Source organism: Luteibacter sp. HA06, assembly GCF_054061215.1.
In genome coordinates, this window is record NZ_JBSSDZ010000001.1 from 629,024 (window position 1) to 1,082,143 (window position 453,120).

399 protein-coding genes, 3 tRNA genes, 1 other RNA gene, 7 pseudogenes and 3 riboswitches (2 of these 413 only partly in view) are annotated in these 453,120 nt (G+C 64.5%); of the genes and pseudogenes, 255 read left to right on the plus strand and 155 right to left on the minus strand.

All coding sequences use genetic code 11. The features are described from left to right. The 16 genes from ACVWWJ_RS02680 to ACVWWJ_RS02755 all read left to right on the plus strand — a co-directional run. Positions 1 to 4,946: the 3' portion of an ESPR-type extended signal peptide-containing protein gene (locus ACVWWJ_RS02680; RefSeq protein WP_456966678.1), read on the plus strand. Its footprint begins 1,813 nt before the window's first position; only the last 4,946 of its 6,759 coding nucleotides appear in the window; its start codon lies beyond the left edge, outside the window; its stop codon occupies positions 4,944 to 4,946. 205 nt (positions 4,947 to 5,151) lie between these two features. After that, positions 5,152 to 6,867, plus strand: a complete 1,716-nt coding sequence (gene gspE, locus ACVWWJ_RS02685) for a type II secretion system ATPase GspE (protein ID WP_456966679.1) — start codon at positions 5,152 to 5,154, stop codon at positions 6,865 to 6,867. Positions 6,868 to 6,875: 8 nt separating this feature from the next. Further along, on the plus strand, positions 6,876 to 8,093 hold the full coding sequence (gene gspF, locus ACVWWJ_RS02690) for a type II secretion system inner membrane protein GspF (protein ID WP_456966680.1): 1,218 nt from the start codon (positions 6,876 to 6,878) through the stop codon (positions 8,091 to 8,093). Positions 8,094 to 8,120: 27 nt separating this feature from the next. Beyond that, a complete protein-coding gene (gene gspG / locus ACVWWJ_RS02695) occupies positions 8,121 to 8,546 on the plus strand; it encodes a type II secretion system major pseudopilin GspG (RefSeq protein ID WP_159891005.1) in 426 nt (141 codons plus the stop codon). Between the two features lie 16 nt (positions 8,547 to 8,562). After that, positions 8,563 to 9,003: a GspH/FimT family pseudopilin gene (locus tag ACVWWJ_RS02700; RefSeq protein ID WP_456966681.1), complete on the plus strand. Its 441-nt coding sequence runs from the start codon at positions 8,563 to 8,565 to the stop codon at positions 9,001 to 9,003. Further along, positions 9,000 to 9,419, plus strand: a complete 420-nt coding sequence (locus ACVWWJ_RS02705) for a prepilin-type N-terminal cleavage/methylation domain-containing protein (protein WP_456966682.1) — start codon at positions 9,000 to 9,002, stop codon at positions 9,417 to 9,419. Before ACVWWJ_RS02700 ends, ACVWWJ_RS02705 begins: the two co-directional genes overlap by 4 nt. Then, entirely contained in the window at positions 9,416 to 10,081 is a 666-nt protein-coding gene (locus tag ACVWWJ_RS02710) for a prepilin-type N-terminal cleavage/methylation domain-containing protein (RefSeq protein WP_456966683.1), read from the plus strand. The genes ACVWWJ_RS02705 and ACVWWJ_RS02710 overlap by 4 nt, the downstream gene beginning before the upstream one ends. Next, positions 10,078 to 10,932 (plus strand): type II secretion system protein GspK, encoded by an 855-nt coding sequence (locus ACVWWJ_RS02715; protein WP_159890997.1) that lies wholly within the window; start codon positions 10,078 to 10,080, stop codon positions 10,930 to 10,932. The genes ACVWWJ_RS02710 and ACVWWJ_RS02715 overlap by 4 nt, the downstream gene beginning before the upstream one ends. Next, positions 10,929 to 12,176 (plus strand): PilN domain-containing protein, encoded by a 1,248-nt coding sequence (locus ACVWWJ_RS02720; protein WP_456966684.1) that lies wholly within the window; start codon positions 10,929 to 10,931, stop codon positions 12,174 to 12,176. Before ACVWWJ_RS02715 ends, ACVWWJ_RS02720 begins: the two co-directional genes overlap by 4 nt. After that, positions 12,163 to 12,759 carry a type II secretion system protein GspM gene (gene gspM / locus ACVWWJ_RS02725; protein WP_159891069.1) on the plus strand — a complete coding sequence of 199 codons (597 nt, stop codon included), beginning with the start codon at positions 12,163 to 12,165 and terminating at the stop codon, positions 12,757 to 12,759. The genes ACVWWJ_RS02720 and gspM overlap by 14 nt, the downstream gene beginning before the upstream one ends. After that, positions 12,756 to 13,526 carry a hypothetical protein gene (locus tag ACVWWJ_RS02730; RefSeq protein WP_456966685.1) on the plus strand — a complete coding sequence of 257 codons (771 nt, stop codon included), beginning with the start codon at positions 12,756 to 12,758 and terminating at the stop codon, positions 13,524 to 13,526. Before gspM ends, ACVWWJ_RS02730 begins: the two co-directional genes overlap by 4 nt. Before the next feature lie 38 nt (positions 13,527 to 13,564). Further along, positions 13,565 to 15,775 (plus strand): type II secretion system secretin GspD, encoded by a 2,211-nt coding sequence (gene gspD, locus ACVWWJ_RS02735; protein WP_456966686.1) that lies wholly within the window; start codon positions 13,565 to 13,567, stop codon positions 15,773 to 15,775. A gap of 43 nt (positions 15,776 to 15,818) precedes the next feature. Further along, positions 15,819 to 18,326: an ATP-dependent helicase HrpB gene (hrpB, locus tag ACVWWJ_RS02740; protein WP_456966687.1), complete on the plus strand. Its 2,508-nt coding sequence runs from the start codon at positions 15,819 to 15,821 to the stop codon at positions 18,324 to 18,326. A 91-nt stretch (positions 18,327 to 18,417) separates the two neighbouring features. Then, a complete protein-coding gene (locus ACVWWJ_RS02745; protein ID WP_456966688.1) occupies positions 18,418 to 19,641 on the plus strand; it encodes a hypothetical protein in 1,224 nt (407 codons plus the stop codon). After that, the gene (locus tag ACVWWJ_RS02750) at positions 19,638 to 21,590 is read left to right on the plus strand and encodes a hypothetical protein (protein ID WP_456966689.1); all 1,953 of its coding nucleotides are present in this window, start codon (positions 19,638 to 19,640) and stop codon (positions 21,588 to 21,590) included. Before ACVWWJ_RS02745 ends, ACVWWJ_RS02750 begins: the two co-directional genes overlap by 4 nt. Positions 21,591 to 21,592: 2 nt before the next feature. Beyond that, entirely contained in the window at positions 21,593 to 22,447 is an 855-nt protein-coding gene (locus tag ACVWWJ_RS02755; protein ID WP_456966690.1) for a hypothetical protein, read from the plus strand. Between the two features lie 3 nt (positions 22,448 to 22,450). Here ACVWWJ_RS02755 and dbpA read toward each other — a convergent pair whose 3' ends face one another. From dbpA to ACVWWJ_RS02795, 8 genes are all read right to left on the minus strand, one after another. Next, the gene (gene dbpA, locus ACVWWJ_RS02760; protein ID WP_159890981.1) at positions 22,451 to 23,827 is read right to left on the minus strand and encodes an ATP-dependent RNA helicase DbpA; all 1,377 of its coding nucleotides are present in this window, start codon (positions 23,825 to 23,827) and stop codon (positions 22,451 to 22,453) included. Between the two features lie 44 nt (positions 23,828 to 23,871). Then, complete coding sequence (locus tag ACVWWJ_RS02765; RefSeq protein WP_456966691.1) at positions 23,872 to 24,927, minus strand: hypothetical protein; 1,056 nt, start codon at positions 24,925 to 24,927, stop codon at positions 23,872 to 23,874. Positions 24,928 to 24,932: 5 nt separating this feature from the next. Continuing rightward, positions 24,933 to 26,060, minus strand: coding sequence for a hypothetical protein (locus ACVWWJ_RS02770; RefSeq protein ID WP_456966692.1), 1,128 nt, complete (start codon positions 26,058 to 26,060; stop codon positions 24,933 to 24,935). After that, complete coding sequence (locus ACVWWJ_RS02775) at positions 26,050 to 27,015, minus strand: hypothetical protein (RefSeq protein ID WP_456966693.1); 966 nt, start codon at positions 27,013 to 27,015, stop codon at positions 26,050 to 26,052. The genes ACVWWJ_RS02770 and ACVWWJ_RS02775 overlap by 11 nt, the downstream gene beginning before the upstream one ends. Further along, the gene (locus tag ACVWWJ_RS02780; RefSeq protein ID WP_456966694.1) at positions 27,012 to 28,145 is read right to left on the minus strand and encodes a hypothetical protein; all 1,134 of its coding nucleotides are present in this window, start codon (positions 28,143 to 28,145) and stop codon (positions 27,012 to 27,014) included. The genes ACVWWJ_RS02775 and ACVWWJ_RS02780 overlap by 4 nt, the downstream gene beginning before the upstream one ends. A 148-nt stretch (positions 28,146 to 28,293) precedes the next feature. After that, positions 28,294 to 29,013: a pseudouridine synthase gene (locus ACVWWJ_RS02785; RefSeq protein WP_159890971.1), complete on the minus strand. Its 720-nt coding sequence runs from the start codon at positions 29,011 to 29,013 to the stop codon at positions 28,294 to 28,296. A 4-nt stretch (positions 29,014 to 29,017) separates the two neighbouring features. Beyond that, positions 29,018 to 29,791: an ABC transporter permease gene (locus ACVWWJ_RS02790; protein WP_159890969.1), complete on the minus strand. Its 774-nt coding sequence runs from the start codon at positions 29,789 to 29,791 to the stop codon at positions 29,018 to 29,020. Beyond that, the gene (locus ACVWWJ_RS02795; protein WP_159890967.1) at positions 29,788 to 30,720 is read right to left on the minus strand and encodes an ABC transporter ATP-binding protein; all 933 of its coding nucleotides are present in this window, start codon (positions 30,718 to 30,720) and stop codon (positions 29,788 to 29,790) included. The genes ACVWWJ_RS02790 and ACVWWJ_RS02795 overlap by 4 nt, the downstream gene beginning before the upstream one ends. Positions 30,721 to 30,802: 82 nt before the next feature. Here ACVWWJ_RS02795 and ACVWWJ_RS02800 point away from each other — a divergent pair, with 82 nt between their 5' ends. Next, the gene (locus ACVWWJ_RS02800; RefSeq protein WP_456966695.1) at positions 30,803 to 31,549 is read left to right on the plus strand and encodes an FAD-binding oxidoreductase; all 747 of its coding nucleotides are present in this window, start codon (positions 30,803 to 30,805) and stop codon (positions 31,547 to 31,549) included. 31 nt (positions 31,550 to 31,580) lie between these two features. Continuing rightward, the gene (locus ACVWWJ_RS02805) at positions 31,581 to 32,861 is read left to right on the plus strand and encodes a flavohemoglobin expression-modulating QEGLA motif protein (RefSeq protein ID WP_456966696.1); all 1,281 of its coding nucleotides are present in this window, start codon (positions 31,581 to 31,583) and stop codon (positions 32,859 to 32,861) included. A 25-nt stretch (positions 32,862 to 32,886) separates the two neighbouring features. Here the strand turns inward: ACVWWJ_RS02805 and ACVWWJ_RS02810 are convergent, their stop codons facing one another. After that, positions 32,887 to 34,689: a reprolysin-like metallopeptidase gene (locus ACVWWJ_RS02810; protein WP_456966697.1), complete on the minus strand. Its 1,803-nt coding sequence runs from the start codon at positions 34,687 to 34,689 to the stop codon at positions 32,887 to 32,889. 224 nt (positions 34,690 to 34,913) lie between these two features. Between ACVWWJ_RS02810 and ACVWWJ_RS02815 the strand changes: the two genes are divergently transcribed. The 8 genes from ACVWWJ_RS02815 to ACVWWJ_RS02850 all read left to right on the plus strand — a co-directional run bounded on the left by ACVWWJ_RS02815 (position 34,914) and on the right by ACVWWJ_RS02850 (position 47,960). Then, positions 34,914 to 37,214, plus strand: a complete 2,301-nt coding sequence (locus ACVWWJ_RS02815; protein WP_159894174.1) for an NADP-dependent malic enzyme — start codon at positions 34,914 to 34,916, stop codon at positions 37,212 to 37,214. 163 nt (positions 37,215 to 37,377) lie between these two features. Further along, positions 37,378 to 40,071 (plus strand): pyruvate dehydrogenase (acetyl-transferring), homodimeric type, encoded by a 2,694-nt coding sequence (gene aceE / locus ACVWWJ_RS02820; RefSeq protein WP_159894164.1) that lies wholly within the window; start codon positions 37,378 to 37,380, stop codon positions 40,069 to 40,071. A 200-nt stretch (positions 40,072 to 40,271) separates the two neighbouring features. Continuing rightward, complete coding sequence (locus ACVWWJ_RS02825) at positions 40,272 to 40,634, plus strand: DUF4377 domain-containing protein (RefSeq protein WP_456966698.1); 363 nt, start codon at positions 40,272 to 40,274, stop codon at positions 40,632 to 40,634. Positions 40,635 to 41,152: 518 nt separating this feature from the next. Next, positions 41,153 to 41,440: a hypothetical protein gene (locus tag ACVWWJ_RS02830; protein WP_456966699.1), complete on the plus strand. Its 288-nt coding sequence runs from the start codon at positions 41,153 to 41,155 to the stop codon at positions 41,438 to 41,440. Positions 41,441 to 41,542: 102 nt separating this feature from the next. Beyond that, the gene (locus ACVWWJ_RS02835; protein ID WP_456966700.1) at positions 41,543 to 43,366 is read left to right on the plus strand and encodes a type IV secretory system conjugative DNA transfer family protein; all 1,824 of its coding nucleotides are present in this window, start codon (positions 41,543 to 41,545) and stop codon (positions 43,364 to 43,366) included. Positions 43,367 to 43,386: 20 nt separating this feature from the next. Continuing rightward, on the plus strand, positions 43,387 to 44,211 hold the full coding sequence (locus ACVWWJ_RS02840) for a hypothetical protein (RefSeq protein WP_456966701.1): 825 nt from the start codon (positions 43,387 to 43,389) through the stop codon (positions 44,209 to 44,211). Between the two features lie 69 nt (positions 44,212 to 44,280). Continuing rightward, positions 44,281 to 46,584, plus strand: coding sequence for a phospholipase effector Tle1 domain-containing protein (locus tag ACVWWJ_RS02845; protein ID WP_456966702.1), 2,304 nt, complete (start codon positions 44,281 to 44,283; stop codon positions 46,582 to 46,584). Between the two features lie 53 nt (positions 46,585 to 46,637). Beyond that, positions 46,638 to 47,960, plus strand: coding sequence for a hypothetical protein (locus ACVWWJ_RS02850; RefSeq protein WP_456966703.1), 1,323 nt, complete (start codon positions 46,638 to 46,640; stop codon positions 47,958 to 47,960). On the opposite strand, the gene ACVWWJ_RS02855 is transcribed toward ACVWWJ_RS02850, so the two are convergent. Together ACVWWJ_RS02855 and ACVWWJ_RS02860 are read right to left on the minus strand one after the other, a co-directional pair. Further along, complete coding sequence (locus ACVWWJ_RS02855) at positions 47,911 to 48,240, minus strand: hypothetical protein (protein ID WP_159894148.1); 330 nt, start codon at positions 48,238 to 48,240, stop codon at positions 47,911 to 47,913. The genes ACVWWJ_RS02850 and ACVWWJ_RS02855 overlap by 50 nt on opposite strands. 112 nt (positions 48,241 to 48,352) lie before the next feature. Beyond that, positions 48,353 to 49,021 carry a glutathione S-transferase gene (locus ACVWWJ_RS02860; RefSeq protein WP_456966704.1) on the minus strand — a complete coding sequence of 223 codons (669 nt, stop codon included), beginning with the start codon at positions 49,019 to 49,021 and terminating at the stop codon, positions 48,353 to 48,355. A gap of 107 nt (positions 49,022 to 49,128) precedes the next feature. Here ACVWWJ_RS02860 and ACVWWJ_RS02865 point away from each other — a divergent pair, with 107 nt between their 5' ends. Further along, positions 49,129 to 49,437, plus strand: a complete 309-nt coding sequence (locus ACVWWJ_RS02865; protein WP_456966705.1) for a DUF3247 family protein — start codon at positions 49,129 to 49,131, stop codon at positions 49,435 to 49,437. Between the two features lie 122 nt (positions 49,438 to 49,559). Here the strand turns inward: ACVWWJ_RS02865 and ACVWWJ_RS02870 are convergent, their stop codons facing one another. Continuing rightward, positions 49,560 to 50,861 carry a thioredoxin family protein gene (locus tag ACVWWJ_RS02870; protein ID WP_456966706.1) on the minus strand — a complete coding sequence of 434 codons (1,302 nt, stop codon included), beginning with the start codon at positions 50,859 to 50,861 and terminating at the stop codon, positions 49,560 to 49,562. Positions 50,862 to 50,921: 60 nt separating this feature from the next. Next, a complete protein-coding gene (locus ACVWWJ_RS02875; RefSeq protein WP_456966707.1) occupies positions 50,922 to 52,181 on the minus strand; it encodes an MFS transporter in 1,260 nt (419 codons plus the stop codon). A 98-nt stretch (positions 52,182 to 52,279) separates the two neighbouring features. Between ACVWWJ_RS02875 and ACVWWJ_RS02880 the strand changes: the two genes are divergently transcribed. Next, positions 52,280 to 52,993 (plus strand): hypothetical protein, encoded by a 714-nt coding sequence (locus ACVWWJ_RS02880; protein ID WP_456966708.1) that lies wholly within the window; start codon positions 52,280 to 52,282, stop codon positions 52,991 to 52,993. Positions 52,994 to 53,068: 75 nt separating this feature from the next. Here the strand turns inward: ACVWWJ_RS02880 and ACVWWJ_RS02885 are convergent, their stop codons facing one another. Then, positions 53,069 to 53,890, minus strand: coding sequence for a ferritin-like domain-containing protein (locus ACVWWJ_RS02885; RefSeq protein ID WP_159894136.1), 822 nt, complete (start codon positions 53,888 to 53,890; stop codon positions 53,069 to 53,071). 96 nt (positions 53,891 to 53,986) lie between these two features. Further along, entirely contained in the window at positions 53,987 to 54,400 is a 414-nt protein-coding gene (locus ACVWWJ_RS02890) for a universal stress protein (protein ID WP_456966709.1), read from the minus strand. Positions 54,401 to 54,590: 190 nt separating this feature from the next. On the opposite strand from ACVWWJ_RS02890, the gene ACVWWJ_RS02895 reads away from it, so the two are divergent. From ACVWWJ_RS02895 to ACVWWJ_RS02915, 5 genes are all read left to right on the plus strand, one after another. Beyond that, the gene (locus tag ACVWWJ_RS02895) at positions 54,591 to 55,046 is read left to right on the plus strand and encodes a hypothetical protein (protein WP_159894132.1); all 456 of its coding nucleotides are present in this window, start codon (positions 54,591 to 54,593) and stop codon (positions 55,044 to 55,046) included. 144 nt (positions 55,047 to 55,190) lie between these two features. Next, positions 55,191 to 55,724: a peroxiredoxin gene (locus ACVWWJ_RS02900; protein WP_159894130.1), complete on the plus strand. Its 534-nt coding sequence runs from the start codon at positions 55,191 to 55,193 to the stop codon at positions 55,722 to 55,724. A 2-nt stretch (positions 55,725 to 55,726) separates the two neighbouring features. Beyond that, positions 55,727 to 56,269, plus strand: a complete 543-nt coding sequence (locus tag ACVWWJ_RS02905; protein WP_456966710.1) for a hypothetical protein — start codon at positions 55,727 to 55,729, stop codon at positions 56,267 to 56,269. Further along, positions 56,266 to 57,030: a DUF2884 family protein gene (locus tag ACVWWJ_RS02910; protein WP_456966711.1), complete on the plus strand. Its 765-nt coding sequence runs from the start codon at positions 56,266 to 56,268 to the stop codon at positions 57,028 to 57,030. Before ACVWWJ_RS02905 ends, ACVWWJ_RS02910 begins: the two co-directional genes overlap by 4 nt. Positions 57,031 to 57,096: 66 nt before the next feature. Continuing rightward, a complete protein-coding gene (locus ACVWWJ_RS02915; protein ID WP_159894125.1) occupies positions 57,097 to 57,531 on the plus strand; it encodes a PA2169 family four-helix-bundle protein in 435 nt (144 codons plus the stop codon). Between the two features lie 341 nt (positions 57,532 to 57,872). Here the strand turns inward: ACVWWJ_RS02915 and ACVWWJ_RS02920 are convergent, their stop codons facing one another. Continuing rightward, complete coding sequence (locus ACVWWJ_RS02920; RefSeq protein ID WP_456966712.1) at positions 57,873 to 59,963, minus strand: ATP-binding protein; 2,091 nt, start codon at positions 59,961 to 59,963, stop codon at positions 57,873 to 57,875. 275 nt (positions 59,964 to 60,238) lie between these two features. Here ACVWWJ_RS02920 and ACVWWJ_RS02925 point away from each other — a divergent pair, with 275 nt between their 5' ends. Together ACVWWJ_RS02925 and ACVWWJ_RS02930 are read left to right on the plus strand one after the other, a co-directional pair. After that, on the plus strand, positions 60,239 to 60,877 hold the full coding sequence (locus ACVWWJ_RS02925; RefSeq protein ID WP_200851804.1) for a response regulator: 639 nt from the start codon (positions 60,239 to 60,241) through the stop codon (positions 60,875 to 60,877). Positions 60,878 to 60,997: 120 nt separating this feature from the next. After that, positions 60,998 to 61,834 carry a DUF2884 family protein gene (locus ACVWWJ_RS02930; protein WP_456966713.1) on the plus strand — a complete coding sequence of 279 codons (837 nt, stop codon included), beginning with the start codon at positions 60,998 to 61,000 and terminating at the stop codon, positions 61,832 to 61,834. On the opposite strand, the gene ACVWWJ_RS02935 is transcribed toward ACVWWJ_RS02930, so the two are convergent. From ACVWWJ_RS02935 to ACVWWJ_RS02945, 3 genes are all read right to left on the minus strand, one after another. Then, positions 61,824 to 62,777, minus strand: coding sequence for a D-2-hydroxyacid dehydrogenase family protein (locus ACVWWJ_RS02935; RefSeq protein ID WP_456966714.1), 954 nt, complete (start codon positions 62,775 to 62,777; stop codon positions 61,824 to 61,826). The two genes, ACVWWJ_RS02930 and ACVWWJ_RS02935, sit on opposite strands and share 11 nt — an antisense overlap. Before the next feature lie 14 nt (positions 62,778 to 62,791). Next, positions 62,792 to 63,178: a VOC family protein gene (locus ACVWWJ_RS02940; RefSeq protein ID WP_456966715.1), complete on the minus strand. Its 387-nt coding sequence runs from the start codon at positions 63,176 to 63,178 to the stop codon at positions 62,792 to 62,794. A gap of 70 nt (positions 63,179 to 63,248) precedes the next feature. Next, a complete protein-coding gene (locus ACVWWJ_RS02945; RefSeq protein WP_456966716.1) occupies positions 63,249 to 63,920 on the minus strand; it encodes a hypothetical protein in 672 nt (223 codons plus the stop codon). Between the two features lie 137 nt (positions 63,921 to 64,057). On the opposite strand from ACVWWJ_RS02945, the gene ACVWWJ_RS02950 reads away from it, so the two are divergent. Continuing rightward, the gene (locus ACVWWJ_RS02950; protein WP_159894111.1) at positions 64,058 to 64,519 is read left to right on the plus strand and encodes a MarR family transcriptional regulator; all 462 of its coding nucleotides are present in this window, start codon (positions 64,058 to 64,060) and stop codon (positions 64,517 to 64,519) included. A gap of 15 nt (positions 64,520 to 64,534) precedes the next feature. Next, positions 64,535 to 65,086 (plus strand): isochorismatase family protein, encoded by a 552-nt coding sequence (locus ACVWWJ_RS02955; RefSeq protein WP_159894109.1) that lies wholly within the window; start codon positions 64,535 to 64,537, stop codon positions 65,084 to 65,086. Positions 65,087 to 65,089: 3 nt separating this feature from the next. Here ACVWWJ_RS02955 and ACVWWJ_RS02960 read toward each other — a convergent pair whose 3' ends face one another. Continuing rightward, a complete protein-coding gene (locus ACVWWJ_RS02960; protein WP_456966717.1) occupies positions 65,090 to 65,551 on the minus strand; it encodes a MarR family winged helix-turn-helix transcriptional regulator in 462 nt (153 codons plus the stop codon). Positions 65,552 to 65,602: 51 nt separating this feature from the next. Here ACVWWJ_RS02960 and ACVWWJ_RS02965 point away from each other — a divergent pair, with 51 nt between their 5' ends. After that, the gene (locus ACVWWJ_RS02965) at positions 65,603 to 66,751 is read left to right on the plus strand and encodes an FAD-dependent oxidoreductase (protein ID WP_456966718.1); all 1,149 of its coding nucleotides are present in this window, start codon (positions 65,603 to 65,605) and stop codon (positions 66,749 to 66,751) included. Positions 66,752 to 66,769: 18 nt separating this feature from the next. On the opposite strand, the gene ACVWWJ_RS02970 is transcribed toward ACVWWJ_RS02965, so the two are convergent. Then, positions 66,770 to 67,483 (minus strand): hypothetical protein, encoded by a 714-nt coding sequence (locus ACVWWJ_RS02970; protein WP_456966719.1) that lies wholly within the window; start codon positions 67,481 to 67,483, stop codon positions 66,770 to 66,772. A 160-nt stretch (positions 67,484 to 67,643) separates the two neighbouring features. Between ACVWWJ_RS02970 and ACVWWJ_RS02975 the strand changes: the two genes are divergently transcribed. From ACVWWJ_RS02975 to ACVWWJ_RS02995, 5 genes are all read left to right on the plus strand, one after another. Next, positions 67,644 to 68,240: an aminodeoxychorismate/anthranilate synthase component II gene (locus ACVWWJ_RS02975; protein WP_159894306.1), complete on the plus strand. Its 597-nt coding sequence runs from the start codon at positions 67,644 to 67,646 to the stop codon at positions 68,238 to 68,240. Positions 68,241 to 68,257: 17 nt separating this feature from the next. Next, positions 68,258 to 69,289, plus strand: a complete 1,032-nt coding sequence (gene trpD, locus ACVWWJ_RS02980) for an anthranilate phosphoribosyltransferase (protein WP_456966720.1) — start codon at positions 68,258 to 68,260, stop codon at positions 69,287 to 69,289. A gap of 46 nt (positions 69,290 to 69,335) precedes the next feature. Further along, a complete protein-coding gene (trpC, locus tag ACVWWJ_RS02985; RefSeq protein WP_456966721.1) occupies positions 69,336 to 70,184 on the plus strand; it encodes an indole-3-glycerol phosphate synthase TrpC in 849 nt (282 codons plus the stop codon). Positions 70,185 to 70,191: 7 nt separating this feature from the next. Next, positions 70,192 to 70,899, plus strand: a complete 708-nt coding sequence (locus ACVWWJ_RS02990) for a haloacid dehalogenase-like hydrolase (RefSeq protein WP_456966722.1) — start codon at positions 70,192 to 70,194, stop codon at positions 70,897 to 70,899. A 70-nt stretch (positions 70,900 to 70,969) separates the two neighbouring features. Beyond that, positions 70,970 to 71,917: a bifunctional helix-turn-helix transcriptional regulator/GNAT family N-acetyltransferase gene (locus ACVWWJ_RS02995; protein ID WP_456966723.1), complete on the plus strand. Its 948-nt coding sequence runs from the start codon at positions 70,970 to 70,972 to the stop codon at positions 71,915 to 71,917. Here ACVWWJ_RS02995 and crp read toward each other — a convergent pair. Then, positions 71,914 to 72,609 carry a cAMP-activated global transcriptional regulator CRP gene (gene crp / locus ACVWWJ_RS03000; RefSeq protein WP_046966863.1) on the minus strand — a complete coding sequence of 232 codons (696 nt, stop codon included), beginning with the start codon at positions 72,607 to 72,609 and terminating at the stop codon, positions 71,914 to 71,916. The genes ACVWWJ_RS02995 and crp overlap by 4 nt on opposite strands. Positions 72,610 to 72,914: 305 nt before the next feature. On the opposite strand from crp, the gene speD reads away from it, so the two are divergent. Then, entirely contained in the window at positions 72,915 to 73,700 is a 786-nt protein-coding gene (gene speD / locus ACVWWJ_RS03005) for an adenosylmethionine decarboxylase (RefSeq protein ID WP_036109987.1), read from the plus strand. 28 nt (positions 73,701 to 73,728) lie between these two features. Here the strand turns inward: speD and ACVWWJ_RS03010 are convergent, their stop codons facing one another. After that, entirely contained in the window at positions 73,729 to 74,631 is a 903-nt protein-coding gene (locus ACVWWJ_RS03010) for a LysR family transcriptional regulator (protein ID WP_456966724.1), read from the minus strand. 113 nt (positions 74,632 to 74,744) lie between these two features. Between ACVWWJ_RS03010 and ACVWWJ_RS03015 the strand changes: the two genes are divergently transcribed. Then, positions 74,745 to 75,623 (plus strand): aldo/keto reductase family oxidoreductase, encoded by an 879-nt coding sequence (locus ACVWWJ_RS03015; RefSeq protein ID WP_456966725.1) that lies wholly within the window; start codon positions 74,745 to 74,747, stop codon positions 75,621 to 75,623. Positions 75,624 to 75,674: 51 nt separating this feature from the next. Next, positions 75,675 to 76,361, plus strand: a complete 687-nt coding sequence (locus ACVWWJ_RS03020; protein WP_456966726.1) for an extensin-like domain-containing protein — start codon at positions 75,675 to 75,677, stop codon at positions 76,359 to 76,361. Here ACVWWJ_RS03020 and coq7 read toward each other — a convergent pair. Beyond that, positions 76,358 to 76,999, minus strand: a complete 642-nt coding sequence (coq7, locus tag ACVWWJ_RS03025; protein ID WP_456966727.1) for a 2-polyprenyl-3-methyl-6-methoxy-1,4-benzoquinone monooxygenase — start codon at positions 76,997 to 76,999, stop codon at positions 76,358 to 76,360. The genes ACVWWJ_RS03020 and coq7 overlap by 4 nt on opposite strands. 266 nt (positions 77,000 to 77,265) lie before the next feature. On the opposite strand from coq7, the gene rplM reads away from it, so the two are divergent. The 3 genes from rplM (at position 77,266) to ACVWWJ_RS03040 (ending at position 78,227) form a co-directional block, all read left to right on the plus strand. After that, the gene (rplM, locus tag ACVWWJ_RS03030) at positions 77,266 to 77,694 is read left to right on the plus strand and encodes a 50S ribosomal protein L13 (RefSeq protein WP_046966859.1); all 429 of its coding nucleotides are present in this window, start codon (positions 77,266 to 77,268) and stop codon (positions 77,692 to 77,694) included. A 9-nt stretch (positions 77,695 to 77,703) separates the two neighbouring features. Continuing rightward, positions 77,704 to 78,096: a 30S ribosomal protein S9 gene (gene rpsI, locus ACVWWJ_RS03035; protein WP_036138010.1), complete on the plus strand. Its 393-nt coding sequence runs from the start codon at positions 77,704 to 77,706 to the stop codon at positions 78,094 to 78,096. Positions 78,097 to 78,153: 57 nt separating this feature from the next. After that, positions 78,154 to 78,227, plus strand: a tRNA-Gln gene (locus ACVWWJ_RS03040). A gap of 732 nt (positions 78,228 to 78,959) precedes the next feature. On the opposite strand, the gene ACVWWJ_RS03045 is transcribed toward ACVWWJ_RS03040, so the two are convergent. Then, positions 78,960 to 79,628: a winged helix-turn-helix domain-containing protein gene (locus ACVWWJ_RS03045; protein WP_456966728.1), complete on the minus strand. Its 669-nt coding sequence runs from the start codon at positions 79,626 to 79,628 to the stop codon at positions 78,960 to 78,962. A gap of 188 nt (positions 79,629 to 79,816) precedes the next feature. On the opposite strand from ACVWWJ_RS03045, the gene ACVWWJ_RS03050 reads away from it, so the two are divergent. From ACVWWJ_RS03050 to ACVWWJ_RS03090, 9 genes are all read left to right on the plus strand, one after another. Then, on the plus strand, positions 79,817 to 80,506 hold the full coding sequence (locus tag ACVWWJ_RS03050; RefSeq protein ID WP_456966729.1) for a response regulator: 690 nt from the start codon (positions 79,817 to 79,819) through the stop codon (positions 80,504 to 80,506). Positions 80,507 to 80,621: 115 nt separating this feature from the next. After that, positions 80,622 to 81,164 carry a glycoside hydrolase family 108 protein gene (locus ACVWWJ_RS03055; RefSeq protein WP_456966730.1) on the plus strand — a complete coding sequence of 181 codons (543 nt, stop codon included), beginning with the start codon at positions 80,622 to 80,624 and terminating at the stop codon, positions 81,162 to 81,164. Positions 81,165 to 81,218: 54 nt separating this feature from the next. Further along, the gene (locus tag ACVWWJ_RS03060) at positions 81,219 to 81,710 is read left to right on the plus strand and encodes a DUF2589 domain-containing protein (RefSeq protein ID WP_456969648.1); all 492 of its coding nucleotides are present in this window, start codon (positions 81,219 to 81,221) and stop codon (positions 81,708 to 81,710) included. Between the two features lie 69 nt (positions 81,711 to 81,779). Then, positions 81,780 to 82,394, plus strand: a complete 615-nt coding sequence (locus ACVWWJ_RS03065; protein ID WP_456966731.1) for a DUF2589 domain-containing protein — start codon at positions 81,780 to 81,782, stop codon at positions 82,392 to 82,394. Positions 82,395 to 82,448: 54 nt separating this feature from the next. After that, on the plus strand, positions 82,449 to 82,709 hold the full coding sequence (locus tag ACVWWJ_RS03070) for a hypothetical protein (RefSeq protein ID WP_159896182.1): 261 nt from the start codon (positions 82,449 to 82,451) through the stop codon (positions 82,707 to 82,709). A gap of 8 nt (positions 82,710 to 82,717) precedes the next feature. Beyond that, positions 82,718 to 83,032 (plus strand): hypothetical protein, encoded by a 315-nt coding sequence (locus tag ACVWWJ_RS03075; RefSeq protein WP_456966732.1) that lies wholly within the window; start codon positions 82,718 to 82,720, stop codon positions 83,030 to 83,032. Positions 83,033 to 83,229: 197 nt separating this feature from the next. After that, the gene (locus tag ACVWWJ_RS03080) at positions 83,230 to 83,643 is read left to right on the plus strand and encodes a hypothetical protein (protein ID WP_456966733.1); all 414 of its coding nucleotides are present in this window, start codon (positions 83,230 to 83,232) and stop codon (positions 83,641 to 83,643) included. 4 nt (positions 83,644 to 83,647) lie between these two features. Beyond that, a complete protein-coding gene (locus ACVWWJ_RS03085) occupies positions 83,648 to 84,058 on the plus strand; it encodes a hypothetical protein (RefSeq protein ID WP_159896176.1) in 411 nt (136 codons plus the stop codon). A gap of 104 nt (positions 84,059 to 84,162) precedes the next feature. Beyond that, complete coding sequence (locus tag ACVWWJ_RS03090; RefSeq protein ID WP_159896174.1) at positions 84,163 to 84,609, plus strand: hypothetical protein; 447 nt, start codon at positions 84,163 to 84,165, stop codon at positions 84,607 to 84,609. Between the two features lie 63 nt (positions 84,610 to 84,672). Here ACVWWJ_RS03090 and ACVWWJ_RS03095 read toward each other — a convergent pair whose 3' ends face one another. From ACVWWJ_RS03095 to ACVWWJ_RS03115, 5 genes are all read right to left on the minus strand, one after another. Beyond that, positions 84,673 to 85,614 carry an MASE1 domain-containing protein gene (locus ACVWWJ_RS03095; RefSeq protein ID WP_456966734.1) on the minus strand — a complete coding sequence of 314 codons (942 nt, stop codon included), beginning with the start codon at positions 85,612 to 85,614 and terminating at the stop codon, positions 84,673 to 84,675. 136 nt (positions 85,615 to 85,750) lie between these two features. After that, the gene (locus tag ACVWWJ_RS03100; protein WP_456966735.1) at positions 85,751 to 86,773 is read right to left on the minus strand and encodes a TlpA family protein disulfide reductase; all 1,023 of its coding nucleotides are present in this window, start codon (positions 86,771 to 86,773) and stop codon (positions 85,751 to 85,753) included. 107 nt (positions 86,774 to 86,880) lie between these two features. Beyond that, positions 86,881 to 87,492, minus strand: coding sequence for a hypothetical protein (locus tag ACVWWJ_RS03105; protein ID WP_456966736.1), 612 nt, complete (start codon positions 87,490 to 87,492; stop codon positions 86,881 to 86,883). Between the two features lie 57 nt (positions 87,493 to 87,549). Then, on the minus strand, positions 87,550 to 88,191 hold the full coding sequence (locus ACVWWJ_RS03110) for a DUF1109 domain-containing protein (RefSeq protein WP_159892414.1): 642 nt from the start codon (positions 88,189 to 88,191) through the stop codon (positions 87,550 to 87,552). After that, the gene (locus ACVWWJ_RS03115; RefSeq protein WP_456966737.1) at positions 88,188 to 89,102 is read right to left on the minus strand and encodes a sigma-70 family RNA polymerase sigma factor; all 915 of its coding nucleotides are present in this window, start codon (positions 89,100 to 89,102) and stop codon (positions 88,188 to 88,190) included. Before ACVWWJ_RS03115 ends, ACVWWJ_RS03110 begins: the two co-directional genes overlap by 4 nt. On the opposite strand from ACVWWJ_RS03115, the gene ACVWWJ_RS03120 reads away from it, so the two are divergent. The 11 genes from ACVWWJ_RS03120 (at position 89,081) to pnuC (ending at position 98,357) form a co-directional block, all read left to right on the plus strand. After that, entirely contained in the window at positions 89,081 to 89,362 is a 282-nt protein-coding gene (locus ACVWWJ_RS03120; protein ID WP_159892416.1) for a BufA1 family periplasmic bufferin-type metallophore, read from the plus strand. The two genes, ACVWWJ_RS03115 and ACVWWJ_RS03120, sit on opposite strands and share 22 nt — an antisense overlap. A 9-nt stretch (positions 89,363 to 89,371) precedes the next feature. Beyond that, the gene (bufB, locus tag ACVWWJ_RS03125) at positions 89,372 to 90,205 is read left to right on the plus strand and encodes an MNIO family bufferin maturase (protein WP_456966738.1); all 834 of its coding nucleotides are present in this window, start codon (positions 89,372 to 89,374) and stop codon (positions 90,203 to 90,205) included. After that, positions 90,202 to 90,933: an HvfC/BufC family peptide modification chaperone gene (locus tag ACVWWJ_RS03130; RefSeq protein WP_456966739.1), complete on the plus strand. Its 732-nt coding sequence runs from the start codon at positions 90,202 to 90,204 to the stop codon at positions 90,931 to 90,933. Before bufB (ACVWWJ_RS03125) ends, ACVWWJ_RS03130 begins: the two co-directional genes overlap by 4 nt. Positions 90,934 to 90,943: 10 nt before the next feature. After that, the gene (locus ACVWWJ_RS03135; protein WP_159892422.1) at positions 90,944 to 91,408 is read left to right on the plus strand and encodes a DoxX family protein; all 465 of its coding nucleotides are present in this window, start codon (positions 90,944 to 90,946) and stop codon (positions 91,406 to 91,408) included. 93 nt (positions 91,409 to 91,501) lie between these two features. Beyond that, on the plus strand, positions 91,502 to 91,771 hold the full coding sequence (bufA2, locus tag ACVWWJ_RS03140) for a BufA2 family periplasmic bufferin-type metallophore (protein WP_159892425.1): 270 nt from the start codon (positions 91,502 to 91,504) through the stop codon (positions 91,769 to 91,771). A 49-nt stretch (positions 91,772 to 91,820) separates the two neighbouring features. Further along, the gene (gene bufB / locus ACVWWJ_RS03145; protein WP_456966740.1) at positions 91,821 to 92,663 is read left to right on the plus strand and encodes an MNIO family bufferin maturase; all 843 of its coding nucleotides are present in this window, start codon (positions 91,821 to 91,823) and stop codon (positions 92,661 to 92,663) included. Beyond that, positions 92,660 to 93,397, plus strand: a complete 738-nt coding sequence (locus tag ACVWWJ_RS03150; protein ID WP_159892429.1) for an HvfC/BufC N-terminal domain-containing protein — start codon at positions 92,660 to 92,662, stop codon at positions 93,395 to 93,397. The genes bufB (ACVWWJ_RS03145) and ACVWWJ_RS03150 overlap by 4 nt, the downstream gene beginning before the upstream one ends. Positions 93,398 to 93,606: 209 nt before the next feature. Continuing rightward, positions 93,607 to 94,281 carry a hypothetical protein gene (locus ACVWWJ_RS03155; RefSeq protein ID WP_456966741.1) on the plus strand — a complete coding sequence of 225 codons (675 nt, stop codon included), beginning with the start codon at positions 93,607 to 93,609 and terminating at the stop codon, positions 94,279 to 94,281. A 22-nt stretch (positions 94,282 to 94,303) separates the two neighbouring features. Continuing rightward, positions 94,304 to 95,455, plus strand: coding sequence for a phosphotransferase enzyme family protein (locus ACVWWJ_RS03160; RefSeq protein ID WP_456966742.1), 1,152 nt, complete (start codon positions 94,304 to 94,306; stop codon positions 95,453 to 95,455). Positions 95,456 to 95,458: 3 nt separating this feature from the next. Further along, positions 95,459 to 95,554: riboswitch (TPP riboswitch) on the plus strand. A 54-nt stretch (positions 95,555 to 95,608) separates the two neighbouring features. Further along, a complete protein-coding gene (locus ACVWWJ_RS03165; RefSeq protein WP_456966743.1) occupies positions 95,609 to 97,786 on the plus strand; it encodes a TonB-dependent siderophore receptor in 2,178 nt (725 codons plus the stop codon). Continuing rightward, the gene (gene pnuC / locus ACVWWJ_RS03170; protein WP_456966744.1) at positions 97,776 to 98,357 is read left to right on the plus strand and encodes a nicotinamide riboside transporter PnuC; all 582 of its coding nucleotides are present in this window, start codon (positions 97,776 to 97,778) and stop codon (positions 98,355 to 98,357) included. Before ACVWWJ_RS03165 ends, pnuC begins: the two co-directional genes overlap by 11 nt. A gap of 6 nt (positions 98,358 to 98,363) precedes the next feature. Here pnuC and ACVWWJ_RS03175 read toward each other — a convergent pair whose 3' ends face one another. Next, entirely contained in the window at positions 98,364 to 98,984 is a 621-nt protein-coding gene (locus ACVWWJ_RS03175; RefSeq protein WP_159892439.1) for a CDP-alcohol phosphatidyltransferase family protein, read from the minus strand. Between the two features lie 203 nt (positions 98,985 to 99,187). Here ACVWWJ_RS03175 and ACVWWJ_RS03180 point away from each other — a divergent pair, with 203 nt between their 5' ends. Then, positions 99,188 to 99,385, plus strand: coding sequence for a hypothetical protein (locus ACVWWJ_RS03180; protein WP_456966745.1), 198 nt, complete (start codon positions 99,188 to 99,190; stop codon positions 99,383 to 99,385). Here ACVWWJ_RS03180 and ACVWWJ_RS03185 read toward each other — a convergent pair. Continuing rightward, positions 99,382 to 100,296 (minus strand): LysR family transcriptional regulator, encoded by a 915-nt coding sequence (locus ACVWWJ_RS03185; RefSeq protein ID WP_456966746.1) that lies wholly within the window; start codon positions 100,294 to 100,296, stop codon positions 99,382 to 99,384. The two genes, ACVWWJ_RS03180 and ACVWWJ_RS03185, sit on opposite strands and share 4 nt — an antisense overlap. Positions 100,297 to 100,402: 106 nt before the next feature. On the opposite strand from ACVWWJ_RS03185, the gene ACVWWJ_RS03190 reads away from it, so the two are divergent. Beyond that, positions 100,403 to 101,461, plus strand: coding sequence for an aldo/keto reductase (locus ACVWWJ_RS03190; RefSeq protein WP_456966747.1), 1,059 nt, complete (start codon positions 100,403 to 100,405; stop codon positions 101,459 to 101,461). Positions 101,462 to 101,509: 48 nt separating this feature from the next. On the opposite strand, the gene ACVWWJ_RS03195 is transcribed toward ACVWWJ_RS03190, so the two are convergent. The 7 genes from ACVWWJ_RS03195 to ACVWWJ_RS03225 all read right to left on the minus strand — a co-directional run bounded on the left by ACVWWJ_RS03195 (position 101,510) and on the right by ACVWWJ_RS03225 (position 107,775). Then, a complete protein-coding gene (locus ACVWWJ_RS03195) occupies positions 101,510 to 102,265 on the minus strand; it encodes a hypothetical protein (protein WP_159892447.1) in 756 nt (251 codons plus the stop codon). Between the two features lie 352 nt (positions 102,266 to 102,617). Beyond that, the gene (locus ACVWWJ_RS03200) at positions 102,618 to 103,538 is read right to left on the minus strand and encodes a hypothetical protein (RefSeq protein ID WP_456966748.1); all 921 of its coding nucleotides are present in this window, start codon (positions 103,536 to 103,538) and stop codon (positions 102,618 to 102,620) included. Positions 103,539 to 103,603: 65 nt separating this feature from the next. Next, the gene (locus ACVWWJ_RS03205; protein WP_456966749.1) at positions 103,604 to 104,686 is read right to left on the minus strand and encodes a DNA topoisomerase IB; all 1,083 of its coding nucleotides are present in this window, start codon (positions 104,684 to 104,686) and stop codon (positions 103,604 to 103,606) included. Positions 104,687 to 104,734: 48 nt separating this feature from the next. Continuing rightward, positions 104,735 to 105,904 (minus strand): class I SAM-dependent rRNA methyltransferase, encoded by a 1,170-nt coding sequence (locus tag ACVWWJ_RS03210; protein ID WP_159892453.1) that lies wholly within the window; start codon positions 105,902 to 105,904, stop codon positions 104,735 to 104,737. A 19-nt stretch (positions 105,905 to 105,923) separates the two neighbouring features. After that, positions 105,924 to 106,367 carry a hypothetical protein gene (locus ACVWWJ_RS03215; protein ID WP_159892455.1) on the minus strand — a complete coding sequence of 148 codons (444 nt, stop codon included), beginning with the start codon at positions 106,365 to 106,367 and terminating at the stop codon, positions 105,924 to 105,926. A gap of 14 nt (positions 106,368 to 106,381) precedes the next feature. Then, complete coding sequence (locus ACVWWJ_RS03220; protein ID WP_456966750.1) at positions 106,382 to 107,326, minus strand: serine/threonine protein kinase; 945 nt, start codon at positions 107,324 to 107,326, stop codon at positions 106,382 to 106,384. Then, positions 107,323 to 107,775 carry a hotdog fold thioesterase gene (locus ACVWWJ_RS03225; RefSeq protein WP_456966751.1) on the minus strand — a complete coding sequence of 151 codons (453 nt, stop codon included), beginning with the start codon at positions 107,773 to 107,775 and terminating at the stop codon, positions 107,323 to 107,325. Before ACVWWJ_RS03225 ends, ACVWWJ_RS03220 begins: the two co-directional genes overlap by 4 nt. A 16-nt stretch (positions 107,776 to 107,791) precedes the next feature. Between ACVWWJ_RS03225 and ACVWWJ_RS03230 the strand changes: the two genes are divergently transcribed. After that, entirely contained in the window at positions 107,792 to 108,880 is a 1,089-nt protein-coding gene (locus ACVWWJ_RS03230) for a 2Fe-2S iron-sulfur cluster-binding protein (protein ID WP_456966752.1), read from the plus strand. 64 nt (positions 108,881 to 108,944) lie between these two features. Here the strand turns inward: ACVWWJ_RS03230 and ACVWWJ_RS03235 are convergent, their stop codons facing one another. Genes ACVWWJ_RS03235 through ACVWWJ_RS03245 form a run of 3 tightly spaced genes read right to left on the minus strand, consistent with a single transcriptional unit; the run spans position 108,945 to position 110,347 of the window. Next, a complete protein-coding gene (locus ACVWWJ_RS03235; protein ID WP_159892461.1) occupies positions 108,945 to 109,391 on the minus strand; it encodes a rhodanese-like domain-containing protein in 447 nt (148 codons plus the stop codon). A 48-nt stretch (positions 109,392 to 109,439) separates the two neighbouring features. Next, entirely contained in the window at positions 109,440 to 109,853 is a 414-nt protein-coding gene (locus ACVWWJ_RS03240) for a hypothetical protein (protein WP_159892463.1), read from the minus strand. A 29-nt stretch (positions 109,854 to 109,882) separates the two neighbouring features. Beyond that, complete coding sequence (locus ACVWWJ_RS03245; RefSeq protein ID WP_159892465.1) at positions 109,883 to 110,347, minus strand: YiiD C-terminal domain-containing protein; 465 nt, start codon at positions 110,345 to 110,347, stop codon at positions 109,883 to 109,885. Positions 110,348 to 110,469: 122 nt separating this feature from the next. On the opposite strand from ACVWWJ_RS03245, the gene ACVWWJ_RS03250 reads away from it, so the two are divergent. From ACVWWJ_RS03250 to ACVWWJ_RS03260, 3 genes are read left to right on the plus strand one after another with little or no spacing between them, the layout of a single operon-like run. After that, a complete protein-coding gene (locus ACVWWJ_RS03250) occupies positions 110,470 to 111,240 on the plus strand; it encodes a uroporphyrinogen-III synthase (RefSeq protein ID WP_159892467.1) in 771 nt (256 codons plus the stop codon). A 46-nt stretch (positions 111,241 to 111,286) separates the two neighbouring features. Next, positions 111,287 to 112,480, plus strand: coding sequence for a uroporphyrinogen-III C-methyltransferase (locus tag ACVWWJ_RS03255; protein ID WP_456966753.1), 1,194 nt, complete (start codon positions 111,287 to 111,289; stop codon positions 112,478 to 112,480). Further along, the gene (locus ACVWWJ_RS03260; RefSeq protein WP_456966754.1) at positions 112,477 to 113,730 is read left to right on the plus strand and encodes a heme biosynthesis HemY N-terminal domain-containing protein; all 1,254 of its coding nucleotides are present in this window, start codon (positions 112,477 to 112,479) and stop codon (positions 113,728 to 113,730) included. Before ACVWWJ_RS03255 ends, ACVWWJ_RS03260 begins: the two co-directional genes overlap by 4 nt. A 15-nt stretch (positions 113,731 to 113,745) precedes the next feature. On the opposite strand, the gene ACVWWJ_RS03265 is transcribed toward ACVWWJ_RS03260, so the two are convergent. From ACVWWJ_RS03265 to polA, 6 genes are all read right to left on the minus strand, one after another. Continuing rightward, positions 113,746 to 115,128 carry a hypothetical protein gene (locus tag ACVWWJ_RS03265; RefSeq protein ID WP_456966755.1) on the minus strand — a complete coding sequence of 461 codons (1,383 nt, stop codon included), beginning with the start codon at positions 115,126 to 115,128 and terminating at the stop codon, positions 113,746 to 113,748. 14 nt (positions 115,129 to 115,142) lie between these two features. After that, positions 115,143 to 115,940, minus strand: coding sequence for an Hsp70 family protein (locus tag ACVWWJ_RS03270; RefSeq protein WP_456966756.1), 798 nt, complete (start codon positions 115,938 to 115,940; stop codon positions 115,143 to 115,145). Further along, positions 115,870 to 116,859: an Hsp70 family protein gene (locus ACVWWJ_RS03275; RefSeq protein ID WP_456966757.1), complete on the minus strand. Its 990-nt coding sequence runs from the start codon at positions 116,857 to 116,859 to the stop codon at positions 115,870 to 115,872. Before ACVWWJ_RS03275 ends, ACVWWJ_RS03270 begins: the two co-directional genes overlap by 71 nt. 30 nt (positions 116,860 to 116,889) lie before the next feature. Continuing rightward, the gene (gene uvrD / locus ACVWWJ_RS03280; protein WP_456966758.1) at positions 116,890 to 119,106 is read right to left on the minus strand and encodes a DNA helicase II; all 2,217 of its coding nucleotides are present in this window, start codon (positions 119,104 to 119,106) and stop codon (positions 116,890 to 116,892) included. 47 nt (positions 119,107 to 119,153) lie between these two features. After that, positions 119,154 to 119,372 carry a hypothetical protein gene (locus tag ACVWWJ_RS03285; RefSeq protein WP_159892476.1) on the minus strand — a complete coding sequence of 73 codons (219 nt, stop codon included), beginning with the start codon at positions 119,370 to 119,372 and terminating at the stop codon, positions 119,154 to 119,156. Between the two features lie 361 nt (positions 119,373 to 119,733). Further along, entirely contained in the window at positions 119,734 to 122,484 is a 2,751-nt protein-coding gene (polA, locus tag ACVWWJ_RS03290; protein ID WP_456966759.1) for a DNA polymerase I, read from the minus strand. A 95-nt stretch (positions 122,485 to 122,579) separates the two neighbouring features. Here polA and ACVWWJ_RS03295 point away from each other — a divergent pair, with 95 nt between their 5' ends. Continuing rightward, positions 122,580 to 123,110 carry a DUF2782 domain-containing protein gene (locus ACVWWJ_RS03295; protein ID WP_456966760.1) on the plus strand — a complete coding sequence of 177 codons (531 nt, stop codon included), beginning with the start codon at positions 122,580 to 122,582 and terminating at the stop codon, positions 123,108 to 123,110. 10 nt (positions 123,111 to 123,120) lie between these two features. Here ACVWWJ_RS03295 and ACVWWJ_RS03300 read toward each other — a convergent pair whose 3' ends face one another. Then, positions 123,121 to 123,819, minus strand: a complete 699-nt coding sequence (locus ACVWWJ_RS03300; RefSeq protein ID WP_456966761.1) for a glutathione S-transferase — start codon at positions 123,817 to 123,819, stop codon at positions 123,121 to 123,123. A gap of 44 nt (positions 123,820 to 123,863) precedes the next feature. After that, positions 123,864 to 124,742, minus strand: coding sequence for a LysR family transcriptional regulator (locus ACVWWJ_RS03305; RefSeq protein WP_200851688.1), 879 nt, complete (start codon positions 124,740 to 124,742; stop codon positions 123,864 to 123,866). A 107-nt stretch (positions 124,743 to 124,849) separates the two neighbouring features. Between ACVWWJ_RS03305 and ACVWWJ_RS03310 the strand changes: the two genes are divergently transcribed. Continuing rightward, positions 124,850 to 125,845: a bile acid:sodium symporter family protein gene (locus ACVWWJ_RS03310; protein ID WP_456966762.1), complete on the plus strand. Its 996-nt coding sequence runs from the start codon at positions 124,850 to 124,852 to the stop codon at positions 125,843 to 125,845. Positions 125,846 to 125,975: 130 nt separating this feature from the next. Here the strand turns inward: ACVWWJ_RS03310 and purH are convergent, their stop codons facing one another. The 3 genes from purH to ACVWWJ_RS03325 form a co-directional block, all read right to left on the minus strand. Continuing rightward, positions 125,976 to 127,565, minus strand: coding sequence for a bifunctional phosphoribosylaminoimidazolecarboxamide formyltransferase/IMP cyclohydrolase (gene purH / locus ACVWWJ_RS03315; RefSeq protein WP_456966763.1), 1,590 nt, complete (start codon positions 127,563 to 127,565; stop codon positions 125,976 to 125,978). A gap of 41 nt (positions 127,566 to 127,606) precedes the next feature. After that, positions 127,607 to 127,840, minus strand: coding sequence for a helix-turn-helix domain-containing protein (locus tag ACVWWJ_RS03320; RefSeq protein ID WP_052767339.1), 234 nt, complete (start codon positions 127,838 to 127,840; stop codon positions 127,607 to 127,609). Positions 127,841 to 128,064: 224 nt separating this feature from the next. Then, positions 128,065 to 128,868 carry a zinc-ribbon and DUF3426 domain-containing protein gene (locus ACVWWJ_RS03325; RefSeq protein WP_456966764.1) on the minus strand — a complete coding sequence of 268 codons (804 nt, stop codon included), beginning with the start codon at positions 128,866 to 128,868 and terminating at the stop codon, positions 128,065 to 128,067. A 62-nt stretch (positions 128,869 to 128,930) separates the two neighbouring features. Between ACVWWJ_RS03325 and prmA the strand changes: the two genes are divergently transcribed. Continuing rightward, the gene (gene prmA / locus ACVWWJ_RS03330; RefSeq protein ID WP_456966765.1) at positions 128,931 to 129,830 is read left to right on the plus strand and encodes a 50S ribosomal protein L11 methyltransferase; all 900 of its coding nucleotides are present in this window, start codon (positions 128,931 to 128,933) and stop codon (positions 129,828 to 129,830) included. Between the two features lie 779 nt (positions 129,831 to 130,609). Here prmA and accC read toward each other — a convergent pair. The 7 genes from accC to cutA form a co-directional block, all read right to left on the minus strand. Then, positions 130,610 to 131,974: an acetyl-CoA carboxylase biotin carboxylase subunit gene (gene accC, locus ACVWWJ_RS03335; protein WP_159892492.1), complete on the minus strand. Its 1,365-nt coding sequence runs from the start codon at positions 131,972 to 131,974 to the stop codon at positions 130,610 to 130,612. An 11-nt stretch (positions 131,975 to 131,985) separates the two neighbouring features. Further along, positions 131,986 to 132,447 carry an acetyl-CoA carboxylase biotin carboxyl carrier protein gene (gene accB / locus ACVWWJ_RS03340; protein ID WP_159892494.1) on the minus strand — a complete coding sequence of 154 codons (462 nt, stop codon included), beginning with the start codon at positions 132,445 to 132,447 and terminating at the stop codon, positions 131,986 to 131,988. A 30-nt stretch (positions 132,448 to 132,477) separates the two neighbouring features. Then, positions 132,478 to 132,927 (minus strand): type II 3-dehydroquinate dehydratase, encoded by a 450-nt coding sequence (gene aroQ / locus ACVWWJ_RS03345; protein WP_456966766.1) that lies wholly within the window; start codon positions 132,925 to 132,927, stop codon positions 132,478 to 132,480. Positions 132,928 to 133,109: 182 nt separating this feature from the next. After that, positions 133,110 to 133,679 (minus strand): DUF1415 domain-containing protein, encoded by a 570-nt coding sequence (locus ACVWWJ_RS03350; protein ID WP_456966767.1) that lies wholly within the window; start codon positions 133,677 to 133,679, stop codon positions 133,110 to 133,112. Continuing rightward, positions 133,676 to 134,215, minus strand: a complete 540-nt coding sequence (locus ACVWWJ_RS03355) for a TlpA family protein disulfide reductase (protein ID WP_456966768.1) — start codon at positions 134,213 to 134,215, stop codon at positions 133,676 to 133,678. Before ACVWWJ_RS03355 ends, ACVWWJ_RS03350 begins: the two co-directional genes overlap by 4 nt. Then, positions 134,212 to 136,482, minus strand: coding sequence for a protein-disulfide reductase DsbD family protein (locus ACVWWJ_RS03360; RefSeq protein ID WP_456966769.1), 2,271 nt, complete (start codon positions 136,480 to 136,482; stop codon positions 134,212 to 134,214). The genes ACVWWJ_RS03355 and ACVWWJ_RS03360 overlap by 4 nt, the downstream gene beginning before the upstream one ends. A gap of 71 nt (positions 136,483 to 136,553) precedes the next feature. Next, entirely contained in the window at positions 136,554 to 136,877 is a 324-nt protein-coding gene (gene cutA / locus ACVWWJ_RS03365; RefSeq protein ID WP_456966770.1) for a divalent-cation tolerance protein CutA, read from the minus strand. Between the two features lie 194 nt (positions 136,878 to 137,071). Here cutA and ACVWWJ_RS03370 point away from each other — a divergent pair, with 194 nt between their 5' ends. Continuing rightward, positions 137,072 to 137,365: a co-chaperone GroES gene (locus ACVWWJ_RS03370; RefSeq protein WP_046968171.1), complete on the plus strand. Its 294-nt coding sequence runs from the start codon at positions 137,072 to 137,074 to the stop codon at positions 137,363 to 137,365. Positions 137,366 to 137,425: 60 nt separating this feature from the next. Continuing rightward, positions 137,426 to 139,072, plus strand: coding sequence for a chaperonin GroEL (groL, locus tag ACVWWJ_RS03375; protein WP_159892504.1), 1,647 nt, complete (start codon positions 137,426 to 137,428; stop codon positions 139,070 to 139,072). Between the two features lie 471 nt (positions 139,073 to 139,543). Here groL and ACVWWJ_RS03380 read toward each other — a convergent pair whose 3' ends face one another. After that, positions 139,544 to 141,436: an LTA synthase family protein gene (locus ACVWWJ_RS03380; RefSeq protein ID WP_456966771.1), complete on the minus strand. Its 1,893-nt coding sequence runs from the start codon at positions 141,434 to 141,436 to the stop codon at positions 139,544 to 139,546. 133 nt (positions 141,437 to 141,569) lie between these two features. Here ACVWWJ_RS03380 and glnE point away from each other — a divergent pair. The 4 genes and pseudogenes from glnE (at position 141,570) to ACVWWJ_RS03400 (ending at position 147,428) form a co-directional block, all read left to right on the plus strand. Then, positions 141,570 to 144,459: pseudogene (glnE, locus tag ACVWWJ_RS03385) on the plus strand (bifunctional [glutamate--ammonia ligase]-adenylyl-L-tyrosine phosphorylase/[glutamate--ammonia-ligase] adenylyltransferase). 50 nt (positions 144,460 to 144,509) lie between these two features. Beyond that, positions 144,510 to 145,442, plus strand: a complete 933-nt coding sequence (locus tag ACVWWJ_RS03390; protein ID WP_456966772.1) for a nucleoside hydrolase — start codon at positions 144,510 to 144,512, stop codon at positions 145,440 to 145,442. Positions 145,443 to 145,619: 177 nt separating this feature from the next. Beyond that, the gene (locus tag ACVWWJ_RS03395; RefSeq protein WP_046966218.1) at positions 145,620 to 145,865 is read left to right on the plus strand and encodes a type B 50S ribosomal protein L31; all 246 of its coding nucleotides are present in this window, start codon (positions 145,620 to 145,622) and stop codon (positions 145,863 to 145,865) included. A gap of 267 nt (positions 145,866 to 146,132) precedes the next feature. After that, positions 146,133 to 147,428 (plus strand): citrate synthase, encoded by a 1,296-nt coding sequence (locus tag ACVWWJ_RS03400; protein WP_159896198.1) that lies wholly within the window; start codon positions 146,133 to 146,135, stop codon positions 147,426 to 147,428. Between the two features lie 38 nt (positions 147,429 to 147,466). Here the strand turns inward: ACVWWJ_RS03400 and ACVWWJ_RS03405 are convergent, their stop codons facing one another. Continuing rightward, positions 147,467 to 148,138 carry a hypothetical protein gene (locus ACVWWJ_RS03405; protein ID WP_456966773.1) on the minus strand — a complete coding sequence of 224 codons (672 nt, stop codon included), beginning with the start codon at positions 148,136 to 148,138 and terminating at the stop codon, positions 147,467 to 147,469. A gap of 31 nt (positions 148,139 to 148,169) precedes the next feature. Beyond that, the gene (locus ACVWWJ_RS03410; RefSeq protein WP_456966774.1) at positions 148,170 to 150,746 is read right to left on the minus strand and encodes a penicillin-binding protein 1A; all 2,577 of its coding nucleotides are present in this window, start codon (positions 150,744 to 150,746) and stop codon (positions 148,170 to 148,172) included. A gap of 236 nt (positions 150,747 to 150,982) precedes the next feature. Between ACVWWJ_RS03410 and ACVWWJ_RS03415 the strand changes: the two genes are divergently transcribed. From ACVWWJ_RS03415 to ACVWWJ_RS03465, 11 genes are all read left to right on the plus strand, one after another. Beyond that, positions 150,983 to 152,041, plus strand: a complete 1,059-nt coding sequence (locus tag ACVWWJ_RS03415) for a pilus assembly protein PilM (protein WP_159889803.1) — start codon at positions 150,983 to 150,985, stop codon at positions 152,039 to 152,041. Next, positions 152,041 to 152,796: a PilN domain-containing protein gene (locus ACVWWJ_RS03420; RefSeq protein WP_456966775.1), complete on the plus strand. Its 756-nt coding sequence runs from the start codon at positions 152,041 to 152,043 to the stop codon at positions 152,794 to 152,796. Before ACVWWJ_RS03415 ends, ACVWWJ_RS03420 begins: the two co-directional genes overlap by 1 nt. Further along, entirely contained in the window at positions 152,793 to 153,440 is a 648-nt protein-coding gene (locus ACVWWJ_RS03425; RefSeq protein ID WP_159889807.1) for a type 4a pilus biogenesis protein PilO, read from the plus strand. The genes ACVWWJ_RS03420 and ACVWWJ_RS03425 overlap by 4 nt, the downstream gene beginning before the upstream one ends. Next, on the plus strand, positions 153,440 to 153,967 hold the full coding sequence (locus tag ACVWWJ_RS03430; protein ID WP_456966776.1) for a pilus assembly protein PilP: 528 nt from the start codon (positions 153,440 to 153,442) through the stop codon (positions 153,965 to 153,967). Before ACVWWJ_RS03425 ends, ACVWWJ_RS03430 begins: the two co-directional genes overlap by 1 nt. Positions 153,968 to 153,986: 19 nt before the next feature. After that, complete coding sequence (gene pilQ / locus ACVWWJ_RS03435; RefSeq protein ID WP_456966777.1) at positions 153,987 to 156,218, plus strand: type IV pilus secretin PilQ; 2,232 nt, start codon at positions 153,987 to 153,989, stop codon at positions 156,216 to 156,218. A 734-nt stretch (positions 156,219 to 156,952) separates the two neighbouring features. Next, on the plus strand, positions 156,953 to 157,945 hold the full coding sequence (locus ACVWWJ_RS03440) for an AAA family ATPase (protein ID WP_159889813.1): 993 nt from the start codon (positions 156,953 to 156,955) through the stop codon (positions 157,943 to 157,945). After that, positions 157,942 to 158,862 (plus strand): DUF58 domain-containing protein, encoded by a 921-nt coding sequence (locus ACVWWJ_RS03445; protein ID WP_456966778.1) that lies wholly within the window; start codon positions 157,942 to 157,944, stop codon positions 158,860 to 158,862. The genes ACVWWJ_RS03440 and ACVWWJ_RS03445 overlap by 4 nt, the downstream gene beginning before the upstream one ends. Then, entirely contained in the window at positions 158,862 to 159,344 is a 483-nt protein-coding gene (locus tag ACVWWJ_RS03450; protein WP_159889817.1) for a DUF4381 domain-containing protein, read from the plus strand. The genes ACVWWJ_RS03445 and ACVWWJ_RS03450 overlap by 1 nt, the downstream gene beginning before the upstream one ends. Then, positions 159,337 to 160,317: a VWA domain-containing protein gene (locus ACVWWJ_RS03455; protein WP_456969649.1), complete on the plus strand. Its 981-nt coding sequence runs from the start codon at positions 159,337 to 159,339 to the stop codon at positions 160,315 to 160,317. Before ACVWWJ_RS03450 ends, ACVWWJ_RS03455 begins: the two co-directional genes overlap by 8 nt. After that, a complete protein-coding gene (locus ACVWWJ_RS03460) occupies positions 160,314 to 162,221 on the plus strand; it encodes a tetratricopeptide repeat protein (protein WP_456966779.1) in 1,908 nt (635 codons plus the stop codon). Before ACVWWJ_RS03455 ends, ACVWWJ_RS03460 begins: the two co-directional genes overlap by 4 nt. Positions 162,222 to 162,223: 2 nt before the next feature. Continuing rightward, the gene (locus ACVWWJ_RS03465; protein WP_456966780.1) at positions 162,224 to 163,903 is read left to right on the plus strand and encodes a BatD family protein; all 1,680 of its coding nucleotides are present in this window, start codon (positions 162,224 to 162,226) and stop codon (positions 163,901 to 163,903) included. 6 nt (positions 163,904 to 163,909) lie between these two features. On the opposite strand, the gene ACVWWJ_RS03470 is transcribed toward ACVWWJ_RS03465, so the two are convergent. After that, a complete protein-coding gene (locus ACVWWJ_RS03470; protein ID WP_456966781.1) occupies positions 163,910 to 164,431 on the minus strand; it encodes an O-acetyl-ADP-ribose deacetylase in 522 nt (173 codons plus the stop codon). 75 nt (positions 164,432 to 164,506) lie between these two features. On the opposite strand from ACVWWJ_RS03470, the gene ACVWWJ_RS03475 reads away from it, so the two are divergent. The 3 genes from ACVWWJ_RS03475 to ACVWWJ_RS03485 all read left to right on the plus strand — a co-directional run bounded on the left by ACVWWJ_RS03475 (position 164,507) and on the right by ACVWWJ_RS03485 (position 169,361). Continuing rightward, positions 164,507 to 164,968 (plus strand): MarR family transcriptional regulator, encoded by a 462-nt coding sequence (locus ACVWWJ_RS03475; protein WP_159889960.1) that lies wholly within the window; start codon positions 164,507 to 164,509, stop codon positions 164,966 to 164,968. 116 nt (positions 164,969 to 165,084) lie between these two features. Beyond that, positions 165,085 to 166,215: an efflux RND transporter periplasmic adaptor subunit gene (locus tag ACVWWJ_RS03480; RefSeq protein ID WP_159889826.1), complete on the plus strand. Its 1,131-nt coding sequence runs from the start codon at positions 165,085 to 165,087 to the stop codon at positions 166,213 to 166,215. Positions 166,216 to 166,223: 8 nt separating this feature from the next. After that, the gene (locus tag ACVWWJ_RS03485) at positions 166,224 to 169,361 is read left to right on the plus strand and encodes an efflux RND transporter permease subunit (protein ID WP_456966782.1); all 3,138 of its coding nucleotides are present in this window, start codon (positions 166,224 to 166,226) and stop codon (positions 169,359 to 169,361) included. A 117-nt stretch (positions 169,362 to 169,478) separates the two neighbouring features. Here the strand turns inward: ACVWWJ_RS03485 and ACVWWJ_RS03490 are convergent. The 3 genes and pseudogenes from ACVWWJ_RS03490 to ACVWWJ_RS03500 all read right to left on the minus strand — a co-directional run bounded on the left by ACVWWJ_RS03490 (position 169,479) and on the right by ACVWWJ_RS03500 (position 173,117). Further along, positions 169,479 to 170,926, minus strand: a pseudogene (locus ACVWWJ_RS03490) (M20/M25/M40 family metallo-hydrolase). Between the two features lie 83 nt (positions 170,927 to 171,009). Next, positions 171,010 to 172,362 carry a HAMP domain-containing sensor histidine kinase gene (locus tag ACVWWJ_RS03495; protein WP_456969650.1) on the minus strand — a complete coding sequence of 451 codons (1,353 nt, stop codon included), beginning with the start codon at positions 172,360 to 172,362 and terminating at the stop codon, positions 171,010 to 171,012. 41 nt (positions 172,363 to 172,403) lie between these two features. After that, entirely contained in the window at positions 172,404 to 173,117 is a 714-nt protein-coding gene (locus tag ACVWWJ_RS03500) for a response regulator (protein ID WP_159889964.1), read from the minus strand. Between the two features lie 149 nt (positions 173,118 to 173,266). On the opposite strand from ACVWWJ_RS03500, the gene ACVWWJ_RS03505 reads away from it, so the two are divergent. From ACVWWJ_RS03505 to ACVWWJ_RS03515, 3 genes are all read left to right on the plus strand, one after another. Continuing rightward, positions 173,267 to 173,563 (plus strand): hypothetical protein, encoded by a 297-nt coding sequence (locus ACVWWJ_RS03505; RefSeq protein WP_456966783.1) that lies wholly within the window; start codon positions 173,267 to 173,269, stop codon positions 173,561 to 173,563. Positions 173,564 to 173,581: 18 nt separating this feature from the next. Further along, positions 173,582 to 174,550 carry a helix-turn-helix domain-containing protein gene (locus tag ACVWWJ_RS03510; protein WP_456966784.1) on the plus strand — a complete coding sequence of 323 codons (969 nt, stop codon included), beginning with the start codon at positions 173,582 to 173,584 and terminating at the stop codon, positions 174,548 to 174,550. 186 nt (positions 174,551 to 174,736) lie between these two features. Further along, positions 174,737 to 177,739 (plus strand): TonB-dependent receptor, encoded by a 3,003-nt coding sequence (locus ACVWWJ_RS03515; RefSeq protein WP_456969651.1) that lies wholly within the window; start codon positions 174,737 to 174,739, stop codon positions 177,737 to 177,739. Positions 177,740 to 178,691: 952 nt separating this feature from the next. Here ACVWWJ_RS03515 and mscL read toward each other — a convergent pair. Together mscL and ACVWWJ_RS03525 are read right to left on the minus strand one after the other, a co-directional pair. Continuing rightward, positions 178,692 to 179,099: a large-conductance mechanosensitive channel protein MscL gene (gene mscL / locus ACVWWJ_RS03520; protein ID WP_159889836.1), complete on the minus strand. Its 408-nt coding sequence runs from the start codon at positions 179,097 to 179,099 to the stop codon at positions 178,692 to 178,694. Between the two features lie 71 nt (positions 179,100 to 179,170). Beyond that, a complete protein-coding gene (locus tag ACVWWJ_RS03525) occupies positions 179,171 to 179,857 on the minus strand; it encodes a fumarylacetoacetate hydrolase family protein (protein WP_456966785.1) in 687 nt (228 codons plus the stop codon). Between the two features lie 120 nt (positions 179,858 to 179,977). On the opposite strand from ACVWWJ_RS03525, the gene ACVWWJ_RS03530 reads away from it, so the two are divergent. Genes ACVWWJ_RS03530 through ACVWWJ_RS03545 form a run of 4 tightly spaced genes read left to right on the plus strand, consistent with a single transcriptional unit; the run spans position 179,978 to position 184,455 of the window. Next, entirely contained in the window at positions 179,978 to 181,234 is a 1,257-nt protein-coding gene (locus tag ACVWWJ_RS03530; RefSeq protein WP_159889840.1) for an efflux RND transporter periplasmic adaptor subunit, read from the plus strand. Between the two features lie 19 nt (positions 181,235 to 181,253). After that, positions 181,254 to 181,940, plus strand: a complete 687-nt coding sequence (locus ACVWWJ_RS03535) for an ABC transporter ATP-binding protein (RefSeq protein WP_456966786.1) — start codon at positions 181,254 to 181,256, stop codon at positions 181,938 to 181,940. 15 nt (positions 181,941 to 181,955) lie between these two features. Next, positions 181,956 to 183,122 carry an ABC transporter permease gene (locus ACVWWJ_RS03540; protein ID WP_456966787.1) on the plus strand — a complete coding sequence of 389 codons (1,167 nt, stop codon included), beginning with the start codon at positions 181,956 to 181,958 and terminating at the stop codon, positions 183,120 to 183,122. Between the two features lie 10 nt (positions 183,123 to 183,132). Then, positions 183,133 to 184,455: an ABC transporter permease gene (locus ACVWWJ_RS03545; protein ID WP_456966788.1), complete on the plus strand. Its 1,323-nt coding sequence runs from the start codon at positions 183,133 to 183,135 to the stop codon at positions 184,453 to 184,455. On the opposite strand, the gene ACVWWJ_RS03550 is transcribed toward ACVWWJ_RS03545, so the two are convergent. The 4 genes from ACVWWJ_RS03550 to ACVWWJ_RS03565 all read right to left on the minus strand — a co-directional run bounded on the left by ACVWWJ_RS03550 (position 184,456) and on the right by ACVWWJ_RS03565 (position 187,064). After that, positions 184,456 to 184,725 (minus strand): hypothetical protein, encoded by a 270-nt coding sequence (locus ACVWWJ_RS03550; protein ID WP_456966789.1) that lies wholly within the window; start codon positions 184,723 to 184,725, stop codon positions 184,456 to 184,458. A 119-nt stretch (positions 184,726 to 184,844) separates the two neighbouring features. After that, positions 184,845 to 185,759 (minus strand): drug/metabolite exporter YedA, encoded by a 915-nt coding sequence (gene yedA, locus ACVWWJ_RS03555; protein ID WP_159889848.1) that lies wholly within the window; start codon positions 185,757 to 185,759, stop codon positions 184,845 to 184,847. A gap of 68 nt (positions 185,760 to 185,827) precedes the next feature. Next, positions 185,828 to 186,706, minus strand: a complete 879-nt coding sequence (locus ACVWWJ_RS03560; protein WP_456966790.1) for a methylated-DNA--[protein]-cysteine S-methyltransferase — start codon at positions 186,704 to 186,706, stop codon at positions 185,828 to 185,830. Positions 186,707 to 186,776: 70 nt separating this feature from the next. Then, positions 186,777 to 187,064: a hypothetical protein gene (locus ACVWWJ_RS03565; RefSeq protein WP_159889850.1), complete on the minus strand. Its 288-nt coding sequence runs from the start codon at positions 187,062 to 187,064 to the stop codon at positions 186,777 to 186,779. Between the two features lie 79 nt (positions 187,065 to 187,143). Here ACVWWJ_RS03565 and ACVWWJ_RS03570 point away from each other — a divergent pair, with 79 nt between their 5' ends. After that, on the plus strand, positions 187,144 to 187,485 hold the full coding sequence (locus ACVWWJ_RS03570) for a Rieske (2Fe-2S) protein (RefSeq protein ID WP_456966791.1): 342 nt from the start codon (positions 187,144 to 187,146) through the stop codon (positions 187,483 to 187,485). A gap of 27 nt (positions 187,486 to 187,512) precedes the next feature. On the opposite strand, the gene ACVWWJ_RS03575 is transcribed toward ACVWWJ_RS03570, so the two are convergent. The 6 genes from ACVWWJ_RS03575 to ACVWWJ_RS03600 all read right to left on the minus strand — a co-directional run bounded on the left by ACVWWJ_RS03575 (position 187,513) and on the right by ACVWWJ_RS03600 (position 193,814). Next, the gene (locus ACVWWJ_RS03575; protein ID WP_159889972.1) at positions 187,513 to 189,330 is read right to left on the minus strand and encodes an SLC13 family permease; all 1,818 of its coding nucleotides are present in this window, start codon (positions 189,328 to 189,330) and stop codon (positions 187,513 to 187,515) included. A gap of 162 nt (positions 189,331 to 189,492) precedes the next feature. Next, positions 189,493 to 191,226 (minus strand): ubiquinone-dependent pyruvate dehydrogenase, encoded by a 1,734-nt coding sequence (poxB, locus tag ACVWWJ_RS03580; protein ID WP_456966792.1) that lies wholly within the window; start codon positions 191,224 to 191,226, stop codon positions 189,493 to 189,495. 46 nt (positions 191,227 to 191,272) lie between these two features. Beyond that, complete coding sequence (gene trmB, locus ACVWWJ_RS03585) at positions 191,273 to 191,998, minus strand: tRNA (guanosine(46)-N7)-methyltransferase TrmB (RefSeq protein ID WP_456966793.1); 726 nt, start codon at positions 191,996 to 191,998, stop codon at positions 191,273 to 191,275. A 1-nt stretch (position 191,999) separates the two neighbouring features. Then, positions 192,000 to 192,800, minus strand: coding sequence for a thiazole synthase (locus ACVWWJ_RS03590; RefSeq protein WP_456966794.1), 801 nt, complete (start codon positions 192,798 to 192,800; stop codon positions 192,000 to 192,002). Positions 192,801 to 192,827: 27 nt separating this feature from the next. Beyond that, positions 192,828 to 193,028 carry a sulfur carrier protein ThiS gene (gene thiS / locus ACVWWJ_RS03595; RefSeq protein ID WP_159889860.1) on the minus strand — a complete coding sequence of 67 codons (201 nt, stop codon included), beginning with the start codon at positions 193,026 to 193,028 and terminating at the stop codon, positions 192,828 to 192,830. A gap of 45 nt (positions 193,029 to 193,073) precedes the next feature. Continuing rightward, positions 193,074 to 193,814 (minus strand): hypothetical protein, encoded by a 741-nt coding sequence (locus ACVWWJ_RS03600; RefSeq protein ID WP_456966795.1) that lies wholly within the window; start codon positions 193,812 to 193,814, stop codon positions 193,074 to 193,076. A gap of 134 nt (positions 193,815 to 193,948) precedes the next feature. On the opposite strand from ACVWWJ_RS03600, the gene ACVWWJ_RS03605 reads away from it, so the two are divergent. The 22 genes and pseudogenes from ACVWWJ_RS03605 to ACVWWJ_RS03710 all read left to right on the plus strand — a co-directional run bounded on the left by ACVWWJ_RS03605 (position 193,949) and on the right by ACVWWJ_RS03710 (position 217,120). Then, positions 193,949 to 194,022: transfer RNA gene (locus tag ACVWWJ_RS03605), tRNA-Gly, on the plus strand. Positions 194,023 to 194,134: 112 nt separating this feature from the next. Beyond that, the gene (locus ACVWWJ_RS03610; protein WP_456966796.1) at positions 194,135 to 194,302 is read left to right on the plus strand and encodes a YhfG family protein; all 168 of its coding nucleotides are present in this window, start codon (positions 194,135 to 194,137) and stop codon (positions 194,300 to 194,302) included. Next, entirely contained in the window at positions 194,299 to 194,910 is a 612-nt protein-coding gene (locus ACVWWJ_RS03615) for a Fic/DOC family protein (RefSeq protein ID WP_456966797.1), read from the plus strand. Before ACVWWJ_RS03610 ends, ACVWWJ_RS03615 begins: the two co-directional genes overlap by 4 nt. Before the next feature lie 241 nt (positions 194,911 to 195,151). Beyond that, positions 195,152 to 195,928 carry a hypothetical protein gene (locus tag ACVWWJ_RS03620; protein ID WP_456966798.1) on the plus strand — a complete coding sequence of 259 codons (777 nt, stop codon included), beginning with the start codon at positions 195,152 to 195,154 and terminating at the stop codon, positions 195,926 to 195,928. A gap of 88 nt (positions 195,929 to 196,016) precedes the next feature. Continuing rightward, the gene (locus ACVWWJ_RS03625; RefSeq protein ID WP_456966799.1) at positions 196,017 to 196,682 is read left to right on the plus strand and encodes a response regulator; all 666 of its coding nucleotides are present in this window, start codon (positions 196,017 to 196,019) and stop codon (positions 196,680 to 196,682) included. Continuing rightward, positions 196,679 to 198,079, plus strand: coding sequence for an ATP-binding protein (locus ACVWWJ_RS03630; RefSeq protein ID WP_159889868.1), 1,401 nt, complete (start codon positions 196,679 to 196,681; stop codon positions 198,077 to 198,079). The genes ACVWWJ_RS03625 and ACVWWJ_RS03630 overlap by 4 nt, the downstream gene beginning before the upstream one ends. Positions 198,080 to 198,201: 122 nt before the next feature. After that, positions 198,202 to 199,917: pseudogene (locus ACVWWJ_RS03635) on the plus strand (efflux RND transporter permease subunit); the annotation flags it as partial. Positions 199,918 to 200,017: 100 nt separating this feature from the next. Next, entirely contained in the window at positions 200,018 to 201,448 is a 1,431-nt protein-coding gene (locus ACVWWJ_RS03640) for an efflux RND transporter permease subunit (RefSeq protein WP_456966800.1), read from the plus strand. Next, complete coding sequence (locus ACVWWJ_RS03645) at positions 201,438 to 202,613, plus strand: efflux RND transporter periplasmic adaptor subunit (RefSeq protein WP_456966801.1); 1,176 nt, start codon at positions 201,438 to 201,440, stop codon at positions 202,611 to 202,613. The genes ACVWWJ_RS03640 and ACVWWJ_RS03645 overlap by 11 nt, the downstream gene beginning before the upstream one ends. Positions 202,614 to 202,627: 14 nt before the next feature. Then, a complete protein-coding gene (locus ACVWWJ_RS03650) occupies positions 202,628 to 204,040 on the plus strand; it encodes an efflux transporter outer membrane subunit (RefSeq protein ID WP_456966802.1) in 1,413 nt (470 codons plus the stop codon). A gap of 31 nt (positions 204,041 to 204,071) precedes the next feature. Then, the gene (locus ACVWWJ_RS03655) at positions 204,072 to 204,590 is read left to right on the plus strand and encodes a hypothetical protein (protein WP_456966803.1); all 519 of its coding nucleotides are present in this window, start codon (positions 204,072 to 204,074) and stop codon (positions 204,588 to 204,590) included. A gap of 52 nt (positions 204,591 to 204,642) precedes the next feature. Further along, entirely contained in the window at positions 204,643 to 205,758 is a 1,116-nt protein-coding gene (locus ACVWWJ_RS03660; RefSeq protein WP_456966804.1) for an acyltransferase family protein, read from the plus strand. Positions 205,759 to 205,816: 58 nt separating this feature from the next. Beyond that, complete coding sequence (locus ACVWWJ_RS03665; protein WP_456966805.1) at positions 205,817 to 206,272, plus strand: hemerythrin domain-containing protein; 456 nt, start codon at positions 205,817 to 205,819, stop codon at positions 206,270 to 206,272. 87 nt (positions 206,273 to 206,359) lie between these two features. Next, complete coding sequence (locus tag ACVWWJ_RS03670; protein ID WP_159889882.1) at positions 206,360 to 207,136, plus strand: HAD-IIA family hydrolase; 777 nt, start codon at positions 206,360 to 206,362, stop codon at positions 207,134 to 207,136. An 8-nt stretch (positions 207,137 to 207,144) separates the two neighbouring features. Next, complete coding sequence (locus ACVWWJ_RS03675; protein WP_456966806.1) at positions 207,145 to 208,446, plus strand: MFS transporter; 1,302 nt, start codon at positions 207,145 to 207,147, stop codon at positions 208,444 to 208,446. A gap of 163 nt (positions 208,447 to 208,609) precedes the next feature. Continuing rightward, a complete protein-coding gene (locus tag ACVWWJ_RS03680) occupies positions 208,610 to 209,059 on the plus strand; it encodes a putative ATP-dependent zinc protease (protein WP_159889886.1) in 450 nt (149 codons plus the stop codon). Continuing rightward, positions 209,056 to 209,991, plus strand: a complete 936-nt coding sequence (rimK, locus tag ACVWWJ_RS03685) for a 30S ribosomal protein S6--L-glutamate ligase (protein WP_159889888.1) — start codon at positions 209,056 to 209,058, stop codon at positions 209,989 to 209,991. The genes ACVWWJ_RS03680 and rimK overlap by 4 nt, the downstream gene beginning before the upstream one ends. A gap of 194 nt (positions 209,992 to 210,185) precedes the next feature. Then, complete coding sequence (locus ACVWWJ_RS03690; protein ID WP_159889890.1) at positions 210,186 to 210,872, plus strand: response regulator transcription factor; 687 nt, start codon at positions 210,186 to 210,188, stop codon at positions 210,870 to 210,872. After that, positions 210,856 to 212,139: a sensor histidine kinase gene (locus tag ACVWWJ_RS03695; RefSeq protein WP_159889892.1), complete on the plus strand. Its 1,284-nt coding sequence runs from the start codon at positions 210,856 to 210,858 to the stop codon at positions 212,137 to 212,139. The genes ACVWWJ_RS03690 and ACVWWJ_RS03695 overlap by 17 nt, the downstream gene beginning before the upstream one ends. A 185-nt stretch (positions 212,140 to 212,324) precedes the next feature. Then, positions 212,325 to 214,679 carry a TonB-dependent receptor gene (locus tag ACVWWJ_RS03700; RefSeq protein ID WP_456969652.1) on the plus strand — a complete coding sequence of 785 codons (2,355 nt, stop codon included), beginning with the start codon at positions 212,325 to 212,327 and terminating at the stop codon, positions 214,677 to 214,679. Beyond that, a complete protein-coding gene (locus tag ACVWWJ_RS03705) occupies positions 214,679 to 216,232 on the plus strand; it encodes an esterase-like activity of phytase family protein (protein WP_456966807.1) in 1,554 nt (517 codons plus the stop codon). Before ACVWWJ_RS03700 ends, ACVWWJ_RS03705 begins: the two co-directional genes overlap by 1 nt. 12 nt (positions 216,233 to 216,244) lie before the next feature. Then, positions 216,245 to 217,120: a hypothetical protein gene (locus tag ACVWWJ_RS03710; RefSeq protein ID WP_456966808.1), complete on the plus strand. Its 876-nt coding sequence runs from the start codon at positions 216,245 to 216,247 to the stop codon at positions 217,118 to 217,120. Positions 217,121 to 217,261: 141 nt separating this feature from the next. Here the strand turns inward: ACVWWJ_RS03710 and ACVWWJ_RS03715 are convergent, their stop codons facing one another. The 5 genes from ACVWWJ_RS03715 to ahcY all read right to left on the minus strand — a co-directional run bounded on the left by ACVWWJ_RS03715 (position 217,262) and on the right by ahcY (position 222,277). Next, complete coding sequence (locus tag ACVWWJ_RS03715) at positions 217,262 to 218,110, minus strand: DUF2846 domain-containing protein (RefSeq protein WP_456966809.1); 849 nt, start codon at positions 218,108 to 218,110, stop codon at positions 217,262 to 217,264. 88 nt (positions 218,111 to 218,198) lie between these two features. Then, a complete protein-coding gene (locus ACVWWJ_RS03720; RefSeq protein WP_456966810.1) occupies positions 218,199 to 219,113 on the minus strand; it encodes a branched-chain amino acid transaminase in 915 nt (304 codons plus the stop codon). A 73-nt stretch (positions 219,114 to 219,186) separates the two neighbouring features. Further along, complete coding sequence (locus tag ACVWWJ_RS03725; RefSeq protein ID WP_456966811.1) at positions 219,187 to 219,693, minus strand: DUF4124 domain-containing protein; 507 nt, start codon at positions 219,691 to 219,693, stop codon at positions 219,187 to 219,189. A 73-nt stretch (positions 219,694 to 219,766) separates the two neighbouring features. Next, entirely contained in the window at positions 219,767 to 220,597 is an 831-nt protein-coding gene (gene metF, locus ACVWWJ_RS03730) for a methylenetetrahydrofolate reductase [NAD(P)H] (protein ID WP_159889900.1), read from the minus strand. Positions 220,598 to 220,846: 249 nt separating this feature from the next. Beyond that, on the minus strand, positions 220,847 to 222,277 hold the full coding sequence (ahcY, locus tag ACVWWJ_RS03735) for an adenosylhomocysteinase (RefSeq protein WP_456966812.1): 1,431 nt from the start codon (positions 222,275 to 222,277) through the stop codon (positions 220,847 to 220,849). An 18-nt stretch (positions 222,278 to 222,295) separates the two neighbouring features. Further along, a riboswitch (S-adenosyl-L-homocysteine riboswitch) is annotated at positions 222,296 to 222,377 on the minus strand. Between the two features lie 94 nt (positions 222,378 to 222,471). On the opposite strand from ahcY, the gene ppc reads away from it, so the two are divergent. After that, on the plus strand, positions 222,472 to 225,177 hold the full coding sequence (gene ppc / locus ACVWWJ_RS03740; RefSeq protein WP_456966813.1) for a phosphoenolpyruvate carboxylase: 2,706 nt from the start codon (positions 222,472 to 222,474) through the stop codon (positions 225,175 to 225,177). 154 nt (positions 225,178 to 225,331) lie between these two features. Continuing rightward, positions 225,332 to 227,314 carry a methyl-accepting chemotaxis protein gene (locus tag ACVWWJ_RS03745; protein WP_456966814.1) on the plus strand — a complete coding sequence of 661 codons (1,983 nt, stop codon included), beginning with the start codon at positions 225,332 to 225,334 and terminating at the stop codon, positions 227,312 to 227,314. Positions 227,315 to 227,464: 150 nt separating this feature from the next. On the opposite strand, the gene ACVWWJ_RS03750 is transcribed toward ACVWWJ_RS03745, so the two are convergent. The 3 genes from ACVWWJ_RS03750 to ACVWWJ_RS03760 all read right to left on the minus strand — a co-directional run bounded on the left by ACVWWJ_RS03750 (position 227,465) and on the right by ACVWWJ_RS03760 (position 231,757). Then, entirely contained in the window at positions 227,465 to 229,342 is a 1,878-nt protein-coding gene (locus tag ACVWWJ_RS03750) for an ATP-binding cassette domain-containing protein (RefSeq protein WP_456966815.1), read from the minus strand. A gap of 126 nt (positions 229,343 to 229,468) precedes the next feature. Beyond that, the gene (locus ACVWWJ_RS03755; RefSeq protein ID WP_456966816.1) at positions 229,469 to 230,512 is read right to left on the minus strand and encodes an aldose epimerase family protein; all 1,044 of its coding nucleotides are present in this window, start codon (positions 230,510 to 230,512) and stop codon (positions 229,469 to 229,471) included. A gap of 27 nt (positions 230,513 to 230,539) precedes the next feature. After that, a complete protein-coding gene (locus ACVWWJ_RS03760) occupies positions 230,540 to 231,757 on the minus strand; it encodes a XylR family transcriptional regulator (protein ID WP_456966817.1) in 1,218 nt (405 codons plus the stop codon). Between the two features lie 115 nt (positions 231,758 to 231,872). Here ACVWWJ_RS03760 and xylA point away from each other — a divergent pair, with 115 nt between their 5' ends. From xylA to ACVWWJ_RS03790, 6 genes are all read left to right on the plus strand, one after another. Then, a complete protein-coding gene (gene xylA / locus ACVWWJ_RS03765; protein ID WP_456966818.1) occupies positions 231,873 to 233,189 on the plus strand; it encodes a xylose isomerase in 1,317 nt (438 codons plus the stop codon). A 13-nt stretch (positions 233,190 to 233,202) separates the two neighbouring features. Continuing rightward, the gene (gene xylB / locus ACVWWJ_RS03770) at positions 233,203 to 234,708 is read left to right on the plus strand and encodes a xylulokinase (RefSeq protein ID WP_456966819.1); all 1,506 of its coding nucleotides are present in this window, start codon (positions 233,203 to 233,205) and stop codon (positions 234,706 to 234,708) included. A 29-nt stretch (positions 234,709 to 234,737) separates the two neighbouring features. Beyond that, a complete protein-coding gene (xylF, locus tag ACVWWJ_RS03775) occupies positions 234,738 to 235,751 on the plus strand; it encodes a D-xylose ABC transporter substrate-binding protein (protein ID WP_456966820.1) in 1,014 nt (337 codons plus the stop codon). 71 nt (positions 235,752 to 235,822) lie between these two features. Beyond that, complete coding sequence (locus ACVWWJ_RS03780; protein WP_456966821.1) at positions 235,823 to 237,370, plus strand: xylose ABC transporter ATP-binding protein; 1,548 nt, start codon at positions 235,823 to 235,825, stop codon at positions 237,368 to 237,370. 41 nt (positions 237,371 to 237,411) lie between these two features. Next, entirely contained in the window at positions 237,412 to 238,557 is a 1,146-nt protein-coding gene (locus tag ACVWWJ_RS03785) for a sugar ABC transporter permease (protein ID WP_159889928.1), read from the plus strand. A gap of 118 nt (positions 238,558 to 238,675) precedes the next feature. Continuing rightward, a complete protein-coding gene (locus ACVWWJ_RS03790; RefSeq protein WP_456966822.1) occupies positions 238,676 to 239,053 on the plus strand; it encodes a TIGR03067 domain-containing protein in 378 nt (125 codons plus the stop codon). A gap of 81 nt (positions 239,054 to 239,134) precedes the next feature. Here the strand turns inward: ACVWWJ_RS03790 and ACVWWJ_RS03795 are convergent, their stop codons facing one another. The 4 genes from ACVWWJ_RS03795 to metE form a co-directional block, all read right to left on the minus strand. After that, a complete protein-coding gene (locus tag ACVWWJ_RS03795) occupies positions 239,135 to 239,662 on the minus strand; it encodes a DUF4142 domain-containing protein (protein ID WP_456966823.1) in 528 nt (175 codons plus the stop codon). Between the two features lie 121 nt (positions 239,663 to 239,783). Next, complete coding sequence (locus ACVWWJ_RS03800) at positions 239,784 to 240,719, minus strand: alpha/beta fold hydrolase (RefSeq protein ID WP_456966824.1); 936 nt, start codon at positions 240,717 to 240,719, stop codon at positions 239,784 to 239,786. Between the two features lie 157 nt (positions 240,720 to 240,876). Then, complete coding sequence (gene metK / locus ACVWWJ_RS03805) at positions 240,877 to 242,097, minus strand: methionine adenosyltransferase (protein ID WP_159889936.1); 1,221 nt, start codon at positions 242,095 to 242,097, stop codon at positions 240,877 to 240,879. A gap of 339 nt (positions 242,098 to 242,436) precedes the next feature. Then, entirely contained in the window at positions 242,437 to 244,728 is a 2,292-nt protein-coding gene (gene metE, locus ACVWWJ_RS03810; protein WP_159889938.1) for a 5-methyltetrahydropteroyltriglutamate--homocysteine S-methyltransferase, read from the minus strand. 213 nt (positions 244,729 to 244,941) lie between these two features. Next, positions 244,942 to 245,160, minus strand: a riboswitch (cobalamin riboswitch). Between the two features lie 90 nt (positions 245,161 to 245,250). Here metE and ACVWWJ_RS03815 point away from each other — a divergent pair. Further along, positions 245,251 to 246,540, plus strand: a complete 1,290-nt coding sequence (locus ACVWWJ_RS03815) for a glycosyltransferase (protein WP_456966825.1) — start codon at positions 245,251 to 245,253, stop codon at positions 246,538 to 246,540. Between the two features lie 33 nt (positions 246,541 to 246,573). Here the strand turns inward: ACVWWJ_RS03815 and ACVWWJ_RS03820 are convergent, their stop codons facing one another. From ACVWWJ_RS03820 to ACVWWJ_RS03830, 3 genes are all read right to left on the minus strand, one after another. Continuing rightward, the gene (locus ACVWWJ_RS03820) at positions 246,574 to 247,386 is read right to left on the minus strand and encodes an SDR family NAD(P)-dependent oxidoreductase (RefSeq protein WP_456966826.1); all 813 of its coding nucleotides are present in this window, start codon (positions 247,384 to 247,386) and stop codon (positions 246,574 to 246,576) included. A gap of 51 nt (positions 247,387 to 247,437) precedes the next feature. Then, positions 247,438 to 247,863 carry a MarR family winged helix-turn-helix transcriptional regulator gene (locus tag ACVWWJ_RS03825; RefSeq protein WP_159889984.1) on the minus strand — a complete coding sequence of 142 codons (426 nt, stop codon included), beginning with the start codon at positions 247,861 to 247,863 and terminating at the stop codon, positions 247,438 to 247,440. Between the two features lie 71 nt (positions 247,864 to 247,934). Then, on the minus strand, positions 247,935 to 248,915 hold the full coding sequence (locus ACVWWJ_RS03830; RefSeq protein ID WP_456966827.1) for an aldo/keto reductase: 981 nt from the start codon (positions 248,913 to 248,915) through the stop codon (positions 247,935 to 247,937). A gap of 649 nt (positions 248,916 to 249,564) precedes the next feature. Here ACVWWJ_RS03830 and fusA point away from each other — a divergent pair. The 4 genes from fusA to ACVWWJ_RS03850 all read left to right on the plus strand — a co-directional run bounded on the left by fusA (position 249,565) and on the right by ACVWWJ_RS03850 (position 253,817). After that, positions 249,565 to 251,640 (plus strand): elongation factor G, encoded by a 2,076-nt coding sequence (fusA, locus tag ACVWWJ_RS03835; RefSeq protein WP_456966828.1) that lies wholly within the window; start codon positions 249,565 to 249,567, stop codon positions 251,638 to 251,640. Between the two features lie 115 nt (positions 251,641 to 251,755). Next, positions 251,756 to 252,952, plus strand: coding sequence for a molybdopterin molybdotransferase MoeA (locus ACVWWJ_RS03840; RefSeq protein ID WP_456966829.1), 1,197 nt, complete (start codon positions 251,756 to 251,758; stop codon positions 252,950 to 252,952). Beyond that, entirely contained in the window at positions 252,949 to 253,482 is a 534-nt protein-coding gene (gene mobA, locus ACVWWJ_RS03845; RefSeq protein WP_456966830.1) for a molybdenum cofactor guanylyltransferase, read from the plus strand. Before ACVWWJ_RS03840 ends, mobA begins: the two co-directional genes overlap by 4 nt. Then, entirely contained in the window at positions 253,479 to 253,817 is a 339-nt protein-coding gene (locus ACVWWJ_RS03850; protein WP_159889952.1) for a hypothetical protein, read from the plus strand. The genes mobA and ACVWWJ_RS03850 overlap by 4 nt, the downstream gene beginning before the upstream one ends. 54 nt (positions 253,818 to 253,871) lie before the next feature. Here the strand turns inward: ACVWWJ_RS03850 and fdhD are convergent, their stop codons facing one another. Then, positions 253,872 to 254,780 carry a formate dehydrogenase accessory sulfurtransferase FdhD gene (gene fdhD / locus ACVWWJ_RS03855; RefSeq protein WP_456969653.1) on the minus strand — a complete coding sequence of 303 codons (909 nt, stop codon included), beginning with the start codon at positions 254,778 to 254,780 and terminating at the stop codon, positions 253,872 to 253,874. After that, positions 254,770 to 257,115 (minus strand): FdhF/YdeP family oxidoreductase, encoded by a 2,346-nt coding sequence (locus ACVWWJ_RS03860; RefSeq protein ID WP_456966831.1) that lies wholly within the window; start codon positions 257,113 to 257,115, stop codon positions 254,770 to 254,772. The genes fdhD and ACVWWJ_RS03860 overlap by 11 nt, the downstream gene beginning before the upstream one ends. Positions 257,116 to 257,268: 153 nt before the next feature. Here ACVWWJ_RS03860 and ACVWWJ_RS03865 point away from each other — a divergent pair, with 153 nt between their 5' ends. The 8 genes from ACVWWJ_RS03865 (at position 257,269) to ACVWWJ_RS03900 (ending at position 265,612) form a co-directional block, all read left to right on the plus strand. Continuing rightward, positions 257,269 to 258,276, plus strand: a complete 1,008-nt coding sequence (locus ACVWWJ_RS03865; protein WP_456966832.1) for a hypothetical protein — start codon at positions 257,269 to 257,271, stop codon at positions 258,274 to 258,276. A 183-nt stretch (positions 258,277 to 258,459) separates the two neighbouring features. Then, positions 258,460 to 259,809 carry a carbohydrate porin gene (locus ACVWWJ_RS03870; RefSeq protein ID WP_456966833.1) on the plus strand — a complete coding sequence of 450 codons (1,350 nt, stop codon included), beginning with the start codon at positions 258,460 to 258,462 and terminating at the stop codon, positions 259,807 to 259,809. Positions 259,810 to 259,858: 49 nt separating this feature from the next. Next, positions 259,859 to 260,782: a LysR substrate-binding domain-containing protein gene (locus tag ACVWWJ_RS03875; RefSeq protein WP_200852010.1), complete on the plus strand. Its 924-nt coding sequence runs from the start codon at positions 259,859 to 259,861 to the stop codon at positions 260,780 to 260,782. 134 nt (positions 260,783 to 260,916) lie between these two features. Next, entirely contained in the window at positions 260,917 to 261,999 is a 1,083-nt protein-coding gene (locus ACVWWJ_RS03880; protein ID WP_456966834.1) for a 4-oxalomesaconate tautomerase, read from the plus strand. Between the two features lie 24 nt (positions 262,000 to 262,023). Further along, positions 262,024 to 262,746, plus strand: coding sequence for a PIG-L deacetylase family protein (locus ACVWWJ_RS03885; protein WP_456966835.1), 723 nt, complete (start codon positions 262,024 to 262,026; stop codon positions 262,744 to 262,746). Continuing rightward, positions 262,743 to 263,435 (plus strand): 4-carboxy-4-hydroxy-2-oxoadipate aldolase/oxaloacetate decarboxylase, encoded by a 693-nt coding sequence (locus ACVWWJ_RS03890; RefSeq protein WP_456966836.1) that lies wholly within the window; start codon positions 262,743 to 262,745, stop codon positions 263,433 to 263,435. Before ACVWWJ_RS03885 ends, ACVWWJ_RS03890 begins: the two co-directional genes overlap by 4 nt. 3 nt (positions 263,436 to 263,438) lie before the next feature. Beyond that, positions 263,439 to 264,308 (plus strand): amidohydrolase family protein, encoded by an 870-nt coding sequence (locus ACVWWJ_RS03895; RefSeq protein WP_456966837.1) that lies wholly within the window; start codon positions 263,439 to 263,441, stop codon positions 264,306 to 264,308. Between the two features lie 8 nt (positions 264,309 to 264,316). Continuing rightward, positions 264,317 to 265,612, plus strand: coding sequence for a dicarboxylate/amino acid:cation symporter (locus ACVWWJ_RS03900; protein WP_159890798.1), 1,296 nt, complete (start codon positions 264,317 to 264,319; stop codon positions 265,610 to 265,612). Between the two features lie 59 nt (positions 265,613 to 265,671). Here the strand turns inward: ACVWWJ_RS03900 and ACVWWJ_RS03905 are convergent, their stop codons facing one another. Continuing rightward, on the minus strand, positions 265,672 to 266,571 hold the full coding sequence (locus ACVWWJ_RS03905; protein ID WP_456966838.1) for an AraC family transcriptional regulator: 900 nt from the start codon (positions 266,569 to 266,571) through the stop codon (positions 265,672 to 265,674). 80 nt (positions 266,572 to 266,651) lie between these two features. Here ACVWWJ_RS03905 and ACVWWJ_RS03910 point away from each other — a divergent pair, with 80 nt between their 5' ends. Further along, positions 266,652 to 267,404 (plus strand): alpha/beta fold hydrolase, encoded by a 753-nt coding sequence (locus tag ACVWWJ_RS03910; RefSeq protein WP_456966839.1) that lies wholly within the window; start codon positions 266,652 to 266,654, stop codon positions 267,402 to 267,404. Between the two features lie 78 nt (positions 267,405 to 267,482). Next, positions 267,483 to 267,971 carry a RidA family protein gene (locus ACVWWJ_RS03915; protein ID WP_456966840.1) on the plus strand — a complete coding sequence of 163 codons (489 nt, stop codon included), beginning with the start codon at positions 267,483 to 267,485 and terminating at the stop codon, positions 267,969 to 267,971. A gap of 144 nt (positions 267,972 to 268,115) precedes the next feature. Here ACVWWJ_RS03915 and dusB read toward each other — a convergent pair whose 3' ends face one another. The 8 genes from dusB to ACVWWJ_RS03955 all read right to left on the minus strand — a co-directional run bounded on the left by dusB (position 268,116) and on the right by ACVWWJ_RS03955 (position 274,808). Then, positions 268,116 to 269,102 (minus strand): tRNA dihydrouridine synthase DusB, encoded by a 987-nt coding sequence (gene dusB / locus ACVWWJ_RS03920; protein ID WP_456966841.1) that lies wholly within the window; start codon positions 269,100 to 269,102, stop codon positions 268,116 to 268,118. Between the two features lie 54 nt (positions 269,103 to 269,156). Continuing rightward, positions 269,157 to 270,479: a S8 family serine peptidase gene (locus tag ACVWWJ_RS03925; RefSeq protein WP_456966842.1), complete on the minus strand. Its 1,323-nt coding sequence runs from the start codon at positions 270,477 to 270,479 to the stop codon at positions 269,157 to 269,159. Beyond that, complete coding sequence (locus ACVWWJ_RS03930) at positions 270,476 to 271,114, minus strand: zf-HC2 domain-containing protein (RefSeq protein ID WP_456966843.1); 639 nt, start codon at positions 271,112 to 271,114, stop codon at positions 270,476 to 270,478. Before ACVWWJ_RS03930 ends, ACVWWJ_RS03925 begins: the two co-directional genes overlap by 4 nt. Next, on the minus strand, positions 271,111 to 271,695 hold the full coding sequence (locus tag ACVWWJ_RS03935; protein ID WP_456966844.1) for an RNA polymerase sigma factor: 585 nt from the start codon (positions 271,693 to 271,695) through the stop codon (positions 271,111 to 271,113). The genes ACVWWJ_RS03930 and ACVWWJ_RS03935 overlap by 4 nt, the downstream gene beginning before the upstream one ends. Before the next feature lie 83 nt (positions 271,696 to 271,778). Then, a complete protein-coding gene (locus ACVWWJ_RS03940) occupies positions 271,779 to 272,447 on the minus strand; it encodes a hypothetical protein (RefSeq protein ID WP_456966845.1) in 669 nt (222 codons plus the stop codon). 129 nt (positions 272,448 to 272,576) lie between these two features. After that, positions 272,577 to 273,005, minus strand: coding sequence for a c-type cytochrome (locus ACVWWJ_RS03945; RefSeq protein ID WP_159890786.1), 429 nt, complete (start codon positions 273,003 to 273,005; stop codon positions 272,577 to 272,579). After that, on the minus strand, positions 272,971 to 274,314 hold the full coding sequence (locus ACVWWJ_RS03950; RefSeq protein WP_456966846.1) for a cytochrome C: 1,344 nt from the start codon (positions 274,312 to 274,314) through the stop codon (positions 272,971 to 272,973). Before ACVWWJ_RS03950 ends, ACVWWJ_RS03945 begins: the two co-directional genes overlap by 35 nt. Positions 274,315 to 274,337: 23 nt before the next feature. Next, the gene (locus ACVWWJ_RS03955; protein WP_456969654.1) at positions 274,338 to 274,808 is read right to left on the minus strand and encodes a cytochrome b; all 471 of its coding nucleotides are present in this window, start codon (positions 274,806 to 274,808) and stop codon (positions 274,338 to 274,340) included. Between the two features lie 256 nt (positions 274,809 to 275,064). Between ACVWWJ_RS03955 and ACVWWJ_RS03960 the strand changes: the two genes are divergently transcribed. From ACVWWJ_RS03960 to ACVWWJ_RS04015, 12 genes are read left to right on the plus strand one after another with little or no spacing between them, the layout of a single operon-like run. After that, positions 275,065 to 275,490 (plus strand): sugar 3,4-ketoisomerase, encoded by a 426-nt coding sequence (locus ACVWWJ_RS03960; RefSeq protein WP_159890782.1) that lies wholly within the window; start codon positions 275,065 to 275,067, stop codon positions 275,488 to 275,490. Positions 275,491 to 275,503: 13 nt separating this feature from the next. Further along, on the plus strand, positions 275,504 to 276,616 hold the full coding sequence (locus ACVWWJ_RS03965) for a DegT/DnrJ/EryC1/StrS family aminotransferase (RefSeq protein ID WP_456966847.1): 1,113 nt from the start codon (positions 275,504 to 275,506) through the stop codon (positions 276,614 to 276,616). Beyond that, positions 276,613 to 277,869 carry an O-antigen translocase gene (locus ACVWWJ_RS03970; protein WP_456966848.1) on the plus strand — a complete coding sequence of 419 codons (1,257 nt, stop codon included), beginning with the start codon at positions 276,613 to 276,615 and terminating at the stop codon, positions 277,867 to 277,869. Before ACVWWJ_RS03965 ends, ACVWWJ_RS03970 begins: the two co-directional genes overlap by 4 nt. After that, on the plus strand, positions 277,866 to 278,813 hold the full coding sequence (locus ACVWWJ_RS03975) for a glycosyltransferase (protein ID WP_159890778.1): 948 nt from the start codon (positions 277,866 to 277,868) through the stop codon (positions 278,811 to 278,813). Before ACVWWJ_RS03970 ends, ACVWWJ_RS03975 begins: the two co-directional genes overlap by 4 nt. Then, on the plus strand, positions 278,810 to 279,970 hold the full coding sequence (locus ACVWWJ_RS03980) for a hypothetical protein (RefSeq protein WP_456966849.1): 1,161 nt from the start codon (positions 278,810 to 278,812) through the stop codon (positions 279,968 to 279,970). The genes ACVWWJ_RS03975 and ACVWWJ_RS03980 overlap by 4 nt, the downstream gene beginning before the upstream one ends. Further along, on the plus strand, positions 279,957 to 280,793 hold the full coding sequence (locus ACVWWJ_RS03985) for a Wzz/FepE/Etk N-terminal domain-containing protein (RefSeq protein WP_456966850.1): 837 nt from the start codon (positions 279,957 to 279,959) through the stop codon (positions 280,791 to 280,793). The genes ACVWWJ_RS03980 and ACVWWJ_RS03985 overlap by 14 nt, the downstream gene beginning before the upstream one ends. A 24-nt stretch (positions 280,794 to 280,817) precedes the next feature. Further along, positions 280,818 to 281,648 (plus strand): class I SAM-dependent methyltransferase, encoded by an 831-nt coding sequence (locus tag ACVWWJ_RS03990; protein WP_456966851.1) that lies wholly within the window; start codon positions 280,818 to 280,820, stop codon positions 281,646 to 281,648. Between the two features lie 4 nt (positions 281,649 to 281,652). Continuing rightward, on the plus strand, positions 281,653 to 282,885 hold the full coding sequence (locus tag ACVWWJ_RS03995) for an amidohydrolase family protein (protein ID WP_456966852.1): 1,233 nt from the start codon (positions 281,653 to 281,655) through the stop codon (positions 282,883 to 282,885). Beyond that, complete coding sequence (locus ACVWWJ_RS04000) at positions 282,882 to 283,583, plus strand: class I SAM-dependent methyltransferase (RefSeq protein ID WP_456969655.1); 702 nt, start codon at positions 282,882 to 282,884, stop codon at positions 283,581 to 283,583. Before ACVWWJ_RS03995 ends, ACVWWJ_RS04000 begins: the two co-directional genes overlap by 4 nt. Further along, on the plus strand, positions 283,580 to 285,124 hold the full coding sequence (locus ACVWWJ_RS04005; RefSeq protein WP_159890758.1) for a B12-binding domain-containing radical SAM protein: 1,545 nt from the start codon (positions 283,580 to 283,582) through the stop codon (positions 285,122 to 285,124). The genes ACVWWJ_RS04000 and ACVWWJ_RS04005 overlap by 4 nt, the downstream gene beginning before the upstream one ends. 13 nt (positions 285,125 to 285,137) lie before the next feature. Next, positions 285,138 to 286,262, plus strand: coding sequence for a glycosyltransferase family 4 protein (locus tag ACVWWJ_RS04010; protein ID WP_456966853.1), 1,125 nt, complete (start codon positions 285,138 to 285,140; stop codon positions 286,260 to 286,262). Further along, positions 286,259 to 287,374: a glycosyltransferase family 4 protein gene (locus ACVWWJ_RS04015; protein ID WP_456966854.1), complete on the plus strand. Its 1,116-nt coding sequence runs from the start codon at positions 286,259 to 286,261 to the stop codon at positions 287,372 to 287,374. Before ACVWWJ_RS04010 ends, ACVWWJ_RS04015 begins: the two co-directional genes overlap by 4 nt. Here the strand turns inward: ACVWWJ_RS04015 and ACVWWJ_RS04020 are convergent. After that, positions 287,371 to 288,594 carry a nucleotidyltransferase family protein gene (locus tag ACVWWJ_RS04020; protein ID WP_456966855.1) on the minus strand — a complete coding sequence of 408 codons (1,224 nt, stop codon included), beginning with the start codon at positions 288,592 to 288,594 and terminating at the stop codon, positions 287,371 to 287,373. The two genes, ACVWWJ_RS04015 and ACVWWJ_RS04020, sit on opposite strands and share 4 nt — an antisense overlap. A gap of 8 nt (positions 288,595 to 288,602) precedes the next feature. Then, complete coding sequence (locus tag ACVWWJ_RS04025; protein ID WP_456966856.1) at positions 288,603 to 290,093, minus strand: B12-binding domain-containing radical SAM protein; 1,491 nt, start codon at positions 290,091 to 290,093, stop codon at positions 288,603 to 288,605. Between the two features lie 124 nt (positions 290,094 to 290,217). On the opposite strand from ACVWWJ_RS04025, the gene ACVWWJ_RS04030 reads away from it, so the two are divergent. The 7 genes from ACVWWJ_RS04030 to ACVWWJ_RS04060 are packed head-to-tail and all read left to right on the plus strand — an operon-like array spanning position 290,218 to position 298,807. Beyond that, a complete protein-coding gene (locus ACVWWJ_RS04030) occupies positions 290,218 to 291,261 on the plus strand; it encodes a serine kinase (protein WP_456966857.1) in 1,044 nt (347 codons plus the stop codon). Next, on the plus strand, positions 291,258 to 292,946 hold the full coding sequence (locus ACVWWJ_RS04035) for an ATP-binding cassette domain-containing protein (RefSeq protein ID WP_456966858.1): 1,689 nt from the start codon (positions 291,258 to 291,260) through the stop codon (positions 292,944 to 292,946). Before ACVWWJ_RS04030 ends, ACVWWJ_RS04035 begins: the two co-directional genes overlap by 4 nt. Before the next feature lie 29 nt (positions 292,947 to 292,975). Then, positions 292,976 to 293,176 carry a hypothetical protein gene (locus ACVWWJ_RS04040; RefSeq protein WP_456966859.1) on the plus strand — a complete coding sequence of 67 codons (201 nt, stop codon included), beginning with the start codon at positions 292,976 to 292,978 and terminating at the stop codon, positions 293,174 to 293,176. Between the two features lie 44 nt (positions 293,177 to 293,220). After that, a complete protein-coding gene (locus tag ACVWWJ_RS04045; RefSeq protein ID WP_159890743.1) occupies positions 293,221 to 293,865 on the plus strand; it encodes a carboxypeptidase regulatory-like domain-containing protein in 645 nt (214 codons plus the stop codon). Between the two features lie 7 nt (positions 293,866 to 293,872). Next, on the plus strand, positions 293,873 to 296,215 hold the full coding sequence (locus ACVWWJ_RS04050; RefSeq protein WP_456966860.1) for a putative bifunctional diguanylate cyclase/phosphodiesterase: 2,343 nt from the start codon (positions 293,873 to 293,875) through the stop codon (positions 296,213 to 296,215). Continuing rightward, positions 296,212 to 297,399: a hypothetical protein gene (locus tag ACVWWJ_RS04055; protein ID WP_456966861.1), complete on the plus strand. Its 1,188-nt coding sequence runs from the start codon at positions 296,212 to 296,214 to the stop codon at positions 297,397 to 297,399. The genes ACVWWJ_RS04050 and ACVWWJ_RS04055 overlap by 4 nt, the downstream gene beginning before the upstream one ends. Position 297,400: 1 nt before the next feature. After that, on the plus strand, positions 297,401 to 298,807 hold the full coding sequence (locus ACVWWJ_RS04060) for a diguanylate cyclase (RefSeq protein WP_456966862.1): 1,407 nt from the start codon (positions 297,401 to 297,403) through the stop codon (positions 298,805 to 298,807). Between the two features lie 123 nt (positions 298,808 to 298,930). On the opposite strand, the gene ACVWWJ_RS04065 is transcribed toward ACVWWJ_RS04060, so the two are convergent. Beyond that, a complete protein-coding gene (locus ACVWWJ_RS04065; protein ID WP_046968237.1) occupies positions 298,931 to 299,185 on the minus strand; it encodes a CsbD family protein in 255 nt (84 codons plus the stop codon). A gap of 150 nt (positions 299,186 to 299,335) precedes the next feature. Here ACVWWJ_RS04065 and ACVWWJ_RS04070 point away from each other — a divergent pair, with 150 nt between their 5' ends. The 5 genes from ACVWWJ_RS04070 to ACVWWJ_RS04090 are packed head-to-tail and all read left to right on the plus strand — an operon-like array spanning position 299,336 to position 305,602. Next, the gene (locus ACVWWJ_RS04070; protein ID WP_456966863.1) at positions 299,336 to 301,936 is read left to right on the plus strand and encodes a TIM-barrel domain-containing protein; all 2,601 of its coding nucleotides are present in this window, start codon (positions 299,336 to 299,338) and stop codon (positions 301,934 to 301,936) included. 3 nt (positions 301,937 to 301,939) lie between these two features. Then, positions 301,940 to 302,842 (plus strand): glycine betaine ABC transporter substrate-binding protein, encoded by a 903-nt coding sequence (locus ACVWWJ_RS04075; protein WP_456966864.1) that lies wholly within the window; start codon positions 301,940 to 301,942, stop codon positions 302,840 to 302,842. Further along, a complete protein-coding gene (locus ACVWWJ_RS04080; protein WP_456966865.1) occupies positions 302,839 to 303,963 on the plus strand; it encodes an ABC transporter permease in 1,125 nt (374 codons plus the stop codon). The genes ACVWWJ_RS04075 and ACVWWJ_RS04080 overlap by 4 nt, the downstream gene beginning before the upstream one ends. Next, a complete protein-coding gene (locus ACVWWJ_RS04085) occupies positions 303,960 to 304,889 on the plus strand; it encodes an ABC transporter ATP-binding protein (RefSeq protein ID WP_456966866.1) in 930 nt (309 codons plus the stop codon). Before ACVWWJ_RS04080 ends, ACVWWJ_RS04085 begins: the two co-directional genes overlap by 4 nt. After that, positions 304,886 to 305,602, plus strand: a complete 717-nt coding sequence (locus ACVWWJ_RS04090; protein ID WP_456966867.1) for an ABC transporter permease — start codon at positions 304,886 to 304,888, stop codon at positions 305,600 to 305,602. The genes ACVWWJ_RS04085 and ACVWWJ_RS04090 overlap by 4 nt, the downstream gene beginning before the upstream one ends. Positions 305,603 to 305,710: 108 nt before the next feature. On the opposite strand, the gene ACVWWJ_RS04095 is transcribed toward ACVWWJ_RS04090, so the two are convergent. Then, a complete protein-coding gene (locus tag ACVWWJ_RS04095; protein ID WP_456966869.1) occupies positions 305,711 to 307,777 on the minus strand; it encodes a M13 family metallopeptidase in 2,067 nt (688 codons plus the stop codon). Between the two features lie 233 nt (positions 307,778 to 308,010). On the opposite strand from ACVWWJ_RS04095, the gene ACVWWJ_RS04100 reads away from it, so the two are divergent. The 3 genes from ACVWWJ_RS04100 to ACVWWJ_RS04110 all read left to right on the plus strand — a co-directional run bounded on the left by ACVWWJ_RS04100 (position 308,011) and on the right by ACVWWJ_RS04110 (position 312,356). Then, on the plus strand, positions 308,011 to 308,787 hold the full coding sequence (locus ACVWWJ_RS04100) for a TenA family transcriptional regulator (RefSeq protein ID WP_456966870.1): 777 nt from the start codon (positions 308,011 to 308,013) through the stop codon (positions 308,785 to 308,787). Between the two features lie 59 nt (positions 308,788 to 308,846). Next, the gene (locus ACVWWJ_RS04105; protein WP_456966871.1) at positions 308,847 to 311,591 is read left to right on the plus strand and encodes a putative bifunctional diguanylate cyclase/phosphodiesterase; all 2,745 of its coding nucleotides are present in this window, start codon (positions 308,847 to 308,849) and stop codon (positions 311,589 to 311,591) included. A 90-nt stretch (positions 311,592 to 311,681) separates the two neighbouring features. Next, on the plus strand, positions 311,682 to 312,356 hold the full coding sequence (locus ACVWWJ_RS04110; protein WP_456966872.1) for an HAD family hydrolase: 675 nt from the start codon (positions 311,682 to 311,684) through the stop codon (positions 312,354 to 312,356). Between the two features lie 39 nt (positions 312,357 to 312,395). On the opposite strand, the gene ACVWWJ_RS04115 is transcribed toward ACVWWJ_RS04110, so the two are convergent. The 3 genes from ACVWWJ_RS04115 to rsmI all read right to left on the minus strand — a co-directional run bounded on the left by ACVWWJ_RS04115 (position 312,396) and on the right by rsmI (position 315,547). After that, on the minus strand, positions 312,396 to 312,770 hold the full coding sequence (locus ACVWWJ_RS04115; RefSeq protein WP_159890721.1) for a YraN family protein: 375 nt from the start codon (positions 312,768 to 312,770) through the stop codon (positions 312,396 to 312,398). A 29-nt stretch (positions 312,771 to 312,799) separates the two neighbouring features. Continuing rightward, a complete protein-coding gene (locus ACVWWJ_RS04120; RefSeq protein ID WP_456966873.1) occupies positions 312,800 to 314,605 on the minus strand; it encodes a penicillin-binding protein activator in 1,806 nt (601 codons plus the stop codon). A gap of 114 nt (positions 314,606 to 314,719) precedes the next feature. After that, entirely contained in the window at positions 314,720 to 315,547 is an 828-nt protein-coding gene (rsmI, locus tag ACVWWJ_RS04125; protein WP_159890717.1) for a 16S rRNA (cytidine(1402)-2'-O)-methyltransferase, read from the minus strand. Positions 315,548 to 315,669: 122 nt separating this feature from the next. On the opposite strand from rsmI, the gene rnpB reads away from it, so the two are divergent. From rnpB to lpxC, 16 genes and pseudogenes are all read left to right on the plus strand, one after another. Then, an RNA gene (rnpB, locus tag ACVWWJ_RS04130) (RNase P RNA component class A) lies at positions 315,670 to 316,036 on the plus strand. Between the two features lie 320 nt (positions 316,037 to 316,356). Then, positions 316,357 to 316,803 (plus strand): division/cell wall cluster transcriptional repressor MraZ, encoded by a 447-nt coding sequence (gene mraZ, locus ACVWWJ_RS04135; protein ID WP_159890808.1) that lies wholly within the window; start codon positions 316,357 to 316,359, stop codon positions 316,801 to 316,803. A gap of 44 nt (positions 316,804 to 316,847) precedes the next feature. Continuing rightward, a complete protein-coding gene (gene rsmH, locus ACVWWJ_RS04140) occupies positions 316,848 to 317,774 on the plus strand; it encodes a 16S rRNA (cytosine(1402)-N(4))-methyltransferase RsmH (protein WP_159890714.1) in 927 nt (308 codons plus the stop codon). Next, positions 317,771 to 318,043 carry a cell division protein FtsL gene (ftsL, locus tag ACVWWJ_RS04145; RefSeq protein ID WP_159890712.1) on the plus strand — a complete coding sequence of 91 codons (273 nt, stop codon included), beginning with the start codon at positions 317,771 to 317,773 and terminating at the stop codon, positions 318,041 to 318,043. The genes rsmH and ftsL overlap by 4 nt, the downstream gene beginning before the upstream one ends. Then, positions 318,040 to 319,848: a peptidoglycan D,D-transpeptidase FtsI family protein gene (locus ACVWWJ_RS04150; RefSeq protein WP_200851571.1), complete on the plus strand. Its 1,809-nt coding sequence runs from the start codon at positions 318,040 to 318,042 to the stop codon at positions 319,846 to 319,848. Before ftsL ends, ACVWWJ_RS04150 begins: the two co-directional genes overlap by 4 nt. Next, positions 319,845 to 321,338, plus strand: coding sequence for a UDP-N-acetylmuramoyl-L-alanyl-D-glutamate--2,6-diaminopimelate ligase (locus ACVWWJ_RS04155; protein ID WP_456966874.1), 1,494 nt, complete (start codon positions 319,845 to 319,847; stop codon positions 321,336 to 321,338). Before ACVWWJ_RS04150 ends, ACVWWJ_RS04155 begins: the two co-directional genes overlap by 4 nt. After that, positions 321,335 to 322,700 (plus strand): annotated as a pseudogene (locus ACVWWJ_RS04160) (UDP-N-acetylmuramoyl-tripeptide--D-alanyl-D-alanine ligase). Before ACVWWJ_RS04155 ends, ACVWWJ_RS04160 begins: the two are co-directional and overlap by 4 nt. Continuing rightward, complete coding sequence (gene mraY, locus ACVWWJ_RS04165; protein WP_456966875.1) at positions 322,690 to 323,772, plus strand: phospho-N-acetylmuramoyl-pentapeptide-transferase; 1,083 nt, start codon at positions 322,690 to 322,692, stop codon at positions 323,770 to 323,772. Before ACVWWJ_RS04160 ends, mraY begins: the two are co-directional and overlap by 11 nt. A 5-nt stretch (positions 323,773 to 323,777) precedes the next feature. Next, complete coding sequence (gene ftsW / locus ACVWWJ_RS04170) at positions 323,778 to 325,001, plus strand: putative lipid II flippase FtsW (RefSeq protein ID WP_456966876.1); 1,224 nt, start codon at positions 323,778 to 323,780, stop codon at positions 324,999 to 325,001. Beyond that, positions 324,998 to 326,095, plus strand: a complete 1,098-nt coding sequence (murG, locus tag ACVWWJ_RS04175) for an undecaprenyldiphospho-muramoylpentapeptide beta-N-acetylglucosaminyltransferase (RefSeq protein ID WP_456966878.1) — start codon at positions 324,998 to 325,000, stop codon at positions 326,093 to 326,095. The genes ftsW and murG overlap by 4 nt, the downstream gene beginning before the upstream one ends. Beyond that, positions 326,092 to 327,531, plus strand: a complete 1,440-nt coding sequence (gene murC, locus ACVWWJ_RS04180; RefSeq protein ID WP_456966879.1) for a UDP-N-acetylmuramate--L-alanine ligase — start codon at positions 326,092 to 326,094, stop codon at positions 327,529 to 327,531. The genes murG and murC overlap by 4 nt, the downstream gene beginning before the upstream one ends. Beyond that, positions 327,531 to 328,505 carry a D-alanine--D-alanine ligase gene (locus ACVWWJ_RS04185; protein ID WP_456966880.1) on the plus strand — a complete coding sequence of 325 codons (975 nt, stop codon included), beginning with the start codon at positions 327,531 to 327,533 and terminating at the stop codon, positions 328,503 to 328,505. The genes murC and ACVWWJ_RS04185 overlap by 1 nt, the downstream gene beginning before the upstream one ends. Continuing rightward, positions 328,502 to 329,242: a cell division protein FtsQ/DivIB gene (locus tag ACVWWJ_RS04190; RefSeq protein WP_159890696.1), complete on the plus strand. Its 741-nt coding sequence runs from the start codon at positions 328,502 to 328,504 to the stop codon at positions 329,240 to 329,242. The genes ACVWWJ_RS04185 and ACVWWJ_RS04190 overlap by 4 nt, the downstream gene beginning before the upstream one ends. 8 nt (positions 329,243 to 329,250) lie before the next feature. Further along, a complete protein-coding gene (gene ftsA, locus ACVWWJ_RS04195; protein WP_159890694.1) occupies positions 329,251 to 330,486 on the plus strand; it encodes a cell division protein FtsA in 1,236 nt (411 codons plus the stop codon). A gap of 132 nt (positions 330,487 to 330,618) precedes the next feature. After that, on the plus strand, positions 330,619 to 331,803 hold the full coding sequence (ftsZ, locus tag ACVWWJ_RS04200; RefSeq protein ID WP_159890692.1) for a cell division protein FtsZ: 1,185 nt from the start codon (positions 330,619 to 330,621) through the stop codon (positions 331,801 to 331,803). Between the two features lie 319 nt (positions 331,804 to 332,122). Then, a complete protein-coding gene (gene lpxC, locus ACVWWJ_RS04205) occupies positions 332,123 to 333,034 on the plus strand; it encodes a UDP-3-O-acyl-N-acetylglucosamine deacetylase (RefSeq protein WP_107909920.1) in 912 nt (303 codons plus the stop codon). A 233-nt stretch (positions 333,035 to 333,267) separates the two neighbouring features. Here lpxC and ACVWWJ_RS04210 read toward each other — a convergent pair whose 3' ends face one another. Further along, the gene (locus tag ACVWWJ_RS04210; RefSeq protein ID WP_159890690.1) at positions 333,268 to 333,726 is read right to left on the minus strand and encodes a DUF721 domain-containing protein; all 459 of its coding nucleotides are present in this window, start codon (positions 333,724 to 333,726) and stop codon (positions 333,268 to 333,270) included. 109 nt (positions 333,727 to 333,835) lie between these two features. On the opposite strand from ACVWWJ_RS04210, the gene ACVWWJ_RS04215 reads away from it, so the two are divergent. Together ACVWWJ_RS04215 and secA are read left to right on the plus strand one after the other, a co-directional pair. Continuing rightward, positions 333,836 to 334,672, plus strand: a complete 837-nt coding sequence (locus ACVWWJ_RS04215; protein ID WP_456966881.1) for a M23 family metallopeptidase — start codon at positions 333,836 to 333,838, stop codon at positions 334,670 to 334,672. A gap of 131 nt (positions 334,673 to 334,803) precedes the next feature. After that, positions 334,804 to 337,521, plus strand: coding sequence for a preprotein translocase subunit SecA (secA, locus tag ACVWWJ_RS04220; RefSeq protein ID WP_456966882.1), 2,718 nt, complete (start codon positions 334,804 to 334,806; stop codon positions 337,519 to 337,521). A 189-nt stretch (positions 337,522 to 337,710) separates the two neighbouring features. Here secA and ACVWWJ_RS04225 read toward each other — a convergent pair whose 3' ends face one another. The 7 genes from ACVWWJ_RS04225 to ACVWWJ_RS04255 form a co-directional block, all read right to left on the minus strand. Continuing rightward, complete coding sequence (locus tag ACVWWJ_RS04225; protein WP_456966883.1) at positions 337,711 to 338,562, minus strand: symmetrical bis(5'-nucleosyl)-tetraphosphatase; 852 nt, start codon at positions 338,560 to 338,562, stop codon at positions 337,711 to 337,713. Between the two features lie 56 nt (positions 338,563 to 338,618). After that, positions 338,619 to 339,002, minus strand: coding sequence for a Co2+/Mg2+ efflux protein ApaG (apaG, locus tag ACVWWJ_RS04230; protein ID WP_159890683.1), 384 nt, complete (start codon positions 339,000 to 339,002; stop codon positions 338,619 to 338,621). 53 nt (positions 339,003 to 339,055) lie between these two features. Beyond that, on the minus strand, positions 339,056 to 339,835 hold the full coding sequence (rsmA, locus tag ACVWWJ_RS04235; RefSeq protein WP_159890681.1) for a 16S rRNA (adenine(1518)-N(6)/adenine(1519)-N(6))-dimethyltransferase RsmA: 780 nt from the start codon (positions 339,833 to 339,835) through the stop codon (positions 339,056 to 339,058). Beyond that, positions 339,832 to 340,827, minus strand: coding sequence for a 4-hydroxythreonine-4-phosphate dehydrogenase PdxA (pdxA, locus tag ACVWWJ_RS04240; RefSeq protein WP_456966884.1), 996 nt, complete (start codon positions 340,825 to 340,827; stop codon positions 339,832 to 339,834). The genes rsmA and pdxA overlap by 4 nt, the downstream gene beginning before the upstream one ends. Positions 340,828 to 340,833: 6 nt before the next feature. Continuing rightward, positions 340,834 to 342,225 carry a peptidylprolyl isomerase gene (locus tag ACVWWJ_RS04245; protein ID WP_456966885.1) on the minus strand — a complete coding sequence of 464 codons (1,392 nt, stop codon included), beginning with the start codon at positions 342,223 to 342,225 and terminating at the stop codon, positions 340,834 to 340,836. Positions 342,226 to 342,255: 30 nt separating this feature from the next. Further along, a complete protein-coding gene (locus tag ACVWWJ_RS04250) occupies positions 342,256 to 344,769 on the minus strand; it encodes an LPS-assembly protein LptD (protein ID WP_456966886.1) in 2,514 nt (837 codons plus the stop codon). Positions 344,770 to 344,913: 144 nt separating this feature from the next. After that, entirely contained in the window at positions 344,914 to 345,474 is a 561-nt protein-coding gene (locus ACVWWJ_RS04255) for a cob(I)yrinic acid a,c-diamide adenosyltransferase (RefSeq protein ID WP_456966888.1), read from the minus strand. A gap of 35 nt (positions 345,475 to 345,509) precedes the next feature. Between ACVWWJ_RS04255 and ubiH the strand changes: the two genes are divergently transcribed. The 3 genes from ubiH to ACVWWJ_RS04270 all read left to right on the plus strand — a co-directional run bounded on the left by ubiH (position 345,510) and on the right by ACVWWJ_RS04270 (position 348,797). Continuing rightward, positions 345,510 to 346,718, plus strand: a complete 1,209-nt coding sequence (gene ubiH / locus ACVWWJ_RS04260) for a 2-octaprenyl-6-methoxyphenyl hydroxylase (protein WP_456966889.1) — start codon at positions 345,510 to 345,512, stop codon at positions 346,716 to 346,718. Beyond that, complete coding sequence (locus tag ACVWWJ_RS04265; RefSeq protein ID WP_456966890.1) at positions 346,715 to 347,929, plus strand: UbiH/UbiF/VisC/COQ6 family ubiquinone biosynthesis hydroxylase; 1,215 nt, start codon at positions 346,715 to 346,717, stop codon at positions 347,927 to 347,929. The genes ubiH and ACVWWJ_RS04265 overlap by 4 nt, the downstream gene beginning before the upstream one ends. A gap of 73 nt (positions 347,930 to 348,002) precedes the next feature. Next, the gene (locus ACVWWJ_RS04270) at positions 348,003 to 348,797 is read left to right on the plus strand and encodes a dienelactone hydrolase family protein (RefSeq protein WP_456966891.1); all 795 of its coding nucleotides are present in this window, start codon (positions 348,003 to 348,005) and stop codon (positions 348,795 to 348,797) included. A 13-nt stretch (positions 348,798 to 348,810) separates the two neighbouring features. Here ACVWWJ_RS04270 and ACVWWJ_RS04275 read toward each other — a convergent pair whose 3' ends face one another. Continuing rightward, positions 348,811 to 349,809: a polyprenyl synthetase family protein gene (locus ACVWWJ_RS04275; protein ID WP_456966892.1), complete on the minus strand. Its 999-nt coding sequence runs from the start codon at positions 349,807 to 349,809 to the stop codon at positions 348,811 to 348,813. Between the two features lie 328 nt (positions 349,810 to 350,137). Here ACVWWJ_RS04275 and ACVWWJ_RS04280 point away from each other — a divergent pair, with 328 nt between their 5' ends. The 7 genes from ACVWWJ_RS04280 to ACVWWJ_RS04310 all read left to right on the plus strand — a co-directional run bounded on the left by ACVWWJ_RS04280 (position 350,138) and on the right by ACVWWJ_RS04310 (position 359,149). Continuing rightward, positions 350,138 to 350,689 (plus strand): fimbrial protein, encoded by a 552-nt coding sequence (locus tag ACVWWJ_RS04280; protein ID WP_456966893.1) that lies wholly within the window; start codon positions 350,138 to 350,140, stop codon positions 350,687 to 350,689. Further along, positions 350,689 to 351,447, plus strand: a complete 759-nt coding sequence (locus tag ACVWWJ_RS04285) for a fimbrial biogenesis chaperone (RefSeq protein ID WP_456966894.1) — start codon at positions 350,689 to 350,691, stop codon at positions 351,445 to 351,447. The genes ACVWWJ_RS04280 and ACVWWJ_RS04285 overlap by 1 nt, the downstream gene beginning before the upstream one ends. Continuing rightward, positions 351,444 to 353,840 (plus strand): fimbria/pilus outer membrane usher protein, encoded by a 2,397-nt coding sequence (locus tag ACVWWJ_RS04290; RefSeq protein WP_456966895.1) that lies wholly within the window; start codon positions 351,444 to 351,446, stop codon positions 353,838 to 353,840. The genes ACVWWJ_RS04285 and ACVWWJ_RS04290 overlap by 4 nt, the downstream gene beginning before the upstream one ends. Further along, positions 353,837 to 354,382: a fimbrial protein gene (locus ACVWWJ_RS04295; protein WP_456966896.1), complete on the plus strand. Its 546-nt coding sequence runs from the start codon at positions 353,837 to 353,839 to the stop codon at positions 354,380 to 354,382. The genes ACVWWJ_RS04290 and ACVWWJ_RS04295 overlap by 4 nt, the downstream gene beginning before the upstream one ends. 181 nt (positions 354,383 to 354,563) lie before the next feature. Then, positions 354,564 to 355,184: a single-stranded DNA-binding protein gene (gene ssb / locus ACVWWJ_RS04300; protein WP_456966897.1), complete on the plus strand. Its 621-nt coding sequence runs from the start codon at positions 354,564 to 354,566 to the stop codon at positions 355,182 to 355,184. Positions 355,185 to 356,056: 872 nt separating this feature from the next. Further along, positions 356,057 to 356,497 carry an SAVED domain-containing protein gene (locus tag ACVWWJ_RS04305; protein ID WP_456966898.1) on the plus strand — a complete coding sequence of 147 codons (441 nt, stop codon included), beginning with the start codon at positions 356,057 to 356,059 and terminating at the stop codon, positions 356,495 to 356,497. Between the two features lie 369 nt (positions 356,498 to 356,866). Further along, the gene (locus ACVWWJ_RS04310; protein WP_456966899.1) at positions 356,867 to 359,149 is read left to right on the plus strand and encodes an nSTAND3 domain-containing NTPase; all 2,283 of its coding nucleotides are present in this window, start codon (positions 356,867 to 356,869) and stop codon (positions 359,147 to 359,149) included. Positions 359,150 to 359,817: 668 nt separating this feature from the next. Here ACVWWJ_RS04310 and ACVWWJ_RS04315 read toward each other — a convergent pair. Both ACVWWJ_RS04315 and ACVWWJ_RS04320 read right to left on the minus strand, forming a co-directional pair. Beyond that, a pseudogene (locus ACVWWJ_RS04315) lies at positions 359,818 to 359,922 on the minus strand (integrase core domain-containing protein); the annotation flags it as partial. A gap of 258 nt (positions 359,923 to 360,180) precedes the next feature. After that, on the minus strand, positions 360,181 to 360,402 hold the full coding sequence (locus ACVWWJ_RS04320) for a hypothetical protein (RefSeq protein ID WP_456966900.1): 222 nt from the start codon (positions 360,400 to 360,402) through the stop codon (positions 360,181 to 360,183). Positions 360,403 to 360,550: 148 nt separating this feature from the next. Here ACVWWJ_RS04320 and ACVWWJ_RS04325 point away from each other — a divergent pair, with 148 nt between their 5' ends. From ACVWWJ_RS04325 to ACVWWJ_RS04340, 4 genes and pseudogenes are all read left to right on the plus strand, one after another. Continuing rightward, positions 360,551 to 361,378, plus strand: a complete 828-nt coding sequence (locus ACVWWJ_RS04325) for a YiiX/YebB-like N1pC/P60 family cysteine hydrolase (protein WP_456966901.1) — start codon at positions 360,551 to 360,553, stop codon at positions 361,376 to 361,378. 149 nt (positions 361,379 to 361,527) lie between these two features. Further along, positions 361,528 to 361,983 (plus strand): annotated as a pseudogene (locus tag ACVWWJ_RS04330) (S1 family peptidase); the annotation flags it as partial. A gap of 51 nt (positions 361,984 to 362,034) precedes the next feature. After that, positions 362,035 to 362,475 (plus strand): hypothetical protein, encoded by a 441-nt coding sequence (locus ACVWWJ_RS04335; protein WP_456969763.1) that lies wholly within the window; start codon positions 362,035 to 362,037, stop codon positions 362,473 to 362,475. A 1,429-nt stretch (positions 362,476 to 363,904) separates the two neighbouring features. Continuing rightward, positions 363,905 to 364,753, plus strand: coding sequence for a hypothetical protein (locus tag ACVWWJ_RS04340; RefSeq protein ID WP_456966902.1), 849 nt, complete (start codon positions 363,905 to 363,907; stop codon positions 364,751 to 364,753). A gap of 937 nt (positions 364,754 to 365,690) precedes the next feature. Here ACVWWJ_RS04340 and ACVWWJ_RS04345 read toward each other — a convergent pair. Then, positions 365,691 to 366,746 carry a redoxin family protein gene (locus ACVWWJ_RS04345; RefSeq protein ID WP_456966903.1) on the minus strand — a complete coding sequence of 352 codons (1,056 nt, stop codon included), beginning with the start codon at positions 366,744 to 366,746 and terminating at the stop codon, positions 365,691 to 365,693. Positions 366,747 to 366,916: 170 nt separating this feature from the next. Between ACVWWJ_RS04345 and ACVWWJ_RS04350 the strand changes: the two genes are divergently transcribed. Beyond that, positions 366,917 to 368,632, plus strand: a complete 1,716-nt coding sequence (locus ACVWWJ_RS04350) for a M1 family metallopeptidase (protein WP_456966904.1) — start codon at positions 366,917 to 366,919, stop codon at positions 368,630 to 368,632. 16 nt (positions 368,633 to 368,648) lie between these two features. Here ACVWWJ_RS04350 and ACVWWJ_RS04355 read toward each other — a convergent pair whose 3' ends face one another. Together ACVWWJ_RS04355 and ACVWWJ_RS04360 are read right to left on the minus strand one after the other, a co-directional pair. After that, positions 368,649 to 369,245, minus strand: coding sequence for a hypothetical protein (locus ACVWWJ_RS04355; protein WP_456966905.1), 597 nt, complete (start codon positions 369,243 to 369,245; stop codon positions 368,649 to 368,651). A 25-nt stretch (positions 369,246 to 369,270) separates the two neighbouring features. Beyond that, entirely contained in the window at positions 369,271 to 370,398 is a 1,128-nt protein-coding gene (locus ACVWWJ_RS04360; protein WP_456966906.1) for an aminotransferase class I/II-fold pyridoxal phosphate-dependent enzyme, read from the minus strand. Positions 370,399 to 370,526: 128 nt separating this feature from the next. On the opposite strand from ACVWWJ_RS04360, the gene ACVWWJ_RS04365 reads away from it, so the two are divergent. After that, positions 370,527 to 371,405: an EamA family transporter gene (locus ACVWWJ_RS04365; RefSeq protein ID WP_456966908.1), complete on the plus strand. Its 879-nt coding sequence runs from the start codon at positions 370,527 to 370,529 to the stop codon at positions 371,403 to 371,405. A 48-nt stretch (positions 371,406 to 371,453) separates the two neighbouring features. On the opposite strand, the gene ACVWWJ_RS04370 is transcribed toward ACVWWJ_RS04365, so the two are convergent. Next, complete coding sequence (locus ACVWWJ_RS04370; protein WP_456966909.1) at positions 371,454 to 374,033, minus strand: autotransporter family protein; 2,580 nt, start codon at positions 374,031 to 374,033, stop codon at positions 371,454 to 371,456. A gap of 655 nt (positions 374,034 to 374,688) precedes the next feature. On the opposite strand from ACVWWJ_RS04370, the gene ACVWWJ_RS04375 reads away from it, so the two are divergent. The 4 genes from ACVWWJ_RS04375 (at position 374,689) to ligD (ending at position 378,885) form a co-directional block, all read left to right on the plus strand. After that, complete coding sequence (locus tag ACVWWJ_RS04375) at positions 374,689 to 374,925, plus strand: hypothetical protein (protein ID WP_159894709.1); 237 nt, start codon at positions 374,689 to 374,691, stop codon at positions 374,923 to 374,925. A gap of 106 nt (positions 374,926 to 375,031) precedes the next feature. Next, the gene (locus tag ACVWWJ_RS04380) at positions 375,032 to 376,942 is read left to right on the plus strand and encodes a CocE/NonD family hydrolase (RefSeq protein ID WP_456966910.1); all 1,911 of its coding nucleotides are present in this window, start codon (positions 375,032 to 375,034) and stop codon (positions 376,940 to 376,942) included. A 67-nt stretch (positions 376,943 to 377,009) separates the two neighbouring features. Further along, positions 377,010 to 378,008 (plus strand): non-homologous end joining protein Ku, encoded by a 999-nt coding sequence (gene ku / locus ACVWWJ_RS04385; protein ID WP_456966911.1) that lies wholly within the window; start codon positions 377,010 to 377,012, stop codon positions 378,006 to 378,008. A gap of 4 nt (positions 378,009 to 378,012) precedes the next feature. Next, entirely contained in the window at positions 378,013 to 378,885 is an 873-nt protein-coding gene (gene ligD / locus ACVWWJ_RS04390; protein WP_159894703.1) for a non-homologous end-joining DNA ligase, read from the plus strand. A 51-nt stretch (positions 378,886 to 378,936) separates the two neighbouring features. Here the strand turns inward: ligD and ACVWWJ_RS04395 are convergent, their stop codons facing one another. From ACVWWJ_RS04395 to ACVWWJ_RS04410, 4 genes are all read right to left on the minus strand, one after another. Further along, the gene (locus ACVWWJ_RS04395; RefSeq protein ID WP_456966912.1) at positions 378,937 to 380,157 is read right to left on the minus strand and encodes an AGE family epimerase/isomerase; all 1,221 of its coding nucleotides are present in this window, start codon (positions 380,155 to 380,157) and stop codon (positions 378,937 to 378,939) included. Next, positions 380,154 to 381,134 carry a carbohydrate kinase family protein gene (locus ACVWWJ_RS04400; RefSeq protein ID WP_456966913.1) on the minus strand — a complete coding sequence of 327 codons (981 nt, stop codon included), beginning with the start codon at positions 381,132 to 381,134 and terminating at the stop codon, positions 380,154 to 380,156. Before ACVWWJ_RS04400 ends, ACVWWJ_RS04395 begins: the two co-directional genes overlap by 4 nt. 71 nt (positions 381,135 to 381,205) lie before the next feature. Then, positions 381,206 to 382,432, minus strand: a complete 1,227-nt coding sequence (gene fucP, locus ACVWWJ_RS04405; RefSeq protein ID WP_456969656.1) for an L-fucose:H+ symporter permease — start codon at positions 382,430 to 382,432, stop codon at positions 381,206 to 381,208. A 113-nt stretch (positions 382,433 to 382,545) separates the two neighbouring features. Beyond that, positions 382,546 to 383,595 (minus strand): LacI family DNA-binding transcriptional regulator, encoded by a 1,050-nt coding sequence (locus ACVWWJ_RS04410; RefSeq protein WP_456966914.1) that lies wholly within the window; start codon positions 383,593 to 383,595, stop codon positions 382,546 to 382,548. Positions 383,596 to 383,764: 169 nt separating this feature from the next. Between ACVWWJ_RS04410 and ACVWWJ_RS04415 the strand changes: the two genes are divergently transcribed. The 6 genes from ACVWWJ_RS04415 (at position 383,765) to ACVWWJ_RS04440 (ending at position 391,916) form a co-directional block, all read left to right on the plus strand. Further along, positions 383,765 to 386,116 carry a GH92 family glycosyl hydrolase gene (locus ACVWWJ_RS04415; RefSeq protein WP_159894693.1) on the plus strand — a complete coding sequence of 784 codons (2,352 nt, stop codon included), beginning with the start codon at positions 383,765 to 383,767 and terminating at the stop codon, positions 386,114 to 386,116. 227 nt (positions 386,117 to 386,343) lie between these two features. Then, on the plus strand, positions 386,344 to 388,140 hold the full coding sequence (locus ACVWWJ_RS04420) for a sensor histidine kinase (protein WP_456966915.1): 1,797 nt from the start codon (positions 386,344 to 386,346) through the stop codon (positions 388,138 to 388,140). Next, a complete protein-coding gene (locus ACVWWJ_RS04425) occupies positions 388,137 to 388,583 on the plus strand; it encodes a response regulator (protein WP_159894687.1) in 447 nt (148 codons plus the stop codon). The genes ACVWWJ_RS04420 and ACVWWJ_RS04425 overlap by 4 nt, the downstream gene beginning before the upstream one ends. Before the next feature lie 31 nt (positions 388,584 to 388,614). Next, entirely contained in the window at positions 388,615 to 390,162 is a 1,548-nt protein-coding gene (locus tag ACVWWJ_RS04430) for a response regulator (protein WP_159894685.1), read from the plus strand. A gap of 220 nt (positions 390,163 to 390,382) precedes the next feature. Further along, positions 390,383 to 391,399 (plus strand): M23 family metallopeptidase, encoded by a 1,017-nt coding sequence (locus ACVWWJ_RS04435; RefSeq protein ID WP_456966916.1) that lies wholly within the window; start codon positions 390,383 to 390,385, stop codon positions 391,397 to 391,399. Positions 391,400 to 391,514: 115 nt separating this feature from the next. Continuing rightward, entirely contained in the window at positions 391,515 to 391,916 is a 402-nt protein-coding gene (locus ACVWWJ_RS04440) for a hypothetical protein (protein WP_456966917.1), read from the plus strand. Positions 391,917 to 391,926: 10 nt separating this feature from the next. On the opposite strand, the gene ACVWWJ_RS04445 is transcribed toward ACVWWJ_RS04440, so the two are convergent. Both ACVWWJ_RS04445 and ACVWWJ_RS04450 read right to left on the minus strand, forming a co-directional pair. Further along, positions 391,927 to 393,327, minus strand: coding sequence for a sigma-54-dependent transcriptional regulator (locus ACVWWJ_RS04445; RefSeq protein WP_456966918.1), 1,401 nt, complete (start codon positions 393,325 to 393,327; stop codon positions 391,927 to 391,929). A 67-nt stretch (positions 393,328 to 393,394) separates the two neighbouring features. Next, positions 393,395 to 395,038, minus strand: a complete 1,644-nt coding sequence (locus tag ACVWWJ_RS04450) for a sensor histidine kinase (protein WP_456966919.1) — start codon at positions 395,036 to 395,038, stop codon at positions 393,395 to 393,397. 277 nt (positions 395,039 to 395,315) lie between these two features. On the opposite strand from ACVWWJ_RS04450, the gene sucC reads away from it, so the two are divergent. The 4 genes from sucC (at position 395,316) to ACVWWJ_RS04470 (ending at position 401,925) form a co-directional block, all read left to right on the plus strand. Further along, a complete protein-coding gene (gene sucC, locus ACVWWJ_RS04455; RefSeq protein ID WP_063572903.1) occupies positions 395,316 to 396,476 on the plus strand; it encodes an ADP-forming succinate--CoA ligase subunit beta in 1,161 nt (386 codons plus the stop codon). A 13-nt stretch (positions 396,477 to 396,489) separates the two neighbouring features. Continuing rightward, entirely contained in the window at positions 396,490 to 397,362 is an 873-nt protein-coding gene (sucD, locus tag ACVWWJ_RS04460) for a succinate--CoA ligase subunit alpha (protein ID WP_036137555.1), read from the plus strand. Between the two features lie 732 nt (positions 397,363 to 398,094). After that, positions 398,095 to 398,538 (plus strand): SRPBCC family protein, encoded by a 444-nt coding sequence (locus tag ACVWWJ_RS04465; RefSeq protein WP_456966920.1) that lies wholly within the window; start codon positions 398,095 to 398,097, stop codon positions 398,536 to 398,538. Positions 398,539 to 398,916: 378 nt separating this feature from the next. Beyond that, a complete protein-coding gene (locus ACVWWJ_RS04470) occupies positions 398,917 to 401,925 on the plus strand; it encodes a TonB-dependent receptor (RefSeq protein WP_456966921.1) in 3,009 nt (1,002 codons plus the stop codon). Positions 401,926 to 402,041: 116 nt separating this feature from the next. Here ACVWWJ_RS04470 and ACVWWJ_RS04475 read toward each other — a convergent pair whose 3' ends face one another. From ACVWWJ_RS04475 to ACVWWJ_RS04490, 4 genes are read right to left on the minus strand one after another with little or no spacing between them, the layout of a single operon-like run. After that, complete coding sequence (locus ACVWWJ_RS04475; protein WP_159894367.1) at positions 402,042 to 402,803, minus strand: L,D-transpeptidase family protein; 762 nt, start codon at positions 402,801 to 402,803, stop codon at positions 402,042 to 402,044. 47 nt (positions 402,804 to 402,850) lie between these two features. Continuing rightward, entirely contained in the window at positions 402,851 to 403,942 is a 1,092-nt protein-coding gene (locus tag ACVWWJ_RS04480; protein WP_456966922.1) for a dipeptide epimerase, read from the minus strand. Then, positions 403,939 to 405,330 carry an SH3 domain-containing protein gene (locus ACVWWJ_RS04485; protein WP_456966923.1) on the minus strand — a complete coding sequence of 464 codons (1,392 nt, stop codon included), beginning with the start codon at positions 405,328 to 405,330 and terminating at the stop codon, positions 403,939 to 403,941. The genes ACVWWJ_RS04480 and ACVWWJ_RS04485 overlap by 4 nt, the downstream gene beginning before the upstream one ends. Positions 405,331 to 405,343: 13 nt before the next feature. Next, a complete protein-coding gene (locus ACVWWJ_RS04490; RefSeq protein WP_456966924.1) occupies positions 405,344 to 406,492 on the minus strand; it encodes a DUF819 family protein in 1,149 nt (382 codons plus the stop codon). Between the two features lie 243 nt (positions 406,493 to 406,735). On the opposite strand from ACVWWJ_RS04490, the gene ACVWWJ_RS04495 reads away from it, so the two are divergent. Both ACVWWJ_RS04495 and ACVWWJ_RS04500 read left to right on the plus strand, forming a co-directional pair. Beyond that, on the plus strand, positions 406,736 to 407,335 hold the full coding sequence (locus ACVWWJ_RS04495) for a M15 family metallopeptidase (RefSeq protein ID WP_456966925.1): 600 nt from the start codon (positions 406,736 to 406,738) through the stop codon (positions 407,333 to 407,335). A 40-nt stretch (positions 407,336 to 407,375) separates the two neighbouring features. Then, positions 407,376 to 408,992, plus strand: a complete 1,617-nt coding sequence (locus tag ACVWWJ_RS04500) for an NAD+ synthase (protein WP_456966926.1) — start codon at positions 407,376 to 407,378, stop codon at positions 408,990 to 408,992. A gap of 157 nt (positions 408,993 to 409,149) precedes the next feature. Here the strand turns inward: ACVWWJ_RS04500 and ACVWWJ_RS04505 are convergent, their stop codons facing one another. Beyond that, entirely contained in the window at positions 409,150 to 409,977 is an 828-nt protein-coding gene (locus ACVWWJ_RS04505) for an outer membrane protein assembly factor BamD (RefSeq protein ID WP_159894377.1), read from the minus strand. A gap of 69 nt (positions 409,978 to 410,046) precedes the next feature. Here ACVWWJ_RS04505 and rluD point away from each other — a divergent pair, with 69 nt between their 5' ends. Beyond that, on the plus strand, positions 410,047 to 411,021 hold the full coding sequence (rluD, locus tag ACVWWJ_RS04510) for a 23S rRNA pseudouridine(1911/1915/1917) synthase RluD (protein WP_159894379.1): 975 nt from the start codon (positions 410,047 to 410,049) through the stop codon (positions 411,019 to 411,021). 2 nt (positions 411,022 to 411,023) lie between these two features. Further along, positions 411,024 to 411,770 carry a peptidoglycan editing factor PgeF gene (gene pgeF / locus ACVWWJ_RS04515; RefSeq protein WP_456966927.1) on the plus strand — a complete coding sequence of 249 codons (747 nt, stop codon included), beginning with the start codon at positions 411,024 to 411,026 and terminating at the stop codon, positions 411,768 to 411,770. Here the strand turns inward: pgeF and otsA are convergent. Both otsA and otsB read right to left on the minus strand, forming a co-directional pair. Continuing rightward, a complete protein-coding gene (gene otsA, locus ACVWWJ_RS04520) occupies positions 411,767 to 413,182 on the minus strand; it encodes an alpha,alpha-trehalose-phosphate synthase (UDP-forming) (RefSeq protein ID WP_159894383.1) in 1,416 nt (471 codons plus the stop codon). The genes pgeF and otsA overlap by 4 nt on opposite strands. Beyond that, positions 413,179 to 413,964, minus strand: a complete 786-nt coding sequence (otsB, locus tag ACVWWJ_RS04525; RefSeq protein ID WP_456966928.1) for a trehalose-phosphatase — start codon at positions 413,962 to 413,964, stop codon at positions 413,179 to 413,181. Before otsB ends, otsA begins: the two co-directional genes overlap by 4 nt. A gap of 180 nt (positions 413,965 to 414,144) precedes the next feature. Between otsB and clpB the strand changes: the two genes are divergently transcribed. Then, positions 414,145 to 416,727 carry an ATP-dependent chaperone ClpB gene (gene clpB / locus ACVWWJ_RS04530; protein WP_456966929.1) on the plus strand — a complete coding sequence of 861 codons (2,583 nt, stop codon included), beginning with the start codon at positions 414,145 to 414,147 and terminating at the stop codon, positions 416,725 to 416,727. 146 nt (positions 416,728 to 416,873) lie between these two features. On the opposite strand, the pseudogene ACVWWJ_RS04535 reads toward clpB, so the two are convergent. After that, a pseudogene (locus ACVWWJ_RS04535) lies at positions 416,874 to 419,301 on the minus strand (TonB-dependent receptor plug domain-containing protein). Positions 419,302 to 419,643: 342 nt separating this feature from the next. Here ACVWWJ_RS04535 and ACVWWJ_RS04540 point away from each other — a divergent pair. From ACVWWJ_RS04540 to ACVWWJ_RS04575, 8 genes are all read left to right on the plus strand, one after another. Next, complete coding sequence (locus ACVWWJ_RS04540) at positions 419,644 to 419,985, plus strand: FmdB family zinc ribbon protein (RefSeq protein ID WP_456966930.1); 342 nt, start codon at positions 419,644 to 419,646, stop codon at positions 419,983 to 419,985. A gap of 78 nt (positions 419,986 to 420,063) precedes the next feature. Further along, on the plus strand, positions 420,064 to 420,633 hold the full coding sequence (locus ACVWWJ_RS04545; protein WP_456966931.1) for a DUF3011 domain-containing protein: 570 nt from the start codon (positions 420,064 to 420,066) through the stop codon (positions 420,631 to 420,633). 71 nt (positions 420,634 to 420,704) lie between these two features. Then, complete coding sequence (aspS, locus tag ACVWWJ_RS04550; RefSeq protein ID WP_456966932.1) at positions 420,705 to 422,471, plus strand: aspartate--tRNA ligase; 1,767 nt, start codon at positions 420,705 to 420,707, stop codon at positions 422,469 to 422,471. Positions 422,472 to 422,487: 16 nt separating this feature from the next. Continuing rightward, positions 422,488 to 423,126 (plus strand): alpha/beta fold hydrolase, encoded by a 639-nt coding sequence (locus tag ACVWWJ_RS04555; RefSeq protein ID WP_159894395.1) that lies wholly within the window; start codon positions 422,488 to 422,490, stop codon positions 423,124 to 423,126. Positions 423,127 to 423,181: 55 nt separating this feature from the next. Then, positions 423,182 to 423,931 (plus strand): YebC/PmpR family DNA-binding transcriptional regulator, encoded by a 750-nt coding sequence (locus tag ACVWWJ_RS04560; RefSeq protein ID WP_159894397.1) that lies wholly within the window; start codon positions 423,182 to 423,184, stop codon positions 423,929 to 423,931. 21 nt (positions 423,932 to 423,952) lie between these two features. Further along, complete coding sequence (ruvC, locus tag ACVWWJ_RS04565) at positions 423,953 to 424,471, plus strand: crossover junction endodeoxyribonuclease RuvC (RefSeq protein WP_159894399.1); 519 nt, start codon at positions 423,953 to 423,955, stop codon at positions 424,469 to 424,471. Beyond that, a complete protein-coding gene (ruvA, locus tag ACVWWJ_RS04570; RefSeq protein ID WP_456966933.1) occupies positions 424,468 to 425,064 on the plus strand; it encodes a Holliday junction branch migration protein RuvA in 597 nt (198 codons plus the stop codon). The genes ruvC and ruvA overlap by 4 nt, the downstream gene beginning before the upstream one ends. Before the next feature lie 3 nt (positions 425,065 to 425,067). Further along, positions 425,068 to 426,969, plus strand: a complete 1,902-nt coding sequence (locus ACVWWJ_RS04575; protein ID WP_456966934.1) for a potassium transporter Kup — start codon at positions 425,068 to 425,070, stop codon at positions 426,967 to 426,969. Between the two features lie 56 nt (positions 426,970 to 427,025). Here ACVWWJ_RS04575 and ACVWWJ_RS04580 read toward each other — a convergent pair whose 3' ends face one another. After that, positions 427,026 to 427,823, minus strand: a complete 798-nt coding sequence (locus ACVWWJ_RS04580) for a hypothetical protein (RefSeq protein ID WP_456966936.1) — start codon at positions 427,821 to 427,823, stop codon at positions 427,026 to 427,028. A gap of 593 nt (positions 427,824 to 428,416) precedes the next feature. Between ACVWWJ_RS04580 and ruvB the strand changes: the two genes are divergently transcribed. The 10 genes from ruvB to queC all read left to right on the plus strand — a co-directional run bounded on the left by ruvB (position 428,417) and on the right by queC (position 436,406). Next, a complete protein-coding gene (gene ruvB / locus ACVWWJ_RS04585; protein WP_159894407.1) occupies positions 428,417 to 429,457 on the plus strand; it encodes a Holliday junction branch migration DNA helicase RuvB in 1,041 nt (346 codons plus the stop codon). Next, the gene (ybgC, locus tag ACVWWJ_RS04590; protein WP_456966937.1) at positions 429,454 to 429,858 is read left to right on the plus strand and encodes a tol-pal system-associated acyl-CoA thioesterase; all 405 of its coding nucleotides are present in this window, start codon (positions 429,454 to 429,456) and stop codon (positions 429,856 to 429,858) included. Before ruvB ends, ybgC begins: the two co-directional genes overlap by 4 nt. Before the next feature lie 32 nt (positions 429,859 to 429,890). Continuing rightward, positions 429,891 to 430,574 (plus strand): protein TolQ, encoded by a 684-nt coding sequence (gene tolQ, locus ACVWWJ_RS04595; RefSeq protein ID WP_063571209.1) that lies wholly within the window; start codon positions 429,891 to 429,893, stop codon positions 430,572 to 430,574. A 9-nt stretch (positions 430,575 to 430,583) separates the two neighbouring features. Then, complete coding sequence (gene tolR, locus ACVWWJ_RS04600) at positions 430,584 to 431,033, plus strand: protein TolR (RefSeq protein ID WP_159894411.1); 450 nt, start codon at positions 430,584 to 430,586, stop codon at positions 431,031 to 431,033. Beyond that, positions 431,020 to 431,958, plus strand: coding sequence for a TonB C-terminal domain-containing protein (locus ACVWWJ_RS04605; protein WP_456966938.1), 939 nt, complete (start codon positions 431,020 to 431,022; stop codon positions 431,956 to 431,958). Before tolR ends, ACVWWJ_RS04605 begins: the two co-directional genes overlap by 14 nt. A 132-nt stretch (positions 431,959 to 432,090) precedes the next feature. Further along, the gene (gene tolB, locus ACVWWJ_RS04610) at positions 432,091 to 433,398 is read left to right on the plus strand and encodes a Tol-Pal system beta propeller repeat protein TolB (RefSeq protein ID WP_456969657.1); all 1,308 of its coding nucleotides are present in this window, start codon (positions 432,091 to 432,093) and stop codon (positions 433,396 to 433,398) included. A gap of 247 nt (positions 433,399 to 433,645) precedes the next feature. Continuing rightward, positions 433,646 to 434,155, plus strand: coding sequence for a peptidoglycan-associated lipoprotein Pal (gene pal / locus ACVWWJ_RS04615; protein WP_159893649.1), 510 nt, complete (start codon positions 433,646 to 433,648; stop codon positions 434,153 to 434,155). 3 nt (positions 434,156 to 434,158) lie between these two features. Continuing rightward, positions 434,159 to 435,007, plus strand: coding sequence for a tol-pal system protein YbgF (ybgF, locus tag ACVWWJ_RS04620; protein ID WP_456966939.1), 849 nt, complete (start codon positions 434,159 to 434,161; stop codon positions 435,005 to 435,007). Positions 435,008 to 435,011: 4 nt separating this feature from the next. Then, a complete protein-coding gene (gene queE, locus ACVWWJ_RS04625; protein ID WP_159893647.1) occupies positions 435,012 to 435,704 on the plus strand; it encodes a 7-carboxy-7-deazaguanine synthase QueE in 693 nt (230 codons plus the stop codon). Positions 435,705 to 435,722: 18 nt separating this feature from the next. Next, positions 435,723 to 436,406 (plus strand): 7-cyano-7-deazaguanine synthase QueC, encoded by a 684-nt coding sequence (queC, locus tag ACVWWJ_RS04630; RefSeq protein ID WP_063571781.1) that lies wholly within the window; start codon positions 435,723 to 435,725, stop codon positions 436,404 to 436,406. 134 nt (positions 436,407 to 436,540) lie between these two features. Here queC and ACVWWJ_RS04635 read toward each other — a convergent pair whose 3' ends face one another. From ACVWWJ_RS04635 to ACVWWJ_RS04685, 11 genes are all read right to left on the minus strand, one after another. Continuing rightward, positions 436,541 to 436,849, minus strand: coding sequence for a hypothetical protein (locus ACVWWJ_RS04635; RefSeq protein ID WP_456966940.1), 309 nt, complete (start codon positions 436,847 to 436,849; stop codon positions 436,541 to 436,543). A 285-nt stretch (positions 436,850 to 437,134) separates the two neighbouring features. Next, a tRNA-Lys gene (locus ACVWWJ_RS04640) sits at positions 437,135 to 437,210 on the minus strand. A gap of 66 nt (positions 437,211 to 437,276) precedes the next feature. Continuing rightward, on the minus strand, positions 437,277 to 438,134 hold the full coding sequence (locus ACVWWJ_RS04645) for a DedA family protein/thiosulfate sulfurtransferase GlpE (protein WP_456966941.1): 858 nt from the start codon (positions 438,132 to 438,134) through the stop codon (positions 437,277 to 437,279). Between the two features lie 164 nt (positions 438,135 to 438,298). Next, positions 438,299 to 439,612, minus strand: a complete 1,314-nt coding sequence (locus tag ACVWWJ_RS04650; RefSeq protein ID WP_456966942.1) for a sensor histidine kinase — start codon at positions 439,610 to 439,612, stop codon at positions 438,299 to 438,301. Positions 439,613 to 439,805: 193 nt separating this feature from the next. Further along, on the minus strand, positions 439,806 to 440,807 hold the full coding sequence (gene phnD, locus ACVWWJ_RS04655) for a phosphate/phosphite/phosphonate ABC transporter substrate-binding protein (protein WP_456966943.1): 1,002 nt from the start codon (positions 440,805 to 440,807) through the stop codon (positions 439,806 to 439,808). 66 nt (positions 440,808 to 440,873) lie between these two features. After that, positions 440,874 to 441,650 (minus strand): response regulator transcription factor, encoded by a 777-nt coding sequence (locus ACVWWJ_RS04660; protein WP_159893635.1) that lies wholly within the window; start codon positions 441,648 to 441,650, stop codon positions 440,874 to 440,876. Positions 441,651 to 441,737: 87 nt separating this feature from the next. Then, the gene (locus tag ACVWWJ_RS04665) at positions 441,738 to 442,478 is read right to left on the minus strand and encodes a hybrid sensor histidine kinase/response regulator (protein WP_456966944.1); all 741 of its coding nucleotides are present in this window, start codon (positions 442,476 to 442,478) and stop codon (positions 441,738 to 441,740) included. Then, positions 442,469 to 443,647, minus strand: coding sequence for a histidine kinase dimerization/phospho-acceptor domain-containing protein (locus tag ACVWWJ_RS04670; protein ID WP_456966945.1), 1,179 nt, complete (start codon positions 443,645 to 443,647; stop codon positions 442,469 to 442,471). The genes ACVWWJ_RS04665 and ACVWWJ_RS04670 overlap by 10 nt, the downstream gene beginning before the upstream one ends. A gap of 69 nt (positions 443,648 to 443,716) precedes the next feature. Then, a complete protein-coding gene (locus ACVWWJ_RS04675) occupies positions 443,717 to 444,421 on the minus strand; it encodes a TVP38/TMEM64 family protein (RefSeq protein WP_456966946.1) in 705 nt (234 codons plus the stop codon). Between the two features lie 16 nt (positions 444,422 to 444,437). Continuing rightward, positions 444,438 to 444,995, minus strand: coding sequence for a nucleoside deaminase (locus tag ACVWWJ_RS04680; protein WP_159893629.1), 558 nt, complete (start codon positions 444,993 to 444,995; stop codon positions 444,438 to 444,440). Beyond that, complete coding sequence (locus tag ACVWWJ_RS04685) at positions 444,995 to 446,722, minus strand: glutamine--tRNA ligase/YqeY domain fusion protein (protein ID WP_159893627.1); 1,728 nt, start codon at positions 446,720 to 446,722, stop codon at positions 444,995 to 444,997. Before ACVWWJ_RS04685 ends, ACVWWJ_RS04680 begins: the two co-directional genes overlap by 1 nt. A gap of 96 nt (positions 446,723 to 446,818) precedes the next feature. Between ACVWWJ_RS04685 and ACVWWJ_RS04690 the strand changes: the two genes are divergently transcribed. Both ACVWWJ_RS04690 and ACVWWJ_RS04695 read left to right on the plus strand, forming a co-directional pair. Further along, positions 446,819 to 447,091, plus strand: a complete 273-nt coding sequence (locus ACVWWJ_RS04690) for a putative signal transducing protein (RefSeq protein ID WP_159893625.1) — start codon at positions 446,819 to 446,821, stop codon at positions 447,089 to 447,091. A gap of 30 nt (positions 447,092 to 447,121) precedes the next feature. Further along, positions 447,122 to 447,655 (plus strand): adenine phosphoribosyltransferase, encoded by a 534-nt coding sequence (locus ACVWWJ_RS04695; RefSeq protein WP_456966947.1) that lies wholly within the window; start codon positions 447,122 to 447,124, stop codon positions 447,653 to 447,655. A gap of 15 nt (positions 447,656 to 447,670) precedes the next feature. Here the strand turns inward: ACVWWJ_RS04695 and ACVWWJ_RS04700 are convergent, their stop codons facing one another. Further along, positions 447,671 to 448,267 carry a hypothetical protein gene (locus ACVWWJ_RS04700; protein ID WP_456966948.1) on the minus strand — a complete coding sequence of 199 codons (597 nt, stop codon included), beginning with the start codon at positions 448,265 to 448,267 and terminating at the stop codon, positions 447,671 to 447,673. Between the two features lie 14 nt (positions 448,268 to 448,281). Continuing rightward, the gene (gene oxyR / locus ACVWWJ_RS04705) at positions 448,282 to 449,241 is read right to left on the minus strand and encodes a DNA-binding transcriptional regulator OxyR (protein ID WP_159893619.1); all 960 of its coding nucleotides are present in this window, start codon (positions 449,239 to 449,241) and stop codon (positions 448,282 to 448,284) included. Positions 449,242 to 449,396: 155 nt separating this feature from the next. Here oxyR and ACVWWJ_RS04710 point away from each other — a divergent pair, with 155 nt between their 5' ends. From ACVWWJ_RS04710 to ACVWWJ_RS04725, 4 genes are all read left to right on the plus strand, one after another. Further along, entirely contained in the window at positions 449,397 to 449,945 is a 549-nt protein-coding gene (locus ACVWWJ_RS04710) for a peroxiredoxin (protein WP_159893617.1), read from the plus strand. 205 nt (positions 449,946 to 450,150) lie between these two features. Next, the gene (locus tag ACVWWJ_RS04715; RefSeq protein WP_063573276.1) at positions 450,151 to 450,693 is read left to right on the plus strand and encodes a carboxymuconolactone decarboxylase family protein; all 543 of its coding nucleotides are present in this window, start codon (positions 450,151 to 450,153) and stop codon (positions 450,691 to 450,693) included. A gap of 119 nt (positions 450,694 to 450,812) precedes the next feature. Continuing rightward, the gene (locus ACVWWJ_RS04720) at positions 450,813 to 451,172 is read left to right on the plus strand and encodes a DUF1428 domain-containing protein (RefSeq protein ID WP_159893615.1); all 360 of its coding nucleotides are present in this window, start codon (positions 450,813 to 450,815) and stop codon (positions 451,170 to 451,172) included. A 117-nt stretch (positions 451,173 to 451,289) separates the two neighbouring features. Then, positions 451,290 to 453,120, plus strand: partial view of a M1 family metallopeptidase gene (locus ACVWWJ_RS04725; RefSeq protein WP_456966950.1) — the 5' portion only. The gene runs 857 nt beyond the window's last position; the window shows 1,831 of its 2,688 coding nt (coding positions 1–1,831); the start codon lies at positions 451,290 to 451,292; its stop codon lies beyond the right edge, outside the window.

The window sequence follows — 453,120 nt, forward strand, 5'->3', positions numbered from 1 at the left end:
CCACCGGTCAGAACAGTGCAGCGTATGGTGCCGGCGCACAGGCTAATGGCCCGGGCAGCGTGGCTGTCGGCGGTGTCGCAGTCGACGAAGACGGCAATCCACTGATCACCAACGCTGGCGTGCCGGTCGATACCGGTGCGACCAGCGCGGGAGTAGGCGGTACGGCAGTCGGCGCGAGCGCGCAGGCGGGTGGCTTTGCTGCCTCGTCGTTCGGTGTCGGTGCGTACGCGAGCGGCGCACAGGCCACGGCAGTCGGTGCCGTTGCGAATGCCACCGGCGACCTCTCTACCGCCATCGGTACGCAGAGTGCGGCGACAGGTGTCAGCAGCGTATCCGTCGGTGAAAGTGCGCAGGCTACGGGCGACGAAAGCGTCGCCGTCGGTGGCAGCACGTTCTTCGGCTTCATCCCTGCGCAGGCGACCGGCACGGGAGCCTCCGCATTCGGTGCAGGTGCATGGGCGACCAACGATTACGCCACGGCGCTGGGTTGGAACAGCTGGGCCGACGGCGTGAGCAGCACGGCGATCGGCGAGTCGGCGATCGCTGGTGCTGCGAACTCGGTAGCACTCGGCGCCAGTTCGTACACCGATCGGGCTAACACCGTTTCGGTGGGCGACGTCGGCAGTGAGCGCCAGATCACCAACGTAGCGGCCGGCACGGAAGACACCGACGCGGTAAACAAAGGCCAGCTCGATAGCTCTGTCAACACGGCCACGCGCTACTTCAAGGCAAACGGGTTGAACGACGGCAGTGACGATGCGCTGGCTACTGGCCAATTCGCCACGGCATCCGGCTCGGGCGCCTTCGCCGGGGCGGATGGCGCGAGCGCGTACGGCAGCGGTGCGGTGGCGACGGCCGCGAATGCCACGGCGAACGGCTATGGCAGTGTGGCCAGCGGGCAGAACAGTGCGGCGTACGGTGCTGGTGCACAGGCCTCTTCGAACAGCGCCACGGCCATCGGCGGCCAGGCGCTCGACGCAGCCGGCAATCCTTTGATCACGTACAGCGCCACCGGCGAAGCGGTCGGACCGGCGAATGCTTCCGGTCTCGCCTCCACGGCGGTAGGTGCCAGCGCGCAAGCGGCAGGACAGTTCGGCACCGCCCTGGGCACGGCAGCGTTTGCGCAGGGCGAGCAGTCCACGGCTACGGGCTTTCTTTCGGAAGCCGCCGGATTGGGCGCCACCGCGAATGGCGCGCAGGCTTACGCGGCAGGTGACCTCTCACTCGCGTCCGGGTATGGCTCGGCGGCGTACAGCAATGGGTCGACCGCCGTCGGCGCTGGCGCGAGCGCCTCGGGCGAAGGCAGCGTAGCGATCGGCAACTATGCGGAAACCGGCTTTGGCCTCTTCGGTCTCGAAAGCGCAAATGCGGTGGCCGTCGGCACGAATAGCTGGGCGCTCGGCAACAACGCTACGGCACTCGGCGCGAACGCCTGGGCACTGGGCGAAAACTCGGTGGCACTCGGTGCGGATTCGCAGGCAGACCGTGACAACACTGTCTCGGTCGGTACGGCCGGGCATGAACGGCAGATCGCGAACGTGGCTGCCGGTACGGAAGATACCGATGCGGTGAACAAGGGCCAGCTCGATTTGTCGGTGAATGGCGCGACGCGCTACTTCAAGGCGAATGGCCTGAACGATGGCAGCGACGATGCACAGGCGACCGGTCAGTTCGCGACAGCGTCAGGGTCGGGTGCTTTCGCAGGCGCCGATGGTGCCACGGCGACAGGCGGTGGCGCAGTCGCCACGGGTGTGAACTCAACGGCCAATGGCTTCGGCAGCGTCGCAACCGGACAGAACAGCGCGGCCTACGGCGCAGGTGCTCAAGCGAATGGCCCGGGTAGCGTGGCTGTCGGCGGTGTCGCCGTCGACGAGGACGGCAATCCGCTGATCACCAACGCCGGCGTGCCGGTCGATACCGGCGCAACCAGCGCGGGTGTCGGTGGCACAGCGGTTGGTGCGAGTGCGCAGGCGGGTGGGTTTGCATCGTCGTCGTTTGGCGTCGGTGCGTATGCGAGCGGTGCCCAGGCCACGGCGGTGGGTGCCGTCGCGAATGCTACCGGCGACCTGTCGACAGCCGTCGGCACACAGAGTGCGGCAACCGGTACGGGCAGCGTCTCCGTCGGTGAGAGCGCGCAGGCTACTGGCGACGAAAGCGTTGCTGTCGGCGGAAGCACGTTCTTCGGCTTCATTCTGGCGCAAGCCACGGGCCTGGGTGCCTCCGCCTTCGGCGCGGGTGCATGGGCGACGAACGACTACGCCACGGCGCTGGGCTGGAACAGCTGGGCCGACGGTGCGAGCAGCACGGCTATCGGTGAATCGAGCTACGCCTCCGCGGCCAACTCGGTGGCGCTGGGTGCGAGTTCGCTGGCCGACAGGGCTAACACGGTGTCGGTCGGTGCGGCTGGCAGCGAGCGCCAGATCACCAACGTAGCGGCCGGCACGGAAGATACCGATGCGGTAAACAAGGGCCAGCTCGATGCCTCGGTCAGTGGCTCGACGCGCTACTTCAAGGCGAACGGACTGAACGACGGCTCCGATGACGCGCAGGCGAATGGCAACTTTGCCACGGCATCCGGCTCGGGTGCCTTCGCCAGCGGCGATGGCGCAACGGCAACCGGTAGTGGCGCTGTCGCGACCGGCGTTAACGCCACGGCGACGGGCAGCAGTAGCGTCGCGACAGGTCAGAACAGCGCGGCTTACGGCGCCGGCGCCCAGGCCGATGGCCCTGGAAGCGTCGCCGTTGGTGGCAATGCCGTCGATGCGCAGGGAAATCCGCTCATCTCCGACAGCAACAACAATCCTGTTGAGACGGGAGCAACCAGCGCGGGTGTCGGCGGTACGGCCGTGGGCGCCAGCGCGCAGGCCGGCGGTTTCGCGGCGACCTCGGTCGGCGTCGGTGCCTATGCCAGTGGCGCCCAGTCGACAGCCCTGGGTGCGGTAGCCAATGCTACCGGTGACTACTCGACCGCCGTGGGCACATCGACGACGGCCTCGGGGGCGGGATCGGTAGCCGTGGGTGGTCCAAGCAACCTCGCCGGAGTGGGCCTCATCTACACCGGCGCGACCGGCGACAGCGCCGCCGCCTTCGGCGCGGGTGCGCAAGCCACGGCGAACTACGCCACGGCGCTCGGCGGCGTCGCCGCTGCCGAGGGGGTAGGCAGCACGGCGCTGGGCTACTTCGCTTATGCGCAGGGTGAAAACGCGACCGCGCTGGGTATCAACAGCTGGGCGTCCGGTGCGAGCAGCGTGGCCGTGGGTGACTTCTCGACCGCCTTTGGCGCGGGAGGCGTTGCCGTGGGTCTGAACAGCACGGTGCAGCGCGACGCGACCAATAGCGTGGCGTTGGGCTCGAACTCGCTCGCCACCCGGGCCAATACGGTGTCGGTGGGCGATCGTGGAAGTGAGCGTCAGATCACCAATGTCGCTGCGGGCGTGCAGGGGACGGACGCTACCAACGTCCAGCAGTTGAACGACCTTTCCGACAGCGTCAGCAGCGCGAAGCATTACGTCTCGGCGACGGGCGCGGCCGATGGCTCGGATAACGCAAGCGCAACAGGCCAGCTGGCCATCGCGACGGGTGCGGGAAGCAGCGCCAGCGGCGACCTGTCCACGGCCAACGGTGCCTTCGCGACGGCGAGCAAGGCGTCGTCGACAGCGATCGGTGCCTCGGCGAATGCCGGTGCGGCGGGCGCCACGGCCATCGGCGATAGTTCGAGGGCCCTGGGCGCCAACTCGGTCGCCCTGGGCAGTGGCTCGCTGGCGACGCGTGCCAACACGGTCTCTGTCGGTAGCGCGACCAGCAATCGCCAGATCACCAACGTTGCTTCGGGTACGCAGACCAACGACGCGGTGAACGTGGGCCAGCTGAACTCGGCACTCTCGAGTGCTTTCGCGGGCACGTCGAACGCCGCCGGTAGCGCGGTGGCGATGGCCCTCGGTGGTGGGGCGACCATGGGAGCCAATGGCTTTGTCGGGCCGGTCTACCGGGTGCAGGGCGGGTCGTACGGCACGGTGGGTGATGCCGTCGGTGCGTTGGACGGCGCACTGACGTCGTTGAACAACCGGGTCGGCAACCTGGAGTCCAAACCAGCCGGCGGTACCGGTACCGGAACGACGCCGATTCGCCGCGATGCCGTCGTTGCCGCTCCTCAAGCCGCCGCCCAGGGCGTGATGGCGGCCGCTGTCACACCCGCTGTCACGTCTGCTGCAGCAGCGCCTGTCGCACCGGTTGCCGCAGCAGCACCGGTAACGGCACAGGCCATCGTGCCGGGCACGGGTAACGGCATTGCGATCGGCACCGGCAGTTACGCCAAAGACCCCACGGATATCGCCGTGGGCAATAACGCCAGCGTGGGTGCGGACAATGGCACGGCGGTCGGAAACGCAGCGACCGTCACCGCGGCCGCGACCAACAGCGTCGCCCTGGGCGCCGGCTCGGTCGCCGACCAGGCAAACACCGTATCGGTCGGTGCGGCAGGCGCCGAACGGCGCATCACCAACGTGGCCGCCGGGACGGCGCCCACGGACGGTGCCAACGTCAGTCAGGTGGACCAGGCGGTCGCCACCGCGAAGAGCTATTCGGACCAGGGCGATGCCGCCACCCTGAACAGCGCCAAGCAGTACACCGACCAGAAGTTCGGCGACGTTGTCAGCGGCGGAGCGTTCGACGAGTACAAACGCGAAGTAGACCACCGCTTCAGCAACCTCAACGACCGCCTGAACAAGGTGGGCGCCATGGGTGCGGCGATGTCGCAGATGGCTTTCAGCACCCAGAGTGTCAACGGCGACAACCGGCTTGGCGTGGGCGTTGGCGGGTACAAGGGGCAGGGCGCGATGTCGGTCGGTTTCTCGCGCAGTCTCAGTCCCAAGGCTGCCCTGACCTTCGGTGCCGCGATCAGCGGCGGTGAGACATCGGGAGGTGTCGGCGTAGGCATCGGCTGGTAATTGGCCCAGCGAAATCCTACGGATAGACTCATAGCGCGCGGAAGCCGGCGGTGACGCCGGCTTCCGCTTGTTGCTCCACGTCGCGGAACCCGGGATTCACGGTCGCCGTAGACGCACGGTATGTGCTACCAATAGCGGCCCGCGTGATCCGGATCGATCGCGTGGATCCACCGCTTTAACGGACCGTGAGGAAGGCATGTCTGCGATGACTGAGCATAGGGATATGCTGACCGGGGAACCGGGAGAAGCTCAGGTCTGTGCGCACCTGGTGGCGCACGGTCGCCTTAAGGACACTGACCTCGCGCGGGCACGGCGCCTGCATGACGAGACGCCGGACGGCACCCTCACGTCGCTAATGGCTCGCCTGGGGCTGGTGTCCGAGCGAGATCTTGCCGACGCCTGGGCCGAACTGCTCGGCCTCGACCTTCTCGCGGCCAAGGACGCACCTGACCTGCCTCCGGCCGATATCGAGCTGTCGGTTCGCTTCCTCAAGCAGTACCACGTCGTTCCGGTGCGCGAGGGCGAGGACGGACTGGCGCTGCTCGTCGCCGACCCGGCCGATCCCTACCCGTTGCAGGCGGTTCGCCTTGCAACCGGCCGTGACCTCCCTCTGCGTGTCGGCATACGTTCGGAAATAGACGGGCTCATCGAGCGGTACTACGGCCAGGGCCGTTCCGCCATGGGCAGCATCGTCGAAAGCCTCGACGGCAACGCCACCGAAGAAGACGACGTCGAGCACCTGCGCGATCTCGCGTCCGAAGCGCCGGTGATTCGCCTGGTGAATCTCATCCTCCAGCGCGCGGTGGAACAACGGGCATCCGACGTCCACATCGAGCCTTTTGAAAACCGCCTCAAGGTGCGCTACCGCATCGACGGCGTCCTGCACGAAGTGGAAGCGCCGCCATCCAGCTCCACCGCCGCTGTCATATCGCGTGTAAAGATCATGGCGCGGCTGAACATCGCGGAGCGGCGGTTGCCTCAGGATGGCCGCATCCAGTTGCGCGTGCAGGGCAAGGAGCTCGACCTTCGCGTGTCCACGGTGCCGACCAGCTTCGGCGAATCGGTGGTCATGCGTATCCTCGATCGCGAGTCGATCATCTTCGATTTCGCTTCGCTCGGCTTCACCGACAATTTCCGCGATCGTTTCGTCGAGGTGCTCGACCGCCCGCACGGCATTCTCCTGGTGACCGGCCCCACCGGCTCGGGCAAAACCACCACGCTGTACACCGCGCTGTCGCAGATCAACACGCCCGACGTGAAGATCATCACGGTGGAAGACCCGGTCGAATACCAGATCGAGGGTATCAACCAGATCCAGGTCAAGCCACAGATCGGACTGGACTTCACCGGCGCGCTCCGCTCCATCGTCCGTCAGGATCCCGACGTCATCATGATCGGCGAAATGCGCGATCTCGAGACATGTCGCATCGCGATCCAGTCAGCTCTCACGGGCCATCTGGTGTTGTCCACGCTGCACACCAACAGTGCATCCGGCGGCATCACGCGCCTGCTCGACATGGGCGTTGAGGATTACCTGTTGGGCTCGACGGTGAATGGCATCCTGGCCCAGCGCCTCGTTCGTCGCCTGGATCCGGAAACGGCGATTCCCTACGAAGCATTGCCCGAGGTGGTCGAGCAATTCGAACTGCACAAGTACACTGACGAGCGGCCCATTCGCCTTTGGAAACCCGGTACCAGTCCGGCGAATCCCACGGGTTACCGCGGCCGGCGCGCCATCATGGAATTCCTCGTCATGAGCGATCCGCTGCGCCGTCTCGTCATGCAGCGCTCCGACGCCGGTGAAATAGAACGCCTCGCGCGCGCCGAGGGCATGCGGACGATGTATGAGGACGGCCTCGCCAAGGCGGTCGCCGGTGTCACGACGATCGAAGAAGTCCTTCGCGTCACCCAGGAATCCTAGGCCCTCCCATGAGCCAGTTCCGTTACCGAGCTATCAGCGCCACGGGCGAAGCACTCACCGGCAGGATGGAAGCCGCGTCGGTGGAGGACGTTGTCGCGCGACTGCAGGACCAGGGTCATACGCCGCTCGAGGCAGCGCCCGCCGAAGGCGCGGCCAGTAGCGGTGGATTCGCCGCCCTGTTCCGCAAAGGCGTGTTCACTGGCGATCAGCTTGCCCAGTTCACGCACCAGCTGGCCACCTTGCTGAGCGCAGGGCAGCCCCTTGATCGTGCACTCGGCATCCTGCTCGACCTCCCTGAAGGCGAGCGTGCAAAGAACCTGGTCGAACGCGTTCGCGACCGTGTCCGCGGCGGCACGACGCTTTCGACGGCGCTGGACGAAGAGAACGGTGTCTTTCCGCGCTTGTACGTCAGCCTGGTGCGCGCCGGCGAAGCCGGTGGCTCGCTCGACGAAACGCTGCGCCGCCTGGCGGATTATCTGGAACGGGCGCAAGCGCTGCGCGGCAGCATCATCAACGCGCTCATCTACCCCGCGTTCCTCATGGTTGGCGTGCTCGGCTCGCTGGTGTTGCTGCTTGCTTACGTGGTGCCGCAGTTCGTGCCGATCTTTGCGGATATGCAGGTCCCGATCCCCCTCATCACCAAGGTCGTGCTCGCCCTCGGTACGGTGATCAGCGACTGGTGGTGGGCACTGGCACTCGCGCTCTTCGTCCTCGGCACGTTCGCTCGCCTGCGCCTTCGCGATCCGGATACGAAACTGGCGTTCCATGCGCGCCTGCTCACCATGCGGGTGTCCGGCCCTCTCTTGCTCAAGGTGGAGACGGCGCGTATCGCACGTACGCTTGGCACCTTGCTGAAGAACGGCGTACCGCTGCTTTCGTCCCTGGCTATCGCGCGCCAGGTCACTGGAAATCGTGCACTCGATCTCGCGCTTGAACAGGCCGCCGAGCGGGTCAAGGGCGGCGCCGGCCTTGGCAGTTCCCTGTCGCAGACAGAGCGGTTTCCCCGCCTCGCGTTGCAGATGATCCAGGTCGGCGAGGAAGCCGGCGCGCTGGACACGATGCTGCTCAAGGTCGCCGACACCTTCGACATCGAGGCCAAGCGCGCTATCGACCGCCTGTTGGCGGCACTGGTGCCCGCATTGACCATCGTCATGACCGTCATGGTCGCTTTCATCATGGCGGCTATCCTGCTGCCACTGCTCAGCCTCACCAGCAATATCAACTGACCGCACTCGTTCCAAAGGAGCTCTGCCATGCGCGCGACACGTACGCTTCGACCCCGCCTATCTCGCGGCTTCACGCTGCTCGAAATGCTTGCCGTCATCGTCCTGATCGGCATCATCGGCGCCATTGTCGTCACCCAGGTCGGCAAGAACGTCGACAAGGGCAAGTACGGCGCGGGCAAGGCACAGCTGGTCACGCTGGGCCAGAAGGTTGAAAACTACGCGCTCGACAATGGCTCGCCTCCGCACGACCTCGGTGACCTCGTGGCCAAGCCGGCCGATGCGCAGAACTGGCAGGGCCCTTACGCGAAGGAATCCGACCTGAAGGATCCGTGGGGCCACGCCTTCGGTTATCGCTACCCGGGCGAACACGGCAGCTTCGACCTCGTGTTCTATGGTCAGGACGGAAAAGCCGGCGGAGACGGCTATTCCGCCGACGCCGGTAACTGGCAGTAAGCGATCCCTGACGGCCATGCGTACACGCGGATTCACGCTGTTCGAGATGCTGGCCGTGATCCTGTTGATCGGGATCGCAGCGGCGGCGGTCTCGATCCCGGTGACCCAGGGACTCGCAAGCGCGCGAGTGAATGCGGCCAGCGGTGAGCTCGCAGCCGCGCTGCGCTGGACTCGCTCGCAATCGATCGTGAAGGGCGAAAGCCTGGCGCTTGAGGTGGATACCTCGGCATCGACGTATAGGCCGCCGGGCAAGTCGCTGGTCGCCCTGCCCAAGGACATGCGCGTCTCGATCACCAGTGCTCGCGAGGACCAGGCGAACGCGACGACCGGACGCATCCGCTTCTTTCCCGATGGCAGTTCCACCGGGGGACGAGTCACGCTGACGCGCGGGCAACGCGAATGGCACGTCAACGTTGCATGGCTCACCGGTGCGGTCAGCGTGGTGGATTCGAAGTGAGGTTGCCTGCCCGCCAGCGCGGTTTCAGCCTGCTCGAAATCATCGCCGCCATCGCCATCCTGGCGATCGCCTTCGCTGCGCTGATGCAGGTCGCGGGTAGTTCGATGAGCCTCACCGCGCGCGCGAACGAACGCACGCAGGCGGCCCTACGTGCGCGTACGTTGCTCGACGGCGCTTATGTCATGGAACCGCTGCGCGAAGGCGACAGTGACGGCCGCTTCGACGACACGTATCGCTGGCATATGAACGTCTCCCGGTACGTGACCCCCGATATGAAACCCACAGCGGACGGCGTGCCCGCGAGTCGGGTGTACCGGCTGGATCTTGATGTGACCTGGGGCGTGGCCGACAACGAACGTCACGCACGGTTCTCCACGCTGCGTATGGGCAGCGCGAATCCGGATGCTTCGCCATGAGGCGTGAGAACGGCTTCAGCCTGATGGAGGTTCTCGCCGCGCTGGCGTTGCTGACTATCGTGCTGCTTGGTGTTTATTCCGGCATCAGCACGGCGTCGCGCATTGTCCGCAGCGGCGATCAGGCTATCGAGCGAATGGACGATATCCGCTCGGCACAGAATTTCCTTCGCGGTGAACTGGCGCAGGCGCTGGCCATTCCCTTCGACGAGACGGACGACGGCGACCCCATCGTATTCTCCGGCACATCGCGCACGTTGCGTTACGTTGCGCCGATGCCGGGTTACCTGTCGAAACTCGGCCCGCAATTGCAGACGATCTCGCTGGTCGATGACGGACGCCAGAGCTATCGGCTCGAAGTGACGCTCGCCATGCTTCCCCCGGATGGGGGTGCGCCGCAGCCGATCGGTGAGCCTGAGGTGCTCCTTCGCGGCATCCGCAAAGGTTCGATTTCCTATCGCGGCATGGACGACCAGAATCGCCCCGGCGACTGGCAGGAAAGCTGGGACGACGGTCGACGTACGCCGTCGCTGGTGCGGATCGAACTGGATGTGGCCGGAAACGTCGTGTTTCCCACGCTGGTGGCCCCGATTCGCATCGATCCATCCGCGTCGCGTAACGGTCTTTCATTAACGCGCGGCACGCGCGGACCGGTGATCCGATGAACCGTGATCGCAGCCGCGGCGTGGCGCTACTCATCGTGCTGTGGGGCTGCACCCTGCTGGCGATCATGCTGGGAGGATTCGCTGCCATGGCACGCACCGAAGGCCTGCAGGCGCGTTACCAGTTCGCTCAGACGCGCGCCCACTACGCCGCCGAAGCCGGCATGGTGCGCGCCATCGAAGGCTTGCAGTCGACCGACCCCGACACCCGCTGGATCGCCGATGGGCGACCGTATGTCTTCGCGTTCGACGACGCCAAGGTCACCCTCACCGTCGTCGACGAAGACGGCAAGGTGGACCTCAATGCTGCTTCCGACCAGGTGCTGACTGGCCTGTTCAAGGCCGCCGGTGCCAGCGACGACAAGGCGAAGAGCCTCTCCGCCGCTATCCAGGACTGGCGCCGTCCGGGTGACGCTGCCTCGCCGAATGGTGCGAAGAAGCCCCAGTACGACGCCGCGGGCCTGGGCTATGGGCCGCGCAACGGTCCCTTCGCGACAGTTGAGGAGGCGCGGATGGTGCTCGGCATGGACCCGGCGCTCTGGACCGCGGTTGCTCCCGTGCTGACCATCTGGTCCGGCCGTGAGCGACCCAATACGGAGCACGCCCAGCCGCTCGCCCTTGCTGCTATTCCCGGGCTGGGAGAAGCGGGCGCGCAAGCTATCCTTGCCAGCCGCGGGCAGGCCAATGGCGCGTCGGTCGGTGGCGGTAACGGTGTCACGCACACGATACGTGCAGAAGCCATCCTTGACGATGGGACTCGCAGTTTCCTTACATCGACCATCCGACTGCGTGGGATAAGATCCGGTAACCAGCCCTACGCGATCCTGCGTTGGCGCGAAGGAGATGTTGAATGAGCGCTTTGCAGGACGCCTCCCAGCTACAGCTCGACCGCCTGCGCCGTGCCTGGCGCGGCAGTGCGCTGCCGGGCTTTCTGCGCTGGTGGGCTGGCGAGTTGTCGACGCTGCTCCCTGTACGCGTGCGCCAGGCCTTCGCCGGTGGCCAACGTTGGTACGTCCTCGAACGCGGTGACTCCGTGTGGCAGCTTCGCCGCGCAGGAGAAAGTCTTTCCATCGCGGACGCCCGCGACACCGACACAGTCGATCACCGCGCCGCGCTCCTGGCTCGCGCGCTGGATGAGTGCGACCCCGCGGATCGCCGTATCGCCTTGCTGATGCCTGCCGCCCAGGTGCTACGGCGTCGCCTGGTCCTTCCGGTGGCGGCGCGCGACAACCTGCGCCAGGTCGTAGGCTACGACATCGATCGACAGACGCCCTTCCGGGCGGAGGATATCCACTTCGGTGTACGTGAACTGGGTGATGGCGGTCCCGAAGGGCGCTTCGTGGCCGAGCTCGCAGCAACACCACGAGCCTCCCTGGATCCCCTTCTCGACGAACTCACTGCGCTACGGGTCGCACCCGACCGGGTCGACGTGGCGCAAGGCCACGGACTGGCCGGCGTCGACCTGCTCCCGCCGGCACGTGCGCCGCGGCGAGTGGACCGTCGCCGCCGATTGAACCTGGCCCTCATGGCGGTCATCGTGCTGTTCCTGTTCGGCGCCATGGCCACCTGGTTGCACAACCGCAACGTCGCGCTCGAAACGATGCGCGCCGACGTCGACGCCATGCAGTCCGACGCGCAGCGCGTGAAGGCCCTGCGTCAGCGGCTTATGGACAGCGCCGGCGCCTCGGGTTTTCTCGTTCGTCGCAAGAGCGAGTCGCCGTCCATCCTGCCCGTTCTGGACGAACTGACGCACCGCCTGCCGGACGACACCTGGCTCGAGCGTTTTACGCTCAACGCCAACGGTCAGATCGGCTTTCAAGGACAGAGTCCGCAGGCCGCTCGCCTCATCGACGCCCTGAAGGGGGCGCGTAGCATTGGCGAGCCCAGTTTCCAGGGCACCATCCAGACCGATCCCACGTCGGGCAAGGAACGCTTCTATATGCAGGCCAAGGCGATCATGCCGAAGCCCGGGGCCGTCGCACCCGTGGCAACTGCGGCAGCGGCAGCGCCAGCAACCGTACCGGCACCGGCATCGACGAAAGCCGCGGCGCCGACCCCGCCCGCCAAGGAGGACGCCCGTGCGCATGAAGCCCGCTGAATCCCGTATCGCTGCGATACTGCTTCTGGTGGTCGCCGTGGCTATCGGCTATTTCGTGCTGATTCACTGGTGGTTCGTGGCGCCGCAGATGGTCATCGCTGCCGATATGGACGATCTGCGCGATACCCAGCGCCGCTATGCCGCCGCAATTGCCGAGCGGCCTCAACTTGAGAAGCGTCTCGCGACGCTCGAGCAGGGCCAGACGCGCAGCGACGCCTTCCTCGCCGGAGACGATACAAACGCTGCCGCCGCCGGCCTCATGCAGCGCATCGTCGATGTCGCGGCGGCGCACAAGGAAGACGGTGCTTGCGATGTCGTGCAGAAAATGCCGGTACCTAGTCAGGAAAAAGCCGGCGATCCGTATCGCAAGGTCACGGTGAACATCAGCCTGCGCTGCCAGGTTCAGCCGATGACTGCCGTACTCCACGATATCGAGGAAGAAACGCCCTACCTCTTTATCGAAGACTTCAGTATCTATCGCAATCCGGTCGCAGCGCGATCGGGCGTGGCCGCGCCGATGGAAGTTCAGTTCACCGTATCCGGATACATCCACGCCGCGCGCGTGGCAAAGGCGGCAACATGAACGCCGCCGGTCAACGACGCCTGACGCCGGTGCTGGCGATCTTCGCAGTGGCCCTGGGCTGCATCACGGTGGCTTTTGCCACGGGCATCGGCCAGGGCGTGCGCTGGGACGATCCGGCCGCGCCGGAAGCACTGCCGCCGCTGCGTGCCGCCGCCATGCCGCCGACGTCACCGCTGAACCGCTATGCCGAGGTATGGCAACGCCCGTTGTTCATGGCTGACCGCAAGCCGGCAGCCGTGGCCGACGCGGACGATTCATCAAGCAACATCGGCGATCTCGAACTCACCGGAATCATCATGACTTCGGGCTTGCGCATGGCCCTGCTGCGTGATCGCGGCAAGGACATGACCGTGCGCGTCAAGGAGGGCTCCCCGCTTGCCGATGGTCACTGGACACTCGCGTCGCTAACGCCTCGCAGCGCCATCTTTGACAACGGCGGCGAACATCGCGAGCTGACCTTGAAGGTCGCCGCGCCCGAAGCGCTCACTAAGGATGCAGCAAGGCCGGGTGCCGGTCAGGTGCCGGGGCAGCCCGGCCAGCCTGCACGAGCCCCGACCCAGACAGGCAACGGCGTGCATGTGGAACAGGTCTCCGGCATGACAGGCCCCGCCCTGCCACATCCTGCAACTACCCAGGCGCGGGATGCGCCGCCGCGCCCGGACGACTCGACGTTGCAGCAGGCCAGGATCGAAGCCCTGAAACAAGCCGTGCAGAAGCGCCGCATGGAGCAACAACAACAACGGCAGCAAGCGCAGGATTCGCAGTAACGGGCGCATGAGGCGCCCACCAAGGAAGGAAGCACATCATGAAGCGACTCACACTCGGCATGGCCGTCGCAGCGGCCTTGCTCGCGACGGGCTGTGCCCCGAACACGAAGCGATCCGTCTACGGCGACATTCAGCGTGAAGCTCTCGCTGGCATCGACGACCCCGTACCTGCCGCGCTACCGTTGGCGCCGACCGTCGAGGGCCACGCTTCGACGGTCGAACGCGCCCAGGGGCACCGAGAAATCACGCACGGGAGTGGGCGGTTCATTCATCCCCGCGCCTTGAAAAAACCGCGCGAGACCGCGGTCGGGGAGGGTGCGGTCACACTTAATTTCGAAGACCAGCCGGTCGAGGCAGTGGTGAAGGCGATCCTCGGCGATCTTCTCGACGTGAACTATTCGCTGGCACCGGGCGTACGCGGCTCGGTGTCGTTTTCAACGTCCAAACCGATAAAGCGCGACGACGCGCTGCCCATTCTTGAAAACCTGCTTTCTTGGACGGGGAACGCGCTCATCCGCGAACACGGGCGTTATACCGTCGTGCCGACGTCGCGCGCTATTGCGGGCAAGCTCGCACCCAGTCTCGGTGCGAGCGCACCTCACGACGGGCTCAGTGCGCGCTTGTTTCCCCTGCGCTTCGTTGCCGCTCCGGAGATGGTCAAACTGCTTACGCCGTTCACCGCGACCGATGCCATCCTGCTTGCCGATCCTTCCCGCAATATCCTTGTCGTCGCCGGTACGCGCGATGAACTGGACAACGTGGCGCAGACGATCGATACCTTCGACGTCGACTGGGTAAGCGGCATGTCGGTGGGCGTGTTCGCACTGAACAATGCCAACGTTGCCGAACTCATGCCGGCGTTGGACTCGGTGTTCGGCAAGAACAGCGGTGCGCCTGTCGCAGGTCTCATCCGCTTCATTCCGATCGAGCGTACTAATGCGATCGTCGTCATCTCGACACAGGCGACGCACATCGAACAGGTCGGCGAATGGATCGACCGTATCGATCGCGGTGGGGGCAATGAGCCGCGTCTTTTCGTGTACGACGTTCGCAATCTTCTGGCATCGGATGTGGCCCGTTATGTAGGCAACATTTTCGGCGGTGCCGTCAGTGGCGATTCACCGGGGGCGCACGTCGCTCCCGGCCTGACCGGAATATCGCTCGACTCGCCCATGGCCGAAGGCGAACACGGGAGCGTCGGCGCAAACGGATTTGTCGACACCAATGCAGGCGATAGCGATCCCACGTTCTTTGCAGCGCCGGTATCGGCTGCAGCATCGTCCGGTGACAGCCGATCTGGTATCCGCATCACGGCCGTCGACGCGAACAACCAGTTGATGATCCACGCGCGTCCCTCGCAGTGGGCGGATATCCGCCAGGCCATCGAGCGGCTCGATGCCATTCCGCTCCAGGTGCAGATCGAAACGCGCATTCTGGAAGTGGTCCTCCGTGACAACTTTCGCTTTGGCGTGCAGTGGTACCTCGAAGGCCTGGCCGGTGGCAACGGCGCGGTCGCCCAACCGGGCAATAAACAGCAATGGGCTCTTGGAAGCGCACCCACCAGCGCCCTCAACCCCGACACGCTTTTCTATTCCTTCGTCAACAAGAACGTCCAGGTGGCTTTGCGCGCGCTGGAAACCAATGGCAACACGACCACGCTCTCGGCGCCGTCCCTCGTGGTCGTCAATAACCGCAAGGCGCGTATCCAGGTAGGCGACCAGATTCCCGTCACCCAGACCTTCGTCAATCCTGTCGAGGGCAGCGGTAAGGAAGTGGGCCAGGTGACGTACAAGGACACGGGCGTGATTCTGGAAGTGCGTCCACGTGTCAATCCGGGTGGGCTGGTTTACCTCGATGTTACGCAGGAGGTCAGCCGTGCCGACGACGCGACCCCCGGACAGAACGCGGCGATCGCCAAGCGCAAGCTGGAAACCCAGGTGGCTGTTCGTAGCGGGCAAACCGTGCTTCTGGGAGGGCTCATCAGGCAGCGCGACAGTCGCGGCAGGGCCGGCGTTCCTGTTCTTTCCCGCATTCCATTGCTCGGCGCCCTGTTCCGCAGCCGCAGCGAGGACCTCATGCGAACCGAACTGATCGTCCTGATCACGCCCAGGGTCATCACCAACGGTGAAGATGCGCGCCGACTCAGCGACGACTACCGCAAACGCTTCCGTTCCCTGCAGCCGCTCGAGGCGACGGCGCCCAAGGGTGGAGCGACGCCCGCACCCACCGGGAGTGACATCGCCGGGTAAAAGAAGGGCGCTGCCGCGCCGGCTTGCGTAACATAGCCGGCGCATGACTCCCGTCTTTCCGATTACCCCACTCCTGCCGGACATCGTCGCGTCCCTGGCGGAACGCCCGCGCCTCGTCCTTGAAGCGCCTCCGGGCGCAGGCAAGACGACCCAGGTCCCGCTCGCCCTGCTCGACGCGACATGGATGGGGGGCGGTCGCATCATCGTGCTCGAGCCGCGTCGTATCGCGGCGCGAGCCGCCGCCGCGTTCATGGCGGCGCAGCTTGGCGAACAGGTCGGTGAGACGGTCGGTTATCGCATTCGCTTCGAATCCCGCGTGGGCCCGCGTACCCGCATCGAGGTCGTCACCGAAGGCATCCTCGGCCGCATGATTCAGGACGATCCGGGTCTCGAGGGTGTCGATGCGATCGTGTTCGACGAGTTCCACGAGCGGCATCTTGCCGGTGACCTGGGTGCGGCGCTCGCCCTGGATGTCCAGGCTAGCCTGCGCCCGGAGCTGCGTTTGCTGGTCATGTCGGCAACGCTGGACGGCGAGCGCATCGCCCGCTGGCTCGATGCGCCGCGCCTGAGCAGTCCTGGCCGGAGCTTTCCGGTGGCGATTGTGCATCCGCCCGCCAGACCGCAGGAGACCGTCGAACAACATCTCACGCGTACGGTGCTGCAGGCGCTGCGCGAAAACCCAGGCGATGTGCTCGCTTTCCTGCCGGGGCGGCGTGAGATAGAGCGTGCACGCGGCATGCTCGAAAAACACGACGCGCTGGAAGTGGTGGCGTTGCACGGCGAGCTTTCCCTTGCCGAGCAGCAACTCGCGCTAGCCCCCGCCGATCCCGGCGTGCGCCGCGTCGTGCTCGCCACCAACGTCGCGGAATCCAGCGTGACCCTGCCGGGCATCCGTGCCGTGGTCGATGTCGGCCTCGCGCGCGAGCCGCGTTTCGATCCCCAGTCGGGCTTCACTCGGCTGGAAACGGTCGCGATTTCTCAGGCCTCGGCAGACCAGCGCGCGGGTCGCGCCGGACGCGTTGCCGAGGGAACCGCCTATCGCCTCTGGCCACAGAGTCGCCGCCTCGAACCTGCACGCACGGCGGAGATCGAGCAGGCCGAACTTTCCGGCCTGGCGCTCGAGCTGGCGGGTTGGGGCAGCGATGACCTGCCTTGGCTGGATGCGCCTCCGGCGGGTGCCATGAGTCAGGCGCGCGACCTTCTGCGACGCCTCGGTGCTCTCGATGCTTCATCTGCCATCACCCGCCTCGGACGCGACATGCTGGTACTTGGTGCCGCTCCACGTCTGGCGGCAGCAGCGCTGCGAGCACCGCCGGAGCGTCGGGCGCTGGTTGCCGATCTGCTGGCGTTGACTGAAGCGCGGTCGCCGCTGCGCGGAGAACAAGGGCGGACCGACGACTTCCGGCAACGCGTCGCCGCGCTACATCTCTGGCGTGACGCCGGGCCCCGCGGTGCGCGTGCCGGCTCGGCCGACGTCGGCGCGCTCGCGGCAATCGAGAAGGCTTCGTCTGGCTGGCGCCGACGGCTCAATCTGCGTTCCACAGCCAGCGGCGTGCCCGATTCGCATGCGGTCGGCGACCTGCTCGTGCATGCCTTTCCGGATCGGGTCGCTCGTCGCGACGAGGGCCAGCCGATGCGCTACCAGCTCGCGAACGGTCGCGGTGCGCGCTTGCACGAATCGAGCGCCTTGCTCGGTGAGCCCTGGCTGGTGATCCTGGACCTTCGCCTCGACGCCCGGGATAGCCTGGTATTCGCAGCAGCCCCGTTCGACCCCGACGTGCTCGAGCGCGATCACGCGGACCGCTTCGTAACGGAACGGGTGTTGCGTTGGGATGACGAGCGGCAGATCGCCGAAGCCTTCGAAGAGCGACGCTTCGATACCTTGATCATGTCACGCAAGGCCATACCGGTCACCGGCAACGATGCCATGCCGGCCCTGTTTGCAGCTATTCGCGCACGTGGCATCGCCAGCCTGCCGTGGAGCGACAATGCACGGCGCCTCCGTGCACGCATCGGCGCGCTGCACGCGTGGCGCCCGGAGCTGAACCTGCCGGACGTGGCCGACGTGACGCTGTTGATGTCCATGGAGACATGGCTGTCGCCCTATCTCTCCGGCAAACGTCGTCTTGAAGCCTTGCAGCCGGCGGAGTTGTCCGAAGCGTTGTCGGCCATGCTCGACTATGAGCAGCGACGCGCTCTCGATGCGCACGCGCCGGAAGAGTTGAAGGTACCCAGCGGCATGACACGTCGCCTGGAGTACGGTACGCGTGACGATGACGCGGGCGCACCGCCGGTGCTCGCCGTGAAGCTGCAGGAACTCTTCGGGCTCGCCGATACGCCACGCGTCGGCGATGGTCGTGTCGCCGTCATGCTGCACCTCCTGTCGCCTGCCGGAAGACCGATCCAGGTTACCCAGGACCTGGCCGGCTTCTGGAACCGGACGTATCCGGAAGTGAAGAAGGAGCTCAAGGGCCGCTATCCGCGACACCCGTGGCCCGACGATCCGTGGACGGCCGCGGCGACGCACCGCGCAAAGCCCCGTGGGACCTGACACGTTGTCGGGGTCGTCGCCGCTACCGGGATAGCTGAGATCGCGTTGAACTACTTCGCCCACAGCATCGATCGGACAAGGAGTCCCTGGCATGCCGTCGACGAATGTTCCCCGACAGCGCAACGCTTCGTACATACGATGCCTCACCTGGCTTACGTGCGCCTGGTGCACGGCAGCGACGGCCGAGGAATCCGCACCGTTTGCACGGTTTCCTCACCCGCCGGCGGGTGACTTCATCGGCGAGTTGATCAGCGAACGAACGTGGCGAACGACACCCTCGGCATCGCCGCTTCACGACGATGCCGACGTGGAACGCCTTTCGCTGGTCGATCCGGCAAACCTCTATACCGACCTCGCGCCTCTCACGGAAGCGACCATGGACGGAACATGGCGCTCCGCCTGGGCGTTGCTCGCCTACCAGGGTTTCCACATGCCGCTGCTACAGACCCAGACCAGCTTTCGCTGGGATCTCGGCCTGACGCGCGCGCGCCCCGGCATCGAGATGCCCGCGCTGCATAGCGCTCCCGAACTGGGCAAGCCCTGGGTGGCCGCGAACCTCGTGAAGGCCGGCATCGACCGCGACCTGTTCGTGCAGGCGCGTTTGGTCGCCGGTCCGGGCAACGGGCTGATTGCTGCGAATCTGGCAGTCTCCGCCCAACTGCTGCGCGAGAAAATCGAGGCGGCAACGACCGCGGGCGATACATACACCGGACTCTGGTCGGCGCCGCTGGACCGCATCGTGGCGGCGCGTGCAGCGTTTTCGGTAACCGACGTCGAGACCTCGTACCTGATGCGGCTATTGGAGAACGAGCTCTCGACGCGACGCACTCCCTCTATCTCCGTGTACGGTCGTCGGCACTTGCCTACGGCGATTCGTGTGGCTCGCGCAGCGGCCGCTTACCGCTCGGAAACCTACTCGCAGCCCTTCCCGTGCTCGGACAACGGCGCGTTCGTGCCAGGCGTGGCAGCGACGAGCCTGACGGACACGACGGGAACCTTCTGCTTCGCGGACATGATCGATCGTCGTGTGCTCCGTTGGTACGCCACGGCGTTGCGTGACGAGCTGGCGGCTATGCGCGAGGATCCCGAGGTAATGGCGTCGGGTGCCGGCGCCCTGGTCGACGCTGTCGCACGCCTGCGGCCGGCGTGGGTGGGCGCGTTCGTCGACACCGCCGACGACCCATCGCTCGGCACCGACGTCATCGCCGCCACTGCGACTCGCGAGCTGGTTTGGCAAGGGCGCGTCAGACCGGCCGCGCTGGCCGCGCTGGAAGAGCTTGCCGTCGACCGGATGTGCCGCGGGGGTGCGCAATGACATCCGCGACGCTTTGTCGTCTCGCCTGCGTCGGCCTCGTCATGTCGTACGGACTCATCGGCATGCCTGCCTCCGCAACGGTCATCGGCACGCGTGTGCTGGATACCGACCCCCAGGGTACCGCCGTCGACGCGCTGCTGGACGGCTTTCGATTTCATGCCGACGGGTTGTCCGCGCGCTACATCGATCGGGCGAACCAGGGCCTGGCTCCGGCGACCCAGCGAACCTGGCAAGCGTTCGAGAACCGCATGACCGGCTCCACCTTCGTTACGCTGCTTTATACGTACCAGGGTCTGGACGGGGTGTCGCTCCAGCGAACCTACTACGCCATGTCAGGCAGTCGCGGTTCGTTGGACAGTGGGCCGGAGTCCTTCCTGACGGCCGACCTCGCCGAGTGGCTCGATCCCTGGCCTGGCGTGGTCATGGCAACGGCGCAGGACGACGCAAAAACGCGCGTGCCCTGGCAGATGCCTACCATTCGACCGGAGGCGCCGTGGGACCTTCAGGACGCCGAGATGAAGGTGGCTCGCACCCTCGAAAAAGACCTGAGCGACCGAACGGTCGAGAAGGGCGGCGTCGCGGTGGTCTTCATCAGTGGCCCGTTGTGCCTCGCCTGCAGCCAGGCCCTGAATAACCTGGCCAATGCCTGGGAGGTGAGCCTGGTGGCGAACGAAAATCTCGCGAGCGGTTCGCAGACCAACCAGCTCTTCCGCGCCAGACAGGCGGCGTACCTGGCGACAGTTCGCAACTCACTCATCGGTCGCGAACGCTTTCGTCCGGCCCATGTACCGCCAGCGCGGGGCCTTGCCCCCGCCATGTGCGCGGTGGGCCGGCCGGTGGTAGCTTTCCCCCTCGCGATCAGGCCCGCGACGCACAGCGTGTTGGTGACTCTCATACGTGCCTATGCGCGTCACGACGGCGACGCTTCGTACGTTCTTTCCAGCAATGATGCGAGCTACGAGCGATGGGTGCTGGTTGATCCGTCGTCTCCGTATTCAGCGCGGGCCGAGCGAGACCTGTCACCTATCAATGACGCTGAGCGCCTCGCCATCCAGCTGCTCGCCATCGACGGCCACCCGCCCACCCAGCGAGAACTCAGCCAGCGAATACATCGGGAACTGGGTTTTACCAAAAGCCGGCCGTGGACCGATGTCGCCGACGTGCACGGCGCGCCGACCAACGCCTACCGGGGCGCTCCCAGTCGTACCAAAGCCGGCGTGAGTGACGACATCGCGACCGGGGTGCGCGTGATGGTCGGCAAGGAGTATCCGGCGATCGGAGCGTTGTACGCCGTGGCGGCGCAGCTGCTCCGGGAGAAACTGAGTGGTACCTCAGTGGCCGAGCAACGGCGGAGCGGGTTGCGAGGTGAGGTGCTGAACGGCCTGGATGCGACGACGAGCGGCTGGCAACCCTCGGAATTCGATCGCCAGTATCTGGCCATCCTGATCGACGGTGCCATGCGCGACTGGGACATTGGTGCGCCACACGACCCCTTGTTGCCCCGGTTGCCGGTGCCGTTGCGCATTGCGCGCATGGCCGCTGCTTATCGCGACCAGCAGCCTTTCGATGTCGACCCGTGCCTGAGTGTCAGGGATCACAACCCCGCGACTGCGGGCAAGGGCCGCGGCGACCCGCTTCCCCTTTGCTTCAACGACGCGACGGATCGTGCGGTCTATGCATGGTTCGTAACCGAGCTTCGCCACGAGATGGCGCATACGCGTCCTACCGAAGTAGGCGATCCGCATCGGGAGAGGATCGCGGGTCCGTTCCGCTACACCCAGTTCGGTGAGTACACGCCAGGCCGCGCATCGCTGGATGCGGCGGTGCGCATGGAGGTCGTCGAAATGAAGATCGTCAATCGATTGGTCGCCGAGGGTGAGCTGTCTTATGAAGCGTCGCTACCGGTGATCCGTCGGGCGGCGACGTTACTGCAACCGAAAAGGAACTAGGTATGCGCCCGACTTTCATCACGGTAGCCGCGCAGTTGGTTCTTGCCATCGTGCTTTGCTTCGCGAGCGCCGACACGTCGGGGTTGGGCAGGAAGAAGGCCCCGCCTCAACCGACGCCCACCCCGGCAGATCTCCCCGATCCATCACCGGGGACGGTCGTCGAGCTCGGCTACACGGACGACGTCGAGGGCACGATGACCGAGCGCCTCGGGTTCATCATCAACGTCTACGCACACGGCATGCAGGGTTACATTGCCGATGCCATCCGAGATCCCCACGTCGCAGTGAGCGAAGCATCGATGGAACGATTTCGGGCGCAACTGATGAGGGCGACCTTCGCGTTCTTCGAATACAGCTGGTACGTCGGTGACGTTCGCCACACCCGCATCTACGTGTCGCGATCGAGTCACGACTTCGAGCGCTTGATCCCGCCTGGTGTGACGGATCTGGTCGCCCCTGGAACCACCGAGGCGGACTACCTGCCGAATGTCAGCGTGTTTCGTTTCGCGCGAGCAACCCTTGCGGTTCCCGGATCGGCGGTGCTGCCGAGCCACGACCCGAGGGCCAACCGGGAAAACGACGCCGAGCTGAAGATCCTGCAGACCTTGAAGAACGATATACGCATGCATCCGGAGATGGCGGGCGGTGACCTGCTCGGTTTTGTCAGCCAGAAGCCCTGCGTGTCATGCAGTCCGGCCCTGCGCCGCTTCGCGAGCGAAACCAGTGCGACCGTCCGCGTCAACTACGTGGACGGCGAAAACGCCGACGGTCGCAGGACACCGCTCTTCCTGGCACTGCGGCAGATAAGGGAAATCGCATCGACGCTACTGGTCAGCTACTTCACGCACACGCCGTGAGGATCAGCCCAGCGGTCGAACGCGGAAGTTCCTGCCTTTGATCTTGCCTGCGCGCAGACGCTCGAGAGCCCGGTTTGCAAGATCCCTACGGATGGCCACGTACGCGCGCGTGGCGAAGACGTCGATCTTGCCGATGTCTTTGGCCTCCAGGCCAGCGTCACCCGTGAGTGCACCGAGGATATCGCCCGGGCGCAGCTTATCCTGACGGCCAGCATCGATCACCAGCGTCTTCATGGCGGCGAGGTTGAGCACCTTGCGACCGTCACCGACGGGCTTGGCGGGATAGCGAAGCATCGGGCCGCCGAGACGTTCCTCGATGGCGGTGATCTTCGGTTTCTCGCGCGAGCCCACCAGCGTGATGGCCAGGCCCCTGGCGCCGGCGCGACCCGTGCGACCCACGCGATGGGTGTGAGTGTCGGCATCGTGCGCGACGTCGTAACTGATCACCAGCGGCAGGTCGATGATGTCCAGACCGCGCGCCGCAACGTCGGTGGCGACGAGGATGTTGCAGCTGCGATTGGCAAAACGAACCAGTACCTCGTCACGGTCGCGTTGCTCGAGATCGCCATGCAGGGCGAGTGGCGAGAATCCGCGGCGGTCGAGCTCGGCGGCAAGCGTTTCGGTGTCCTTTCGCATATTGCAGAAGACGAGCGTCGCCTCCGGTTTCTCGTGCGTGAGGATGCGCGAAAGTACATCCGGTTTGTTAGCCGGTTCCACTTCGATCATGCGCTGCTCGATGGTGTTCTCATCGTGCTTTTCTTCGACCGTGACGGTGACCGGGTCACGCTGGACGCGGCCGCTGACGGCACGGATCGCATCGGGATAGGTTGCCGAGAACAGCAGCGTCTGGTGATGCTTCGAGATGCGCTTGACGATGTCGTCGATCGCTTCCTCGAAACCCATGTCGAGCATGCGATCGGCTTCGTCGAGGACCAGCACCTTGATGCCACCACCGTGCAGACTCTCGCGCTTGAGGTGTTCCTGTACCCGCCCCGGCGTGCCGACCACGATGTGCGGATCGTGTTCCAGCGAAGCGAGCTGCGGGCCGAGTGGCATGCCGCCACACAGCGTCAACAGCTTCACGTTGGGGAGGTTGACGGCCAGGCGGCGGATCGCCTTGCTCACCTGATCGGCGAGTTCGCGGGTAGGGCACAACACCAGGGCCTGCAGGCGAATCTGCGTGAGGTCGAGTTGTTGCAGCAGGCCCAGGCCGAATGCCGCCGTCTTGCCACTGCCCGTCTTGGCCTGGGCGATCACGTCGCGACCTTCGAGGATGGGGGGCAGGCTTTCCCGCTGGATCGGTGTCATCTCCGCATAGCCGAGGGACTCCACGGCGGCGAGGAGGGCGGGGGAAAGCGTGGTTTTGGCAAAGGCATTCATACGCCTATGATCGCATGCCCGGTCCTGGGGCGTGTTCCGGGCCTTCAGCAGCCTGGCGTGGCCCGCGAGGCCGGCGGCGGCGATTCTTCGGAAGAGCCCTCGGAAACGCGGGACAGACGGGGTGGATTCAGCCGGAACGACCGTTGGGCCCAAGGTGTTCCCTTGAAGCTCCGTCCCAGGGCACGCGGACTGAGCGACCGCCTGATCTGGCCTTCACGGGCGCCTCGTAGCAGGTCGGTCGCCAGGAGTGGCCGATCGCTGATAGCGTCGACCAGAAGATTACCCCGCAGCCGCGCGCTTCCCGAGGCGATGAGTTCGCTTTGTGCAGCGCGAGGCATCGACGGGAAGACCTGGGTCAGTCGCAGGTCGAGAGCATAGGTGTCGGCAAAGCGCTTCATGGCGTAATCGCAGGAAGTGCATACGATGTCGCTGACACTACCGACGATGCTTCCTCCGCGTGGAAGGCTACCGTTTTTCAGGTCCCGCTCGATCGCCCGCAGCGCCTTGAACTCCGGATCAAAGGCTCGGCCCCGTCCTCCGACGACAAAGGCATCAAGGACAGACTCACTTTCGGCGAGGACCGGCGAGCGCACGTTGACGTCATCGAAGCCGAGGTACAGGCGGCCGTCAGCGACGTCCACCGCAACCTCGTCGACGATCGGCGATGCGAGCGGGGCGAGCTCTTCCTCTGCTTCGGATTCAACGGGGCTGAGGGGCGTTTCGGGCGTGCCCGGACGCGTCGGTCCCTCGAAGATCGACTTCGCCAGCGAACTAAGCGGGCGTCCACCCATGGCATGGTAAATCCGGACATTGGGCACGCCGTTCACCGTGAATCGATATTCCAGCCGGGCGACTGGTGCATCGCGCATCGCCGTTTCGAGGGCTTCCCAGCGAATCGCCCGATAGTCGTCGAGGAATTGCTCGCGGATGAGCCCACGCATGGCATCGACATAGCGCTGGCTGGTCGCTTCAAGGAAGGCCGTGACATTGCCCTCGTCCCGCGTGATGCGCTCCAGCTTCACGACACCGGCTGCGCACGTCGGCGCGACGGCTAATATGAGTATGGAGGCCGACAAAGCGACGATGATCTTGGGGCGCATCGCGGTCACTCCGGAATGGGGCAATACAGAAGGTCGACCCTCTCGGCGGCCATGTCGGCCTCGATCGGAGTGAGCAATTCGGCCGTCACGAGATCGTCCGCCGCGACGGCCTCGATCACCTCCACGAAGGGTGCCAGGTCGAGCAGGGCGAGTACGGCCGCAGCGAATCCCGCCAGTCGTTCCATGCCGCTGTGCTCGTGCTCGGGGGGCCGGGCGATGGCCTGGCGTTCCGCTTCGTCGACGTACCAGCGGTGCACGGCGCGATCGGTCGCCGCGACGAAGCACAAGGCACGCTCGTCGTCACCGCCAGTCCCAGCGTGACCCTCGCGTGGCGTCGTGTCGGGCCGGCACGGAAAGCCACCGACATAGCCTTGCGCATCGCGATAGGCAGCGGCCAAGCGAGCGACGCGAAAGGCAGTCGGTAGGGCGCGCAGGCCGCTCGATGAACGATCGCCCACTTGCCAGTGGATCAGTCGGTGCTGGACGAGTGAGGAAAGGTATTGCATGTCATAGCTGGTGACCTGGTCGAGATGGACCGCTGCCATGACACGGAGAAACACCGTTTCGTCGATACCGAGCATTGCCCGGCGCTCCGGTTCGGTACTGCGCACCTGCTCGCGCAGGATCTGCATAGCCACGGCGAAGGTCGCCGCCCGCGCCGAGTGGCGGAAACCGGTGAGATCCACCATATGCCAGAAAATGTCTGTATCGACGTCTGCTTTGGTCACGCTCGCAGCGACGAAGCTATCCCGGAAGCCAGCACGCACTTTCACGTCAATGCCCGGTCTCGCGCGCGTCAGGCCGAGATCCCAGCCGAGTACGGTCACGGCCGAAGCCGTCGGGATATCTCCCGGCAACCGGGCGAGCATCTCGGGCCAGTCGACATCGTTGGTAAAGTCCGGTTCCGGTACGGTGGCGGAATAGGGCGACGCCGGATCGACGAGCAACTGCGCCAGGAGTTCGCTTTCCGCCGGCGCGAACGCTTCCGCACCGCCAAGACGCGCAACACGCTCCTGCTGGAGGTGCGAGATGACATCCACGCCCACTACGTTCGTTGCCTGGGCACCGTAGCTTCCGATGCCACCGAAGGCGAAGACCAGCCACCGGCAGGGCCTGGCGATGTCACTCGGCACAGACTGCTCTCTCGGCGGTGCGCGCCTCTTCCACATTGATGCCCTCGAGGACCTCGGGTTCCAGCCAGGCCGGATGCTCGGGTGATGTCACGGCCTTGCGCTTGAACTTTTCTTGTGCGTACCTCTTGCGTAACGCCTTCAGTTTCGACGACGCCTCGTTGCTCTCGCGCAGCAACGGATCGCGTGCCGGGGGCGCGCTGGTCTCCGGTTCGACCAGTTGGTAGATCGTTCCGTCGATATTGAAGTTATCGGCGAGTTCCTTCGAAGCGGCGCTACACGATGTACAAACGGCTTTGCTTACGTATCCAACAAGTCTCCCACCCGTTGCGACAGCTTTGTCCGTCACGTCCTTCTCGATCTGCCGGAAGATCTTCAATTCTGCATCCGCTTCGTGCCGTACCCCCTCGACGAGCACTGAGCGGATGTCCGATCCGTCTCCCGAAAGGTTCGGCACGCGCACATCGAGAGCCGTATCGGCCGGGTAATAGACACGCTCGGCGAAATCCTTGGCAATGTCGTCTTCCGTGATTTCGTACGGCCTGGAACCGCCCGATTCGGTGCCGCTCGACCCACCCGACGAACCGGTACCTGGCACGCTCAGATCGATACGACTGAGGACGACCTCCATCGCCGGGCCGCTGCGTGCATGGTAGACGCGCGTCAATGTACGGCCCTCCTTGGCGTACGTGTACTCCACTCGTGCGACGGTGGATGAATGCATGTTCTGCCGGACGCGCGCCCATGCACCGGAGTTCCCGCCTTCGCCGAGGCCCTTGGCGACGATCAGCCGGCGGTAGGCATCCGCAAAGAGCCTCGACTCGTCGTCGAGCATGGCAACGACAGGGTCGCCGGCGGTCGGCTCGATCTCGATGGTTCCCGCATGGGCGAGCGACGCGGACAGGCCGATGACCCATGCGCCAAGACGAAGATAATGGGCGGCGGTGCGGTTCATCATGGGCGGATCCGGCAGGTGAGTTGGTTGGCGCGTTCCCGCGCGAAGGCGGCGTCTTCTTCGGCGATCCGACCTTCAAAGGCGAGTTCTTCGACCACGGCCGCTTCGCCGAACTCGACGAAGGGAGCGAGATCGGTCAGGAGGAGGACGGTGTTGATCCAGAACGACACGCGTGCATCGACGTGGTCAGGCGTCTGGTGGGCCATGCGTACACGGGCGGCCTGGACGCGTATCTCACGGCGATACCACGAATGCACGGCGCGGTCGGTTGCTGCGACGAAGCAGAGAGGGCGGTGATATTCCGTCGCGTCGGCACCGGTCGGAGCACCCGGGAGAGGGCCATTCTTGTGACAGTATCCCGTGGGATTCGTATAAGCGCGTCCATCGGAATACGCCGCTGCGACGCGCGCGACGCGGTATGCGGCGGGCAGTTGCCGATGGCCCTCCGCGTCGACGGTGAAGCTCTGCTGCGACAGCGCAAAACGAAGAAGGCTGGCCAGGTAGTTCAGATCGCTTTCGTCGAGCCTCTCCGGGTACGTCTCGCGGAGGTACCGCGTCAGTACGCCGGGTTTGATGCCGCGAGCCTCATAGGTGTCGGGCGCGTTGTTCCTGATCTGGTCGCGAAGCAGCTGCAGCGCTACCGCGTGGCCCGCAGCGACGGTCGTCAGCGCTGCATTCATATCCCATGCCTTGTAGAAAATGTCGCGGTCGACCCCTGCCTTGATGGCGTTCGCCGCCACTTCGCGCCCGCGATACGCGTTTGTAGCCTTGTCGCTGACGGTGACCTCGATGCCAGGCCGCGCCTTGGTAAGGCCGCCCTGCCATTGCAGCATCTCCAGGGCTGCGGCGTTTGCATCACCCGCGTCGATCGACAGGCTATCGACGAAGTCGAACCACCAGACCTCGTTGGAGATCGGTGGATCGTCGCGAAGATTGCTGTAGGGGGAATCAGGATCCTCAAGGAAGCTGGAGACGAATCCACGCGTGTCGTAGTCGAGCGCGTTTGCCGCGCCGACCGTGGCCGTGCGATGGCGAATGAGTTCGCGGTAGACGTCGATCGTGGAGGCTTCCGCGGCGAACGCGGGAGCGGGGAGCATGGCGGCAAGGCACGCCAGCCGGAGCAGAGACTTCATGTCTGGGGAACATCCTTGTGGGAATCCGGGCGCCGATATGCATCGGCCTGCCTAGGATCCGGCAAGGAACGGTATCGCGCCGTAAGGAATCAGCCCGGCGTCGTCCGGGTCACGGGCTGATTCTGGTGTAGGTGACGTCCTACCGAAACTACCAGCGCGTCCGTTCCGGCAGCAATCCCTGCAGCTCGGCCTCGGTCAGGTTGCGCCACTGTCCGGGCTTCAGGTGCCCCAGCTTCACGTTGATGATCCGAACGCGGCGGAGTTGGGTGACGCGGTAACCGAAGGCGGCGGCCATGAGGCGGATTTGCCGGTTCAGGCCCTGCGTCAGCACGATGGAAAAGCCGAACTTCGCGATCTTGCGCACGCGGCAGGGATCGGTCATCTGGTTGTGGACGCGTACGCCCTTGGCCATGCCACGGATGAATTCGTCGGTCACTGCCTTGTTCACGGCCACGAGGTATTCCTTCTCGTGGCGGTTCTCCGAACGCAGGATCTCGTTGACGATGTCACCATTGCTGGTCAGCAGGATCAGGCCTTCGGAATCCTTGTCTAGCCTGCCGATGGGGAAGATCCGCTGCGGATGGTCGACGAAGTCGACGATGTTGCCGTCGACCGTCTGGTCCGTCGTGCAGGTGATGCCGACCGGCTTGTTCAGTGCGATGTACACGCCGCGGTTCTTCGCCGATTCGGGGGCCATCGTGCGCGCGACGACGATCTCGCCATCCACGCGCACCACGTCGCCCTCGAGCGCTTTCGCGCCCATGCCGACGACTTCCTCGTTGATCGTGACGCGCCCGGCAACGAGTAGCTCGTCCGCCTCGCGTCGCGAGCACAGGCCAGCCTCGCTGATGTACTTGTTTACGCGCATGGCGTTACGAGCGCAGGCCCACGCCGCGCGAGAGCAGGCGCAGCGCGAGGGCGCTCAGGCCGACCACGAAGACCAGCATCACGACGAACGCGGTGACGATGGGCACGTCGCTCACGCCGAGTACGCCAAAGCGGAAAGCGTTCACCATATAGAGGATCGGGTTGGCCAGCGAGATCGTGTGCCACGGCTCGCCGAGCAGATCGACCGAGTAGAACACCCCGCCAAGATACGTAAGCGGCGTGAGCACGAAGGTCGGGACCAGCGCGATATCGTCGAACTTCTTGGCGAACACCGCGTTGACGAAACCGGCCAGTGAAAACACGGTCGCGCCAAGTACCACGGACACGAAGGTGATGATCGGGTGGGCGACGTGCAGGTCGGTGAAGAACAGTGCGATGACCAGCACCAGCGCGCCGACGATCACGCCGCGGGTCACAGCCCCGGTGACGTAACCCAGCAGGATCACCCAGTTCGCCATGGGTGAGACCAGCATCTCCTCGACGAAGCGGCCAAACTTCGCGCCAAAGAACGACGAGGAAATGTTGCCGTAGCTGTTCGTGATGATGCTCATCATGACGAGGCCGGGCACGATGTACTGCATGTACGTGAAACCATGCATCAGCCCGATGCGGCTGCCGATGAGCTTGCCGAAGATGACGAAGTACAGCGTCATCGTGATCGCCGGCGGGATCAGCGTCTGCGTCCAGATGCGCAGGATGCGCGCGATCTCGCGGCGAACGATCGTGTTCAGCGCGACGAGGTTGGTAGCTGCGCTCATGCCGCGTTCTCCCGGCCGTGTTCGACCAGTCGGACGAAGAGTTCCTCGAGGCGATTGGACTTGTTGCGCATCGAGGTGACAGTGACACCGTGCGACGACAGTGCTGCGAACAGGGAATTGAGGTCGTGGGAACGGGACATTTCAGCTTCGATGGTGTGATCGTCCAGCGTGCGCAGTACGACGCCCGGGAGGACCGGAAGGATGCCCGGCGCACTGGGAACATCCAGCACGAAGGTTTCGACATCGAGCGTGGCCAGCAGGCTCTTCATCGAGGTGTTCTGCACGATGCGGCCCTGGTCGATGATCGCGATGTTGCGGCAGAGCTGCTCGGCTTCTTCCAGGTAATGCGTGGTGAGGATCACCGTGGTGCCGGCGGCATTGATACCGCTGACGAACTGCCACATGGAGCGGCGGATCTCGATATCGACGCCCGCAGTGGGCTCGTCGAGGATCAGCAGCTTCGGCTCGTTCATCATGGCGCGGGCGATCATCAGGCGGCGCTTCATGCCGCCCGAGAGGGTGCGTGCCTGGCCGTGGGCCTTGTCCCACAGGCGCAGCTCCTTCAGGTACTTCTCCGCGCGCAGGGAAGCCTCGGCGCGACCGATGCCGTAGAAGCCGGCCTGGTTCACGCAGATGTCGAACGGCTTCTCGAACTGGTTGAAGTTGAGTTCCTGGGGTACCAGGCCGATCAGGCGCATGGCCTCGCTACGGTGCTTGTGGATCGACACACCGAAGATCTCCGCATCGCCCGAGGTCGAGTTGACCAGGGAGGAGAGGATGCCGATGAGGGTCGACTTGCCAGCGCCATTGGGCCCGAGCAGGGCGTAGAAATCGCCCGGTTCGACGGTGAGGGAGATGCCCTTGAGGGCCTCCACGCCGTTGCCGTAGGTCTTGCGTAAGTTCGTGACGTTTAAAGCAGGAGTGGTCATGGGCTGCGCCGGGATGACAAGCCGCCTATTATACCGGGCTTTGTCTGTCCACCTTGTTCCCGCACGTCAACAGAGACTTTCCATGGCCGAACAATTCCAGCTCCGACTCGCCGACAGCTTCATGCTCGCCCCCTCGGTGCGGCACCTGTCGTTCGAGCGCGCCGACGGCCAGCCGCTGACCTTCGTGCCGGGGCAGTTCCTCCAGGTCCACTTCCAGTACGACGACGGCAAGCCGACCAAGCGCAGCTACTCGGTGGGCACCATCGGCGATGGCTCGGGCCCGGTCGACCGGGTCGAGATCGCCGTGAGCTACGTGGAGGGCGGGGCGGCGACGAAGCTGCTGGGCAGTCTGGAAGCGGGTGAGACGATCGACGCCAGCGGCCCGTACGGCCGTTTCTGCCTGATGGACGCGGACCAGAACCAGCGCTACATCCTCATTGCCACGGGTACGGGCGTGACGCCCTACCGCGCCATGTTGCCGCAGATCGCCAGCCTCATCGCCAGCCGCGGCTGCCGCTTCGTGCTCCTTTACGGCGCCCGCAACGAGGGCGAGCTGCTCTATGGAGAGGAGTTCGAGGCCTTTGCGCGTACCCACGAGGGGTTCGATTTCCACCCCTGCCTTAGTCGCGGCGCCCGTCCGAACCCGCGCCCCCACGACCGCCTGGGCTATGTCCAGGACATGCTGGCCGAGCTGGAGCCCAACGGAGAGCGGGATATCGCCTACCTGTGCGGCAACCCGAACATGGTCGATGCCGCCTTCGCCGCGCTGAAGGAGCAGGGGCTTTCGGTCCAGCATATCCGCCGCGAGAAATACATCTCTTCCCGCTAAAAACTGCCCTGCCGGCCTATACTTGCGCCCCATGCACGCCCACGTCCTCCCGCCCCATCTCACTCCGGAAATGCGGCGCTATGCGGCGCTGGACCAGCGCCTGCTGGCTGCCGTCCGCGCCATCCGTATCCTGCCTACCGTGTCCTGGCCGGCCTCGGTGGAAGAGCACCTGATCGCCGAATTCGGCGCGGGGCGGCTTTCCCTGCCGGATATCCGGTATCGGCCACCGGATCTGGGTGGTACCCGGGCGGAGCTGGAAGCGATCGAACAGGAGGTCTGCGAGGATCACCCGATTGCCGACTACCTGCGCCGTACAGCTGAGTCCTGGCGGATCGCGTCCGAAATGCTCGACGCCGCCGGCACCGACGGCGTTACCGTGGCCTCCGTGGCGCTTTACGGCAAGCCGGGCGATGCCATTCCCGGCAGCAACCGTAGCAACCTCGATGCCGCGCGCTACTTCGTCGACCTGGCCGATGAGTTGGGTGCCGACCTGGAAACTGAAGATGCCACGGGGACGATTCCGGCGGAGGAACTGCGCCGGGACATGACCGAACGGCTGGATGCGTTCTTCTCGCCGGGCACGATTTCGGTCGAAGTGGACCCCGAACTCACCGCCAAGGCGGCCGCCGGCGCGACGCGCATTCGCCTGCGCGGCGGTATCCGCTTTACCGAATACGACCGGCACCAGCTGCTGGCGCACGAAGCCTTCGTCCATTCACTGACCGCGCTCAACGGTCGCGAACAACCGGTGCTGGCATCGCTGGCGCGTACGTCGCCGCGTGTCACCGCCACGCAGGAAGGCCTTGCCGTGTTTGCCGAGCTGATGTCCGGCGCGATCGACATCTCCCGGTTGAAGCGCATCAGCCTGCGCATCCTGGCGATCGACATGGCGCTCAACGGTGCGGATTTCGTCGACGTCTTCCGTTATTTCCGCGACTGCGGCCAGAACGTGGCGGATAGCTTCCACTCCGCGCAGCGTGTTTTCCGCGGGGTGCCGTTGACCGGTGGCTCGGCGTTCGCTAAGGACAATGTCTACCTTACCGGCTTGCTGGCAGTGCACACGTTCTTCCGTTGGGCACTGCGCCAGCGCCGCCTCGACCTGTTGCGCAACCTCTTTGCCGGCAAGCTCGCCCTGCATGATGTGATGAGCCTTGAAGCCCACTTCGCCAGCGGAGACATCGTCGCGCCGCGCTATCTGCCGCCGTGGATGCAACACGTGCACGGTCTTGCGGGAAAGCTGGCGTTCTCGCTGTTCGTCAACCACATCCATATGGCGGGTGTGGAGGCCGAGGAGATTTCCCTCGGCCTGTAAGAATCACGCCGACGGCACGCCTGGTTTACGGGCCTCGTTCGATCGTGAAATCGCCCGGCGAAACCGCGAAGAATGGCCGCCAGTCACAGCGCAGGCGCAGGCGCGCACGCTCCGTGGATATTCCGACGGACGGCAGGGTCACATCGGCCTCGCCGTCGTTTCGCTCGTCGGTCGCCACGGGCGTCGGGAGCCATGTGAGTCCGCCGTCGATCGAGAGGTCGATCTCGAGGAAGTGGCAATCGATCGGCGCGTTCGTGGTGCCGGCGACATCCCATCGCACGTGAAGTAACTGCCCGCCCACGCCGCGCGTGTTGGCATCCGGCAGCAGCACCGCGAACGGACGCCCGGTATCGACGACGCGCACGCGGGTATCGGCGCTGGCGATCGTTGCTTGTTCACCGCCGTTGTCCCGCACGGTCAGGCGAAAGTTGAGCAGGCGTGATGTGGTCGGCAGCGTTTCTCCCGGCCCGACTGGTTCGCGACCCAGCACGGCGGCCATCCTCGGGTAGCTGCGGATACCCGAGAGGGTCGGCGCGAATGAGCGAAATAACGGACCGTTGCCCGTGTCCGACAACTCGCCTCGCTGCTCGTCACCGGCATCCATCTGCTCCCACGTGTAGGTCAGTCGTTGCCCCTTCATCGCAGGCTCCGCCGATGCTTCGAGAATGAACGGGGTGCGGGCCGGAATGATTTTTTCATCGGCCAGCGGTTCGGGATCGATCCACGGTGCGGACACCGCGTTGATCCTTTTGCTGGCGCAACGTCCTCCGCGTGAGCCGAGCCAGCCCTGCATCTGTTCGATGCTGGCGGCATGGAAATACAGGTCCGAGTTCGGCTGGAGCCACTGGGCATTGCCGCCACAGGCGGACGGCGCGAAGCCCATGACGGTGCTGCCGCCACCGGGCTCTACGGCACGATCGGCAAGTGTCGTGCGGCCACAGCCATTGGCCGTCGGCCAGGCGCCCAGCTGGCGACCGAGCACGTGGATCATGAAGCCGATAGCGTAGGGCTCGGACTGCGGATTGGCGTGGCCGCTCCATGCCGCGGCCTTATGCGTGGCGAAGAAGTCGGCACGTCGGTCGTCGCTGCACGAGGTTCCCGTTCGGCTCTCGCCACCGAACAGCGTGGTCACGGCATGGCCGATGTCGTAGTTCCGCTTGCCGATTGCGCGGTCGATCAGCTGCACCGAGGCAGGGCCGGGATCCATGCGACGAAACGGATCTCGCCGTGGATCGGCACGAATGATCTTCTCGTTGTCGTCGACGAGGGTGAAATGCACGCCGACATCGGTTTCGAAGACTTCGTTCGCGCGATTCACCGCATGGACGATCTCCCCCAGTGCACCTTCGACCGTGCCGCCGAACCGGGCAACGTAACGACTGTCTGCAGCGACCGCGAGACGGAAATCGTGGCGTATGCCACCACCGTTGTGTGCTGCGGCCAGGCCGATTGGCAGGTCATGGTTCCCTGATGGCGAGGCGACGCGTGGAACCGACGTGCCGGAATACGCTCGGGCCGCCGTGTCACCCGGGCGGAATATCCACTCCTTGTCGCCCTCGCGAATGCTGGCTCTTACGCCCGCGTCCGACATGTCCAGCCGCACCGTCCGGCCCTGATCATCGGCACCGCGGAAGCTGCGCATGCGGGGGAATTTCCGGGCGAGTCCTCGCGGGATCGTTCCCGAATCACGGACGTGGAAGAGCGACGACCGGGTCGCGTCGATAGGAAGGGTGATGTCGAAAGAGGTATCCGTGGTGGCGCTGCCGGCCTGCGCGGCCAGTGAGACGAGGCTGCAGCCCAGGGCGGTAACAGTGATGAAACGCGGCATGGCGAACCCGGTGAGTACGAAGGACCGCCGACCTTAGGCTCACCGACAGCGCCGGTCTGTCGGATTCCGCATGGCTGAAATGTCGCTTTTTCATATCACTGGATGTCGCAATGCAACACACCCCGTGTCGGGCGAAACCCTATGGCGGTGCTAACATCGACGCTTCACGGCACGCCTCAGGGCCGCTGTTCGTCCCCCTTTCATTGAAGCTCCCACAGGACCCCATGGCCATCTCCGAGGAACTGCGGCAAGCCGCGCTCGAGTACCACCGCCTTCCCCGTCCGGGCAAGATCAAGGTCACGCCGACGACGTCGCTGCTGACCCAGCGCGATCTTTCCCTCGCCTATTCGCCCGGCGTTGCCGCCGCGTGCGACGCGATCGTCGCCGACCCGCGCGAAGCGGCCGAACTCACCGCCCGTTCGAACCTGGTCGCGGTGATCACCAACGGCACGGCGGTATTGGGCCTGGGTAACATCGGTGCACTGGCCAGTAAGCCGGTCATGGAAGGCAAGGGCGTCCTGTTCCAGAAGTTCGCCGGTATCGACGTGTTCGATATCGAGATCAACGAGAACGACCCCGACAAACTGGTCGACATCATCGCCAGCCTCGAGCCGACCTTCGGTGGCATCAACCTCGAAGACATCAAGGCGCCGGAGTGCTTCATCGTCGAGCGCAAACTGCGCGAGCGCATGAAGATTCCGGTCTTCCATGACGACCAGCATGGCACGGCGATCATCGTCGGTGCGGCAGTCATCAATGCGCTGCTGGTCACCGGCAAGAAGATCGAAGACGTGAAGCTCGCCACCACGGGCATGGGCGCCGCAGGCATCTCCTGCGTCGACATGCTGGTGACGCTCGGCCTGAAGCGCGAGAACATCCTCGCCTTCGATCGCGACGGCGTGCTGCACACCGGTCGTACCGATCTGGATCCGGACAAACAGCGTTACGCACGCGACACCGACAAGCGCACGCTGGCGGAGATCGTCGTCGGTGCGGACATCTTCCTGGGTCTATCGGCCGGCGGCATCCTCAAGCCGGAAATGGTCGCGACCATGGCCGAGCGCCCGATCATCTTCGCGCTGGCCAACCCGAATCCCGAGATCCTTCCGGAAGACGCCAAGGCGGTCCGTCCGGACTGCATCATGGCCACGGGCCGTTCGGACTACCCGAACCAGGTCAACAACGCGCTGTGCTTCCCCTACCTGTTCCGCGGCGCGCTGGACGTGGGCGCCTCGGTCATCAACGAACAGATGAAGGTGGCCTGCGTCAAGGCCATCGCCGAGCTGGCACGACGCGAAGCGTCCGACGTGAGCGCCCGGGCCTACGGCGGCAAGCCGCCGAGCTTCGGACCCGAGTACCTCATTCCGCAGCCGTTCGACCCGCGCCTGCTTATCCAGCTGCCGCCGGCGATCGCGCAGGCAGCGATGGATTCCGGCGTCGCGGAACGTCCCATCACGGATTTCCCGGCGTACATCGACCAGCTCACCAGTTTTGTGTTCCGCACCGGCTTGCTGATGAAACCGGTATTCGACCGCGCCAAGGCGGACCCGAAGCGGGTGGTCTACGCCGAAGGCGAAGAAGAAACGACGCTGCGCGCCGTGCAGACCGTGGTCGACGAAGGCCTCGCCCGGCCGATCCTGGTCGGTCGTCCCGACGTGATCGAGCGCCGCATCGCGCGCGCCGGCCTGCGCCTGAAGCCGGGCGTGGATTTCGAGATGTGCAACATCCACTCGGACCCGCGTTTCGAGGATTACTGGCGTCTTTACCACTCGATCATGGAGCGCCGTGGCGTTACGCCAGCGTCCGCAAAGGCCGTGGTTCGCTCGCGCCCGACCGTGATCGCCGCGCTGATGGTGGAGCGCGGCGAAGCCGACGCGATGATCTGCGGCCTGGTCGGCACGTACCACAGCAAGCTCGATTACATCACCGACATCATCGGGCTGGATGAGGGCATTGCCGAAGCGTCCGCCATGGCAGCGGTCTCGACGGAGAAGGGCACCTTCTTCTTCCTCGATACCTACGTGCAGGACGATCCGACGGCCGAGCAGATCGCCGAAGCCACGCTGCAGGCGTCGCTCCGCCTCAAGTTGTTCGGCATCCAGCCCAAGATCGCTCTCCTTTCCAACTCGAACTTCGGCGGTCGCGAAACCCGTAGCTCGAAGAAAATGCGCGAGGCCCTGCGCCTGATCCGCGAGAAGGCGCCGCGCCTCGAGGTGGAGGGCGAAATGCAGGCCGACGTGGCCCTTACCCCGGAGCTTCGCGAGAAGATCTTCCCGAACTCGCGCCTGGAAGGTAAGGCCAACGTCTTCGTTTTCCCGAACCTGGACGCCGCGAACACGGCCTACAACATGATCCGCGTGCTCTGCGACGGCGTGGTCATCGGCCCGATCCTCATGGGCGTGGCCAAGCCGGCCCACATCCTGACGCCCCAGGCGACGGTGCGCCGGGTGGTCAATATGACCTCCGTGGCCTGCGTCGAGGCACAGATCCGGGCCGGGAAGCCCAGGACCGTTGTAAGCGATTGATCGGGCGGCGCTTTGCGCCGCATCGCCGATAAATCGGCTCCCACACAAACCCCCATACCGCCGCGTATGTGAAAACTTCGCGGTATCATGGAAAGGTTTTCCCGCCACCCCAGCGGGCTCTACAGACCTCATGAAGCGCGCGCCATGCGCGAGCGGAGCATCCATGGACCAGATCGACGATATCCTGAACCAGGACCTCGACCCCACCGAAACCCGTGAATGGGTCGAGTCGCTCAACGCCGTCATCAATCACGACGGCACCGAGCGCGCGCACTTCCTGCTGGAGCGCATGGTCGACTCCACGCGTCGTTCGGGCGGCTACCTGCCGTTCGACCCGACCACCGAATACGTCAACACCATCCCGCCGCACATGGAAGCGCGCAGCCCCGGCAATGCCGCCATCGAATGGCGCATCCGCTCGCTGATCCGCTGGAACGCGCTGGCGACCGTCGTGCGCGCCAACCGCAAGCCGGGCGACCTCGGTGGCCACATCTCCAGCTTCGCCTCGTCGGCCACGCTGTACGACGTCGGCTTCAACCATTTTTGGCGCGCGCCGAGCGAAGACCACCCGGGCGACCTGGTATTCCACCAGGGTCATTCGGCACCGGGCGTCTACGCGCGCTCGTTCCTTGAAGGCCGCATCAGCGAAGAACAGCTCGACCTCTTCCGCATGGAAGTGGAAGGCAAGGGCAAGGGTCTCTCCTCGTATCCGCATCCGTACCTGATGCCGGACTACTGGCAGGTACCGACCGTGTCCATGGGCCTCGGTCCGATCCAGGCGATCTACCAGGCGCAGTTCTGGAAGTACCTCGAGCACCGCGGCCTCATCCCGAAGTCCGATCGCAAGATCTGGTGCTTCATGGGCGACGGCGAGTCGGACGAACCGGAGTCGCTGGGTGCGATCTCCCTGGCCGGACGCGAAGGCCTCGACAACCTCATCTTCGTCATCAACTGCAACCTGCAGCGCCTCGACGGCCCGGTGCGCGGCAACGGCAAGATCATCCAGGAACTGGAAGGTGTGTTCCGTGGCGCCGGCTGGAACGCGATCAAGGTTGCCTGGGGCAGCTACTGGGATCCGCTCCTCGCTCGTGACACCACCGGTAAGCTGCGCCAGCTGATGATGGAAACCGTCGACGGCGAGTACCAGGCCTGCAAGGCCTTCGGTGGCGCGTACACGCGTGAGCATTTCTTCGGCAAGTACCCGGAAACCGCAGCGCTGGTCGCCAACATGTCCGACGACGACATCTGGCGCCTCAACCGTGGCGGTCACGATCCGCACAAGGTTTACGCGGCCTACCACGCGGCCGTGAACACCAAGGGCATGCCGACCGTGGTCCTCGCCAAGACGGTGAAGGGTTACGGCATGGGCGCCGCCGGTGAGTCGCAGAACCCGGCGCACAACCAGAAGAAGATGGACACGGACGCGATCCGCGCCTTCCGCGACCGCTTCAACATTCCCATTCCCGACGACAAGCTCGAAGAGGTGCCTTACTACCACCCGGGCAAGGACTCGGAGGAAGTGAAGTACATGCTCGAGCGTCGTGCCGCGCTCGGTGGCTCGCTGCCGCAGCGTCGCCGCAAGTCGGACAAGTCGTTCACCGCGCCTTCGATCGAAGCCTTCGAGCAGATCACCAAGGGTACGGGCGAGCGCGAAATCTCGACCACGATGGCCCTCGTTCGCGGCATGAACCTCATGCTGCGTGACAAGGAGCTCGGCCCACGCGTCGTGCCGATCGTTGCCGATGAGGCCCGTACCTTCGGCATGGAAGGCATGTTCCGCCAGATCGGCATCTACGCGCCGTTCGGCCAGAAGTACCGCCCGCAGGACGCCGACCAGCTGCTGTACTACCGCGAAGACCAGAAGGGCCAGGTCCTCCAGGAAGGCATCAGCGAAGCCGGCGGCATGAGCGCCTGGCTGGCTGCGGCGACGAGCTACAGCATCAGCAACGTGGCGATGCTGCCGTTCTTCATCTACTACTCGATGTTCGGTTTCCAGCGCATCGGCGATCTCTGCTGGGCGGCTGGCGACATGCGTGCGCGCGGCTTCCTCATCGGCGGCACCGCAGGCCGCACGACGCTCAACGGCGAAGGCCTGCAGCACGAAGACGGCCATTCGCATCTGCTCTCCGGCGCGATCCCGAACGTCATCTCCTACGACCCGACCTTCTCCTACGAGCTGGCGGTCATCCTGCAGGACGGCACGCGCCGGATGATGCAGGAGCAGGAAGATGTGTACTACTACATCACTGTGATGAACGAGAACTACGCCCACCCCGACCTGCCGAAGGGCAGCGAGGAAGGCATCGTCAAGGGCATGTACCTGTTCAAGGACGGCGGCAAGGCGAAGAAGAACGAGCCGCGCGTGCAGCTGCTCGGTTCGGGCACCATCCTTCGCGAAGTCATCGCGGCAGCGGAACTGCTCGAGAAAGACTTCGGCGTGTCGTCGGATATCTGGTCGGTGCCGAGCTTCTCGGAAGTCCGTCGCGAAGGCTTCGACGCCGAGCGCTGGAACCGCCTGCACCCGGAAGCCACCCAGCGCGTGCCGTACATCACCGGCCTGCTCGGTGAGCGTCAGGGTCCGGCCATCGCCGCGACCGACTACGTCCGCGAGTTCGCCGACCAGGTCCGTGCGTTCATGCCGGACGGCATGCGTTACACGGTACTGGGCACGGACGGCTTCGGTCGCAGCGACTCGCGTGCGAACCTGCGCAGCCACTTCGAGGTCGATCGCTACTGGATCGCCCACGCCGCGCTCGCCGCCCTTGCGAAGGACGGCAAGGTCAACGCGAAGGACGTGAGCCGCGCCATCAAGGAATACAAGCTGGACGTCGACAAGCCGAACCCGCTGTACGCCTGATAGCAAGAAAACGAAAGGGGCCGGAGCAATCCGGCCCCTTTTTTGTTGAGCGCTTTCTGTGGGAGCCAATTCATCGGCGATTTCATGTGGGAGCCGATTCATCGGCGATAGGGTGCTCGCCCAACCCGTCACATCGTGTCCATGGCTTTGCAACCACGAAGCTGGTATTCCTTCACGGCATACGACATCGGATTCCCGCCATGCGCCTCGTTCTGCTCACTGCCGCCGTTCTCTCACTCGCCGCCTGCGCGACCACGCCGTCCGATCACGGTTCGCGTTCCCGGTTGCTCTATATCGCCGGCAGCAAGGTGCCGTGCACGAACGGCGTCATGAAGACCGAATGCCTGCAGTACCGCGAGACGCCCAAGCAGGACTGGCAGATCAATTACGCGCCAGTGGAAGGCCTCGACTGGAAGCCGGGCAATGAGTACCTGGTGAAGATCACCGAGGTGCACGCGAAGAACGTACCGGCTGACGCATCACCGGTGACGTGGCATGTCGACAAGATCGTCGAGCAGCATCCGGCCGATCAGCATCCGCTCGACCAGCATCCCCTGCGGTAAATTGCGCCGTGCTTCTACAGACAGCGGCAAGTTGATTTGGTACGGTCACATCGTTGTCTGCGTCGCCTATGCGAAACGCCTCGCAGACAACCACCGCTGTAAGCGGTGAAGAAGCGCGGCCCGAAGGTGCTTGAACACCTCCGGACCGCTGATCAAACCAACTGTACTGGAGCTGATTTGACTACGTCACATCATACGGCACTCGTTCGCCCGCCGAATCCCCTCGACGACACCCTCAACGGTTACCGGGACGTCCGCCCACCCGGCAGACACGCCTGACGAACCGCGGCGTCGTTCGCTTTTCATGAGCATATTCTTGGCCGTCCTACCCGGCGCGTAGTCGCGTGGGCTTGCGCCAAGGGCTGACGCCGCAAACCACTTCGTCAAAGCACGCCCCCCGGCGCCCGGTCACGGGCTGCCGCTGAAACCGCGAGTCCGCGTTTTGCCCGCGGCACGTTGCGCTGTGCGCAGCGTGCCGCACCTTGGGTCGCGTCTCGCCACACCTATACGAGAACGCCATGTCTTCATCGACTACAAACTGCACGAATTGTCGGGCGGATGCTTACGTCAATTCTCACGATCTCCTGAACGAAGCCACCGAGTGGCTGCAATACGCTCGTGGTCTCACGCAGTTGCTCGCGGAACTCGTCCATGAATCGGACACGGTCGATTGCCAGCGCATGGCGATCGGCCTCGAAGCCATTGCTGCGCTGACGCGCATGGGACTGCAGTGCACGGCCAACGCGCACGCGCGGATGTCATGGGAGCGAGCAGCGACGCGTGAGAGTGGAGGGCACTGCGAATAGAAGAAATCGGAAAAATTCGTCTAAAACGCCGACGATGCTCCGTATCGTTTGTCATCTATTGCATGCTTATGTACCAACTTTGGCGTGACGGAACACAAGCGCATGAGCGGCAAGTTAAAGGCAATCACTCTGTTCGCGCTCGGGCTATCTGGGCTCGTGGCGGGAGAGTACCTGGCGGGGTGTCTGACACTTTGGGCGCTGGGCCTGAAGCAGGTCCCGCTGGGAGTGACGACTTACTGGGAGTATTTCGGGGCTTTAGATCTCCCGCAGGTTGCGCCGTACGTCATGAAGATAAAGCTCTGCGGCGCGTTTGGCTTCGGGGTGCCATTGGTGGTGTGGCTGTGCCTGCTCATCCCCGCGTTGCGCAGCAAGCCCGAATCCACCCATGGCGAGGCACGCTTCGCGACACTGCCTGACCTGAAGAAAGCCGGCCTGCTCAAGCAGACACCGGAGAGCATCCTCATGGGCAAGTACAAGGGTCGTTACCTCTGGCTGGGCGGTGCGCAGCACGTCATCACCATCAGCCCCACACGCTCAGGTAAGACCACGAGCGTGGCGATTCCGGTGCTGCTCTCGTACAAGCAGTCCATGGTCGTGCTCGATCTGAAAGGCGAGCTGCACAAGGCGACCAGCGGCTGGCGCAAGACGATGGGTCAGGACATCCGTGTCTGGGCGCCGTACGACGAGAACGGCAACACGCACCGGTTCAATCCGATGACGACGCTGGCGGCCATGAAGCCGGACAAGCGCATCGGCGAAATCCAGACCATCTCGGCCATCTTGTATCCCGACCAGCCGGGTGGGGATCCGTTCTGGACGTCGCAGAGTCGTGCTGCGTTTACCGCGTTTACGTCCTTCCTGTTCGAGCGATGGGACCAGAAAGTGGCGCAACACTTGGCCACTGCGCAGGACCTCCCGGACATTAATGCATCTTCGGATTACCCGAGCTTCGAACGCGTGCTTCGCTTCTCCAGCGGAGAAAGCATGGACGGAACGAAGGCGTTGCTCGACGCCCTGCTGAAAGACTCAGCATACGCCTACATGAGCCCGCAGACCCGCACGGTGTTCGGGAACCTCGCTGGCCTGGCCGAGCAGACGTTCTCATCGGTCATTGCATCCATGCAGGCCCCGCTACAGCAGTTCCTGAGTCCGATTCTGGCGGCCGCCACCAATGCGAGCGACATCGACGTCACCGCGCTCCGGAAGAGCCTGACTACCCTCTACGTCATCATTCCGACGAACAAGCTCGATGAAAGCGCGAAGCTGCTGAACATTTTCTTCAGCACCGTGATCGGAAACAACCTCGGCAAGCAGCTCGGCGAAGAGCCCGACATCAAGTACCAGATGCTGATGCTCATGGACGAGTTCACCGCCATGGGCCGGGTAGACGTCTGGGCCAAACGCATCTCCATCGCCGCCAGCTACGGCGTACGCGACCTCTGCATCGTGCAGAGCCGTGCACAGCTGCGTGCCGCATACGGCGACCACGATGCCGAGAACTTCATCACCAACCACGGTGCGCAGATTGTCTTCGCGCCTCGTGAGCAGAGTGACGCGAATCAGTACAGCGAGATGCTCGGCTACAAGACCGTTCGCAAGGAGCACCGGAATACCAGTCGGGGAAATGGTTCCCGCCAGGTCTCGACCAGCCATACCGAGGAGCGGCGCGCCCTGTTGTTGCCGCAGGAGATCAAGGAGCTTCCGGGCGACGAGGAGCTGATCTTTTACGAGGGCTGCAAGCCGATTCGTGCCAGGAAGAACTGGTTCTTCAAGGACAAGATGTTCAAGGAGCGCGCTGGGGTGGCGCCTGTGGTTGTACGAGCTAGAGAGGCGACGTCGTCGCATTCGTCGGATGCTACGACGTCGGGTAAAGCGAAGGGCATGAATCCGTTCGCTGCGACGCCGGAACGAGCTCGCGCCGCGTGATTGGATCGACGGGAAGAATCATGACGAGTGATGAGTTCGATGAGGGCGAAGTCGCACGACCATCGTCGCTAAAACCCGTGCATCGGCTGAGGACTGGTGACGGGCACTACGACCTACAGCTACTACGCGACCTCGAGATCGTCAACGCGCGAACCCGCGGTGAGCTCGGGCCCCTGCCTGTAGATGGCGTTCCGTTGCAGGTCAAGCGGAGGCCTGAATTACCAGCGATGCCGTCACGTGCCGAGACGACCGCCGACGAAATAAGGGAGGACGAAAAGATGGATGTGAAGTATCTGGCCATGGCTGCTGCGGTGATGATGACGAGTAGCTGCCACTCGGGAATCAAGTCTTGGCATATGAAATCGAAAGTCGAGAACGGCATCCTGAAAATCCCGTTTTACGACCATAGTTTCGGAGCGACGTGCTTCGACACACTGAGATGTCGCGTGGTCTACGACAACGCATACATCGTGAATAGCGGATCGCCAAGTGAACCATTCACAGAGCGGGATCGAAAGAACCTATCCGGTGGATGGGGCAACCTCGACTTTCCCTCGGTGGCGCGCGTGATGTGGACATCGAAGGACGGAACGGATCACGACGAGAAGGTCGACCTCGGCGAGATATTTAGTACTGGAATGGTTCGATACCCGCCCGATCTAGACGTTAACGACGTGAAGATCAGCGTACCTCCCAGTGCACCCGACATCGTCCTCGTAGTCGAGGATCGCTCAATACGTGTCTACATGAGGGCTTGGATTTCCCTGCTTCAGCCACGATTCCCCGGCAGAAAGTACTCGGACTTCAGACACGATCCCGTCGTTGCGTATTCGCAGACATTTTAACCGGAGTACACGGACGTGGTAGAGAAACATAAGCGGGACATCAAGGGTCGCCTCCAGGATGACGTCAGAATGGACCCGGTGACGCCGGACATCCGAAAGGCCTACGCGAAGGCCGCCCAGGAAGTTGGCGACCTATCCGTTCCTCGCATGTTCAATTCGTCGGATCCTCATTCTCGTTTCTTCGTCGCGAACTTCGATGGCACGGGAAACGACCTATGGAAGGATCCGGATCACGCGACGAATGTTGGCAAACTTCATGTCCAGCTTACGGAAGCCGGTAGGCAGGATCCTCGGATGCACTCGGGGTACATCAAAGGGGCAGGAACGCAGGATGGTCTAGTCGCCAGAACCATTGACGGCGTAACGGGAGGATCCTACGACGAGCGAATTGAGTGGATGTATTTCGAGTTCATAAACCGTGCAAAGGAATGGCTCGAAGCTGACCCAAATGCCGACATCCGGCTCTTGGCTACGGGCTTTAGTCGCGGCGCAGAACAGGCCGCTGGATTTCTTCGTTTGGTGCACGAGCGGGGTATTCAGGATCCTGGCGGACGAAAAGTAATTCATCACGCATGGGGTCCCGACACGTACGAGTGGGCCCTTCCCCCTCTTCGTGCGCCGGGCAAAACGCTCATGAGTGAAGCCCTTTATGATCCTGTCGGGACAGGCGCTCCCAATAACCACGACCGGCAGCCCACGAGCGCAATGACCTCGGGGGTCCAATTCACTGCGAAAGACGAACGTCGCAATCCGTTCCCGTCCACACAGATTATTCCGCCCGGGCGATCGGCGGACGGTCGATTCGTTGGTGTCACTGTGCCCGGCGCCCACTCGGATATCGGAGGTAGCTACCACCAAAGTGGTCTTTCGGTTCTGACGTTCAACATCGTTGCGGACTACATTAATGCGCTGACCGGCAAGGAAACGGTTCACAGGCTGCTGGTGCCGGCTGACCAGGAGATGTTCAAGATCCATCATTCCGATGAGCACTCGATCATCTACAGCACCTCGGAGTTCAGGCGAGAGGGTCACCGCGACATCATGGGCTCGCAGGCGTCGCCGCCGCACTGCGACGAGCGCAAGGTTATTCGCTGTGCGCCGCCGGATGAGTTCGATACCAGTCTTCAGGAACAACTCGGTCCCCGCTACCTTGTGGGCGTCCACGGCCCCGATGCCATCCGCGAACTCAGTAATCCGACGCACCCCGACCACGGCATGTACCGTTCGACAAGCATGCATGTGCTGGAATTGCACGCCCGCTCCGGCATCAATCTGGATCGTGTCCAGATCGATCAGCTGACCGCGGGCCTCGTGATCGAGGCAAAGCGCAGTGACATGACGGTCATCGAGGATGTTCAGTTCGGCAAGGACTTTCGTCCGGATCGACCAACGCTGCGTGCCTTCGAGGTATTCGGTGACGACATCGATGCGCCGAAATCCAGGACGGCGAGTATCGAGGCACTGAAGGCGCTCGATGTGCCGCTGAAAACGTCGAACCAGCAGCTGCACATGCTCAACACGGAGAAGGAGGCGATCGCCATCGGGGAGAAGGAGGTCGCGCGGTCGCGCGACGACTCGCCGGCGCTTGAATCTCCGACGTCCATGCCGGCACGGCAGGAGTCTGTCATCGCTCCCTCGCGGAGCGATACGTTCGAGCAGGCCGACGGTCATTCCATCCGCGAACTCCAGAAGAACCTCAACACCCTCGCTATCCGCGACATGGCGGGCGAGCCGCTGGAAACTCATGGTGTCTACGACGTCGCCACGCTAACGGCCGTGGCGCGGTTCCAGTCAAGCCATGACTTACCGGTGACAGGGCAGCCCGACGACACGACGTGCAACAGGGTTCAGGGCCAGGCTTTCATTGCAGAGCTGCAGCAGCCGGGGCAGGTCAGGACGCCTATCGAGGCTCGCGCATCTCGAGCGTCGACGGTGTCTCCCCCGATGGCGGCCTACGAGTCGCCTATGCAGAACGATAGGTCGAGGGCCGCTTCGCCTCCGATGCTGGCTCAGCAATCCCTTTGCGATCCCCGCAACCCGGACAGCACCGACCACGCGCTTTACAACGAATTGCAGCGTCGCCTGCCCGACTCGTCCGAAGAGCGTCTGATGCAGTTCACCGCCTCGTGCCACCGACATCGTATCAACGCCGGCAACCTGGGCGGAGTGCATATGGACTACGACAGCATGACGCTAAGCATCGACACGCACGGCCTGATGGCGACACCCGCTGTCGTCGATATGAGCTCCCCACCTCCGGAATCCGAGCAATCGATCAGGCAGATTCAGCAATTCGATCAGCAGATGGATCAGATCGCTCAGCAGAGCCAGGAGCGGAGTGCGCAGATGGGGCAGCAGGGGCCTGTGATGTGATGGCGAAGAAAAACTCGCCGATGAATCGGCTCCTGCAATCTCCGGATACACCCATGACCCGCAAGCGCATCGTCGCACCGCTCCTTTACTTCGTACTTGTGCTTTCATCGGCTGATATCCACTCGTCCACTGTAGAGCCATTCAGGCCCGCGACGCCGGAAGCCAAGGCGGCCTTCGCACAGCACGCGAGTAAGGACGGCCTAAGAGAATCGGCAGGCGGGGCCATCGAATCGAGCCCTGAGGTACCTTCTCAAGGTTCTCGCGATGCGTTGAATGAACGGTTCGCTTCCGACATGAAGTCGCTTTCTGAGGCCGAAATCGGGAGGTACGCCGCAGCATTCTTCTTGGCTTTCTACGTTACGAAAGCTCGTATTGTTCCCGGCGTCTGCGAATCGGAGGGCGTCGACTTGGAGGCGTATTCGAATGCATTTCAACTCGAGCACGCCGCGATGTTCAATCGCGCGGATCAACTCATGAGCGCTTCCCGCCTGTCCGCTACGCAGATGGTTTCTAAGGTGTACAAGAATCGCACGATAGCTGAGGCTAACGTCCGGCGGCGGCTGCTTGAGTTAGCGTCCAAGCTCCAGAAGCCGACCGTTGCTGATGGGTGCGTGTATTTGGCCTCCCACGTAATCGACGGCGCCTCCATGCCGTCATTCGAAGAAGAATTTCCCGATGCCGCAGGCGTCCTCATGTCCGTACCTATTGCCCCGGGAACCTCGGCTGCCGGAGGTTCGCCTGAAAAACGAACAATGAACGACGGAAGATATGGAGCGGGAAATGTCGTCGTGGTGTCAAGTAGTGACCCACGCTTTGAAGAGCCCGTCGATACGGTGACCGATCGGATTGCGGCTGACATCAAGTCACTCCCGACAGACGACGTCAAGAAGTATGCCGCATCCCATTTTTTGGCGTTCTACAACATCAGGACTCGTGTCGACCGCGACGTCTGCCGCGATGAAGGCGTCGACATCTCGGCCTATGTACTTGCTTTCAAAATTGCTTATGGAGTGGAATTCGCTCGGGCGGATATTCTTACGATGGGCACGCGCTTTTCAAATGCCCAGGTGATTACTGACCTGGACGCTGAAAGGGAAAGGGGATTGGCCGTTTCCCGTGAGGTATTCGTCACGCTCGCGAGAAGGCTCGGTAAGACGACCATTGCTGATGGGTGCAGGTACTTGGTCGTCCATGCGTCAGACGGCCTCGCCATCCAGTCATTCGCGGAGCAGTTCCCGGAGCTCTACGACATGTTCATGTCTGACGAAAGCCCAAAGAAAAGGCCGGGATCACTCCCGGCCTCAAATCCTTACCTGGGCAAGAAAATCAATCGTCGTCGCGCAACGCATGACGAATCAACAGAAACGTCCCGATAGCCGCAGCCGCGATACCGATCGTGACGCCAGGATTACGACGCACCTGCTTGCGCAGACGGCGGTACTGGTAGGTCGCCTCATCGGCGAGATCTTCCGCCAGGTAACGTACCTTCTGGCTGCTGCCGCTGTTGCGCTTGGCAAACTTGTTGGTCACACGGCGGGTGCGCTCGAGCAGGTCGTTGCCTGCGCCGGTCGCCTCGTCCGCATAGTGGCGAACGCGGCCGGAGACGCCGTTGACGGCGCTTTCGACCTGCTGCGCGAACTCACGATTTCTGCTCATTGGATGGCTCCCTCTCAAGCGTTACTGACGGGAACCGACTTTGCGGCCCCGGTCGTGAGGGTCGTGTAAACAGGCAAGTGGCGGATTGAACAGGGATTCAGGCTGGTCGATTTCATGCGAAGTCGTATTTACCGCCCTTGGTCAAAGCCGCCTGGTAGGCCGGACGTGCGTGGATGCGCTGCAGGAAGTCGTGCAGCTTCGGCCGCGACGCATCGAGACCGCCCCGGCTGGCAGCCGCTTCGAGCGGGAAGCTCATCTGGATGTCGGCAGCCGTGAACGCCTCGCCTGCGAACCACTCGGACTTGCCGATTTCGCTTTCGAGGTAATCCAGGTGCAGCTTGAGCTGCGGGTCGATGAAGGCCTTCTGCGCACCCTTGGCGAGCATGCGGGCGACGGGCTTGGCGAAGAAGGGCACCGGGGCCGTCTCCATGCGCACGAAGACCAGCTTGAGCAGCAGTGGCGGCATCGCCGAGCCTTCGGCGTAGTGCAGGAAATAGATGTAGCGCAGCCAGTCGGGGCTGCCGACGGTCGGGCGCAGGCGGCCCTGGGCGTAGCGCTCGATGAGGTACTCGACGATGGCGCCGGACTCGGCCAGCGTGACGTCGCCGTCCTGGAGGATGGGTGACTTGCCGAGGGGATGAACTGCGCGGAGCTCTTTCGGCGCCAACATGGTCTTGGGGTCGCGCTGGTAGCGGACGATGTCGTACGGAAGGCCGAGTTCCTCCAGCAGCCAGAGGACGCGCTGGGAGCGCGAGTTATTCAGGTGGTGGACGATGATCATGGCTGGCCCGCGCGTGGAAGAGGGCGCAGCGTAGCAGCGCCCCACGTGCACATTCCATCGACGGGCGCAGAGTAGCGTGAGTGGCCTGCCACCACGAGGACACTGCCATGGGCCGCGAAGCCGACACCATCCATACCGACAAGGGCACCATCGGGCGCCTGCAGGCATTGATTCATGAGCTGCGGGATAACGCCAAGGTGCTTATCCACCTGCAGGATGGCTCGACGATGCAGGGGGTGGTCGCCGTGGTGCCTACCGTTCAGACCTTCGTCGATGGCGACGGGACTGAGGGCATCAATGGCGTGGTGAAGCTGATCGACAATGATCGGCCCGACTGGTCGGCGACCGTTTCATTGGACACCATTGCGCGCGTCGAGCATCTGGATTCGGTGGTTTACGGGACGTCGCAGACGTAACCGGGCGTCGGTCTGCCTTTTGTGGGAGCCGCTTCAGCGGCGAATAGGCATGGGTGCGTAGCTATGCCTTTTCGCCGCTGAAGCGGCTCCCACATAGAGCGGGCAATGGCGCTCGCCTCGGGTCATGTTGGCGGGAGGGTTTCCTGGAGCTTTTTCGTTTGCTCCGGGAAGTTCTTGCTCTGCGCGCTTACGGTGGTGTCGACGAGTTTGCGTGCTTCGGCATCGCGGTTCAGTGCGTGTAGCGCCTTCACCCGATACGTGGCGACGCTGATCGTGTTTGCCCCATACGCTTTCTTCGCTGCGGTCTCGAGATAAGGCAGGCCTCCGGCCGGCTTACCGCTTTCGACGAGGCGACGTCCGTAGCGATAGTTATAGACGTAGTCGTCCGGGTAAGCGGCGATCAGCTGCTTCTCCAGCGTGTCGAGCTCATCGCCGGCCTTGGCCCGCACGAGGTAAACGCGCAGGTTGTCGGCGAGGTTGCGGTCGCTCTTGAGGTCGCCGTGAAGTTTCTCGCGGCTGAGATCGATACCCTTGCGAAGGATGGCTTGCTCGCCTGCGGTATCGCCGATCGCGGCATCGAGGTCCGCGCCCGTGAGTACGGCACTGCGCTGGTCGGCGCAGAGGGGCGTTGGGATGAACACCTGGCTCGCCACGTAATCGTCGTATGCCGCTTTCTGCGGCTTGAGCGTGGCCTGTCGTTCGGCCGGCGCCTGATCTGCGGTGGCGGCTATCAGGTCATCGAGCACATAGGGACGATCACAGCCGATGTTTCCGGCGAGCACCTTGGTGGCCGCTGCCACGATGGCCGTGTTGTTCTTGTCGGCCTTGCCTTCGAGCAGCAACAGTTTCTGCTTGGCCAGTGCCACGCGCTTGTCCTGATCGGACACGTTACGAACCATCGATGGCAAGGTGTCGAACCACGCCATGCCTTCCTTGCCCTGGTAGCGCTGCTGGTAGGTATCGAGCACCTCGGCGACCGAGGCGAGTGAGCCCTTCACCGCTTCGTCTTTCTGATGCGAGAGACGTGCGTCGCCGGAAAGGAGCGCACCCACTTGCGGATAGAACTTCTCTCGCGGTTGCTCGGCGAGGATACGTCCGAGTTCTTCCCCGTCCGGGCCGATGGCGACATATGTCGGCAGGAAGTGGACGTCGAGCTTGTTCATCCACGCTTTGTCGGCGGGTTTGTCCGCGTCGGCTTCGTAGAAGACGATCTTCTTCGATAGATCGTCCCACTCCTTGCCGTTCAGCACATGGCTGGCCATGTAGTAACACGAGTAACACCAGACCGCCTGGAAATCGACCAACACCGGCTTGTGCTCACGCTTGCCCTGGGCGAGGGCGGCGTCGAGACTGGCGGGGCCTTCGTGCGCGGCGTAGGCCGGCGCAACGGAGGCAAGAAGGGCGGCGGCGAGCAGGCGCTTCATCGTGGACATCCCCTTTGGCGGTATAGACGTCCACTCTATTAGCACGTTTTTCGCGCGATGTCAGATCGTGCCGCTGGCCCCTTCCACCGGCTCGGGGTCGGAAACCAGCCCCTGGCGACGTCTCAGGGAGGGGAACCACCAAGTCCACAGGCCGACTACGACCAGGGTGCCGATGCCGCCCAGCAGCGTGGCGTTCACGGCGCCGAAGGCCGCCGCGAGGATGCCGGACTCGAATTCGCCCAGCTGGTTCGAGGTATTGATGAAGATGGCATTCACCGCGCTCACGCGCCCGCGCATGTCGTCCGGGGTCTCCAGCTGCACCAGCGCCCCGCGGATGACCATGCTGACCATGTCGAACGCGCCGAGGGCGAACAGGGCAATCAGGGACACCCACAGCGTGGAGGAGAGGGCGAAGGCGATCGTCGCGACGCCAAAGCCCGCCACGGACGCGAACATGATGGGTCCGACCCTCCGTGTCAGGCTGTTGTGCGCGAGCCAGACGGACATCAGCAGGGCACCGACCGCAGGTGCGGCACGAAGCAGGCCCAGGCCCCATGGGCCGGTGTGCAGGATGTCGCGGGCGAAGATGGGTAAGAGCGCCGTGGCGCCGCCCAGGAGCACGGCGAACAGGTCCAGCGAGATGACGCCGAACACGGCGGGGCGATGGCGAATGAAGTGCACTCCGGCAAAGAGCGTCTTCAGCGTGGCCGGCTCGCGGTGCGGCGGTTGGTGGTCGTACTGCAGCCGGGACATCAGGACCAGGGCAACCAGATAAAGGACACCGGCGACCGAATAGACCGTGCCCGGCCCGGCCACGTAAAGCAGACCGCCCAGGGCCGGGCCCGCGATCATCGCTGCCTGGCCGGCCGACGCCGTCGAGGCCATCGCGCGGGGCAGGACGGAGGGCGGTACCAGCGCCGGGAGCATCGATTGCAGGGCAGGGAACTCGAAAGCCTTGCCGAGGCCGACCACGAAGACCAGGGCGAGGATGCCGACCTCGTTGATGTGTCCCGTGAGACTGAAGACGGCGAGCAAGGCGATCGCCACCCACTCGATGGACTGGCACACGGTGACGATGCGACGCCGGTCGAACTGATCGGCTACGTGACCGGCGGGCAGTGCCAGCAGCACGGACGGGATGAACTGGACCAGGCCGATGAGGCCGAGATCGAGGGCGCGGTGGGTGATCTCGTAGATCTGCCAGCCGACCGCGACGGACATCATCTGGAAACCGAAACTCGACGCGTTCTTGGCGAACCAGAAATGCAGGAAGGCGCGATGACGAAGGAGGGATACTGCTTCCGGGGACGACGAAGACATGGGTGATCCTTGGGGAGTCGGGCGATTCTACGCCCGCCTTGCCAGCACCCGCGCCAAAGGGCGAAGCTAGGGCTTCGTTCTTCCGGGATGTCTTCGCCATGCGCCGTTTCGCTCCGCTCGCCGTTCTCCTTGCCACCGCCACGATGGCCGCCTGTTCGCAGTCATCCGAGCCCCAGGCCGCGCAGCAGGCGCCCGTCGACAACCAGGCCGACGAAGCCGCGAAGAAGCTCGAGACCTACCAGCAGTTGCTGAAGCTGCATAACGACGGACCGGCTGTGCAGCTCGGTCATGAGATCGTCGACAAATACCCGGACACGCCGGCTGCGGCCGAGGTGAAGAAGACGCTCGACAATCTGGAGACGAACTACAAGGCCACCAGCGAGAAGGCGCGTCTGACGGCGCTGTGGCTTTACCAGACCTCGCCCATGCAGGGCGGCACGCAGAGCACGGCGACGATCCAGTCCACCCGCCCGACCGGCGAGGAGACGGTGCGATTGATCCTGCGTCGGCATACCGCCTGGGGCCAGACCGTTTTTCTCTATGCCACGGCGGGCAAGGGCTTCGTCTGCAAGGGCGACTGCACGTTGAAGGCCACGTTCGATGGCAAGCCGAAAACGCTGAAGGCTTTCCGTCCGCCCACCGGCGAGCCGGCGCTGATCTTTCGCAACGATCCTCAGTTCATCAAGGATATGGCGAAGACGAAGCGGATCACGATCGACGTCGTGACGGTCAGTCGGGGGGAGACGACGTTGACGTTTGAGACGGGTGGCTTCGACGACAGTAAGTGGGCGCCGCTCCCTAAGAAGAAGTGACGCCCGGCAAGCACCCTGTCGCCGATGAATCGGCTCCCACAACAGGGCCCACAATAGAGCTGATGCTGCGGTCGGTTAGTGAAGGAAGAGCTTTTGGGTGATGCGGGTGAGGGGCCACTCGAGCAGCGTGTTGAGGCGCGCAGGGAGGTCCAGCGGGCGTAGCAGCATCTTCACCGTCATCTCGGCGGGGAGGTGCTTCTTCAGCAGGCCTTCCGCGCGACCAGCAATGCGACGGAACTCCGCGTCGTCGTGTGCCTTGTCGGGATGGCGCACGTTGAACACGTGGCGCAGTGCGATGTCGCTGTCTTCGTTCTTGATCTCGCTCAGGCGCTTGAGCAAGGTGCGCAAGGTGCTGAAGCGACCGATCTTGTCGCGCTCGCGATAGATGCGGAAGTGTTGGTAGAAGTTCTTGTAATGACGCACTTCATCGCTCTTGATGTAGTTCGTCAGTTCACGCAGCACGGGCTCATCGGTCACCTCGTTAAGGGCGCGATACAAACTCGCGGTGCCCGTTTCGACGACGCAACGTGCTGCCAGCTCAAGGCCACGGTTGGGCTCCAGCTCGTCCGGCGTGCACACCGAGCCGTAGTGGGCGAAGAAGTTGCGGAAGCCGGTTTCCCAGTCGAACTCCGGCCAGACGTGGCGCACATAGGCAGCCAACGCACGGCCGTGCTGCATTTCCTCGTGCTCCCAATGATCACGAAGCCACGCCTGCAGCGTTTCGTCGCCGGCGAAGTGGTCGACGAGGAGATGTGTGTACAGGTCCGAGCCGCTCTCCACGAACGATGAGCTGCACAGCAGGAGGAAGAGGTCTTCGTTGTCCCTGACCTTCGCGGTTTCAATGCGCGAGAGATCCAGTTTTTCGAGCGTCCATGGCAAAGTGGCGGCGTAGCTCACTCGTTGTTCCCCGATCGCTTTGTCTTATCGCCCAGAGGGGCATCTGACCGAATTGTGACAAAGCCGGGCGGGCATGGCTACGCGGGATTCTTGCGTTCAGCGCACCACCGTGACGGGCACGTGGGCCTTGGCCAGGACATCGGTGGACGTCGAGCCCACCAGCCAGCGGGCCAGGGCGCCCCGTTCGGTGTGCCCGATCACGATGTGGTCCACGCCATGCTGGGCCACATAGGAGAGGAGGGCGTCCCCGGGGCTGCCGTGGATCAGGTCGATCTCCACCGGGACGCCTGCCTCGGGTTTCAGGGCTTTTACTTCCGCATGGAGGGCCTGGAGCCGCTCGCGACCGTTGTCGGTCATCATCAGGGCGGCCGTATCGGCCCCGTTGTCGACCTGCAGTACCGAGACCACCTGGACCCGGGCGCCCGCGCATGCGGCCAGCTCCAGGGCGAAAAGGTAGGCGCGGCGGGCGGTTTCAGAACCGTCATAGCCAACCAGTATGTGCTTGGGCATGGGGAATTTCTCCGGGTAGCGGCGTTGGATCGATAGTAAACAGGTGCGCCGCCCGCAGGGGCCGATTCACGGGCTTTCCACGAATCCTCGGCTTTCCTGAACGGGCCTCGGCAGCCTCCGTGTTTCTTCACATTCGTGAGTACAGAATCCGTCCCGTAGCTTCCTGCCACCTACCCACGGAGAAACGAACATGATCAAGCGCATTACCGGTCTGGCTGTCCTGGCACTCGCCGCTGCAGGTACCTTCTCCGCCCAGCCCGCCAAGGCTGACAGCAATGCCGAAGTGAAGTGCCACATGACGTTCAGCACCACGGGTTGGGCTGCGATCTACAAGAAGGCCGATGGCCGGGGCCACGTGCGCTGCGATAACGGCCAGAGCGCCGACGTGATCATCCACGTTCGCGGTGGCGGTCTGACCGCCGGCAAGTTCAGCATCGAGGGCGGCAAGGGTGAGTTCACCCACGTCCACGGTATCGGCGAGATCTACGGCGAATACGCCAGCGGCGGCGCCAATGCCGGTGTCGTGAAGAGCGCCGAGAGCGCCGCCATGACCAAGGGCGAAGTCTCGCTGGCCGTCACGGGTACGGGCCGCGGCTTCAACCTCGGCGTCGACCTGAGCAAGTTCGAGATCGAGAAGATCAAGTAATCAGCGGTTCTCCGCTCTGAAGGGGTGTCCTCCGGGGCACCCCTTTTTTTTGGCGAATTGCCCAGGGCGCGCAACCGAAAGGGACAAAACCCGCATTCACGCGGACGAGTACACTTCCCTGATTCCCACCCACGAGGTTTCCCCATGCGTCGCCTCTTTACGCTTCTCGCTCTTTGCCTGGTCACCGTCTCTGCCTGGGCTGCCACCCCGACCGGCCCCGCCGTCGGCGACAAGGCGCCCGACTTCAAGCTGCAGGACCAGAAGGGTGAGTGGCACTCCCTGGACACCGAAAAGGGCAAGTGGCTGGTGGTCTATTTCTATCCGAAGGACTTTACCGGCGGTTGCACGACCGAGGTCTGCACCTTCCGCGATGACATCGTCAAGCTGCACAAGGCCGGTGCCGTGGTCTATGGCGTCAGCCTCGACGATGTGAAGTCGCATGCCGAGTTCGCCGCGAAGTATCACGTACCGTTCCCGCTGCTTTCGGACGCCGACGGCGCCATGGCGACGAAGTACGACGTGCTCAGCGATGAAAAGGGCAGCAAGTACGCCCGCCGCGAGACCTTCCTGATCAGCCCGACGGGTACGATTGCCAAGGTCTACAAGGATGTCGATCCGGAGAAGAATTCCGGGCAGGTGCTTGCCGACCTTGCGCAGCTGAAGGCTTCGGGCACCTGAGCATGTTCAAAACCGTCAGGGGTGCGCGTGGCGCCCAACCGTTCGCGCTGTGGCGCATCGTGGTCTGGCTGGTGATGTTGCTGGCGGCCGTGGGCTTTGTGATCAATGCCTACGGTGCTGTCATCGCGGGCGGCGCCATCGGTAGTCTGAGCCCCGAGGCGATCGCTGCGGGTGGCCCGGATCCACGCATCCTCATGGCGTGGTCCCTGGGTTACACCGTCGGGGCGTTCGCCGTCATGGTGTTGGCCCTGGGCACCCTTCGCTGGCGCGAGTGGGGTCGTCGCGCCATGCGTGTCGTCGCTGGTGTCCTCGCCGTCTGGGCGCTGTACACCGCGTGGATGGCTTTCCACCAGTGGCAGGAGATCGGTGTCGTGCTGGGTCAGCCGGGCCTTCCGCCGGAGCTGCTCATCCAGGCCACCAAGGCACGCTCGATTTTGCTCGTGGGCATCGTACTCAAGGCTGTTTCGGTGCCCGTGCTTGCTTGGCTGGCCTGGGTGCTTGGCAGCGTCACGGTCAGGCAGCAGTTCGCCCAGCCGGTCCTATGAGTTCCCTGACCCTCGCCCGCCGGCTTGTCCTCGTCGCTGCCTGCTTTGTGGGCGGCGCCGCGGCGCAGGACATGAGCCAGGTCTCCTGCGGCGTCGCGAGTACCTACGACCTCACGGTGCAGGCCGGGGCCCTCCTTTTCGAACGCCCGGACGTGGCTCCCCGCAGCGTACGGATGCATGACGGCAGCCTGTCGACGGATGGTCGCGCGGTGTCGTTGCGTCCGGACGAGCAGGATCGCGTCGCACTCTTCGAGCGGAATGTCCGTGCTCTGGTGCCCAAGGCCAAGGCGATTGCCACTGATGGTGTCGACATCGCGGCGCGTGCGGTGCGGGACGAGGCCGCGAGGGCGTCCCCGGGCTCGCTGAGCAGCGGCGAACTCGACCGGGCTCTGGCCTCCCGTGTCGCCCAGATCAAGCAACGCATCGCTGCGAGCCAGAGCACACGCGACTGGCAGGCGGACGCCATGCGCGCCTATGCGCAGGAAATCGTCTCGGATATCGCGCCTCTGCTGACGCAGGATGTGGGTGGCGAAGCCATGCAGCTGGCCATGAACGGTGACCTGCAGGGCGCGGCGGCGCTCCGTGACCGCGTGGCCGATGTGTCGACAGGTGGACAGGCCCGTGTTCTGGCCAGGCTGGAAACCGCGCTCAGGCCCAGGGTCCAGGCGCTCTGCCCGGCCGTTCGCCAGCTGGTCGATCTCCAATCGGGGCTGCGTGATGCGTCAGGTCAGCCGCTCCTGCTCATCGAGCCCGGCGGATGACCGCCCGCTGACCAGATATGGGCGCGTTTATCACCGGCTAAGTCCGACAGGTCTAACGTTTCGCCCATGGAACGCAATTCGATCCGAGTCGTGAATGGGCTGATTCGCCGAGTCATCGCGGATCGGGATCTTTATGGTCAGGCGGCCCGGGGCGTACGAGAGCCGGGGCTCAAGGCGATTCTCCAGGAATCCGCCGACTCGCTGACCGATATCGCCGCTGAACTGCAGAGCGAAGTAACCGCAACCGGTGGCCGTCCGGCAACGGCCGGCGGGGCCATGAGCGGCGTCCGACGCAGCATGATGGAGGCCTCGGCCAAACTGTCCAGCGACCCGGATGTGACCTATATCCGCACCCTGGAACTCATGGAACGGCGTTTGCTCGATGCCTTTCTACGGCTGGAATCGACCTCGGGAGACCGGGCTATCGTGGGACGCCACATCGCGCGCCTGCGCCTGCTGCATCTGGATATGGTCCACATGGGCGGCGCGACCGGCCGCTGAAGCCCTCTATGCGGCGCGCCTGAGCTCGCTGAGCGTGCGGTGCAGATGACGGTCCGCGGAGACGCGAACCGTATGAGCCGCTATTCGTGTTTCGCGATCCGCAAAGAAGTTTGCGAAGGCGATGGCGTCGCCGGGGTCTTTCCGCACCGCCATCTGAACCCCTTGCGAAAGATGCCCCACGCCTGGCCAACGTCGGCAATGTGGTAATCGATGATGTACTGACTCATTAGCGACCCTCGGTTGCGACACGCCAGATGGCGTGCGTCGACAAGGATCCAAGGCGCGGCTGAATTAAGAAATCAGATTAGTCTGAAAAATCTGAGTTTCTTTTGAGAATAAGCTCAACGCTCATCAAGGTCCTGCGCCGCCAGCACCAGCCGGGCCACATGAGTCTGCAAGGCCACAACCACGGTCGGCAGACGCGCCAGTGCAAGATTCCCATCGGCCCCGAGCAGATCTCTTTCGAAGCGCTCGAGCATGGCGGCTGCGCGCGAGGGCCCGAAAACACGAATGCCGCCGCTGACCCGATGGCTCCATGCCTGGGCTTCGAGGGGCGTGTGCAGGCTTGCTGCGCCTTCGATGTCGGCGTGCATCGCTGAGGCAAAGCGCTCGACCATGGCGGGCAATGCCTGCAGGGTACCGAAGTCCTCGCGCAGGACATCGAGGTCCCACACCGCATCCCTGGCGGCGACGCCCGCAAGGACTTCGCGCAGTGCGTCGAGCCGGACGGGTTTAGCCACGAATCCGTCCATCCCATTGGCGAGGCAGCGCGCGCGCTCCTCGGGCAGGGCGTTGGCCGTCATCGCCACGATGTGCAGCGCGTCGTCGCTCTCGCGAATAGCGCGCGCCAGGGCGTAGCCGTCGCGTCGTGGCATCTGCAGGTCGGTCAGGAGTACGTCGAACTCCAGCGACATCAACGCCGCCAAGGCTTCCTCGCCGTCCTCGACGATCGTCTGTCGATGCCCCAGTCGCTGCAGTTGCGCAACGATCAACTCGCGGTTGGTGGCATTGTCCTCCGCCACGAGCACATCGAGCGGCCGGCTTTTCCCCACGTAGCGAACCCTCTCGTCCGGTGCGTCCGAAACGCCACCGGCGACGACTGGCAGGTCGAGGTCCACCGTCACGCGTGTGCCAACACCCTGTTCGCTGGTCATCTCGATCTGTCCGCCGAGCAGCGACACCAGCCGCCGACCGATGGCGAGACCCAGGCCGCTGCCGCCGAAGCGGCGTGTGATCGACGACTCGGCCTGAGTGAACGGCGTGAACAACCGCATCAATTCGTTCGCGGCGATACCGATACCCGTATCGGCCACCGTGATGCGCAGTCGCTGCCGGCCTTCTCCGGTGCGCATCACATCAATGGCCACCGTAACGATGCCTCGCTCGGTGAATTTGATCGCATTACTGACCAGGTTGAGCAGGATCTGTCGCAACCGCGCGCCGTCGGTCAGAACCTTTTGCGCGAGACGCCTGTCGATCCGGTGTTCGATCAAGAGGCCTTTCCGGTCGGCCTGCCATGCGAACAGTTCGACTGCGGACACGACCAACTCACGCAGGTCGATCGGTCCCTTCTCGATAGCCAGCTTTCCGGCCTCGATGCGGGAGAAGTCCAGCACGTCGTCCAGGATTTGCAGCAACGCCTCGGCTGACGTCTCCGCCGTGCCCAGCCATTGCCGTTGGGCAGCATCGAGCGGCGTCGAACGAAGCATTTCCAGCATGCCGATGAGGCCGTGCATCGGAGTGCGTATCTCGTGGCTCATGGTGGCCAGGAACTGGCTCTTCGCACGCGTTGCCGATTCCGCGGCTTCCTTGGCGGCCGCGAGGTGGACCGATTGAAGGCGTTGTTCGGAGATGTCGATCCAGTAGCCGGTGAACTCGACCGCACGGCTGACCCGCCGCGGTACCGCGTGCGATGCTATCCAGCGCTCCGGGACGATGTCGCGCATGCGCATCTCAGCGAGTATCGGCGTCATGGAGGCCGCGGCGCGAATCACTTCGGTCATTAGCCCTGCCTGGTCGCGTGCATCGATGCGCGCGAAGGCACGGCGCTCGTCATGCAGAAACGTGTCTGCCGGCACGCCGAACATGGGCTCCGGATTGCCACCGACGTAGATGAACGCGATGCGTCCGTCATCGTAGAAGCGGAATCGGTAGACGACGGCGGGCATGTTTCGCGTCACATCGGCCAGTTGCTCTTCCGTTCGCTCCCGTCGCTGCGTCTCCCGCCGCAGGCGAACGTAGGCGTAGCTCACGAGGAGAAGCAAGCCCAGCACGGCAGCGCCCGCGGGCCCCGCCTTACGCGCTACCTCTCGCCACGACGCCGGCGCGGTGGGATGGACGCCGTAGTGAAGGGCGCGAAGGCGAGCCAGCCAGGCTCCTTCGACGGGAGTGAGCGGTAGGCCTGACGCATCGTCGCTGAGGGTTCCGCGCACGGCGTCGTACTCATCCGCCTTTGCAGGGAGTCGTCCTGTTCGTACATGAACGATCGGGGCAGTGTCGTGCTGTCCCGTATCCTCATGCGTCGTGTCGGCGCTACGTGCCTCCGGATGGAATGCACAAAAAAAGCCTAAAAAAATGGTCAATATTCTCAATTGCGTCATGGTGTTCCTTCGACCACGAGCGGACGATTACTGTAATCTCCGCCATGGTAAGACGAGTAGCACATCTCATGGAGAGCGGCTGCACACATCCGCTTACGAGGGAATACATGGTTCTGCGAACGATCATTGCCGACGATCACCCCGTGGTGCTGATGGGGGCCCGTGCCGCCCTGGAGGCGACGGGTGATATCGAAGTGGTCGGCGAAGCAGCGAACGGCGATCAGCTCGTCGATCTCCTGGCTTCGCGTCCCTGCGATGTGGTGGTAACGGATTTTTCCATGCCCGGCGGACGTCATGGGGACGGACTTTCCCTGATCGACCTGGTGCGCCGCCGCTATCCGCGCCTGCCGATCGTCGTGTTGACCATGGTCAACAATCCGGCGGTGTTACAGGCGATGCGTGGCCGCGGTGCGCTCGGCCTGTGCGACAAGCGTGCGCCGTTGCGGGAAGTGGCGGTGGCTGTTCGTTACGCTGCAACCGGTCGTGCCTATATGAGCGACACTATCCGGCGTCAGTTCGACGCCGGCGGGGTGCAAAGCACGACCGATGCCGTCCGCCTGTCGGCACGGGAAATCGAGGTGGTCCGGCTCTATGTCGGCGGCATGTCGCTCTCACAGATCGCCGAGCGCCTGAGCCGGAGCGTCAAGACGGTCAGTCGCCAGAAACGCGATGCCATGCGCAAACTCGGCATCGATCACGACAGTCGACTATCCGAGTACGCGCGGGAGCGCGGCATCGCCTCCTGACCCCTGCCAAAAGTCAGGGCGTGACGAACTGCCCATGCTTCGCGCCGTGAAACGGACTAAACCTTAGGCCAGCCGGACGCATCTCACCCCGGCGAACATTCGTTCCTGGGGAGAAGGGCCATGCGCCATCCGATTATCGCCGGCACCGCCGCCGCCGTCCTCGCGCTTACCGCGATGGCGGCGCAGGCCACTGAGTTCAACTACAGCTCGGACACTTGCAAGCGCGACTACTCGACGCCGTACGACGTCGATGTCACGGCGGCAGGCCTTTCTTTCCATCGTACGGATGGGAAGCCGGCGGAGGTTTTCCTCCACGACGGCGCACTTCGCGTCGACGGCAAGGCGATTGCCGTTTCCCACGCCGATGCCGATGCCTTGCGCCGTTACGAGGCGGGTGTGCGCGCCCTGATGCCGCAGATCGCGACGATCGCGCGGGAGGGCGTGGAGCTTGGTTTCTCGGCGATGACCACGGTGACGCTTTCGTTTGCCGAGGGAGACCAGCGGGGCACGATGCTGGAGAAGCTCAAGCGAAAGCAGGCTGACGCGCTGCGTGAGATCGACGAGGGAGTCGGTGCCGGTCACTGGTCGGCAGACCGTATGACGGAGACGGTCTCAGGATCCGTATCCGACTCGGTCGGCGAGCTGGTGGGTTCCGTCACTTCGAGCGCCGTGACCGCGGCCCTCTCGGGCGACGCAAGTAAGGTCGCCGCGCTACAGGCGCGCGCCGACTCGCTGGACAAGGCCATGGACCGGGAAATGAACAAGCGCTCCAAGGCACTGGAGGCGAAAGCGAATGCCATCTGCCCCCAGCTCAACGAGCTGAGCAGCTTGCAGCAAGCCTGGGGCGTTCGCCTGGATAACGGCAAGCCCCTCGAACTCATGACGATGAAGCCGAAGGGCGAACATCATGACGACGACCACGACACCGATCGCGGCGGGAAAGTCGTCAGCTTCTGAGTTGCTTGTCCAGCCACGTCGCGATATTGGCGACGCTGTCACCATAGAACGTGCGATACATCTCTTCGGTGACGTAACCGATGTGCGGCGTGGCGAGGACGTTAGGCAGGCGGCGGAACGGATGATCCGCAGGTAGTGGTTCCGTTTCGAAAACGTCCACCGCCGCGCCGGCAAGCCGTCCGGCCGATAGCGCATCGATCAACGCGTCCTCGTCGACAATGGGGCCACGCGAGCTGTTGATGAGACGCGCGGTCGGTTTCATGCTGGCCAACTCGGTTGCACCGATGAGGCCGAGCGTACGGTCGCTCAGGCGCGTGTGGATGCTCAGGAAGTCCGACTGCGCCATCAGCGCTTCCTTCGTGACGCGACGCACGCCGACAGCACTGGCGGCTTCGTCGGTGAGGTTCTGGCTCCAGGCGATCACCTGCATGCCGAAGACCTGGGCGATACGCGCAACCTCGGAGCCGATTCGCCCCAGTCCGAGGATGCCGAGCGTCTTGCCGCGCAACTCCGTGCCCAGGCCGATCTGCCAGCTCCCGGCCCGAAGCGATGCTGCTTCGCCGGCAATGTTCCTTGCCAGACCCAGGATGGCAGACCAGGTGAACTCGATCGTCGGTGTCGAGGAGTAGCCCGTGTGTACCACCTCGACGCCGTGCTTTGACGCCGCGTCGAGGTCGATCGAGGCGTTGCCTCTGCCTGTGGACGCGATCAGCCTGAGCCTCGGCAGGGCGCCGATGAGTGCGGCCGTCATGGGGGTGCGCTCACGCATGACGCAGACGACATCGAAGGTGGAAAGTCGTTGCACGAGCGGGGCCTGCTCGGCCAGGTGATCGTGGAACACCACGATCTCTGCCCGGCCTTCCAGAGGGGACCAGTCTGCACTCGTCATGGCGACGTGCTGGTAATCGTCGAGCACCGCTATCCGGATCGTCTTGTCGGTCATTCTGGATTCCTGGGTCATGCCGGCTGGATGAGGTCCCAGCCGTTACCGTAGAGGTCATCGAAGACCACGACGGTGCCGTAGGCTTCGTGTCGGGGTTCTTCGCGAAAGTGAAGGCCATGCTCGCGCATGCGCGCGTAGTCGCCGGCGAAGTCGTCGGTCTGCAGGAAAAGGAATACGCGACCGCCGCCCTGCTTGCCCACGTGAGCACGTTGTTCATCGGTCACGGCACGTGCGAGCAGCAGGCGGGTACCGTCGGACCCGCGGGGCGCAACGGTCACCCAGCGCTTGCCGTCACCCATGTCGGTGTCGTCGATCAGTGTGAAGCCGAGGGCCTGCGTGAAGAAGGCAACAGCTTCGTCGTAGTCGTGGACGAGGAAGGTGATGGCACCGAGTGTTGGCATGGAAATCTCCGCAATCGATTTCCAAGCATCCGCGCTGTGTGTCGCCGTGGCAAGAGAGATGAAACAATCGTCACGGTGCCGCCGCGTGCATCCGCCGGATTCTTACCGTCGAGCCGCCGGCAAAGGTGATCACGAAGGTCGACCCTTCATGCGTCTGCTTTGTTACCGGCAGGGGCTCCACATTGGCAGCGGCGTCCACTTCGCTCTGGTGATATCGCACTTCCTCGCCGTTCGGCGTGATCGTCATGGGCGGTCCGAAGCGCACGAAGCTGGTGAAATGCGTGGAGCATGTGTCGCAGTCGGGACGACTGATCTCGGGAAGCTTCTTGGCCCAGATCCAGTACTTGTTCTCGTGCGGAATGATAATGCGACGCTCGTTGCCCCCACCGATCGGATGGCCTTCAACCGATGACCATACGCGGACGATGCGCGTCTGACTGCAGTCGGCCGAGGCGCATTCCTGCAGCACCACGTAGTCGTTCTCGTTGAGGTGCTGTGGTTCCACGCTGAGTACATCGCCCTCGACGAGGGCCGTGGCGGGAAAGACCACGTTCGGCATGCGTGGATCGACTTTGAAGTCGCCGGAGATCAGGTAGCCGCCCCGGCTCTCGGTGTACGCATCCGCGGTGACGGTAACGCCTGGCAGGTTGACGTTGCTGGCTGGTCCTGCCTGTTGGGCCATTACAGAGCCGGCAAGAAGGTTGCCAAGCGACAGGACGAAGAGCATTCGAAAAGCTGGCATGGTGTTCTCCCTGACGTGCCGCGTCGCTGCGCCGATGACACCACCGCATTGGTTAAAGGGCAAGTCCGCAGGAACTTTCGAAGCCAAACTTGCAAGTTTGCCTTGCAAGTTAGACCGGGCGCCCATAGCGTAATGCGATGGCCAAGCCACCCAACGTATCCCCCGGCGTCGATGCCGCCGCTGCCGATCTCCTCGCCGCCTGCGGCCAGCTGATACGTCGCCTGCGAGCCGAGTCCAACAACCAGGAGCTGAGCTGGTCGCAAATGGCCGTGCTCATCCGGCTGGAAGAGGGCGGTCCGATGTCCATCGCCGACATGGCACGCGCCGAACTGGTGAAGCCCCAGTCGATGGGCGTGACGTTGGCCGTCCTCGAAGAGGAGGGCCTTGTCGAGCGCAGGCCGCACCCGACCGACGGACGCCAGTTCCTCTTCGCATTGACCGCTGACGGCGTCGAGGCGCGTCGCCGCGTTCGGGCCGCGAAACGGACGTGGCTCGCCGGTGCTGTTGCCACCCTCACCGAAGACGAACAGCGCGACCTCTTGATTGCTGCGGCGGTGATTCGTCGCCTGGCCGATACGAGTTCGAACGCATCTATCTAACCCAAGGAATACACCATGCCGCTTAGCCAACTCGATGCCAACGCTGCCCTGATCGTCATCGATCTGCAGAAGGGCATCGTCGCGCTGCCGACCGCGCACGACACGGCCGACATCGTCGCGCGTTCCGCCTCGCTCGCTCGTGCCTTCCGTGCATCGGGCCGCCCCGTCGTGCTCGTGCATGTCACGGGCGCCGCGCCGGGTCGTACCGATGGAGGTGCGCGTCCCTTTCCGTCGGATCCGTCGTTCGCCGAGTTCGTGCCCGAAATCGAGCGGGCGCCGTCCGATCACATCGTTGAAAAGAAGCGTTGGGGCGCGTTCCACGGCACCGACCTGGACAGTTGGCTGCGCGGCAAGGGTGTCGAGCAGGTAGTCATCGTCGGTGTCGCCACGAGCATCGGTGTCGAGTCCACGGCGCGCTTTGCCAGTGAGCACGGTTACAACGTCGTGATCGTGCCCGATGCGATGACCGACATGGTCGCCAGTGCACACGACAACAGCGTGAATACGATCTTCCCGCGTCTCGCCGAAACGACAACGACGGCCGACCTGCTCAAGGCGATCGGCTGACGTTTAGCCTTCTCCCGCTTCCCTGTCGAGATTCGCGCTGAGTCGGTCGAGCAGGGCGACGAGGGTACCCTTTTCTGCGTCGCTGAAACCCGCGAGCGCGGCGTCCTCTCCTGCGAACAATATCTTTCTCGCCGCCGGCATGCGCTTTTCCGCGTCGGCGGTGAGGGAGATCAGCTTACTGCGTCCGTCTTGCGGGTCGGGCGTGCGTACGATGTTTCCATCGCGTTCCATGCGGCTCAGCAATTGAGCCATCGTTGGCTGCTCCACGCGGACTCCGCGGGCGAGTTCGCTTTGCGACAAGGCCTTGCGACCCTTCAGCATGACGATAACCGGCACCTGGCCGAGTGAGAATCCCAGGTCGCGCAACTTCGGCTCGTACAGGCGAGCGAAGCCCCGGCTTACCCGGCCGATGAGGGCGAGGGCGCCCGTGGGCACGCCCGCGACATCCATGGCTTGACGATTCATAGGTGGCTATGTTTAATGGATAGTCACCTATGTTAATCGATCGAGGCCCTCATGCGCACCCGTCCACGTATCGCGATCGTTGGCGCCGGCCCCGGTGGGCTGACGCTCGCCCGCATGCTTTACGTCCACGGCATTGAAGCGGTGGTCTACGAGCGTGAGCGGCATTCGCTCGAGCGGCCGCAGGGCGGCACGCTGGACCTGCATACCGAGTCCGGCCAGTTCGCCCTGGCTCAGGCTGGGCTCGGAGAGGGCTTTCAACGTATTGCTCGATATGAAGACCAGGGCACACGTGTACTCGATCGCGATGGGCGCCTGCTGTTCGAGGATTCGGACCCGGGCGACGGCGACCGGCCTGAGGTCGACCGAACGGCCTTACGCGAACTTCTCCTTGCTTCGCTGCCGGACAATGCGGTTCGTTGGGGGCGTGGCGTGCAAGCCGTGCGGCCTTGTGCCGACCTCACCTGGGATCTGTGTTTCGAGAACGGCGACGTCGCCAACGTCGACCTCGTCGTTGGCGCGGACGGCACCTGGTCGCGCGTACGGCCATTGCTATCGAACTACCAGCCCGAATACATCGGCCTGACCTTCATCGAGTTCGGCATCGACGATGTCGATCGGCTTCATCCTGCGATCGCTGCGTTGGTAGGACGAGGAAAGGTCGATGTCGTTGGTGATGGCAAGCTCATCGTCGCCCAGCGCAACGCGCATTCGCACGTACGTGGTTACGGTATTTTTCGTGTGCCTGTCGGTTGGGTGGAACAGCGCTTCGATACCTCATCACCGGATACGTTTCGCCAGGGCTTGCTCGGCGAGTTCGCCGGGTGGAGTGAAAAGGTTCTCGATGTGATTCGCGCAAGCAACGATCACATCGTCACCCGGCCGCTGTATGCGCTGCCGGTTGGGCACCGTTGGACACATCGCCGCGGGCTCACCCTGCTGGGAGATGCGGCCCACGTGATGTCGCCGTTCGGCGGCGAAGGCGTCAATGCCGCGATGCGCGATGCCGCCGAACTGGCAGCCCGCCTGGTCGCTGGCAGCGACTGGGATGCAGCGGTGGAAGCCTTCGAGATCGACATGTTCGAGCGCGTCGTCGAAGCAGCGCGTGGGTCGGCAGAAGGTGCGGCCATACAGGGTTCGCATGACGCGCTGGCGCTGACTCTGGAGCATATGCGCAGCGTGCTGGGCGAAGCCGGCGCCTGACGCACGGAGCGCATCACATCACAGGTGCTGGTCGTGCTCGTCGTCGGCCGCGAGGCCGGTGCCTGCGCCTGCGGCGGCACCGCCGGCCATGCCGGCACCCATCCCGCCACCGCCCATACCACCTCCGCCACCTTTTCCACCGCCACCCTCGCGGCCATCACCCTTACCGCCGTCCGCGCGGCCCTTACCGCCCGCGCCGCTGGATGGGCGCGTTGGCCCCTGCTTCGGAATGACGACGCTTGCCGGGATCGCATCCAGATCGAGCACGCTGCGGATGAAGTCGCGCAACGACACCACCAGTTCGGCGGTATGCGTCGGTCGCCCCTCGGCCAGCTCAGTCGCTGCTTTCGCTGCCAGTTCAACCTGCCGTTCCGTGCCAAGCAGGATGATGTCCGACAGGGCGGCTTCTACCGCATCACGCACGCGACGTGCGCGATCGCTGCCTGATGCCACTGCCGCATCGACGGCGGTCTGATCCGCCTCCATGCGTTTAAGATCGCGAAGATGCGTCGGATCGACCGAAAGGTTGCCGGTGAACGACCCGCCGAGTGTCTTATAAGCCGCAATCAACGTGCGGAGGCGTTCGTTGATCTGCCGGTTCTCGCGCTCGCGCCGCTGCTGGATCGTCTGCATGGCGAGCAGCCGGATGCCGACGCCGATGAGCGTAATGACCGCCAGCCCGAAGAGGGTGGAGAGCAGGCCTTGCCAGGAGCTGAAGTCGAGGTTGCGCATGGGATAAGCCTGTTGGGAGCAGTGCGACGGCGATGTGAGTCATAAATCCGCCCTGAGCAGCCTTATAGCAGGGCAAGCCATACGGGTATTCCCGTGCCGTGCCGCCCCGCCCAGCTTCATGGATAATGGGCCTCCCCCATTCCAAAGCATGGGTATCACCTTGCTTCTGATGATCGACAACTACGACAGCTTCACCTTCAACCTCGTCCAGTACCTGGGCGAGCTGGGTCAGGAGGTCAAGGTGGTGCGCAATGACGCCCTCACGGTCGCGGATATCCGCGCCATGGCGCCGTCCCGCATCATGATTTCGCCGGGACCGGGTACGCCGGACGATTCGGGTGTGTCGATCGACATCCTCCGCGAGCTGGCTGGCGAGCTGCCCATTTTCGGGGTCTGCCTGGGGCATCAGGCCATTGGCCAGGTGTTCGGCGGCAAGGTTATCCGGGCGCGGGAGATCATGCACGGCAAGACCTCGCCGGTGATCCATCGGGGGCAGGGGGTCTTCGCCGGCCTGCCGAATCCGTTCGAGGCCACCCGCTACCACTCGCTGGTGGTAGAAAAGGACTCCGTGCCGGACTGCCTTGAAGTCACGGCCTGGACAGAGCGCGAAGACGGCTCGATCGACGAGATCATGGGCCTTCGCCATCGCACGCTCGACATCGAAGGCGTGCAGTTCCATCCGGAGTCGATCCTGACCCAGCACGGTCACGACCTGCTGCGTAACTTCCTCGGCATGCCGTTGCCGCTCGCCGCGTAAGAAAGGATCCCCGTTCCATGCCGATGACTGCCTCCGAGGCGCTGCAGCGCACGATCGAGCACCGCGAGATCTTCCATGACGAGATGATCGAGCTGATGCACCAGATCATGCGGGGCGATGTCAGCCCGCTGATGACCGCGGCGATCCTCACCGGACTTCGGGTGAAGAAGGAGACCGTTGGCGAAATCACCGGCGCCGCGCGTGTCATGCGCGATCTCTCCGCCAAGGTCGACGTGGGCCCGCACCCTCACTTCATCGATATCGTCGGTACCGGTGGCGACGGCGCATCCTCGTTCAACATCTCCACCGCGTCGATGTTCGTCGCGGCGGCGGCGGGCGCCCGCGTGGCCAAGCATGGCGGGCGCAGCGTGTCGTCGAAGTCGGGGAGTGCCGATGTCCTCGAGGCGCTTGGTGCGCGGATCGACCTCCTGCCGGCCCAGGTGGCCGTGTGCATGGACGAAACCGATATCGGTTTCATGTTCGCGCCCAACCACCATCCGGCGATGAAGGTCGTCGCACCCGTTCGCAAGGAGATGGGCGTGCGGACGATCTTCAATATCCTCGGCCCGCTGACCAACCCCGCTGGCGCACCGAATATCCTCATGGGTGTATTCCATCCGGATCTGGTCGGCATCCAGGTCCGTGCGCTGCAGGCGCTGGGCGCGAAGCACGCCCTGGTGGTCTGGGGCCGTGATGGCATGGACGAGATTTCCCTCGGCGCGGCCACCCTGGTGGGTGAGCTACGCGACGGCGTCGTGCGTGAGTACGAAGTCGAGCCGGAGGACTTTGGCCTTTCCATGGCCTCGAGCCGGAATCTGCGCGTGGATGACGCAAACGAGTCGAAAGCGATGCTGCTGGACGCCATTTCCGGTGTTCCGGGCGTGCCGCATGACATCGTCTGCCTGAACGCCGGGGCCGCCTTGTATACGGCCGATGTGGCGCCTTCGATTCAGGCAGGCATCGATCTGGCGCGGGCGACCATCGCAAGTGGCGCCGCTCGTGCAAAAATGAACGCGTTCGTGGCCGCGACGCAGCGGCTCGGCGCCTGATATCGTCGGGGCTCCCCACCCCGTCCTTACCCAAGGAAGCGCTTCGATGCCCGACATTCTCCATCGCATCCTTCACCGCAAAGCGGAAGAAGTCGCCGAGCGTAAGCGTACGCGTTCGCTTGACGACCTTGCCGCCCGCGTGGCGGACCTGGAGCCGACACGTGGCTTCGTCGCTGCGATCGACGCCAGGCTGCATGACGGCCATGCCGCGGTCATCGCCGAGATCAAGAAGGCCAGCCCCAGCAAGGGACTGATCCGCGCCGACTTCAATCCCGCGGAGATCGCACGCAGCTATGAAAAGGGTGGCGCGGCGTGCCTGTCGGTACTGACCGATGCCGACTTCTTCCAGGGCCACGAAGATTTCCTGCGCGAAGCGCGCGAGGCCTGCTCGCTGCCGATCCTGCGCAAGGACTTCATCGTCGACGAATACCAGGTGTACGAGTCCCGCGTGGTCGGGGCCGATTGCATCCTGTTGATCGTTGCGGCCTTCGGCAGCAAGGAAGGCGACGACGTCATCTACGACGAGAACGCGCTGCTGGAGCTCTCCATGCTTGCCGCGGAGCTCGATCTGGACGTGCTTGTCGAAGTGCACAACGAAGCCGAGCTTGAGGTTGCCCTGGGTCTCCCGGCCCCGCTGATCGGCGTGAATAACCGTAACCTGCGCACGTTCGAGACATCGTTGGGAACATCGCTCACGTTGAAAGACCGCGTCGGGGCGGAGACCGCCATCGTTGCCGAATCCGGCATCCACACGCTGGAAGACGTACGCAAGCTGCGCAACGCGGGCATCCATACCTTCCTCGTCGGCGAAGCGTTCATGCGCGCCGCGGATCCGGGTGCCGAGCTGCACAAACTCTTCGGTACATCCCCCCACAGTCACCCGCACGAACACTAGAAGCCGAATGAATCAGGGGATTGAAACGGCGGTCGTCGATGACACCGCCGCTGACGCACGACGCGTCGTTCTGTTCGACTTCGATGGCGTCATCGTCCGTCACCAGACATTGGAACTGTTCTTCCGCGAGCGCCTTTCCGGCGTCGGCCGCTGGCGTGTGTTGCTGGTGCTGCCGTTATTGCCCTTCATTCCGTTCCTGATCGGCACGGTCTCCGGCAATCGCCTGCTTGGGCGGGTCTTCCTTCGCGTAGTGACCTTCGGGCGCCGTGAAGCGACCTATCGCCGCCAGGTGGCCGCTTATGCGCGCACCTACGCCCGGAAGCCCGGCGTGTTCCTGCGCGATGCGGTGGCCACGTTGCGTCGTCACGTGGATGCCGGCGACCGCGTCATCATCATCAGCGGCAACGACCTCACCATGGTCGAGGCGATTCTCGACGAGGTGAGCCTGACCGGCTACGAGCTGATCGCCTCGCAGACGCGCGGTGGCCTGTTCGGCGTGCACTTCACCCGGCACAACGTCGACGGGGTAAAGGTCACGACGCTCGACCGGGCCGGCGTGCCCAGGCCCTGGGCCATCGCCTATAGCGACTCGCTATCCGACCTGCCCATGCTGCGTGCCGCCGACGAGGCGAAGCTCATCAACCCCAGTCCGAAGGCCGGGAAGAAAGCCGGTCGCGTCCTCGGCAGCAAGCTCGAAGTGCTCTACTGGTACTAGCCGTCTGACCCTTGCGTATGGCCTCCCGCCGCCGCTAGCCTCGCTATCCGTCCCCGTCCCCGGATAAACGATGTACCTGTCTTCCCTGCGCGAGCTTGCTCTCGGCAGCCGCCTCAAGGCGCTGAGCGACCACTTCTACCAGGCCGTCGACGAGGTATACCGGGCCTGCGGAGCGGATATCGAATCGCGCTGGTTTCCGGTGCTGCGGTTTCTGCGGGACGTCGGACCCACGACCGTCACGGACATGGCGACAGCCATCGGCCAGACGCACTCGGCAGTCAGTCAGCTTGCCGACCGACTCGTCGATGCCGGCATGGTGGTGCGCCAGCGTGATCCCCAGGACGGCCGGCGTAGCGTGCTCGCCCTGACCGACGCGGGCGAGCGAGCGTTGGGCGCACTGGGTCCGGTCTGGCTGGCGATCCGCCGCGGCATGGCGGAGTCCATGGGGCCGCGCGGTCTGGCTCTGCTGGATGCCATCGACGGCTGCGAGCAGGCACTGGGTGAGCGGCCTCTGGTCGACGCGATCCTCGCCCAACGGGCCACGCTGGCGCAGGAGCAGGTCGAGGTGGTGCCGTTCGATCCCGCCCTGCGGGAGCACTTCCGCCGACTCAACCAGGCCTGGCTCGAGCGCTATTTCCGCGTCGAAGACGTGGATCGTGCCCTGTTCGCCGATCCCGAGGGCATGGTGCTGGCGCAGGGCGGGGCGATCTTCTTCGCCCTGTATGCGGGCGAGGTGGTCGGCACCTGCGCGCTCCTCCGCGAGGATGAGGGTGTCTATGAACTATCGAAGATGGGCGTGGACGAGAACTACCGGGGCCTTGGCGCCGGTCGCAAGCTGCTCGACGCGGCCATCGCCGAATACCGCCGTCTCGGCGGCTCGCACCTGTTCCTGGAGTCCAACAGCAAACTGGCCCGCGCGATGGGCATGTACGAGCGTGCCGGCTTCGTGCGCCAGCCATCCATCCGCCCGGGCTCGCATTACGAGCGGGCGGATGTCTACATGATTTACGAGGGTTAGCGGGTACCGCGAACCACGATGGTCTTGCCGGCGACGTCGATCATTCGCTCTTCCTCGAGCTGCTTGAGCACACGGCCGACCATTTCCCGGGAGCAGCCGACGATCCGGCTGACTTCCTGCCGCGAGATGCGGATCTGGGTACCGTCGGGGTGGGTCATGGCGTCCGGTTCCTGGCACAGGTCCAGGAGGGTGCGCGACACGCGATTGGTCACGTCCATGAAGGCCATGCGGCTGACCTGACGCGACGTGCGCAGCAGGCGCTGGGTCAGTTGGGAGCCGATCGCGAAGAGCAGCTTGGGGCATTCGGCCGACAGCGGACCCTCGAGCAGCTGGAACAGGCGCTCGTAGCTGATCTCGGCCATTTCCACGGGCGTGCGCGTACGCACGAGTGATTCGCGTTGTGCCTGCTCGACGAACAAGCCCATCTCCCCGATGAACTGTCCCCGGTTGATGTAGGCCAGGATCAGCTCCCGGCCTTCCTCGTCCTCGGTGCAGACGGCAAGCGAGCCTTCGACCACGTAATAAAGCGTGTTGGCGGGATCACCCGGTCGGATGATCGCGGTTTTCCCCGGGTAGCGACGGCGGTGGCAGGCATCCAGGAAACGGCCCATCGAGGCCGGGTCGGGCGCGAAGCCCAGCGGTGCCTGGGAACGTTCGAATGCCTGTTGCAACAGATATTTAAGTTGAGCCACAGCAGATTCCGTTGAGTCTTACTGGCATGGCGTCCCCTTCAACGGCCGACCGACGGAATTCCGTCAGGTGTCGTTGACTCGCCATGTCTCGGGCGGATTATTACGTGAAAGGTGCCCGGCGTGTTCAAATTTTCGCCATCTTGCCTCATAATTTCACCCCCTCGGCGTCCGACCCCTTGTCTTACGCCGTTCATAAGGGGGAGGCACACTTCGGGTTTGCCTGTTCTCTTTCTTCTTTGCGGGGACCCTAGCTGCTAACCCGCGTCTACTGCTGGCCGTTCATCCCCCGGCCTCGGAGAGTCGCTGTGGTCAAACCGCTTCCCCGCCTTCGCCTGCAAGGTTTCAACAACCTCACCAAGGCGCTGAGCTTCAACATCTATGACATCTGCTATGCCGTCTCGGAGCAGCAGCGCCAGAACTACATCGAGTACATCGATGAGCAGTACGACGCTGACCGCCTGACCCAGATCCTGACGGACGTGGCCGAGATCATCGGCGCGAACATCCTGAACATCGCGCGCCAGGATTACGATCCGCAGGGCGCGTCGGTCACCATCCTCATTTCCGAGGAGCCGGTGGTCGAGAAGCTCGGCCGTGACACGATCTCGGGCGCCGTCGTAGCGCACATGGACAAGAGCCACATCACCGTCCATACCTACCCGGAAACGCATCCGCACAACGGCATCGCCACTTTCCGCGCTGATATCGATGTCGCCACCTGCGGTGTCATCTCGCCGCTGAAGGCGCTGAACTACCTGATCGACAGCTTCGAATCGGACATCGTCATCGCCGATTACCGCGTTCGCGGTTTCACGCGCGACGTGAAGGGCAAGAAGCATTTCATCGATCACAAGATCAATTCCGTGCAGGACTACCTGGCCAAGCACATCCGCCAGAAGTACGAGATGTTCGACGTGAACGTCTACCAGGAAAACATCTTCCACACGAAGATGCACATCAAGGACTTCGACCTCGATACCTACCTCTTCGAGGCCCAGGCCGACGACCTTTCGTTCAAGGAGCGCCAGCGCATCGAGTCGCTGCTCCGCCGCGAGATCGAGGAACTCTTCCACGGCCGCAACCTGATGTGACGAAGAACCCCGCGAAAGCGGGGTTTTTTTATGCCTGCGGATTCGCCTTGATGAAGTCGATGAAGGCGCGCAGCGGCGCGGGAACGAGTCGGCGTCCCGGGAAATACAGGAAGGGGCCCGAGAAGCTCGGCCACCAGGACTCGAGCACCGGCTCCAGCGCGCCACTGCGGAAATACGGGCGCAGCCAGTCCTCGAACAGGTAGACGATGCCTGTCCCGCTGATGGCGGCATCGACGGCAAGGTCGGTGCCTCCGCCAATGCGCACGATCATCGGGCCCGACGGGTCGACCACGATCTCTTCGCCATCGCGCTCGAATTCCCAGGGCGGCACGTTGCCGCTCGGAAAGCGGCCGCGCAGGCACGCGTGATCGAGAAGGTCGCGCGGGTGCGCGGGACGACCATGGCGATCGAGGTAGGCCGGCGCTGCCGCCGCCGCAAAGCGCTGGATACGCGGGCCGATGGGCACCGCAATCATGTCCTGCTCCAGGCGTTCGTCGTAACGGATGCCGGCATCGCAACCGGCGGCAAGCACGTCGACGAAGCTCTCTTCGGTTGTCACGTCCAGCGTGATGTCCGGATAGGCGGCAAGGAAGGCCGGCACGATGGCCGGCAAGACAAGGCGGGCGGCACTGACCGGCACATTGAGCCGCAGGGTGCCCGCCGGCCTGTCGCGAAACCCGTTGACCACGTCGATCGCGGCATCGACCTCGTTCAGGGCAGGCCCGAGCCGCAGGAGCAGGCCCTCGCCCACCTCGGTGGGAAGGACGCTTCGCGTGGTCCGGTTGAGCAATCTCACCCCAAGCTGGGTTTCCAGCCGGCGGACTGCCTCGCTCAGCGCGGACGCGCTGCCGCCACTCAGGCGGGCTGCTTCACGGAAGCCGCGTGCGCGCGCCACGGCGACAAAGGCGCTGAGATCGGCAAGATCGACCATGGGAATCCTCGACGGCGCACTGTGCGGAATAGCGCACGACCTGTCCTGATTGTGCACAGTTATCGCGCCAACGCACAGCGCCTAGGATGCAGGTCTACCCAAGGAGATCCCCCATGTCCCAGATCAACCAGGCCGGTACGTTCACCCTCGGCGATCGCACGGTGAAGCGTCTTGGCTACGGCGCCATGCAGCTTGCCGGCAAGGGCGTCTTCGGGCCGCCGAGCGATCGCCAGGCCGCGCTGGCTGTCCTGCGCGAGGCGGTGGAAAGCGGCGTCGATCACATCGACACCAGCGACTTCTACGGTCCGCATATCACCAATCAGCTGATTCGCGAGGCGCTGCACCCTTACCGCGACGATCTCGTCATCGTGACCAAGGTCGGCGCGGTGCGCGGGCCGAAGGGTGAGTGGCACCCGGCGTTCTCCGCCGAGGAACTCACGAAGGCCGTGCACGACAACCTGCGTAACCTGGGCAAGGATGTGCTCGACGTGGTGAACCTGCGTGCCATGTTCGACGTCCACGGTCCGGCGGAAGGTTCCATCGAGGGGCCGCTCACGACGTTGGCCGGGCTGCAGCAGAAAGGGCTTATCCGTCATATCGGGCTGAGCAACGTCACGGCGACCCAGATCGCCGAAGGTCGGAAACTCACGGCTATCGTCGGCGTACAGAACCAGTACAACCTTGCTCACCGCGACGACGACGCACTCATCGATGAGCTTGCTGGCGCAGGCACGGCCTATGTGCCGTTCTTCCCGCTGGGTGGCTTCACGCCGCTGCAATCGTCGACGCTGTCGGATGTCGCGAAGCGGCTCGACGCCACGCCGATGCAGGTCGCGCTCGCATGGCTACTGCATCGCTCGCCCAACATCCTGCTGATCCCGGGCACGTCGTCCGTGGCGCATCTTCGTGAGAATCTTGCTGCGGCCGCCCTGGCGCTCCCAGGTGATGTTATCGCCGAGTTGAACGGTATCGGCAGCCAGAACGCCGGCTGATTCGCAAGGGTGAACGCCCGCCATTCACGGCGCGCGTTCTAACGTGCGGTCATGCGAGCGCTATGGCTGTTCCTGCTGTTGATTGCGATAGCCGGGCTCGTTTGGGTCCGGGGTTGGCGGCCGCCCGACCGCTACAATCCCTGGGCGCCGCTCGACCTGACCGCGTCACCTGATCTTTTCCTGCGCTACAAGCTTATTCGTCTGGGCGATGATCCCGCCGTATGTCGCGCCGCCATCGCCGGCGCGGGGGCAGTGTTCACGACGCTGCCCGACCACGAGGAAGCAAGCGGGTGCGGATGGACCGATGCGGTGCGCCTGTCGGCGCTCGGCGACGTGCGGTTTTCGTCGCCCGTCAGGCTGACCTGTCCGCTGGCCGCCTCGCTCGTTATGTTCGATCGACAGGTGCTGCAACCGTCGACAATGGCTCGCTTCGGTTCGCCCGTACGCGTCGTCGATCATGTAGGCAGCTATGCGTGCCGGAACATTTATCACCGCGAACAGGCGCCCCTGAGTCGCCATGCGCTTGCCGACGCGATCGACGTCACCGGCTGGCGGTTGGCCAACGGCCGACGGGTGAGCATCGAGGAGGAATGGGCATCGCCCGACACCGGGCTGTTCCTGCACGGCTTGCAGCACGACGGTTGTCGCTACTTCGGCGCCTTCTTCGGGCCCGACTATAACGCTGCGCACCGCACGCACTTCCATCTTCAGGGTGGTGGATATGGCGGTTGTCGCTAGATGCGGTAGGCGACGGCTTTCATGATGGTCGATGCCGCGTGCATGAGGCCGGGCAGTGGCCACGGAAGATCGACGCCGCCGCGCGCCTGGGCCGCCTCCGCATGGCGGATCTCGTCCGCCTGCATCTGGCGCAGGATGGCCCGGCTGCGGTCGTCCTGGACGGGAAGGCGCTCGAGGTGCTCGGCGAGGTGGGCTTCCACCTGGCGCTCGGTCTCGACCACGAAGCCGAGGCTGATCGGATCGCCGACCGCGGCGGCCGCGACGCCGATGGCATAGCTACCGGCATACCAGAGCGGGTTGAGCAGGCTCGGCCGGCTGTCGAGCTGTTTCAGGCGTTCGGCGCACCAGGCCAGGTGATCGGTTTCTTCCTGGGCGGCATGCATGAGGTGCTCGCGGGTTTCGGCGGAGCGGGCGAGGGCGGCCTGGCCGACGTAGAGGGCCTGCGCGCAGACCTCCCCGACGTGGTTGATGCGCATCAGGCCCGCGGCGTGGCGCCGTTCGGCATCGTCCAGCGGGGCGTCGGGCACCGCGTCGCCCGGCGAGCGACGCGATGCCTCGGGCGCGCCAGCCACGGCCTCCATGGCGCGTTCCAGCCCGCTCAGGAGGCGGTCGACGGGGCTCAGGGTGCGAACGGACATGAAAGACTCCTTACGTACGGATACCGCACAGGTTATAATGGTCGACTCCCGAATCCAGATGAAGACGCTGCGGCCGCTTGTCGCGGTAGCCGATCCGGAACCGGGACCGCTTGTGAACGGGCCCCGTGATCAATTATGATTGTCGGCCCGAAGCTCACCTGTACGGTGGGCTTGCGCGATGAGGGAAAAGTCCGCTATTCTCTCGCGCCTTTGCTTTCACCGATTCCGTGTTCCGCCTCACTGTGGCGGCAAACCAGGTATTAGAAATGAAAACGTTCACCGCCAAGCCGGAAAGCGTCAAGCGCGATTGGTTCGTGGTTGATGCCACGAACAAGACCCTGGGTCGTCTTTCGACCGAGGTCGCGCGTCGCCTCCGCGGCAAGCACAAGCCCGAGTTCACCCCGCACGTCGATACCGGCGACTATATCGTCGTGATCAACGCCGAGAAGGTGGCCGTGACCGGTGCCAAGCTGGACGACAAGATGTACCACCGCTTCACCGGCTACGTCGGCAACCTGAAGACCACCAGTCTCAAGGATCTGCTGGCTACCCACCCGGAGCGCGTGATCGAGATCGCCGTCAAGGGCATGCTGCCGAAGAACCCGCTGGGTCGTGCGATGTACCGCAAGCTCAAGGTGTACGGCGGTGCTGAGCACCCGCACACCGCGCAGATGCCCCAGGCGTTGGAAATCTAAGGAATTCACATGGCTACCCAGCAGAATTACGGTACCGGCCGCCGCAAGACCTCCGCCGCCCGCGTGTTCCTCCGCAAGGGCACCGGTGGAATCGTGGTCAACGGCAAGCCGCTCGACCAGTTCTTCGGTCGCGAGACCTCGCGCATGATCGTGCGCCAGCCGCTCGAACTGACCGAAAACGTCGACAAGTTTGATATCATGGTCACCGTCGCCGGTGGCGGCATCACGGGCCAGGCCGGCGCCATTCGCCTCGGTATCTCCCGCGCCCTCGTCGAATACGACGAAGCGCTGAAGTCGCCGCTGCGTAAGGCAGGTTTCATGACCCGCGATGCTCGCGAAGTCGAACGTAAGAAGGTCGGTCTGCACAAGGCCCGCCGCGCAACGCAGTTCTCGAAGCGCTAATCACCAGCGCTTCAAGGTTCGACGCACACGGTCAGAGCGCGTCGAGCTCCAGTTTATTGGGAGATCGTCTAACGGTAGGACGACAGCCTCTGACGCTGTCTATCTAGGTTCGAATCCTAGTCTCCCAGCCAAACAAGAAGAGCCCCGCGAAAGCGGGGCTTTTTTTTGGTTCTTCACGGATTACCGGGGCCGGGCGCTCGGCTTCAAGCCGGGCACTCTTGCGCACCTCGCACCTCGTTCGACTTCGGCCTCGCGGGCTCGCCTTCGCCATCGCCTTCTACACTTGGGCGTTTCGCGGGGAGACCTTGGTGTCCACCCTCGCTGCTCAGACAGGTCCTCCGCGTTCGATGCGGAAGGCCGCTACCGCGGCTCATGTACCTATTTGGCCTACGGCCGCTCCACTTGTGCGGAACTCGCCTCGAGGGTGGACACCAAGGTCTCTCACGACGATACGGTCAGCTGGAAGGAGAGCCAACAGCCGAAGCGGCTTTGCTTTGTCGGCTCGACCCGCACGAACCTCAGGGATGGGAAGAGTCTTCGGTGCCCACCCTCGAGGCGAGTTCCCGACAAGTGGAGCGGCCGTAGGCCAAATAAGAACATGGGCCGCGGTAGCGGCCTTTCCGGTACGAAACGCGAAGGGGTGTCTGAGCAGCGAGGGTGGGCACCGAAGGCTCTGCGCCTTACGCGGCCAAGCAGCGAAGGCTCTGCGCCGTGACCTCCGGACCCGCCGTGGCGTGAGCTGGTCGCAGGCGCCGCATCCAGCGTCCCCGAAATTCCGCGAAGAACCTTTTTTTTGCCTTGCGGAACTGCCCGGCGATTTGCCCGCACGGCCTGGCCTTTGCCCAGCATGTGGACCATCGTCTTCAGGGCCCCATCGGCCACCGGCGGGTACCGGCGCGTCGTCGCGCGGCCGAGCTCGCCGGATGAGACAGCTCGAAGCGCCCTGTGTCACCGCCGCGCCTTCGCTTCAATCGCTGCGCGTCGCCGGAATCCACGACGTCTGAAAGGTTTGCCTCCCCATTGACGGCGCACCACGCCGCCCAGACAGCGCCAAAACAGCACATGCTCGTGACAACCAGGGCGGCCGACCGCAATAGGCGTTCGCGCCACCGGCGATGCAGCCGCGCGATGAGCGCCGGGCGCCGGCCTCGACGTCGCGGCGAGTCCGGGAGAAGTGGACGGCCGGACGGTGGATCGAGGTTTGCACCTATGTCCGGAAACACCACCGGTACGGTCACACGGTAACCACGCTTACGAATCGTCGCAATGTAGCGCGGGGCTCGCGCGTCATCGCCCAGCGACCGGCGAAGTTGGGCTATCGCTTTGTGTACCGGGCTATCGCCATAGAACTGGCCCGCCCAGCACGTAGCGAGCAGCTCGTCGGCCGAGACGACGTCCGGTGCGTGCGAAGCCAGGGCGACCAGCACGTCCATCACCTTGGGTTCCAGCGATATGCGCTCGTCCCCGCGCTCGACGACGCGGCGTGCCGGACGGACGGTCCAGTCGCCTAACGTGAAAAAGGACTGCCTCATGGCGGTGATGCACGTCGCGGCCCGTCCGGACTATGCCGCGGTAACTCCTTGATCGGGGGAGGGAAGAGCGACCGTAAGGTTTCCGGAAGGACACCCGGTCGTCTTTCCGACGACGATTCGCGGCATCACCAACCTGGACGGCACACATGAATGGACTTCCTTTCCCGGGCCCTGGGGCCGGACACATTTTGTCACACGCCTTTGGCGCCAGTGACCGCGGCTCGGGCAGCCGCACGACGGTGGTTCTCGCCGATGAACAAGCGGTGCTGCGGGACGCGGTCGCGGCGGTACTACAGGCGCACGACGGCGTGGACGTCGTCGGTAGCACGGCAGACGGTCGTGAGTGTGTCCGCATGAGCGTCGATGAACGGCCCGATCTTCTGATCTTCGACACCGCGATGTCCGGCATGTCGGGTCTCGAGATGGCGCGCCGCGTGGCCAGGGAATCGCCGGCCACGCGGATGGTCTGCCTTTCGCGGCGGGAGCAGGCACATTGGGTTCGCGCGGCGTTCGATGCTGGCGCGCATGGTTACGTCGTGAAGCGAAACACCTTCGATATTCTTGCGCGCGCTATCGACGGGGTGATGCGCGCGGGCTGTTACGTCAGCCCCGATGTCGCGCACGTGTTGGTCGATAGCTTTCGCGGGCGTTCGACGAGTCAGGGCGGTGCCGGCGGCGAACTGAGCGCACGGGAACGCGAGGTAGCGCGGTTGTATGCCGAAGGACTCGGGACGCGCGAGATCGCGGAGCGCCTGCACCTGAGCATGAAGACGGTGGGGACGCATCGCGATCATGTGATGACGAAGCTCGGCATCCGTGGCATCGCTCAGTTGACGCGTTACGCGCTTCGCGAAGGGCTCATCGATGTCGACGACTGACCAGTCGCCGGGGCGCACTCCCTGGCGAATCAGTCCGCGACCGATATCGCCCACGGCGCCGGGAGCGGATAGTTCAACCAACGGCGCGGAGCTCGCCGAACCAGAGTGCAAACGGATGGCCGACTTCAACCAGTTCTTTCCGATTCTCCTCAAGCATGAGGGCGGATACGTCAATCACCACGCCGATCCGGGTGGGCCCACCAACAAGGGCATTACGCTTGGAACGCTGTCGCAGTGTTCGCGTGAGCTGCTCGGGCTCCCGCCAAGCCTCGACCTCCTGCGCAAACTCACCGACGAGCAGGTCGGGATCATTTACAAGGCGCTCTACTGGGACGCTATCCGGGGAGACGGGATCGCGTCGCAGACCCTGGCTAATCAGGTGTGCGATTTCCAGGTCAATGCGGGATCGACCTCGTCTCGGCTGTTGCAGTCGGTTCTCAACGAGCGCGGCACAAGGCCCCCACTAGTCGTCGACGGGATCGTCGGGCTGCGCACACTTCGAGCCATCGACGCTTGCGACGCCTCGCAGCTGCACTCGGCGTTCAAGACGCGGCGCATGAGCTACTACCGCGATCTGGCACGGCGGCGTCCGTCGATGGCACGTTTCCTCGTCGGCTGGCTACGGCGAGCCGACTCTTTTGTCGACATCCCGCGCTAAGCAAGGAGCCGATACGTGGCTGCAGATACACCACTCCCTGGCCTCATCGAAGCGATGGCTGGCGCCGTGATCGATGCGCAGGACCGCATCGAGCGGCGGCAGATGGCCTACCTCAGCGAGTACTTCGACGAGGACAACCGCCCCAAGAGCATTGTTATACGCATGCCCTCCATGCAGCAGGGCGCGCAGGTCGAGGACGAGGATCTGTACCGGGCCCCGCTGCTGCCGCTGGTTTCGACGAACCTGCTGCGGATCAAGGATGTCGAGATCAGTTTCGATGCCGACCTGGGTCACCTCGTCGAACCCACCCCGGTAGCCCAGGTGACGCCGCCATGCGAAACCGGTCCTGGATGGGAGCTTCGGCGCGAGGCGACACGACCTGTGCTGCAGCTCGACACGACGGCAGCCAGCGGTGGTCGCAAGACCGGCTCGGTGCATGTCGTGATGCGCGTGGAAGGTAGCGAACCCAGCGACGGGATGTCCCGTCTCATGACCCATTTAGCGCAGACCCAAGGGGTCTTCCAGACGTTCAGGCCGGAAAGCTGAGGCAATCCCGGTCGAACCACGCCGCGCATCCGGTGCGGCGTGTCATGCCAACAGTAAAGGAATTACGACATGGCAGAACTCGTGAGTATGTCCAGCCAGTTCCAGGGTCTTCCGATGGGCGATCTCATCGGCGCGCCTTTGAGTGCAGCGTGCGACGGCCAGATCAAACTGGCCCAGGCTACCGCTGACTTCATCAAGGTTGTTGGCTTCCTGCCCGACGCCGAAAGCGCAGACGGCGTCGGCGATACCCGCACGGCGTCGTTCAAGTTCAAGCGTCCGGTGGAGAATCCCGACGGCACCATTACCGACGAAGAGGTGGAACTCGACGTGCCGCTGCTGTCGATCGTCAAGGTGCCCAACCTCGCGATCAGCACGGTCGACATCACCTTCGATATGGAAGTGAAATCGACGGTCACCGAGAAGGAGTCGACGAACAGCTCGCACGCATACGACGCGAACATGTCGATGAAGTTCGGCTTGTTCAAGGCCAACGTCAAGGTGGCAGGCTCGGTGGCTTCGGCCAAGGAAAATACGCGACAGTCTGATAACTCGGCGAGATATCACGTTGCTATCCATGCCGAGGACAAGGGTATGCCGGAAGGCCTTGCCCGCGTCATGGACATCATGCAGACCGCCTGCGCCCCGCGCAAGATTACGCAGATTCCCGCAGCCGCGGCAGCGTAACGGACAGCCGCGGTATCCGGCTCGGGTGCCGCGGCTCTTTCAGGGAGTGACTTCATGTTCGATCTGACGGACGTCAGGTTTGTGAAACGGATTGTCGTGGGTAGCGACAACCCGAACCAGATGCATTCCGAACAACAGGTGGAGGAAGCCGGCGAGCTCCTCAATCGGTGCCTCAGCGAATCGCCCAAGGGCTGCATCGTCGGCATGGAGAAGAGTTTCAAGATTCTCCAGATCGGCGAACACCAGGTGGTGCTGCAGTGGCTCTGCTATCACGTCGGCTTTCCGCGAAAGCCAACGTGGCTCCCGGCGACATAGGCGCCTTCATGGCCCCGACCTCGCTGGACCAACTCCTCGCCGCCGTGAACCACGCGCTGCGTGACGCCGACCATTCGTTGAAGAGACGGCCCCTTGCCGGTGGCCCTCATCTCGCTGAGTTTTCGATGGCCTTCGACTTTCGCCTGCGTTATCGGCGCGTCGCACGTCGACGTGAACTGGTGATGCAACTCGGGCGGCCGCGATTCGCCTGGATGGATCGCCGCCGCGTGCATCGGCTGACGCTCGTATGCCTCGCGAAGGCGGACTGGCGACCCCGTGTGGAGATAGACGGCCATGTCGTCGATCTGCCCGGTGCCTCGTGACGATGGCGCGCCGTTCCGGATCGCTTAGCGAGCTACGCATGTCTTCCGAGTGGGAGGCGATCCTGTTTGGTCGCCTTGGCCTTCCACCACCAACACCCGGCCCGTGGCGAATGCTTGCCCGTCGTGCCGTGGGGCTCGCCACCCCTCGTCTTCTCACCCTCATTGCTCTTCTTGCCGTGCCCTGACCGGAGATACCGATGTTACCCAGCCGCCACCTTCCTTTCTTCCTGCCCGCTGTGATGCTCGCGTTCGTCACCATGTCGTCAACAGCGCGGGACGCACCTCCGGACGAGGGGGCCTGGCGGGGCGTCGTCGCTACATCCGTCCAGAATACGGTGCGCGTCGACCTGACTATCGGGGGTGGGAAAGCGTCGATGCATTTCGGTGAGCCTGCCAATTGCCGCATCGTGGCGAACCATCTCCAGGATGCCGACGGAGCAAGCTATTACCGTTTTACGCCACCGAGAAACGGTGGTGGTTTCTGCGCCCGGCTGTATCCCGGCGACCTGACCATTGATGGGCCAGCTCCCGATTCGATCGCCGTGGTCTTCCAGCGCAGCGAATCGCGTTGGGCAGGCATCCTCAAGCGGGTCGCCCCGACGACGGAGTAGTGCTGTGGACAAGGATGCCGTCGTTTTCGGTTGGATACTTCTTGCCGCCGTCAGTGGGGCGATCCTTCCCGTCGCATTGTCGTCGGAACGTTCACGAGGCCGCGTGGTGGTCAAGGTCATCTGTGGGACGACGCTCGCCGTCTTTCTCGCCCCTGCCGTTGGCAAGCACTACCTGATCGATGCCGACGTCGAGCTTCAGGCCGCAGTGGCCTTTGTCGTCGGCTGCTTCGGTCTCAACCTTGCGATGATCCTCCAACGCGTGATCACGTCGCACGGAGAGAAGCTGGTCCGACGTGTCATAGGAATTTTTCTGAGACGCCCAGGCAAGGGCCGCAGGCGGCAGCCGCCTGATGCAAGCAGGAGTGAGCAGATTCGGCATGGCAGTCGCGGCACCCCCGCCGATGAGGGAGAGTGAGGTCATCGACCATGGGCTGCCCGGCCCACGGACGGCCCTAGGTCGAGCTACCGGTCCAGCGCGATGGTCGCGCGGGCTCGCTAACCTTCCATGGGAATTCCGACATGCGTACTTCGACTCGCTTCCTGCTTTCCTCCCTCGTGTTGCTGCCGCTCGCCGTTACCGCCGTGCATGCACAGAGCGCGCTTTCGCTCGGCCAGGCAACGACGACCGCCGTCGGTGACGTCAGCGCCAGTGCGAACTATCACGTCTACGTCTTCACCCGCGGTGGTACCCGATATATCCAGGTGAACGACGCCAGTGGTGCCGTGCGCGGTGCATTCGCTGTCACCGCTTATAAGGCGGTGGGTCTGCCGATCGGTTCCGATGCGACCCGGCTGGCAACGCCTGACGAGCCCCTTCCCGCACCAGCCGTGACGACGGGCGAGACGGTTTACACGGATAACTCGATCCAGGTGTTCGTGGCACCGCAGCCTAACGGCACCATGCAGCTCATGCTGGCACCGGGTGACTGCAAGAACCCTGCGGAATGCAGCTCGCACGGCCCGTAAGTGACGGTGAATGAGAGGAAATTATCTCGGGGGCCGGGCGAGAGCCCGGCGCTCTTGCGGCAATCAACCGTGACGGTGGGAGCCTGCGTGCGCCACCAGCGGATGCTTCGCGGCAAGTCGCCTTGCGACCTTCACTCCGAAGAGCAGGGACGTGGAGATGACGAAGGCGAGCACCACCTGTGCCTGGATCATGGCCGGATCGCGGAGTTCGAACGAAGTGGCCGCCAGGGCGATGCTCGCCAACATGCCGCCGATTGCGGTGCCGTGCCAGCCGTGGCGTAGCGTGAGGACGACGACGGGTACGGCCATGGCCATGCGCACGCCTTGCAATGCGGGACCATCGAGTTGAGACGCCGCAACCATGAGCAATATGGCTGCGGGCATGGCGATGAACAGTGCGTCACGCGTGAGGCGGCTATGCCACACGGCATTGAACGTGACGACGCCGCCGGGCTGCGAAGCCATGCGCTCACGCAGCGCGAGAATCATCGGGGTGAGCGTCAGTGCGCCAAGGTAAGCACCGAGAAACCACGCGAGAAAGAGTGGAATAGTGACTGCCGGTGCCTCGGAGCCATCTCTCATGGAGACGTTGGCAAGTGCCGCACCGTTGGCGATGCCGTTGATGACGGCGCAGACCATGGTGGCAGCCATGATCAGGCCCATGTGGATCTGCCCATCTTCGCGGAACAGGCCGAAGCGACGGCGCATCCAGGCGACGGCGGGCATCATCAGGGCAATGGGGGGAAAGGAGACGATAACAGCCCAGAGAACGCCGAAGGCCGAGGCGTGCAGCGCAGCCATCTCGGCGATGGGCAGCGTTTCTCCGATCGCCAGCGCGATCCAGTAGCGTCGCGGGACAAGGAAGAGGCAGGCCAGACGGAGGCCTGCCGGGAGCATCCAGTGCGAGAACGACACGTTGCGGGTGAGCTCGTAGCAGGCAGCGTAAGCCCCGGCGACCGCGATGTAGCGTCCCCAGGCTAACGGATCCCTGCTGATTGCACCCATGTTCGCCCCTCTGGCCGATGTGGCTAGTTTGAAGGGTTAACGACCGTGCTGCCATCGAATAGAGGGATTTCGTCGACATTTGCCGATTCAGCCCCCCGATCGTATCGCGGGTCGGCAAGTTCTTGCGAAGTGGCTTTCAGGGTGCTTTCGGGGGAGCGATCTGGCGGGAAAAGTCGTCGTCGATGCGGTCGACTCGCCGCAGGATTCGTCCCTGCGCATCGGTCACGATGACGGTCGGCTCGTGCATCACACGAAAGCGCCTGAACAGCTCCCCGGTTTCGTCAAGGACGATCGGCATGGCGATATGGGTCTGCTTGCGGTAATCGACGAGGTCCTGCTGGCTGGTCCACAACCGGGACGCCACACCCACCCAGCGAACGTCGGGGCGGGTACGCGACAACGCATCGACCTGCTCTCGCGCCGTCCGGCACTGGGCCGCCATCTCCGGACGGCTGCCGTCGCGCTTTTGCGCCAGGTAGCTCTCGCACCACGGCGACAGGAAGAACAGCACGGTGGGGCGTCCGTTGGTGGTCGACGTCCCGGGGAGCTCGCTCGCCAGGGCGGGCGGGGGCAGGGCAGGGATGGAGTCGCCCACGGCAAGTGCGGGTAGATCGGTGAACGTTGTCGTCGCGGCAGTGCTCGCGGTCGGTGTGCGGCGCGCGGCAAGCAAGGCGGCGTCCAGCTGGGCGTTCGCGGCGTGGCCGACGTACTGGATACGCCCGTCGCGACCGATGACGATGTGCTGCGGCGTCACCTGGACGTTGAATGCAGTGCCCAGGCTGCCATCGTCGAAGACGATCGGCATGCGCAGGCCCACCTGTTTCTGCAATTCGCGTACGCGCGCCACGCTATCGTCGTAGCCGACGTCGATGGCGATCACTTCGAGGTCGTCACCGGCCTGCTCGTACACGCGCTCGAAATGCGGCATCTGCTCCCGGCAAGGCACGCACCAAGTCGCCCAGAATTTCAGGTAGATGGCTTTCTTGCCAACGAGTTTCGACAGGTCGATCGTCTTGCCGTCGATCGTATGCAGGACGACGTTCGGTGCGGCGGTGCCGACCAGGCTGCGCGCGGCTACCGCGGCACGCTGCTGGCCGTCCTGGGCCTGCGTGGACAGCACGATGACGGAAAGAAGCAGGAACACTGCGAATCTGGGCATGAGCGGTCGTCGCGAGGGAAGATTCCGCACACACTCGCACGCCGCCAGATGTCACGCCAGACTCAAGTCTGATGCGAACCGCTGTACCAAGACCGCCGTGATACCGGCTAGTCGGTGTCGCCTGGTCCACCGTTGCCGCTCGTCGTGCCCAGGTGCAGCTCCTTGTCGAGGGCTTCCTCGACATCGCAGTACGGCTTCGCTGCCTGCGTGACGCGTGTCTGCCGGAAGGAAAGCCACGGATCGCCGGGCGCTTCGTCTTCGTTGCGCACGAGGTCATACCAGGTGAAATGCACGGGGGCGGCATCGGCGAAGCTCTCGCCCATGTCGCGTTGGGCGATAACCAGCATCACGTGCTTGTCGTCGCCCGAGCGAAGCAGGCGGAAGTCGTGCAGGACACAGTCCGCGCCGCCGCCCACGGTGATCTCCAGGCGCTCTGCGGTGTCGCCCTTCAACACCTGTCCGAAGACAGGTATGACGTTCCAGAAAGCCTTCTGGCCGGCCGCCTTGTCACGGGCGTAGAAGCTGATCACGTCGAAGCCATGGGCGTTGTAGTTTTCGCGCCACGCGCGCACGGCCATGGCCGGCTCGCCGAGCAACGTGATGGTGTTCACCCCGTTTTCCACGGGAATGACCCTGGGTCCGGTGCCTTCGGCGGCGACCGCCGAGGTCACTGCCAGCGCGATCAGGGCCAGGGATCGGAAGAAGTTACGGCGACGCATGCGCGATGAGTCCACGGGAACAGGCACGCAGTGTAAAGAATCGGGGCGAGCCGTGGCCTACCAACGAAACACGCGGGGGCCAATCAGCGCGCCGACCACGGTGGGGATCGCCATGCCAAGCAAGTACCACGTCGACCAGAACGCGGGCGACATTTCCGGACAGTGCAGGCAATACGCCATGGTTGCCGAGGCGCCGGCGAGTACGCCGACCGCCGCACCGGCGACACGAGGGCGAACCGGTGCCATGCCGCGGACGGCCCAGAGCATGGCCGAGAACGTCGGGGTGGAAAGCAGCGCGATGAGGACGGGGCAGACGCGCCATGTGTGGCCCAGCAGCAGGGGCAGGCGCGCACCGGCTGGCGCATGGGCCAGCACGACCGCCATCCCGACCCACGCGACCGCGACAGGCGCAGCCAGGCCGGCCCAGCGTGCGCCGATGCGAACGCCCGGGCGCGACAGCCTGAGGGTGAGCCACAAGGCGGCGCAAGCGATGCTGGTGGCAAAGCCCAGACGTAGCCAGAACATCGGCAGATGGATGGCTTCGGCAATGTCCGGGCGCACTCCCAGTCCTACCGCCATCAACAAGGTGGCGAAGGTGCAACCCAGCAGAAGCGCGAGCGCGAAGCGACGTGCCGGAGCGCGACGGTCGACCGGTGCGGTTCCGTTGGCGAGCATGGCAATGAAATCGTCGGTTTTCATGCGCTACCCCGTATCCGCGCGGCAAGTGCCTTCAGGCCGCGATGCACGCCCACCTTCACTGCGGATTCCGAAATGCCGCAACGTCGTGCTGCTTCGGCGACGGACAACCCCTGCAGCTTCACGAAGACGATCGGCAGCCGATGCCTGTCCGGGAGCTGCTCGAGGAGGCGCCCGACGTCACGGCGTGCATCGGCCGGCTCGACATCGGACTGAACGAAGAGGCTGCCATCGTCTTCGAAGGGCTCGTGCAAGGCCTCGCGTCGGGAATGAGCGCGAAAGAAATCCATGAGCTTGTAGCGCGCGATGGCATGGACCCACGCGGTCAGGGGCTGGTCGTCACGATAGGTGTGTCGCGCATTGTGCACGGCGAGCAGGGTCTCCTGGAGGATGTCTTCGACGTCGGCTAGCGCACGCGGCAACCTGCGACGCAGGTAGGCGCGCAAATGGGAACCGAGACCGTCGAGAAAGCGCCGGTATTGAACGGCGTCGCCAGCCAATCCGCAAACAAAACAGCTCCGAAGTTCGATCTCCGTGGCCGTGAGTCCGTCAGTTACCCGATCCGTGGGAAATGTCGCTGTTATTGCTGAGCTATCCATGGACAGCGATATAGCCATGTCCGGCCTGCTATCGCAAGCAGTCCGGTTCGAGGCTGGCGACGATGACATAGGGGGCATGGAGGGTAGTTCGTCAGAGCGAAGCGTTTGGTTACACCTTGAAGAAGGAGTTGTGTGGGAGCCGGCTGTGCCGGCGATGGGGCTGAGAGGGAACTGGCTATCGCCGCTGAAGCGGCTCCCACACGAAGCGCGGGGAGGTGTAACCAATCGGCCCGTCGTGGCGAACTGGTTCGTGAAGCCGGACAGCCCGTCCGTCCCTCCCCCAAGGAGTTCGCATGAACCATCGCCACGTTGCATCCCTTGCCTTCACCCTCGCTGCCCTCGTCGCCGGCGTTGCCCACGCCGATGCCCAGAAGGACGCCGCGAAGCCGGCCGTCGAAAAGTGCTGGGGCGTCGCCAAGGCAGGGCAGAACGATTGCGCCGCCGGCCCGGGCACGACCTGCGCAGGTACCGCCAAGGCTGACTACCAGAAAAATGCCTGGAAGAATGTTCCCGCCGGCACCTGCACGGCGATCAAGACGCCCAAGGGCAACGGCTCGCTGACCAAGGTCGGCTGAACCACTCTCATGAGCATGTCGCCTGCCGCCGGCATCGGCTTCAAGCCCCAGCACTTCGACGACGTCATGTGTTGCACGTCGGAGGGACTGTGGCTTGAAGTGCATCCGGAGAACTACATGGTGGACGGCGGTCCGCGGCTTGCCATGCTCGACGCCCTTGCGGAACGGTTCCCCCTCTCCCTGCACGGCGTGTCGCTGTCGCTCGCCGCAGCTGCCCTACCGGATGAGGCGCAGCTGCGGCGGCTACGCCGTCTTGTCGACCGCGTTCAGCCGGTACTCGTGTCCGAGCACCTGGCGTGGTCGACGTGGGCGGGTCGATACGTGCCGGACCTCTTGCCGTTTCCCCGGACGCACGAGGCATTGGCACAGCTCGTGCGCAACGTCATTCATACCCAGGAGCAGCTCGGAAGGCGGATATCGCTGGAGAACCCGTCGCACTACCTGACGTTGGACGGCCACGACTGGAGCGAGACGGACTTTGTTGCCGAGCTGGCCCGGCGCAGCGGTTGCGGATTGCTGCTCGACATCAACAACGTCTACGTCAGTGCGCACAATCTTGCGACGGACCCGCTCGCTTACCTTGAAGCCTTTCCACTGCACGCTGTCACGGAAATCCACCTTGCCGGCCACACAACCGATGGCGAGGTCGCCACGCTGTTGGTCGATTCGCATGACACGGCCATCGCTGATGACGTGTGGTCGCTCTATCGACACGTCGTGTCGTGCGGCGGTGCGCGGCCGACGCTGATCGAGCGGGACGGTGACGTGCCGGCGTTCGCCACGCTGCTCGACGAGCGCGAGCGCGCGCACGCTTTGTTGCAACAAGACGCGGTGGCCGCATGAGCACCCTCGCCTGCTTCCAGGACGACTTCAGGGCGGCGCTCGACAACCCCGCATCCGACTTCCTGCCTGCGGAACAGCCTTCGTTCGACATCTATCGCAATACCGTGATGCGGTCGTGTCTCGATGCGCTGGAAGCGAATTTTCCAGCCGTTGTCGTGCTTGTCGGGCGCGAATGGTTTCGGGCAGTCGCCGCTATCCACGTCTCACAGTCACCGCCGCGCGATGGTCGGATGTTCGCCTATGGCGATGAGTTCGCGGACTTCCTCGCAAGCTTCCCACCGGCGGGCGAATTGCCCTATCTGGCCGATGTCGCACGTCTGGACCGGTTGTGGACGGAGAGTCTCGTTGCCGCCGACGCCAACGTTCTCGCAGCGGCCGATGTCGCGCTGCTTGGCCCTGAATCGCTCGGTGAACTGAGGCTTTCGTTGCATCCGGCAACGCGCCGGTTCGAGGCAACCGTTCCGGCCGTGTCGATCTGGCAGGCAAGCCGGGCCGGCGTCGCGGTCAGCGCCGAGCTTATGTGGCAAGCCGAATACGCCATCGTCAGCCGGCTCGGGAACGAGGTCGGTGTCACGGCGGTCGACGCGAAGACATGGTTCTTTCTCGACGCCATCGCGAACGGTGCTTCGCTGGCCGATGCCGCGCTTTCGACAGTCGACAGTCATCCCGGTGCACCCATTGATCGTCTCCTGGCCAGCCTTCTGCAGGCTGGCGCATTCGCTAACTGAAGGACATCCCATGGAATCGCTCGCTCCCGCTATCCGCCCAACGCTGCTGTCGCGCTGGAATGCACTCACGGTGCGCATCGAAGCACTCGTTGGGCATTCGTTCCTGGCGCTGGTTTCCCGACTCTCCATCGCCGCGATCTTCTTCCAGTCAGGCCGGACCAAGGTGGAGGGTTTCCTCACCATTACCGACGGCACGTACGAACTGTTCGCCACGGAATACAAGCTCCCCCTGGTTCCACCGGAGATCGCCGCGCACATGTCGGCGTATGTCGAAACCTTCGTGCCCATGTTGCTGGTGCTCGGCCTCGCGACACGGTTGTCTGCTTTCGTGCTGCTGGGCATGACGACGATCATCGAGATCTTCGTATACCCCGACGCGTGGCCCACGCACCTGTCGTGGGCGGCGATCCTGCTCTATCTGATCGCACGTGGCGGTGGTCGTGCGTCCGTGGACCACGTGATCGGCGTGCGCTGAATTTAGTTCGTCGTCTTGTGTAACCGATATCCATTCCTGCACGAATGAGTTCATGCCACTTCGGCAAAAAATCCCACCTCCCGGAGAACGACCATGCATACCGCCACCCATAGCATCGCCGCTGCCGCCGCCATCTTCGCTGTATCCGCCGCTGCCATCTCCGCACCGGCCCAGGCCGCCGAGCCGGCTGCCGGCAAGACCGTGCATTGCTACGGTATCAACAGCTGTAAAGGCACCTCGGACTGCAAGTCGGGCAACCACGCATGCAAGGGCCAGAATGACTGCAAGGGCCAGGGCTTCAAGGCCGTTTCGATGAAGGAATGCTCGGCCCAGGGTGGTAGCACCACCCCGCCGGCCCAGTAAGTCATCTCGCCCGGTCACCACGGTGACCGGGCTTCTTCCGGAGAACGCCATGCCTGTTCAGTCGCCGCCAGCATTCCACGGTTTCGGCCTGGGTCTGCGTATTCCGCACTACGCCGACTTCATCGCGACGCAGCAGCCGGTCGACTTCGTCGAAGTGATCTCCGAGAACTTCATGGTCGATGGTGGTCGCCCGCTCGATATCATCGACCGTGTGCGCGAGCGCTACCGCGTCGCGCTGCACGGTGTATCGATGAACCTCGGGTCGGCGAACGAGGTCGATGCCGACTATCTGCGCCGTCTGCGCAAGTTGGCATCGCGGGTCGATCCTCTGTGGATCTCCGATCATGTCAGCTGGACGGGCATCGACGGCTTCAGTTCCCACGATCTGCTTCCGCTGCCCTATACGGACGAAGCACTCGACGCGCTGGCGACCAACATAGCGATCGCACAGGATGTTCTCGGGAGGGCACTGGTACTCGAGAATCCTTCCACCTATCTCGCCTTCGCGCACACGACGATGACCGAAGCAGCGTTCCTGACGGCGCTCTGCGAGCGCACGGGTTGCTACCTCCTGCTCGACGTCAACAACATTTATGTCAGTGCGACCAATCACGGGCTCGATCCCGACGACTGGCTGCACGGACTGCCACTGGATCGCGTGCGGCAGGTTCACCTGGCCGGGCACAGCCAGGGCCGGGATATGCTGATCGACACCCACGATGCGCCGGTGCCCGATCCCGTCTGGCAGCTTTACGCGCGCTTCGCTTCGCGGCTCGGCCACGTCGCCACCATGATCGAGCGCGATGATCACATCCCGCCATTGGGCGAACTTCTCGTCGAGTTGCAGCACGCCCGTGAAATCGCTTCGTCCGCTACGCGCCGCGCCGCATGAAGTTGGGCGACCTACAGCGTCGCTTTATCGCCTCGGTGTCCGGCGCCTCGCCGGCAGACGGCTTCGACGAACGCGGCATGCGTGTCTACGCGAACAACTACCGTGGCCAGCTGGTCGCTGCTCTTGGCGATACGTACGCAAAGACCCGGCTCTGGTTGGGCGATGACGCCTTCGACGCCGAAGCCGCTCGCTATGTCGATGCCAATGCGCCGGGTTCCTGGACACTCGACACCTACGGTCGCGCCTTCGCGGACATGCTAGAGGCTCGCTATCCGGAGGATCCCGATGTCCACGAACTGGCATGGATGGACGGCGCCCTTCGCGACGCCTTCAGTGGTGCCGATGCCGTAGCGATCAACGTCGACGCACTGGTCGCCGAGGATTGGGAGCACGTAGAGTTCGTCTTCGTGCCTACCCTGCGATTTCGCCGCTCACGCAGTAACGCGCCGGCTATCTGGAAGGCGCTCTCCGAGGAGGTCATGCCTCCCGCCGCCGAGCGAACGGACGCCGGTGGCGGCGTTCGCGTCTGGCGCAAGGGACTTTTCCCGCAGTTCGCCAGCATGGACGCGAACGAGTGCGCTTGCCTGGACCTCGCGCTGGCTGGCGCGACGTTCGGCGAAATCTGCGCGCTGCTAGGCCGGCTTCGCGGGCCCGGGCTGATCGCCTCCGAGGCGGGCAGGCTGCTTCGCGGCTGGGTGGGCGACGGTCTTGTCAGGCATCTGCGCAAAAGCTGATTGACCCGGCCGGCCCACGCGCCGACAATCCGCACACTTTCAGCCCCATGAGACACCGATGGACGACGACCCCAGGCATCCGTTTCGACGCCGCTAGTGGGCCTCCGTTCGTGTTTCGCGGCCGGTAGCCATGCTGGCCACCGGCAGGTCACCCCGTTGACCTGCTTTCCGATATCCCAGTCGCCTTGACCGACGGGGAGGTAAGCACCATGCGCCACTTCTTCCTTTTCACTTTCATCCTGATTCTCTCCCTGTTCGCCTCGCCCTCGATGGCGTCGGGAGGCAGCTATCTGGTCGACGATGCGTCGACCGCCACGCCCGGCCGCTGCCAGCTGGAGAGTTGGTTTCAGGCTTTCCGTGGCGGCACGCACACGGCCTGGACCGTGCCGGCCTGCGGCGTCGGTCCGGTGGAGTTCGGCCTCGGGCTCGGCGCCCAGTCGCACCCCGGAAACAACATGCAGAACCCGTCGATCAAATGGCAGCTGCGAAACGGTGACGACGCCGGCATCGGCCTTGCGCTCGCCACGGATACCACGTTGCAGAACGGTCACCGGATGGGCTCCAACGTCTACGCGGCGAGCAACTTTGGTCTGGACGATGAGCGCCGCCTGATGGCGAACGTCAACCTCGGCATGACCCGCGTGGAGCAGGGGGCTTGGCACCGCCTGGCCGGCGTGGGCTTCGAGTTCGCCGTCACCAAGGAGGTGGCCTTGCTTGCCGAACGCCTGTGGGCGGCGCGTCTGTCCCAGGCCACACAGGCAGGCGTGCGCTTCTACTTTGGCAAGGAGGACGGCGACAGCGTCGACCTCGTCATGGGACGTGAGCGTGAGCGCGCCGCGCCGACTTCGCACTGGGCGACGATCGGTCTGAATCTCGCCTTCTGAACGCACGGGGTAGACTGCGCCGATGAATGACGAAGCGCACCTTACCCACGGCCTCGCAGGCGACGAACTGCCGCCGGACTGGCCGCCGCTGACACTGGCCGAGGTGGGCGTTGTACTGCGTGCATTCCCTGCCCACGGTGATGTCCAGGCATTGCGCTGGCGTAGCCCGCGGCCGCTATCGGCCGCGGGCATCGTGCGCACGTCCGCGGGTGAGGTCTTCGTAAAGCGGCATCACAGTAGCGTTCGCACGGTGGCCACGCTCACCGAGGAACATCGGTTCGCGACGCACCTGCGCCAACGCGGCGTGCCGATACCGCGCGTGCTCGAGAACGAGAATGGCGAGACGGCCGTCGTGATCGGTGAGTGGATCTATGAGGTGCACGAGACGGCGCGCGGGACGGATGTTTACCGCGACGCCTTCTCGTGGTCGCCGATCGGCGAAGCGGCTCATGCACGGGCTGCGGGTGCGATGCTCGCGCGGCTGCATCTGGCCGCGAAGAATTACGAGGCACCGCAGCGGTCCACGCACATCCTGGTTGCCCGCGCGGACATCCTGTCGTCGGAAGCCCCACTGGATGCCATCGCAGCGCTGCTTCCGTCGCGCGCCTTCCTGGACGTCTATTTGCGGGAGCGTGACTGGCGCGCGGAAATCGGCGAGGCGATCGAGCCCTGGCATGCGCATGCAGCGGCTGGGCTGTCCCGGCAACCGCGTCTGTGGACCCATGGCGACTGGCACGTGTCGAACCTTTGCTGGAGCGACGCGAGCGATAGCGCGCAGATCACCGATGTTCTCGACCTCGGCCTCTCCGCGGCGACGTTCGCGCTGTTCGATCTCGCCACCGCCATCGAACGGAATGCCATCGCATGGCTCGATATCGCCCGCGGCGATATCGGTCGCGATGACCTCGCCCTGGCGCTGATCGACGGATATCACGACGTATCCCCGCTGACCGGGAACGATCTGGTCCTGCTCGCCGACCTCCTGCCGATCGTTCATCTCGATTTCGCCCTGTCCGAGATCGAGTACTTCGAGGGCGTGACGCACCGCCGTGACCACGCCGACGTTGCGTACCACACCTTCCTGCGCGGCCACGCCGCCTGGTTTCACGGGCGGCACGGCCAGGCCCTGCTCGAGGCCATCCGTCACGCCGGGCGGCGATTCGTGGTTCAATAGGCGCTCTAGAAGCGGGGGTGCCTGGCGTTGCCAGGCTGAGAGAGTCCCTTGGAACCTGACCCGGTTAGTACCGGCGTAGGGAGCTTGCAGAGCCACGGACGTCCCCGGACGACGTGGCTCGCCGTCGCTTCGTCCGTGAACCTGAAGACGACGATGACTTTCTCCCGTACCCCGCTGGCCCTGGCCTTGTTCTCGATGCTTGGCGTGGCTCATGCCGCCGACGATGCCGTCCCGCAAAAGGCGCGCACCCTGGCCACCGTCGACGTCAACGCGACCACGTCCACCGGCTACCAGGCCGCTGACTCGCAGCTCGATACGTTCGGGAGCTTCGGCAACGCGCCGCTGCACGACACGCCGGCAGCGATCACCGTAATCACCCGCGCGCAGATCGACGACCGCCAGCCGCGGACGCTCAGCGAGCTGGTGCGCGGGGATTCCGCGATCAACGACAACTACGCACCGGCTGGCTACTACCAGGACGTCTCGATCCGCGGCTTTCCGCTGGACCTGGCGACGGGCTTCCGCTTCAACGGCATGATCGAATCGGCCGAGCAGCTTCCCGGTCTGGAAGGCAAGGAGCGGGTCGAGGTGCTGAAGGGTCTTGGCGGCCTGGAAGCCGGCGTCGTGGAGCCGGGTGGCCTCATCAACTATGTCAGCAAGCGCCCGGCGGACGTCCACACGGTGACACTCGGTACGGATTCGCACGGCTCCAACTACGAGGCTATCGATGTCGGTCGGTGGTTTACGCCGTCGTTCGGCCTGCGCGTGAATGCCGCCAACGAAAAGACGCACGCGGCCATCGAGCATACCGACGGACGACGCAGCTTCGTCTCCGTTGGCGCGGACTGGAAGATCACCGATGCGGCGACCTTGCAGTTGGACACCGACTACCAGACCAGTGGACAGCGCTCGGCCTCGGGCTACCAGCTGCTCGGGGGCACCCAGATCCCCCAACACCCGAGCCGCACGCAACTCCTCGGATACGAGCCGTGGCAGCGGCCCGTAGGCATCCATTCGAGCAATACCTCGCTGCGCTTCAACTATCGCTTCAGTGACAGCTGGAACGCGCAGGTATCGGCAGGCCATAGCCACACGGTGATCGACGATAACGTTGCATTCGCCTACGGCTGCTTCTATGCCGCCTCGTGCGCATCTGGCGCGACACCGGGTTATTTCTTTGCGCCCAACGGTGACTACGACGTTTACGATTTCCGCAGTCCGGACGACTCGCGACAGAACGACGAGCTGCGTGCGGTGGTTACCGGTACGTTCGCGACGGGTGCGGTCGATCATGAACTGAACGTCGGTGCCAGCGCGTTCCGCCGCACCGTCGACCAGCGCGCGTATGTTTACGACTACGTTGGCACCGCGAATATCGGTGACCGCGTACCGCCGTACTTCGATCCATCGCCTAACGAGCCGGGTCCCTCGGAGCGTCGCCTGACCAGCTGGCAGCGCACCCTGTTCGCAATCGATCGCGTGCACCTCGGCGACACCTGGCAGGTGCTCGCCGGCGCCCGCCTGGTCAAGCTCGATGAACGCGCGTATGACGATACGGGCGCGCTGGAGCGCGATACGCGGATGACCAAAACCCTGCCGCAGGCTGCCGTTTTGTGGCAGCCGACGGCGCCGTTGACCACGTACGTCAGCTACGGCGAGGGACTCTCGCTCGGACGCGAAGCGCCGTACTGGACCTCGAACGGTAGTACCACGCTGGCGCCGCTGCAGTCGCGCCAGGTGGAGGCCGGCGTGAAGTATGCGGTGAGCGATGCTCTCGATCTGCAGGCGGCGGTTTACCGCATTCGCCAGGCGTACCAGTTCGCCCGGCCGGACGACACGGCGGAGGGCTTCACTTTCGTCCAGCAGGGGCAGGAGGTGCATACCGGTATCGAGCTCAACCTAGCCGGGCGCGTCACCGACAACCTTCGTCTCACCGCCAGCGCCAACGTGATCCGTGCGCGTGCCGAGAACACGGGTACGCCGGCCTACGAAGACCATCAGGTCGTCAACGTGCCCCGCTGGCGCACGGCCGTGTATGCCGACTACACCCTGCCATTCGCCCCACAGCTTGCAGTTCTCGGTGGCTGGCGCTACGTCGGTACCAACGTCGCCACGCCGAACGGCGATACGCGAGTCCCGGCGTACCATGTCTTCGACGCCGGCCTGCGCCTGGTCTCGTCGATCGGTACGCATGCGATGACCTGGCGGCTCAACGTGGACAACGTGTTCAACCATTTCTACTGGCGCGACACGGGCACCTCGGGTGGCGACAGCTACCTGTTCCCCGGCATGCCGCGACTGGCCCGGCTGTCGATGACGTATGACTTTTGAGCTTTCATGGTTCGAAGTGTCCGCCGCGCTGGTCAGTGCGGCGGGCGTGTGGCTGACCGCGCGTCGTAGCCCTTGGTGCTGGCCGGTAGGGCTTGTCTCGGTGATCGCCTACGCGTGGATCTTCGTCGACGCGAAGCTGTACTCGGATACCGTGCTGCAGGTGATTTTTGCCTTCCTGATCCTCTACGGATGGCAGCGCTGGTCGCGAAATCTCGACGGGAGCGGGCATGTCCGCGTCGCCGCACTGGACGCCCGCAGCGCCATCCAGCAGATCGCGATCGGAGGTGCCGGTGCCCTCGCGCTTGGTTACGCCATGCACCGCTACACCGACGCATCCCTGCCATGGCTCGATGCCGCACTCACGGCATTCAGTCTTGTCGCCCAGTGGTGGCAGGCACGTCGCCATGCCGCCGCGTGGTGGCTGTGGATCGCTGTGGACGTCATCTATGTCGGCGAGTATGTCTACAAGTCGCTTCCGGTCACGGCAGTGCTATATGCAGGCTTCGTTGTGCTCGCTGCGTTCGGGTTGCGCGCCTGGCGCCGTGAGCCCGTCGCTCCTGTTACGGCCTGAGCTTGCTCACAATTTCGGAATGCGAATCCGGCTCACCATCAAGGCGCCGGAAACGGCGAACATCAGCGATAACGGGTGCAGGCCGAGCGAGGCAATGTGGGTGATGCCGAACCAGAGGTTTTCGTGCAGCGCACCCATCGACGCGGCGGCGCAGAGCACGGCGACGAGAAGGATCGACGTCGGGATGGGGGTGCCTTCAAAGTGAGTGACCTTGCCCTCGTCGTTCGAGTTGACCTCAGCCGTAACGTTGTAGCGCGCAAGGCGGGAAACGCCGCAGCAGACGAACATGATCAGGATCGCGCGGTCCAGTCCCCCCTGCATGCCGCAGCCATAACCGATGACGGCCGGCGCGACGCCGAACGAGACCACGTCGGCGAGGGAGTCGAGTTCACGGCCGAGCAACGACGCGCGCTGGCGCCACCGGGCGATCCGCCCGTCGAGCACGTCGAAGATGAGCGCGAGCAGTACCAGTCCGGAGGCCATGTACAAGTGCCAGACACCGCCTTCCTGAAGGTAGGTCATCGTCGAGAACAGCGCGCCCACGCCACTGGCGGCATTGCCGAGGGTGAACCAGTCGGCCAGCGCGAAGTCGCGAATCATGGAGAACGGTCGCGGTTTGGTGGTCATCGGCTCGTCCGGGCGGTAGGTGGGCGCCAGTTTACAAGGCCGGGGAGTCGGGAAGACGTGGACGGCCGATCGCGCTAGCCTCGTTAGACCCACCTCGTACGATGGCAGGCCCATGACCGCACGCGCCACCGAGCTCGCCGCGCAGCTCATCCGCAATTTCAACGACGCCCCCACTGAACGCCTCGTTCGCGAGCCACTCTACGATGTACCCGCATCAGTTCATCAACACCTCGGATGCGCCGCTCAAGTACCTGTCGATCAGCACGCGTGAGTCGCCGGAATTCGTCGAGTACCCGGACTCGGGAAAACACTCGGCCATCGTGAGGCACCGTGACGGTTCGCGTACCAGCTACGTCCAGCGGGCGGAGAATGGGCTGGACTACTGGGACGGCGAGCCCTAGAGCGCGCCTGCCGGTTGCACCAGCACATCGAGAAAGGCCTGGGCCAGGCGGCCCGGTGCATCGCCATGGCGTGCGCGGTAACCGACGACGATCTCCCAGCACGGCTCTTCGGCCTCGGCGATATCGGCGAACGATATCGGTTTGGCGTGACGGTCGTCGCGCCGGATCTTCGCAATCGATTCCGGCACCAGCGCAACGCCAAGGCCCTGTGCGGCGAGTTCGAGCAGCATACCCATGTCGTTGACCTCGAACTGCGTGCGCCTGCTCAGCCCCGCCTCGGCGAATGCACTGTCGATGAGCTGGCGCATGCCCCAGTCGGCGCGCAGGTCGACGTAACTCTCCTGGGCGAGATCGAGCAGGCTGACATCGTGAAGACCGGCGAGTCGGTGCTTCGGTGGGCAGACGGCCACGAGGCCCTCGCAGACCAACAGCTTCGTGACCACATCGGCGACCGGTGTCGTTGGCGGCTGGGTGAAGGCGATATCCAGATGACCGTCGCGTACCTCTTCGAGCAGGTTGGACGAGCCGTCGAACCGGAGCTCGATGTCGATCCCGCCAAAGGCCTCGCGGAACCGGCCGAGCGTCGTCGGCAGGTCGATGAAGGGCGCAAGGCTCTGGATCGCGCCGATGCGCAGCCGCCCACGTGCGAGGCCATGCACCTGCGTGACCGCCATGCGCGCCGTGCGCGCGGCATCGAGCACGCGGTGCGCTTCCTCGAGCAGGACGCCGCCGGCCACCGTGAGTGCCACGCTACGCGTCGTGCGGACGAAAAGCGGGCCACCGAGTTCGTCCTCCAGGCTGCGAATGGTCTGCGACAGGCCGGACTGGACCACGTTGAGCCGCTGGGCGGCCCGTGTGAAGTGACGTTCCTCCGCGACCGCGACGAAATATTCGAGCTGCTTCAGGTCCATGCGGATTGAGTCTCTCAGGTGCTTAATACGATCAGAATTTTCCATTTTACAGATGAATGGACGGGAGGCTAACGTGGGTCGGTTCACTCCTCCACAAGGAATCCCCATGGAATATCGACTGCTCGGCCGTTCTGGCCTCAAAGTCTCCACCCTCACGATGGGCACGATGACCTTCGGTGGCCAGGGCAAGTTCGCCTCGGTTGGCAGCTCAGGCGTCGAGGAAGCGCGTCGCCTGATCGACATGTGCATCGATGCCGGCGTGAATCTCATCGACACGGCGAACGTTTATTCGGACGGTCGGTCCGAGGAAATCATCGGTGAGGTCCTCGGCGGCAAGCGGCCGAAGGACGTCCTGATCGCGACCAAGGCGCGCTTTTCGATGGGCGAAGGCCCGAACAACGGCGGCCTGTCGCGTTACCACCTGATCCGCGAGTGCGAAGCCAGCCTGAAGCGCCTGCGTACCGACGTGATCGACCTTTACCAGGTCCACCAGTGGGATGGCCTGACGCCCGTCGAGGAAACCCTCGAGGCCCTCGATACGCTGGTCCGTGATGGCAAGGTGCGTTATCTCGGCTGTTCCAACTATTCCGCGTGGCACCTGATGAAGGCGCTGGGCATCAGCGAGCGCGAGCACCGCCAGCGCTTCGTCAGCCAGCAGATTCACTACACGCTGGAAGCGCGCGAGGCCGAATACGAGTTGCTGCCGATCTCCATCGACCAGGGCCTGGGTGTGCTCGTATGGAGCCCACTCGCCGGCGGGCTGCTTTCGGGCAAGCATCGCCGCGATGGCAAGGCGCCGGAAGGCTCCCGTCAGCTTGCCGGCTGGACCGAGCCGCCGATCCGCGACGAAGCGCGCTTGTGGCGCATCGTCGACGTACTGGTCGAGATCGCCCAGGCGCGCGGTGTGTCGGGTGCGCAGGTCGCGCTGGCGTGGTTGCTCGAGCGTCCCGCCGTCACGTCACTGGTCATCGGCGGTCGCACCGAGGCGCAGTTCAAGGATAACCTCGCCGCCGTCGAGCTGAAGCTCTCGGCTGACGAGCGCCAGCGCCTCGATGACGTCAGCGCTCCGCCGGTGCTTTATCCGTACTGGCATCAGTTGATGACCGCGTCGGATCGCCTCGGTCCGGCCGACATGCCGTTGCTGGCGCCGCACCTGAAGGGTTGAAGCTTGTGGGAGCGACCCAGGTCGCTCCCACTTCCCGCAGACTGCCGCTCAGCTCTCCGGAGGCAGCAGCGGCACGCAATCGGCGGCCGTGCATTCGATATGCAGCTTCTGCGGACGCCCCTGGCACTGGGTGAAGAACAGCGCGTGCTGCCCATCGACCTCGACCACGCGGATCATGCGATCACACTGCTGGATCGCGGCGACATTCTGGGCCGCGTTGAACATCGAGGTGCCGATGCGCGGATCGAGGCTGGCGGGGCCGCCCGGCTGGAACGCGGTCGCAATCTGCTGCTCGTGCGGCTGTGCGTTGGTATCGGACGAGACATCGGACGCGACTTTCGTGTCCACTGCTCCTGCAGGCGCGACAGGTGCACCAGGCAGGCCTGCCGCCGAGGCTACGCCACCCACGTCCGTGCCCATCAAACGCAACTGGCTGGCATAGCGATGCGCGGCACCGTTCGAGTAATCGATGACAACGCCGATGATGCCGCCGAAAACGATGTTGCCCCAGATCATGCCGCGCGTGGATGCCGGAAACGATTGCTGCGCGATGGTCGCGCCATCCTTGCGGCAATTCACGTCGAGCGGCTGGCCGGAGCGGTGCACCGTCGCGACGCCGGGCGTCGTTACATTCACCGAGCCTCGGTCGTTGGTCAGTCGGCACGTAGCGCCGGTGATGACCTGGCCGGACGCGGTTTGTGGCTGGACGTCGACTTTCTGGTGCGTGCCTCCGGTGATCGACGCGCAAGCCGTGACGCTGGCAATACAGGCGACGACGAGACCGTTCTTCCATAACGTTCGCATGATGCTTTCCTTTGGATGGCAGTCGCACGCCGCCATACCGACACCGATACAGAGTCCGGTCGGGCGCAGGCAACCTGGAAGCGAGCTGTGGCGGTCCGCGTGTCCCCCGACACGAACGGCTCCGGCGGGAACCAGCCCCCTGACGGCTCCGCGGGGAGAGTTTGAGATATTTCGTAGTGGTGCGCCAGAGGTGGCGCGCGCGTCACCGAATTTGCGTATTTTTGAGAATCCTTCCATAGGCGACGCGGCCACGCTCGCGCATCATGCACGGGTCGCTGCAGGTCAACGGCTTCCCCATGGAGGCCTGCGCGACAACGGCCGGGGCGTGGGACGCGTCCCGGCCGTTCTTTCCTCAGGGCTTTGCGGTTGAGCCCCAGTCTTCGGGTGTAAACGACAGATGCAGCACCGTTCGCGTGCCGTCTTCCAGCGGCGGGTGGTAATCGAGCGTGGTGCAACCGCCAGCCAGCTGGCGCTTTGTCGCCAGGGACATGGCCTTGGCCATCTGTGCGCCGTAGGCCGGGGTGCCGGCTCGGGTGAGCTTCAGCGCCATGCGGAAGCCGTCCGCGCTGACACCGTCGGGCAGATCGCCGGGCAAGGCTTCCCCGGGCTGTAGTGCGACGACATCCATGTTGCGACCGCAGGTTCCCGAACTCACGATCTCGACGCCACTGAGCAAGCCGCTGATGAAGGGATCGGCGTTCTCGGCCAGCGAGTCGACGGCATCAACTGTCGTGGTCAGCCGAATCTTTACGTAGTAGAGCTTGCGGTAAAAAAGATAGGTGCGCGAAGTGAGCATGTCTTGCTGTGCATCGAACACGATAGGCAGGAAACGTCCCTCGAGCTTTTTCCCGCCGACCAGCGATGCCGAATAAGCAGATTCGTCGCCCCACCACACGTTCCGATAGATCTCCTGGCGTTCGGCGTAAGCCACCGATTCGCGGAAATCTTCCGTCGCCTGGCGCAGCATTTTTGCGCTGTCACCTTGTCCCGCGGGGTAGATGAAAACGTCGGCGATGATCCACTCGGCGTGGTCGACGCGATAGCGCAGCGAGACACCGGCCGCGATATCGCCTTCGTCCGCGTAGTTCTTCACGCCGGTGAGAGTGGCATCGGGTAGCCGCTTGGGCGCGATGATCCAGGTGTCATCGACGACGCCCCGATGGCTTCCGGCATCGGGAAGCGCGAACGGCGGTGCTGCCGGAGCTTCCTGCGCATGCGCACCCACGCCTGCCATCAGGCCGAACAGAACGGGAATCACCTTCCACCGCGACATCGTCAACACAGCCCCTGGAAAATCGAACGCGAACCCCGTGCGAGCACTATAGCCATCCGTTCGCCTCAACGGGAGCGTCGGGATACATGGAGTCGACGACGCAGAAAAGCCAGGGTCAGCGTTTCCAATTTCCGGGGAAATCCGATACCGCTTACGGGGATTCGCCGGTGCAACTCGCCGTCGATCCACCCGGCGAACACCTCGGGGTGGATATAGGACGCCCGACACACGGCCGGTGTATTTCCGAGCACGCCGGCGACCTCCTTTACGGCGGCGGCCAGCGTCGCCTTCATTGCCCGCTCGCCACCCTCGTCCGGGACGACCGTGGCCGCCAGTACGGCTACCGCATTGATCGTTCCGCCCCAGGTGCGAAAGTCCTTCGCGGTGAACTCACCGCCGGTCACCTCGCGCAGGTAGTCGTTCACCATGCCGGAATCGACAGGCAGCCGCTGCCCGTCGTCGTCGAGATACTGAAACAACCGTTGACCGGGAAGCTCCTGGACCTTGCGCACGGCCCTTACGAGCCGGCGATCGTCGAGCGTCACATCACGCCACTGGCCACTCTTGCCACGGAAATGGAACTCGATCCGCCCGTGGCGGGCGGCGACATGGCGTGAACGCAGCGTTGTCAGTCCGAAGGAATTGTTCTCCTTCGCGTAGGCGTCGTTACCGACACGGATCATCGTTTCCTCGAGCAGGCTCACCACCAGCGCCAGTACCTTGTTTCGCGGCAGGCCGGGCAGGGCGAGATCCTTGCGCAGTCGCCGGCGCAGCCGGGGTAGCGCCTCGCCAAATTCCACGACGCGCTCGAACTTGTCGCGATCGCGCACGCTGCGCCATTTCGCGTGATAGCGGTATTGCTTGCGCAGCCGCGCATCGCGGCCCGTCGCCTGAAGATGGCCACGCTCGTTGGTACAGATCCAGACTTTCGTGTAGGCCGGCGGAATGGCAAGCGCACGGATGCGCGTCAGCACATCCTCATCGGTGACCCGGTGCCCATCGACATCGACATAGTGAAATGACTGGCCGCGCTTGCACCGCGTGATGCCAGCATCGGTATCGCACACGTAAACCAGGCCCGCCGCTTTTGCGTGGGCTCGTTCGGTATCTGGCACCACAAGGGCGACGTCGGGCGGCTTCCTGGACATGGCCGGCAGTGTGAGCCGGCCAGCGATCAAGGCATGGTGAACGTGGCGTCAGTCGACGCGGCAGTAAACGGCCTTGAGGTAGCGGTTTTCCGGGACGTTGCTGGCTACCGGGTGATCGGCGCCGGCACCATCCACGTGAAGCACCTGGATGCCGCGGCCGGCGTTGAGCGCGACCCGGCGGATCATTTCGAGGAAGTCATCCTCGCCGACCAGTCCCGTGCACGAGCAGGTCAGGAGGATGCCACCCGGGGCGATCACGTCCAGCGCCGTGCGGTTCATGGCGAAGTATTTCTTCAGCGCGTTGACCACCTGGTTGCGGTCGCGGGTGAGCTTCGGCGGGTCCAGGACTACGGCGTCCCAGGTGTCGCCACGGGCGATGGCCGCGCGCAGCCACTCGAACACGTCGCCCTGCTCGAACGTCGCCTCGACACCGTTCAGCCGGGCGTTTTCGCGGGCGACCTCGAGGATGGCCGCGTCAGCGTCGACGCCGGTGGCCTCGGTTGCGCCGGCCTTCATCGCATGTACGGCGAAGCCGCCGGCATTGCAGCAGAGGTCGAGCACGCGGCGACCGCGCGCGAGCTGGGCAAAACGGCGACGGTTGTCGCGCTGGTCGGCGAAGAACCCGGTCTTGTGGCCCAGGCCCGGCGCGGCGTGGAAGGCCAGGCCATGCTCGTGGACGTCGACCGCCGCTGGCGCTTCATTGGAGCGAACGTCGAAGGACTCCTGGCGCTGCACGTGGTCTTCGGCGAACCAGTAGAGCGACGCACCGGGGAAGTGGCGCTGCAGTTCGGCGTGGATCGCCTCACGAAACCGCCACATGCCAGCAGCGAAGTACTCCACCACGAGGTGATTGGCGTAGCGATCGACGACCAGGCCGGAAAGCCCGTCGCCTTCGCTATGCACGACGCGCCAGGCATCGCTGACTTCGTCCAGGCGTAGCAACTCACGGCGCAGTTCGACCGCGGCGGCGATACGCGAAGCGATCCAGCCATCGTCGATGGCCTGTTCGGGGTCGGTCGTCAGCAGGCGCAGTGCGACGCGTGCATGGCCGTTCCAGAATCCACGCCCGACGAAGCGGCCCTTGGCGTCGAGCACATCGACGACGCTCCCGGGAGGCAGGCGTTCTTCGGGCTTGACGATCTGGGCCGACCAGACCCACGGGTGGCCGGGGACGCGGTCGGTTTTCAGGCGGATGCTGGGCAGGACAGGGCTATTCATCAGGGAATGATACCGGGGCTCAGCGACCGAAGCGCAGGATCAGCCAGGAAACCAGGGCCAGCAGGTTGATGCCCAGATGCGCTGGCGAAGGTCCGCCCAGGGCGAGCAGCCAGCCGTGGGTCGCGATGGACCAGTCGAAACCCAGCCGGGGAGCGTGCTGCAGGGTAATGAAAAGATTGGCGAAGGCACCGCTCGAAAGTGCGTAGCTGAACACGGGAGTCGCCACCAGGGGCGCCTGAAGGAACTGCGCCCAGACTGACATCTGCGTACCGCGGCCGTCGTTGCTGGCCAGGAGGACGCCAGCGACAAGGATGAAGGCGAACAGCAAGACACCAAGCACGGCGACGATGGCATCCACGCCACTGAAGCGACCGCCGAGGAGGCGATCGAACTGGTGCACCAGACCGAACAGGCCGCCGGCGATTTCAAAGACGGCGATGACGCGGGTGAAAAACGAATGCATGGGTTCTCCGTGGTCTAAAGGTCGTCGGCGATCTCATGGAGATCGGCGATGTGCTGTTCCCACCAGCGCGCTTCGGCGGCGAACGGGAAGGCGGCAGGGAAGGCGGGATCGTGCCAGCGCTCGGCGATCCATCCGGCGTAATGCACCTGGCGCATCGCGCGCAGCACAGGGATGAGCGCAAGCTCGGTCGGATCGAAATCGCGGAACTGACCATAGCCTTCGAGCAAGGCCGTCATCATGGCCTCGTCGCCGGCGAGCATCCACAGGTCCTGCACCGCCGGCCCGGTCCGCGCGTCGTCGAGATCGACAAAGTGTGGACCGGCATCGGTCCACAAGACGTTGCCGGGGTGGCAGTCACCGTGCAGGCGAATGCGATGTACCGGACCCACGGCATCGATGCGGTTGGCGACGGCGATGTCCACGCGCCCCGCTGCATGGCGATACGCATCGAACAGGTGCGCAGGGAGCAGGGCGGAGCCAAGCGTGGCGCGCATCGGCGCCTCGATCATCGTCGCGCGGTCCAGCGAGCCGCGCGCCTGGAACCGGCTACGCGCGCCGACCGCATGCATGCGTGCCAGTAGGCGTCCGAGCCATTCCAACTGGTCGACCGACTCCAGCGACGGCGCACGACCTCCGCGCCGCGGGTAGAGCGCATAGCGGTAGCCGGCATGACGCAGCATCGTCTGCCCGTCGAAGGCCAGTGGCGCAACCATGGGCAGTTCGGCGGCGGCCAGCTCGAGGGCGAAGGCATGTTCTTCCTCGATCGCCGCATCCGTCCACCGGTCAGGCCGGTAGAACTTGGCCACGACGAAACCACCCTCTTCGAGACCGACCTGGAAGACCCGGTTCTCGTAACTGTTGAGCGTCAGCAGGCGGCCGTCGCTCCACGAGCCAGCGGCATCGACCGCCGCGAGCACCACGTCCGGTGACAGCGCCGCATACGGCGCGCCTTCACTCACGAGCGAAGGTTTCCCGGGGCGCCGCCCGGTGAAGGAATGACGGCCATGGTGAGGCGGGACAGGCAGACCAGCTTCCCGCCTTCATCCTCGATGCGGATTTCCCAGACCTGGGTGGTGCGGCCCAGATGGATGGCCTTCGCCGTGCCTGTGACCAGGCCGCCACGCACGCCACGGATGTGGTTCGCGTTGATATCCAGGCCCACGGCGATTTCCTTTTCCACGTCCAGCGTGAGCAGGGCGGCGGAGCTGCCCAGCGTCTCGGCCAGCACGACGGAAGCGCCGCCGTGAAGGAGGCCGAACGGCTGCTGGGTGCGGTGGTCGACGGGCATCGTGCCGCGGATCCAGTCGTCACCCGCTTCGGTGAAGCGGATGTCGAGCGTTTCCATCATCGTGCCGCGGCTCCAGCCGTTGATGCGGTCGAGGTCGATGGGTTGCTTCCAGATGGCCATGGGCAGGCGTCGTTCAATGGACAAGCCGTCATTGTCCTACAATGCGCGGGTGCCCACCGTAACCCTGACATCGTCCGGCAAGCGATTCGACGCCGCTGCGGACGAAACCGTGCTCGAAGCCGCCCAGCGCGCGGGAATCGCCCTCCCGTATTCGTGCCGTGGTGGCGCGTGCGGAAGCTGCAAGGCGACCCTCGTCCAGGGCGAATGCACGTATCCGCGCAACCCGCCAGCGGCGCTCTCGGGTCCCGCGCGCATGCGCCATGCGATCCTGCTCTGCCAGGCGGTGCCGCGCGGTGACATCGCCATCCAGGCGCGCGAGATCGCGTCCGTTGAAGACATTCCGCATCGTCGCGCCGAGACCGTCGTGATCGAGCGCCGCATGCTCGCGCCCGACGTGGTGGGCATCTGGCTGAAGCCGATCGGCGACGACCGGCTCAACTGGTTGCCGGGTCAGTACCTGGATGTGATTCTCGAGGATGGCAAGCACCGTCCGTTCTCGATCGCCAGTGGCCCGCGCGCCGACGGCGCGATCGAACTGCATGTGCGGCACGTGCCTGGCGGGGGCTTTACGTCATGGGTATACGAATCGCTGCAGGTGGGTGACCACCTGAATATCGAGGCCCCGCTGGGCACCTTCGTGCCGCGCGAGGATTCCGAGCGTCCGATGCTGTTCATGGCCGGCGGCACGGGCTTCGCACCGGTGAAGGCGATCGTCGAGCATTTCATCGCCCTGGGTACGCGCCGCCCCATGCATATCTACTGGGGCGCGCGGATCGCGGAGGATCTGTATCTGGCGGACCTGGCGCGGGGGTGGGCGGCAGACGTGCCGACGATCACCTTCACGCCGGTGCTGTCGGATCCGGAAGCTGCACGGGCCAGCGGGTTGCGCGAAGGCCTCATTCATGAGGCTTTGCTCGAGGACTTCCCTGACCTGGCGCCCTACGACCTCTATATGAGCGGGCCACCGGCCATGGTCGCGGCCGGTCGCCAGCTGTTCATCGACGCGAACCTGCCGGAAGACCGGCTGTACTTCGACTCGTTCGATGTCGCGCCCGATGTGCTGGATGCGATTTTGCGGGGTAGGGCTGGAATTCACGGGCTTTAGGCGCCGCCCCGCTTCACCGCTTTGGTGGCTTTTCGCCGCTGAAGCGGCTCCCACATTCCCTTGTTTATTTCTTGCCCTTGGCGAGGGGCAACTGGGCGGTTTGCCAGGCGTAGGTGCCGCCGTCGAGCACGAAGACCTTCTCGAAACCGGCCTTGATCAGGCGGTTGGCGGCCTTGCCGACGCCGCGGCCGTCCTTGTCGATCAACACGACCGGGAGGTCCTTGGCCTTGCTGAGGTCCTTCTGCGTCTCCGGGTCGAACTGGCTCATGGCCACGTTCTTCGCACCGGGAACATGCCCTTTCTCGAAGTCCGCACTCGCCGAAAGGTCGATGATCAGCGGGGTGTCGCGGTTGATCAGCTGGGTGAGGGCGGCCGGGGTGAGGGTCTTCCACTTACGGAAGAGGGTCATCACTTCGCCGCCCAGCAGGGCAAGCAGGATCGCTACGAACAGGGCGACCAGCGCCAGATGGTTGCTCGCGAATTCGGGCAACTTGTGCAGTACGTCGTTCATCGTGTTCTTGCGCGTCCCAGTGGGGATAAACGGCCGATTATATAGGCTTTACTTCGGCGAGAAGTCGGGCAGGCCGGTCATCAGCCACCACTTCTTCTTTTCCGTGTCGTAGCGCCAGCGCTGATGGTCGATGACGGTGCGCTCGGCCTGGGTGTTGATGTTGACCACGTTGATCTGGACGACCTGGACGACTTCGTTCTCGCCGTCGGGCCGTGGGCCGCTGCCGTCGTCGTAGCCGGTGACGCGCAGCTGGCCCAGACGACCCTGGTCGATCGAGCTCAGCGGATGCTCGGTGGCGTAGTCCTTGTCGATGAAGCCCTGTGCGCTTTCCCAGTCGCCCCAACGGATGGACGATCCGTAGCCCGCCGTTGTGCGGGTGAGCGCTTCGTTACGGATATCGGTCGCGCAACCCGAGAGCAGGGAGACGACAAGAATCAGGGCAAGCAGGGCAATACGGCGCATGGCAGGTTCCATCGTGGCGTCGGCCGGCATTATGCCCGTCGTTTGGCGACGAAACGCGCATCCATGCTGGCCAGGGGCTTTCCGTCGGCGCCGGGCACGACACAGGTGAAGTCCCCGCGTGCCCGTCCGCGAGCCTTGAGCATGGTGAAGAAGCCCTTCCAGTTGGCCCCTGGTGCCAGCGTCGCCTCGGCGCGGAGGTCCGCCCAGATGGGGTCCAGGTAGCGCACCGTGGAGTCGGCGACGAAGACATCGCAATCCTCGCCCCGCTGGCGTAGCACGGCCTCGACCAGCGCCCAGCAGGTCAGGGTCATCATGGCGACGATGCTGCCGCCGAAGGCGCAGGCCTTGTCGTTGATGTTGGGCAGCAACGGTGCCGTCATGACCAGACGCATGCCATCGAAGCTGTCGATGCTCACCGCCATGGCCCGCGCGAGGGGAATGCCATCGAGGATGAAACGCTCGAGATCGGCGAGGGAGATGTCGTTGGGAGTCATAAGCAGTCAAGTCTACGAGGCAAGGCAAACCGTTCGCACCCGTATGGCGCGACCACGACCTTCGGCATTGGTCCACCGGTGCGCTTCTTCCTATTCTGCGCACTCAGTAGCAGGATGCTTTCGTGAGCCGTAGCCACCCTCTTCGTAACGTCACCGTTGTCATCACCCGCCCCGCGGGTACGGCTGGGCCGCTTTCCCGGCGAGTTCGCAAGCTCGGTGGGATCCCGGTGAGCGTGCCGGGGCTTTCGCTCCGTGCCACGGAAGACGCTTCCGCCGTGGATGCCGCGCTGCGTGCAGCGCTCCAGGGCGATGTCCTCGTCTTCACCAGCCCGGCCGCCGTACGGTTCGCCGCCGATGTCCTGCCGCTGGCCACCCGTGCCACGGTGATCGCCGTGGGTCGCGGTACCGCCCGGGCACTGAGAACGGCCAACCTCACCGATGTGCGTTTTCCCGAGGCGTCCCAGGACAGCGAGGGCGTGCTCGGCCTGCCCGAGCTGGCGATGATAAGCGGCAAGCGTGTTGCCCTGATCGGCGCCCCGGGCGGCCGGGGGCTGTTGCGCGAACAACTGGTGGCGCGCGGTGCCCAACTGGATGAAGTCCACGTCTACCACCGCGTAGCGCCCCGAATCGACCGTCGTCACATCGATCCGTTACTCAAGCTGGGACGCCGTTCCGCGGTGCTGTTGTCCAGCGCGGAGGCCCTGGATCACCTGCATCGTGCGCTGATCGCCCCGGCCTGGCGCCGGTTGGTCCAGGCCGTTGCCGTGGTCAGCAGCGAACGGCTCCGTGACATCGCCCTGGATACGGGATTTGAGCGCGTCGTGGTCGCGCGCTCGGCGCTTCCGGGTGACCTTCTCGCGGCCGCGTCCGAGGTCTCGTTCACGCGCCGTTGAGGGATGTATTCCATGCGTTGGCGTATGGCCTGCTAGCATGCCTCGCATGACGACCGAGACCCCACCGACCGCACCCATCCCGGCGACGCCGGCCCCGGCCGCCGCGCCTGCCTCCGCCAGCGCCCGTCGGCCGACAGATCCGGCGCCGCGTCGAGGCGGTGGCGCACTTGCCCTTGCCATCCTGATCTCGCTGGCCGCCCTAGGCGCCGCGGGTTACACCGCGTGGACGGTGTGGAACATGCGCCAGGACCTCGGCGCTGCCAACGGCCTTCGCGGCCAGGTGGATACCCTGCAAGGCACGGTGGACGGCCTGCGCGACGACAACGCCAACCTGCGCCGTCGCGTCAGCGACGCCGATGGCGTGAACCGCTCGGCTCGTGAAGAGGTGCTCGGCGTTTCCGAGCGTACGAAAAATCTTGAAGACGCCGTCGCCAATCTGTCCGAGCGTAGCTTGAGTGGTCACGACGCGATGCTTCTCGACGAAGCGGAATCCCTGCTGCGCATGGCCAAGGAGCGCTTCGCGCTGTTCGGCGATGCCAGCGGCGCCCTGTCGGCGTACGACCTTGCGGATAAGACACTGGCCGGCGTGAACGACACCGCTTTTGCGCCCGTCCGCCAGAGCCTCACGGCCGAGCGCGAAGCGCTCTCCGGTGTCGCACCCTCGGCGCGGGCGAGTGATCTGGCTGTGTTGGCGGACCTGCGTGCGCAGATTCCGATGCTGCCGCTGAAAGACCTCGACGCGCCGGTGAGCACGACCGAAACCCGCGGATTCTGGCAGCGCGCCGGCGATGCCCTGGGCAGCATCGTCAAGGTCAGCCACGACGACGGCACGCCGATGGGCCTGGCCGACGATCGCATCGCCCGTGAACTCGCCGCGCTCGACGTCGCTCACGCGGAGGCTGCCGTGCTGGCTTACGACGACCTGGGTCGTGCCGCCGCCCTGAAGCGCGTGGACGCTACGCTCGAGGCACGTTTCAATCCGAACTCGCCCACGGTGCAGGCTGCACGCGCGCGCATCGCTGCGTTGCTCGCCAGCCAGGCCAAGGGTGCCGAGCCGAAACTGGGTGCGGCGTTGAGCGAACTGCGTAACCTGCGGCAGGTTCATGCGCTACAGGCGGGCTCCGTCGCTGCGCCGGCGCATGCCGGTTCGTCTGCGCATCCCGCTTCTGCAGCCTCGGCCGCACCTGCCGCCGCTGCGCCCGCGTCCGCTTCGACGTCGGCTTCGAAGGTTTCGCCATGAAGCTCTGGCGCTGGATCGTCGGCCTCATCCTCGTAGCGGCTATTGCGGCGTTTGCCTGGCACTGGGTCGCTGACGATCCGGGCTATGTGCTGATCCACCTGCGCGGCACCACGCTGCAGCTGACCGTGGTCAGTGCGGTGGTCATCCTTCTTCTCGCCTGGGCGGTGATTGCCGCTCTGGTGACCCTGATCCGCTGGCCCTTCGGCGCGCTGAACCGCCGGCATCGCAGGCTGAGTCGACGTCGGCTCGCCGACGGTCTTGTTGCCCTGATCGAAGGCCGTCACGGGGAAGCAGAGCGCGACCTCCATCGCGCGGCTCGCTATCCGTCCGTGCGTGGGCCGTCGTTGCTGGCGGCTGCCGAAGCGGCCGAGCGTCACGGAGAGTCCACGCGTGCGCTCGAAACGCTGGATCAGGCCGCTCAGGAAACGCCACGTGCGGCACGCGTGCTGCGTGCGCGTCTGCTTCGCCGCGCCGGTCGTGCAACCGAAGCGGCAGCTCTGCTGGCGCCGGAGGCAAGCAGTGCATCGCTGACACCCTCGGGCTGGGTGGAATACGCCGAGGCGTCGCTGAAATCCGGCGATGCGCGCAACGCCGTTCGCGCGATCGAGCCACTGCAGAAGTCAGGCGAACTCGGTGCCCGCGCGTTCTCCGACCTCGAGAGCCGGGTGGTTGCCGCGTACGTTGCCAGCGCGCCCGACGGTGCGTCGCTCTCCGCACTGTGGTCACAGCTGCCGAAGGGTCAGCGACGTCTGTCGGCCGCGGTCGATGCCTATGCGCGTCGCGCATCGGGGTTCGGCCAGAGTATGGCGGCGATGGACGAGATCGAAACCGCCCTGCGTCGCGAATGGTCACCGTCACTTATCGCCACCTATGGCGGCATGGGCGCGGAAGATCTCGAACAGCGACTGCGCCGTGCTGAAGGCTGGGTCGATACGCATCCGAATGATGCCGCGCTGCTCACCGCGGTCGGGCGTATGTGCGTGCGTGCGCGACTGTGGGGAAAGGCGAAGCCCTTCCTCGAGCGTGCGCTGGCCATCGAGCCGAATGCAAACGCATGGGAAGCGCTTGGTGACGTTTATGTCGGCGAAGCGCATCCGGAACTGGCCCAGCGTTGCTATCGCAATGCGCTGGCGCTGGCCCGTGGCGAGGCCACCGAAGCCTTGCCGGAGTCGCGTAACCATCGCATCGATACACGCGTCACCGCGGTGGAAGAGCGTGACCAGCATGGAGTGCCGCGGCTGTCCCCGTAAATCGCTTGCGGACGTCTACGTGGCGTCAGCAGGCATCTCGATATCCACGGGATTGCTCGGGTCCTGTTCCTCGGTTTGCGCCACTTCTTCGATGCTGGCGGTTCCGACGCTGGGCGCTACGCGTTGGATGTAGCGGACCCTGTATCGACGTCCGGGGAGGAGTCGGTAGTCCAGTGACAGGTCCACGTCGCGCAGGCGCGTCTCGCCTGCGCTCAGGGTGTCGTAGTAAGCACGAGCGTCGCCCGGTGGGGTGGGTGCTTCCTTGCCGATGAATGCCGCCTTCGCTCCGGCGTCGTCTACGATGTCGAAGATATTGCTCTGGAGATGGCCGCCGGAAGTGAACAAGGGTGACCTGGCTTCGAGGAGATAAACCGGCCCGGTGGTCATGTTTTTCACGGTTACCGAAATGATGGCGTGGCCGTCCGAACGCCCTTGCTGGTGCGGGTCGATCCGCACATAAAGCAGCGGATCCGGATGTGGATCGTCGGTGAGCGATGCGGTAAGGCGGCCAACGCCGATAATCAGCGCGAGGAAAAGAATTCCCCACACCGGGTATGTCGACCGAAGGCTTGGCATGCGCCAGCGACGCTTTCGGGCGGTCGCTTCGAGAGACTGCCGTTGCGGCGCGGGCAGCCCTTCATAGAGGGAAGACCACTCGCGTTGGCGAGCTGGCGCGATATAGAGGCTAAGGTAAGACGGACACCGGCGGAAATCCTCGCGCACTTCACGCCAGCGCTTGACGATATTCAGGGCTAGCGGGGAGGGCGCCGCTGCTGCCTGCTCAATCAGTGCGAGCCGACGCGTGCGAACGCGATGAGGCAGGCCGTTCCACGCCATGCGCTGCGCTTCCACGGCTTCGATCCAGAGTCCTTTCGGACCCAGAGCTGCGACATGCCCAATTTCCTGCCAATGGAAGTGCTCCAGTGCGGCGTCGAACACGGAGGCACGCCTCGTGATAAGCGCTCGGGCAAGGCGATCGACGAGCACCTCTTCAAATATGCCGGGCGCATCGATGTATTGAAGGCGGAGTTCCGCCGTGCAGGCTTCGAGTTCCCGTCGAATATCCGCGTCCGTGCCATGGGCAACTCGCGTGGCCAACCGTTCGACCAGACGCGTGGCCTGTTCCTGCGGGCTCACCGCGATCGGCGCGGGGCGGACGGATAGTTCATCTTCCCCGCGGGACGCCACGAGCTCACTGGCATGGTCGGCTTGCGCAGGTTCGCGCTCATCGGTGACCCACGCACGCGCGGCTTCGTAAGCTTCGCGCAGGCGCGCAAAGGCCGCTGGGTCGGCAGCCTGGTCGATCAACTTCACGCGCGTCGCGTAGGCGCGCCGAACAGCGCGCTCATCGGCATGCGGCGGAAGTTCCAGCATCTCGAGAAACCATGGCATCGACATCCGCTGGGGTTCCCTCAGTCGATCAGGTCGGGAGTGAACGGGTCGCTGGCTTCGACGGCCTGCAAGGCTTCGCGGAACAACGCGGCTTCGCGCGCGACGAGCCGCGGGTCCTGTGTCGCCAGGGTCTGCTCGAAGTGCAGGACCCTTTGCCCGAGCTGATCGCGCGCCTGGCCGAGCAGCTGCTCATAAAGCCGTTCGGCGCGGGCAAGCAGGGTGCGATTTTCCAGCGTGTCTCTCGGGTGCACCTTGAGTGCGATCAGTGTCTCGAGACGTTGCGCGACATCTTCAGATGACAGGCTGCCCTCGTGGCCCTCGATCACAAGGCGGCGCGTTTCCGAGGTTGCCACGACCGTCACTTCCACCTCGAGCAAGCCGTTGACATCGTAAGTGAAGCGCACATCCACGCCGTCCCCATGACCGGGGCCGGAAGCCAGGGGCGCGGTTACTGCGCCCAGCAGGATGTTGTCGCGGACCAGGCGCGATTCGCCCTGATAGACATCGATGCGAATCGATGACTGGCTTGGATCGAGCGGCACGTAACGCTGCACGCGACTGACCGGTACCACGGTGTTGCGCTGGATGATCGGCGAGTACAGGCCATCCGTTCGGGTTCCGCCTTCCACGCGGCGCGAGATCGCCGTGCCGAGGGTGTATGGACAGACATCCGTCATGACCATCTCGTCGAGCGCTTTATCTTTCATCTTCAGCCCGGCCTGGACTGCAGCGCCGAGGGCGACCACTTCATCCGGATTGTGGCCCATCGCGGGGAAGCGTCCGAACATGCGCGTAGCGAGCGCACGAATCATGGGCATGCGCGTCGCACCGCCGGCGAGGACCACGTCGTTTCAGGTCGGCGGCGCGGATGCGCGCATCGCGAAGGGCACGCTCGATCGGTCGCCACAGGCGCAGCAGGAGCGGCTGAGACAGCTTCTCGAAGCGGTCCGGATCGAGTTCCACCCGCGCGTCATTGCCGCGCCAGGAGATATCGAACGCGGTGCTTGCCTGGGTGCCGAGTTCACGCTTTGCTTTCTCGGCGCGCGCGATGAGCCGCTGCATGAAGGCCGCATCGGTGCGCGCCGCTTCGGGGATGCCCTTCTGGAAAGCGATGTCGGCAATCAGCATGACGAAGTCTTCGCCGCCCAGCATGTTGTCCCCAGCGCTGGCGCGCACTTCCATCACACCGTCGAACATCTCCAGAATGGAGACATCGAACGTGCCGCCCCCGAGATCGAACACGAGAAACTGTGTTTCACCCTGCGCATCGTGCAGTCCGTAGGCCAGCGCGGCAGCCGTGGGTTCGTTGAGCAGCCGTTCCACGCGCAGCCCGGCCAGTTCGCCGGCAACACGGGTCGCCTTGCGCTGGGCATCGGAAAAATAAGCCGGCACCGTGATGATCGCCTCGGTGATGGGCACGCCGAGCGCGGCCTCGGCGTCCGCCTTGAGCGAGCGCAGCACCAGGGCGGAAAGCTCCTCCGCCCGGTAGTCCCGGTCGCCCAGGCGCACGGTCCGCGCACTACCCATGTAACGCTTGAACAGCGAGGCGGTCTGCTCGGGGTGTGTCTGCAGTCGTTCGCGCGCGGCCTCGCCGACCAGCACGCTACCGTCCTGGTCGATACCCACGCAGGAGGGCGTGAGCATCGCGCCCAGGGCATTCGGAATCAGGCGCGGCGCGCCGTCGATCCACGCCGCGACGAGACTGTTGGTGGTGCCGAGGTCGATCCCGACGATCATGCTTGTCTGTCCCCTGGTGCGTTGGAGCCCTTACAACGCGGTCAGATTCGCGTAAGCGTAAACCAGCCACTTGCTCCCGGCATCCTCGAAGTTCACCTGGAGGCGCATATGTGCCCCGGCGCCCTCGGCGCTGACCACGGTGCCCTCGCCGAACTTGGGGTGGCTGACCCGCTGGCCGAGCGCGATGGGTGAGGCTTCGACCAGTGAAGCGTTACCGCCGCCGCCCGAAAAGCGATCCGCGTAGGCGGGTCGCGACACCTGCACCCGGGGGCGCAGCTCATCGATCAGTTCCGGCGGAATCTCGCCCAGGAAGCGGGACGGCCGGGCCAGCATCTCGGTGCCGTGCATGCGGCGCGACTCGGCGTGGGAGACGTAGAGCCGTTCGCGAGCGCGGGTGATGCCGACGTAAGCGAGGCGACGTTCTTCCTCGAGGCGATTCTCTTCTTCGGTGGAACGCTGGCTCGGAAACAAGCCTTCTTCCATGCCGACGAGGAAGACGATGGGAAACTCCAGGCCCTTGGCCGAATGCAGCGTCATCAGCTGCACGCAGTCGTCCCATGCCTCGCCCTGGCCTTCGCCTGCTTCCAGTGACGCGTGGGAAAGGAAGGCCGAGAGCTCGTTGAAACCGGCGTCGACGTCTTCCGGGGTCATCTCGAAGCGGCTGGCGACGTTGACCAGCTCGTCCAGGTTCTCGACGCGTGCTTCGCCGTTGCCGCGCTTGTCGTTCTCGTAGAAGTCGCGCAGGCCGGTATGGAGGATGGCATGCTCGATCTGTTCGGCGAGGCTGAGGGCCGTCGGGCTTTCGTCGCCGTCGAGCTTGTCATGACCGCCGAAAGTGCGCGCGAGGTTGTCCACGAGGCCGATGAAGCCCTTGAGCGCATTCTTCGCACGCCCCGCGAGGCCGCCGATGGACGCTTCGGTCAGCATCGCTTCCCACATCGAGGTGCTATCGTTCCGCGCGCGCCGACGGAGCTCGTCGAGCGTGCGGTCGCCGATGCCGCGAGGCGGCGTGTTCACCGCGCGCTCGAACGCGGCGTCGTCATGGCGGTTGGATGCCAGGCGCAGGTACGCCAGGGCATCCTTGATTTCAGCGCGCTCGAAGAAGCGCAGGCCACCGTAGACGCGGTAGGGCAGGTCGCGCTGGATCAACTGTTCTTCGAAGTTGCGCGACTGGGCGTTGGAGCGATAGAGGATGGCGCAGTCGCGCGCACTGCCGGTTTCGGCGATGTGCTCGCGAATACGCTCGATGACGAAGCGGGCCTCGTCCTGTTCGTTGTACGCGGCGTACAGGGCGATGCGCTCGCCTTCGCCGCCGTCGGTCCACAGCTGCTTGCCGAGGCGACCGCCGTTGCGCGAGATGACCGCATTGGCGGCGTTGAGGATCGTCGACGTGGAGCGATAGTTCTGCTCCAGGCGGATCGTCTTCGCGCCGGGGAAGTCGTTGAGGAATTGCTGCACGTTTTCGACTTTCGCGCCGCGCCAGCCGTAGATGGCCTGGTCGTCGTCACCGACCACGAAGGCCTGGCCCGTGCTGCCGGCAAGCACGCGGATCCACGCGTACTGCAGCGTGTTGGTGTCCTGGAACTCGTCGATCAGCAGGTAGCGCCAGCGATCCTGATAGTGCTTGAGAACCTGGGGGTCCTTCAGCCATAGCTCGTGCGCGCGCAGCAGGAGCTCGGCGAAGTCGACCAGCCCGGCGCGTTGGCACTGCTGTTCGTAAGCCTTGTAGATCTCGACGAAGGTGCGCGTGACCGGATGATCGCGGTGTTCGATGGCGTCCGGTCGTTTGCCTTCGTCCTTCCAGTTGTTGATCTGCCAGCTGGCCTGACGCGGCGGGAACCTGGCTTCATCCAGCCCAAGGCCCGCGATGATGCGCTTGATCAGGCGTTGCTGATCGTCCGAGTCGAGGATCTGGAAGCCCTCGACCAGGCCTGCCTCACGCCAGTGGCGCCGGAGCAGGCGATGGGCGATGCCGTGGAAGGTGCCGACGGTCAACCCCTGCGTGCCTCCGGGAATGATCCCGTCCAGGCGCGTGCGCATCTCGCCCGCGGCCTTGTTGGTGAAGGTCACGGCGAGAATGGCCCACGGGGGTACCCGCTCGACCTGGGTGAGCCAGCCAATACGATTGATCAGCACCCGGGTCTTGCCGGAGCCGGCGCCAGCCAGGATCAGATAGTGACCCGGCGGGGCGCTGACGGCCTCGCGTTGGGCATCGTTGAGGGAATCGAGGAGATGGGAAACATCCATCTCCCGATTGTACCGGCTAGGGGGGCCCTAAGACCCCTCGAAGGCGGTCAACGCTTCTGCGCAATGCCCGCAACGGCAACGAGGCCGCCGATAACGATGCCGGCAATGCCGACCCACTGCGGGATCGACTTGTCGTGCGTGGCTTCGAGCTTGGCCGAGCCGATAGAGGCGACCGTGTCGGTCTTCTGATAGCTGCCATTGCCCAGGGTGACCCACAGGCCAAGCCCGATAAGGATGACGCCGACGACGATGAGACCTGCGCGCATGGTGATTCCTCCCGTTCCAAGTGGCGCCGAGGATGCGGGGGCGGATGTGCAGATGGTGTAGGCAAAAAAAACCCCGAGAGCCAGGGGAGCTCTCGGGGCGGGGTGGAAGACCGGAACCAGGGGAAGAACCGGTCCACCTTGAGGGGGTCTCTAGGGAGGCGAGACCCACCGATGGGACGCCGTTGCGTGCGTCCGAATATATAGACGGACAAATGAGGGCAAAGTTGCATCGCGGAGGCAAAAAAAATCAGCCCGTGTTCATGGACTGATTTTTCAACGACTTGGCGCAGGCGGAAATCTATGACTAAACGAAAAACTTACGTATGGACGGCCAAACCGGCCGGAAAAGCTTAGCTTTGCCTTAGTGCGCCTCGTCCCAGTTCGCGCCCACCCCGATATCCACCTGAAGCGGCACGCTGAGTTGGGCTGCTCCGGTCATGTGGGTCTCGATCCCGGCGCGCACTTCGTCCACCGCGTCGGCACGAACTTCGAAGACCAGTTCATCGTGCACCTGCATGAGCATGCGGACATCGTCGCGCGGCGCGATCCACGCGGAGACGGCGATCATGGCGCGCTTGATGATGTCGGCCGCCGTTCCCTGCATGGGCGCGTTGATCGCCGCGCGTTCGGCGCCGGCGCGGAAGGCCTGGTTGCGAGATGTGAGATTCTCGAGATAAAGGCGACGACCGAACAGCGTCTGGACGTAGCCGTCGCGATGGGCCTGTTCGCGCGTGGCGTCCATGAACGCACGGACACCCGGGTAGCGAGAGAAGTAGCGGCCCATGTAGTCGGATGCTTCGCCACGGTCGACACCGAGCTGCTTGGCGAGACCGAAAGCACTCATGCCGTACATCAACCCGAAGTTGATCGCCTTCGCTGCACGGCGCTGGTTGGTCGTGACCTCGTCGGCGGTCACGCCGAAGACCTCCGCCGCCGTCGCGCGATGCACGTCGCCGCCTTCCCTGAAGGCACGCACGAGGCCTTCGTCGTTCGACAGATGGGCCATGATGCGTAGCTCGATCTGCGAATAGTCGGCGGCGACGATGCGCCAGCCCTCCGGCGCAATGAAGGCCTGGCGGATTCGCCGGCCTTCTTCGGTGCGCACCGGAATGTTCTGGAGGTTCGGGTCGGACGAGCTTATGCGCCCGGTGGCGACGGCGCCCTGGTGGTAGCTCGTGTGCACGCGACCCGTGCGCGGATTGACGATGCCGGCGAGCTTGTCCGTATACGTCGAGCGCAGCTTGGCGAGGCCTCGGTATTCGAGGATCAATCGCGGCAGCTCGTGCGTTTCAGCGATGGCTTCCATCGCTTCTTCGTTGGTCGAAGGCTGGCCGGTCGGCGTCTTGATCTTCGCGGCCAGGCCCAGCTCGTCGAACAGAACCGCCTGCAACTGCTTGGGCGAGTCCAGGTTGAACTCGTGGCCTGCCGACGCGTAGGCGAGTTGTTGCAACTCCACCATGCGCTTGCCGAGTTGCTGGCTCTGCAGGCGCAGCACGTTGGCGTCGATGAGCACGCCGGTGCGTTCCATTTTCGCCAGAACCGGAACCAGCGGGATCTCGATGTCTGCATACACATCGCGCAGCGAGGGCTCGGCTTCGAGCTTTGGCCACAAGGCGTGATGCAGGCGAAGCGTTACGTCGGCATCCTCCGCGGCGTAGCGGCAGGCCGTATCGATATCCACCTGCGAGAACGAGATCTGTTTGGCGCCCTTGCCGGCCACCTGCTCGTACTTGATGGTGGTGTAGCCGAGGTAGCGCGTCGCCAGGGAATCCATGTCGTGCCGCGTTGCCGTCGCGTTGTAGATGTACGACTCCAGCATGGTGTCGTGCAGGAGACCTTTCACCTCGATGCCGTAGTGCGACAGGATGTTGATGTCGTACTTGCCATGCTGACCGACCTTCGGGCGCGAGGCGTCCTCGAAGATGGGCTTCAGCGCGCCAAGCACGTGGTCGCGCGGCAACTGCACCGGGGCACCGGGATAGTCGTGGCCCAGGGGGATGTAGGCCGCCTTGCCCGGTTCCACCGCGAGCGACACGCCGACGATATCGGCCAGCATCGCGTCGATGCTCGTGGTCTCGGTGTCGAAAGCAATCAGGGGTGCGGTTTCGAGCTTCTCAAGCCAGGCAGCCAGGCGGTCTTCGGTGACGACCAGTTCGTAAACGCCCTCGGCCGAGAGCGCGGCATCCAGGATCGTGTCCACGGCGGCGGGTCTGGCACTGGCGCCGGGCGCGGCGCCAGTGGCCGATGCAGGGGCGGTGACCGTAGCGCCTGCACTATCGAGGTCCTTCAGCGCGGCCTTGAAGTCGTATCGCGCGTAGAGTTCGCGCAGCGCGTCGGTGTCACGTTCGCGCATGCCCAGCTGCGTCGGACGGAACTCGAGCGGTACGTCGGTACGGATGGTGACCAGCTCGCGCGACAACGGCAGGCGCGGGATCGCCGCGCGCAGGTTCTCGCCGATCTTGCCGCCGACTTTATCGGCGTTGGCGAAGAGGTTCTCGAGGTTGTGGTACTCGCCAAGCCATTTCGCGGCCGTCTTCGGTCCGCACTTTTCCACGCCTGGCACGTTGTCGATGCTATCGCCCATGAGCGTGAGGTAGTCGACGATCTGGTCGGGCCGCACGCCGAACTTGGCGAACACGCCGTCCACGTCCATCGTGGTGTTGGTCATCGTGTTGACCAGCAGCGTATGCGGGCCAACCATCTGCGCGAAATCCTTGTCGCCGGTCGAGATGATCGTGTGGATGCCTTCCTCGGCCGCCTGGCGGGCGAGGGTACCGATCACGTCATCGGCTTCCACGCCGGGCACGCATAGGATCGGAAAGCCAAGCGCGCCGACGATCTTCATCATCGGATCGACCTGCGCCCGCAGGTCGTCGGGCATCGACGGGCGGTTGGCCTTGTACTCGGGGTAGAGATCGTCGCGGAACGTGCGCCCGGGTGCATCGCAGACGAAGGCAACGTAGTCCGAGCCGGCCTTCATTGTCGTGCGCAACATGTTGACGATGCCGAAGAGCGCGCCGGTAGGCTCGCCGAAGGCGTTGGTCAGGGGCGGCAGCGCGTGGAACGCGCGATACAGGTACGACGACCCGTCGATAAGCGTGAGCGTAGGCATACCCCCGATTCTCTCATGGCCGAACGGGCACCGTCCGTTCACGTGGAAAGCGGCATGGGCCTTGCTATCCTCGTCACCCCGCACGGAGATTCCCCATGAACCGCTCGCACGCCCTCGTTGCCGCGCTCGCCCTGGCCCTGGCACTCCCGGTGGCCGCCCAGACCGCCACGGATCCGAAGCTGACGCCATTGCCACCGCCGCCGGCGCTCAACGACCCGGGCGTCAAGGCAGGGGAGCCGGACCGCTCCGGGCAGAAGCCGATCGAGCGACCGGTGCCGTACGATGAAGCTCAGGACGGCCGCACCACGCCGGCGACGTCGGATGCCCAGGGCTCCACGCGTTCGCCCGTGGCGCTGCCCTCGATGCGGGACAACGGCGGGACCGACGCACGTGGCCAGGAGCCGCCCCAGGTGACGATTCGCCAGCAGGGCGACGACCAGGTCCAGGAATATCGCTCGGGCGGCAAGCTGACCATGATCGTGGTGACCCCGAAAAACGGCGTTCCCCAGACCTACATGGCGGATCCCGAGGGCAAGCTGCACGACCCGAAGAACGGCCCGGTCGATCCGGTCTATTACAAGGTCTACGAGTGGGGCGCCGCACCCAAGCCCGTCGATTCGAACTGAGCGGCGGCTTTCAGCCGTCCAGCTCGGGGTAGTGGCGGAAGATGCCCGTGGTGTTGAACGGGATCCGCCGCTCCGAGGCCAGATACGCGGCGATATTCGGCCGCTCTGCCACGCGTTTCTGCAGGTCGCGAAGCAGGGGAACTTTCTGCTTCGACATGGCTTTGGGAAACGCGTACTCCAGGCCCTCCATGATCTGGAAAAGCGAAAGGTCCACGTAGGAATGCTCGCGTAGCGGAAACCTTCCACCACCGCGCTCCAGCGCCTTCTCGAAGTAACCGAGGAACTTGGGAATGCGGTTCTCGCGGAAATCCTTCGAGCGCTTCTTCGCCTCCGCCTTCTGGTCCTCGTAGTAGAGCTCCGAGGCCACGGGGTGGTGCGTGTCGTGCACCTCGGCGACGAGATCGGTGATGGTCAGCTCGAGTTGGTGGGCGTGCAGACGCTTCGATTCACTGTCGGGTACAAGGTCGTGGCGAGGTCCCAGGTACTGGAGGATGTTGGCTACCTGGGCGACGATCAATCGACCGGATTTCAGGAAGGGTGGCGCATACGGCACGGCACCTTCGTGTTCGCCATCAAGGAAGGCTGTCATCACCTCGTCGCCCTCGATCCGCGCGACATCCGTGTATGCGGCACCCGCGTCCTCCAGGCATAGCCGCACGAATTCACCGCGGCCCTGCAAACCGGTCCAGTAATACAGCTGGTAGCTCATCGTGTGCCTCCTGTCGGAAGGCCGCGATGATGCGTGGCCGTCGCTCAAGCCAGCGTGAGTGCGACGTCGCGAAACGCGTTCCAGACCGTCAGTGCCGGCGGGGAGAGGGAACGAGCTCGCCGCCGCAGCAGCGTCACCTCGCGATAAACGTCGGGCGATAGGTGCACCGCGACGAGGCCTGGCCGCAGGGCATCCAGTGACAGCGCCGGTGTTACGGTGACGCCGAGCCCCGCCTCCACCATGCGAAACGCCGTATGCGGATGGCCGACTTCCCACGCCACGCGAACCGGGATGCCACGCGAGGCCAGCGCCGCGTCGATCAGCCGGCGCGACCCCGAGGCGTAATCGAGCAGGATGAGTGACTCGTTCCCGAGGGCTTTCCAGGCGATATGTCGTTTCGCGGCAAAAGGATGATCGGCCCGGCAGACCACCCGGAACGGATCACGCAGGATGGTTTCAACGTCGAATTCGTCGGGCGTCGCCGGCTCGACCGTCAACCCGAAATCCACTTCGCCCCCGCGTACGGCATCCAGTACCTGGGCCTGGCTCTGGTCGCGCAGGATGATCTCGATCCGCGGATGTTCCTCCGCCGAGCGCGCGATGCACTGGGGCACGAGACCGGCAGATAACGTGGGTACCGCCGCCACGCGAACTCGGCCGCGCAAGGGATCGGCCTGGGTACGTACGTGCGTGAGTACGCCGTCGAGTTCGTCGAGCACGCGGGAGGCCGCCTGTTCCAGATAGCGTCCGGCCTCGGTGGGAACGACTTCTCGGGTACTGCGATCGAACAGGCGTACATCCAGTTCGGACTCGAGGTCGGCGATCAATCGGCTGACGGCGGGTTGGGAGAGATGCAGGGCCTCCGCGGCGCGACGGAAATGCCGGTGGCTGGCCACGGCAAGGAAGGCGCGGAGCTGGCGCATCGAGACATTCATGTGATTAATGTATCACTGCATGAGATAAAACGATTTGTCTTATCAGTGAAGAGAGGATGCAATAGCGTCATCCCGCCCTCTGCCGGTCACCCGCCATGCGTCGCTTCCTCCCCGATGGTTTCACCCTCTCGCTGATCGCCACGGTGTTGCTGGCCAGCTTCCTGCCGGGCCGCGGCGCCGTCGCCCAGGTATTCGGTGGCCTGACCGATGTCGCCATCGCCTTGCTCTTCTTCCTGCACGGGGCGAAATTGTCACGCGAGGCCGTCGTGGCGGGCATGACTCACTGGCGGCTGCATCTCACGGTGCTGGCCAGCACCTTCGTCCTGTTCCCCCTGCTTGGGCTCTTGCTGAAGCCGGTGCTGTCGCCGCTGGTAAGTCCGGACCTTTATCTCGGGATATTGTTCCTGTGCACGTTGCCGTCCACGGTGCAGTCGTCGATTGCGTTTACGTCCATCGCGCGGGGCAACGTGCCTGCGGCGATTGTCTCGGCATCCGCGTCGAGCATGCTCGGCATCTTCATTACGCCGTTACTGGTCGGGGTGATGATCGCCGGAACGGGGCAGGGTGGCCTGTCATGGCATTCGGTAGGGGCGATCGTGTTGCAGCTGTTCGTCCCCTTCGTCGCTGGCCAGATCGCCCAGCGCTGGATCGGCGGCTGGGTTCGCAAGCACGCCACCCTACTCACCTTTGTCGATCGTGGATCGATCCTGTTAGTGGTTTACACGGCTTTCAGCGCGGCCGTGTTGCAAGGGTTGTGGAAGCAGTTGCCGCTGCCTGTGCTCGGCGGGCTGATCGTCGTCAACGTGGTCCTGCTGGCGTGTGCCCTGCTGGCGACGCGTTGCGGGGCACGTGCGCTTGGCTTTTCACGCGACGACGAAATCACCATCGTGTTCTGCGGTTCGAAGAAGAGTCTGGCCTCAGGTGTGCCGATGGCGAAGGTGTTGTTCGCCGGGCATCCGCTGGGACTGATCGTGTTGCCGATCATGTTGTTTCATCAGATCCAGCTGATGACCTGTGCGGTGCTGGCGCGGCGGTATGCGATGAAGCTTGAGGTCGGGTCGAATCTTATCGCGAGCACCCATCGCCGCTGAAGCGGCTCCCACAAAAGCGGCTCTTACAATAGCGGCTCCCACGCCCGCCGACCGGTGGGCGGGTTCCCGCAACCCATCCTTCGAAGCGGCGTTTGTGGGAGCCGATTCATCGGCGATTCCGCAAAGGTTCTTAATGGCGGAAGTGGCGAACGCCCGTAAACACCATCGCCATATCATGCTCATCGGCGGCAGCGATGACTTCGTTATCCCGCATGGAACCACCGGGCTGGATCACCGCGCGAATGCCAGCGGCCGCGGCAGCGTCGATACCATCGCGGAACGGGAAGAATGCATCGGAGGCCATCGCGCTGCCCGGCACCACCAGGCCAGCTTCCTCGGCCTTCAGGCCGGCGATCTTTGCACTGACCACGCGGCTCATCTGGCCGGCGCCGATGCCGACGGTGCGATTGTCGCGGGCATAAACGATGGCGTTGGACTTGACCATCTTGGCCACGCGCCAGGCGAACAGGAGGTCGTCCAGTTCGGCGGGCGTCGGCTGACGCTTGCTGACGACCTTGAGTTCGTCGCGCTGCACCTGGCGATCGTCGGCCGTCTGCACCAGCAGGCCGGATCCGACGCGCTTGATGTCGTGGGTATTGCGGCCTTCCCCCAGCGGGATCTCGAGCACGCGCACGTTGGCTTTCCTGGTCGCTTCCTCGACGGCACCGGCATCGACGGCGGGGGCGATCAGCACTTCGACGAACTGACGCTTGAGGATCACCTTTGCCGTTTCGGCGTCCAGCGGGCGGTTGAAGGCGATGATGCCGCCAAAGGCCGACGTGGGATCGGTGGCGTAAGCCAGCTCATAAGCGGCGAGCGGATCGGCAGCGACAGCGACGCCACAGGGATTGGCGTGCTTGACGATGACGCAGGCGGGTGCGTCGAACTGGCGCACGCATTCCCACGCGGCATCGGCATCGGCGATGTTGTTGAACGAGAGTTCCTTGCCCTGCAGCTGGCGGAAGGTCGCCAGCGTGCCCGGGGCGGGATACAGGTCGCGGTAGAAGGCGCCGGCCTGATGGGGATTCTCGCCGTAACGAAGGTCCATCACCTTCACGAAGCGTCCGTTCGACTGCCCGGGGAACTCGGCATGCCCGGCGACCGCCGTATGGCTCTGGTCGAGCGTCACGCCCGAGAGGTAATCGCTGATCGCTGCGTCGTAGTTGGACACGCGATTGAATGCGGCCACGGAAAGCTTGAACCGCGTAGCGCGCGAAAGGCCGCCCTTGCCTTCGATCTCGCTCAACGCACTTTCGTACTGAGCGGGGTCGGTAAGCACGCCGACATCGTTCCAGTTCTTCGCTGCCGCGCGCAGCATCGCCGGGCCACCGATGTCGATGTTCTCGATCGCGTTCTCCAGCGAGCATGCCGGATCGGCCACGGTCCGTTCGAATGGATAGAGGTTCAGCACGAGGAGGTCGATCGGCAAGATGCCATGCTCGGCCATCACGGCGTCGTCAGTGCCCCGGCGGCCGAGAAGTCCACCATGCACGCGCGGGTGCAGCGTCTTCACGCGGCCGTCCATGATCTCGGGGAAGCCAGTGAGGTCGCCCACATCGCGTACCGGAATGCCGGCATCGCGCAACGCCTTCGCGGAGCCGCCCGTGGAGAGGATTTCGACGTTGGCCGCGACGAGGCGTCGGGCGAGTTCGGTCAGGCCCCGCTTGTCGGAAACGCTGACGAGCGCGCGGCGGACGGAAACGAGATCGGGCGTGGGCATGGGCACTTCCGGGGAGGAAAGCGCTCCATTATAGCGGCCCTTTAGGAAATGCCGTGGGCGGCCAGCTTCTTGCGCAGGGTGGCACGGTTGATGCCCAGGGCCACGGCGGCCCGGCTCTGGTTGCCTTCGTGGAAGGCGAGCACTTCACGCAACAGGGGACCTTCGACTTCGCGGATTACGAGTGCGTGAAGACCTTCGCCGCCTTCTGTATCGCCGATATCCGCCAGGTAACGGCGGACGGTACGGCTGACGCATTCGCTGAGGGCACTCTGCATGGAGGTCTCGTTGGCGGCCTCGCCAGCAGTCAGTCTCACAGCGTTCAAGGCATTCCCCTCTCGCAGGCCAGGGCACAGGTCCCCGGTCGGTTCTTTTCAGTATGGCCGCTTGGATTGCGACACGGCCACACCGTAGAAGGGGGGTCGAGCGTCGCGAAGGGAATCGAGTGTACTCGTCCCGGGAGACGATGTGCAGGCTTGTAAAAAGAAATTTTTTCGAACGGTCAGTCGAAGCTGAAGGCGAAGGCGACCGCCCGCTGGCCCGGGTCTTGCACCTCGAACACCATCGCTGTGGTCGCGCCGCCATCCAGGCCATGTGCGCGCACGCCGGCATCGCCGACGTAGTCGACCGGCTCGAAGCGCCGCATGGCGAGTCGCTGGCCGTTGGCGTCCGATAGCACGATGGTGACGACGGGATAGGGCTGCGCGAACGATGCATCGTTTCGTACGCTCGCCGTGATCAGCAGGCCGTCCCGCACAGCGGGATGCTGTTCGACGTCGCGAGCGAGCAGCCGCAGGTGTCCGGGATCCGCGACCAGGGGCAGGCGACAGCCGACGACGGAGCAGCCGGCCTGCAGGGCCGCGCCGATCGTGGGATCGGCGATGAGCGAGTCGCGCTTGGCCCAGGCGAGCTGGGCGCCCAGGCCAAGCAGCAGTGCCACGCAGACCGTCGTCCATACGAGGCTTTGCCAGGCGCGCCGACGCGTCTTGGCGAATTTCGGGGTGAAGGTCAGCTGGGAGAAATCTTCCGCGACAGCGTCGGCATCGACGGGTTCATCACCGGCATGGTCCGGTGCGTGCGGGACGGGCCGCGGCCTGAACACCGCGACCTCGGCCAGGGGTGGTTCCTGGTCGAGTGCGTGTTCCGGTAGTCGTGTGAACGGCTCCGGCGGCAGCTGGGCGGCCAGTGTGCCAAGCGCGTTGAATACCGCTCCGCAATGCCCGCAGCGCACACAGCCGCAGGCGGGCACCAGCAGCTCTGCTTCCAGTTTGTAGACCGTGAGGCACTCGGGACACTGCGTATACATCGTTCGATCATAACGTGCGCGACCGGTAGAATCGTCTACTCGCTTACCGAATGGCCGTCCCGATGCCCTGGCTCGAACTCTCCCTGACGATCCGCGCCGCCGAGCAGCCGCGGGTCGAAACCGCGCTGGAAGACCTCGGCGCGCTGTCCATCACCCTGCAGGATGCGGATGCCGAAACGCCCGATGAAGAGGCCATCTTCGAGCCCGGCGTCGGCGAGCTGCCACTGTGGAACCAGATCGTCCTGAATGCGTTGTTCGACGCCGACACCGACAAGCGCGGCCTCACCGAAGCGATCGCCGACGACCTTCCGTTCATCGAGCCGGCGCAGATCACCTGGCGCGTGGTCGACGACCAGGACTGGACACGTGCGTGGATGGACCAGTTCAAGCCGATGCCGTTCGGCCGGCGTCTGTGGGTCTATCCGTGGAACATCGAACCACCGGTCGAGGGCGACATCGTCGTCGTGCGACTCGACCCGGGCCTGGCCTTCGGTACGGGCACCCATCCCACCACGGCGATGTGCCTGGAATGGCTCGACGGCCAGCAGATGGCAGGCAAGTTGGTTCTCGACTACGGCTGCGGCTCGGGCATCCTCGCCATCGCTGCGTTGAAGCTGGGCGCGTCGCGCGCCGTTGGCATCGACAACGATCCACAGGCGCTCATTTCCTCGCATGACAACGCGGAGCGTAACGGCGTCCATGCGGATCTGGCCGTCTATCTGCCGGGCGAGGCGCCTGTCGAGCTTGCCGATGTGCTCGTCGCGAACATTCTCGCGGGGCCGCTGGGTGAGCTTGCACCAACGTTTGCCGCCGCCATCAAGCCCGGTGCGCCGTTCGCGCTGTCGGGCATCCTGCACGGCCAACACGAGGAGCTTCTCGTGCGCTACGCGGAATGGTTCGACGATCTCGAAGTCCGCACCCTGGAAGACTGGGTGCGCATCAGTGGCCGCCGCCGCGGCTGACACTGTGGGAGCCGCTTCAGCGGCGATGCTTTCCTTCGGCGGGGCCAGACGTCACGGCGCAGAGCCTCCGGTGCCTGGAGGGTAGTGCGCAGAGCCTTCGGTGCCCACCCTCGCTGCTCAGACACCCCTCCGCGTTTCGTACCGGAAGGCCGCTACCGCGGCTCATGTACTTATTTGGCCTACGGCCGCTCCACTTGTCGGGAACTCGCCTCGAGGGTGGGCACCGAAGACTCTCCTGAACCCTGAGGTTCGTGGGGTCGAGCTGACGAAGCGAAGCCGCTTCGGCTGTCGGCTCGTCGCCATCGCCATCGCCAAGAGGGTCCGCTCCAACGCAACGGTCGCGATTCTCCGCGTGAGTCAGCGCAGCGGCGAGGAAGCGCTCACCGAACGGAATGCATGCACCAGCACGACGGCCGTGACGGCCCGCTTCGGCGGCCACACCCACTCCAGCGGCTCTCCTCCCCGCTGACCGTATCGTCGTGAGAGACCTTGGTGTCCACCCTCGAGGCGAGTTCCGGACAAGTGGAGCGGCCGTAGGCCAATAAGAACATGGCTGCGGAGCGGCTTTCCTTTTCGAACGCGGAGGACTGTCTGAGCAGCGAGGGTGGGCACCAAGGTCTCCTTGCGAGACGCCCAAGTGTGCGGCCAACGGGCCATCGCCGCTGAAGCGGCTCCCACATGGCTGAAGGCGAGCGCGCAAGCCCCGGTAATCCGCGAAGAATCAAAAAAAAGGCCGGAGTCGCGCATCGCTGCGCAACTCCGGCCCTTGAGTGGAAACATCACGTCGTAGGCGGCGTTTCTTTCTGCTCGGCCATGCGCTTTTCCAGATAGTGGATGTTCTGTCCACCCTGCTGGAATCCGACGTCGGCCATGATGCGCTGCTGCAGCGGGATGTTGCACTTCACGCCTTCGATCACCGTCTCGGTCAGCGCCATGCGCATGCGCGCAATGGCAGTGGCGCGGTCGGGACCGTGCACGATGATCTTGCCGATCATCGAGTCGTAGTTCGGCGGAATGCGGTAGCCGTCATACAGGTGGGTGTCGACGCGCACACCCGGGCCACCCGGGGCCTCGAAACGCTTCACCGTGCCAGGGCTCGGCATGAAGGTGTCGGGGTCTTCCGCATTCACGCGACACTCGATCGCGTGGCCGGTGAACACGATGTCTTCCTGGCGAATCGACAGCTTCTCGCCGCCGGCGATGAGCAACTGCTCGCGTACCAGGTCGATGCCGGTTACCAGTTCGGTCACCGGATGCTCCACCTGAATTCGGGTGTTCATCTCGATGAAGTAGAACCGGCCGCCTTCGAACAGGAACTCGAAGGTGCCGGCGCCGCGATAGCCGATACGCAGGCAGGCGTCGACGCAGACCTTACCGATCTCGGCGCGCATTTCCGGCGTGATGCCCGGAGCCGGCGCTTCCTCGACCACCTTCTGGTGACGGCGCTGCATGGAGCAGTCGCGCTCGCCGAGGTGGATGGCGTTGCCCTGGCCATCGGCCAGCACCTGGATCTCCACGTGGCGCGGATTCTCCAGGAACTTCTCCATGTAAACCTGATCGTTGCTGAAAGCTGCCTTGGCTTCCTGCTTGGTCATGACGATCGAGTTGGCGAGGTGGGCCTCGGTGCGCACGACGCGCATGCCGCGACCACCGCCGCCACCGGACGCCTTGATGATGACGGGGTAACCGATCTCGCGGGCGATGCGGATGTTTTCGTCCGTGTCGTCGCCCAGCGGACCGCCCGAGCCGGGCACGCACGGTACGCCGGCAGCCTTCATCGCGCGGATCGCCTCGACCTTGTCACCCATCAGGCGGATCACGTCTGCGGTGGGGCCAATGAAGATGAAGCCCGACTGTTCGACCTGTTCGGCGAAGTTCGCGTTCTCGGACAGGAAACCGTAGCCCGGATGGATCGCCTGGGCGTCGGTGATTTCGGCGGCGGCGATGATGCGCGGGATGTTGAGGTAGCTGTCGGCCGAGGGACCCGGGCCGATGCATACCGATTCGTCGGCCAGGCCGACGTGCTTGAGGTTGCGGTCCACGGTGGAGTGCACCGCGACCGTCTTGATGCCGAGCGCGTGGCACGCGCGCAGCACCCGCAGCGCGATTTCGCCGCGGTTGGCGATGACTACCTTCTCGAGCATGACGTGGGGCCTCAGGCGATGACGAACATGGGTTCGTCGAATTCGACCGGCTGGCCGTTCTCGACCAGGACAGCGACGACGGTACCCGAGACGTCTGCCTCGATCTGGTTGAACATCTTCATTGCTTCGATGATGCCCAGCGTTTCACCGGCCTTGACCTGCTTGCCCACGGTGGCGAATGCCGGCGCGCCCGGGGTGGACGACGCGTAGAAGGTGCCTACCATCGGCGCCTTGGTCACGTGGCCGGCCGGGAGACCGGTCTCGACAGGCGCTGCGGCAGCTGCAACGGGTGCCGCCACGGGAGCGGCGGCGACCGGTGCGGCCTGCATCGGTGCGGCGTACATCTGCGGTGCCGCGGTGCCCTTGGGCACGCGGGACAGGCGTACGACCTCTTCGCCTTCCTTGATTTCCAGCTCGGCGAGGTTGGATTCCTCGAGCAGGTCGATGAGTTTCTTGATCTTGCGCAGGTCCATGGGACAAACCTTCTGGTTGAATTTGTGGGATTAAGCCGCGGGCACCGCAAGGCGGAGCAGGGCGGCTTCGAGCGCCAGGCGATAGCTGTCGCCGCCGAAACCGCAGATCACGCCTACGGCCAGATCGGACATGTACGAGTGATGGCGGAAGGCCTCCCGTGCATGCGGATTGGACAGGTGGATCTCGATGAACGGGATCGACACGCCCGCAAGGGCGTCGCGGATGGCGATGGAGGTATGGGTAAACGCGGCCGGGTTGATCAGGATCCAGGCGACGCCTTCGTCGCGTGCCTGATGGATCCGTGCGATCAGCTCGTGCTCGGCGTTGGACTGGAACCAGCTCAGCTCATGACCCACCGCCTGGGCGCGGGCCTGCAGCGAGACATTGATGTCGGCGAGGGTCTCGTGTCCGTAAACCGAGGGTTCGCGAACGCCGAGTAGATTGAGGTTGGGTCCGTGCAGGACGAGGATCCTGGCCACTGTTCACCTGTGCCTTGGGTCCGGGGTTCCGGAACGCCGCGCAGTGTGCGCCTGTCACCCCGAGTTGTCCAGTTCGATGAAGATCGCCGTAGTTCGCTGGAGATCGTGACTTTCCATGCTCGGGAGTATGGAGCGCCGCTGAAGCGGCTCCCACAACGAGACCGCTGCCACTTGGGGCGGTATCACCCCTCGGGGAACAGCTTCTTCCAGCCCTCGATCCCCAGTTCGTCCAGCGTCGCCATGTTCGCCTCGAAGATTTTCGAGGCGTCCGGGAAGGCCGCCACGGCCTTGTCGATGCTGTCCTCGCGGAGGAGATGCAGGGTCGGGTAGGGCGAGCGGTTCGTGTAATTGGTGATGTCGTCGGCGCCGGTGCCCTCGAACTGGAAGTCGGGGTGGAAACTGGCAACCTGGATCTCGCCTGCAAGACCGAGGTCTTCCACGGCCAGGTCGGCCACTTCGAGGAATTCGTTGAAGTCCTCGAAGTCCTCGAGCACACCCGGGTGGATGAGCAACGTCGTGTCGGTGGTTTCCGCGCTCACGTCACGCAGGTGTTCGAGTTCGCGTTTCAGATCGTCCAGCAGTTCGAGCGGCTGGGTAGCGGCGCTGACGATGTAGCGGATCTGGCCTTTCTTATGAACGGCTTTGGCGAACGGGCACAGGTTGAGGCCAATGACGGCCTTCTCGAGCCAGGCCCGGGTTTTTTCGGTCGCCTCGTCGGAAGTCGGCAGATCGGTCGTGGGGGTGTCGTTCATCGTGCGGGAGCCAGCCATTCGTCGAGTTCGGGCCCGGAGAAGGTGCCCACTTTTTGCCGCAGGATACGCCCGTCTTCGCCGATCAGGACGCTATAGGGCAACACGCGTCGTGTATTGCCGAAGGATAGTGAGCCGCCAGGAGCGTCCGCATCGGCCAGCATGACGGGATAGCTAACCGGCCGTGCGGCAAGGGAGCTCCGAACGCTGGCCGCCGTATCTTCGGCCAGTCCCAGCACCACGACGTTGCGGTCCTGGTACCGTTTGTAGGCAGCATCCAGCAGGGGCATCTCCTTCCTGCACGGCCCGCACCAGCTCGCCCAGAAGTTGATCAGCACGCGTTTGCCGCGCCAGTCGGAAAGCTGGCGTGGCTTGCCGTCGACCGTGACAAAGGTGGCGTTCGCCGGCACCTCGCCGACGTCAGCCACCGTGACGCCTTGCGGCGGAGGTGGGTGCTGACGTCGGTGCTCGAGCCACAGGCCGCCTGTCGCCCCGAGGATCGCCAGGACGACGATCCAGAAGGTGGGGCCGCGCGTCATGGCGCCGTGGCGGCCTCTAGTGCCTGCTGCACGGTGTCATAGGTGAGCACGGTGGACAGCTTGTGGCCTTGACCACCGCCCTTCGGATAGACGACGTAGAGCGGAACGCCCACCGAGTGGTACTGCTCGAGGAAGGCGGCGATGGTTGCGTTCACGTCGGTCCAGTCGCCGCGCATGTACACGGTACCGGTGCGTTTGAGCAGGGCCTTGAAGGCATCGGTGTCGAGCACGGCATGTTCGTTGGCCTTGCAGGTGATGCACCAGTCGGCGGTCATGTCGACCAGCACCGGCGTGCCGGCGGAACGTAGTTCGGCGAGCTTCTCGGGCGAATAAGGCACGATGCCGTCGGTCGCGACGGTGGTCGCCGTCTGCGCGGGCAGGCCGTGTACGGTCCACAGTGCCGCGACGGCGCCGACAGCCAGGACGGCGGTGAAGATCCAGGACAGGCCACCGCTGCGGTTGCGCGTGCGGCCGAACCACCATAGCGCCATGGCGAGCAGCACGCCGCCGGCCAGCACCAGAGCCGTGGCATCCGCACCGCGCTGCTTGGTCAGCACCCACAGCAGCCATACCGCTGTCAGATACATCGGGAAGGCGAGCGCCTGCTTGAGCGTTTCCATCCAGCGACCGGGGCGTGGCAACAGGCGGGCGATCGCCGGAACGAAGCCGATCAGCAGGAAGGGCAGCGCCAGGCCGAGGCCAAGCGCGAGGAAGATCAGGAAGGCAACAGCGACGGGAGCGGCGAAGGCGAAGGCAATCGCCGAGCCCATGAACGGCGCCGTGCACGGGCTGGCCACGACAACGGCCAGCACGCCGGTGAAGAAATCACCCGAGGGGCCGGATCGCGATGCAAGGCCACTGCCGACATTACCTAGTGAGCCACCAATCTCGAACACGCCCGACATGGACAGGCCGACGGCGAGCATCACGTAGACAAGAATGCCGATAGCCAGTGGCTGCTGGAACTGCGCACCCCACTGGATGCCGTGACCGGCGGCGCGGATGCCGACAATGATGACGCCAAGGGCGGCGAAGGCCACCAGCACGCCGGCGGTGTACCAGAGGGCGTGCTTGCGCGCCGCACCCGGGCTCTCACCACTTTCCAGCACGGTGATCGCCTTCAGCGACAACACGGGCAGCACGCAAGGCATCAGGTTCAGCACGAGGCCGCCTAGCAAGGCAAGGCCGATCGCAGCGACGAAGCCGAGTGGCGCTTCGCTCTCCGGTACGAGGCCCGGCGGTGGCGGCGTAGGTGCGACTTCCTTCGCGGCGCTGGCGCTAGCGGCTGCGGGCGCGGTTTCCGCAGGGGCGCCGACCGTAGCCGTGCCCGCACCGAAGTCCACGCTGATATGACGCTTCATCACCGGGTAGCAAATGCCGTTCTCGAGGCAGCCCTGGTAGGCGACGTCGAGCTCGGCGGTCTTCGCGTCGGCCGCGCCCTTGAGCGGGACGGGCAGCTCTACCTGGTCGAAGTAGACGATGGTGTCGCCGAAATGCTCGTCATGGTGCGCGACGCCGCTCGGCCAGTCGGGCTCGCCTGCGGTGACACCGGCGGGCGAGGCCACCGTGATTTCGGTCTTGTCGCGGTAGAGGTAGTAATCCTTCGGCATCGTCCAGCGCAGCAGCAGCGCGTTGCGCGACTTCACCAGGGCTTCGAAGCGGAAGGCCTGTTCGGCCGGCAGGGCGGCGGCTTCCGTGCCGGGCACGGCGGCGGGGGCACCCAGCAGCGACGCGCCGGTGGTGGCGTTGGCGGGGGTGGTCGCGGCTGGAGTGGCAGCCGGTGCCGGTCCCGTCGGAATGGTCGACGCGGCGCCGATGGTGAGCTTCAGGTGCTCGGTATTGGGCGGGTAGCAGATCTTGGGCTCGACTTCGTGGCAGCCCTGGTACTGGACGTCCAGAGCGAGAGTGGTCGTGCCGGCCGCCAGCAGCTTGTACGGCACGCTGGCTTCGATATCGCCGTGGTAGATCTCGACGTCACCGAGATACTCATCATGCTTTTTCAGGCCATCGGGCAGCGTCGGCTCGCCCAGCGACACCGCTGCGGCGTCGGCCGCCTTGATCTTGATCCGGCCACGGTAGAGGTAATAGTCCGGCGCAATGCGCCAGTGCAGCCTGACCATGCCGGGCTGGCTGGGATCCGTGGTGAGGTGGAAGGCCTCGGTCACCGGCAGCAGGTCGTCGTCGCTTTGCGCGAACGCGGGCAGGGCAATGAGCAGCAGGCCGAACGCGGCGAGCAGGTTCCGCGTAAGGCGGCGAAGCGACGACATGGCGATCTCCGTGGAGCGATGCGGCGACGAACCGCGTAAGGCGTCGATCATTATGACCGGGCGAACCCGGGTTAGCTTGCGTCGACACTGGCTTCGAGCCAGGCCAGGTAGGGCGCATGCCCCGCGACCACCGGCAGGGCGATGATTTCCGGCACCTCATAGGCGTGACGTGCCAGGACGAAGTGCTCCAGGGCCGGGAAGGCCTCGCGGGTGGTCTTGGCCACCAGCAGGTCTTCTTCGTCGGTGACCACTTCGCCTTTCCAGCGGTAGGTGGACCGCACGCCGGGCAGTCGGTTCACGCAGGCGGCAAGGCCCGCTTCCACGAGCGCCCGGGCGAGGGAGTCGGCAGGTTCGCCGGTCGGGCAGGCAATAAGTACGGCAATGGGTTCGGACATGCCCCGATTGTGGGCCTTCGTCGCCTTTTTTGAACCCGGGGCCTTGAACGGTTTCGTGGCGCCGCCATCTGTCGACCATCCATAGCTCTTCCGAATCAGGAAAGCTTAGGGCTAAAATTCTGGCACTCACCCTGACCAAGTGCTAACAGGGTGGACCTTTTTCCTTGTCCGTCAAACACATGTTTGGAGAAGTCATGAGCAAGCTGCGCCCGCTGCACGACCGCGTCATCGTCAAGCGTCTTGAAGAAGAGCGCGTTTCCGCCGGTGGCATCGTCATCCCGGATAGCGCCACCGAGAAGCCCACCCGCGGCAAGGTGCTCGCCGCCGGCACCGGCCTCCTCCTGGCCAGTGGCCAGCTCCGCCCGATGGGCGTGAAGGAAGGCGACGTGGTCCTGTTCGGCAAGTATGCCGGCCAGGAAATCAAGGTCGACGGCGAAGATCTGGTCTTCCTGAAGGAAGACGACATCGTGGCGGTCCTGGAAGGCTGAGCTCGCGCTCGCCCCGTCCTGCCCGATCTCACCTACTAACCATTTAAGGATTCAAAGACCATGGCATCTAAAGAAGTCCGCTTCGGCGAAGACGTCCGCGCCCGCATGCTGAAGGGTGTCAACACCCTCGCCAACGCGGTCAAGGTCACCCTGGGCCCGAAGGGCCGCAACGTCGTGATCGAGAAGAGCTTCGGCGTCCCGACCGTCACCAAGGACGGCGTCTCGGTCGCGAAGGAAATCGAACTCGCCGACAAGTACGAGAACATCGGCGCGCAGATCGTCAAGGAAGCCGCTTCGAAGACCTCCGACGTGGCCGGTGACGGCACCACGACCGCGACCGTCCTCGCCCAGGCATTCATCCAGGAAGGCCTCAAGGCTGTTGCCGCCGGCATCAACCCGATGGACCTCAAGCGCGGTATCGACCAGGCTGTCATCGCCGCCGTCGCCGAACTGAAGAAGCTGTCGAACCCGACCGCTGACGACAAGGCGATCGCCCAGGTCGGCACGATCTCGGCCAACTCCGATTCCAACATCGGTGACATCATCGCCACGGCGATGGGCAAGGTCGGCAAGGAAGGCGTGATCACGGTTGAAGAAGGTTCGGGCCTCGAGAACGAGCTCGACGTCGTCGAAGGCATGCAGTTCGACCGCGGCTACCTGTCGCCGTACTTCATCAACAACCAGCAGTCGCAGCAGGTTGAGCTGGACGACCCGTTCATCCTCATCCACGACAAGAAGATCTCGAACGTGCGCGAGCTCCTGCCGGTGCTCGAGGCTGTCGCCAAGGCTGGCAAGCCGCTGCTGATCGTTGCCGAGGAAGTCGAGGGCGAAGCCCTGGCCACCCTCGTCGTCAACACGATCCGTGGCATCGTCAAGGTCGCCGCCGTCAAGGCGCCGGGCTTCGGCGATCGTCGCAAGGCCATCCTGGAAGACATCGCTGTCCTCACCGGCGGCACGGTCATCTCCGAGGAAGTCGGCCTGGCGCTCGACAAGGCCACGATCACCGACCTTGGCCATGCCAAGCGCGTCGTGATCACCAAGGAAAACACCACCATCATCGATGGTGCCGGCGATGCCGAAGGCATCCAGTCGCGCATCAAGCAGATCAAGGCGCAGATCGAAGAGACCTCTTCGGACTACGACCGCGAGAAGCTGCAGGAGCGTGTTGCCAAGCTTGCCGGCGGCGTTGCCGTCATCAAGGTCGGCGCTGCGACCGAAGTCGAGATGAAGGAAAAGAAGGCCCGCGTCGAAGACGCCCTGCACGCTACGCGCGCAGCCGTCGAAGAAGGCGTGGTCCCGGGCGGCGGCGTCGCCCTGATCCGTGCACTGAAGGCGCTCGAAGGCCTGAAGGGCAAGAACACGGACCAGGACCTCGGCATCGCGATCACCCGTCGCACGCTGGAAGCTCCGCTCCGCGCCATCGTCACCAATGCTGGTGAAGAGGCGTCGGTCATCGTCAACCAGGTCAAGGCCGGCGAAGGTAACTACGGTTACAACGCAGCCACGGGCGAGTTCGGCGACATGATCGCCTTCGGCATCCTGGATCCGACCAAGGTCACCCGCTCGGCACTGCAGTTCGCCGCGTCGGTTGCCGGCTCGATCATCACGACCGAAGCGGCCGTGACGGAAGTGCCGAAAAAGGACGACGGCCACGGCCATGGTGGCGGCGGTGGTGGCATGGGCGGCATGGGCGGTATGGACTTCTAAGTCCAGCCCACCGGCTCGCTACACGAAGAACCCCGCGAAAGCGGGGTTTTTTTTGGTTCTTCGCGGAATTCCGGGGACGCTGGATGCGGCGCCTGCGACCAGCTCACGCCACGGCGGGTCCGGAGGTCACGGCGCAGAGCCTTCGCTGCTTGGCCGCGTAAGGCGCAGAGCCTTCGGTGCCCACCCTCGCTGCTCAGACACCCCTTCGCGTTTCGTACCGGAAAGGCCGCTACCGCGGCCCATGTTCTTATTTGGCCTACGGCCGCTCCACTTGTCGGGAACTCGCCTCGAGGGTGGGCACCGAAGACTCTTTCCATTCCCGAGGTTCGTGCGGGTCGAGCCGACGAAGCAAAGCCGAGCCCGCGAGGTCGAAGTCGAGCGAGGTGCAAGGTGTGCGGTGCACAAGAGTGCCCGGCTTGAAGCCGAGCGCCCGGCCCCGGTCATTCGCGACGACCCTTCTTTGAGGCCCGGTTACTGACCGGCGCCGGCCTCAGCCTCGTGCTCTGCTTCGCCTGCCTGGCGCGCCACGTCTATGCCTGCGTCGGGTAACGCGTAGCGTGCGAGCAGTGGATCGAGTTTGTTCTTCAGGCGGAGCGAGGCAATGTTGCCCATGGCCGTGTCGGTCTGCTTCGTGGTTGCGTCTTCCGGTGCCGTGTTGGCGTCCGGCGAGCGAGTGAGCGAAGCAAGCTGCCCACCGAGTACCTGGGTGAGGGCGAAGTAGGCGTCGTCATGAATGCCCGCGCGCTCCAGCACCAGGCCTGGAAGCATCCACGAAGCCATGTCGCCGTGCACCGGCGGCGGGCCATCGTTGTGCGCGTCCACAAGTACCCACGGAACCATCTGCGTGTCGAACGATTGGCCGTCGCGGAAGCCTGCATGATTGTAGGTATTCGTCAGGGCCGGAAGATGGTCACCGTAGAACAGCAGGATGGTGGGGCGTTCCCGCTTTGCCAGAAGGTCGGCAAGGCGGCCGAGTTCCGCGTCCGCGTGATGCATGTGATAGACATAGTTCTGCCATTCGAGCTTGTCCTTGCCCTCAACGCCTGCCGGGACCGGAATGGCATCGCGCTCCGCGACATTCGTGTTGTCGGAGCCTTCGTACGGGCCGTGCGCCTCGATGCTGATCGCGAACACCAGGCGCGACGGACCGGCATCCGGCAGTTGCGCCATGATCTCATCCGTCATGGCGCTGTCGGCCATGTAGGTGCCGTCGTTTTTAGCGTTCGCGGGGAATCCCGCTCGCGAGACGAAGCGATCGAAGCCGATGGCCTGAAATGCCGCGGGCCGATTCCAGAAGTTCGGGTTGTGCCCGTGCAAGGCGACGGTTTCATAGCCATGCGAACGCAGTGCGCGCACCATGCTCGGCACGACCTGGTTGTGCAGGTCCAGGTACGGATAACGCATGTTGCCGAAGTACCGTAGCGAGAGCCCCGTCAGCACTTCGAACTCGGTGCGGATGGTGCCGCCGCCGAAGGTCGGAACATGCAGGCCGCCGCCGCTGCCTTGCTGCGTCAGGCGGTGCAGGTTGGGTGCGAGGTCCTCGTCAAAGCCGTTGACCGAAGAAGGGTCGAAGAACGACTCGCTCTGGATGATGACGATGTCCGGCGGTTGGCGGGAGTGCCGCGCCGCTTGCGCCATATGTTCACGCAGGGCGGTGTCGTTGGCGCCGATAAGTTCAAGCGCCGCCTTCGGATCGTCCTTCGGCTTATTGCGCGAGGCCTGCAGGTGAAACTGCATCAGGTTGGAAACAACGCCGTTATAGCCGGCATTCTCCGACGGCGACCACGGCATCATGCCAAGGCGCTGGCCGGCATAGACTTTCGCCCAGCCGGGCGTGCCGGCGAAGAGCGTCACGAAAAGGGCTCCGAGGGCGAACGTGGCGACGATGCGCCGCCCATACGTACGGCGCGCAAAGATGGGGGGCTCGAAGCGTACAAGCAGCGCCACGACAGTGATCAGGGCAACGATGGCAAGGTAAGGCGCGACCGCGCGGGGAAGATAGCCCGAGAGTAGCGACAGGCCACCATTGCTCAGCTGCCCGACGAGGCCGAAATCAGCCGGCAGCAGTGGCGTGCCGAGGTTCTTCATCTTGATCGCGCTCACCGCGAAGACGACACCCTGGGCGAGGAAAGCGATACCGAATGACAGCCACGTGCGCCGGGTGAGCGTCAGCAGCAGGCTGGCCAGCATCAGGCCAGGCATGGCGTTAGCGATCATGTGTCCCGGACGGGCCAGCCACTGGTCCGTACCCACACCGGGGTTCCCGTCGATGAGTCCCGTGAACAGGACGAACATGACGGCCGTAATGAGCGGGAGCGCGATGTGCCCCGCACGATTACGCCAGGTTTTCGATTCGCTAGCCATAGGTGCCGACTTCCGCGCCAAATCCCGATGGGGTAGGGACTGTAACGGAACGGACATGAATCGGTTGTCAGCGGAAGTGACGGACTTTTCTACGATTCTTCGTAAGTTGGCGCTTCAGGCACAATGGGCCCACATGAACGCCTCCACGCCGGCTCCGCGCGAAAGCCCTGAACTACGCGCACTTATCGACCACCGTTACGCGGACGTGATGGCGGCATGTCGCGCTGCCCGCATTCCCGTTCACGACGATGCGGGTGTGGCCGAACGAATCCGTCGGACGCTGCTCGCATCCGACTTCGCTTTCGACGTCTTCCGGCGCCAGCCGGAATTGCTTGCGCCTGCAGGTCTCGAGCGCCTCCGCGCGACGGCTGACGCGGCGACGCGCGGCGGCATGCTGGACCTGCCTGCCGACGAAGATCGCTGCATGGCCATCCTGCGGAGGTTTCGTCATGCCGAAGCGGTTCGTCTCGTGTTTCGCGACGTGAATGGCCTGGACGATATCGACGAAACACTCGCATCGACGAGTGCGCTGTACGAGACCCTGCTCAGCGCTGCCCTGCGCTGGTCGGAGAACTCCCTCCACGCCCGTTTCGGGCGGCCTCGCGACAGCGTCGGCGTCGAGCAACGCATGGTGGTGGTCGGCTTCGGGAAGCTCGGCGGCAATGAGCTGAATTTCTCGTCGGACATCGACCTCATTCTTGCTTATGCGTCAGCGGGCAATACGGATGGCACCCGCTCGTTGGACAATGGCGAATATTTCATTCGCGAGGCGCGGCAACTGGTGCGACTCCTTGCGGAGCCGACGGTCGACGGTATCTGCGCGCGCGTCGATTTGCGTCTTCGCCCGTTTGGCAATGCGGGTCGCCTCGCGCTACCGTTTGCGGCCATGGAGCAGTACTACCAGCGCGAGGGGCGGGACTGGGAACGCTACGCGTGGATCAAGGCGCGGCCGGTAGCGGGTGATCGCACGGCGGGGCGTGAGTTGCAGGACATGCTGCGTCCCTTCGTTTACCGGCGTTACTTGGACTACACCGCGTTCGCGGGTCTGCGCGAGATGAAGTCGCTTATCGACGCGGAAGTGGCTCGCAAGGACCTTGCTGGAAATCTCAAGCTCGGCCCCGGTGGCATTCGCGAGATCGAATTCGTCGTTCAGCTTACCCAGATGATCCGCGGCGGGCGTGATCCGGCACTGCGTGTGCGTGGGCTCCTGCCAGCGCTGCGTGCATGCGAAGCTCGCGGATACATCCCGACGGCGCGCGCGAAGCTTCTCCGTGCGGCTTACCTGTTCCTGCGTCGCGTGGAAAATCGCGTGCAGATGCTGCGCGACGCGCAGACACACGACATCCCCGATGACGAGCTGTCGCGGGAGAGGCTGGCGCTGGGCCTGGACTATTCCTCATGGGATGCCCTGGCCGTTGAACTGGCAGCGCATCGCGCCGCCGTGTCGGCCGAGTTCGCTGCCGTGCTTGTTCCGGAAGCGGGGCAGACCGCGACGGCACCGGTGGCGGACATCGAATTGTGGAAGGCGGCACGCGATGGGGTCACTCAGCGCGGCGACGCTCGAGGCATCGGGTTTTCCGACAGGCGCCGACGCTGCGGAACAGTTGACGAAACTCCCGGAGGCGGCAGCCGTGCGCTCCATGTCCGCCCGATCCGGCGAGCGCCTGGAGCGACTGATGCCGCAGCTTATCGGTGCCGCGCGCGCCAGTACGTCGCCATCGTCAAGCTTGTTGCGCATGGTGCGCCTCGTGCAGGCGGTGGCGCGACGGTCCTCTTACCTCGCCCTGCTGGACGAGCAGCCGAATGCACGTCGCCGCGTCGCCGGCGTCTTCTCCGATAGCGCGTTTCTTGCCGAGCGCGTCATCGCCCAGCCCCTTTTGCTGGACGACGTACTCGATCCGCGTATCGACCAGCTTCCCTTGAAGCGCGCCGACATATCCGCCGAGATCGCGCGCTCGTTGGGTACGCTCGATGAGCGCGATGCGGAGCGCGAACTGGAGCGTCTCAACGAATTTCGTTCGAGCATCGCCTTCCGTCTTGGCCTCGCCTTCAACGACGGCCGCGCTGACGCACCGGCCACGGCACGACGACTCGCGGGCCTTGCGGAAGCCGTGGTCGCCGCCGTGCTTGCCCTTGCGACGCGCGAACTCGCCGCCCAGCATGGGCGGCTCCCCGGCGATGGCGGCGGCTTTGCAGTACTTGGTTACGGAAGCCTGGGCGGCGAAGAGCTCGGTTTTGCCTCCGACCTCGACCTGGTGTTTGTCTATGACGGCAAACTGGCGAACGCGATGAGTGACGGTGCCCGTCCGGTCGACGGAACGCGGTGGTATCAGCGCCTCGCCCAGCGAGTGATGCACTGGCTGAGCGCGCAGACCCATGCCGGCAAACTGTATGACGTGGATACGCGGTTGCGCCCTGACGGTTCGAAGGGCTTGCTCGTCGCCAGCGCGGACGCCTTCGAGGCTTACCAGCGTGACCGCGCGTGGACCTGGGAGCATCAGGCCCTGTTGCGTGCGCGGCCGGTCGCCGGCGATGTGCGACTGGGGGGCGTGCTCGCCGATATCCGTCGCGAGATTCTCGCCGCGCCACGAGATGCGGCGCGTGTCATCGGCGACGTCAGCGCCATGCGCCGTCGCTGGCGCGCCGAGCGTGATCGCTCGGACGCTGCACGCCTCGATCTCAAGCAAGGCGTGGGCGGACTCATCGACATCGAGTTCGTTCTGCAGGGCATGGTGCTGGCCCACGCGTCGGAATATCCGGCGCTGCTCGACACCACGGCGAGCAGCACCCTGATCGATGCACTGCGTTCGGCAGGCCTGTTCACCCAGCCGCAGGCCGATACCTTGCACGTGGCACACACCGACCTCTTGCAGATGGGTCTGGCCTGCACGCTCGATCTACGGTCGCGGATCGCTCAACGCACGCCGGCGCTGGACGCCGCATGCGCCGGTGTAAGCCAGGTGGCGCGCGAGCTGGGCTTCGCGCTGGAAGGAGCGGACGCCACCTCGCCGCAGGCTGTCTGAAGCGGCCGCACGGCGCTATGCTGTCCGGCCGTTCACGGACCTGACCTGCGATGACCCGACCCTCGTTGTTGATCGACACCGACCCCGGCGTGGACGATGCCCTCGCCATCCTGATGGCGCATGAGCACGCCGATGTCGTTGCACTCACCGTCGCCGCAGGTAATGTCGGGCTGGGTCACACCGTTCGTAACGCACGTACTCTGGTCGAGTTGATCGGTGCGGTGACGCCGGTATTCGGTGGTTGCCCGTCGCCCCTGGTGCGCGCGCCAGATGAAGACGCGGCCTTCGTGCATGGCGCCGATGGCTTCGGTGACGTCGGATTCACGGAGCCGAAGCATCCGGTCGAGGCCGAGCACGCGGCGCTGGCCCTCATCCGGCTGACGCGCGAACGGCCGGGCGAGCTGACGCTGGTCGCGCTCGGCCCCCTGACGAATCTCGCCCTGGCGGTACGACTCGATCCCACGATGCCGCAGCGTGTGAAGCGCCTCGTGGTCATGGGCGGCGCGGTAACCGGGCACGGGAACACCGGCAAGGTCCCCGCCGAGTTCAACATCGGCTTCGATCCGGAGGCCGCGCATGTGGTCTTCGAGGCCTTCGCCATGTTCGATCTGGTCGACTGGGAGGCTACCGTGCGTCATGCCTTTCCGGACCAGGCGTACGAAGCCTGGGTCGCCGGGGGTGATGGCCGGGCGGCGTTCTTTGAGAAGATCTTCGGCACCGCGCGCCGGTTCAATGCCGAGCACGAGCGGACCGGCTTCATCGCTGCCGACGCCCTGGCCATGGCCGTGGCGCTGGATCCGGGCATGGTGACCCGTGCTGAAACCCGGCATGTGGCCGTCGAGCTGGATGGCCGGCTGACCCGCGGGGCCACCGTGGTCGACTGGCACAACCGACTGGGCGGCCGGCCGAACGCGCGCATCGTGCTCGAGGTAAACCAGGCCCGCTTCGGCGACCTGGTCGCCGGCGCACTGGGCGCGGTGTAGCCCCCTGTGGGAGCCGATTCATCGGCGATGGGTGCTAGCGGGAACCTGGCCCCGCTGCCGCGGGATCGCCGATGAATCGGCTCCTGCAAGGGATCGCAGGGGGCCGGACTTGATGTCCCGGACCCCGCTGGTTACAATGCCGCTCTTTTCACCCCGCTAATTCTTAGAGTCACGACCATGAAAGAAAACATCCACCCGAAGTACCAGTCCGTCGTTTTCCAGGACCTGTCGTCCGATTTCGCGTTCCTTACGCGTTCGACGATGTCCAGCAAGGAAACGGTCAAGTGGGAAGACGGTAACGAATACCCGGTGATCAAGCTCGATATCTCGAGCCACTCGCACCCGTTCTACACCGGTAAGCAGAAGACGCTGGACGTCGGCGGTCGCGTCGACAAGTTCCGTCAGCGCTACGGCCAGAAGTAAAAAGCTTCCATCCGCGCGCCGCCTGCGGGGTGGCGTTTCGCGAGGATAGACAGACACGGGGCGAGCCCACGGCTTGCCCCGTGTCTTTTTGCGTGTGCGATTTGCGCGTCGGCCAACGGACGTTTGAATGGTCGCTGTGCGATAATGGGGAACTTCGGCCGCACGCGGCGGCCGGTACGACACCTCTCCCCCGGGGTCGTTTTCCCAACATCGCTACGTTTCGCCACCCCCTGGCGGAGCGGTAACAGAGAGAAAGAGGAGCTCGCCGTGTCCGACGCCAAAACCGTCAAATTGGTCGATGAATCCAACAAGCCCGTGAGCGAACTGCCGGTCATCGGCGGCACGCTCGGCGCCGAGTGCGTCGACATCGGCACGCTGTACAAGGACACCGGTTACTTCACGTACGATCCGGGTTACGGCAGCACTGCCAGCACCAAGAGCGCCATCACCTATATCGACGGTGACAAGGGCGTCCTGCTGTACCGCGGCTACCCGATCGAGCAGCTGGCCGAGAAGTCCACGTTCCTCGAGACCTCGTACCTGCTGCTCAACGGCGAACTGCCGAACAAGACCGAGTTCGCGAAGTTCGAGCACGAGATCACGCATCACTCGATGATGCACGAGAACCTCAAGTTCTTCCTGCGCGGCTTCAATCACGACGCGCACCCGATGGCCATGCTGGCAGGTTCGATCGCCTCGCTGTCGGCGTTCTACCACGACAAGCTCGACGTCGATAATCCGGAAGACCGCAAGCTCGCCGCCATCCGCCTCATCGCGAAGATGCCGACGATCTCCGCCGCCATCTACCGCCACTCGATCGGCTGGCCGACGCGCTATCCGCGCAACAACCTCGAGTACGTCACCCGCTTCCTGCACATGATGTTCGAAGTGCCGAGCGAGCCGCTGGAATTGAACCCGGTGGTCGCCAAGGCGCTCGACCTGCTGTTCATCCTGCACGCCGATCACGAGCAGAACGCGTCCACCTCCACGGTGCGCCTGGTCGGCTCGACCGGTGCAAACCCGTACGCGTCGATCGCCGCAGGCATCACCGCATTGTGGGGTCCGGCCCATGGTGGCGCGAACGAAGCCGTGCTCAAGCAGCTCGGCGAGATCGGTACCGCGGACAAGGTCGAGACCGCCGTCAAGCGTGCGAAGGACAAGAACGACTCCTTCCGCCTGATGGGTTTCGGCCACCGCGTGTACAAGAACTTCGACCCGCGCGCCAAGATCATTCGCGAGATGTGCCACAAGGTTCTCGAGGAGCTCGGTGTCAACGACCCGCTGCTCGACGTCGCCATGAAGCTGGAAGAAGCGGCCCTGAAGGACGACTACTTCGTCGAGCGCAAGCTCTACCCGAACGTCGACTTCTACTCGGGCATCATCTACAAGGCGCTGGGCATTCCGGCCGAGATGTTCACCGTGATGTTCGCCATCGCGCGTACGTCCGGCTGGATCTCCCACTGGATCGAACAGCACGAAACCCCGGGCGCCCGCATCGGTCGTCCCCGCCAGATCTACACCGGCGCCGACGTTCGCGACTACACCCCGAGCGACAAGCGCTAAGAAAGAAACACCCCGCGAAAGCGGGGTTTTTTTTGCTCTTACCGATCGAAGGCCGGAGCCGAGGCGTCGAACGCAGCGATGTCTTCCTCGGCCAGCAACGCCTGCACCATCGACGCGTTAGCCCGTCGCATCGGCCGTTCGTCAACGCGATCGAGCGGTGCCTGGCGTAACGCGTCAAGCGGTAGAACGGTGAGGTCGAACGGGATGCCGTCGGCGCCGAACAGTAGTACCGGGTGCTCGGTCTGCTCGTTGCCCGACCAGCGCAAGCGTCGTGTCTGTGTCTCCAGCGGAATGCCTTGTTCCTGCAGGAACAATACCGGCGCCTCGGGATCGTCACTGAATACATGCAGGCAGACGGCCGAATGCTCGTCGGCGGTGCCTTCGAGAACCGCACCCACCAGTCGTGCATCGAATCCACGAAGGAAGCGGAGCGCCTCGACGGCCGCTTCGCGTCGCGCGCGCAGCGCCTGGGGTTGGGAGTCAGCCTTGAAGATGCGCTGGTGCTCGCGCAACGCGTCCTCGATTTCGTGGTTGCGGGGCAGGGCCTGTGCGTCCGCGATGCCAAGGCGCTCGGCGGCCTTTATTTTCGCGTGATGGAAGTCGCGAATACCGTGCTCACTCATCAGGCGCGCCGCCTCCTGGGCAACAAGGGCGCGGTGACGCTGCGTCCGGTCCTGCGCGTGGATCTTGTGGTGCTCGCCTCGTGCCATGACTCACCCCCGTGTGGTGTGTATGTGTACGTCAGAAGATGTCGTAGGCGTGGTCTTGCTGTTCCTCCTGCTGCTTTTGCGTTGCCTGTTCGCGAAGGCGGTCGACGTCCTCGACCTTCATGATCTCGCTCATGCCGCCCGGCGAGAGCAGGCCCGAGCCCGGATCGATCTGCACGTTGGCGATGCCGGGTGGCATGGCCAGCGTGTGCGATGGCTTGTCCTTGAGGACGGCGCCCATGTAGTCCATCCAGATCGGCAAGGCGGCCTTGGCCCCGAACTCGCCGCGGCCCAACGAACTGAAGTCGTCGAAGCCAACCCATACGGCGGTAGACACATCGCCGTTGAAGCCGACAAACCAGGCATCGCGGTGGTCATTGGTCGAACCCGTCTTGCCGGCCAGATCGTCACGGCCGAGGGCGCGTGCGGCGGAGCCTGTGCCGCGCTTGATCACGTCCTGCATCAGCGACGTGACCAGGTAGTCGTTGCGAACGTCGATGACGTGGGGCGCGAGCTTGGGCACCGTGGCCTGCTCGGCATGGGCATCGGCGGGAAGCACGGCGTCGCCGGTGCCGTTGCCGCCGGTGCTGCTGGCGGCGGCGGGCTTGGCCGGAATGAGGGCGGTGGACGGCTGCGTCGGCGGACCGGCCGGCGTCGGGTTGAGCAGGCGTTCCTGGCAGTCGGCGCAGGCGCGTTCCGGGTTGGCGACATAAACCGGGTGGCCGTCCCGATCATCGATACGGGCGATGAAGTACGGCGTGACCAGATAGCCGCCGTTCGCGAACACGGCATAGCCGCGCGCCATGCCCATGGGTGAGACCGAGGCCGTACCCAGGGCGAGCGAAAGATTCTGCGGTAGCGCGTCCGGCGTAAAGCCGAAGCGTGTGACGTAGTCACGGGCGTAACGCACGCCCATGGCATCGAGCAGGCGCACGGAGACGAGATTCTTCGACTGCACCAGCGCCTCGCGCAGGCGCATCGGCCCCGCGAACTTGTTGTCGTCGTTCGCCGGCGTCCACATGCCGTCCGGACGCGACGGGTCAGGGAAGGCAACCGGAGCGTCGTTGACGATCGATGCCGGCGTGAAGCCTCGCTCGAACGCGGCCGAGTACAGGTACGGCTTGAAGCTCGAGCCCGGCTGCCGTGCGGCCATCACCGCACGGTTGAACTTCGAACGAAGGAAGCTGAAGCCACCCACCAGCGCACGTACGGCACCATCCTCGGGGTCGACTGAGACGAGAGCGGCCTGCACGGCGGGAATCTGGGTCAGGTGCCACGCGCCCTTGCCCGGATCGGGTTTCGCTTCGGTCGTGGCTTTCGCGGTGTCCGATGCCTTCGCGTCTTCGTTGATATCGTCTTTTTCGCTGCGAATAAGGCGGATCACGTCGCCGCGCTTGAGGACGGCGTCGACGCGGGTTGGCGCCGCGCCGGCCCGGCCCTCGTTCACGTAGGGGCGAGCCCAGGCGATCGACTCGAGACTCAAGGTGGCGGTTTCCTTCGCGGACAGGTACACCGTGGCCTCCTTCGCGCCGGTCTCGGTGACGATCGCTGGCATCATGCCTGCCACGCTCGTGTAGCCGGCGAGAACGCGGTCGTAGTCGTCGGGACCGGCCTGGGCAGGAAGTTCCTCATGGCCTTCGGGGCCGCGGTAGCCATGGCGGCGGTCGTAGGCCGACAAGCGCCCGCGAAGCGCGTCGTTGGCGGCTGCCTGGCTGTCGCTTGGCACCGTGGTGTGAACCACGTAGCCCTCCGTGAGGGCGTCGTTGCCGAGCTTCTCCAGCACCTGCTGACGCACCATCTCGGCAAGATAGGGTGCATCCACCTCGATCTGCTGCTCGTGCGGGAAGGCGTCGTTCGGCTCCTTGACCGCCTCGTCGTATTCCGCCTGCGTAATGAAGCGGTTGGAGAGCATCTGGCCGAGCACCCAGTCGCGCCGGGCGATCATCCGCTTCGGGTTGTTCAGCGGATTGACCACGGACGGGAGCTGGAAGGTCGAAGCCAGGGTGGCGCTTTCGGCGACCGTCAGCTGGTCGAGGGTCTTCCCGTAGTAATACGACGCCGCCGCGGCGAGGCCGTAGGAGCGGTGGCCGAGGAACATCTTGTTGATGTAGAGCTCGAGGATCTGGTCCTTGGTGAGCTCGTTCTCCATCCGCAGGGCGATGAATACTTCCGTCAGTTTCCGCGAATAAAGCTTTTCCGGGCTCAGGAAGAAGTTTCGTGCCACCTGCTGGGTGATCGTCGATCCGCCCGGGCCCTTGTCGCCGCCGGAGACGATCACGTGGATACCGGCGCGGGCGATGCCGTGCCAGTCGATGCCCGGATGGCTATAGAAATCGCCATCTTCGGCCGATAAGACAGCATTCTTGAGGCGTGCCGGTACGTCGGCGATGTGCACGGGAATGCGTCGGGTCTCACCGAAGGAGGCGATCAGCCTTCCGTCCGAGCTGAGTACCCGGAGCGGAACTTGCATGTGATAGTCGCGCAGGACCGCGACCGAGGGCAGTCGCGGTGCCAGCAGCCAGTAGGCGACGCCGATGGCGCCAGCGACGAAAAGGATGCCGGCCAGGGCGAGGTACAGCGCAATGCGCAGCAGACGCTTGAAGATTCGCATGGAGGGGAAGGGGTCGCCGCCTTGTGGGTCGTGGCGGAGTATAGAGCTAAGGCGGGGAGGCGAAGGGCTGGGGGACGCTCGACCAGTCCTGAAGGGTTTTCGCTAACCCAGTGACAGGATTTGTGAATTAGTGCCGGTAAGGGCCCAAATCGCCCGTTGCCAATCTGTTAAGTTTTAGATCTAATGCCTTCGCGCCGAAGACCAATTCCGACAAAGGCGCGGGGAAGGGGGACAACGTGGGGCTCTTTACACCCAAGGCGGCGCCTTTGATAGGCGTCGACATCAGTTCGACCGCAGTAAAGCTGCTGCAGCTCAGTCAGGCCGGTGGGCGCTATCGCGTCGAACACTATGCCGTCGAGCCGCTGCCGCCGAATGCCGTCGTCGAAAAGAACATCGTTGAGGTCGAAGCGGTGGGTGAGGCTATTCGGCGGGCACTGGCCCGATCCGGATCCAAGCTCAAACACGGCGCTGCTGCCGTGGCCGGCTCCGCCGTGATCACCCGCATCATTCCCATGTCGGCCGATCTTTCCGAGGATGACCTCGAAGGTCAGATCCAGGTCGAAGCGAATCAGTACATTCCCTACCCGATCGAGGAAGTTAGCCTCGATTTCGAGATCGTGGGGCCGGTTCGCGACAACCCCGAGATGAATAACATCCTTCTCGCCGCCTCGCGGACCGAGAACGTGGACATGCGCATTGCCGCCCTCGACCTGGGCGGCTTGACCGCCCGCGTCGTCGACGTCGAGGCGTTCGCCATGGAGAACGCCTTCGCCATGGTGGCCGACCAGCTGGCGGTCTCCCGGGATGCCCTGGTGGCCGTCGTCGATATCGGCGCCACCATGACTACCCTGGCGGTACTGAAGAACCAGCGGACGATCTACTCCCGCGAGCAGGTCTTCGGTGGCAAGCAGCTTACCGACGAGATCATGCGCCGCTACGGCCTTTCCTATGAGGAAGCCGGCCGGGCCAAGCGCAAGGGCGGCCTGCCCGAGTCCTATGAAATGGAGGCACTGGAGCCGTTCAAGGAGTCGCTGGTCCAGCAGGTGAGCCGCCTGCTCCAGTTCTTCTTCGCCGGTAGCGAGTACAGCCGCGTCGACCAGGTCGTCCTGGCCGGCGGGTGTGCATCCATCGAAGGCATCACCGAACTGCTGGAACAGCAGCTGAGCGTGCCCTGCATCGTCGCCAATCCGCTGGCCCGCATGGCACTTTCGAGCCGTGTTCAGGCCCAGACCCTGGCCCAGGACGCGCCCGCGCTGATGATTGCCGTCGGCCTCGCCATGAGGAGCTTCGACTGATGGCACATATCAACCTGCTTCCCTGGCGCGCCGAGCGGCGCAAGCTGCGCGAACGTGAGTTCTACATCCAGCTCGGCATGGCTTTCGGCGCCGCACTGGTGGTGCTCATTGCCTGGTCGTTCTGGATGGACGCGCGTATCGACAACCAGACGGAACGCAACACTTACCTGCAGGGCGAGATCAAGCAGCTCGACGATCGCATCGCAAAGATCAAGGACCTGGAAAAGGTCCGTGCGGGCTTGCTCCAGCGCAAGCAGATCATTGAGCAGCTCCAGGCAAACCGTTCGCAGATGGTCCACCTGTTCGACGAACTGGTGAAGACCATTCCGTCGAGCGCACGCCTGGCGGGCATGAAGCAGTCGGGTGACTCCATGTCACTTGACGGCGTCTCGCAGTCCAACTCCAGCGTGGCCGAGTACATGCGCAACATCGAAGCCTCGCCCTGGATGGGTCATGCCGACCTGCGCAAGACCGAAAATACGCATGACGCATCGCGTATGCCCTACGTGTTCGGCCTCGACGTCCGCCTGAATCATCCGGGCGATACGCCGGACGGTGCCCCGGCAGGCTCGTCCAGCACCGCAGCCCCGGCAACGGCTTCCGCCGGTGCGACGGTTCCGGCACCGCTGGCTGCCGCCGCGAACGCCGCGACCGGTAAGCCCGCCGCTTCGACGACCGCCGCCACGGCTCCGGCTACCGTTCCTGCCGCAGCGCCGCGTCCGGCTTCCGCCACCACGGCAGGAGCCAAGCCATGAAGTTCTTTGACGATCTGCGCAACCTCGATCGCCATAACGTCGGCGGCTGGCCGAAGGCGATCAAGCTGTTCTTCACGGGTCTGCTGTTCGTCATAGTCGTGGCGATCGGCTGGTACGCCGAGATCAGCGGCCAGCAGGACGACCTTGCTTCGGCGGAAACCAAGGAAGTCTCCCTAAAGACGGAGTTCTCGCAAAAGCAGGCCAAGTCCGCCAACCTTGAGGCGCTCGAGCAACAGCTGACCGACATGCAGGACATGCTGCGCACCTTGCTGCGCCAGCTGCCCAGCCGCACTGAAATGCCCGAACTGCTCATCGATATCTCGCAGACTGCATTGGCGGCAGGTATCGAGACCGAACTGTTCCAGCCTGGTCCGGAAACGCCGAAGGATTTCTACGCGGAGAAGCCGATCACGCTGCGCATGGTCGGTACTTACCATCAGTTCGGTACCTTCATCAGCGGCGTTGCGTCCCTGCCTCGCGTCGTGATTCTGACGCTGCATGACGTTTCGCTGTCGCCCAAGGCCGCGGACAAGAACGGCACCAGTTCCGGTCAGCTCGTTCTCCAGGGTACGGTCAAGACCTACCGCTACCTCGAAGACGACGAAGCCGCCGCCCAGGCGACGCCGGCACAGGGGGCCAAGTGATGAACACGACGTACATCAAGTTCAGGCCCGCCGCTTCCATGCTGTTCGCCGCTCTGGCACTAGCTGGCTGCACGAAGGGGACGTCCGACCTGCGCGAGTGGGTCGACGCCGAAAAGCACAAGAAGGGTGAGCCGATTCCGGTTCTTCCGGTCATTCGCACGTTTGAGACGTTCGCTTACCAGGACCAGGGTGCTCGCGACCCATTCAGCCCCAGCACGGCTGAAATGGACACGACCTCGACGTCGGGCCCGCGACCGGATGAAAACCGTCCCAAGGAGCCGCTCGAGATGTTCTCGCTCGACACCCTGAAGATGGTTGGCACGGTCGGTGCTGGTGCCAGTCTCGAAGCGCTTGTCAAAGATCCGGGTGGGGTGATCCATCGCATCCACCGCAATGAATACATGGGGCAGGCCTACGGTCGTGTTACGACCGTCGGGGAGGATCGGATCGATCTGGTCGAACTGGTGCCAAACGGCCAGGGCGGGTGGATGGAGCGTCCGGCAAGCATCGCGGTCGGCGAAAAATAAGAACTCGGGGATGACGCACATGACGACCAACTTCCATCATCTGCCGGGTAGCGCGCGCCATCGCGCGCGCCGCTGGGTGCTCGGCGCCACGCTCGCTTTTTCAGGCGTGTTCGCAGGCAGCGCATCGGCGGCAAACGCCCTGCAGAATGTCAGCTACGACGCACAGCCCGGGGGCCGCATCGAACTGACCCTCGCGTTCTCCGGCGCCGCACCGGATCCGAAGGTCTTCACGACCAACAATCCGCCACGCATCGCCATCGACCTGCCTGACACGACCAACGCGTTTGCCAGCCGCCACATCGACATCGGCAAGGGCTCCACCGCCGGCGTGTCCGTGGTTGCCGCGGGAGGGCGCACTCGCGTCACCGTCGAGTTGTTCCGTGAATCGGCCTACCGCACGCGTGCCGAGGGCAAGAACCTCATCGTCACCGTGAACAACGGCCCGACCGGTGCGACCACGACCACGGCCATCGTCTCCGACCCGACCAAGGCACTGCCTTCGAGCGCCGGAACGCCGGTCTCGAACATCGACTTCCGTCGGGGTCCGAATGGTGAGGGTCGCGTACTGGTAACGCTCGGCAGCTCGGCTTCGACGCCGGAAATGCATCGGGAAGGCGATCACGTGATCGTCAGCTTGGCCGGCTCCAGCCTGCCTGCCAAGCTGGCCCAGCGCCTGGACGTGCTCGACTTCGCCACGCCGGTCCAGTCGATCGACTCGAAGGCCTCCCCGGGAGGCGCACGCCTCGACATCCGTACCAAGGGTGAAATCGAGACGTCGGCCTACCAGAGCGGCAGCGAATATGTGATCGAAGTGGCGGCCAAGAAGGTCACTGTCCCGACCGGCAAGGCCGCGAAGGGTCAGGAACCGACGTATTCGGGTTCGCGACTGACCTTCAACTTCCAGGACATCCCGGTGCGTTCGGCGCTCCAGCTGATCGCCGACGAAGCCAAGCTGAACCTGGTCGCCTCCGACAGCGTGGGCGGCAGCGTCACCCTGCGCCTGGTCAATACGCCGTGGGATCAGGCACTGGACGTGATCCTGCGTGCCAAGGGCCTGGACAAGCGTCGTAGCGGCAACGTCATCTGGATCGCACCGCAGGCTGAACTTGCGAACTACGAGCAGAGCCTCGCCGATGCCCGCCAGAAGGCCGAAGACTCGGCTGAGCTGATCTCCGACTACGTCCCGATCAGCTACGGCAAGGCGGAAGACATCGCCAAGCTGCTGACCCAGGGCGCCATGCAGAGCTCGGGCGGTGGCGGCGGTGGTGCCTCCGGCGGCTCGCGCGGCTTCCTCTCGGCTCGTGGCAGCGTCTCGTTCGACGACCGAACCAACACGCTTCTGATCAACGACACGCCCGACAAGATCCGTGACCTGCGTGAGCTGATCGGTACGCTCGACCGTCCGGTGCAGCAGGTGTTGATCGAGTCGCGCATCGTCGTCGCTACGGACCAGTTCACCCGCCAGCTCGGTGTTCGCTGGGGTGCCCAAGCGTTCAACACGAACCCGAGTGGGCAGGTCCTTGGTACCACGCCGGATCTCTCCAGCGGTACGGGTACCCAGCTCGGTACGTCGGGTCTGGTGACCAACGTAGCCAACCTCAACAATGGTACGCAGGCTGACAAGACGCTCACCTATCCGGGCGGCTACAACGTCAACCTGCCAGTGTCGAACCCGGCAGGCAGCATCGGTCTGGCCATTCTCGGCGCCAACTACATGGTTGACCTCGAGCTCTCGGCCGCGCAGACCGAAGGTCGCAGCGAAGTGATCTCCAGCCCCCGCGTCATCACGGCCAACCAGCAGGAAGCCGTGATCAAGCAGGGTACCCAGATCGGCTACGTGACCTATCAGGCCTCGAGTTCGGGTGGTGGTGCGCAGAACGCCACGGTCCAGTTCAAGGACGCCGTGCTCGAACTCCGCGTGACCCCGACGATCACGGCCGACAGCCGCGTGTACCTGAAGATCAACGTCAAGAAGGACGCACTGGCCAGCCAGACCCCGTCCCCGGGCGGCGGTTTCGTGCCCTCGATCGACACCCGGGAGATCAACACCTCGGTGCTGGTCGACAACGGTCAGACGGTGGTGCTGGGCGGTATCTACGAGATCACCAAGTCCAATACGACGGACAAGGTGCCTGGTCTGGGTGACATCCCGGGTCTGGGCGTGCTCTTCCGCCGCACGAACCGCTCGAACAACAAGGCCGAGCTGCTGATCTTCGTGACCCCGCGAATCCTGTCCGATTCCTTGCGTTAAGCGCCACTTTAGTGAATAGAAAGGGCGGCCTTCGGGCCGCTTTTTTTTGGTTCTTCGCGGATTACCGGGGCTCGGGCGCTCGCCATCGGCCATGTGGGAGCCGCTTCAGCGGCGATGACCCGTTGGCCGCACACTTGGGCGTCTCGCGAGGAGACCTTGGCGCCCACCCTCGCTGCTCAGACAGTCCTCCGCGTTTCGTACCGGAAGGCCGCTACCGCGGCTGATGTACTTATTTGGCCTACGGCCGCTCCACTTGTCCGGAACTCGCCTCGAGGGTGGACACCAAGGTCTCTCACGACGATACGGTCAGCTGGAAGGAAGAGCCAACAGCCGAAGCCGCGTTGCTTCGCCGGCTCGACCCGCATGAACCTCAGGGATAGGAAGAGTCTTCGGTGCCCACCCTCGAGGCGAGTTCCCGCCAAGTGGAGCGGCCGTAGGCCAGATGGATACATGGGCCGCGCAGCGGCCTTTCCGGTACGAAACGCGAAGGGGTGTCTGAGCAGCGAGGGTGGGCACCGAAGGCTCTGCGCCCCGCCCTCGATGCACCGAAGGCTCTGCGCCGCCCGTCCCCAGCGTCCCCGGAATTCCGCGAAGAACCTTTTTTTTGACATCCCGGCACAGGGCGCGCCTGCGGCGGTTGATCCAGGGGATTCGCGCTGTCGATCACCCTCCGGCCCTAAACTTCTGCGGCCGGCTGTGGTCTCATCGTCCCTCCACCCGTATGAGATTTGCCGATGTCCGAGCTGCCGATTGCCACGACGCCCCTCCAGGAAGCGTTCGTCCGCCTGCGTGGGGAGCTGTCCCGCGGCATCATCGGTCAGCCGCACCTGGTCGAATGCCTGCTGATCGCGCTGCTGGCCGACGGCCACCTGCTCGTCGAAGGCGCGCCGGGCCTGGCCAAGACCACGGCGATCAAGGCGCTTGCGACCCGCGTGGAAGCGGATTTCCACCGAATCCAGTTCACACCCGACCTGCTTCCGGCCGACCTTACCGGTACGGACATCTTCCGGCCGCAAACCGGTACGTTCGAGTTCGAGAGGGGGCCGTTGTTCCATAACATCGTCCTGGCGGACGAGATCAATCGCGCGCCGGCCAAGGTCCAGTCCGCCCTGCTCGAGGCGATGGCCGAGCGGCAGATCACCATCGGCCGCCGCACCTGGCCGCTACCCGACCTGTTCATGGTCATGGCGACGCAGAATCCGATCGAGCAGGAAGGCACGTTCGCGCTGCCCGAAGCGCAACTGGATCGCTTCCTGATGCACGTCACCATCGGCTATCCGGATGCGGACGCCGAGCTGGCGATCCTGCGGCTGGCACGCGAACAGGCGCGCGATGCCATGCATCCGGTCACGCCACCGGCGCACGTGCTGCGCCCGGCCGACGTTTTCGCCGCGCGCGATGCCGTGCTTTCCGTGCATATGGCCGCACCGCTCGAGCTCTACATCACGCAGCTCGTCGTCGCGACGCGCAACGCCGCGAAGTACGGGCCGGAACTCGCCCGCTGGATCGCCTGGGGCGCGAGTCCGCGCGCCACCATCGCGCTGGACCGTTGCGCCCGGGCGCACGCCTGGCTCGCCGGTCGCGACTACGTCATACCGGAAGATATCCACGTGATCGCGCACGAAGTGCTTCGTCACCGCGTACTGCCCAGCTACGAGGCCGAGGCGGAAGGCGTGCGCATCGACTCGGTGATCGATCGCCTGCTGGACCTCGTGCCGCTGCCGTGAGCGCCGCCGCCCCCCTTCCGGATGGGCGCGTCCATGTGTCGCTGCCCGAGTTGATTGCCCTTCGTGCGCGGGTGGCGCGTGCGCCGGCGCCTTCTGTTGTCTCGCGTGTCCAGCGCAGCGGACAGCGTCCCGGACGTCTGCACGGCCGCGGCATGGACTACGCCGAATCGCGCGTTTACCAGGCCGGTGACGACGTACGGCGCATGGACTGGCGACTGACCGCACGCAGCGGCGTCGCACATACCAAGCTTTTCGAGGAAGAGCGTGAAGGCCGCCTGCTCATCCTCCTGGACAGCAACGCGAGCATGCGTTTCGGCACCCGCACGCGTTTCAAGTCGGTGCAGGCCGCGCGGGCCGCGGCGATGGCTGCCTGGTACGCCGTGCGCGGAGGCGACCGCGTTGGCGTGCTCGCTTTCGGCGGACAGCGCCAGCTTCTTCGCCCGTTGGGCGGTACGCGCGGGGCCCTCGCCGTAGCCGGCGCGATCGCCGCCTGGGATGCGCTGCCGCCAGGCGGCGATGAAACACTATCGTCGGCGCTGCAGCGTGCCGGGCGCCTCATGCACGGTGCCTCGCGCGTATTGGTCGTCAGTGACGGTTTCGCCGTGGATGCCGCCGCTCGCGGTCGCATGCTCGGTCTCGTGGGCAAGGCTGAGGTGTCCGTGCTCAATGTCGCGGATGTGCTCGAGCTGGAACAGCCTCCACCGGGTCGCTACCCGTTCGCGCATGGTGGCGTGCATTACGACGTCGCCCTCCAGGGTGAGCGGCAGCGCGCGGATTTCGCGCGCTCGCTCGGCGAAGGCGTTCGCCGCCTCTCGGCGCTGGCCACGGGCCTCAACCTGCGCCAGCGGACGCTCGACACCACGGCCGACCCGCTCGATGCGATCGTCGCGCTGCTTGGTGCAGGGAGGGCACGCTGATGCCGACGGCCGGCCCGGAACTGCGCGATATCCATGTTCCGCAGGTGTCGCCCTGGTGGCCGCTGGCACCGGGATGGTGGGCACTCCTCGCCCTGGCGATCGCGGCCGTGATCGCCGGTGTGATCGTGCTTCGCCGCCGGGCGGCGTGGCGCCGTCGCGTCGAAGCGGCTCTGGGCGACCTGCGCGACGCTACCGCGCGTTATGCCGAAGACGGCAACGTGGCCGCGTTCGCTGGTGTCGCCAGCCAGCTCCTGCGTCGCGTGGCGCGTATCCGTGATCCGCACAGCGTGGCTCTCAAAGGCGTGGCTTGGCGCGACGCACTGGCCAATCTCTCGCCGGGGCAGGACGTGCATCGCCTGGCGGCGATCGAGGATGCCATTTACCGCCCGGAGGCGATCCTCGAGGTGCAGCCCACGGCGCGCGATGTCGAGACCTGGGTTCGCGCCGTGTTGCGCAGGAGTGCGTCGCATGTCGCTGCCTGAGTTCGCATGGCCCTGGTTGTTCGCTGCCCTTCCGCTCCCGTGGCTGTTGCGCCATGTCCTGCGTCCGGTGAAGCCGGCGCAGGCCATGAACCTGCCGCAACCCGGGCTGTCCCTGATGGCGGCATCGGTGACGCGCGCACCGTTCGCGGCGACGCTGTTGCTCGGGCTTGCATGGGTGTGCCTGGTGACCGCGGCCGCGCGACCGCAGTGGCTAGGGCCTCCGGAGCCGCAGCAACGCAGTGGTCGCGCCACCATGCTCGCCGTCGATCTGTCCGGCAGCATGTCATTGGACGACATGGAACTGGCCGGTCGCAATGTCACTCGCTTCGCCGCGGTCGAAGCCATCGCCGGCGACTTCATCGACCGTCGTGCGGGTGACGAACTGGGGCTCATCCTGTTCGGGTCGCAGGCCTATCTGGTCACGCCGCTCACCTACGATCTCGATGCGGTGCGCGCACAATTACACGGTGCCGTCGTCGGCTTGCCCGGCCGCGAGACGGCGATCGGCGATGCGTTGGCCGTGGCAGTCAAACGCCTTGCGGACATGCCCGAGCAGGCGCGCGTCGTCGTGCTGCTGACTGACGGCGTCAACAATGCGGGATCCATTGCACCGCGCGAGGCCGCGCGTGCCGCCAAGGCCGCTGGCGTCCGCGTTTACACGATCGGTATCGGCGCCACAGCCATGCGCGTCCCGGATTTCTTCGGCAGTCGCGTGGTGAACCCCTCCGCCGATCTGGACGTGAGCATGCTCACTGACATCGCCAACCAGACGGGCGGTCGCTTCTTCCGCGCGACCGACAGCGACGAACTCGCCCAGGCCTATCGCGCGATCGATGCGCTCGAGCCTGTGCCGCAACAGGGTGCCGCACTCAGGCCCCGATACGAGTTGTTCCGCTGGCCGTTGCTGGTTTCGCTCGCCTTGTTCGGCATCGCCGCGCTGCCGCGCTACCTGGGGCGGAGGGCGTCGGCATGATGGCGTGGACCGGCAACCTGCATTTCATCGAGCCTCGCTGGCTCTGGCTACTCGTGCTCGTACCGCTGGTGGCGTGGTTAATCGGCAGGCGCTCGGCCGAAATGCGCGTGCTCACGCGCCTGGCCGATCCGCTTCTGCTTCCGCATCTCCTCGACGGCAAGCCCGGTGCATCACGTGCACCGGTGTACGCTTTCATCGCTGCCGCCCTTCTCGCCGTGCTCGCCCTCGCCGGGCCGACGTGGGACCGCCAGTCGCAACAGCTTTTTGCCGAGCGCGCGGCGCAGGTGGTGGTGGTTTCGATGTCGCCCCATATGCTCTCGCACGACGTCGTGCCGGATCGACTCAGTCGTGCGCGCTATAAGGTTCGCGAACTCTATGCGGCGAATCGCGATGGCATGAACGCGCTCATCGCCTATACCGGCGAAGCGTTCACCGTCGCTCCGTTGACCACGGATGCACACAGCGTGGACGACCTGCTTACCGCCCTTTCGCCCGACACCATGCCGGTGGCCGGCGACGATCCCGCCAGGGCCATCGACATGGCCGCCGATCTGATTCGTCACGCCGACGTGCAAGGTGGTTCCATCGTGCTGGTAACCGACCACGCGGACGCCGCCGCCGCCGCGGCAGCCGGCCGTGCACGTGCGTCGGGCAACACCGTCTCCGTGCTCGGCCTGGGTACGCCGCAGGGCGGCCCCGTTCCCGCAGACGATGGTGGCTTCCTGAAAGATGCGCAGGGTGCGATCGTCATGGCGCCTCGCAACGATGCGTCACTGGGCGCTGTCGCCTCGGCAGGCGGCGGCCGCTATGTCGTCACCTCGGACGACCAGTCCGACGTCAATTCGCTCGCGTCGTCGCTGCACGGCGACGGTGCGGGCAAGGCCGTCGCGGGTGCGGCATCGGGTCAGTGGCAGGATCGCGGACCCTGGCTGTTGCTTCCCCTCCTGCCGATCGTTGCGCTCGCCTTCCGAAGAGGCTGGTTGCTCGTGCTGGCGCTGATGTTCCTGCCGATGGCACCCGCGCGCGCCGATGGTCTCGCCGACGTGTTTCGCACGCGTGACCAGCAGGCTGCGAAGGCACTCGCCGACGGTGATGCGAAGCGCGCGCAGTCACTTGCCGCCAGTAGCGGCTTGCGCGGCGCGGCGGCCTATCGGGCCGGCGATTACGCCGCGTCGGAGGCAGCACTCGCCCATGGCGCGGACAGCGACTCACAGTACAACCTGGGCAATGCCCTCGCCAGGCAACAGCGCTATGACGATGCCATCGCCGCCTACGACCGCGCATTGAAAGTCGATCCGGCGAATGCCGACGCCGCAGCGAACCGGAAAGCCGTGGCGGATTTCCTGCAGAAACAAAAGCAGCAGGAAAAGGACAAGAAGGACGACAAGAAGGACGGCAAGAGCCAGCAGGACAAGAAGCAGGGTCAGTCCGGTGACCAGGGCAAAGACCAGCAGGGTCAAAAGGGTCAGCAAGGCGACGAGGGCAAGCAGGGCGAAAGCGGCAAGCAGCCCGGGGCGGACGGCAAGGATGGCCAGCAGGGCGAAAAAGGCTCGCAGGACAAGACCGGCGAGGGCGAGGGCGGCGACAAGGGCAAGGACCCGGGTAAGGCGCAAGCACCGCAGGGCGACGCCGAGGCGAAGTCAGCGGCGGATCGGCAGCAGGCGGCACAGGCGCAGGCTGCCCTGAAGCAGCAGATGGATGCAGCGCTTGCTGGCAAACAGGGTAAGCCGGCGGACGACAAGGGCCACGACCTCGGCGCCGCTTCAGCCGAGGACACGTCGTCGAAACTGCCTGCCGACGTGCGACGTGCACTCATGCGCGTACCCGATGATCCGGGTGGCCTGTTGCGGAGAAAATTCATGCTCGAATACCAGCGTCGCCACGGCGCCGAGCCGGAGGAGTGACGATGCGTTACCTGCTGCTGGTGGTCGCCCTGGCGATGCCTTCCCTGGCCATCGCGCAATCCGCGTCGCCGGTCGCCTCGCTCGACCGAAGCACCGTCGGCGCGGGCGAGACAGTCACGCTGAACATCGAGGTCGGAGACGAGTCCGCGGATGCGCCGGACCTGTCGCCGCTGATGACCGACTTCGTGGTCCTCGGCACGTCGACGAACCACTCGCTGAGCATCGTCAACGGACGGCGCGAGGCCCATACGATCCTCGGCGTGGCGCTGCGTCCGCGACGGGAGGGGCACCTTACGATTCCGGCACTCGCCGTGGGCGGTTCGCGTACGCAACCGGTGTCGCTCGACGTCGCTGCGTCATCGGATCCGAACGTGTCGGCCGCGGATCGCCCCGTCGTGCTCGAAGGCAAGGCCGAGCCCACGCAGGCATACGTAGGGCAGCAGATCGATTACACGCTGCGGCTGTACTTCGCGGTGAACCTCGCCGACGGGCAACTCGGTGACCCCACGGCCGAAGGCGCCGAAGTGCGGCGGATCGGCCAGGACGCGAATTACCAGAGCACGCGAGGCGGCCGGCGCTTCAACGTGATCGAGCGCCACTACGCCATCTTTCCGCAGCGCGCAGGCAGCCTTGAGATCCAGCCGCCGACGTTCCAGGGCACGGCGGTCGATCCCACCGACGCTGGCTCGTTCTTTGGCGCCGGCTCGCCGGTCAATGCCGTCGCCGATCGCCTTCGTGTCACGGTCCGGGAGCGCCCTTCGTCGGCGACCGACGGGGCATGGATCCCCGCGCGCGAGCTGAAGCTCTCTCTGGAAGGGATGCCGGCTGACGGTAAGGGCCGCGTAGGCCAGCCGATCACCCTGACAATGCATCTGGACGCCGTCGGCATGCCATTCGAGGCGCTGCCCGCGTTGTCGCTGCCGAAGATCGACGGTGCGGACGTCTATCCCGACAAGGCCGTCACGGGCGGCAGCACCAACGGGCCCTGGGTGACCGGCCGTCGCCAGCAGGGCTTTGCCGTGGTGCCGACGCGCAGCGGGACGCTGCACATTCCCGAAACGACGCTGCACTGGTGGAACGTGGTCACGGACAAGGCGGAAGTCGCCACTGTGCCCGCTCACGACATCGTGGTGTCACCGGGCGTTGGCGGGATCCCGCCATCCCAGCCCGTTGCAGGCGCGGTCGCGACGCCTTCCGCGAGCGCCACGGTGGCGACTGGCGCGGTTACGCCCGGGTCACCGGTATCGACGACGCCGTGGCGTTGGCTGTTCATGGCGGTGGTGGCTCTGTGGCTGGTCACCGTTGCGGCATGGCTGCTTTACGGACGCCGGCGTGGCGCAGTCGGCGCGGTTCCGGCGCCCGTTTCGTCGCCGCCCGTTCGTGAACGGCCCTCGCGGGAGGCCTTTTTCTCCGCGACATCCACGGATCCTGCGGCACTCGACCGTCTGCTGCTCGCCTGGGCACGAACGGTACGCCCCTCCGTGCGTAGCACCGGCATGTTGTCGGCGGCTCTGGGCGCCGAGGACCAGCGCGCGGCCATTGCGATGCTACAGCGCGCCAGGTTCGCTTCCGGGGCGGTGGACAGCGTGGCGTTGAAAGCGGCGTTCAAGCGTGGCTTCGAGTGGTCGGCCGCCCCGACCGGCGACGGCCCGACCGGCCTGCCGCCCCTGTATCCGCGATAGCCTCCGTTAAATCAGGCCGCCCTGGAGCAGGCGCGCGTACATGCTTGTCATCGACGGGCCGAAGGTACAGAAGACGACGCGCTCAGGATGCCAGGCAGACGAGCGCAGGGTGTCGACCGCCACCCGTGCGGCGGCATCGGCCGGGTACCCGTAAACGCCGGCACTGATCGCGGGAAAAGCGACGGAGGCGACGCCCTGTATCTCGGCCAGTTTGAGAACATTCCTATAGCAGGCGGCCAACCGGGCAGGCTCGCCCTGGTCGCCGCCATGCCACACCGGGCCCACGGTATGGATGACGAAGCGGGCGGGAAGAGAAAACCCGCCAGTCAGGCGCGCTTCGCCGGTCGGGCAGCGCACGCCCGGAGCCACCTCGGGCAGGGCCCGGCAGGCCGCCAGCAGCCCCGGTCCCGCTGCGCGGTGGATGGCTCCGTCCACCCCGCCGCCGCCCAGCAGGGACTCATTGGCCGCATTCACGATGGCATCGACCGCCAGGGTCGTGATGTCGGTCTCGATCAGCTCGAAGGCCATGTCGCAAGCTCCTGTGACGGTGGCGCCGCAATTGGCTAGGATGGCCGTACTTCCCTTCGCAGCATGCTCCAGGTTATGGCCGACCAGCTCAAAGTTGAAGACATCTCGTTTGGCTACCTGCTGAACGACGTCACCTTGCTTTTCCGCAAGCATTTCGACCGCCGGGCCGTGCGCTTCGGGCTCACCCGCGCGCAGTGGCGCGCCCTGAAGGCCCTGCATCGGCGTCCCGGCATGCGGCAGAACGAGTTGGCCGAACAGCTGGACATGGAGCCGATCGCCGTCGGACGCGTTATCGATCGTCTTCAGGCAGCCGGTTTCGTCGAGCGGCGTGCCGACCCGAGGGACCGCCGTGCCTGGCGCCTTCACGACACCGAGCAAGCACGAGGTGTCATCGATGGCATGGAAGATATCGCTCGCGGACTTCGCCGCGACGCCACGGCGGGCATCTCACCGGATGACCTCACCATGATGCTCACGGTGCTCGACCGCATGAAAGAGAACCTCCAGAGCCTCGACGGCCCGTCCGAAGAAAGTTGATCGGGCCGGTCAACGGAACGTCCCGACGTGCGTTCGAGTGAGGGATGTCCGAACCAAAACCAAGTCCGCGCTCCCCAGCGCGGCGACCGGACCCCCAGGATTCGGCCGGAGCCCACATGCAACGTTCCCCAGGGAAGAAATTTCTCGTCATAGCAGCACTGGTCGCCATCAGTGCTGGCGCCGCCATGGTCTGGCGTCACGACGCAGGCGGTAAAGACGGCCCGAAGCCTGGCGACAAGGTGGCGGGCGTGCCGGTGACCACAGCGGTCGCGACGCGCGGCGAGATCGACCTGTCGCTGAAAGTGATTGGTCGCGCTGAAGCCTATTCCACGGTGAACCTCCGTTCCCGCGTCAGTGGTCAGCTGGAATCGCTCGCGTTCACCCCCGGCACTCATGTTAAGAAAGGCGATCTGCTCGCCCGGGTCGACCCGCGGCCTCTGAAGGCTGCCTATGACCAGGCCCAGGGCAACGTGTCGCGTGACCAGGCGCAACTGGTGAAGGCCGAGGCGGATCTGGCCCGTTACGAGAACATGCTCGGCAAGGGCTTCGTCAGTCGCGCGGATTACGACCTGTACAAAGCCAACCTGGGTGTCGCCCGGGCCGCGCTGGAAAGCGACCGCGCTGCAGCGCGTGCTGCGCAGACGCAGCTCGATTTCACCACGATCAGCGCGCCTTTCGATGGCGTGACGGGCGCGCCGCTGGCTTATCCAGGCGCCACGCTGACGGCCGACACCACGGATATCGTGGTGATCAACGAGGTCGATCCCATTCGTGTCGCGTTTTCGATTCCGGAAGACAGCCTTTCCGCCGTGCGCACCAGCCTGCGCAATGGCACGCTGCCGGTGCAGGCAAGCATCCCGGGTGACAAAGGTACGGCATTGCAGGGCGAGCTCGAGTTCGTCGACAACGCGGTTGACGCGACCACGGGGACGATCATCCTCAAGGGTCGTTTCCACAATGCGGACGGTCGCCTAACCCCAGGCCAGTTCGCCGACGTGACTTTACCGACGACGCGCCTCACCGACGCGGTCAGCGTGCCGGTGATCGCGCTACAGAGCTCCACCTCCGGTTCCTTCGTCTTCGTCGTCAAGCCCGATAAAACGGTTGAACAGCGCCCCGTTACCACGGGCGCGACCACCGCCGATCGCGCGGTGATCGACAAGGGACTCAACGGCGGTGAGCAGGTCGTCATCGAAGGCCAGATGCTCCTGGTCGACGGCGCGCGCGTCCGCGTCGACAAGGGCTGAGGAGTTCCATGAACCTGCCGGAACTCTGCATCCGTCGCCCGGTGATGACGACGCTGCTGATGGCCGCGCTGGTCATCTTCGGTATTGCCGCTTACCCGCGGCTGCCGGTGAACGAATTGCCGAACGTCGATTTCCCGACGATCAACATCAGTGCCTCATTGCCTGGTGCATCGCCGGAGACGATGGCCTCTTCGGTGGCGACGCCGCTCGAGTCGCAGTTGTCGACGGTCGCCGGCATCGACTCGATGACCTCGTCCAGCTCACTGGGCTCGACGACGATCACCGTGACGTTCTCGCTCGATCGCAGCATCGATGGCGCGGCACAGGACGTCCAGGCGGCTATTTCGGCAGCGCAGCGCCAGCTGCCCCAGGACATGCCTACGCCGCCCACCTATCGCAAGGTCAATCCTGCGGATGCGCCCATCCTGTTCCTCACGATGCGATCGTCGACGTTGCCGCTTTCCACGGTAGACGATTACGCCGAAACGGAACTCGCCCAGCGCCTGTCGATGGTCGATGGCGTGGCACAAGTGAGTGTCTACGGCTCGCAGAAGTACGCCGTACGCATCGCGGTCGACCCGGACCGTCTCGCTGCGACCGGCATCGGCGTTGATAAAATGGTCGATGCGATCGCCGCCGCCAACGTCAACAAGGCTACCGGATCGCTTAACGGCAGGCGACAGTTGCTGTCCATCCGCTCGGACGGCCAGTTGATGCGCGCGGCCGACTACGGACAGATCGTCGTCGCGTATCGCAACGGCGCGCCGGTACGCCTGTCCGATATCGCCGTACCACGCGACAGTGTGCAGGATGACCAGAAAGCGAGCTGGTACAACGGCGCGCGCGCGATCACCCTGGCGATCCAGCGGCAGCCGGGGGCGAACACGGTGGAGACGGTCGACAAGATCCTCTCGTTGTTGCCAGCTTTCAGTGCGACGTTGCCGCCGTCGGTGAAGCTGGACGTGATGTACGACCGCTCCGATTCCATTCGCGATTCCGTGCACGACGTGCAGTTCACCCTGATCCTCGCCGGCATCCTCGTCGTTATCGTGATCTACCTGTTCCTCGGTAACGCGTCGGCCACGCTGATCCCCGCCGCGGCCCTGCCGATTTCGGTATTGGGTACGTTTGGAGCGATGTTCGCGCTGGGCTACAGCCTGGACAACCTTTCCCTGTTGGCACTGACGCTTGCCGTGGGTTTCGTGGTCGACGACGCGATCGTGATGCTCGAGAACATCATGCGTCACATCGAACTGGGCGAAACTCCCTTCGAAGCGGCCGTGAAGGGTGCCAACGAAATCGGCTTCACGATCTTCTCGATGACGCTGTCCCTGGTTGCGGTGTTCATCCCGGTGATGTTCATGGGCGGCATCGTCGGTCGCCTCTTTCACGAGTTCGCGGTGGTCATCAGCGTCTCGATCCTCATCTCGGGTTTCGTATCGATCACGTTGACGCCCATGTTGTGCAGCCGCTTCGTCAAGGCGCATGCGCACGACAAGCGCAGCTTCATCGTGGTCTGGTTCGATCGTGGATTCAACGCGATGACCAACGGCTATACCAGTACGCTCGCCTGGTGCATGCGTCACCCGCGCACGGTGGTCGGGGTCTTTGCGCTAAGCCTCGCCGCGACGGGGTTGCTCTTCGTGATTACGCCAAAGGACTTCATCCCGGCGGGTGACAGCGGCCAGCTTCGCGTCACGACGGAAGGCCCCACCGATATCTCTTTTGCCGCGATGTCCGCACGGCAGCAGTCGCTGGCCGATATCGCGCAGAAGGATCCGAACATCGAGGGCGTCATGTCGAGCGTGGGCGCCGGCGGCGCGCGCGCCACGATCAACTCGGGCTCGCTGTTGCTGCGGCTGAAAGATCCGGCCGCGCGCGGCCACACCACGCCGGACCAGATCATTCAGGAGCTGCGCCACAAGTTTGCCGAGGTGCCCGGCATCCGCACCTATATCCAGAATCCACCTTCCATCCAGGTGGGTGGGCGGCAGTCGAAGGCGCAGTACCAGTACACCGTGCAGTCGACCGACCTGCACGCGCTGTATGACTGGTCGGGGAAACTCGTGACCGCGTTCCAGAAACTGCCCGGGTTCCAGGATGTCACGACCGACCTGGACCTCAACAGTCCATCGATGGTGGTTACCGTCAACCGTAACAAGCTGGCGCCGCTGGGCCTGACGATGGACCAGGTGCAGACCGCGCTTGGCTCGGCCTTCGGTGAGAACCAGATATCGACCATTTACGGATCGGCCACGCAGTACTGGGTGATCCTCCAGGTCGAGCGCCGCATGCAGGACGACCCGGCGGTGCTTTCGAAGCTGTATGTCACCTCCGACAGCGGCAAACTCGTACCACTCAATACGGTTGCCAGCTTCGAGCGCAAGCCGCAGGTGCTGACGGTCAATCACCAGGGCCAGCTGCCGGCTGTCACCGTCTCGTTCAACCTGGCCCCCGGGGTGTCGCTCAGCGACGCCGTGACGAGCATCGATCGCGCAACGACGGAACTCAAGCTGCCACCGACGCTCAGCGGCAGTGTGCAGGGCACGGCCCAGGCCTTCCAGGATTCGGTCAAGGGCATGGGCCTGCTATTGCTGCTTGCCGTCTTCGTGATCTATCTCGTGCTTGGCATTCTCTACGAGAGTTTCATCCACCCGTTGACGATTCTTTCAGGCCTGCCAGCCGCTGCCGTAGGCGCGTTGTTGACGCTGGTTATCTTCAACGCGTCGCTGGATCTGTTCGCCTTCGTCGGCATCATCATGCTGGTTGGCATCGTGAAGAAGAACGCGATCATGATGATCGACTTCGCGCTCGAACGTCAGCGTGAGGGCGGCGTTTCGCCGTACGAAGCGATCGCGGAAGCGTGCAGGGTGCGTTTCAGGCCGATCATGATGACGACCGCCGCAGCGTTCGCCGGTACCCTGCCGATCGCTCTTGGTATTGGTGCCGGTGCTTCGACGCGCCAACCGCTGGGCCTCGCCGTGGTCGGTGGTCTGGTGGTATCGCAGGTCCTGACGCTGTACCTCACGCCGGTGATCTACCTCTACATGAACCGGCTGCAAGAGCGCCTGGCACCCAGAAAAGAAAATGTGGGAGCCGATTCATCGGCGAATATAAATAAAACCGCGGCGCAGCCGCGACCCTGAGGTTGCTGGCCTCGAGTTCCATGGAAGGAAGAGCATCGCCGCTGAAGCGGCTCCCACATAAAGCGGCTCCCACACAAAGCGGCTCCCACGCGTCTGCGGGAGCCGCTGTGCGGACGATCAGTCGTGCGCGCCATCCTTCGCGAACGCGCCGGCCTTCGAACCGAAATCACCGTTCGCCTGGGCTGCCATGTATGCGAACGCCGCGTACACCGCAACGTTCTGCGCGAGCGCCTTCGGGTCGATCTTGTCCAGCGTATCGTTGGCGTTGTGGTGGTAGTCGAAATAATCGGTACCGTCCTGGGTGAGCGAGAGTGCCGCCATGCCCTTGCCGTGCATCTGTGACAGATCCGAACCGCCGCCACCGGGCTTGCTGGTGTCATAGGCGACACCGATCGGCTCGACGACCTTCGCGATCTGCTGGATCGCACCCAGTGCCTCAGGCTTCACGCTTGCGCTCATGCGCCAGATACGGCCCGCGCCGAAATCGGATTCGGTGCCGAGCTGGAACTTCGCCACCTCCTTGGCATGGGCTTCGGCGTAGGCACGGCCGCCCCACAGGCCCATTTCTTCATTCGAGAACGCGATAACGCGGATCGTCCGGTCCGGACGCTGCGGCATGTCCTTGATGAGCTTCGCGGCAGCGGCGGCGATCGCCACGCCGGCGCCATCGTCGATCGCACCGGTGCCGAGGTCCCACGAATCGAGGTGACCGCCGATGGCGACGACTTCGTTCGGGTACTTGCGGCCGGTGACCTCGGCGATGACGTTCGCACCTTCATAGGTGCCGGCAAAACCGACATCGAGGTCGAGCTTGAGCGTGACCGGCTTGCCTTCCTTCAGGATGCGCTCCAGCTGGTCGGCATCCGGCAGCGATAGCGCCGCAGCGGGAATCGCCTGCTTCGGGTCGGTGAAGCCCGTGACGCCCGTGTGCGGTGTGCGGCTGTGTGCATCGGTACCTGCCGAGCGCAGCAGGTAAGCGGCGGCGCCCATTTGCGCTGCAAGAACGGCACCATGCGTGCGCGTGGCCGAGCCCATGCCGTAGTCGTGGCCATCCTTCTGCTGCTGCATGTGCGTGCTGACGTAGACGATCTTGCCCTTCACGGTCGCCGGGTCCCCCGCGCCGCCTTGAGGGCGTCGAGATCGTTGAAGGCGACGACTTCGCCGGTCAGGCCGCCTGCCGGCGTGCCGGCGGAGTAGCCCAGCGCGGTCAGGGCCAGTGGCTGCGGGAACGGTGCGACGATCTCGGCGTGTTCACTGTGGCGCTGCCAGAGCGGGTAGCTCACCTTCTCGGTGTAGACCTTGTCGAAGCCCATGGCCTTGAACTTCGCCACGGTCCAGGCGACGCCGCGTGCATCTGCGGCGCTGCCCGCGAGGCGCGGACCGACTTCCGTGGTGAGCGCGGAGACGAAGTCATAGCCGGTGTTGTCGTTCATGGCGCGGTCGCGGAGCTCGGTCGCGGCGGCTACCGCTTTCTCCGGAATCGTCGTGGCCTTTTCGGCGGCGTGGGCGGAAAAGGCGAGCGCAAGACACGCGGCTAGCGCGTGGAGATGAAGCGTATGGCGCATGGGGACCCCCGGGGACGGAAAGGTCGATTATGGCCCCACGACGGGGTGCTCCGGCCTAGGTAGGAAGTCATGCATGGTATCGCTCAGCTGCCGGGCGGGGCTGTGGCGGGCAGGCTCACGACGGCGCGGAGTCCGCCGTTCTTGCGATTGCGCAGCGTAACGGTGCCGCCGTGGTCCAGCACGATGGCACGGACGGTCGCCAGGCCAAGGCCGATGCCACCGGTATCACGGTTGCGCGAAGCCTCCAGCCGGAAGAACGGCTCGAATACCTGCTGCTGCATGGCTTCGGGAACGCCGGGGCCATCGTCGTCGATTTCCAGCACGCATCCATCACCCGTTGCGCGCAACCTCAGGCGCACACGTTCCCCGTACTTCAATCCGTTCTCGACCAGGTTGACCACGGCACGCCGAAGAGCGATCGGATCACCCTCGAGCGTGATGGGCGCACCCGGCTGTACGGTGACATCGTGGCCGATGTCCGCGAGGTCGTCGACGACACTTTCCACCAGCAGGCGTACATCCAGCCGCTGGCGATGCACACCCAGCGAACGGTCGCGAATGAAATCGAGCGCGGCCGAGATCATCGCCTTCATTTCGTGAATGTCGGCGTCGACTTTCTCCGCAAGCGGCGACGGAAGGCCATCGAGGCGGAAGGTAAGGCGCGTGAGCGGCGTGCGCAGGTCATGTGCGATCGCGGCGATCATCTGCGTGCGCTCCTGCAGAAGGCGGTTGATGCGTGCCTGCATGGCGTTGAACGAATCGACTGCCTGGCGCATCTCGGGCGGCCCTTCGCGCGCCACGGGCGGTGCGCTGGTGTCGCCACCCAGCCGCTGCGCGGCTTCGGAAAAGCGCTGGATGGGAGCGGCAAGTGCACGGGCAAAGAGAAAGGCGACCGGTAAGAGGACCAGGATGCCGAGGGCAAGAAGGAGGAAAACCTGCTGCTCCAGTACCGTCGGGAACGCCTCGACAGGCACCGTGGCGACACGCCAGCGCCCGTCTGCCTGGCGAAGGGCGACGATGGATCCGCCTCCGAGTGCCAGGCGCGTCGGTCCATGGGTGCCCGGTACATCGCGTTCGGTGGCGAAGACGCGTAATCGCTCGCCCGGCACGTTGAAGATGTCAGCCAGACGCATGGCGATGCGCGCGGATGCCGCCTCATCGAACGATGCCGACGCGGCGGGTGGTCCCGCCGTGGAGATCACATCGAGATCGGCCTCACCACGGTGATCGAAGTCGGCACCGGGCGGCGGACCGCCGACACCTGCGCCGGGAAAGGGATGATCTTCACCAAAGGGATGGTTGCCGAAGGGGGATCGCTCGGGTTGAAGGACGGCGGCAAGCTCGAACAGGCTGACGGCAGACGGGCGCTGGGGTGGCCGTATGACCAGCACCGCAAAGCCGATCGTTGCGGAAACCAGCAAGGCTCCGACCATCATGAGGAAGGTGCGCGCGAAGATGGACAGGCGGGACAGGTGGCTCAAAGTCGCGACACCTTCGGCACGAGCATGTATCCCTCATTGCGCACGGTGCGGATCATCTCCGCCTGCACGCGATCGTTGAGCTTGCGACGTAGCCGGCTGATCTGGGTGTCGATTGCCCGGTCGAAGATCTCGCTGCGACCGCCATGGACCAGGTCGAGCAACTGGTCGCGACTGAGGATGCGCTGGGGATGTTCGACGAAGCTGCGTAGCAGCGCGAACTCGCCATCGGAAAGATTGATGAAGATGCCGGTCGGGTCGCGCAGGTCGCGCCGGGTGATATCCAGCCGCCATCCGGCGAAGCCATAGGGCCGCGCATCCTCGACGGCAACCGGCTCATTGTTGCCGGTTCGGCGCAATACCGCGCGGACGCGCGCGAGCAGCTCCCGCGGATTGCAGGGCTTGGCGAGGTAGTCATCCGCGCCGACTTCCAGGCCGATGATGCGATCGGTGTCGCCGCCCAGCGCACTCAGGATGATGACCGGTGGTCCCTTGTCCGCAGCCAGGCGCCTCGCGGCGCTGAGGCCGTCTTCGCCCGGCATCATCACGTCGAGCACGACGAGGTCGGGGCGCTCGCGCTCGATCGCCAGGTTCATCTGCAGTGCGTTCTCGGCCGCCTGCACGCGATAACCGTGACCACCGAGGAACTCCGTGATCAGGCTGCGCAGTTCGGGGTCGTCGTCGACGACAAGGATGAGCGACTGAAGGTCCATGGCCATGCATAGCTTGATACCAGACCAGTCTACGGCGCGTTTGCCAGCCCGGCAAAGAAGCCGACACAAACCTGACACACGCGGACAACCGGCGGTGACGGGCGCCCACTAGCTTGGGCTCACCGTTCGATCCCATGGATGCCACCCGCATGAAGCCCTTTCCCACGCTGCCGTCCCTGCTGTTCGCCTTTGGCGCGGCACTCGCCGTCGTCGCCTCGGCGCAGGAGCCGCCGCATGTCCGTCCGCCGCAGGACCCCCAGGTGGACGCCGCGCTCGACGATTGCTGGATCGACATCGATGGAAAGGCGGATGACCCCGACGACGGTGTCGATGCTGACCTGATGGATCTGTGCATGGCCGACAAGGGATTCGATCCGTCGCCAGGGCCACCGCCCGAGGCACCACCGGGGCGGGGCGGTCCTCCGCCTCGCTTCGCCACCCCCTGATTCGGGAGACGTCCTCCGTTGTCCACCGAGTATCACGACGTGCATGCGCTTTCCGGGCCGCCGGGCGCGAACCTCGCCGCAAGACAGTTCTGGCAGGCATTTTCCAGGCGACAGGCCGCGAGTACCCTGCTCGATGGTTATGCGGGCGAGCGCCTGCGCCTGGCCACGTTCCGGCACAGTCCCCATGTGCTGACCAGCGAGAGCCTGGCCCGCATCCACCGGGGTGCCGCCCTGCTCAGCTACCACCTGGAGGGAGGCGCCACCGTGGAGCAGCACGGCCGGCGCTGCGACATCGCGCCCGGCGACTTCTGCCTGATCGACCTGTCGCGGCCGTTCAGGCTCGAGACCGGTCGGGCCACCGTGCAGACGCTCTACCTGCCGTTACCCGGGCTGCGCGACGCCATGCCGAGGTTCGACCAGTGTTCGGCGGTGGGTATCCATGGCCACCTGAGCGCCGTGGGCTATCTGCGCGTCGTCTTCAAGGAACTCTTTGCCCACGCGTCCGAGCTCACCGAAGCCGTGGCGGACCGTGTCGCCGATGCCGTTCCGCACATGCTTGCGGCGGCTTTCGAGTCGATGGCAGCCGTGGACGTCCCTCCGTCACAACTCCGCCAGCAATATAAACAGCAGGTGCGTCGTTTCGTCCGCGATCACCTGGCCGACCCGGCGCTATGCATCGAGATGATCGGTGCGGGCGTGGGCCTCTCGCCGAGCTACCTGTTCGAGCTGTTTGCCGACGAACCACTGACGCTGATGCGCTGGGTCCGCGCCCAGCGCCTCGAACGATGTCATCGTGAACTCGCGGACCCCGGTTTGCGTCATCGCAGCATCGCGCAAGTGGCGCAGTCCTGGGGCTTCGGCGACATGACGCATTTCAGCCGTTCCTTTCGCGAAACCTTCGGGACATCCCCGCGCGGGCACCGGCAGGAGAGCATCGCAGGAACGTTCGCCAGGCAAGTTCTTTCGGACGTCCATACGGCCGATTAATCGACACGTCATGCCGTACTTTCCGCCACATGCGAACGTCGTCTTAACACTAAATTGAAATTGTGGCGATTGCCACGACTCACGACGTTTCAAGAGCGTCGCCGGGCCGGGTGGGGAATGGCGCCTGCCGGGCGTCCGCCCGGCGACGACGCCAATCCATCTTTTGGGGAGTGCTTCACAGTGCTGATGAATAAAATTCAATGGGGGCGACTGAGCCGGATCAGCCTTGCGCTGAGCGTGGCGCTGGGTAGCGCAGGGGCCATCGCCCAGTCGACTACCGGTAGCATCTTCGGCCAGGCACCCGTCGCCGAAGGCGAGACAGTCCAGGCCAAGAGCACGTCGGGTATCACGCGCGAAGTCGCCGTGGGCACGGACGGGCGTTACAGTATCGGTTCGCTGCCGCTGGGCACGTACACCGTGGCCCTGATGCAGGGCGGCAAGGCCGTCGACGCGCGCAACAACGTCACCCTCCAGGTCGGCTCCGGTACCGAGGTTTCCTTTGCTACGGCCGCAGGTGCAGCCAGCGCCACCGCTCTGGGATCGGTCACGGTCTCGGCCAACGCCTTGCCTGCGATCGACGTCACCAGCGTCGACGCGCGCACGGTCATTACCTCCGAGCAGCTCGCCAAGTTGCCGCTGGCGCGCAGCGCCGAAGCCATCGCCTTGCTGGCGCCCGGCGTCGTTCCAGGGTACAGCGGGTTCAAGGGCGGTACCACCGGCGGCTCGCTGGTATCGTTCAGCGGGTCGTCCGTGACCGAGAACGCTTATTACCTCAACGGTTTCAACACCACGGATCCTCTCAGCGGCTTTGGTGGCATCAGCCTTCCTTACGGCGCCATCGACCAGCAGGAAATCCTCAGCGGCGGTTACGGCGCGGCATTCGGTCGGTCCGACGGTGGCGTGATCAGCCAGAGCGGAAAGCGCGGTACGAACGAGTGGCACTTCGGCGCCCAGGTGCAGTGGACGCCGGGTTCACTCGAGGGCGTCAGTCCCAGCTCGTACTATGTGAGCGGTGCCAATGCGGGCGACATCTATCGTCGCTACTCGGACAACAAGTCCTGGACGACCACGGAAAGCGCGTACGTCGGTGGCCCTCTGATCAAGGACAAGCTGTTCTTCTTCGCTGCGGTGGAAGAAGCCAAGAACGTCGGCAATAGTGTCGGTTCGGTCACCTCGTCGTACAACACGAACTACGAGTATCACGATCCGAAGTGGTATTCGAAGATCGACTGGAATATCACCGACAACAACATCCTCGAACTGACGGGTGCGTCGCAGAAGGATTCGTATAAGGGCAACCTCTACAACTACGACTACGCGACGAACACGACCGGATCGCTCAACAGCTACGACACGTCGACGAAGAAAAGCGCTGACGTCTACGTCGCCAAGTTCACCAGCTATATCACTGATGACCTGACGCTTACCGCCCTCTACGGCAAGCAGAAGATGACCTATTTCAGCGATACGCCGGGATACGATCCCACGTTGACGTACATTGATAATCCGGAGGACCAGAATCCCGCGATCACCGGCGGCAGCAACCTCGTCAACTCGCAGACGGTGCTTACAGCCGATGACCCGAGCCACCGCGCGACGACGAATAACCTGCGCCTGGACCTCTCCTGGAAGATCGGTGACCACACCATCACCGGTGGTATCGATAACCTCAATTCGCACGATATCGACGACGGGCAGACTGCGAGCGCGTGGGATTACGGCTTCGGCGACCCGGGTACGGCGATCAGTGACAGCCCCTTCGTTGCCGCGCCGAATACCGGTGCTGGTGGTGAGAACGGTTACTACGTATCGCAGTACCTCTACAGCACGGCCGCCTCCGTTCGCGTGAAGCAGCGCGCCCAGTACATCGAGGACAGCTGGCAGGTCGACGATCGCTGGCTGGTGAAGATCGGTCTGCGCAACGACCAGTTCACCAACTACAACCCGAACGGCCAGGCATTCCTTCGCGAGACCAGACCGCAGTGGGCTCCCCGCCTCGGCTTCAGCTGGGACGTGAACGGCGATTCGACGCTCAAGGTCTACGGGAACGCGGGTCGTTACTACCTCGCCATGCCCGCGTCCGTGGCCCTGCGTGCCGCTGCTGGCTCGCTCTACACCAATGAGTACTACACCTATACCGGTATCGACGGGCTCGGTAATCCGACCGGTCTCACCCAGCTGGCATCGTCCACGGGCGGTGCCGTCTCGGCGAACAACGAATACGGCCAGTCGCCGGACGCAAAGACCGTCGCTGCAAGCAATATCCAGTCGGAATACCAGGACGAATACCTGCTCGGTTTCACCCAGCAGATCAACCCGGATTACGTCTGGGGCATGAAGGCGCAGGTTCGTAAGCTGCGTAATATCCTCGACGACATCTGCGATACCGGCACCATCACCGACAAGGCTGCCTCGCTCGGATACGACGTCGACCCGAGCACGCTGAACGGTTGTTACCTGTCGAACCCGGGTCGCAGCAACACCTACCGTATTCCGGATCCGGCGGGCGGCTATTACAACGTGAGCGTATCCGCGGACGACTTCGGCATGCCGAAGGCCAAGCGCAGCTACTACGGCCTGGAGACCTTCTTCGAGCACCCGTTCGACGGTACGTGGCAGGCCAAGGTCGATTACGTTTTCTCGCGCAGCTATGGCGATACCGAAGGCCAGGTGCGGTCCGACATCGGCCAGACCGACGTCTCGGCGACGGTGGACTGGGACTTCGGCAAACTCATGGAGAACTCCAACGGTCTGCTCGCCAATGACCGCAAGCACCAGCTGAAGATCTACGGCTCCTGGCAGGTCGCGCCGGAGTGGATGCTCTCGGCCAACATCGCGATCCTTTCCGGTACGCCGAAGACCTGCCTGGGTTACTACGGTGCGGACGAAAGTAATCCGGTCGGCTACGGCAGCTACTACCACTACTGCGGCGGCGCTGCTTCACCGCCGGGCGCGGCCGGTCGCGAACCGTGGCAGCACATCGTTTCCCTCTCGGCCGAATACCGTCCGATGTGGGCCAACCAGAAACTCGGCTTCAACGTGATGATCTACAACGCGCTGGGCGAATCCGTCCCGACGGCGACGTATGTGCAGTACGGCAGCTCGACGGCGCTCGATACCAATTACAACAAGGTCACCTATTTCAGCCAGCCGCGTTACGTACGCTTCGGTATCAACTACGACTTCTGATAGCGAACGCGCTTAAAACCAAATACCAATAATAAGTGCCCGAGCCGGTGACGGCTCAACTCCCGGGCATAACGAGTCTCCCCAGATAGGCCGCCGATACCCCATCGGCGGCCTCTTTTTTTGGCTCTTCGCGAATTGCCGAGGCTCGGGCGCTCGCCTTCGGCCATGTGGGAGCCGCTTCAGCGGCGATGGCCCGTTGGCCGCACACTTGGGCGTCTCGCGAGGAGACCTTGGTGCCCACCCTCGCTGCTCAGACAGTCCTCCGCGTTCGAAAAGGAAGGCCGCTCCGCGGCTCGTGTTCTTATTGGCCTACGGCCGCTCCACTTGTCCGGAACTCGCCTCGAGGGTGGACACCAAGGTCTCTCACGACGATACGGTTGAGTGGAAGGAAAGCCGTTGGGGTGGGTGTGGCCGCCAAAGCGGCCCGTTACGGCAGTCGTGCTGGCGCGTAAATCCGGTTCGGCGCGCGCCTTCTCCGCCGCTGCGATGACGCACGCGAACGATCGCGACTAGCGGGCTGGAGCCCAGCGTTTGGCGATCGCGAAGAGCCGGTAGCCGAAGCGGCGTTGCTTCGTCGGCTCGACCCCCACGAACCTCAGGGTTCGGAAGAGTCTTCGGTGCCCACCCTCGAGGCGAGTTCCCGACAAGTGGAGCGGCCGTAGGCCAAATAAGTACATGAGCCGCGGTAGCGGCCTTCCGATACGAAACGCGAAGGGGTGTCTGAGCAGCGAGGGTGGGCACCGAAGGCTCTGCGCCGCGACGTCAAGGCACCGAAGGCTCTGCGCCGCGACGTCAAGGCACCGAAGGCTCTGCGCCGCGACGTCAAGGCACCGAAGGCTCTGCGCTGCGACGTCAAGGCACCGAAAGCTCTGCGCCGTGACGTCTGGCCCCGCCGAAGGAAAGCATCGCCGATGAATCGGCTCCTACGAGAGCGGGGGCGTCGCGATGTGGATCAGCGGCCTTGTTGGGAGCGGAGCAGGTCGCGGATTTCCGTCAGCAGCACGACATCGGCGGCCGGAGCGGCCGGGGCTTCCTCTTCGCGGCGGGTAAGGCGGTTGATGGCCTTGACGACGAGGAAGATCGCCGCGGCGACGATGAAGAACTGGATGAGCACGTTGATGAAGAGGCCGTACTGGATGGCCACTTCGGCTTTCTTCGCGACCGCGTCGGCGGGCTTGAGTACCCACTTGTAGTCGGAGAAGTCGATGCCGCCGATCAACCAGCCGATGGGCGGCATGATGATGTTTTCAACGAGCGAGGTGACGATCTTGCCGAATGCCGCACCGATCACGACACCGACCGCCAGGTCGACGACGTTACCGCGTAGAGCGAATTTCTTGAATTCCGCGACGAAACTCATCGGACTTTCTCCTTATTGGCTGAACGTGGAACGTAGGAAACTAGCGGGATGGATGTCGGCAGTTTGCGAAGTCAGCTCACGCGCCCTTCGAGCGTGGCCACGCCGTCGAGGGTCGCACGGAACGTATCGCCGCGCACGAGGGCCGAGACGCCAGCGGGTGTGCCCGTGTAGACGAGGTCGCCGGCCTTGAGCTCAAACAGCTTCGAAAGCGCGCTGAGGATCTCGGGAACGTCCAGCACCATGTCGCCCAGTGTGGCCTCCTGACGAAGCTCGCCGTTGATCTCCAGCGCTATGCGCGTGGATGCGTCCGGCGTGACGTCCGATGCCGGGACCAGGGCGGAGACAGGGGCCGAGTGATCGAAGCCCTTGGCGACGTCCCACGGGGCGCCCTTGGCCTTGGCCTGTGCCTGCAGATCACGGCGGGTCAGATCCAGGCCGACGCCATAACCCCACACCAGCTTGCCGGCCTCTTCGACGGAAAGGTCCGAGCCACCGGCGCCCAGGGCGACGACCATTTCCACTTCGTGATGAAGGTCGTTGGTGGCCGAGGGGTAGGGCACATCGGCGCCGTCGGTCACGATGGCATCGGCGGGCTTGGTGAAGAACATCGGGTTGGCCTTGTCGACCGAGGCGCCCATTTCCCGGGCGTGGTCGGCGTAGTTGCGGCCGATGCAGAAGATACGGCGGACCGGGAAACGCGCGGTCTGGCCGACGACAGGGATGCTCGGCTGGGCCGGCGCGGGGATGATCGTATTCATGGCATCAGGTTAGCAGGTGACACCTGTCACGGCAGATGACTGATGCGTGGAAGTGGTGCAGCGTCGGCCCGGATCGCATGATCTTGCCATGGGGTGGGGCCCCGGGGAATCGAGAGACGCATGAATTCGAATGCTGAGCTGCTACGGCAGTTGAAGATCGATAAATCGCACAAGGAAGCCCATGGCGGCGGAGGCGGCGGCAATGGCGTCCGCCTCGCGCTGATCGCAGGCGCCGTCGTGGTGGCTTTGCTGGCCGTGGGTGCGGGGGGCTGGGCCTTCGTCGCTCATCGCCCGGTGGAGGTGAAGACCGCCACCGCCGTTTCGCCGTCGGCGAACGCCGAAGCCGGCGCGGTTCTGCAGGCGACCGGTTACGTGACCGCGCGCCGGCAAGCCACGGTATCCGCACAGATCACCGGCACGCTGACCGAGGTGCTGATCGAGGAAGGCGACCGGGTGAAGAAAGGGCAGGTGCTCGCCCGGCTAGAGGACAACGCTCTTCGGGCCAGCCTGGATGCTGCCCGGGCCAGCGCGGCGGCGGCTCGCGCCACCGTGGTCCAGACCCAGGCCCAGCTGGATCAGAACCTGCGTGATGCCGACCGCGCCGAGGCGCTCGTCGGCCGTGGCCTTGTGTCCAAACAGGTATCGGAACAGGCCCGCACCCAGGCCAACACCTTCCGCGCCCAACTCAACACCGCACGGCGGCAGGCCGATTCCGCCGATGCGCAGGTGAAGGTGGGGCAGGTCAACCTCGACTACACGGTGGTTCGTGCGCCCTTCGATGGTGTGATCACGGACAAGGCGGCCCAGGTGGGCGAGATCGTGTCGCCGCTCTCGGCCGGCGGCGGATTCACGCGTACCGGCGTGGGCACCATCGTCGACATGGAGTCGCTGGAAATCGACGTCGACGTCAATGAGGCCTATATCGGCCGCGTGCAGGCAAACATGCCGGCCGAGGCCGTACTCGATGCCTATCCCGACTGGAAGATTCCCGCTCACGTGATCGCCATCGTGCCAGCGGCCGATCGCGGGAAGGCGACGGTGAAAGTGCGCGTCGCGCTGGAAAACAAGGATGGACGCATCGTCCCCGACATGGGCGTTCGCGTGTCCTTTCTCGAGCATCGCGCGGCCACTCAACAAGCGGCGCCCAAGGGCGTGTTCGTGCCGGCTGCCGCCGTCGTTCAGCGCGATGGACACGACGTCGTCTTCGTCGTTGCCGACAACACAGCGAAGCGCCGGTCGGTGACGTCTGCAAAACAGGGCAGCGGCGACATGCGCCTCGTGAGCGAAGGCGTGACCAGCGGCGAAACCGTTGTCGTCGCACCACCTGAATCCCTCGCCGACGGCACGGCCGTCAGCGTCGCCAAAACCACTCCCTGACGCGTCCGGAGACATAACGATGGCCACCCTGATCGATATCCAGGATCTCTCCAAGGTCTACGAGCGCGGCCGGCAGAAGGTCGAAGTGCTGCACGGCGTGAACCTGAAGATCGAGGAAGGCGACTTCCTTGCGCTCATGGGCCCGTCGGGCTCGGGCAAGACCACCTTGCTCAACCTGATCGGTGGCCTCGATACGCCAACCGGCGGCAGCATCACGGTGGCTGGCGAGCGCATCGATCAGCTCGGTTCCGGTGCGCTGGCCAAGTGGCGTGCGGCGCATGTCGGCTTCGTCTTCCAGTTCTACAACCTCATGCCGATGCTCACCGGCCAGCGCAACGTCGAGCTTCCGCTGTTGCTGACGAAGCTCTCGGCGGCTCAGCGAAAGCAGAACGCTTCCATCGCACTGCAACTGGTGGGCCTGTCCGATCGCGCCACGCACAAGCCTTCGGAGCTTTCCGGTGGACAGCAGCAGCGCGTTGCGATTGCGCGTGCCATCGTGTCCGATCCCACGCTACTGGTCTGCGACGAGCCGACCGGCGACCTCGATCGGCAGTCCGCCGAGGACATCCTCGGTCTACTGCGCGAACTCAATCGCGAGCACGGCAAGACCATCGTGATGGTGACGCACGATCCGAAGGCCGCCGAGTATGCCAATCACACGCTGCATCTCGACAAGGGCACCCTTGTCGAGCAAGCCGTGGCCTGAGCGAGGAATGCCGGCATGAAATACATGCATCTCATCTGGGCGGCGCTGTTCCGGCGCAAGTCCCGGACCTTCCTCACTCTGGTGTCGATCCTCGCCGCGTTCCTGCTGTTTGGCATGCTCGACGCCACGCGTGCGGCCTTCGACTCCGGCGACAGCGTGATCGGCGTGGACCGCCTGATCACCACGTCCCGCTACTCGATCATCCAGTCGTTGCCGGCAAGCCTGCAGACGCGCATGGAGGCGATTCCGGGTGTGAAATCGGTGGGCTACGCGAACTGGTTCGGGGGCATCTACCAGGATCCCAAGAACTTCGTGCTCAGCTTCGCCGTGAGCGACAACTACCTCGATATCTACCACGAGATGGAATTGCCGGCGGATCAACGCAAAGCGTACGAGACCACCCGCACCGGTGCCATCGTGGGTGCCGCACTGGCAAAGCGCTTCGGCTGGAAGGTGGGCGACAAGATTCCCCTGCAGTCGACGATCTTCCCGCAGCGCAACGGTGACAAGACGTGGCCCTTCGACATCGTCGGCATCTACACGCCGGCCAAGGGCGCGGCGAACGGCACGGACCAGCAGTTCTTTTTCCATCACAAGTATTTCGAAGATGCCAATGCGTTCCACAGCATAGGTACCACGGTGGGCTGGTACGTGGTGAAGCTGACGTCCGCCGACAAGGCCGACAGCGTGGCCAAGGCAATCGACGCGCTATCGGCCAATTCGGACCATGAAACCAAGACGCAGACGGAGCAGGCGTTCAACGCCTCGTTCGCCAAGCAGCTCGGCGATATCGGGCTCATCGTCTCGGCGATCATGGGTGCCGTGTTCTTCACCCTTATCCTGCTGACCGGAAACACCATGGCGCAGGCAGTGCGCGAGCGCACGAACGAGCTCGCGGTGCTGAAGACGATTGGTTTCTCCAGTCAGAGCGTGCTCGGCATGGTTCTCGCGGAGGGCATCATGTTGTTGCTGTTGGGTGGCGTCCTCGGACTCGCGTTGGCGGGCGTCGTCGTGCCTATCGTCGCCAAGGGCAGCGGTGGCATGCTCAACCTGCCACCGATCGGTGCGTCCACCTGGATCCTCGGGCTCGTGCTGATGGTAGTGATCGGTGCGCTCGTCGGCGCCCTCCCTGCTATCCGTGCGATGCGTCTCAACATCGTCGACGCGCTCGCCGGGCGCTGAGGAATACGACATGAAATCCATGAAGAAATTCGGTTTCGGCCTCTTCCTTCTCCTGATCGTCGCAGCGTTTCTGGCTTTGTGGATCGCGTTGCCCTGGCAAGGCGTCGCTGCCCTGGCCGTGGTCCTCGCGTTGTGGATGGCGCTGACGCGCCGCGGCCGGCAGACCTGGCAAGTCACCCGTGTGGGGCTGGCGACAGTCACCCAGCGGCTGGGCTCGTCCTCGGTCGTGGTGGTCGGCATTGCCGGTGTCGTCGGGGTGCTCGTTGCCATGCTGGCGATGAGCGATGGCTTCGCCGAAACGCTTCGGTCCACCGGCAACGATCGCACTGCCATCGTCCTGCGCGGCGGCTCGCAGGCCGAGCTCAATTCGATCCTCGATCGCGACAGCGCGAATGTGGTCATGCAGGCACCCGGCGTGAAAAAAGATGCACAGGGCAAGCCGATTGGTTCGGGCGAGCTGGTGGTCGTGGCCAATCTGCCGCGCAAGGGCGACCCGAACAGCGATTCCAACGTTCCCATTCGCGGCGTGAGCGAGGACGTCTGGGCGCTAAGGGACCAGGTGAAGATCGTCGAAGGTCGGAAGTTCCGCCCCGGCCTGGGCGAGATCATCGTTGGCAAAGGGGCAAAAGCGCAGTTCGACGGGATCGATGTGGGCAAGACCCTCCGCCTGGCCGGGCAGACGTGGACCGTGGTCGGTGTGTTCGAATCCCACGACGCACTCGAGTCTGAGCTGTGGGCCGATACGCAAAGCGTAGGCTCCGCCTACCGCCGCGGCAGCAGCGTGCAGTCGGTCACCGTCTTGCTGGACTCGCCGGCCGCCTTCGATACGTTCAAGGCCAGCCTCGTTGCCGACCCTCGCCTCAAGGTGGACGTAAGCACCACGCAGGATTACTTCAGCAAGCAATCCGAGGGGCTGACGAAGGTCTTGCGCGCCGTGGGCATCACGGTCGGTATCATCATGGCGATCGGTGCCATCTTCGGCGCGCTCAACACCATGTTCGCCGCCATCCAGGCACGGGCTCGCGAGATCGCCACGCTACGTGCCATCGGCTTCCGCGGCGTGCCGGTCGTGGTCTCGATCATGCTCGAAACCATGATGCTCGCCCTGCTCGGCGGACTCATCGGTGCGGGCGTGGTGTGGATCATCTTCAACGGTTACACCACCTCGACACTCGGCGCGAATTTCAGCCAGGTCGTCTTCCGGTTCCACGTCAGTGGTGCATTGCTGTGGACGGGCATCAAGTGGGCGCTCGCCATCGGCTTCATCGGTGGGCTGTTCCCGGCGCTGCGTGCCGCACGTGTACCGGTCACCACGGCGCTTCGCGAGCTCTGATCACAGCGCTTCGGGTGCCTCGGGGAGTTGCCCGTCGCCCTGCTCGATGCAAGCATGGGCGTGCATCAACCAGCGACCGCCGCGGTCGAGGCAGGCGTCGTACTCGAGGTAGTCGGCCACCGGCGAGGCGTCACTGCGCGCCGGATACTCGCGGAACGTCTGGCATGAGGCGACGGCAAGTATGCCGATGCCGAATACGGTGCCGCCGCGTGCCACGCAGAGGTAGACGCGCCGCGAACACCGCGGCGCCTTGGTTTCGAGGCGAGACATGGGATGTTCCTCAATCAGAGGAACCCGAGGCTAGGCGCCGATGTCACGGATCGACATCGAATTATTCTGAAAAAACGCATCGCGAAGCTGCAATGAGAACTGCGTCACACTCGCGGCAGTCAGGCCTTGCGCACGCGCATCATCGTGATGATGCCGACACCGACCAGGATGATCGCCATGCCAGCCAGGTCGAACGGGCCGACATGCTCGCCCGCGAGCGCGACGCCGAACAGTACGGCCACGGGTGGGTTCACATAGGCGTAGCTGGTGGCCAGCGCCGGGCGCACCGTCTTCAACACGTAGAGATAGGCGCTGAAGGCGATGATCGAACCGAAAACGATCAGGTAGGCAAGCGCGGCGGTGGCGCCAGCTTCCGGATGTGCCGGAAAGCGCTCGCCGTGGAGCAGGGCGATGATGATGAGTGCCACGCTGGCGCAGAGCATCTGCGCGGCGGTGTTCATCGGCCCTTTGGGCATGTCCTGGCGCTTGGACCACACGGAGCCGAACGCCCAGGCCATTGCGGCGCAGATCAGCGCGATGGCACCGAGCGGTGAGCCTGACAGGCCCGCGCCCAGGTTCAGCACGATGACACCGATGAAACCGAGCAGAAGGCCAGCGGTTTCGCCGCGCGTGGGCCACTCTCCGTAGATGCCACCGAACACGGCGGCGAACAACGGCATGCTCGCCACGGCGACCGCGGCGATGCCTGAGCTCACCGTTTGTTCGGCGAAGCAGACCAGGCCGTTGCCACCGGCCAGCAGCAAGGTGCCGACGATCGCCGCGTTCTTCCACTGGGCGCGTGTCGGCAGGGTCGCACCGCGCACGCGCAATACGGCGAACAACAGGACGCCAGCGATCGCGAAACGAATCGCCGCGAGCATGAAGGGCGGGTAGCTCACCAGCGCATAGCGGATGCCGAGGTAGGTCGAGCCCCAGATGACGTACAGCGCAAACAGGGAAAGCGGCACCATCCACCGCGGATCGGTCGCGGCGGTGGCGGGAGCTGGCGTCGTGGAACAGGCAGGGTCGGACATGGGTGATCCAGGCTGAATCCGGAACGATATCGTCGCCGTGCGGCTGGCGGTAGCGAAACGTTCGAAGGTCAGCCTTGAGCGGCGCTCATGGCATGTTCGGTGGCGAGCAGCTGTTGCTTGATTTCCAGGCCCCAGCGCCAGCCTCCCAGGCTGCCGTCTTCCCGGATGATCCGGTGGCACGGGACCAGCAGGGCAAGCTTGTTGCTGCCGCAGGCGCGGCCGATGGCGCGCGCCGCCTTGGGCACGCCGAGCCTGGCGGCGAGTTCGCCATAGCTGAGGGTTTCGCCACGCGGAATCCGGGTCAGCGCGTCCCAGACGCGCCACTGGAACGCCGTGGCGGCGACGTCGATCGGCGGCATGGCCGGCGTCTCGCCGCGATCCCAGCCGAGATCCCGGGTAACTCGCGCGATCACGGCATCCAGCCACTCGTCGCGGCCTTCGTCGACGCGCTCGCGCCCGGCCAACGGAAACTCTTCGGCGAGTCGTGTCTCCAGTGCGGCATCGTCCACGCCGAGCGTCACCGAGCAGATGCCGTTGGCGGTGGTGGCAACCAGCAGGCGCCCCAGCGGCGTACCTGTGGTGGTGTAACGGATCGAAGCCCCAGCGCCGCCTGCGCGGTAGCTGGCGGGGGTCATGCCCAACTGTCGATCGCTCTCTTCATAGACCCGGCTGCCCGAGCCGAACCCCGCCTCGTACACCGCGTCGGTGACGGCTGCGCCTTCGCGCAGGGCATCGCGAAGCTGGCCGAAACGGCGCGCCCGTGCGTACTCGGCCGGGCTGACGCCGTAGCGACGGCGGAAGGCGCGCTGCAGATGGGTGGGGCTGAGACCGGCGACGACGGCGAGGCTGGCGAGGTCGCTGGCGCCGTCTTCATGCTCGAGCGCGGCACGGACCCGTTCGAGGGCGTCGTCGGTGGCGGGATGCATGGGCTGGACCTGGGTTTTCATCGTGGCCTCCGGTTCGTTGGAGACCAGCGTAGGAGGGACCGGGGACGATCACCATCCGCTTCTTGCGGCGTTAGTGGTGAACCGGGTCGCGCTGATGAATCACGACGAATTCGCCTTCGAGGACTTTCGGGTCCTGCGGGGCATGCGCAGCGGATGGCTGCGAAGCCCTGGGCGCGCCGTTTCGGGCGAGCTTCCACTGGCGCACGGCCAGGAACACGAGGCCGCCAGCCAGAAGTACGCCGATCACGACCACGCCAAACACCAGCAAGACACCCAGCACGGCCAGGCCGGCCACGACGGACAGGGCGCGGACAAGCGGGTTGCGCGAGCGGCGGATGGGCGGAAAGACGAAGCTCATGGGTTAAAAATCCGTATGGCACAATGACATGCGTGGTTCCCCTTTACCTTGGGGCAACCCACCCTCATAGACAAGTGCCATGACGCCTAACGCCGACGCCCCCTCTCTTTGCCTCCTGGCTGACATCCCCGACGGCAACGCCATCGAAGTCGAAGCCCTCGTCGACAGCGAGATCGAGTCCCTCATGGTCTACCGCCAGGGCGATGAGGCGCGCGCCTATTTCAACGTCTGCCCGCATGCAGGTCGCCGCCTCGACTACGCCCCCGGGCGTTTTCTGGTGCGTAACGGGACGATCATCTGCGCGGCCCACGGAGCGACCTTCACGGCCGACAGCGGCGACTGCACGGCGGGGCCGTGCCGGGGCGATCGCCTGCGTGCCGTGCCGGTGACGGTTCTCGACGGGGCGGTGCGGCTGGTCTGAGAAATTTCGCGGGCGGGTGTGCGCCGCTTACCGGTACATGAAGTTGATCGTGACCAGGGTCAGGGTCAGCACGATGAGGGTCAGGGGCAGGCCGACCCGCAGGAAGTCCTTCGCGCGATAGCCACCCGGGCCGGCCACCATCATCAGCGCCGGATGGCCGGACGGCAGCAGGAAGGTATTCGACGACGAGACGGCCACGATCAGTGCGTAGGCAGAAGGATTGCCACCCGTACTCACGGCGACGCTGATGGCGATCGGCACCATCATGACCGTGGCTCCCACGTTCGACATGACCTGCGAGAACATCAGCGTCAGCACCGCGATAGAAAGCTGCAGCGTCCACTGCGGCGCATGGCCGAGCACGGCGAGGACTTCCTGGGCGATCCACGAGGCCGTGCCGGTGGAGTCCATCGACCAGCCAAGCGGAATCAGGCAGGCGGTGACGAAGATCGTCTTCCAGTTGATCGCCTTGTAAGCCTCGTCCATGTTCAGCACGCCGGTGAGCAGCATGCCGACCGCGCCGGTCATCATGGCCACGGAGAGGTCGAGGTGGGTGAACAGGGCCAGGCACTTGGCCAGCACGAAAAAGAACACGGCCTGCCAGATCTTGCCGGGACGCGCTTCTTCCTTGGGCACGTCGGTGACGACCACGAAGTCGCGGTCTTCCTCGGCCAGCATGAGGTCGCGCCACTTGCTGTGGAGCACCAGCGTGTCGCCGGCCCTCAGCGTGACCGCGCGCACATCCTCGCGGAACACTTCGTCACCACGGTTCACGGCCAGCACGGAAATACCGAAGCGCTTGCGCAGGCGGAGTTCGCCCACGGTCTGCTTGATGAAGCGCGAACTAGGCGGGACGACCGCCTCGGAAATACCGGCGCGCGTGGTGTTGAACTGCTCGCCGAGCTGGCGCATGCGCATGGAAACGCGGCACAACTGGTTGTTGGCGAACGCATTGATGGCATCGCGAGGGGCCAGGACGCCGAGCACGGTACCGACCCAGATCATCTGGTCCGAGGGCGGTGCCACGCGGCTTTCGTTGCCGTTCTTGATCGCGAGGATCAACGGGGCGCCGTGTAACTGCTCCACTTCGCCGATGCTCATGCCGACCAGGGGGCTCTCCGCGGTGACCGTGAGCTCGGCGGTCTCACCGACGATGCCGTAGGTGTCGGCAAAGTAGCTCTCGGTGCGACCGGGCGTCACCTTGAGCCGTTCGTCTTCGCGTTCGGGAAGCAGCTTGCGGGTGAAGAGATAGAAGAACAGCACGCCGGTCACGGCGAGAACCAGACCGACCGGGGTCACGCTGAACAGGCCGAACTTGGGAATGGTATGCGCGCCCGGGGGCAGGTTGCTGTTCGCACTGGCGATCAGGTCGTTGAGGACGATCAGCGGCGAGTTGGCGATCAGCGTGGTGTTGGTGGCGGTGAGGATGCAGAACGCCATCGGCAGGAGCAGGCGGGACATCGGCACGCCCGTCCGGGCGGACAGCCGGCTGGTCACGGGAATCATCAGTGCCGCCAGCGCCTGGCTGGGAATGACCGCGCTGAACAGGCTGGTCACGCTGTTGACCACCACGCCCAGTCGCGATTCGACGCCACGCGCCATGCGCATGACGAAGGCAGCGGTAAGGTTGAGCACGCCGGCGCGGTCGAGGCCGGCGCCCATGATCATGATCGCGATGATGGCAATGACGGCGTTACCGGCAAAGCCATTGAACACCTGGTCGCCGGGAATCAGCCCGGTAAGGCCGATCGTCACCACGACGAGCAGGGCCACCATGTCGGCCCGGATCCACTCCAGAACGAGCATGAGCATGGTGAAGCCCACCAGGCCCAGCACGAGCATCATTTCGGGAGTGAGGGTAAGAGCCACTAGCCGGCTATCCGGTTCCGGTCGATTGGGACGTGCGGTGGCATGGTCTTGCCAGGCGGCGATTGATGCCGCAGGAGTATACGCGTTGGGGGTGGCTCCCGGCTGAAGCGGGCCGCTGGGCGGCCCGCTTTTTTACGATCAACGGCTGAGGTTGCTCAAGGCAAGGTCGACGATCGAATCGCCGCGTCCGCTCATCACGGCTTTCAGCGCATAGAGGCTGAAGCCCTTTACCTGCTCGCCGCTGATCTTTGGCGGCATCGACAGCTCGAGGCGATTGCTGACCACGTCGAGCAGGGCGGGACCCTCATGCGAGAGCACTTCGGCGACTGCGGAAGGCAGATCGCTGGCGCGGGTGACGCGACGACCGTGGATGCCCATGGCGTTGGCCATCGCGGCGAAGTCGGGATTCTTCAGCTCGACCCCGGTCTCCAGCAGTCCTGCCGCCTTCATTTCAAGCTCAACGAAGCCCAGGGTGCCGTTATTGAGCACGATGACCTTCACCGGCAGCCCCTGCTGGGCCAGGGTGATGAAGTCACCCATCAGCATGGAAAAGCCGCCGTCGCCAGAGAGCGAGATGACCTGCCGGCCCGGGTACGCCGACTGCGCGCCAATAGCCTGCGGCATCGCATTGGCCATCGAGCCGTGCACGAAGGACCCAAGCAGGCGACGTTTGCCATTCATGCGCAGGTAGCGTGCGGCCCAGACGGTCGGCGTGCCTACGTCGACGGTGAAGACCGCATCGTCCTCGGCCAGTTCGCTGACCAGTCGCGTGAGCTGCTGGGGATGGATCAGGTCGTGGCCCGCCTCGATCGCGGCGAGTTCGTCGAGGTCCCTGCGTGCCCGCGTGTAATGCGCCAGGCAGCGGTCCAGATGGCCGCTCACGCGCTTGGGTTCGATGCGCGGCAGCAGGGCACGGATCGTCTCGCCGACGTCGCCGACAACACCCAGGTCGACGCGACAGCGACGGCCGATGTTGCCCGGGCGCAGGTCGACCTGGGCGATCTTCGCGTCCTCCGGGTAGAACTGCCGGTAAGGGAAGTCGGTGCCGAGCATGAGCAGGGTGTCGCAGTCTTCCATCGCGTAATAGCCGGAGCTGAAACCGATCAGGCCGGTCATGCCGACGTCGAACGGGTTGTCGTACTCGACGTATTCCTTGCCACCAAGGGCGTGCACGATCGGCGACTTCAGCGCGTCGGCGAGGGCGATCAGGTCGTCGTGGGCGCCGGCCGTGCCGCGGCCGCACAGCAGGGTGATGCGCTTGCCCGCGTTCAAGAGGGCGGCGAGCGCATCGAGCTCGCGTTCGGCCGGGATCACCTTGGGCTTGGGTGGCAGCAGGCCGGCGGCGGGCGTCACTGCCTTGACCAGCGCCTTGCGCATGGCCACGTCACCCGGGATCACCACCACCGCGACACCGCGCTGACCGACCGCCGCGCGAATGGCAGAGTCGAGCACGTGCGGCATCTGCGCGGGGTCGGAGACCATTTCGCAGTACACGCTGCACTCGCGGAATAACTCGGTGGGATGGGTTTCCTGGAAATAACCGCTGCCGATCTCGGCACTCGGGATATGTGCGGCAATCGCCAGCACGGGAGTGCGCGAGCGGTTGCAGTCGAACAGCCCATTAATCAGGTGGAGGTTGCCGGGGCCGCAGCTGCCGGCGCAGACGGCGAGTTCGCCGGTGAGCTGGGACTCACCGCCGGCGGCGAACGCGGCGGCTTCTTCGTTGCGCACGTGCACCCAGTCGATGCGGTTGCGTTCGCGCAGGGAATCGGTGATGGCGTTGAGGCTGTCGCCAACCAGGCCGTAGATCCGGCGCACGCCGGCTTCTTCGAGAGTTTCTGCGATCAGATCGGCGACGCTTGAAATGGACATCGGGGGACTCCGTGAGCACGAAGCCCCCCTTATGCCAGTTAAGCGGTCAAGGTGTCGTGGTCAAACCGCGCCATTCGTACAAATAATCCCAGACCCCGTGGCCCAGCCGCGTTCCGCGGCGCTCGAAGTGGGTTTCGATGCGCCAGTCGGGGCGTTCGGCGCTCACGCCGGGGCCGACGCGGTTATGCCAGCCCGTTGCGGCCTCCATGGTCTCGCGCATGTGCTCGGCATACGCTTCCCAGTCCGTGGCCAGATGCAGCAACCCGCCGGGCGCCATGCGCGAGGCGAGCAGGTCGATGAAGGCCGGCTGGACCAGTCGGCGCTTGTTGTGGCGCTTCTTGTGCCACGGGTCCGGAAACCAGATGCGTACTTCGGACAAGCTGCCAGCGGGAATCTCGTGCTCGAGCACCTCGACGGCATCGTGCTTGTACACCCGCACGTTGCTTGCCCCACGCGCCGCAAGCGCATTCATCAGGCGACCGACGCCGGGGCTGTGCACTTCCACGCCGATGTAGTCGCGCGCGAGGTCATGCTCGCTGGCCCAGGCCAGCGCTTCGCCATTACCAAAGCCGATCTCGAGCACGCGCGGGGCCTGGCGGCCTAAGATCGCCTCCAGATCGCGTTCGCTGGCATTGTAGTCAAGCCCGAAGCGCGACCAGTGGTCGTCGAACGCACGTTGCTGCGCCGAGGTCATGCGCCCTTCGCGCAGCACGAAGCTGCGGATGCGGCGGAGGTAGGGCGCGTCGCCCGTGGTGTCGTCGTCTTGCGTCATCTCAGCCAACCAGTCCGTCGACGGGGCTCGACGCCGAGGCGAAGCGTTTGCGCGGAATGCGTCCAGCGTGGAACGCGGCACGGCCCGCCTCGACGGCAAGCTTCATCGCATGCGCCATCAGCACGGGGTTCTTCGCGCCGGCGATGGCCGTGTTCATCAACACGCCGTCGCAACCGAGTTCCATGGCGATGGCAGCGTCGGACGCGGTGCCCACGCCGGCGTCGACAATCACGGGCACCTTCGCGTTCTCGATGATCTCGAGCAGGTTGTAGCGATTCTGGATGCCGAGGCCCGAGCCGATCGGCGCGGCCAGCGGCATGATCGCGGCGCAACCGATGGCTTCGAGGCGTCGTGCAAGGATCGGGTCGTCCGAGGTGTAGACCATGACGTCGAAGCCATCGGCGACGAGCATCTCGGCGGCGACCAGGGTCTGCACGACATCGGGATAAAGCGTGCGTTCGTCGCCGAGCACTTCGAGCTTGACCAGGTTGTGGCCGTCGAGGAGCTCGCGCGCCAGTCGGCAGGTGCGCACGGCATCGTCGGCGGTATAGCAACCGGCGGTATTGGGTAGCAGGGTGAAGAGATCCGGCGGCAGCGCGTCGAGCAGGTTCGGCTGGCTCGCATCCTGGCCGATATTCACGCGGCGGATGGCCAGGGTGACGATCTGCGCGCCGGCGGCGTCCGTGGCGCGACGGGTCTCGTCGAAATCCTTGTACTTGCCCGTGCCCGTGAGCAGGCGCGAGTGGAACGTGCGTCCGGCAACGGTGAGCAGATCGTCGCCAGCGGGGGAGTAGTGGTTCATGCGGGGTCTTCCGTCGGTGGGCGCGGCTCAGCCGCCGCCAATGGCATGGACGATCTCTACCCGGTCGCCATCGGCGAGCAGGTGGGTCGCGTGCGCGCTGCGCGGCACGATCTCGAGGTTTACTTCGACCGCCACGCGCTTGCCGGCATAGCCAGCGGCGTCGAGCAGGGACGACACGGACGTGCCGGGCGCGCAGTCACGCGCATCGCCATTGAGGGTGATATGCATCCGCCGATTGTAACGGGCGGCCGTGGCCGCCGCGAACTGAAGGCCTTAGCGACCGCGCCCGTAGCCGTTGCCGTCGCCATTGCCACTGCGGAGGGGAACGCCCGTTCCCGGCTGATTGCCGGTGCCCATGCCGGTTCCCGGCTGGGACCCGCGATTCGCATTCGCGCCGGTGTTGACGGGAATCGGCTGGGGGTATTGATTCTGGTTCCAGCCGCCGTAGCCGCTTCGGTTGGAGTCGCGATCCTGCCTTGGTGGCGGGGCGACCTTGACGGTGGGTTTGCCGTTGGGCGGATTGGGCTTCTGGCCGACGCTGACCGAGTTGCCGGGTGGCTGGTAGCCGTTGCCACCGTGGCCGCCGTGATCGTTGCCGTTGCCTGGGTAGCCGCCATTACCGGGATAGCCGCCGTTGCCCGGATAGCCGCCGTGGTCATGGTCGTGTCCATGGCCGTAGTTATTGCCGTTGTTCGGGTAGTTGTTGTATCCACCCGAGTAATAGCCCCCGCCACCATAATTGGCAGTCTGGTTGTCATAGCTCCCGTTGCCGTAGCCGTTGCCCTGGTCCTGGTAGCCACCGGCGGGCTGGCCGTTCACATACAGCTGGGCGGGCTGGGGTAGCGTGCCCGTGCTCACGGTCTCCCGGCGAACCGGTGTGGACGGTCCGGAGATATAGCTGACCCCCGGCTTGGGCATGTCCGCCGTGGACACCGTCCGCGACTGGGCCGATGCAACGCCGGCCGCGCCAAGCGCGAGGCCCGCGATGACGGAAAGCGACAGGATTCGATGCATGGCCCGGTCCTCGTAAGAATTCCCTGCCACGATTATGCGCTTGGCGCTGAGGCGTGGCAGGACCCCTTCCGAAGGCATTCAGCCGGGCGCCACCTTTCCCCTGAGTACGCCGACGTATTACCATCCCCTGCCACGCGGGTGTAGCTCAATGGTAGAGCTGTAGCTTCCCAAGCTACTGACGAGGGTTCGATTCCCTTCACCCGCTCCAGCATTGGCTATGCCGCGTGCTCCGGGCCAAGAGGTCATCTGCTATCTGGCCGCACAAATCCTTGATATAATGAGAAAAGATCCGGGATTAGATCTGCCGAAGGAGCATTCCGATGAAGTCGCCTAGTTTGAAAGACAAGGTTGCTTATTACGCAAAAGTTCGCGAGGCCAACTACGTGAACAGCTTGCGGATCGAGGGATTTGACGTTTCCTCCAGGGTGGGGAATAAGAACGCGTCCGCGCAACTGCCGTCGAAGAAGAGTTCACGGAATCGCGGGTGACGAATGACAAGTACGGTATGGCAGGCGATCCGTATTGCTATCCCGGAACGTCGATCCTGGTGAATCTTCTGGATCTCCGGGACGAGAGATCGCTCAACGATGCCGAGCGCGACTTGAGTTTCCGTTCGGCGGTGGTCCTCGAGTTCATTCCCCCGCCTTACGATCTTTCTTATCTGCAGTCCATCCATCGAACTCTGTTCGGTGACGTGTACGCATGGGCGGGCGAACTCCGAGCGGTTGATATAAGCAAGGGCCAAACACGCTTTTGCACAGTAGGTCGCATCGTGCCCGAGGCGGCAAAACTGTTTCGGGGCATCGAAGATCTCCGGTGGTTCGACGGAATGTCGCGTCTTCAGCTTGTGCGCCACGTCTCCGAGGCCTTCGGTGACTTCAACGTTATCCACCCGTTTCGGGAAGGTAACGGTCGGGCACAGCGTATCCTTTTCGATCAGTTGGTTATTAACGCTGGCTACGAGATCAGTTGGGAAGGCGTCGATCCCGAAGCATGGGTGGCCGCAAATGTCGCCGCATACCAAGTCGACTACGCGCCCCTTCGGAAGATTTTCGACAGGTGTATCGGCGACGCCATACCACTCAGTCCCCCATGACCCTCGGCTTCAATTTCTCTGCATGGGAAGTTCAACACCATCGAGTCGCTGCCTTGTCTAAGCGGCGGAATTCCGCTGTCAGCAATCTTCTGAAAACCAAGGCACGCGTAATTGGCGTTGCCCCGAGCGTGAAATATCAGCCAAGGACTCGTAAAGAATCGCGGGCGAATCGCGGCAACATGCGGTTTCCAGGACTCATTCTTCGCAGGTAGACTTTTGCGCAATCACGGAGAGATATGCGATGCAAACGTCACGTCGGAGCATTTCGTCAGGTCGCACGAAGGCAACCCTGCTTTCCCTGTTTTTCTCTCTCGCCGTGTCGCCGCTAGCGGCGCAGGAAGCTCCGGGTGCGGTAGCGCCGCCCAGCGACCAGCAACTGGCCGCCGCGAAATGCATTTCAGGCATGGAGAAGTTTCTCCCGGGTGAGTATTTCTATTGCCTCGCAGCGCAAAGCTACGGTGAGAACAAACACCGCTACGCGGACAAGTTCTTCAAGGATGCGGCTGGCTGGGCCAGCAAGCCCGCGCAGTACGTGCTCGGCGTCATGGCGCTGAACGGCGATCAGCAGCCGGTGAACAGGCCGCTGGCCCTGGCCTGGTTCGCGTTGGCGTCCGAACGACACACACCTCGCTTCCAGGCGCCCTATGACGAACTGAAGGCCCAGCTCAGTCCGGCGGATCTTGCCCGGGCGGACGACTATCTGGTGTCTATGAAGAAGACCTACTCGGATGCCGTCGCCGCGCCACGTGCCGAGCAACGCTATCGAGACGGCGTTCGTCGCCTCGTCGGCGCGGCTGCGTCGGGTACCTACTGCATGGAAGGTGTACGCGATGCCAGCCAGCTCGCGGGCGGCAGCAGCATGGATGCCGGCACGATCAGCTCATTGACCTCGTCGTGCGTTCCCTCGGAAGTCGTCGTGAAGTACGTCGACAGCAAGGCCTCCGACGTTTTTGAAGACTGGAGCGGGCACGTTACCGTCGGTGCCGTCACCCCCGCATTGCCCGCGGGTACCAGGTAGTTCCGGGGTCGATTCGAGCGCAAAAGGTTGGTAAAAGGTTCGCAGGCGACCATGGTGTGTTTAACCGCCGCCCACCGGACCCCTCCGCATGCATCTTCTCCTGCTCGAAGACGACGCCGAACTGGGCGAAGCGATCAAGCATGCGCTCGAGCAGCAGTCCTATGCGGTGACCTGGCTTACCGATGGGCGCCAGGGCGCCGCGGCACTGGCGGACGGCGCCGTCGACCTGGTCCTGCTGGACCTTGGCCTGCCGGGCAAGGACGGGCTCGAAGTGCTCCTGGAAGCCCGCCGGGCGGGGGTGAAGACGCCCATCCTGGTGATGACCGCGCGGGACGCCCCGGAGGCGCGTATCAAGGGTCTGGACCTGGGTGCCGACGATTACCTGGTCAAACCTTTTCACCTGGGCGAGCTGGCTGCGCGTATCCGTTCGCTGACGCGACGGGCGCAGGGCCTGGTCGACAACCGCGTCGAAGTAGGCGGTCTCGTGCTCGACCTGGCGACGACCGACGTCACTTTCCGCGGTGAGCGCATCACGCTCACGCGTCGCGAGTTCGCCGTGCTGCGCATCCTCATGGAACGCGCGGGCCGCATCGTCCGGCGCGAATCGCTCGAAGGTTCCGTGTATGGCTTCGATACCGTGGTGGATCGGAACGCCATCGAGGTGCACGTGCACTGGCTCCGTCGCAAGCTGAGCGCCGAAGTGATACACACGGTCCGTGGTATCGGTTACATGATGCCAAGAGAGCCGAAATGACCTCCGGCAGCCTGCGCACGCGAATCACGTGGTTGATCATCCTGGTTCAGGTGGCGGTACTCATCCCCTTGGGCGTGCTGAGCTACCACAGCGAGCTGCACGAGATGAACCACCTTCTCGATGGTCGCCTGGCTGAGGCGGGACGTACCCTGGGCACCCTGATTGCTTATGGACAGGGAGGGTACGCAGGTCAGGATCCCAGCCGTACGCTGCAGCTTGCGACGGAGGCCCAGCACGGTACCGTCGTGGTATCGGTCCACGCCAGGAACTACGAGCCGGAGGTCGGCTTCCAGGCGTATGACCCACGCGGGCACCTCGTGGCGGCGACCGCGAACCTGGCCGATCTTCCATCGCCGGCCGCAGGAGAGCGCGGCTTCAGCGACATCGATCATGGGGGTGCCCGCTGGCGCCTCTTCACACTGACCAACCGTTTCAACCTCACGATTCGCATTGGTGAGCGCGCGGACAATCGCACCGACATCACCCATGGCCTCATCCTCGAGCATGGACTGCCACTGGTGGTCGGCTTGCCGCTGCTCGCCTTTCTTGCCGGGCTTGCCGTGCGGCGCGGCCTTAAGCCGGTCGACACACTTACCCGCATCCTTGCGCGACGCGAGCCGGGCAGCCGCGAGCGCATTGCCGTCGACGATTCGCCCGACGAGATCAAACCACTCATCGTTACCCTCAACCAGCAGCTGGAACGGCTGGAGGATGCGGTCGAACGCGAGCAGCGTTTCGCGGGGGATGTCGCCCATGAACTGCGCACGCCGCTTGCGGCGACGATGATTCACATGGAAGGCGCGCTCGTCACCGACGATCCGAACGAAATCCAGTACACCGTGCGAAACGCGCGACGAAGCCTGGCGCGTCTGGCGCGTCGCATCGAACAGATCCTCGCCATCGCACGTCTCGAGGCCGGCGCGGCCTCGCAGCACCGTGTGCCACTCGATCTGGTGAAGATCGCCACCGAGGTCGTGGAGGAACTGGCACTGGGTATCGCCGAGAAGGACATCGCGCTCAGCCTCAATCACGACGAGCCCAGGGTGTTCGTGTCCGGCCATGAAGTGGCCTTGACGGCAATGTTCCGCAACCTGATCGAGAATGCGCTCCGCTACACACCGGTCAGCGGTCACGTCGATATCGACATTGCTCGCGAGGGCACCGGAGGCTCGATCAGCATCTGCGATGACGGTCCCGGCATCCCCATCGAGCGTCGCCAGGCAGCCTTTCAGCGTTTCTACCGCGGGGCCCAGAGCAATGAGGCCGGCTTTGGGCTCGGACTCAGCATCGTCCAGCGCGCGGTCGAACTGCACGATGGCGCCATCGCGCTGCTGGAGGCGCCGTCGGGGAAGGGCCTGCTCGTGCGCATATCGATCGCCGCTGATCCCCCGGGCTAGTCGATAGAGCCTCCCGGCGCACAAAAGACTTCCACAAGCATCGGCAAAGACAATGGGCCGATGAGATCAACGCGGAACCAACCTAGACCGTCGCCTCACGGTGTCACGCCGGGCTGTATCGCATGCTGGCGCTAGTTCGCATCGCGCTCTCGCGTCCCTACACCTTCATCGTGCTGGCACTGCTGATCCTGATCGCCGGGCCACTGGCCGCGATGCGTACGCCGACCGACATCTTTCCGAACATCGGCATCCCGGTGATCAGCGTGGTCTGGACCTACAACGGCTTGCCGCCCGACCAGATGTCGGGTCGCGTGATCTACTACTACGAACGCCAGCTCACCACTTCGGTCAACGACATCGAGCACATCGAGTCGCAATCGCTTCCCGGCGTGGGCATCGTGAAGATCTTCTTCCAGCCGGGTGTGGACATCCGCACGGCCACGGCGCAGGTGACGTCCATCTCGCAGACCGTGGTCAAGCAGATGCCGCCGGGGATCACGCCGCCGCTGATCCTCAATTACAACGCGTCCACGGTACCCGTGCTGCAGATGGCGCTGTCCAGCAACGTCCTGTCGGAATCCACGATCCGCGACATCGCACAGAACTTCATGCGGCCGACCCTGATCTCGGTGCCGGGGGTCGCGATTCCCACGCCATACGGTGGCAAGCAGAAGCAGGTGACGCTGGACCTCGATCCGCGGGTCCTGGCGGCGAAAGGCCTTTCCGCCCAGGACGTCGGCAATGCGCTAGTCGCGCAGAACCAGATCATTCCCGTCGGTACGGCGAAGATCGGCACGTTCGAGTATCACGTCCAGCTCAACAACAGCCCGGCCGCGATCGACGAACTGAACGACCTGCCGATAAGGACGGTCAACGGTGCAACGATCACGATAGGCGACGTGGCTCACGTGCGCGATGGCGCGCCCCCGCAAAACAACATTGTCCGCGTGGATGGCAAACGCGCGGTCCTCATGCCTGCGCTGAAGAACGGCAATGCTTCCACGCTCGATGTCGTCGCGGGCGTCAAGAAGCTGCTGCCACTGATCGCGGAAACCCAGCCGGCATCGCTGAAAATGAGCCTGCTCGGTGACCAGTCTGTTTTCGTGAAAGCAGCGGTCACCTCGGTGGCCCGCGAAGGCGTCATCGCCGCGGTACTTACCTCGGTGATGATCCTGCTGTTCCTGGGCAGCTGGCGCTCCACGGTGATCATCGCGCTGTCGATTCCGCTGTCGATTCTTTCGGCCATTGCCCTGTTGTCCCTCTCAGGACAGACCCTCAACGTGATGACCCTCGGCGGTCTCGCACTAGCGGTAGGCATCCTTGTCGACGACGCGACGGTGACCATCGAGAACATCAACTGGCATCTCGAGCAAGGCAAAGCCGTGAGGACGGCCATCATGGACGGTGCGAAGCAGATCGTGACCCCGGCCTTCGTTTCGCTGCTGTGCATCTGCATCGTCTTCGTGCCGATGTTTTCACTCGACGGTATCGCCGGCTTCCTCTTTCGGCCCATGGCCCTGGCGGTGATCTTCGCCATGGCATCGTCGTTCGTCCTGTCGCGCACCCTCGTCCCGACGCTGGCTTTGTTCCTGCTCAAGCCGCATCAGGTGGAGGGCGGGGAAGGTGGTCATCCGGAAGATGCCTATCTAAACCACCATGAGGGCGACCAGCACCAGCACCAGCAACCGAAGAGGCATGTGTTCGTACGTTTAATGCTCGTGTTCCAGGCGGGCTTCGAGTCGGGCTTCAGCCGCGTTCGCGACACCTACCTTGGCGTGCTCACGATCGCCATGGCCCATCGCAAGCGCTTTGTCACCGGGTTCCTGGTCTTCGTGCTCGTGTCGTTCGCCCTTGTCCCTGCCTTGGGCCGCGATTTCTTTCCCACCGTCGATGCCGACTCCCCTTTCCCTGCACGTGCGCGCCCCGATGGGGACGCGCGTGGAGGAAACCGCGTCCGAGTTCGACCATATCGAACAGGCGATTCGCGAGATCATTCCTCCCGGCCAGCTCGAGACGATCATCGACAACATCGGCCTGCCGATGAGCGGCGTGAACCTGGTCTACAACAACAGCGGCACCATCGGATCACAGGACGGTGACATCCAGATCGTGTTGAAGGAAGGGCACCAGCCGGCTGCCGATGTCATGAAGCGCTTGCGTGAAACGCTGCCGCGCCGCTTTGCCGGCACGCAGTTCGCCTTCCTGCCATCGGACATGACCAGCCAGATCCTGAACTTCGGTGCGCCCTCGCCCCTGGACGTATCGATCGCCGGCCGTGACCGGACGGCCAACGAAGCGTACGCGCAGAGGATCATGAAGGAGCTGCGCAAGATCGACGGCATCGTCGACGTGCGCCTCCAGCAGAGCTCCAGCTATCCGCAGCTCAACGTCAAAGTGGACCGCTTGCGTGCGGATAGCCTCGGCATCACCGAACGCGATGTGACCAACAGCATGGTGGCCTCGTTGGCCGGAAGCTCACAGGTCGCGCCCGCCTTCTGGCTGAATCCGAAGAATGGCGTGTCGTACGCCATTGTCGCGGCCACGCCCCAGTACCTGATGGACTCGATGGCTGACCTGAAGGCCCTGCCGGTGACGTCGGCAGGCGATGGCGCCACGCAGATCCTCGGAGGCGTGGCCAGCTTCAGTCGCGGACCCAGCGACGCGGTCGTCTCGCACTACAACATCATGCCGGCCTACGACATCTACGCATCCATCCAGGGGCGCGACCTCGGTGGCGTGGCCAGCGATGTACAAACGGTGCTGGCACGTTTCGCAAACCAGCGCCCGAAGGGATCGCTCGTGAGTCTGCATGGCCAGGTGGGAACGATGAACGAGGCTTTCACTGGCCTGCTATTCGGCCTGGTCGGCGCCGTCGTGTTGATCTACCTGCTGATCGTGGTCAATTTTCAGTCCTGGGCAGATCCGTTCGTGATCGTCAGTGCGCTTCCGGCGGCGCTCGCCGGCATCGTCTGGATGCTCTTCCTCACCCACACCAGTCTCTCGGTACCTGCACTTACCGGCGCGATCATGTGCATGGGCGTAGCGACGGCCAATGCCATTCTCGTGGTGAGTTTCTGTCGCGAACGCTTCGACGACCACGGCGACGCGCTCAAGGCGGCACTCGAGGCCGGCTTCACGCGCTTCCGTCCGGTCTGCATGACGGCCCTGGCCATGATCATCGGCATGCTCCCGATGGCGCTGAGCCAGGAGCAGAACTCGCCGCTCGGCCGGGCCGTGATCGGCGGCCTGATCTTCGCGACCTTCGCCACACTGCTCTTCGTGCCCGTCATCTTCGCCATCGTGCACGGCCGGTCCGTGGCCGCGCCTTCGCAACAACGCCTCATCGGAGAATCGCCTCATGTCGCATGACGCCACCGCCGCGACAGCGACGCGGCCGCCCCGTGTCCGCCTGGCGCTCGCCATCGGGGCCGTGCTTGCCGTCGTCGGCGTTACCGCCGGGCTGTCGTTACGCGCCGCCGAGTCGAAAGAGCTCCACGCGTGGACGAAGGCGCAACTGATCCCCAGCGTGCAGGTCATTTCGGCTTCCGCCCTGAGCGCTTCGCAGGCCCTTACCTTGCCGGGTCATCTGGATGCGTGGATCGCCGCGCCCATCCACGCCCGTGTGGGCGGCTACCTGAAGCGCTGGGACGTGGATATCGGCGAGGAAGTGAAAGCGGGCCAGTTGCTCGCCGTCATCGAAACGCCGGAACTCGACCAGCAGTTTGAGCAGGCGAAGGCTGAACTGGTGCGCGCGCAGGCGAACCTGCGGCTGGCCGACACCACGGCGGCACGGTGGAAACACCTGCTCGATTCCCGCTCGGTCTCCAGGCAGGAGGCGGATGAGAAGGCCAGTGAGGCGGAGACGGCGAGCGCGAACCAGCTCGCTGCCCGGGCCGATGTCGACCGCCTCGCCGCGCTCGAAGCATTCAAGCGCATCGTCGCGCCGTTCGACGGCACGGTAACCGCACGCAACACGGACATCGGCGATCTGATCACCGCCAACACGAACGGTGGTGAGCCTCTTTTCTCGGTCGCCGACACCAGCCGGATGCGGCTTTACGTCCAGGTCCCGCAGGGCTACGCGTCGTCTGTCATTCCCGGCATGAAAGTCACGCTGCTGGTTCTCGGCCATGGCGGCGAAACGGTGCAGGGCACACTGATCGGCACGTCGCGGGCGATCAACCGGTCCTCGGGCACCCTGCTGGCCCAGTTCGAAGTCGAGAATCCGCATCAGGACCTCCTGCCGGGCGATTTCGCCCAGGTCCAGCTGACCACCCACGCCGCGGCCGGTAGCGTCACCGTTCCGGCGACGACGCTGCTGTTTCGCGCCGCCGGTCCGCAAGTCGCGGTGCTTGGCAGCAATAACACGGTGGCACTTCGCGACGTACACATTGCGCTGGATCTCGGCGACAAGCTCGAGATCGATCAGGGCCTGCACCCGCACGACCGCATCGTCGATCATCCTGCCGATTCGCTGGGTGATGGCGACAGCGTCCAACTGGCTTCGCCTTCCACGACGGCGAGCGGCGCGTGACACGCAGGCACCTCGTGACTGTGCGCGCCTTCTGCACGGGTTTGTTGCTGGCACTGGGCGGATGCTCCCTGGCACCCGACTACGTCAAACCGACAGTCGGCACACTGCCGGCTTTCTACAAGGGCGCAATCGATCCGAAGGGCTGGACCCTGGCGCAACCTGATGACGCCACCGCCCGGGGCCCCTGGTGGAATGTCTACAGCGATCCGGTGCTGAACCGGCTGGAAGCTCAGCTCGACGCCGGCAACGCCGATATCGGCGTGGCGTTGGCCCGTCTGGACGCGTCGCGCGCGTATCTGCAAGTGATCGGTGCGCAGGAGAGGCCGCAGGCGAACGTGCAGTTGAGTCCCACGAACGATCGCCAATCCAACCTGCGGCCGCTGCGCGGTTCGGGGCAACCCAACGAATACGACACGCGAACGGTTTCCTTCGGTGCCAGCTACGAGATCGACCTGTGGGGGCGCGTTCGCAATGAGGTGGCCCAGGGCAAGGCGCGCAACCAGGCTGCTGCCGCGGACCTCGCCAATGCACGTCTCAGCCTGCAGGCCCGGCTGGCTGACCTCTACATTGCTCTTCGCGGCGACGATGTCGAGCGGAAGATTCTCGATGACTCCCTGACGGCTTTTGGCGAAGGCCGCAAGATGACCCAGGACCGCATGGACGGTGGCATTGCGTCGGGCCTGGATGTGGCACGCGCGAACGCGCTTTACGCGGATGCCCAGGCCCAGGCGACCGAACTGGGGGTCCAGCGGGCGCTGATCGAACACGCTATCGCCGCATTGATCGGGGAGCCTGCTTCCGGTTTCTCGCTACCCGGGCAGAAGACCACGCTGACGGTACCGACGATTCCGCTCGGCGTGCCCTCTACGTTGCTGGAACGCCGGCCCGACATTGCTGCGGCAGAGCGCCGGGCCTACGCGGCCAACGCGGGCATCGGCGTGGCACGTGCGGCCCTGTTTCCGACCCTGAGTCTCGGTGCCGCGCTCGGCTGGCAGGACGTCGGGCATGGCGACCTGCTGGCTGCGAGCAATCAGTTCTGGAGCCTGGGACCATCCGCTTCGCTAAGCCTCCTCGATGGCGGCCTGCGTCGCGGGCGCGAAGCCGAAGCCCGGGCGGAATTCGCGGCGGCGTCATCGCAATACCGCGCCGTCGTGCTCGACGCTTTCCGGCAGGTGGAAGACAACCTGTCGCTCCTGCAGGCCCTGGCCCGCGAGCGCGCGCAGGAGGAGGCCGCCGCCGACGCAGCCAAAGATTCCGAGACGCTTGCAAACCATCGCTACGACGAAGGCGTCGTCAGCTACCTGGAAGTGGTGACGGCGCAGGCAAGCGCCCTGAAAGCAGAGCGCGCGGCCGAACGCGTGCGGATCCGTCAATTGCAGGCCAGCGTCGATCTCATCCGCGCCACGGGCGGCGGTTGGGGCGGCTGACCTTTACTCGTAACCCGGGAGAATTATCACGATGTCATGCACTAACCGAGTCTTTCGGCACACCCTGGTCGTCATCGCCAGCACCGGCCTGTCGGTCGGATGCAGCGCGATCACCGAGACCAGGACCGTCGGAAGCGCCGACACGTACGTCAGGTGGTCGCAAACGATGGACCACATACCGTTCGTATTCCACCTGGCCGACGGTCGCCTGGAGGCTTTTGACGATCACGGCGGGCCCTGGGCCTCCCCTGGTGCACAGGTAGAGGCCAGCGACGTCGATCGTGTCGAGGTCTATGTCGGCCATTTTGCTGGCCCCTCCGATTCCTTGTGCGCGGGTAAGCCGCAGGCATCGCTTCTCGCGACGGACGCTGCCGGTGCAAACGTAGTGTCGGCCCTGTGCGACAAGTCGCGAACGGTGGTGTCGTTCAGCGACCACGCCAGGCCCAGGGTGCTCGCGGCCAGGGAGGGCTACGTCGCCCACGTCCGCCATCTGCTCTTGAATGGCATCTGGAAAAGCGTTGCGCAGGAGCCGGACCCGAGGCCGTACTAGGTTTCCATGCGGATGGCGCAACCATTCGCGCGGAGACGGGCACTACCTCCTCATGGAACCGGCCCGTACGAACTATCGCAACATCCAGGGACTGCGTGCGATCGCCGCCCTGATGGTGCTGGCCAGTCACCTGTTCTGGGACATCGTGCCCATGCGCACGCACTGGGCGAAGGTGTGGTTCGTGTCGGTCGGTCCGTCCGGTGTCGACATCTTCTTCGTGATCTCCGGGTTCATCATCTACCACGTGACCCGGCGGTCGGCGGCGCAGGTCGCTGTCGTCGGCCGGATGGGTGTCTTCCGCGAGTTCGCGTTGAAGCGCTTCATCCGCATTTATCCGTTGTACTGGATCGTGTTTGCCGCAGCCGCCGTGATGATGATCTGGTTGCCCCCGGCAAGTTCGTTCGTGAAAAAGCCGCAGATCGAGCTGCTTCTCCTGGTCAACAGCATTCCTAATTTCCGCGTGCAGGCGGCCTGGACGCTGACGTTTGAAGTTTACTTTTACGCGGTCGCGGCGCTCAGCATGCTTCTGTTTCCGAAGCGGATCCATACGGGGCTGATCGCATGGTTCGCGGTGGTCGGCACTGTCTCCGTTCTCGCCACGTTGCTGGGCCTGAACATCCCGCTCGATTACGTCTTCGCGCCCCTGGTCCTCGAGTTCATGCTTGGTATCGGCGTCGGGATGCTCATCGAGCGCGGGGAGCATCACTTTCGACTTCCCGCCCTCGTCGTTGGCGTGACGTGGTTGCTCATCGGCTCGGTGCCGATGCACGCGGACGGTGGCCGTGCCGCACTCTTCTACCTGCTTCGCCTGGGGTGCTGGGGCATGCCGGCCGCCCTCATCGTCTATGGTATGGCGGCGTTCGAGCTTGGCAGGGCGTGGGTCGTTCCTGCATGGCTCCAGTACCTCGGCAACGCGTCGTTCTCTATCTATCTCTGGCACGCGGTGGTTTTCATCGCTGTTGCCGCCATATTCGATCGCCTGGGTTGGGTTGGCACGGCTAACCGCTCCTTCCTTGCGCTCTCGATGGGCCTCATCGGGCTTGGCGTCGGCCTTGCCAGCTACCACGCCCTGGAGAAACCCCTGTTGCGTTTGCTCGGGAAACGCCTGACGGGTCGCCCGGTCGCTTCCCACTCGCTGGAGCCATCGATGGCGTCGCCCGGCCACTGACATAACCCTGACATGGCAACGGGGACGATGGCGCCTCCATGACAAAGCCGGGACCGCCATGTCCGAGACGATCTTCGAAGCCCTCCGCGAAAGCCACGCCATCCAGCGTTCCCTGATGCGCAAGCTCATGCGCTCCGAACCGGGGGAGCACCGCGTGGAACTGTTCACTGCGTTGCGCATCGAGCTGGCCGCGCACGAGGCGGCGGAGGAACGGTTCCTCTACGTGCCGATGCTGATGGACGACCGCGGCCTGCATTCGTCGCGCGATGCGCTGGCGGACCATCACAAGATGGACGACCTCGTGGAAGAACTGCAGACGGTCACCCATGCCGGTCGCAAATGGACGGCGAACCTGAGCAAGCTCTCCGACGAACTGCATGAGCACCTTCGTGAGGAAGAGAAAAGCTTCTTTCAACTGGGCGGGAAGATCCTTACCGACCGCCAGAAAACCGGGCTGGCGAAGAAGTATCGCAAGGAATACCTCGTGATGCACAAGCGCCTCGCCAGCGAGTGAGCGGGGCAGGGCAGGATTCGGTCAAGCAAGGGACCATGTCGGCGCGGTACTCTTGGTCCCTATCCGACCTGGCTTTAAGGAATTCCCGTGTCCGATCGCAAGAACGTCGCCTGCTGGCTGACCGACATGGACGGCGTGCTCGTCCATGAAAACAAAGCGCTTCCGGGAGCCCCCGAGCTCATCCGGAAGTGGAAGGACAGCGGCACGCCCTTCCTCGTGCTGACCAACAACTCGATCTTCACCCCGCGAGACCTGAGTGCGCGCCTGCGTACGTCAGGCCTGGACGTGCCGGAAGAACAGCTGTGGACGTCCGCACTGGCAACCGCGACCTTCCTCAAGGACCAGTCGCCCGGCGGCTCGGCTTTTGTCATGGGTGAAGCGGGCCTCACCACGGCGATCCACGAGGCGGGTTTCATCATGACCGACACCGCACCGGACTATGTCGTGCTGGGCGAAACGCGCACGTACTCCTTCGCGGCGATCACCAAGGCGATCCGCCTCATCGGCAACGGTGCACGCTTCATCTGCACTAACCCGGATGCAACCAGTCCCAGCGCCGAGGGCCCCTTGCCAGCGACGGGCGCTGTCGCTGCCTTGATCACCCGCTGCACGGGGCGCGAGCCGTACGTGATCGGCAAGCCCAATCCGATGATGTTCCGCTCGGCGATGAACAAGCTCGGTGCTCATTCGCACAACACCGGCATGATCGGTGACCGCATGGACACCGACGTGGTCGCCGGTATCGAAGCGGGTCTGCACACCGTGCTGGTGCTCAGCGGTATCGCCACCCGGGCCGACGTCGACGGCTATCCGTTCCGTCCGGCGGAGATACTGAATTCGGTCGCCGATCTGCTCGAGGACTGATACGAACCATGAGTGCGATCCTTGAAACGGCAGACCGCCGCACGCTCGACCGTGGCGATGTAAAGACCCTTCTGCTTTCCGCCCTGGGCGGCGCGCTGGAATTTTATGACTTCGTGATCTTCGTGTACTTCGCGAAGACGATCGGCCACCTGTTCTTTCCACCCGGCACCTCCGACTGGCTGGCCCAGCTGCAGGCCTTCGGGATCTTTGCCGTGGCCTACCTTGCGCGGCCGCTCGGCGGCATCGTGATGGCGCACTTCGGCGACCGGATCGGTCGCAAACGGATGTTCACACTCAGCGTCTTTCTGATGGCGGTGCCGACGTTGCTTATCGGCGTCCTCCCGACTTACGCGACCCTGGGCGTGCTGGCGCCTTTGCTTCTTACATTGCTTCGTGTCGTGCAGGGTCTCGCTATCGGCGGCGAAGTGCCGGGTGCATGGGTATTCGTCGCCGAGCATGTTCCGCAGCGTCGCGTGGGACTCGCCGTCGCCAGCCTTTCCGCTGGCCTCACCGCGGGCATCCTCATGGGCTCGTTGCTCGCGGCATGGCTGAACGCCAATCTGTCCGAAGCCGACATGCTCGACCACGGCTGGCGCATCGCCTTCATCCTTGGCGGCGTGTTCGGCTTCATCGCCGTCTATCTGCGTCGCTGGCTCAGCGAGACACCCGTGTTTGCACGCATGCGTGAGCGCAAGGAGCTCACCACGGAGCTGCCTGCGCTGGTCGTGGTTCGCGACCACCTGCCGGGTGTCCTGTTGTCGATGACGGTGACCTGGGTGCTTACCGCGGCGATCGTCGTGGTCATCCTGATGACGCCGACGTTGATGCAGACGGCCTTCCATGTCGCGCCGCCTCGTGCGTTTGCCGCGGGTAGTGTCGCGGCATTCGCGCTTTGCCTGGGCTGCATCGGCGGCGGCATGCTGGTGGATCGCATTGGGTACGCGTGGGCCATGCTCATCGCCTCGGTCGGCCTGGCGTGCAGTACTTATGCGCTGTACTTCGATCTCCAGTCCGGTGGCATGAACCTCTTTCCTCTCTATGCCCTGGCCGGCCTTTTTGCCGGTGTCGCCGGCATCGTTCCCGCCGTGCTCGTCGCGGCGTTCCCTCCGGCCATCCGTTTTTCCGGCATCTCGGTGTCCTACAACGTGGCCTATGCCATCGCCGGCGCCGCCACGCCCGTGCTCGTCGGCTACCTGGCCAGGACCGCCGGTGGCCTGGGTCCCGCGCACTACGTGGCGCTGGTCTCGGTGGCGGGCGTCGCTGCCTCGATCACCATGATGGTCAAGGGCCGGAATCAGCCCCCCCGGTGAGTGCTGGGTCGCCCGCGCCTGTTCACGTCGATTTCATGGGCGTGACAGGCGCCGGGGGCCCGACGATCTTGCCGGTTGAAACCCGGCACCACCTTCGGCATGCTTTTGCATCCGGACCGTTCCCCCGGTCCACCGCCGTCCCCCCTATCCCGCACCAGACCCCATGACTGATGTCATCACCCTAGGCTGGCGCGAACGGCTCGCACTTCCGTCGCTCGGCGTCGCCGTCCTCAAGGCCAAGCTCGATACGGGCGCGCGCTCGTCGTCGCTGCACGTCGAATGGCTGGAGGTCGATGTCCGCGAGGACGGCACCTGGCTGCGCTTCCAGGTGCGTACCAGCCGCAAGGGTGGGGTGTCCGAGCCCTGCGAGGCGAAGGCCATCGGCCAGCGTACCGTGACCGACTCCGGTGGCCACGCGACCACGCGCTGGTTCATCCAGACCGAGATCGAACTCGCCGGGCAGTCGTTCCTGGCCGAGGTGAACCTGACCGACCGGCGGCACATGCTGTTCCCACTTTTGCTCGGCCGGACGGCGCTGAACGGGCGCTTCCAGGTCGATCCCGCGCTTTCCTATTCACAGACCGCGCGCCGCGCTGTCCGGGAACCCACATGAAGATCGCCATCCTGTCGCGCAACGCGCGGCTGTACTCCACGCAGCGACTGGTGGAGGCGGCGCGCAAGCGCAAGCACACGGTCCGCGTGATCGATCCGCTACGTTGCTACATGAGCATTGCGCCGCAGATGTTCGCGATCCACTTCAAGGGCAAACCCCTTGGGCCGATCGACTGCGTGATCCCGCGCATTGGCGCCTCCAGCACGTTCTACGGAACCGCCGTGCTCCGTCAGCTCGAGCTGATGGGCGTGTTTACGCCCAATCCCTCGGACGCCGTGTTGCGCGCCCGCGACAAGCTCCGCAGCCTGCAGATGCTTGCTGTCAAAGGCGTCGACATGCCGGTCACGGCCTTTGGCGACAACCCGGATGACACCGCCGACCTGCTCGCCATGCTCGGCGACCCGCCGCACATCATCAAGCTGAACGAGGGTACGCAGGGTACCGGCGTGGTCCTGGCCGAGAAGCGCTCGGCCTCCCAGAGCGTCATCGAGGCCTTCCGCGGCCTCTACGCGAACTTCCTGGTCCAGGAGTTCATCCGGGAGGCTAACGGCAGCGACCTGCGCTGCTTCGTTGTCGGCGACCAGGTCGTTGCCGCCATGCAGCGCTCCGCGGCACCGGGCGAGTTTCGCGCCAATCTCCACCGCGGCGGTTCGGCCGCCTCGGTCGAGCTGTCCGACGACGAGCGCCGCGTGGCCATCCAGGCCGCGTCGGCCCTGGGGCTGGAGGTAGCGGGCGTCGACCTGCTGCGTTCGTCCCGGGGGCCGTTGCTTCTGGAGGTGAATGCGTCGCCGGGCCTGGAAGGCATCGAGGGGAGCACCGGCGTGGATGTGGCCGACGCCATCGTCGCCCACTGCGAACGCCGTCTCGCCGAGCGGCCGGCCGTCGCCAAGGCCCGCCGCCCAAGGGCCCCGAAGGGATTAACAGCGATTTAAACGAGCCTCGCCTATAAAGGTCCCACTGTGATTCCGCGACGCGGGGTGACGGTATCGGGGCAGTAGTTCTTTGGGCCCGGGCGGGTTTCCCGTCCGGGCCTCTCTTTTACTGCTGTCCGCTTCACGGATTCGGCGTTAAGCTTCCGGTCGCAATACTGATAAGACTCACCCGCGACCGCACAATGGAGTGCCGAATGCGCGTTCTGGTCATCGAAGACAACACCGACATTGCGACCAACATCGGGGACTACCTCGAGGATCGCGGCCATGTGGTCGATTTCGCCGGCGACGGCGTCACCGGGCTACATCTGGCTGTCGTACACGATTTCGACGTCATCGTGCTCGACCTGACCCTACCGGGCATGGACGGGCTGGATGTCGCCAAGAAGCTCCGCCACGAGGCGCACAAGCAGACACCGGTGCTGATGCTCACGGCGCGCGACTCGCTGGACAACAAGCTCGTTGGCTTCGAATCCGGCGCCGACGACTACATGACCAAGCCGTTCGCCTTGCAGGAACTGGCGGCGCGACTGGAAGTACTGGCGCGCCGTGGCAAGGGGCCGCAAAGTCGCGTACTCAAAGTGGATGGCCTCACCTACAACCTCGACACCCTCACCGTGACCCGCGAGGGCAAGTCGATCCAGCTCAACCCGATCGGCCTTAAGCTGCTGCAGGCGTTGATGGAGGCCAGCCCGTCCGTGGTGACGCGGCAGGACCTCGAGCAGCGGGTGTGGGGCGAGGAACTACCCGACTCGGATTCGTTGCGCGTACACATCCACGGGCTGCGTGCGGCCATCGACAAACCTTTCGAGAAGCCGCTGATCCACACGCGTCACGGTATCGGATATCGCATGGTCGATCCGGATGCGGTCCAGACGTAAGCTTCGTTTTCGCCTGATAGTCACCTTTACGCTGTTCGGGTTCAGCCTGAGCGCTCTTTTCGCGTACGCGGCGCTCAACATTCGCGAGCGGGTCGAAGAGCAGCTCATCAACTCGGCCATGCAGGACGAGGTCGACTCGATCAACGAGAAGGTGCGCGCCAATCCGGACCAGCGTCCGGAGATCGAGATCGTCAAGGGCGCGACTTTCAGCGAGAGGACGCTCTACAAAGCGCCGCTCAACTGGCAGCCGCTCGATACGGGCGTGCATGACCTTTACGAAACGGGCAGCGACGGAAAGCCGCATCACTACAAGGTCGCCGTGCGTCATGCGGGCGGCATCATCAACTTCCTCCAGTTTGACGTTTCACGCGACGAGCTCGGCAAACGTCAGCTGATCACCAGCGTGATCGCGGCCGTCTTTCTGTTCGGACTGTTTTCACTTGTCCTGGGTGTGTGGCTGTCCTCGCGCGTGCTGCGTCCGGTGACCGACCTCGCACGGCGTCTCCGCGACTTCCGCCGCGTCGGCAAGGCCGAGGCACTCGCCCCGCACTTCGCCGATGACGAAGTGGGTGAGCTGGCCGTCGCGCTGGACGAGTACGCCATGCGCCTGACGTCGGTCGTCGAGCGCGATCGCGAATTCAATTCCGACGTCAGCCACGAGTTGCGTACGCCGCTGGCCGTGATCGCCAGCACGACGGAACTGTTGCAAGGCTCTCCGGATCTCACGGACAAGCTCCGGGAGCGCCTGAAGCGCATCGAGCGGGCGTCTCGCCAGGCAACCGAGCTGATCGAGGCGCTGCTGCTGCTCTCGCGGGCGGAACGTCGCGGTCCGACGCGCGGCGAAACGACCGACGTGGCCAGGGTCGCTTCCGACGTGATCGAAAGCCAGCGGCCGCAGATGGGTGGCAAGCCGATCGAGATCGAACTGCTTTCCGACGGCACCGTAACGGTCAATGCGCCGGCTTCGGTGCTTTCGGTTGCGCTGACCAACCTCATTGGCAATGCGATCAAGTACACGATGGAAGGCAAGGTGACCGTGCGCGTGCTCGATGGCCGTGTCGACGTGATCGATACGGGTCCGGGTATCAAGCCCGAAGATGCCGAGAAGCTGTTCCAGCGCGGTATCCGCGGCGAAAGCGCCACCGGCGGCGGTGCTGGCCTCGGCCTGGCGATCGTGCGCCGACTGTGTGAGTTGTACGACTGGGACGTATCGCTGCGGCCCCGTTCCGACATGGCTGGCGCGATCTCGACCATCGATTTCCGCTGAGCGAAGACGGACGTGCAGGCGTCCTGTCACAGGGACTGTCACTAAGCTGCCACTTTCCTGCACGACTATCCGACGCTTCCACGGCGCGTGATGGACACCCTCAGGGGAGGTGTGTCGCGACGCGTCCGCGAGTGTAAGGATACTGTCCCTTGTTCAAGCAGACCGTTCTGGCCGTTGCCCTTGGCATGGCCCTGTCTTCCGTTGCCTACGCGACCGACGCCGACACCAATATCACTACCAGCGCCATCGCGCCGCCTGATGCAGGCACCAACGCCAGTGCCACTGCCAGTGCCAGTGCCGCCAGGCGAGACAAGGTGCAGGATCTCGATGCGGTCTCGGTGATTGGTACCGGTGAAACCCGCCAGGTGCAGCGCCTGCGGCCTTCGGATCAGAAGGCACTCCCGCCGGGAACGAGTCTTCAGAAAGTCCTCAACACGCTGCCTGGCGTGAATGCGCAATCGGTCGATGCGCTGGGCACCAACGAACAATCGATGACGCTGAGCCTGCGTGGCTTCAGCGGCACGCGCCTGGGCTACACGCTGGACGGCATGCCGCTGGGCGATAGCGCTTACAACAACTACAACGGTCTTTCGATCAATCGCGCGTTGATCTCGGAGAATTTCGCCGGTGCCGAACTCTCCGAAGGCATCGGTAACCTTGGCACGCCGTCCACCAGCAACCTGGGTGGCACGATCGCCTATACCTCGAACGATCCGTTGAAGACGATGGGTGGCCGCGTCTCGCAGACCTTTGGCAGCGACGCCAACCGTCGCACGTATGCGCGCTTCGATACCGGCGAGTACAACGGCTTCTCGATGTATCTGTCCGGCGCGAAGACCACCTCGGATCTCTGGAACGACCAGTCGGCGTACAACGGCTCGACGACGAAGCAGTTCAACGGCAAGGCTGTGTGGGACCTGGACTGGGCGCGCTTCACGGGTTTCGCCGACACCTCGCGTACGTCGCAGGCGGATTATTTTTACCTGTCGAAGAGTGAGCTGGCCCGCGGGCTTGGCTGGGATTGGGGCGGTTCTGCGCCGAACTGGCAGAAGGCGGTTGGCAAGGCTTACTGCAACGCAGGCACGCTGAATGCCAAGCTCTGCGACAAGAGCGGTGCGGACACCGACGCGGATGGCGCGTTTACTGCGGGGCAGATCCTGCGTAACGACGACCTCTACTACCTCGCCGGTGACTTCTTCCCCAGCGACTCGGTCACTATCCATGCCCAGGTCTATCACCACGAAGACGCGGGCGAGGGTCATAACTGGAACAGTGGCACGTACTCGTATCCGGGTACGCCGCAGCAGTTGCCGATCATCTTCCGCAATACGCTCTACACGATCAATCGCTCGGGCGCCGTGCTGTCGGCGGGTTGGGATATCGCCAACCAGCACATCGAGGGCGGCCTCTGGTACGAGCACAACGTGTCCACGGCATCGCGCTACAGCAGCTATGTGACCGGTCCCCGCGACCTCAGCGGGCCGATCGACGCGACGCCCGACCTGGGCGTGTTCGACCAGCGCACGGTGTGGAACACGCGCCAGGCCTTCCTGCAGGACACGATCCGCTTCCTGGATGACGCACTCACGATCGATGTGGGCGTGAAGAGTCCGCATGTCACCTCGCGTGCAGAGGCCTTGCCCGGTGTAGCGGTCAAGCCGATCCCGGCGAACTCGAACAACCAGTTCGCCACCGGTTCGCTCAGCGCCAGCAAGGCCTTGCTGCCGCAATTCGGCGCGCGCTACAAGCTTGCCGAAGGCCAGGAAGTTTTCACCAGTTTCTCGAAGAACATCGCCATGTTCCAGGGCGGCTTCAAGCTCGGCCCTCAGGCCGTCGCGCAATCCATCTGGGACACGCAGGGTGACCTGAAGCCGGAGAAGTCGCGCAGCCTCGAAGCGGGCTATCGCATCGAGACCGATCAGGTGGCCGCTTCGGTCGCGGCGTACAACGTGCGCTTCGACAATCGTCTGCTCCAGTACAACCCCTGCGACTCGCGTCAGCCGGTCGGCCCCAGCTGCGGTAATCGCTTCTACAACGTCGGGGGCGTGAACAGCCATGGCGTCGAGCTGACCTTCGTCTGGCAGCCGACGAGCAACCTGCGCTGGTACAACTCCGCGTCATTCAATCGCTCGACCTACGCAAGCGACTACGTCCAGGCCGGCGTGGTGCAGCACACCAGCGGCAAGATCCAGACCGATACGCCGACGAAACTGTTCGCTACGCAGATCGACTGGACCCAGGGTCCGTGGTTTGCATCCCTGCGCGGCAAGTACACGGGCAAGCGTTACTACACGTACACGAACGACCAGGGTTTCGGTGGCTTCACCACCTGGGATGTCTCGGGTGGGTATGACTTCGGTGCATTCTCGGTCGCGAAGGATATTCGTCTCTCTGTCAACGTGACCAACCTCACCGACAAGCGCTACGCGAGCAACTTCGATTCCAGCGCTTTCGTGCCGAGCGACCCGGCTGGCACCGCCTACGTATTCCATGCGTCGGCACCGCTGCAGGTGTTCGGCACGCTGGATGTGCGGTTCTGATGGCCCGCTGCATCGTCGGTCTGGGCGTGGCGCTGTTCTTCGGTAGTGCTTCGGCGCAGACCGTCGATGTTCGCGTCGCCGATATTGCACAGGCGCCGCTGCCGCGCTCGATCGACATCGGTGACAAGACGTATGTCGACCAGGGCCTGGTCGCTGCGGGCTCCTTGCCCGCGGGGACGATCGACTTCCTCGGCGACACGTTGGGCTCGTTTTCGTCGCTGATGATCGAGCCGGGTAGCTGGAAGCGTGACGGGGATACTTACACGGGCGTGCTGTGGACGTTGCCGGATCGAGGGCGGAATGATCCTGAGCACAATGTGTTCTTCGATTATCGCGGGCGGCTGCATCGGTTTCGCTTTTCGATGAAACTCCCGGGTGCTGGGATCGCCGCTAAAGCGGCTCCCACAAATGGCTTAGCGAACGGTGGTGTTTCGCTGGTTGTGGATGGTGGGCGGGTGTTGCGCGATTTTGTCGGAAAGCCGTTTACCGGGGCGGAGCCCGTGAACGGCCTGCGTACGGAACGCGGCATCGTGTTGCCCTCGCCGGCGGCAGGTATCGGCGCGGGGAAGGTGTCGCTGGACGCGGAGTCCCTGCAGTTCACCCGTGACGGTGGTTTCTACGTCGGCGATGAGTACGCGGCGAACGTCTACCGGTTCAACGCGAAGGGAAAGCTCGCCGGCATTATCGTGCCGCCGATATCCGTGCGTCCGCTGGATGCGAACGGCAAGCCAGACTTCACGTCGTTGAAGCCGCCCGTGACGGGTAGGCGCAATAACCAGGGCGTCGAAGGCATGGCATTGTCGCCCGACGGCACACGCCTCTTTGTCGTGTTGCAGAGTGCGTTGATTCAGGACACGGCGCCGCGCGAAGTTCCTGCGGATGCGTCAGGTCGCGCTCTGACGCGCGTGCTCGTCTATGACGTCAGCCGTGACGCGACGCCGACGTCGCCCGTGGAGCACTACGTGGTGCGCCTTCCCAGCTACTCGGACCACGGAGACGGAAGCGCGCCCAACAAGACGGCCGCACAGAGCGAGATCCGCGTCCTCGACAACCACACGTTCCTGATGCTCGCGCGTGACGGCAACGGCTATGGAGCCGAGGGTGGCAAACCCATCGTCTACAAGAGCGTGCTTCTGGTCGACACTCTTGGCGCGAGCAACTTGAGTGGCACGCCATACGAGAGCTCGACGGCGTCGGTGCTCGGCGAGGGTGGCTTGTTGCGCAGCGATATCCAGTCCGCGACGTGGAAGCCCCTGGTCAATCTCGTGGATCCCTCTGACCTTGCGCGATTCGGCCTTGGCATCGAGGCGGATGTGAAGGGCAGGGCGCAGCTTTCCGAGAAGTGGGAGGCGATGGACCTTGTACCGGTCCTCGATCCCGCGCATCCCGATGACTGGTTCCTCCTCGTCGGCAACGACAACGACTTCATCGCAAGGCACTGCGTCATGGACGGGCAGAACTGCGATTCAACGATCGACAACGACAACCGCATTCTCGTGTACCGGCTGACCTTGCCGGGCATGCGTTCCACCGCCGCCTCCAACCACCGATAAAGGGTTATGCGCATGATGAAACGTACGGTTCGTTCGCTGCTCTCGGCGACCCTCCTACTGGGCTCTGTCGCCGGCCACGCAAATACGCCAGTCTACGTCGACAGCAAGGAATACAAGGTTCTGGTCGATCCCACGCGTTTCGCCAGCAATCCGTCGAGCGCAGCGGCAACCCTTCTGACGAATCTCTCGGCGCGGCTCTCGACGCTCGGCTTTGATAAAGCCATCACCGGCAACTTCGCCGCGGGCGATCGTGACACGCTGGCTTACTACGACACGCCAGGCACGTGCCCGCTCAACAAGCGCGGCTACTCCGTGCGTACGCGCGCTGGCGACGACTCGGACATCCAGTTCAAGTTCCGCCATGCCGATGAAGAACTGTCCTACTGGACGGACGTGTCGGGCGCGGGCAAGAACAAGGAAACCAAGCTCGAGACCGACGTGACGCCGGGCAATCTCGTGCTGGCGCATTCGACCAAGCAGGATGCAACCACCTCGCCCACCACGGTGGCCGCGCTGATCAAGCTCTTCCCGGGTGCGACCGCGCTTTCGGACGTATCGAGTTCGTCGCTGGCCAAGGTGGCCGGTGTGACCGTCACGCAGCAGGAATACGACGGCCCGGTTTCCGACATCGGCGAATCGGTGGCGGAGTTCACGCTGACCTTGTGGTACATCGACGGCGCCGCGGCCCCGGCGCTGGCCGAGTTGTCGTTCCGTGTCGAAGCGGATTCGAGCAAGTACTTCACCACGCCGGTACTGACGCGTTCGCAGACACTGAACACGGCGATCGGTTCGATCGGCAACAACTGGAATATTGCCAACGATGGCGGCAAGACGAGCTGGCTGTACGCCTATCGGTCGTCGTCGTATCCGAACGGGTTCTGTAACTAGGGAATCGCCGCTGAAGCGGCTCCCACAGGAGCGTTGCCGCTTCGTGTGGGAGCCGCTTCTCATGGGAGCCGCTTCTTATGGAGCTGCTCCTTATGGAGCTGCTCTTTGTGGGAGCCGCTTCAGCGGCGATGCTTTTCCCGATCAGCCCTGCGGCGCACCCTCATGGCAGTCCGCACCATTGCAGACGATCTCGAGCGGTTCTCCCGCACCGGGGCAGGTGCTGTAGAGGTGGGCGTTGTCACCGTCGACACTACGCACGCGGACCATGCGATCGCACTGATGGATGGCAGCGAGGTTCTGCGCCGCGTTGAACATCGGCGCGGTCACACGTGAGTCGAGGGAGGCGGGGCCACCTTCGGCAAGGGCGCTGCCGTCCGCTGCCGGTGTGGCAGCCGAAGGTTCGACGACACGGGCAGTCTGAACGTTATCGGGGACGGATTCCGCAGGCGTCGTCGCGGCAGGAACGTTGTCCGTTGCGACGGGTGTAACGCGTGTGACCGGAGCCGTGGCTTTCGACGCGTGGCCATCGGGCATGCGGAAGGCCGGTGCCGAGGTTTCCAGAAGGTCGCATTCCCGGACGCCGTCCTGGCCTTTGCTCGTGTCGACCTTGTGCAGCATGCTCCGCGCCGCCCACATGCCGACCTTCACTTCCTGCCAGACGTAGTAGGTCTGGCCCGGCTGGGTGTCGAGTGAGAGCGAGGAATTTTTTTCACCCATGGAAGTGATCGTGTGCGGGCCCGGTGGAAGAGCGAGCTGCAGAAAACTCTTCGGTCCGGTTTCACCAACCACGACCCCATCGACGGTAACTGGCAGCTTGATGGCTGCGCCGAGAATTTCGTCACGATAGATATAGACGACGGCTTTGTCGGTGATCGGCGAGAAGGTTTTCGCCTGTGTGCTGGCGTCCCGGCCAGCCTTGTTCACGCTTGCGCAGCCGCTGACGAGGCACGCGATGACGATCGCCGCAACGGCGATATGACGGATCTTCATTTTTTCCCCCTGTTGATTAGCCAGTCCAGTTGGCTCATTCCCTGGCGGGGGCATCGTAGCGCGTCCTTGCGCTACCGAGGAAGGGGGTTCAGAGCGCTTCGAGCCAGCCCCAGCGGTCGGTGGTCTTCCCGCTGAACAAACCGAAATAGAGCTCCTGCAGACGACGGGTGATCTGCCCACCCTTGCCGTTTCCGATCTGCTTGCCGTCGACCGCGCGGATCGGTGTGACTTCCGCCGCCGTGCCGCACATCAGGATTTCGTCGGCGAGGTACAGGTACTCGCGCGGCAGGTCGCGCTCGACCACCTCGATGCCGTCTTCGCGAGCGAGCGTCATCAGCGTGTGGCGCGTGATGCCGGTGAGGATCGAGGCACTGGCCGGTGGCGTGTGCAGCACGCCGTCGAACACCAGGAACAGGTTTTCACCCGCACCTTCGCTGAGCAGGCCGGTTGAGGCCAGCGCGATACCTTCGCCGAAGCCCAGGCGACGCGCTTCACGCGCGATCAGCTGACCCGAGAGGTAATTGCCGCCAGCCTTGGCGCCGGCGGGGATGGTGTTCGGCGCGAAACGCTGCCAGCTCGACACGCAGGCGTCGATGCCGTTCTCCAGCGCCTCGGGACCGAGGTACGGACCCATCGGCCAGGTCGCGACGGCGACATCGGTCGGGCATTCGGCCGAGAGACCGAAACCACCAAGCCCACGGAACGCCACGGGACGCAGGTAGGCGGCTTTGAGGTCGTTCTTCTTGACCACGTCACGGCAGGCCGCGGCGAGCTCGTCGATCGTGTAGGGAATCTCGATGTCGTAGATCTTGGCCGACATGTAGAGGCGCTTGAGATGGTCGGTCAGGCGGAAGATCGCCGCGCCGTCCGGGGTCTCATAGCTGCGGATACCCTCGAACACCGAGGATCCATAGTGCAGCGCGTGTGCCATCACGTGGACGGTGGCATCGCGCCAGGGCTTGATCTGCCCGTTCTGCCAGATCCAATCGGGGTAGTTCTGCATGGGTACGCTCTCCAGGGGACCGCCCATGATAACGCGCGGGGCAGCCCCTGCCATGGCGCGACGCGTCAGAGGGTCAGGCCGGCGGGCGCAGCCAGAGGCAGCCGGATTCCCGCACCACGTTGAAATGCGCGCGCCGGGTGGCGGCCTCCTTGCCGGGGCCTGACGTCACGGCGTCGAGCCCCCCGGCCTCGTTGCCTTCCACCGCCAGCAGAGGCTGGCGGACGAGGGACTCCATGTTCCGGATGTTCTCGACCGCGCCACCGCTGCCGTAGCCATTCCAGAGGATCAGCCCGCCAATGCGATTGGCATCGTGGTTGGCGAAGGCCTGGGCAATGCCCTCGCGCAGTCCGGCGACGTCTTTCGCGCAGAGAAGGCCGGTCGTGGGACCCGCCGGCGCGTCGGTCGCGCTTGTGCTGGCGGCGGCAGGCGCGGGCGGCATGATCGACGTCGCGCCGATGCTGGTGCACTGCTGGTCGGAAAAAATGGGGCGGCCGTCCGTACCGACACAACGATGGATCGTCGTCTGCGCGACGGCAGGCAGGGCGATCAGGAGCAGCAGCAGGGCGAGGGCACGTTTCACGGTGGAGGCATGCGTGGCGGCGGTGCGCCATCATCCGCGTCCGCGCTTCAGCGGAGAGTGACGGCGCGCACGTTTAGCGCGCGGCGAGCCGCTCGAGGACGCTGATCGTCGCCTTCGCCCGGTTGATCGTATAGAAGTGCAGGCCGGGCGCGCCGCCGTCGAGCAGGCGCTGGCAGAGCTCGGCTACCACGTCGGCGCCGAGGTCGCGCACGGCAGCCGCGTCGTCGCCGTGGGCCTGCATGCGCTTGACGATCCAACGGGGAATCTCAGCGCCGCACTGCTCCGAGAAGCGGCGCAGCTGGCTGAAGTTCGCGATCGGCATGATGCCCGGCACGATGGGGATGTTGACGCCGAGCCGGGTTACGTCGTCGACAAAGCGGAAATAAGCGTCCGGATTGAAGAAGTACTGGGTGATCGCGCCGTCGGCTCCGGCGTCCACCTTGGCCTTGAAGTGGCGCAGGTCGAGCAGGGCGTTTTCGGCCTGCGGATGGGTTTCCGGATAGGCGGCGACTTCGATGTGGAAGTGGTCGCCGCTGTGTTCGCGGATGAAGCTGACCAGCTCTGCGGCGTAACGAAAGTCGCCGGGGGAAGCCATGCCTGAGGGCAGGTCGCCGCGCAGGGCGACGATGCGACGGCAGTCGGTGGCTTTGTAGAGATCCAGAAGTGCGGCGATTTCGGCCCGGGTGCCACCCATGCAGGACAGGTGCGGCGCCACAGAGAGACCGTGCTGCGCACGCAGCTGTTTCACCGTTTCGTCCGTGTAGCTCAGCGTTGAACCGCCCGCGCCGAAGGTGACCGAGACGTAGTCAGGGGCGTGTTTCTTCAGCCGGCCGACGGTGGTATCGAGCTGGGCACGTTGCTCGTCGGTCTTGGGCGGGAAGAACTCGAAGCTGATGGCGGGCATGGGCAGGTTTCCCGGAGCGATGGCCCGAGTATATATCTTTCCATCCAGATGGAAAGATGGCTAAAGGAGGCGTGGGAGCCGATTCATCGGCGAATGGCAAATAAACCGCTGCGCAGCAGCGCTCTTCCCGGGTTCCTGGCCCCAGGCCTTACGAAGCAACAGCATCGCCGATGAATCGGCTCCCACAAAGGCAACAAAAAAAGCGCCCCCGAAGGAGCGCCTTTCTCATGTCGCGATAACGCGCTTCGATCAGTAGCGGTAATGGTCCGGCTTGTACGGGCCTTCCACCGGCACGCCGATGTAGTCGGCCTGATCCTTGGTCAGCACGGTGAGCTTCACGCCGATCTGCGCCAGGTGCAGGCGAGCGACTTCTTCGTCCAGCTTCTTCGGCAGGCGGTAAACCGTCTTCTCGTAGGTGTCCTTGTTGGCCCACAGGTCGAGCTGCGCGAGGGTCTGGTTGGAGAAGCTGTTCGACATGACGAAGCTCGGGTGGCCATGGGCGCAACCGAGGTTCACCAGGCGGCCTTCGGCGAGCATGTAGATGGCGTTGCCCTTGGCGAAGGTGTAGCGATCGACCTGCGGCTTGATCGTCTCGCGGGTGACGTCCTTCGCGCCGTTGAGGCGGTCCATCTGGATTTCGTTGTCGAAGTGGCCGATGTTGCAGACCAGGGCGTTGTTCTTCATCGCCGTCATGTGCTCGAGCGTGATGATGTCCTTGTTGCCCGTGGTGGTGACATAGATGTCGCCGAGGCCGAGGGTCTCTTCGATCGTGGTGACCTGGAAACCTTCCATCGCAGCCTGGAGGGCGTTGATCGGGTCGATCTCGGTGACGATCACGCGGGCGCCGAAGCCCTTCAGCGAATGCGCGCAACCCTTGCCCACATCGCCGTAACCGCAGACGACAGCAACCTTGCCGGCAACCATGAGGTCGGTGGCGCGCTTGATGCCGTCGGCCAGCGACTCACGGCAACCGTAGAGGTTGTCGAACTTGCTCTTGGTCACCGAGTCGTTGACGTTGATGGCCGGGACCAGCAGCTTGCCGGCTTCGGCGAGCTGGTAGAGGCGATGGACGCCGGTGGTGGTCTCTTCGGACACACCACGCCATTCGGCCGCGACCTTCTTGAACCAGCCCGGACGGGCGGCAGCGGTGCGCTTGACCAGGTCCTTGATGACCTGCTCTTCGTGGTTGCCGCTGGGCGTGTTGACCCAGTCGCTGCCGTCTTCGAGTTCCACACCCTTATGGATGAACAGGGTGGCGTCGCCACCGTCGTCCACGATCAGCTGCGGGCCGAGCTCACCCGGGTGGGTCAGCATGTCGAGCGTGCAGTCCCAGTATTCCTCCAGCGACTCGCCCTTCCAGGCGAACACCGGCAGTTCACCCTCGGCGAGCGCCGCGGCGACGTCGTCCTGGGTGGAGAAGATGTTGCAGGATGCCCAGCGGACCGAGGCGCCCAGCTCACGCAGGGTTTCGGCCAGGACGGCGGTTTCCTTGGTCACGTGCAGCGAGCCGGAGAGGCGCACGCCCTGGAGCGGCTTTTCCTTGGAATAGCGGGCCCGGATCTGCATCAGGCCCGGCATTTCCTCTTCGGCCATGCGGATACGGCGGCGGCCGAGGGCGGCCTGCGTGATATCGCGGACCTTGAAATCCTGGAAGGCGGTGTCTTTGGTGACGGCGTTCATGGGGCGTAGCTCCGATTGGTTACGGGGGCGCCGTTGTACAGGAGGCCGCGCCGAGCCTGGCCTATGGGAAGACCCCATGGTCGCAGCGCCCCTCGGCGGGCAAAACGGTCTCCCATTGTATCGCGGAATCCGGATGCAGGGATGAACACATTTTTTTCGGTACTCTCGGGGTTCCGATAACTGCAGAGCGCCCGATGGAAGCCGCACGCGATCCCGAATTCCTGCCCCACGACGGCCCCCTGCGCGAGGACGTACGCCGCCTCGGCACCCTGGTCGGCCAGATGCTCGCCGAGCAGGGCGGCCAGGCCTTCTACGAACGCGTCGAGCACGTGAGAACTACCGCAATCCACCGTCGGCGCAGTGGCGCCGCCGTGGACGCACTTGCCGAGCCGCTTACCGGGCTCGAGGCGGCCGACGCCGAAGCCCTCGCACGCGCCTTCGCCACCTATTTCCAGGCCGTGAACACCGCCGAGCGCGTCCATCGCATCCGTCGTCGCCGCGATTACCAGAGGGAAGGCGGCGCGCCTCAGCCCGAGTCGCTGGCCGCCGTGCTCGGTCGCCTGAAGAAAGATGGCGTCAGTCGCGACGAGCTCACGGCACTGCTGGGCCGCCTCGACGTCGAACCCGTATTCACCGCGCATCCCACCGAAGCGGTGCGCCGCTCGTTGCTGGAGAAGGAGCAGGAGATCGTGCGCGCGCTGGTCGACGAGTTCGATCCGACGCGCACGCCGCAGGAACTGCGCGATGACGACGCACGCATCCTCATGGCCTTGTCCGCCGGATGGCAGACCGCGGAAGCCTCGCCGGTGCGACCCAGCGTGCAGGACGAGTTCGATCACGTGGGCTTCTATATCGCCCGGCCGATCTACCGCGTATTGCCGGCGCTCTACGAGGCGCTCGAGCAGGCTATCGCTGAGACCTACGGCGAAGGCGTGACGATTCCCCGCCTGCTGCGTTTCGCGACCTGGGTCGGCGGCGACATGGATGGCAACCCCAACGTCAACGCCGAGACCATTGCAGCCACCCTGGGCGCGCAGCGCTCCCTCGTGCTGGAGCGCTATCTCGACGACACGGCCGAGCTCGGTCGACTGCTCAGTCAGACCGATGACCGCGTGGCACTCGACGACCGGCTTGCACGTCGTCTGGAGCGCTATCGCGAGGAACTGCCCGAGGCGGCTGCGGCTATCCGCCCACGCCATGCGGACATGCCTTACCGGAGCTTCCTGAAGTTCGTTGCGGCACGCCTTGAGGCGACGCTGCACGAGCAACCTGCGGCCTATGTTTCCGCCGAGGAGTTCATCGACGATATCGCGCTGGTAGAGAAAAGCCTCGTTGCGCACGGTGGCAAGCACGCCGGCGCCTATGCTGTGGGCCGACTCCTGTGGCGCGCGCGCACGTTTGGCTTTCATCTGGCCCGGCTCGACGTGCGCCAGGATGCGCGGGTACACGACGAAGCGCTGTCCGCGCTGCTGGACGATGCGGAGTTCGCCAATCATGACACGCCGAGTCGTGTGAAGGCGCTGCGGCCTTACGCCGCTGGCGAGCGCAGCTTCGTCACGGGTGATGACAACGAGGCCGCGACGATGCTTCGCGATGTGTTCGCCACACTCGCCGATTCGCGCAAGCGCTACGGTCAGGAAGCCACCGGCCTGTACATCATCAGCATGGCCGAAAGCGCCGCCGACGTGCTCGCCGTGCTGGCACTGGCACGTCGCGGCGGACTCGTCGAAGACGGCCGCGTCCCTCTCGACGTCGCCCCGTTGTTCGAAACGATCGACGATCTGGCCGGGGGCGCCGAGACGTTGCAGGCCCTGCTCGACGACCCGGTCTATCGCGAGCATCTCAAGGCGCGTGGCGACCGCCAATGGGTCATGCTCGGCTATTCGGACAGTGGCAAGGATGGCGGCACGCTGGCCTCGAAGTGGAGCCTCCAGCGAGCCCAGGTCGACCTCCTCGAGGTGGCGGCGAAAGCCGGCATCCGCGTGGCGTTCTTTCATGGCCGCGGCGGCTCGGCCAGTCGCGGCGGCTCGCGTATTACACCTGCGCTCATGGCCTCGCCACGCGGTTCCGTCGGTGGCGTGCTACGCGTGACCGAGCAGGGTGAGGTGATCCACCGGAAGTACGGCATCCGCGCCCTCGCGGTACGTAACCTCGAACAGACGCTCGGTGCGGTGATGCGAGCTTCGTTGCGTCCCCGCGAAGTCGAAGTGCGCGAGTCCGGCTGGAAGGACACCATGGCGATGTTGTCCGCGGAGAGTCGCAAGGCCTACCGTGCGTTTGTCGACACCGAGGGCTTCGTCGACTATTTCCGCGGCGCCACGCCCATTGATGTCATCGAGCGGATGACGCTCGGTTCGCGTCCGGCACGTCGCCGCAGCATGAAAGGCGTCGAGGACCTCCGCGCGATTCCCTGGGTCTTCTCATGGACCCAGTGCCGCGCCGTCCTCACCGGTTGGTATGGCCTCGGCAGTGCACTCGACGCTGTGTCCAAGGAATGCGGTGACGAGCACCTCGTGCGCATGGCACGTGAGTGGCCGTTCGTGTCGACCATGCTGGATGACGTCGAGATGGTGTTGGCCAAGGCTGATATCGATATCGCCGAAGCGTTCTCCAGGCTGGCCGGTCCGCTGCATGAGCGCTTCTTCCCGATGATCCGTGCCGAATTCGAACGGACGGTGGCCTGGGTCCTGAAGCTGAAGGGTGCGAACGAACTGTTGGCGGGCGATCCGCGGCTGGCGACCTCCATCCGCCTGCGCAATCCGTATGTCGACCCCATGAGCCTGCTCCAGGTCGACCTGCTCAAGCGCTGGCGCGCGACGGACGGCAAGGACGACGCGCTGCTCAACGCGCTGGTCGCCTGCGTCAATGGTGTTTCCCAGGGCCTGCAGAATACCGGCTGATCGATTTGCCATACAAAACACCGGGACGTGACGTCCCGGCGTCTCAGTCGGTCAAGAGAATGCGACCGAGGCCTAAAGTCTGGCCGGACACTGCCGAAAACGCCGGTGTAAGGGCATCCGCAAGGGATGCCCGAAGACATCGCAAAGGCTCGGTATGAACAGCATCGGTAATCGCGCCTTCGGGCGCAGCATGAGCGTGGGCGCCCGCCTGACCCTGCTCGTGGTCGGAATCGTCGCGCTGGGCGTCGCGGTGCTCACCATCGTGGTGACCGCCATGGTCTCGCACGAACTTGAAACCAGGGCGCGCGACGACCTCGAGCGTGGAAACCGCGCCATCATCGCCACGGTCAATACGTTCAGCGGGGCGTTGCTGGCCGAATCGGACCGCTTCCTCGGCCTGTTCGAAAGCTACTACCCGGGCGCGTTCTCGGTGGACGACAAACACCGCGTGATGATGGGAGGCCACACCGTGCCGACGCTGCTCCACGACGGCAAGGCACTCAACGGCGATTTCACCCAGGTCGACGAGTTCTCGGCTCGCGCGCACGTGGTCGCCACGCTGTTCGTCCGTGACGGGCCCGATTTCATCCGAGTCAGCACGTCGCTGAAGAAAGAAGACGGCTCGCGCGCCGTCGGTACATCGATCGATCATGCGCATCCGGCCTTCCCTATGCTGCTATCGAACAAGTCGTACGGCGGTCCGGCCGTTCTCTTCGATCGTCCGTACATCACCCGTTACGAGCCGATCCACGACGCGTCCGGCAACGTCGTTGGCGCCTGGTTCGTGGGCGTGGAAATCACCAGCGAGATGGCGAACCTGTCGCAGGAAATCGCTTCGATCCGCATCGGCCAGAGTGGTTACTATTCGGTGATCGACGCCAGCGCCGGCAAGCGCTATGGCACCTTCATCGTCGACCCGATGACCAAAGACACCGCTGCCCGGGCCGACGGTGCCGCGCTAAAGGTGATGGATGTCGATGGACAGCCGGTCTTCGGACGCATGCTCTCCGGCAAGAAGGGCGAACTGCGCTACCGCGTGAGCATCGACGGTCACAATGTCGATCGCCTTGCGATCTATGCAACCGACCCCGCCTGGAGCTGGCTGGTCGCCGGCACGGTCGACATGGACGAGCTATATGGGCCGGTGCGGCACCTGCGTATGGTTGCGTTCGGCACGGCCGTCGGCATGGTCGCCGTCCTCTGCCTGCTGCTTGTCATAGCGATTCGTGCGCGCATCACGCGGCCGCTGTCGCATGCCGTCGAGGCGGCCCGGCGCCTTGCCGAAGGCGATCTCACAGCACGCCTGGAAACCACGCGCGGCGACGAGATCGGACAGTTGATGCGCTCCATCGACGGTATTGGCGATGGCCTCGGCGATATCGCACGCTCCGTGCGCAAGGCGGCAGCCAGCATGGCGGACAGCACCTCCGAGATCGCCGCAGGCAATGCGGATCTTTCCACGCGCACGGAAACCCAGGCGCACGAGTTGCAGATGACGGCGTCGAGCCTCGATGAGCTCACCCGCACCGTGCGTGACAACGCAGGCAATGCCGCCCGTGCGAACACCCTGGCCGAGCACGCGAGCATCGCCGTGCAGCAGGAGGCCGGCTCGATGCAGGAAGCGGTCGACGCGATGAACGGCATCCAGACCTCCGCCCAGCGCATCGCGGACGTCATCGGCATCATCAATGGCATCGCGTTCCAGACGAATATCCTCGCGCTCAACGCCGCGGTCGAAGCAGCACGCGCCGGCGAGCAGGGCAGGGGCTTCGCGGTGGTGGCCGAAGAGGTACGCAACCTTGCCCAGCGCAGCGCCACGGCGGCAAAGGAAATCGAATCGCTGATCACCGAGTCGGTGGAACAGGTCGATGCAGGCCACGGCCTGGTGACCGAAGCAGGCCGCAACATGGCGACGGTGCTTGGTCGCATTCGCGACGTGGCCGACCTTGTGGGCCATATCAGCCGTGCGACCAGCGAACAGTCCGAGCAGATCGGCCGGATCAATCACGCGGTGTCGCGGATGGACGACTCGACGCAGCAGAACTCGGCGCTGGTCGAAGAGGCCGCGGCGGCGGCGAAGAGCCTGGAGGATCAGGCAGGTGAGCTGGCGCGGGTGGTTGAGGTGTTTCGGTTGTAGAGGCAGAGAGCATCGCCGCTGAAGCGGCTCCCACATAAGGCATCGCCGCTGAAGCGGCTCCCACAGGGAGATGCTTCAGCTCTGTGTGGGAGCCGCTTCAGCGGCGATGCTTTTGCGCGATGGGTGCTCGCGATCAAGCACGGTGCGACATCACCCTTCCAGCTCTTCCCACCGCGCGAACGCCGTATCCAGTTCGGCCTGCACCTTCGCCAGCTCCTCGTTGCCGCGAGCGATCGCTGCAGCATCCTGCTGGAAGTATTTCGGATCGTTCATCGCCGCCGTGCGCTTGGCGATCTCGGCTTCGAGTTCCTCGAGCTTCGCCGGCAGCAGGTCCAGCTCGCGCTGTTCCTTGAACGACAACTTCTTCTTCGGTGCCGCGGCAACAGGCACCGGCGTCGGCGCCGCTGCGGGCGCCACGTTCGACTTCGAATTCGACGCGCGCGCCGCAGCGATGATCGGCTTCTGGCGAAGCCACTCGGTGTAACCACCGATGTACTCGCCCACCTGGCCATCGCCTTCGAGCACCAGGGTGCTGGTCACCACGTTGTCGATGAAGTCGCGGTCATGGGAAACCAGCAGCAACGTGCCGGTGTACTCGCCGAGCAGCTCTTCGAGTAGCTCCAGCGTTTCCACGTCGAGGTCGTTGGTCGGTTCATCCATCACCAGCAGGTTCGACGGCTGGGCGAACAGCTTGGCCAGCAGCAGGCGATTGCGTTCGCCACCGGAAAGGCGGGTGATCGGCGCACGTGCACGCTCCGGCGAGAACAGGAAGTCCTGCAGGTAGCCGATGATGTGCTTGCGCTGGCCGTTGAGCTCGATGTATTCGCGGCCTTCGGCCACGTTGTCCAGCGCGTTCATGGTGTCGTCCAGCGTGGAGCGGTGCTGGTCGAAGTAGGCAATCTGCAGGCCAGTGCCGAGCGTGACCTCGCCCTGTTGCGGCTTGAGCTCGCCGAGCAGGATCTTCAGCAGCGTGGATTTGCCGGCGCCGTTCGGACCCATGATGCCGACGCGATCGCCGCGCATGATCGTGGTCGAGATATCGCCGAGCAGCGTGCGGCCACCGTAGGCCTGCGTGACGTGCTTGGCGTCGACCACCTTGCGCCCGCCCGCCTGCGCAACGGCAAGCGTGATTTTGGCCGTGCCCGACTGCTCGCGACGCTCCGCGCGCTCGTTGCGCAGTGCCTTCAGGGCGCGTACGCGGCCTTCGTTGCGCGTGCGGCGCGCCTTGATGCCCTGGCGGATCCAGACTTCTTCCTGGGCCAGCTTGCGATCGAAGTGCGCGACGGCCTGGGCTTCCGCATGCAGGCGCTCTTCGCGGCGGCGCAGGTAGTTGTCGTAGTCGCCCGGCCAGCTGGTCACGTTGCCGCGGTCGATCTCGACGATGCGGGTGGCCAGCGCACGGAGGAAGCTGCGGTCATGCGTGATGAAGACGATGCTGCCGGTGAAGTTCTTCAGGAAGGTCTCGAGCCACGCGATCGCCTCGATATCGAGGTGGTTGGTCGGCTCGTCGAGCAGGAGCAGGTTGGGGTCGCGCACCAGGGCCTGGCCGAGCAGCACGCGACGCTTCATGCCACCGGAGAGGTCGGCGAAGTCTGTGTCGGCGGGAAGCTCCAGTCGCTCGATGACCTGTTCCACGCGGGACTCGAGGTCCCACGCGTTCAGCGCTTCGATCTTCGTCTGGACTTCGCCCAGCGCGTCCATGTCGCCCTCTTCGAGCGCGTGGTGGTAGCGGGCGAGCAGATGGCCCAGCTCGCCAAGGCCGTCGGCGACCACGTCGAAAACGCTGCCGGTGGTGTCCTGCGGCACTTCCTGGGTCAGGCGGGCGATCCGCGTACCGCCCTGCAGGCGAATCTCGCCATCGTCGGCATGGATTTCACCGGCGATCAGCTTGAGCAGGGTGGACTTTCCGGCGCCGTTGCGCCCGACGATGCAGACACGCTCGCCGGCATCGAGGGAAAGATTGACCTGTTCGAGCAGGAGCGGGCCGCCGACGCTGTAGTCGACGTTAAGCAGTTGGATAAGGGACATGCGCCCATTCTACCCGCCCGGAGGGGTCTTCAGGCCCCTGCAGGAGCCGATTTATCGGCGATCCGAGTCATGTGGGTGCAGCGGGCCCCCCATCGCCGGCATAGCCGGCTCCCACACAAAGCAATATCAGGCGGTATCGACGCGGTAGCGTGTGTGCTGGCGCCAGGTGACGCCGGGTCGCAGGATCGCACCCTCGGATTCCGGGCTGTTGATCTGGTCGGGGAAGGCCTGGGCCTCAAGCGCGAAGCCGGCGAAAGGCCCGTAGGGGTCGGGGCCCCGGCTGGGCTGACCGGTGAGCTTCTGGCCGCTGTAGAACTGCAGCCCCGGGCGATCCGTCTCAAGCGTCAGGCGACGACCGCTGGATGGCTCGGTGACGACCGCGACCGTTCGGAGCGCGGAGCCCGTCGGGCCGCGTGGGATGTAACAGTGGTCGAAGCCGCCAACGAGCCGCAGCTGAGGGTCGGGCCAGTGCAGCCGTGAACCGATAGGTGCGGCCTCACGGAAGTCGAACGCCGTACCGGCCACATGCTGACGGCCGACCGGAATCGCACCGGCATCGATAGCGAGGAACTCATCCGCGTCGATCCGGATCACATGGTCGCGGATATCCGGACGACGGTCGTTGAGGTTGAAATACGGGTGTGCCGTAAGGCTGAGCGGCGTCGGGGCGTCCGACGTGGCGGTGTAGTGCAGGTCCAGCGTGCCGTCGTCGTCGAAGCGGCAGCGAAGCTCGACGCGTACCTCACCGGGAAAGCCGCCGTCTCCCTCGGGCGAGACCAGGCGCATCACCAGCGAGTCACCCTCCGGCTCCACGTCCCAGCGCTGCAGGTGGAAGCCGTGCGGTCCGCCGTGCAGATGGTTACCACCATCGTTGCGGTCCACTTTGTAGTCGATGCCGTCCAGGCGGAAACGACCACCGCGAATCCGATTGGCCCAGCGACCGACCACGGCGCCCATGTACGCATTCGAGTCGAGGTACTGCTGCGCCGTCGCGTGGCCGAGCAGCACCTCTCCCATGCGGCCCTGGCGATCGGGCGATTGCCACGAAAGCAGGGTGCTACCGAGATCGGCGATATCGACCTGCGCATCGCGCGCGTTGCGCAGGGTCCAGCGGTGAAGCGGTCGGCCGTCGGGAAGCTGGCCCCAGGCGGTGGCATTGGATACAGGCATGGATGAAGCGGTCCCTGCGGGCAACGGTCAGGTTGCCGCCGTCTTGCGATGGAGGTCGAGGTATTGGCGCGGCGTGCAGTCGTACTCGCGCCGGAATACCGCATACATGTATTGCAGCGAGGTGAAGCCACAGCGCAGCGCGATGTCGGCGAGCGGTACATCCGAATTGGCGATCAGGTCGCACGCGGTATCGAGCTTGTGCGTGAGGATCACCTGGTGCACGGTCTGCTTGAGCTCGCGCTTGAAGTGTTCTTCCAGCACCGTGCGCGAGACGCCGACATAATCGGCCACCTGTTCGGTCTTGATGCCAAGGCAACCGTACTGGCGGATATAGTGGCTGGCGCGCATCACGTGCGGGCTGCGAATCGGGTGGAACTTGCTCGACGCCTGCACGTTGATACCGACCGGCGGCACGAGCACGCGGGTGCCGGCGCAATCCATGCCGCGCAGCATCTGGTGCAGCAGGTGGGCCGCGGTGCGGCCCATTTCCTCCGCGCCCTGGATCACCGACGTAAGCGGTATGCGCGTCAGCAACTGGGCCATCGGGTCGTTGTCGATGCCAACGATGGCGATCTGTTCCGGCACGGCGATACCGCCCATGACACACGCCTGCAGCAACTGACGGGCGCGCGCATCGGTGACCGCCACGATGCCAATCGGCTTGGGCAGTTCGGCCAGCCAGCTGACCAGTTCCTCTACGGCCTGGCCCCAGCCGCCGGCGCTGGTCGGCGAGCCCTGGTAAACAAGCCCTTCGACCGATTCTTCTTCCACGATGGCGCGGAACGCGTGCTCGCGCTCGTGCGCCCAGCGGCTGGTCGGGTGCGGAGGCAGCCCGTAGAAGGCGAACCGGGTGAGTCCCTGCTCGATCAGGTGGTCGTAAGCGAGGCGGATCAGCCGGGCGTTGTCAGTCGCGATGTACGGCACTTCGGCCGGATAGTTGGCCGGGTCGTGGTAGGACCCCCCTACCGCGACAACAGGGATATGCAGGTCGCTCAGGGTCTCCGGCGCCTCGGGATCGTCGAAGTCGGCAATAACGCCGTCGCCCCGGAACTGGTGGATGTCGCGCATACGGCTGCGGAAGTCCTCTTCCATGAAGAGGTCCCATTCCACACGGGTGCTATTGAGGTAATGCCCAATGCCGGCGATGACCTGGCGGTCATAAACCTTGTTCGCGTTGAAAAGCAGGGCGATGCGATGGGGTGCCATGGGCGTGGAAATTACCACGCCATGCGTTAAATCGGTCATGACGCACCGCGGCAAAGAAAACCACGGGAACGGCAAGAGAAATCGCAATTGCGCCGGATGCCTCGTGATCGTCAGGATCGTTGGGATTCGTCCCCACGTTCGTCAAGGAATTGTTATGTCGTACTTTTCCAACATCCCCAAGATCGCCTTCGAAGGCGCCGGTTCCGAGAACCCGCTGGCGTTCCATCACTACGACGCCAAAAAGCAGGTCTTGGGCAAGAGCATGGCCGAGCACCTCCGCCTGGCCGTTTGCTACTGGCACACCTTCGTCTGGCCGGGCTCGGACGTCTTTGGCGCCGGTACCTTCGATCGCCCCTGGCACACCGCCGGCGACCCGATGGAAAAAGCCCGCGAAAAAGCCGATTCCGCGTTCGATTTCTTCAGCCGCCTGGGCACGCCGTTCTACACCTTCCATGACACCGACGTAGCTCCGGAAGGCGCCAACCTCGCCGAGTACAAGAACAACTTCGCCGCCATGGTCGACGTGCTCGAGAAGAAGCAGGCCGAGACCGGCGTGAAGCTGCTCTGGGGCACGGCCAACGTGTTCAGCAACCCGCGTTACGCCGCCGGCGCCGCGACCAACCCCCAGCCGGAAGTGTTCGCCTACGCGGCGACCCAGGTACGCCACGCCATGGAAGCCACGCACCGCCTCGGCGGCGCGAACTACGTGCTCTGGGGTGGCCGCGAAGGCTACGAGACCCTGCTCAACACCGATCTCAAGCGCGAGCGCAACCAGCTCGGCCGCTTCTTCCAGATGGTGGTGGAGCACAAGCACAAGCTCGGCTTCAAGGGCACGATCCTGATCGAACCCAAGCCGCAGGAACCGACCAAGCACCAGTACGACTACGACAGCGCCACGGTCTATGGCTTCCTCAAGGACTTCGGTCTCGAGAACGAGGTCAAGACCAACCTCGAAGCCAACCACGCCACGCTCGCCGGCCACTCGTTCCAGCACGAGGTCGCGACCTCGATCGCGCTGGGCCTGTTCGGCTCGATCGACGCCAACCGCGGCGATCCGCAGAACGGCTGGGACACCGACCAGTTCCCGAACAGCGTCGAAGAGCTGACCCTCGTCACCTACGAGATCCTCAAGGCCGGCGGTTTCACCACCGGTGGCTACAACTTCGACACCAAGGTCCGTCGCCAGAGCAGCGCGCCGGAAGATCTCTTCCACGGCCACATCGGCGCGATCGACGCGCTGGCGCTCAGCCTGGAACGCGCCGCGAAGATGATCGAGCGCGACGCCCTGGCCGACTTCAAGGCCAAGCGCTACGCCGGTTGGGACGCCGACTTCGGCAGCAAGATCCTGCAGGGTGGCTTCACACTGGCTTCGCTGGCGGACGAGGCACTCTCCCGCGACATCCACCCGAAGCATGTCTCGGGCGGGCAGGAGTTGCTCGAAAACATCGTGAACCGCTATATCTATGGGTGATATGAGACCCGACATGGAAGCTTCGGCACGGTTGTACCTCGGTATCGACCTCGGCACCTCCTCCGTCAAGGCGGTGCTCGTCGACGACGCGGGAGAGGTGCGCGCGAGCGCCACCAGCCCGCTCGAGGTATCCCATCCCAGGCCGCGCTGGTCCGAGCAGGATCCCGCGACCTGGTGGTCGGCGACCGAAGCCGCCGTTACGGAAGTCCTCAAGGGAACCGATGCCCGCCGCGTGGCGGCCATCGGTCTCTCCGGACAGATGCACGGCGCCACACTGCTGGATAAGTCCGACAACATCCTGCGGCCGGCGATCCTCTGGAACGACGGTCGTTCGGACGTCGAATGTGCCGAGCTGGAAAAGGTCCCCGGTTTCCGCGAGATCACCGGAAATCTCGCCATGCCCGGCTTCACCGCGCCGAAGCTGGCGTGGGTGCGCAAGCACGAGCCCGAGCTGTTCGCCAAGGTCGCAAAGGTGCTGCTGCCGAAGGATTACCTGCGTCTCCTGCTCACCGGCGAGTACATGACCGACGCCTCCGACGCCGCCGGCACGCTCTGGCTGGATGTCGCAAAGCGCCAGTGGAGCGACGCGATGCTCGCGGCCACAGGGCTGGACCGTTCCCACATGCCGCAGGTGTTCGAGGGCAGTCAGCCCGCCGGCCGGTTGCGCAAGGAGTTGGCGGACCGTTGGGGCATGGACACCGTGCCGGTGGCGGCAGGCGGCGGCGACAACGCCGCGGGCGCTGTCGGCGTCGGCATCGTTCGTGATGGCCAGGCCATGCTCTCGCTCGGCACCTCGGGTGTGTATTTCGCCGTGTCCGACGGCTTCCGTTCGAGCCCCGAGCAGGCCGTGCACAGCTTCTGCCACGCCTTGCCCGACACCTGGCACCTGATGTCGGTGATGCTCAATGCAGCCAGTTGCCTGGATTTCACCGCGCGGCTGACCGGCCAGAAAGACGTGCCGGCCTTACTCGCCGAGGCGGAGGCCCGTGGGCTGAAGCCCGATGGTCCGATGTTCCTGCCGTACCTCACCGGCGAGCGCACACCGCACAACGACGCCCACGCACGTGGATCCTTCACGGGGCTGGGTCCGGAGACGGACCGCGCGGATCTCGCCAACGCCACGCTGGAAGGTGTCGGCCTCGGACTCCTTGACGGCCTGCTCGCGGTGGAATCCACCGGCCTGGTCGCCGAGGAGATCACCGTGATCGGTGGCGGCTCGCGCAGCGCCTACTGGATCGCGATGCTGGCTGACATTCTCGGCAAACGCCTGATCCTGCGTAGCGGGGGAGAGGTTGGCCCGGCCCTCGGTGCGGCCCGCCTGGCGCATCTTGCGGTAGACCCGCAGGCCACGCTGGAAGCGGTTTGCCCGATGCCCGCCATCACGGCCACGTACGAGCCCGATGCAGCGCGTCATGCTTATTTCCTGCAAACGCGCCACCCTCTGTTCCGCCGTACCTACGAACAGTTGAAGTCCCTGACTACCGACGCCGTTCACGGCGACGATTTCCGCCCCTCCTGAGGGGCGATTACACACACACGGAGATAAGCATGAAGCAGAAGGCTCTATACACGGTGCTGGCCGTAACCATGGCCGCCGCTGGCGTTTTCGCCGCCCCGCAGGCGCATGCAAGCAAGGAAAAGCCGGTCATCGGTTTCTCCATCGACGATCTGCGCGTCGAGCGTTGGACGAAGGACCGCGACTACTTCAAGGCTGCCGTCGAAGCCAAGGGCGGCACCATCTCGGTGCAGTCCGCCGACGCCAATGAGCAGAAGCAGATCCAGCAGATCGAGAACCTGATCTCGCGCAAGGTCGACGTCATCGTCATCGTGCCGTTCAACGCCAAGACGCTCACCACCGTGGTCGCCGAAGCGAAGAAGGCCGGTATCAAGGTCATCTCGTATGACCGCCTGATCCTCAATGCCGACGTCGACGCGTACATCTCGTTCGATAACGACAAGGTCGGCCAGATGCAGGCGCAGGGCGTGGTCAACGCCGCACCGAAGGGCAATTACTTCCTGCTCGGCGGCGCCCCGACCGACAACAACGCGAAGATCCTTCGCGAAGGCCAGATGAAGGTCCTCAAGCCACTGGTCGACAAGGGTGACATCAAGATCGTCGGCCAGCAGTGGACCAACGAGTGGCTTGCCTCGAATGCCCAGTCGATCATTGAGAACGCGCTCACCGCGAACAAGAACAACATCCAGGGTATCGTCGCCTCGAACGACGGCACCGCCGGCGGCGCCATCGCCGCGCTGACCGGCCAGAAGCTGGCTGGCAAGGTTGCCGTGTCGGGCCAGGATGCGGATCTCGCCGCGATCAAGCGCATCAAGGCCGGCACGCAGACCATGACGGTCTATAAGCCGATCAAGACCATCGCCACCGATGCCGCCAACCTGGCCATCGACCTTGCCCAGGGCAAGACGCCGCAGTTCACCTCGAAGATGAACAACGGCAAGGGTGACATCAACACGATCCTGCTCACCCCGACCCTGCTGACCAAGCAGAACGTCGACCTCGTGGTGAAGGACGGCTTCTACAGCCAGGCCCAGGTCGGCCAGTAAGCCAGCGTTAGGCGTAAGATCGACGACGCCCCGCCGCATGGCGGGGCGTCGTCCTGCTAAAGGAAATATTGGTGAGCGAATACCTGTTCGAGATGCGCAATATCGTCAAGGAATTTTCCGGCGTGCGCGCGCTCAATGGCATCGATCTGGCTGTCCGGCCGGGCGAGTGCGTTGGCCTGTGCGGCGAAAATGGCGCCGGCAAGTCGACCCTGATGAAAGTCCTTTCCGGCGTGTACCCCTACGGTACCTGGGAAGGCGAGATTCTTTTCGACGGCAAGCCCCTGCGCGCGGCTTCCGTGCGCGACAGCGAAGCCGCCGGCATCGTCATCATCCACCAGGAGCTGATGCTGGTTCCCCAGCTCTCCGTCGCCGAAAACATCTTCCTCGGCAACGAGATCCGCAAGTTCGGCGGTGTGATGGACTATGACGCGATGTATGCAAAGGCCGATGCCTTGCTTGCGCGTCTGAAGCTGCGCGACGTGAACGTGGCCGCCCCGGTGTCCAACTATGGCGGTGGCTATCAGCAGCTGTTCGAGATCGCCAAGGCGCTGGCCAAGAATGCGCGCCTCCTGATCCTCGACGAACCCTCGTCGTCGCTGACATCGTCGGAAACCGATACGCTGCTGGCGATCATCGAGGACCTGAAGAAAGACGGCGTGGCCTGCGTCTACATCTCGCACAAGCTCGAGGAAGTGGCGCGCGTCTGCGATACGGTCACTGTCATTCGCGACGGCAAGCACATTGTCACCAAGCCGATGAGCGAGATGACCACGCACACGATCATCACGGCGATGGTCGGCCGCGATATCGAGAACCTGTTCCCGAAGGTGGACCACGATATCGGCGAGGTGATCTTCGAGGCGAAACACGTCACCTGCTGGGATCTCGTCAACCCGAACCGCAAGCGCGTCGACGACATCTCGTTCGAGATTCGTCGCGGCGAAATCCTCGGCATAGCCGGCCTGGTCGGTGCGGGTCGTACTGAACTGGTGTCGGCCATCTTCGGTGCCTATCCGGGCCGCTACGAGGCTGAGCTGGTCCTCGAAGGCAAGCCCATCAAGATCAAGAATCCCGAGCAGGCGATCAAGGCCGGGCTTTCGCTGGTGCCCGAAGATCGCAAACGCCAGGGCATCGTTCCGCTGCTGGGCGTGGGTGACAACATCACCCTGGCCACATTGTCCCATTACGCGCACGCCGGCCAGATCGATCGCCAAGCCGAGCTGCAGGTGGTCGACACCGAGATCAAGCGTCTGCGCGTCAAGACAGCCAGCCCGGAACTCGCCATCTCGGGCCTGTCGGGCGGCAACCAGCAGAAGGCCGTGCTGACCAAGATGTTGCTGCCAGGACCGAAGGTGCTGATCCTCGACGAACCCACGCGCGGCGTCGATGTCGGCTCCAAGTACGACATCTACAAGCTGATGTTCGAACTGGCGGCCAAGGGCGTCGCGATCATCATGGTGTCCTCGGAAATGCCCGAGGTGCTGGGCGTGAGCGATCGCGTCCTGGTGGTCGGCGAAGGTAAGCTGCGCGGCGACTTCAAGAACGTTGGCCTGACGCAGGAGCAGGTGCTCGCCGCCGCTATCTCGCATGCCGCCGAGGGGCCCGCACACGCGGCCTGATCCTTACTTAAACTATTCACGCGTTACCAGGAAGCTCCTCCATGCAGTCGCAGCAAATCCAGCAACTGTTCGTCCGTTACAAGATCCTCGCGCTGCTCATCGCCGTTGCGATTATCTGGGTGTTCTTTCACATCAAGACCGATGCGGCCTTCATTACCCCGGGCAACCTCTCCAACCTGTTCCGACAGATGGCCATCACCGGCATGCTTGCCTGCGGCATGGTGTTCGTCATCATCGCTGGCGAAATCGACCTGTCGATCGGCTCGCAGCTCGGTCTGCTCGGTGGCGTGGTCGCCATCCTCACCGTGAACCAGGGCTGGGGTACGTGGCCCGCGATCGGAGCGGTGCTGGTGCTCGGCATGCTGATCGGTGCGGTGAACGGTTACATCGTCACCAAGATGCGCGTGCCCTCGTTCATCGTAGGCCTGGGCGGCATGCTCGCCTTCCGCGGTATCGTGCTTTTCATCACCGGTAGCTCGACCATCGCGCCGGCTCCGGACAACCTCATCGCGATCGGTCAGGGTTTCGTACCGCCGAGCGTTTCCGTGTGGATAGGTGGCCTGATCTTCCTGGCCATGGTTGCGCTAACTGCCCGCCGTCGCGTCCGCCGCGCCAGGCTCGGCCTTCAGCAGGCGGCGCTGTGGATCGACATCGCCAAGATCGTTGCCATCGGCCTCTTCATCTTCGGCTTCGTCCGCATGCTCAACGACGCCAACGGCATCCCGATTCCGGTGATGATCCTGCTTGGCCTGCTCGCCGTGTTCACCTACGTTTCCACGCAGACCGTGTTTGGTCGCCACATCTACGCCGTTGGCGGCAACATGGAGGCCACGCGCCTTTCCGGTGTGAATGTGGCACGCGTCAAGCTGGTCGTGTTCGCCATCATGGGCCTGATGTGCGCCTTCGCCGGCATCATCACCGTCGCGCGCACCGGCTCGGGTTCACCCTCGGCCGGTACCGGCGGCGAGCTGGACGCCATCTCGGCCTGCTTCATCGGCGGCACCTCCATGCGCGGCGGCTCGGGCACGGTCTACGGTGCGCTGATCGGCGCGCTGGTCATGGCCAGCCTCGACAGCGGCATGCAGCTGATGGACGTCGACAACTCCTGGCAGATGATCATCAAGGGCGTGATCCTCGTCCTCGCCGTTTGGGTGGACGTGCTCTCGGGTTCCAACCGCAACGGCTGATTTCTCGCTAAAAGCATCGCCGCTGAAGCGGCTCCCACGCAAAGCGAAATCGGTCGCTCTTTGTGGGAGCCGATTCATCGGCGATGGGTGCTAGCGAAAAAACCTTCAAGGAAGAACCATGAACGACTTGCAAAACCTCCAGGGCACCTGGACCCAAACCCGCTTCGAAGAAAACGGCGTGATCAACCCGCCGGATATTCATGGCGGTAATGGCGCGATCACCACGATCATGGGCGACACCTTCGCCGTCCATCTGCCCGACGGCACGCTTTTACTCGCCGGGCGTTTCATCATCGACCCCACCACCACCCCACGCTCGATTACGTGGATCGACAGCATGGGCGACGACGCCGGTAAGCAACTGCCGGCGAGTTACGTACTGGAAGGCGATTCGTTCGTCTTCATCGCAGCCGATGAAGGCATGTCGCGGCCGACGGAGTTCGTCACTTCGCCGGGGCTGACGTTGCGTGGGTTCGTTCGCCACGCCGCCGGGTAGTCATCGCCGCTGAAGCGACTCCCACACACAGCGGAGCCCGCGTCCTGTGGGAGCCGCTTCAGCGGCGATGGGTGCTGGCGATCACTTCCCGCTATTCAAAGCCCGAGCCATCTTCAGATGATCCTTAAGCGTCGGTAGCGTCTTCGTAGCAAACGCCTGCAGCTCCTTGTTCGAACCCTTCTCCGCCTCGACCTCGAAGATCGCGACGGCCTTCTGGTGGTCGGCAACCATCACCTTCGCGAACTCCTTGTCGAAGGCCGCGCCGTGAAGCATCTGCAGCGCGTTGATGTCCTTCTGGTTCGCCGGCGGCGGCTGCTCGGCGGTGGCGTAGCCGCGGTCGCCCGCAGCGAGCGTCTTCAACTCTTCGCCTGCCTTGGTGTGGTCGGCAATGATCTGCTTCGCGAAGGTCTTGACCTTGTCAGAGCCAGCATGGGTATCGGCCAGCTTGGCCGCTTCTATTTCCGCGAGGCCAGCGCCGCTGGCGTTGGTGACGAAGCCGGCGTCGGTCGGCGTGCCACCCTTCGAATCGGTGTGCTGGGCGAAGGCTGCCAGGGGCACGGCGGCGACAAGGAAGGCAGTGGCCATGAGGCGGGGCAGGGTGCGTGACATGGTGGCTCTCCTTTGAAGAGATCCAGATGTCGCACCCGGCCCATGAAATGGTCGTGACCGAAAGGTTGCGTTGGCCGCAAAGGTTGGTGGCGCAGCCCGTGCGGGGATACTCACGGCTGACTCAATTCGCTGTCGAGCCGACGACCGGCTTACCGTCGACGAAACTCCGTATGGCCGCAACCGTGGCGTCAGTCGCCTCCTCCATCAGCCAATGCCCCGCACCCGGAATCACCAACCCCGTGACATTGCCCGCTGCATTGCGCATCACGATGGCTTCGTTAGGCCCGAACGATTTCTCCCCACCAATGGCCAGGACTGGCATGGGCAGCTTTGTCGCCAACGATGCCTGATTGATCTCGGCGTCCTGCCGAATGGCGCGGAACTGCGAAAACGCCGAATGCATCGCGCCCGGGCGGGCATAGATCTCGGCGTAGTGTCGTCGGGTGCCCTCGTCGACCTTGCTCGGGTCGCCGGCGAACTCGTTCCAGAATCGATCCAGGTAGATGCGCTCGCGTCCGGCGACCAAGCGCTCCATGTCTGGACCGCCGAAATCGAAGTGCCACAGCAACGGGGAGCGCACGATCTGGTCCCAGGGCGGGATGCCGGGAACGGGCGCATCCATCACGACGAGGCGCTCGGTCTTGTCGGGATAACGGGCAGCGTAGGCGTAGGCCACCATGGTGCCGATATCGTGACCGACGACCACGGCCCGGTCGATGCCGAGCTTGGTGAGGACGGCGCGGACGTCGCCCGCCTGGGTCCTCTTGTCGTATCCGCCGTCCGGATGTGACGACAGGCCCATGCCCCTCAGATCGGGCACGACCACGGTGTGGTCCCGGACCAGGTTCTCGGCCAGCGGCTCCCACATGTCACCGGTGTCGCCGAAGCCGTGCAGCAACACGACGGCCGGTCCTTTGCCGCCCACGCGAACATGGATCGTGGCACCGTCGGTAGGAATGTCCTGGACGCGGAAGCTGGCGGGATAGGGTCGGACATCGGCTATCGCTGGCAGGCTGAGTGCAGCGAGTAGCGCCGCGGCGCATAGAAAACGAACCATCGGTTTGCCCCCTGGCGGATTTAGTGCACTGTGCCACAGGCTGGGTACCGTTGGCGTGGGATCGCCGATGACTCGGCTCCCACAGAAGAGCTGGCACGGTGAAACGAAAACGGGCGCCGTAAAGGCGCCCGCTTCTTGTCACGTAGCGATGGACCGCTTACTTCGCGCGAACAGCCTTCGCACCAAGACCGGCTGCATCGCGCAGGATCTCGGCCTTGTCGGTCTTCTCCCACGAGAACGCCGTGAACGTGTTGCCGTTCTTGTCGGTCATTTCGTAGGGCTTGCGGCCGAAGTGGCCGTTCGAGGCGGTCTGCTGGTACATCGGGTGAACCAGGTCGAGCATCTTGATGATGCCGAACGGGCGCAGGTCGAAGTGCTTGCGGATCAGCTTCTCGATCTTCTCGTCGGCAATCTTGCCGGTGCCGAAGGTGGTCACCGAGATCGAGGTCGGCTCGGCGACGCCGATGGCGTAGCTGACCTGGATTTCGCAACGGTCGGCGAGGCCGGCCGCGACGATGTTCTTGGCGACGTAACGCGCGGCGTAGGCAGCCGAACGATCGACCTTGGACGGATCCTTACCCGAGAACGCGCCACCACCGTGACGGGCCCAGCCGCCGTAGGTGTCGACGATGATCTTGCGGCCGGTCAGGCCGCAATCGCCCACCGGCCCACCGATGACGAACTTGCCGGTCGGGTTGATGTGGAACTTGGTGCCCTTGTGCAGGAGCTTCGCCGGCAGCACGGGCTTGAGGATCAGCTCGCGCACGCCTTCGATAAGGTCCTTCTGCTTCACGTCCGGATCGTGCTGGGTCGAGAGCACGACGGCATCGATGGCAACGGCAACGCCATCTTCGTAACGCAGGGTGACCTGGCTCTTGGCATCCGGGCGCAGCCACGACAGCGGCGAATTCTTCTTCTTGCGGACCTTGGTCTGCTGCTCGACGAGACGGTGGGCGTAGTGAATCGCCGCCGGCATGTATTCGGTGGTCTCGTTGGTCGCATAGCCGAACATCAGGCCCTGGTCGCCAGCGCCCTGTTCTTCCGGCTTCTTGCGGTCCACGCCCTGGTTGATGTCCGGGGACTGCTTGCCGATGAGGTTCAGCACGCCGCACGTCTCGCCGTCGAAGCCGACTTCGGAGGAGTTGTAGCCGATGTCGAGGATGACCTTGCGGGTCAGCGCTTCGAGGTCGATCCAGGCGCTGGTGGTGATTTCACCCGCGACGATGGCGACGCCGGTCTTCACCAGCGTCTCGCAGGCCACGCGAGCGCGCGGGTCCTGGGCCAGGATGGCGTCCAGCACGGCGTCGGAGATCTGGTCGGCGATTTTGTCCGGATGGCCTTCGGAGACCGACTCGGAGGTGAAGAGGAAGTTGCTCATCGTGGGTATATATCCTTCTTTACGGATAAAGAGATAAATGGGGGCGCGCCATGATACACGGCCTTCGCCGGGTTTGCAGGGGGAAGGGTACGCCCGGGTAGTGACGATTGCATGGATGTTCAGGCGCTGGGGTGGGGCCGGGGTGGCAATAACTGTGGGAGCCGCTTCGGCGGCGATGCCCGGCGCTGGCCAGGCTTGGGGGCTCGGAGCAAGCACCCATCGCCGCTGAAGCGGCTCCCACAGGGAAATCAGGCCACAAATGATCAGGCCACAAATGATCAGGCCAGACATGATCAGACCAGACATGATCAGGCCAGAGACGATCAGCGCGGAGGCGGCTCAGGCCACCGCGGCCAGGCGCTCCCGGGCGGCTTTTGCCACCGCCACCATGCCTTTCAGGGCCGCGGATACCTCCGGCCAGCCGCGGGTCTTCAGGCCGCAGTCCGGGTTGACCCAGAGCTGGTCGGGACGGAGGACCTGAAGGGCCCGGGCCAGCAGATCGGCCATTTCGACCTCGGTCGGCACGCGGGGCGAGTGGATGTCGTAGACGCCGGGGCCAATACCGTTGGGGTACTGAAAGCGTGTGAAGGCGTCCAGCAGCTCCATGCGTGACCGGCTGGTCTCGATCGAGATGACGTCCGCATCCATCGCGGCGACGGCCTCGATGATGTCGTTGAACTCCGAGTAGCACATGTGGGTGTGTACCTGGGTCGCATCGCTCACGCCGCCGGCGGTGATGCGGAAGGCATCGACTGCCCAGGCAAGATACGCATCCCAGTCGGCGCGACGCAGGGGCAGGCCTTCGCGGAGCGCCGGCTCGTCGATCTGGACGATGCCGATGCCAGCCTTCTCGAGATCGTGCACTTCGTCGCGCAGGGCAAGGGCGATCTGCCGGCAGACCTCGGAGCGCGCGAGGTCGTCGCGCACGAAGGACCACTGCAGCATCGTCACCGGGCCGGTGAGCATGCCCTTCATGGGCCGGTCGGTGAGGGACTGCGCATAGGCCGACCACGCCACCGTCATCGGATTGGGACGTGCGACATCGCCGTAGATGATCGGCGGCTTGACGCAGCGTGAGCCGTAGCTCTGCACCCAGCCGAGCGAGGTGAACGCATAGCCATCCAGTTGCTCGCCGAAGTACTCGACCATGTCGTTGCGCTCGGGCTCGCCGTGCACCAGCACATCGATGCCGGCCTCCTCCTGGAAGCGCACGACGCGACGCACCTCATCGCGGAGAATGCCCGCGTAGGCGTCGTCGTCAAGCTTGCCCGAGCGATGCGCGGCGCGGGCAATACGCAGGTCGTTGGTCTGCGGGAACGAACCGATGGTCGTCGTCGGCAGGTCGGGCAGGTCGAAACGCTCACGTTGCACGGCGGCGCGGAAGGCGAAGCCGGAGCGACGCTGGCCGAACTGCGGGGTGAGCTGGCGAACGCGGGCACGCACGTCCGCACGTACCACGTCGCCCGAGCTCTGGCGGCTGGCGACGATGTCGTGCTGGCGGGTCAGTGTCTTTCGTGCAGCCTCACTGCCGGCGACGGCGTCGGCGTAGCGGCGCAGCTCGGCGATCTTCTGCCGGGCGAACGACAGCCACTCCGCCAGATGGGCAGGCAGGTGTTTCTCTTCGGACACGTCGATCGGTACGTGCAGCAGGGAGCACGAGGTGGAGAGCCACAGGCGGTCGTGGCCGAGGCGGGCAAGAAGCCGGTCCACGCGCGGGAGGATGGTCGCCGGATCGCTCAGCCAGATGTTGCGACCGTCGAGCACGCCGGCCGACAGCACCCGGTCGGCCGGCAGGGCGTCGAGAACGGCATCCAACTGGCCGGGGGCACGGGCGAGATCGACATGAAGGCCGGCGACAGGAAGCGATGTGGCCAGTTCGAGGTTGGCGCCGAGCTCACCGAAGTAGGTGGCCAGCAGCACGCGGACCCGGCCGTGCGTGGCGACGGCAGCGTACGCGCGGCGGAAGGCCTCGCGCCAGTCGGCATCCAGGTCGAGCACGAGGGTGGGCTCGTCGACTTGCAGCCAATCGGCGCCCGCATCCGCCAGGGCGTCGACGACGCCAAGCCACGCCGGAAGCAGCCGATCGAGCAGGGCAAGCGGGTCGCTGCCGTCGATGGTCTTGGCCAGGCGCAGGAAGCTCACCGGTCCCAGCAGCACGGGGCGCGCGGCATGGCCGGCCGCGACCGCTTCGCGATATTCGGCGACGACCTTTTCAGGCCGCGCGGCGAAGGACTGCCCGGCTTCGAGTTCCGGCACGATGTAGTGGTAGTTCGTATCGAACCACTTGGTCATTTCCATCGCGTGCAGGTCGACGTCGCCGTCCTGATGGCCACGTGCCATGGCGAAGTAGCCGGTGAGAGCATCGCGATCGGCGAGCGCGCGGTAGCGCGTCGGGATGGCGTCGACCAGGACGGCCGCGTCGAGTACATGGTCGTACAACGAGAAGTCGTTGACGGGGACGCTGTCGGCGCCCGCGTCGCGGGCGAGTTTCCAGTGGCGGTGGCGCAGTTCACGCGCGACGGCGAGCAGCTCGTCGGCACGGGTCTCTCCCTTCCAGTGGCTTTCGAGGGCGCGCTTGAGTTCGCGGCGCCGGCCAATGCGGGGGAAGCCCGGGTAGGTTACGTGTGGCATGGATGATTCCTCTTCGTGGCAAAGAGGAGGGAAGGGCGGCTGGACACGAACGCACGCGCGCCACCGCGACCGGGCGCGGCAGGCAGGAGCACGTCATGTGGCTAGCCGTCGACCTTCGCCCCCGCGGGCGAACCGGATGAGCACCCCTTGCGAGGAACAGCCCTCGCCAGGCGGTCATCCAGGTCGGACGGAGCATTCGCGCCCATGACGGCGCGTGCGTTCCGGTCGGCGGCAGGTCTTCGGGCTCGTGGATGTGGCACCGGATTGGTGCCGCCTTGCTCGTCGCTTCCCGGATCGCCATCGATCCAGTGCCTGTGACGGACTCGTCTCCATATACCGCTGCGGGGCAGCGCCGGATTCTCACCGGCTTCCCTCTTAGCTTTATCTTTCTATTCGCATAAAGAGATAAAGACCGCTGACCGGCGGAAAATTAGCCGTATGGACGCCCAAAGTCAATCGACGGCGATGCGTCGTCTCCACATCCGCCCAGCGAGGATGTGCCTCCACCCCAGGGAGCGCGCCATGAGCGAAAGGCACATCGTGATGGCGACCGTCGGATCGCAGGGTGACCTGTTTCCTTTTCTCGCCGTGGGGCGGGAACTGCGCGAACGCGGGTATCGCATCACGATCGGTGCCCACGGTATCCATCGCGACGCCGTGGCGGAGGCCGGTCTGGACTTTGTGCTGGCCAGTGGCATCGCCGAGCCCGAAGACAAAGCCGCTTTCGCCGCCCGCGCGTTTCATCCCTGGCGCGGACCGCGCTTCGTCGTGCGTGACCTTGCCGCGGCCGATGTCGCCGACAGCTATGCGGCGCTGGCCCCTGTTTGCGCCGATGCCGATGCGATCGTGACCTCCACACTCGCCTTCGCCGGGCAGATTCTTGGCGAGACGCGACGGATCACGTGGCTGTCGGCGGCGCTGTCGCCTGCGGTGTTCCTGTCGGCGTTCGATCCCCCGGCCACGGGCATCGACCGGCTGGACGCGTTCTTTCGTTCGTCGCCCCGCCGTGGTGCCTGGGTACGGCGTATCAGCGAGACGGTCACCTCACCCTGGACGAAAGCCGTGCGCCGCTTCCGGCAGTCGCTCGGACTGGCGCCGGTGTCGGTCTGGGGCGATCCTTTCCACCGGGGCCAGCACGCGCGCGACGGGGTGTTGGCCATGTACTCGCCTCTGTTGGGGCGGCCGCCGCAAGATGCGCCTGCGCACAGCGTGGTCACCGGATACTGCCGCTACACGCCGTCGGGCGACATGCTGCCGTCGGCATTGCATGGCTTCCTCGACGCCGGGGAAGCGCCGTTGGTGTTCTCGCTGGGCTCGGCGGCGGTACATGCCGGCGAGAGCTTTCTTCGCGAAAGCATGTCGGTTGCGGCAGCGCTAGGTCGACGGGCCGTACTGCTCACCGGCTCGCCCGAGATGCGTGCACGGCTGCCTGCCGTGCTTCCGGACGGGACCTTCGCTGCGGAATATGCGCCGCACGGCGCTTTGTTCGGGCGCGCCGCGGCTGTCGTGCACCACGGTGGCATCGGAACGACGCAGGAGGCCTTGCGCGCCGGCTGCCCCGAACTCGTGGTGCCCCACGGTTTCGATCAGCCGGACAACGCGGCGCGCGTGGTCCGGCTCGGTGTGGGCGATGTGTTGCCGGCATCGCGTTATCGCGCCGGCGTTGCCGCCGAGAAACTACGTGCGCTGTTGATGGATGAAGCCGTCGCGTCGAGAGCCCAGCGCGCAGCGGCGGTGATTCGGGCGGAAAACGGTGCGCGCGTCGCCGCAGACATCATCGAACAAGCCATCGCCCGCCGCCGCACCATGTAAGAGCCGATGAATCGGCTCTTACATGGCAGAGGTTTACGCAGTCACCGCCGCCTTGACGCCATACCGCGACGCCGGTACCGACTTCGACAACTCCGGGAACAACGCACGACGTGCCGCTTCCAGCCCATCGACGAGGGCCGCTGTCTCCACGGAAGGAATCGTCACCAGCTCGCCCGCATCGAAGCCGGCCAGCGAAGCGTCGACCATGTCCTCGGCACTCATTACCCAGTCCGTCGGCAGGTTTTCCACGGCCGAGCCTGCGACAGGCCAGAAGTCAGTAGCGGTGGCGCCGGGAAGTACGGCCTGAACCTTGATGCCCTTGTCGGCAAGTTCGTGGTGCATCGACTGGCTGAGGGCCAGCATGAAAGCCTTGCTGCCGCCGTAGACGCCATTGAGCAACTCCGGAGCAATCGCGACGATGGAGGCGATGTTGATGACGGTTCCCTTGCCGCGAGCGACGAAGCCCGGCACGGCCTGGTAGGCGAGGCGCGTCGGTGCGGTCACGTTGAGGGCGATGAGATCGGTCATCTTCGCGATATCCGCCTGAAGCAGCGGCGCTGTCGCGCCGACGCCGGCGTTGTTCACCAGGAGCGTGAGTTCCGACGTATCCGCAATGACTTTCTCGACGACGCGCAGGTCCGCGTCGAGCGTCAGGTCGGCGGCGACGATGCGAACGCTCCGGCCGGTTTCGGTCGTGATGTGTTTCGCGAGCGCGTCGAGCTTGTCCTTGCTACGTGCGACAAGGACGAGGTCGTAGCCGCGGTGTGCAAGGCGGTCTGCGTAGACGGCGCCGATGCCGGAGGAGGCACCCGTAACGAGTGCGGTGCCGAGGGTGTTGTTGCTCATGACGTCGATTCCTGATTTATGTGTGTATGCACAATAGAGCGTAAAAAAAGGTCAGCCCATCTGTCCCATGCGATGAAAGGCGTCGCGCGCCGCCTCGGCGGCAGATTCGCCTCCAAACTTCGAGACGAACTCGGCCTGGGCCTTGGCCCACAGTTCTCCGGCGTGCGCTGACTTGGCCACGCCGGCGGGAGTGAGCATGTAGACGTTCTGGCGCGGGTCGTCCGCCGATGCCGCCACGGCGACGAAACCGTCGCGCTGCAAGGGCTTCAGTGCGCGAACCAGACTCGTCCGGTCCATGACCATCTCCTCGGCAAGTTCACGCATGCCGATACCCGGCAGATCTTCGAGTACGACGAGGATCGAGAACTGTGAGCTCGTCAGACCGCTGGGCGCCAGATGGCGTTCGTACGATCGCGTCAGTGCCCGAGCCGCCTGACGGGCGGCGAAGCAGTTGCAGAAGTCGTTGCGGCTGGCCATGGGCGGAGCATGCTCGTGCATACGCACATATGTCAAGTCTCAGAATCGGCTCCTGCAACAGCGGGCGGACCTTAGTCGAAGCCCGCTATGGGATGTGGCGCGTAGGCGTTTTCCAGCGTCGCGGTCTCTTCGGGCGAAAGCACCAGATCGATGGCCGCGACGGCGTCGTCGAGGTGATGGGGTTTGGAAGCGCCAACGATGGGGGCAGTCACGCCGGAACGGTGCGCCACCCACGACAACGCGACCTGGGCGCGCGGAACGCCGCGCTCTTCAGCCACCTTCTTCACGGCCTCGACAATCGCCCGGTCCGAATCTTCGGTCGCGTTGTACAGCGTGCGCCCGAAGACATCACTCTCCTGCCGCGTGCTGCTTTCGTCCCAGTCGCGGGTGAGGCGGCCGCGGGCAAGCGGGCTCCATGGCAGCACCGCGATGCGCTGGTCTTCGCAGAACGGAATCATCTCGCGCTCTTCCTCGCGCTGGAGCAGGTTGTAGTGGTCCTGCATGCTGACGAATTCGGTCCAGCCATGCAGGCGCGAGGTGTAGACCATCTTCGCGAACTGCCAGGCATACATGGACGAGGCGCCGAGGTAACGCACCTTGCCGGCCTTGACCAGGTCGTGGAGGGCTTCCAGCGTTTCTTCGACCGGCGTGGTGTGATCCGCACGGTGGATCTGGAGCAGGTCGATGTAGTCGGTGCCGAGCCGCGCCAGGCTGTCGTCCACCGAATGGAAGATCGCCTTGCGTGAGAGACCACCGCCATTGGGACCCTTGCGCCAGTGGAAGAAAGTCTTCGTAGCGATGACGACTTCATCGCGTCGCGCGAAATCCTTCAGCGCGCGGCCGACGATCTCCTCCGATGTGCCATCCGAATAAGCGTTGGCGGTGTCGAAGAAGTTGATGCCCAGGTCGAGCGCCTTTCGAATGAAAGGGCGGCTTGCTTCCTCGTCCATCGTCCAGGCATGGTTGCCGCGGTCGGGCACGCCGTAGGTCATGCAGCCCAGGACCAGCGGGGAGATATCGAGGCCGGTGCGGCCGAGTTTCACGTAGCGCATGGGGGAACTCCGGTGAGGGACTGCGGGAAGTGTGAGCCTTTAAACGAATGGGGAAAATGAAAGTTCTTCAATTTCACGTTCTCGTTTCGGCGCTGGACGCCTATCGCCGCTGAAGCGGCTCCCACATCACGCCTCACGTACCCGGCAGGTCCCGGCTGGTTGTGGGAGCCGCTTCAGCGGCGATGCTCTCCCCCGGCAAGCATCCCCAACAAGCATCCCCCTTGAAATGACTCGTACCATCCCTAACTAAGGGCCCAGCGAAGACGCAACGCCCTTGCCGGCCCTCACCGGCAGGGCGTAGCATCTCCCACTCACCAAGAGAGCCCAGCCATGTTCCGCTGCAAGCATGATTTGATGTACGTCACACCGATCGCCCCTTGGGCGCGTCGCGGGTGCGCGCGTCCCATGCCTGGCGGAGTGTCGTTCACGTAACGACACCCCGGCCTCGAAGAACACGACGAGCACCCGCGAGGGTGCTTTTTTTTGTCTTTTTTCTGCAATTCCTTACCGGAGCAGCGTGCCATGAAGAACAGCCGCGACCCTCGATCCTGACCGTCCTGCTCAGCCAGGGGCGGCGGCAACAGGATCGGGGAGTGCCTCGCTCGACGTACGTATCGAGCCCCTGGCGACCCATCAGGAACCGTTAGCCATGAGTACCACCCCGCGCGACACCAGCATTCCCGTCAGCCACTGGCGCAACCTCGGCATCATTGCGCACGTCGATGCCGGCAAGACCACGCTCACCGAACGCCTGCTCTATAAGACCGGCACGATCCATCGCACCGGCGAAGTGCACGACGGCGCCACCACCACCGATCACATGGAACTCGAACGCGAGCGTGGCATCACGATCGGTGCTGCGGCCGTGCGCGCGAACTGGACGCCTGACGGCGGGCAGCCTCATCGCCTTACCCTCATCGACACCCCCGGCCATATCGATTTTGCGATCGAGGTGGAGCGTTCGCTGCGCGTGCTCGACGGCGCGGTCACGGTGTTCTCCGGCGTGGCCGGCGTGCAGCCGCAATCGGAAACCGTCTGGCACCAGGCGCGTCGCCACGGCGTCCCGTTGATGGCTTTCATCAACAAGATGGATCGTCCCGGTGCGGACTTCGACGCCGTGGTCGCGCAGATGCGCGAGAAGCTCGGTGCGAATCCGTGGGTCGTCGCGCGCCCGATCGTCGAGGGCGAACACATGACCGGTCTGGTCGACCTCGTCAGCGAGCGCATCTGGCGCTTCGACGATGCGGGCATGCCGACGATCCACGCCTGGGACGACGCGGAACGCGCGGCCCATGCGGAAGCGCGCGCCGAACTCGTGGCCGCCGTGGCAGATCGTGACGAGGTACTGGCCGAACTGTGGCTCGCCGATCAACCGATCGACGCGGTCACGCTCACGGCCGCGCTACGTCGCGGCACCCTGGCGCGTGCCGGCTCGCCGGTGCTGCCGGGCTCGGCGTTCCGCAACGTCGGTATCGAACCGCTGCTCGACGCTTTCGTCGCCTACCTGCCGTCGCCGCTCGATCGCCCCGCGGTGATCGCGCACACGGAAGACGGTGACGTCACGGTTGCGCCCGACGCGAACGCGCCGCTCGCCGCGCTGGTCTTCAAGGTGGTCAACCAGGCGCATGGCCCGCTGGCCTTCGTGCGCGTGTACTCCGGTCGTCTGCATGTGGGCGACGCGGTGTGGCGTAGCGGTACGGACCGTGTCCAGCGCGTCGGCCGCCTGGCCGTCGTGCGCGCCGAAGATACCGACGCGGTCGACGCCGCGGAGGCGGGCGACATCGTCGCGATCGCAGGCTGGAAGGACGTCGCGACCGGCGAAACGCTGGCCGACTCGCATCACCCGATGCGCCTGGAAACCATCCAGGCACAACCGGCGGTGTTGTCGTGGCGGCTGTCGCCGGAACGCTCGGCGGACCTGCTAAAGCTCGGCAACGGGCTGGCGCGCCTGGCGCAGGAGGATCCGTCCTTCCGCGTAGGCACCGATCCGGACACCGGCGAGACGCTGGTCTGGGGCATGGGCGAACTCCATCTGGAAGTGATGGTGGAACGCCTTCGTCGCGAATGGGGTGTGCAGGTGCGCACGGGTTCGCCGCGCGTGGCCTACCAGGAGACCCCCGCCTCGGCGTCGGGTCCGGTGGAAGGCAAGGTTGCCAAGCAGACGGGCGGCAGTGGCCAGTACGCACGCGTGGTGCTTTCGGTCACCCCGACGGGCGAGGAGACGAACCGCTTCGAGGACAAGACCACGGGCGGCGTGATCCCGAAGCAGTTCCAGCCGGCGGTGGAGAAGGGTGCGTTGTCGGCCCTGCTCGAAGGTCCCCGCGGTTATCCCGTGGTCGGTGCCCATGTGGTGGTCACCGATGGCCAGGCGCATGCGGTGGACTCCAACGAGATGGCGTTCCATCGTGCCGCGCAGGTGGGTGTGAAGGCGGCGCTGGAGGCGACCGGTACGGTCTTGCTGGAGCCGGTGATGCGGGTGTCGGTGAGCTCGCCGGGTTCGGCGGTGGGCGATCTGCTGGGCGACCTGCAGCGTCGCGGCGGCCAGATCGTGAACCTTGCCGACACGCAGGAACGCACGGAGATCGAAGCCGACGTTCCGCTCGCCCAGCTCGAAGGCTACAGCACGGCATTGCGCTCGCTGAGCCAGGGCCGTGCCTCGGCCACGGTGGCCTTCCACGCGTATCGCCCGGCGGCGGTGCAGGAGGCATCCCGCCGCACCGCTTAAAGAGCTGTCGTAGGAGCCGATTCATCGGCGAAAAGCCAACGGAGCGGTGAAGCCATATGCTCCATCGCCGATAACCCGGCTCCTACATTTGCCCGGATGGGGTTACGCTCCACCCATGATTTCTTACCCCGACGCGTTAGCCCTGCTACTAGGCGAAACCGGCACGCTGCAGAGCGAGCGTGTCGGCATCGATGACGCCCCGGGGCGCTTTCTCGCACGAGACATCATCAGCCCCCTTTCCCTGCCGGTCTTCGATAACGCGGCAATGGACGGCTACGCCTTGCGAGCACCGGCGGAAACGATATCCGCTGGCTCGACGTACGCCGTCGCCGCCATGCATGCCGCCGGCGACGACACCTACGACTACCCCCATGCCGAGGCATGCGAAATCGCCACTGGCGCGCGCATGCCTGCCGGTTTCGATACGGTCGTTCCCGTCGAGCGCACCGAACGCAACGGCGATACGGTCCGCTTCATGGCGGAGGAACGACGCGGCCAGAACGTGCGCCTTTCCGGTGCCGATATCGAGTCGGGTGAGGTTGCGCTACCGCCCGGGAGACGCGTCGATCCCGCGGCGATCATGTTGCTTGCTGCGCTCGGGATCGGTCATCTCGATGTGGTGCGCCGTCCTCGCGTCACGGTGATCAATACCGGCAGCGAGCTCAACGATGGCGGCCCTTTGCCACTGGCCGGCATCCACGATTCCAACGGCCCGTTCCTGGCTGCCAGCCTCGCGCGCTGGGGCATCGACGCGATCGGCCGTACGCGCGTTCCCGATCATGGCGATGCATTCCACGTGGCGGTTCGCGACGCACTGGCGCGCGGCGCCGACCTGATCGTGACGACAGGTGCCGTATCGGCTGGGCGCTTCGACTTCGTGCCGGCGGCCCTGGCTTCCCTCGGTGCCCGCGAACTTTTCCATAAGGTGGCGATCCGCCCCGGCAAACCGTTGCTCGCCGCACGCTTCGATCATGGGCCACTGGTGATTGCCTTGCCGGGAAATCCGATTGCCGTCGCGGTGGGCTATCGCTTCTTCGTTGCACCGGTTCTCCGGGCCCTGGCAGGGCTGCCGCCCGAGCGGCCACGTCGCACGCGCATGGAAGCACCGTCGCCGACGCGCGAGGGTATGCAGCACTTTGGTCTCGGCGAGATCTGCGCCGATGAAACGGGTCTTCCCGTTGCGCGCCTGGCGCCTGCACAAGCGGCGTATCGCATCCTGCCGTACGCACGTGCGAACACCTGGTTATCCGCGCACGGTTCGTACGACGCCGCCGTTGACGCGTGGCCGCTCGATCCGGCAGACGCCGGATGATCATCGGGCTGATCCTTGCCGGTGGCTTGTCCTCGCGGATGGGCGAGGACAAGGCGCTTCTGACCATCGATGGTCAGAGCATGCTCGAGCGCACCACGACGGCCCTTCGCACGATGGGCGCCGACCTCGTTGTCGTGAGCGGTTCACGCCCCGGCGGCATTCCGGATCGCTGGCCGCAGGCCGGGCCCGTCGGTGGCATCGCCAGCGCCGCCGAGGCAATCCCGGATGCCGAACTGCTGGTGGTACCGGTGGATATGCCACGACTCGGCCACGCCGTGCTCGAGCCCCTGATGTCAGAACGAAGCCAGCGGGCAGCGCGGTGGAACGGCCACCCCTTGCCCATGCGACTCACGCTGGACGCCCACGTGCGCGAGCAACTCACCGCGTTGATGCGGCTGACCGGTCGCGACTGCTCGGTATCCGCCTTGCAGACCCGGATCGGCACGACCACACTGCCTCTGGGCATGCTGGACCCTGGCCTCCTGGCCAACTGCAACACTCCTGACGAATGGCGCGAGGTAAACGCATGAGGGTACAGCTGGAAAACGACACGGTCCGCGTACGGATCGACGAGGACGAGCTGGCCGAGTTGCTCGGTAATGTCGCCTTGCTCGGTTCCACCGCCTTCGGCAAAGCCTTCGTCATGCGCTACTCGGTGGACGCCACGGAAGCGGGCGCATGCTCGCTCGAGGGCAATGCCCACGAGTGGCGGCTCAAGGTGCCGATGAGCGAATTGTCGGCCTTGCAGTCACGCCTGCCGAGTAAGGACGGTCTCGTTTTCGACATACCCGGCCACGATACGGTCGCGACCACGGTGCGCTTCGACGTCGACGTAAAAGACAGCCTGCGCCGCCGAAAAACCTAGAAAGCGCACCACGTCGCAAGCTCCCTGTGGGGGCCGCCTCAGCGGCGAAGCTCGTCAGATAATCCGCTGCGGCCGGCTATAAACATTGAACCGTCCCGGCCGCGCAAAGCCGATCAAGGTGAGCCCACAATCGGCCGCCAGATGTACCGCCAGTGCGGTCGGCGCCGATATCGCCACCACGATCGTGATGCCGGCAACGGCCGCTTTCGTCACCATCTCATAGCTCGCACGGCTGGTGATCACGACGAAGCCGTCCTGTGTGTCGATATGGGCCGTGCTCATCGCGCCGATCAGTTTATCCAGCGCATTGTGCCGGCCGACATCCTCGCGCACACACACGATGGCGCCATCGGGCAAGGCCCATGCGGCTGCATGGACGGAGCCGGTAAAGGTATTGATCGGTTGCGACGCACGCAGCGATTCGAGCGCGCGCTCGATCGCATCGACGCCCAACGTCGGACCCGCACCAACGGGATCGGGGTGGCGCACCACGTCCTCGAGTTCGCGGCTCCCGCAAATGCCACACCCACTACGCCCAGGCAACAGCCGCTCTTTGTGGGAGCCGGCTTCGCCGGCGATGCCCTCGTAGGAACCGATTTCATCGACGATCCCTGCGGAGCCCTCCGCTGAAGTCCGCGGCAGGGTCCCATCGCCGCTGAAGCGGCTCCTACAGGTTCTGGCGGTGCGGATGTTGACGGTGATGCCTTCGAGGACTTCCTGCACGTCGATGCGTTCGATATCCGTGATCGAACCGACGCGCCCCTCCGTCAAGGCAAACCCGCGGGCGAAATCCTCGAGGTCGAGCGGCGTCGCCATCATCACGGCGAACGGCTCACCATCGAAGTGCATCGCGATCGGAATTTCCTCTGCCAGACGGTCGTCGTCCGACGTCGCGACACCGCGCTCTACCCGCAACACGGGACGTGTCGCGGTACCCTTCGGCGACGGCCGATCAGACGGCATGCGCGACACGCGCCTTCGGCTTTTTCTTCGCCGGAACCGAAGACACGGTGATCCGCACCGGCACCGACTTGTACGCTGGCGTGCCGGAACGGCGATCGTGACTCTCCAGGGCGATGAGTGCATTGCCCTCGGGGTAGTACATGGCGACCGAGCCCTCGGCGATGTCGTACTCCACTGCAACAAAGCCTTCGACGGCGCGCCGCTTGCCGTCGGCGGCATTCACGCCGGTAGCGACCACGTCGATGCGGTCGCCGTGCCTGAGGCCGCGCGCGGCGAGATCCTTTGCGTGCATGAAAATGACATCGCGCCTGCCGGTCACGCCGCGGTAGCGGTCGTTCAGCCCGTAGATCGTCGTGTTGTACTGGTCGTGCGAACGGATCGTAGTCAACATCAGGTCGCCTTCTTCGGGCGCAGGATCTTCGTCGAGGCCACGTGCGAGAAGGAACTGCGCACGTTTGTCCGGTGTCGCCCAGTCGCGTTCGCTTGCCGCGACACGCAACCGGAAACCACCCGGCTGACGAACGCGCTCGTTGAAGTCGAAGAAGATCGGAAACACTTTCTCGATGTCGTCGCGGATGAGGTCGTAATCACCGGCGAGACGGTCCCATGGCACGCGTGTGCCCGGGAGTGTCGCCTTGGCGATGCCGCGCACGATCCACGGCTCCGAACGAAGGTGCTCCGAGGCCGGCGTCAGGCTGCCTGCCGAAGCGTGCACCATCGACATGGAATCCTCCACGGTGACCGACTGCGGGCCGGTCGCCTGCACGTCCAGCTCGGTACGACCCAGGCAGGGGAGGATGAACGACTGCTTCGCCAGGATCAGGTGCGAGCGGTTGAGCTTGGTCGCGATATGCACCGCGAGATCGAGCCCGCGCATCGCCTCGAAGGTTTCTTCGGTGTCGGGCATGGCCACGGCGAGGTTGCCGCCCAGGGCGACCAGCGCTTTCGAACGCCCGTCGCGGATGGCGATCACCGCGGCCACGGCATCGTGGCCGTGCTCCACCGGTGGCTGGAACCCGTACGTGCTGCGGATGCCGTCGTTGAGTTTGTCGTCGGGCTTTTCGGTGATGCCGACGGTACGGTCTCCCTGCACGTTGCTATGCCCACGGAGCGGACAGATGCCGGCTCCCTGCCGGCCGATATTGCCGCGTAACAGCAACAGGTTGGCAATCTGCTGCACGTTCTCCGTTCCGTGGGCGTGCTGCGTAATGCCCATGCCGTAACAGACGATGACTCGCTTGGCCTTCGCGTAGATGTCCGCGGCGGCTTCGATGTCACCGCGGCTGAGTCCTGATTTCGCTTCGATGGCGTCCCAGTCCGTGGCATCGACATCGTCGACCAGCGCTTCATAGCCCGTAGTGTTCGCCTCGATGAATTCGTGGTCCATCACGCCCGGCAGGCCTGCGGCGATGGCCGCGCGGTCGGCTGCCAGCAGATATTTCATCATGCCCTTGAGGACGGCCACGTCCCCGCCGATCTTCAGCTTGTAATACGTGGAAGCGATACGCACCGAACTGTTGGTGATCATCTCCACAGGGTGCTGCGGCGAGGTGAAACGTTCCAGGCCGCGCTCCGGCAGCGGATTGAGCACGACGATGGGCACGCCGCGCAGCGATGCCTCGCGCAAGGTGGAAAGCATGCGCGGGTGATTGGTGCCGGGATTGTGGCCGATGCAGAAGATGGCGTCGCAATGGTCGAAGTCTTCCAGCAGCACCGTGCCCTTGCCCGAGCCGATTGATTTCGGAAGGCCGACGCTGGTCGCTTCGTGGCACATGTTCGAACAGTCGGGGAAGTTGTTCGTGCCGTATTCGCGGACGAACAGCTGATAGAGGAAGGCCGCCTCGTTCGACGCGCGCCCGGAGGTATAGAACTCCGCCATGTTCGGATCGGGCAGGGCGCGCAACGCATCGCCGATCCGACGGAATGCCTCGTCCCATTCGATCGGCTGATAGGTGTCGCTGGCAGGGTCGTAGGCCATCGGATGCGTGATCCGACCGAGACCCTCGAGGGTGTAGTCGGTGAGGTTCCACAGATCGGCGACGGTGTTCTTCGCGAAGAACTCCGGTTTCACGCGTTTCGCCGTCGCCTCCCAGCTGACGGCCTTGGCGCCGTTCTCGCAGAACTCGAAGGAGGACGTTTCCTTGGGGTCGGGCCATGCGCAGCCGGGGCAATCGAAGCCGGTCGGCTGGTTCATCCGGTGCAGCGCCAGCGTTTCGCGGCCGAAGGCGAGCTGGCCGCTGATAGCGCGGGCCACGGCGCCCAGCGCGCCCCAGCCCCCCGCGGCAGCTTCGTAGTCGGCGACACCTGGAACGTCCGGGAGGTCTTTCTCGCTCATGGCCTGGCCTTCTCTATACGCATCTACGCTAATCCTAAAGGGGACGAAGGTAATTAAGCGCGCCCTTACGAAGGTTTCACGCGCCTTTGGCGGGCTGTCGTTCAACCTCCGCGCCGCTCGGCGTCCTTCCCCCATGACGCCAGGAAGAATGAAGTGTCCCAACAAGAGCTTGCCGCCGTTACCCAGGAACGGCAGATCGCTTGCGGCCTGCCGGTAGGCGACCTGCGCGGCTTTGGCCGGGTGCGGGCCGACGTGTCGGTGGTCGAGCTTTCGCTGGACCGGGAGGCTGGCCTGCTTGGCCCGGCCGATCCTGGCCGGCCCCTTCTCAGCCTCTCGGTAGATGGCAACCCTGTCTGGGTGAGCGCGTACGTGCCGGGGACGAATGTGCTGGAATCCGCCGGCCGCACGGATTCAGGCGAGCTGCGGGTGGTCGATTTCATGGTCCTGGCCGAGGGTAGGCCAGGGCAGGCGGAGGCCATTCCTGCGGGGCGGTTTGTAAGGTTGGTGACGTGTACGGAGGGGGGGGTGGGGTTTGATCTCGCCTGCAACGTGGGCGACATCGCCGCTGAAGCGGCTCCCGCAGTGAATCTGACGGCCGACGGTGGGTGGCGTCTTGGCTGCTCGCGGGAGCTTTCCATGAGTGATGGTTTCGCCGTCGCCTCGGTGCGGTTGGGTGCGGGTGAAAGCGTTGCGATCGTCATTTCCGGTGAAGAGGTGCAGGGCGGCGCTTCCCTGGTCGCTTCGGCCTTGCATGCGCTTGGCGACACCATCCATTACTGGACGTGGTGGAGTGACCGATGCCGCTACAAGGGTGACGATTTCGACACCGTTCTACGCGAGGCGCTCGGCCTGAAGCTCGCCTGCTCGGCAACGGGCCTGAAGGTCGAACACCCGGGTGCCAGCGGGTTCGCCGCCGCCCCTTTGGGCGAGGTGTCACGGGCCGCCGCACGCTTCCTCGATCTCGGCTACCGGCATGAATGCGCGGAATTGCTCGCCGTCGTCCACACGCAGCAAGCGGCGACGGGTCATGGTCGCTGGGCGTGCGACGAGGCCTTCCGCGAGACTCTGGAGCGTTACCTCACTAGGTACGGCGCGGTCGGGCTAGCGGATTCGCTGGCGGTCGCCGTGGATGTGCCCCCGCCGCAATCGCGCATGGCCTGACGGCCGTATCGCCCCGCCCGGGCCATGCTGGGCATGCTGCGATGCACAATAATCATGACGTGATGCAAGTCATGCGTTCTACGCATACCTGATAGTTCCCCGATCGCATTGTTCTACGGTCGCCGGGCCGACAGCATCGCCCCCGCTCCGCCATCGTCCGGCGGATTCCAGGGGGTCCCACCGATGTTCCACCGTTACGTCATCGCCGCACTGCTCGCCGCCACCGCGTCTACCGCTATGGCGCAGACGACTCCCGATGCGCAGGAGCCGCGACAGACCGTACCGGAAAAGCCGAAAGATACCGGCGGTCCGGTGGACAGACTGCGTGATGACGGCATTTCGCTGCGTTTCGTCTGGGCCAACGACTGGGCCGGAAGCGTGCGCGGTGGCGAGCGACTCGGTGCGACCAACGGTGGCGGCGCGGTCGGCGGTGCCGACCTGGACATGGGCAAGCTCGCTGGCATCGACGGCGGCAAGATGCACATCACTTTCGCGCGTTACTACGGCCATAGCGTGGCGGCCGACGATATCGGCGTGATTCAAAAGGTTCAGGGTTACTGGTACCCGAAGCGCCAGTGGCAGCTGGCGCAGTTCAGCTGGGAGCAGCAGTTCTCCGACAGTCACATCAACGTGCTGGCCGGGCGACTCAATGCGACCTGGCAGTTCGCACGCTCCACGTACGGCTGTCGCTTCGTCAGCGCGCCGGATTGCCCCTATCAGCTGACCAACACCAGCGGCGGCTTCAGCGGATTTCCCTACGTAAACTGGGGTGCACGCGTGAAGTACCAGCCCGACGCGCGCTACCTGTCCATCGGTGCCTTCGAGATCAATCCCGACCGCCGCAACAACAACGGTGTCGACTTCGGCATCAACAACGCCACCGGCGTGATGATCCCGGTGGAAGCGGGCTATGAGACCAGCTTCGCGAACGATCCTTATCCAAAGCATCTGAAGATCGGCGGCTGGTACAACTCCGCCGATTTCACCGATCCGGAACTCAATACGAAGGGCCTGCATCGCGGTCTCGTCGGCGGCACCGCGCGTAACTACGAAGGCGGCCGTTACGGTGTCTACGTGCTTGCCGACAAGGTGATCTGGAAGCCGGATCCAAACACCAATACGCGCAACCTGGCGGTGTTCGGTTCGCTCACGGGTCCGCTCGACGACGCCGAAAACTATACTTTGCAATCGACGTTCGGCCTGCTGTGGACGGGGTTGTCCCGTGCGCGCCCGAACGATTCGCTGGGCTTCCAGGGCACACTGTTCCGCTTCAGTCGCAAGGCGGTCGGTTACGAAGACGACGTGATCCACAAGGGCAGCGGGACGAACGATCACTTCGCACGCAACGAGTGGATGACCGAACTGAACTACAGCTACAAGCTGTTCCCGGTGGTCAGCCTCGTGCCGAACCTGCAGTACATCGTGCATCCGGACATCCTGGGCAACACGGTGGGCGTGAAGCGCGTGCCGGCCAATGCGATCGTGATCGGCCTTCGCGTCATGGTGAACATGGGCGGCCCGGGCAGCCAGTGACGCTTCCCTCGCCGCATTCGCGCCATAATCGGATCACCCTGGATATCCGGTGCGTGACGCAACCTTGGACCTGAAACACCTGCAGAGCTTCATCCGCATTGTCGAGTTCGGCAGCCTTACGCGTGCCGCCGCGACGCTGGATGTCTCCCAGTCTCTGCTCAGCCGGCAGGTGCGGCAGCTCGAGACGGAACTGGGAACGCACCTGCTCGAGCGCAATGGCCGCGGTGTCGTCGCGACCGAGGCGGGTCGCGAGCTCGTCGAACACGGGCGCGGCATCCTCCGGCAGGTGGAAGTCGCGCGCCTTCAGCTGGGCCAGGCGCGTGGCGTGCAGGCCGGCAAGCTGGCGATTGGCGTGCCGCCCAGTGTGGGCTCACTGCTGACGGTCGAGCTGGTGATGCGCTTTCGCGAACGCTACCCGGCCGCGCAGATCAGTGTGGTCGAAGCACTCAGTGCGAGCCTGCTGGAATGGCTGCAACTCGGGCGCCTCGACTGCGCGCTGCTGTACAACCCGGCGGTGAACGCGAACATGCGTTTTCGTCATGTGCACTCGGAGGAGCTCTACCTGATCGGCAGCACACGTGACGGACGTACGCTGCCCGATACCGTGCCTTTAGGGACGCTTGGCCAGTACCCCCTGATCATTCCGTCGCCCCTGCATTCGGTACGCCAGCTTATCGAAGCGGATGCCGCACGCTACGGTGTCTCGCTCGACATCCGCCTGGAGATCGATGCCGTGCGTTCGCTGCTCGACCTCGTCGAGCGAGGCGTGGGTTATGGCGTGCTCTCGCGCAACGCACTGCTTGCGCGACGTGGGGAACATCACCTGCGTGCCGTGCCTATCGTGATGCCGAGTATCGTCACGCGGCTTGTCGTGGCCACGCCGACGCAGCGGCCGATGAGCACCATCACCGAGCGCACCCTCGTCCTGGTCGACGAGTTGATCGCCGAGGGTCGGCTCGATCCCCCGGAATAACCTGCTGCATTGCATCAAATGCAAGGCGCACGCTTCGTCATGAGGATTGTGCATAGCAGATAGGCGGCGCATCGCGTTGTTCGGCCGGCCCGCCACGACGACCATCGTCCCGGTCCAAGACCGTGGTGATAGCGATGGCTCATGAGATTCCCTGCTGGTACATGCGTGGCGGCACGTCGAAAGGGCCGTTCTTCCTCGCCAGCGACCTGCCCGGGGACAAGGCCACCCGCGACGCCGTGATCCTCGCCGTGATGGGCTCGCCAGACGAGCGCCAGATCGATGGCCTTGGTGGCGCCCGTACCCTCACCAGCAAGGCCGGCATCCTCTCGGTTCCGGACGATGGCTCGGCCGATCTCGACTTCCTCTTCTGCCAGGTGGGTATTGGCGAGGCCAGCGTGGACACCACGCCGAACTGCGGGAACATGCTGGCCGCGTCCCTGCCGGCCGCCATCGAAGCCGGGTTGATCCAGGGCGATCGTGGCACGACCACGCGCCGCGTCCGCACGGTGAACACCGGTGTCATCGCCGAGATCACCATCGAGACGCCTTTCGGTACACCTGTCTACGACGGTGACGCACGCATCGACGGTGTGCCGCGTCCCGCGGCACCGGTGAGCTGCGGCTTCCTCGACACCGAAGGCTCGGTGAGCGGAAGCCTGCTACCCACGGGCAACCTGCGCGACATCATCGACGGCATCACGGTCACGCTGATCGATAACGGCATGCCGGTGATGATCATCGCCGCGAGCGATCTTGGTCTGCACGGTGACGAGCGGCCGGAAGCGCTCGATGCCGATGTAGCGCTCAAGGCGCGCATCGAAGCGTTGCGCCTGAAAGCAGGCCCGATGATGAATCTCGGCGATGTCAGCAAGAGGCCCATTCCGAAGATCACCCTGGTGTCCCAGCCTCGCGCCAGCGGCGCCATCGGCACGCGCACCTTTATTCCACACGACTGCCACAGCTCGATCGGGGTGCTCGGCGCGGTGACCGTCGCCACGGCGGCGGTGCTTCCTGGCACGGTGGCGAACGACCTCGCTACGACCGGTGAGGGCGATACACGCACGCTGTCGATCGAGCACCCGAGCGGCGAGTTCAGTGTCGAGGTCGGCCTCGACGGCACGCGCGTGATTCGCGCCGCCCTGTTGCGTACGGCCCGCCTCCTGATGCGTGGCAGCGTCCCGATCTCCCCCTCGATCTGGCGCGGCCCCAGCGCCTGATTTCCTTTCCTGGAGCAGTAACCCATGTCCGATACGAAGACCGCGCTCGTCGTGAGCGCCCACTCCGCCGACTTCGTCTGGCGCGCCGGCGGTGCGATCGCACTGCACGCCGCGCAGGGCTGGCGCGTGCACATCGTCTGCCTTTCCTACGGTGAGCGCGGTGAGTCCGCCAAGCTGTGGCGACAGGCCGGCATGACCATGGATCGCGTGAAGACCGATCGTCGTGCCGAAGCCGAGGAAGCGGCAGGTATTCTTGGCGCGAGCGTCGAGTTCCTCGATATCGGGGACTATCCGATGCGTGCCGACCTCGATGTCGTCTTCCACCTGGCGAAGGTGTATCGCGAGCTGCGCCCTTCCTTCGTGCTCAGCCACTCGCTGAAAGATCCGTACAACTTCGACCACCCGCTGGCCACGCACATCGCCCAGGAGGCGCGTGTCGTCGCCCAGGCCCACGGCCACGAGCCGCAGGTGCCGGTGATCGGCGCACCGCCGGTGTTCCTATTCGAGCCGCACCAGCCCGAGCAGTGCGAGTGGAAGCCCGAGCTGTTCCTCGACATCACGTCGGTGTGGGAGAAAAAGCGGGCCGCCTTCGAAACCATGCGTGCCCAGGAGCACCTTTGGGAGTACTACACGCGGGTCGGCTTGCAGCGTGGCGCACAGGCCTCGCGTAACTCCGATTTCAAGATCACCTATGCGGAAGCCTTCCAGCGCGTGTTCCCGCACGTCACTCAGGGCACGCTCGCATGATCGGCGTCGTCGTACGCAACCGGCCCGCCATCAGTGACGACCAGGCGGCCACGTTAGCGGCGATGGGCGTCGCCACCGTCCACGAGGCGCAGGGCCGCACCGGGTTGCTCCAGCCGCCGATCCGCGCGATCCAGCAGGACGTCGCCATCGCAGGTAGTGCGGTTACCGTACTGGCGCAACCTGGCGATAACTGGATGCTTCACGTTGCCGTGGAGCAATGTCGCAAGGGTGATGTGCTCGTGGTCGCGTGCACCACGGAGAACGACGACGGCATGTTCGGCGACCTCCTCGCCACGTCGCTCATGGCGCGCGGCGTGGCTGGTCTGATCATCGATGCCGGAGTGCGCGACACGGCCGAACTTCGCCGCATGGGCTTCCCGGTCTGGTCGCGTGCCGTGCATGCGCGCGGCACGGTGAAGGCCACGCTCGGCTCCGTCAACGTGCCCGTCGTCATCGGCGGCCAGTACGTCAGGCCGGGCGACGCGATCGTCGCCGACGATGACGGCATCGTCGTTGTTCCTTTTGTGACCGTCGACGCGGCCATTGCCGCCTCACGCAAGCGCGTGCTCAACGAGGAAGCCAAGCGCGAGCGCCTCGCCAACGGTGAACTCGGCCTCGATATCTACGACATGCGTCCACGACTGGCGGAAGCCGGCCTGCGCTATCTCGACGACCTGCCGAACGAGTGAACGATGAAATCCTGCCTTCCTCCTGACCCGAATCCCACCCGCCCCGAGCAGGCGATGCCGCCGGGCGCCTGCGACGCGCACTGCCATGTGTTCGGCCCGGCCGATCGCTTCCCCTATGCCGCCGACCGCAGCTACACCCCGCCCGATGCCCCCTTTGAGCGTCTGGTTACCCTGCATGACTTCCTCGGCTTCGAACGGGGCGTCATCGTGCAGGCCAGCTGCCATGGTACCGACAACACCGCCATGCTCGACGCCATCGCTCGCGGTCACGGTCGCTACCGTGGCGTGGCGATTGTCGACGACCATATCGACGAGGCGGGCCTGATCGCGCTGGATGTCGGTGGTGTACGCGCTGTCCGGTTCAATTTCGTCCAGCACCTGGGTGGTCGTCCCGACATGCGCGTGTTCTGGCGCGTACTTGACCGCGTGGCCGAGATGGGCTGGCACGTGGTGCTGCACCTGGACGCCAACGATATCGTCGAGTTGCAGGACGTACTGGCGAAGATCCGCGTACCCTTCGTCATCGACCACATGGGCCGCGTGCAGGCCGCACAGGGCGTCGAACAGGAACCATTCCGCCTGCTGGTGGCGCTGATGCGCGACAATCCCCTGGCCTGGGTCAAGGTATGTGGTGCGGAGCGCGTCTCGATTGGCAAACGCCCCTTCGACGACGCCATTCCCTTCGCGCGCACCCTGATCGAAACCGCGCCGGATCGCGTGTTGTGGGGAACGGACTTTCCGCATCCGAACATCTCCAAAGACATGCCCAACGATGGCGGTCTGGTCGACCTGATGTTCCGCTTCTGCCCGGATGAGTCGCTGCGCAAGCGTCTCCTGGTCGACAACCCCGCGCACCTGTACGACTTCACCTGAGCATCCTCATGTCATTACCCACCGCCGCCAGCACGCTCCCGTCACCGAAGCCGCGCAAGCCCTTCTACCGGCAGCTCTATATCCAGGTGCTGGTCGCGGTGGTGATCGGCGTGATCCTTGGTTACCTGTCGCCCGCGTATGCGGTGAAGATGAAGCCGCTGGGCGATGCCTTCATCGCGCTGATCAAGATGGTGATCGGGCCGATCATCTTCTGCACCGTGGTGACCGGCATCGCCGGCATGCGCGACATGCGCAAGGTCGGTCGCGTCGGTGGCAAGGCGTTGCTGTACTTCGAGATGATCTCGACGGTGGCGTTGTTCTTCGGCCTGGTCGCCGGACACATCTTCCATCCGGGCTCCGGCTTCAACGTGGATCCCACCACGTTGAAATCCGGCGAGATCGGCAACCTCGTCGCCCAGGGGCACAACATCGAGTCGATCGAATTCCTGCTGGCGATCATCCCGAACACCTTCATCAGCGCGTTCGCCAAGGGCGATGTGCTCTCGATCCTGCTGATCTCGGTGCTGTTCGGTTGCGCGCTGGCAGCCACGGGCGACCGCGGCAAGCCGGTTTACGATGTGATCGAGGCGGGCGCGCAGGTCTTCTTCAAAATCGTCCACTACATCACCGCCGTCTCGTCCATCGGTGCGTTCGGCGCCATGGCCTTCACCATCGGCAAATACGGCGTCGTCTCGCTGGTGCCACTGATGGAACTGATCGGCAGTTTCTACCTGGTCTGCGTGATCTTCGTCGTGCTGGTGCTGGGCATCGTCGCGCGCATGGCGGGCTTCAGCATCCTGCGGTTCTGCGCGTATATCCGCGACGAGTTGCTGATCGTGCTCGGTACGAGTTCGTCGGAAGTCGTGCTGGCGCCGCTGATGCGCAAGATGGAAGAGCTCGGCTGCCCGAAGGAGACCGTGGGTCTTGTCGTGCCGACCGGCTACTCGTTCAACCTCGACGGCACCAATATCTACCTGACCATGTCGATCCTGTTCATCGCCCAGGCGCTGAACATCGACCTGACGATCCAGCAGCAGATCACGGTGGCGATCGTCGGCATGCTCACCTCGAAGGGCGCAAGCGGCGTTGCCGGTGCAGCGCTGGTAATGTTGGCATCGACCCTGAGCGTCGTGCCCGTGGTGCCGGTCGCAGGGATGGTGCTGATCCTCGGCATCCACCGCTTCCTCGGTACCGGGTTGGCCATGACCAACCTCGTCGGCAACGGCGTGGCGGCCATCGTCGTCTGCGCCTGGGAGAAAGAACTCGACCGCGAGAAGCTGAAGGCAGTGCTGGCAGCCGCTTAGTCGCCGCCAGGCCCTGCCCGGCAGGAGCCGCTGCCGCGGGATCGCCGATGAATCGGCTCCTACAGAAAGTCCGTGGGCGGTTTGCCGGCCTCGGCGCGCGGCGAATAACCGTACAGGGCTTTGTACGCGCGACTGAACGCCGCTTCGGAACGATAGCCGACGCTCAAACCAACCTGTCCAACCCGTGCTCCCGGTTTGCCTAACAGCTCGCGGGCAAGCGCAAGGCGCCACTCGTTCGAATAACGTTGTGGCGACTGGCCGACCAGGCTAGTAAAACGATCGTAGAAACTTGATCGCGACATCCCGGCCGTGGCAGCCAGGGCATCGACACTCCAGCGCTCGCGCGGGTTCTCATGGATGGATTTGATTGCGCGGGCGATGCGTGCGTCGACAAGGCCGCCGAGCCAGCCGGACGTATGCCCCTGGTGCACCCAACTGCGAAGTGTCCGGATCACCACGAGATCGATCAGGCGGGAAACCATCAGCGCAGCACCCGCCTGAAGGGCGGTCGCTTCCATCATCATGAAGCCGACGACGGGTCCGAGCCACGCAGCGCAGTCCTCCTCCGTGACGTGGATCCGGGGCGGTAGTGCCAGAGCCGTACCGTGGCGGCTTTCTGCGTCGAACCAGAAGCTGCAGTCGATGATCTTCGCCGGCGCGTCGGCTGTCACGACGCGCACTTCCCGGGGCCCGTGAGGCAACAGGAGCAGTTCGCCTTTACGCACCTGCATGGTTTCGGCGCCCTCGGCGTGGACCGTGAGTACGCCTTCCGTGACCACGACAACGTGCGCCGTCCTCGCATCCAGCTGAACCACGTGATTCGCCAAGAGCATCCGCGAGCTGACTTTGTCCCCCGTGAGACGAAGTTGCGCAAGCACGTGAGAGAGCAGGTCAGCCGAAGGCGAGGTGCTTTCCTCGTCGGATGGATGAACAGGCAAGTTTTGCGGATGTTCTGTCATGGCCGGTGGTCTCGTCGGAAGGTATATCTATCCTTCCGAAAAAACCTAACACAGCGGCATCTTCCCAACAGGATTTCTTGATGAAACTTCTTTATCCGACTGCGGCTCTGGCTGCAGTCCTGGCTATGTCAGCCCCCATTGCAGCCGAGGCGGCAACCGCGCACAACGTGGTCCTGGTCCACGGTGCGTTCGCAGGCCCTTCGAGCTGGGACAAGGTTGCCTCGATACTCCGTAAAAAAGGATTCGCGGTGACTGAGGTCGCCATACCGATGACCTCGCTGGAGGCCGATGTGGATGCGACTCGCAAGGTGCTGGAATCGCAAAAGGGTCCGACCATCCTGGTCGGGCATTCGTGGGGCGGAGTCGTGATCGGCGAAGCGGGCGACAGCCCGAAGGTGAAGGCGCTGGTCTATGTCGCGGCGTTTGCTCCCGACAAGGGCGAGAGTGTGCAGGCGCTCTCCAGCAACGGTCCGCCCACCGACGGCCAGAAAGAGGTGCATCCGGATGCGAAGGGCTTCCTGACGATCGACCCCACCGCCTTCCCTCGTCTCTTCGTGGGTGATGTGCCTGCCGCCGAAGGGGCCGCGCTCGCCGGCGAGCAGATGCCGATCAGTGCCACCGCCTTTGGCACGCCGGCTTCGATTGCCGCATGGCATAGCAAGCCGACGTTCTACGCAATCTCGGGCAACGACCTGATGATTCCGCCGCAGGCGGAAGCGTTCTTTGCGCAGCGTATGAAGGCGACGACGGTGACGATCCCTTCAAGCCACGCATCGCCGGTATCGCATCCGGATGAAGTCGCTGCGCTTATCGAGAAAGCAGCCAGGCTGTGATCTGCGCCGGCATCGCGACCATTGAGGCCGCGATGCCGGCCTGTCCTCGATCCGAAACTATCCGCCCAGGTGAGATACATGCCTATGCATTGCATTGATCGACTCAGGCAACTGGGTTTTGAACTTCCGCCGGCGTTTCCTGCGCTGGGCTCGTACAACCTGGTGACGCCGGTCGGTGATCAGGTATTCGTGTCGGGCCTGGGTCCCATCAAGGATGGCAAGCCGATCTGTGGCGTTGTCGGCGATGACGTGACCCTGGGGGAGGCACAGGACGCGGCCCGATTGACGATGCTCCTGATCCTCGCGAGTCTCGAGCAGGATTGCGGCCTCGACAGCATCACACGCTGCCTGCGCCTGACGGTCTATGTCCGGGCCGACGCATCGTTCAGGGATCATCCGAAGGTCGCCGACGGTGCGAGCGATCTGTTGCGCGATCTTTTTGGCCCCGAGGTGCTGCCCGCGCGAAGCGCGATTGGCGTTGCGTCACTGCCGATGGGCATTCCCGTCGAGATCGACAGCATCTTCGCAAGGCGTTCCCTCCAGCCCGATCGGCCGCTCGCCCGGTAGAAGCCGCTTCAGCGGCGATGCTCTTGTGGGAGCCGCTTCAGCGGCGATGGGTGCTCGTCGCCACCTGGCCCGCTGCCGCGGGATCGCCGCTGAAGCGGCTCCCACACGCTGCGCGGCTCCTACACGAGGCACAGCTCTCCCAGATCAGGCGGCGAGGGAAGTTCCGGCTGCCAGCGCGTCGAAATACTCGCGCGTCAGCCGCATCTGCGTGGCGGCATCTTCGGCGCGATTGACGACATCGCGGAACGCGGCGTTTTCCGGGCGATCCTTCGCGTACCAGCCAAGGTGCTTACGCGCGATACGCACGCCCATCTTTTCGCCGTAGAACGCGTAGAGATGTTCGAGGTGGCCGCAGAGGATGTCGCGTACCTCGGTGGGCGTCGGTTCGGCGAGGTGATCGCCGGTGTCGAGGAAATGCGCGATCTCACGGAAGATCCACGGGCGCCCCTGCGCGCCGCGGCCGACCATGATGGCGTCGGCGCCTGTCGCCGCAAGTACCTCGCGCGCTTTCTCGGGTGTCACGACGTCGCCGTTGGCCATGACAGGAATACGCACGCTGGCCTTCACCGCGGCGATCGTCGCGTATTCCGCGTCGCCCTTGTATTTGTCGGCGCGCGTGCGGCCGTGCACGGCAAGCGCGGCGATGCCGGCGTCTTCGGCAATGCGCGCGATGGTCAGTGCATTGCGGTTGTCGCGATCCCAGCCAGTGCGGATTTTCAGCGTGACGGGGATATCGACGGCCTTGACCACGGCGGCGAGGATGCGCGCCACCAGCGGTTCGTCCTGCAACAGGGCGGAGCCCGACCAGACGTTGCAGACCTTCTTCGCCGGGCAGCCCATGTTGATGTCGACGATCTGCGCGCCGTTGTCCGCGTTGTACTTCGCAGCTTCGGCGAGCATGCCGGGATCGTAGCCGGCGATCTGCACGCTGACCGGCTCGGGCTCGCCGTCGTGATCCATGCGGCGAAGCGACTTCGTCGTATGCCATAAGCGCGGATCGGCGGTCGTCATCTCGGACACGGCCAGACCGGCCCCCATGCGCTTGCAGAGGAGGCGGAAGGGCTTGTCGGTGACGCCAGCCATGGGCGCGAGCACCACGCTGGGCGCGATGGAGTAGGGGCCGATACGCATAGGGCCATTTTACGCGATCCGCGCCGGGGCCGTGTCCAGGCCTCTCCCGCCAGTTCAGCGGGCGGCTTTGCCGGTCTTTTTCAGGGCGGCGACGGCGCCCGCGGCGTTCACTTCCAGCAGGCCGTGTTTCTGCTGGCTACTGCTCAGAAGGATGGCGTGGACCGACGCGGGATCCAGCTCCGGCGCGAGCGAAAGCATCAGGGCGACGATGCCGCTGACGTGGGCGGTTGCCATGGAGGAGCCCGAACTGAAGTCGTACCCGCCGCCGGGCTGGGTGGTCAGGATATCGGTCCCCGGCGCACTGACAACGCCGGCGGGAGCGGCAGTCGTCGCGCTGGTCCGCACCACGATGACCCCGGGTGCGCCATCGGGAAAGCCACTCAGCTTGCCGTCGGGCGGCATGGCCGTGATGACGATGCGGCCCTCGCTGAGGATCTTGGCGAGCAGTTTGCTGAGCAGCGGATCGGCCGGGCCGCCGAGGCTGAGGTTGACGATGCGTGCATCCGTATCGTTTACCGCCGCCAGTGCCTTGGCCAGCGTGAACGAGTTGCAACGGGCACCGCCCTGGGCCTCGGGTGGATACCAGCAAGCCTTGTAGACGCTGAGCCTGGCCTTCGGCGCGATGCCGACCATGCCCTGGTGATTGTCACCGATGGCGGCGATGATGCCGGCCACTTCGGTGCCGTGGCTGTCGTGATCGAAAGCCGAGGTGTCGTCGTCGACGACGTTGCGCGTATCGCCGATGTGTCCGCGCAGGTCGGGATGGCTCATGTCCACCCCGGTATCGACGATGGCGACGCGAACGCCTTCGCCCTGGGAGGCGTTATGCGCCAGCGCAGCGTCGGTTTCCACGAACCCGCGCTGCAGGTCGGCATAAGGATCGTTGTACTTGTGCGCGTCGCTGGCGCTGGCGCTGGCGCTGGCGACGCCGCCGTTCGAATACACCGAATAGTCCTGCAACGGCTGCGCGAGTTGCACGCGCTGGTCTTTTTGCAAGGCAGCGATGAGCTGGTCGCGATCGACGCCCGGTGCCGGGTGAAGCACGACGCAATACAGATCGAGTGCCTTGATCGGCCAGCCGCTCACTTCCTGCAGGGCGTAATGCTGCTTAAGGTCTGCAAGCTCGGAAATGGCATGCTGGCCGGCACCGTAATGCGCCGACGGCGTGTAACCGAGCACGCTGGAGCCAGCATGCGTGGCGGCGGGCGTGAGCGGATTGGCCACCGCGAGTACGATGTCGCGGCGACTGTCCATGCGGTTCACCGCGCCCGCTGACGAGGCGCTCACCGTGGCATCCGACGACGGTGTCGGCCGTGCCGGGGCACAGCCCGTCAGTGCTGCAAGCAACGCCAACAGCGGGATGACGCCGATCTTCATGGATTGGCGTTGACCGGTTCGGCAAGGCGAATACCGTGTGCTGCGCGAAGACGCTGCACCGTCTGGGCGGATGCGGTGGCACCGCCGTCCGGCAGCACGGTATAGGCTCCGACGTCGTTCGGGCCACCGATCACCTGCAGCTGCATCGAACGAAGCAGCGTGCTCCAGTCGGCCAGCTTCATGCCCGTATCGGGAACGACATGGATGGCACCTGCCGGCACATGCGCGGTCTCCTGGCTGAGCGTGCGGTACGCGGGCTGGGGCGTACCTTCGGCCCAGAACCGGGCGCCGAGTGCACCCAGGCCAATGGCCTGAAGTAGCACGGCCGCCACCAGCGCGCGAGTCAGCCAGCTGCCGCCCACCGAGCGCGCACGGGTGACTTCGACTTCCGGCGCATCGAGGCGGGCGAGCAGGCGGCGCAGGCCAAGCTCCGGGTCGATCGACACATCCGCCGGCAGCGACATCGCCAGGCGCAAGCGTTTCTGTTGCTCGAATTCCGCGTGGCATCCGTCGCATTCGGCCAGGTGGCTCATCAGCCACTCGGTCTGTTCCTGCGGGGCACTGTCCTGGAGTACCCAGGGCATGGCTTCCCACGCGCGGGCGCACTCACGGCCGGTATCCGTCGGCATCCTCATGGCGCATTCTCCTTGGTGAGGGTGGTGGCACCGGCAAGCCCCGGAAGCACGTTGCGCAGCTTGACGCGCGCATGGAAGAGGCGTGCTTTCACGGTACCTACCGGGCACTGCATGATGACGGCGACATCGTCCAGCGTATGGCCGACGCCGTAGACCAGTTCGACCACGACCCGCTGATCCACCGTAAGGCGATCCATCCCCTTGCCCAGCCAGTCGCGCAGTTCGCGGTCTTCGTCGGGGTCGTGGGAGGGAATGCGGTCTTCGGGAATCGAGTCCTCGTCCACGGGTTCGCTGCCGTGCTGGCGCAGGGCCTTGAGGCCGCAGCGGTAGGCGATGCCCATGATCCAGGTGGAGACACGCGAATCGCCATGGAAGCTGCCGGCTTTCTGCCAGGTGATCCAGAGGCAGTCGTTGATGACCTCCTCGATGATGTCCGCGCGCCGGGTCAGGCGTGACAGGAAGCGGCAGAGACGCCCGTGGTAGCTGCGGTACAGCACGGTGAGCGCTGCACGGTCGCCCGCCGCCATCCGTTGGAGCAGCAGGCGGTCGGTGGTATCGGCGTCGGTATCCGCGTCATTCATGGGTTGGCTGGAGCTGGTCGGGGAGGCCAGCGTAAGTACCCCGTTCGAGGTAAAAGGTTGCGCCGTGCCCCGGGAGCGCCCGGTTAGAGTGTCCGCGAAATCGTCGCATTCCACGGTGAGACGGCTGGGGAGCCCACGGGGCGTGCCGCATGACGGGTCATGATGTGGTTGAGCTCGACCCGCCAGCCCGCATTCTCCCATACCAGGCCGCCATGACCGTACTGGTAACGGGCGTATTCGCGGTTGTAGGGAGTGATGAAGTACTGGGCGGTGCCGACGCCGGCGGACACCGATACATTCCGGACGAGCGGCCAGTGGAAGCCGATATCCGCCGCGCCACGCGGACCGCGGCCCCCGGTATGGACGAGTCGGGCCTCGGAAAGGCCTAGGGTCAGCACGTCGCGATAGATCCAGTTGGCCGCCAGTTCGACGCGATCGTAGTTTCGCGAGTGGGAATCGTTGCCGTAGCGGTAATAGAGCAGGCTGGTCTGCATCTGCCAGTCGGTCGACAGCGTCCAGGCGTATGACGCCTGCGCCAGCGCCTCCACGATCTGACCCGGCGAGCGCGTTTCCGTGCTGGCCGAGAGGCCGAGCGACCAGCCTGAGGGCGTCGTCCAGGAGAGTGCACCTTGCAGGACGGGGGTCTTCGGGGTGACTGCCAGCCCGCGATCGACGAGCTGGTTGCTGATGGCGACGACGCCACCGATGCTCGACGACTGCGCGTGCAGCACGCCGGGAGCGACGCCCAACATCAACGCCGCACTGGCCCCGAGCCAGCCACACGAGACCGTCGGCAGGGTGGCGAACCACCGAGCCGACCGCGTACCCCTTTGCGTTAACCCGGGGTGGCCTTGCCGCATCACGTCGTCATTCAGATGTCGTCAGTGCACGCTGCTCAGGTAAGACAAGAGGTCGTCCAACTGTTTCGCGTCGGTGAGGCCATCGTATTTCATCTTCGTGCCGGGGTTGGCCGTTTTGGCCGGTTGGGACAGGTACCAGTGGAGTTTGTCCGCGGTCCAGGTCCAGTTCGCCTGTTTCAGTGCATCTGAATAGCTGTAGTCGGCGATGCTTCCCGACTGGCGCCCCACGATACCGAACAGGCTGGGGCCCTTCTTGTTGCGACCCTCCTTCACGGTGTGGCATTCGGCACATTCGGACTTGAAGACGTCGGCACCCGCGGCGGCATCGCCCGCCCGGGCGACCGGCGATGCCGCGGCCCAGCCGAGCAACAGGCTGGCCAGGGCAACGCCGTGCAGCCAACGGCCGCGATGATCTTCAGAACGCGAGGCTGGCGGAAAGGGAGAAAGCATTCAGATCTCCTGCATTGGTGGCTGGGGCGCCGGGGGGCGCGCCGAAAACGTTGTGGCCGCGTCCGTCGAACTTCGTGATGCGATACCAGGTGGCGGCCAGCTTGAGGTTGGCAATGGTGGTGTACGAATCGTCCTTGCCGAACGGCGCCCAGAACAGCGTGACGACGTTGCTGGTGGCGTCCGGGTCGCCGAAGGGCGGATAGCGCACGTCGTCGTGGCTGCCGGTGCTCAGCGAGTGCGATACCGAGAGGCTGTAGCTCTGGTGGAACGTGTACGTGGCGGTGAGTGTCTGGTCGCGGACATCCCCGCGGTCGGGTGCTATGACACCGCCGGGCCCGAACAGATCCGCCCCGTAGTGGCGCTGTTCGAGGATGTTGACGTAGGCGAGCTGGATGATGTGTTCGCGATTGCCGAGGTACTGGTACGTGAGGTCGTAACCGAGATCGGTGAGGTTGTCGCTGGGCCCGGACCGGGGCAATGAGCGATGCGTCGTCAGTGCCACCACCCCGGCGGAGAAGAACTGCTTCTTCATGTCCTTCATGTACGCGAAGCGGAAATAACCGGTGTCGTGCAGCTTGCCCGGATCACTGGCGACGTTGTAACCGAGGTGGTCCTGCGTCGACGTCGGCAGCGAGCGGTAGGTGCCGACTTCGCTGTACCAGTTCTGGTCGTAGAGGGCATACATCGTCGCGCCGATGACACGGTCGCCCGGCGCATTCGGGGTGGCCAGGCTGAGCAGCGAGCCGGTCACGCCCACCGGAGAGATGAACGACGCATTCGGCAGTGCGGCGATCGGGTCCTGGAAGCCCGGGCTGTTGTTCACGCTGACGCCGAGCGTGAGGTCCTTGCCACCGAGCTTCAGTTCCTTGGCGACGAAGCGCAGGTCCACGTTGCTCAGCCGGGTGTTATAGGTGTCGTGCCCAGTGCGATCGGCCTCGACTTTCACGAAGCCACCGACCTGGTCGGTGAGGCGGCCAGCGAGGTAGAGATCACCTTCGGTGAGATCCGTCGTGCTCTTGCCCGTCGCCGGATTGGTGTAGGTCTCCTTCAGCTGGCCCGAGACCGGAACCTTGAAGCCCTTGCCGTCGGTATCGGTATAGCCATTGAGCTTGAAGCGCATGCCGTAAGGCGTGAGCTGGGGTCCATAGGAGCCGGCGTGGCAGTCCGCGCAGGCGGAGCCGGTCTGCCGCGCATACGCGGGAATCGCCTGTACGGATGTGCTGGCGAACATCAGCAACGCCGCGACGGCCCAGCCCAGGTGAGCGGGGCGCGCCCAGCGTGAAACGCGTCGGATCAGTTGGGACAACATGACATTTCCTTGTTTTCGTTGAGTCAGCGACGGCGTTTGGGCCACATCCGGCGGAGCACGCCGTCGCGCATGACGAAGTGGTGCCATAGCGCGGCAGCGATGTGCAGGCACACCAGTGCCAGCAGGATCCATGCGGCATCGAGGTGCCAGGCCTGGAGGTTGTCGGCGAGGTCTTCGTCCGCGGCAACGAAGTTGGGCAGCGTGGAGCCGAACAGGTGCACGGGTTTGCCCTGGGCGCTGCTGAGCGCCCACCCCAGCAGGGGCAGGGTGACCAGCAAGGCATAAAGGGCGACATGGGTGACACCGGCGGCGACGCGCACCGGCCATGCCATGTCAGTTGGCGGGTGAAGCTTGCCCAGCCTGAGGCGAACGACCACCCGGACGACGAACAGGGCCAGTACGAACAGGCCGAAATGACGATGCCCCTCGAGCAACCACATGCGTACGGCACGCCCGTCGAGCTGGTCGCGCGTGAGGATGAAGGCGGCCGCCATGACCACGCAGATCACCGTGAGCCAATGCAGGACACGCAGGCGCCGCGGCAGGGGCGCCGCGCGTTCCCTGCCCGACAACGGCTTGTCCCTCAAGGGGATTCGTGGATTCAGTCCCATGCCCGAGCTGCCCTTCGCATCGATGCCAATGCGATTGAGTGCCCGGGGAGCCCGGGAAGGTTGCCGCAACCTTTGATGACAGGCCCGGCACTCAGCTTCGTACGACGCCAAATCAACGAAACAGTGCCTGGCCGACACCATGGAAATCGAGCGCATCCAGTTACAGAAGCACGGCGATAGTCGCGGCATGCTCGTTTCCCTGGAGCAGAACCGGAACGTTCCGTTCGAGATACGGCGCGTTTACTACATTTTTGCCAACACCCCGGACGTGCACCGGGGGCAACACGCCCATCGACATCTGACGCAACTGGCCGTGCCGGTGCGCGGATCGGTGACGATGCTGCTGGACGACGGCAGCGGACCGGCGACGGTCGTGCTCGATGACCCCACGCAAGGCCTTCTCCTGGGCAGCATGGTCTGGCGCGAGCTTTACGACTTCAGCGAGGACTGCGTGCTGATGGTCCTGGCCGACCAGTTCTACGATCCGGGCGACTACATCACCGACTATGCGCAGTTCCTGCGGGAAGTGCGCGGCGTGCGTTACGTGGAAGGCCTGGCCCTGTGACAAGGCGCGTGTAATGGATGTGCCCTTCCTCGATGTACGCGCCATCAACGCACGTCACGCCGACGAACTGAAGGCCGCTGCCGCGCGCGTGATCGACTCGGGCTGGTACGTGCTCGGTGAAGAAGTCGGCGCCTTCGAACAGGAGTTCGCCCAGTGGTGCGGCGCACCTCATGCGCTCGGCGTCGGAAACGGGCTGGATGCGTTGACCCTCATCCTGCGTGCCTACAAGTCGTTAGGCCGGCTGGCCGACGGCGACGAAGTCATCGTGCCGGGCAATACGTTCATCGCAAGTTTTCTCGCCATCACACAGAGCGGCCTGATACCGGTCGCGGTCGAGCCGGACCCCGCGACGTTCAATCTGGATCCCTCCCGTGTCGAGGCGGCCATCGGGCCCCGGACGCGCGCGATCATGCCTGTGCATCTGTATGGGCAGCTGGCCGACATGCCCGCGCTCATGGAGATCGCCCGTCGGAACGATCTCCTGGTAATCGAGGACGCGGCGCAGGCGCACGGTGCCGCCCTGTCGGGCCGACGCGCAGGCACCTTCGGTCATGCCGCCGCCTTCAGTTTTTTTCCCGCGAAGAACCTGGGTGCGCTGGGCGATGGCGGGGCGGTCGTCACCGCCGATGCCGACCTGGCCGGGCGCGTGGGCGCGTTGCGTAACTATGGCTCGCTGGAAAAATACCGGCACCTCTACCAGGGCGTGAACTCCCGCCTGGACGAAATCCAGGCAGCGATGTTGCGCGTGAAGCTGAAGTACGTCGATGCCGACGTCGCGCACCGCCGCGCCGTCGCGCGCCTCTACCGCGAGGGCATCCGACATCCCGACATCGCCTTGCCGACTGTCGTCGCCGAGGAAGGTCACGCCTGGCACCTGTTCGTCGTGCGCAGTGCACACCGCGACGCCCTGCAGGCGCACCTGATGGGGCAGGGCATCCATGCCCAGATCCACTATCCCGTGCCTCCGCACCGCCAGCCGGCGTACGCCGGTGCTCACGACGTGAGCTTGCCCCTTACCGAGCGGCTGCACGATCAGGTGTTGAGTCTTCCCATCGGGCCGACGCTCGACAGCGAGTCGGTGGAGCGTGTCATCGCCGCCTGCATGACCTTCAGGTCGCCACGATGAACCTCGCCCGCGCCGGTTTCTATTCGGCCCTCGGCACCGCGGCACGGCTGCTGGCGGGCCTCGTCGTGATCAAGCTGGTGGCCTGGTTTGCCGGGCCCGAAGGCGTCGGCCGGCTGGGCCAGTTCATGAGTCTGATGTCCTTGCTGGCTGTTCTCGCCGGTGGCGGGATCAGCGCGGGCATCGTCAAGTACGTCGCCGAATATCGTGGCGATCCGCAGAAGTTGTCGCGGCTGCTTGCCGCGGCCCTTTCCTATGCACTGTGCGCGTCATGCCTGATGGGGCTTGCCGCGCTGGTCTTCAGCCGCCAGCTGGCCATCTGGATCCTTGGCGATCCATCGTACGAAAGCCTCATACGCATACTCGCACTGGCCCAGCTGGGTATTGCCGCCGTGAATTACGTGCTGGCCGTCATCAATGGCTTCATGGATGTGCAGCGGCTGGCCTTCATCCAGGTCATTGGCTCGGTACTGGGCATCGTCATCGCGGCGTGGCTGGCCAGCCGCTTCCAGCTCTACGGCGCCTTGCTCGCGCTGGTGCTTGGCCAGCTGGCGTGGCTCGCGGTCGCGCTTCCCTCGTGGTGGCGTAGTCCCTACTTCCGGCAGAGCCTGCCGCGCTTGCGCTTCGACCGGGAGATGAACGGGCGTCTGGCCGCATTCTCCCTGATGACGATCAGTTCGGCCTTGCTCCCGCCCCTGGTGAACATCGCCGTGCGCGATCACCTCGCCCTGCAGTTCGGCTGGCAGCCGGTGGGCAACTGGCAAGCCGTGAGCAAGGTGTCGGACGCCTACCTGCTTTTCCTTACCGCGGCGATCAACATCTACTACCTGCCGAAGCTGGCATCGATCAGCGAGCGCGGCGCGCTTGTCGGCGAGCTGCGCAACGCCTACCGGCACATCCTTCCCGCGGTCATCGTCCTTGCCGGGTTGGTATACGTCGCGCGTGACTGGGTGACGCGGATACTTTTCAGCACGGACTTCACGATGGCCGATGCGCTCTATGCGCCCCAGCTCGTGGGCGACGTGATCAAGATCGCCTCGTTCGTTCTCTCGTACGTGATGCTGGCCAAGGCCATGACCCGCCTGTTCGTCGCGTCCGAGATCGCCTTCGGCATCTCTTACCTGCTGCTCGTTTACCTGTGCACGGCGCATTTCGGGCTGGTCGGTGCGATGTACGCCTTCGCCATCAACTACACCGGTTATCTCATTTTCAACGTGCTGGTGGTCCGGCATTACCTGGGAGGGCTGCGCACATGACCGACAACCTCGATGACGGGATGCGCGCGCCCCTCGTATCCGTACTGATCCCTGCGTTCAACCACGAAAGCTTCATCAAGCGGTGTCTCGACAGCGTGCTCGAGGATCCCTATCCGGCCAAGGAGATCGTCATCATCGACGACGGTTCTACCGACCATACCGCCGAACGCATCGAGCATTGGGTAGCCGCGCACGGTAGCGAGATCCCGGTGGAGTTCGTGCGCCGGGAAAATCGCGGTATCGCCGCCACGCTCAATGAGCTGGCGGCGCGCTCGCACGGCGAATTCCTCCGCATCGGCGCCAGCGACGACTACCTGCTTCCGGGTGGCCTGGAGGCGCAGGTACGTTACCTCGTATCGCACAGGAACAAGGGCGCAGTGATCGGCGATTCCATCGTGATCGACGGCGAGGGCAATCGCCTGTACGACAGCGGCATGAGCGACCTGCACGGCGCGGACAAGAGCCTCTACGATTCGAGCGATGGCATCCGCCGGGCCGTGATCGGTCACTGGGCGATCGGCGGCCCGGTGACCTTGCTACGCAAAAGCGTGCTGGAGACCGTCGCGCGGTGGACCGAAGGGCTTCGCATCGACGACTGGGACATGTTTCTTCGCCTGGCCGCCCGCGATGCCATTGGCTTCATCGACGTCACGGTCTGCGCTTATCGCCTGCATGGCGCCAATTTCAGCAAGACGCGACATACGGCAACCCGTATCGTCAACCTCGTCGAGTCGCGCGAAGTGGCCATGAGCCGGGTCTGCCTGTTCGACGAGCCATACCGCACGCTACTCCGCGCGCAGGCGCAGTACATCGGTGCGAAGATTGCCTTCCTGCAGAAGAGGCATGGACGCGTCGCCCTGCACCTGGCGGCTTATGCGTCACTGCTCGTGCTTTCGAAGCTGCGCCTGCGCCGGGCCGCTCATGCGCACGCGGAGGGCGTGTGAACCGGGTCCTTCGCCAACCCGCCACGTACATCGCGTGGCCGCTGCTGTTCGCCTGCGGTCTCACCGAGGTCGCCTACGACTTTCCGGCGGGCTATCTCCAGGGCATGTTGCTGCTCGTGATGGGTGCCGTCGGTATCATCCTTTTCGATGCCTTCGCCGGTGTCCGGCTGCCTTCCATCGGGCGGTTCCGGGCCCATGATTACGTGGGCAGTCGCGAGGCTCTCGTCGCGCTCGTCTTCGCCGCGGTCGTGATCGTCTTCTGCGGACTGGACCTCGCCCTGTTCCCGGTGCCGTTGATCGACAATCCGGCGTCGTACGCCACGATGGAGCCCGGGCGCGAACACATCCGGCACATATCGTCGCTTTGCTGGACGCTTCCGCCGATCGGCCTTCTATGCACGCGCAAGCGCGGCCTGCGCAACGCGCTGATCCTCATTGGCCTGGTCTTTCCTGTCCTGGTGATCGACCGCAACCGCATCTTCGCGGCGCTGTTCTCCTTTGCGCTGATCATCCTGTTCCGACGTGACGTGCGTCGTCCGTTGCCGTGGAAGTCGGTGGGCGTGATCGGTGTGATCGGCGCCACCGTCTTCTCGGTGCTTGGTGCCGTCCGATCAGGTTCGCTGGATAACGTGGCCTTGCCGTTCAGCGCCCTCTACCGTGCCTCTCCCCAGGGCATCAAGTGGCTGGTGCTCTATGTGAGCGCAGGGCCGTACAACTTTGCCTCCATGGTGAGCAAGGGCTACGCCGACACGAGCATCCTGTATGGCCAGCTGGTCCCGCTCAGCGGGCCGGTCACTATTGCGGCGGCGAGCATTCCCTTCGACGCGACCAACATCAACGTAGGCACCGAGTTCCTTCCGTTCCTGCTCGCCTTCGGGCCGTGGGGAGCGGTGGCTTCGATGATCGCGCTTTACGGCTTGCTGGTCTGGAGCGTGCGCCGGCTCCGCGCCTCCGTGTCGCTGTTCTCGTTGCTGATTTTCCTGCGTGTCGCCTATGTCTGCGTCATGTCGCCCTTCGCGCCGCAGGCCTTCATCTGGACGAACGTCGTGTTCGTCGTTCTCTGTCTCCTCATGCAGCTCTTCGCGGCGTTGCTGCCGAGCCGGCGTGACGGCGTCCATCCCCTGCCTACGAACGAGTCCATGCATGGAACGAGATGAGATTTACCTGATCGACCTTTGGCACATCCTGCGACGCGAATGGCGCTGGTTTGCCTTCGTCCTCGTGGCTGTCCTCGCGCTCACCTTCGCCTGGGTGCAGTCCGCACGCAGCCAATGGGAGGCCACGGCCTGGATACAGATCGGGCAGGTGGGGTCGGGCCCGGTGGGCGTGGATCCGAAGGCCGAACCCCTGTACCGCGTGATTGCACGCGTGCAGACGGACGCCTTCCAGGACGACGTGGTTCACACGTTGGGCCTTGAACGCGAATCGGCGGAAGCGAAACTGTTCCGCAGGAGCCTCAAGACGGACCCCACGCCGTTCGGCAACTTCTTCAAGCTCTCGGTCCGCGGCTATTCGGCGCAACAGGCGAAGGATCTTGCGACCACGGTCATGGTCACCTTGCAGGCCATCCACCAGCGCATCGATGCGCTGCCGCTCAAGCTCGCGCGGGATCGCCTCGACGAGCTCCAGGCCAATCTGCAGATTGCCCTTGCCGACCGCAACCGCCTGATCGCCACGTCGTCGTCGTCCGATCACACGGCGGCTGCGCTTGCCGGCGTCCTGCTTGCCAGCAAGAACGAAGATATCCGCGCGCTGCAGCAGGCGCACAGCGAGCTGCTCGTTCGCCTTGCGCCTAACTACACCTACGAAACCTCGATGCCGTGGCCCATTTACGTGCCGGTGGGGCGCTCGTTTCCGAACGGCCCGCTGAGCATCGGTATCGGTATCGTCCTCGGCCTGTTCCTCGCGGGCGTCGCCGCCATCGGGCGCAATGCCGCGCGGCGCTATTCAACCAAAGCCCGTTCGCCCGGCACTCACTGATATGACGATGCGGACACGAATGATATGAGTGCACAAACGACGCCCGAACCGATCGACGACGCGCGTCTTCTCGACACGCAGCGGGCCTTCGACAGCGTCGCCGCCGACTACGACGGCCCGCGCGGGAACAATGCGCTCATCCAGCGCATGCGCCAGACCCTCTGGGACACGGTGACCGGCGAACTGGGCCAGGGCTCGCGGCTGCTCGACATCGGCTGTGGCACCGGTATCGATGCGGCCGAGTTCGCGAAGCGCGGTTATCAGGTAACCGCGACCGACTGGTCTCCTTCGATGGTTGCGCGCACGCTTGCCCGGGCCGACGAGCCGTCAGTCGGAGGACGTCTTCGCGCCAGGCACCTGGGTGTGCAGGAACTCGGCCGCCTCGATGGCAGCTTCGACGGCATCTATTCCAATTTCGGACCACTCAACTGCGCGCCCGACCTGAAGGACGTCGCCGACCAGTGCGCGCGTCTCCTGCGGCCTGGTGGCGTGATGGTCTTTTCGGTGATGGGTCGCATCTGCCCCTGGGAAGCCGCGCACTACGCACTGCGTGGCCGTTTCCGCCGCGCGGCCGTCCGCGCGGCGCGCGGCGCGACGGCCGTCGGCATGAACCACCACACCATCTGGACGAAGTACTACCTGCCGCGTGAGTTCTACCGGCCCTTCGCCGAACAGTTCCGGCTTGCCAGCTATAGCGCCCTGAGCCTGTTCATGCCTCCGCCGTACATGGTCGAGCGCTATGAGCGCCATCCGGCATGGTACGAACGCCTGGGGCGGATCGACGATCGCTTCGGCAAGTTGCCGCTGCTGCGTGACATGGGCGATCACTTCCTGATCGTGATGCACCGGCGCTGACGCCATGACCGGGCGATCGACCGTGACGGACTCGGTGCTCGAAGGCGGGCTGACCATGCTGCCGGGCGGGGTGTCGCGCGGGCCGCTACATCTTCGGGGCGGACAGGTCGCCGCTTCGTCCGCGAGTACGGCCTATCGTGTCGATCTGGGCGGGCACCGCATTTTCCCCGGTCTGATCAACGGGCACGAACACCTTCAGGTCAACGCCGTACCCGCGTTGCGCGAAGGTGCTCCATTCCCGAACAGTTACGCGTGGATCGCCGCCTTCCAGCGTCACTTCGAAGACGCCGATGTGATCGCAGCGCTGCGTGTGCCCAAGGCCGTGCGCCTGTACCACGGCGCGTTGAAGAACCTCCTGTCGGGAGTGACCTGCGTCGTCCACCACGACCCTTGGCACCCCGTACTCGATGCGGACGACTTCCCCGTGTCCCTGCTTCGCGACCATGGCTGGAGCTACGCGCTGGATGGCCCGGACTTCGGTCCACCGGTGCGTGAAAGCTATCTGGCCACCCCGGCGGATCGGCCGTGGATGATCCACCTGGCCGAAGGCACGGACGCCGTGGCTGCCGCCGAGTTGAGAAAACTGGATGCTCTGGGTTGCCTGGGCGGCAACACGGTCGTGATCCACGGCGTCGGCCTCGATGCCGCCGACACGGAGCGCGTCATCGCACGCGGCGCGGCCGTCGTCTGGTGTCCCGGAAGCAACCGCGCCCTGCTCGGACGCACCCTCGATCCGCGTCGGCTACAGGCGGCGGGACGCCTCGCGCTGGGCAGCGATTCACGGCTGAGTGGTCGTCGCGACCTGCTTGATGAGCTCAGCGACGTTGCTGAGCGCGCGGAACTTTCGAGCACGGCGCTGCTTGACCTGGTCACCACCGACGCGTCGCGCATCTTCCGGCTCGGGCTGCGCGGCGGTCTCACTGCCGGTGCGCCCGCGGACCTGGTCATCGTGCGCGACCGCGACGGTCTGGCCGCGGACAGCCTGATCGGGCTTGCGCGTAGCGACCTCCGCGCCGTGGTCCGTGACGGCATGCCCCGCGTCGCCGACCCGGACTTCGCGGACTGGTTCGCCGCCGTGGGTGTCGACACCGTTCCCGTCCACCTCGATGGCCGCCCGAAACTGATCGCCCGCTCACTGTTCGACGCCGCCGTGATGGCGCTCGAACCGGGCCTCGAGATATCCCTTCCCAACGATGAACGCGAGGACACCCTCGCCATGGAATCCCTGTGCCAGTGACATCCTCCTTGCCGACGCTGGACCCGCTCGAGGCCTATGCGTTGTGGTCGGCCAGTTATCCGGCGCACGCGCACAACCCGGTCATGATGGCCGAAGAGCGCGCCATGCTTGCGCTGATGCCCGAGGTGCTTCGCGGACGCCATGTGCTCGACGCCGGCTGCGGCAGTGGCCGCTATCTCTTGCATGCCTTGCGCCGCGGTGCATCGCGCGTCACCGGTGTCGACCTTTCCCCGGCCATGCTTGCGCGCGCACGTGAAGCCATCGACGAGCATGGCGGCTCGGCGCAGGCCGACCTCCGTCAGGGCGATCTCGTGGCGATGCCGGTACCGGGATCGATGGCGGACCTCACGGTGTGTGGCCTTACGATCGGACACGTCGAAGCGCTTGCACCCGCGCTAGCGGAATTGCGCCGGGCCACCCGGCCCGGCGGACGCATCCTGTGCAGCGATGTCCACCCCATCGGCCACGCCCTGGGCTGGCAGCGTGACTTCAAGGCCGGTGGGCAACGCTATGCGGTGCGCCATACCCGGCATCTCTATAGCCACTGGCATGCCGCCTGCACGTCCCTCGGTCTGGCGATCGAGCGCGTGGAGGAGCCGATGCTGGCCTCCGCCGATATCCCCGCCGGCGCACATTTCGACCCCATGGCCCTCGAGCTTCCCGTGGCTCTGGTCTTCCAGTTGAGGCGCATCGCGTGAACTCATTCGTTACATCGACGCCGGATGCCGGCCGCTCGCCGCGAACACTGCTGGTCAATCCGACGATCACTTCCCGGTCGAGTGCACGTTTTCCGCTATCGCTCCTGCACCTCGCCGCATCGCTGGACCGGAACGGGCATAGCCAGATCGTCGACGGCAACGTCGACCGCGATCTCGTCGGCGCCACGTTGGCGGCGATCGAGGGTGACCGCTTCGATGCGGTCGGTATCAGCGTGATGGGCGGCCCGCAGATCGCGCCATCCATCGAGGTATCCCGCGTCATTCGCGAGCGCTACCCGCAGCTGCCGATCATCTGGGGTGGCTACTTCCCGACGCTGTACACGGAAACGGCGCTTTCGGCGCCGTATGTCGACTACGCCATTCGCGGGCAGGCGGAAGAAAGCCTGCCGGAACTCGTCGCGGCCCTGGCACGCCCTGGCGAGCCTGCCGTTGCGAACATCGGCAGCCTGTCCTGGATACGCGACGGCGCCATCGTGCATAACCCCGATCGGCGCTTCTCGCTTGCCGACAGCGGCATCGTGCTGCCTTACGACAAACTGGGCGACCCGCGCCGGTATCTTGCGCGTACCTTCCTGGGCGAACGCACGGCGGCGCACCAGGCGGCGATCGGCTGCCGCTTCCGTTGCACGTTCTGTGGCGTGAACGCGATGTTCGGCGGCACGACCGCGCTGCCCACGGCCAAGCGTCTCGAACGCGACCTGAGTTACCTCAAGTACGAACTCGGCGCGGATTCCATCCAGTTCTTCGACCACAACTTCTTCGATCGCGAAGTGGACATGATCCCGCTTCTCGAAGTGATGGCAAAGCTGGAGATGCCGTGGTGGTGCTATGCGCGCTCCGATGCCCTGTTGAATCTTTCGGAAAGCACCTGGGAACTGGTGCGCAAGAGTCGCCTGCGCATGGCTTACGTCGGTGCGGAGTCACCCAGTGGCGCCATGCTCAAGGAGATCCGCAAGGGTACGCGACCCGACCAGACCCTGCAGGTAGCCGAACTGTGCCGCCGTAACGGCGTGATTCCCGAACTCTCGTTCATGGTGGCGCCGCCCCAGAACACCCTGGAGGAAACCGAGCATACGTTCGAGTTCATCCGCGAGCTGAAGCGGATCAATCCGGCGTCGGAGATCATCATCTACATCTACACGCCGCTTCCCGAAAGCAGCAAGCACGTAAAAGACCGCGGCAAACATGCCTCCATGCCGCTGCTCGACCTTCACGGCGAACCGGTGGTGTTCCCGTCCACGCCGGAAGAGTGGATGGAAAAGCGCTGGGTGGATTACGCCTGCCACGCCGATGCGCCCTGGCTGACCGACGAACTGCGCCGGCACATCCAGGACTTCGTTACCGTGCTGCGCTGCCGGTTCCCCACCGTGCAGGACCTGCGCTCGCCGTCCTGGGCCAAGCGGGGGCTCAGTGCGATGGCCTCGTGGCGCTACCAGCGCCGCCAGTATGACCGCCCCTGGGAGCTCAACCTGGCCAACCGCCTCGTGCGTCTGCGCATGCCGCAGGTTTCCGGTCTCTAGGCGAGGTATGCCCGTGCACGTCGCCCAGATCAACTTTCTCCGCGCGCCGGCGGACTGCTCGCCCGATGAGCTGTTCGCACGCTGGCCGTCGCTGGCGGACATTCCGGAAGCCGCCGCGGCGTCGGGAACACGCGTTTCGGTCATCCAGGTGGCGACGCAGCAACGCGTCTTCCGCCGTCATGGCATCGACTATCACTTCGTCGACCTGCGCGGCATGCATTCTCCGGCCGCGCGCGCACGTTTCCTCGCCGATCTCGTCGCCGACTTAGGCAGCCAGGTGGTCCATGTGCACAGTCTCGGCTTTGCAGCCGATGCCTTTGCGGTAGCCCAGCGCCTGCCGCGCGTGCCTATCCTCATCCAGGATCATGCGGACCGGCTACCACGGTGGTGGCGGCGGCCGCGCTGGCGCACGTGGTATGCGGCGGCATCCGGGATCGCCTTTACGTCGCCGGGGCTGGCGGGACCGTTCACGCGCGCGGGACTGTTCGCACAGCGCACGCGGCTGTTCGCCATTCCGGAATCGAGCAGTCGCTTTCATCCGGGCGACAGGATGGCGGCGCGCGCCGAGACCGGCCTGGGCGGTGACCCTTGCGTGCTTTGGGTTGGCCACCTCAGTCGCGGCAAAGACCCCTTGACGGTACTGGACGGCGTGGCACGCGCCGCGCAACGCCTGCCGGGCATACAACTGTACTGCGCCTTCGGCCATGCGCCTCTGCTCGACGAGGTACGCCACAAGATCGACAGCGATCCGCGGCTGCAGGGGCGTGTCCATCTGCTGGGCAACCAGCCGCATGCGCGCATCGAAACATTGATGCGCGCGGCCGATCTCTTCGTCTCGGGCAGTCTTGGCGAGAGTTGCGGCTTCGCGTTGCTCGAAGCCCTGGCATGCGGGGTGACGCCGGTCGTCACGGATATTCCGTCGTTTCGCTCGCTCACCGGCAACGTGGTCGGTGAGCTGTGGCCGTGTGGCGATGCTGCCCGGCTGGCGGAATCCCTGGTGCGTGCCGCAGGGATTCGACCGTCGCGTGCGGATGTACGTGCGTTCTTCGACGCCACGCTTTCCTTCGCAGCGGTGGGCCGGCAGTGGGCCGATGCCTATGCCCGGCTGCTCGCCGATCGACGGGAGGGCCGGTCTTGAAGCTCGCGATCGTGGTGCCGGGCGGCATGGATCGCTCAGGCGAGTACCGGGTGATTCCGGTCTTCCTTGCACTTATCGCGCGACTCGCGCGGCAACACGACGTGCATGTGTTCGTCCTGCACCAGGAGCCCTTGCCAGCGACCTGGCCCCTTTTGGGTGCCACCGTGCACAACATCGGTGACGGTTGGCCACGCCTGCGGGCGATAGCCGCCATTCGCGAGGAACATCGACGCGCGCCCTTCGCTTTGATCCACGCCATCTTTTCCGGATCGTGCAGCCTTATCGCGGTCACGGCGGCGAAGCTGCTGCGCATCGTCAGCCTGGTGCATATCGCCGGCGGTGAACTCGTCGCGCTTCATGGCATCGGCTACGGTGGTCGTCGCCGCTGGAAGGGCAGGTTCCGCGAGGCCGTCACGCTTCGCGCGACCGATGCCGTGACGGCGGCAAGCGCTCCGATCGTCGATGCCCTGGCGGCATTGGGTATTCGCGCGCGACGCATTCCCCTGGGCGTCGATATAACCGCATGGCCGCCGCTTCCTCCACGCCACCGTGGTACGCCTAAAGCCCGCCTGATTCACGTCGCCAGCCTCAACCTTGTGAAAGACCAGAAGACGTTGCTGCGCGCGCTGGCGGCATTGCGCGACGCCGGCGTCGACTTCGGGATGGAGATCGTCGGTGTCGATACGCTGGGAGGAAAGATGGACGCCCTCGTGCACCAGCTGGGACTCGAGGATCACGTGCGATTCCTTGGTTTTCGCACGCAGCGCGAATTGCGCCCGCTGGTGGCGGCGTCCGATCTGTTGGTCATGTCGTCCATGCACGAGGCCGGTCCACTCGTGCTGCTCGAAGCAGCGGTCGCCGGCGTGCCGGCCGTGGGCACGGCCGTGGGTCATATCGCGGAGTGGTCCCCCGCGGCTGCGCTGGCCGTCGACGTGGGTGATTGGGTGGGACTTGCCGCGGCGATCCAGCGCGTCCTGGTCGATGAGGCATTGCGCCACGCCCTGGCCGTGGCCGCGCAACGGCATGCGCTCGCCGAGGACGCCGACTACACGGCGCGAACGTTTGAAGCCTTGTACCGGGAACTGTTGGCGCGTCGCGGCGCCGTCGCCTAGGCGAGCGGTGCCGCGGGTTCGAGAGCGGCACGCACGACGTAAAGCGTGTCCATGCGCGGCACCGGCCGGGTAAGCCAGGTGAGCAGGCGACGACGGTGGCCCTGCGTCACCCAGCTCTGGCCCTGCAGCCATACCTGCGTGCGCACCATGTCCGCGCGTTCCTTGATGCTCTCGGCCGACGGTCGCAGGCGATTGAGCACGCAACGTGCCACCTCGGCCAGGCTGCGCGACCACTCGACGCCGGGCAACGCGTGAAGCCACAGGTCCGAGCAGGAGACATCGGTCAGCGTCCAGCGCCGTGACATGGCACGGAGGACGCGGGGGCACTCACGTTCCAGTCGCGACAACACCATCGGCGGTACCGCGTGCGGGTAGTAACGCGCCACCAGGTGCAGCGGCGGCAACGCCCACCATGCCGAGCCCGGGCGGCCGTCGTCCCATAACGCTTGCCAGTCGCTGGCCAGCATCCGGCTGCCGAGGAGCGAGATATCGTTGAGGTGCATGAGCCGCACGCTGCGTCCGCAGACATTGCCGGCGGCGTGCAGGAGCAGGTGGCTCATCAGCGCGCCCATCGACGGATACGCATTCAGGCCCGGCCGCGGACGACGGGGGTAGATGCGTTCGGTGATATCGACCGTGGAAACCGGAAGTCGCTCCTGGATGCGTGTGTGCAGCTCGATGTTTACCGGCGTATCGCGGTGCTCGCCGAGGCCGGCGAAGTCGCTGCCATCGGCAGGCTTGAACACGCGGTGCTTCCACTGCGCGAACGATTCCACGTAGCCGATTTCCAGGAGGAGGGCGGTGACGGGACCGACGTCCTCGTCACGAACAAGCAGGTCGATATCGGCCATCGGGCGATCGCCCGGCGCGTAGATGCCCAGCGCATGCAGCGCCGATCCCTTGAGCGGAACGATCGCCACGCCGACATCGCGCGCACCCTGGTCGATGCGATCCAGCAGGGCTGCGATGCGCCGATGCCGTTGCTCGACATGTTCGCGCTGCGCGACAAGGAACGATCGCCACGCGGGTTTCTGCCACGTCGACAGACGGCTGAGCAACGGCGACACACCATGCGCCACGGCGACGGCGGAAGCCAGTCGCCATTCCAGATCGGTCCATGCCGGCAGCCGGCTGCCCGGCCGGGCCAGGGCGAGTTCCGCGGCGAGGGCTTCGGTCGTGCGATTCAGGCCGCTGCGTACGAGCTTCAGCGAGGGCATCATGACGGTACCTACAGTAAGGGCAGGGCGATGGTCTGCATCGCCATGAACGGCGAGGGCGTGGGCTGTTCGGTACGATGTTCGGATTCGTTGGCGAAGAGGTGGTTCCAGCGGCTCTCGAGCAAGGCGTGCGCCTCGCTGCGACGTGCGGGCGACAGGGTCTCGCGCGACTGGCGCAGGTTGACCTGCTGGTGCAGCAGGTCGCGCATGCTCCGGTAGAAATCGGAATCGTAGGCACCGCGGAACATCATGGCGAGGTCGTTGCTATCGCGCCAATGGGTCTTCCTGCCGAGCTGTGCTTTCACTTCTTCGTAGAATTTCGTACCCGGCAGTGGATACGACACACTCACGCCGATATCGTCGGGCGCGGCCTCGGCCACGAGGTCACGCGTCGCGAGCAGGTCGGTGAGCTGCTCGCCGAGATAGCCCAGCTGGATGAAGAAGCCCACCCGGACGCCTTGATCGGCGAAGCGGCGGCGTGCCGCGATGAGTTCGGCCACGGTCGTGCCCTTGTTCATGCGGTCGAGCACGCGCTGGCTACCGCTCTCGGCGCCGATCCATGCCTCGGCGCAACCGGCTTCGGCGAGTGCGGCGACCATGCGTTCGCTGGCGAGATCGGCGCGCGTCTGGATGGTGAACGGTACGGAGCCGTCGGTCTCGCGAAGGTGTTCGGCGAACGCGCTCACCCAGCCGACATGGAAGCCGAAGATATCGTCGGCCATCCAGATGTGGTCGGGCCGGAACGTGCGCTTGAGATACGTCATCTCGGCGGCGACTTCCTCGGCACTACGTTGCTTGTAATGATTGCCCCAGATCGGCTTGGCGCACCAGTTGCAACGGAATGGGCAACCGCGGGATGCCGCCATGTTGAGGCTGAAGTAGCCGTGGCGCTCCTGCCAGAGCGAGCGGTAGCGTTCGATGTCGACGAGGTCCCATGCGGGGCGGCCGACGACACGCGGGTCCGGGGGTACGGCACCGAGCCGCACAAGCTGCGTTGCGCCGTCGACGAGGGTCGCGACGCCTGGCAGGCCTGCCGCCCAGCTGGCGATATCGATATCCGGTGTCCGCTCCAGACGTTCGACCAGCGCCGCGAGCGCGGCGATGCCTTCGCCGACGAGAACGGCATCCGCGCCCGCTGCAAGGAATGCCTCGGGCTGGTCCGACGCATCGGAGCCGGCGACGATGACGCGCGCACCATGAGCGCGTGCCTCGGCGATCATCTGGCAGGCCGCATCGCGCATGCGGCTGAGGCACATTTTCGTCAGGTAGTTGAAGTTGTCTTCGTAGATCACCACCAGATCGGGGCTCGCCGCCTGCAAGGCACCGGCGTATTCCTCGACGCCCTCGGCAAGCATGGCATCGAACAAGACCAGGTCATGGCCCATGTCGCGAAGGAGTGCGGCCACCTGGATGGTTGCCAGGGGAGGGTAGGGCTTGCCACGTTCCCATTGCTTCGGGTCGTATCGAAGGAAATAGGAGTGGCCGACCTGGATCTTGAGCATGTCGGGGGACCTCGATCGTCGCGTTGGTCGTGAGTGCCCCGCGGGATCGCCAGGGTTGCCTCGAAATCCGCGCAACCTTTCCGTCAGGGCCACGCACCCACGGGTTCACCAGCCGGGATGCCGCATGGCCCAGATCACACCCCCGGGCATTGGCGACATTGGCGCCGATCCCTTCTTCGAGCGCTCGCCTTATCCCTTCGCCATGGTCAAGACCATTCTCGGTGCACGGTTCCGCTTCGACAGCACCCATGCGGCGCTGCTGGAGCCGGTGGCGGCCGCCTACGGTGGCCTGCCCCACGATGTGCCCGGCGCGCGGCTCCCTGCGTTCCACGTGGAGTTGCGCCTGTCACCGCGAAGGCTTGCGGCCGTGCGGGACGAGCCGCCGCCGGTACTGACTCAATCGGGAGCGGGGCTGCTCTGCGGCATCATGGATTCCTCCAACTACGTGATCATCGACCACGCGCATCAACGGGCGCTCGTGGTGATGTCCGAAGACATGCTCGACCGGCCCTATCACGTGCGCTACGAGCTGATCGAGTTTGCCGTGTTCGTGCTTGCGGCGCGTGGCATGGATCTGTTGCCGCTGCACGGCGCGTGCCTCGGATCCGGCGGCCGCGGCGTACTCCTGCTCGGTGCCAGCGGTGCGGGTAAGTCCACGCTCGCCCTGCACGGGTTGCTCGAGGGGCTGGACTTCGTCGCCGAGGACGCGATCTTCGTGGATCCGCGCAACATGGAGGCGCGGGGCGTCGGCAACTTCCTCCACGTGCGCGAGGATGCGTTGCGGTTCATCGACGAAGGTCCGCTGCGCCAGTGGATCGAGCATTCCCCCACCATCCGCAGGCGCAGTGGCGTCGAGAAGTTCGAGGCGGACCTGCGCCAGGGATACGGTCATGTCGCAACGGCACCGCTGCCGCTGATGGGAGCGGTGTTCGTGTCATCCGAAATGGCCGTCGATGCGAGCGACATGCTCGAGCCCCTCGAACATGACGAGATCGCCGCGCGCCTGCTGGTCGACCAGCCGTATGCGGCCAGTCAGCCCGGTTGGCATCGCTTCGTCCACCAGCTGGCGGAGATGGAGGTCCACGTGCTTCGGCGCGGCCGCCATCCACGTGCCTCGGTGGACGCCCTGCGTCGGTTGCTGGCGTCCGACCACGTCGCGAGCGCATGACGATGAAGGTCGCCGCGTCCGGTGTGGATGTGCACGCCCTGGTACGGTCGCTGTTCGCCAACCTTCCCGTGGCGGACCGGTGGAAGGTCGGCCTGTATGTCATCCTCTCGCTCGGCTCCGCTGTCGCCGGTGCGCTCGCCGCGGTGCTGCTGGTACCGCTCGTGCAGCCGGGTGCCCGGCTGGCGCTCGAAGGCCACTGGTTCCATGCGTCGATGAGCATGGGCTGGTGGACGGCCGCGTTCACGGCGGCGACGCTCGCGTTCACCCTGATGCGCTGGCAGGCGTCGTCGCTCGGCGCCCGTCTTGCCGGGCGCTACGGCACGCGCCTGCGCCGCCAGGTGCATGGTCGCCTGATTGCCGCGGACATCGGGCCGCTCGCCGGCGCCAGGTCGGCGGAGATCGCCAACGTGCTCACCTACAACGTCGAGATCGTCGTGCAGGGCTTCGCCGCCTTGCAGCAATTGCTCGTCGCGGGGATCACCGCGACGGTCAGCCTCTCATTGGCATTCTGGGTATCGCCGCTTCTTTTGCTGGTCGCGCCGCCGCTGGCGATGCTGGCCATGCTCGCCACGCGGTTCTATGGCCGCGAACAGGTCGACGTGGCGCGTCGTTATGTGGCGGACATGACACGCCTGTTCTGGCACAGCGAGGATTTTCCGCGCCGCTTGCGCCACGTGCGCTCGTTCGGTCGCGAGGACACGGAGCGCGGCAGTTACGGTGAGGTCGCCGACGACCTGTCGCGCGGCTACGCGCGCCAGCTGGAGCTGATCGCATCGAGCCGGCTGATGCTCGAGCTACTGGCGGTCTGCGGCATCGCTGTGCTGTTCCTCCTTGCCCAGCGCTGGCACGGCATCGACCAGGGGGCCTTGATTGCGGTGTGCCTGCTTCTCGGGCGCCTCCTGCCCTACCTGGTCTCCACTCGGCAGAGCATCCAGCAGATGCGCTCCGCGGTGCCGGCGTTCGAGCTGTGGCAGCGATACATGCATATGCCGGCGTCGGAGCCCATAGCGACGGCGACGTGCGTGCCGATTCCGGATACGGGGATTCACCTCAGGCGCCTTCATGTCACGCCGCCGGTACCCGGTGTCGGACTCGAGGACCTGCTCATGCGCCCGGGCGAGCTCGTTCTCATCCAGGGCGATTCCGGCGTCGGCAAGAGCAGTCTGGTCGACGTGCTTGCCGGCATGACGCGTCCGGTGGTCTTCGACGCGCGCGTGGACGGCCGCGTGATCGACTACGACACGTATCGCACTTACGTTCGTCATGGTGCGTACGTCAGCCAGAGCGTGCGGCCATGGCAGGCCACGGTCCGCGACTGCCTTCGCTGGGCCGCTCCCACGGCTTCCGACGAACGACTGTGTGAGGCGCTCGGCGATGTTGGCCTGGATAAATCCCTCGATACCGCGCTGCACGACACCTCCAGCCGTCTTTCGGGCGGCGAGTTGCAGCGCCTGTTGCTGGCTCAGGTAATCCTCCATGAACCGGCGGTGGCCGTGCTCGACGAAGCCACCGGCGCACTGGACGCGGCCTCCGAGCTGGCTGTCCTGTCCGCCATGAAGCGGCGCCTTCCGCGAAGCCTGCTGATCGTGGTCTCCCATCGGGAAGGTGTCGCCGTGCTCGCGGACCACTGCATGACGGTGGGCCCCACCTTTCGGTCTATTGTCCCTTCACGCGCGGGGGCCTAACGTCTGCCACGTCAACCGGGGGGAAGGCCATGCGTGCCAGCACGACATCCATCGCGATACTCGCCGGGCTGGTGCTCGCCCTGGCCTGCGGGCGTGCCCAGGGCCCCGGGCAACCCGCGTTCGACACCGTCGCCGCCGCGCATCGCAGCGACTTCTGGAGCACCGATCCCTGTGGACCGCATCGTCCGATGGTCGCCATCTGCCGCATGCTGCGCCCCGTTCGCGGCTGAGCCACCAACTGAGCTAGGCTAGCCGTGGATCACAGGGGAATCCTATGCGCTGCCTGTTCGCCATCGCGACCGTCCTCATCCTGGGTGCCGCGCCGGCCCATGCGGGGCGGGTGATCATCGAGGTCGTGGACACCAGCGGGCACCCCGTGGCGAATGCGGTGGTGAGCCTCGCGCCCATGCCCGGCACCACATCGCGGACCATCGCAGCGGCCACGCGCTATGTGGACCAGAAGGACGAAACCTTCCGTCCCTATGTCACGGCGCTGCATCCCGGCGACAGCGTCATCTTCCGCAACAGCGACACCACGCGACACCACGTCTACTCGTTTTCGGACATGGTGAAGTTCGAGTACATGCTCGGACCCGGTGAAAGTTCGCCCGCGCTGCCGATGACGGGGCCCGGCAACGCCGCGGTCGGCTGCAACATCCACGACCAGATGCTCACCTACCTCTACGTGACGAAGGATCCGGACATGGCGACGACCGACGCGCAGGGCAGGGCAAGCATCGAAGGCGTAAACCCCGGGCAGTACCGGGCGCATGCCTGGCATCCGCAACTGCGTCCCGGGGTGACCCTGCCGATCCAGGGCGTCACCGTGGGCGAATCGGCAGCCGCAACGGTTCGTTTCAACCTCGCCCTGCTGCCCGATCCCCGCGGCGCGATGGATCGCGAACACCTGGGCTACTGAGCGGAGCATGCGGGTCCTCGGTTTCCGCACCCGGCTGGCGCTTTTCTTCGTTGCCACGCTGATCCTGGTCCAGGGCCTTACCGCCGTGCTGGCCTACGATGTCGCGCGCCGGCAACTGGTGAAGGAGGGCGGCCACCAGTTGAGCGCGAATGCGGATGCCTTCGTGGCACAGATGAACGACCTCTCTGCCAGCGTTGCCAACGGTGTGCAGATCATGTCGCTGGACTATGGGCTGCGCTCGGCCATCGGTGCGCGCGACAAGGAAACCATCCTTTCGGTTCTGCGTAACCATGGCCGCCGCGTCGGTGCGTCACGCATGCAATTGCTCGATCTGGACGGCACGGTGCAGGCCGATACCATGGAAAGCGCCGACGGCGGGCGGCGCTTTCCGTTTCCGGACCTGCTGACCCGCGCGTTCACCGAGCGGGCCGCGGCTGTCGCGGTGATCGGCGGCAAGGCATTCTGGGTCGTCGTCGTCCCGATTTACGCGCCGCAACCGGTCGGGCTGGTGGTTGCCAGCATTCCGGTCGACAACGCGATGATCGCGCATATGCAGCAGCTCTCGGCCCTGCCTCGCGATGTGGAGCTCGCCACGCCGAGCGAGTCGGGCCACTACGCGGTAGTTGCACGCGGCAGCAGCCAGTCCGAGCTCACCGCGAGTTTTTCCTCCACCGACCGTTCGTTGCCGTCCAGGCCGACGGCGGTGACCATCGGTGGTCGCGATTACCTTGTGCTCGCCCAGTTGCTCCGGCAACCCAAGGGCAGCGGCGCGGTCTACGCGGTGCTCGGCTACTCGCTCGATGACGCATTGCGTCCGTACAAGGCAGTCTGGCGCGCGTGGGTGGCGCTCCTGGCACTAGGCCTGGGTGCGGGTCTCCTCGTTGCCTGGCTGGTCGCACGCGGCGTATCGCGTCCGGTCGAGGCGTTAGCTGCCGCGGCACGGCGCATTGCCGGAGGCGACTACCGCGACGCACCCGAAGTGCGTCGGCGAGACGAGATCGGCGAACTGGCCACGGCGTTCCGCACCATGGGCGATGCGGTTCGCGAACGCGAACTTCGCATCCGTCACCAGGCCATGCACGACGGGGTAACGGGCTTACCCAATCGCGCGGCCGCGGAAGAGGCGATCGACCAGGACCTCGCGACCGCACCCGGTCAGCAGGGTGCCCTCCTTATCGTCGGTGTCACGCGGCTGCCGGACATCATCAAGACGATCGGCCACGCGCTGGCCGACCGACTCATGCGCGACGCTGGCGTGCGCGTGGGACAGGCTGCCCGCACGCACTACGTGGCACGCGCCACGGACACGCAGTTCGCGGTCTGGCTGCGTGGCGCCGATCGGGTCGAAGCGATCTCGGTGGCCTTCCGCGTCATGGACGCACTCGGCCAGCCGTATCAGGAAGCCGAGATCGACGTGGACATGGGCCCGGCGGTGGGTATCGCGCTCTCGCCCAGCCACGGCGAACGCGCGGCCGCCCTGCTACGTCGTGCCGAGGTGGCCGAGTTTGCCGCGGTCGGTTCGGCGCGCGGCGTGGATGTCTACGACCCGAAAGCGGATCCGCATCGCCCTGAACGGCTTTCGCTCATGAGCGAGTTGCGCGCCGCCATCGAAAGCGACGCGCTGGAACTCTACTACCAGCCCAAGCGCCGTCTGGCCGACGGACACATCGACGGCGCGGAGGCGCTCGTGCGCTGGCCGAGGCCGGGTCGTGGCATGGTGTCCCCGGAGCAGTTCGTCGCCATCGCCGAGGAGACCGGCAACGTCGGCCGGCTGACCCGCTGGGTGCTGGCACGGGGCATCGCCCAGGCGGCCGAGCTGGCCTGTGCGGGCAATCCCATGCGTATTTCGATCAACCTCTCGGCGCGCGACATCGGCGACGTGGACTTGCCCGACCGCGTGGCTGCGTTGTTGCGGACCCATCGCCTGCCGGCCACCTCGCTCACACTCGAGGTGACGGAGAGCGCCGTGATCGGCGAACCGGAGGCGGCGCTTCAAGTCCTCCGGCGCCTGGCCGATATGGGTATCGACATGGCGATCGATGATTTCGGGGTCGGTCAGACCTCGTTCGCCTACCTGCGCCGCCTGCCCGTCAGGGAACTGAAGATCGACAAGATGTTCGTCCAGCACCTCGCCACCGATGAAACCGACCGCGTGATCGTCCGATCGCTGGTCGAGCTCGGCCATCGCCTGGGTTACCGGGTGACCGCCGAAGGCGTGGAGGACGAAGCCACCGTCGATTTCCTGAGCGATGTCGGCTGCGACCACGCCCAGGGCTTCCACGTCGACCGGCCGATGACGTTCGCGGCCCTGGTCGCGCGCCACGGCGCGCAAGGCGTGGGATCCGCGTGACCGGATTCCGCCGCGCCTTCGCCGCCATCGCTGTTTGCTTCGCTTCGCCCCTTGCGGGGGCGCAGGACGTGAAGATGCATGCGTATGCCGACCTGTGTCTCGTCGATGCGCCCGACGATCCCAGCTTCGTCAACGGCGGTCCGGGACGGTTACGCTACGGTAACGGTGAAACGAAGGCGCGCTTCGGTGCCGCTGCCCTTGTCGTCACCGCCCAGTTCACCCCGGCGCTGTTCGCCCTGGCCGACATGCAGCTCCAGCAGACAGATCACGCCAGCCCGCAGTTGACCGAAGCCTTCCTGCGCTACCGACCTGTTTCATTGTCGTCATGGCGCGCTTCACTGAAGGGCGGCCTGTACTTCCTTCCGGTCTCGCTCGAGAACGATGGCGTCGGCTGGACCACCCCGTGGACCATTACGCCGTCGGCGATCAACAGCTGGGTGGGCGAGGAGCTTCGCGGTCTCGGCGCCGAAGCCCGTGAGGAATGGCGCGGCGAGAGTGGCACGCTCGGCGTCGGCGGCGGGTTGTTCCGGCATAACGATGTCGCCGGGAATATCCTGGCCATGCGCGGCTGGTCGCTGAGTGACCTGGTATATGGCGTCGGGGGCCGCCTGCGCGAGCCTTCCGAGGAGGGCGGTACGCGGGAACAGTACGCGCCCTTCCAGAGCATCGGCGGCCGGACGGGTTGGTACGCCGACGCCAGCTGGAAGACGACGGCTGGCATGGATATTCGCCTGCTGCGCTACGACAACCGGGCGGACCCGCAGGCCTACCGGCTTTATGCCGATGGCGACAAGCTTTTCGCATGGCGTACGCGGTTCTGGTCCGCGGGGGCTCGGTGGGTGACCGGGCCGGTGACATGGATCGCGCAGGGCATGGATGGCGATACCGAAGTCCAGCCACAGCAGACACCCTTCACTACCCATTTTCAGTCGGGCTTCCTGCTGGCGGGCTGGAATCGCGGCGCATGGCGCCCGACGTTACGCGTGGAGCGCTTCCGGACATGGCCCTCCGGCGAGCGGGGCAGGGCCATCACGGCAGCCCTGAACTGGCGGCCAAGCGATTGGCTCCGCCTTACTGCCGAGTGGCTCAACGTAAACGCCTCGCGCGGCGATCGCGAAGACGCCGGACTCTCGCCGCATGAGCGGGGCAACCAGTTGCAGCTGCTCGCGCGGGTACTCTACTGACATGAACGAGGGCAACGCGTTGGAGCAGGACGTCTGGGAGCGCAAATACCATCTCGCCCTGGAGCGGATGGAACGCGACGAGAGCGACTTCCGCCGGCTTGAAGAAGGCCTGCGGCGCATCGTTGTGCGTCTTGCCGCGCTTGCCCGTGGACAGAGCGCGGAAGCCGATCGCCTGCTCGACCGCCTCGGCGACGACCTGCGGCATGCTTCGGAACCCGAAACACTGGATCCTTTGCTCGATGGATTGGCTGAGGCGGTTGCCGCTCTCGAGCCACGCGTGACGGCGGCCACCGCCGTACGCGAGGACCTGGCCGCTCCCGCCGCCGCCGCCGCCGACGTCGAGGAATCCGCAACCGACGGCAGCCCGGATAGCGCCATCGCGGCCGTACTCGAGGAGATCCTCGGGCGGATCGTGCTCGCGCCGACGCTCGCGATTCGAGCCGACGAGCTCCGCACCGCGCTTGCTCGGGCACAGGGCAGTGATGCCGTCACGTCGGCGGCGCACAACCTGGCCGATCTGGTCAACCTGCAGCGCGAGGCGTTGCGGCAGGACATCGCGCAATTGCAGGACCTGCTTGCCGACGTCAGCGGAAGGCTCGGCGACATGACGCGTTATCTGGTCGCGGAAACAGAGAACGTCGCTGCCGCCGACGAGCAGGGTCGCGGCCTCGACGCGACCGTTCGCGAGGAAATGCGGTTGCTCGCCGAGCAGACGCAGGGCGCGACCGATCTCGACGCACTGCAGGCGCAGGTCAATGCGCGACTGTCGATGATCGACGAACACTTCCGCGCCTTCCGCGTACGCGAAGACGAACGGCTGGCGAGCTATCGCGATCGCACGGAGCGGATGCGTGACCGCGTGGAGGAGCTCGAAACGCAGGCGACCTCGCTACAGGATTCATTGCGTCGCGAGCACGAACTGGCGCTGACCGATCCGCTTACCGGACTTCCGAACCGGCTTGCCTACGAGCGGCGGATGGCCGAGGTCGAAAACGATGTGCGCGAAAACGGCGGCGTCGCTTGCGTGGGCGCCTTCGACATCGATCATTTCAAGGTCATCAACGACAGCTTCGGTCACGCGGCCGGCGATGCGGTGCTGCGCATCGTCGGCCAGACCTTGACGCGTGAGCTCCCCGAGCCGGCCTTCGTCGCGCGATACGGTGGCGAGGAGTTCGTTGTCGTGTTCGCGGGTATCACCGCGGAGGATGCAATCATTGCGGCGCAGGCATTGTGCGAGACGGTTGCAGCACTAGCCTTCCATGCCAGCCAGAAACCCGTGACCGTGACGATGTCGGGCGGCATCACCCGTTTCCTTCCCAACGACACGGCCGCTACGGTTTTCGATCGGGCGGACCGCGCTCTGTACGCCGCGAAACGCGCCGGCCGAAACCGCTGCCTGCTCTTGTAGGAGCCGATTCATCGGCGAACGGCCCCACGCAAGAAGCCCGGCACTAGGCCGGGCTCCTGGAAGCATCGCCGATGAATCGGCTCCTACATGAGCAGGGATCGCCGCTGAGGCGGCTCCCGCGAATCAGTCGCGGCGGGCGAGAAGCATGCCGACGAGGATGCCGACGCCGAAGCCGCTGAGGATCGCGCCGAGCGGGCGATGGGCGATCACATCGCGCGCGGTGTCGACGGCTTCGCCGGCCTTGGCCTGGACGCGGCCGGCGGTCTCGCGGATCGCGCCCTCGGCTTCGAGGCCGTGGTCGCCACCCAGTGCGCCGGCTGCGCGCTGCACGCGTCCACCGATGGTATTGGCCGCGCCCCGGATCTGGTCTTCGTTCATGGTCCCGCTCCTCCGTTGATTGAGGGGGTGAAGGTGACCGGAGGGAAGTGCACGGCGCGGCAAGACGCCGTCAAGCGGACGCTTTCACCGGTTCCATGCGGCGACGCGTCATAATGGTCCACCTCGCGTCAAAGAAGGGGCTCCACGCCCATGGAAGCCACGACAGACCACCGGCCCGGCGCTGGCGCTGCGGCCCACCCCGAGGCCGTCATCGAACGGGCCGAGGTCCGCTTCACCATTCTCACGCCGCGGCTCATCCGGCTGGAATGGAGCGCCACCCGGCAATTCCGCGATAGCCGCACCCAGGTCGTGGTCCACCGGGCGCTGGAGGTACCCCGGTTCCGGATTGTCGAAGACGAGCAGTCGCTCGAAATCGATACGGGCGCGCTCCGGCTCCGCTTCCGGAAAGGCACGGGGCGCTTCGCCTCTGGCAACCTCGACATCGTCGTGCGACAGGGCGAAGGCAACCTCGCCTGGAAGCCCGGCGATGTCCAGCAGGCCAACCTCGGTGGCACCTATCGCACCCTGGATCGTTACGACGGCGATACCTGGCAGGACGGCAGCAAGCTTCCGATCGAGGAAGGATTGATTGCGCGCGATGGCTGGCATGTCGTCGACGACACCGAGGGTTTCGGTATCGACGACGAAGGCTGGGTACTCGACCGCCCGGCCGGCGAGCGCCAGGACCTCTATTTCTTCGGTTACGGCCACGACTACCGTGCGGCACTGGCTGACTTCGCCGCGATTGCCGGGCCGCAGCCGATTCCTCCGCGTTTCGTCTTCGGCTACTGGTGGTCGCGCTACTGGAACTACACGGACGAGGAACTTCGCACACTCGGCGCGCGGTTCGAAAAGGAGCGTATCCCGCTCGATGTCCTGGTGCTCGACATGGACTGGCACACCACGCCCGGGCTGTCGTTGCGGCCGGGCCACGAACACAAGGACGTCTTCGGCGAGCAGTCGGGGTGGACCGGCTACACGTTCAACCGCAGCCTCTTTCCGGATCCGAAGGCATTCATGCGCTGGGCGCATGGCCAGCACCTGCGCGTGACCCTCAACCTGCATCCCGCATCGGGTGTGCTGCCGCACGAAGAGCAGTACGCGGCGATGGCCAAAGCGCTGTCGTGGGACACCTCGACGCAGGCGGGCATCCCTTTCGAGGGGACGTCGCCGTCGTACATGCGCGCCCTTTTCGACACCATCCTGCATCCGCTGGAAAAGGTGGGCGTCGATTTCTGGTGGCTAGACTGGCAGCAATGGCCGGACTCGAAGGCCCATCCCGGCCTGTCCAATACGTGGTGGTTGAACCATGCCTTCTTCACCGAGATGCAACGCGATGGCGATCGTCGTGGGTTGATCTATCACCGCTGGGGCGGGCTCGGCAATCACAGGTATCCGATCGGTTTCTCCGGCGACAGCGTTATTTCCTGGGACTCGCTGGCCTTCCAGCCCCATTTCACCTCGATGGCCTCCAATGTCCTCTACGGCTACTGGAGCCATGACATCGGCGGGCACACGTTTCACAAGCACATCCCGCGACCGGAACGGCACCTCGAACCCGAACTTTATGCGCGCTGGATGCAGCTGGGCGTCTTCAGTCCCGTGCTGCGTACGCATTCGGCGAAAGAAGCGAGCCTGCACAAGGAGCCGTGGCACTTCGGTCCGCCTTATGGCGACGCGATCTTCGCCGCGATCCGGCTGCGTTACCAGTTGGCGCCTTATATCTACAGCGCGGCCCGCCACGCCTACGACACCGGGTTGTCGATCGTGCGCCCCATGTACTACCACTGGCCGGAACACGAAGAGGCATACGCCCACCCGGCGCAATACATGTTTGGCAATGACATCCTGGTGGCACCGGTGACGGCGCCGGTGGGCGAGGATGGTGCTGCCGCTTTCCCGGTCTGGTTGCCGCCCGGCCTTTGGTACAGCCGTGATGGTGCGGAGTCCTTCGAAGGCGGGCAGATGATCGAGCGGCACTACACGCTCGAGGAGATTCCCATCTTCGTTCGCCCCGGCAGCGTGGTGCCTTTGTATCCCGAAGGTATGCGTAACCTCGCCAGCGTGCCCGATGCGCTGATCCTCCAGGTCTTCCCCGGCGATGAAGGCGCTACCGAACTCTACGATGACGACGGCGAGAGTCAGGGTTACCAGCGAGGTGATTTCGCGCGTACTTCGGTACGAAGCCGTCGCGGCGATCGCGCGCAGCGTGTGCACATCGACGCCATGCGTGGGCACTACAAGGGACGCCCGGCCCGGCGTTCCTACATCGTCGAGCTACTCGATGCCGGTATTCCGGAAAGCGTCGAAGTGAACGGCGTGGCGCTGCCTTACAGCGAGCCCCCGGCGCCTCAGACCTGGCTATTCGACACCGCCTCGCTTTGCATCCGGGTCGATCTCGGCTCGGTGCCACTGGACGAACCGCAGGACATCGTTGCGCGCTTCACCCCCGAGCACATCATGCCAGCGGGTCTGTTGCACCGGATGCGGCGTGCCGGCATCGCCGTGGATTACCTCAAGCAGGTGTGGGGCGACATCTCGGCGCTGCCGGACGACGTCGACCTGGCGGGCCAGGCGGCGCGCGTGCTGGGTTATGCGGTGGAAGAGGGCGACGACGAAGGTCGCGCCGAACGCTTCATGGAGGCAGTGCTGGCTTTCGAGGCGCGTTTCCGTGGCCTGACGGCCAGTGTGGATGCCACGCCGATCGACGAGTCTTTCAAGCGCACCTTCGCCAGCCTGCTCGGACGCTGACCGTTGCGTCGCCTGCTCGGTCTCCTGCTCCTGCTCGTGGTCTTCCAGGCTCACGGGCAGGCTGCCGTACGGGTTGGTTCCAAGGCGGACAACGAGGGCGCGGTGCTGGGTCAGATCGTCCTGCAGGTGCTTCGGCACGATGGCGTGCCGGTGGTCGACCGGACGCAGCTGGGGCCCACCTCGATCGTGCGTCGCGCCCTGCTCAATGGCGATCTGGACGTCTATCCGGAATACACGGGCAATGCCGCGTTCTTCTTTCATCGTGAAAGCGACCCGGCTTTCCGTGACGCGCCCAAGGCCTATGCGCTCGCCGCTTCCCTGGATCTTGCCGCCAACCACCTGGAATGGCTGGCGCCGGCGCCGGCGGATAACCACTGGGCGATCGGTGTGCGTGGCGATGTAGCGCGGGCAGCGAAGCTCCTCACGCTCGACGATTTCGCGCGCTGGGTAAATAACGGTGGCGACGTACGCTTGGCGGGATCCGCCGAGTTCGTGGAGAGCGATGCTGCCCTGCCTGCTTTTCAATCCGCCTATGGCTTCACTCTTCGCGGTGACCAGTTGCTCGTGCTCGCCGGAGGCGATACCTCGGCGACGATCAAGGCGGCAGCCGAAGGCATCTCCGGCGTCAACGCGAGCATGGTCTACTCGACGGACGGAGCGATCGCCGTCACCGGGCTGACTGTTCTTGCCGATCCGCGTCACGTGGAGATGGTCTATCAACCCGCCCCGGTAGCCCGCGAAGATGTACTTCGCCGCTACCCCGCCATGCGTGCGGCACTGGAAGCGGCGTTCCGGCCGTTGACGGTCGAGGTGTTGCGCAAACTCAACGCGCGTACGCAGATCGACGGTGAGGATCCCGCCATCGTGGCCCGGGACTATCTCCGCCAGACGGGGTTACTGCCGTGAATCCGCGCGCGCTGCCGGTGATCGTGTTGGCCTGCATCGGCGTCGTCGCCGCCCTCGCCTTGCCTTTCCTCTACGTCACGCCCAACCGCCTGCTCAGCGGCGAACCCCACAGCCCGCAGGCCGTGGCCCTGGCGTTTTCGTGGATCGTCGTCGCGCTATGCGGGGCGGTAAATTTCCGGGGCAGCCGCGTGATCGTCGCGCTTCTCGCATGGCTGCTCATCGCCGGGCTGCCCGTGCTGGCGGCCACGGATGCACGCTCGTTGCTCCTGCCGGCACCGCCGAGCGCGCGTGTGCCCTTGGGCGCGGGCTTCTGGCTGATGTGGCTGTCGGCCAGCCTGCTCCTGCTCGACCGGTTGCGCGAGGTCCGCTTGTCCGCGCGGATCGCCGCCTGGGCAGCGCTGCTCGTGGCGCTCATCGCGATGAGCGTGCATGGCACGCTCGACACGCTGGCCCTCGTTCGCGAATTCCACGCACAGCGTGGTCCCTTCGTCGATGCGCTGCTTACTCACCTCACGCTCGCCGCGACGACGCTCGCGCTCGCCGTGCTCATCGGTGCGCCACTGGGATGGTGGGCATGGCGGACGCGCCGCGCGGACGGTGCCGTGGTTGGCCTCCTTGCTTTCCTGCAGACCGTTCCTTCGCTGGCCCTGTTCGCCCTGCTGATCGGACCCTTTGCCTGGCTTGCCCACGCGTGGCCCGCGCTCGGTGCGCTGGGCTTCGGCGGCACGGGCGCGGCTCCGGCGGTTTTCGCCCTGGTTCTTTATGCCTTGCTGCCCGTGGTGCGCTACACGATCGCAGGCCTTGGCGCGGTACCGGCGGACGCGCGCGAAGCCGCCCGCGGCCTGGGCATGAGCCGGCTGCAGTTGCTTTCACGCGTGCAGTTGCCCCTGGGGTGGCCCGTGCTGCTGGCCGGCCTGCGCATCGTCGCCGTGCAGACGATCGGTCTGGCGGCCGTGGCCACGCTGATCGGTGCCGGCGGTCTGGGACGCTTCGTGTTCCTCGGTATCGGGCAGGGTGCCAACGACATGGTCATGCTGGGTACGCTGGCGATCATCGCCCTCGCGCTGGCTGTCGATCTCCTCTTCCAGGCCATGCTCGCCTTTACGGAACGCCGCCCATGATCGAATTCGACCACGTCCACAAGCGCTTCGGCGAGCACGTCGTCATTGACGACCTTTCCCTGCGTGTCGAGGACGGCGAGTTCTTCGTCCTCGTCGGACCGTCCGGCTCGGGCAAGTCCACGCTGTTGCGCACGGTGAACCGCCTTGTCCACATCGACGCGGGATGCGTGCGCATCGATGGCGTGGACGTCGCCACGCAGGATGTCGAGACACTGCGCCGTGGGATTGGCTATGCGATCCAGTCGGTCGGCCTCTTTCCGCATCGCACCGTCGCGGAGAACATCGCTACCGTACCGCGACTTCTCGGCTGGCCGGAAGCGCAGATCGGATCGCGGGTCGCCGAACTGCTCGACCTGCTCAAGCTGGACGAGCCGGGCATTGCCGGTCGCTATCCCGACACGCTGTCCGGCGGACAACAGCAGCGCGTCGGTGTCGCACGCGCTCTTGCGGCACGGCCGCGCATCGTCCTGATGGATGAGCCCTTCGGTGCGCTCGATCCGTTGACGCGGGAGTCGCTGCAGGCCAGCCTGAAAGCGATCCAGCACGATACGGGCACGACGATCCTTTTCGTCACCCACGACATGGACGAAGCCTTCGGCCTCGGGCACCGCGTGGCGCTGATGCTCGACGGCAAGGTAGCCCAGGTCGGCACGCCGCTCGAGCTGATCCGGCATCCGGTGAACGAGCGCGTACGTGAGTTCGTCGGTGGATCGCGTGCCCGGCTGCGCGAGCTGGCGGTGCGGCGCGTGCGCGACAGCATGCGCAGGGACATCGCGGCCGACGGCGATGCGATCGACGGGGGAGCGTCCTTGCAGGACGCGCTTGGATCGATGCTCACCCAGGGGCGCGACCGTCTGCCCGTGCTCGAAGGCGGACAACCTGCTGGCGCGATCCTCCTGGCCGATCTCGTGGCATCGCGCGAGTGAAAGCGATCGTCGCCCCGCTGCTGCTGGTCATCCTGCTGCTGGTGCTTCCGCACAGCGGAGCCTGGTTTCACGCATGGATGCCGAGCCTCTCGCACCCGCTGTATACGCGCACGTCGTTCTTCGCACTGACGCTGTCGCATCTCTGGCTCGTCGTCGCGGCAACACTCGTCGCCGTGACGGTGGGTCTCACGTTGGGCGTTCTGGCGACGCGCCCGGGTGGGCGACCGCTATTGCCGACAGTGCGTGCGGTGGCCGTGATCGGGCAGACGTTTCCACCGGTGGCGGTGCTGGCGATCGCCGTGCCCCTGCTTGGCTTCGGCGCGGCGCCGACCCTGCTGGCGTTGACGCTTTACGGCGTGCTGCCTGTCCTCGGCCAGACGGTGGCAGGGCTGGACAGCGTGTCGCCTGCGGCGCTGCATGCCGCGGATGGCATGGGCTACGGGCGCTGGCGTCGGCTTTGGGATGTGGAGCTTCCGCTGGCCGCCGGTCCGATCATGGCAGGGGTGCGTTTATCGGCCATCGTCAGCGTGGGCACGGCGACCATCGGTTCGGCCGTGGGTGCGACGACGCTGGGCTCGCCGATCGTCGAGGGCCTCGTGGGGAACAACACGGCGTATGTGGTGCAGGGGGCGCTGCTGGTGGGGGCGCTGGCGCTTTCGATCGATGGGTTGCTTGGTAGTCTGGAGCGGCGCATTCGCCGGAATCGCCGCTGAAGCGGATCCCACATCGCCGCTGAAGCGGCTCCCACATAAGGCCTGCTGTCACAAGGTCAGGCCTGCTGTGTGTGGGAGCCGATTCATCGGCGATGCTCTGTCACGTAACTACCAGATCTTTACCCGCTGCTTCGGATCAAGGTAAAGCTTCTGCCCCGCCTTGGGCTGGAATGCGTCATACCAGGGATCCAGGTTGCGCACCGTCTGCGCGCGGAACTCGCCCGGTGCATGGCCGTCGCCGATCACCTGCGCGCGCAACGCGGCATCGCGTGTCTTGGTGCGCCACGACTGGGCGAAGGCGAGGAAGAATCGCTGGTCGCCGCTCAGACCGTCGATCACCGGCGCCGGCTTGCCGTGCAGGCTCTCCTTGTAGGCGGCATAGGCAATCGTGAGGCCGGAAAGATCGGCGATGTTCTCGCCCAGCGTCTGCTGGCCATTGATGTGCAGGCCCGGCAGTGGCTCGTACTGATTGAACTGGTCGACCAGGCGCTGGCCGGCTTCCTTGAAGTGCTTCTGGTCGGCGTCGGTCCACCAGTTCGCGAGGCGACCCTGGGCGTCGAACTCGGCGCCGGTATTGTCGAAGCTGTGGCTGATCTCGTGACCGATGACGGCGCCGATCGAACCGTAGTTGGACGCGGCGTCCGCCTTCGGATCGAAGAAGGGCGCTTCGAGAATGGCAGCCGGGAAATTCAGCGCGTTCTGCAACGGCAGGTTCACCGCGTTCACGGTCTGCGGGGTCATCCACCATTCGTCGCGATCGACCGGCTTGCCGAGCTTGGCGACCTGGTGGTGGTATTCGGCGAGTTCGGCGCGCTCATGGTTGCCCAGCGCATCGTCGGGGCGAACCTCGAGCTTCGAATAATCGCGCCATGTATCCGGATAGCCGACGCCGACCTTGATCGTGGCGATCTTCGCCTTGGCCTTCTGTCGTGTCTCCGGTGACATCCAGTCCAGCGTGTCCACGCGCGCGTCGAACGCCTTGAGGATGTTCTTGACCATGTCCTGGACTTCCACGCGAGAGGATGCCGGGAAGTACTGCTTCACGTAGATCTGGCCCACGGCGTCACCGAGGTCGGTATTCACGCGGCCAATCCCGCGCTTCCAGCGGTCACGCTGCTTCGGCGTTCCGCTGAGCGTGGTCCCGTAGAAACCGAAGGCGAGGTCGTCGTAGGCCTTCGGCAGCAGGCCGGGGGCACCCGCGTTGATCGTGTGGAAACGCAGCCAGGCCTTCCACGTATCCAGCGGTTCGCTGGCCACCAGCGCAGCGAACTTCGTCACGGTGGCGGGCTGCCAGACGATGAAGGTTGGCTGGTCGTCGAGGTGCGCCGCCTTGAAATACGCATCCCAGTCGATACCCGGCGCCTTGCTTGCGAACGATGTGCGCGGCCACGGGTTGTTCGCCTTGTGGATGTCTTCGCTCTCGACGATGGATGCCTGCGCCTGCGCGATCTTCGTCTCCAGCGCGACGATGGCCTTCGCCTTGCCGGCGGCGTCGGGCGTGCCGGCCTGGGCCAGGATGCCCTCGACGTACGCGGCGTACTTCGCGCGCGTCTCGACCATGTCCTTGTCGGTCTTCAGGTAGTAGTCGCGGTTGGGCATGCCGAGACCGCCCTGCAGCAGGTAGGGCATGTTCTTCGTGGGATCTTCGAGTCCCTGCGCGACGAACAGGCCGAGCAGGTGCTCGGTGTTGAGGCTGGTCGCGTTGATCGGGTCGACGTCGGCGCGCAGTTGTGCACCCAGCGCAGCGGACAGCGCGCCCTTGTCCTTGATCGCCTCGATCGAGGCCAGTGCAGGCTCCAGCGGTTTAAGTCCCGCCTTCTCGATAGCGGCCTGGTCCATGTATGCCTTGTAGTAGTCGGCGATCAGTCGCTGCTCGCTGCCCGCCGCCGGATGGCCTTCGCCCGCGGCCTTGACCAGCTCGGCATTTCGTTTCTCCGCTTTCTGGAACACCTCCAGGAACACGCCGGTACTGGCGCGATCGGCGGGGATCACCGCCGTCTTCTTCCAGTTCCCATTGGCGTAACCGTCGAAGTCGTCGCCCGGTTGCACCGAATGGTCGATGCCCTTGAGGTCGACGCCGACAGGCGCGCCCACCGGGGCGCCCGCAGCAAGCGCCCCGTTGGAAGCGAGGCCGCAGGCGATGGCCGCGGCGAGGATGCGATTGATCGTGGCCATGGAAGGACATCCTTGGGTTGGGACGCCAACGATAGACCTCGCCGCAGCGGCTGTGTCCATGACGAATGGGCTACACGCGAGTGACAGCCGGCGTGGCCGTTGTTGCCGAAAAAGTACCGTGTCGGTTGTGCCCTAATGATGGTCCGGTCCCGCAATGGGGCCGGCAAGGCGGGCCGCGGGTCGCCCGGGCCTGCCTGGACATTCAATTGGCAGCAGAACCTAGGAAGATCATTATGAACGCACGTTTCGAACTCTCCGGCTCGCAGACCGACATCGCCAGCTATCCGCTCTGGGCTCAGGACATGGTGTCGTCCTGCGAGGACACGCGGCGCCAGATCGTCAGCCATGAGATGTGGTCGGCAATGATCGCCGCCACCCTCGACCCGGACACCACCCGCAACTTCATGATCGGCGTATGGCCCGTCATTGAGCGCTTCCCGGGCTACATGTCGCACAGCCTGCTGAAGACCCGTTACGGCCGCAGCGCGGGCGACGACCTTGCTCGCCGCTGGCTGGTGCGTAACATCCGGGTGGAACAGAATCACGCCGAGTACTGGCTGAACTGGGCGGAGAGCGCGGGGGTGTCCCGCGAGGACGTCCTCCGGGCCGAACCGGCCAAGGGCACGCAGGCGCTGGCGCAGTGGTGTGAAGAAGTCAGCCGGGACGATTCGCTTGCCGCGGGGATCGCCGCGACCAACTATGCCGTGGAAGGAGCCACGGGCGACTGGTCGCAGATTGTCTATGAAAGCGTGGCCTATGCGGAAAGCCTGCCGATTACGGGCCGCAAAGCCGGGCTGCGTTGGCTTCAGCTTCACGCCGCTTATGACGATACACATCCGTGGGAGGCGCTCGAAATCGTTTGCACCCTGCTGGGCACCAATCCACCGGTGGACCAGATCGAGCACATCCGGGAGTGCGTCCGTCGCAGTTACGTCAGCATGAGCATTACGCTGGATCGCTGCATGGATGCCACGGCTTCGATTCGCAAGTGGAACGAGGCAGCCGCGTAACTCGCAAGTTGGGCGTCATGTGGCGCACTATCACGACCGGATGAGGACCCGAGGGACCGATGCAACACGTTGAGGCCAGCCACCAATTGCCACTTTCGAGACGCCTCAGGCCACTGGCCTATGCGCTCGTCGCGGTCGTTGGCCTCGTCCTCGCCCTGACCTGGGTAGCGCTCCAGACGCAGGTGACTCTCGCCGGTTTTCTCAACGGCGAGAGTCTTTGGTCCAAAGCGCAGAAGCAGGCGGTCATCGATCTCGATGAATACGCCACGCACGGACGCCCCGCGGACCTTGCCGGTTTTCGGCGAAATTACAGTGTGTTGATGGCCGATCGCTGGGCGCGGGACGCCATCGCCAGCGGGGACTTCGTCCACGCCGATGTCTATGACGCCTTCGCCAGGGGCGGCGTGATTCCCGAGGCCATCCCGGGGATGGTCTTTATCTTCCAGTATTTTTCCGGCTTGCCGTACGTGCGCGAAGCGGTGAGCGAGTGGCGTTCGGTCGATGCCAGCCTGGTCGACCTGGCCGATACCGCCGACCGGCTCGATCGCGCTTATGCGGCAGGCACGCCGCCGACGGCGACCATCGATGCCGAACGTGCGCATATCGCCGCGCTCAATACGTATGTCGAACCGCGTGCCAAGGCCTTTTCGCTGGACATCGCCAATGGCGCCTCGTGGATCGGTCGGGTTCTCTTCTTCACGGTGTTCGGTGTCGCCACGCTCGCGTCGCTGTTATGGCTGCGCATGGCCGGGCGCATCGTCGCCACCATCCGCGGCACCGAGGAACGCTATAGCCTGCTGTTCGACAGCGCGGCCGACGCCATCTTCATGGTGGACGAGGAAAGCGGGCGAATCCTCGACGCCAATCGGCGCGCCGCCAGCTGGGTGGGCTGTTCGCGCGCCGACCTAACCGGCATCCAGCTCGCCAGCCTGTTCGTCGAGGGCTCGGACCACGCCGGTACCGGCGTGCTGCGCAACGCCGACGGCAGCAACCGTCCGGTGGAAACGCAGAGCAGCCTGGTCGTATGGGGTTCGCGGCAGGTCTGCCAGGCGATCGTTCGCGACATCTCCGATCGCGTGGCGATGGAGCAGGAACGCAAGATCGCCGCCGAAGCGCTCGCAAGTATCGCCGAGGGCGTGATCATCGCCGACGCCGATCGTCGCGTGACCACCGCGAACGCGGCCCATGCCAAGCTGACGGGTATCTCGTTGCAGGCCCTGCGCCGGACACGCTTCGACGCAACACGCACCTTGCCCGACGGCCGCCCGCTGCCTTCATCGTTATGGGAAGACATCGCCTCGGGCGACAACTGGCTGGGCGAAGTGGAGAGCCAGCGCGCCGATGGCAGTACGTATCCGGAGCTGATGAGCATCAGCACGATTCGTGACAGCGAAGGGCGTCCCCAGCACTATGTCGCCGTCGTCTCGGACATCACGGCGCGCAAGGCCGATCGCCAGCGACTGCAGCACATGGCCACGCACGATCCGCTCACCGGACTGGTCACTCGCGCCGAGTTCGAACGTCGCTGCGCCGAGGCCGTCACGCGTGCCGCGCACGAGCGCGGTGCGATCGCCGTGCTCTTCATCGACCTCGATGCCTTCAAGGTCGTCAACGACAGCTACAGCCATGCCACCGGCGATGCCCTGCTCATGCGTGTCGCCGAGCGTATCCGCGCACAGCTGACGCCGGACGATGTGGCAGGGCGGATTGGTGGCGATGAGTTCACCGTATTGCTCGCCGACCTTCGCTCTCGCGAAGAAGCCCTCGTCGTCGCGGAAGCCTTGCTCGCCGCACTGGCACGTCCCTTCGACCTGGGCGACTACGAGTTGTTCGTCAGCGCGAGCATCGGCATCGCGGGCTACCCGCTCGACGGCAACGACGCCGTTACCCTGATTGCGAACGCCGACGCGGCCATGTACGTGGCCAAGACGGAAGAGCGAAATGCCCTGCGCTTCTATACGCCGAAGATGCACGCGGATGCGCGGCGCCGCCTCAAGCTGGCTTCGGAGCTGCGGCACGCATTGACGCGGCGCGAGTTCCACCTGGTGTACCAACCCAGCGTGGAAATGAAGAGCGGCCGCATCGTCGCCGTCGAGGCATTGATTCGCTGGCGCCATCCCGAGCGTGGCAACGTCGGGCCAGACGAATTCATCCCGCTGGCCGAAAGTCTCGGCCTGATCCGCCAGATCGACGAGTGGGTGCTGGAGACAGCGTGCGAACAGCTGCGCGCCTGGGACGCTGCGCGGTTGCCGCCGTTGCGTCTGGCGGTGAATGTTTCTGCCGGCTCGTTCGGCCATCCGGATTTTCTTGCGGGCGTGAGCCAGGCCGTCCTGGCTACGGGTATCTCGCCCAAACGCCTGTTGATCGAGCTTACCGAGAGCGCGATCCTGCGCCTGGGCGAAGACACGGAGCGCGCCATGCTCGCCCTGCACAAGCTTGGCGTCGGCGTGGCGATCGACGACTTCGGCACGGGTTACTCCTCGCTGGCCTATCTGAAGTTGCCAGCGGTCGCCTACCTGAAGATCGACCGGTCCTTCGTCACCGGCTTGCCCACCAACGGGAACGACGTCGCGATTACCGAGGCCATGGTGGCGATTGCCCGCAGCCTGGACCTTCATACGATCGCCGAAGGTATCGAGACCGAGGCCCAGCACGACTTCCTGCTGCGTGCCGGTTGTCAGGAGGGGCAGGGCTTCCTCTATTCGCGTCCGCTGCCACCGGACGAGATCGAGCGCCTTCTGGCGCCGAATTCGAAGACGAGTAGCGGTACCCGGCTCTCCCTGGTTCCCCCGCGCCGGGCGTAAGCGGTTCGCTCATACAAGATATCGGCTGGCCCTTCGGTCCACGATGAGCATCCCCATATAACCGGGACGTTACCCGTGCAAGGATCCACCGTGTCCACCCGTGACTCCATTGTTTTCCTCTTCGATGTCGACAACACCCTGATCGACAACGACCGGTTCAGTGCCGACCTCGCCGCGCGCCTCGTGCGTGATTTTGGTGAAGAAGGGCATGCCCGCTATAACGCGATCGACAAGGAGATCCGTGGCCAGGTCGGCTACGCGGACTACCTCGGCGTGCTGCAGCGACTCCGTGGCCAGGACAGCAGCCTGGCTTTCATGGAGATGTCGTTTTTCCTTTTGGACTACCCCTTCGACGAACGCCGTTTTCCTGGTGTGATCGAGGCGATCGACCACCTGCGCACGCTGGGCCGGCCGGTCATCATGTCCGACGGCGACACCGTGTTCCAGCCGCGCAAGATCCGTCGCGCCGGTCTGTGGGATGCATTCCGCGAGGACGTACTGATCTACGTGCACAAGGAAGACATGCTCGATGACATGCAGAAGCGCTATCCGGCCGATCACTACGTCATGGTCGACGACAAGCCGCGCATTCTCGTGGCGCTGAAGAAGCTGCTTGGCGACAAGGTCACAACGGTGTTCGTCAAGCAGGGCCACTACGCGGCTGCCGCAGGCGCTGACCTCATCGAGACGCCTCCGGACATCACGATCGATTCCGTCGGCGAACTGGCAAGCATGAGCCGCGAAGCCTTCCTCATAACGACCTGACGCCGTTGTTTTTGTAGGAGTGCGGCGATGAACTGGGGGCTACGCGGCATCGAACGCCGCGCGCACCCACTCGACGGACTCGCCCTCGAACGCCAGCACATCGAACCGGCAAGGCCTTCGCGCATCGTGTGGATGCCATGCCAGCCATAGATGCGCTGCGCTGATCAGCTTTCGTCGCTTTGCCATGGTCACCGAGCCCAACGCTCCGCCGTACGCCGCGTTGCTCCGATAGCGAACCTCCACGAAAACGAGTGTCTCGCCATCCCGCATGACGAGGTCGATCTCGCCGTGGCGGCAGAGAAAGTTGGCGCGAACGAGGCGCAAACCCTGTGCCTGCAGAAACGATAACGCCGCGCCCTCGAAGTGATCTCCGGTGGCGCGGCGCTCGGTAGTTTTCTTCGTTGTAGCGGTCACGCGGCACTCCCTGGCCGCGCCGGCGGGAATCAGCCGCCGCCGCTTTCCACGTTCGGGGCCGTTGCCGGCGCTTCGAGTTCGAGGCTACCCGCGACCGGGTGGGCCACGCCGTCGGTGAAGCGCGCCCAGATGAGTACGCGTCGCACGCGTCCGAACTCGTCCGCCACCAACTGGCCGGTGGCGCCGGGCAGATAGCTGCCGGGATGACCACGCATCCAGTCGATGTACGGCACCAGGCCCCACGCATCCATACCGAAGGCGAACAGGCGTGCGGCCACGCCCTTGGTCGAGGGAAGCGCGGAAGAGAGGTCGGTCCGGCGTGGCAGGCCGGGCTGCGCGTCGAACAGCCAGGGCGCATCGCAGAACTCCACCCCTTCAAGATCGCGATCGGCCGTGGCGTCGTCGCCGCCGCTATAGACATGCGAGGTGGCGAACACCGGCAAGGTGATCTTTGCCAGGCGCAGCTGTGGCAGGAGCAGGCGTGCCTGCTGCGGCTTCATGCTGATGAAGACGCCGCTGGTAGCGGGATCCTGGTCGGCCGGGGGCGCGGAAAGCTGGGAAGCGAAATCGATGCTCGCCGAATCCAGCGTGGCCTGGCTGGTCACGGTGCCACCGCGCGCCTGCCACTCGGCCTTGAAGGCGTTGCCTGCCCGGCGGGCGAAGTCGTCGGTCGAGACGACGACGATGGCGGTAGTCATGCCGCGATCGGCCATGTGGTCGGCGACCTGGGCACCTTCGGTTTCAGGCAACAAGCCGAACTCGTTCGCGCCGGCCGGCGGCAGGTTCTTGTTGTCGTTGGGATAGTTCAGCGTGAGCATCGGCGCGGGCAGGGCGCCCTTGGCGAAGATGGCGGTCACCCCATCCCGGTTGAGCGGGCCCACCACGAAGCGCGCACCGTCGGCCACCGCCTTGTCATAGGCGGCGACGGCGTGCGCGGCATCGTTGCCGGCGTCGTAGACGACGACTTCCGGGCGAGGGGCATTGGTATGTGCCGCTTCGATGTAGTTGGCGAAGAAGCCATCGCGAATGGCGGCGCCCGCGCCGGCAAGCGGGCCACTGAGCGGCAGCAGGAGGGCGACCTTGGTCGGCACCTTGTAGCCCTCGCGAACGCCTTTGTCGCCGGTGACTGTGCCCACGGCCTGGTCCAGCACGGCGGGGGACCGGTTGACGCTGCCCAGCTGGCTCTGCGCCTCTACCACCCATGGACGCATCGGATCGTTGCCCTGCAGCGCGCCGCCGCGTTCGGCCAGCGGCTGCGCGCCCATGCCCGTCAGGAGCGCGAGGATTTCCCTGCGGTTCTGCTCACGATCCAGACCATGCAGTTGGCTGTCCAGCTCCACACGTGTCTGCGCCGCGCTCCAGGGATCGTTGGACGCGGCCTGTGCGCGGGCACGCAGTTCGGAGAGACGCTGTTCGACCTGGGGCGACACGCGCGACGACGGCTTGCCCGTGTAGGAAAGGGCCGCGGCCGGATCGTTGTTCTTGAGGGCGATCTCGGCGCGCAAGGCATCGAAGCGCAGCGCGTCCTCGCCTTCCAGGTGGGAGCGACGGATATCGGCGACGACGGGCGCCGCGCGGTCGAGCGCGCCCTCCTGACGATACGCCTCGCCGGCGAGCAGCTTGTAGTAGTCGCGATGCGCCGGATCCTGGCCCGCCAATGCGAGATACGCCTGCGCGGCCTGGTCGAACTGGCCCTTGGTGTAGAGCGCCTGCGCCGCCTGCGTGGCTTCGCCCGACGGGGCGGAGCTGTGTTGGCTCACGCCGCCCGGGGTCACGCAGCCGGCGAGGCCAGCGCAAAGCAGGAGGCTGAGTGAGGTGGCGCGGATCGGTCGCATCGCAATATTCCTTGGGCAGCACGGTGGCGCCGCTCAGGCGCCGAAACGTCCGGATCATAGCCCATCGCTTTGCGAGGCCGGTGTGAGGCGGACCCGACGACGGGCATCGGGCGATCAACTGCCGTACAAGGCCTTGCGAGGCGCCCCGGTGATCGCGGCGGCCATCTTCGCGGCCTTGGCCGGCGAAAGTTCTTCCTTGAGGATAGCGAAGACGCGCAGTCCCTCGGCCAGTCGTTCGTCCTCACCTTCCTCGCGGCCGGCGACCATCACCACGAACTCGCCCTTCTGCTGGTTGGGGTCGGCCGTAACCCGCTCGACCAGACTGGCCAGCGCACCGTCGAGCACGGTCTCGAACATCTTGGTCAGCTCCCGGGCGACCACGGCCTCGCGATCGGCGCCGAAGGCCTCGCGCATGTCTTCGAGGGATTCGACGATGCGATGGGACGATTCATAGAAGATGAGCGTGCGCGTTTCGCCGGCCAGTTCGCCCAGGCGCGCGCGACGTGCGCCGGTCTTGGAGGAGAGGAAACCTTCGAAGATGAAGCGGTCGCTGGGCAGGCCGGCTACCGACAGGGCGGCGATCACGGCACTGGCGCCGGGTACGGGACTCACCCGGAGGCCGGCCGCGCGCACCGCGCGCACCAGCCGGAAGCCCGGGTCGCTGATCAGGGGGGTGCCGGCATCCGAGACCAGGGCAACGTCGTCGCCGCCGCGCATGCGCTCGACCAGCCCATCCACCGCCGTGCGCTCGTTATGGTCGTGCAGGGCGACGAGAGGCGTGTCGATGCCCAGATGCTGCAGCAGGGGACGCGTATGCCGGGTGTCCTCGGCCGCGATCACCTTCACCCGTCGCAGCGTCTCGATGGCGCGCGCACTGATGTCGTCGCGATGGCCGATAGGCGTCGCGACCACATGGAGCATGCCGGGGCGGGAGAGGGACATCAGCGGAATCCAGTGGGCGGCTGGACATTCTACGGTGCTGGCCACCTTCCGCTGTCTCCCCGTGGGAGCCGATTCATCGGCGACGCTCTTCTTCATGGGCTCCCACATGTACAATTGGAATTGGAGTCGGCCGGACAGTCGCGTCACGCCTTCGGGCGTATCGAGGAAAGTCCGGGCTCCATAGGGCAGGGTGCCAGGTAACGCCTGGGCAGCGTGAGCTGACGGCCAGTGCAACAGAGAGCAGACCGCCGATGGCCCCGCAAGGGGATCAGGTAAGGGTGAAAGGGTGCGGTAAGAGCGCACCGCGTGCGGGGCTAACGTCGCACGGCACGGTAAACCCCACCCGGAGCAAGACCAAATAAGGGAACTATGACGCGGCCCGCGTCGTTCCCGGGTAGGTTGCTAGAGCCTGGCGGTGACGCCAGGTCGAGAAGAATGACTGTCACGTCGCAAGACGAACAGAACCCGGCTTACAGGCCGACTCCTTTTCTTCCAGGCATCGCGGCGCCGTCTTACGACGGCGCCGCTTTGTTTGATAGGACCTGCAGGAGCCGTGGTTGTCGCATGAACGTGAGTTCAGTCACACATTGGAATTCCCATTTGTGGGCCCCCTGAATCACCGAGTCAGAACATAAAAAACCTCAACGATTCAACCACCTTCCGCCCCTTCCTCAGAAACGGCTGGAATTAGTGATGAACGTGAGCTTTCTCCTTGATTCACAAGAAAAATTTCCTTGACAGTCTCAGGACCCGAGACTATCGTGGGCCCCAGTGTGAAATCGTGGGATTTGGTGGGGCGACCAACGAATATGTTCCAAGGTGAGACAGCCATCACGATCGACGACAAGGGTCGTCTGACGATTCCGACCTCGTATCGGGATCTGGTGGCCGACGCCTGCGCGAACCGTCTGGTCGTCGCTTACAACCCCTTCGATACCGGTTGCCTCTGGATCTTTCCGTACGCGGAATGGGAACAGGTGCGTGACCAGGTCAACGCGCTGCCCAGCGTCAAGGCCGTGCACCGGGCTTTGCAGATGAAACTGGTGGGTGCTGCGGCCATCGTCGAGCCCGACGGGGCGGCCCGCATCCTCCTTCCATCGAGTCAACGCTCGGCGGCTGGCATAGAAAAAAAGGCCGTCCTCCTCGGCATGGGCAACAAGTTCGAGCTTTGGAGCGAACAGGCCCACCTCGCCAAGATCCGGCAAACGATCGGCGAGGACGAGATCAGCGACGACATGGCGGAACTACGGTTGTGACGAACTAATTCGAGGTCTTGGTGAAACGGGAGCGGGATGTGGCGATGGCGGGGCGCGATGTGCACATCCCTGTGATGCTCGACGAAGCGGTGGAGGGCCTCGCCTTGCGCGAGAACGGGCGCTATCTGGATGGAACGTTTGGCCGCGGCGGTCACGCCCGCGCCATCCTTGCACGCCTGTCGGCCGATGGCCGCCTGTTCCTGATGGACCGCGATCCCTCGGCGATCGCCGTGGCCGAAGCCGGTCTCGCAACCGACCCCCGTGTCGCCCTGCGCCACGAGAACTTCGCCACCATGGCCGAGTGGTCCGCGCTCGAGGGTGGCCTTGACGGCATCCTTCTCGATCTCGGCGTGTCGTCCCCCCAACTCGACGATCGCAGCCGCGGCTTCAGCTTCATGGCCGATGCGCCGCTGGACATGCGCATGGACACCACGCGCGGCATCAGCGCAGCCGACTTCCTGGCCGAGGCCGACGAGGTCGAGATCGCCGACGTGCTCTGGCGCTTCGGCGAGGAGCGCTTCAGCCGTCGCATCGCCAAGGTCATCGTCGAACGCCGCGCCACCGCCCCGATCACCCGCACCGCCGAGCTGGCCGATCTCGTCGCGGGCTGTGTCGGTCGTCGTGAGCCCGGCAAGAATCCCGCGACGCGTACCTTTCAGGCGCTACGCATCCGGGTGAACGCCGAACTCGAATCCGTCGAGCGTGGCCTCGAGGCCGCCCTCGACCTGCTCAAGGTCGGTGGCCGTCTCGCTGTGATCAGCTTCCACTCGCTGGAAGATCGCACGGTGAAGCAGTTCATCCGTTCGCACGAAGGCCGGGTGCAGGGCACGCGCCGTGGGCCGCCGCCCACCGCCGCGAACCCGACCCGCCTCAAGCCGGTTGGCAAGGCCATCTTTCCGTCCGATGCCGAAGTAGCCGCGAATCCGCGTTCGCGTTCCGCCGTGTTGCGCGTTGCGGAGAAACTCGCATGAAGGTGTTCGGCGCCATCTGCCTCTCGATCCTGCTGCTGGCGGTCCTCGCCAGCGCGATCGGTGTGGTGTGGACGCGCCACGAGAGCCGGGTGCTCTTTGTCGAGCTCTCGCGCATGCAGAGCCAGAAGGACGACCTCGGCGTCGAATACGGTCGTCTCGAGCTCGAGCAGGCCACCTACGCCGAGCCCAGCCGCATCGATGCGGAAGCGCGCGCCAAGCTCGGCATGGTGACGCCGAGGCCGCAGGACATCCAGTTGGTGCGTCGATGAAGGCGCGCTACGGCAAGCCGGTCGTGCCGAGCCGCCGCCGCGGCCAGGGCCCGAGCCCACGCAAGCGCATGACCGTGATCGTCGCGCTGCTGTGCGTCTGCGCCTCGGGTCTGCTCGTCCGCGCGTTCGACCTGCAGGTGGTCCGCAAGCAGTTCTACCAGGACCAGGGCGACGCCCGCTTCCTGCGCGAGATGCCGATCGCCGTTTCGCGCGGCACCATCTTCGATCGCAACGGTGAGCCGCTGGCGGTGTCGACGCCGGTCGCCTCGATCTGGGCGAACCCGCCGGAAGTGCTGGAAAACGAAGACCGCATCCCCGAGCTGGCCAAGGCCTTGCACGTCGATGCGGAGGACCTGAAGCAGAAAATTGCCGCGCGCGCCGACAAGGAATTCATGTATATCGCCCGCCAGCTGCGTCCGGAGGACGCGCAGGCGATCGTCGACCTGAAGATCCCGGGCATCGCCTCGCAGCGTGAGTACCGTCGTTATTACCCGTCGGGTGCAGTGAACAGCCATATCCTCGGTTTCACCAACATCGACGACCACGGCCAGGAAGGCCTGGAGCTGGCTTTCGATGAGTGGCTGGCCGGCAAGCCGGGTGCGAAGCGCGTCATCCGCGATCGCATGGGGCACGTGGTCGAAGACGTGGAACTGGTGCGCGAGCCGCAGCCGGGCCGTGACCTCACGCTGTCGATCGATCGCCGCGTCCAGTACCTGGCGTACAGCGCGCTTAAAGACGCACTCGAGAAGAACAAGGCCGACTCCGGCTCCATCGTCGTCATGGACGTTCACACGGGCGAAGTGCTCGGCATGGCCAACCTGCCGACCTTCAATCCGAATGCCGTGCGTGGCAGCACGCCGAACGATCGTCGCAACCGCGCGCTGACCGACGTGGTCGAGCCGGGTTCGACGATGAAGGCGTTCACCATGGCGGCAGCCCTCACCAGCGGCAAGTACACGCCCACCTCGCCAATGATCGAGACATCGCCCGGCACCTGGATGATGGGTGGGCACCCGGTACGCGACACGCACAACTGGGGCACGCTCACCCCGACCGGCGTGATCACCAAGTCGTCCAACGTCGGCGCGGCCAAGATCGCCATGACCCTCGACACCGAGTTCCTCTACTCGATGTGGAAGTCGTTCGGCATCGGCAGCAGCACGGGCAGTGGTTTCCCGGGTGAAGCCGCCGGCTACCTGCCTGTCAGCCGCACGTGGAAGCCGATCGAAAAGTCGCGCATGGCGTACGGCTACAACCTCAGCGTGACGCCGCTGCAGCTGGCGACCGGCTATGCGGCGATCGCCAACGGCGGTGCCTTGCGCTCGCCCAGCTTCATCAAGGGTGCCGACAACCCGCCGAACCAGATCATCACGCCGGAAGTGGCGCACCAGCTCGTGCGGATGCTCGAGACCGTGCTGCAGCCCGGCGGCACCGGTTTCGGTTTCGCTTCGGTGGCCAATTACAGCGTGGCTGGCAAGACGGGTACGTCGCACAAGTTCTCCGTGGGCGGCTACTACGCGAAGAACTACATCTCGCTCTTCGTTGGCATGATCCCGGCCAGCGCGCCGCGCATCGTCACCGTGGTCGTGATCAACGATCCGCAAGGTGGCCACTATTACGGCGGCTCCGTCGCTGGCCCGGCGTTCGCCCAGGTGATGCAGGGCGCGGTGCGCCTGCTCGACATTCCACCGGACAACGTCGGTCGCTGGTACGTCGGCGGCCCGAGCGTCGGTGGCCTGATCGGTACGTCGAATGCGCCGCCGCCCGCGGCGGACGACAGCGCGGCGGAAGAGGTGGTCCCATGACCATGCCTCTGGCCGAGCTCCTCCATGGTTTCGTCGAAGCGTCAGCGGCCGGCGAACTCGTCGTTTCGGGCCTGTCACTCGACTCCCGCGAGATCGTCGAAGGCAATGCGTTCGTCGCGCTGCGCGGCGGCAAGGGTCACGGCATCGACTTCGCGGCAAAGGCTGTCGGGCAGGGCGCCAGCGTGATCCTTGCCGAGCCGCCCTTCACTGCGGTCGATGCGGGCGTGCCCGTGATTTCCGTCGAAAAGCTGCGCGAAAAAACCGGCGCGATCGCCGGGCGGTTCTTCGGTGAGCCGTCGATGGCCCTCGAGCTGATCGGCGTGACCGGAACCAACGGCAAGACCTCGACGGTGCAGCTCATTGCGCAGGCACTGGCTTTCCTCGGCCGCAAGCCGGCCACGGTCGGCACCCTCGGCGCCGGCATGCATGGCGCGGTGGTAGAAGGCGAGCGCACGACACCGGATGCGATCAGCATGCAGGCTTTGCTCGCGGGTTTCCGCGACGCCGGTGCATCGCACGTCGCGATGGAGGTTTCCTCGCATGCCCTGGAACAGGGCCGGGTGAACGCCCTGGCTTTCGACGTCGCCGTGTTCACCAACCTCACCCGCGATCATCTTGACTACCACGGCACCATGGAAGCCTACGGTGCCGCCAAAGCGAAGCTGTTCGGCTTCGACGGCCTGCGTGCCGCCGTGATCAACATCGACGACCCGTTTGGCGCGAAGCTGGTCAAGGGCCTTGGCGAAGGCATCGCGAAGCTGCGCACGACCATGGCTGGCGAGAGCACGGATAAGGACGCCGAGGTCCGCGCCGACATCATCGTGACGTCAGCAAAAGGCCTGTCGTTCAACCTGAATACCCCGTGGGGCATGCGCACCGTGCGCAGTGCGCTGCTCGGTCGCTTCAACGTCGCCAACCTGCTTGCCGTCGCTGCCGTACTCGGCGCGCTGGGTGAGCCGTTCGACCGTATCCATGCCGCGCTCGAAGCGCTCGAGCCGGTCAACGGCCGCATGAGCCGCCTTGGCGGGGACGGTCGCAAACCGCTCGTCGTGGTCGATTACTCGCATACACCGGACGCGCTCAAGCAGGCCTTGCTGGCACTTCGCTCGCATACCAAGGGCAAGCTGATCTGCGTCTTCGGCGCCGGTGGCGATCGCGACCAGGGCAAGCGCCCGATCATGGCCGGTATCGCCGAGCGCCTGGCCGATGTGGTCATCGTTACGGACGACAATCCACGCACGGAAGACGGTGACACCATCGTCGCCCAGATCATGGAAGGCTTCGCGCACCGTGACACCATTCGGGTCGAGCGCGATCGCGCGCAGGCCATCGCCCTGGCCCTGGCCGATGCGAAAGCCGACGATGTCGTGCTGATCGCGGGCAAGGGTCACGAAACCTACCAGGAAGGTCCGCAGGGCAAGTTGCCCTTCGACGACCTCGCCATCGCCCGAGAGACGATGGCCAAAAGCACCAAGGGAGTCCGCGCATGATGCGCCTGTCCGCCGTCGCCCTCTGGACCCAAGGCCGCCTGCATGGCGCCGACGTCGAGGTCACCGGCTTTTCCATCGATACGCGCAGCCTGAACGCCGGCGACCTCTTCGTCGCGCTGCCGGGTGAGCGCGTGGATGCCCATGACTTCGTCGCCGCCGCTGCAGAGCGCGGTGCCGTGGCCGCGTTGGTGACGCGTCCGGTCGATGTCGCCATTCCGCAGGTGATCGTCGACGATACGCAGAAAGCGCTCGGTGATCTCGCCAGCGCCGTGCGCGCGGCGACGCGGGTCCGCGTGGTGGGCATCACCGGTTCCAATGGCAAGACCACGGTGAAGACGCTGACCGCGTCCATCCTGTCTCGCCACGGCCGCACGCACGTCAATGCCGGCAACTTCAACAATGAAATCGGCATGCCGCTGACCCTGCTGGCGATGCCGGCGGACACGCAGTACCTCGTGCTGGAGATGGGGGCCGGCAAGCCGGGCGACATCGACTACCTGGCTGCCATTGCACGGCCCGATATCGGCCTCGTCAATTCCATCGCGCCCGCGCATCTTGAGCGGATGGGCACGATCGAAGGCGTCGCCGAAACCAAGGGCGCGCTCTACCAGTCGCTCCCCGTCGACGGCGTCGCGGTCATTTAACGCCGACGACACGCGTTTCGCGGGTTACTTCGCGAACCTCGCCGGCACGCGGACGATTCTTCGCTACGGCCTCGAGCACCGTGCCGACATCGGTGCGGACATCGTCGAAGAGCGGATCGACGGCACGCACTTCGTCCTGTCCACGCCCCACGGCGACGGCGACGTGCACCTGCCGATGGCCGGCCGCCACAATGTCGCGAATGCGCTGGCCGCGGCCGCTATCGCGACAGCGCTCGGTGTGCCGGTCGAGGTCATCGTCGAGGGCCTCGAGCAGGTGCCGCGCGTTGCAGGTCGGCTGAATCTCGAAGCGATGCCAGGCAACTGGACGCTTATCGACGACAGCTACAACGCAAATCCAGGCTCAGCCGCTGCCGCCATCGACACCTTGTCGCTGGCGCGTGGCGAGCGCTGGTTGATCCTCGGTGACATGGCCGAGCTCGGGGCGGACACGATCAAGCTCCACGCCGGTATCGGCAAGCTGGCTCACGAGCGCGGCATCGAGCGGCTGCTTGCCACCGGGATCAAGTCGGCGGCGGCGGTCGAGGCCTTCGGGCCGGGCGCGCAGCATTTCGCCACGCAGGATGCGCTTATCGAGGCTGCCTGCACGCAGATCCACGAGGGTGTTACCTGCCTCGTGAAGGGGTCACGTTCGTCCGGCATGGACCGGGTCGTGGCGGCAATGAAGAAACACGCTGAAGGAGCATCCGATGCTGCTTGAACTGGCGGAATGGATGGCTCGGCACTTCACGTCGCTGCATCTTTTCCAGTACATCACTTTCCGCGCGATCATGGCGGCGCTCACCGCGCTGGCCGTGTCGCTGCTGCTCGGCCCGGCGCTGATCCGCAAGCTGGCTGCGCTGAAGGCGGGGCAGGTGGTGCGCAGTGACGGCCCGCAGACCCATTTGTCCAAGGCCGGCACGCCGACCATGGGCGGCACGCTCATTCTGTTCGCCATCGGCATCTCCACCCTGCTATGGGCCGATCTCGGCAACCGCTACATCTGGGTGGTGCTGCTGGTCACGCTCGCATTCGGTGTCATCGGTTTCTACGACGACTACCGCAAGCTGGTGCTCAAGGACAGCCGCGGCCTCGCCAGTCGCTGGAAATATTTCTGGCAGTCGGTGTTCGGCCTCGCCGCCGCCGTCTTCCTCTACCAGACCCACCAGGCGCCGGCTGAAATCGCCCTGTACGTGCCCCTGTTCAAGCAGGTGGCGGTGCCGCTCGGCCTGTTCTTCGTGGTGATCGGTTATTTCATCATCGTCGGATTCTCCAACGCGGTGAACCTCACCGACGGCCTCGACGGTCTGGCGATCATGCCGAGCGTGCTGGTTTCCGGCGCGCTGGGCATCTTCGCCTACCTCGCCGGCAACAAGCTGTTCTCCGAATACCTCGGTATCCCGGCCATTCCCGGCGCCGGCGAGCTGGCGATCTTCTGCAGCGCGCTGTCCGGTGCGGGCCTCGGCTTCCTCTGGTTCAACACCTACCCGGCCCAGGTCTTCATGGGTGACGTGGGCGCGCTGGCCATCGGCGCCGCGCTGGGTTGCGTGGCATTGATCGTCCGCCAGGAAATCGTGTTGATCGTGATGGGTGGCGTGTTCGTCATGGAGACCGCCTCGGTGATGCTGCAGGTCGCCAGCTTCAAGCTGCGCGGCAAGCGCATCTTCCGCATGGCGCCGATCCATCATCACTTCGAATTGAAAGGCTGGCCGGAACCCCGCGTCATTGTTCGTTTCTGGATCATCAGCGTCGTGCTGGTGCTCATCGGTCTTGCCACGTTGAAGGTGCGCTGAGAATCATGTTTGGCCTCGGCACAAAACAGGCGCAACGCCGGCAGGGTCCGCGGGGGAGTTTCGACCTCCCGTTGCTCCTGGCTGCGCTCGCGCTCGCCGCGATGGGCGTGGTGATGGTCACCTCCGCCTCGATCGCCGTGGCCGACGGTTCGCACCAGGGTGCCTTTTACTACCTCAAGCGCCATCTGGTGTTCCTGTTCCTCGGCGCCTGCTTCGCCGGTGCGGCGATGCGCACGGAGCTGAAAACCCTCGAGAAGCACAGCTTCCTGCTCCTGCTGTTCGGCATCATCATGCTGCTGATGGTGTTCCTGCCTGTGTTCGGCATGCGCATCAACGGTGCGCGCCGTTGGGTGAACCTGCTGGTGACGAGCTTCCAGCCTGTCGAGGCGGTCAAGCTCATCCTCGTCGCGTATCTGGCCAGCTACCTGGTCCGCCATCGCGAAGGCGTGGAGTACGAACTGTTCGGCGTGGTTAAGCCGGTCGGTGTGGCGGGCCTCATCGTGCTTCTCCTGCTTGCCCAGCCAGACTTCGGCTCGGCTGCACTGGTCGTCGCCACGACGGTGGGCATGGTCTGGCTGGCCGGTGCACGCATGCGCAACCTGCTGGTACTGGCCACACCGCTGGTCCCTGCGCTGATCTATGCAGCAACGGCTGAGGACTACCGCATCAAGCGCCTCACCTCCTTCCTCGATCCGTGGAAGGATCCGTACAACGATGGCTTCCAGCTGACCCAGGCCTTGATCGCCGTGGGTCGCGGCGAGTGGACGGGCGTGGGTCTCGGTTCGAGCGTGCAGAAACTGTTCTACCTGCCTGAAGCACACACCGACTTCATTCTTGCCGTGCTCGCCGAGGAGCTCGGCCTGGCAGGCATCGTCCTGGTCATTTTCCTTTATGTCGTGCTGATTGGCCGTGGCCTGTACATCGGCCTGAAAGGCGTCGAGCTCGGCCACCGCTTCTCGGGCTATGTCGCCTATGGCATCTCGCTGATGATGGGCTTCCAGGCCATGGTCTCGATCGGCGTGAACCTGGGCGTGCTGCCGACCAAGGGCCTCACCCTGCCGCTGATCAGCTCGGGCGGCTCGTCCGTCCTGATGACCTGCGCCATGGTCGGTGTGCTCCTGCGTGCCACCTTCGAGATCAACCGCGCCGAAGACGCTCGCCAGTCTGCCGTGCGCATGCCCGCCAATGCCGTGCCGGATTCGTCCGCGCCGCTCGGAGGGATGGCATGAGCGCTCCCGTGCTGATCATGGCCGGTGGTACCGGTGGACACATCTTCCCGGGTCTCGCAGTGGCTGACGAACTGCGCTCGCGCGGCGTGCCCGTCGCGTGGCTCGGCGCCGAAGGTGGCATGGAGACGCGCGTGGTGCCGGCGCACGGCTTCGACCTGCATACCGTCGCCGTTGGCGGTCTGCGTGGCAAGGGCCTGGCGACACGCGTGATGGCGCCACTGATGCTTGCCCGCGCACTGTTCGCTTCGCTGAAGGTGTTGCGCAAGCTGCGTCCGCGCTGCGTGCTGTCGATGGGCGGCTATGTGGCGGGTCCTGCCGGCGTCGCCGCGCGGCTGGCCGGTATCCCCCTGGTCGTGCACGAACAGAATGCGGTCGCCGGCTTTACCAATCGCAAGCTCGCTCCGTTCGCCAAGAAGGTGCTTACGGGTTTCCCGAACGTCCTGCCCAACGGCGAGTGGGTCGGCAATCCGGTTCGCGCGCGCATCGCTGCGCTGCCGACGCCCGACCAGCGCCTCGCAGGCCGCGAAGGTCGTCCGCGCCTGCTGGTGCTCGGCGGCAGCCTCGGCGCGCGCACGTTGAACCTCGCGCTGCCCAAGGCGCTGGCCTTCATGCGTAGCACGCCCGACCTTGCCGCCGGCGAGCCGGAGGTCGTGCACCAGACGGGTGAGCGTGGTCTCGAAGAGGCGCGCGCCGCCTACGCCTCCGCCGGCATCACGAACGCCAACGTCGTGCCCTTCATCGAAGACATGGCCGGCGCCTATGAGTGGGCCGATGTCGCCGTCTGTCGGGCTGGTGCCCTGACGGTAGCCGAGCTCTGCGCGGCCGGCCTCGAAGCCTTGCTGGTCCCCTTCCCGCATGCCGTCGACGATCACCAGACGGTGAACGCGCGTGCCATGGTCGACGTCGGTGGCGCGTTGCTGCTGGCCGATGCCGTGGCCGCTTCGTCCGACGGACACGAGAAGATCGCCCTGCTCCTGTCGCGCATGCTGCACGACAGGCAGCACATCCTTTCCGCGGCCAGTGCGTCCCGTACGCTGGCCAAGCCCGACGCAGCAGCAACGATTGCACGTCACTGCATGGAGGTTTCCGCATGACGCCCGGTCGTTTGCGCGCCCACGACGATTTCATGACCTCGTTCCGCCGTGTCCATTTCATCGGCGTCGGCGGCGTCGGCATGAGTGGTATCGCCGAGGTACTGAAGAATCTCGGTTACAGCGTCTCCGGTTCCGACCGCGCGCCGTCGCCGACCACCGAGCGGCTGGCCAGGCTTGGCGTGGAAGTGCATATCGGCCACAACGCCTCGAACATCGACGGCGCGGACGTGATCGTCACCTCGAGTGCCATCCGCCAGGACAACCCGGAGATCGTCGCAGCCCAGGCCGCACGCGTGCCGATGGTCCCCCGCGCGGAAATGCTTGGCGAACTGATGCGCTTCCGTCGTGGCATCGCCATCGCGGGTACGCACGGCAAGACCACCACCACCAGCCTTGTCGCCAGCGTGCTTGCCGAGGCCGACTACGATCCGACCTTCGTCATCGGCGGACAGCTCAACGCCGCGGGCGCGAACGCTCGCCTGGGCACGGGGCAGTACCTGGTCGCCGAGGCGGACGAGTCCGACGGCTCGTTCCTCATGCTTTCGCCGGTGATGGCGGTCGTGACGAATATCGACGCCGATCACCTGGAGAACTACAACGGCGACTTCGCCCAGGTGAAGAAAGCCTTCCGCGACTTCCTGCACCGCCTGCCATTTTACGGCATGGCCGTGCTGTGTATCGACGACGAGGAAACGGCCCTGCTCGCACAGGACACCTCGCGTCGCATGCTCACCTACGCGATCGACAAGCCGGGTGCCGACGTCACCGCGACGAACGTGCGCCAGATCGGCTTCGAAATGCACTTCGACCTGCACCTGCCCGGCATGGCCGGTACGTTGCCGGTCACGCTCAACCTGCCGGGCCGGCACAACGTGCAGAACGCCCTCGCGGCCGCGGCCGTGGGCTGGCAACTCGGCGTCGAGGCCGAGGCGATCGCTCGTGCGCTGGCACGTTTCGCAGGCGTCGGTCGTCGTTTCCATCGTCGCGGGGAAGTCGAGCTCGACAGTGGCAAGGCCCTGCTGGTCGACGACTACGGCCACCATCCGCGTGAACTCGCCGCCGTGTTCGCTGCTGCACGCGGCGGGTGGCCGGATCGTCGCCTCGTGGTCGCTTTCCAGCCGCACCGCTACAGCCGCACGCGCGATCTTCTCGACGACTTCGCCAACGTGCTTGCCGAGGTCGATGTGCTGGTCCTGACCGAGGTCTATGCCGCCGGCGAGACACCGATTGCCGGCGCCGACGGCAAGGCCCTGGCACGTGCCATTCGCGCACGTGGCAAGACCGACCCCGTGCTGGTCGACCACCCGCGCGACCTGCGCGGCACGCTTTCCGCGCTGGTACGCGACAACGACCTGATCATGCTGCTCGGCGCCGGCGACATCGGTGCGGCGGCTGTCGAGCTGGGTAATGCCGGCCACCTGAGGACGAACAAGTAATGGATGACACACGTTTCCGCCGCCTGATCACGGATGCCGCCGACTTCGGTCGGGTAGCCGTCGTGATGGGCGGCAATTCGGCCGAACGCGAGGTCTCGCTCAATTCCGGGCGCGGCGTACTCGAGGCGTTGCGCTCTCGTGGCGTCGACGCGCATGCGATCGACGGTATTCCGGCCCTGCTCGATGCCGTGCGCGCGGGACATTTCGCGCGCGTGTTCAACATTCTTCACGGTGCCGGCGGCGAGAACGGCGAACTCCAGGGGGCACTGCAGTCGCTTGGCGTTCCTTACACCGGCTCGGGTGTGCTCGGCTCCGCGCTGTCACTGGACAAGATCCGCGCCAAGCAGGTCTGGATCGCTCTTGGCTTGCCCACGCCGAAGTTCCGCGCCTTGCCGCGCGGTGCTGACGTGCACGCTGCGGCCCGCGAGGTCGGTTTCCCTCTGATCGTGAAACCCGCATGGGAAGGGTCAAGCGTCGGCGTGACTCGCGTCTTCAACGACGCTGGGCTGGATGCAGCCGTGGCGCTTGCGCATCAGTATGCCGGCGACATGCTGATGGAGACCCTGATCGAGGGCGAAGGCAACGAAGGTGGCGAATTCACGGTCGGTATTCTCGGCCGCGAAGTGCTCCCGACGATCAAGATCGTGCCCAAGGGCGAGTACTACGACTTCAACGCCAAGTACATCGCCGAGGACACGCAATACATCGTTCCCGGCCTGTCCGGCGCCGCCGAGGACGAGATGCGCAGCCTCGCGCTCACGGCCTTCGACGCGCTCGACTGCTTCGGTTGGGGCCGGGTGGACGTGATGCGCGACCGCCATGGCAAGAACTGGCTGCTCGAGGTGAACACCGCGCCGGGCATGACTTCGCATTCGCTGGTGCCGAAAGCCGCTGCCGTCGCCGGGCTGGATTATCCCTCCCTGTGCTGGCGCGTTCTGGAAACGTCCATGGAACGGGAGGGCACGAAGGGATGAAGGGAGCCGCCGCCACGCGGATCGTCGCCTGGGGTATCGCCATTACATTGGTGGTACTTCCCGTGGTCGGCGTGATGCAGGGCTGGTTCGCCGCCGGTCGCTGGCCGGTGACGAACATCAAGGTCGAAGCGGAGTTCGCGCACGTCAGTGCCGAACAGATCCGCAGTGCCGTGCTGCCCCGGCTTGGCAAGGGTTTCTTCGCGACCGATCTCGAAGACGTGCGTCACGCCATCGGCTCGCTGCCCTGGGTGGAGTCGGTCGAAGTGCGCAAGCGCTGGCCCGACACGCTGCTGGTGCGTATCTACGAGCGCCAGCCGTTCGCGCGCTGGAACGAGGATCGCCTCATCAGCCGCCAGGGTCTGGTTTTCGATGCGCCGGGCGCGGACCAGATGGGCGACCTGCCACGCCTTCGCGGCCCCGACTCGCGCCTCGCCGAAGTAGTGAGTTTTTACGCGCAGGCTCACAAGGCCTTCGAGGGCAGGGCACAGCTCGCCATCGTCGGTGTGAGCCTGAGCGAACGAGGTAGCTGGAGCGTCACGACGGAAAGCGGTGCCGAGATCGTCATTGGCGATCGCGACCAGGCCGATCGTCGTCTTGCCCGCTTCCTCGATGTTTACCCCCAACTTGTCGCCGGTCGGCGTGGCGGTTTCGCCTATGCCGACCTTCGTTACACCAACGGATTCGCCATCCGGTGGCCGGAATCGGAAACCACGGCCACACCCAAGGTCGGAAGCTGAGCTAAACCATGAGAAACAAGAACGACAAACAGCTCGTCGTCGGCCTCGACATCGGAACGTCGAAGGTCGTCGCGATCGTCGGCGAATACGAGCCGGGCGAACCGATCGAGATCATCGGCATCGGCACCCATGTGTCGCGCGGCATGAAGCGCGGCTCGGTGGTCGATATCGAATCGACGGTCCACTCGATCCAGCGCGCCGTCGAAGAGGCCGAGCTGATGGCCGGCTGCGACATCCGCTCGGTCTACGCCTCGATTTCAGGTAGCCATCTGGAAACGCGCAACTCGCACGGTACCGCGGCCATCCGCGACCGTGAGGTCATGGCAGCCGATCTGGAACAGGTGCTCGAGGCCGCCAGCGCAGTCGCCATTCCCGCCGATCGCAAGGTGCTCTACAAGGAGTCGCAGGAATACCGCATCGACGGACAGGACGGCATTCGCCATCCGGTGGGCATGAGTGGCGTTCGCCTGGAGGCCAGCGTGCACCTGGTCACCGGCGCGGCCAGCGCGGTGCAGAACATCTCCAAGTGCATCCAGCGTTGCGGCCTGTCGGTCGACGAGCTGGTGCCCTCGGCGGTAGCCAGCGCGAAGGCCGTGCTGACCGAAGACGAACTGGAACTCGGTGTGTGCCTGGTCGATATCGGTGCGGGCACGACCGACATCGCCATCTACACGCAGGGCGCGATCCGCTACACCAAGTCGCTGCCGGTCGGCGGTGACCAGGTCACCAACGACATCGCGTACGGCGTGCACACACCGACCGCTCACGCGGAAGAGATCAAGATCAAATACGCGTGTGCGCTCGCCCAGCTTGCGCACGCGGAAGAAACGATCCAGGTGCCGAGTGTCGGCGATCGTCCGCCGCGTCGTCTCGCCCGGCAGGCGCTCGCGCAATCGGTGCAGGCGCGCTACGAGGAAATCTTCGAGATGGTGCAGGACGAACTGCGCCGCTCGGGTTACGAGAGCCTCGTCGCCGCTGGCATCGTGTTGACTGGCGGCGCGTCGCGCATGGAAGGCGCGCTCGAGCTGGCCGAAGAAATCTTCCACAAGATGGTCCGCATCGGCGTGCCCCAGCACGTGTCGGGCCTGGGCGATGTCGTTTCCAGCGAGTTGCATTCGACCGGCGTGGGCCTGCTCCTTCATGGCTCGCGGTCGACTGGCGCCTCGCGTAACACGAGTTCCGCCGTCGGTAACGTCGGCAACGTGGTCGAGAAGTTCCGAAGCTGGTTCACCAAGAATTTCTAAAGCAAGACCGGACTGTCGGTGCCCGATGGAAGGGGGGCGCCGGGGCAAGAGGAAGGCCCGCAACCCATGGTCGACAGGAGTCGGACATGGGACATAAACCATAAAAACTAAAAGTTCTGCGGAGGACGGGAAATGTTTGAACTCATCGAAAAGCTGGCACCGAACGCGGTCATCAAGGTCATCGGCGTGGGCGGCGGCGGCGGTAACGCCGTGGCGCACATGGTCAACTCCAACATCGAAGGCGTCGAGTTCGTCGTCGCCAATACCGACGCGCAGGCCATGAAGAGCTGCAACTCGCGTACGCACCTCCAGCTCGGCGGCAATGTCACCAAGGGCCTGGGCGCGGGCGCCAATCCGGAAGTGGGCCGCCAGGCCGCACTGGAAGATCGCGAGCGCATCGAGGAAATGCTCGAAGGCGCGGACATGGTCTTCATCACTGCCGGCATGGGCGGTGGTACGGGTACCGGCGCGGCGCCGGTCGTCGCCCAGCTTGCCAAGGAAAAGGGCATCCTCACGGTTGCCGTGGTCACCAAGCCTTTCCCGTTCGAGGGCCGCCGCCGCATGCAGGTCGCCCTGAAGGGTATCGAAGACCTGTCGCAGCACGTCGACTCGCTGATCACCGTGCCGAATGAAAAGCTCCTTTCGGTGCTCGGTCGCGAAGTCACCCTGCTCAACGCCTTCAAGGCCGCGAACGACGTCCTCCAGGGCGCAGTGCAGGGCATTGCCGACCTGATCACCGCCCCGGGCCTGATCAACGTCGACTTTGCCGACGTCCGGACCGTCATGAGCGAGATGGGCATGGCCATGATGGGTTCCGGCACCGCTCGCGGTGACGATCGTGCGCAGGCCGCTGCCGAGGCGGCGATCAACAACCCCCTGCTCGAGGACGTGAACCTTGCCGGCGCCTGCGGCATCCTGGTCAACGTCACCGCCGGTCCGAACCTGACCATGCGCGAGTTCGACGAGATCGGCCGCGTGATCCACGATTTCGCCTCGGAAGACGCGACCGTGGTCATCGGCACCTCGCTCGATCCGGACATGCAGGACGACGTCCGCGTGACCGTGGTCGCCACGGGCCTGAATCGTGCGGGCGTGGCCTCGAAGCAGCCGGTGCGTCAGCCGGTCCAGCAGCAGGTCGAAATGCGCCAGCGTCCGCGCCCGGTCGTGCTTCGTACCGGTACCGGCAACGAAGTGGTCGATTACGCGCAGCCTGACGTCGTCGCGTCGACGCGGTCGGAGCCGGCTCCGTCGAAGGGCGCCGAGCCGACGATCGACTACCTGGACATCCCGGCGTTCCTGCGCCGCCAGGCAGATTGATTGCAGCGACATGTGACAAAGGCACGTTAAGGACAACGTGAGGCCGACCCGGCAAGACGCCGGGTTGCCCGACGCTCCGCCGCCGAACCCGTCCGGGTGGCGGAGCGTTGCCGTGTCGGCGGGTGAAATGCAGGAACGTTTTCAAGTACTTGAATGTTCTCAGGTTGAGTCGCAAGCCGAATGAGAATGGTTTGCGCTTGATACTGAAGGGACGGTAAAGCGTGGCTTGACTGTACCGCTTGGTTCGTTTATCCCGAGGTTAAGACTGTGTTAGCCTATTCGCCACTTATGGCTGCTGCCGGCTAAGGTTTGACCCAATATGATTAAGCAGCGCACGCTCAAGAACATCATTCGCGCCACTGGCGTCGGTCTTCATACCGGCGACAAGGTGTATATGACGCTCCGTCCTGCGGCGCCGAACACCGGCATCGTGTTTCGTCGTACCGATCTGAACCCGCCCGTCGAACTGCATTCGCGTCCCGAGAACGTCGGTGATACGCGTCTTTCGACCACGCTGATCAACGGCGACGTTCGCGTGTCGACGGTCGAGCATTTGCTCTCGGCCATGGCGGGTCTGGGTATCGACAATGCCTATGTCGATCTCTCCGCGCCCGAAGTACCCATCATGGATGGCAGCGCCGGCCCGTTCGTGTTCCTTATCCAGTCCGCTGGTATCGAGGAACAGGAAGCCGCCAAACGCTTCATCCGCATCAAGAAGCCGGTCATCGTCCAGGACGGCGACAAGTGGGCGAAGCTCGAGCCGTTCGACGGCTTCAAGGTCGGTTTCTCGGTCGAGTTCGACCACCCCCTGTTCAACAAGCGCAACTCGCAGGCCGAAATGGATTTCTCGACGACATCGTTCGTCAAGGAAGTCAGCCGCGCCCGTACGTTCGGCTTCATGCGTGACATCGAGATGCTCCGCGAGCGGAACCTCACCCTCGGTGGCTCGATGGATAACGCCGTGGTCCTCGACGACTATCGGGTGCTGAACGAAGACGGCCTCCGTTACGACAACGAGTTCGTCAAACACAAGATCCTCGACGCCATCGGCGACATCTACATGCTGGGCCACAGCCTGATCGGCGCGTATTCCGCCCACAAGTCGGGTCACGAGCTCAACAACAAGCTCCTTCGCAGTCTCATGGCCGACGTCACCGCCTGGGAAGAAGTCAGCTTCAAGGATCCGGCCAAGGCGCCGATTTCCTACGCCCAGCCTGCCCACGCAGTCTGAGGCGCGGCCCTCCGGGGCCTCTCGTTAAACCCCGAAAGGCCGCGAGCAGTCGCGGCCTTTTTCGTTGGCAACGTCCCACATTTCGCGACGGTCTGCATCGTGACCGCGGTCACGGCATCGTGAAATTTACGTCCATTTTAGGTGTTCGCCGGGAAGCCGCGTGCTATAAAGTTCGCCGGCCCGGTGGATCCGGTGCTGCTTACGGATCGATCGTTTCGATCGTAAGTGTCGAATTATTCTGGAAAATCGGCCTCGGAGGCCAGCTTCAGGAACAGATCCCGCAACGTGGGGTCGGAGAGCGACGCCGCGGCAGCTCGCAGATGACGGGCAGCCGAGGCGGAAAGCGGTTTATGTCGGTCGGGAATGATTTCCTCGACCGGTAGGGGGGCCACTTTCACGGCAACCGAACTGGCTTTCGTGCCGATGGCGCGAGCGGCCTCGAGGATCTGCGTCTGATAAAGGCGCACCCGCGATGCCCAGGCCGAGGAGGGCGCAAGAAAGACGAGCCGGCCGTCGCGCAGGTCCGCGAAGCGGACGTTATCGCGCAGCGGTACCGGCAGTGTCGCGCGCAGCTGGCGGTCCAACGTGTCGAGTTCGCGGGCCCGTTTGGCCAGCGACGCGACAGGGCCAAACTCCGAAATGGACTTGAGTCCATGAGTGGAGCGGCGGCTCGGTTGGTACGGCGGTGGCATGGACCGGCTTCAACTATTCGATGTGGAACGTATGCAGATCATACTCGTGTCTCGTGGCCGGAAAGGGCCGAAAACGCTGGATCTCACTTGCTTGCGCATGCGCTGCAAGATGACTGCCCTGGCCCTGGCCGGTTTCATCGGTATCGCCGGTGTCGGCGCCGCAGTAGCTCTGGCGGTCGCCAGCCCGAAAACGGTCCAGGCGCAGCCGGGCGACCAGAACGCCCAGGTTGCCCGGATCAAGCGCGACGCCCAGCGCGACCTCGACGCTCTTGCGGTCAAACTTGGCCAGCTCCAGGCCCAGTCGGTCCGGCTCAATGCCCTGGGCGAGCGCCTGACCCAGGTGGGCAAGCTCGACGACGGTGAGTTCAACTTCGACGAGGAGCCCGGTCAGGGTGGCCTTGAAGTCTCAGCGGGGGTGGACCCCATTACCTATGCGCAGCCTGAGTCGCTCGGCAAAGGCATTGAGCTGCTGTCCGGCCAGTTCGACGCGCAGCAGGCCCAACTGGAAGCGCTGCGCGACATGCTCATGGACCGCAGCATCGAATCCAGCCTGCGGCCGACCGGTATGCCGGTCAACGGTTACATTTCGTCGTATTTCGGTGGCCGCCCCGACCCGTTCAGCGGTCACAGCGCCCGCCATACCGGCATCGACATCGCCGCGCCGACGGGTACGCCGGTGACTGCGGTCGCTGAAGGCATGGTCACTTTTGCCGGTCAGCGCAGCGGCTATGGCGATGTCGTCGAAATCGACCATGGCAACGGCTATATGACCCGTTACGCCCATAACAGCGCTCTGATCGCGAAGCCGGGCCAGCGTGTCCGGGTCGGGGATGTCATCGCCAAGGCCGGGTCCACGGGCCGGTCGACCGGGTCTCACGTTCATTTCGAGGTCTGGTACCACGATCGCGTCGTGAATCCGCTCGCCTTCGTGAAGAGCCACCGCTGACCGGGCTTGAATCCGGGACCTGCTGCCGCCACCCCGAGGAAAGCCGGGGACGCCCGTAGTATGATCGTCCCTTCGTGCCGGTCGGCTTTACGCCTTCCGGCAGCCCTTTTCGCTTCAGATCCGGATGATCGATGTTCAATCGTGCACTGACGAGTATTTTCGGCAGCCGTAACGAGCGGGTGCTGCGTGACCTCTCCAAGACGGTCAAGCGCATCAACGCCCTCGAGCCGGAATTCGAAAAGCTTTCCGACGACGCGCTGCGTGGCAAGACAGACGACTTCCGTCAGCGTCTCGCTGCCGGCGAGACCCTGGATGCCCTCCTTCCCGAAGCCTTTGCGGTAACGCGTGAGGCGGCCAAGCGCGTGCTGGGCATGCGCCACTACGACGTCCAGATGATCGGCGGCATGGTGCTCCACGGCGGGCGTATCGCCGAAATGCGTACGGGTGAGGGCAAGACCCTCGTCGGTACGCTGCCTGTGTACCTCAACGCGCTGGAAGGAAAGGGTGTTCACGTCGTTACCGTGAACGACTATCTGGCGCGGCGCGACTCGGCGCAGATGGGCCGCCTGTACAACTTCCTCGGCCTGACGGTCGGCGTGGTGTACCCGGGCATGGACCACGCGGACAAGCGCAGCGCTTACCAGTCGGATATCACCTACGGCACGAACAACGAGTTCGGCTTCGACTACCTGCGCGACAACATGGCGCTCAGCAAGGATCAGCGTAACCAGCGCGGCCTGCACTACGCCATCGTCGACGAGGTCGACTCGATCCTCATCGATGAAGCGCGCACCCCGTTGATCATCTCCGGCCCTGCCGAGGATTCCCCGCAGCTCTACATTGCGGTGAACAAAATCGTTCCGGGCCTGAGTCGTCAGGAAAAGGAAGACACCAGCGGCGATTACTTCGTCGACGAGAAGGGCAAGCAGGTCCACATGTCCGAAGAGGGCATGGAGCACGCGGAACAGCTGTTGCGCGAGGCCGGCGTCATCGAGCCGGACAGCGGTCTCTACGATTCGAAGAACCTCGCCGTCGTCCATCACATGAACGCGGCGCTGCGTGCGAACGCGATCTACCAGCGCGATGTCGACTACATCGTCCGCGACGGCGAAGTCATCATCGTCGACGAGTTCACCGGCCGTACGCTGGCGGGTCGCCGTTGGTCCGATGGCCTGCACCAGGCGGTCGAGGCGAAGGAAGGTGTGCCCATCCAGCGCGAGAACCAGACGCTCGCCACGGTCACGTTCCAGAACCTGTTCCGCATGTACAAGAAGCTGGCCGGCATGACCGGCACGGCGGATACGGAAGCCTACGAATTCCAGACCGTCTACGGCCTGGAAGTGGTGGTGATCCCGACACACCAGCCGATGGTCCGCGTGGACAATCCGGACTCCGTGTTCCTCGGCCCGGACGCCAAGTACAAGGCGGTCATCGACGACATCAAGGCCTGCTTCGAACGCGGCCAGCCGGTGCTCGTGGGAACCGCGTCCATCGATGTCTCCGAACTGGTGTCGGGTCTGCTCAAGAAAGAAAAGATCCCGCATGAAGTGCTCAACGCCAAGCAGCATGAGCGCGAAGCGCACATCGTGGCGCAGGCAGGCGCGCCGGGTTCGGTGACGATCGCCACCAACATGGCCGGTCGCGGTACCGACATCGTGCTCGGCGGCAGCCTCGAGGCGCTGCTGGCGACGTTGCCGGAGACAGCCACCGACGCCGATCGCCAGAAAACCCGCGAAGAGTGGAAGAAGCGCCACGATCAGGTGCTCGCCTCGGGCGGCCTGCACATCGTCGGTACCGAGCGCCACGAATCGCGTCGCATCGATAACCAGCTGCGTGGCCGTTCCGGCCGCCAGGGCGATCCGGGTTCCTCGCGGTTCTACCTCTCGCTTCAGGACAACCTGATGCGCATCTTCGGCGGCGAGCGCATTGGCCGTTGGATGCAGATGTTCGGCATGAAGGAGGATGAGGCGCTCGAAGATCGCCTGATCACGCGCCAGATCGAAAAGGTGCAGCGCAAGGTCGAGCAGCACAATTTCGACATCCGCAAGAACCTCCTCGAGTTCGACGACGTCGCCAACGACCAGCGCAAGGTGATCTACGCTCAGCGCGACGAACTCCTCGAGATCGACGATATCTCCGACATGATCGTCGACATCCGTCAGGACGTTGTCGTTGCTCTCGTGCGCAAGTACGTTCCCGCCGACAGCATCGACGACCAGTGGGACATCGCTGGTCTCGATCGCGAACTCGCCAGCGAACTCAACCTTCGCATCGACCTGCCGCAGTGGGTTGAAGGCCAGAAGGATATCGACGCGGAAGCGATCCTCGAACACGTTCGTGCCGCGGTGGACGCGCTGTTCGCCGAAAAGGAAGTGCAGGTCGGTGCGGAAACCATGCGCTCGCTCGAGAAGCACGTGATGCTCTCGGTGGTCGACAACGCGTGGAAGGAGCACCTGGCGAGCATGGACTACCTGCGCCAGGGTATTTACCTGCGCGGTTACGCGCAGAAGCAGCCCAAGCAGGAGTTCAAGCGCGAGTCGTTCGAACTTTTCGGCGAGATGCTCGACCGTATCAAGAGCGAAGTGGTGCAGATGCTTGCGCGAATCCGTATTCGCAGCGAAGACGAAGTCACCGCGATGGAGGCCGAGCAGCAGCGTGCCGTGGAGGGCCAGCGCCTGCAGTTCCAGCATGCCGATGCCCAGCCGTTGGGCGTGGGTGGCGACAATGCGGTAGCAGCCGATCCGGTGATCGCACCGGTGCTCAACGACGGTCCCAAGGTTGGTCGTAACGATCCTTGCCCCTGCGGTTCAGGCAAGAAGTACAAGCACTGTCACGGTCAGCTGAGCTGATAACGAAAAACCCGCCGAGAGGCGGGTTTTTTTTGTGGACTCTTCCAGCGCTTCTACTTTTCGAGCGCTTCTACTTTTCGAGCGCTTCTACTGTGGGAGCCGGCTTTGCCGGCGATGGCTTTCGGCTACACCGCTTCGTTGGCTTTTCGCCGCTGAAGCGGCTCCCACATTTTTCTATCAATTCTTCTATCAGTCCCCGCCGCCCTTGGGCTTCTGGCGGTAAGGCTCGGCATCCACCGTGATGTATCCCGGCTCAGGGGTATCCAGGCGCAGCGCAGTGAGCTGGCCGCCCCATACGCAGCCGGTGTCGATGGCATAGATGCCAAGGCCGGCGAAGCGGCCCAGCGCCGACCAGTGACCACAGACGATCTTCGTCTCGCGCCTACGCATGCCCGGTACTTCGAACCAGGGATACATGCCCGGCTTCTGCGTGCCCGGCGTGCCCTTGCCTTCGAAATCGATCCGGCCAGTGACGTCGCAATAGCGCATGCGCGTGAGCGTGTTGATCGTGGCGCGATGACGCTCGACACCTTGCAGGCGATTGTTCCAGCCGGGTGGCCGGTTGCCGAACAGGTTCTTCAGCAAACGCTGGTGACGCGGGCCGCCGAGCTCACGTTCGACTTCGAGCGCCGCGCGCTGCGCCTGACGCAACGTCCAGCTCGGCGCAAGGCCGGCGTGGATCATCGTCCAGCCGAGGGTTTCGTCGTGGTGCAGCAGCTTCTGCATGCGCATCCACTCGAGTAGCACCGGTGCGTCGTCAGCAAAGAGGACCTCGCGCAGCTCGGGGTTGACCCGCTGCTGCGCGTCTTCACGACGCTGGCCGATCGCCAGCAAGGACAGGTCGTGGTTGCCGAGCGTGATGATGCTCTGTTCGCGCAGGGAATGAATGAGCCGCAACGTCGCGAGTGACTCGCCGCCACGATTGACCAGGTCGCCGCAAAACCACAGGCGATCGTTCGCCGGGTCAAAGCGAATCTTCTCCAGCAGACGCTGAAGTTCGGGGTAGCAGCCCTGGACGTCGCCGATTGCGTAAACGGCCATCAGTCCTGCTGCTCCTTGGCGCCGTCGCCGGCGTGCACGCTATCCATGAGTCGATCCTAGTGGAGCGTGCGCGGTATCGAAAGCACGAAGGCGGGAATGGGAGCGTCGAATTGCGTGCCGTCATCAGCCACCATGCTGTAGCTGCCTTCCATGGTGCCCACCGCTGTCTCCAGGACGGCACCCGAGGTGTACTCGAACGACTCGCCGGGGCGCATCCACGGCTGTTCGCCGACCACGCCGTCACCACGCACTTCCTCGACCTTGCCGTTCGCATCCTTGATGACCCAATGACGGGTCATCAACTGCGCGCCAGTCTCGCCAGCGTTGCGCAGCGTGATGGTGTAGGCAAAGACGTAACGGTTGTCCGTGGGCTGCGACTGGTCGGGGACGAAACGGGATTCGACCTCCACGTCGATCGTGTAGGGGGTTTTGGAGTTCATGGACCGATTGTCGGGGACGGGGGCAAGGCGGGCAAGTATGCCCGCAAGGACCTTCACATCGCGTTGGCAAGCTTCACGAAGTCGCCGGGGGGAAGGGTTTCCGCGCGGGCGCGCGGATCGATGCCGAGATCCCTGATGGTCGCTTCGTCCACCAGGCCCTTCAGTGTGTTCGAAAGGGTCTTGCGGCGCATGGCGAAGGCGGCCTTCACGATCTTGTAGATGTTGGCCGGGTCGCCCTGCGGGAGCTGTTCCGGCGGCAGGGGCACCAGCCGGACTACGGCTGACTCCACCTTCGGCGGCGGCCGGAAAGCCCCCGGGGGCACGTTGAACAACGGCGTCACCTTGCAGGCAAGCTGGAGCATGACGCTCAACCGGCCATAAACCTTGCTTCCCGGCTCGGCGGCCATGCGGTCGACGACTTCCTTCTGCAGCATGAAATGCATGTCCTGGATCGCCGCGGCGTGCTCGACGCAATGAAAGAGGATCGGGCTGGAGATGTAGTAGGGCAGATTGCCTGCGATCCGGAGTCGCTCGGCCCCGAGTTCACGGGCGAGCGCCGTGAAGTCCACCTTGAGCACATCGGAGTGCACGATTCGCAGCTCGCCGATGGCTGCCGCGCGTTGTTGCAGGCCAGGGATCAGGTCAGTGTCCAGCTCGATCGCCGTCATCCGCTTCGCCACGGCAAGCAATGGCATGGTCATCGCGCCTTCGCCGGGCCCGATCTCGACGACGGTCTCGCCGTCTTTCGGTGCGATGGAGGAGACGATGCGGTCGATGTAGCGCTTATCGTGCAGGAAGTGCTGGCCGAAACTCTTTTTGGGTCGTGCGTTCATACGGCGGCCCGATGGTTGGCGAAGACGATGGCGAGTCGCGTCGCGGCAAACAGGCTCGCCGGGTTCGCGCGGCCCTTGCCGGCGAGATCCAGCGCCGTGCCGTGATCGACGGATGTGCGGATGAAGGGAAGGCCGAGGGTGACATTGACCGTGCTGTCGAAGGCTTCGCTCTTGAGCACGGGCAGGGCCTGGTCGTGGTACATCGCAAGCACGGCGTCGTAGCGCTCGCGCATGGCGGGGACAAAGGCGGTATCCGCCGGAAGGGGGCCGAGCAGGTCCATGCCTTCGCCGCGCAGGCGTTCGAGTAGCGGAATGATCGTCTCGATTTCCTCTCGCCCCATATGCCCGTCTTCGCCCGCGTGCGGATTGAGACCGAGCACGGCAATGCGTGGCCGTTCCAACCCATACAGCGATGTCAGTGAACGGCTGACGATGCGTAACGTCCGCGTCAGCAGCGCTGTCGTGACGGCAGCGGGAACCGCCGATAGCGGCAGGTGGGTCGTCGCCAGCGTGACTCTCAGGTCGGGGCTGGCAAGCATCATCACGACGTCGCTGGCAGCGCGCTCGGCGAAGAACTCGGTGTGTCCGCTGAAAGGCACGCCGGCGTCGTTGATGCTGGATTTCTGCACCGGTCCTGTCACCACGGCGTCGAACTCGCCGTTGAGGCAACCGTCCGCCGCTGCCGCCAGCATCTCCAGCACGTGCGACGCGTTGGCGGGGCTCGGCTGGCCGGGCACGTCACGTTCGCCCAGGGGGACGTGATGCACGCGCACGTGTCCGGCGGCTCTTGCGGTGAGGCGGGAGCCGTCGTCGTCAGTGATGGTGAGATCGATGCCGCAGATCGCGGCGGCCCGCCTGAGGAGGTCGCGATCGGTGATCGCGACAAGATCGGCGGCAAGGTCGCTGGCAGCGAGGCGGGCGACCAGTTCGGGACCGACCCCCGCAGGCTCGCCGGCAGTGACGGCGAGCCTGGGCAGGGTGGTCGCGGTCATGACGGCTTACTGGGCGGCGGGCGCGGCCGAAGCCTGCTTGTCGTCCGGATCCTTGAGCTCAGGCACGAGGATGTTCACGTAGGCCGAAGAGCGCTGTTCGCGCAGGTAGCTTTCATAAGCGGCATCGGCCTTGCGGTTACCGATGGCCTGGCGAGCCTGGTCACGCTGCAACTGGTCGGTCAGATCGCTCTGACGCGTACCCAGGCGCTGAAGGACGATCCAGCCGGCGTCGGTCTGGATGGGGTGCGAGACCTCGTTATCCTTCAGGGCGGCGATCTGGGTGGCGATGGCCTGGCCCCAGGCGTCGGCGGCGAACCAGCCCATGTCACCGCCGTTGTTCGCGGTGGTGTTGTCCTTGGAATCTTCCTTCGCGATCTTGGCGAAGTCTTCCTTCTTGTCGACGACGCGGGTGTAGATGTCCTGCGCCTTCTTCTCGGCCTGCTCCGGCGTGACGATTTCCGACGGTTTGATCAGGATCTGACGGGCGTGATATTCGGTGACGATCTGGCGGCCGGCCTGGCGGGTCTCGACCAGCTTCAGGATATGAAAGCCGGTCGGGCCGCGCAGCGCGGCGGTGTTGTCGCCCGGCTTCAGGCCAGTGACCGCGTCGGCGAAGGCCGGCGGCACTTCGTCGAGCCGGCGCCAGCCAAGGTCGCCGCCGTCGAGGGCGTCAGGGGCGTCGGAATAGCGAATGGCGGCGGCGTTGAAGTCCATGCCGCCCTTGATCGCCTTCAGGGTCTCTTCCGCCTTCGTCTGCGCGGCGGCGATATCGCTGGCGCTGCCATTGGCCGGGGTGCTGATCTGAATATGCGCCAGGTGTACTTCGCCGCCCTTGTAGGTCGGGCTGGCGAGCATGTTGTTGACCTCGGTATCGGTCACGTTGACCTGGTCGCGAACGACGCTTTCGTGCAGCTTCTGCGCGGTGATCTGGTCGGACAGCTGCTGGCGGAAAGCTGCGTAACTGTAACCGTCCTGCTCGACCGCGGCGCGGAGCTGCTCGGGGCTCATCTTGTTCTGCTGGGCGACATTGTTGGCCGCCTGGTCGATATCCTGGTCGGAGACCTTGATGTTCTGCTCGCCCGCCTGCTGCACCTGGATCTTCATCAGGATGAGGCGGTCCAGCACCTGCCGCGCGAGCACGTCGTGCGGCGGCAGTTGCGCGGGATTCGCAGCGTACTGCTTGACGATGGCGGTGGTCGCCTCGTCCAGTTCACTCTGCAGGATGATGTCGTCGTTGACGACCGCCACGATGCGGTCGAGCGGCCCGTTACCGTTGGTACCGGAAGCGCTTCCGCCCTGTGCGGGCTGGGCCGAAGGCATCAGCTGGGCATGGGCGGTAGGGACGACGACCGACGCGACGGCGGCGGCCAGCAGGGAGTACGCAAGAATCTGCTTCATCGAATAGGGAGCCTGGGGCACTTGCCCCTCTTATTGATAGCCAAGGATAGCACGCCGCAGATAGCTGCCTGTCTCCGGGTTGACCGAGCCCAGGCCCTTGAATTCCATCTCGAACATGATCGCGTTCGCGGTCTCCCGGGTGTAGTCGCGTACGAAGTGGCGGCCGAGTACGCGGAAGGCGACGCAGCAGCTGTCGTACTCGAAACCCACGGCAGCATCCAGCGTGCGATGCGAATACGTGAAGGTATTGAAGGGCCCGATGCCGCCGGGCGCGTAGACGGGCAGCACGTCGCGGCGGGCAAAGACCCAGCGCGCCAGTGCGCGCCAGCGCTCGGACACAGGAAAGACCACGGATGTGTCGAATTGTTCCATCACGTTCCGCCGATAGCGGTACGAGAAGTTGATGATGCCGTCGCCCTTGATGCGGCGCTGCAGCTGGACCGTGGCCAGGTCCGTGTCATGTCCCTGTTCGAATGGCTGGGCGTCCGTGTTCAGGTAGGGGCTCGGCTTCGTGTTCGGGTTCCACTGATACGAGCTGTTCAACCGCCAGTTGTCGTTGAACTGCATGCTCATCTGGGCGATGTAGTCGGAGCCGGCGAAGTTGGTTGGGGCCACGCCCGGCGACTGCACCTTCTGGTCGCTGAAGTAACGGATCTGGCCGATGCTGGCCGAGAACCGTTCCACGCCGTGGTCATCGAGAAGGCGGGTCGTCAGGGCGGCGGTCAGGTTGTTCGCGTCCATCTGGCGGTCGGCGCCCGAGAACCGGTTGTTGCTGAACAGCTGCCAGAAGTCGAATGACATTTCGCTGGTGTCGAACAGCGGAAGGTTGTTCTGGTTGCGGTACGGCACGTACAGGTAATACAGGCGCGGCTCGAGCGTCTGCGTGTAGTCGGTTCCGAACAGGTGCGTCTGCTTGTCGAAAATCAGGCCGGCGTCCAGATTTGCGATGGGCAGGGATCGGGACGGGTCGCGCTGGGTGTAGTTGTAGTGTTGGTAGTCGGTGTCGAGGCGGTAATCCGTATAGCGGTATTCAACACGAGGACGGACGAACCATGACGCGCCCTGGAAGTCGGCGGCGAGGAACGGGGCAAGATCCAGACGTGTACCGTCGACCTGGCCCGGAAAGCCGGGCGAGACCGGTGCGGGACTTTCCTTGCGGAAGTTCACGATCTCGGTATCGATGCCGCCGTCGAGCCAGCTGAGCACCGGCGCATTGAAGTTAAAGGTGCCGCGCGGCCAGCGGCGGTACGGCGCCACGTAGTTCGGGAGGCCGGCATCGACGTTCTGGTAATCGTCCGCGCCGAGGGCAGCACTCCAGTACTTGCCCCCCTTGGTGATGTACGCGCTGGACGAAAGCAGGGTCACGCCGGTGGTGTAGATATCGTTACCGAAATCCCGGAAATACTGGTTGTCCGAGGCGCGGTTTATGTTGGCGCCGAAGTTGAAGCCGTCGCCGAGACTGGTCGAGTTGGCGATCTGCAACAGCCAGCGCTGCTTGGAGCCGTCGCGGTCGCTCGTATTGCTGACGTCCTGGTCTTTGCCCTTGTCGTGGGCCATGTAGTGCAGGTCGATACTGCCGTTCGATCGCGGCAGCAGGTAACGGAACTCGCCGCCCAGCATCACGCCGCGGTCGGTATAGATACCCGGTTCCACCGTCGCATCGTAGTTCGGCGCGAGGTTGAAGTAGTACGGAATCGTGAAGTACGCGCCCGAGTAGCTGTTGGTGCCGAACGTCGGGTAGAGAAAGCCGCTCTTTCGACGGTCGTCCAGCGGAAAGCTGAAGAAAGGCACGTAGAGGAACGGCACATTGTGGTAACGGATGGTGGCGCTACGCGCCTCGCCGACACCGGTATCCTTGTTCAGGTTCATGGTCTTCGCGCGGAATTCCCACACGGGATTGCCGATGTCGCAGGTGGTGTACGTGGCCAGGTTGAAGCGGCCGTGCTGCGGGTCGATGACCTTGGCGTGGTCGGCGATACCGTTGCCGCGCGACTGCAGTAGCTGGTAAGTGACGTGGTCGGCATCGGCCTGGTTGGGCGTGGTCGTGCCCGTCATGCGGTCGGCGGATACGAGCATGCCCGCTTCCTGGTACCGCACGTTGCCCTTCGCGTCGTAGGCCGTGGAGTCCGAGTTGTACGTCACGTCGTCGGCGCGCATGACCTGGTCGGCGCGCTCGAGGCGGACACCGCCAGTCAGGTGGTAGACGTCCGGCTCCGGGCTTTCGACCTTGACGCCGCTAGTGCCGTCGTCGAGGCCCGAGTGCACGTCGGTGACGGCGGTCTCGCGCAGCGACGTGTCCTTGGTGATCTGGGGCTCGTAGAAACCCAACATGGCGTTGGGACGACACATGTTGTAGTTCACCGGCCGGGGCGGGCAGAAGAACGAGCCCAGCGCGCAGGTGGCGACAGGCGCGGCCTGGGTGGTCGTCCCCGAGGGCGCCACCGTGGACGGTGCCTGGGCGGCCTGGGCGGCACTCGAAACGATGAAGGCGACGGCTGTCGCCAGCAGGCGGCGTTTAGGCAGGATGCTGTTGCGTGGCGTCACAGGCTCGGTCTTATTCGCTCGAAAGGCGGCCAACTTAGCAGAATCGCCAGCCACACCGCACGATGGCAAGTCACCCATAGCTCTGGACCCCTAGAGAGCGCGTCGTCGATCGACGCGCCTGCCCATCGAGCTTACACCGCCGACTCAGCCGCGCGGGCGGCGTTCATGCTGCCACAGCACTTCGCCGTGCCCGCTGCGGCGGGCGAGAACGCGCGCCAGAACGAAGAGCAGGTCGGAAAGGCGGTTCAGGTAACGCTGTGCCTCGGGGCGTACCTCCTCGACCCTCCCCAGTGCGACGACGTCGCGTTCCGCGCGTCGGCATATGGTGCGGGCGAGGTGGCAGGACGCTGCCGCCATCCCGCCACCGGGCAGGATGAAGTTCTTCAGGGCCGGCAGGTCGGCATTGAAGGCGTCGAGCACATTCTCGAGGCGATCGATGTCCCGGGCCTGGACCATGGCCATGCCGGGGATGCACAGCTCGCCGCCGAGGTCGAACAGCTCGTGCTGGATCTGCGCCAGGGCGTCGCGGATATCGTCGTCCACCCCGTCCGCCGCCATGGTCATGCCGATGGCGCTGTTGAGCTCGTCCACCGTGCCGTAGGCGGTGACCCGCAGGGAGTCCTTGCCGGTGCGGCTGCCGTCGCCGAGGCCGGTCGTGCCATCGTCGCCGGTGCGTGTGTAGATCTTCGAAAGTCGATTTCCCATCGGGCCATTCTATCGGTGCGGGTTATCATTCGCCCATGACCTCAACCCAGCCCATCCTCATCGTCGGCGGCGGCCTGGTCGGCGCCAGCCTCGCCATCGCCCTCGATCATGCGGGGCTGCCGGCCATCCTCGTCGAGGCCGCGGCGCCGCGGGTGGACGACCAGCCCAGCTACGACGAGCGCAACCTGGCCCTGGCCCGGGCGACCGTGAACGGGCTGGCATCGATCGGCGTGTGGGAGTTCGCGCAGGACAAGGCCACGTCCATCACGCACATTCATACGAGCCGCGCCGGCGATTTCGGCAGCGTCCGCATGGATGCAGCGGCCGAGGGCGTGGACGCGCTGGGCTGGACGCTGCCGGCACGTGAGCTCGGCGCCGCACTGCTACGCCGCCTGGACCGTTGCCGCCTGCTGACGCGCCTTGCCCCGGCGCGGGTCGAGCGCATCGAACCGGACCCGGCCGGCTGGCTCGTGACCGTGTCGGCCAACGGAGAGACCCGGCAGATCTCAACGCCCCTGCTCGTGGGCGCAGACGGCACGCAGTCAGGCATCCGCACCCAGCTCGGCATCGGCACGCGCGAGCACGACTACGAGCAGGCGCTCTTCGTCAGCACCATGGTTCCCGAACGGGATCCGCGCGGCCGAGCGTTCGAGCGGTTCACCGACGATGGGCCGATCGCCGTACTGCCATTGGCCGATCGGCGCGTCGGCGTCGTCCTGACCGTCGCTACCGCCGAAGCTGACGCCGTCGCCACCATGGACGACGCGGCCTTCGCCGCATTTGCCCAGGAGCGCTTCGGCTGGCGCCTTGGTCGCCTGTCGCGCCCCGGCAAGCGTGCGCCCTATCCGATTCGCCGCGTCGCCGCTGACAGCCTCGTCTCGGAGCGCGCGGTCCTGGTCGGCAATGCCGCGCAAACCGTGCATCCGATCGGCGCGCAAGGCTTCAACCTCGGGCTGCGCGATGCGCTGACGCTGGCCGAACTGGTGGCTGCCGCCGCCGATCCGGGCGCCCCCGGACTGCTGGCCGAATACGCTGCGCGGCGTGCCGCCGATCGCGAAGGGACGATGCTGATGAGCCACGGCCTGGTCCGCCTGGCGTGCCTGAATCAGCCCCTCCTCGGGCCGCTACGGTCTTTGGCCATGCTCGCCCTCGATCGCGTGCCGCCCCTTCGCCACGCACTAAGTCGGCGCGGCATGGGTTTTCGCCCCCACGCACCGTTGGCGGTGCGGGAGAAAACGCCATGAACGATTCCGTACGGAACGAGGCGTCGTCGCGTCGCCGGGGCAGCCTGCTCGATGTCGCCGTGGTCGGAGGAGGCATGGTCGGGGCCGCCGCTGCGCTCGCCCTGGCGCGCTCCGGCTTCTCCGTCGCCCTGATCGACGCCCGCGAGCCCGCCGCCTGGGCCGCTGCCGACGACCTCGACCTGCGTGTCGTCGGGCTCGCACCGTCATCGGTAACGATGCTCGATCAACTCGGTGTGTGGTCGCACATCCGCGAAGCGCGAGCATCCGCCTATGAACGGATGCATGTGTGGGATGCCGAAAGCGGTGCGGCTATTCAGTTCGACGCAGCGGACGAAGGGCGCGACGTCCTCGGCTACATCGTCGAGAACAACCTCGTCCAGGCCACGCTCTGGCATGCGCTGGACGACGCCGGCGTGCGTCGTATCGTCCCCGCCGAGGTCATCGCCTACACCATGCGCGAAGACCGGGCCCAACTGGACCTGGCTGACGGTCAGGTGATTGCGGCACGGCTGGTGGTGGCTGCGGATGGCGCGGAATCCCCGCTGCGGGCCATGGTCGGCATCGGTACACATGGTCGCGATTACGCACAGCGTGCCGTGGTGGCACACGTCGAAACGACCCACCCACATCAGCGCACGGCATGGCAGCGTTTCCTGCCCTCCGGCCCGCTGGCCTTCCTGCCACTTGCCGACGGACGCAGCTCGATCGTCTGGTCGCTGCCGGACGCGGAAGCCGCGCGCGTGCTGGCGCTGGATGACGAGGCGTTCCGGCAGGCGCTCGGCGTGGCCAGTGACTTCCGGCTCGGTCCCATCCGCACGGTCGGCCGGCGTGCCGCGTTCCCGCTCAGGCTGAAACTCGCCGAGCGGTACGAGGTGGGACGACTGGTTCTTCTGGGCGACGCCGCCCACGCTGTTCATCCGCTTGCGGGACAGGGCGTGAACCTCGGGTTGCGTGATGTTGCCGAACTGCGCGACACCCTGGTCGAAGCGCGCGAGGCAGGCCGCGATTTCGCCGCGACGCATGTACTCCGGCGCTATGCGCGGCGCCGCCGCAGCGCCGACGGCATGGATGCGTGGTCGTTCGATGCGCTGGCTCGTATCTATGCATGGCAGGCCTCGCCGCTGGTCACCGCGCGTGGCATCGGCGTTCGCCTGCTGAATTGCATCGGTCCGCTGAAGACCCGGCTGGCGCGTCACGCCGCTGGTCTCTGACGGAGCTGCCCCCGGCTACCCAGGTTCCGCGGCCGGCCCTATGCTTGCCCGCATCCAACAGGGAGTCACGCTCATGCGCCGTTCGTTGTTTGCACTGTCCTTGCTCGTCCTCGGTCACATCGGCGCGGCATCGGCCGCGATGGTCGCCAAGCCGGTCCAGTGGACCGACGCCGGCGTGACCTACAAGAGTTTCCTGGTCTACGACGACGCGGTCACCACGAAGCGACCCGGTCTGGTCATGGTGCCGAACTGGTACGGCATCAACGACATGGCGATCGCCAAAGCCAAGGACATCGCGGGCAAGGACTACGTCATCCTGCTGACCGACATGTACGGCGGTGGCACGCGTCCGACGTCGGAAGCGGAAGCTGGCGCCGCGGTGAAGCCCCTCTACGCGGATCGCAAGATCATGCGTTCGCGCGTATCGCGCGCCTTCGCCGAGTTGAAGGCGCAGGAGAAGAACGCGCCGATCGATCCCGCACGGCTCGCTGCCATCGGTTTCTGTTTTGGCGGCTCCGCCGTGCTCGATCTCGCCCGTGCCGGCGCCGATGTTGCTGCTGTCGTCAGCTTCCATGGCTTGCTTGCCACGGACGATCCGAAGCTCGCTTCGAACATCCACGGCAAGGTGCTGGCTCTGAACGGCGCAGATGACGCGAACGTTCCGCCGGAGCAGCGTACGGCGTTCGAAGCGGAAATGCGCGATGCGAAAGTCGATTGGGCGTCTACCGATTTCGGCGGCGCCGTGCATTGCTTCACCGAGAAGGAAGCCACCACGACGACCGGCAATTGCCGTTATGACGCCAGGGTAGCTAACCGCGCCTACGCAGCCATGCGCGCATGGCTGACGGAAGCTTTCGCGAAGAAATAATTCGCGGGGTGGCTCAGAAGCGCCGCTCGACCGAGTAATCGGCCAGGGCGGCCAGCGCATCGCGGAAGGGCGATGCGCTGATCTCCGCCAGCGCCGTTCGTGCGGCGTTGGCGTGGGAGACGGCACGATCATGGGTGCGCTCGAGCGCACCTGAGTCGCGAATGGCAGCCACGATGCGGTCCAGAGAGTCGAGGCCGCCATGCTCGATGGCGTGGCGCAGGGACTTCAGCTGTTCCGCGTCGGCCGACTGCATCGCATAAATCAGCGGGAGGGTCGGCTTGCCCTCGGCGAGATCGTCGCCGATGTTTTTGCCGAGGGTCTCGGCGTCGGACACGTAGTCGAGCAGGTCGTCGGCAATCTGGAAGGCATAGCCCAGCTCCATGCCATAGCGGCGAAGCGCGGCGACCTGGTTCCCCGGAAGCCCGCCCAGCACACCGCCAAGTTCCGTGGCGGCAGCGAACAGTACGGCCGTTTTCCGCTCGATCACGGCCAGGTATGCGGCTTCGTCAACGTCGGCGTTGCCGATGTTGAGCAACTGCAATACTTCGCCTTCGGCGATGGTGTTCGTCGTATCGGCGAGGATGCGCATGATGCGCATGTCGTCCAGCTCCACCATCAACTGGAACGAGCGGGAATAGAGGAAATCGCCGACCAGCACGCTGGCTGCGTTGCCCCAGAGCGCGTTTGCGGTCTTGCGGCCGCGACGCATGTCCGATTCATCGACCACGTCGTCGTGGAGCAGGGTGGACGTGTGGATGAACTCGATGATCGCGGCCAGCTTCGCGTGTTCCTGGCCGCCATAGCCGGCGGCCCGCGCCGCGAGCACGTGGAGCATCGGACGCAGGCGCTTGCCGCCGCCGGCGATGATGTGGTCGGCGATGGCGTTGATCAGGACGACGTCGGAAGACAGTCGATGCCTGATCAGCGCGTCGACCTCCTTCATGTCGTCGGCTGCCAGGGCGCGAACGCCAGCAAAGTCGAGGGAGGTGGTGCGATCGGCGATGGAATCCATGGACCAGGTTCGTGTGCGACAAATCGGCCCTCAGTATAGGGGCTGGTTGGGTGGATTCGTTGTACACGGCCCGTGGATCGACGAAATCGCCCCGAATGCCGTTCCCGACCCCGGGATGAGCCGCGGCCCTGGCGCCAGGGTCCTCATGCCCCGGCTCTGACCTGCGCCACGTATTCACCTCTCCGGCTGCCAGATACCGCTTTCCTGTGACATGGCTAAAGCTGGCCTGCGGACGAGCCTGCCGACGGCCTGCGTTTCAGCGAGCGCGTATCGCTGGAGCAAGGCTGTGCGCAGACACTGACCTTCCCCCAACGAAAAGGTCACCTCCATGAATGTGCTTGCAACGTCGTCCCTCGCCATCGCGCTCATCGCCATTCCTGTTACCCCGGTCCTCGCCGCCAACGACGGCACCATCGATATCACGGGTCGCATCACGGCGACCACATGCCTGGTGGAGGGCAAGCAGCCTGGTTCCGGCGCCGTCACCAAGACAGTCGACTTCGGAGATATCAGTGCGGGCAATCTCGCCGCCGCGGGCCAGACATCCGGCGACCGGGGATTCCAGATCCATATCGGCGGCAACGCGGAGTGCGTGGATGGTGGCATGGCGAAGATCCGCTTCGACCCCGCGAGCCCCGCACTCGACCGGGCAACCGGACGCCTGAATATCGACGCGGGCACGGACGCTGCGAAGAACGTCCAGATCCAGATCGCAAACCAGGATGGCACACCCATCAATATGTATACCGAGGATTCGCAGGGCGCGACGATCGCCGGGAACGAGGCGATCATCCCGCTGATCGCCCGTTACTACAGCACGGGAAAAGCCGAGAAAGGCGCGGCGAATTCGCGTGTCGGTTTCCAGGTCGTCTATCAGTGATGCATCGTGCCAGGGCAATCCTCTGTCTTGTGCTCGGCGCCGCCTGTGCGTCCAACGATGCGGGCGCAGGCGTTGTCATCGGCGCGACGCGCATCGTATTTCCTGGCGCGAGTCGCGACGTGTCCGTGCGTATAGAGAACAAGGGAGATGAGCCGGCCTTGGTGCAGGCGTGGATCGACGATGGTGACGATCGATCCACGCCAGAGAGCGCGCACGCGCCCTTTGCCATCACGCCACCGGTCTTCCGCATCGATCCCGCTCGCGGGCATGCCCTTCGGATCATCCATGTTGGCGAACGTCCGCCTTCAGGCAAGGAGTCCCTGTACTGGCTCAACGTACTTGAAATTCCGCCCAGCCCCGAGGCGGGAAAAGCTGCGAATACGCTGCAGTTCGCCTTCCGGCACAGGCTGAAGCTTCTCCATCGGCCCAAGGGGCTTTTGGTCGAGCCTGCCGCATCACCCTCACTGCTGGCCTGGTCGATAGAGCGTGAGGGTGACCTGTCGAGGCTACGGGTCAGCAACCCTTCGCCCTACGTCGTGTCGTTCAATGAGGTTGCGATTGGCGTGGACAATACGTCAGGAAAGGCGGTGTCCCTCGGCGGAGGCATGGTCGCCGCAAAGAGCGAAACCACATGGTCGCTGCCGAAAGGTGCGTCCGTGCCACACGGCGCCGTCGTGAGCTTCGCGACGATCAACGACTACGGCGCCGTCATTCCCGCGACGGCAAAAACCGTTGTCGCTGCGCCGGAGAATGATTGAAGCGGGAGGGTGGACGGACGTGCTCGTGGCTGATCGCGATCGCACTTATCGCCGTTGCGCCCCCAGCCCGCACCGCGAATGTTCCATCGCAGGATGGCAAGACCGTCGAGTTCAATCCCGCATTTCTTCCAGGTGACCATGCCATGTCTATTGACCTCTCCCGTTATTCCCGACGCAACCCGGTCATGCCCGGGCATTACGACGCCGACATCTGGTTGAACGGTGAGTGGCAGGCGCGTCGCAGTGTCCGTTTCATCGTCGGCGAGGCCACGTCCGATGCAGCGCCGTGTTTCTCGTCGGCCAGCATCGCGTCTTTTGGCGTGACGCTTGCCGCAAAGACGGACGCCGGTGATGAGATATGCCGGCCGCTGGCGGATGTCGTGCCTGCTTCGACCGCCCGCTTCGATGTCAGTGAACAGCGGCTGGATATCGAAGTGCCCCAGGCCGCGCTCGTACGTCGTCGTTACGGTGTCGTCCCGCAGGCGCAACGTGATGCCGGTGTCGCGTCGGGTCAGCTCGGCTGGCGATTGAACGTGCATCGCAGCTCCGCGGGACGGCGCGCACGGACAGCACGCTTTCTTTCCCATGAAGCCGGCATCAACGCGGGCGAATGGCGCCTGCGCGCTGCCGGATCGTGGAGCGCATCGCGATACGCGCGCCGACACGTGTACCTTGAACGACCGATCCAGACATGGCGCGCCCATTGGCGTATCGGCGAACTCACCGTGGCCGATGGCCTGTTCTCGCCGGTTCGCATGCGCGGGATGACCGTGGCAAGCGACGCACGCATGGACGACGACGCGGATGCCGGCTATAAGCCGACGGTTCGAGGCCTTGCGCGGACGCACGCGCTGGTCCGGGTGACCCAGGGCGGCATCCTCCTGCGAGAGATCTCGGTCCCACCTGGCCCCTTTGTTGTCGACGACCTCCAGGGCCTTGGACGCGGCGGTGACCTGGAAGTCGCCGTTGAGGAGGAAGACGGTAGCCGCACGTCGTTTCGGGTTCCGTACTTCGCGATGCCCGAACTGATTGGCCAGGATCACGCGGCGGTGGCGCTGAGCGCCGGGCGTGCGGTGGTGAAACGAGGTGGGGATTCGTCGGTGATCCAAGGCACATGGCGACGTGGATTTGCCCGCGACACCACGCTGTATGCCGGTTGGCGCTTCCGGGGTAAGGAGCGTTCGGCGTTGGTAGGCGCCGCCGTCGATACCCTGGCTGGTGCCTTCGCGGTCGACGTCATGGCTTCCCGCACGGCGCGCGACTCGCAAACCTGGCGCGTGCGGCACGGGCGGCGGTGGAGCAAGGGAACCAGCACCTGGGTGGGCTTCGTACGCCAGGCAGGGAAGGGGCCGAGGCGCGCGGGCCGTGAAGACCGGATAGACCTCATGATGCAACGTGATCTATCGCTCGATCGGGGCGTCCTCACGGTGAATGCCAGCGGGCACCGTGTGAGGCGGCACATCGACTCGCACCGTGCCCGATCGGAGACGTCGCTTGGACTCGGCTGGACGCGCGCATGGCGTCGGGCCACGCTCGACGTGTCCTTGCGCCACGCCGTCGATGACGTGAGTGCGCACCTCGGCGTCTCGATGCCGCTAGGGATCGCAGCGTCCGCACCACAGCTTACGTTGTCCGGTCACGGCAGCCGCGACGATGCCAGCCATGTGCAACTCGGTGTCGTGGGCTCGACGGGCGTCGAGAGGAACATCGGTTATGGCGCGTTCCTGGGACAGGGGGCCCGGGGTGACCATCGGCTCGGGGTATCCGCCTCGGTCCTGTCCAGCGCAGGTGAATCGAACCTCGCAATCGATCGGGCCGGCGGCGTTCATGCGGAATCGTTCTCGACATCCGGTGCGCTCGTTATTCACCGCCACGGCATCACCCACGCGCAGCGCCTCGGTGAGGCGATGGCGCTCGTACATGCGGCAGGTGCCGCTGGCGCGCGATTGCCATCCGTTGCCGCCGGCCGGCTGGACCGGCGCGGTTACGGCGTCATACCGTACCTCGCGCCCTTTCGGTGGAACGCGGTCGAGATCGACCCGACCGGCATGTCGCTTGATGTAAGCCTCGCCTCGGCACGCCGCCGCGTTGCCCCGACAGCGGGCGCCGTGGTCCTGGTGCCTTTCGATACGGAGGTGGGACGCACGGCGTTACTCGTGACGCGTCGAGCCGACGGCTCCCCCCCGGTGTTCGGCGCCGACGTCCTCGACGGGCAGAACCGCTCAGTGGGGGTGGTCGGGCAGGCGGGGAATGTCTTCATCAGGGACGTCGTGCCGGGCGCGATGGTAACGGTCCGTTGGGGGGCAGGGGCGGACGAACGCTGTGACGTTCGTGTGGAAGCGGATGGCGATGTCGCGCACGGCCTCACGCGACTGAAGGGGGTGTGCCAATGAACAAATGGCGTGCGGGCGTGGCTACCGGAGCTTTTCTTGGTCTCTTCATCGCCCCGGTGTCCGGGCGCGCCCATGGCGAATCCCGATATATCCCGCCCGGACCATCGGCCGACACGCTGCAGTTCGACGTCACCGGCGCGATCGTCCCGTCCTGTGCGCTCGTGACGAACCGCATCCGTATCGAACTGGGAACGGTGTCCGTGTCAGACCTGTCGTCGCTCGGTGAGGGAAGTCCGTGGCAAGGAGCGGCCTTCATCGGGGCAGATTGCGTCGGTGCGGCACATGCATCGGTTTTAGTTCGTGCCACTGCCTCCCCGGAGGACCCTCGCTACCTCGCCACGGCGGGCGGTGCCCGAGGTGTCGCTGTCGAAATGCGCACTGGTCCGGGCCAGCCGGTATTACCTGACGGGACCACGCCCGTGCGATTCGATCTTGCCGGCGCCGCCCCGGAACTCCGCTTCGAGGCCCGCTACGTCCGGGTCGGCCCACTGGTGCCGGGGGATGCCCACGGCACGGCACTCGTCCAGATCACATGGGAATGAGACTGGCGCCCGGGCGCGGGGCGGCTCGGGCTCACGCCGGAGGGTTTGCGATGAGGGCGGGCATCGCCCAAACTACCCGGTCCAACGCCGCCGGTCCGCGCAACGCGCAGGCTGGCTATGATGGCGGGAACGCCTGCCCGGTCCGGGCTGGCGCAAGAAGACACGTATAAGAGGGAAATCCATGGCACGCGGTATCAACAAGGTCATTATTGTCGGCAACCTCGGCGCGGATCCCGAGACCCGGTACACCGGCAGCGGCACGGCAATCACCAGCCTGCGTATTGCCACGTCGGAAGCCTGGACCGACAAGGCCTCCGGCGAGAAGCAGGAGCGCACCGAGTGGCACCGCGTGAAGCTGTTCGGCAAGCTGGCCGAGATTGCCGGCGAATACCTGAAAAAGGGTCGTCAGGTTTACATCGAAGGCTCCCTGCGCACCGACAAATACACCGATAAGGATGGCGTGGAGCGTTACTCGACCGACATCATCGGCAACGAAATGCAGATGCTCGGCGGCAACGCCGGCGGCGAGGGTGGCGGCGGTAACTTCGGCGGCGGCCAGGGCGGCGGCGCCCGTCCGCAGCAGGCACGTGCAGCCGGCGGCGGTGGTGGCGGTAACTACGGTGGCGGTGGCGGTGGCGGTGGTGGCGCAGCCGGCGGTGGCCAGCAGCGCGGCGGCGGCAACTACGGCGGCGGTTCGCGCGGTGGCGACGACTACGGCCAGCCCCGCGGTGGGAATGCACCCCCGCAGCGCTCGGCTCCGCCGGTCAACGAAGGCTTCGACGACGACGACATCCCGTTCTAGGACACACCTTAGACCGTCTTTGTACGGTTTTGACTTACAAACCCCCGATTCGTCGGGGGTTTTTCTTTTTTTAAACTGGACAATTTCGTACTGCGCTCTTTTCCCCACCCTCGCCTAAGCTACACCTTGAGAACTGTTACGAACGATTGATCGGAGTGCTGAGATGCAACTTAGATACCGAACTCGAGGATTCATCATGGAAGGTGGTGAAAGGTACCGAGTCCTTGTTGATCCCCGCTCGGGCATGCCCCTCTTCTATCCGAACCTGTTTGTAACGGCACAGGTGCGTAATCGATCATTGCCAGTGGCGAGCATGGATGCTGTGTGTGCTGCCCTAAATGTACTCCTTACCCACTGCAGCACGTGCGGTATCGATCTGGAGGGCCGAATCAGAGATCGGTGCTTCTTGAACCCCGCCGAGTTGGATGCAATCAGAGACATATGCCAGAAGCGGTTTAGTACGCATGACAGCGCGGTGGTAGTGTCTCTTCGGCACAGCAATGCAAACCAACGGGTACATACGGGAAGCGAGTACGTCCGCCTGACGCACATGGCCAACTATCTACGCTGGCTGTCCCACACCATGCTGGGCTCAGCAGTGGATGAGTCGGCCGCGCGCCAAATTGAACTGGTTCATCGCGGACTGAAGAGTCGTCGGCCCGTCGGGAAACGAAACGCTGAGGTAAAGAGGGGGCCGACTTCTGAACAGGTAGCGACGCTCTGGGAGGTAGTGGATCCCGAAGGGAAACAATCGCCATGTCAAGACGATGGCGTGCGTGTAAGAAACGCACTGATGATGGATCTTCTGTTCTACCTAGGCATCCGTGGGGGAGAGCTCCTGAGCCTATGCGACGTCCCCCCAGATTTGAGTAGTGCGTGGCTTCGACCTCGACCTGGCCGTCCCCAATGGGGTCTGGTCGACGGACGCGCATGCGCCGGGGAGCAATGCCGCCGAATGGTCCATCAACGTACCGGCGTTGCTGGCAGGCGGACGTCTCAGGGTGGTCATTGGCGTGATTCGCGATCCCCTCGACGAGGTACGGCAGTTCCTCGGCGCAGACACCGCCATCATTCATCTGCACCTGCCGCGCGCAGTGGTGTCCGCTAACGACATGCAAGCCAGCGTCCGCACCATCAAGGATGCGGTCAGCGCGGCGGTTATCCGTCTCGAGCCAGACGGGGTGGATCTGTTTTTTCTCGGGCCCTGGGTGTTGGCGGCGGCCCTCGGTCATCGCTGGAACGCCTTGCCGCCGACACGGTTTTTCAACCACGACCGCATGGCTGGCTACCAGCCTTCTTTGGACACTCCCTGAGCAGGAGGACATGGCCGCCGACGGCCACGACAGGCACGGGAACACCTCCGGCCCCATGGGGTGCTAAGCGTAACCGCGCGCCGCTTTCGCTACACGACTGGAACGCGAGCGGCCCGCCCGTGCTCAGTCACCTGCCTAACTGCATCCATCTTGAACTCGTCGGTGTATCGTTTGCCAGTCACAAGGACCTCCTCGGTTGCCGCAAATTATGGCTCCAAGTTGTCTATGAAAGTCTGAGCGGTCCAGATCATGACTTGGTTGGAGGGCTTCGAGCTTCGGCTCAAGGACCAATTCCCTCAGAAGAGTTGAAAACGATGGGAATGTCGGAGAAAGCTTCAGTCCATAGGCAAACAAGACGGTATACCAGACATGACGACGACGGCTCCCAGTGCACAGGCGTACCACGTAGATTTTTCCCTCAACACCTTGGGTTGGAAAGCCTTCCAAGACCTCTGCGCACAGGTTTGCGAGGAAGAGTATTCCTGCACAGTGTCGGTCTATCGGGAGGCACAAGACGGGGGGCAAGATGCATGCTTCTTTCTCTCCGCCGGAACGAACGGCGCATCCCACGAGGCGACGGTCCAGTGCAAATTCAGCAGTAAAGCCGAGCGCCGCCTGAAGGCAAGCGACATATCCGCCGAGTTAGACAGCGTCAGAGAGCTTGCAGCTTCGGGCAAAGCGGACACGTATATCTTCATCACGAGCATGGGCGTGGACGCGTCTGTTGCAACAGCGATACGCGGCAAGCTGTTGGAAGCAGGCGTTCGCCGGCCGCATGTCCTAGGTAGAGAGTGGCTGACAGCGAAAATCAGGGCGAGCGCTCGCCTGAGAGCGCTGGTGCCGCGTGTCTACGGACTTGGCGACCTGGCATCGATCTTGGACGAGCGCGCTGCTAGTCAGACGCGCTCGCTTCTGGGCCATCTGCTTCCGAGCCTGAAGATCTATGTCCCGACAACCTCTCATCGCACCGCGGTCCGACTGCTAGGAAGTCACAAGCTTGTACTCCTCCTCGGAGCACCCGCGACGGGCAAATCGACGCTTGCAGCTATCTTAGCCACCATGGCGATCGATACGCAGGGCTTGGAATGCCTCAAGTGCGAGGGCCCCTTGGAAATGCGCCCTCGTTGGAATCCTCATGACAACAAGCGCTTGTTCTGGATCGACGATGCGTTTGGACCCAATCAACTGCGCGAGGACTATGTAGACGCCTGGACTGAATTCATGCCGAAGATGAAGGCAGCGCTAGACCAAGGTAATCACTTCATACTCACGTCGCGCACGCACATTTGGAACGAAGCGCGGCACAAGTTAGGGACGCGAAACCATCCATTGTTGGAAAATCGAAAGTCTGTCGTAGACGTCGGAAGCCTCTCGCCCGAGGAGCGTCAACAGATTCTCTACAATCACGTTAAATCCGGTAATCAGTCGCACGATTGGCGAAGATTAATCAAGCCATACCTTCCATCGCTGGCTGATGATACAAACTTGCTACCGGAGATCGCCAGGAGGCTCGGCGACGCTGCGTACACGACGCAGTTGAGAAAACTGCCAAGCGATCTGTCTCGCTTCGTACATGAGCCGCAAGAATTTCTCATTGGGACTATTCGCGAGTTGGCTACAGCGCAGCAGGCCGCACTGACCCTTGTATTTTTATTCAGATCGCGGCTGCTCCCCACCGATATCGAAAGCGATGAGGGCCAGCTCGTCGCCGATAAGTATGCAACGTCGGTGGCAGCTATGGCGAGAGCGATCGAGCAGCTAGATGGAACATTTCTCGTTAAACGAAAGGAAGGTGGCCAACATCATTGGTCGTTTGTGCATCCCACGTTCGCGGATGCGATAAGCGGCATTCTCAGCGCGGCGCCCGACCTAGTCGGCCTTTACGTAAGGGGCACGAAGCTCGCCACCCTTCTCGCGGAGGCGGTATGCGAGGGTGCCCCACATGTTGCTGATGCAGTTGTCGTTCCTAAGTCAAGCGGAGATGCTTTGATTCTAAGACTCTTGGAAACGCCCGATGAGAAGAATTCGAACGAGGAGCTTTTCCAGTTCCTAAATCGCAGAGCAACCCCGCACATCGTCCAGAATGTCTTGGCCGCGGAGCCTGGCCTTGCCAGCCGTCGCGGGCAGTCCCCACCGTGGGTATCTGTACGTCGCCGCGCAGAAATCCTGCTCCGTGCCACGGCATTTTCGTTGGGGCTTCTAGAGGACGAGACCAGGCAGTTAACCTGCGAGTTCCTGCACGATGCCGCAACAGAGAGATTTGATGCGTCCTTTGTATCGGAGCAACTGGTCTTAGATATGTTCTCGCCATTTGAGCTGATGAAGCTGACGGTGAGACTCGTCGTGATGCTTGAAGACACAGTGCCGAGCAGAATTTCCGAGATAGAAGAGGAAGCTGATGCCGACGCCGATATTGATGATCAGTTTGAGCCAGTTACATCGTTTCTAAGCGATATGCATGGGCTGGCTATGGACAGTATGGAGCTGACTGACCGTCTGACGGAGCTCGAAAATTATGTCCGTGAAGCCAAGGGTCGCGTAGAGGGCCGAAAATCGACTCAGAGCGAGGACAGCTTCTTCACGTCCATCCCTTCGGCGTCCATCTCCGAGGAGGCCGAATCCAGGTCGATCTTCAGTGACGTCGATGAGTAGCTATTTATTGTGACCCCACGTCCAGAAGGTGCAGCACCACTCACGTTGTGCTGATGTTGACGCCGGCTGGTTTCGGCTTGCCAGGTTCGATGAGTCTTAGCTGGACACCGCGGTCGCGGGCATGCGACCCGTGTCGACCTACCCGGAAGCCCCGCAACGAACAACGCCCAGTGACCTTCCGGAGCACTGGGCGCCGCCGACTTTACTGTGCTTGGCGGAGAGGGTGGGATTCGAACCCGCAGTGCGCGTACGCATGATTTGGAGTCCGCCGGACGAGCCCGATGAATATCAGTCGCGGTTGGGCTGTGAGGGCGTAACGACAATGCCCCGGATGGTGCGGGCATGCGGCCAGTTTATGGTATAGCCGCGCGGCCAGGCAGGAACGAGGTCTAGCGATTCTCTGTGTTACCGAAGAATGGCGGGGGAGTCCCGCCATTCCGCCGATCTAGTCGCGATATTTCCCGACCGGGCAGTCCGAGGGGCGAGTTCGATCCCACACTTCAATAAGCTTGGCCTTGTTGTCTCCATGCCAACGCCTAATGGTTTTCTCCCACTTGGAAAGTTCGCCGTTAATTTTTTGGCAATCCTTTATAGAAAAGTTCGCCGTTTCGCCCGCATAGATGACCCCGTAAGCTTCCCCGTCAAGCAGACATTTCAAAACTAGAGCATCAGGCGGCTTGTTGACGGTACTCGCTGGGTGTCATGTTGCCCAACGAGGCGTGCGGTCGTTGCTCGTTGTAGTCGATGATCCACCAGTGCGCTGCTTCGCGTAACGGTCCGAATAAGCTTGTGACCATGGTCTCAGCCGTAGAGGGTTTTGCGAGAAGTCTTGTGGTTCAGCATAACGTCGCAACTGCCGACCGCATGCACAAGCGATATGCCAGATTTCGATACTGTACGCCTGAGTTCCTTATCGAGAAATCGCTTCGCCTTCACGGTAAGGTGGGCGCCTCTGCATTCTTTTCAGAAGATACGTGGCCGCTCTTCCTGCTAGCGGTCGAGTTCCGAAATCTTGTCGCACATGACGCTACTTACCTGAGTGGTGATAAGTTTCCGGAACTCATTGCCGCCAGCGCGGAGGTGCTGATGGCCTTGGCGACCCTGGCCGGGATGCCGGAGAAGAAAATAACGGCCGCCCTCGCGGCGACGATCACGGGCAGGTAGGGGATGGTGCCGGCATCAGCAACTGCAGCGACGGTCGCCTGCACGACCATCTTGCCGTTTTTGCGCAGCGCAGTAAGGAAGGTATACACCGTTGTGGCCAAACGGCTTATTGACCGCGATACGGCATCGGCATATTTCAGAAAGCTCTCGCTCCTTACACGGGCCCGGCGGGCGTGTTCGCTGGCGACCCTGTGTAGGTGAGAATTCCTTCTGCTAAGCGTGCCGCTGGAGAGAGTTATGGGTACTCGACGTCAGTTTCTTTCAGCGACGGCCGCGATAGCGGGAGTTGCCATCTTTGAGGCGTCGAGGTTGAACGCAGCTATCTCATCGGGGCAAGGCGACAACCCACACCCTGATCCAAATAAGTTCCAGGCGGGCGACTTTATTTGGCCACGAGGCATCAATGACTTCGTCGCCTATGCTCTCGAAGACGAGAACGACGAAGCTAAATCCGCAGCGACATGGATAATGCAGCGCGACGCATTTGTGAAATCAATCCGCGACAAGGGATCAAACGCCACACCAGGGGAGTCAGAAGCGCGAACGTTGCTTGAGACAATGACGTACAGGCAATTTCGCGCCACATATTTCAATGATGCGCCACAAACCGGAGGATTCGTTCCCTACGGATCAAGCCTCTACACCGGTCATGTTGCGATCATTACAGAGACATCGACAGACCCTCTAATCGTTGAGGCGATCTGGGGGGACATCAAGAAAGTCAGGACAATTCGATACGCAGACTGGCTAAAGAGCAGGACGGATGAGCTCGTGTGGCATGGCAGACTCAGCAATGCTTCCGCGATCGATCGAAAGAAGGTGTCCAGCAAGGCCCTCACATACTGCGATATCCCATACAACTTCTGGAACTTCAATCTCGCCGACACATCTTGTTTCTACTGCTCAAAGCTTGTCTGGTCTTGCATTAAGGATACGCTCGGCTACGCAGTCGATGGGAAAGACAATCCTGATAGACATATCTGGTTCTCACCGAAGCAGTTGATGCGAACCACGCCGATCACGCTGCTTAATAACCCAGGGAACTACGGCGGAGGAAAATCGTGAAACGCCTAATTCTCGCAGCGTCCACTACTATCGTGGCCCTCGGATCGGCCATGTCGTATGGCCAAGTTAGCAGTGCAGCGATGGCCGACAAGTACAAGGGCGCCGTCGTCTACTTGACCGTAACGTTTACGTCCGACGTACCCGGTGCGATGCCGTCCGTTAGGCACGGTACCGGTTTCATTATAGATCCGACGGGAGTGATCATGACTGCCTCGCACGTGATCATTCCTGGACCAGACGAAAGGCTAGGTCGGATATCGGGACGCATTCGATCAGCCGATGGTGATGAATATCGCCTACAGACGTTCGTCCCAGGCTTTGATCCTAACCGTCGAGCGGTAGAGCCCCGAAGTCACGCCGCGTTTCTTTTACTTCCAGATATAAGGAACGATTGGCCCATTATTGATGTCGCGTCCAGTCCTCTGCCACGTGTGAAACCCGATTTTCAGCTCGTGGCTCTGACAATTGGACCACCGTTAAATGACGTGCTTGGAGTACCCGGACAGCTCCTAAATAACCGCCCCGCGGAAAACGGGTTCTATCCGACCAATGTTCAATTTGTCGCTGGGGCTAGCGGTTGCCCCATCCTGAATTCTGAAGGACAGCTAGTTGGGCTATGCGAGGCCGGTGACCCGAGCAATGCGGCACTTACGCTTATGAATCCGATCGGTGCCGCGAAGGAAGACATCGACTTTATCAAAGGCATCATGCAGGCCGCACAAGTTGCGGCATCTCGCGGCTCCACTCGCCCCGTATCGATGGTTGCCGTGGTCCCGCCTGGCACAGTTAAAGCAGTGACGCAGCGGTTCTGCGCTGATGAAAGCGCCGGGTCGGTGCTCATCGCCGGCGTCTCAGCGGTGGGCGGTACACCGGGCGCGGAAATAAAGTCCGTCGAAGTCGACGCGAACAAGACCAATTGCGTGAATGTCAGCGCCTCGCTCGCGAATTCTGCGTCCAAGGGCCGCCCGATAAAGCCAGCCTGGATCAGCGTCGACATAAAAGCCAAAGCATCCCAGCCGCTAGCGCCATCGTTGGTCAAGCCAGGGACGATCCCAGACATGGCAACACTATCTCGTGACACGAATATAGGTCTCTGACATAGTCGCGTACGGATGCGACGTCCGCCCGGATTTGAGTAGGGGCGCTGTATCCCGCGCTTCGTCGAGCTTACGGGCAGGGTGAAGACGCTGCCCGCGTCGCGGAGAAGCTAATAGAGGGAGCGGGGGACTTTGAGGAAGTGTCAGTTGAATTACTGGCTCGCCAAGCTCTATCGCGCTTTGGCCGGCAACCAGGACCTTTGCGACGGTGGCCTCTAGGTCATTCGGGCTCGAGTCGAGCTGTAGCGAGCGCATCGCGCAAGCCACGATTCCGTCGGATTTCGCGTCGTAAGATCAATACGTGCGTCGCCGACTGCAAGGGCCCCTGCGGGATGACCACGCAGTGACATGGCCTGCGGGCCGTCCTTATCGTCAACAAGATGCTCGCATGACCGTTGACGCACACCGCGCAGGTCGTGGAGCCCGATTCATCGAGCAGTTAGGCGGCAAGGCCAGACCAGTGCCATTGGTCGCCGTTGGCGATAAGGCAAATGAAAGAGAAGGCAGTGCGATGAGCCCGACGTTGCTCGCCGAGGCCGGCCGCTGGCGTGTCTAGACTCCTTCCCTCAACCGCCATCGAAGCACGGCGTGTCAGGAATGTCGCGCTAGTGTATATGCGAATCCTACAGAGCGAGCTGTCACAGTCTCCGTTGACCTGAGTGTCGCTTAAGGGCTTCCCTGAAAGTTCATGAACCCACCACATGAACGTCCCTATCAAGCGTTCGACGTGTGGTCCGTAGCGCAACTCACGGACGGAGCGCCACCTTAGATCGATCCTGTGCGGCTCCGCACCCCCTTCCGAGGCACATGATTCAGGACCAGTAGTACCGGTCTCGACTCCGGCCAGCGTGGGGCGCTGTCGTCTGTATTCGCGGCGCGTAGAGCCAGGTGCCGGTGGCCCTGGAAGCGCGACGTAATCGCCCTGCGGAAATTCTAGACTCTATGCATATACATATCCGGCAACTTTCTGTGCAGCGCGGTGGTGCGTATCACACCCGCTGTCGGCCTTCCAACCTGACGAACGTGGGTCGTCGCATTCCTCAACGCTCGCTCCCGTTGAGCGCCGCCTTTCGGCGCTAGGCATTTCTACTTGCCTCTTAATGTAGGCATGCCAAACGTTGTATGGCATCGGGTTCTGCGGAGGGGGATATTCGATCAGGGCATGGGCCAATGGGTCTGCGAAGGCTAAGCACAGGTAGTTGTACGCACAATGAGAGGGGCTATGCGAGTTGTTGTTTGCACGGTACTGGTGGTTGTGTTGGCCGGTTGCGCGACAACCAAAGGGCCGCCACCTATCCTCACTGCCCGCGGAATTGAAAGCCCCCCGGCGGATGCTACGTCTGCGAGTCTGGCTAAAAGATTTGCGGCCGCAGCCGATGCTGCTGCGAACCCGCCGTCGGGAGTGACCCCAGTCGCTGCAAGCACTGAAATGTTCCAGGTCGGTGCAGCGCTGGTGTACGCCAATTGCAGCGACTTCTTCGCCGAGGCGGGGCGAAACCAGACGCGGCTAATGGTTTGGAAGGACGCGATAGGAATCATTGGCACGTTGGCGGCGGGGGTCATCGCATTGGATGGTGGAAGCGGGGCTGGTGACCTGGATCGTCTGGCGATCATTACGCTTGGATCGTCAGCCGCCCTTTCGGGCATCGACATTTACACGCGTCGGTTTCTATTCGGAGCCGAGAATGTCGATGCGGTGCGCGAACTGACGCTAAACGCCCTGTCCGCGCATGCCGCCAAAGTCAATGAAGACCCGCCCAAAACGTACGCGGTGGCATCCCTGCAGCTGCTCGATAATCAGGCGCTCTGCTTCCCGCCGAGAATCGCAATGCTGGCAAGGGATGCTATTAAAAACGGCAACGTCGTCGCGTATACCGACGGCGTCAGTCCTGCTCCCGCCCTTGCTGCGGAGAACGATCGGCGCGTTTTCGAAGATATAGGCGATCGGCTCGGTATGGCGGGGCCAATAAGCCAGGACCAAGGCGCAGGCTACTACTGGCTGGTGATAGTTGGTGCCGACCCGAACGACCAAACAACCTTCATCGCCCCATTGCTCAGTAAAATTCCTGATGCAAGCAATCCTTTTACGCCGGCCCGCGCACTAAAGAGTGGCGGCGTCCCTGAAAAGGATTTTATTCGCGGGCGACTTGCCAGGCTGAGTCCGAAAGCGATCAGCGATTTCAAGGCGGTGATGGTCAGGGTCAAGGGTTCGGCTCCTGCCGGGGCAACCGTGCCCGACGAAAAGAAGACCACTCGCGTCAAGGTCGACATCATGTAGTTGCTACTGCACCCATGCGTCGAAAGCGCAGCTTGCGCGGGGCTTCGCCGGCGACGGGTGCAGCCGTTGGCAAGTTCTACGGTGTGGGAGAACGAAGTGGACGATACCGAGCAGCTGATCTATCCCGATTTCGCCTTATTGCCTAAAGCCGCAAGCGAGAGACCCTGCAATAATATATCTTCGCGGCTCTGCGGAAAATGCGTGACCAGCACCTTGGTCGCACCATCGTCGTAAAACCGCTTCAGCGGGCTTGCGGGAGGTGGGCAGCGGCTCCGCAACGGTGCCCAGGCGCGCAGCGTCGGCACCGATTGGCACGCCGAACGCTTCGTCGCCGGCAATGCCGAACCTCCCGCGCACAGTGCCCTCCAGGTCGTTCACCTAGACGTTGCGGATGCCCCACCGCTCGAATACGTACCGCGTCAACGACCGACTGGACCCAGTCGTAGCCAAGACCGACGAGGCGCGCCGCGCTGTCACCGTGTTCCGGACGGCCGCCGTTGCTTTTAGCGTCCACCGATTTTGCCCGCGCGAGCCGTCGTCGGGCACTACAAAACATTCGCGACCTTATGCAGGAATCGCTTGTCCTTCTCTCCCACACCGGCGGTGCCGCGTAACAGCGTTCCGCGGCTCGACCGTTGGGCGCCGGTCGCGCCCAGCAATAGAACCGCAGCAGGGTCGGTTTGTGGCGTTCTCGCCGTGTTTCACTCGATATCTCGACAAATTCCACCCTCGCTGTCGAGTTAGGCTCGGCTAAGACCTTGTTTAAGGGTAATTATTTCCATAGAGTACAAGGATCAGGTGTGCACAACCGTTCTGATTCCGCAACGGCTCTTTCTGCGGTAGCCGATTCATCGGCGAACCCATCCGCCGAACCGTACAAAAAGAAAAGGCAGAGCACCCGCTCTGCCTTTTCTTTTTGTGCGTCACCCACCGTCCCTCACCCAAACGTAACTGCAAACACCTCCGCCCCCGGCTCGAGAAACTCGATCTCGAACGTCCGGTCCTCGATCGGCGCTCCCTGCCGGATCAGCTGATAAAGCCGCTGGCCATCGATCGTCCCATTACCTTCGGCATCGGTATCCGCACCATGGTTGCCCCCTGGCGGTTTCCCATCGAGTCGAACGCGAAAGTGGATCGCCTTGCCACGTGTCTCCGGCCCCGCCACCAGATGCAGGTCCCGTGCGTGGAACCGGAAAAGAACGCGTCCATTCGCCTTGCGCACGGTGGTTGCTTCGGCGCCCATGGTCCAGTCACCCGCGAGGGCCCAGTCGTTGAGATCGAGCGCCGTCGGCGCTGAATAGGCGTGACGCACGTCCTGCAACGGGCCGCCCGGCGAAGCGAATCGCTCCGTACGTGCGTAACCCAGGTACGTTTCGGGCGACTTCACGTTGTCCCAGTCTGGCGCGGCTTCGGCACCCGTGCCATGGACGCTCACGAGATTGCGATCGAAGCCCGATGCGCCGCGTTCGGCGAGAAGCTGCTGTATGGCTCGCTCGGTCTGGTCGACATCCCCTTCGCCAAAGTGGTGATAACGAATGCGTCCTTCGGCATCGATGAGATAAATCGCCGGCCAATACTCGTTCTGGAACGCGTTCCACACCCGGTGGCCATTGTCGATCGCGACGGGAAAGTGGATCCCATGGACGCCGACGGCGTCGCGGATGCTGTCGAGTCGCTGCTCGAACGCGAATTCAGGGGACTGCACCCCGATCACCACGAGCCCCTTTGCCTGGTACTTGTCCGACCAGGCGCGGAGGTAGGGAAGGGGTCGAAGCGAGTTGATGCAGGAGAATGTCCAGAAGTCGACGAGGACCACCTTGCCGCGCAGCCCGGTCGATGTCAGGGCGGGGCCGTTGAGCCATGACGTCGCACCACTCAACGAAGGCATCGACCCTTCGACCGGAAGCGATTCGGCTGGCGCGGGGTCGGCAACGGCGCGACCGGCGCAGAGCGCCCACGCCAGGATGATGGACAGCAACATGCGTACGTTCACGGCACCCTCGATGGTTTGAATCGTTACCCTTACCTAGGATGAACCACCGACGGTTGTCCTGGATTGCATGAAGTGCCACCCGCGGCATACCCATCTAAAGACCGATGACGGAGCCCGGCTGGGTAGGTATGGTGTCGCGGCATCCCCTTTCCCCTTCCGGCCCCTCCGACATGCGAAACACGTTCTTGCTGGGCGTAAGCCTTGCGCTGACCACGGTTGCCTGCTCCCCCTCGGCTCCGCCCGGCCCGCCGCCCCTGACGGACCTGACGCATAACTCAGGCGCCCCCCGCGCGCCCGAGCAACTGGCCGTGACGTTCGAGCATGCCGACCTGAGTTTTCGCGTGGATCCCGTACGGCACTGGATCGAGGGCGATGCCCGGCTGACCTTCGCCGCGACCGCACCGCTGCGCCGCGTGGTGCTCGACCTCGATCGCAACCTGCCCATCGACGCGGTGGATGTCGACGGCACGGCGCTGCCGCGCACCGCCTATCGCAACCCCGAGGGTCGTCTCGAGATCGATCTTCCCCATCCCCTGGATGCCGGCGCGCGCACCACGGTACGCGTGACCTACCACGGCAGTCCGCACACCGCGGTCCACGCTCCCTGGGATGGCGGATTCGTCTGGGCAACGACGCCGGACGGTAAACCCTGGATCGCTACCGCGGTGGAGGGGGAGGGGTGTGACCTGTTCTGGCCCTGCATCGATCACCCGATGGGGCGGCCGAAGCTCGTCGACGAGCACGTCACCGTGCCGGCGCCGCTGGTTGCCGTCGGCAACGGCGTCGCCGTGGGCATGGACGAGGCTGACGGCATGCGCACGTATCACTGGCGCAGCCACGATGTGAGCACCTACGGCGTGGCACTGAACATCGGGCCATACCGTGAGCTCTCCGCGTCGTATCCGAGTCGCTTCGGCAACGCGATCCCGATCCACTACTGGTATGTGGATGACGACAAAAAGGCGCGGGAGCTGTTCGCTGAATTCCCGCCGATGCTCGATTTCCTCGAGAGCGTCATCGGTCCGTATCCTTTTGGCGCCGAAAAAATGGGCGTGGCGGAAACGCCGTTCAAAGGCATGGAGCACCAGACGATCAACGCGTACGGGAACGAGTACGCGAAGATTCCCTACGGCTACGACGATCTCCTGCAGCACGAACTCGCGCACGAATGGTTCGGCAACCAGATGACCAACGCCAACTGGGACGACATGTGGTTGCACGAGGCGTTTGCCTCGTACATGCAGCCCTTGTACGCAGAATCCCTGGGTGGTCGCCAGGCCTACTTCGCCAACCTGATGCAGCTGCGCCGCGGTCTTGCCAATCGCCACCCGATCGTGTCGGGCAAGCCACGCCGCGAGGAAGATGTCTACGAGGACGAACGTGGCGGTCCGGGTCAGGACATCTATTCGAAGGGAGCACTGGTACTCCACACCTTGCGCGGCCTGATCGGCGACGACGCCTTCTTCCGGTCAGTGCGTTTGCTGGTGTATGGCACCGAGCATCCCTTGCCGGGCAACTTTTCGCCGCGGTATGCCACCACGAACGATTTTGTCGATATCGTCGACAAGGTAACGGGCAAGGATCTGCGCTGGTTCTTCAACGTCTACCTTTACCAGGCGGCGCTGCCTGATCTGCAAGTGACGCGCGACGGACAGCATCTGCACCTGGTCTGGTCGGTACCGGGCAAGGGTCCGTTCCCGATGCCGGTCGATGTGCGCGTCGATGACCATGTCGTGACCTTGCCCATGACCGACGGCAGCGGTGACGTCACGCTACCGGCGCACGCGCTCTACACACTCGACCCGGAGTCGAAGCTGCTGAGGCGTGACGTTGCCATGGAGGCATACCGCGAGTACGTCAAGAAAAACAAGGCGAAGGATCGCTGAATCGCGCCGATGCTGCTTATTCAGTCGTGAGGCTTTTCGTGCCGCTGAAGACATAGCCTTCGGCTTCGAGGTCGAGATAGACGATGCTCGCCCTCGGGCCGATCTTCACGCCAGGATGGATGTCCGCGGCGTTCATGGAAAGCGCTGCGACATCCTTCACCGGCACGGTAAAAACGACGCCGAGGAGCTCAAGCGCCTTGATCTCGTCGAGGGAAGGATTTTGCTTGCCATCGTGGATGCGACGATAGCTTGCGTCGGTCAACGCCATGTCGGCGTAAGTCCCGCCCAGCACCACGACGATAGAGCGATGCCTGGCGTCGATGCCGTAAGCGGCATATTCCGCAATCAAGGCAGAAAGCGCGTGTAGGCCGGGATTGAATCCCAGCGACGCGTCATAAACGGTGTTCTGGTCGAAGACGAATTTGTAGACGTGTCCGGGTAGGGGGCGGCCCGGCGCATCGTTCGTCTCGGATATCGCTCGGTCTTGCCCCACAACCTGCGCTGCCGCCGCCGCCGTCGCGCTGCCGGGCAGAAAGCCAAGGGCAACGACGACCAGCAAGCATCGGAGCGCGCCATGCCGATGGGTGCCCGCAGGCTTCTTGTCACGCGTCATTCGAAGCACGGTGTCTCCTCGTCCGTCAACGGCGCAGATAGTTGTCGAGGGCAGCCACCGCCTCGGCGCAGTCGGCGCGTCCAAACCCGATACGGAACCGATCGACAGGCGTCGGAGCGAGCTCGGAGCGATAGTGCTCGGCAGGCAGCAACAAGACCCCCGCACGTTCGACCAGGTCCGTGGCAAACGCTTCGACGCTGCCCTTGCCGAGGTACCGCGGAAAAGCGACGCAGCCGCCGTCTGGCCGATACCACGCGAAATGTTCAGGCCATTTGGCAAAGAATGCGTCCAGCACATCGAGGTTGTCGCCGACGATTCTGCGGTTCTTTTCAAGGATGATCTCGCGCGCCTTCAGGGCAATGAGTGCCAGTTGCTCCGACGGGCCGGAGTTGCAGATCGACAGGTAGTGTTTGTACCGCTCCATCTTCTGCAGGAGGTCGCGGTCGGCACAGGCGATCCAGCCGATACGAAGCCCGGGCAAACCGTAGGCCTTCGACATGACGCCGAGCGAAATGCCGCGCTCATAGATGTCGGCCGCTTGCGGCAGATGTTCTGTGCCTGGCGGCCCGAGCGGGCGATAGACTTCGTCGCTGAAGAGCCAGATACCGCGCTGGCGGCACAGGGCCACCAGCGCGTCGTAACGATCCCGCTCGAGGATCTTGCCCGTCGGGTTATGCGGGAAGTTGATCGAGATCACCCGGGTGTTCGGCCGGATGGCAGCGGCGACACGATCGATGTCGAGCGACCAGTGATCCTCGGGATCCAGCGCGACACCGGTAACCTCGCAGATCGACAGCGGCACGGTTTCCGCGGACTGATAATTCGGTGTCACCACGATCGCGTGATCGCCCGCGCCGAGCAGTACGCGCATGGCGATATAGATGCCTTCCTCGGCACCGGCAAAGCAGAGGATGTCTTCGGCGTTGCGCGTGTCGTAGGTACCGGCGATGGCCTCGCGCAGGGCCGGCGAGCCGTAAGTCTGCGTGTAGCCAAGATGCAGCGACTGAAAGGCTTCCTGGTCGTCCGGCTCTGCCAGCGCCAGCAGTTCATCCACCCTCATGCTCTGCGCGTCTGACGCCGTCAGGTGAAAGCGGGCAGCGAACTCCCAACGGGAGAAGTAGGTTTCGAGTCGGAAGTCGGGCAGGGCAGTCATCGGCGCTCATCAGCAGGCTGATCGTGATGTGGACTATATGTCTATAATGAACAAATGGTCTACCATTCGTGGCAGCAGTCCTGCCCAGCCCCATGGGCGCCGTGCACGTCAGCCGTTACAGTGCATCCATGACTTCCCCGCGTCCCTCCCTCGTGCTCCCCGCGCTTGCCGTGCTCGGCTCGGTCACGTCGTTGTGCATCGGCACATCGTTCGCCAAGAAGCTGTTCCCGCTTATCGGCGCCGAAGGCACGTCGGCGCTGCGCGTCGGCTTTTCCGCCATTGTGCTGCTTCTGTTCTGGCGCCCGTGGCGCTGGCCGCTGAGCCGTCGGGACGCGGGCTTCGTCATTCGTTACGGGCTCACGCTCGGCGTCATGAACCTGCTCTTTTACCTTTCGCTGCGGACGATTCCGTTCGGTATCGCCGTCGCCATCGAGTTCAGCGGTCCGCTCGCCGTCGCCATGATCGCGTCACGCCGGGCCGTCGACTTCGTGTGGCTCGCCTGCGCGATCACCGGGTTGGTGATGCTGTTGCCGCTCGGCCATAACAGTACGCTCGACCCGACCGGCGTCATGCTCGCCCTCGGCGCGGCCGTCTGCTGGGCGCTGTACATCCTCTTCGGTAAACAGGCCGGCCATCTGCACGCGGGGCAATCTGTGTCGCTCGGCCTCGTGGCGGCAAGCCTGGTGGTCGTGCCTTATGGTGTCGCGCACGCGGGCGGAAGCCTGCTGGATCCGATGATCCTCCTGGCCGGGCTCGGCGTAGCCATTGTTTCCAGTGCGATTCCCATGTCACTGGAGATGATGGCGCTCAAGCGTCTGCCCAGTGAGACCTTCGGCATCATGGTCAGCCTCGAGCCCGCCGTGGCGTCGTTACTGGCAATGGTGTTGCTCGGCGAGCACCTTGCGAGCGGCCAGTGGCTGGCCATCGGGTTCATCGTGATGGCTTCCATCGGAAGCACGGTCACCGCGCGCAGGGCGCGGCCTGTGGCAGTCGAGTTGGCCGGGTGAGGTGAACTCGAGGCGGACGTGTAGCCCGCCTCGAGTTCACTTTCCCCGTTACCAGGCCTTACGAATACCGATGGACCCGGTCACCCGACGGTAGCGATGAGCACCGAAGCGTGTTTCCACATCCGTCCAGAGCCGCCATCCGTTGCTGCGCATGAGCGCGACGCCGAGCTTCAGGCCGTAGCTGTTGCGCGGCACGCCGGCATCGAACGACTCCGCGTTGAAGGTCGTGGCATCGAGGTGGCCGAGGCGACGGATCCAGTTTGCGGCGAAGTAGGGCGAGGCGACGTGGCCGTTCGGCGTGTTCCAGCGAGCGGCCGTGCGCACGCCGAGACGTGCGGTGGCGCCTGTGCCACGAAGCGGACCGATGCGTGTGCCGTTGGTCTCACGATGCGTACCTCCGCGCAGGCGGGTGCTGAGGATCTGCGCCTGCGGCTCGATGTACGCGTCGGTCTGGCGGCTGAGCGCGTGGCGCCAGCGGTGTCCGGCTTCCAGGCTTGTCGTGAGCATGCCGCTGCCGTAGCGCTCGGCGGCGAGCCCATCGCCTTCGACACGCTGGTTGACGTGCGCGTACTGTGTCCAGCCGCGTATGTACGTGCCGGTGTCGCTGCGGAAGCCGCCGTACAGCCCTGCAGCCGCACCACGCACGCGGCCCCTTGCAGCGTAATGAGTCAGCAGCGAGGTGCCCCGCGTGTCGGCACGACCGACGGCCGCCATGACGCCGAGGTGAGCCTCGGTATCGGGATCACGGAGCAGGTCGGCACCGAGCGCCAGCTCGCTGGCCGACGACGTGGTGGTCAGCTGCTCACCGATATCGAACGAGGTATGGCGGCGATCGAAGCGCGCCCAGACGTTATGGCGTGCACCATCGCGTTCGTCGTCTTCGCCGGCGCCGGGACCGCCCTGGAACATCTCGAGTGCAGCGGTCTGGTTTGCCCGGTAAGCGCCGACCTCAGGTCGCAGCAGGCGCGGACGTACCACCGGCACCACCGGGTCGACACCCGGTTCGGGCGTCTCGGGCGTGACGGGCGGATCGATGATGGCGGGATCCACCGTTTCCGGCTCCAGCGACGAGCGCAGGTACCAGTCGCCATCGTTCGCCGCGCTGAGCGCCCCCTGGTAGAGGAAATACTCGTGAGCACCCGCGACCACACGGCCGGCAAGTTCAAAGCGACCATGCGAGCTGCCGTCGACCTGCACCAGACGGATGCCGTCGTTGGTGTAGTCGCCTGCGCCGTCGAGCGTATCGACCGCGATCGAGCTGCTGCCGGTCGTGTTGCCCATGATGTGCAGCAGGTCGGACGCCGAGGTATCGTCACCGAGCCGAGTACGCATGCGGAACAAGCCCTGGTTGCCGTCGTAGTCGCCAGCGATGGTCAGCGTGGCGAAGGTACCGGGGGCGGAGGCGAACGTTACGATGCCCTGGTCGCTGTTGAGGCTCCCGATATGGCTGTCGCGCGCGACCGACCACTGGGCTTTTTCCTCCAGCGTGAGATCTCGCACGATGTCGGTACCGCCATGCCACATGGATGCATTGCGCAAGGTGAGGGATGTTTTCGTAGCATCCGGCGTAGGCGCACCACTGACGTCGGCGAGACGGATGTCGCCAATCGCGACGCTCTTGTTTTCCAGTGTTACGGTGATGGGTTTGGTGGACGTGGGGTAGACGTCGATGAAGGCGGGGCCGGCCAGAACTGCACCTCCGCTGATGCGTACCTTGGTCGCGTCGTACAGGCGCAGTGCGGCGGCCTGTTCGCTCTCGATCGAGCCACCCTGGATCGTCAGGGAGCCTCCCTCGCTTACGTCCGCACCATAAGCGGCGACTCCAGTGGTCTTGACCATTGTGCCGTTGGCAATGATCGAAGCATTCACTGCGCTCAGGCCGTTGGCGAACTGCCCCGTCGTCAGGATGTCCACCTCATCGAGGCTTATACGCCCGCCGTCACGGGCGTCAGCACCGTTTGCGGTCCGACCCTCCGTCACGATGTGCGTGCGCGTGGCGTCGACGGAAGGTACGCGTCCGGGGAAATCGCCACCCATCGCCACGATGCCGTACGCTTGGTCGCCGTGCGTGAGGATGTCTGTGTCGCTCACATTGAGCGTACCTGCGCGCAGGTCGATACCGGCGGAATTGAATCCCGACGTCTCAATGTGGGTGCCGCTGATGCTGGCCAGCGCCTTGTTAGCGCCGTCAAACCCATTGGCCTGTGTGCCACTGGTCTTCAAGCGGCCACCCGAGACGGTGACGAAGGCGGCCTCTTCGTCGGAGTGCATCGCATGCGCACCCTTCCCAGCGGTGGTGATGGAGGTGTCGGTCACGACCGCTGTTCCGGTGGACGATACCCGCACTCCCATTGCCTCCTCACCAAGCGTTTCGATCGTCGCTTTTGTCGCGCGCAGCCCGGACGAGGCGCCCTCCGCCGCCAACCCATGGGCCGATGTGTTGCTCGTGGACACGCGGGTCGACTCGGTGGCGAGCTGGGCACCGTCCACGGCAAGCAAGCCGATTGCGGCGTAGCCCGTGGTCGTCACGCTGCCACCAACGAGTAGGCCTTCAACGTTCTCGCCCTCGAACCGAGCACCGTTCGCCAAGCCGCCCCCAGTGACGATTTCCACGTCAGTGAGCTTCACGCGACCGGTTCCCGCGTTCAGAAGACCGTGCGCGCTTCCACCAGCTGTCTGAAGTTTCCCCCCTGTCAGAGTGAGTTCACCCCTCAAGCCCTCGATTTTGATGGCTGACGCACCCTGACCCGTGGTCTTGATGCCGACGGCGGTGCCCGTAACCGTTCCGCCATTTTTGATAAACAACGCCGGCCTGGACGGATTGGTCGTTTCCCAGGATCCTGCGGGTAGGTCGAATTCCGTCCCATCGACAACCCATAGTGGTCCATCCGCGCCCACGGCGGGCTGCGCAAAAACAGCTATCATCGCCGACAGGTACCGGGTTTTTAAGGTTTTTTCCGTGCGCATCCACTCTCTCCTTGTCAGGCGACCGGACAGGGCGTCCGGATCGCAATTTCTGACTGACAAGGCTAGGGGCTGGCTTCCGGGGGCGTAAGGCGATTATTCTGAAAAAAGCGTGCGATTACGTCACGCTTGCTTCACCAGACATCTACGCTTCATCATGATCGTTGCAATCTTGTCGCGTCTGTCTTCGTACGGGCACGTCAGGGATGAAACCATTTATCATCTGCACGCGCGGCGAAAGCCGTGGAGGGCCCGCCATCCGGCGGGTATCCGCCGTCGCGCTTGCGCCTATATACATAACAACTGAGGAGCCAAACCTATGAAGATTGCTTCGATCACTGCACTCGCCTTCGTCGCTGCCGCCATGCTCTCCGCTTGCAACAAGAGCGAAGACGCTACCCCGGCCGCTCCGGCTGCTGCCGCCACGGCTCCGGCCGCTGCTGCAACCGCTCCGGCTGCTGCCCCGGCTGACGCCGCTCCGGCTGCTGCCACGACCGCTCCGGCTGCTGCCGGCACGGCCGCTCCGGCTGCTGCTTCGACCGCTGCTGGTCAGTAAGTAGTACGCAACACCGAACCCGCCGCTCCCCAGGGAGCGGCGGGTTTTTTATTGCCTCGCGATACGGCAGGCTAGGCGGGCTTCGTCCCAACGCCCAGGAATGCCCATGTCGCCTCGCTCGTTGCTTCCCATGCTGGCCCTGTCACTGGCCGTCGCCGCCGGCCTTGCCGCCGCCCAGACGGCGCCGATGACGCCGGATATCCCGGCGAAATTCGATTCGCCTACCGCCGCCAACGACTACATCAGGCGCGTGGTGGAGATCCCGATGCGCGACGGCGTCAAGCTGCACACCGTCATCGTGATCCCGAAGACGGCGAAGCACGCGCCGATCCTGCTGACCCGCACGCCGTACGATGCCGACGGCCGTGCCGCGCGGGCTGGTGCCACGACCATGCGTAACCTGCTGCCCCAGGGTGATGAGCTGTTCGTCGACGCCGGTTACATCCGGGTCTTCCAGGACATCCGCGGGAAGTACGGCTCGGAAGGCGACTACGTGATGACCCGTCCGCTGCGCGGACCGCTGAACTCGTCCGAGGTGGATCATTCCACCGATGCCTACGACACGATCGACTGGCTGACCAAGAACCTGCCCGAGTCCAACGGCAAGGTCGGCATGATCGGCTCGTCGTACGAGGGCTTCACCGTGGTGATGGCCCTGATCAACCCGCATCCGGCGCTGAAAGTGGCCGCGCCGGAGAGCCCGATGGTCGACGGCTGGATGGGCGACGACTGGTTCCACTATGGCGCCTTCCGCCAGACCAACTTCGACTACATCACCGGGCAGAACGCCAAGCGCGGCAAGGGTGAAGAGATCACGCGGGCCGGCTTCGACGACTACACGAATTTCCTCACTGCTGGTTCGGCGGGCGACTACGCGAAGGCTGCCGGCCTCGACCAGCTGCCGTACTGGCGAAAGCTGAGCGAGCACCCCTCGTACGATGCGTACTGGCAGGGCCAGGCGCTCGACAAGGAAATGGCGAAGCAGCCGCTCAAGGTGCCCACCATGTGGTTGCAGGGCCTGTGGGACCAGGAAGACATGTGGGGCGCGATCCACAGCTACGAGGCCATGGAACCGAAGGACAAGGGCAACGACAAGAATTACCTCGTCATGGGCCCGTGGCGGCACAGCCAGGTGAACTACAGCGCCTCCTCGCTGGGAGCGCTCAACTGGGACGGTGACACCGCCCTGCAGTTCCGTCGCGACGTACTCCTGCCTTTCTTCAATCAGTACCTCATGGACGGCGCGCCCAAGGCGAAGACGCCGCCGGTGCTCATCTACAACACGGGCGAGAACCACTGGGACCGTTTCAGCTCCTGGCCGCAGGCCAAGGGCACCAAGCCGCTGTACATGGTCGCCAACGGCGGTCTTTCGTTCACCGCTCCGGACGCATCGGCGGCGAAGTTCGATGAGTACGTTTCCGACCCGGCCAAGCCCGTGCCATATGTGCCGCGCCCCGTGCGCTTCACCGACCGCACCTCCTGGACCACCTGGCTGGTGCAGGACCAGCGTTTCGTGGATGGCCGTCCGGACGTCCTCACCTATGTCACCGAGCCGCTTACGGCGCCGCTCCGGGTCGCTGGCGCGCCCCAGGTCAACCTCTATGCCTCCACCAGCGGCACGGACAGCGACTGGGTGGTCAAGCTGATCGATGTCTACCCGGAGACGAATACGACCACGCCGGCCATGGGCGGCTATGAGCTGTCGATCTCGATGGATATCTTCCGCGGCCGCTACCGCGAGAGCTTCTCCGACCCGAAGGCGATCACGCCGAACACGCCGCTTGAGTACAAGTTCGGCCTGCCGACGGTGGACCACACCTTCCTGCCGGGGCACCGCGTGATGGTCCAGGTGCAGTCGTCGTGGTTCCCCCTCTATGACCGCAACCCGCAGACCTACGTGCCGAACATCTTCTTCGCCAAGCCGTCGGACTACCAGAAGGCGACGCAGCAGGTATGGCACGCACCCGGAACGGCAAGCGCCATCGAGCTGCCGGTGGTGGACGAGGCGAAGCACTAAGGGCTTTGGCGTTCCGTGCACGCCCATGGGGCGATCCTCGACCTCCCCGAGGTTCGAGGATCGCCCCATGGCCCGCCCCATCTGGACCGGTACCCTTTCGTTCGGCCTGCTCAACGTACCGATCCGGCTCATGTCCGGCGAGCGCCGCAGCGACATCCATTTCCGCATGCTCGACCAGCGCAGCAATACCCCTGTTCGCTACGAGCGGGTGAACGCCGATACCGGCGAAGAAGTGCCCTGGAAAGACATCGTCAAGGCCTTCGAATACCAGAAAGGCAGCTATGTCGTCCTCGAAGAGGAAGACATCAAGAACGCCGCCAGCGATGCCCATGAGACCGTGGAGATCGACACCTTCGTCGATGCGGATCAGATCGCCCCCGCTTATTTCGAAAAGCCGTACATCCTGCTTCCGGCGAAGAAGGCCGAGAAGGGTTACGTGCTGCTGCGCGAGACGCTGAAGAAGACCGGCAAGATCGGCATCGCACGCGTGGTCATCCGCACGAAGGAATACCTCGCCGCCGTGTTGCCTCAGGGCGACGCGCTGGTCCTGAACATCCTGCGTTACGAGTCGGAGATCGTCGACGCCGACGACTTCGAGCTGCCGGGCAAATCGACGGCCGACTACCGCATCTCGCCACGCGAAATCGACATGGCCAAGGACCTCATCGACTCCATGTCGAGCGACTGGAAGCCCGGCGATTATCGCGACGACTTCCGCGACAAGTTGCGCGCGGTCATCGAGAAGCGGCTCAAGAGCAAGGGCGTCACGGCGACCATCGAGGAGGACGACCGCACGCCCGAGAATGCGACGACCAATGTCGTCGACTTCATGGCGCTGCTGAAGAAGAGCCTGGGCGCGAAGACGCGTACGCCGGCGAAGAAAACCATCGAGGCGACGAAGAAGGCGGCGAAGTCGGCACCGGCGAAGAAAACCGCTGCCAAGAAGGCACCGGCGAAGACTGCCGCCAGCAAGGGCGCTGCGACCAAGGGCGCTGCAGGCAAGAAGGGTACGCCTGCGAAGACAGCGGCCCGCAAGGCCCCGGCTACCCGCCGCAAGGCGGGGTGACGCCATGGAGCCGCTGATCGTCGACGGCATCGCCATCACCCATCCCGACAGGGAGGTATTCGGCGAAGGCGGTCCGACCAAGGGTGACGTTGCCAGGTATTACGAGGCGGTCGCGCCGCTGATGCTTCCGGAACTCCGTGGGCGACCCTTGTCGGTGGTGCGGTGCCCACGCGGCACAAGTGGCGCCTGCTTCTTCCAGAAACATCATGCCGACGCCCTGGGAAAGGACGTCAAGGCCGTCGCACTCAAGGAAAAGGACGGCGGCAGGGCGGAGTATCTGTATGTCGACGACATCGAAGGCGTGCTCGAACTGGTCCAGATGAACACCCTGGAGTTCCATCCCTGGGGTGCGCGTGTCGACAATCCCGACCAACCCGACCGGCTCATTTTCGACATCGATCCGGCCAACGGCGTGGCATGGAAGGCGGTTGTCGCCTGCGCGCGCGATATCCGCGAACGTCTCCAGGGTCATGGCCTGGAAAGCTTCGTACGCGCGTCCGGCGGCAAAGGCCTGCACGTAGTCGCCCCGTTCCGCCGCGGGCCAGCCTGGGATGCGGTGAAGGCCTTCTGCGAGGGCATCGCTGACGCCATGGTCGCGGACGCGCCTGAGCGCTATATCGCCGAGGCAAGCAAAGCGAAGCGCGAGGGACTGATCTTCATCGACTGGCTGCGTAACACGCGCGGCGCGACGAGCGTGACCGGATGGTCGTTACGTGCGAGGGCGGGAGCGCCGGTGGCGATGCCGTTGCGCTGGGAAGAGATCGCCCGGTTGAAGTCGGGCGGGGCGTTCGATCTTGCCAAGGCGCTGAAGCGGGCGACGGCGCTGGAAGCGGATCCGTGGGAGGGGATCGCTTCGTTGAAGCAGGCGTTGCCGTAAGAATGAAACATCGGTGCGGCAGCCAACAGCCCGCACCGATGTCTTGCTTCGTTATTTCGACTGCATCCGACGCAGCGACGCCATCACTTCATAGCAAGCGCCCATCGTGTGGTAGTCGGTCTTGCCGGCGGGGCTCTTCTCGTCGTCGTACTTCTCGTTCTTGCGATTGAGAATGCGATACCAGGCGCCGTACGTGTGGTCCACGAAGTGTTCCCAGCTGTACGACCAGATCTTCTCGTACGCTTCGTCGTACTTCGCTTCGCCGGTCGTCTCGAACAGCAGCTGCGCGGCGCCGAGCGATTCGGCCTGGACCCAGAAGTACTTGTCGTCGTCGCAGACGTCGCCTTCCGGGGAGAAGCCATACGCGATGCCGCCGTATTCCTTGTCCCAGGCCTTGTCGAGCGCCTCGTCGAACAGGTGCTTCGCGGTCGACACCAGCCAGTCCTTATGCTTCGGCGTGCCCTTGGTGTAGCGCTCGAGCATCATCAGCAGCTTCGCCCACTCGGTCTGGTGACCGGGCTGGAAACCCCACGGACGGAACAGGTGCTTGGGATTGTCGAGGTTGTATTCCCAGTCGATCGTCCAGTCCTGGTGGTAGTGCTCCCACACCAGCTTCTGCGGGGTCAGGCCGGCCTGACGCTGGGTCATGTTCTCGGCGAGCAACAGCGCGCGGTCGAGGTAACGGTCGTCCTTCGTGGCTTCCCACGCGGCGATCATCGCTTCGGTCATGTGCATGTTCGCGTTCTGGCCGCGGTAACCGGTGAAGTGCCAGTCCTTGTCGGCCTCGTCGCGGTACAGGCCGTAGGTCGGCTCCCAGTAGCGCTTCTCGAGCAGGTCCCAGATCTCGCCCTGCCAGGCCTTTGCTTCGTCGAAGCCCACTTTCACGCCGCACGAATAAGCCAGCAACATAAACGCCAGACCGTAGCAGTGGTTCATCTGGTCGTCGCGCTTGCCGTCGGCGATCGTCCAGGCGTAACCGCCGGTTTCGGGATTGAGGTGCACCTCACGCAGGTACTTCAACCCGTGCATGGCCAGTTCCTTGTCCTCGGGTTTCTTGAACTCGAGGTAGGCCATGGCATGGTTGAACACGAAGCGCGTGCTCGATACCAGGTGACGGTGGCTGCGGTCGTACACCGAGCCGTCGTCCTTGTAGTACTGGAAGAAACCACCGGCCGTGTCGACCTCGTTCGGCTTGTAGAAAGCCATGGTCTTGGCGACGTGGTCGCGCAGTACATCCACGTTGTGGAAATCGGGGAGGGGATAGTTCGTCATGCGTGCTTCTCCATGAAGGCCCTGACTTCGGCCTGGTCGGGAATGGCAGTAAACGAGCCCTTGCGGGTGGCGGTGATCGCACCACACGCTGCGGCGAATCGGATCAGGTCGTCGAGGCGGGCCGTATCGTCGACCAACGCATCGAAGGTGGCGGGCGTGACGTGTTCCGCGTCGAGCCGGGCGAGCAGCCCGCCAACGAACGCGTCACCCGCTGCCGTCGTATCGACCGCTTCCACGGCATAGCCCTGCACCGTGCCGCGCGCCGAACGGGAGAACCACTGCATCGGTTCGGCACCGTCGGTCACCAGCAGCAGGCGTGCCTTACCACGCCAGAGGCGTTCGAGCACCGCTTCATCTGAACCGGCACCGGCGTGGATGAAGGCGAACTCTTCCGCGCTCAGCTTGATCACGTCGGCTTCGGACAACGCTTCCCACAGGCGTGGAAGCGGTGCTTCGCTGGCGGGCCACAGGGCCGGACGCAGGTTCATGTCGAAACTGACCAGGGCACCGGCGCTACGTGCACGGCGCATGCCCTCGACCGTGGTCGCGGCAATCGCCGCTTCGGTCAGCGAGTTGGAACACGCGTGGAAAATCGAAAGGTCCTCGAACGATTCCTTGCGGAAGTGCTCGGGACGGAACAGCAGGTCCGCGGCGGGCGGACGATAGAAACTGAAGCTGCGATCGCCTTTCTCGTCGTGGGCGACGAAAGCCAGGGCGGTGCGTGCCTCATCCGTACGGGCGATGTCGTCGGTACCGACGCCAAGCTCGGTCAGGCTCTTGAGGAGGAAATCGCCGAACATGTCGCGTGCGAGCATGCCGGCAAAGCGGGCGTGGGCGCCGAGGCGTGCCGCGGCAACCGCGACATTGGCCGGCGCGCCGCCGGCGAAGGGAACGAAAGCGGGAGGCTGACCGTCGCCGCCCTGGGGCTGTGCGTGGAAATCGATCAGCGCCTCGCCGAAGCAGAGGATGGAAGACATGCTGCGGCCTGTCCTTGGGGCAAGAAAGTACTACACGACGGCCGGCGCGAGGCCGGCCGTCGCCATGGGGCTTAACGCGCGACAGGCACCGAACGGACCTTGGAACCACTGAGGCCGTAGAACACGATGTAGGCGTAGCAGATGAGCGGGATGAAGAAGGCGTGCTGCAGGCCGATCTGGTCCGCAACGACACCCTGGATCCAGGGAATCAACGCGCCACCGACGATGGCCATGATCAGCAGGCTCGAAGCCTTGCCGGTCAGCGGACCCATGCGCTCGATGCCCAGCGAGAAGATCGTCGGGAACATGATCGAGTTGAACAGGCCGATGGCGACGATGCTGTAGACCGCAACCGTGCCCGTGGTGACCATCGTGGTGATGACCAGCAGCATGTTGATGACTGCGAAGGCGGTGAGCAGCTTACGCGGCGAGAAGCGGGCCAGCAGGGCCGAGCCGATGAAGCGGCCGACCATCGCGCCACCCCAGTAGAAGGCGACGTGCGACGCGGCGATTTCGCCGGACATGTTGCCGATCTCGGGCAGCTGCAGGTAGTTGATCATGAAGCTGCCGATCGACACTTCGCCGCCGACGTAGAAGAAGATGCCGAGCACGCCGAAGAACACGTGCGGGGTCTTCAGCGCATCCATCAGCGAGTGGTGGCTGTCGTCAGCCTTCTCGGTGGTTTCTTCCAGCGCGGGCAGCTTGAACAGGTACACGCCGACAGCCAGCAGCACCAGCACGATGGCCAGGCCGATGTACGGGCCCTGCACCGAGGATGCTTCGTGCGCGCGGTAGGTGACCTGCTCGGCGGCCGAGAGCTTGGCGATGTCCGCGCTGCTCTTGACCGCGTTGGACAGGATCAGGAAGCCGCCGAAGAACGGGGCGAGGAAGGTGCCGAACGAATTCAGCGCCTGGGCCAGGGTGAGACGGCTGGAGCTGGTCTTCTCGGGGCCGAGCAGGGCCACGTAAGCATTGGCCGCCACCTGGAGCACCGTGATACCGGTCGCGAGGATGAACAGCGCGCCGAGGAAGAACGGGTACAGGCGCATGCCGGCGGCAGGCCAGAACAGGGCCGCGCCGATGCCGGCGACGATCAGGCCGAGAACGATGCTTTTCTTGTAGCCGAGCGAGGCGACGATCCGTCCCGCCGGCAGCGACATGATGAAATACGCGCCGAAGAACGTGAACTGGATGAGCAGCGCCTGCGCGTAGTTCAGTTCGAACACCGCCTTCAGATGCGGGATCAGGATGTCATTCAGGCAGGTCAGGAACCCCCACATGAAGAAAATCGTAGTCATCACGCCAAGCGCGAGCGGGAAATAGGTGTATCGGGTGTCGCCGGCGCCCGTCTGGTTCGACGAGGTGGGCAATGGCGTGGAAGCGGTAGCCATGGGGCGCTCCATTGGTGGGTTCAGGGTGAGGACGGCGGGCAGCTGCTTTCGCGAACGACCAGCCGGACGGGCGCGATAGTAGAAGCCGTGTCCGTCTCGGGATTGCGAAGTCTTTCAAGAATGAGCTCGGCACTGCGACGGCCCAGGCCACGCGGATCGACCGCGATGGTGGTCAGGGGTGGTACGCATACCGAGGCCTCGGCGACATCATCGAAGCCGGTCAGGGCGAAGTCCTCGCCCGGGCGACGGCCTCGCTTGGTCAGGCCAAGCATAAGGCCCAGCGCGACGGCGTCGTTGTAGCAAACCGCCGCCGTGGGTGCGGGGTCGCGTGCGAAGAGTGCGCCTGTCTGGCGCGCCGCTTCGAGGCGCGTGGGGGCGCTTTCGATCATCCATGCGGGATCGACCTTGAGGTTGGCCACGCTCATGGCGCTGGCGTAGCCGCGGCGACGCTGCTCCACCGAGCTGGACTCGCGATGGCCGCCAAAGAAGGCGATGCGCTGGTGTCCCAGGCCGATGAGATGTTCCGTCGCCAGGCGGGCGCCGTGCTCGTTATCCATCTCCAGCGTGTCCCAGCGATGGGTGCCGTCGTCGTCGGGCAGCTCGCGGTTGAACACCAGCAGCGGCGTATGCATGCCGACAGCGGCCAGTACGCGCTCGCCCTCGCTGCCCTCGGCCGGCGAGAGAATGATGCCGGCCGGGCCATGCTCGACCAGGGAATTCAGCACCGCCTGCTGGCGCTCGGGCGACTCGCCGGTGTTGCCGAGCAGGGTGACGTAGCCCGCACTGGCCAGGGCTTCGTCGGCCCCGGCGGCGAATTCGGCGAAGAAGGGATTGCCCAGGTCGTTCACGACCAGGCCTATGCTCGAGGATGTACGCCGGCGCAGGTTGGCTGCCGCGCGGTTGTAGACATAGCCCTGGCGCTTCAGCTCGGCCTCGACCCGACCCCGGGTGACCGAGTTGACCAGGGGGCTGCCGCGCAACACCAGCGACACGGTGGCACGCGAAACGTCGCAACCCAGTGCGATATCGGCGAGCGTGACCTTGCGGCGCTGCGGGGTGATCCTCGGCATCTTGGCTCCTTCAAACGATCTAAACCGGGCGATCATCGCTCGGCGGCGAAAGGGATGCATCACGCACTGCAACATGCGAGGCTGCCGCATCTTTGCTACTTTCGGTCTGTTTGTCACGATCCAAATGTTCGTGACCACTCGAAACGCGTCCACCCGAGGGGAACCACCGATGTCGAGCACCATCCGTTTGCGCCGTGGCCTGCTGGCCACCGCCCTGTGTCTTGCCCTGCCGGCACTCGCCGCGGCGGCCTCCAGCGACAAGGCCGGCTCGCCCGCCTATGCCGCCGTCGATCCCATGATCGGCACGGGTGGGGATGGCCATACCTTCCCGGGCGCCACTGTGCCGTTCGGCATGATCCAGTTGTCCCCCGACACGGCGATGCCGGACGTCAAGCACGCGTACAAGTGGGCCGCCGGGTATCAGTACGGCGACTCGAGCATTCTCGGTTTCTCCCATACGCACTTCTCCGGCAGCGGCCATTCCGACTTGGGCGACGTGCTCGTCATGCCCATCGCCGGTGACGTGAAGCTGGATCCCGGCTCCCCCGACCAGCCTGGTAGCGGCTATCGCTCGCGGTTCGACCACAAGAGCGAGAAAGCGGAAGCAGGGTACTACGCCGTCACGCTGGCCGACTACGACGTCCGCGCCGAGCTGACTGCCGGGCAGCGCGTTGGCTGGCATCGCTACACCTTCCCCAAGGGCAAGCCGGCCCACCTGCTGCTCGATCTTCGCCCCAGCATCTACGACTACGAGGGCAAGGTGCTCTGGTCGAGCCTGCGCGTGCGTAGCGACGGCACCGTCACCGGTGGCCGCACCACGCGTGGCTGGGCGCCGGGTCGCCAGTTGTATTTCGCGATGCGTTTCAACCAGCCGATGACCTCGCGCAGCCTGAAGAACCGCGAAGACAAGATTCCGTACCGGGGCTTCAGTGGTCCCGGCAACCGCGACCAGGATGTCGACGGCATCAGCGGCCGCGCGCTGGAGGGCGTGTTCGACTTCGGCGACCTCGGCAAGCCCTTGATCGTCAAGGTGGCCGTGTCCTCGGTCAGCGAGGACAACGCGGTCGCCAACCTCGACAAGGACGGCGAAGGCTTCGACTTCGACGCCCGCCGCGCCGAGGCCCGCCAGTCGTGGGAGAAAGTGCTCTCCACGGTCGACGTCAAGGCCCCCGCGGATGGCCGCAAGCTGTTCTACACCGCGCTGTACCACTCGATGATTTCCCCCAGCCTGTCGATGGATGTCAACGGCCAGTACCGCGGTCCGGACAACCAGGTGCACACGGCGAAGGGTTTCGACTTCTACTCGACCTGGTCGCTCTGGGACGTCTACCGCGCCCAGCAGCCGCTGGTCACCCTGTTGCGCCCGGACATGAGCACCCAGTTCGTCAGCTCGCTGATCGCCGCGCGTGAGGCCAGCCCCTTCGGCATCCTGCCTATCTGGGCTTACCAGGGCATGGAAACCTGGTGCATGGTCGGCTACCACGCCGTGCCGGTGATCGCCGATGCCTATATGAAGGGCATTCGTGGTTACGACCCGAACAAGGCGCTGGAGGCGATGGTGGCCAGCGCGACCTACGGTCCGTACGGCGGCCTCGACGACTACATGAAGCTCGGCTACGTGCCGATCGACCACCAGCCCGAAGCGGCATCCAAGACCGTCGAATACGCGTTCGACGACTGGTCGCTGTCGCAGATGGCCAAGGCCATGGGCAAGGACGATGTCGCCGCGACCTTCAGCAAGCGCGCCGCCAACTGGAAGAACAGTTTCGATACGAAGACCGGCTTCCTCCGTGCCCGCAAGAGCGACGGCGCGTACCGCGAGCCGTTCGATCCGTCGTCGGCCGCTTACGGCAGCGATTACACCGAAGGCAACGCATGGCAGTACTCGTGGTACGTGCCGCAGGACGTCGCCGGCCTGATCGAAGCGCTCGGTGGCAAGGAAGCCTTCGTCAAGAAGCTCGACTCGGTGTTCGACGCCAAGGTCGATCCGAAGTCGTTCGCCCACGTCGAGGACATCACCGGCCTGATCGGCTGGTACGCCCATGGCAATGAGCCGAGCCACCAGGTCGCCTACCTCTACGACTACGCCGGTCAGCCCTGGAAGACGCAGGAGCGCCTGGTTCAGATCATGAAGACGCAGTACGCCCCGACACCCACGGGCCTTGTCGGCAATGATGACCTCGGCCAGATGTCGGCCTGGTACATCTTCAGTGCGCTTGGTTTTTATCCCGTGGCGCCGGGCAGCAACCAGTACGTGATCGGGCGCCCGTTCGTCGAGAAGGCCACGCTCAACCTGCCGGGCGACAAGCACTTCGTCGTGTCGGCCGATCATCTCGATGCGAAGCATCCGTACGTGGGCAAGGTGACCCTCAACGGGAAGCCGCTGGACCGCACCTACGTCCGTCACGAGGAAATCGTCGCCGGCGGCGAACTGCACTTCACCATGCAGGCCGAGCCGGCGAAGGACTGGGGCCAGACGCCCGCGTCGCTGCCCTATTCGATGACGCCTTCGGCACCGTAACAGCCCGTCACAGGGCCTTCACGGGCCCTTGGGCATTAAGCACGGCTCCATAGGACGGGTGCGCCTTTCCCTATCCGTTCCACTGCCCAGCCGGGTGGTGGGCGGGGCGGAATGCGCACCCGTCATCGTGTCCAGGGTCCTGTCATGTCCAATCACCGAAGCGAGGCGCCCGGCGTCTACAATGAGGGTCCTACTTGGGCAGGGCGGGTCGTGGAGATGACGAAAGCATGATCTTCCGTACGGGATGGCGGCTACGCCTCGCCGGCCTGCTTGCCGCTGTGCTGGTCATCGTGGCGCTGCCGTACGTGGTGACACGCTCGAGCTCCGAGGACGCCCTCAACTCGCGCGACTGGGTCACCCACACGGCGGACATCAAGGCCACCGTGTACCGCTTCGATGCCATCCTGCGTACCGCGGAAGCCGCCGTGTATACCCGCGTCGCGGGAGCCCCCGACGCGCCGGAGCTCACGGTTCGCATCGAGAGCCCCCACAAGATCCTTCCTGGCCTGGTCGCTAACCTGCGCGAAATGATGCGCGACAACGCGCAGCAGCTTACGCGCCTCGGCGGCCTGGAGATGATCGCCAACGGTCGTATGAGCATGTTCGACAAGGCCGTGCAGCAACTGCAGGCCGGCGACCGCGCGGGCGCGTTTGCCACCATGGAAGATTCCCGTCGCCTGTTCCCGTTCCGCGACCAGGTTAAGGAAATCCTCGACGAAGAGGCGAAGCTGCTCGACATCCGCCGGCAGACCGCACAGGACCTCGCCGCCAGCAATCGCGTCGTGCTGCTCGTCGCCGCCTTGGCGCAGATCGCTCTGCTGGGCATCGTGGTCATCGTATCGGAGCGGCAGATTGCCATCCGGCTTGCGGCGGAGTCGCGTGTGGCCCAGGCGGTACAGCGTTCCCAGCTGATCCTGCAGGCCGTACGCGAGCCGATCGCCATGCTCGACGGCAACCTGCGGGCCCTGCTGGTCAATGCCGCGTTCGCGGAGGTTTACGGCTACGACGCCGAGAACGACCACAACTCACCGCTGGAAGCCATTGGCCATGGCGCCTGGAAAGACACCGCGTTGCTGCAGCGTCTTTCGGATGTGCTGCTGCGCGACCGTGAGCTGTGGGACTACGAGCTCACCCAGCGCACCGTCGACGGCATCGACCGCTTCGTGGTCATCAACGCCCGCCGCATCGAACAGCCGGAGAGCACCGCGCCGGCCTTGCTCCTTACCGTCAGCGATATCACGGCGCGCGCCCTGGTCGAGCAGAAGGTCAGCGAGCTGAACCGCCAGCTCGAAGGCAAGGTGGAGCAGATCTCGGACGTGAACCGTGAACTCGAAGCCTTCAGTTACTCGGTATCGCACGATCTGCGCGCGCCGCTGCGTCACATTTCCGGCTTTGCCGGCAAGTTGGAAACCCAGCTCGGTGACAAGGCCGACGAGCGCTCGCGTCACTACATCGATGTGATCAGCAGCTCGTCGCGTCGCATGGCCCAGCTTATCGACGACCTGCTCGTGTTCTCGCGCCTGGGCCGGGGCGCGCTCCGCCTGCAGACGGTGGACATGCAATCCCTGGTCGAGGAAGCGCGCGCCCTGGTCGAAAGCGATGTCCGCGACCGCCGTATCGACTGGAAGGTCGCTCCGCTGCCGATCGTCATCGGTGACGAGAACATGCTTCGCACGGTCTGGCAGAACCTGCTCGGCAATGCCGTGAAGTACACAGGCAACCGCGAGCGCGCCCAGATCGAGGTCAGTATCGATCGCACCCCGGGCGGCGACTACGAGTTCGCCGTTCGTGACAACGGCGCCGGCTTCGACATGCAATACGCCGGCAAGCTGTTCGGCGTGTTCCAGCGCCTGCATCGTGCCTCCGAATTCCCAGGCAACGGCATCGGCCTTGCCAACGTACGGCGCATCATCGCGCGCCATGGCGGCCGCACCTGGGCCGAAGGCGAGCTCGACAGAGGCGCCACCTTCAATTTTTCCTTGCCGGCCTCGGATGTTCCGGGCTCCAGAATGGGTGACACATGAACCAGCGCGACCTGCGCACGATCCTCCTTGTCGAAGACTCGATGGCCGATGCCGAGATGGCCATCGACGCGCTTCGCGAAGCCAAGCTCGCCAACCCGGTCGTCCATGTCGAGGACGGCGTGGACTGCCTCGACTGGCTGCATCGCCGTGGCCAGTATGCCGACCGCCCCGAGGGCGACCCCTCGGTGATCCTGCTCGACATCAAGATGCCGCGCATGGATGGCCTGGAAGTGCTCAAGCAGCTGCGCACGGAAGAAAAGTGGAAGCGCCTGCCGGTGGTGATCCTTTCTTCCTCGCGTGAAGAGAGCGACCTGGCACGTAGCTGGGACCTTGGTGTAAATGCCTATGTGCTCAAGCCGGTAGATGTGCAACAGTTCTTCACCGCGGTGCAGACGCTCGGCCATTTCTGGGCCGTGCTCAACCAGCGCCCGGACGGCGAGTAACCGGACAACACGAGAGCGCACGAGTAAACACATGGGCCGGCACGACAACAAGATCAAGATTCTCCAGGTCGAGGACAATGCCCTCGACGCCGAGCTCGTGCTGAGCGAGCTCGACCAGGACGGACTCGAGTACGAGGTGTTGCTTGTCGACGACGAGCCGGCGTTCACCGCGGCACTCGATAGCTTCGAGCCGACGATCGTGCTGTCCGATCTCAGCATGCCCTCGTTTAGCGGTGAGCGCGCGCTGCAGATACTTCGGGAGCGCAGCGCCGAGATTCCCTTCATCTTCATCTCGGCGACGCTGGGCGAAGAGGCGGCTATCGTCGCGCTGCGCAACGGCGCCACCGATTACATCCTCAAGCAGAACACGGCGCGCCTGGCCTCCGCCGTACGCCGCGCCCTGCGTGAAGCCGACGAGCAGCGGGCCCGTGCACGCGCCGAGCTCGAGCTGATCCGGGCGCAGCGCTTCGAAAGCCTGGCCCTGCTCGCTGGCGGGCTCAGCCACGATCTGCGCAACCTGCTGCAGCCCCTGCTGCTCGCTGGCGATACGCTCGAAGACTATGCCGATGACCCGCGGCTCGCGCGTCTCGGTGCACTGGTCCGCGACTGCGGACGTCGCGGCCTGGAGATGGTCTCCTCGATGCTGTCGTTCGCGCGCGGCGCGCGCCGCGCCGAGCAGGTGCGCCTGGGTGCACTGCTCGAAGCGCTCAAGCTGCTGATGCAGGGCAGTGTGCCGCGCTCGATCGAGATGAACGTCGACATCTTCGACGCCGACGTCGCCTTCGAAGGCAACCACACCGAACTCCAGCAGTGCCTGCTCAATCTCTGCCTCAATGCCATCCAGGCAATGCCGGACGGCGGACATCTCAAAGTGGAGACGGCGCAGGCGAACCTGCCAGCCGACTTCTTCGTCGAAGGCGAACAGCCTGCACCGGGCCGTTATCTCCGTCTGTCTGTCATCGACAACGGCGCCGGCATGACGCCCGAGGTGCTGCAGCGCCTCTTCGAACCGTTCTTCACCACGAAGGAACTGGGTACGGGCCTGGGCCTTCTCTCGTGCAAGCGTATTGTCGCCAGCCACGGCGGCCTGATGCGGGTGCGTAGCAAGCTCGGCGAAGGCACGCAGTTCCATCTGTATCTTCCGCTGAACCCGGAAGAGGGCACGGATGCCGAGCCGATGGTCATGGAGTCCAGCCTGCAAGGCGAGGCCGAGCGCGTGCTCGTCGTGGTCGAGGAAGCCGTGCAACTCTCGCTGCTGGCCGACACGCTCGATGCGTACGGCTACCAGGCGGGCGCCAGCCAGAGCGGCACGGCGGCCCTGCAGTGGATCGAAGCGCACGGCGTGCCCGATCTCGTGGTCATGGACGCCGACATGAATCTGTTCACCGGCGTGCGTACGCTCGCCGCCTTGCTCGATCACGGTTATACCGGCGCGGTGCTCCTGCTCGCGCGCCCGGACAAGCCGCCCAATCTTGATGAACTGCCGCAGCTGGATCACCTGTACATCCTGGACAAGCCGATCCAGTCCAGGGCGCTGTTGCGGAAAGTCCGTGAAGCGCTGGAGGCGAGTGGCGGCTGAGGTCAGCAAGGCGCCTGAGAGTCAGGAATCGCTGAAAACAGGGGAACGGAACATGACGCATGCACGCTGCAGTCGATCGGGGCTTCCGAAGGCATTGGTGTTCGCCTGCGTGGTGTGTCTCCCGAGTTTCTCAAGCACCACGCTCGCCGACGAATCGCCCGCCCCGGTCGAGGCACGAGTTCCCTTCGCGCCGTCGCCTTTCGCCGGAAGCGACGGGTCCATGCACCTCGCCTACGAATTGCAGGTCACCAATGTCTATGGCGACACGGGCACGTTAAGGCCGCGTTCGCTCGACGTTCTCGACGAGCAGGATCACGTGTTGCTCCATCTGGACGAGGCCGCTGTGGCCGCCACGATCCGACCGGTACCCGACGAGGGCAAGCCGGCGGGCATCGCCGCGGGTAAGCGCGGCACGGTGTTCGTCTGGATCAGCTTGCCGTCCGACGTGGCGCCACCACATGGCTTGCACCATCGGCTTGCATTCACCGACGAGAAGGGCCTGCGCAGCCGCGTCGACGGCGTGCCTGTTACGGTGTCGGACCGCCCGGTACTCCATCTCGGTGCTCCACTGAAGGGCGGCATGTGGCTGGCGCACGAAGGGCCCGGCAACGCACATTCGCATCACTGGGGCAGCCTGGTTGCCGTCAACGGCACGATGACGATTCCGCAGCGTTTCGCGATCGACTTCGTCGGCATCGACAAACACGGGCGCGCATTCAAGCCGGTGAAAGACATACATGCCACCACGTATTCGGATTGGTTCGGATACGGCGCCGACGTGCTTGCGGTCGGTAACGGTACGGTCGTCGCCATGCGCGATGGGCAGGCAGAGAACAAGCCGCTCGAAGCCCAGCCGGAACCGGCTTCGCTCTCGCTCGATGGCCTGTTCGGCAATTACGTCGTCATCGACCTGGGTGGCGGTAACTTCGCCGGCTATGCGCACCTGAAGCGCGGCAGCGTCGCCGTCGAGGTCGGCCAGTCCGTCGCACGCGGGCAGGTGATTGGTGCCCTCGGGCAGTCCGGCAACTCACCGGCGCCGCATCTTCATTTCCAGGTGGCCAACGCGGCCACCTTCGAAGGCTCGGAGGGTGTGCCCTATGTCTTCGACACGTTCGATGGCTACGGTCCGGAAAGCGAAGGGCAGCTGTTCGGCACGGGCGATAAGTGGAGGCCGGCTAAGGTGCAGCATGGATCGCAGCAGCTGCCTTTAAACGACACGGTTGTCGCTTTTCACTAAACACTTCGATTTTTCAGAATCCTTCCATTCCGAACACCATCCCCTCCCCGTAACGTCAACCGAGACGTGTTTCCGGCACCGCCGCGAAACATCTTTCGACACGTCGGGGAGCGCCATGTACTGGGATTACGGAAAGCGAGTAGACGACATCCAACGCCGTATGGTGCGGAATACACGCATTGCCTGCTTTGTGGGTGCCTCGGCGATACACATTTTCGCATCAGGCATGTTGCTGGCATTGCAGACCTCATGCGCCTTCCCGCGCTGCGTTGAAGGCACCGCGTTCGAGATGTTCCGGGCGATGATGCATGTGCCGCTGTTCGTTACGCCGTGGCTGGGCTTGCCGTCGCCTGATCTCGACTTCGAGCGCGATCCGCTGCTGTTCCCGTTCCTCGTGCTGAACGCTGTGTTGGCCGTGGGGCTTTACTGGGGAGTCGGGATTGCTGGGCGTCGTGGTTACCAGTTCTGGGCGACGCGCCAGTACAGAAAGCAACGTGCCGCCCAACGCGCTCGGTAACCCGCCCGGGTCAGTCGATCCCGAGCTTCTTCAGCTTGTACCGCAGCGCACGGAACGTAATACCGAGCTTCTTCGCCGTCGCCGTCTTGTTGTACCGCGACTCTTCGAGCGCCTTGATGATCGTGTCGCGCTCGATATTGGAGATGTAATCCTCGAGCGATCCATCGGTGGCGGCGACGCGCGGAGTCGGGGCGCCGTTTGCGGCGGCGATCACGTCCGGCACGACGGAAGCGGCAGGTCCAGGACCTGCACTGCGCTGCGGTAGCATCAGATCTTCTGCCTCGATCGTCTCGCCTTCGCACATCGCCATCGCGCGTTCGAGGATGTTCTCCAGCTCGCGTACGTTGCCGGGGAACTGATAAGCCTCCAGCGCAGCGAGGGCATCAGCACGCAGGCGGCCTGGCGCGCCGCCGGATTCCGTCGCCAGCTGGCGCAGGATGAACTCGGCGAGCGCAGGCACGTCGCCGCGGCGCTCGCGCAGCGGCGGTACGCGCAGTTCGATCACGTTGATGCGGTAGAAGAGATCCTGGCGGAACAGGCCTTCCTCGACCAACGCGGCAAGATTCTTGTGTGTGGCAGAAAGGATGCGCACATCGACAGGGATTTCGTCGCGTCCGCCGATCGGGCGCACGGCCTTTTCCTGGATCGCGCGGAGCAGCTTCACCTGCATGTGCAGTGGCAGCTCGGCCACCTCGTCGAGGAACAGCGTGCCGCCCTGGGCGGCCTGGAACAGACCTTCCTTGTCGGCATGGGCCCCGGTGAAGCTGCCCTTGCGGTGACCAAAAAATTCGCTCTCCATCAGCTCGGATGGAATAGCACCGCAGTTCACGGGCACGAAGGCACCCGGCGCGCGCGGTCCGAGTTCATGGATAAGCCGGGCGACCAGTTCCTTGCCAACGCCGGATTCGCCACCGATATAGACCGGGGCCTGGTTGCGGGCAAGCTTGGCGATCTTCGAGCGCACTTCAGCCATGGCCGGCGAGTCGCCGATCAGGCGGTCTGCGCCCGGTGAGCCCTTGTTGCCGGCCTCGGCCTTGCGCTCTTCGGAGAGCTTCAGGGCGGTACGCACCAGCCGGCGCAGCAGGTGGATGTCCACCGGCTTCGATACGAAATCGAACGCACCCGCCTTGAGGGCGTTCACGGCGGCGTCGACGTTGCCGTAGGCCGTAATCATCGCCACCGGCATGTCCGGGTGGTTGGCCGCGATCAGCTCGATGATTTCCTGGCCGCTGCCGTCGGGCAGCCGCATGTCGGTGAAACACAGGTCGTAACGGCGATTGGCGAGTGCGCTCCGCGCTTCGTTGACGCTCCCCACGGCGTCGACGTCGAGTTCCATTCGACCGAGGGTGATGGTCAGCAACTCGCGGATGTCCCGCTCGTCGTCGATGACCAGTACGGTCTGCTTGCTCATTGGGTCCGAAGGCTTCGGTGAATGTTCCCAATGTAACCGTCCCGGCGGCGGGAGCAAAGCACGGTGTTCACGCCCGGGCCGCCACGGGTGCTGCCGAGGCGGTGCGCGCAGGCGGCGTGAGGCTGATCCGGAAGCAGCTGCCGCCACCGGCCACGCGCACGTATTCGAGGGCTGCCTGGTTGGCTTCGGTCATCTGCCGGGCGAGGTATAGCCCCAATCCGGTGCCGTATTCGTGGGTGGTGAAGAAGGGCTCGAAGATCTGCGCTGCCACCTTGGGCGGGATGCCCGGACCGCGATCGATGACCTCCAGGATCGGAATGCCCACCTCGGAATGGCGGGCCACCAGCATCACGCGAGCGGGCTCGCCGGGCAGGCGGCCGTAGCGCAAGGCGTTCTGTACCAGGTTCCAGATGACCTGCTGGAGATGCTGCGGATCGGCGACCGCGGCGACGGGCTCGCCGCCGGAGACGGCCCGCAGGATGTCCGAGCCGAGGTCGTTGCCCTGGCGGTACTCGGTGACGAAGTGGTGCACCCACTGGCTCAGGTCGAGGGTTTCCGGGCGTGAGCGCTCGCGACGCGACAGCTGCAGGATGTTCTCGATGATCTCGTTGAGACGAGAGCAGTGGTTGTTGATGATCTCGACCATGCGCAGGTCGGTATCGTTCATATCGGTCGATTCGGCGAGAAGCTGCGCCGAGTAATGGATCGCAGCCAGCGGATTGCGGATCTCATGGGCGATCGACGCCGACAACCTGCCGAGCGAGCTGAGTGTGAGTTCCTCCGCACGGCGGGAGACCAGCGACGTGTCGTCGAGGAAGATGAGTACGTGTGAGTCGTCGTTCGGCGCCAGGCGGGAGAAGCGCGGGATCACTTCCGGGGTGCCATCGGCCAGCATGGTCGCGCTCTCGTCCAGCTTGCCCGAGGTGCGCCAGTGGTACAGGCGCCGCGACAGCTCGGGCGCCAGGGTGCCCAGGTCGCGCTGATCCGCCGAGGGGTTGCCCATCAACATCCAGGCCGACTCGTTGAGCTGGTGGATGCGGTTGCCCTCGTCGACCAGCAGCACGCCGGTCTTCATGCGACGGATGATCAGCTCGTTGACCTGCGACAGGTTGGCCAGGTCGATGCCGCGCTGCTCGGCCAGTGCCTCGGAGGCCCGGATGTTGCGGCCGAGCACGTAGCACAGCGACGTGGTGGCGAAGTAGGCAGCCCCGAACAGGCCGTATTCCGCGAGCTCGCGGTCTGACGAGGTGGCGTCGGCCAGGTCGAAGAACGAGTGGCCGAGCATGCCCAGCGTCGCCATCGCGGCGAAGAACATCGACAACCGGAAGGGCAGGAGCAGGGCGCCCGTGGCCAGGTTGACCGCCAGCATCATCGCTACGCCCATGCGCACGTCGTGCATGAGCATCAGCGCGAGCAGGGCGGCAGCGATATCCAGGGACAAGCCGATCGAGACGATCAGGACCGGACGCTGGAGCGATGCCCGGGTGCGGGCGACCATGACCAGGGCGGCCAGCAGGTAGGCCAGAGCGAACAGGCGGGCGAACAGGGGTTCGGGCAGGTTCGGCCAGTTCAGGTGCTCGGGGTGGAAGGCCAGTGCGGTGTACACCGCCGCCTGCCCGAGACGGAAGTAGTTGAAAAAGAACAGTTCGTGACGTGCGGTGGCCTGATTGGCCGTGGTCCTTGCGGCTGACGTCGACGCGGGCGTGGACACGTGGCTACTTCTCCGCCTGGGCCCCCGGGGCCTGGATGACGCCCAGTATAGGTGCCCGCGCCGCCGCGGCAACACGCTCCGCCGGCAGGAAAAAGGCGCCCACGAGGGGCGCCGGGCCGCCAATGCGGCGGCGCCCCTTTCCATCCGGGGCGCCTTCCGGGAAAATACGCGGCCGTATTGCGTGAAATTCGCGCAATCGCTCCATCCCCCATCCCCGTGCGAGCCGTTCACGGCCTGCACGCGTCCACATGTTTCTCCCGTTCGCTCGAGGTATCGAATGAATTTCCACGAGTACCAGGCTAAAGAACTGTTCGCCAAGTACGGCATTGCCGTACCGCCGGGCAAGGTTGCCAACTCTCCCGACGCCGCTGTCGACGCCGCCAAGCACCTTGGTGGTTCGCAGTGGATGGTCAAGGCCCAGATCCATGCCGGCGGTCGCGGCAAGGCCGGTGGCGTCAAGTTCTGCCGCAGCCTCGATGCCGTCCGCGATGCCGCCAAGGGCATGCTCGGTACCAACATGGAAACCTACCAGTCCGCCGGCCGTGCGCTGCCGGTGAACCTGGTGCTGGTGACCGACGCGACCGACATCGCGAAGGAACTGTACCTCTCGATCCTCACCGATCGTGACACCAAGTCCATCTCGTTCATCGCCTCCAAGCACGGCGGCGTCGACATCGAGCAGGTGGCCGCTGAAACGCCTGAAGACATCCACACCTTCCAGGTGGACTTCGTCGAAGGCCTGCAGCCGTACCAGTGCCGCGAACTCGGGTTCAAGATGGACCTGAATCCGAAGCAGGTCGGCCAGCTCGTCAAGATCATGCTTGGCCTGTACAAGCTGTTCAACGAGAAAGACCTCGCCCTGGTCGAGCTGAACCCGCTGGCTGTTCTCGAAGACGGCAACCTCGCCGCCCTCGATGGCAAGGTCAACTCCGACGACAACGCCGAGTTCCGCCACGCCGACCTCGCCGCCATGCGCGACCTCACGCAGGAAGACGCCGCCGAAGCGGCCGCCGTCCAGCACAACCTCAACTACGTCACGATGGACGGCACGATCGGCTGCATGGTCAACGGCGCCGGTCTGGCCATGGCCACGATGGACGTGATCAAGCTGGCAGGCGGTGAGCCGGCCAACTTCCTCGACGTTGGCGGCGGTGCCACCAAGGAGCGCGTCTCCGAGGCGTTCAAGCTGATCCTCTCGTCCGACAAGGTGAAGGCCATCCTGGTCAACATCTTCGGCGGCATCGTGCGCTGCGACCTGATCGCCGAGGGCATCATCGCCGCGGTGAAGGAAGTGGGTCTGCAGATTCCGGTGATCGTGCGCCTGCAGGGCACGAACGTCGATGAAGGTCGCAAGCTCTTGGCCAACTCGGGCCTGGCGATCACGCCGGCCGACGATCTTAACGATGCGGCCCAGAAGGCCGTGGCCGCAGCGGCCTGAGGAGCATATTGAAATGAGCGTCCTGATCAACAAGAACACCAAGGTCCTCGTCCAGGGTTTCACCGGACAGCAGGGTACCTTCCACGCCGAACAGGCGATTGCCTACGGAACCAAGGTTGTCGGCGGTGTCACGCCGGGCAAGGGTGGTTCCGAGCACATCAACTTGCCGGTCTTCAACACGGTGCGTGACGCGGTCGACCAGACCGGCGCCGACGCGTCGGTCATCTTCGTGCCGCCTCCGTTCGCTGCCGATTCGATCCTCGAAGCCATCGCTGGTGGCATCAAGATCATCGTCACGATCACCGAGGGCATTCCGGTACTCGACATGATGCGCGTGAAAAACGTGCTCAAGTCGCACCCGGACGTCGTGCTCGTCGGTCCGAACTGCCCGGGCGTCATCACCCCGGGTGAGTGCAAGATCGGCATCATGCCGGGCCACATCCACAAGCCGGGCAAGGTCGGTATCGTTTCGCGTTCGGGCACCCTGACGTACGAAGCGGTCTTCCAGACCACGAACGAAGGCCTCGGCCAGTCGACCTGCATCGGTATCGGTGGCGACCCGATCAACGGCCTGAACTTCATCGACTGCCTGAAGCTGTTCCAGGACGATCCGCAGACCGAAGGCATCATCATGGTCGGCGAAATCGGTGGCAGCGCCGAGGAAGACGCAGCTGAGTTCATCAGCCAGTACGTCAAGAAGCCGGTCGTGTCGTTCATCGCCGGCGCCTCGGCTCCTCCGGGCAAGCGCATGGGCCATGCCGGTGCGATCATCTCCGGTGGCAAGGGTACGGCGGAAGCCAAGTTCGCCGCGCTCGAGAAGGCAGGCGTGACCACGGTCAAGTCGCCCGCCGACCTCGGCAAGACCCTCGCCGGTCTGATGAAGTAATACCCACACACCCCGGTGTGTACCGAAAAGCCGCGCCCTTCGGGGTGCGGCTTTTTTTTGGTTCTTCGCGGATTACCGGGGCTTGGGCGCTCGGCTTTCAGGTCGGGCATTCTCCCGCATCCCGCATCCCGCATCCCGCATCCCGCATCCCGCACATGGCTCGCCTTTGGCCTCGCAGGCTCGGCTTTGCCATCGACTTCTACACTTGGGCGTTTCGCGGGGAGACCTTGGCGCCCACCCTCGCTGCTCAGACAGTCCTCCGCGTTTCGTACCGGAAGGCCGCTACCGCGGCTCATGTACTTATTTGGCCTACGGCCGCTCCACTTGTCCGGAACTCGCATCGAGGGTGGACACCAAGGTCTCTCACGACGATACGGTTAGCTGTAAGGAGAGCCAACAGCCAAAGCGGCTTTGCTTCGTCAGCTCGACCCGCACGAACCTCAGGATTGGAAAGAGTCTTCGGTGCCCACCCTCGAGGCGAGTTCCCGACAAGTGGAGCGGCCGTAGGCCAATAGATACATGAGCCGCGGAGCGGCCTTCCTTTTCGAACGCGAAGGGGTGTCTGAGCAGCGAGGGTGGGCACCGAAGGCTCTGCGCCGCTACGTCCAAGCACCGAAGGCTCCGCCCCGCGCCGACCTTTTTTTATACCCAGAATCCATATCCCGATGTCGATTCGCAGCCGTTCGATTCGTCGTACACAATGAGGACTCCTCCTCGCCACAGGAAACTCCCATGCCTGGCACCGTCCGCCTGCTCCGTGTTTTCACCTGTCCCCCGGAGCGCGTCTACCGCGCCTTCCTCGACGCCGCCGCCAATGCCAAGTGGCTCCCGCCAGATGGCTTCACCTGCTCCGTCCACGAACTCGACGCACGGGTCGGTGGGCGCTACCGGATGACGTTCACCAACTTCTCCACCGGCAACGGACACAGCTTCGGGGGCACCTACCTCGAACTCGTTCCGAACGAACGTATCGTCCACGACGACCGTTTCGATGATCCCAATCTCCCGGGCACCATGGCCACTACGATCACCCTGCGTGCGGTCTCGTGCGGCACGGAAGTGCAGATCGCGCAGGAAGGCATTCCCGACGTGATCCCGGTCGAACAGTGCTACCTGGGCTGGCAGGAGTCGCTGACCCTGCTGGAGCGGTTGGTCGAGCCGTCCATCCCGGGCTGAGCGTTGGTTTCTAATGAAACGGACATTTAGACGTCCAAACACTTGACACGGCCATCCATGGCCGTGTTACGGTGGCGCATCGCAGCAAATTGCAGGGGCCGCCATGCGCCACCCTCACATCGCTATTTCTTCCTCACGACTCGCTTGCCTTCTGGCTGCGCGATGTTGCTGTAGCCGCTGATCCAGCGGCTCCCGCTCGCGGCATTCAAGCCGTTCTGAGCGTCCTCGACTAGTCGTGTTCCGATTTTCCAACGCCTTGCAGGCGTAACGGGCGCATGCGCTCGTCGTTCGGCCAGTCGCTGCAAACGATTCATCGCCCTCGCAAGGGGAAGGCGATGCGGTCGGGGCTTGCCTCCATTCCGTCGATCAAGGGTTTTCATGCGTAACTCGTCGTTGCAGCGGTCGCTGTTGGCTACCGCTTTGTTCGCTGCGCTTTCAGGGGGCGCGTTGGCTCAGTCCACCACTGGCTCGATCTATGGCCAGGTGCAGGCGTCAGAGGGCGACGTGGTACGCGTCGTCAACGACACGGGTCTCTCCCGCGACGTGCCTGTCGACGCGAAGGGACGTTATTCCGCCGCGCAGTTGCCGCTCGGCACGTACACCGTCTCGGTGATTCATGGCGGTGCTGCCGTGCAGAGTCGGGAAAACATCGCATTGCGCGTTGGTTCCGGCGTGGAGGTGTCGTTCGGCTCGCCGTCGGCGCAGGACCTCGGTGGCGTCACTGTCTCCGCGAACGCATTGGCGAAGATCGACGTCTCGACCGTGGACTCGCGCACGGTGGTCACCTCCGACCAGCTCGCAAAGCTGCCCCTCGGACGGAGCTCCGAAGCAATCGCCCTGCTTGCTCCCGGAGCCGTGAACAACAGCGGTAGTTACCTGAGCGCCACCGGTAACTCGCTGGTCACCTTCGGCGGTTCCGCGGCCAGCGAGAACGCCTACTACGTCAATGGCTTCAACACGACCGATCCACTTCGCGGCTTCGGTGGCATCTCGCTCCCCTATGGCGCGATCGACCAGCAGGAGGTCTACACCGGCGGCTACAGCGCCCAGTACGGCCGTTCGGACGGCGGCGTCATCAACGTGGTGGGCAAGCGCGGTACCAACGAGTGGCATGCGGGTGCGCAGCTCATCTGGGAGCCGAATGGCCTTCGCGCCGATGGCAAGAACAGCTATTACACGAACGGACTACCGCCTCAGCCGAAAGCCGGTGCGCTCTACCAGCCGAACCGCGCCAACACCGAGACCTCCACGACGGCGAGCATCTACGCAGGTGGCCCGCTGATCAAGGACAAGCTCTTCATCTTCGCGGCCGCCGAAGTGGAACGGCAGACCGGCGACGCCGTGAGCGACGTGACCCTCCCGCAGTCACCCGACCGCTCCTACCGTTACCAGCTACCCCGCTGGTACGCGAAGCTCGACTGGAACATCGACGAGAGCAACATCGTCGAGGTGACCGGCGCGTCGGACAAGACGCATCGCTCGGGTACGATCTACGACTACGACTACGCCAACCAGGCGCGCGGTGAACGTATCACCGGCGCGAACGACGAGAAGTACGGTGGTGACGTCTATACCGCGAAGTACACGGGCTACATCACCGACAGCCTCACGATCAGTGCGCAGTACGGCAAGATGAAGACGGTGAGCGATGTCACGCCCTCGGGCTACGACCAGGATGCCGTCTACATCGCCGGTCTCGACTTCCAGAACCCTGCCTATACCGGCGGTACCGCACGGCAGAACGGGCAGACCATCGCTTCGCTGACCGATCCCAATCGCGGCAACGAAACCACCAACACGCGCTTCGACATCCATTACGTCATCGGCGACCACACGATCACGGCGGGTATCGACAACCAGCAGGCGAGGGCGCGCGACCAGGGCTCCGAAAGCTCCGGACCCGGGTATATCTGGACGTATGCACAGGGTGATCCGACGCTGCCGATTTCGACGGGGTTGGGTGTGGACGCTCCCGGTAACTATCCGGGCGGCGCGCAGGGGTACTACGTGTATCGCGGCGTGTCGTCCAGCCTCGCTACCGTCCGGTCCAGCCAGCGCGCGCAGTACATCGAAGACGCCTGGCAGGTGACCGATCGCTGGTTGCTGACGCTGGGCCTGCGCAATGACCAGTTCACCAATTACAACGCCGATAGCGACATCTACATCAAGCAGACCTCACCGCAATGGGCGCCGAGATTGGGCTTCAGCTGGGACGTCTTCGGCGACGCGACGTTCAAGGTTTACGGCAACGCGGGCCGCTACTACCTCGGCTTGCCGCTGAACCCGGCATTGAATGCAGCCGGCGGCGCGCTCAGCACGTCGCAGTACTTCACGTACACGGGCATCGCGGGGGATGGCCAGCCGACCGGCCTGACGCCGATCGCCCCGGGCGTTCCCGTCTCGGCGAACAATAATTTCGGCGAGCTGCCCGACCCGAAGACGGTCGCGGCCAAGGGCATGAAGGCGGAGAACCAGGACGAGTTCATCCTCGGGTTCACCAAGACCCTTGGAACGGACTGGCTTTACGGCGCGAAGCTGACGTATCGCCACCTGCGCAATGCGATCGACGACTACTGCGACATCGACCGCATCGTCGCCAAGGGCCAGTCGCTGGGCCTGGACATCGATACCAACCAGACCAACAGCTGCTACCTGTTCAATCCCGGGCAAGCGAACACCTTTACATTGCTGGACACCGCGGGAAACCACGTCGAGGTGCCGGTGACCAACAAGGAACTCGGCTTCGACAGGCTCAAGCGCCAGTACTACAGCCTGGAGCTGCTGTTCGAGCATCCTTTCGATGGCACCTGGTTCGCGCGCGCGAACTACGTGTTCTCGCGAAGCTACGGCAACACCGAAGGGCAGCTACGCTCCGACCTCAACCAGACCGCCGCCTCGACCAGCGAGGACTGGGACAACGGTCCGATCATGGAACACACGAACGGTCCGCAGAGCAACGACCACAAGCACCAGTTCAAGGTGTTCGGCTACTGGCAGATCGCGCCGGAGTGGCTTGCCTCGGCGAACGTGAGCGTGATTTCCGGTACGCCGCGACATTGCCTTGGTTACTACGGTCCGGACCATTCGGATCCGGCTGGTTATGGCGGCGACTACCACTTCTGCGATGGCTTGCCTTCGCCGCCGGGAGAGCAGGGCCGGTTGCCGTGGATCCGCCAGATCGATCTTGGCGTCACGTGGCGTCCTTCGTTCGGCGAAGGCAAGCTGGCTTTCAGTGCGAATGTGTTCAATGCGCTCAATGAGCAGCGGGCGTTGCAGAAGTATCCGTATTCGGAGGTCGGGCCTGGGGTGCCGCAGCCAGCGTACGGGGTGATTACGCAGCGGCAGGCGCCGCGCTATGGGCGGCTTAGTCTGTCGTACGATTTCTGAGTTTTCGCGAGCACCCTTCGCCGATGAATCGGCTCCCACACAAACACCTCACCCGCCCTTGTGGAAGCCGATTCACCGGCAATGTGGGAGCCGCTTCAGCGGCGATGGCGCGGCGCTCACAACCCCGGCAAATTCCACGCATCCCGCAACCTCACATACTCGCCCTTCGGCAACAGCACGAACACCGGCTTCTTCTTAGGATCCAGCCACGCGAGAAGCTTTTCCATCGTCTCGTCCGTCATCGCCGTACAACCTGCTGTCGGCGAAGTGGGCGAGCGCCACAGGTGCGCGAAGATGCAGCTTCCCGCACCGCGATGGCCTTCAGGGTTGTGCTCGATGACGAAGCCGATGCGGTAGGCGTGATCGCCCTTGAAATGAAGGTCGCGGCGCATGGGCTCGGTGGCGCCGTCGACGGCCTTCTCGCCAACCTGCTTTGCATCGACAAGCTGGTTGTAATACGGCGAACTGGTGACATCCACACAGTAGTCGGACGCAGTAAGCCCGCGATACGGTAAGGCGGTGCCATTCGTGTCGGCGTAGCCGAAAGCCTCACCGACACGGAAGATGCCCGCCGGGCTACGGCCGTCACCTTCGACCTTGGCCAAGCCATCGTGCTGTACGGGATGGAGGCCAACGCCCCACGCACTGCCACGCTTGCCGATAGTGACGTCGGAGGCGGTTCCGATCGGCACCCAGGTCGTGCCTTGGCGCTCATACGCGCGCAGGCTTCCATGGTCGGCATCCCAGCCGTCGGTGGTGACGACAATCATCTGCCGCGATACGGACCACGCAGCGGGCGCTTCGAAGGCGGCTGCCGCAGCGGTCAGGCCCAGCGCGACAAAGCCAAGCAAGTGAGGGAGAAATCGACGTGACGACATGGCTTGGTTCCGGAAGGTTCGTCGGGAAAGCTGGCTGCGAGCGGTAGTCAGAGTGCCTCCAGGCCTCGAAGGTTCCGGATGCCGAGACCCGGGGCGTCGCCAACGGTGATTCGCGGCCCGTCGAAGCGAACATTCCCTTCCGCCGGGTCGAAAGTACACAGTGAGGGGCCATCGAGATCGATACGCGTGATGACGTCAGCACGAGCGATGGTGACGTGCACGGCCGCAGCTACGCTGATGCTGGATTCCATCATGCAGCCCATCATGCAGGGTATGCCGTGTGCGGCGGCGATGTCGGTGATGCGCAACGCACCGGTAATGCCACCGGCCTTCATCAACTTGATGTTGATGATGTCGGCGGCGCGCAGGCGGATCAGTTCGGTCACGTCGCGCGGGGAGAAGACGCTCTCGTCGGCCATGACCGGCGTGTTTACGCGTTCTGTGATGTAACGCATGCCTTCCAGGTCGTGGGCCGGGACGGGCTGTTCGACGAGGTCGAGCGGCACCGCCGCATTTTCCAGCAAGGTAAGCACGCGGACGGCATCTTTGGCATTCCAGCCCTGGTTGGCGTCGAGGCGGAGAATCGCGCGTCCGTCAACGGCATCGTGGACCGCGCGAACGCGCGCGACATCCGTCGCGATATCCTTGCCCAGCTTGATCTTGAGCGCGGTGTAGCCCTCTTCGACGGCGGCGAGCGCGTCGGCCACCATGACGTCCACCTCGTTGACGCTGATCGTCACGTCGGTCGTAAGTGTTGGCACACCGCCACCGAGCAACGAATAAAGCGGCGCCCGGTGCATCTGCGCCCAGAGATCGTAAACGGCAATCTCCACCGCCGCCTTGGCGCTGTTGTTGGCAGCGATTGCCCGCTGGATCAATACGACAACGCGGTTGAGGTCGGTGATGTCCTCACCGATAACGCGCGGTCCGATGTGATGTCGTATGGCGTGGATGATGGATCCGTGCGTCTCGCCGGTGATCGCCGCCGTCGGCGGAGCCTCGCCGTAGCCGATGCGGCCGTCGTCGGTATGCAGCATCACGACGATATCCTCCACCTGCTCCACGGTGCGCAGGGCTGTTTTGAAGGGTGTCTTCAGTGGCACGCGAAGCATGCCCAGCGTGATGTCGGTGATTTTCATGGGCGGACGCGGACGATGCTGGTCATGCGGTCGACGAAGCTGGTGTCGTTGTCGAACATCAGCGGCAACAGCGGTGTCACCGACACTTCGTTGAGCTTCACCCGTCGCATGCTTCCGTCGGCCTGCCGGTAGCTGATCCCGCTGACATCGTGGATCACATAGGGCTTGCCGTCGATCCTGCCGATCACCATCAGCACGTGTCCCGGGATATAGACGAGATCACCGACGTCGAGTGCCATTGCGGCCTTCACGCGCGCGTCGTGGCCGTCTTTCTCCGTGTACAGGGTGTGCGTCATGCCGGGGCTCATCGCCTGGTCGCCGGTATTCCGCGGCATCTGCACACCCATGCTCCGGTAAACGTCGGAGACAAAGCCGCTACAGTCGCGACCGTTGTACGCGTGGCCCCAACCGTATCGCTCGCCAAGGAACTTGAAGGCCTGCCGGACGATGTTGGCGCGGGTGAGGGGCAGGTAGGTAGCCGACGAGTCCTGGTTGCGTTGGAGGAGGGCCGCCCGGAACGAAAGTGCGCCTTGTGTGTCGCGCACGGGCAGGCTCAGCACCCACGACGTGTACGGACTCTGTCCGTTGACCGGTTTGTCCGCGGGTAGCGATGTATCCAGCGGCACACGCGTGCCCATGTCGAGCTGGAGCTCCGAAAGCGCGGGCGACTCGGGCGAGTACACGGTGAGCGGTTTCGCGCCGGTGATGACGCGATAGGGGGTGGCGTCGACATGCGCGAAGACGCGGGTCGCATCGCCGAGCGCTACATCGTCGGCACGCGCCCAGGCAGCGTAGCGCGCACTCACGACAAAGACCCATCGCCCATCCGCGCTGAGGTGCACGACGACCAGCGGATCGCCCGGGAAGAGCACGCTTTCCTGGAAGCGGTCGATGTCGGTATCGCCGCCATGGCTGAAGACGCGCAGGTCGGTCGGGAAACTGCGTAGCGCCGTGCGCCGCACGGCCACGCCGTAGCGCGGCGTGACCTGTTCGGGAATCGCTTCGATGGCGACGCTCGCCACGAGTCGGTCGAGCGCGGCGGTATCGACAGCATGACCGTCGATGTCCACCAGCGGCCGCGATGGACGGGTGGAACGCTTCATGATCCATGCCCGGACCTGCGCGCGCGGCAGCGTGGCGGGGAGGTGGCGTATGTCGTAGACCGACGGATCGAGGCGCGCGACGCGGTCGTTCAGCACCGCGATGGCTGCGGGATCGAGCACGACCTTGTCAGGATTCGTGAGTCGCGCTACCCACGTATCGGCGGAAAGATCCGCTTCGGTGATGCCAGGAATGCCCGATGCCGCAACGTCCTGGGCGAAGGCGGCCGGAGCCGGCGAGGCGATTGCCAGCAACAGGGCCAGCAGTGAAAAACGAATCGAAGTCATGCAGTAAACCTTTTCATGAAGCCAGCCTCGACAACACGGCGGCTACTACCAATCCGTAGCCTGTTCCGAGGATATAACCCAGAAGCGCGAGCAGGATGCCGACCGGTACCAGAGATCGAGAGTACGTTGCTGCCAGCACGGGGGTTGCCGCCACACCACCGATATGGGCCAGCGATGAGATGCCGCACAGATAGAGGTCGAAGTGGAACACGCGTGCAAAGAGGCAAAGCAGGATCGCGTGGATCGCGATCACCGTGACGCCGCACAGCAGGTACACCGGTGCGGCCGCGATGCCGGCGAAGCTGCTCTGTGACGCAAGCACGGCTACCACGCAGACGAGCAGCGCGCTCGAGACGGACTGAGCCCCGGGCATGCGTGCGAGCGGGGTGTGAGCGACGACCAGTCCCGTCATCGTCGCGATGAGGATGGTCCACGTGGTTGGCGAGACCATGCTTCCCACGGGAAGCCGACTACCGGCAGCGGCCGCCAGCACCGCTGTGGAAAGCGCGAGGCCAAGCCACAGCAGCACGCTGTCCACCGTGGCGGGCGCGCGTGGCGCCGTCTCGGCCACAGCCATGTCCGCACTGGAGACCGCTCGCGTCCACCGGTTGAACGCCGGGGCAAGGCGTGCGACGGCGAACAGCACCACGACCCACATCGAGTAGCACAGTGCATCGGTGAGCAGGGTGGTGGCGAGCGCCGTATCCGACATGCCGATCGCTTGCTTCACGGCGATCATGTTGGCCGTACCACCCACCCAACTACCGGACAGCGACGCCAGCGGCATCCAGCCATCGCCTGGGATCCAGTGCCGGAACAGCAGGTAGGCCAGGACAAAGGCGGCGAACAGGCTGATCGACGTGCAGATGAAGACGCCAAGCACGCGCGGCCCCAGGGCGAGGATCGCGCGGAGGTCGCAATTGATCATCAGCAGGAAGAGGAGCGCGGGTACCAGGCGTGAAACCAGGACTCCCTGGGCGGCGTGGATGTCCGGACTCGCCGTCCATAACCCGGCGACCGATAGCGCGGTCACGCTGAGGTAGGTCAGGACGATGGGAGGCAGTACCTCGAATGCCTTCCAGCGAAAGCGACGTTCGATCGCGGGCCAGAAGCCGGCGACGAGCAGCATGACAGCCAGATACGGCCAGACCGATTCGATCACGCCAACCCTCCCCGGGTAAAAACGATCGTCCCGGCATGGTACCTGCCCTGCGCGGGCGGGCGGCAATGGGCTAACCTCCCCGGACGTCGCGAGGGGCGGCGCGTCACCCCGGGGGCATTGGCAATGCGTATGTCTGGCGTTGGTTTTCTCGCGTGCGGGTTGCTCGCGTCGCTTGCGTGTGCCGAATCCCGCGCGGCGGATGCGCCCCGCCTTTCTTCGGCCAGCACAGCGGAAGCAGCGGGGATGACGAATATCCGCACCCTCGTGCCTGATATCGACGAGGTCATGCATTACGCCAGCGCAGACAACTTCACGGGTGCCGTGGTGGATGGGTATGAAGCCCCCGCCTGCTACCTGCGTACCGCCGCCGCGCAGGCGCTCGCGCGTGTCGAGGCGACACTACGCAAGCACGGATACCGCCTCCGGCTGTGGGATTGCTACCGTCCGGTGCGTGCCGTGGCGGCCTTCGTGCGCTGGGCCGGAGACCTTTCGGACACGCGCACCAAGGCGGCCCACTATCCGAATCTCGACAAGGACAAGCTGCTTGGCGAGTACATAGCGCCGGTCTCCGGGCACAGTCGCGGCGCCACGGTCGACCTGACCCTGATGCGCTGCGAGGACGGCACCTGCCAGCCGCTCGACATGGGTACCGACTTCGACTTCTTCGATCCCATCGCCCATACCGATGACCCGCGCATCAGTCCTGCCCAGCGGGCGAATCGCCAGCGCTTGCTGCGGGCGATGGCCGCCGAAGGCTTCGTCAACTATCCGCAGGAGTGGTGGCACTACTCGCTGCCCTCCGCCGCCCAGGCCGACCTGATCTACGACGTGCCGGTCCGCTAGGCCTTATCATGTGCAGTCCCCGCGACCGCACGGATCCCCCATGTCCACCTTTCGCTTCGCCCTGGCCCAGTTCGATTTCCCGGTAGGCGCCACCGCCGACAACGCGCGACGGGTCAAGGCGCTGGCCGACGAGGCACGCGACCGCCTGGGCGCCTCCCTGATCGCCTTCCCCGAGCTGACGCTTTCCGGCTACCCGCCTGAAGACCTGCTCCAGCGACCGAGCTTCCTGGATGCCTGTCATCGTGAGCTCGAGGCCCTGGCGCCCACGATCAAAGGCATTTCCGCCATCGTCGGCTACCCCGATTCCCGCGGTGAGGTGTTCAACGCAGCCTCGCTGATCCGTGAGGGCAAGCTGGAGTGGACTTACCACAAGCAGGAGCTGCCCAATTACACGGTGTTCGACGAGAAACGCTACTTCCAGCACGGCGAAGCCACGCGCGTGTTCAACATCGAAGGCGTCAACGTCGGCATGCTGATCTGCGAGGACATCTGGGAAGCGGAACCCGCCGCCCGTGTCGCGCAAGCCGGTGCCGAATTGATCCTCGTCATCAATGCATCGCCGTGGGACCGGCGACAGGCGGCGACCCGCGAGGCCCTGCTCAAGCAGCGTGCGCGTGAGACCGGCCTGCCGATCGCCTACGTGAATCTGGTCGGCGGCCAGGACGACCTGCTTTTCGACGGTCACTCCCTGCTGGTCCAGGCCGATGGCGAGGTGCTTGCGCGTGCTCCGTCTTTCGAGGAAATGCTGCTCACGGTGGAATTCGATACCGAAACCAGACGCCTCGCCGCGATCGACTGGCCGGCGGCGGATACGCGTTCGCCCGAGGCGCTGATGTACGCGGGCATCGTTCGCGGTATCCGCGATTACATCGGCAAGAATCACTTCTCCGGTGTGCTCCTGGGCCTGTCCGGCGGTATCGACTCGGCGCTCACCCTCGCCCTCGCAGTCGACGCACTGGGCAAGGACAAGGTCACCGCCGTGATGATGCCCACGGTGTACACGTCCGATCTTTCGTTGCGTGAAGCCAAGGCTCAGGCGGAACATCTCGGCGTCGAGTACCACGTGTTGCCCATCGAAGGCATCTATGAGGCTTTCACGGGCGCGCTGACGCCGGTGTTTGCCGGCCGCGAGCCGGATATCACCGAGGAAAACCTGCAGTCGCGCGCGCGGGGCGTGCTCCTTATGGCCATGTCGAACAAGACGGGCAAGCTACTGCTGTCGACGGGCAACAAGAGTGAGATGGCGGTGGGTTACGCCACGCTCTACGGCGACATGTGTGGCGCGTACGCGCCGCTGAAGGACGTCTACAAGACGACGGTGTTCGCCCTTTCGCGCTGGCGTGCGGCGATCGATGGTGCCATCCCGACCGCCGTGATCGACCGTCCGCCCTCGGCAGAACTGCGTCACGAACAGACCGATCAGGATTCGCTCCCGCCTTACGATGAACTGGACGCGATTCTCGAGCACTTCATCGAGGGCGAGGCCTCGGCCGAGGACATCATCGCCGCCGGCCACGACGACGCCACCGTGCGCCGCGTGATCCGCATGGTCTTCATCAACGAGTTCAAACGCCGCCAGGCTGCACCTGGCCCGCGGGTCACCACCAAGGCCTTCGGCCGCGAACGCCGGTATCCGATCACCTCCGGCTGGAGGTGATTCGACCTTGTGGGAGCCGCTTCAGCGGCGAAAAGCCAGCGGAGCGGTTTAGCGGGTGAGTCCATCGCCGGCACAGCCGGCTCCCACACAGAGCCGGCGGCACCCGGACAGGCAAAAAAAACCGGCTTTCGCCGGTTTTTTTCTCATACCTGATGGATCAATGGTGACCCGAGAACGGAATCGCCTTGCGCCAGATCGACGGGCTGTGCGGCCAGGATTCGTCGGTCAGGTAGGGGTGGTTCGGGTAGTTCAGCGCCAGCACCTTGCGGCTCTGCTCGGCCAACGGCTTGCGGTCGAGTGCAATGTAGCTGCGCGTCAGGATGGCCAGGGCGTCGGCCGTCTCCGGCGACTGCTGGTAGTGCTCGATCACGTACTGGGAGCGGTCTGCCGAGGCGATGTACGACTTCGTGCGCAGGTAGTACTCGGCAACGTTGATCTCGAACGTGGCCAGCTGGTTACGCAGGAAAATCATGCGCTGGCGGGCGTCCGTGGCGTAGGCACTGTTCGGATACCGGCGGGTGAGCTGGCTGAAATCGTCGAACGAGGTCAGGTTGAAACCCTGGTCGCGGCGGGTCGAGGCCGAGCTTCCACGCTGCAGGTAGCGCTCGATCACGCCACCGGTACGATCGAAATTGATCATGCCGCGCAGGTAATAGGCATAATCTGCATGCTTGTGGGTCGGGAACGTCTTGATGAAGCGATTAATCGTGGAGTAAGCGTCGTCCGGCTTGTTGTCTTTGTACTGCGCGTAGGCCAGTTCGATCTGGGCCTGCTCATTGACGTCACCGGACGGGAAGCGCGCAATCAGGCGCTGATAGCCCTTCTCGGCGGCTGAATAGTCCGAATATTCCAGCGAATTGTGAGCCGAAGCATAGAGCCGGTCTTCCGGCATCGTGTCGATCGTCTCCTTTTTGCTGCGGAACATCGAGCAGGCGCTCATCGACAGGGCGAGGACGAGCAGAATGGTGATCTTAGTTGCACGCATTGAGAGAGTTCGGATGCTTGAGCGAAAAGGCATGATAGCCGAAACCGGCCATGGGCCGGGCGGGGCGGTATGACGACGTTACGACATGAAGCCATTGTGCCGGTAACGGCCGCTGGACGGCGTTTCGACCAGACCGTGGCCGAGATGTTCCCCGATTATTCCCGATCCCGCCTCACCGGGTGGATCAAGGACGGCAAAGTGTTGCTGGACGGGGCCCGCGCGGCGCCGCGGCAGCTGGTCCGGGGTGGCGAGAAGGTCGATCTGGAAGCGGAGCTGGAGAACGAGGTCCACGCGCAAGCCGAGGATATCGCCCTGGATATCCGGTTCGAGGACGACGACCTGATGGTCGTGGACAAGCCGATGGGGCTGGTGGTCCATCCGGGTGCGGGTAACCCCACTGGGACGATGCTCAACGCCCTCCTGCATCACAACCCGGGCCTGGCCGAGCTGCCGCGCGGCGGCATCGTGCATCGCCTGGACAAGGACACGGCAGGGCTGATGGTCGTCGCCAAGACCCTTGCGGCCCATACGCGACTGGTGGAAATGCTCTCCCTGCACGAGGTTCGCCGCCAGTACGAGGCCGTCGTGCTGGGCACGATGGTGGCCGGCGGTACGGTGGACCAGCCGATCGGGCGTCATCAGCACGACCGCCTCAAGCAGGGCGTTCGCGATGTGATCGACGGCGGCAAGGAGGCCGTGACGCATTACCGCGTGCGCGAGCGCTTCCGTGCGCACAGCGTCATCCAGTGCAACCTGGAGACCGGCCGCACCCACCAGATTCGCGTCCACATGGCTCACATCGGCCATCCGCTGGTCGGCGACCAGCTCTACGGCAACGGCCTGCGCCTGCCGCGGGGCGCCAGTCAGGAACTGATCGATTCCCTCCGTGGTTTTCGTCGTCAGGCCCTGCATGCGGAAAAACTGGGCTTCGACCACCCCATCACCGGGGAATACCTCGAGTTCGACTCGCCGCGCCCGGATGACCAGGATGCGCTGATCGAGGCACTGCGGGCTGACACCGTGCTCCATCCGATCGAGGACTGAGCATGGGTGCCGAATGGATTGTTCCGGACTGGGCGGCGCCGGCAGGCGTGGGCGCAGCGGTGTCCACGCGGCACGGCCCGGGCGTTTCGGAAGCTCCCTATGACCGCCTCAACCTTGGGCTGCGCTCCGGGGACGATGTCGCCGCGGTGGAGATCAACCGCCGCGGGCTGGCGGAGGCCCTGGGCCTGCCCGCCGCGCCCTTGTGGCTAAGGCAGGTGCACGGTATCGCCGTGGTCGAGTCCGGCATCGCCGGATGCGACAGGGATGACGAGCCGGTAGCAGACGCCTCGGTGGCCCGTGGTCCGGGCCATGTGCTCGCGATCCTTACGGCCGATTGCCTGCCGGTGCTGTTCGTGTCGGCTGATGGCCAGACGATTGCTGCCGCCCATGCCGGCTGGCGTGGACTGGCGGCGGGCGTCCTGGAGAACACCGTTTCCGCGATGGCCGGCCAACAGGTGCAGGCCTGGCTCGGCCCGGCGATCGGGGCGTCGTCGTATGAAGTGGGGGAGGAGGTCCGTGCCGCCTTCGTCGACGGGGACGCGGGTGCGGCGGGAGCCTTTGCTCCCACGCGGCCGGGCCACTGGCATTGCGATCTGTACCAGCTGGCGCGGCGCAGGCTGGCCGGGGCCGGCGTGTCGAAGGTGTCAGGGGGCAACTTCGACACCTTCACCGACGATCGGCTCTATTCGTATCGCCGCGACGGGGCGAACAGCGGGCGGTTCGCCTCGCTGATCTGGACCGGAACCTAAGGCGCCGTCATCGGCGTCTGCACGTAGATCTCCGGCTTCACCTTGGGCGGCTCGGTGAGCGCCTGCAGGAAGGCGTTGCGCCAGGTGGTGATGTCGTTGCGTTCGAGCACGTCCATCATCGACTGCCACCGCATGCGGCGTTCCTTCAGTGGCATTTCGAGCGCCCGTTTGAGGGCCTCGGACACTTCGTCCAGGTCCGACGGGTTAACCAGCAGGGCTGCGTCGAGCTCCTGTGCGGCGCCGGCGAAGCGCGACAGCACCAGCACACCGGGATCCTGCGGGTCCTGGCAGGCCACGTACTCCTTGGCGACCAGGTTCATGCCGTCGCGCAACGGTGTCACGAGGCCGACCTTGGCCACGCGGAAATACCCCGCCAGCACTTTGTGGGCGAAGGATTTATTGACGTAGCGGATCGGCACCCAATCGGGCTCGGCGTACTGGCCATTGATATGGCCGGCACTGCGTTCCAGTTCGCGACGCAGCGACCGGTATTCCGGTACATCCGAGCGCGACGGCGGGGCGATCTGCAGCAGCGACACGCGCCCGCGCATTTCCTTGTAATCACGCAGCAGCCGCGCGAACCCTTCGAAGCGCTCGGGCAGGCCCTTCGAGTAATCCAGGCGATCCACACCGATGATCAGCGAGCGGTCGTCCACGCTGGCGCGAAGCTTGGCCACGGCGCCGCTATCTTCCGCGCGATGAGCCAGCTCCACCGCCTCGGCGGTATCGATGCTGATGGGAAAGACGCCGGCGCGGAAAATGCGCCCGTTGGCCGCACGGATGCGCCCGCCCGTGCGCATGGCGGCGCCCAGTTCATGCAGGAAGTAATCCTCGAGCGCGCGCAGGTCGCGTTGCGTATGCAGGCCCACAAGATCGTACGAAGCCAGCGGCTCGAGCAGTTCGCGATGTCGCGGCAGGGTAATGAGCAATCCGGCCGCGGGTAGCGGGGTGTGCAGGAAGAAACCGATTCGGTTCTCGACACCGAGCTCGCGCAGCATCGCGGCGAGCGGGATCAGGTGGTAGTCGTGCACCCAGATGATGTCGTCTTTCTTGAGCAGCTTGGCCACCCGCTTGGCGAACATCCGGTTGACCCGGAGGTAGCCTTCGAGATGGTCGCGGCGATAGTCGACGAGATCGGCGCGGTAGTGGAACAGCGGCCACAGCGCGCGATTGGCGAAGCCGCTGTAGTAATCGTCATGGTCCGCCTTGGACATGTCGATCGTGGCATAGCTGATATGGCCATCGGCCACCTCGTGCAGTTCCTTGCCGGTCTCCGCGGCGATGTTGCCGCTCCAGCCGAACCACAGGCCGCCCATTTCCTGCAGCGCCGCATTCATCGCGGATGCCAATCCGCCGGTCTGCGTCTGCTTGGGGAGTGCAACGCGATTGGAAATGACGACTAGTCGGCTCATGTTGCGCTTGCGGCTCCTTGCGACAGCCTGGCTTTCACGGAATCCAGCCAAGCATGGACGTCCGCCGGGCTAGACAATGTGAACGTCGCTTGTGACGGTGTTCTTGCGCCAATACGAACGGAGGCGCCGCCGCGCGCGTTGACCAGGGTGAAGCCGTGTTCGTCGGTGAGGTCGTCGCCAAGATAGATCGGGCGGCGGCCCCGGAACGGCGCCTCGTCGAGAAAGGCGGCGACCGCGACACCCTTGTCCATGCCGCGTGGCTTGAATTCGAAGACGTAACTGCCCGGTTGCAGCTCGAAGCCCGGAAAGCGGGCGACGAGCTCGGGTGCGCGACGGGCCAGTTCGGGCTCGTAGTCGGGACGTTCGCGGCAATGCCAGGCGACCGACCAGCTCTTGTCTTCCACGCGCACACCCGGCCATTCGGCAGCCATGGCGTGGGCAGTGTCGCGAAGCGTCGCCAGTTCCACCGGATCCACAGGTAGCGTGACCACCCGGCCTGCGGCATCCCGCCGCTCCATGCCGTGCTGGCCGGCGGCAGCCCAGTGCGGACGGCGGAAGATGCGATCAAGGCCGCTGATGGCGCGGCCGCTGACCAGGGCCAGTGCACCGCCCAGCGCCGTATGCAGGCTATCGAGCGTCTCCAGCAGGCCGTCGGCGAGGGCGACAGCTTCAGGGTCGTCGGCGAAGGCGAGCAGGGTGCCGTCCGCATCGAGGAAGAGGGCGCAGTCGTTGTCGATCAGGTCCGCAGCGGGGCGGGGCAGGATGTCGCGGCTGGCTGTCACGGGGGCTCCATGGAACGGCGATGCCCTGAGGATGCCGGTTACGGTGTGAAAAAAGCGGAGGAAGACACGCTGCGCCTGGTCTTCACCGTTGAAGGAGCATGCTCGAACCCGCATCTGTGAGGCCAGAGGCGGTCGCGGGGAGGGCCCGGGGCGCGCCAACACCTTTGGGAGACACCATCGATGCGTATGGACAAACTCACGTCGCGATTCCAGCAAGCGCTGGCCGACGCCCAGTCGCTGGCCGTCGGCCGCGACAACAACATGCTCGAGCCGGCGCACGTACTGGCCGCGTTGCTGGACCAGCAGGGTGGCTCGACCGGACCGCTGCTGACTCAGGCCGGCGTGAATGTGCCCGCGCTGCGGCAGCGCGTCGGCGAGATCCTGGACCGGCTACCGCGCGTCGCGGGCGAGGAAGGCAACATCAACCTCGGCAACGACCTCAACCGCCTGCTCAACCTCACCGACAAGCTCGCCCAGCAGCGCGGTGACCAGTTCATCGCCAGCGAGCTTTTCGTGCTTGCCCTGCTCGAGGACCGCGGCGAAGTCGGCGGTGCCCTGAAGGCGGCCGGTGCCACGAAGCAGCGCCTCGAGGCGGCGATCGACAAGCTGCGTGGCGGCGAAAAGGTGCAGTCGGAAAATGCCGAAGAGCAGCGCCAGGCGCTGGAGAAGTACACCATCGACCTGACCGAGCGCGCCGAAAGCGGCAAGCTCGATCCGGTGATCGGTCGCGACGAGGAAATCCGTCGCACGATCCAGGTCCTGCAGCGCCGGACCAAGAACAATCCCGTGCTGATCGGCGAGCCCGGTGTGGGCAAGACCGCCATTGTCGAGGGGCTGGCCCAGCGCATCGTCAATGGCGAGGTGCCTGAAGGCCTGCGCGACAAGCGCGTGCTCTCGCTCGACATGGGGGCCCTCATCGCCGGCGCCAAATTCCGCGGCGAGTTCGAGGAGCGCCTGAAGAACGTGCTCAACGACCTTTCGAAGCAGGAAGGCAGGGTCATCCTGTTCATCGACGAGCTGCACACCATGGTTGGCGCCGGCAAGGCCGATGGCGCGATGGATGCGGGCAATATGCTCAAGCCCGCGCTCGCCCGTGGCGAGCTGCACTGCATCGGCGCGACCACGCTGGACGAATATCGCAAGTACGTCGAGAAGGACGCGGCACTCGAGCGTCGCTTCCAGAAGGTCTACGTAGGCGAGCCCAGCGTCGAGGACACCATCGCGATCCTTCGTGGCCTGAAGGAGCGCTACGCAGTGCATCACGGTGTGGAAATCACCGATCCGGCGATCGTCGCTGCCGCCACGCTCTCCGCCCGCTACATCCCCGACCGTCAGTTGCCGGACAAGGCCATCGACCTCATGGACGAAGCCGCATCGCGCATTCGCATGGAGATCGACTCCAAGCCGGAGGAACTCGACCGCCTCGAGCGTCGGCTCATCCAGCTCAAGATCCAGCGCGAGATGCTGAAGAAAGAGCAGGACGACGAATCGAAGCAGCGCCTGGCCACGCTCGAGTCCGACATCGAGAAACTCGATCGCGAGTTCTCCGACCTCAACGAGGTATGGAAATCGGAAAAGGCGATGCTCCAGGGCACGACCAAGGTCAAGGAACAGATCGAAAGCGCGCGCCTGGAACTCGAGGCCGCACAGCGTCGCCAGGATTACGCCGCGATGAGCGAAATCCAGTACGGCCGCCTGCCTGCGCTGGAAGCCCAGCTCGCCGCTGCGCAGCAGGCCGAGAAGCAGGAGTTCACGCTGCTGCAGGATCGTGTTACCGCCGAGGAAATTGCTGAAGTGGTCGCGCGCTGGACCGGTATCCCCGTGGCGAAAATGCTTGAGGGCGAGCGCGAGAAACTTCTGCAGATGGAGACAGCGTTGCACTCCCGCGTCGTCGGCCAGGAAGAGGCGGTGAAGGCCGTCTCAGACGCGATCCGCCGTGCGCGTGCGGGACTCTCGGATCCGAATCGTCCTTATGGCTCGTTCCTGTTCCTCGGCCCGACGGGCGTGGGCAAGACGGAACTGTGCAAGGCACTGGCGGACTTCCTGTTCGACACGCAGGACGCGATGATCCGGATCGACATGAGCGAGTTCATGGAGAAGCATTCCGTGAGCCGTCTCGTCGGTGCTCCTCCGGGTTATGTCGGGTATGAAGAAGGCGGCTACCTCACCGAGGCCGTCCGTCGCCGTCCGTACAGCGTGATTCTCCTGGACGAAGTGGAGAAGGCGCATCCGGATGTGTTCAACATCCTGCTCCAGGTGCTCGACGATGGCCGACTCACGGACGGGCAGGGTCGTACGGTGGATTTCCGCAACACCGTCATCGTGATGACGTCGAACCTTGGCTCGAACCTCATCCAGGAACAGGCCGGCGACAGCGAAGCCGACTACATGCAGATGAAAGCCTCCGTGCTGGGTGTGGTGCAGGCGCATTTCCGTCCCGAGTTCATCAACCGTCTCGACGACCTCGTCGTATTCCGTCCGCTCGACAAGAAGCAGATCCGCTCGATCGCCCGCATCCAGTTGGCCTACCTCGGCAAGCGCCTGGCGGAACGCCAGCTCGGTCTCGACGTGACGGACCGTGCAGTGGACCTGCTCGGCTCGGCCGGGTTCGATCCGGTCTACGGGGCGCGTCCGCTGAAGCGTGCAATCCAGCAACAGCTGGAGAATCCGCTGGCGCAGCAGATCCTACGCGGCGTGTTCACGCCGGGCCAGACGGTGCGCGTGGATTCGGACGGCAACCACCTCAACTTCGAGGCGGTGTAGAAAACAAGCCATATGTAACGAGCCGATATGTGGGAGCCGAGATGTTGGAGCCGATTCATCGGCGATGGGCTTACGGCTAAACCGCTCCGTTGGCTTTTCGCCGATGAATCGGCTCCCACATTTGAATCGGCTCCCACATTGCCTGTTCAGAACCGGAAACCGACCTTGGCGTAGTAATACCGCCCGTTGAAACCAAACGGTGACAGCGCCGAATACTGCAGGCCGCTGGCGAAGTCCTCGCCCGTGTTGTTCGCCTTGACGCGGGTCGGATACTGGTTGGTGACGTTGTCCACGCCCAGGCTGAAGTTCCACGCATCGATCGCGTAACCCAGTGAGGTATTCAACAGCCACCGCGCCGAGAACACCTGGTCGGTGGTCGGGTCGGAGTTGACGCGGGTGACCGAGCCGTAACGGGTGAGGTCGCCATGCACGTTGAACCCGGCGATGGCCCAGTCCGCACCGAACAGGAACTTCGTCCGCGGTGTCGCCTTGGTCAGGATGCCCTGGCTCGACCGGCCGAACAGCTCGATGGGGTCGGTCGAATTGGCCTGCAACACTTCCGGCGTGGCACCGACCGACAGCACCTTCACCTGGTTGTAGTTGCCACTGGCGAGCAGGTTGATCTGGCCCCACGAGGCCGTCGGGATCCGGTAGTTCAACACCAGGTCCGCGCCGCGTGTACGCGTTGCGGCCGCATTGGCGAAGTACTGGATGGCCGTGACCTGCTGGCCCGGCACGATGCTGTTGAAAGTACGCGGCGAGCAGCGGATCGGTCAGGCTGATCGTGTCGGAGTAAAGGATCTGGTGCCAGATGCGGATCTGGTAGACGTCGAGTGTCGCGCTGAAATCCGCGATCGGTTCCCACACCGCGCCAAGACTGTAGTTGGCCGATTTTTCCGGCTTGAGCGGTTTGGCGCCAAGCGCGACGGCGGCAGGGTCCGACGTGCGGTACGTGCCTGTCTGAGCCAGCTGGCCCGTCGTTGGATCGATGATCGTCACTACCGACTGGTAATTCTGCTGGGCAAGCGATGGTGCACGGAAGCCATTCGATATCGTGCCGCGTAGCGCAAACGTCGGCGTGAACTGGTAGCGCCCGGAGATCTTCCCGGAGCGCGTCGATCCTGCATCGCTGTAGTGCTCGTAGCGGCCGGCCACACCAGCGGAGAATTTGTCGGTGATGTCGTTTTCGAGATCGACATAGAGGGCTTCACTGTGTCGCGTGAAGCTTCCTGCCGCGTCGGGGGACAGGCCGGGAAAGACCTGTGAACCGCCAGCGTACGGCGTCGTGGTGCCGGGGATGAGCGTGTTCTGGTCGAAGAAGTACGAGGTCGGGTCGCCGGCATCGATCTGATATTTCTCCTTGCGGTATTCCGCCCCGAAGGCGAGCGTAAGCGGATTCTGCAACCAGCTGACGGCAAGGTCCTTGCCGATGTCGACGTTGGCCAGGGCCTGCGAGTTCTTGAACGTTCCCGCGTTGAAGTAGGTCGGCGACGAACCCGTCGTGTAGTACAGGTTTGTATTGACGCTGTTCTGGATGTCGAAGCCGAGGTTGTTGATGCCGTAGTTGCCGGATGCATCCCATCGCCATCCGCTATCGGTCACGCCTTTCACGCCGAGCACGGCGGTGGTGTCATTGGTGTGGTTGACGATCTGCGGAAGAAAGCCGTTCGGGTAGATCTCGGGAACGTTGCGGGCGTTCGCGGCCGCACGGTAGTAACCGTTCGAGGTCACATCACGGCGGCTCATGCTGAGGAAGCCATAGACGTCGATGTTGTGCGCGACCTCGTACTGGAAGTTCGTCAGCGCCTGATAGGTCTTCACTGCCGGGTCGCCGTAACGCTGGTGGGCCACGTTGCCGTCGGCGGCTTCTTCAGGCGTGTACAACGACAGTGGCGAGCGCCGGTTGGTATTCATCGAATCCTGGTAGTTCCAGGCGACACGCAACCAGCCCTTGGCGTCCGCCCCCTTGCCACCCAGGTCGATGCCCATCGAGCCGTCGGTGCCGTTGGTATCACCGTCGCCCTTGCTCATGGTGCCGCCGTTGACGTTGATGCTGTTCTTGCCTTCGCCCGCGCCGTGCTTGAGCACGATGTTGATGACGCCGGCGATGGCGTCCGAGCCGTACTGCGCCGCCGCGCCATCGCGAAGTACTTCGATATGGTCGATCGCGGAAATCGGAATGGAGTTGAGGTCGGCGGGGGCCGCGCCGCGACCGACCGAGTTGTTGTAATTGACGAGCGCCGAGGTGTGATAACGCTTGCCGTCGACGAGCACCAGCGTGTCATCCGGCGACAGTCCGCGAAGGCTGGCCGGCCGCACGGCGTCGTTGCCGTCGTTGATCGCCGGACGCGGGAAGTCGAGTGAGGGCAGCAGTCGCCCCAGTGCCGTGGCGAGGTCGGTCGCGCCGGAGGAGGTCAGGTCCTTGGGTGAAAGCACGTCGATCGGCGACAATGATTCCGCTTCGGTACGGTTGGTACTGCGCGTACCGGTCACCACGACCTGGTCGAGCTGGCGCGCTTGCTTGGCGTCCGGGGGCGGTGTGGCGTCCTGGGCGTAGCCGGGCGTCACGATCATGAGTCCAAGGGCGGGAAGCCAGAAGCTGGCCGCCGGCTTGCGTCGAGAGGTCTTGCCTGTCGTCATCGATGGATCCCCTAGGCGAGCTACGCACGCAGGGCGGGAGTGCCCCGCGGACGCGGTCGAAATGCCGCGCTGGGATCGACGCTAGGCATTCTCGCTGCAGCGCGTCAACCGATTCGTCATGCCTGCGCCATAATGGTGAAACAAAGGCACGAAAACAGCTTATTTAAAGGGCCTGGCACGGAACTGGCTTCTTTCTCCCTATTGGTGCAATGCAAAAGTATTCCGGCCCGGAGCTTGCGGGTCGATAATCCCCGGCTGACGTTCAGAGAACTATCCATGCCTATCTATGAGTTCCAGTGCAAAGCCTGCGGACACCGCTTCGAGCGCCTGCAGAAGATGGCCGACCCGGATCCGGCGGTCTGCCCGAACTGCGGCGAACCGCAGGTGGGCCGGATGTTGAGCGCGCCGCAGTTCCGCCTTGCTGGCGGCGGCTGGTACGAGACCGACTTCAAGAAAGACGGCGACAAGAAGAAAAATCTTGTCGAGGGCTCTTCGGGTGGCCCGGCGCCTGCGTCGGCGCCGGCCGCCGCCCCCGCGCCCGCCGCGGCACCCGCTCCGGCGCCTGTGGCATCGCCAGCCCCGGCGGGTAAGGGGGGTTCTGGCTCCGCCTCTTCCTGAACTTCGCAAGTTCATTCAAAGGGCGTTGCAATTTCTTGCGCTAGCGTACGCACCCTCTGGACCAACAAAGGAGTGTGTATGCGCGGATGGCTGGGTGGCCTTGCCCTGATGGCGATGGCAGTGACAATGGGTGCGGTCTCGCCGGCGGCGCAGGCCCAGCGCGGTACGATCGATTGCGGCAGCGGTAACAACAAGCCGGGGCGCTGCCCCGTGCGGTGGCGCGACGCACAGTTGGTTCGCCAGGATTCCAAAGCCGCCTGCGTGCGTGACCGGACCTGGGGCTTCGACCAGCAGGCCAACGCGATCTGGGTCGACCGCGGTTGCCGCGGTATTTTCGCGGAGGCCGGCGGCTGGGGCGGCGGTCGCCCGGGCGGCGATGGCCGACCCGGCTGGGATGACGGTCGGCCGGGTCGGGATGACGACCGGCCGGGCCCTGGTTGGGGCGGCGGACCCGCGCGAACCATCGACTGCGGCAGCAAGGACGGCCGCTACGGCCATTGCAACGTCGATGTGCGCTACGCGCGTCCACGGCTGATCCGCCAGGACTCCAAGGCGCGCTGCGAGGAAGGCTACAGCTGGGGCGTCGATCGCGACGGCATATGGGTCGACAACGGCTGCCGTGGCATCTTCTCCGTGGGCGGTCGCTAAGCGCCCGAACGCAAGGCGATACCCCGGGTCGTGGTACGATCCGGGGTCTTTTCCTACGAAGCTTCAAGCGCATGCGCAGCCATTTTTGCGGACTCATCGACGAGTCGCTGATCGACCAGAACGTCACCCTTTGCGGTTGGGTGAACACCCTTCGCCTGCAGAGCCACGTGGCCTTTGTCGACCTGCGCGACCACGAGGGCATCGCCCAGGTGGTGATCGAACGCGAGAACGCCGGGGCCTTCGCCATCGCCGGCGAACTGGGCTACGAATACTGCATCAAGGTCACCGGCCAGGTGCGCAAGCGCCTGGCGGCCAACGACAAGCTGAAGACCGGCACTGTCGAGCTCATCGCCGACAAGGTCGAGATCCTCAACGCCGCCCGTGACCTGCCGTTCGCGCTGCACGAAACGCCGAACGAAGACATGCGGATGACCTACCGCTACCTCGACCTGCGCCGTCCGGAAATGCAGCAGATGATGCGCACCCGGACCAAGCTGGTTCGCGAGCTGCGTCGTTACCTGGACACCGCCGGTTTCCAGGACATCGAAACCCCCATCCTGACCAAGGCCACGCCGGAAGGCGCGCGCGACTACCTCGTGCCGAGTCGCGTGCACCCGGGCCAGTTCTACGCGTTGCCGCAGTCGCCGCAGCTGTTCAAGCAGATCCTGATGATGGCCGGCTTCGACCGCTACTATCAGATCGCCCGTTGCTTCCGCGACGAAGATCTCCGCGCCGACCGCCAGCCGGAATTCACCCAACTCGACCTCGAGTTCGCCTTTGTCGAAGAGCGTGACGTCCAGGATTTCGTCGAGAACCTGATCCGCCACGTGTTCCGCGAAGTACGCCAGGTCGAACTGGACGCCAGCTTCCCGCGCATGACCTACGAAGAAGCCATGCGCCGCTTCGGTTCGGACAAGCCCGACCTGCGTAACCCGCTTGAGCTGACCGACATCGCCGAGGCGGTGAAGCACGTCGAGTTCAAGGTCTTTTCCGGCCCCGCCAACGATCCGGCCGGCCGCGTGGCCGCCCTTCGCGTGCCCGGCGCCGCCGAGCTGTCGCGCAAGGATATCGACGGCCTGACCGAATACGCCGCCAAGTACGGCGCGAAGGGTCTTGCCTGGCTGAAGGTGGACGATCTCGCCAAGGGTCGCGAAGGCATCAATTCGCCTGTCGCCAAGTTCCTCGACGACGCTGCCCTCGAGCAGGTGCTGTCGCTCACGGGCGCGGTTTCCGGTGACATCGTGTTCTTCGGCGCTGGCGCCTGGAAGACCGTCACCGACTTCATGGGCGCGCTCCGCCTCAAGCTCGGTCGCGACCGTGGCTTGGTCGAGAACGCCTGGAAGCCGCTGTGGGTCACCGACTTCCCGATGTTCGAATACGACGCCGAAGAACAGCGCTACGTCGCCCTCCATCATCCGTTCACGGCGCCCAAGGTCGACGACATCGCCGATCTGCGCGCCAACGCCGCGGTGTCCGTGAGCCGTGGCTACGACATGGTCCTCAACGGCGCCGAGATCGGTGGTGGCTCCATCCGTATCCACCGCCCCGAAATGCAGAGCGCCGTGTTCGAACTGCTCGGCATCAGCGCGGACGAGGCTGAGGCCAAGTTCGGCTTCCTGCTCAAGGCGCTGCGCATGGGCGCGCCGCCCCATGGCGGCCTGGCCTTCGGTATCGACCGCATTGCCGCCCTGATGGCCGGCACCGAGTCGATTCGTGACGTCATCGCCTTCCCGAAGACCACCAGCGCCCAGGACCTCATGACCGACGCACCGTCGCCGGTCTCGGACCCGCAGCTGAAGGAACTCCACGTTCGCGTCGCCGTGGAGCCAAAGGCCTGACCGGCGCCGCACACCGATGACCGACAACCTGCCCGAGGTCCTGCTGCTCCACGGCCTGTGGATGCGGGGATTCGCAATGGCGATGCTGCACCGGCGCCTGCGCGAGGAAGGTTTCAGCGTTCACCAGTTCGAATACATGAGCGTCGCTGCCCCGCCGGAGCAGGCGATCAATCGCCTGCGCAAACGCATCCGCAGCCTCGGTCCGGGGCCGGTGCATGTTGTCGGCCATAGCCTTGGCGGCGTCCTGGCCCTGCTTGCCTGCCGGGATGACGATTTGCCGCAGGGGCGGATCGTCTGCCTCGGCTCGCCGCTCAACGGCAGCGGTGCCGCGCGCGGCCTGACCCATCGCTGGGGCGGCGACATGCTCCTGGGTCGCTCGCGCGAACTCCTCGAACATGGCCTGGACCGCTGGGACGGGGCCAGAGAGGTCGGCATGATCGCCGGCCGCATGCCCGTTGGGCTGGGTGCCTTCGTGGGCGCGCTGGGCGATGAGCACGACGGCTCGGTTGGCGTGGAAGAGACCCGTTTGCCCGGGCTGGCCGGCCATTGCGTCCTGGAGACCAGTCACACCGGAATGCTCGTGTCCGCCGACGTGGCGAGGCAGGTTGCTGTTTTCCTTCGCGACGGCCGGTTCGACACCCCCTTAGCCCCTTAACGTGATTGCGGCTAGAATCGCGCCCTCGTCAGTCCGGTAGAGCCAGGAAACGCACATGGGTAGAGGCCCGTCCATCGAAGGTCGCAAGAACGCCGAAGACGCCAAGCGCGCCAAGGTGTTCACCAAGCTGATCCGCGAAATCACCATCGCCACCCGTGGCGGCGTGCCCGACCCCAACGGCAATCCGCGCCTGCGCGCCGCCGTGGACAAGGCCCTGGCCGCCAACATGACCCGGGACACCATCGACCGCGCCATCAAGCGTGGCTCGGGTGCCGAGGGCGGCGCCGACATGCACGAGATCCGCTATGAGGGCTACGGCCCGGCGGGTACCGCGCTGATCATCGATTGCGTCACCGACAACCAGACTCGCACGGTCGCCGACGTCCGCGCCTCGCTGACCAAGCTTGGTGGCAACCTGGGTACGACCAACTCGGTGGCCTTCCAGTTCACCAAGGTGGGGCAGGTCGTCGTCCACACCGGCGGCGACGCCGACGTCGAAGCGAAGCTCGAAGAAGCGGCCATCGAAAACAACGCCGAAGACATCGTGATCGAGAACGGCGTCGGTAGCGTGCTGCTTGCCGCCGATCCGATCGCCGTCGAAGCCATGCGCAAGGCGCTTGCCGCTGCGGGCTTCGATATCGATGGTTCGGACGTCGTCATGCGCCCGAACGGGCCGCTGGTCACGCCCACCGGTGAAGCCCTCGAGCATTTTGAGAAGTTGCTCACGCGCTTGAACGATCTCGACGATGTCGACGAGGTCTATCACAACGCCATCCTGCCCAGCCAGGATGCGGAAGACGCGTGAGCTCGTGAATCCCTCGCTGTCATGACCCGCATTCTGGGTATCGATCCGGGCAGCCAGCGCACGGGTGTAGGCGTGATCGACGTGGCCGACAACGGCAAGTTGACTCACGTCTGGCACGGCGCGCTGGTGATCGCCGGCGAAGCCACCTTTCCCCTGCGTCTCAAACGCATCTTTGACGAACTCTGCGCCATCATCGGTACGCACGGTCCGGCCGAGGCTGCGATCGAGCGCGTGTTCATGGCGCGCAATCCGGACTCGGCCCTCAAGCTGGGTCAGGCACGCGGCGCAGCCATCGTCGCCATGGTCAGCCAGGGAATCGTCGTGCACGAGTACGCAGCGACCGAGGTCAAGCAGGCGGTGGTCGGAACCGGCCGCGCCGACAAGGCCCAGGTCCAGCACATGATCGGGATGCTCCTCGGTATCAAGGGTCCGCTCCAGGCGGATGCCGCCGATGCGTTGGCGATCGCGGTCGCCCACGCGCACACCCGTACGAGTCTTGAACGCGTGGGTATCCCGCGCACGGCATGGAGACGCCGATGATCGGCCGACTGCGCGGAACACTCATCAGCAAGCAGCCCCCCTCGTTGCTCATCGAGGTGGGTGGCGTCGGTTACGACGTCGACGCCCCGATGTCCACGATTTACGACTTGCCAGCGACCGGCAAGGAAGTGACGCTTCTTATCCATTACGCGGTGAGGGAAGACGGCGTCTCGCTCTACGGCTTCCTTCGTGAACCGGATCGCGCCATGTTCCGTCACCTGCTCAAGGTGAGCGGGATCGGCGCGAAGATTGCGCTGGCCGTGTTGTCGGGGGTGTCGACCGACGATCTGTCCCGGCTCGTTCATGCGGGCGATGTCGTCGCACTCACCAAGATTCCCGGTATCGGCAAGAAGACCGCCGAGCGCATGGTGGTCGAGCTGCGTGACCGCGTCGATGCAGTGGGCGTGCGCCTGCCCTCGACCATCGCCGGCGAAGCCATGCCGGCCGATCCGGCGGCCGAGGCTACCGTTGCGCTGCAACAACTCGGCTACAAGCCCGTGGAAGCCTCGCGCCTCGTGCAGAAGGTCGCCGCGGATGGCGATACTGCCGAAGCCATTATTCGCAAGGCGCTACGCGCCGCGCTGGGAAGTTGAACCATGGGTCAGCATAACCACGCTGAAGAGTTGCGCAACGCGCACGGCAAGAAACTTGCCGCGCTTGCGCTGGGTGCCATTGGCATCGTCTTCGGCGACATCGGTACGAGTCCCTTGTACACGATGAAGGAAACACTCGGCACGCACGGCATGACGCCTCAGCCACTGGCGGTACTCGGCGTGTTGTCGCTGATCTTCTGGTCGTTGCTGATGGTGATCTCGCTCAAGTACGTCACCTTCGTCATGCGCGCCGACAACAAGGGCGAGGGCGGCATCATGGCGCTCATGGCCCTGGCGCAGCGCAGTGTGAGCGGCTCGCCACGCGCTCGCTGGGTGCTCGCCGCCATCGGCATCTTCGGTGCGTCGCTGTTCTACGGCGATGGCGTCATCACGCCGGCCATGTCGGTCCTCTCGGCCGTCGAAGGCCTTGAGGTTGCCGCGCCGTCGCTCGAAACCTATGTGTTGCCGATCTGCCTGGTCATCCTTGTCGCGTTGTTCGCCATCCAGCGTCATGGGACCGAGATCGTCGGCAAGGCGTTCGCGCCCGTGATGATCGTCTGGTTCCTCGTGCTTGCGTGGCTGGGACTGCGCCAGCTCGTCGACCATCCGCAGGTGCTGTACGCCCTGAATCCCATGTATGCGGTGCGCTTCTTCATGGAGCACGGCAAGCAGGCCTTCATCGCCCTCGGCGGTGTGGTGCTGGCGCTGACCGGCGGCGAAGCGCTTTATGCGGACATGGGTCACTTCGGCAAGAAGCCGATTCGCCTGGCCTGGTTTTTCTTCGTCCTGCCGGCGTTGCTGATCAACTACTTCGGCCAGGGTGCGCTGCTTCTGCACGATCCGAGCGCCATCGAAAACCCGTTCTACAAGATGGTGCCGGAGAATCTGCTGTACCCGATGATCGCCCTGGCCACGGCCTCGGCAGTCATTGCTTCGCAGGCCGTGATCTCGGGTGCGTTCTCGATGACGCGCGAGGCGATGTCGCTGGGCTATTCGCCGCGCATGGCCGTGGTGCATACGTCGCATGAGATGTCCGGGCAGATTTTCGTGCCCTGGGTGAATCGCATGTTGCTCGTCCTCGTGGTGCTGGCGGTGATCGGCTTCCGTTCGTCGAACAACCTCGGCGCGGCCTACGGCATCGCCGTGACCGGCACGATGACGATGACCACGCTGCTGGCGCTCGTCGTGGCGCGTTATCGTTGGCATTGGCACTGGTCGGCAGTGATCGCCGTGGGCGTGATCTTCCTGATTACGGACCTTGCGTTCTTCGGCGCCAACGCCCTGAAGATCGCGCACGGTGGCTGGTTCCCGCTGGTGCTTGGCGTCGTCATCTTCACCGTGATGACCACGTGGCGCCGGGGCAGGGACCTCGTGGTTCGCGAGATCAAGCAGTCCGGGCTCGCGCTCGAGCCCTTCGTCGCCAATATCTCCGATCACCCGCCGCTGCGCGTTCCTGGTACGGCGGTGTTTCTGACGGCCAACCAGAACTCGGTGCCGCACGCGATGCTGCACAACCTCAAGCACAACAAGGTGCTGCACGAGCGCAACGTGCTGCTGACCGTGGAGATGCTCGAGACGCCTGTCGCCGACTACGATGAACGGATGGAAGTCATCGAGTATGGCGGCGGTTTCTTCGGCCTGCAGCTCCGCTACGGCTTCGCCGAGGATCCGAACATCCCGTTCTCGCTGAGCCGGGCCGGCGCCAAGGGCCTCGACTTCGACATGATGGACACGACGTTCTTCCTGTCGCGCGAAAACATCGTCGCCGACGCGCGCCGTCCGGGCATGGCGTTGTGGCGCGACAAGCTGTTCGCCTTCCTGGCACGCAACGCGATGCCGGCGACGGCGTTCTTCCAGATCCCGGGCAACCGCCTGATCGAGCTGGGCGCGCAGGTCGAAATCTGAGCGCGAGAGCCCGAAAAAAATTTCGTGGCTCTCGCGCGCCTGAGTGGGCCCTCTCACTATCTTTCTGCGAGAGCTTTTGCGATCTCGGTCAGGTGGAATTGATTCGCGGTCCGTTGCTCGGGATGGTTCGGCTGGAGCCTCAGTGAGTAAATTTTTCGCTCATTGGCCCATCCCAAGGTGACCCAAGTGTTCCCAGACGAATCCCGGGCCGTTCTGACGCTTCCCGGCTGTCCGTGAATGTCAACATTGATCCATTCCTTGATGAGCGTTATTGATTCCCGTCCCGCGGCATGATCGGTCTCGTTCAGGACAATGACGCCAAGATCGGGCACATCGAACGTTCGCGTGACTCCGGTCCAGCGTCCGTCAACGAATCCCCCGGATAGGCGTACGTCCATAAGAGTCGCCGGCGAAAGGTCCGAGGTGCCAAGGCCGATGGGACTTACGCTCAGGTCGGACTGGACCTCCTCCAGTGAGCTGAATGAGCGGTCGTGGCGAGCAATTTCTTTAGACTGATTCGCGATGCCGGCGTTGGTCGACGCTCGCAGGTCGACGAGCTCTTCCGCCTCGATATCGAAGAATCCGTTCTGCTGCTGCTGATCGATCTGAGTGCGGATCGCGTTAGCCTGCTTTTCGGTGCTCCAGGAATCCGAGAGAGGGACGATATGTAGGCCGGGACGGAGGTCGGCCTTGGTCAGGTCAACACCGTCCTCCTGCGCCTCCTCCAATTGAACGGCTGAGAACTGCGGCGTGAACATTGTTTTCGGATCGTTTCCACTGGCGGCTGTGCTTTCGCTCAAAAGCAACAATCCAGCCACTGTTACAACGATGAGACCGTTCTTTCCATCATTCATCTCACCACTCCCTTAGGTTGCAGTTGGTTGCTATGGTTTGCGCTACATGGTTTACGTGCCATTCGTCAGTGAAAAAATGCGTGCCCGTGACGGTATTGCGCGTCGCGTCCATGAGATCTCCAGCGTACGATCGCCATGTGAATGCTCTGGGAGAGGCTAGGGTATGGCCTCCGACCGCACCGAATCCTACGTGCGTGCTGAAAGTGTTCATCCAGTAGCCGTTGAGTTTGGGCCTGTCGTAGGTGACTGACTCATTGACTATGCCCGCCACGCAATTTGCGCGACTAAGCCATTTGATTTCGGCGCAGGCATCTGTCGCGATAGTTCCCGCAAGCGCTGCCGCTATCAGTCTTGCTTTCATTCATTACTCCTCTCGGGGGGTGGCCTGTGTAAGGCAACCTGACGATAGGAGGACGGGCATCCGCACGGCAGTCGTCGCTGCCGAACGACTCTTGTCAGCTGAGCGCGCTGCTGCCTGAGGGCGCAGTGAAAAGGGTGATGGTGGCGGCTGAGCTTTTTGGTGTTCCTCCTATCGCCAGCTTGCCCACCCGGCGCGCGGGTCGCCGCACCCCCAGACCTGCCATAATGCCGCCATGTCCGAGCACCGCATTATTTCCGCCACCGCTGCCATGGACGACGATGCGCTGGAAGCCAGCATTCGTCCGAAGCGCCTGTCCGAATATCTCGGCCAGGAGACTGTGCGTGAGCAGATGGCCATCTATATCGAGGCGGCGCGGCGCCGGCAGGGTGCCCTTGATCACGTGCTGATCTTCGGGCCGCCGGGCCTGGGCAAGACCACGCTGTCGCATGTGATCGCCAACGAGCTGGGTGTGAATGTCCGCTCTACCTCGGGTCCGGTGCTGGAGCGCGCGGGGGATCTCGCCGCGCTGCTGACCAACCTCGAGGCGAACGACGTCCTCTTCGTCGACGAGATCCATCGCCTGTCGCCTGTGGTCGAGGAAGTCCTCTACCCGGCGATGGAGGACTTCCAGATCGACATCATGATCGGCGAGGGTCCCGCGGCCCGCTCGATCAAGCTCGACCTGCCTCCGTTTACCCTGATCGGCGCGACGACCCGCGCGGGCCTGCTGACGGGCCCGCTGCGCGACAGATTTGGCATCATCCAGCGGCTGGAGTTCTACAGCGTGGATGAGCTGACCGCGATCGTCCGTCGCGCAGCGAAGATCTTCAATATCGAGTGTGATCTCGAAGGTGCTGTGGAAATCGCCCGCCGCTCGCGCGGCACGCCCCGTATCGCCAACAGGCTACTTCGCCGCGTGCGCGATTTCGCCGAGGTACGCGGCGACGGCAAGATCACCCACGCTCTGGCCCGTGCTGCCACGGACATGCTTCGGGTCGATGCCCTGGGCTTCGACGACCTCGACCGTCGCCTCCTGAAGACCATCATCGAGAACTTCGAGGGTGGCCCGGTCGGCGTGGAATCGCTCGCGGCGGCGCTCAGCGAAGACCGTGGGACCCTCGAGGATGTGGTCGAGCCCTACCTGATCCAGCAGGGCTACCTGATCCGCAGCGCCCGAGGCCGCATGGCCTCCGCCAAGGCCTGGCGCCATCTCGGCCTGACCCCGCCACCGCGCCAGACCGTGGCCCCGGACCTGTTTTCGGACGACGCATGACCGTTTTCAGCTGGCCCGTAAGGATTTATTGGGAAGACACCGACGCCGGAGGCGTCGTCTACCATTCCAACTACCTTCGCTTCATGGAGCGGGCCCGTACCGAGTGGCTTCGCGCCCAGGGTATCGACCAGGTGGCCCTACGCGATGCCACCAGCCTTGGCTTCGTCGTCCGGGACATGCAGCTGGATTTCCTTCGCCCGGCCCGTCTGAATGATGAACTCCTGGTCAGCGTGGCCGTCAAAGAACGTCGTTCAGCCAGTATGCTGTTCGATCAGGTGATTGTGCGCGGGGATACGACACTGGTGCGCGCTACGGTGCGCGCGGCTTGCGTAAACCTCGACACGATGCGTCCTGCCCAGATTCCGGTGGACCTGTTCCCCAACGAATTTCCTTTTACCTAAAGCCATAGATACCGGCGGAGAGCCTTCAAGCGATGAACGGTGGACTGAACATTTTCAAGCTGGTCGCGGAAGCGAGCCTGCCCGTACAACTGGTCATGCTCCTGTTGCTGGCGTTCTCGTTCCTGTCCTGGGTGATCATCATCCGCAAGTACAGCCAGCTGAAGACCGCCCACGACAACGCCGAGACCTTCGAAGACCGCTTTTGGTCGGGCGCCGACCTGGCCGCCCTGTTCCGTGAGGTCGGCAATCGCGAGGGCCAGCACGGTATCGAGAACGTCTTCGAGGCCGGCTTCCGTGAATTCGCACGCCAGCGCCAGCGCCGCGTGTCGGACGCCGACCGCATCATGGAGGGCTCCGAGCGCGCCATGCGCGTGGCTGGCACCCGTGAAATCGGCAAGCTCGAGCAGAACCTGGAATTCCTTGCCAACGTCGGTTCGATCAGCCCGTACATCGGCCTGTTCGGCACCGTCTGGGGCATCATGGGCGCCTTCCAGGGCCTGGGCGAGATGAAGGACGTGACGATCTCCGTGGTCGCCCCGCACATCTCCGAGGCCCTGATCGCCACGGCCATGGGTCTGTTCGCGGCGATCCCGGCCGTCTGGGCGTACAACCGCTTCGCTACCAAGGTCGAGCGGATTGCGTCGCGCTACGAGGTATTCCAGGAGGAATTCTCCTCGGTGCTGCAGCGCCAGATCCACGCCGACGACGTGGCCTGAGCCCGCGCCATGGCCACGCGTAACGTCCATCGCCGCCAGAAGCGGAAGCTGAAGTCCGAGATCAACGTCGTGCCGTATATCGACGTGATGCTCGTCCTGCTGATCATCTTCATGGTCACGACGCCCATGATGAACCTCGGTGTCGACATCCAGCTGCCGCAGACCAATGCCAAGTCCTTGCAGGACAAGAAAGACCCCGTCGTCGTCTCCGTGGACGAGGCTGGCACGATCTACCTCACGGCTAACGGCGCCAAGCGCGAGCCGGTGAGTGCCGACGAGTTCAAGAGCAAGATCACCGCTTTCCATGACGCCAACCCGGAACTCCAGGTGCTGGTCGCCGGCGACGAGCGCGTGGGCTACGGCAAGGTCTATTCGATCCTCCCGATCCTTCAGGAGGCCGGCGTCTCCAAGATCGGCCTGATGAGCCAGCCGCAGTCGGCGCAGAATGGAAAACCGTAACGGCACGCCCCGCGCGGTCGTCCTCGCCGCGCTTCTCCATCTGGGCATCGTGGCCTTCCTCGGCTTCGCGATCATCCCCTGCACGGACTACGAAAAGTGGGCCGAGGCTCTGGGTGTGCCTGCGGAATGGAACCCGCTGAAGTGTCCGGCGCCGATCCAGCTGCCGGGCCAGATCATCGAAGCGACGTTGATCGGCCCGACCGGCGCGCCACCGCCGAAGCACACGGCCAAGCCCGTGCCGAACACGGTGCCGCCCCCTCCCGCCCAGCCGACCCCGACGCCTCCCGAGCCTGAGAAGAAGGTCGAGACCCTGCCGCCGCCGCCGAAGACGCCGGCGCTGAAGGATCAGGAGAAAGTGGTCGATGACGCCGTGCAGAAGGCCGAGAACGCCAAGCAGCTGCAGGAAGAGCAGCAACGCCAGCGTCAGGCCGAGCTCGACGCCCAGCAGGAAGAGAAAAAGAAACAGAAGCAGAAGGAGATCGACGAGATCTTCAAGCAGCTCGATGCCGCCAAGTCACAGACCAAGCAGGCCGACAGCAAGAAGAAGCAGGCCGATCAGCAGCTGAAGGACCTCGAGAACGCCAAGGACGACGGCCGTGAGGACCTGCCCTATGCCGAGAAGGTCCAGTCGGGCCAGAACGGCAAGGACAACAGCAAGCAGGCCCTGTACATCGCGGCGATCCAGAACGCAGTGACGCCGAACTGGCTGCGCCCGGACAACATGCCCAACGCCCCCTGCATGGTGCACATCACGCAGATCCCGGGCGGCCAGGTGCTCAGTGCCAAGGCCGACTCCAGTTGTCCTTACGATGCCTCTGGCAAGGCTTCCATCGAGAACGCGGTGCTTCGTGCCCAGCCGTTGCCGTACGCCGGTTTCGAGGACGTCTTCCAGAGAAACCTCACCTTCACGTTCCGACCGCAATGATGACTTCCGCCCCGACCCGGTAGATTCCGGGCGGGGCGGTTCAGATTCGGGTCATGCTGGCCGGGCCCATCGCGTTACCATGCCGTCGCCGTCCCACATTCCCAGGTCGCAATGAATCCGCCCATGCGCAGAATGCTTTCCCGCCTCGCTCTCCTCCTGGTCGTGCTGACCGCCTTTGTGGCTGGTCCCGCCGCGGCCCAGTCACTCAACGTCGATATCGTGGGTGGTCTGAAGACCGCGACGCCTATCGCGGTCGTGCCCTTCGCCCAGGCTGGCGGCGCGCCATTGCCGACCGATATCGCGGACGTCATCCGCGCGGATTTCAACCGCTCGGGCAAGTTCCGCTCGCTCGACAAGGCCGACATCGTCGAGACCCCGTCGCAGGGTTCGGAGATCAAGTTCCCGACCTGGCGCCTGCTCAAGCAGGACTTCCTGACCATCGGTCGCATCAGTGATGCGGGCGGCGGCATGCTCAAGGTCGAGTACGAACTGTGGGACGTGAACAAGCAGCAGAGCCTGCTGGCGCAGTCGTTCACCGCCCCGGCGGGTGACCTGCGCGGCGTCGCCCACCAGATCGCCGACCAGATCTACGAAAAGATCACCGGCGTTCGCGGCGCCTTCTGGACCCGCATCGCCTACATCACGGCCGTGGGTACCGGTAACAACGCCACGTATTCGCTGATCGTTGCAGACTCGGATGGCTTCAATCCGCAGACCGTGGCTCGTTCGCGCGAATCGCTGCTGTCGCCGTCGTGGTCGCCGGACGGCAACAAGATTGCCTACGTCTCCTTCGAGAGCGGCAACTCCGCCGTGTACGTGCAGAACATCTCCACCGGTTCGCGCAGCCTGATCGCTGCCCACCCGCGTGGCATCAACAGCGCACCGGCCTGGTCACCGGACGGTAGCAAGCTCGCCGTCAGCCTTTCCTATGTGGGCAACCCGGAGATCTTCGTGATCGACGTGGCCAGCCACGCCGAGACGCGCCTCACCAACAACTTCTCGATCGACACCGAGCCGACGTTTACGCCGGACGGCCAGAGCATCCTGTTCACGTCGGATCGTTCGGGCAAGCCGCAGATCTACCAGATGTCCGCATCCGGTGGTGCCGCTACGCGTGTCACCTTCCAGGGCGGCTTCAACGCCAGCGCCTCGGTGAGCTTCGACGGCAAGCAGATTGCGATGGTGCAGGGCAACGGGAACGTGTATCGTATCGCTATCATGGACCGCAGTCTGGGCGGGCAGGTGCGCTTCGTTTCCCCGGGTAACGTGGACGATTCGCCCAGCTTCGCGCCAAATGCCAGCATGCTGCTTTATGCGGCATCGCAGGGTACGCGAGGTGTCCTGTATGCGGTTTCGGCAGACGGTCTGGTACGCCAGCGTCTCGTCCTCTCGGACGGTGACGTGCGCGAGCCGTCCTGGGGACCTTATAGACAGCGTTGATGGCGCGCCCGATCCGGGCCGCGACGTCAGCAAAGTCCAGGGAAGGGGCGCGGGTGTTCCGCGCCTTTTCTGCGGACGCAAGGTTTACCGGCAGTTGCTTTGAAGGCAGTGGCCGGAACGACAACGCAGGGTGCGGGACAGCACCCCGTTGGCGTAGATGTAAGTAGAAAAACAGCCGGACAACCGGCGGTGCCTGTCCCGAAACCGTATATCGACTGTCGGAACTCAACTGTTGAAGGAACGTCCCATGAATAAGACCGTTAGCGTCACCCTGGCCGCCCTGCTTTGCGTGGGCGCGGTCGCCTGCAACAAGAAGCAGGTCAAGACCCCGCCGGCACAGCCGTCGGAGCCGGTTGCCCAGACCCAGGCCCCCACCAATGACGGCAAGTACCAGCCGTCTGATCTCGATACCGATGCCTGCCTTCGTCAGCGCGTTGTGTACTTCGATTTCGACAAGAACGATGTGAAGCCGGAATTCCAGCAGATCATCGCTTGCCACGCCAAGTACCTGCAGGACCGTCCGCAGTCGGCCATGACCCTCGAGGGCAACACCGACGAGCGCGGTACGCGTGAGTACAACCTCGGCCTCGGCGAGCGCCGCGGCAATGCCGTCTCCAGCGCCCTCCAGGCTGCTGGTGGTTCGGCTGGCCAGGTCAACGTCACGAGCTACGGTAAGGAAAAGCCGACCTGCCGTGAGCACAACGATGATTGCTGGTCGAAGAACCGTCGCGTTGAGATCGTCTACACCGCGAAGTAAGTAATGAAGAAGCTTCTGGCTAACAGTGTTATGGCCAGGCTTGGCGTGGCGGGCGCAATTGCGTCCGCCACGCTTTTTGGTCTGCCCGTCCATGCGCAGGACTCGCGTTTGAGTCTCGCCGACCGCGTGTCGCGTCTCGAACAGCAGTCGCAGAAAGACGCCGGTACGACCACCCTGGTCAATCAGGTCAACGATCTCCAGCAGCAGCTTTCGCAGTTGCAGGGTCAGATCGAAGAACTGCAGCACCAGAATCAGCAACTCCAGGATTCCCAGAAGGCCCAGTACGCGGATATCGATTCGCGCCTGAGCCGTCTTGAAAAGGGTGGAGCAGCGCAGGCCCCGTCGCCCGCCGCGCCCGCCAACCCATCGCAGGGCCCCGTTCCTGTCGCGCCCAGCGTCGCCTCCGCTCCGGCTGTAGCGCAGCAGTCGACATCGCCCGCTGCACCGGCGACGGCCGCCAATGCAACCGAGCAGGCCGCCTACGACGCCGCATTCAAATCGCTGCGGGCGGGTGACTACGTCACGGCATCGCGCGGCTTTCGTGACTTCCTTACCAAGTATCCGGACAGCGCGCTCGCGCCCAACGCCTATTACTGGCTGGGTGAGTCCTATTACGTGACGATGAACTATCCGGTCGCTATCGAAGCTTTTCAGCGCCTGGTCAAGCAGTACCCCCAGAGCGACAAGGTCTCCGACGGCCTGCTCAAGGTCGGCTACTGCCAGATCGAGCTGAAACAGCAGGACGCAGCCATAGCGACGCTGAAGCAGGTCTCGGCCAAGTATCCGGGCACCAAGGCCGCTGGCCTCGCACAGGAACGCCTGCGTCGCCTGCAGCGCCAGACGGCCAACTGATCCCATGAACGGTAACACCGCAACTCCGGCGGACGTTCCGCCGGTCGCGCCCGTCGGGGAACGCCTGCGGATCACCGAGATATTCCATTCCGTCCAGGGCGAGGCCGATGCCATCGGCTGGCCGACGGTATTCGTGCGCCTCACGGGTTGCCCGTTGCGCTGTGTCTGGTGCGACACGGAATATTCGTTCCACGGTGGCCAGTGGCACGACATCGACGCCATCCTCGAGCACGTTGCCAGCTTCGGTGCAAAGCATGTCTGCGTGACGGGCGGCGAGCCCCTCGCGCAGAAGCGCTGCCTGACCCTGCTGCGCAAGCTCTGCGATGCGGGTCACGAGGTCTCCCTGGAGACGTCCGGTGCGCTCGACGTCTCCGGGGTCGACCCGCGTGTCCGCAAGGTCATGGACCTCAAGGCTCCAGATTCCGGAGAGAGTGCCCGCAACCTGTGGTCGAACCTCGATCACCTGCAGCCGCACGACCAGGTCAAGTTCGTCATCGCCAGTCGTGGCGACTTCGAGTGGTCACGCGACGTGGTCCGCGAGCATGCACTCGAACAGCGGGTGATGCCGCTCTTTTCTCCGGTGTGGTCGAAGGTACAGCCCCGTGAGCTGGCCGAATGGATCCTCGCCGAACGCCTGCCGGTACGATTCCAGCTGCAGCTGCACAAGCTGCTCTGGAACGACGCGGCCGGCCACTGACAAAACCAAGGTAACGCCATGAACGCTTCGAACCCCTCCCGCAAGGCTGTCATTCTCGTGTCCGGTGGCATGGATTCGGCGGTCACGATCGCTATGGCGCGCGAGCAGGGTTTCGAGGTGTATGCGCTGAGTGTCGCCTACGGACAACGCCACAGCTCCGAGCTGGAGGCTTCCGAGCGAGTCGCCACCATGCTCGGTGCCGTCACACACAAGACCGTGCACGTCGACCTGCGCAGCATCGGCGGATCGGCCCTCACGGCCGACATCGACGTGCCGGAAGATGGTGGCACCGGCATTCCAGTGACGTACGTGCCCGCACGCAACACGATCATGTTGTCCATCGCGCTGGGCTGGGCCGAAGTGCTGGGGTCGAGCGACATTTTCTGTGGTGTCAACGCCGTCGACTATTCCGGTTACCCGGATTGCCGTCCGGCCTTCATCGAGTCTTTCCAGTCGCTGGCCAACGTCGCGACCAAGGCGGGCGTCGAAGGTGCCGGCATCCGTATCCATGCGCCGCTGATGGAGATGGGCAAGGGCGATATCGTGCGCGAAGGGATGCGCCTTGGCGTGGATTTCGCTGCCACCGTGAGCTGTTACCAGGCTGATGCCCAGGGCCGTGCGTGCGGTCATTGCGATGCCTGCCGCCTCCGTGCGGAGGGCTTCGCCAAGGCCGGTGTACCGGATCCCACGCACTACGCGTGAGGTATCACTGGGGGCCAACGGTTCCCGTCGATGGGTCGGGAAATCGTCCGCGATCGGCGCGCAGGACGCGAAGCCTCATTCGAAATCCCTTTGGCGCCGCACTCCGCGGCCGGGGCGATTCCAGCCTGATCACCTCAGCCGGCCGACGCGCGCAGCAATGGCCCGATGTATTGCTGGACGATCCACCACACGCCGCCCAGGGTTCCGGACAGGGTCGCCAGCAGAAGAGCCACGGCGCATCCCAACACCCACGTCTTCGTAGCCGTGTGACTAAGGCGTTCCTCGACAACGCCGAGACGCCCCTCGACACCGCTGAGACGTCCCTCGACACCGCAGAGCCGGTTGTCCACGGCGTCAAAACGGCAGTCGATCGCGTTCATCCGGGTGTCGGTAACGCCGAGGCGAACCGGGATCTCGGCATTCTGTTTTGCGAGAAGGTCCATGCGACTGGCCAGATCGCCTACCGAATTCACCACCTGGCGCAAGCGTTCGTCGAGGACGGCCAGCCATTGGCGGAGGGGGATGTCGCACGAGCAGTCGTCTCTGGACGCGCTTTGGGAAGCTCCCAGCCGGAGGTCATCGTCGTGTTTCGTCGTATACCGGTGCATGTCGGCGCCATGGCGTGGAATTAGATGCACGGTAACGCGTGCGCACAGGCCAAAAAATGAGAATTCAGACCGATTTTTCGTCAGCAAAGAACGCGTTGCGCGTAGGACGAAAGGCGCGAATGGTGGGTCGTGCCGGATTCGAACCGGCGACCTACGGATTAAAAGTCCGCTGCTCTACCAACTGAGCTAACGACCCATGCGCGTGAAGCCGGCTAGTTTAGTGGTCGCGAGGGGGCTGGCACAACCCGAGCGGCCCAGCGGTTCAGGTCGTTGCGATGATGGCCTCGACATCGCGGCCAGCCTGGCGCCAGGCTCCGATGCCGCCGGTGAGCGGGCGCACGTTGGAAAACCCGAGTTTGCTCAGCCGCTCGGCGACCTTCGCGGCCGAGACCTCGTTCGGGCAGGAGCAATAGATGACCACCGACGTGTGCTTCGGAAGCGTAGCGATCGCCGCGTCAGCCGTGGCCAGATCGAACAGGCGGGATCCGGGAATCACGAACGGATCGTCCCTGCGGCTGAGGGCCGAACGCACGTCGACGATGAGGGCGCCGGGCTCGTTGGCCAGCAGCACGGAGAGTTCGTCGACCGAAATGCGGCTCTTGCGTAGCTGGGTAATGAGCAGGGCCCGGCGGCTGTAGCGAAAACCGACCCACAGCAGCAGCCCGATCAGCGCGACAGCCGCCATGCCCAGACCGAACTGCTTCAAGGTGGCCAGGACGGCGTCGATCTGCCGATAGAACAACATGCCGACCGAAAGGCCAACGGAAATCCACAGTGCCGCACCCAGGAGGTCGTACAGGGTGAATCGCGAGAAGCGCGTATCACCGGCACCGGCGATGGGAATGGCGACAAGCGACAGACCAGGAATAAATCGCGAAACGAGGAGCAGTTTGACGCCACGCTTTTCGAAAAATCCGCTGGCACGCCGCACGCAGGTGTCGGGTGAGAGCGAAATTCGGCACAGGCTGTCCAGCACGCGGTAGCCGAAGCGCCGCCCGGTGAGGAACCACGCGGCGTCACCCGCGAAGGCGCCGGCAAGAGCGCCGAGGAAGGTTGCCAGGATAAGGACGGGGTCTCGTGCGGCGACCAGCGTGCTGCCTACCACGATGAGGGTGGGCATCGCCGGCACCGGAAGGCCAATCGCACCCGCGAATACCCCGACGAACGCTACGACCGGCGCCGTATCAGACCAATTGACGCTCGCCACGACAGTGATCCTCGGAAAGGTCCGTGTACTTCCGTAAAGATACGCCGGTCGGGTCGTTGCCGACAGATGGTCGTCGATTAAAGGGCTGGATGTCGGGTCAGTGCCGAGGGTGCACGTAGCGGCGGGCCGACCGCCGTGCCCTCCAGATCGACCCAGAAAAGCGTGCCGCGACCGGGGCTGGAGCGGACGCCGATAGTCCCGCCCAGCGTGTCGGCGATGCGCCGGGCGACGGCCAGCGCGATGCCATAGCCGGCGTGGCCGGGAAGGCGGGTGAATTCCTCGAAGACGCGCTCCTGCTGGGCGGGTTCAAGGCCCATGCCGTTGTCCCGGACCTCCAGGCGTACGGCACTACCACGCCGCCGCAAGGCGACAAGGACGCGGCCGTTCGGGGTGCTGATGACCGCATTCGCAACAAGGCGATGGAGCAACTCTCCCAGCAATGCCGGGTCGCCATGAAGGGGCAGTCGGCCGCCGCGCCAATGAATGTCCACGCCCAGCCGACGGGCGTCCTCTTCTATGGCTGCGCGTTCGCGCACGAAGAGATCCGACGCGATAAGGTCGACCGGGTTTGGTTCCACCGCGCCCGCGTCGAAACGCGCCATCGCCAGCAGGCCGTCGAGCAATTCGTTGAGTCGCGTAAGGCTCGTGCGCATCTGTCCGAGCACCGCACGTTGGCGGAGGTCTTCGCCCGGTTGCATGCCGGCAACGAACAGGGAGAGGGCCTGAAGCGGCTGGCGAAAGTGATCGCCGACCTGCTCGATGAAGCGGGTGTGTCGCGCAATATCCTGCAGGCGCTGCCGCAGTGCGTCGGCCATCGCGGTGTCGTGGCGCCGTCGAAGCTCGACCAGTTCATCGAGAAGGGCATCGATCGCCGCGAGTTCGCCGCCGGCACGCGAGGTAGGGCCGGACTGTCGGGGATGAAGAAAGGCGTCGATGCGATCCCGCATGCCCTCGATGGGTTCGATCACATTGCGTTCCAGCGCACGTCGCGTGAACAGGAAAACCGCGAGCACACCCGAGCACAGCAGCAACGTCATCATCGCCGCAGCGATACGACGTTCGCGCAGCGACGTGGCGTCGGAAACGGTTTCCAACTCGCCCAACGGCGTATTCAACCGGACGCGTAACGCGCGGCCGTTGGGTACATGGCGGCCACTGTCGATCACCAGGTCGGGCGCATCGTCGCGACGAAGCGTGAGGCTCTCGGTGGGCGCGCTGCGCGACAGTGCCTGGGTCAGTGCATAGCGAACGGCGTCGTCGCCTGTGGCGGCGTCCATCGCCGCACTCAGGCGGATCGCCTGGATGCGCGCGACTGTCCGCGCTTCGCCAGACAACGCCCGCATGTGCAGGACGCCCAGCGAACCGGTCAGGGCAAGCGCGACGAGCGTCATCGGCAGCAATCCCCGAAGGATAAGCTGTCGATGCAGGGGCGCAGGCCTTGCTGGCAAATACGGCGACGCGTTCATGAGGGGGCCTGTAGCGCACAAACTCATGACGAATCTATGAAACGCGCGTTCGTCGCGCGATAGACAAGGGGACCTAGGCTGCCCGTCTATTGCTTGCAGCCTATGTCCGATGGCGTAGCTACTTGCCCTGCAGTTGTTTCACGACGGCAGTGTGGTCGGCTTCGATTTTGTGGAAGCGTGCCTCGCGCGCTGCCTCGCTCACCCACTGCGCGCTGGTGGCGCGCCGCTTCTCCAGCGAGTACTCGATGTCGACAAAGGGCACGAGCACGGCGTTGTCGGCCCGGGCGAAGCCGCTGATGTCATGGATCAGCTTCAGGTTGGTTTCTTCGCGTGCACCGTCCTTGCCCTTCCCGTAGCTGGTAATGAAGGTTGCCACCCGCTCGCGAAGCGCGAGTGGCAGATCGTTGCGAATCACGATCACGGCGTGGGGAATGAGTGACGATTTCCACAACAGGCGCAGGCGTGCGTACTGGTCCGGAAAGTGCTGCTTGAAACGCTCCAGGTCCGCAGTGTTGTTGGTGGCGACATCGGCTTCGCCGTTGGCTACGGCCAGCGCGTTGTTCTGGTGGTTGTCGATGTGCACGCTGGCGAAGAAGGTGTCCGAGTCCACGTTGCGCGCCGCGAACAGTTGGGTCTCCGGCACCAGGTAACCGGACACCGACAGCGCCTCACCGCGGGCGAATCGCCATTTGCCTGGCCGCGCGAACAACTGGTCCACCGTGCGCAGCCTGGAATCGGCCGCGACAAGTACGACGGCGTAGTAGCCCTTCGAGCCGTCCCCGCGGGTGAGCTGGCCGATCACCTGCATGTTCTGCCCGGTCACGGCATCCAGGGCGAGCCGTCCGGACAGAAAGGCGATGTCGACCCGCTGTTCGCTGATCGCCTGGGCAATGCCTTCGTAGGTCGTGACTGACACCGCGCGCACCGGACGCGCGAGCGCCTTGCTCAGGTCGTCGAGCATGGGTCGCCACGCTTCCAGCGACTCCGCGGGGCCTCCGATCGGAAGGATGCCAAAGGTAAGGGGCGCATTCGGGTCGACGTCGCCCTGCGCAGGGGCGGCCGTTACAACGCGCCCCGTGCAAAGGGCACAGAGCAGCAACGCGCCCAGCCACAGGCGCACACGCCCTCTCGCCGCGCTCTTCACGCCTGCCCACATCGCGCCTGCCTCGCGTGGATGGTGTTTCGGCTAGTCGCCCAGGTGCTGCGCGGCGACCAGTGCCTCCAATCGGTTGCGCACATGTAACGCACGGAAGATCGCGGCAAGGTGAATCTTGACGGTGCCCTCGCTGATCCCCAGTTCGCGGGCAATCAACTTGTTCGGACGTCCTTTGGCCAACAGCTTGAGAACGTCGATCTGGCGATCCGTCAGGACCGTGGCCAGACGTTCCTTGGTCGTGAGCCCATCGCTACCGTTGGTCGTCGAGAAGAAGGGGGCGGTGGTCGTCGACGCGGCGGCCTTCATCGCCTCGGGCGGCACATAGATGCCGCCACTAACGACCAGCCGCACGGCGTTGATGATTACGTCGGGCGGTGACGACTTAAGGATGTATCCCTGGACTCCGAGGTCGAGGACATGCCGGATCGCAGCAGAGTCCTCGGTACCCGAGAGCACGATTACGGCGCGCTTGCGAGCGGTACGCGTGCCGATAAGGTCGGCCGCGTGGCGGCGCTCCTCCTCGGTCAACAATTCGTCCCGGTCCTGAAGCGTGACGTTATCACTGGCATCAGCCAGCTTCTCGACCGCTTCACGGATATGGTCGACATTCCCGTTCGCACCTGGCATCGCCATGTCGATCAGCGCGAGATCGGGAAGGGGCAGCCGGTCGAGCTGCGCGCGAAGCTGGTCAACTGTCTCAGCCTCGACGAACTCCATTTTCTCATGTAGCGAAGCACCGTACTCATTCAACTTGAGCTTGACGCCCTCGATGATGAGCCGATGATCGTCCGCGATCAGAACACGCATGCCACTCCTCCGCCCGCACTGCCGCGAGCATCCCCGTTCTTGGGAACATAGCCCCCCGCGCGTCTCGCGGCAAGCCAGCCATCCGGCTCAGACGGGTGCATGATGGACGGTCCAGGCAGAAACCATTACATCGTGCAGCCGTTCGGGCGAGACCGGCTTGTAGAGAACCTGCGTGGTGGTCTGGTCCACATTGCTCAGGAAATCGCCCCGGGTCTCGCCGGTAATCAGCACGCGTGCAAACGGAGGCGGGTCGCCGGGACGTCGCCGGTAGTACCGATCAAGCAGGTCGATCACGTCCAGGCCGGTGCCCTCGCGCAGGCGAAGGTCGGAAATCACGATGTCGGGTGGCTGCATCCACTGGTGCACCGCTTCCATGGCCTGCTGCGCGTCTTCGGCGGTCATCACCTCGCAACCCCAGCTACCGAGCAGGAAACTGATGCCCGCGAGGATGCTGGGTTCGTCGTCGATCACCAGGACGCGCATGCCGACGACGTCCCGTGGCGCTAAGGAACCCGCAGCGACCGGCGCCGGCGCCTCGATCATCCCTGGCTGGACCTCCGGCAAGGTGATCGAGAAGAGGGTGCCCCTGCCAGGCTGCGATCGGACGGTCGCACGCGTGCCGAGCAGTCCCGCAAGACGCTGCACCGTGGACAAGCCCAGGCCCAGGCCCCGTCGCGTACTCTCAGGGCGTCCGGCTTCCGGCCCGCTCTCGACCCGGTAGAACTCATCGAAGATGTGTTGCAGGTGCTCGGGGCCAATGCCCAGGCCGGTATCCCACACATCCACGCGAACCGTGCCATCGAGGCGCCGGCGCGCACCTACCAGCACACACCGCCGCAGCGTGTATAGCGCAAGGCATTGCTGACGAGGTTGTTGAGGATGCGCGCGACCATGGTGCGGTCGCAGCGGACCCACAGGCCCGTGGTCCGTACGACCAGGCGCAGGTCGTGCTGTTCGGCCACCATGCGGAAATTGACGCTGACCTCCTCGAACACCGCGTCCAGGGGAACGTCGCGAAGCACCGCCGGCATGGCGCCGGTTTCGAGGCGCGAAAGGTCGAGCAACTCACTGAACAGGTGATCGAGCGCCTCGACGCACTCCTGGATGTGCGCGATGCGGTTGAGCCGCACGGGGTCGTACTCGTCCACGGCAAGGCCGGAGGAGAAGAGGGTCAATGCGTAAAGCGGCTGGCGCAGGTCGTGCGATGCAGCGGCGAGGAAGCGCGCTTTAGCAACGCTTGCGGCCTCCAGCGCAGCGTTCTTGCGGGCCAGTTCATCGGTGGCCATGGCGATTTCGCGCTCCATGCCGATCTGCGCGTGCAGCAGCTGCGAGGCGGCGCCATTGAATCCGCGCTGAAGGTCGCCGATCTCGGTATCGTCCGTTACGGGAACGACCACCGTGCGATCGCCCAGGCCCAGCTGGCGCACGGCAATAGCAAGGTTGCGCAGCGGCGCACTCAACCAGCGTGCCGTGGACCAGCCGATCATGGCCGCGATAAAGAGGCTCAGGGCAAGCCAGAGCAGGGCGTTATGGACGCTCGTGCGCTGGGCCGCGATGGCGTCCTCGACGCTGACATCGACCGTGACCGACCCGACGACCCGATGGGTGACCGGGTCCAGCACTTCACGCGATACGGTGAGGTTATCGTCGTCGTCGATGGTTCCGTTCACGCGGTCCGCGATGATCTCACCGTCCCGGTCGCTTATGCGTACGCGGGCCACCTGCGGCAGCTGCACGATCGATTGCGAGATATGCGAGATCTCCCGCCGTTCGCCGTTTCGCAAAGCGTCGCCGGAGACACTCGCCGCCTGCTGAGCGATGGCGTCAGCGGTGGAGCGACCCATCTCATGCAGGGTATCCATCTGGTGGCGAGTGAGTAGCGTAACCAGGAGGATGGCGCTGATCGCCGTGGGTACGAGAGCGACACAGGTCAGGCGCTGCACCAGCGAAGTGCGGCGCCAGACCCGTTCCAGCCACGTAACCGATACGTCGCGCATGTGCCTCCCCTTGCGTGCCCCTCCCGGGCGACGCGAGGCTACAGCCTAGCGCAGTTCAGCGGCCGGGCGTCAGTCGCGGCGACGGCGGCGGTCGCCCAGTCGCTTGATCGCGAGGGGCAGCACGCTGAGCGCGGCGAAGGCCAGCAGGGGGAGCAGAATCCTGCCGTCGAGCAGGGTCGCGGCGGTGAATGGCGCATTGCCACCCACGGTGTCGCCCAGGCCGGCGCCCACGGCGCTTTCCACCACCAGCGACGCCGTGCCGCCCAGCCATGTCGCGCCAAGGAACAGCCACAAAGGGCAACGAAGCCAGGCCAGGGCCACGGTCATTGCACCCAGGGGCACGATGGGGATGAAACGCAGGGCGAGCGTGTAGCTGACCGGGTGGGCGGCAAACCCGGTGCGCAGGCGTTCGGCGAGTTCAGGCGGCTGGCGACCGCCGGGTCCGAACGCGTACCGGCTGGCCAGGAACAGGAGGAGGGAGCCGAGTACCAGCGCGCCGGACGATAGCGCCGTGCCCTGGGCGATGCCGAACAGAAGGCCACCCGCCATGACGATCACGATCGTACCGGGCACGCCGGTCGCAATGGCCAGCGTGAGCACCCCCGCGTAAGCCAGGCGGGACACCAGCGGATGTTCGGCAATCGCACCGCGCAGCGCGCCTTCCTCGGCGAGCAGGCGGGAAGGGTGGAAGCGGTCGAGCGCACCGCTGCCGAGCATGACCGCGCCGGCGATCAGCAGCAGCACCAGCGGCAGTGCGGCGCGCCAGCGGCTCATCCGGGCAGGGAGGTTATCAATAGCTCGCGCCCGACTCGCCGTAGCGGCGAAGCACATCGCGCGCAGCATCACGGCAAATGTCGCGACGCACGGCAATGCCTCGGCGCTCGAGTTCGCCGATCCAGTCGGCCGGCAGCGGACCCTCGTCGAACGGCGTGAGCTCCTCGACGTCTTCCGAGCGCGCGCCGATGAGTAATTCGTCGATACCCGCCCACACCGTCGCGCCATAGCACTGGCAACAGGGTTGCGAGCTGGTGGCGAGAACGAAGCGGCTGCCGTCTTCATTGAGGCGGAATCGCTGCAGTCGCTCCTGCGCGGTCATATAGGCCATCATTTCCGCGTGCGCCACCGAGCAGGCATGCGGCACGACGCGGTTGACTCCCACCGAAACGATGCGGTCGTTGCCGCCGAACACCACCGCGCCGAAGGGGCCGCCGGTTGCAAGGTCGATATTGCGCGCCGACAGATCGATGGCGAGCGCGACCTTGGCCTCGTCCCCCGCGTACGTGCGCGATGTGTCCACGGCGTCGTGGACCCAGGCGGGAAGCGTGAGATGGACTTGTGCGTAGAGCATCAGGCCTGCTTCGCCCAGGAGTCGCGCAGTGTCACGACGCGGTTGAACACGGGCGTGCCTGGCGTATGGTCGTGCATGTCGGCAACGAAATAGCCGAGGCGCTCGAACTGCATGCGATCTTCGCGAGCGGCGTGCGCTGCAGCCGGTTCGACAAAGGCGTGCACGACCCTGCGCGAATGCGGGTTGAGGTGGTCCTTGTAGGTCTTGCCATCGCTGTCGTCGTCCGGATCGGCGGCGTCGAAGAGGCGGTCGTACAGGCGCACCACGGCAGGGACGGCATCATGCGCGCTCACCCAATGGATGGTGCCCTTGATCTTGCGGTCCGCACCCGGCATGCCCGTCCGGCTTTCCAGATCCAGCGTGCAGCGGAGCTCGGTGATCTCGCCGCTGGCGTCCTTGATCACTTCATTGCACTTGACGATGCCGACGCCGCGAAGGCGTACCTCACCCTCCGGCTTCAGGCGATGAAATCCCTTGGGCGGCACTTCGGCGAAATCGTCGCGCTCGATCCACAGTTCGGGTGAGAACGGGACGCTGCGCGTGCCGAAGCTTTCGTCCTTCGGGTGATTCGGGAAGGTAAGCGATTCGTGGTGGGTCGCGTCGAGGTTGGTGATGACGAGCTTCACCGGATCGATGACGGCGAGCCGCCGCGGTGCGGCGCTGTCGAGATCCTCCCGCACAGCACCTTCGAGCACGCTCATGTCGATCGTGCTGTTCTGCTTGCTGATGCCTACGCGTTCCCAGAACAAGCGGATGCCTGCGGCGGTGAAGCCGCGACGACGTACGCCGGCGATCGTCGGCATGCGTGGGTCATCCCAGCCGTCGACCAGGTTCTCGGACACCAGGGTGATGAGCTTGCGCTTGCTCATCACGGTGTAATTGATATTGCCGCGGGAGAATTCGATCTGGCGGGGCTTGGTCGGCGCCGTTGGCAGGCCGGCATCGACCAGCGGCTGCCACAGTTCGGCATCGTGCGCGAGGTCGACCTTGTCTACGCACCAGTCGTACAGCGGGCGATGGTCTTCAAATTCAAGCGTGCACAGCGAATGCGTGATGCCCTCGAGCGCATCGGAGAGGGAATGCGCGAAGTCGTACATCGGGTAGATGGGCCAGGCGTCGCCGGTGTTCTGGTGATGCACCTTGCGCACGCGGTAGAGCGCCGGGTCGCGCAGGTTGATATTGCCTGCCGTCATGTCGATCTTCGCGCGGAGGGTCTTGCTGCCGTCGGCGAATTCGCCTGCGCGCATGCGCTGGAACAGGTCGAGGTTTTCGTCGATCGAACGGTCGCGGTAGGGTGAATTGCGTCCCGGCTCGGTCAGTGTGCCGCGGTACTCGCGCACCTCTTCGGCCGACAGGTCGTCGACGTACGCCACGCCCAGACGGATCAACTTGAGTGCCGAGCGGTAGAACACCTCGAAATAGTCCGAGGCGTGACGAAGTTCGGCCCATTCAAAGCCGAGCCACTTCACGTCCCGCTGGATGGCATCGACGTACTCGACGTCTTCCTTCGACGGGTTGGTATCGTCGAAACGCAGGTTGCAGGTGCCCGCGAACTCGGCCGCGAGGCCGTAGTTGAGGCAGATCGACTTGGCGTGACCCAGGTGCAGGTAACCGTTGGGCTCCGGCGGGAAGCGGGTATGGATCACCTTGTGCTTGCCGGTGGCCAGGTCCTCGCGGACGATCTGGCTGATGAAATGCTGCTGCAGGACGGGCGTTTCGGTCGACATCGCGAAGGACTCGGAGGCTGGGGTACGGCAAACGACCGAGTTTACCTTAGGCGCGTAGCGCTTGCCGCCGGACGGCCGCACAGGTAGCTTCCTATCATGCGTATCGCCTACCACGCCGAATCCCTGATCGACGCCCATCTGGTCAAGAATGCGCTCGAGCAGGCGGAGATTCCCGCCTTCATTGCCGGAGAGTTTCTCACCGGTGCGATCGGGCAGCTTCCGGCGCGGGATTTTCTCGCTGTCATGGTCCCCGAGGCGGCCGCCGAAGCGGCCGAGGCGATCGTCCGCGTCATCGACGGCCAGCTGGCTGAGGCACGTGCCGCCGCAGCCTCCGACGACGATTTTGGCGCCATTACCCTTCCGGCCTGAGCGTCGCGTCACTTTTCCAGGATCAATCCCATGCAGGCCCATGTTTCCAAGGCCATCACCGACCTTGTCCGCGACGTACCGGATTTCCCGCGCCCGGGGATCATGTTCAAGGACATCACCCCCATGCTTGCCGATGCCGCCGCTTTCGGCGCTTGCATCGATGCGCTCTGCGCACCCTGGCAGGGGCTGGGGATTGGTGCCGTCTGCGGCATCGAATCGCGCGGTTTCATTTTCGGGGCAGCCATGGCCAGGGCACTGAACGCAGGCTTCGTCCCGCTACGCAAGGCCGGCAAGTTGCCGCCGCCGATAGTCGGCGTCGATTACGGGCTCGAATACGGCCATGATCGCCTGGAGATCGGCACGGAGGCCTTGTCGCCGGGCGAAAGGGTGATCGTGGTCGATGACGTGCTGGCCACGGGCGGAACGCTGGAGGCGGGCCGGCGTCTGGTCGAGCGCCTTGGCGCCGAAGTCGTCGGTGCCAGTGTCGTCATCGAACTCATCGCGCTGCAGGGCCGGTCGAAGTGGTCCGGCCCGGCACCCCTGCATGCCCTGATCGGCTGCTGAGCCGGCTCGCCAGCCCTAGTGCCGGGCGTTGTGGATCTCTTCTACCAGTACGATCTCGCAGCCGCCCGCGCCTGTGTCCTCGCGGGTAAGCGAGGTGTTCCAGTGCCAGCCGTCGTCGCGCTTGACGTCGACGAGGAAGCCCTCGAAGTGGATGACCTCACCCGGGTGCACATCGCTGAGCTCGCGGGCGACCTGGTCGTTTGCGGGGATCATGTGCATGTTGGCGCTGGAATCCTCGATCTCGTGACGCGGGATCGGGAAGGTATCCGTGTACCAGAAGTAGAACCGGTTGGACTGCGAAATCCGGATCTTGTCCAGCACCGAGGTATCGGACATCCGCCCCCAGCCCAGGGCCAGGTCGGTCGGCGCGATCGGCGCCAGGTCGTCGAGCTGATAGTCCTCGCGGGACAGCACGCGCCCGGTCATGGCGAACTTGGCCCGTGGCTCGAGCGAGAAGTGTCCGCGCGACAGCTGGGGCCCGGCCTGCAGGTCGAGCTGGGTCGGCACGTCGCCCGCGAGCACGCCGGGCGCCGCGTGGACCGGCCGCTTGTGCCACCACGTGTACGCGCCCAGGCCGCAAAGCAGGAGCAGGACGACTAGCCAGACGCGCATGTATCAGGAAACCCTCAGGAGGATGGAGAGGCAACGGCCAGGGCGCTTTCCGGTTGACGTGTGGCGCATTCGCGGGCGTTGAACAGCTCCGCCGGTACATCCCGGATCACCTCGGCCAGGGCGCTGAAGAAGGGCGTCATCGCCGAACTCTTCCGCCACACCATCGCGATGCGCCGGCTCGGCGCGGGGCTCTCGAACTCGATCAGGCGCACGTTGCCCGACTGTGCCACCGGCGGCTTAACGGCCAGGATCGGCATCAGCGTGATGCCCACGTTGGCCGAGACCATCTGGCGCAGGGTCTCCAGGCTGGTGGCGCGGAACCCGGTCTTTTCGCCCGCGCCGGCCAGGTGGCAGACCTCGAGCGCCTGGTCGCGCAGGCAGTGGCCGTCTTCGAGCAGGAGCAGGTTCTGGTCGGAGAGATCCTCCATCTTCAGGCACTGGCGGCCGGCGAGAGGGTGGTTGTCCGGCACGGCCAGGACAAAGGGTTCTTCGAACAGGAATTCGACATGCAGGGAATCGTCATGCATTGGCAAGGCCAGGATGCCGGCATCCAGGGTGCCTTCGCGCAACATCCCGAGGATCTGCTCCGTTTTCTCCTCGCGGAGCAGGAGCTCCAGACGCGGAAAGCGCTGGCGCAGGTGCGGGATCACATGGGGAAGCAGGTAGGGACCGAGGGTCGGGAAGATGCCCAGCCGGATCGTCCCGGATTCCGGATCCCGGGTGCGTTGCGCGATCGATTTTATTTCGTCTACCTGCGAGAGCACGCCGCGAGCGCGCCGGGCGATCTCACGGCCTGTTTCGGTAAGCAGGACTTTTCTTGGCGTCCGCTCGACCAGGGCAACACCCAGTTCGTCCTCGAGCTTGCGGATCTGGGTGGAAAGCGTCGGCTGGCTGACAAAGCTCGCTTCGGCGGCGCGGCCGAAATGACGGTGCTCGGCCAGGGCAACGAGATAGGACAAGTCACGCAGGTTCATGGCGACGGGCTCAGCTCGGTTTCAATAGAGCCAGCCTATCACAATGATGTCTACAATCGATTTGAGATATATGTTGCACCGCGCTAACCTTCACTTTCAGTCGCGGCAACCTAAGCGCGCACAGAGTTCATACCACCCTCAACGGAGAGTCAAACGTGCTGAGCATTGGCGATAAGTTCCCCCAGTTCAACCTCAAGGCTGTCAACGGCGGCCCGCTCGCGAACAAGATCGAAGACGCCTTCATGGACGTCTCCGACAAGTCGTACGAAGGCAAGTGGAAGCTGGTGTTCTTCTACCCGAAGGACTTCACGTTCGTCTGCCCGACCGAGATCAAGGGTTTCAGCGACCTCAACGAGAAGTTCGCCGACCGTGACTGCCAGGTCCTGGCTGTGTCGACCGACTCCGAGTTCGTCCACCGCGCCTGGCGCATGGACCACGCCGACCTGAAGGATCTCCTGTTCCCGATGGTTGCCGACATCAAGAAGGACCTGACCACGGCCCTCGGCATCCTGACCGACGAAGGCGTTGCCCAGCGCGCTACCTTCCTGGTCGATCCGAACGGCGAGATCCAGTTCGCCTACGTGACCGCCGGTTCCGTCGGCCGCAACCCGGACGAAGTGCTCCGCGTCCTCGACGCGCTGCAGACCGACGAGCTGTGCGCCTGCAACTGGAAGTCCGGCGACGAGACCCTGAAGGTCGCCTAAGGTTCTACCGGTCGTAAGTCCCGCGCCGCAACGCTCCCTCCCCCGCGCGGCGCGGGCAACCCGAGAGGCGGTGAAGTTCGCTTCACCGCCTCTTTTCTAAGCCTCTCATTGCCTCACCGACACGCCCCCGTGTCCCGCGTGAACCGGTGCCGTGCGCGCCGAGCCATTCCGCGCCCTATTCCTCATCCAAGACAAGGTGCATCCCATGAGCGTCGCCGATCTTCGTAGCAAGCTTCCCGAATACGCCAAGGACCTCAAGCTCAACCTCGACTCCGTGTTGAGCGAAGCGGGAGCCCCGGGCCTCAACCTCGCCCAGATCTCGATGGTCGCCCTTGGCGCCGCGTTCTCGGCTCGTTACAAGCCGTTGACCGAAGCCATCGCCGCCTTCGCTGCCGAGCACGCCACGGCCGAACAGCTGACCGCCGCCAAGGGTTCGGCCGCGATCATGGGCATGAACAACATCTATTACCGCTTCCAGCACCTGGTCAGCCACCCGGAGTACGCAACGATCCCGGCGAAGCTGCGCATGAACGTCATCGGCGCCTATAAGGGCGATGCCAAGAACGACTTCGAGCTGGTCTCGCTGGCCGTCTCGGCGGTCAACGGTTGCGGCATGTGCATCGACTCGCACGACAAGGTGCTGCGCGACGGCGGTATCTCCGTGCAGGCGATCCAGAGCGCGGTCCGCATTGCCTCGGTGATCCACGGCGTTGCCGTCGTCCTCGAGCAGGCCGACGCTGCGGGTTGATAGCAGGCCATGTGGGAGCCGCTTCAGCGGCGATGCTCTACAAGAAAGGCCGCGTTTAACGCGGCCTTTCCTCGTTCTGGGCGACGCTCCACGAACAATCACTTCGGGAGGGTTGCATCATGAGCTACGTCGACGGTTTCGTCCTGCCCGTTCCACTGGACCGCATGGGCGAATACAAGAAGATGGCCCGCAAGGCAGGCAAGATCTGGATGGAATATGGTGCGCTGGCCTACAGCGAATGCATCGGCGATGACGTCAAACCCGGCAAATCCACCTCGTTCCCGCAGGCCGTGAAGCTGAAACCCGGCGAGACCGTGGTGTTCTCCTGGATCGTCTACGAGAACAAGCGCGCCCGCGACCGCATCATGAAGAAAGTCATGGAAGATCCGCGACTTGCCGAGTTCATGGACCCAAAAAAGCTGCCCTTCGACGGCAAGCGGATGTTCTTCGGCGGGTTCAAGCCGATCGTCGAGATGTGACGGTGCCGCGTCCGGAATGACGCGCCGCAACGAGGACAGGGGTGCCTTCTGGCACTGTGTCAAAGGTCATCCCTGTTCGCAGGATGGGTACTTACCCACAGGGGAGTCCCACCCACCATGCGTCGTTTCGTCCGTCCTCTCATTCTTACCGCGCTCGCCACCTGCTGTGGCGCCGCGTTCGCCGCCGGCACGGACGCCGCCGCGCCGCTGGGCCATCTGCCCACCTGGGCTCAGCCCGAGAACTACAAGCTCGCCTTCAAGGTCGACCCGAAGCAGGAGAACTATTCCGGCTCGACGATCATCAAGATCAAGCTGGGCCAGGCCTCCGACTTCATCTGGTTGCACGGTAAGGACCTCAAGGTCTCCAAGGTCACCGTCACCGATGCCGCTGGCAAGAAGCACGTCGGCAAGTACACCGTCGCCGCCGAGAAGGAAGGCGTCGCGCGCATCGACCTCGGTGCGAAGCTCGAGCCGCAGGAGATCACCCTTGCGATCGAATTCACCGCGCCGCTGAACAAGCAGCTGCAGGGTCTGTACAAGGTTTCGCACGAAGGCGTGCCGTATGCGATGACGCAGATGGAGCCGGTCTCCGCGCGCTATGCGTTCCCGGGTTTCGACGAGCCGTCGTTCAAGGTGCCGTTCGATCTCAGCCTGACCATTCCAACCGACGACCAGGGCGTGGCCAATACCGCCCAGGTGAAGGAAGAAAAGGCCGGTGCCGGCTGGAAGACGCTGACGTTCTCTACCACCAAGCCGTTGCCGACGTATCTGGTCGCCTTCGCCGTCGGCCCGTGGGACGTGGTGAAGGGTCCGGACATTTCCCCGACCGAATTCCGTCCGACCGCCACGCCGCTGCGCGGCATCGCCGCCAAGGGCGAGGGTCATCGCATGCAGCACGTGCTCGGCGAGACCAACTCGATCATCCACACGCTCGAGGACTATTACGGCTTCGGTTACCCGTACGACAAGCTCGACCTGCTCGCTGCGCCTGACTTCAGTGCCGGCGCGATGGAAAACGCGGGTCTGGTGACCTTCCGTGACTGGCTCCTGCTGATCGACCCGGACTCGGAAGCGAAGTACGTGCGGGGCTCGTTCAACGTCAACGCACACGAACTGGCCCACCAGTGGACCGGCGACACCGTGACCATGGCCTGGTGGGACGATCTCTGGCTCAATGAAGCCTTCGCGACCTGGATGCAGCAGAAGGTCACCACCAAAGTGCACCCGGAGTACCGCGCCGACCTGGATCGCGTTCGCGGTGCGCAGGGCGCCATGAACAACGACAGCCTTGTCAGCGCGCGCAAGATTCGCCAGCCGATCACCGGCAATGGCGATATCGAAACGGCGTTCGACGGCATCACCTACCAGAAGGGCGCCGCCGTCCTCGGCATGTTCGAGGGCTATGTCACCGATCCGGTATTCCAGAAAGGCATGCGTGCCTACATCCAGAAGCACAAGTTCGCCAACGCGACGGCCGACGACCTGATCGATTCGATCGCCGAGGCGGCCGGACAGGGCGATGCGTTCAAGAGCGCGTTCCGTAGCTTCCTCAACCAGTCGGGCGTGCCTTACGTCACCACCGAGGTGAAGGTGGAAGGCGGCAAGACCGTCCTGCATCTGACCCAGAGCCGCTACCTGCCGCTGGGCAGCACCGGCGACGCCAGCCGCGTGTGGGGCGTGCCGATGTGCGTGCGCTACGGCACGCCCGGCGGTGCGAACAAGGTCAAGTGCGAACTGTTCGACCAGGCCACCGGCACCATGGTGCTGGACGATGCCGCCAAGGGCACCTGGGTACTGCCGAATGCCAACGGTCGCGGATACTACCGCTTCGCCCAGAACAAGACGGATCTCGCCGCACTGAGCAAGGTCGTCGGCACGTTGAGCGACGCCGAACAGCTGGCCTATGCGGACGCCGTTCGCGCAGCGTTCCTGCATGGTGATCTCGACG

Excerpts from the sequence above, each read along its gene's own strand:
- ACVWWJ_RS04210 (WP_159890690.1), bottom strand. The coding sequence starts at position 333,726 with ATGCCACCGCCGTACCAACCGAGCCGCCGCTCCACTCATGGACTCAAG.
- ACVWWJ_RS03450 (WP_159889817.1), top strand. The coding sequence starts at position 158,862 with ATGCCGACGGCCGGCCCGGAACTGCGCGATATCCATGTTCCGCAGGTG.
- ACVWWJ_RS02815 (WP_159894174.1), top strand. The coding sequence starts at position 34,914 with ATGGCCATCTCCGAGGAACTGCGGCAAGCCGCGCTCGAGTACCACCGC.
- ppc (WP_456966813.1), top strand. The coding sequence starts at position 222,472 with ATGGAAGCCGCACGCGATCCCGAATTCCTGCCCCACGACGGCCCCCTG.
- ACVWWJ_RS02910 (WP_456966711.1), top strand. The coding sequence starts at position 56,266 with ATGAGTTCCCTGACCCTCGCCCGCCGGCTTGTCCTCGTCGCTGCCTGC.
- ACVWWJ_RS03175 (WP_159892439.1), bottom strand. The coding sequence starts at position 98,984 with ATGACCACCAAACCGCGACCGTTCTCCATGATTCGCGACTTCGCGCTG.
- ACVWWJ_RS03970 (WP_456966848.1), top strand. The coding sequence starts at position 276,613 with ATGAACCTCGCCCGCGCCGGTTTCTATTCGGCCCTCGGCACCGCGGCA.
- ACVWWJ_RS04420 (WP_456966915.1), top strand. The coding sequence starts at position 386,344 with ATGATCTTCCGTACGGGATGGCGGCTACGCCTCGCCGGCCTGCTTGCC.
- bufB (WP_456966738.1), top strand. The coding sequence starts at position 89,372 with ATGAGCATGTCGCCTGCCGCCGGCATCGGCTTCAAGCCCCAGCACTTC.
- ACVWWJ_RS04050 (WP_456966860.1), top strand. The coding sequence starts at position 293,873 with ATGCGGGTCCTCGGTTTCCGCACCCGGCTGGCGCTTTTCTTCGTTGCC.
- ACVWWJ_RS04225 (WP_456966883.1), bottom strand. The coding sequence starts at position 338,562 with ATGGCCGTTTACGCAATCGGCGACGTCCAGGGCTGCTACCCCGAACTT.
- ACVWWJ_RS03965 (WP_456966847.1), top strand. The coding sequence starts at position 275,504 with ATGGATGTGCCCTTCCTCGATGTACGCGCCATCAACGCACGTCACGCC.
- ACVWWJ_RS02960 (WP_456966717.1), bottom strand. The coding sequence starts at position 65,551 with ATGAATCGTCAAGCCATGGATGTCGCGGGCGTGCCCACGGGCGCCCTC.
- ACVWWJ_RS04485 (WP_456966923.1), bottom strand. The coding sequence starts at position 405,330 with ATGACTTCGATTCGTTTTTCACTGCTGGCCCTGTTGCTGGCAATCGCC.
- ACVWWJ_RS04325 (WP_456966901.1), top strand. The coding sequence starts at position 360,551 with ATGGGTACTCGACGTCAGTTTCTTTCAGCGACGGCCGCGATAGCGGGA.
- ACVWWJ_RS04355 (WP_456966905.1), bottom strand. The coding sequence starts at position 369,245 with ATGACGCGTGACAAGAAGCCTGCGGGCACCCATCGGCATGGCGCGCTC.
- ACVWWJ_RS02865 (WP_456966705.1), top strand. The coding sequence starts at position 49,129 with ATGGGCCGCGAAGCCGACACCATCCATACCGACAAGGGCACCATCGGG.
- ACVWWJ_RS02800 (WP_456966695.1), top strand. The coding sequence starts at position 30,803 with ATGGCCGAACAATTCCAGCTCCGACTCGCCGACAGCTTCATGCTCGCC.
- ACVWWJ_RS03095 (WP_456966734.1), bottom strand. The coding sequence starts at position 85,614 with ATGGGTGCAATCAGCAGGGATCCGTTAGCCTGGGGACGCTACATCGCG.
- cutA (WP_456966770.1), bottom strand. The coding sequence starts at position 136,877 with ATGTCCGAACCCATTGCCGTACTTATTGCCTGCCCGACCGGCGAACCT.
- ACVWWJ_RS03935 (WP_456966844.1), bottom strand. The coding sequence starts at position 271,695 with ATGAATGACGCGGATACCGACGCCGATACCACCGACCGCCTGCTGCTC.
- ACVWWJ_RS03380 (WP_456966771.1), bottom strand. The coding sequence starts at position 141,436 with ATGGCTAGCGAATCGAAAACCTGGCGTAATCGTGCGGGGCACATCGCG.
- ACVWWJ_RS03945 (WP_159890786.1), bottom strand. The coding sequence starts at position 273,005 with ATGCTTTCTCCCTTTCCGCCAGCCTCGCGTTCTGAAGATCATCGCGGC.
- ACVWWJ_RS03120 (WP_159892416.1), top strand. The coding sequence starts at position 89,081 with ATGAACCATCGCCACGTTGCATCCCTTGCCTTCACCCTCGCTGCCCTC.
- ACVWWJ_RS04685 (WP_159893627.1), bottom strand. The coding sequence starts at position 446,722 with ATGTCGACCGAAACGCCCGTCCTGCAGCAGCATTTCATCAGCCAGATC.
- ACVWWJ_RS04245 (WP_456966885.1), bottom strand. The coding sequence starts at position 342,225 with ATGAAGCAGATTCTTGCGTACTCCCTGCTGGCCGCCGCCGTCGCGTCG.
- gspD (WP_456966686.1), top strand. The coding sequence starts at position 13,565 with ATGAAGCGACTCACACTCGGCATGGCCGTCGCAGCGGCCTTGCTCGCG.
- mraY (WP_456966875.1), top strand. The coding sequence starts at position 322,690 with ATGCTGCTTGAACTGGCGGAATGGATGGCTCGGCACTTCACGTCGCTG.
- ACVWWJ_RS04360 (WP_456966906.1), bottom strand. The coding sequence starts at position 370,398 with ATGACTGCCCTGCCCGACTTCCGACTCGAAACCTACTTCTCCCGTTGG.
- ACVWWJ_RS03905 (WP_456966838.1), bottom strand. The coding sequence starts at position 266,571 with ATGACAGAACATCCGCAAAACTTGCCTGTTCATCCATCCGACGAGGAA.
- ACVWWJ_RS03575 (WP_159889972.1), bottom strand. The coding sequence starts at position 189,330 with ATGATGCTCGTGCTGGGCCTGGTGGGCTTCACCATGCTCATGCTCGTT.
- ACVWWJ_RS04095 (WP_456966869.1), bottom strand. The coding sequence starts at position 307,777 with ATGGCCACGATCAATCGCATCCTCGCCGCGGCCATCGCCTGCGGCCTC.
- ACVWWJ_RS02795 (WP_159890967.1), bottom strand. The coding sequence starts at position 30,720 with ATGACCACTCCTGCTTTAAACGTCACGAACTTACGCAAGACCTACGGC.
- ACVWWJ_RS03230 (WP_456966752.1), top strand. The coding sequence starts at position 107,792 with ATGGACAAGCCGTCATTGTCCTACAATGCGCGGGTGCCCACCGTAACC.
- ACVWWJ_RS02850 (WP_456966703.1), top strand. The coding sequence starts at position 46,638 with ATGACCCGCAAGCGCATCGTCGCACCGCTCCTTTACTTCGTACTTGTG.
- ACVWWJ_RS02965 (WP_456966718.1), top strand. The coding sequence starts at position 65,603 with ATGCGCACCCGTCCACGTATCGCGATCGTTGGCGCCGGCCCCGGTGGG.
- tolB (WP_456969657.1), top strand. The coding sequence starts at position 432,091 with ATGCTTTCCCGCCTCGCTCTCCTCCTGGTCGTGCTGACCGCCTTTGTG.
- aceE (WP_159894164.1), top strand. The coding sequence starts at position 37,378 with ATGGACCAGATCGACGATATCCTGAACCAGGACCTCGACCCCACCGAA.
- ACVWWJ_RS03795 (WP_456966823.1), bottom strand. The coding sequence starts at position 239,662 with ATGTCACGCACCCTGCCCCGCCTCATGGCCACTGCCTTCCTTGTCGCC.
- ACVWWJ_RS03320 (WP_052767339.1), bottom strand. The coding sequence starts at position 127,840 with ATGCAGAGTGCCCTCAGCGAATGCGTCAGCCGTACCGTCCGCCGTTAC.
- poxB (WP_456966792.1), bottom strand. The coding sequence starts at position 191,226 with ATGTCCATTTCAAGCGTCGCCGATCTGATCGCAGAAACTCTCGAAGAA.
- ACVWWJ_RS03675 (WP_456966806.1), top strand. The coding sequence starts at position 207,145 with ATGAGTGCGATCCTTGAAACGGCAGACCGCCGCACGCTCGACCGTGGC.
- ACVWWJ_RS03870 (WP_456966833.1), top strand. The coding sequence starts at position 258,460 with ATGTTCCACCGTTACGTCATCGCCGCACTGCTCGCCGCCACCGCGTCT.
- ACVWWJ_RS03410 (WP_456966774.1), bottom strand. The coding sequence starts at position 150,746 with ATGCGAATCTTCAAGCGTCTGCTGCGCATTGCGCTGTACCTCGCCCTG.
- ACVWWJ_RS04070 (WP_456966863.1), top strand. The coding sequence starts at position 299,336 with ATGGAAGCCACGACAGACCACCGGCCCGGCGCTGGCGCTGCGGCCCAC.
- ACVWWJ_RS02765 (WP_456966691.1), bottom strand. The coding sequence starts at position 24,927 with ATGCGCCCCAAGATCATCGTCGCTTTGTCGGCCTCCATACTCATATTA.
- fucP (WP_456969656.1), bottom strand. The coding sequence starts at position 382,432 with ATGACTACGATTTTCTTCATGTGGGGGTTCCTGACCTGCCTGAATGAC.
- ACVWWJ_RS02810 (WP_456966697.1), bottom strand. The coding sequence starts at position 34,689 with ATGCCGCGTTTCATCACTGTTACCGCCCTGGGCTGCAGCCTCGTCTCA.
- xylF (WP_456966820.1), top strand. The coding sequence starts at position 234,738 with ATGAAGCAGAAGGCTCTATACACGGTGCTGGCCGTAACCATGGCCGCC.
- ssb (WP_456966897.1), top strand. The coding sequence starts at position 354,564 with ATGGCACGCGGTATCAACAAGGTCATTATTGTCGGCAACCTCGGCGCG.
- pnuC (WP_456966744.1), top strand. The coding sequence starts at position 97,776 with ATGACTTTTGAGCTTTCATGGTTCGAAGTGTCCGCCGCGCTGGTCAGT.
- ACVWWJ_RS03265 (WP_456966755.1), bottom strand. The coding sequence starts at position 115,128 with ATGTCGATGCCATGGTTTCTCGAGATGCTGGAACTTCCGCCGCATGCC.
- ACVWWJ_RS03990 (WP_456966851.1), top strand. The coding sequence starts at position 280,818 with ATGAGTGCACAAACGACGCCCGAACCGATCGACGACGCGCGTCTTCTC.
- ACVWWJ_RS03395 (WP_046966218.1), top strand. The coding sequence starts at position 145,620 with ATGAAAGAAAACATCCACCCGAAGTACCAGTCCGTCGTTTTCCAGGAC.
- ACVWWJ_RS03800 (WP_456966824.1), bottom strand. The coding sequence starts at position 240,719 with ATGGTTCGTTTTCTATGCGCCGCGGCGCTACTCGCTGCACTCAGCCTG.
- tolR (WP_159894411.1), top strand. The coding sequence starts at position 430,584 with ATGGCCACGCGTAACGTCCATCGCCGCCAGAAGCGGAAGCTGAAGTCC.
- ACVWWJ_RS03745 (WP_456966814.1), top strand. The coding sequence starts at position 225,332 with ATGAACAGCATCGGTAATCGCGCCTTCGGGCGCAGCATGAGCGTGGGC.
- ACVWWJ_RS03565 (WP_159889850.1), bottom strand. The coding sequence starts at position 187,064 with ATGAGCTTCGTCTTTCCGCCCATCCGCCGCTCGCGCAACCCGCTTGTC.
- ACVWWJ_RS04375 (WP_159894709.1), top strand. The coding sequence starts at position 374,689 with ATGAAGATTGCTTCGATCACTGCACTCGCCTTCGTCGCTGCCGCCATG.
- ACVWWJ_RS03700 (WP_456969652.1), top strand. The coding sequence starts at position 212,325 with ATGGCCCTGTCTTCCGTTGCCTACGCGACCGACGCCGACACCAATATC.
- ACVWWJ_RS03660 (WP_456966804.1), top strand. The coding sequence starts at position 204,643 with ATGGAACCGGCCCGTACGAACTATCGCAACATCCAGGGACTGCGTGCG.
- ruvA (WP_456966933.1), top strand. The coding sequence starts at position 424,468 with ATGATCGGCCGACTGCGCGGAACACTCATCAGCAAGCAGCCCCCCTCG.
- ACVWWJ_RS02880 (WP_456966708.1), top strand. The coding sequence starts at position 52,280 with ATGCGCCGTTTCGCTCCGCTCGCCGTTCTCCTTGCCACCGCCACGATG.
- ACVWWJ_RS03850 (WP_159889952.1), top strand. The coding sequence starts at position 253,479 with ATGAGGGTACAGCTGGAAAACGACACGGTCCGCGTACGGATCGACGAG.
- ACVWWJ_RS03475 (WP_159889960.1), top strand. The coding sequence starts at position 164,507 with ATGGCCGACCAGCTCAAAGTTGAAGACATCTCGTTTGGCTACCTGCTG.
- ACVWWJ_RS03515 (WP_456969651.1), top strand. The coding sequence starts at position 174,737 with ATGAATAAAATTCAATGGGGGCGACTGAGCCGGATCAGCCTTGCGCTG.
- ACVWWJ_RS04295 (WP_456966896.1), top strand. The coding sequence starts at position 353,837 with ATGAACAAATGGCGTGCGGGCGTGGCTACCGGAGCTTTTCTTGGTCTC.
- ACVWWJ_RS03165 (WP_456966743.1), top strand. The coding sequence starts at position 95,609 with ATGACTTTCTCCCGTACCCCGCTGGCCCTGGCCTTGTTCTCGATGCTT.
- ACVWWJ_RS04440 (WP_456966917.1), top strand. The coding sequence starts at position 391,515 with ATGTACTGGGATTACGGAAAGCGAGTAGACGACATCCAACGCCGTATG.
- ACVWWJ_RS04605 (WP_456966938.1), top strand. The coding sequence starts at position 431,020 with ATGGAAAACCGTAACGGCACGCCCCGCGCGGTCGTCCTCGCCGCGCTT.
- ACVWWJ_RS04020 (WP_456966855.1), bottom strand. The coding sequence starts at position 288,594 with ATGATGCCCTCGCTGAAGCTCGTACGCAGCGGCCTGAATCGCACGACC.
- xylB (WP_456966819.1), top strand. The coding sequence starts at position 233,203 with ATGGAAGCTTCGGCACGGTTGTACCTCGGTATCGACCTCGGCACCTCC.
- ACVWWJ_RS03620 (WP_456966798.1), top strand. The coding sequence starts at position 195,152 with ATGCAAACGTCACGTCGGAGCATTTCGTCAGGTCGCACGAAGGCAACC.
- ACVWWJ_RS03925 (WP_456966842.1), bottom strand. The coding sequence starts at position 270,479 with ATGAAGATCGGCGTCATCCCGCTGTTGGCGTTGCTTGCAGCACTGACG.
- trmB (WP_456966793.1), bottom strand. The coding sequence starts at position 191,998 with ATGACGCAAGACGACGACACCACGGGCGACGCGCCCTACCTCCGCCGC.
- ACVWWJ_RS03300 (WP_456966761.1), bottom strand. The coding sequence starts at position 123,819 with ATGAGCTACCAGCTGTATTACTGGACCGGTTTGCAGGGCCGCGGTGAA.
- dusB (WP_456966841.1), bottom strand. The coding sequence starts at position 269,102 with ATGCGTATCGGCCCCTACTCCATCGCGCCCAGCGTGGTGCTCGCGCCC.
- ACVWWJ_RS03460 (WP_456966779.1), top strand. The coding sequence starts at position 160,314 with ATGATGGCGTGGACCGGCAACCTGCATTTCATCGAGCCTCGCTGGCTC.
- ACVWWJ_RS02855 (WP_159894148.1), bottom strand. The coding sequence starts at position 48,240 with ATGAGCAGAAATCGTGAGTTCGCGCAGCAGGTCGAAAGCGCCGTCAAC.
- uvrD (WP_456966758.1), bottom strand. The coding sequence starts at position 119,106 with ATGGATGTTTCCCATCTCCTCGATTCCCTCAACGATGCCCAACGCGAG.
- ACVWWJ_RS04495 (WP_456966925.1), top strand. The coding sequence starts at position 406,736 with ATGACGAATATCCGCACCCTCGTGCCTGATATCGACGAGGTCATGCAT.
- ACVWWJ_RS03260 (WP_456966754.1), top strand. The coding sequence starts at position 112,477 with ATGAAGCTCTGGCGCTGGATCGTCGGCCTCATCCTCGTAGCGGCTATT.
- groL (WP_159892504.1), top strand. The coding sequence starts at position 137,426 with ATGGCATCTAAAGAAGTCCGCTTCGGCGAAGACGTCCGCGCCCGCATG.
- ACVWWJ_RS03710 (WP_456966808.1), top strand. The coding sequence starts at position 216,245 with ATGATGAAACGTACGGTTCGTTCGCTGCTCTCGGCGACCCTCCTACTG.
- yedA (WP_159889848.1), bottom strand. The coding sequence starts at position 185,759 with ATGTCCGACCCTGCCTGTTCCACGACGCCAGCTCCCGCCACCGCCGCG.
- ACVWWJ_RS04425 (WP_159894687.1), top strand. The coding sequence starts at position 388,137 with ATGAACCAGCGCGACCTGCGCACGATCCTCCTTGTCGAAGACTCGATG.
- ACVWWJ_RS04255 (WP_456966888.1), bottom strand. The coding sequence starts at position 345,474 with ATGGGAAATCGACTTTCGAAGATCTACACACGCACCGGCGACGATGGC.
- ACVWWJ_RS03985 (WP_456966850.1), top strand. The coding sequence starts at position 279,957 with ATGGAACGAGATGAGATTTACCTGATCGACCTTTGGCACATCCTGCGA.
- otsA (WP_159894383.1), bottom strand. The coding sequence starts at position 413,182 with ATGAGCCGACTAGTCGTCATTTCCAATCGCGTTGCACTCCCCAAGCAG.
- ACVWWJ_RS04500 (WP_456966926.1), top strand. The coding sequence starts at position 407,376 with ATGTCCACCTTTCGCTTCGCCCTGGCCCAGTTCGATTTCCCGGTAGGC.
- gspF (WP_456966680.1), top strand. The coding sequence starts at position 6,876 with ATGAGCCAGTTCCGTTACCGAGCTATCAGCGCCACGGGCGAAGCACTC.
- coq7 (WP_456966727.1), bottom strand. The coding sequence starts at position 76,999 with ATGTCCGTTCGCACCCTGAGCCCCGTCGACCGCCTCCTGAGCGGGCTG.
- ACVWWJ_RS03720 (WP_456966810.1), bottom strand. The coding sequence starts at position 219,113 with ATGCAGAACTACCCCGATTGGATCTGGCAGAACGGGCAGATCAAGCCC.
- ACVWWJ_RS03160 (WP_456966742.1), top strand. The coding sequence starts at position 94,304 with ATGAATGACGAAGCGCACCTTACCCACGGCCTCGCAGGCGACGAACTG.
- ACVWWJ_RS02710 (WP_456966683.1), top strand. The coding sequence starts at position 9,416 with ATGAGGCGTGAGAACGGCTTCAGCCTGATGGAGGTTCTCGCCGCGCTG.
- gspE (WP_456966679.1), top strand. The coding sequence starts at position 5,152 with ATGACTGAGCATAGGGATATGCTGACCGGGGAACCGGGAGAAGCTCAG.
- ACVWWJ_RS04025 (WP_456966856.1), bottom strand. The coding sequence starts at position 290,093 with ATGCTCAAGATCCAGGTCGGCCACTCCTATTTCCTTCGATACGACCCG.
- ACVWWJ_RS02700 (WP_456966681.1), top strand. The coding sequence starts at position 8,563 with ATGCGTACACGCGGATTCACGCTGTTCGAGATGCTGGCCGTGATCCTG.
- ruvB (WP_159894407.1), top strand. The coding sequence starts at position 428,417 with ATGTCCGAGCACCGCATTATTTCCGCCACCGCTGCCATGGACGACGAT.
- ACVWWJ_RS03645 (WP_456966801.1), top strand. The coding sequence starts at position 201,438 with ATGTCGCATGACGCCACCGCCGCGACAGCGACGCGGCCGCCCCGTGTC.
- ACVWWJ_RS03080 (WP_456966733.1), top strand. The coding sequence starts at position 83,230 with ATGTTACCCAGCCGCCACCTTCCTTTCTTCCTGCCCGCTGTGATGCTC.
- dbpA (WP_159890981.1), bottom strand. The coding sequence starts at position 23,827 with ATGAATGCCTTTGCCAAAACCACGCTTTCCCCCGCCCTCCTCGCCGCC.
- apaG (WP_159890683.1), bottom strand. The coding sequence starts at position 339,002 with ATGAACTCCAAAACCCCCTACACGATCGACGTGGAGGTCGAATCCCGT.
- oxyR (WP_159893619.1), bottom strand. The coding sequence starts at position 449,241 with ATGAACCTGCGTGACTTGTCCTATCTCGTTGCCCTGGCCGAGCACCGT.
- ACVWWJ_RS03360 (WP_456966769.1), bottom strand. The coding sequence starts at position 136,482 with ATGTCGTCGCTTCGCCGCCTTACGCGGAACCTGCTCGCCGCGTTCGGC.
- ACVWWJ_RS03760 (WP_456966817.1), bottom strand. The coding sequence starts at position 231,757 with ATGACCGATTTAACGCATGGCGTGGTAATTTCCACGCCCATGGCACCC.
- ACVWWJ_RS03440 (WP_159889813.1), top strand. The coding sequence starts at position 156,953 with ATGTCCGAGCTGCCGATTGCCACGACGCCCCTCCAGGAAGCGTTCGTC.
- ftsW (WP_456966876.1), top strand. The coding sequence starts at position 323,778 with ATGTTTGGCCTCGGCACAAAACAGGCGCAACGCCGGCAGGGTCCGCGG.
- ACVWWJ_RS04185 (WP_456966880.1), top strand. The coding sequence starts at position 327,531 with ATGGATGACACACGTTTCCGCCGCCTGATCACGGATGCCGCCGACTTC.
- trpC (WP_456966721.1), top strand. The coding sequence starts at position 69,336 with ATGCCCGACATTCTCCATCGCATCCTTCACCGCAAAGCGGAAGAAGTC.
- rpsI (WP_036138010.1), top strand. The coding sequence starts at position 77,704 with ATGGCTACCCAGCAGAATTACGGTACCGGCCGCCGCAAGACCTCCGCC.
- ku (WP_456966911.1), top strand. The coding sequence starts at position 377,010 with ATGGCCCGCCCCATCTGGACCGGTACCCTTTCGTTCGGCCTGCTCAAC.
- trpD (WP_456966720.1), top strand. The coding sequence starts at position 68,258 with ATGCCGATGACTGCCTCCGAGGCGCTGCAGCGCACGATCGAGCACCGC.
- ACVWWJ_RS02945 (WP_456966716.1), bottom strand. The coding sequence starts at position 63,920 with ATGCCAGCTTTTCGAATGCTCTTCGTCCTGTCGCTTGGCAACCTTCTT.
- ACVWWJ_RS04505 (WP_159894377.1), bottom strand. The coding sequence starts at position 409,977 with ATGCGTGCAACTAAGATCACCATTCTGCTCGTCCTCGCCCTGTCGATG.
- ACVWWJ_RS03355 (WP_456966768.1), bottom strand. The coding sequence starts at position 134,215 with ATGACGCGCGGCCCCACCTTCTGGATCGTCGTCCTGGCGATCCTCGGG.
- ruvC (WP_159894399.1), top strand. The coding sequence starts at position 423,953 with ATGACCCGCATTCTGGGTATCGATCCGGGCAGCCAGCGCACGGGTGTA.
- ACVWWJ_RS03310 (WP_456966762.1), top strand. The coding sequence starts at position 124,850 with ATGCGTCGCTTCCTCCCCGATGGTTTCACCCTCTCGCTGATCGCCACG.
- ACVWWJ_RS03190 (WP_456966747.1), top strand. The coding sequence starts at position 100,403 with ATGGAATATCGACTGCTCGGCCGTTCTGGCCTCAAAGTCTCCACCCTC.
- ACVWWJ_RS03885 (WP_456966835.1), top strand. The coding sequence starts at position 262,024 with ATGTCCGATACGAAGACCGCGCTCGTCGTGAGCGCCCACTCCGCCGAC.
- queE (WP_159893647.1), top strand. The coding sequence starts at position 435,012 with ATGAACGGTAACACCGCAACTCCGGCGGACGTTCCGCCGGTCGCGCCC.
- mraZ (WP_159890808.1), top strand. The coding sequence starts at position 316,357 with ATGTTCCAAGGTGAGACAGCCATCACGATCGACGACAAGGGTCGTCTG.
- ACVWWJ_RS03210 (WP_159892453.1), bottom strand. The coding sequence starts at position 105,904 with ATGAATAGCCCTGTCCTGCCCAGCATCCGCCTGAAAACCGACCGCGTC.
- pilQ (WP_456966777.1), top strand. The coding sequence starts at position 153,987 with ATGACGACCAACTTCCATCATCTGCCGGGTAGCGCGCGCCATCGCGCG.
- ACVWWJ_RS03715 (WP_456966809.1), bottom strand. The coding sequence starts at position 218,110 with ATGAAGATCCGTCATATCGCCGTTGCGGCGATCGTCATCGCGTGCCTC.
- ACVWWJ_RS04395 (WP_456966912.1), bottom strand. The coding sequence starts at position 380,157 with ATGACGAACTATCCCCTCCCCGATTTCCACAACGTGGATGTACTGCGC.
- ACVWWJ_RS03420 (WP_456966775.1), top strand. The coding sequence starts at position 152,041 with ATGGCACATATCAACCTGCTTCCCTGGCGCGCCGAGCGGCGCAAGCTG.
- bufA2 (WP_159892425.1), top strand. The coding sequence starts at position 91,502 with ATGCATACCGCCACCCATAGCATCGCCGCTGCCGCCGCCATCTTCGCT.
- ACVWWJ_RS02990 (WP_456966722.1), top strand. The coding sequence starts at position 70,192 with ATGAATCAGGGGATTGAAACGGCGGTCGTCGATGACACCGCCGCTGAC.
- ACVWWJ_RS02835 (WP_456966700.1), top strand. The coding sequence starts at position 41,543 with ATGAGCGGCAAGTTAAAGGCAATCACTCTGTTCGCGCTCGGGCTATCT.
- ACVWWJ_RS02955 (WP_159894109.1), top strand. The coding sequence starts at position 64,535 with ATGCCGCTTAGCCAACTCGATGCCAACGCTGCCCTGATCGTCATCGAT.
- ACVWWJ_RS02930 (WP_456966713.1), top strand. The coding sequence starts at position 60,998 with ATGCGCCATCCGATTATCGCCGGCACCGCCGCCGCCGTCCTCGCGCTT.
- ACVWWJ_RS04680 (WP_159893629.1), bottom strand. The coding sequence starts at position 444,995 with ATGCTCTACGCACAAGTCCATCTCACGCTTCCCGCCTGGGTCCACGAC.
- ACVWWJ_RS04190 (WP_159890696.1), top strand. The coding sequence starts at position 328,502 with ATGAAGGGAGCCGCCGCCACGCGGATCGTCGCCTGGGGTATCGCCATT.
- prmA (WP_456966765.1), top strand. The coding sequence starts at position 128,931 with ATGCCCTGGCTCGAACTCTCCCTGACGATCCGCGCCGCCGAGCAGCCG.
- rimK (WP_159889888.1), top strand. The coding sequence starts at position 209,056 with ATGAAGATCGCCATCCTGTCGCGCAACGCGCGGCTGTACTCCACGCAG.
- ACVWWJ_RS03110 (WP_159892414.1), bottom strand. The coding sequence starts at position 88,191 with ATGAAAACCGACGATTTCATTGCCATGCTCGCCAACGGAACCGCACCG.
- rluD (WP_159894379.1), top strand. The coding sequence starts at position 410,047 with ATGACGACGTTACGACATGAAGCCATTGTGCCGGTAACGGCCGCTGGA.
- ACVWWJ_RS03995 (WP_456966852.1), top strand. The coding sequence starts at position 281,653 with ATGACCGGGCGATCGACCGTGACGGACTCGGTGCTCGAAGGCGGGCTG.
- ACVWWJ_RS03105 (WP_456966736.1), bottom strand. The coding sequence starts at position 87,492 with ATGCGTCGCCGTAACTTCTTCCGATCCCTGGCCCTGATCGCGCTGGCA.
- ACVWWJ_RS03755 (WP_456966816.1), bottom strand. The coding sequence starts at position 230,512 with ATGCCTGTATCCAATGCCACCGCCTGGGGCCAGCTTCCCGACGGCCGA.
- ACVWWJ_RS02805 (WP_456966696.1), top strand. The coding sequence starts at position 31,581 with ATGCACGCCCACGTCCTCCCGCCCCATCTCACTCCGGAAATGCGGCGC.
- ACVWWJ_RS02940 (WP_456966715.1), bottom strand. The coding sequence starts at position 63,178 with ATGCCAACACTCGGTGCCATCACCTTCCTCGTCCACGACTACGACGAA.
- ACVWWJ_RS02715 (WP_159890997.1), top strand. The coding sequence starts at position 10,078 with ATGAACCGTGATCGCAGCCGCGGCGTGGCGCTACTCATCGTGCTGTGG.
- ACVWWJ_RS04150 (WP_200851571.1), top strand. The coding sequence starts at position 318,040 with ATGAAGGCGCGCTACGGCAAGCCGGTCGTGCCGAGCCGCCGCCGCGGC.
- ACVWWJ_RS03150 (WP_159892429.1), top strand. The coding sequence starts at position 92,660 with ATGAAGTTGGGCGACCTACAGCGTCGCTTTATCGCCTCGGTGTCCGGC.
- ACVWWJ_RS02780 (WP_456966694.1), bottom strand. The coding sequence starts at position 28,145 with ATGAAGTCTCTGCTCCGGCTGGCGTGCCTTGCCGCCATGCTCCCCGCT.
- ACVWWJ_RS03655 (WP_456966803.1), top strand. The coding sequence starts at position 204,072 with ATGTCATGCACTAACCGAGTCTTTCGGCACACCCTGGTCGTCATCGCC.
- ACVWWJ_RS04720 (WP_159893615.1), top strand. The coding sequence starts at position 450,813 with ATGAGCTACGTCGACGGTTTCGTCCTGCCCGTTCCACTGGACCGCATG.
- ACVWWJ_RS04470 (WP_456966921.1), top strand. The coding sequence starts at position 398,917 with ATGCGTAACTCGTCGTTGCAGCGGTCGCTGTTGGCTACCGCTTTGTTC.
- ACVWWJ_RS03015 (WP_456966725.1), top strand. The coding sequence starts at position 74,745 with ATGTCCCAGATCAACCAGGCCGGTACGTTCACCCTCGGCGATCGCACG.
- ACVWWJ_RS02755 (WP_456966690.1), top strand. The coding sequence starts at position 21,593 with ATGCGCCCGACTTTCATCACGGTAGCCGCGCAGTTGGTTCTTGCCATC.
- ACVWWJ_RS03895 (WP_456966837.1), top strand. The coding sequence starts at position 263,439 with ATGAAATCCTGCCTTCCTCCTGACCCGAATCCCACCCGCCCCGAGCAG.
- ACVWWJ_RS03820 (WP_456966826.1), bottom strand. The coding sequence starts at position 247,386 with ATGAGCAACAACACCCTCGGCACCGCACTCGTTACGGGTGCCTCCTCC.
- ACVWWJ_RS02970 (WP_456966719.1), bottom strand. The coding sequence starts at position 67,483 with ATGCGCAACCTCGACTTCAGCTCCTGGCAAGGCCTGCTCTCCACCCTC.
- ACVWWJ_RS04445 (WP_456966918.1), bottom strand. The coding sequence starts at position 393,327 with ATGAGCAAGCAGACCGTACTGGTCATCGACGACGAGCGGGACATCCGC.
- ACVWWJ_RS04465 (WP_456966920.1), top strand. The coding sequence starts at position 398,095 with ATGCCTGGCACCGTCCGCCTGCTCCGTGTTTTCACCTGTCCCCCGGAG.
- ACVWWJ_RS04350 (WP_456966904.1), top strand. The coding sequence starts at position 366,917 with ATGCGAAACACGTTCTTGCTGGGCGTAAGCCTTGCGCTGACCACGGTT.
- ACVWWJ_RS02870 (WP_456966706.1), bottom strand. The coding sequence starts at position 50,861 with ATGAAGCGCCTGCTCGCCGCCGCCCTTCTTGCCTCCGTTGCGCCGGCC.
- ACVWWJ_RS02925 (WP_200851804.1), top strand. The coding sequence starts at position 60,239 with ATGGTTCTGCGAACGATCATTGCCGACGATCACCCCGTGGTGCTGATG.
- ACVWWJ_RS04670 (WP_456966945.1), bottom strand. The coding sequence starts at position 443,647 with ATGCGCGACGTATCGGTTACGTGGCTGGAACGGGTCTGGCGCCGCACT.
- ACVWWJ_RS03155 (WP_456966741.1), top strand. The coding sequence starts at position 93,607 with ATGCGCCACTTCTTCCTTTTCACTTTCATCCTGATTCTCTCCCTGTTC.
- ACVWWJ_RS02745 (WP_456966688.1), top strand. The coding sequence starts at position 18,418 with ATGCCGTCGACGAATGTTCCCCGACAGCGCAACGCTTCGTACATACGA.
- ACVWWJ_RS04380 (WP_456966910.1), top strand. The coding sequence starts at position 375,032 with ATGTCGCCTCGCTCGTTGCTTCCCATGCTGGCCCTGTCACTGGCCGTC.
- ACVWWJ_RS03075 (WP_456966732.1), top strand. The coding sequence starts at position 82,718 with ATGGCCCCGACCTCGCTGGACCAACTCCTCGCCGCCGTGAACCACGCG.
- lpxC (WP_107909920.1), top strand. The coding sequence starts at position 332,123 with ATGATTAAGCAGCGCACGCTCAAGAACATCATTCGCGCCACTGGCGTC.
- rsmH (WP_159890714.1), top strand. The coding sequence starts at position 316,848 with ATGGCGGGGCGCGATGTGCACATCCCTGTGATGCTCGACGAAGCGGTG.
- ACVWWJ_RS03070 (WP_159896182.1), top strand. The coding sequence starts at position 82,449 with ATGTTCGATCTGACGGACGTCAGGTTTGTGAAACGGATTGTCGTGGGT.
- ftsZ (WP_159890692.1), top strand. The coding sequence starts at position 330,619 with ATGTTTGAACTCATCGAAAAGCTGGCACCGAACGCGGTCATCAAGGTC.
- pal (WP_159893649.1), top strand. The coding sequence starts at position 433,646 with ATGAATAAGACCGTTAGCGTCACCCTGGCCGCCCTGCTTTGCGTGGGC.
- ACVWWJ_RS03505 (WP_456966783.1), top strand. The coding sequence starts at position 173,267 with ATGAAGCCCTTTCCCACGCTGCCGTCCCTGCTGTTCGCCTTTGGCGCG.
- ftsA (WP_159890694.1), top strand. The coding sequence starts at position 329,251 with ATGAGAAACAAGAACGACAAACAGCTCGTCGTCGGCCTCGACATCGGA.
- sucC (WP_063572903.1), top strand. The coding sequence starts at position 395,316 with ATGAATTTCCACGAGTACCAGGCTAAAGAACTGTTCGCCAAGTACGGC.
- ACVWWJ_RS04275 (WP_456966892.1), bottom strand. The coding sequence starts at position 349,809 with ATGGATTCCATCGCCGATCGCACCACCTCCCTCGACTTTGCTGGCGTT.
- ACVWWJ_RS04040 (WP_456966859.1), top strand. The coding sequence starts at position 292,976 with ATGCGTGCCAGCACGACATCCATCGCGATACTCGCCGGGCTGGTGCTC.
- ACVWWJ_RS04675 (WP_456966946.1), bottom strand. The coding sequence starts at position 444,421 with ATGAGCCGCTGGCGCGCCGCACTGCCGCTGGTGCTGCTGCTGATCGCC.
- ACVWWJ_RS03590 (WP_456966794.1), bottom strand. The coding sequence starts at position 192,800 with ATGAACCACTACTCCCCCGCTGGCGACGATCTGCTCACCGTTGCCGGA.
- ACVWWJ_RS03235 (WP_159892461.1), bottom strand. The coding sequence starts at position 109,391 with ATGAACGACGTACTGCACAAGTTGCCCGAATTCGCGAGCAACCATCTG.
- ACVWWJ_RS02720 (WP_456966684.1), top strand. The coding sequence starts at position 10,929 with ATGAGCGCTTTGCAGGACGCCTCCCAGCTACAGCTCGACCGCCTGCGC.
- ACVWWJ_RS03060 (WP_456969648.1), top strand. The coding sequence starts at position 81,219 with ATGGCTGGCGCCGTGATCGATGCGCAGGACCGCATCGAGCGGCGGCAG.
- ACVWWJ_RS02905 (WP_456966710.1), top strand. The coding sequence starts at position 55,727 with ATGTTCAAAACCGTCAGGGGTGCGCGTGGCGCCCAACCGTTCGCGCTG.
- ACVWWJ_RS03390 (WP_456966772.1), top strand. The coding sequence starts at position 144,510 with ATGACCCGACCCTCGTTGTTGATCGACACCGACCCCGGCGTGGACGAT.
- hrpB (WP_456966687.1), top strand. The coding sequence starts at position 15,819 with ATGACTCCCGTCTTTCCGATTACCCCACTCCTGCCGGACATCGTCGCG.
- ACVWWJ_RS04660 (WP_159893635.1), bottom strand. The coding sequence starts at position 441,650 with ATGCGTGTTCTGATCGCGGACGATCATCGGCTCATCATCGAGGGCGTC.
- ACVWWJ_RS02845 (WP_456966702.1), top strand. The coding sequence starts at position 44,281 with ATGGACCCGGTGACGCCGGACATCCGAAAGGCCTACGCGAAGGCCGCC.
- ACVWWJ_RS03100 (WP_456966735.1), bottom strand. The coding sequence starts at position 86,773 with ATGCCCAGATTCGCAGTGTTCCTGCTTCTTTCCGTCATCGTGCTGTCC.
- ACVWWJ_RS04340 (WP_456966902.1), top strand. The coding sequence starts at position 363,905 with ATGTTCCAGGTCGGTGCAGCGCTGGTGTACGCCAATTGCAGCGACTTC.
- ACVWWJ_RS03480 (WP_159889826.1), top strand. The coding sequence starts at position 165,085 with ATGCAACGTTCCCCAGGGAAGAAATTTCTCGTCATAGCAGCACTGGTC.
- ACVWWJ_RS04545 (WP_456966931.1), top strand. The coding sequence starts at position 420,064 with ATGCGCGGATGGCTGGGTGGCCTTGCCCTGATGGCGATGGCAGTGACA.
- ACVWWJ_RS03240 (WP_159892463.1), bottom strand. The coding sequence starts at position 109,853 with ATGCGCCGTATTGCCCTGCTTGCCCTGATTCTTGTCGTCTCCCTGCTC.
- ACVWWJ_RS04045 (WP_159890743.1), top strand. The coding sequence starts at position 293,221 with ATGCGCTGCCTGTTCGCCATCGCGACCGTCCTCATCCTGGGTGCCGCG.
- ACVWWJ_RS04700 (WP_456966948.1), bottom strand. The coding sequence starts at position 448,267 with ATGCGCGTCTGGCTAGTCGTCCTGCTCCTGCTTTGCGGCCTGGGCGCG.
- ACVWWJ_RS04645 (WP_456966941.1), bottom strand. The coding sequence starts at position 438,134 with ATGCCCACCCTCATCGTGGTAGGCAGCACGCTGGTCGCCGCACGAGAC.
- ACVWWJ_RS03890 (WP_456966836.1), top strand. The coding sequence starts at position 262,743 with ATGATCGGCGTCGTCGTACGCAACCGGCCCGCCATCAGTGACGACCAG.
- ACVWWJ_RS03185 (WP_456966746.1), bottom strand. The coding sequence starts at position 100,296 with ATGGACCTGAAGCAGCTCGAATATTTCGTCGCGGTCGCGGAGGAACGT.
- ACVWWJ_RS03285 (WP_159892476.1), bottom strand. The coding sequence starts at position 119,372 with ATGCGCGCAGGTCTCATCGTCGTCGGCGTCATCCTTATCGGGCTTGGC.
- ACVWWJ_RS02935 (WP_456966714.1), bottom strand. The coding sequence starts at position 62,777 with ATGACCGACAAGACGATCCGGATAGCGGTGCTCGACGATTACCAGCAC.
- ACVWWJ_RS03255 (WP_456966753.1), top strand. The coding sequence starts at position 111,287 with ATGACGACCGAGACCCCACCGACCGCACCCATCCCGGCGACGCCGGCC.
- ACVWWJ_RS02785 (WP_159890971.1), bottom strand. The coding sequence starts at position 29,013 with ATGCGCGTAAACAAGTACATCAGCGAGGCTGGCCTGTGCTCGCGACGC.
- secA (WP_456966882.1), top strand. The coding sequence starts at position 334,804 with ATGTTCAATCGTGCACTGACGAGTATTTTCGGCAGCCGTAACGAGCGG.
- ACVWWJ_RS03500 (WP_159889964.1), bottom strand. The coding sequence starts at position 173,117 with ATGGACCTTCAGTCGCTCATCCTTGTCGTCGACGACGACCCCGAACTG.
- ACVWWJ_RS03055 (WP_456966730.1), top strand. The coding sequence starts at position 80,622 with ATGGCCGACTTCAACCAGTTCTTTCCGATTCTCCTCAAGCATGAGGGC.
- ACVWWJ_RS02750 (WP_456966689.1), top strand. The coding sequence starts at position 19,638 with ATGACATCCGCGACGCTTTGTCGTCTCGCCTGCGTCGGCCTCGTCATG.
- ACVWWJ_RS03130 (WP_456966739.1), top strand. The coding sequence starts at position 90,202 with ATGAGCACCCTCGCCTGCTTCCAGGACGACTTCAGGGCGGCGCTCGAC.
- ACVWWJ_RS03695 (WP_159889892.1), top strand. The coding sequence starts at position 210,856 with ATGCGGTCCAGACGTAAGCTTCGTTTTCGCCTGATAGTCACCTTTACG.
- fusA (WP_456966828.1), top strand. The coding sequence starts at position 249,565 with ATGAGTACCACCCCGCGCGACACCAGCATTCCCGTCAGCCACTGGCGC.
- ACVWWJ_RS04430 (WP_159894685.1), top strand. The coding sequence starts at position 388,615 with ATGGGCCGGCACGACAACAAGATCAAGATTCTCCAGGTCGAGGACAAT.
- ACVWWJ_RS03950 (WP_456966846.1), bottom strand. The coding sequence starts at position 274,314 with ATGTTGTCCCAACTGATCCGACGCGTTTCACGCTGGGCGCGCCCCGCT.
- ACVWWJ_RS04280 (WP_456966893.1), top strand. The coding sequence starts at position 350,138 with ATGAATGTGCTTGCAACGTCGTCCCTCGCCATCGCGCTCATCGCCATT.
- ACVWWJ_RS03020 (WP_456966726.1), top strand. The coding sequence starts at position 75,675 with ATGCGAGCGCTATGGCTGTTCCTGCTGTTGATTGCGATAGCCGGGCTC.
- ACVWWJ_RS04435 (WP_456966916.1), top strand. The coding sequence starts at position 390,383 with ATGCACCTCGCCTACGAATTGCAGGTCACCAATGTCTATGGCGACACG.
- ACVWWJ_RS02790 (WP_159890969.1), bottom strand. The coding sequence starts at position 29,791 with ATGAGCGCAGCTACCAACCTCGTCGCGCTGAACACGATCGTTCGCCGC.
- bufB (WP_456966740.1), top strand. The coding sequence starts at position 91,821 with ATGCCTGTTCAGTCGCCGCCAGCATTCCACGGTTTCGGCCTGGGTCTG.
- ACVWWJ_RS04650 (WP_456966942.1), bottom strand. The coding sequence starts at position 439,612 with ATGACGCTCGTCGCGCTTGCCCTGACCGGTTCGCTGGGCGTCCTGCAC.
- ACVWWJ_RS03525 (WP_456966785.1), bottom strand. The coding sequence starts at position 179,857 with ATGAATACGATCATCCCCGCGCCGGCCCAGCCGAGCATCCCTGTCGTC.
- ACVWWJ_RS03305 (WP_200851688.1), bottom strand. The coding sequence starts at position 124,742 with ATGCGCCAGCTCCGCGCCTTCCTTGCCGTGGCCAGCCACCGGCATTTC.
- ACVWWJ_RS02950 (WP_159894111.1), top strand. The coding sequence starts at position 64,058 with ATGGCCAAGCCACCCAACGTATCCCCCGGCGTCGATGCCGCCGCTGCC.
- metK (WP_159889936.1), bottom strand. The coding sequence starts at position 242,097 with ATGAGCAACTTCCTCTTCACCTCCGAGTCGGTCTCCGAAGGCCATCCG.
- ACVWWJ_RS02775 (WP_456966693.1), bottom strand. The coding sequence starts at position 27,015 with ATGATGAACCGCACCGCCGCCCATTATCTTCGTCTTGGCGCATGGGTC.
- rsmI (WP_159890717.1), bottom strand. The coding sequence starts at position 315,547 with ATGTCCCTCTCCCGCCCCGGCATGCTCCATGTGGTCGCGACGCCTATC.
- ACVWWJ_RS04215 (WP_456966881.1), top strand. The coding sequence starts at position 333,836 with ATGACTGCCCTGGCCCTGGCCGGTTTCATCGGTATCGCCGGTGTCGGC.
- sucD (WP_036137555.1), top strand. The coding sequence starts at position 396,490 with ATGAGCGTCCTGATCAACAAGAACACCAAGGTCCTCGTCCAGGGTTTC.
- ACVWWJ_RS03275 (WP_456966757.1), bottom strand. The coding sequence starts at position 116,859 with ATGATCGTCGGGATCGACCTCGGCACCACCAACAGTCTCGTCGCGGCG.
- ACVWWJ_RS04415 (WP_159894693.1), top strand. The coding sequence starts at position 383,765 with ATGTCGAGCACCATCCGTTTGCGCCGTGGCCTGCTGGCCACCGCCCTG.
- pdxA (WP_456966884.1), bottom strand. The coding sequence starts at position 340,827 with ATGACCGCGACCACCCTGCCCAGGCTCGCCGTCACTGCCGGCGAGCCT.
- ACVWWJ_RS04635 (WP_456966940.1), bottom strand. The coding sequence starts at position 436,849 with ATGGACCTTCTCGCAAAACAGAATGCCGAGATCCCGGTTCGCCTCGGC.
- pgeF (WP_456966927.1), top strand. The coding sequence starts at position 411,024 with ATGGGTGCCGAATGGATTGTTCCGGACTGGGCGGCGCCGGCAGGCGTG.
- ACVWWJ_RS03205 (WP_456966749.1), bottom strand. The coding sequence starts at position 104,686 with ATGTCCAGGAAGCCGCCCGACGTCGCCCTTGTGGTGCCAGATACCGAA.
- ACVWWJ_RS04265 (WP_456966890.1), top strand. The coding sequence starts at position 346,715 with ATGAACGATTCCGTACGGAACGAGGCGTCGTCGCGTCGCCGGGGCAGC.
- ACVWWJ_RS04155 (WP_456966874.1), top strand. The coding sequence starts at position 319,845 with ATGACCATGCCTCTGGCCGAGCTCCTCCATGGTTTCGTCGAAGCGTCA.
- ACVWWJ_RS03115 (WP_456966737.1), bottom strand. The coding sequence starts at position 89,102 with ATGCAACGTGGCGATGGTTCATGCGAACTCCTTGGGGGAGGGACGGAC.
- gspG (WP_159891005.1), top strand. The coding sequence starts at position 8,121 with ATGCGCGCGACACGTACGCTTCGACCCCGCCTATCTCGCGGCTTCACG.
- clpB (WP_456966929.1), top strand. The coding sequence starts at position 414,145 with ATGCGTATGGACAAACTCACGTCGCGATTCCAGCAAGCGCTGGCCGAC.
- ACVWWJ_RS03295 (WP_456966760.1), top strand. The coding sequence starts at position 122,580 with ATGAACCGCTCGCACGCCCTCGTTGCCGCGCTCGCCCTGGCCCTGGCA.
- ACVWWJ_RS03200 (WP_456966748.1), bottom strand. The coding sequence starts at position 103,538 with ATGTCGCGGTGGAAGGTGATTCCCGTTCTGTTCGGCCTGATGGCAGGC.
- ACVWWJ_RS04715 (WP_063573276.1), top strand. The coding sequence starts at position 450,151 with ATGAGCGTCGCCGATCTTCGTAGCAAGCTTCCCGAATACGCCAAGGAC.
- ACVWWJ_RS03900 (WP_159890798.1), top strand. The coding sequence starts at position 264,317 with ATGTCATTACCCACCGCCGCCAGCACGCTCCCGTCACCGAAGCCGCGC.
- ACVWWJ_RS03350 (WP_456966767.1), bottom strand. The coding sequence starts at position 133,679 with ATGAACGACACCCCCACGACCGATCTGCCGACTTCCGACGAGGCGACC.
- ACVWWJ_RS03485 (WP_456966782.1), top strand. The coding sequence starts at position 166,224 with ATGAACCTGCCGGAACTCTGCATCCGTCGCCCGGTGATGACGACGCTG.
- ACVWWJ_RS03135 (WP_159892422.1), top strand. The coding sequence starts at position 90,944 with ATGGAATCGCTCGCTCCCGCTATCCGCCCAACGCTGCTGTCGCGCTGG.
- tolQ (WP_063571209.1), top strand. The coding sequence starts at position 429,891 with ATGAACGGTGGACTGAACATTTTCAAGCTGGTCGCGGAAGCGAGCCTG.
- ACVWWJ_RS03825 (WP_159889984.1), bottom strand. The coding sequence starts at position 247,863 with ATGGCCAGCCGCAACGACTTCTGCAACTGCTTCGCCGCCCGTCAGGCG.
- ACVWWJ_RS02830 (WP_456966699.1), top strand. The coding sequence starts at position 41,153 with ATGTCTTCATCGACTACAAACTGCACGAATTGTCGGGCGGATGCTTAC.
- fdhD (WP_456969653.1), bottom strand. The coding sequence starts at position 254,780 with ATGCCGTCTGATCGGCCGTCGCCGAAGGGTACCGCGACACGTCCCGTG.
- ACVWWJ_RS04580 (WP_456966936.1), bottom strand. The coding sequence starts at position 427,823 with ATGAATGATGGAAAGAACGGTCTCATCGTTGTAACAGTGGCTGGATTG.
- ACVWWJ_RS03540 (WP_456966787.1), top strand. The coding sequence starts at position 181,956 with ATGAAATACATGCATCTCATCTGGGCGGCGCTGTTCCGGCGCAAGTCC.
- ACVWWJ_RS04335 (WP_456969763.1), top strand. The coding sequence starts at position 362,035 with ATGAATCCGATCGGTGCCGCGAAGGAAGACATCGACTTTATCAAAGGC.
- ACVWWJ_RS02915 (WP_159894125.1), top strand. The coding sequence starts at position 57,097 with ATGGAACGCAATTCGATCCGAGTCGTGAATGGGCTGATTCGCCGAGTC.
- ACVWWJ_RS03665 (WP_456966805.1), top strand. The coding sequence starts at position 205,817 with ATGTCCGAGACGATCTTCGAAGCCCTCCGCGAAAGCCACGCCATCCAG.
- ACVWWJ_RS04560 (WP_159894397.1), top strand. The coding sequence starts at position 423,182 with ATGGGTAGAGGCCCGTCCATCGAAGGTCGCAAGAACGCCGAAGACGCC.
- ACVWWJ_RS02890 (WP_456966709.1), bottom strand. The coding sequence starts at position 54,400 with ATGCCCAAGCACATACTGGTTGGCTATGACGGTTCTGAAACCGCCCGC.
- ybgF (WP_456966939.1), top strand. The coding sequence starts at position 434,159 with ATGAAGAAGCTTCTGGCTAACAGTGTTATGGCCAGGCTTGGCGTGGCG.
- murC (WP_456966879.1), top strand. The coding sequence starts at position 326,092 with ATGACGCCCGGTCGTTTGCGCGCCCACGACGATTTCATGACCTCGTTC.
- ACVWWJ_RS02895 (WP_159894132.1), top strand. The coding sequence starts at position 54,591 with ATGATCAAGCGCATTACCGGTCTGGCTGTCCTGGCACTCGCCGCTGCA.
- ACVWWJ_RS04085 (WP_456966866.1), top strand. The coding sequence starts at position 303,960 with ATGATCGAATTCGACCACGTCCACAAGCGCTTCGGCGAGCACGTCGTC.
- ACVWWJ_RS02825 (WP_456966698.1), top strand. The coding sequence starts at position 40,272 with ATGCGCCTCGTTCTGCTCACTGCCGCCGTTCTCTCACTCGCCGCCTGC.
- ACVWWJ_RS04540 (WP_456966930.1), top strand. The coding sequence starts at position 419,644 with ATGCCTATCTATGAGTTCCAGTGCAAAGCCTGCGGACACCGCTTCGAG.
- ACVWWJ_RS03975 (WP_159890778.1), top strand. The coding sequence starts at position 277,866 with ATGACCGACAACCTCGATGACGGGATGCGCGCGCCCCTCGTATCCGTA.
- ACVWWJ_RS03600 (WP_456966795.1), bottom strand. The coding sequence starts at position 193,814 with ATGCATCGAATCCTGTCGCTTTCCGTCATCGCGGGCCTCGCGCTTGGC.
- ACVWWJ_RS03270 (WP_456966756.1), bottom strand. The coding sequence starts at position 115,940 with ATGCCCATGATTCGTGCGCTCGCTACGCGCATGTTCGGACGCTTCCCC.
- ACVWWJ_RS04555 (WP_159894395.1), top strand. The coding sequence starts at position 422,488 with ATGACCGACAACCTGCCCGAGGTCCTGCTGCTCCACGGCCTGTGGATG.
- ACVWWJ_RS04065 (WP_046968237.1), bottom strand. The coding sequence starts at position 299,185 with ATGAACGAAGACCAGATCCGGGGCGCGGCCAATACCATCGGTGGACGC.
- ACVWWJ_RS03215 (WP_159892455.1), bottom strand. The coding sequence starts at position 106,367 with ATGCATTCGTTTTTCACCCGCGTCATCGCCGTCTTTGAAATCGCCGGC.
- ACVWWJ_RS03180 (WP_456966745.1), top strand. The coding sequence starts at position 99,188 with ATGTACCCGCATCAGTTCATCAACACCTCGGATGCGCCGCTCAAGTAC.
- aspS (WP_456966932.1), top strand. The coding sequence starts at position 420,705 with ATGCGCAGCCATTTTTGCGGACTCATCGACGAGTCGCTGATCGACCAG.
- ACVWWJ_RS04100 (WP_456966870.1), top strand. The coding sequence starts at position 308,011 with ATGAACGCACGTTTCGAACTCTCCGGCTCGCAGACCGACATCGCCAGC.
- polA (WP_456966759.1), bottom strand. The coding sequence starts at position 122,484 with ATGCCTACGCTCACGCTTATCGACGGGTCGTCGTACCTGTATCGCGCG.
- ACVWWJ_RS03930 (WP_456966843.1), bottom strand. The coding sequence starts at position 271,114 with ATGAGGATGCCGACGGATACCGGCCGTGAGTGCGCCCGCGCGTGGGAA.
- ACVWWJ_RS04475 (WP_159894367.1), bottom strand. The coding sequence starts at position 402,803 with ATGTCGTCACGTCGATTTCTCCCTCACTTGCTTGGCTTTGTCGCGCTG.
- ACVWWJ_RS04105 (WP_456966871.1), top strand. The coding sequence starts at position 308,847 with ATGCAACACGTTGAGGCCAGCCACCAATTGCCACTTTCGAGACGCCTC.
- ACVWWJ_RS03195 (WP_159892447.1), bottom strand. The coding sequence starts at position 102,265 with ATGCGAACGTTATGGAAGAACGGTCTCGTCGTCGCCTGTATTGCCAGC.
- mobA (WP_456966830.1), top strand. The coding sequence starts at position 252,949 with ATGATCATCGGGCTGATCCTTGCCGGTGGCTTGTCCTCGCGGATGGGC.
- ACVWWJ_RS04365 (WP_456966908.1), top strand. The coding sequence starts at position 370,527 with ATGACTTCCCCGCGTCCCTCCCTCGTGCTCCCCGCGCTTGCCGTGCTC.
- ACVWWJ_RS03960 (WP_159890782.1), top strand. The coding sequence starts at position 275,065 with ATGGAAATCGAGCGCATCCAGTTACAGAAGCACGGCGATAGTCGCGGC.
- ACVWWJ_RS04120 (WP_456966873.1), bottom strand. The coding sequence starts at position 314,605 with ATGCGACCGATCCGCGCCACCTCACTCAGCCTCCTGCTTTGCGCTGGC.
- ACVWWJ_RS04030 (WP_456966857.1), top strand. The coding sequence starts at position 290,218 with ATGGCCCAGATCACACCCCCGGGCATTGGCGACATTGGCGCCGATCCC.
- metE (WP_159889938.1), bottom strand. The coding sequence starts at position 244,728 with ATGCCACACGTAACCTACCCGGGCTTCCCCCGCATTGGCCGGCGCCGC.
- ACVWWJ_RS03535 (WP_456966786.1), top strand. The coding sequence starts at position 181,254 with ATGGCCACCCTGATCGATATCCAGGATCTCTCCAAGGTCTACGAGCGC.
- ACVWWJ_RS04575 (WP_456966934.1), top strand. The coding sequence starts at position 425,068 with ATGGGTCAGCATAACCACGCTGAAGAGTTGCGCAACGCGCACGGCAAG.
- ACVWWJ_RS04400 (WP_456966913.1), bottom strand. The coding sequence starts at position 381,134 with ATGTCTTCCATCCTCTGCTTCGGCGAGGCGCTGATCGATTTCCACGCA.
- ACVWWJ_RS03880 (WP_456966834.1), top strand. The coding sequence starts at position 260,917 with ATGGCTCATGAGATTCCCTGCTGGTACATGCGTGGCGGCACGTCGAAA.
- xylA (WP_456966818.1), top strand. The coding sequence starts at position 231,873 with ATGTCGTACTTTTCCAACATCCCCAAGATCGCCTTCGAAGGCGCCGGT.
- ybgC (WP_456966937.1), top strand. The coding sequence starts at position 429,454 with ATGACCGTTTTCAGCTGGCCCGTAAGGATTTATTGGGAAGACACCGAC.
- ACVWWJ_RS03245 (WP_159892465.1), bottom strand. The coding sequence starts at position 110,347 with ATGACTCCCAACGACATCTCCCTCGCCGATCTCGAGCGTTTCATCCTC.
- ACVWWJ_RS04690 (WP_159893625.1), top strand. The coding sequence starts at position 446,819 with ATGCGTATCGCCTACCACGCCGAATCCCTGATCGACGCCCATCTGGTC.
- ACVWWJ_RS03370 (WP_046968171.1), top strand. The coding sequence starts at position 137,072 with ATGAGCAAGCTGCGCCCGCTGCACGACCGCGTCATCGTCAAGCGTCTT.
- ACVWWJ_RS03090 (WP_159896174.1), top strand. The coding sequence starts at position 84,163 with ATGCGTACTTCGACTCGCTTCCTGCTTTCCTCCCTCGTGTTGCTGCCG.
- ACVWWJ_RS03495 (WP_456969650.1), bottom strand. The coding sequence starts at position 172,362 with ATGATGGTCGGAGCCTTGCTGGTTTCCGCAACGATCGGCTTTGCGGTG.
- ubiH (WP_456966889.1), top strand. The coding sequence starts at position 345,510 with ATGACCTCAACCCAGCCCATCCTCATCGTCGGCGGCGGCCTGGTCGGC.
- ACVWWJ_RS04410 (WP_456966914.1), bottom strand. The coding sequence starts at position 383,595 with ATGCCGAGGATCACCCCGCAGCGCCGCAAGGTCACGCTCGCCGATATC.
- ACVWWJ_RS03065 (WP_456966731.1), top strand. The coding sequence starts at position 81,780 with ATGGCAGAACTCGTGAGTATGTCCAGCCAGTTCCAGGGTCTTCCGATG.
- ACVWWJ_RS04480 (WP_456966922.1), bottom strand. The coding sequence starts at position 403,942 with ATGAAAATCACCGACATCACGCTGGGCATGCTTCGCGTGCCACTGAAG.
- ACVWWJ_RS03325 (WP_456966764.1), bottom strand. The coding sequence starts at position 128,868 with ATGTATACGCAGTGTCCCGAGTGCCTCACGGTCTACAAACTGGAAGCA.
- ACVWWJ_RS03530 (WP_159889840.1), top strand. The coding sequence starts at position 179,978 with ATGAATTCGAATGCTGAGCTGCTACGGCAGTTGAAGATCGATAAATCG.
- ACVWWJ_RS03430 (WP_456966776.1), top strand. The coding sequence starts at position 153,440 with ATGAACACGACGTACATCAAGTTCAGGCCCGCCGCTTCCATGCTGTTC.
- ACVWWJ_RS04695 (WP_456966947.1), top strand. The coding sequence starts at position 447,122 with ATGCAGGCCCATGTTTCCAAGGCCATCACCGACCTTGTCCGCGACGTA.
- ACVWWJ_RS03955 (WP_456969654.1), bottom strand. The coding sequence starts at position 274,808 with ATGGCGGCCGCCTTCATCCTCACGCGCGACCAGCTCGACGGGCGTGCC.
- ACVWWJ_RS02730 (WP_456966685.1), top strand. The coding sequence starts at position 12,756 with ATGAACGCCGCCGGTCAACGACGCCTGACGCCGGTGCTGGCGATCTTC.
- ACVWWJ_RS03550 (WP_456966789.1), bottom strand. The coding sequence starts at position 184,725 with ATGTCTCGCCTCGAAACCAAGGCGCCGCGGTGTTCGCGGCGCGTCTAC.
- ACVWWJ_RS03830 (WP_456966827.1), bottom strand. The coding sequence starts at position 248,915 with ATGCGCTACGTGAAACTCGGCCGCACCGGCCTCGATATCTCCCCGCTG.
- ACVWWJ_RS03860 (WP_456966831.1), bottom strand. The coding sequence starts at position 257,115 with ATGAGCGAGAAAGACCTCCCGGACGTTCCAGGTGTCGCCGACTACGAA.
- ACVWWJ_RS03610 (WP_456966796.1), top strand. The coding sequence starts at position 194,135 with ATGAAGTCGCCTAGTTTGAAAGACAAGGTTGCTTATTACGCAAAAGTT.
- ACVWWJ_RS02860 (WP_456966704.1), bottom strand. The coding sequence starts at position 49,021 with ATGATCATCGTCCACCACCTGAATAACTCGCGCTCCCAGCGCGTCCTC.
- ACVWWJ_RS04060 (WP_456966862.1), top strand. The coding sequence starts at position 297,401 with ATGAACGAGGGCAACGCGTTGGAGCAGGACGTCTGGGAGCGCAAATAC.
- accB (WP_159892494.1), bottom strand. The coding sequence starts at position 132,447 with ATGGACCTGCGCAAGATCAAGAAACTCATCGACCTGCTCGAGGAATCC.
- ACVWWJ_RS03910 (WP_456966839.1), top strand. The coding sequence starts at position 266,652 with ATGAAACTTCTTTATCCGACTGCGGCTCTGGCTGCAGTCCTGGCTATG.
- ACVWWJ_RS03840 (WP_456966829.1), top strand. The coding sequence starts at position 251,756 with ATGATTTCTTACCCCGACGCGTTAGCCCTGCTACTAGGCGAAACCGGC.
- rsmA (WP_159890681.1), bottom strand. The coding sequence starts at position 339,835 with ATGAACGCACGACCCAAAAAGAGTTTCGGCCAGCACTTCCTGCACGAT.
- ACVWWJ_RS02875 (WP_456966707.1), bottom strand. The coding sequence starts at position 52,181 with ATGTCTTCGTCGTCCCCGGAAGCAGTATCCCTCCTTCGTCATCGCGCC.
- ACVWWJ_RS03470 (WP_456966781.1), bottom strand. The coding sequence starts at position 164,431 with ATGGCCTTCGAGCTGATCGAGACCGACATCACGACCCTGGCGGTCGAT.
- ACVWWJ_RS04035 (WP_456966858.1), top strand. The coding sequence starts at position 291,258 with ATGACGATGAAGGTCGCCGCGTCCGGTGTGGATGTGCACGCCCTGGTA.
- ACVWWJ_RS03690 (WP_159889890.1), top strand. The coding sequence starts at position 210,186 with ATGCGCGTTCTGGTCATCGAAGACAACACCGACATTGCGACCAACATC.
- queC (WP_063571781.1), top strand. The coding sequence starts at position 435,723 with ATGAACGCTTCGAACCCCTCCCGCAAGGCTGTCATTCTCGTGTCCGGT.
- accC (WP_159892492.1), bottom strand. The coding sequence starts at position 131,974 with ATGCTCGAGAAGGTAGTCATCGCCAACCGCGGCGAAATCGCGCTGCGG.
- ahcY (WP_456966812.1), bottom strand. The coding sequence starts at position 222,277 with ATGAACGCCGTCACCAAAGACACCGCCTTCCAGGATTTCAAGGTCCGC.
- purH (WP_456966763.1), bottom strand. The coding sequence starts at position 127,565 with ATGCCCACGCCCGATCTCGTTTCCGTCCGCCGCGCGCTCGTCAGCGTT.
- ACVWWJ_RS03680 (WP_159889886.1), top strand. The coding sequence starts at position 208,610 with ATGACTGATGTCATCACCCTAGGCTGGCGCGAACGGCTCGCACTTCCG.
- ACVWWJ_RS03405 (WP_456966773.1), bottom strand. The coding sequence starts at position 148,138 with ATGGCACGAGGCGAGCACCACAAGATCCACGCGCAGGACCGGACGCAG.
- gspM (WP_159891069.1), top strand. The coding sequence starts at position 12,163 with ATGAAGCCCGCTGAATCCCGTATCGCTGCGATACTGCTTCTGGTGGTC.
- mscL (WP_159889836.1), bottom strand. The coding sequence starts at position 179,099 with ATGAGTTTCGTCGCGGAATTCAAGAAATTCGCTCTACGCGGTAACGTC.
- ACVWWJ_RS03545 (WP_456966788.1), top strand. The coding sequence starts at position 183,133 with ATGAAATCCATGAAGAAATTCGGTTTCGGCCTCTTCCTTCTCCTGATC.
- ACVWWJ_RS03045 (WP_456966728.1), bottom strand. The coding sequence starts at position 79,628 with ATGAGGCAGTCCTTTTTCACGTTAGGCGACTGGACCGTCCGTCCGGCA.
- ACVWWJ_RS04310 (WP_456966899.1), top strand. The coding sequence starts at position 356,867 with ATGACGACGACGGCTCCCAGTGCACAGGCGTACCACGTAGATTTTTCC.
- ACVWWJ_RS03915 (WP_456966840.1), top strand. The coding sequence starts at position 267,483 with ATGCCTATGCATTGCATTGATCGACTCAGGCAACTGGGTTTTGAACTT.
- ACVWWJ_RS03465 (WP_456966780.1), top strand. The coding sequence starts at position 162,224 with ATGCGTTACCTGCTGCTGGTGGTCGCCCTGGCGATGCCTTCCCTGGCC.
- metF (WP_159889900.1), bottom strand. The coding sequence starts at position 220,597 with ATGCCCGCCATCAGCTTCGAGTTCTTCCCGCCCAAGACCGACGAGCAA.
- ftsL (WP_159890712.1), top strand. The coding sequence starts at position 317,771 with ATGAAGGTGTTCGGCGCCATCTGCCTCTCGATCCTGCTGCTGGCGGTC.
- rplM (WP_046966859.1), top strand. The coding sequence starts at position 77,266 with ATGAAAACGTTCACCGCCAAGCCGGAAAGCGTCAAGCGCGATTGGTTC.
- ACVWWJ_RS03815 (WP_456966825.1), top strand. The coding sequence starts at position 245,251 with ATGAGCGAAAGGCACATCGTGATGGCGACCGTCGGATCGCAGGGTGAC.
- ACVWWJ_RS03225 (WP_456966751.1), bottom strand. The coding sequence starts at position 107,775 with ATGGCCATCTGGAAGCAACCCATCGACCTCGACCGCATCAACGGCTGG.
- ACVWWJ_RS04270 (WP_456966891.1), top strand. The coding sequence starts at position 348,003 with ATGCGCCGTTCGTTGTTTGCACTGTCCTTGCTCGTCCTCGGTCACATC.
- ACVWWJ_RS03750 (WP_456966815.1), bottom strand. The coding sequence starts at position 229,342 with ATGTCCCTTATCCAACTGCTTAACGTCGACTACAGCGTCGGCGGCCCG.
- ACVWWJ_RS04285 (WP_456966894.1), top strand. The coding sequence starts at position 350,689 with ATGCATCGTGCCAGGGCAATCCTCTGTCTTGTGCTCGGCGCCGCCTGT.
- ACVWWJ_RS03010 (WP_456966724.1), bottom strand. The coding sequence starts at position 74,631 with ATGGTCGATCTTGCCGATCTCAGCGCCTTTGTCGCCGTGGCGCGCGCA.
- ACVWWJ_RS02995 (WP_456966723.1), top strand. The coding sequence starts at position 70,970 with ATGTACCTGTCTTCCCTGCGCGAGCTTGCTCTCGGCAGCCGCCTCAAG.
- thiS (WP_159889860.1), bottom strand. The coding sequence starts at position 193,028 with ATGCATATCACCCTCAATGGCGATGCGCGTGACTGCGCGCCCGGCACG.
- ACVWWJ_RS03570 (WP_456966791.1), top strand. The coding sequence starts at position 187,144 with ATGACGCCTAACGCCGACGCCCCCTCTCTTTGCCTCCTGGCTGACATC.
- ACVWWJ_RS03790 (WP_456966822.1), top strand. The coding sequence starts at position 238,676 with ATGAACGACTTGCAAAACCTCCAGGGCACCTGGACCCAAACCCGCTTC.
- murG (WP_456966878.1), top strand. The coding sequence starts at position 324,998 with ATGAGCGCTCCCGTGCTGATCATGGCCGGTGGTACCGGTGGACACATC.
- ACVWWJ_RS03940 (WP_456966845.1), bottom strand. The coding sequence starts at position 272,447 with ATGTTGGGCGTCGCTCCCGGCGTGCTGCACGCGCAGTCGTCGAGCATC.
- ACVWWJ_RS03630 (WP_159889868.1), top strand. The coding sequence starts at position 196,679 with ATGACCTCCGGCAGCCTGCGCACGCGAATCACGTGGTTGATCATCCTG.
- ligD (WP_159894703.1), top strand. The coding sequence starts at position 378,013 with ATGGAGCCGCTGATCGTCGACGGCATCGCCATCACCCATCCCGACAGG.
- ACVWWJ_RS03425 (WP_159889807.1), top strand. The coding sequence starts at position 152,793 with ATGAAGTTCTTTGACGATCTGCGCAACCTCGATCGCCATAACGTCGGC.
- ACVWWJ_RS02840 (WP_456966701.1), top strand. The coding sequence starts at position 43,387 with ATGACGAGTGATGAGTTCGATGAGGGCGAAGTCGCACGACCATCGTCG.
- ACVWWJ_RS03785 (WP_159889928.1), top strand. The coding sequence starts at position 237,412 with ATGCAGTCGCAGCAAATCCAGCAACTGTTCGTCCGTTACAAGATCCTC.
- ACVWWJ_RS03625 (WP_456966799.1), top strand. The coding sequence starts at position 196,017 with ATGCATCTTCTCCTGCTCGAAGACGACGCCGAACTGGGCGAAGCGATC.
- ACVWWJ_RS03705 (WP_456966807.1), top strand. The coding sequence starts at position 214,679 with ATGGCCCGCTGCATCGTCGGTCTGGGCGTGGCGCTGTTCTTCGGTAGT.
- ACVWWJ_RS03560 (WP_456966790.1), bottom strand. The coding sequence starts at position 186,706 with ATGAAAACCCAGGTCCAGCCCATGCATCCCGCCACCGACGACGCCCTC.
- ACVWWJ_RS02900 (WP_159894130.1), top strand. The coding sequence starts at position 55,191 with ATGCGTCGCCTCTTTACGCTTCTCGCTCTTTGCCTGGTCACCGTCTCT.